The organism is Gilvimarinus sp. 1_MG-2023 (assembly GCF_030548285.1).
Map to the genome: position 1 here is coordinate 173,014 of NZ_JAUOSC010000001.1, position 461,373 is coordinate 634,386.

At 49.5% G+C, this 461,373-nt stretch carries 402 protein-coding genes, 9 tRNA genes, 2 pseudogenes and 1 riboswitch (2 of these 414 cut by a window edge); of the genes and pseudogenes, 130 read left to right on the forward strand and 283 right to left on the reverse strand.

Going from position 1 to position 461,373, the window contains the following annotated elements:
* From Q4563_RS00720 to Q4563_RS00740, 5 genes are all read right to left on the reverse strand, one after another.
* A protein-coding gene (locus Q4563_RS00720; RefSeq protein ID WP_303603279.1) for a bifunctional serine/threonine-protein kinase/formylglycine-generating enzyme family protein crosses the window boundary here: on the reverse strand, nucleotides 1-2,246 show its 5' portion. 427 nt of this gene lie to the left of the window's left edge; the window shows 2,246 of its 2,673 coding nt (coding positions 1-2,246); it begins with the start codon at nucleotides 2,244-2,246; its stop codon lies beyond the left edge, outside the window.
* A gap of 8 nt (nucleotides 2,247-2,254) precedes the next feature.
* Nucleotides 2,255-3,091 (reverse strand): PP2C family protein-serine/threonine phosphatase, encoded by an 837-nt coding sequence (locus Q4563_RS00725; protein ID WP_215977344.1) that lies wholly within the window; start codon nucleotides 3,089-3,091, stop codon nucleotides 2,255-2,257.
* A gap of 151 nt (nucleotides 3,092-3,242) precedes the next feature.
* Nucleotides 3,243-6,161 carry an insulinase family protein gene (locus Q4563_RS00730; RefSeq protein ID WP_303603280.1) on the reverse strand — a complete coding sequence of 973 codons (2,919 nt, stop codon included), beginning with the start codon at nucleotides 6,159-6,161 and terminating at the stop codon, nucleotides 3,243-3,245.
* 21 nt (nucleotides 6,162-6,182) lie between these two features.
* On the reverse strand, nucleotides 6,183-6,764 hold the full coding sequence (locus tag Q4563_RS00735) for a tRNA-uridine aminocarboxypropyltransferase (RefSeq protein ID WP_215977346.1): 582 nt from the start codon (nucleotides 6,762-6,764) through the stop codon (nucleotides 6,183-6,185).
* On the reverse strand, nucleotides 6,764-7,051 hold the full coding sequence (locus tag Q4563_RS00740) for a GIY-YIG nuclease family protein (RefSeq protein WP_303603281.1): 288 nt from the start codon (nucleotides 7,049-7,051) through the stop codon (nucleotides 6,764-6,766). The genes Q4563_RS00735 and Q4563_RS00740 overlap by 1 nt, the downstream gene beginning before the upstream one ends.
* Before the next feature lie 173 nt (nucleotides 7,052-7,224).
* Here Q4563_RS00740 and Q4563_RS00745 point away from each other — a divergent pair, with 173 nt between their 5' ends.
* On the forward strand, nucleotides 7,225-7,902 hold the full coding sequence (locus tag Q4563_RS00745; protein ID WP_303603282.1) for a methyltransferase domain-containing protein: 678 nt from the start codon (nucleotides 7,225-7,227) through the stop codon (nucleotides 7,900-7,902).
* Here Q4563_RS00745 and Q4563_RS00750 read toward each other — a convergent pair.
* Nucleotides 7,899-8,375: a molecular chaperone DnaJ gene (locus Q4563_RS00750; protein WP_303603283.1), complete on the reverse strand. Its 477-nt coding sequence runs from the start codon at nucleotides 8,373-8,375 to the stop codon at nucleotides 7,899-7,901. The two genes, Q4563_RS00745 and Q4563_RS00750, sit on opposite strands and share 4 nt — an antisense overlap.
* Nucleotides 8,376-8,539: 164 nt before the next feature.
* Nucleotides 8,540-8,929, reverse strand: coding sequence for a hypothetical protein (locus Q4563_RS00755; RefSeq protein ID WP_303603284.1), 390 nt, complete (start codon nucleotides 8,927-8,929; stop codon nucleotides 8,540-8,542).
* On the opposite strand from Q4563_RS00755, the gene Q4563_RS00760 reads away from it, so the two are divergent.
* The 10 genes from Q4563_RS00760 to Q4563_RS00805 all read left to right on the forward strand — a co-directional run bounded on the left by Q4563_RS00760 (nucleotide 8,889) and on the right by Q4563_RS00805 (nucleotide 17,889).
* The gene (locus Q4563_RS00760; protein ID WP_215977351.1) at nucleotides 8,889-10,523 is read left to right on the forward strand and encodes a hypothetical protein; all 1,635 of its coding nucleotides are present in this window, start codon (nucleotides 8,889-8,891) and stop codon (nucleotides 10,521-10,523) included. The two genes, Q4563_RS00755 and Q4563_RS00760, sit on opposite strands and share 41 nt — an antisense overlap.
* Nucleotides 10,524-10,533: 10 nt before the next feature.
* Nucleotides 10,534-11,079, forward strand: coding sequence for an LPS export ABC transporter periplasmic protein LptC (locus Q4563_RS00765; RefSeq protein ID WP_215977352.1), 546 nt, complete (start codon nucleotides 10,534-10,536; stop codon nucleotides 11,077-11,079).
* Between the two features lie 46 nt (nucleotides 11,080-11,125).
* Nucleotides 11,126-12,163, forward strand: coding sequence for an agmatine deiminase family protein (locus Q4563_RS00770; protein ID WP_303603285.1), 1,038 nt, complete (start codon nucleotides 11,126-11,128; stop codon nucleotides 12,161-12,163).
* Nucleotides 12,153-13,034 carry a carbon-nitrogen hydrolase gene (locus Q4563_RS00775; protein WP_303603286.1) on the forward strand — a complete coding sequence of 294 codons (882 nt, stop codon included), beginning with the start codon at nucleotides 12,153-12,155 and terminating at the stop codon, nucleotides 13,032-13,034. The genes Q4563_RS00770 and Q4563_RS00775 overlap by 11 nt, the downstream gene beginning before the upstream one ends.
* 5 nt (nucleotides 13,035-13,039) lie before the next feature.
* A complete protein-coding gene (locus tag Q4563_RS00780; protein WP_303603287.1) occupies nucleotides 13,040-13,735 on the forward strand; it encodes a GGDEF domain-containing protein in 696 nt (231 codons plus the stop codon).
* 9 nt (nucleotides 13,736-13,744) lie between these two features.
* Nucleotides 13,745-14,218, forward strand: a complete 474-nt coding sequence (gene bcp / locus Q4563_RS00785; RefSeq protein ID WP_303603288.1) for a thioredoxin-dependent thiol peroxidase — start codon at nucleotides 13,745-13,747, stop codon at nucleotides 14,216-14,218.
* Nucleotides 14,219-14,583: 365 nt separating this feature from the next.
* Complete coding sequence (locus Q4563_RS00790; RefSeq protein ID WP_215977357.1) at nucleotides 14,584-15,021, forward strand: helix-turn-helix domain-containing protein; 438 nt, start codon at nucleotides 14,584-14,586, stop codon at nucleotides 15,019-15,021.
* A 139-nt stretch (nucleotides 15,022-15,160) separates the two neighbouring features.
* Nucleotides 15,161-15,490 (forward strand): preprotein translocase subunit YajC, encoded by a 330-nt coding sequence (yajC, locus tag Q4563_RS00795; RefSeq protein ID WP_215977358.1) that lies wholly within the window; start codon nucleotides 15,161-15,163, stop codon nucleotides 15,488-15,490.
* 58 nt (nucleotides 15,491-15,548) lie between these two features.
* Nucleotides 15,549-16,541, forward strand: coding sequence for a 1-aminocyclopropane-1-carboxylate deaminase/D-cysteine desulfhydrase (locus Q4563_RS00800; protein ID WP_303603289.1), 993 nt, complete (start codon nucleotides 15,549-15,551; stop codon nucleotides 16,539-16,541).
* A 13-nt stretch (nucleotides 16,542-16,554) separates the two neighbouring features.
* On the forward strand, nucleotides 16,555-17,889 hold the full coding sequence (locus Q4563_RS00805) for an alanine/glycine:cation symporter family protein (protein WP_215977360.1): 1,335 nt from the start codon (nucleotides 16,555-16,557) through the stop codon (nucleotides 17,887-17,889).
* A gap of 5 nt (nucleotides 17,890-17,894) precedes the next feature.
* On the opposite strand, the gene Q4563_RS00810 is transcribed toward Q4563_RS00805, so the two are convergent.
* The 7 genes from Q4563_RS00810 to rne form a co-directional block, all read right to left on the reverse strand.
* Entirely contained in the window at nucleotides 17,895-18,215 is a 321-nt protein-coding gene (locus tag Q4563_RS00810) for a TusE/DsrC/DsvC family sulfur relay protein (RefSeq protein WP_215977361.1), read from the reverse strand.
* A gap of 3 nt (nucleotides 18,216-18,218) precedes the next feature.
* The gene (gene tusB / locus Q4563_RS00815; protein WP_215977362.1) at nucleotides 18,219-18,524 is read right to left on the reverse strand and encodes a sulfurtransferase complex subunit TusB; all 306 of its coding nucleotides are present in this window, start codon (nucleotides 18,522-18,524) and stop codon (nucleotides 18,219-18,221) included.
* The gene (gene tusC, locus Q4563_RS00820) at nucleotides 18,524-18,883 is read right to left on the reverse strand and encodes a sulfurtransferase complex subunit TusC (RefSeq protein WP_303603290.1); all 360 of its coding nucleotides are present in this window, start codon (nucleotides 18,881-18,883) and stop codon (nucleotides 18,524-18,526) included. The genes tusB and tusC overlap by 1 nt, the downstream gene beginning before the upstream one ends.
* Before the next feature lie 4 nt (nucleotides 18,884-18,887).
* Nucleotides 18,888-19,286 (reverse strand): sulfurtransferase complex subunit TusD, encoded by a 399-nt coding sequence (tusD, locus tag Q4563_RS00825; RefSeq protein ID WP_303603291.1) that lies wholly within the window; start codon nucleotides 19,284-19,286, stop codon nucleotides 18,888-18,890.
* Nucleotides 19,287-19,331: 45 nt separating this feature from the next.
* A complete protein-coding gene (locus Q4563_RS00830) occupies nucleotides 19,332-20,009 on the reverse strand; it encodes a Bax inhibitor-1/YccA family protein (RefSeq protein ID WP_215977364.1) in 678 nt (225 codons plus the stop codon).
* Nucleotides 20,010-20,199: 190 nt separating this feature from the next.
* A tRNA-Ser gene (locus tag Q4563_RS00835) sits at nucleotides 20,200-20,290 on the reverse strand.
* A gap of 145 nt (nucleotides 20,291-20,435) precedes the next feature.
* On the reverse strand, nucleotides 20,436-23,426 hold the full coding sequence (gene rne, locus Q4563_RS00840; RefSeq protein ID WP_303603292.1) for a ribonuclease E: 2,991 nt from the start codon (nucleotides 23,424-23,426) through the stop codon (nucleotides 20,436-20,438).
* Nucleotides 23,427-24,060: 634 nt separating this feature from the next.
* Between rne and rluC the strand changes: the two genes are divergently transcribed.
* A complete protein-coding gene (gene rluC / locus Q4563_RS00845) occupies nucleotides 24,061-25,056 on the forward strand; it encodes a 23S rRNA pseudouridine(955/2504/2580) synthase RluC (RefSeq protein ID WP_303603293.1) in 996 nt (331 codons plus the stop codon).
* A 3-nt stretch (nucleotides 25,057-25,059) separates the two neighbouring features.
* Complete coding sequence (locus tag Q4563_RS00850; RefSeq protein ID WP_303603294.1) at nucleotides 25,060-25,719, forward strand: HAD-IA family hydrolase; 660 nt, start codon at nucleotides 25,060-25,062, stop codon at nucleotides 25,717-25,719.
* Between the two features lie 26 nt (nucleotides 25,720-25,745).
* Here Q4563_RS00850 and Q4563_RS00855 read toward each other — a convergent pair whose 3' ends face one another.
* A complete protein-coding gene (locus tag Q4563_RS00855) occupies nucleotides 25,746-26,342 on the reverse strand; it encodes a Maf family protein (RefSeq protein ID WP_303603295.1) in 597 nt (198 codons plus the stop codon).
* Nucleotides 26,343-26,519: 177 nt separating this feature from the next.
* On the opposite strand from Q4563_RS00855, the gene Q4563_RS00860 reads away from it, so the two are divergent.
* The 13 genes from Q4563_RS00860 to Q4563_RS00920 all read left to right on the forward strand — a co-directional run bounded on the left by Q4563_RS00860 (nucleotide 26,520) and on the right by Q4563_RS00920 (nucleotide 37,707).
* Nucleotides 26,520-27,062, forward strand: coding sequence for a YceD family protein (locus tag Q4563_RS00860; protein ID WP_215977369.1), 543 nt, complete (start codon nucleotides 26,520-26,522; stop codon nucleotides 27,060-27,062).
* 53 nt (nucleotides 27,063-27,115) lie between these two features.
* Nucleotides 27,116-27,298: a 50S ribosomal protein L32 gene (gene rpmF / locus Q4563_RS00865; RefSeq protein WP_215977370.1), complete on the forward strand. Its 183-nt coding sequence runs from the start codon at nucleotides 27,116-27,118 to the stop codon at nucleotides 27,296-27,298.
* 47 nt (nucleotides 27,299-27,345) lie between these two features.
* Nucleotides 27,346-28,332 carry a phosphate acyltransferase PlsX gene (plsX, locus tag Q4563_RS00870; protein WP_303603539.1) on the forward strand — a complete coding sequence of 329 codons (987 nt, stop codon included), beginning with the start codon at nucleotides 27,346-27,348 and terminating at the stop codon, nucleotides 28,330-28,332.
* A 98-nt stretch (nucleotides 28,333-28,430) separates the two neighbouring features.
* Entirely contained in the window at nucleotides 28,431-29,372 is a 942-nt protein-coding gene (fabD, locus tag Q4563_RS00875; protein WP_303603296.1) for an ACP S-malonyltransferase, read from the forward strand.
* Nucleotides 29,373-29,392: 20 nt separating this feature from the next.
* On the forward strand, nucleotides 29,393-30,136 hold the full coding sequence (gene fabG / locus Q4563_RS00880) for a 3-oxoacyl-ACP reductase FabG (protein ID WP_215977372.1): 744 nt from the start codon (nucleotides 29,393-29,395) through the stop codon (nucleotides 30,134-30,136).
* Nucleotides 30,137-30,326: 190 nt separating this feature from the next.
* Nucleotides 30,327-30,563, forward strand: coding sequence for an acyl carrier protein (gene acpP / locus Q4563_RS00885; RefSeq protein ID WP_020209685.1), 237 nt, complete (start codon nucleotides 30,327-30,329; stop codon nucleotides 30,561-30,563).
* 138 nt (nucleotides 30,564-30,701) lie between these two features.
* Nucleotides 30,702-31,943 carry a beta-ketoacyl-ACP synthase II gene (gene fabF / locus Q4563_RS00890; RefSeq protein ID WP_215977373.1) on the forward strand — a complete coding sequence of 414 codons (1,242 nt, stop codon included), beginning with the start codon at nucleotides 30,702-30,704 and terminating at the stop codon, nucleotides 31,941-31,943.
* A gap of 22 nt (nucleotides 31,944-31,965) precedes the next feature.
* Nucleotides 31,966-32,841: an aminodeoxychorismate lyase gene (gene pabC, locus Q4563_RS00895; protein WP_303603297.1), complete on the forward strand. Its 876-nt coding sequence runs from the start codon at nucleotides 31,966-31,968 to the stop codon at nucleotides 32,839-32,841.
* A gap of 9 nt (nucleotides 32,842-32,850) precedes the next feature.
* Entirely contained in the window at nucleotides 32,851-33,903 is a 1,053-nt protein-coding gene (gene mltG / locus Q4563_RS00900; protein ID WP_303603298.1) for an endolytic transglycosylase MltG, read from the forward strand.
* Between the two features lie 82 nt (nucleotides 33,904-33,985).
* Entirely contained in the window at nucleotides 33,986-35,686 is a 1,701-nt protein-coding gene (locus Q4563_RS00905) for a glutamine--tRNA ligase/YqeY domain fusion protein (protein ID WP_303603299.1), read from the forward strand.
* Between the two features lie 34 nt (nucleotides 35,687-35,720).
* On the forward strand, nucleotides 35,721-37,109 hold the full coding sequence (gene cysS / locus Q4563_RS00910; protein WP_215977377.1) for a cysteine--tRNA ligase: 1,389 nt from the start codon (nucleotides 35,721-35,723) through the stop codon (nucleotides 37,107-37,109).
* 31 nt (nucleotides 37,110-37,140) lie between these two features.
* Entirely contained in the window at nucleotides 37,141-37,485 is a 345-nt protein-coding gene (locus Q4563_RS00915) for a rhodanese-like domain-containing protein (RefSeq protein WP_215977378.1), read from the forward strand.
* An 18-nt stretch (nucleotides 37,486-37,503) separates the two neighbouring features.
* Complete coding sequence (locus Q4563_RS00920) at nucleotides 37,504-37,707, forward strand: hypothetical protein (protein ID WP_303603300.1); 204 nt, start codon at nucleotides 37,504-37,506, stop codon at nucleotides 37,705-37,707.
* Nucleotides 37,708-37,825: 118 nt separating this feature from the next.
* On the opposite strand, the gene Q4563_RS00925 is transcribed toward Q4563_RS00920, so the two are convergent.
* Complete coding sequence (locus Q4563_RS00925) at nucleotides 37,826-39,100, reverse strand: HlyC/CorC family transporter (protein WP_215977380.1); 1,275 nt, start codon at nucleotides 39,098-39,100, stop codon at nucleotides 37,826-37,828.
* Between the two features lie 82 nt (nucleotides 39,101-39,182).
* A complete protein-coding gene (locus Q4563_RS00930; RefSeq protein WP_215977381.1) occupies nucleotides 39,183-39,983 on the reverse strand; it encodes a cytochrome C assembly family protein in 801 nt (266 codons plus the stop codon).
* A 245-nt stretch (nucleotides 39,984-40,228) separates the two neighbouring features.
* Between Q4563_RS00930 and ffh the strand changes: the two genes are divergently transcribed.
* From ffh to Q4563_RS00995, 13 genes are all read left to right on the forward strand, one after another.
* A complete protein-coding gene (gene ffh, locus Q4563_RS00935) occupies nucleotides 40,229-41,617 on the forward strand; it encodes a signal recognition particle protein (RefSeq protein ID WP_215977382.1) in 1,389 nt (462 codons plus the stop codon).
* 191 nt (nucleotides 41,618-41,808) lie between these two features.
* Complete coding sequence (locus tag Q4563_RS00940) at nucleotides 41,809-42,198, forward strand: META domain-containing protein (RefSeq protein ID WP_303603301.1); 390 nt, start codon at nucleotides 41,809-41,811, stop codon at nucleotides 42,196-42,198.
* Between the two features lie 37 nt (nucleotides 42,199-42,235).
* A complete protein-coding gene (locus Q4563_RS00945; RefSeq protein WP_303603302.1) occupies nucleotides 42,236-43,921 on the forward strand; it encodes an NAD-dependent malic enzyme in 1,686 nt (561 codons plus the stop codon).
* Between the two features lie 12 nt (nucleotides 43,922-43,933).
* Nucleotides 43,934-44,497, forward strand: coding sequence for a helix-turn-helix domain-containing protein (locus Q4563_RS23540; protein WP_215977385.1), 564 nt, complete (start codon nucleotides 43,934-43,936; stop codon nucleotides 44,495-44,497).
* 17 nt (nucleotides 44,498-44,514) lie between these two features.
* Complete coding sequence (gene fadB, locus Q4563_RS00955) at nucleotides 44,515-46,671, forward strand: fatty acid oxidation complex subunit alpha FadB (protein ID WP_303603303.1); 2,157 nt, start codon at nucleotides 44,515-44,517, stop codon at nucleotides 46,669-46,671.
* A gap of 1 nt (nucleotide 46,672) precedes the next feature.
* Entirely contained in the window at nucleotides 46,673-47,848 is a 1,176-nt protein-coding gene (gene fadA, locus Q4563_RS00960; RefSeq protein ID WP_303603304.1) for an acetyl-CoA C-acyltransferase FadA, read from the forward strand.
* A 364-nt stretch (nucleotides 47,849-48,212) separates the two neighbouring features.
* Nucleotides 48,213-48,297, forward strand: a tRNA-Leu gene (locus tag Q4563_RS00965).
* 77 nt (nucleotides 48,298-48,374) lie between these two features.
* On the forward strand, nucleotides 48,375-49,691 hold the full coding sequence (tig, locus tag Q4563_RS00970) for a trigger factor (protein WP_303603305.1): 1,317 nt from the start codon (nucleotides 48,375-48,377) through the stop codon (nucleotides 49,689-49,691).
* Nucleotides 49,692-49,861: 170 nt separating this feature from the next.
* On the forward strand, nucleotides 49,862-50,497 hold the full coding sequence (gene clpP / locus Q4563_RS00975) for an ATP-dependent Clp endopeptidase proteolytic subunit ClpP (RefSeq protein ID WP_215977389.1): 636 nt from the start codon (nucleotides 49,862-49,864) through the stop codon (nucleotides 50,495-50,497).
* Between the two features lie 98 nt (nucleotides 50,498-50,595).
* Nucleotides 50,596-51,894 carry an ATP-dependent Clp protease ATP-binding subunit ClpX gene (gene clpX, locus Q4563_RS00980; protein WP_215977390.1) on the forward strand — a complete coding sequence of 433 codons (1,299 nt, stop codon included), beginning with the start codon at nucleotides 50,596-50,598 and terminating at the stop codon, nucleotides 51,892-51,894.
* Between the two features lie 148 nt (nucleotides 51,895-52,042).
* Nucleotides 52,043-54,457, forward strand: a complete 2,415-nt coding sequence (gene lon / locus Q4563_RS00985) for an endopeptidase La (protein ID WP_303603306.1) — start codon at nucleotides 52,043-52,045, stop codon at nucleotides 54,455-54,457.
* Between the two features lie 431 nt (nucleotides 54,458-54,888).
* Nucleotides 54,889-55,161 carry a nucleoid-associated protein HU-beta gene (gene hupB, locus Q4563_RS00990; protein ID WP_215977392.1) on the forward strand — a complete coding sequence of 91 codons (273 nt, stop codon included), beginning with the start codon at nucleotides 54,889-54,891 and terminating at the stop codon, nucleotides 55,159-55,161.
* Between the two features lie 130 nt (nucleotides 55,162-55,291).
* On the forward strand, nucleotides 55,292-57,154 hold the full coding sequence (locus Q4563_RS00995; RefSeq protein ID WP_303603307.1) for a SurA N-terminal domain-containing protein: 1,863 nt from the start codon (nucleotides 55,292-55,294) through the stop codon (nucleotides 57,152-57,154).
* Nucleotides 57,155-57,199: 45 nt separating this feature from the next.
* Here the strand turns inward: Q4563_RS00995 and Q4563_RS01000 are convergent, their stop codons facing one another.
* Nucleotides 57,200-58,174 carry a sensor domain-containing diguanylate cyclase gene (locus Q4563_RS01000; protein ID WP_303603308.1) on the reverse strand — a complete coding sequence of 325 codons (975 nt, stop codon included), beginning with the start codon at nucleotides 58,172-58,174 and terminating at the stop codon, nucleotides 57,200-57,202.
* 16 nt (nucleotides 58,175-58,190) lie between these two features.
* Nucleotides 58,191-58,805, reverse strand: coding sequence for a histidine kinase (locus Q4563_RS01005; RefSeq protein ID WP_215977395.1), 615 nt, complete (start codon nucleotides 58,803-58,805; stop codon nucleotides 58,191-58,193).
* A 258-nt stretch (nucleotides 58,806-59,063) separates the two neighbouring features.
* Here Q4563_RS01005 and Q4563_RS01010 point away from each other — a divergent pair, with 258 nt between their 5' ends.
* From Q4563_RS01010 to Q4563_RS01025, 4 genes are read left to right on the forward strand one after another with little or no spacing between them, the layout of a single operon-like run.
* The gene (locus Q4563_RS01010; protein WP_303603309.1) at nucleotides 59,064-60,923 is read left to right on the forward strand and encodes an extracellular solute-binding protein; all 1,860 of its coding nucleotides are present in this window, start codon (nucleotides 59,064-59,066) and stop codon (nucleotides 60,921-60,923) included.
* Nucleotides 60,924-60,936: 13 nt separating this feature from the next.
* Nucleotides 60,937-62,022: a microcin C ABC transporter permease YejB gene (locus Q4563_RS01015; RefSeq protein WP_215977396.1), complete on the forward strand. Its 1,086-nt coding sequence runs from the start codon at nucleotides 60,937-60,939 to the stop codon at nucleotides 62,020-62,022.
* Complete coding sequence (locus tag Q4563_RS01020; RefSeq protein WP_303603310.1) at nucleotides 62,009-63,040, forward strand: ABC transporter permease; 1,032 nt, start codon at nucleotides 62,009-62,011, stop codon at nucleotides 63,038-63,040. Before Q4563_RS01015 ends, Q4563_RS01020 begins: the two co-directional genes overlap by 14 nt.
* A 6-nt stretch (nucleotides 63,041-63,046) precedes the next feature.
* Nucleotides 63,047-64,654, forward strand: a complete 1,608-nt coding sequence (locus Q4563_RS01025) for an ABC transporter ATP-binding protein (RefSeq protein ID WP_303603311.1) — start codon at nucleotides 63,047-63,049, stop codon at nucleotides 64,652-64,654.
* On the opposite strand, the gene Q4563_RS01030 is transcribed toward Q4563_RS01025, so the two are convergent.
* Nucleotides 64,638-66,230 carry a lytic transglycosylase gene (locus Q4563_RS01030; RefSeq protein WP_303603312.1) on the reverse strand — a complete coding sequence of 531 codons (1,593 nt, stop codon included), beginning with the start codon at nucleotides 66,228-66,230 and terminating at the stop codon, nucleotides 64,638-64,640. The two genes, Q4563_RS01025 and Q4563_RS01030, sit on opposite strands and share 17 nt — an antisense overlap.
* A gap of 179 nt (nucleotides 66,231-66,409) precedes the next feature.
* Between Q4563_RS01030 and Q4563_RS01035 the strand changes: the two genes are divergently transcribed.
* From Q4563_RS01035 to msrA, 9 genes are all read left to right on the forward strand, one after another.
* A complete protein-coding gene (locus Q4563_RS01035) occupies nucleotides 66,410-67,240 on the forward strand; it encodes a methyltransferase domain-containing protein (RefSeq protein ID WP_303603313.1) in 831 nt (276 codons plus the stop codon).
* Nucleotides 67,237-67,674 carry a ribonuclease HI gene (gene rnhA / locus Q4563_RS01040; RefSeq protein WP_303603314.1) on the forward strand — a complete coding sequence of 146 codons (438 nt, stop codon included), beginning with the start codon at nucleotides 67,237-67,239 and terminating at the stop codon, nucleotides 67,672-67,674. The genes Q4563_RS01035 and rnhA overlap by 4 nt, the downstream gene beginning before the upstream one ends.
* An 8-nt stretch (nucleotides 67,675-67,682) precedes the next feature.
* Complete coding sequence (dnaQ, locus tag Q4563_RS01045; protein WP_215977402.1) at nucleotides 67,683-68,417, forward strand: DNA polymerase III subunit epsilon; 735 nt, start codon at nucleotides 67,683-67,685, stop codon at nucleotides 68,415-68,417.
* A gap of 144 nt (nucleotides 68,418-68,561) precedes the next feature.
* Nucleotides 68,562-70,277, forward strand: coding sequence for a pilus assembly protein (locus tag Q4563_RS01050; protein WP_303603315.1), 1,716 nt, complete (start codon nucleotides 68,562-68,564; stop codon nucleotides 70,275-70,277).
* An 18-nt stretch (nucleotides 70,278-70,295) separates the two neighbouring features.
* Complete coding sequence (nudC, locus tag Q4563_RS01055; RefSeq protein ID WP_303603316.1) at nucleotides 70,296-71,075, forward strand: NAD(+) diphosphatase; 780 nt, start codon at nucleotides 70,296-70,298, stop codon at nucleotides 71,073-71,075.
* A gap of 36 nt (nucleotides 71,076-71,111) precedes the next feature.
* Nucleotides 71,112-71,765: a cation/multidrug efflux pump gene (locus Q4563_RS01060; RefSeq protein ID WP_215977405.1), complete on the forward strand. Its 654-nt coding sequence runs from the start codon at nucleotides 71,112-71,114 to the stop codon at nucleotides 71,763-71,765.
* Nucleotides 71,766-71,785: 20 nt separating this feature from the next.
* Nucleotides 71,786-72,832, forward strand: coding sequence for a protease SohB (sohB, locus tag Q4563_RS01065; protein ID WP_303603317.1), 1,047 nt, complete (start codon nucleotides 71,786-71,788; stop codon nucleotides 72,830-72,832).
* Between the two features lie 20 nt (nucleotides 72,833-72,852).
* Nucleotides 72,853-73,854: a YhdH/YhfP family quinone oxidoreductase gene (locus tag Q4563_RS01070; protein WP_303603318.1), complete on the forward strand. Its 1,002-nt coding sequence runs from the start codon at nucleotides 72,853-72,855 to the stop codon at nucleotides 73,852-73,854.
* Complete coding sequence (gene msrA / locus Q4563_RS01075) at nucleotides 73,851-74,489, forward strand: peptide-methionine (S)-S-oxide reductase MsrA (RefSeq protein ID WP_303603319.1); 639 nt, start codon at nucleotides 73,851-73,853, stop codon at nucleotides 74,487-74,489. The genes Q4563_RS01070 and msrA overlap by 4 nt, the downstream gene beginning before the upstream one ends.
* Nucleotides 74,490-74,498: 9 nt before the next feature.
* Here msrA and Q4563_RS01080 read toward each other — a convergent pair whose 3' ends face one another.
* The gene (locus tag Q4563_RS01080; protein ID WP_303603320.1) at nucleotides 74,499-74,771 is read right to left on the reverse strand and encodes a hypothetical protein; all 273 of its coding nucleotides are present in this window, start codon (nucleotides 74,769-74,771) and stop codon (nucleotides 74,499-74,501) included.
* Between the two features lie 13 nt (nucleotides 74,772-74,784).
* Entirely contained in the window at nucleotides 74,785-75,510 is a 726-nt protein-coding gene (locus Q4563_RS01085; RefSeq protein ID WP_215977410.1) for a phosphoadenylyl-sulfate reductase, read from the reverse strand.
* 406 nt (nucleotides 75,511-75,916) lie between these two features.
* On the opposite strand from Q4563_RS01085, the gene thrH reads away from it, so the two are divergent.
* From thrH to Q4563_RS01115, 6 genes are all read left to right on the forward strand, one after another.
* Nucleotides 75,917-76,534 (forward strand): bifunctional phosphoserine phosphatase/homoserine phosphotransferase ThrH, encoded by a 618-nt coding sequence (gene thrH / locus Q4563_RS01090; protein ID WP_215977411.1) that lies wholly within the window; start codon nucleotides 75,917-75,919, stop codon nucleotides 76,532-76,534.
* A 339-nt stretch (nucleotides 76,535-76,873) separates the two neighbouring features.
* Nucleotides 76,874-77,725, forward strand: a complete 852-nt coding sequence (locus Q4563_RS01095; RefSeq protein WP_303603321.1) for a DMT family transporter — start codon at nucleotides 76,874-76,876, stop codon at nucleotides 77,723-77,725.
* A gap of 235 nt (nucleotides 77,726-77,960) precedes the next feature.
* The gene (gene cspE, locus Q4563_RS01100) at nucleotides 77,961-78,167 is read left to right on the forward strand and encodes a transcription antiterminator/RNA stability regulator CspE (protein WP_215977413.1); all 207 of its coding nucleotides are present in this window, start codon (nucleotides 77,961-77,963) and stop codon (nucleotides 78,165-78,167) included.
* 122 nt (nucleotides 78,168-78,289) lie between these two features.
* Nucleotides 78,290-78,832 carry an adenine phosphoribosyltransferase gene (locus Q4563_RS01105; protein ID WP_303603322.1) on the forward strand — a complete coding sequence of 181 codons (543 nt, stop codon included), beginning with the start codon at nucleotides 78,290-78,292 and terminating at the stop codon, nucleotides 78,830-78,832.
* Nucleotides 78,832-79,026, forward strand: coding sequence for a hypothetical protein (locus Q4563_RS01110; RefSeq protein ID WP_215977415.1), 195 nt, complete (start codon nucleotides 78,832-78,834; stop codon nucleotides 79,024-79,026). Before Q4563_RS01105 ends, Q4563_RS01110 begins: the two co-directional genes overlap by 1 nt.
* Nucleotides 79,027-79,091: 65 nt before the next feature.
* A complete protein-coding gene (locus Q4563_RS01115) occupies nucleotides 79,092-79,997 on the forward strand; it encodes an aspartyl/asparaginyl beta-hydroxylase domain-containing protein (RefSeq protein WP_303603323.1) in 906 nt (301 codons plus the stop codon).
* A 6-nt stretch (nucleotides 79,998-80,003) separates the two neighbouring features.
* On the opposite strand, the gene pabB is transcribed toward Q4563_RS01115, so the two are convergent.
* The 4 genes from pabB to Q4563_RS01135 form a co-directional block, all read right to left on the reverse strand.
* The gene (gene pabB / locus Q4563_RS01120) at nucleotides 80,004-81,437 is read right to left on the reverse strand and encodes an aminodeoxychorismate synthase component I (RefSeq protein ID WP_303603324.1); all 1,434 of its coding nucleotides are present in this window, start codon (nucleotides 81,435-81,437) and stop codon (nucleotides 80,004-80,006) included.
* A gap of 156 nt (nucleotides 81,438-81,593) precedes the next feature.
* Complete coding sequence (locus Q4563_RS01125; RefSeq protein WP_215977418.1) at nucleotides 81,594-82,181, reverse strand: YceI family protein; 588 nt, start codon at nucleotides 82,179-82,181, stop codon at nucleotides 81,594-81,596.
* A 156-nt stretch (nucleotides 82,182-82,337) separates the two neighbouring features.
* A complete protein-coding gene (locus tag Q4563_RS01130; protein ID WP_215977419.1) occupies nucleotides 82,338-82,787 on the reverse strand; it encodes a hypothetical protein in 450 nt (149 codons plus the stop codon).
* A gap of 13 nt (nucleotides 82,788-82,800) precedes the next feature.
* Complete coding sequence (locus Q4563_RS01135) at nucleotides 82,801-84,168, reverse strand: class II fumarate hydratase (RefSeq protein WP_215977420.1); 1,368 nt, start codon at nucleotides 84,166-84,168, stop codon at nucleotides 82,801-82,803.
* Nucleotides 84,169-84,426: 258 nt separating this feature from the next.
* Here Q4563_RS01135 and Q4563_RS01140 point away from each other — a divergent pair, with 258 nt between their 5' ends.
* Genes Q4563_RS01140 through Q4563_RS01155 form a run of 4 tightly spaced genes read left to right on the forward strand, consistent with a single transcriptional unit; the run spans nucleotide 84,427 to nucleotide 87,911 of the window.
* The gene (locus tag Q4563_RS01140) at nucleotides 84,427-85,020 is read left to right on the forward strand and encodes a PepSY-associated TM helix domain-containing protein (RefSeq protein ID WP_303603325.1); all 594 of its coding nucleotides are present in this window, start codon (nucleotides 84,427-84,429) and stop codon (nucleotides 85,018-85,020) included.
* Nucleotides 85,021-85,043: 23 nt separating this feature from the next.
* Nucleotides 85,044-85,550: a DUF2271 domain-containing protein gene (locus tag Q4563_RS01145; protein ID WP_303603326.1), complete on the forward strand. Its 507-nt coding sequence runs from the start codon at nucleotides 85,044-85,046 to the stop codon at nucleotides 85,548-85,550.
* An 18-nt stretch (nucleotides 85,551-85,568) separates the two neighbouring features.
* Nucleotides 85,569-86,390 carry a DUF4198 domain-containing protein gene (locus Q4563_RS01150; protein ID WP_215977423.1) on the forward strand — a complete coding sequence of 274 codons (822 nt, stop codon included), beginning with the start codon at nucleotides 85,569-85,571 and terminating at the stop codon, nucleotides 86,388-86,390.
* Between the two features lie 6 nt (nucleotides 86,391-86,396).
* Nucleotides 86,397-87,911, forward strand: coding sequence for a flavodoxin domain-containing protein (locus Q4563_RS01155; RefSeq protein WP_303603327.1), 1,515 nt, complete (start codon nucleotides 86,397-86,399; stop codon nucleotides 87,909-87,911).
* Nucleotides 87,912-87,965: 54 nt separating this feature from the next.
* Here the strand turns inward: Q4563_RS01155 and Q4563_RS01160 are convergent, their stop codons facing one another.
* From Q4563_RS01160 to purE, 6 genes are all read right to left on the reverse strand, one after another.
* Nucleotides 87,966-89,969: a metallophosphoesterase gene (locus Q4563_RS01160; protein WP_303603328.1), complete on the reverse strand. Its 2,004-nt coding sequence runs from the start codon at nucleotides 89,967-89,969 to the stop codon at nucleotides 87,966-87,968.
* 52 nt (nucleotides 89,970-90,021) lie between these two features.
* On the reverse strand, nucleotides 90,022-93,066 hold the full coding sequence (locus tag Q4563_RS01165; protein WP_303603329.1) for a TonB-dependent receptor: 3,045 nt from the start codon (nucleotides 93,064-93,066) through the stop codon (nucleotides 90,022-90,024).
* Between the two features lie 187 nt (nucleotides 93,067-93,253).
* Nucleotides 93,254-94,297, reverse strand: a complete 1,044-nt coding sequence (locus Q4563_RS01170) for a FecR family protein (protein WP_303603330.1) — start codon at nucleotides 94,295-94,297, stop codon at nucleotides 93,254-93,256.
* Nucleotides 94,298-94,306: 9 nt separating this feature from the next.
* A complete protein-coding gene (locus Q4563_RS01175) occupies nucleotides 94,307-94,921 on the reverse strand; it encodes an RNA polymerase sigma factor (protein WP_215977428.1) in 615 nt (204 codons plus the stop codon).
* 236 nt (nucleotides 94,922-95,157) lie between these two features.
* Complete coding sequence (locus Q4563_RS01180) at nucleotides 95,158-96,279, reverse strand: 5-(carboxyamino)imidazole ribonucleotide synthase (RefSeq protein ID WP_303603331.1); 1,122 nt, start codon at nucleotides 96,277-96,279, stop codon at nucleotides 95,158-95,160.
* Nucleotides 96,279-96,761, reverse strand: a complete 483-nt coding sequence (gene purE / locus Q4563_RS01185) for a 5-(carboxyamino)imidazole ribonucleotide mutase (protein ID WP_303603332.1) — start codon at nucleotides 96,759-96,761, stop codon at nucleotides 96,279-96,281. The genes Q4563_RS01180 and purE overlap by 1 nt, the downstream gene beginning before the upstream one ends.
* Nucleotides 96,762-97,266: 505 nt before the next feature.
* Here purE and Q4563_RS01190 point away from each other — a divergent pair.
* Nucleotides 97,267-99,177 (forward strand): tetratricopeptide repeat protein, encoded by a 1,911-nt coding sequence (locus Q4563_RS01190; RefSeq protein ID WP_303603333.1) that lies wholly within the window; start codon nucleotides 97,267-97,269, stop codon nucleotides 99,175-99,177.
* A gap of 431 nt (nucleotides 99,178-99,608) precedes the next feature.
* Here the strand turns inward: Q4563_RS01190 and Q4563_RS01195 are convergent, their stop codons facing one another.
* Complete coding sequence (locus Q4563_RS01195) at nucleotides 99,609-100,529, reverse strand: alpha/beta hydrolase (RefSeq protein ID WP_303603334.1); 921 nt, start codon at nucleotides 100,527-100,529, stop codon at nucleotides 99,609-99,611.
* Between the two features lie 725 nt (nucleotides 100,530-101,254).
* Complete coding sequence (locus tag Q4563_RS01200) at nucleotides 101,255-105,037, reverse strand: thrombospondin type 3 repeat-containing protein (RefSeq protein ID WP_303603335.1); 3,783 nt, start codon at nucleotides 105,035-105,037, stop codon at nucleotides 101,255-101,257.
* 801 nt (nucleotides 105,038-105,838) lie between these two features.
* Here Q4563_RS01200 and Q4563_RS01205 point away from each other — a divergent pair.
* Together Q4563_RS01205 and Q4563_RS01210 are read left to right on the forward strand one after the other, a co-directional pair.
* Nucleotides 105,839-106,696 carry an MOSC domain-containing protein gene (locus Q4563_RS01205; protein WP_303603336.1) on the forward strand — a complete coding sequence of 286 codons (858 nt, stop codon included), beginning with the start codon at nucleotides 105,839-105,841 and terminating at the stop codon, nucleotides 106,694-106,696.
* 522 nt (nucleotides 106,697-107,218) lie between these two features.
* Nucleotides 107,219-109,516, forward strand: coding sequence for a chondroitinase-B domain-containing protein (locus Q4563_RS01210; RefSeq protein WP_303603337.1), 2,298 nt, complete (start codon nucleotides 107,219-107,221; stop codon nucleotides 109,514-109,516).
* 212 nt (nucleotides 109,517-109,728) lie between these two features.
* Here Q4563_RS01210 and uvrA (Q4563_RS23580) read toward each other — a convergent pair whose 3' ends face one another.
* Nucleotides 109,729-112,467 carry an excinuclease ABC subunit UvrA gene (gene uvrA, locus Q4563_RS23580; RefSeq protein WP_442903697.1) on the reverse strand — a complete coding sequence of 913 codons (2,739 nt, stop codon included), beginning with the start codon at nucleotides 112,465-112,467 and terminating at the stop codon, nucleotides 109,729-109,731.
* 60 nt (nucleotides 112,468-112,527) lie between these two features.
* Nucleotides 112,528-115,329: pseudogene (uvrA, locus tag Q4563_RS23585) on the reverse strand (excinuclease ABC subunit UvrA); the annotation flags it as partial.
* Between the two features lie 292 nt (nucleotides 115,330-115,621).
* Here uvrA (Q4563_RS23585) and Q4563_RS01220 point away from each other — a divergent pair.
* Nucleotides 115,622-117,679 (forward strand): TonB-dependent receptor, encoded by a 2,058-nt coding sequence (locus Q4563_RS01220; protein ID WP_303603339.1) that lies wholly within the window; start codon nucleotides 115,622-115,624, stop codon nucleotides 117,677-117,679.
* Between the two features lie 633 nt (nucleotides 117,680-118,312).
* On the opposite strand, the gene Q4563_RS01225 is transcribed toward Q4563_RS01220, so the two are convergent.
* The 10 genes from Q4563_RS01225 to Q4563_RS01270 form a co-directional block, all read right to left on the reverse strand.
* Nucleotides 118,313-119,167: an ATP-binding protein gene (locus Q4563_RS01225; RefSeq protein ID WP_303603340.1), complete on the reverse strand. Its 855-nt coding sequence runs from the start codon at nucleotides 119,165-119,167 to the stop codon at nucleotides 118,313-118,315.
* Between the two features lie 33 nt (nucleotides 119,168-119,200).
* Nucleotides 119,201-120,037, reverse strand: coding sequence for an ion transporter (locus Q4563_RS01230; protein WP_215977771.1), 837 nt, complete (start codon nucleotides 120,035-120,037; stop codon nucleotides 119,201-119,203).
* 41 nt (nucleotides 120,038-120,078) lie between these two features.
* Nucleotides 120,079-120,402: a DUF3012 domain-containing protein gene (locus Q4563_RS01235; RefSeq protein WP_303603341.1), complete on the reverse strand. Its 324-nt coding sequence runs from the start codon at nucleotides 120,400-120,402 to the stop codon at nucleotides 120,079-120,081.
* A gap of 91 nt (nucleotides 120,403-120,493) precedes the next feature.
* Nucleotides 120,494-121,468 carry a porphobilinogen synthase gene (hemB, locus tag Q4563_RS01240; protein ID WP_303603342.1) on the reverse strand — a complete coding sequence of 325 codons (975 nt, stop codon included), beginning with the start codon at nucleotides 121,466-121,468 and terminating at the stop codon, nucleotides 120,494-120,496.
* Between the two features lie 2 nt (nucleotides 121,469-121,470).
* The gene (locus tag Q4563_RS01245; RefSeq protein WP_215977440.1) at nucleotides 121,471-121,896 is read right to left on the reverse strand and encodes a hypothetical protein; all 426 of its coding nucleotides are present in this window, start codon (nucleotides 121,894-121,896) and stop codon (nucleotides 121,471-121,473) included.
* Nucleotides 121,897-121,913: 17 nt separating this feature from the next.
* Nucleotides 121,914-123,965 carry an NAD-dependent DNA ligase LigA gene (gene ligA / locus Q4563_RS01250; RefSeq protein ID WP_303603343.1) on the reverse strand — a complete coding sequence of 684 codons (2,052 nt, stop codon included), beginning with the start codon at nucleotides 123,963-123,965 and terminating at the stop codon, nucleotides 121,914-121,916.
* A gap of 11 nt (nucleotides 123,966-123,976) precedes the next feature.
* Nucleotides 123,977-125,041 (reverse strand): cell division protein ZipA, encoded by a 1,065-nt coding sequence (gene zipA, locus Q4563_RS01255; protein WP_303603344.1) that lies wholly within the window; start codon nucleotides 125,039-125,041, stop codon nucleotides 123,977-123,979.
* Between the two features lie 34 nt (nucleotides 125,042-125,075).
* A complete protein-coding gene (gene smc / locus Q4563_RS01260; RefSeq protein ID WP_303603345.1) occupies nucleotides 125,076-128,588 on the reverse strand; it encodes a chromosome segregation protein SMC in 3,513 nt (1,170 codons plus the stop codon).
* 367 nt (nucleotides 128,589-128,955) lie between these two features.
* Entirely contained in the window at nucleotides 128,956-130,203 is a 1,248-nt protein-coding gene (gene ccmI / locus Q4563_RS01265) for a c-type cytochrome biogenesis protein CcmI (protein ID WP_303603346.1), read from the reverse strand.
* Complete coding sequence (locus Q4563_RS01270) at nucleotides 130,200-130,658, reverse strand: cytochrome c-type biogenesis protein (RefSeq protein WP_215977445.1); 459 nt, start codon at nucleotides 130,656-130,658, stop codon at nucleotides 130,200-130,202. Before Q4563_RS01270 ends, ccmI begins: the two co-directional genes overlap by 4 nt.
* Nucleotides 130,659-130,829: 171 nt before the next feature.
* Here Q4563_RS01270 and Q4563_RS01275 point away from each other — a divergent pair.
* Together Q4563_RS01275 and Q4563_RS01280 are read left to right on the forward strand one after the other, a co-directional pair.
* Nucleotides 130,830-130,905, forward strand: a tRNA-Val gene (locus Q4563_RS01275).
* 12 nt (nucleotides 130,906-130,917) lie between these two features.
* Nucleotides 130,918-130,994, forward strand: a tRNA-Asp gene (locus Q4563_RS01280).
* Nucleotides 130,995-131,203: 209 nt separating this feature from the next.
* Here Q4563_RS01280 and Q4563_RS01285 read toward each other — a convergent pair.
* Genes Q4563_RS01285 through ccmA form a run of 7 tightly spaced genes read right to left on the reverse strand, consistent with a single transcriptional unit; the run spans nucleotide 131,204 to nucleotide 136,570 of the window.
* On the reverse strand, nucleotides 131,204-131,740 hold the full coding sequence (locus tag Q4563_RS01285; RefSeq protein WP_303603347.1) for a DsbE family thiol:disulfide interchange protein: 537 nt from the start codon (nucleotides 131,738-131,740) through the stop codon (nucleotides 131,204-131,206).
* The gene (locus Q4563_RS01290) at nucleotides 131,740-133,731 is read right to left on the reverse strand and encodes a heme lyase CcmF/NrfE family subunit (protein WP_303603348.1); all 1,992 of its coding nucleotides are present in this window, start codon (nucleotides 133,729-133,731) and stop codon (nucleotides 131,740-131,742) included. Before Q4563_RS01290 ends, Q4563_RS01285 begins: the two co-directional genes overlap by 1 nt.
* Nucleotides 133,721-134,185 (reverse strand): cytochrome c maturation protein CcmE, encoded by a 465-nt coding sequence (ccmE, locus tag Q4563_RS01295; protein ID WP_215977448.1) that lies wholly within the window; start codon nucleotides 134,183-134,185, stop codon nucleotides 133,721-133,723. Before ccmE ends, Q4563_RS01290 begins: the two co-directional genes overlap by 11 nt.
* 8 nt (nucleotides 134,186-134,193) lie before the next feature.
* Nucleotides 134,194-134,409, reverse strand: coding sequence for a heme exporter protein CcmD (gene ccmD / locus Q4563_RS01300; RefSeq protein WP_303603349.1), 216 nt, complete (start codon nucleotides 134,407-134,409; stop codon nucleotides 134,194-134,196).
* On the reverse strand, nucleotides 134,396-135,169 hold the full coding sequence (gene ccmC / locus Q4563_RS01305) for a heme ABC transporter permease CcmC (protein WP_215977772.1): 774 nt from the start codon (nucleotides 135,167-135,169) through the stop codon (nucleotides 134,396-134,398). Before ccmC ends, ccmD begins: the two co-directional genes overlap by 14 nt.
* 47 nt (nucleotides 135,170-135,216) lie before the next feature.
* Nucleotides 135,217-135,924 carry a heme exporter protein CcmB gene (ccmB, locus tag Q4563_RS01310; RefSeq protein WP_303603350.1) on the reverse strand — a complete coding sequence of 236 codons (708 nt, stop codon included), beginning with the start codon at nucleotides 135,922-135,924 and terminating at the stop codon, nucleotides 135,217-135,219.
* Nucleotides 135,917-136,570, reverse strand: a complete 654-nt coding sequence (gene ccmA, locus Q4563_RS01315) for a cytochrome c biogenesis heme-transporting ATPase CcmA (protein ID WP_303603351.1) — start codon at nucleotides 136,568-136,570, stop codon at nucleotides 135,917-135,919. The genes ccmB and ccmA overlap by 8 nt, the downstream gene beginning before the upstream one ends.
* 174 nt (nucleotides 136,571-136,744) lie before the next feature.
* On the opposite strand from ccmA, the gene Q4563_RS01320 reads away from it, so the two are divergent.
* Nucleotides 136,745-138,406: a flagellar hook-length control protein FliK gene (locus Q4563_RS01320; protein ID WP_303603352.1), complete on the forward strand. Its 1,662-nt coding sequence runs from the start codon at nucleotides 136,745-136,747 to the stop codon at nucleotides 138,404-138,406.
* A complete protein-coding gene (locus Q4563_RS01325; RefSeq protein ID WP_215977453.1) occupies nucleotides 138,403-138,699 on the forward strand; it encodes an EscU/YscU/HrcU family type III secretion system export apparatus switch protein in 297 nt (98 codons plus the stop codon). Before Q4563_RS01320 ends, Q4563_RS01325 begins: the two co-directional genes overlap by 4 nt.
* Here Q4563_RS01325 and Q4563_RS01330 read toward each other — a convergent pair.
* The 17 genes from Q4563_RS01330 to Q4563_RS01410 form a co-directional block, all read right to left on the reverse strand.
* Complete coding sequence (locus tag Q4563_RS01330) at nucleotides 138,659-139,441, reverse strand: hypothetical protein (protein ID WP_303603353.1); 783 nt, start codon at nucleotides 139,439-139,441, stop codon at nucleotides 138,659-138,661. The genes Q4563_RS01325 and Q4563_RS01330 overlap by 41 nt on opposite strands.
* Before the next feature lie 5 nt (nucleotides 139,442-139,446).
* On the reverse strand, nucleotides 139,447-139,962 hold the full coding sequence (locus Q4563_RS01335) for a DUF2878 domain-containing protein (RefSeq protein ID WP_303603354.1): 516 nt from the start codon (nucleotides 139,960-139,962) through the stop codon (nucleotides 139,447-139,449).
* Complete coding sequence (locus Q4563_RS01340) at nucleotides 139,962-141,227, reverse strand: SAM-dependent methyltransferase (RefSeq protein WP_303603355.1); 1,266 nt, start codon at nucleotides 141,225-141,227, stop codon at nucleotides 139,962-139,964. Before Q4563_RS01340 ends, Q4563_RS01335 begins: the two co-directional genes overlap by 1 nt.
* Nucleotides 141,228-141,251: 24 nt before the next feature.
* Nucleotides 141,252-142,004, reverse strand: coding sequence for a DUF1365 domain-containing protein (locus Q4563_RS01345; protein ID WP_303603356.1), 753 nt, complete (start codon nucleotides 142,002-142,004; stop codon nucleotides 141,252-141,254).
* The gene (locus Q4563_RS01350) at nucleotides 142,001-143,266 is read right to left on the reverse strand and encodes an NAD(P)/FAD-dependent oxidoreductase (protein ID WP_303603357.1); all 1,266 of its coding nucleotides are present in this window, start codon (nucleotides 143,264-143,266) and stop codon (nucleotides 142,001-142,003) included. Before Q4563_RS01350 ends, Q4563_RS01345 begins: the two co-directional genes overlap by 4 nt.
* Nucleotides 143,263-144,021 (reverse strand): SDR family NAD(P)-dependent oxidoreductase, encoded by a 759-nt coding sequence (locus Q4563_RS01355; protein WP_303603358.1) that lies wholly within the window; start codon nucleotides 144,019-144,021, stop codon nucleotides 143,263-143,265. Before Q4563_RS01355 ends, Q4563_RS01350 begins: the two co-directional genes overlap by 4 nt.
* Nucleotides 144,011-145,450, reverse strand: coding sequence for a deoxyribodipyrimidine photo-lyase (phrB, locus tag Q4563_RS01360; RefSeq protein ID WP_303603359.1), 1,440 nt, complete (start codon nucleotides 145,448-145,450; stop codon nucleotides 144,011-144,013). Before phrB ends, Q4563_RS01355 begins: the two co-directional genes overlap by 11 nt.
* Complete coding sequence (locus Q4563_RS01365; protein ID WP_303603360.1) at nucleotides 145,447-145,908, reverse strand: nuclear transport factor 2 family protein; 462 nt, start codon at nucleotides 145,906-145,908, stop codon at nucleotides 145,447-145,449. The genes phrB and Q4563_RS01365 overlap by 4 nt, the downstream gene beginning before the upstream one ends.
* Before the next feature lie 112 nt (nucleotides 145,909-146,020).
* Nucleotides 146,021-146,983 (reverse strand): YbgA family protein, encoded by a 963-nt coding sequence (locus Q4563_RS01370; RefSeq protein WP_303603361.1) that lies wholly within the window; start codon nucleotides 146,981-146,983, stop codon nucleotides 146,021-146,023.
* Between the two features lie 127 nt (nucleotides 146,984-147,110).
* Complete coding sequence (cysB, locus tag Q4563_RS01375; RefSeq protein ID WP_215977463.1) at nucleotides 147,111-148,085, reverse strand: HTH-type transcriptional regulator CysB; 975 nt, start codon at nucleotides 148,083-148,085, stop codon at nucleotides 147,111-147,113.
* 112 nt (nucleotides 148,086-148,197) lie between these two features.
* Nucleotides 148,198-149,130, reverse strand: a complete 933-nt coding sequence (locus tag Q4563_RS01380) for a 5'-nucleotidase (protein ID WP_303603362.1) — start codon at nucleotides 149,128-149,130, stop codon at nucleotides 148,198-148,200.
* A 32-nt stretch (nucleotides 149,131-149,162) separates the two neighbouring features.
* Complete coding sequence (gene pepN, locus Q4563_RS01385; RefSeq protein WP_303603363.1) at nucleotides 149,163-151,820, reverse strand: aminopeptidase N; 2,658 nt, start codon at nucleotides 151,818-151,820, stop codon at nucleotides 149,163-149,165.
* A 34-nt stretch (nucleotides 151,821-151,854) separates the two neighbouring features.
* Nucleotides 151,855-152,730, reverse strand: a complete 876-nt coding sequence (locus Q4563_RS01390; protein WP_303603364.1) for a DUF2797 domain-containing protein — start codon at nucleotides 152,728-152,730, stop codon at nucleotides 151,855-151,857.
* Nucleotides 152,721-152,987, reverse strand: a complete 267-nt coding sequence (locus Q4563_RS01395; protein WP_215977466.1) for a YeaC family protein — start codon at nucleotides 152,985-152,987, stop codon at nucleotides 152,721-152,723. The genes Q4563_RS01390 and Q4563_RS01395 overlap by 10 nt, the downstream gene beginning before the upstream one ends.
* Entirely contained in the window at nucleotides 152,984-153,856 is an 873-nt protein-coding gene (locus tag Q4563_RS01400) for a rhomboid family intramembrane serine protease (protein WP_303603365.1), read from the reverse strand. Before Q4563_RS01400 ends, Q4563_RS01395 begins: the two co-directional genes overlap by 4 nt.
* Before the next feature lie 8 nt (nucleotides 153,857-153,864).
* Nucleotides 153,865-154,830 carry a metallophosphoesterase gene (locus tag Q4563_RS01405; protein ID WP_303603366.1) on the reverse strand — a complete coding sequence of 322 codons (966 nt, stop codon included), beginning with the start codon at nucleotides 154,828-154,830 and terminating at the stop codon, nucleotides 153,865-153,867.
* Entirely contained in the window at nucleotides 154,827-155,726 is a 900-nt protein-coding gene (locus tag Q4563_RS01410) for an NAD(+) kinase (protein ID WP_303603367.1), read from the reverse strand. Before Q4563_RS01410 ends, Q4563_RS01405 begins: the two co-directional genes overlap by 4 nt.
* Before the next feature lie 77 nt (nucleotides 155,727-155,803).
* Here Q4563_RS01410 and Q4563_RS01415 point away from each other — a divergent pair, with 77 nt between their 5' ends.
* The gene (locus tag Q4563_RS01415; protein WP_303603368.1) at nucleotides 155,804-156,745 is read left to right on the forward strand and encodes a DUF1853 family protein; all 942 of its coding nucleotides are present in this window, start codon (nucleotides 155,804-155,806) and stop codon (nucleotides 156,743-156,745) included.
* Here the strand turns inward: Q4563_RS01415 and Q4563_RS01420 are convergent.
* From Q4563_RS01420 to Q4563_RS01440, 5 genes are all read right to left on the reverse strand, one after another.
* Nucleotides 156,724-157,860 carry a cyclic nucleotide-binding domain-containing protein gene (locus tag Q4563_RS01420; RefSeq protein ID WP_215977471.1) on the reverse strand — a complete coding sequence of 379 codons (1,137 nt, stop codon included), beginning with the start codon at nucleotides 157,858-157,860 and terminating at the stop codon, nucleotides 156,724-156,726. The two genes, Q4563_RS01415 and Q4563_RS01420, sit on opposite strands and share 22 nt — an antisense overlap.
* A 7-nt stretch (nucleotides 157,861-157,867) precedes the next feature.
* Entirely contained in the window at nucleotides 157,868-158,839 is a 972-nt protein-coding gene (locus Q4563_RS01425; RefSeq protein ID WP_303603369.1) for a 1-aminocyclopropane-1-carboxylate deaminase/D-cysteine desulfhydrase, read from the reverse strand.
* The gene (locus Q4563_RS01430; protein ID WP_303603370.1) at nucleotides 158,839-160,170 is read right to left on the reverse strand and encodes a hypothetical protein; all 1,332 of its coding nucleotides are present in this window, start codon (nucleotides 160,168-160,170) and stop codon (nucleotides 158,839-158,841) included. The genes Q4563_RS01425 and Q4563_RS01430 overlap by 1 nt, the downstream gene beginning before the upstream one ends.
* A gap of 843 nt (nucleotides 160,171-161,013) precedes the next feature.
* Nucleotides 161,014-161,090: transfer RNA gene (locus Q4563_RS01435), tRNA-Asp, on the reverse strand.
* 11 nt (nucleotides 161,091-161,101) lie between these two features.
* Nucleotides 161,102-161,177, reverse strand: a tRNA-Val gene (locus Q4563_RS01440).
* A 237-nt stretch (nucleotides 161,178-161,414) separates the two neighbouring features.
* Between Q4563_RS01440 and Q4563_RS01445 the strand changes: the two genes are divergently transcribed.
* Genes Q4563_RS01445 through trmA form a run of 3 tightly spaced genes read left to right on the forward strand, consistent with a single transcriptional unit; the run spans nucleotide 161,415 to nucleotide 164,723 of the window.
* Nucleotides 161,415-162,863, forward strand: a complete 1,449-nt coding sequence (locus Q4563_RS01445) for a two-component system sensor histidine kinase NtrB (RefSeq protein WP_303603371.1) — start codon at nucleotides 161,415-161,417, stop codon at nucleotides 162,861-162,863.
* Nucleotides 162,864-162,868: 5 nt separating this feature from the next.
* Nucleotides 162,869-163,621: a hypothetical protein gene (locus Q4563_RS01450; protein ID WP_303603372.1), complete on the forward strand. Its 753-nt coding sequence runs from the start codon at nucleotides 162,869-162,871 to the stop codon at nucleotides 163,619-163,621.
* 13 nt (nucleotides 163,622-163,634) lie between these two features.
* A complete protein-coding gene (gene trmA / locus Q4563_RS01455) occupies nucleotides 163,635-164,723 on the forward strand; it encodes a tRNA (uridine(54)-C5)-methyltransferase TrmA (RefSeq protein ID WP_303603373.1) in 1,089 nt (362 codons plus the stop codon).
* A gap of 53 nt (nucleotides 164,724-164,776) precedes the next feature.
* Here the strand turns inward: trmA and Q4563_RS01460 are convergent, their stop codons facing one another.
* Together Q4563_RS01460 and Q4563_RS01465 are read right to left on the reverse strand one after the other, a co-directional pair.
* A complete protein-coding gene (locus Q4563_RS01460; RefSeq protein WP_303603374.1) occupies nucleotides 164,777-165,241 on the reverse strand; it encodes a DUF2489 domain-containing protein in 465 nt (154 codons plus the stop codon).
* Nucleotides 165,234-166,550: a DNA recombination protein RmuC gene (locus Q4563_RS01465; RefSeq protein ID WP_303603375.1), complete on the reverse strand. Its 1,317-nt coding sequence runs from the start codon at nucleotides 166,548-166,550 to the stop codon at nucleotides 165,234-165,236. The genes Q4563_RS01460 and Q4563_RS01465 overlap by 8 nt, the downstream gene beginning before the upstream one ends.
* A 299-nt stretch (nucleotides 166,551-166,849) precedes the next feature.
* Between Q4563_RS01465 and Q4563_RS01470 the strand changes: the two genes are divergently transcribed.
* Together Q4563_RS01470 and murI are read left to right on the forward strand one after the other, a co-directional pair.
* The gene (locus Q4563_RS01470) at nucleotides 166,850-167,275 is read left to right on the forward strand and encodes a tetratricopeptide repeat protein (protein WP_215977478.1); all 426 of its coding nucleotides are present in this window, start codon (nucleotides 166,850-166,852) and stop codon (nucleotides 167,273-167,275) included.
* Nucleotides 167,268-168,143 carry a glutamate racemase gene (gene murI, locus Q4563_RS01475; protein ID WP_303603376.1) on the forward strand — a complete coding sequence of 292 codons (876 nt, stop codon included), beginning with the start codon at nucleotides 167,268-167,270 and terminating at the stop codon, nucleotides 168,141-168,143. Before Q4563_RS01470 ends, murI begins: the two co-directional genes overlap by 8 nt.
* Here the strand turns inward: murI and Q4563_RS01480 are convergent.
* Nucleotides 168,111-171,077 carry a bifunctional diguanylate cyclase/phosphodiesterase gene (locus tag Q4563_RS01480; protein ID WP_303603377.1) on the reverse strand — a complete coding sequence of 989 codons (2,967 nt, stop codon included), beginning with the start codon at nucleotides 171,075-171,077 and terminating at the stop codon, nucleotides 168,111-168,113. The genes murI and Q4563_RS01480 overlap by 33 nt on opposite strands.
* A 185-nt stretch (nucleotides 171,078-171,262) precedes the next feature.
* Here Q4563_RS01480 and Q4563_RS01485 point away from each other — a divergent pair, with 185 nt between their 5' ends.
* The 3 genes from Q4563_RS01485 (at nucleotide 171,263) to Q4563_RS01495 (ending at nucleotide 178,627) form a co-directional block, all read left to right on the forward strand.
* Nucleotides 171,263-173,959 carry a PD-(D/E)XK nuclease family protein gene (locus tag Q4563_RS01485; protein ID WP_303603378.1) on the forward strand — a complete coding sequence of 899 codons (2,697 nt, stop codon included), beginning with the start codon at nucleotides 171,263-171,265 and terminating at the stop codon, nucleotides 173,957-173,959.
* A complete protein-coding gene (locus Q4563_RS01490) occupies nucleotides 173,956-177,405 on the forward strand; it encodes a UvrD-helicase domain-containing protein (RefSeq protein ID WP_303603379.1) in 3,450 nt (1,149 codons plus the stop codon). Before Q4563_RS01485 ends, Q4563_RS01490 begins: the two co-directional genes overlap by 4 nt.
* A 133-nt stretch (nucleotides 177,406-177,538) precedes the next feature.
* Nucleotides 177,539-178,627, forward strand: a complete 1,089-nt coding sequence (locus Q4563_RS01495; RefSeq protein WP_215977483.1) for a 3-deoxy-7-phosphoheptulonate synthase — start codon at nucleotides 177,539-177,541, stop codon at nucleotides 178,625-178,627.
* A gap of 95 nt (nucleotides 178,628-178,722) precedes the next feature.
* Here the strand turns inward: Q4563_RS01495 and nfuA are convergent, their stop codons facing one another.
* From nfuA to Q4563_RS01510, 3 genes are all read right to left on the reverse strand, one after another.
* Nucleotides 178,723-179,310, reverse strand: coding sequence for a Fe-S biogenesis protein NfuA (nfuA, locus tag Q4563_RS01500; RefSeq protein ID WP_215977484.1), 588 nt, complete (start codon nucleotides 179,308-179,310; stop codon nucleotides 178,723-178,725).
* Nucleotides 179,311-179,445: 135 nt separating this feature from the next.
* Nucleotides 179,446-180,237, reverse strand: a complete 792-nt coding sequence (locus tag Q4563_RS01505; RefSeq protein ID WP_215977485.1) for a potassium channel family protein — start codon at nucleotides 180,235-180,237, stop codon at nucleotides 179,446-179,448.
* Between the two features lie 2 nt (nucleotides 180,238-180,239).
* On the reverse strand, nucleotides 180,240-180,935 hold the full coding sequence (locus tag Q4563_RS01510) for an RluA family pseudouridine synthase (RefSeq protein ID WP_303603380.1): 696 nt from the start codon (nucleotides 180,933-180,935) through the stop codon (nucleotides 180,240-180,242).
* Nucleotides 180,936-181,039: 104 nt separating this feature from the next.
* Here Q4563_RS01510 and Q4563_RS01515 point away from each other — a divergent pair, with 104 nt between their 5' ends.
* Complete coding sequence (locus Q4563_RS01515) at nucleotides 181,040-181,315, forward strand: DUF2970 domain-containing protein (RefSeq protein WP_303603381.1); 276 nt, start codon at nucleotides 181,040-181,042, stop codon at nucleotides 181,313-181,315.
* Between the two features lie 27 nt (nucleotides 181,316-181,342).
* Here Q4563_RS01515 and Q4563_RS01520 read toward each other — a convergent pair whose 3' ends face one another.
* On the reverse strand, nucleotides 181,343-181,834 hold the full coding sequence (locus Q4563_RS01520; RefSeq protein WP_303603382.1) for a MarR family winged helix-turn-helix transcriptional regulator: 492 nt from the start codon (nucleotides 181,832-181,834) through the stop codon (nucleotides 181,343-181,345).
* Nucleotides 181,835-182,347: 513 nt separating this feature from the next.
* On the opposite strand from Q4563_RS01520, the gene Q4563_RS01525 reads away from it, so the two are divergent.
* Both Q4563_RS01525 and Q4563_RS01530 read left to right on the forward strand, forming a co-directional pair.
* Nucleotides 182,348-184,012 (forward strand): nitrite/sulfite reductase, encoded by a 1,665-nt coding sequence (locus Q4563_RS01525; RefSeq protein ID WP_303603383.1) that lies wholly within the window; start codon nucleotides 182,348-182,350, stop codon nucleotides 184,010-184,012.
* A complete protein-coding gene (locus Q4563_RS01530) occupies nucleotides 183,996-184,502 on the forward strand; it encodes a DUF934 domain-containing protein (RefSeq protein ID WP_303603384.1) in 507 nt (168 codons plus the stop codon). Before Q4563_RS01525 ends, Q4563_RS01530 begins: the two co-directional genes overlap by 17 nt.
* Nucleotides 184,503-184,641: 139 nt before the next feature.
* Here Q4563_RS01530 and Q4563_RS01535 read toward each other — a convergent pair whose 3' ends face one another.
* Genes Q4563_RS01535 through Q4563_RS01545 form a run of 3 tightly spaced genes read right to left on the reverse strand, consistent with a single transcriptional unit; the run spans nucleotide 184,642 to nucleotide 186,730 of the window.
* Nucleotides 184,642-185,256: a tRNA-(ms[2]io[6]A)-hydroxylase gene (locus tag Q4563_RS01535; protein WP_303603385.1), complete on the reverse strand. Its 615-nt coding sequence runs from the start codon at nucleotides 185,254-185,256 to the stop codon at nucleotides 184,642-184,644.
* The gene (locus Q4563_RS01540; RefSeq protein WP_215977491.1) at nucleotides 185,256-185,726 is read right to left on the reverse strand and encodes a DUF1289 domain-containing protein; all 471 of its coding nucleotides are present in this window, start codon (nucleotides 185,724-185,726) and stop codon (nucleotides 185,256-185,258) included. The genes Q4563_RS01535 and Q4563_RS01540 overlap by 1 nt, the downstream gene beginning before the upstream one ends.
* 53 nt (nucleotides 185,727-185,779) lie before the next feature.
* The gene (locus Q4563_RS01545) at nucleotides 185,780-186,730 is read right to left on the reverse strand and encodes an SMP-30/gluconolactonase/LRE family protein (protein ID WP_303603386.1); all 951 of its coding nucleotides are present in this window, start codon (nucleotides 186,728-186,730) and stop codon (nucleotides 185,780-185,782) included.
* Between the two features lie 352 nt (nucleotides 186,731-187,082).
* Between Q4563_RS01545 and Q4563_RS01550 the strand changes: the two genes are divergently transcribed.
* Together Q4563_RS01550 and Q4563_RS01555 are read left to right on the forward strand one after the other, a co-directional pair.
* A complete protein-coding gene (locus tag Q4563_RS01550) occupies nucleotides 187,083-187,919 on the forward strand; it encodes an SDR family oxidoreductase (protein WP_303603387.1) in 837 nt (278 codons plus the stop codon).
* 29 nt (nucleotides 187,920-187,948) lie between these two features.
* Nucleotides 187,949-188,407, forward strand: a complete 459-nt coding sequence (locus Q4563_RS01555; protein ID WP_215977494.1) for a methylglyoxal synthase — start codon at nucleotides 187,949-187,951, stop codon at nucleotides 188,405-188,407.
* Between the two features lie 652 nt (nucleotides 188,408-189,059).
* Here Q4563_RS01555 and htpG read toward each other — a convergent pair.
* The 8 genes from htpG to Q4563_RS01595 form a co-directional block, all read right to left on the reverse strand.
* On the reverse strand, nucleotides 189,060-190,967 hold the full coding sequence (htpG, locus tag Q4563_RS01560; protein ID WP_303603388.1) for a molecular chaperone HtpG: 1,908 nt from the start codon (nucleotides 190,965-190,967) through the stop codon (nucleotides 189,060-189,062).
* Between the two features lie 392 nt (nucleotides 190,968-191,359).
* On the reverse strand, nucleotides 191,360-194,464 hold the full coding sequence (locus tag Q4563_RS01565) for an efflux RND transporter permease subunit (protein WP_303603389.1): 3,105 nt from the start codon (nucleotides 194,462-194,464) through the stop codon (nucleotides 191,360-191,362).
* The gene (locus Q4563_RS01570) at nucleotides 194,461-195,738 is read right to left on the reverse strand and encodes an efflux RND transporter periplasmic adaptor subunit (protein WP_303603390.1); all 1,278 of its coding nucleotides are present in this window, start codon (nucleotides 195,736-195,738) and stop codon (nucleotides 194,461-194,463) included. The genes Q4563_RS01565 and Q4563_RS01570 overlap by 4 nt, the downstream gene beginning before the upstream one ends.
* A 227-nt stretch (nucleotides 195,739-195,965) precedes the next feature.
* A complete protein-coding gene (locus tag Q4563_RS01575) occupies nucleotides 195,966-196,163 on the reverse strand; it encodes a hypothetical protein (protein WP_303603391.1) in 198 nt (65 codons plus the stop codon).
* A gap of 134 nt (nucleotides 196,164-196,297) precedes the next feature.
* On the reverse strand, nucleotides 196,298-199,852 hold the full coding sequence (locus Q4563_RS01580; protein WP_303603392.1) for a hypothetical protein: 3,555 nt from the start codon (nucleotides 199,850-199,852) through the stop codon (nucleotides 196,298-196,300).
* Between the two features lie 147 nt (nucleotides 199,853-199,999).
* Entirely contained in the window at nucleotides 200,000-200,416 is a 417-nt protein-coding gene (locus Q4563_RS01585) for a hypothetical protein (protein ID WP_303603393.1), read from the reverse strand.
* A 799-nt stretch (nucleotides 200,417-201,215) separates the two neighbouring features.
* Complete coding sequence (locus Q4563_RS01590; RefSeq protein ID WP_303603394.1) at nucleotides 201,216-204,020, reverse strand: bifunctional aconitate hydratase 2/2-methylisocitrate dehydratase; 2,805 nt, start codon at nucleotides 204,018-204,020, stop codon at nucleotides 201,216-201,218.
* 830 nt (nucleotides 204,021-204,850) lie between these two features.
* Nucleotides 204,851-204,927, reverse strand: a tRNA-Val gene (locus Q4563_RS01595).
* Between the two features lie 231 nt (nucleotides 204,928-205,158).
* Between Q4563_RS01595 and Q4563_RS01600 the strand changes: the two genes are divergently transcribed.
* The gene (locus tag Q4563_RS01600; protein WP_215977505.1) at nucleotides 205,159-207,078 is read left to right on the forward strand and encodes a polysaccharide biosynthesis protein; all 1,920 of its coding nucleotides are present in this window, start codon (nucleotides 205,159-205,161) and stop codon (nucleotides 207,076-207,078) included.
* A 48-nt stretch (nucleotides 207,079-207,126) separates the two neighbouring features.
* On the opposite strand, the gene Q4563_RS01605 is transcribed toward Q4563_RS01600, so the two are convergent.
* From Q4563_RS01605 to gyrA, 16 genes are all read right to left on the reverse strand, one after another.
* On the reverse strand, nucleotides 207,127-208,125 hold the full coding sequence (locus Q4563_RS01605) for an MraY family glycosyltransferase (protein ID WP_303603395.1): 999 nt from the start codon (nucleotides 208,123-208,125) through the stop codon (nucleotides 207,127-207,129).
* Nucleotides 208,125-209,081 carry an NAD-dependent epimerase/dehydratase family protein gene (locus tag Q4563_RS01610; protein ID WP_303603396.1) on the reverse strand — a complete coding sequence of 319 codons (957 nt, stop codon included), beginning with the start codon at nucleotides 209,079-209,081 and terminating at the stop codon, nucleotides 208,125-208,127. Before Q4563_RS01610 ends, Q4563_RS01605 begins: the two co-directional genes overlap by 1 nt.
* Nucleotides 209,082-209,449: 368 nt before the next feature.
* Complete coding sequence (gene lapB, locus Q4563_RS01615) at nucleotides 209,450-210,640, reverse strand: lipopolysaccharide assembly protein LapB (RefSeq protein WP_215977509.1); 1,191 nt, start codon at nucleotides 210,638-210,640, stop codon at nucleotides 209,450-209,452.
* Between the two features lies 1 nt (nucleotide 210,641).
* Nucleotides 210,642-210,941 (reverse strand): LapA family protein, encoded by a 300-nt coding sequence (locus Q4563_RS01620; RefSeq protein WP_303603397.1) that lies wholly within the window; start codon nucleotides 210,939-210,941, stop codon nucleotides 210,642-210,644.
* A gap of 44 nt (nucleotides 210,942-210,985) precedes the next feature.
* Complete coding sequence (gene ihfB / locus Q4563_RS01625; protein ID WP_215977511.1) at nucleotides 210,986-211,276, reverse strand: integration host factor subunit beta; 291 nt, start codon at nucleotides 211,274-211,276, stop codon at nucleotides 210,986-210,988.
* Between the two features lie 231 nt (nucleotides 211,277-211,507).
* Nucleotides 211,508-213,187, reverse strand: a complete 1,680-nt coding sequence (gene rpsA, locus Q4563_RS01630) for a 30S ribosomal protein S1 (RefSeq protein WP_215977776.1) — start codon at nucleotides 213,185-213,187, stop codon at nucleotides 211,508-211,510.
* A 364-nt stretch (nucleotides 213,188-213,551) separates the two neighbouring features.
* On the reverse strand, nucleotides 213,552-214,457 hold the full coding sequence (gene galU, locus Q4563_RS01635) for a UTP--glucose-1-phosphate uridylyltransferase GalU (RefSeq protein WP_215977512.1): 906 nt from the start codon (nucleotides 214,455-214,457) through the stop codon (nucleotides 213,552-213,554).
* 31 nt (nucleotides 214,458-214,488) lie between these two features.
* Nucleotides 214,489-215,844: a phosphomannomutase CpsG gene (locus Q4563_RS01640; RefSeq protein ID WP_303603398.1), complete on the reverse strand. Its 1,356-nt coding sequence runs from the start codon at nucleotides 215,842-215,844 to the stop codon at nucleotides 214,489-214,491.
* Between the two features lie 202 nt (nucleotides 215,845-216,046).
* Nucleotides 216,047-216,697, reverse strand: a complete 651-nt coding sequence (gene cmk, locus Q4563_RS01645) for a (d)CMP kinase (RefSeq protein ID WP_336623024.1) — start codon at nucleotides 216,695-216,697, stop codon at nucleotides 216,047-216,049.
* Nucleotides 216,698-216,727: 30 nt separating this feature from the next.
* Complete coding sequence (gene pyrF, locus Q4563_RS01650) at nucleotides 216,728-217,435, reverse strand: orotidine-5'-phosphate decarboxylase (protein WP_303603399.1); 708 nt, start codon at nucleotides 217,433-217,435, stop codon at nucleotides 216,728-216,730.
* Between the two features lie 204 nt (nucleotides 217,436-217,639).
* The gene (locus Q4563_RS01655) at nucleotides 217,640-217,915 is read right to left on the reverse strand and encodes a ComEA family DNA-binding protein (protein WP_303603400.1); all 276 of its coding nucleotides are present in this window, start codon (nucleotides 217,913-217,915) and stop codon (nucleotides 217,640-217,642) included.
* A 152-nt stretch (nucleotides 217,916-218,067) separates the two neighbouring features.
* Nucleotides 218,068-219,489, reverse strand: a complete 1,422-nt coding sequence (gene cysN, locus Q4563_RS01660) for a sulfate adenylyltransferase subunit CysN (protein ID WP_303603401.1) — start codon at nucleotides 219,487-219,489, stop codon at nucleotides 218,068-218,070.
* A gap of 103 nt (nucleotides 219,490-219,592) precedes the next feature.
* On the reverse strand, nucleotides 219,593-220,504 hold the full coding sequence (cysD, locus tag Q4563_RS01665; protein ID WP_215977517.1) for a sulfate adenylyltransferase subunit CysD: 912 nt from the start codon (nucleotides 220,502-220,504) through the stop codon (nucleotides 219,593-219,595).
* 182 nt (nucleotides 220,505-220,686) lie between these two features.
* Nucleotides 220,687-221,583, reverse strand: a complete 897-nt coding sequence (locus Q4563_RS01670) for a prephenate dehydrogenase/arogenate dehydrogenase family protein (protein ID WP_303603402.1) — start codon at nucleotides 221,581-221,583, stop codon at nucleotides 220,687-220,689.
* A 32-nt stretch (nucleotides 221,584-221,615) separates the two neighbouring features.
* Nucleotides 221,616-222,719, reverse strand: coding sequence for a prephenate dehydratase (gene pheA / locus Q4563_RS01675; protein WP_215977519.1), 1,104 nt, complete (start codon nucleotides 222,717-222,719; stop codon nucleotides 221,616-221,618).
* Nucleotides 222,719-225,355: a DNA gyrase subunit A gene (gene gyrA / locus Q4563_RS01680; protein WP_303603403.1), complete on the reverse strand. Its 2,637-nt coding sequence runs from the start codon at nucleotides 225,353-225,355 to the stop codon at nucleotides 222,719-222,721. The genes pheA and gyrA overlap by 1 nt, the downstream gene beginning before the upstream one ends.
* A 241-nt stretch (nucleotides 225,356-225,596) precedes the next feature.
* On the opposite strand from gyrA, the gene Q4563_RS01685 reads away from it, so the two are divergent.
* From Q4563_RS01685 to Q4563_RS01700, 4 genes are read left to right on the forward strand one after another with little or no spacing between them, the layout of a single operon-like run.
* Nucleotides 225,597-226,922, forward strand: coding sequence for a TRZ/ATZ family hydrolase (locus Q4563_RS01685; protein ID WP_303603404.1), 1,326 nt, complete (start codon nucleotides 225,597-225,599; stop codon nucleotides 226,920-226,922).
* Entirely contained in the window at nucleotides 226,891-227,649 is a 759-nt protein-coding gene (ubiG, locus tag Q4563_RS01690) for a bifunctional 2-polyprenyl-6-hydroxyphenol methylase/3-demethylubiquinol 3-O-methyltransferase UbiG (RefSeq protein WP_303603541.1), read from the forward strand. Before Q4563_RS01685 ends, ubiG begins: the two co-directional genes overlap by 32 nt.
* 17 nt (nucleotides 227,650-227,666) lie before the next feature.
* Nucleotides 227,667-228,353 (forward strand): HAD family hydrolase, encoded by a 687-nt coding sequence (locus tag Q4563_RS01695; RefSeq protein ID WP_303603405.1) that lies wholly within the window; start codon nucleotides 227,667-227,669, stop codon nucleotides 228,351-228,353.
* A gap of 6 nt (nucleotides 228,354-228,359) precedes the next feature.
* A complete protein-coding gene (locus Q4563_RS01700) occupies nucleotides 228,360-229,127 on the forward strand; it encodes a YciK family oxidoreductase (protein WP_303603406.1) in 768 nt (255 codons plus the stop codon).
* Between the two features lie 88 nt (nucleotides 229,128-229,215).
* On the opposite strand, the gene Q4563_RS01705 is transcribed toward Q4563_RS01700, so the two are convergent.
* The 55 genes from Q4563_RS01705 to Q4563_RS01975 all read right to left on the reverse strand — a co-directional run bounded on the left by Q4563_RS01705 (nucleotide 229,216) and on the right by Q4563_RS01975 (nucleotide 286,073).
* On the reverse strand, nucleotides 229,216-229,587 hold the full coding sequence (locus Q4563_RS01705) for a DUF2802 domain-containing protein (RefSeq protein WP_303603407.1): 372 nt from the start codon (nucleotides 229,585-229,587) through the stop codon (nucleotides 229,216-229,218).
* Between the two features lie 22 nt (nucleotides 229,588-229,609).
* Nucleotides 229,610-230,095, reverse strand: a complete 486-nt coding sequence (locus Q4563_RS01710; protein WP_215977526.1) for a chemotaxis protein CheW — start codon at nucleotides 230,093-230,095, stop codon at nucleotides 229,610-229,612.
* Between the two features lie 121 nt (nucleotides 230,096-230,216).
* Nucleotides 230,217-231,077: a chemotaxis protein CheW gene (locus Q4563_RS01715; protein ID WP_215977527.1), complete on the reverse strand. Its 861-nt coding sequence runs from the start codon at nucleotides 231,075-231,077 to the stop codon at nucleotides 230,217-230,219.
* On the reverse strand, nucleotides 231,077-231,889 hold the full coding sequence (locus Q4563_RS01720) for a ParA family protein (RefSeq protein WP_215977528.1): 813 nt from the start codon (nucleotides 231,887-231,889) through the stop codon (nucleotides 231,077-231,079). Before Q4563_RS01720 ends, Q4563_RS01715 begins: the two co-directional genes overlap by 1 nt.
* Nucleotides 231,890-231,967: 78 nt before the next feature.
* Nucleotides 231,968-232,885, reverse strand: coding sequence for a flagellar motor protein MotD (gene motD / locus Q4563_RS01725; RefSeq protein WP_303603408.1), 918 nt, complete (start codon nucleotides 232,883-232,885; stop codon nucleotides 231,968-231,970).
* 13 nt (nucleotides 232,886-232,898) lie between these two features.
* Nucleotides 232,899-233,639: a flagellar motor protein gene (locus tag Q4563_RS01730; RefSeq protein ID WP_215977530.1), complete on the reverse strand. Its 741-nt coding sequence runs from the start codon at nucleotides 233,637-233,639 to the stop codon at nucleotides 232,899-232,901.
* A complete protein-coding gene (locus Q4563_RS01735) occupies nucleotides 233,639-234,754 on the reverse strand; it encodes a protein-glutamate methylesterase/protein-glutamine glutaminase (protein ID WP_303603409.1) in 1,116 nt (371 codons plus the stop codon). Before Q4563_RS01735 ends, Q4563_RS01730 begins: the two co-directional genes overlap by 1 nt.
* Before the next feature lie 50 nt (nucleotides 234,755-234,804).
* Nucleotides 234,805-237,078, reverse strand: coding sequence for a chemotaxis protein CheA (locus tag Q4563_RS01740; protein ID WP_215977532.1), 2,274 nt, complete (start codon nucleotides 237,076-237,078; stop codon nucleotides 234,805-234,807).
* An 11-nt stretch (nucleotides 237,079-237,089) separates the two neighbouring features.
* Nucleotides 237,090-237,884 (reverse strand): protein phosphatase CheZ, encoded by a 795-nt coding sequence (locus tag Q4563_RS01745; RefSeq protein WP_215977533.1) that lies wholly within the window; start codon nucleotides 237,882-237,884, stop codon nucleotides 237,090-237,092.
* 34 nt (nucleotides 237,885-237,918) lie between these two features.
* Nucleotides 237,919-238,302, reverse strand: coding sequence for a chemotaxis response regulator CheY (gene cheY, locus Q4563_RS01750; RefSeq protein ID WP_215977534.1), 384 nt, complete (start codon nucleotides 238,300-238,302; stop codon nucleotides 237,919-237,921).
* A 139-nt stretch (nucleotides 238,303-238,441) separates the two neighbouring features.
* Nucleotides 238,442-239,185, reverse strand: coding sequence for an RNA polymerase sigma factor FliA (locus tag Q4563_RS01755; protein ID WP_442903689.1), 744 nt, complete (start codon nucleotides 239,183-239,185; stop codon nucleotides 238,442-238,444).
* A gap of 3 nt (nucleotides 239,186-239,188) precedes the next feature.
* Nucleotides 239,189-240,016, reverse strand: coding sequence for a MinD/ParA family protein (locus Q4563_RS01760; protein ID WP_215977535.1), 828 nt, complete (start codon nucleotides 240,014-240,016; stop codon nucleotides 239,189-239,191).
* 106 nt (nucleotides 240,017-240,122) lie between these two features.
* The gene (gene flhF, locus Q4563_RS01765) at nucleotides 240,123-241,517 is read right to left on the reverse strand and encodes a flagellar biosynthesis protein FlhF (protein WP_303603410.1); all 1,395 of its coding nucleotides are present in this window, start codon (nucleotides 241,515-241,517) and stop codon (nucleotides 240,123-240,125) included.
* A 20-nt stretch (nucleotides 241,518-241,537) separates the two neighbouring features.
* Complete coding sequence (flhA, locus tag Q4563_RS01770; RefSeq protein ID WP_303603411.1) at nucleotides 241,538-243,745, reverse strand: flagellar biosynthesis protein FlhA; 2,208 nt, start codon at nucleotides 243,743-243,745, stop codon at nucleotides 241,538-241,540.
* A 140-nt stretch (nucleotides 243,746-243,885) separates the two neighbouring features.
* A complete protein-coding gene (flhB, locus tag Q4563_RS01775) occupies nucleotides 243,886-245,022 on the reverse strand; it encodes a flagellar biosynthesis protein FlhB (RefSeq protein WP_303603412.1) in 1,137 nt (378 codons plus the stop codon).
* Nucleotides 245,022-245,807, reverse strand: coding sequence for a flagellar biosynthetic protein FliR (gene fliR, locus Q4563_RS01780; protein WP_215977539.1), 786 nt, complete (start codon nucleotides 245,805-245,807; stop codon nucleotides 245,022-245,024). Before fliR ends, flhB begins: the two co-directional genes overlap by 1 nt.
* Before the next feature lie 3 nt (nucleotides 245,808-245,810).
* On the reverse strand, nucleotides 245,811-246,080 hold the full coding sequence (gene fliQ / locus Q4563_RS01785) for a flagellar biosynthesis protein FliQ (protein ID WP_215977540.1): 270 nt from the start codon (nucleotides 246,078-246,080) through the stop codon (nucleotides 245,811-245,813).
* Nucleotides 246,081-246,101: 21 nt separating this feature from the next.
* A complete protein-coding gene (gene fliP / locus Q4563_RS01790; protein ID WP_303603413.1) occupies nucleotides 246,102-246,947 on the reverse strand; it encodes a flagellar type III secretion system pore protein FliP in 846 nt (281 codons plus the stop codon).
* Nucleotides 246,940-247,413 carry a flagellar biosynthetic protein FliO gene (fliO, locus tag Q4563_RS01795; RefSeq protein ID WP_303603414.1) on the reverse strand — a complete coding sequence of 158 codons (474 nt, stop codon included), beginning with the start codon at nucleotides 247,411-247,413 and terminating at the stop codon, nucleotides 246,940-246,942. The genes fliP and fliO overlap by 8 nt, the downstream gene beginning before the upstream one ends.
* 4 nt (nucleotides 247,414-247,417) lie before the next feature.
* Complete coding sequence (fliN, locus tag Q4563_RS01800; RefSeq protein WP_215977543.1) at nucleotides 247,418-247,888, reverse strand: flagellar motor switch protein FliN; 471 nt, start codon at nucleotides 247,886-247,888, stop codon at nucleotides 247,418-247,420.
* A complete protein-coding gene (gene fliM, locus Q4563_RS01805) occupies nucleotides 247,878-248,888 on the reverse strand; it encodes a flagellar motor switch protein FliM (RefSeq protein ID WP_215977544.1) in 1,011 nt (336 codons plus the stop codon). Before fliM ends, fliN begins: the two co-directional genes overlap by 11 nt.
* 10 nt (nucleotides 248,889-248,898) lie before the next feature.
* Nucleotides 248,899-249,432 carry a flagellar basal body-associated FliL family protein gene (locus Q4563_RS01810; protein ID WP_215977545.1) on the reverse strand — a complete coding sequence of 178 codons (534 nt, stop codon included), beginning with the start codon at nucleotides 249,430-249,432 and terminating at the stop codon, nucleotides 248,899-248,901.
* Between the two features lie 258 nt (nucleotides 249,433-249,690).
* Nucleotides 249,691-251,271 (reverse strand): flagellar hook-length control protein FliK, encoded by a 1,581-nt coding sequence (locus tag Q4563_RS01815; protein ID WP_303603415.1) that lies wholly within the window; start codon nucleotides 251,269-251,271, stop codon nucleotides 249,691-249,693.
* 104 nt (nucleotides 251,272-251,375) lie between these two features.
* Nucleotides 251,376-251,717 carry an Hpt domain-containing protein gene (locus tag Q4563_RS01820; RefSeq protein ID WP_303603416.1) on the reverse strand — a complete coding sequence of 114 codons (342 nt, stop codon included), beginning with the start codon at nucleotides 251,715-251,717 and terminating at the stop codon, nucleotides 251,376-251,378.
* A 22-nt stretch (nucleotides 251,718-251,739) separates the two neighbouring features.
* Nucleotides 251,740-253,443, reverse strand: coding sequence for a fused response regulator/phosphatase (locus tag Q4563_RS01825; RefSeq protein ID WP_336623025.1), 1,704 nt, complete (start codon nucleotides 253,441-253,443; stop codon nucleotides 251,740-251,742).
* A gap of 21 nt (nucleotides 253,444-253,464) precedes the next feature.
* On the reverse strand, nucleotides 253,465-253,770 hold the full coding sequence (locus tag Q4563_RS01830) for an STAS domain-containing protein (protein ID WP_215977549.1): 306 nt from the start codon (nucleotides 253,768-253,770) through the stop codon (nucleotides 253,465-253,467).
* A 133-nt stretch (nucleotides 253,771-253,903) separates the two neighbouring features.
* Nucleotides 253,904-254,350, reverse strand: a complete 447-nt coding sequence (gene fliJ, locus Q4563_RS01835) for a flagellar export protein FliJ (RefSeq protein WP_303603417.1) — start codon at nucleotides 254,348-254,350, stop codon at nucleotides 253,904-253,906.
* Nucleotides 254,351-254,357: 7 nt separating this feature from the next.
* On the reverse strand, nucleotides 254,358-255,752 hold the full coding sequence (gene fliI / locus Q4563_RS01840) for a flagellar protein export ATPase FliI (protein WP_215977551.1): 1,395 nt from the start codon (nucleotides 255,750-255,752) through the stop codon (nucleotides 254,358-254,360).
* On the reverse strand, nucleotides 255,745-256,818 hold the full coding sequence (locus Q4563_RS01845) for a FliH/SctL family protein (RefSeq protein WP_303603418.1): 1,074 nt from the start codon (nucleotides 256,816-256,818) through the stop codon (nucleotides 255,745-255,747). Before Q4563_RS01845 ends, fliI begins: the two co-directional genes overlap by 8 nt.
* A gap of 17 nt (nucleotides 256,819-256,835) precedes the next feature.
* Nucleotides 256,836-257,861 (reverse strand): flagellar motor switch protein FliG, encoded by a 1,026-nt coding sequence (gene fliG, locus Q4563_RS01850; RefSeq protein WP_215977553.1) that lies wholly within the window; start codon nucleotides 257,859-257,861, stop codon nucleotides 256,836-256,838.
* A 5-nt stretch (nucleotides 257,862-257,866) separates the two neighbouring features.
* Nucleotides 257,867-259,549, reverse strand: a complete 1,683-nt coding sequence (gene fliF, locus Q4563_RS01855) for a flagellar basal-body MS-ring/collar protein FliF (protein ID WP_303603544.1) — start codon at nucleotides 259,547-259,549, stop codon at nucleotides 257,867-257,869.
* Nucleotides 259,550-259,581: 32 nt separating this feature from the next.
* Nucleotides 259,582-259,947: a flagellar hook-basal body complex protein FliE gene (fliE, locus tag Q4563_RS01860; protein WP_215977555.1), complete on the reverse strand. Its 366-nt coding sequence runs from the start codon at nucleotides 259,945-259,947 to the stop codon at nucleotides 259,582-259,584.
* Nucleotides 259,948-260,139: 192 nt separating this feature from the next.
* Nucleotides 260,140-261,603: a sigma-54-dependent transcriptional regulator gene (locus Q4563_RS01865; RefSeq protein WP_215977556.1), complete on the reverse strand. Its 1,464-nt coding sequence runs from the start codon at nucleotides 261,601-261,603 to the stop codon at nucleotides 260,140-260,142.
* 25 nt (nucleotides 261,604-261,628) lie between these two features.
* Entirely contained in the window at nucleotides 261,629-262,852 is a 1,224-nt protein-coding gene (locus Q4563_RS01870; RefSeq protein ID WP_215977557.1) for a sensor histidine kinase, read from the reverse strand.
* Between the two features lie 518 nt (nucleotides 262,853-263,370).
* On the reverse strand, nucleotides 263,371-264,807 hold the full coding sequence (locus Q4563_RS01875) for a sigma-54 dependent transcriptional regulator (protein ID WP_215977558.1): 1,437 nt from the start codon (nucleotides 264,805-264,807) through the stop codon (nucleotides 263,371-263,373).
* Nucleotides 264,808-264,977: 170 nt separating this feature from the next.
* Complete coding sequence (gene fliS, locus Q4563_RS01880; protein WP_215977559.1) at nucleotides 264,978-265,376, reverse strand: flagellar export chaperone FliS; 399 nt, start codon at nucleotides 265,374-265,376, stop codon at nucleotides 264,978-264,980.
* A 22-nt stretch (nucleotides 265,377-265,398) separates the two neighbouring features.
* The gene (locus tag Q4563_RS01885; protein ID WP_215977560.1) at nucleotides 265,399-265,677 is read right to left on the reverse strand and encodes a hypothetical protein; all 279 of its coding nucleotides are present in this window, start codon (nucleotides 265,675-265,677) and stop codon (nucleotides 265,399-265,401) included.
* Between the two features lie 2 nt (nucleotides 265,678-265,679).
* Entirely contained in the window at nucleotides 265,680-266,075 is a 396-nt protein-coding gene (fliS, locus tag Q4563_RS01890; RefSeq protein ID WP_215977561.1) for a flagellar export chaperone FliS, read from the reverse strand.
* A 169-nt stretch (nucleotides 266,076-266,244) separates the two neighbouring features.
* On the reverse strand, nucleotides 266,245-268,260 hold the full coding sequence (fliD, locus tag Q4563_RS01895) for a flagellar filament capping protein FliD (RefSeq protein WP_303603419.1): 2,016 nt from the start codon (nucleotides 268,258-268,260) through the stop codon (nucleotides 266,245-266,247).
* Nucleotides 268,261-268,393: 133 nt separating this feature from the next.
* Complete coding sequence (locus Q4563_RS01900; protein WP_215977563.1) at nucleotides 268,394-268,783, reverse strand: flagellar protein FlaG; 390 nt, start codon at nucleotides 268,781-268,783, stop codon at nucleotides 268,394-268,396.
* Nucleotides 268,784-268,837: 54 nt separating this feature from the next.
* On the reverse strand, nucleotides 268,838-270,607 hold the full coding sequence (locus Q4563_RS01905; protein ID WP_303603420.1) for a flagellin N-terminal helical domain-containing protein: 1,770 nt from the start codon (nucleotides 270,605-270,607) through the stop codon (nucleotides 268,838-268,840).
* Nucleotides 270,608-270,803: 196 nt separating this feature from the next.
* Nucleotides 270,804-271,127 carry a flagellar protein FliT gene (locus Q4563_RS01910; protein WP_303603421.1) on the reverse strand — a complete coding sequence of 108 codons (324 nt, stop codon included), beginning with the start codon at nucleotides 271,125-271,127 and terminating at the stop codon, nucleotides 270,804-270,806.
* Between the two features lie 13 nt (nucleotides 271,128-271,140).
* Nucleotides 271,141-272,727: a flagellar hook-associated protein FlgL gene (gene flgL / locus Q4563_RS01915; RefSeq protein ID WP_215977566.1), complete on the reverse strand. Its 1,587-nt coding sequence runs from the start codon at nucleotides 272,725-272,727 to the stop codon at nucleotides 271,141-271,143.
* Between the two features lie 31 nt (nucleotides 272,728-272,758).
* Nucleotides 272,759-275,476 carry a flagellar hook-associated protein FlgK gene (gene flgK / locus Q4563_RS01920; protein WP_303603422.1) on the reverse strand — a complete coding sequence of 906 codons (2,718 nt, stop codon included), beginning with the start codon at nucleotides 275,474-275,476 and terminating at the stop codon, nucleotides 272,759-272,761.
* On the reverse strand, nucleotides 275,476-276,405 hold the full coding sequence (flgJ, locus tag Q4563_RS01925; RefSeq protein ID WP_215977568.1) for a flagellar assembly peptidoglycan hydrolase FlgJ: 930 nt from the start codon (nucleotides 276,403-276,405) through the stop codon (nucleotides 275,476-275,478). Before flgJ ends, flgK begins: the two co-directional genes overlap by 1 nt.
* Entirely contained in the window at nucleotides 276,405-277,502 is a 1,098-nt protein-coding gene (locus Q4563_RS01930; protein ID WP_303603423.1) for a flagellar basal body P-ring protein FlgI, read from the reverse strand. Before Q4563_RS01930 ends, flgJ begins: the two co-directional genes overlap by 1 nt.
* 9 nt (nucleotides 277,503-277,511) lie before the next feature.
* Complete coding sequence (gene flgH / locus Q4563_RS01935; protein WP_215977570.1) at nucleotides 277,512-278,192, reverse strand: flagellar basal body L-ring protein FlgH; 681 nt, start codon at nucleotides 278,190-278,192, stop codon at nucleotides 277,512-277,514.
* 12 nt (nucleotides 278,193-278,204) lie between these two features.
* Complete coding sequence (gene flgG / locus Q4563_RS01940; RefSeq protein WP_215977571.1) at nucleotides 278,205-278,990, reverse strand: flagellar basal-body rod protein FlgG; 786 nt, start codon at nucleotides 278,988-278,990, stop codon at nucleotides 278,205-278,207.
* Nucleotides 278,991-279,016: 26 nt separating this feature from the next.
* Entirely contained in the window at nucleotides 279,017-279,760 is a 744-nt protein-coding gene (gene flgF, locus Q4563_RS01945) for a flagellar basal-body rod protein FlgF (RefSeq protein WP_303603424.1), read from the reverse strand.
* A 254-nt stretch (nucleotides 279,761-280,014) separates the two neighbouring features.
* Complete coding sequence (locus Q4563_RS01950) at nucleotides 280,015-282,369, reverse strand: flagellar hook-basal body complex protein (RefSeq protein ID WP_215977573.1); 2,355 nt, start codon at nucleotides 282,367-282,369, stop codon at nucleotides 280,015-280,017.
* A 35-nt stretch (nucleotides 282,370-282,404) separates the two neighbouring features.
* Nucleotides 282,405-283,121, reverse strand: a complete 717-nt coding sequence (locus Q4563_RS01955; RefSeq protein WP_215977574.1) for a flagellar hook assembly protein FlgD — start codon at nucleotides 283,119-283,121, stop codon at nucleotides 282,405-282,407.
* Between the two features lie 10 nt (nucleotides 283,122-283,131).
* Nucleotides 283,132-283,578, reverse strand: coding sequence for a flagellar basal body rod protein FlgC (gene flgC / locus Q4563_RS01960; protein WP_215977575.1), 447 nt, complete (start codon nucleotides 283,576-283,578; stop codon nucleotides 283,132-283,134).
* A gap of 10 nt (nucleotides 283,579-283,588) precedes the next feature.
* Nucleotides 283,589-283,987 carry a flagellar basal body rod protein FlgB gene (gene flgB / locus Q4563_RS01965; RefSeq protein ID WP_215977576.1) on the reverse strand — a complete coding sequence of 133 codons (399 nt, stop codon included), beginning with the start codon at nucleotides 283,985-283,987 and terminating at the stop codon, nucleotides 283,589-283,591.
* A 194-nt stretch (nucleotides 283,988-284,181) separates the two neighbouring features.
* Nucleotides 284,182-285,039 carry a CheR family methyltransferase gene (locus tag Q4563_RS01970; protein WP_215977577.1) on the reverse strand — a complete coding sequence of 286 codons (858 nt, stop codon included), beginning with the start codon at nucleotides 285,037-285,039 and terminating at the stop codon, nucleotides 284,182-284,184.
* 74 nt (nucleotides 285,040-285,113) lie between these two features.
* Nucleotides 285,114-286,073, reverse strand: coding sequence for a chemotaxis protein CheV (locus tag Q4563_RS01975; protein WP_215977578.1), 960 nt, complete (start codon nucleotides 286,071-286,073; stop codon nucleotides 285,114-285,116).
* A gap of 246 nt (nucleotides 286,074-286,319) precedes the next feature.
* Here Q4563_RS01975 and flgA point away from each other — a divergent pair, with 246 nt between their 5' ends.
* The 5 genes from flgA (at nucleotide 286,320) to Q4563_RS02000 (ending at nucleotide 288,961) form a co-directional block, all read left to right on the forward strand.
* A complete protein-coding gene (gene flgA, locus Q4563_RS01980) occupies nucleotides 286,320-287,048 on the forward strand; it encodes a flagellar basal body P-ring formation chaperone FlgA (RefSeq protein WP_215977579.1) in 729 nt (242 codons plus the stop codon).
* 140 nt (nucleotides 287,049-287,188) lie between these two features.
* Nucleotides 287,189-287,503 (forward strand): flagellar biosynthesis anti-sigma factor FlgM, encoded by a 315-nt coding sequence (gene flgM, locus Q4563_RS01985; RefSeq protein ID WP_215977580.1) that lies wholly within the window; start codon nucleotides 287,189-287,191, stop codon nucleotides 287,501-287,503.
* Between the two features lie 85 nt (nucleotides 287,504-287,588).
* Nucleotides 287,589-288,065 carry a flagella synthesis protein FlgN gene (locus tag Q4563_RS01990; RefSeq protein ID WP_303603425.1) on the forward strand — a complete coding sequence of 159 codons (477 nt, stop codon included), beginning with the start codon at nucleotides 287,589-287,591 and terminating at the stop codon, nucleotides 288,063-288,065.
* A gap of 62 nt (nucleotides 288,066-288,127) precedes the next feature.
* Nucleotides 288,128-288,204 (forward strand) — tRNA-Arg (locus tag Q4563_RS01995).
* A 31-nt stretch (nucleotides 288,205-288,235) separates the two neighbouring features.
* Nucleotides 288,236-288,961 (forward strand): 16S rRNA (uracil(1498)-N(3))-methyltransferase, encoded by a 726-nt coding sequence (locus Q4563_RS02000; protein WP_303603426.1) that lies wholly within the window; start codon nucleotides 288,236-288,238, stop codon nucleotides 288,959-288,961.
* On the opposite strand, the gene Q4563_RS02005 is transcribed toward Q4563_RS02000, so the two are convergent.
* Both Q4563_RS02005 and ttcA read right to left on the reverse strand, forming a co-directional pair.
* Nucleotides 288,922-291,369, reverse strand: a complete 2,448-nt coding sequence (locus Q4563_RS02005) for a putative bifunctional diguanylate cyclase/phosphodiesterase (RefSeq protein WP_303603427.1) — start codon at nucleotides 291,367-291,369, stop codon at nucleotides 288,922-288,924. The two genes, Q4563_RS02000 and Q4563_RS02005, sit on opposite strands and share 40 nt — an antisense overlap.
* Nucleotides 291,370-291,653: 284 nt before the next feature.
* Entirely contained in the window at nucleotides 291,654-292,508 is an 855-nt protein-coding gene (ttcA, locus tag Q4563_RS02010) for a tRNA 2-thiocytidine(32) synthetase TtcA (RefSeq protein WP_215977779.1), read from the reverse strand.
* 276 nt (nucleotides 292,509-292,784) lie between these two features.
* Here ttcA and Q4563_RS02015 point away from each other — a divergent pair, with 276 nt between their 5' ends.
* The 3 genes from Q4563_RS02015 to bioA all read left to right on the forward strand — a co-directional run bounded on the left by Q4563_RS02015 (nucleotide 292,785) and on the right by bioA (nucleotide 296,563).
* Nucleotides 292,785-293,588 carry a flagellar brake protein gene (locus tag Q4563_RS02015; protein WP_215977584.1) on the forward strand — a complete coding sequence of 268 codons (804 nt, stop codon included), beginning with the start codon at nucleotides 292,785-292,787 and terminating at the stop codon, nucleotides 293,586-293,588.
* 28 nt (nucleotides 293,589-293,616) lie between these two features.
* Complete coding sequence (locus tag Q4563_RS02020; protein WP_303603428.1) at nucleotides 293,617-295,188, forward strand: methyl-accepting chemotaxis protein; 1,572 nt, start codon at nucleotides 293,617-293,619, stop codon at nucleotides 295,186-295,188.
* 76 nt (nucleotides 295,189-295,264) lie between these two features.
* Entirely contained in the window at nucleotides 295,265-296,563 is a 1,299-nt protein-coding gene (bioA, locus tag Q4563_RS02025) for an adenosylmethionine--8-amino-7-oxononanoate transaminase (RefSeq protein WP_303603429.1), read from the forward strand.
* A 5-nt stretch (nucleotides 296,564-296,568) separates the two neighbouring features.
* Here the strand turns inward: bioA and Q4563_RS02030 are convergent, their stop codons facing one another.
* From Q4563_RS02030 to adk, 6 genes are all read right to left on the reverse strand, one after another.
* Entirely contained in the window at nucleotides 296,569-297,576 is a 1,008-nt protein-coding gene (locus Q4563_RS02030) for a tryptophan--tRNA ligase (protein WP_303603430.1), read from the reverse strand.
* Nucleotides 297,577-297,662: 86 nt separating this feature from the next.
* A complete protein-coding gene (locus Q4563_RS02035; protein WP_303603431.1) occupies nucleotides 297,663-298,796 on the reverse strand; it encodes a tRNA-queuosine alpha-mannosyltransferase domain-containing protein in 1,134 nt (377 codons plus the stop codon).
* A gap of 2 nt (nucleotides 298,797-298,798) precedes the next feature.
* Entirely contained in the window at nucleotides 298,799-300,115 is a 1,317-nt protein-coding gene (locus Q4563_RS02040) for a M18 family aminopeptidase (RefSeq protein WP_303603432.1), read from the reverse strand.
* 21 nt (nucleotides 300,116-300,136) lie between these two features.
* Nucleotides 300,137-300,832: a tRNA (adenosine(37)-N6)-threonylcarbamoyltransferase complex dimerization subunit type 1 TsaB gene (tsaB, locus tag Q4563_RS02045; protein ID WP_303603433.1), complete on the reverse strand. Its 696-nt coding sequence runs from the start codon at nucleotides 300,830-300,832 to the stop codon at nucleotides 300,137-300,139.
* 158 nt (nucleotides 300,833-300,990) lie between these two features.
* Nucleotides 300,991-301,686, reverse strand: a complete 696-nt coding sequence (locus Q4563_RS02050; RefSeq protein ID WP_303603434.1) for a hypothetical protein — start codon at nucleotides 301,684-301,686, stop codon at nucleotides 300,991-300,993.
* A gap of 207 nt (nucleotides 301,687-301,893) precedes the next feature.
* Nucleotides 301,894-302,550: an adenylate kinase gene (gene adk, locus Q4563_RS02055; protein ID WP_215977592.1), complete on the reverse strand. Its 657-nt coding sequence runs from the start codon at nucleotides 302,548-302,550 to the stop codon at nucleotides 301,894-301,896.
* A 204-nt stretch (nucleotides 302,551-302,754) separates the two neighbouring features.
* Between adk and Q4563_RS02060 the strand changes: the two genes are divergently transcribed.
* Nucleotides 302,755-303,096: a type 1 pili tip component gene (locus Q4563_RS02060; RefSeq protein WP_215977593.1), complete on the forward strand. Its 342-nt coding sequence runs from the start codon at nucleotides 302,755-302,757 to the stop codon at nucleotides 303,094-303,096.
* Here Q4563_RS02060 and Q4563_RS02065 read toward each other — a convergent pair.
* The 3 genes from Q4563_RS02065 to Q4563_RS02075 form a co-directional block, all read right to left on the reverse strand.
* Nucleotides 303,093-303,626, reverse strand: coding sequence for a shikimate kinase (locus tag Q4563_RS02065; RefSeq protein ID WP_303603435.1), 534 nt, complete (start codon nucleotides 303,624-303,626; stop codon nucleotides 303,093-303,095). The two genes, Q4563_RS02060 and Q4563_RS02065, sit on opposite strands and share 4 nt — an antisense overlap.
* A 34-nt stretch (nucleotides 303,627-303,660) precedes the next feature.
* The gene (locus tag Q4563_RS02070; RefSeq protein ID WP_303603436.1) at nucleotides 303,661-305,304 is read right to left on the reverse strand and encodes a methyl-accepting chemotaxis protein; all 1,644 of its coding nucleotides are present in this window, start codon (nucleotides 305,302-305,304) and stop codon (nucleotides 303,661-303,663) included.
* A gap of 134 nt (nucleotides 305,305-305,438) precedes the next feature.
* Nucleotides 305,439-307,154 carry a potassium/proton antiporter gene (locus tag Q4563_RS02075; RefSeq protein ID WP_215977595.1) on the reverse strand — a complete coding sequence of 572 codons (1,716 nt, stop codon included), beginning with the start codon at nucleotides 307,152-307,154 and terminating at the stop codon, nucleotides 305,439-305,441.
* 90 nt (nucleotides 307,155-307,244) lie between these two features.
* Between Q4563_RS02075 and Q4563_RS02080 the strand changes: the two genes are divergently transcribed.
* Genes Q4563_RS02080 through Q4563_RS02090 form a run of 3 tightly spaced genes read left to right on the forward strand, consistent with a single transcriptional unit; the run spans nucleotide 307,245 to nucleotide 310,638 of the window.
* Complete coding sequence (locus Q4563_RS02080; protein ID WP_303603437.1) at nucleotides 307,245-309,266, forward strand: VacB/RNase II family 3'-5' exoribonuclease; 2,022 nt, start codon at nucleotides 307,245-307,247, stop codon at nucleotides 309,264-309,266.
* Between the two features lie 30 nt (nucleotides 309,267-309,296).
* Complete coding sequence (locus tag Q4563_RS02085) at nucleotides 309,297-309,764, forward strand: EVE domain-containing protein (protein WP_303603438.1); 468 nt, start codon at nucleotides 309,297-309,299, stop codon at nucleotides 309,762-309,764.
* Between the two features lie 37 nt (nucleotides 309,765-309,801).
* Nucleotides 309,802-310,638 carry a CvfB family protein gene (locus tag Q4563_RS02090; protein WP_303603439.1) on the forward strand — a complete coding sequence of 279 codons (837 nt, stop codon included), beginning with the start codon at nucleotides 309,802-309,804 and terminating at the stop codon, nucleotides 310,636-310,638.
* Here the strand turns inward: Q4563_RS02090 and Q4563_RS02095 are convergent.
* The gene (locus tag Q4563_RS02095) at nucleotides 310,625-311,215 is read right to left on the reverse strand and encodes a YceI family protein (RefSeq protein WP_303603440.1); all 591 of its coding nucleotides are present in this window, start codon (nucleotides 311,213-311,215) and stop codon (nucleotides 310,625-310,627) included. The two genes, Q4563_RS02090 and Q4563_RS02095, sit on opposite strands and share 14 nt — an antisense overlap.
* A 138-nt stretch (nucleotides 311,216-311,353) precedes the next feature.
* Nucleotides 311,354-312,259, reverse strand: a complete 906-nt coding sequence (locus tag Q4563_RS02100; protein ID WP_215977599.1) for a LysR family transcriptional regulator — start codon at nucleotides 312,257-312,259, stop codon at nucleotides 311,354-311,356.
* 104 nt (nucleotides 312,260-312,363) lie between these two features.
* On the opposite strand from Q4563_RS02100, the gene Q4563_RS02105 reads away from it, so the two are divergent.
* Nucleotides 312,364-313,224: a pirin family protein gene (locus Q4563_RS02105; protein ID WP_303603441.1), complete on the forward strand. Its 861-nt coding sequence runs from the start codon at nucleotides 312,364-312,366 to the stop codon at nucleotides 313,222-313,224.
* A gap of 159 nt (nucleotides 313,225-313,383) precedes the next feature.
* Nucleotides 313,384-314,298, forward strand: coding sequence for a pirin family protein (locus Q4563_RS02110; RefSeq protein WP_303603442.1), 915 nt, complete (start codon nucleotides 313,384-313,386; stop codon nucleotides 314,296-314,298).
* Nucleotides 314,299-314,522: 224 nt separating this feature from the next.
* Here Q4563_RS02110 and Q4563_RS02115 read toward each other — a convergent pair whose 3' ends face one another.
* The 3 genes from Q4563_RS02115 to Q4563_RS02125 are packed head-to-tail and all read right to left on the reverse strand — an operon-like array spanning nucleotide 314,523 to nucleotide 317,477.
* Nucleotides 314,523-315,575 carry an NADP-dependent oxidoreductase gene (locus tag Q4563_RS02115; RefSeq protein ID WP_303603443.1) on the reverse strand — a complete coding sequence of 351 codons (1,053 nt, stop codon included), beginning with the start codon at nucleotides 315,573-315,575 and terminating at the stop codon, nucleotides 314,523-314,525.
* Nucleotides 315,576-315,604: 29 nt separating this feature from the next.
* Nucleotides 315,605-316,762 (reverse strand): iron-containing alcohol dehydrogenase, encoded by a 1,158-nt coding sequence (locus tag Q4563_RS02120; protein WP_303603444.1) that lies wholly within the window; start codon nucleotides 316,760-316,762, stop codon nucleotides 315,605-315,607.
* A 16-nt stretch (nucleotides 316,763-316,778) separates the two neighbouring features.
* Entirely contained in the window at nucleotides 316,779-317,477 is a 699-nt protein-coding gene (locus tag Q4563_RS02125) for a type 1 glutamine amidotransferase domain-containing protein (protein WP_215977604.1), read from the reverse strand.
* A 147-nt stretch (nucleotides 317,478-317,624) separates the two neighbouring features.
* Between Q4563_RS02125 and Q4563_RS02130 the strand changes: the two are divergent.
* Nucleotides 317,625-318,524, forward strand: a pseudogene (locus Q4563_RS02130) (LysR family transcriptional regulator).
* 143 nt (nucleotides 318,525-318,667) lie between these two features.
* On the opposite strand, the gene guaA reads toward Q4563_RS02130, so the two are convergent.
* Nucleotides 318,668-320,245 carry a glutamine-hydrolyzing GMP synthase gene (gene guaA / locus Q4563_RS02135; RefSeq protein WP_215977606.1) on the reverse strand — a complete coding sequence of 526 codons (1,578 nt, stop codon included), beginning with the start codon at nucleotides 320,243-320,245 and terminating at the stop codon, nucleotides 318,668-318,670.
* Nucleotides 320,246-320,326: 81 nt separating this feature from the next.
* Nucleotides 320,327-321,802 (reverse strand): IMP dehydrogenase, encoded by a 1,476-nt coding sequence (guaB, locus tag Q4563_RS02140; protein ID WP_215977607.1) that lies wholly within the window; start codon nucleotides 321,800-321,802, stop codon nucleotides 320,327-320,329.
* 170 nt (nucleotides 321,803-321,972) lie between these two features.
* On the opposite strand from guaB, the gene xseA reads away from it, so the two are divergent.
* From xseA to Q4563_RS02160, 4 genes are all read left to right on the forward strand, one after another.
* Entirely contained in the window at nucleotides 321,973-323,340 is a 1,368-nt protein-coding gene (xseA, locus tag Q4563_RS02145) for an exodeoxyribonuclease VII large subunit (RefSeq protein ID WP_303603445.1), read from the forward strand.
* 14 nt (nucleotides 323,341-323,354) lie between these two features.
* Nucleotides 323,355-323,473: riboswitch (TPP riboswitch) on the forward strand.
* A gap of 45 nt (nucleotides 323,474-323,518) precedes the next feature.
* On the forward strand, nucleotides 323,519-324,649 hold the full coding sequence (gene thiO, locus Q4563_RS02150) for a glycine oxidase ThiO (RefSeq protein WP_303603446.1): 1,131 nt from the start codon (nucleotides 323,519-323,521) through the stop codon (nucleotides 324,647-324,649).
* Nucleotides 324,639-324,854 (forward strand): sulfur carrier protein ThiS, encoded by a 216-nt coding sequence (gene thiS / locus Q4563_RS02155; RefSeq protein ID WP_215977610.1) that lies wholly within the window; start codon nucleotides 324,639-324,641, stop codon nucleotides 324,852-324,854. The genes thiO and thiS overlap by 11 nt, the downstream gene beginning before the upstream one ends.
* The gene (locus Q4563_RS02160) at nucleotides 324,854-325,657 is read left to right on the forward strand and encodes a thiazole synthase (protein WP_215977611.1); all 804 of its coding nucleotides are present in this window, start codon (nucleotides 324,854-324,856) and stop codon (nucleotides 325,655-325,657) included. Before thiS ends, Q4563_RS02160 begins: the two co-directional genes overlap by 1 nt.
* 141 nt (nucleotides 325,658-325,798) lie before the next feature.
* Here the strand turns inward: Q4563_RS02160 and Q4563_RS02165 are convergent, their stop codons facing one another.
* The 20 genes from Q4563_RS02165 to trmJ all read right to left on the reverse strand — a co-directional run bounded on the left by Q4563_RS02165 (nucleotide 325,799) and on the right by trmJ (nucleotide 344,705).
* Nucleotides 325,799-326,701 carry an AEC family transporter gene (locus Q4563_RS02165; protein ID WP_215977612.1) on the reverse strand — a complete coding sequence of 301 codons (903 nt, stop codon included), beginning with the start codon at nucleotides 326,699-326,701 and terminating at the stop codon, nucleotides 325,799-325,801.
* Between the two features lie 12 nt (nucleotides 326,702-326,713).
* Entirely contained in the window at nucleotides 326,714-328,090 is a 1,377-nt protein-coding gene (der, locus tag Q4563_RS02170) for a ribosome biogenesis GTPase Der (RefSeq protein ID WP_215977613.1), read from the reverse strand.
* 46 nt (nucleotides 328,091-328,136) lie between these two features.
* Nucleotides 328,137-329,276 carry an outer membrane protein assembly factor BamB gene (gene bamB / locus Q4563_RS02175; RefSeq protein ID WP_303603447.1) on the reverse strand — a complete coding sequence of 380 codons (1,140 nt, stop codon included), beginning with the start codon at nucleotides 329,274-329,276 and terminating at the stop codon, nucleotides 328,137-328,139.
* The gene (locus tag Q4563_RS02180) at nucleotides 329,273-329,965 is read right to left on the reverse strand and encodes a YfgM family protein (protein ID WP_303603448.1); all 693 of its coding nucleotides are present in this window, start codon (nucleotides 329,963-329,965) and stop codon (nucleotides 329,273-329,275) included. Before Q4563_RS02180 ends, bamB begins: the two co-directional genes overlap by 4 nt.
* A gap of 25 nt (nucleotides 329,966-329,990) precedes the next feature.
* Nucleotides 329,991-331,259, reverse strand: coding sequence for a histidine--tRNA ligase (gene hisS / locus Q4563_RS02185; RefSeq protein WP_303603449.1), 1,269 nt, complete (start codon nucleotides 331,257-331,259; stop codon nucleotides 329,991-329,993).
* 72 nt (nucleotides 331,260-331,331) lie between these two features.
* A complete protein-coding gene (gene ispG / locus Q4563_RS02190; protein WP_215977617.1) occupies nucleotides 331,332-332,444 on the reverse strand; it encodes a flavodoxin-dependent (E)-4-hydroxy-3-methylbut-2-enyl-diphosphate synthase in 1,113 nt (370 codons plus the stop codon).
* Nucleotides 332,445-332,454: 10 nt separating this feature from the next.
* A complete protein-coding gene (locus tag Q4563_RS02195) occupies nucleotides 332,455-333,363 on the reverse strand; it encodes a RodZ domain-containing protein (protein WP_303603450.1) in 909 nt (302 codons plus the stop codon).
* Complete coding sequence (pilW, locus tag Q4563_RS02200; protein ID WP_215977619.1) at nucleotides 333,363-334,148, reverse strand: type IV pilus biogenesis/stability protein PilW; 786 nt, start codon at nucleotides 334,146-334,148, stop codon at nucleotides 333,363-333,365. The genes Q4563_RS02195 and pilW overlap by 1 nt, the downstream gene beginning before the upstream one ends.
* A 37-nt stretch (nucleotides 334,149-334,185) precedes the next feature.
* Nucleotides 334,186-335,346 carry a 23S rRNA (adenine(2503)-C(2))-methyltransferase RlmN gene (gene rlmN / locus Q4563_RS02205; RefSeq protein ID WP_303603451.1) on the reverse strand — a complete coding sequence of 387 codons (1,161 nt, stop codon included), beginning with the start codon at nucleotides 335,344-335,346 and terminating at the stop codon, nucleotides 334,186-334,188.
* 17 nt (nucleotides 335,347-335,363) lie between these two features.
* Nucleotides 335,364-335,789 (reverse strand): nucleoside-diphosphate kinase, encoded by a 426-nt coding sequence (gene ndk / locus Q4563_RS02210; protein WP_215977621.1) that lies wholly within the window; start codon nucleotides 335,787-335,789, stop codon nucleotides 335,364-335,366.
* Nucleotides 335,790-335,905: 116 nt separating this feature from the next.
* Nucleotides 335,906-336,328, reverse strand: coding sequence for a SufE family protein (locus tag Q4563_RS02215; RefSeq protein ID WP_215977622.1), 423 nt, complete (start codon nucleotides 336,326-336,328; stop codon nucleotides 335,906-335,908).
* Between the two features lie 27 nt (nucleotides 336,329-336,355).
* Nucleotides 336,356-336,895 carry a putative Fe-S cluster assembly protein SufT gene (gene sufT / locus Q4563_RS02220; protein WP_303603452.1) on the reverse strand — a complete coding sequence of 180 codons (540 nt, stop codon included), beginning with the start codon at nucleotides 336,893-336,895 and terminating at the stop codon, nucleotides 336,356-336,358.
* A 9-nt stretch (nucleotides 336,896-336,904) separates the two neighbouring features.
* Complete coding sequence (locus tag Q4563_RS02225; protein ID WP_215977623.1) at nucleotides 336,905-337,270, reverse strand: HesB/IscA family protein; 366 nt, start codon at nucleotides 337,268-337,270, stop codon at nucleotides 336,905-336,907.
* Nucleotides 337,271-337,288: 18 nt separating this feature from the next.
* A complete protein-coding gene (locus tag Q4563_RS02230) occupies nucleotides 337,289-338,512 on the reverse strand; it encodes an aminotransferase class V-fold PLP-dependent enzyme (protein ID WP_303603453.1) in 1,224 nt (407 codons plus the stop codon).
* A gap of 4 nt (nucleotides 338,513-338,516) precedes the next feature.
* Nucleotides 338,517-339,809, reverse strand: a complete 1,293-nt coding sequence (sufD, locus tag Q4563_RS02235; protein WP_303603454.1) for a Fe-S cluster assembly protein SufD — start codon at nucleotides 339,807-339,809, stop codon at nucleotides 338,517-338,519.
* A complete protein-coding gene (gene sufC / locus Q4563_RS02240) occupies nucleotides 339,809-340,588 on the reverse strand; it encodes a Fe-S cluster assembly ATPase SufC (protein WP_442903693.1) in 780 nt (259 codons plus the stop codon). The genes sufD and sufC overlap by 1 nt, the downstream gene beginning before the upstream one ends.
* 14 nt (nucleotides 340,589-340,602) lie before the next feature.
* Nucleotides 340,603-342,039: a Fe-S cluster assembly protein SufB gene (gene sufB / locus Q4563_RS02245; RefSeq protein ID WP_215977627.1), complete on the reverse strand. Its 1,437-nt coding sequence runs from the start codon at nucleotides 342,037-342,039 to the stop codon at nucleotides 340,603-340,605.
* 151 nt (nucleotides 342,040-342,190) lie between these two features.
* Nucleotides 342,191-343,345 carry a cysteine desulfurase family protein gene (locus tag Q4563_RS02250; protein WP_303603455.1) on the reverse strand — a complete coding sequence of 385 codons (1,155 nt, stop codon included), beginning with the start codon at nucleotides 343,343-343,345 and terminating at the stop codon, nucleotides 342,191-342,193.
* 12 nt (nucleotides 343,346-343,357) lie between these two features.
* Entirely contained in the window at nucleotides 343,358-343,831 is a 474-nt protein-coding gene (gene iscR / locus Q4563_RS02255; protein WP_215977629.1) for a Fe-S cluster assembly transcriptional regulator IscR, read from the reverse strand.
* 100 nt (nucleotides 343,832-343,931) lie between these two features.
* Nucleotides 343,932-344,705, reverse strand: coding sequence for a tRNA (cytosine(32)/uridine(32)-2'-O)-methyltransferase TrmJ (trmJ, locus tag Q4563_RS02260; protein WP_215977630.1), 774 nt, complete (start codon nucleotides 344,703-344,705; stop codon nucleotides 343,932-343,934).
* A gap of 194 nt (nucleotides 344,706-344,899) precedes the next feature.
* Here trmJ and Q4563_RS02265 point away from each other — a divergent pair, with 194 nt between their 5' ends.
* Nucleotides 344,900-345,703 (forward strand): inositol monophosphatase family protein, encoded by an 804-nt coding sequence (locus Q4563_RS02265; RefSeq protein WP_215977631.1) that lies wholly within the window; start codon nucleotides 344,900-344,902, stop codon nucleotides 345,701-345,703.
* Nucleotides 345,704-345,744: 41 nt separating this feature from the next.
* Here Q4563_RS02265 and Q4563_RS02270 read toward each other — a convergent pair whose 3' ends face one another.
* The 5 genes from Q4563_RS02270 to queA form a co-directional block, all read right to left on the reverse strand.
* Entirely contained in the window at nucleotides 345,745-347,763 is a 2,019-nt protein-coding gene (locus Q4563_RS02270; protein ID WP_303603456.1) for a PAS domain-containing protein, read from the reverse strand.
* A 137-nt stretch (nucleotides 347,764-347,900) separates the two neighbouring features.
* Nucleotides 347,901-349,058 (reverse strand): protein translocase subunit SecF, encoded by a 1,158-nt coding sequence (secF, locus tag Q4563_RS02275; RefSeq protein WP_215977633.1) that lies wholly within the window; start codon nucleotides 349,056-349,058, stop codon nucleotides 347,901-347,903.
* An 11-nt stretch (nucleotides 349,059-349,069) separates the two neighbouring features.
* Nucleotides 349,070-350,926 carry a protein translocase subunit SecD gene (gene secD / locus Q4563_RS02280; RefSeq protein WP_215977634.1) on the reverse strand — a complete coding sequence of 619 codons (1,857 nt, stop codon included), beginning with the start codon at nucleotides 350,924-350,926 and terminating at the stop codon, nucleotides 349,070-349,072.
* Between the two features lie 156 nt (nucleotides 350,927-351,082).
* Complete coding sequence (tgt, locus tag Q4563_RS02285) at nucleotides 351,083-352,201, reverse strand: tRNA guanosine(34) transglycosylase Tgt (protein WP_442903698.1); 1,119 nt, start codon at nucleotides 352,199-352,201, stop codon at nucleotides 351,083-351,085.
* Between the two features lie 72 nt (nucleotides 352,202-352,273).
* The gene (gene queA, locus Q4563_RS02290) at nucleotides 352,274-353,317 is read right to left on the reverse strand and encodes a tRNA preQ1(34) S-adenosylmethionine ribosyltransferase-isomerase QueA (protein ID WP_303603457.1); all 1,044 of its coding nucleotides are present in this window, start codon (nucleotides 353,315-353,317) and stop codon (nucleotides 352,274-352,276) included.
* A 122-nt stretch (nucleotides 353,318-353,439) separates the two neighbouring features.
* Here queA and Q4563_RS02295 point away from each other — a divergent pair.
* The 6 genes from Q4563_RS02295 (at nucleotide 353,440) to Q4563_RS02320 (ending at nucleotide 358,131) form a co-directional block, all read left to right on the forward strand.
* A tRNA-Leu gene (locus tag Q4563_RS02295) sits at nucleotides 353,440-353,526 on the forward strand.
* Nucleotides 353,527-353,659: 133 nt separating this feature from the next.
* Entirely contained in the window at nucleotides 353,660-354,916 is a 1,257-nt protein-coding gene (gene egtB / locus Q4563_RS02300; RefSeq protein ID WP_303603458.1) for an ergothioneine biosynthesis protein EgtB, read from the forward strand.
* Between the two features lie 28 nt (nucleotides 354,917-354,944).
* A complete protein-coding gene (egtD, locus tag Q4563_RS02305; protein WP_215977638.1) occupies nucleotides 354,945-355,913 on the forward strand; it encodes an L-histidine N(alpha)-methyltransferase in 969 nt (322 codons plus the stop codon).
* Entirely contained in the window at nucleotides 355,903-356,694 is a 792-nt protein-coding gene (locus tag Q4563_RS02310; RefSeq protein ID WP_303603459.1) for a PhzF family phenazine biosynthesis protein, read from the forward strand. Before egtD ends, Q4563_RS02310 begins: the two co-directional genes overlap by 11 nt.
* 55 nt (nucleotides 356,695-356,749) lie before the next feature.
* On the forward strand, nucleotides 356,750-357,655 hold the full coding sequence (locus Q4563_RS02315) for an adenylate/guanylate cyclase domain-containing protein (RefSeq protein WP_303603460.1): 906 nt from the start codon (nucleotides 356,750-356,752) through the stop codon (nucleotides 357,653-357,655).
* Between the two features lie 11 nt (nucleotides 357,656-357,666).
* Entirely contained in the window at nucleotides 357,667-358,131 is a 465-nt protein-coding gene (locus tag Q4563_RS02320; protein ID WP_303603461.1) for an RDD family protein, read from the forward strand.
* A gap of 44 nt (nucleotides 358,132-358,175) precedes the next feature.
* Here the strand turns inward: Q4563_RS02320 and lptG are convergent, their stop codons facing one another.
* Nucleotides 358,176-359,243, reverse strand: a complete 1,068-nt coding sequence (gene lptG, locus Q4563_RS02325; protein WP_303603462.1) for an LPS export ABC transporter permease LptG — start codon at nucleotides 359,241-359,243, stop codon at nucleotides 358,176-358,178.
* Nucleotides 359,240-360,325 (reverse strand): LPS export ABC transporter permease LptF, encoded by a 1,086-nt coding sequence (gene lptF / locus Q4563_RS02330; protein ID WP_215977643.1) that lies wholly within the window; start codon nucleotides 360,323-360,325, stop codon nucleotides 359,240-359,242. The genes lptG and lptF overlap by 4 nt, the downstream gene beginning before the upstream one ends.
* A 188-nt stretch (nucleotides 360,326-360,513) precedes the next feature.
* Between lptF and Q4563_RS02335 the strand changes: the two genes are divergently transcribed.
* From Q4563_RS02335 to Q4563_RS02345, 3 genes are all read left to right on the forward strand, one after another.
* The gene (locus Q4563_RS02335) at nucleotides 360,514-361,986 is read left to right on the forward strand and encodes a leucyl aminopeptidase (protein ID WP_215977644.1); all 1,473 of its coding nucleotides are present in this window, start codon (nucleotides 360,514-360,516) and stop codon (nucleotides 361,984-361,986) included.
* A 2-nt stretch (nucleotides 361,987-361,988) separates the two neighbouring features.
* Nucleotides 361,989-362,408: a DNA polymerase III subunit chi gene (locus Q4563_RS02340; RefSeq protein ID WP_303603463.1), complete on the forward strand. Its 420-nt coding sequence runs from the start codon at nucleotides 361,989-361,991 to the stop codon at nucleotides 362,406-362,408.
* An 84-nt stretch (nucleotides 362,409-362,492) separates the two neighbouring features.
* On the forward strand, nucleotides 362,493-363,377 hold the full coding sequence (locus Q4563_RS02345; protein ID WP_303603464.1) for a hypothetical protein: 885 nt from the start codon (nucleotides 362,493-362,495) through the stop codon (nucleotides 363,375-363,377).
* 106 nt (nucleotides 363,378-363,483) lie between these two features.
* Here Q4563_RS02345 and aceF read toward each other — a convergent pair whose 3' ends face one another.
* From aceF to Q4563_RS02370, 5 genes are all read right to left on the reverse strand, one after another.
* The gene (gene aceF, locus Q4563_RS02350) at nucleotides 363,484-365,367 is read right to left on the reverse strand and encodes a pyruvate dehydrogenase complex dihydrolipoyllysine-residue acetyltransferase (protein ID WP_215977647.1); all 1,884 of its coding nucleotides are present in this window, start codon (nucleotides 365,365-365,367) and stop codon (nucleotides 363,484-363,486) included.
* A 107-nt stretch (nucleotides 365,368-365,474) separates the two neighbouring features.
* Nucleotides 365,475-368,123: a pyruvate dehydrogenase (acetyl-transferring), homodimeric type gene (aceE, locus tag Q4563_RS02355; protein WP_215977648.1), complete on the reverse strand. Its 2,649-nt coding sequence runs from the start codon at nucleotides 368,121-368,123 to the stop codon at nucleotides 365,475-365,477.
* 360 nt (nucleotides 368,124-368,483) lie between these two features.
* A complete protein-coding gene (locus Q4563_RS02360; RefSeq protein ID WP_303603465.1) occupies nucleotides 368,484-371,222 on the reverse strand; it encodes an insulinase family protein in 2,739 nt (912 codons plus the stop codon).
* Nucleotides 371,219-372,313, reverse strand: a complete 1,095-nt coding sequence (locus tag Q4563_RS02365; protein WP_215977650.1) for an AI-2E family transporter — start codon at nucleotides 372,311-372,313, stop codon at nucleotides 371,219-371,221. The genes Q4563_RS02360 and Q4563_RS02365 overlap by 4 nt, the downstream gene beginning before the upstream one ends.
* The gene (locus Q4563_RS02370; RefSeq protein WP_442903694.1) at nucleotides 372,314-372,622 is read right to left on the reverse strand and encodes a sulfurtransferase TusA family protein; all 309 of its coding nucleotides are present in this window, start codon (nucleotides 372,620-372,622) and stop codon (nucleotides 372,314-372,316) included. It lies immediately after the preceding gene.
* 292 nt (nucleotides 372,623-372,914) lie between these two features.
* Between Q4563_RS02370 and Q4563_RS02375 the strand changes: the two genes are divergently transcribed.
* The gene (locus Q4563_RS02375) at nucleotides 372,915-374,345 is read left to right on the forward strand and encodes a M48 family metalloprotease (protein WP_215977651.1); all 1,431 of its coding nucleotides are present in this window, start codon (nucleotides 372,915-372,917) and stop codon (nucleotides 374,343-374,345) included.
* A 55-nt stretch (nucleotides 374,346-374,400) separates the two neighbouring features.
* Here the strand turns inward: Q4563_RS02375 and Q4563_RS02380 are convergent, their stop codons facing one another.
* The 4 genes from Q4563_RS02380 to Q4563_RS02395 all read right to left on the reverse strand — a co-directional run bounded on the left by Q4563_RS02380 (nucleotide 374,401) and on the right by Q4563_RS02395 (nucleotide 379,498).
* Nucleotides 374,401-377,658 (reverse strand): putative bifunctional diguanylate cyclase/phosphodiesterase, encoded by a 3,258-nt coding sequence (locus Q4563_RS02380; RefSeq protein WP_303603466.1) that lies wholly within the window; start codon nucleotides 377,656-377,658, stop codon nucleotides 374,401-374,403.
* A gap of 123 nt (nucleotides 377,659-377,781) precedes the next feature.
* Nucleotides 377,782-377,988: a SlyX family protein gene (locus Q4563_RS02385; RefSeq protein WP_303603467.1), complete on the reverse strand. Its 207-nt coding sequence runs from the start codon at nucleotides 377,986-377,988 to the stop codon at nucleotides 377,782-377,784.
* The gene (locus Q4563_RS02390) at nucleotides 377,985-379,154 is read right to left on the reverse strand and encodes a serine hydrolase domain-containing protein (protein ID WP_303603468.1); all 1,170 of its coding nucleotides are present in this window, start codon (nucleotides 379,152-379,154) and stop codon (nucleotides 377,985-377,987) included. The genes Q4563_RS02385 and Q4563_RS02390 overlap by 4 nt, the downstream gene beginning before the upstream one ends.
* Nucleotides 379,154-379,498 (reverse strand): c-type cytochrome, encoded by a 345-nt coding sequence (locus tag Q4563_RS02395; RefSeq protein WP_215977654.1) that lies wholly within the window; start codon nucleotides 379,496-379,498, stop codon nucleotides 379,154-379,156. The genes Q4563_RS02390 and Q4563_RS02395 overlap by 1 nt, the downstream gene beginning before the upstream one ends.
* Nucleotides 379,499-379,586: 88 nt before the next feature.
* On the opposite strand from Q4563_RS02395, the gene yciH reads away from it, so the two are divergent.
* Together yciH and Q4563_RS02405 are read left to right on the forward strand one after the other, a co-directional pair.
* Complete coding sequence (gene yciH, locus Q4563_RS02400) at nucleotides 379,587-379,913, forward strand: stress response translation initiation inhibitor YciH (RefSeq protein ID WP_215977655.1); 327 nt, start codon at nucleotides 379,587-379,589, stop codon at nucleotides 379,911-379,913.
* A 139-nt stretch (nucleotides 379,914-380,052) separates the two neighbouring features.
* Nucleotides 380,053-380,592 (forward strand): energy transducer TonB, encoded by a 540-nt coding sequence (locus Q4563_RS02405; protein WP_303603469.1) that lies wholly within the window; start codon nucleotides 380,053-380,055, stop codon nucleotides 380,590-380,592.
* Between the two features lie 163 nt (nucleotides 380,593-380,755).
* Here the strand turns inward: Q4563_RS02405 and Q4563_RS02410 are convergent, their stop codons facing one another.
* The 5 genes from Q4563_RS02410 to Q4563_RS02430 all read right to left on the reverse strand — a co-directional run bounded on the left by Q4563_RS02410 (nucleotide 380,756) and on the right by Q4563_RS02430 (nucleotide 386,218).
* On the reverse strand, nucleotides 380,756-382,498 hold the full coding sequence (locus Q4563_RS02410; RefSeq protein WP_303603470.1) for a DUF4955 domain-containing protein: 1,743 nt from the start codon (nucleotides 382,496-382,498) through the stop codon (nucleotides 380,756-380,758).
* 143 nt (nucleotides 382,499-382,641) lie between these two features.
* The gene (locus Q4563_RS02415; RefSeq protein ID WP_215977658.1) at nucleotides 382,642-382,971 is read right to left on the reverse strand and encodes a hypothetical protein; all 330 of its coding nucleotides are present in this window, start codon (nucleotides 382,969-382,971) and stop codon (nucleotides 382,642-382,644) included.
* 479 nt (nucleotides 382,972-383,450) lie between these two features.
* Entirely contained in the window at nucleotides 383,451-384,149 is a 699-nt protein-coding gene (locus Q4563_RS02420) for a cysteine hydrolase family protein (RefSeq protein WP_215977659.1), read from the reverse strand.
* Complete coding sequence (locus Q4563_RS02425) at nucleotides 384,146-385,201, reverse strand: putative urea ABC transporter substrate-binding protein (protein WP_303603471.1); 1,056 nt, start codon at nucleotides 385,199-385,201, stop codon at nucleotides 384,146-384,148. The genes Q4563_RS02420 and Q4563_RS02425 overlap by 4 nt, the downstream gene beginning before the upstream one ends.
* An 81-nt stretch (nucleotides 385,202-385,282) precedes the next feature.
* On the reverse strand, nucleotides 385,283-386,218 hold the full coding sequence (locus tag Q4563_RS02430; RefSeq protein ID WP_303603472.1) for a LysR family transcriptional regulator: 936 nt from the start codon (nucleotides 386,216-386,218) through the stop codon (nucleotides 385,283-385,285).
* 604 nt (nucleotides 386,219-386,822) lie between these two features.
* Here Q4563_RS02430 and Q4563_RS02435 point away from each other — a divergent pair.
* The gene (locus Q4563_RS02435; protein ID WP_303603473.1) at nucleotides 386,823-387,410 is read left to right on the forward strand and encodes a porin family protein; all 588 of its coding nucleotides are present in this window, start codon (nucleotides 386,823-386,825) and stop codon (nucleotides 387,408-387,410) included.
* 620 nt (nucleotides 387,411-388,030) lie between these two features.
* Here the strand turns inward: Q4563_RS02435 and Q4563_RS02440 are convergent.
* The 13 genes from Q4563_RS02440 to Q4563_RS02500 all read right to left on the reverse strand — a co-directional run bounded on the left by Q4563_RS02440 (nucleotide 388,031) and on the right by Q4563_RS02500 (nucleotide 398,579).
* Nucleotides 388,031-388,810, reverse strand: a complete 780-nt coding sequence (locus Q4563_RS02440) for a hypothetical protein (protein ID WP_303603474.1) — start codon at nucleotides 388,808-388,810, stop codon at nucleotides 388,031-388,033.
* Between the two features lie 589 nt (nucleotides 388,811-389,399).
* Nucleotides 389,400-389,654 carry a hypothetical protein gene (locus tag Q4563_RS02445; RefSeq protein ID WP_303603475.1) on the reverse strand — a complete coding sequence of 85 codons (255 nt, stop codon included), beginning with the start codon at nucleotides 389,652-389,654 and terminating at the stop codon, nucleotides 389,400-389,402.
* 95 nt (nucleotides 389,655-389,749) lie between these two features.
* Nucleotides 389,750-390,376, reverse strand: coding sequence for a LysE family translocator (locus tag Q4563_RS02450; protein ID WP_303603476.1), 627 nt, complete (start codon nucleotides 390,374-390,376; stop codon nucleotides 389,750-389,752).
* Between the two features lie 359 nt (nucleotides 390,377-390,735).
* Nucleotides 390,736-391,368 (reverse strand): hypothetical protein, encoded by a 633-nt coding sequence (locus Q4563_RS02455; protein WP_303603477.1) that lies wholly within the window; start codon nucleotides 391,366-391,368, stop codon nucleotides 390,736-390,738.
* A 727-nt stretch (nucleotides 391,369-392,095) separates the two neighbouring features.
* Entirely contained in the window at nucleotides 392,096-393,046 is a 951-nt protein-coding gene (locus Q4563_RS02460; protein ID WP_303603478.1) for an acetyl-CoA carboxylase carboxyltransferase subunit alpha, read from the reverse strand.
* Between the two features lie 252 nt (nucleotides 393,047-393,298).
* Entirely contained in the window at nucleotides 393,299-393,511 is a 213-nt protein-coding gene (locus tag Q4563_RS02465) for a hypothetical protein (protein ID WP_215977671.1), read from the reverse strand.
* A 41-nt stretch (nucleotides 393,512-393,552) separates the two neighbouring features.
* Nucleotides 393,553-394,164, reverse strand: a complete 612-nt coding sequence (gene ureG / locus Q4563_RS02470; protein WP_215977672.1) for an urease accessory protein UreG — start codon at nucleotides 394,162-394,164, stop codon at nucleotides 393,553-393,555.
* A gap of 47 nt (nucleotides 394,165-394,211) precedes the next feature.
* Nucleotides 394,212-394,883, reverse strand: coding sequence for an urease accessory protein UreF (locus Q4563_RS02475; RefSeq protein WP_303603479.1), 672 nt, complete (start codon nucleotides 394,881-394,883; stop codon nucleotides 394,212-394,214).
* Nucleotides 394,884-395,363, reverse strand: coding sequence for an urease accessory protein UreE (gene ureE, locus Q4563_RS02480; RefSeq protein ID WP_303603480.1), 480 nt, complete (start codon nucleotides 395,361-395,363; stop codon nucleotides 394,884-394,886).
* Between the two features lie 8 nt (nucleotides 395,364-395,371).
* Nucleotides 395,372-397,075: an urease subunit alpha gene (gene ureC / locus Q4563_RS02485; RefSeq protein WP_303603481.1), complete on the reverse strand. Its 1,704-nt coding sequence runs from the start codon at nucleotides 397,073-397,075 to the stop codon at nucleotides 395,372-395,374.
* A 3-nt stretch (nucleotides 397,076-397,078) separates the two neighbouring features.
* On the reverse strand, nucleotides 397,079-397,384 hold the full coding sequence (locus Q4563_RS02490; protein ID WP_303603482.1) for an urease subunit beta: 306 nt from the start codon (nucleotides 397,382-397,384) through the stop codon (nucleotides 397,079-397,081).
* 9 nt (nucleotides 397,385-397,393) lie between these two features.
* On the reverse strand, nucleotides 397,394-397,696 hold the full coding sequence (gene ureA / locus Q4563_RS02495) for an urease subunit gamma (protein WP_215977675.1): 303 nt from the start codon (nucleotides 397,694-397,696) through the stop codon (nucleotides 397,394-397,396).
* Between the two features lie 16 nt (nucleotides 397,697-397,712).
* Entirely contained in the window at nucleotides 397,713-398,579 is an 867-nt protein-coding gene (locus tag Q4563_RS02500; RefSeq protein ID WP_303603483.1) for an urease accessory protein UreD, read from the reverse strand.
* 426 nt (nucleotides 398,580-399,005) lie between these two features.
* On the opposite strand from Q4563_RS02500, the gene ppnN reads away from it, so the two are divergent.
* Nucleotides 399,006-400,421 (forward strand): nucleotide 5'-monophosphate nucleosidase PpnN, encoded by a 1,416-nt coding sequence (ppnN, locus tag Q4563_RS02505; RefSeq protein WP_303603484.1) that lies wholly within the window; start codon nucleotides 399,006-399,008, stop codon nucleotides 400,419-400,421.
* Between the two features lie 547 nt (nucleotides 400,422-400,968).
* Here ppnN and Q4563_RS02510 read toward each other — a convergent pair.
* From Q4563_RS02510 to Q4563_RS02570, 13 genes are all read right to left on the reverse strand, one after another.
* A complete protein-coding gene (locus Q4563_RS02510) occupies nucleotides 400,969-401,805 on the reverse strand; it encodes a YbgF trimerization domain-containing protein (RefSeq protein WP_215977683.1) in 837 nt (278 codons plus the stop codon).
* 10 nt (nucleotides 401,806-401,815) lie between these two features.
* The gene (gene pal / locus Q4563_RS02515) at nucleotides 401,816-402,325 is read right to left on the reverse strand and encodes a peptidoglycan-associated lipoprotein Pal (RefSeq protein ID WP_215977684.1); all 510 of its coding nucleotides are present in this window, start codon (nucleotides 402,323-402,325) and stop codon (nucleotides 401,816-401,818) included.
* Between the two features lie 44 nt (nucleotides 402,326-402,369).
* Nucleotides 402,370-403,653, reverse strand: coding sequence for a Tol-Pal system beta propeller repeat protein TolB (tolB, locus tag Q4563_RS02520; protein ID WP_303603485.1), 1,284 nt, complete (start codon nucleotides 403,651-403,653; stop codon nucleotides 402,370-402,372).
* Nucleotides 403,650-404,453 carry a cell envelope integrity protein TolA gene (tolA, locus tag Q4563_RS02525; RefSeq protein ID WP_215977686.1) on the reverse strand — a complete coding sequence of 268 codons (804 nt, stop codon included), beginning with the start codon at nucleotides 404,451-404,453 and terminating at the stop codon, nucleotides 403,650-403,652. Before tolA ends, tolB begins: the two co-directional genes overlap by 4 nt.
* Before the next feature lie 14 nt (nucleotides 404,454-404,467).
* Nucleotides 404,468-404,896 (reverse strand): protein TolR, encoded by a 429-nt coding sequence (gene tolR / locus Q4563_RS02530; protein ID WP_215977687.1) that lies wholly within the window; start codon nucleotides 404,894-404,896, stop codon nucleotides 404,468-404,470.
* Nucleotides 404,897-404,927: 31 nt separating this feature from the next.
* The gene (gene tolQ, locus Q4563_RS02535) at nucleotides 404,928-405,620 is read right to left on the reverse strand and encodes a protein TolQ (protein WP_215977688.1); all 693 of its coding nucleotides are present in this window, start codon (nucleotides 405,618-405,620) and stop codon (nucleotides 404,928-404,930) included.
* A gap of 6 nt (nucleotides 405,621-405,626) precedes the next feature.
* Complete coding sequence (gene ybgC, locus Q4563_RS02540) at nucleotides 405,627-406,049, reverse strand: tol-pal system-associated acyl-CoA thioesterase (protein WP_215977689.1); 423 nt, start codon at nucleotides 406,047-406,049, stop codon at nucleotides 405,627-405,629.
* Entirely contained in the window at nucleotides 406,046-407,068 is a 1,023-nt protein-coding gene (gene ruvB, locus Q4563_RS02545) for a Holliday junction branch migration DNA helicase RuvB (RefSeq protein WP_303603486.1), read from the reverse strand. The genes ybgC and ruvB overlap by 4 nt, the downstream gene beginning before the upstream one ends.
* 6 nt (nucleotides 407,069-407,074) lie before the next feature.
* Entirely contained in the window at nucleotides 407,075-407,677 is a 603-nt protein-coding gene (gene ruvA, locus Q4563_RS02550) for a Holliday junction branch migration protein RuvA (protein WP_215977691.1), read from the reverse strand.
* Nucleotides 407,678-407,711: 34 nt separating this feature from the next.
* A complete protein-coding gene (ruvC, locus tag Q4563_RS02555) occupies nucleotides 407,712-408,230 on the reverse strand; it encodes a crossover junction endodeoxyribonuclease RuvC (protein ID WP_215977692.1) in 519 nt (172 codons plus the stop codon).
* A gap of 249 nt (nucleotides 408,231-408,479) precedes the next feature.
* A complete protein-coding gene (gene aspS, locus Q4563_RS02560; RefSeq protein WP_215977693.1) occupies nucleotides 408,480-410,267 on the reverse strand; it encodes an aspartate--tRNA ligase in 1,788 nt (595 codons plus the stop codon).
* A gap of 40 nt (nucleotides 410,268-410,307) precedes the next feature.
* On the reverse strand, nucleotides 410,308-410,571 hold the full coding sequence (locus Q4563_RS02565; protein ID WP_215977694.1) for an FmdB family zinc ribbon protein: 264 nt from the start codon (nucleotides 410,569-410,571) through the stop codon (nucleotides 410,308-410,310).
* 186 nt (nucleotides 410,572-410,757) lie between these two features.
* Nucleotides 410,758-411,069, reverse strand: a complete 312-nt coding sequence (locus tag Q4563_RS02570; RefSeq protein ID WP_215977695.1) for a Rieske (2Fe-2S) protein — start codon at nucleotides 411,067-411,069, stop codon at nucleotides 410,758-410,760.
* A 318-nt stretch (nucleotides 411,070-411,387) separates the two neighbouring features.
* Between Q4563_RS02570 and Q4563_RS02575 the strand changes: the two genes are divergently transcribed.
* The gene (locus Q4563_RS02575; RefSeq protein WP_303603487.1) at nucleotides 411,388-411,789 is read left to right on the forward strand and encodes a hypothetical protein; all 402 of its coding nucleotides are present in this window, start codon (nucleotides 411,388-411,390) and stop codon (nucleotides 411,787-411,789) included.
* Here the strand turns inward: Q4563_RS02575 and Q4563_RS02580 are convergent.
* Together Q4563_RS02580 and Q4563_RS02585 are read right to left on the reverse strand one after the other, a co-directional pair.
* Nucleotides 411,761-413,020, reverse strand: a complete 1,260-nt coding sequence (locus Q4563_RS02580; RefSeq protein ID WP_215977697.1) for a valine--pyruvate transaminase — start codon at nucleotides 413,018-413,020, stop codon at nucleotides 411,761-411,763. The genes Q4563_RS02575 and Q4563_RS02580 overlap by 29 nt on opposite strands.
* 14 nt (nucleotides 413,021-413,034) lie before the next feature.
* Entirely contained in the window at nucleotides 413,035-413,400 is a 366-nt protein-coding gene (locus Q4563_RS02585; protein WP_215977787.1) for a response regulator, read from the reverse strand.
* A 226-nt stretch (nucleotides 413,401-413,626) separates the two neighbouring features.
* On the opposite strand from Q4563_RS02585, the gene arsC reads away from it, so the two are divergent.
* The 4 genes from arsC to sppA are packed head-to-tail and all read left to right on the forward strand — an operon-like array spanning nucleotide 413,627 to nucleotide 416,839.
* Complete coding sequence (arsC, locus tag Q4563_RS02590; protein WP_303603488.1) at nucleotides 413,627-413,968, forward strand: arsenate reductase (glutaredoxin); 342 nt, start codon at nucleotides 413,627-413,629, stop codon at nucleotides 413,966-413,968.
* Complete coding sequence (gene wrbA / locus Q4563_RS02595; RefSeq protein WP_303603489.1) at nucleotides 413,965-414,561, forward strand: NAD(P)H:quinone oxidoreductase; 597 nt, start codon at nucleotides 413,965-413,967, stop codon at nucleotides 414,559-414,561. The genes arsC and wrbA overlap by 4 nt, the downstream gene beginning before the upstream one ends.
* Nucleotides 414,558-414,971, forward strand: a complete 414-nt coding sequence (locus Q4563_RS02600) for a DUF2069 domain-containing protein (RefSeq protein WP_215977700.1) — start codon at nucleotides 414,558-414,560, stop codon at nucleotides 414,969-414,971. The genes wrbA and Q4563_RS02600 overlap by 4 nt, the downstream gene beginning before the upstream one ends.
* Before the next feature lie 23 nt (nucleotides 414,972-414,994).
* Nucleotides 414,995-416,839 carry a signal peptide peptidase SppA gene (gene sppA, locus Q4563_RS02605; protein WP_303603490.1) on the forward strand — a complete coding sequence of 615 codons (1,845 nt, stop codon included), beginning with the start codon at nucleotides 414,995-414,997 and terminating at the stop codon, nucleotides 416,837-416,839.
* Nucleotides 416,840-417,000: 161 nt separating this feature from the next.
* On the opposite strand, the gene Q4563_RS02610 is transcribed toward sppA, so the two are convergent.
* The 3 genes from Q4563_RS02610 to udk all read right to left on the reverse strand — a co-directional run bounded on the left by Q4563_RS02610 (nucleotide 417,001) and on the right by udk (nucleotide 419,697).
* The gene (locus Q4563_RS02610) at nucleotides 417,001-417,672 is read right to left on the reverse strand and encodes a class I SAM-dependent methyltransferase (protein ID WP_303603491.1); all 672 of its coding nucleotides are present in this window, start codon (nucleotides 417,670-417,672) and stop codon (nucleotides 417,001-417,003) included.
* Between the two features lie 197 nt (nucleotides 417,673-417,869).
* Complete coding sequence (locus Q4563_RS02615) at nucleotides 417,870-419,087, reverse strand: NupC/NupG family nucleoside CNT transporter (protein ID WP_336623026.1); 1,218 nt, start codon at nucleotides 419,085-419,087, stop codon at nucleotides 417,870-417,872.
* Between the two features lies 1 nt (nucleotide 419,088).
* Nucleotides 419,089-419,697 carry a uridine kinase gene (gene udk / locus Q4563_RS02620; RefSeq protein ID WP_303603492.1) on the reverse strand — a complete coding sequence of 203 codons (609 nt, stop codon included), beginning with the start codon at nucleotides 419,695-419,697 and terminating at the stop codon, nucleotides 419,089-419,091.
* 44 nt (nucleotides 419,698-419,741) lie between these two features.
* On the opposite strand from udk, the gene Q4563_RS02625 reads away from it, so the two are divergent.
* The gene (locus Q4563_RS02625; RefSeq protein WP_303603493.1) at nucleotides 419,742-420,344 is read left to right on the forward strand and encodes a uracil-DNA glycosylase family protein; all 603 of its coding nucleotides are present in this window, start codon (nucleotides 419,742-419,744) and stop codon (nucleotides 420,342-420,344) included.
* Between the two features lie 94 nt (nucleotides 420,345-420,438).
* Here the strand turns inward: Q4563_RS02625 and nspC are convergent, their stop codons facing one another.
* The 12 genes from nspC to sdhC all read right to left on the reverse strand — a co-directional run bounded on the left by nspC (nucleotide 420,439) and on the right by sdhC (nucleotide 436,328).
* Nucleotides 420,439-421,608 carry a carboxynorspermidine decarboxylase gene (nspC, locus tag Q4563_RS02630; protein WP_215977705.1) on the reverse strand — a complete coding sequence of 390 codons (1,170 nt, stop codon included), beginning with the start codon at nucleotides 421,606-421,608 and terminating at the stop codon, nucleotides 420,439-420,441.
* Nucleotides 421,609-421,674: 66 nt separating this feature from the next.
* Nucleotides 421,675-422,877, reverse strand: a complete 1,203-nt coding sequence (locus Q4563_RS02635) for a saccharopine dehydrogenase family protein (RefSeq protein WP_303603494.1) — start codon at nucleotides 422,875-422,877, stop codon at nucleotides 421,675-421,677.
* 29 nt (nucleotides 422,878-422,906) lie between these two features.
* Complete coding sequence (gene speA, locus Q4563_RS02640) at nucleotides 422,907-424,829, reverse strand: biosynthetic arginine decarboxylase (protein ID WP_215977707.1); 1,923 nt, start codon at nucleotides 424,827-424,829, stop codon at nucleotides 422,907-422,909.
* A gap of 169 nt (nucleotides 424,830-424,998) precedes the next feature.
* Entirely contained in the window at nucleotides 424,999-425,871 is an 873-nt protein-coding gene (gene sucD / locus Q4563_RS02645) for a succinate--CoA ligase subunit alpha (protein WP_215977708.1), read from the reverse strand.
* Nucleotides 425,872-427,038 carry an ADP-forming succinate--CoA ligase subunit beta gene (gene sucC, locus Q4563_RS02650; RefSeq protein WP_215977709.1) on the reverse strand — a complete coding sequence of 389 codons (1,167 nt, stop codon included), beginning with the start codon at nucleotides 427,036-427,038 and terminating at the stop codon, nucleotides 425,872-425,874. It lies immediately after the preceding gene.
* Nucleotides 427,039-427,216: 178 nt separating this feature from the next.
* The gene (gene lpdA / locus Q4563_RS02655; protein WP_215977710.1) at nucleotides 427,217-428,671 is read right to left on the reverse strand and encodes a dihydrolipoyl dehydrogenase; all 1,455 of its coding nucleotides are present in this window, start codon (nucleotides 428,669-428,671) and stop codon (nucleotides 427,217-427,219) included.
* Between the two features lie 91 nt (nucleotides 428,672-428,762).
* Nucleotides 428,763-429,983: a 2-oxoglutarate dehydrogenase complex dihydrolipoyllysine-residue succinyltransferase gene (gene odhB / locus Q4563_RS02660; protein WP_215977711.1), complete on the reverse strand. Its 1,221-nt coding sequence runs from the start codon at nucleotides 429,981-429,983 to the stop codon at nucleotides 428,763-428,765.
* Nucleotides 429,984-430,028: 45 nt separating this feature from the next.
* Entirely contained in the window at nucleotides 430,029-432,860 is a 2,832-nt protein-coding gene (locus Q4563_RS02665) for a 2-oxoglutarate dehydrogenase E1 component (RefSeq protein WP_303603496.1), read from the reverse strand.
* A gap of 235 nt (nucleotides 432,861-433,095) precedes the next feature.
* On the reverse strand, nucleotides 433,096-433,800 hold the full coding sequence (locus tag Q4563_RS02670; RefSeq protein WP_215977713.1) for a succinate dehydrogenase iron-sulfur subunit: 705 nt from the start codon (nucleotides 433,798-433,800) through the stop codon (nucleotides 433,096-433,098).
* Nucleotides 433,801-433,815: 15 nt separating this feature from the next.
* Complete coding sequence (sdhA, locus tag Q4563_RS02675) at nucleotides 433,816-435,588, reverse strand: succinate dehydrogenase flavoprotein subunit (RefSeq protein WP_215977714.1); 1,773 nt, start codon at nucleotides 435,586-435,588, stop codon at nucleotides 433,816-433,818.
* Nucleotides 435,589-435,591: 3 nt separating this feature from the next.
* On the reverse strand, nucleotides 435,592-435,960 hold the full coding sequence (gene sdhD / locus Q4563_RS02680) for a succinate dehydrogenase, hydrophobic membrane anchor protein (protein WP_215977715.1): 369 nt from the start codon (nucleotides 435,958-435,960) through the stop codon (nucleotides 435,592-435,594).
* Nucleotides 435,954-436,328, reverse strand: a complete 375-nt coding sequence (gene sdhC, locus Q4563_RS02685; protein ID WP_215977716.1) for a succinate dehydrogenase, cytochrome b556 subunit — start codon at nucleotides 436,326-436,328, stop codon at nucleotides 435,954-435,956. The genes sdhD and sdhC overlap by 7 nt, the downstream gene beginning before the upstream one ends.
* 770 nt (nucleotides 436,329-437,098) lie before the next feature.
* Between sdhC and Q4563_RS02690 the strand changes: the two genes are divergently transcribed.
* Nucleotides 437,099-438,373, forward strand: coding sequence for a citrate synthase (locus Q4563_RS02690; RefSeq protein ID WP_215977717.1), 1,275 nt, complete (start codon nucleotides 437,099-437,101; stop codon nucleotides 438,371-438,373).
* Nucleotides 438,374-438,628: 255 nt separating this feature from the next.
* Here the strand turns inward: Q4563_RS02690 and Q4563_RS02695 are convergent, their stop codons facing one another.
* From Q4563_RS02695 to Q4563_RS02775, 17 genes are all read right to left on the reverse strand, one after another.
* Nucleotides 438,629-441,214 (reverse strand): glycoside hydrolase family 3 protein, encoded by a 2,586-nt coding sequence (locus Q4563_RS02695; protein ID WP_303603497.1) that lies wholly within the window; start codon nucleotides 441,212-441,214, stop codon nucleotides 438,629-438,631.
* Between the two features lie 274 nt (nucleotides 441,215-441,488).
* Complete coding sequence (locus Q4563_RS02700; RefSeq protein WP_303603498.1) at nucleotides 441,489-442,190, reverse strand: DUF6445 family protein; 702 nt, start codon at nucleotides 442,188-442,190, stop codon at nucleotides 441,489-441,491.
* Nucleotides 442,191-442,204: 14 nt separating this feature from the next.
* Nucleotides 442,205-443,251, reverse strand: a complete 1,047-nt coding sequence (locus tag Q4563_RS02705) for a cupin-like domain-containing protein (protein ID WP_303603499.1) — start codon at nucleotides 443,249-443,251, stop codon at nucleotides 442,205-442,207.
* Nucleotides 443,252-443,267: 16 nt separating this feature from the next.
* On the reverse strand, nucleotides 443,268-443,990 hold the full coding sequence (locus tag Q4563_RS02710; RefSeq protein WP_303603500.1) for a SapC family protein: 723 nt from the start codon (nucleotides 443,988-443,990) through the stop codon (nucleotides 443,268-443,270).
* Between the two features lie 98 nt (nucleotides 443,991-444,088).
* Nucleotides 444,089-445,579, reverse strand: a complete 1,491-nt coding sequence (locus tag Q4563_RS02715) for a tryptophan halogenase family protein (RefSeq protein WP_303603501.1) — start codon at nucleotides 445,577-445,579, stop codon at nucleotides 444,089-444,091.
* Nucleotides 445,580-445,598: 19 nt separating this feature from the next.
* Nucleotides 445,599-447,143, reverse strand: coding sequence for a tryptophan halogenase family protein (locus Q4563_RS02720; RefSeq protein WP_303603502.1), 1,545 nt, complete (start codon nucleotides 447,141-447,143; stop codon nucleotides 445,599-445,601).
* Nucleotides 447,144-447,238: 95 nt separating this feature from the next.
* Nucleotides 447,239-450,430, reverse strand: a complete 3,192-nt coding sequence (locus Q4563_RS02725) for a TonB-dependent receptor (protein WP_303603503.1) — start codon at nucleotides 450,428-450,430, stop codon at nucleotides 447,239-447,241.
* A 1,193-nt stretch (nucleotides 450,431-451,623) separates the two neighbouring features.
* Nucleotides 451,624-453,450, reverse strand: coding sequence for an excinuclease ABC subunit UvrC (gene uvrC / locus Q4563_RS02730; protein WP_215977724.1), 1,827 nt, complete (start codon nucleotides 453,448-453,450; stop codon nucleotides 451,624-451,626).
* 54 nt (nucleotides 453,451-453,504) lie between these two features.
* The gene (locus tag Q4563_RS02735; RefSeq protein WP_215977725.1) at nucleotides 453,505-454,155 is read right to left on the reverse strand and encodes a response regulator; all 651 of its coding nucleotides are present in this window, start codon (nucleotides 454,153-454,155) and stop codon (nucleotides 453,505-453,507) included.
* Nucleotides 454,156-454,338: 183 nt separating this feature from the next.
* Nucleotides 454,339-454,905 carry an alpha-ketoglutarate-dependent dioxygenase AlkB family protein gene (locus Q4563_RS02740; RefSeq protein WP_303603504.1) on the reverse strand — a complete coding sequence of 189 codons (567 nt, stop codon included), beginning with the start codon at nucleotides 454,903-454,905 and terminating at the stop codon, nucleotides 454,339-454,341.
* Between the two features lie 16 nt (nucleotides 454,906-454,921).
* Nucleotides 454,922-455,944 carry a UDP-N-acetylmuramate dehydrogenase gene (gene murB / locus Q4563_RS02745; protein ID WP_303603505.1) on the reverse strand — a complete coding sequence of 341 codons (1,023 nt, stop codon included), beginning with the start codon at nucleotides 455,942-455,944 and terminating at the stop codon, nucleotides 454,922-454,924.
* Nucleotides 455,945-455,986: 42 nt separating this feature from the next.
* On the reverse strand, nucleotides 455,987-456,466 hold the full coding sequence (locus Q4563_RS02750) for a low molecular weight protein-tyrosine-phosphatase (protein ID WP_215977728.1): 480 nt from the start codon (nucleotides 456,464-456,466) through the stop codon (nucleotides 455,987-455,989).
* 27 nt (nucleotides 456,467-456,493) lie between these two features.
* A complete protein-coding gene (kdsB, locus tag Q4563_RS02755; RefSeq protein ID WP_215977729.1) occupies nucleotides 456,494-457,264 on the reverse strand; it encodes a 3-deoxy-manno-octulosonate cytidylyltransferase in 771 nt (256 codons plus the stop codon).
* Nucleotides 457,261-458,301 carry a tetraacyldisaccharide 4'-kinase gene (gene lpxK / locus Q4563_RS02760; protein ID WP_303603506.1) on the reverse strand — a complete coding sequence of 347 codons (1,041 nt, stop codon included), beginning with the start codon at nucleotides 458,299-458,301 and terminating at the stop codon, nucleotides 457,261-457,263. Before lpxK ends, kdsB begins: the two co-directional genes overlap by 4 nt.
* Nucleotides 458,302-458,304: 3 nt before the next feature.
* Nucleotides 458,305-458,730 (reverse strand): ExbD/TolR family protein, encoded by a 426-nt coding sequence (locus Q4563_RS02765; protein WP_215977731.1) that lies wholly within the window; start codon nucleotides 458,728-458,730, stop codon nucleotides 458,305-458,307.
* Nucleotides 458,731-458,744: 14 nt separating this feature from the next.
* The gene (locus Q4563_RS02770) at nucleotides 458,745-459,374 is read right to left on the reverse strand and encodes a MotA/TolQ/ExbB proton channel family protein (protein WP_215977732.1); all 630 of its coding nucleotides are present in this window, start codon (nucleotides 459,372-459,374) and stop codon (nucleotides 458,745-458,747) included.
* A 194-nt stretch (nucleotides 459,375-459,568) separates the two neighbouring features.
* Nucleotides 459,569-461,373, reverse strand: the 3' portion of a protein-coding gene (locus Q4563_RS02775) for a DNA internalization-related competence protein ComEC/Rec2 (protein WP_303603507.1). The gene runs 469 nt beyond the window's last position; the window shows 1,805 of its 2,274 coding nt (coding positions 470-2,274); the start codon falls outside the window, past its right edge — the gene reads right to left on this strand; it ends in the stop codon at nucleotides 459,569-459,571.

The window sequence follows — 461,373 nt, forward strand, 5'->3', positions numbered from 1 at the left end:
TAAGTGTGCCCGGTTTGCTTGCTTAACCAGCGCGCGTACTGTGATGCCTCTTCCCAGCTGACGTTAATCACCGGGCGGTCTTTGCGGCCCCATTTATTGTCGCCGGGTAGGGCGAGAGATTGCTGTTGTGCAAAAATCTCGTATTGTGCAAAAGTCACTTCATATTTGCCGATGGCAAAAGGCTGGTTGAAGCGAATTTTTTGGTACGGTTGGGTGTCGTCATCGGGGCCGCCCAGTGTGAATTCTCCCGCTGGAATTACCACCATGGCTGGTGCTTTACCACCTGCCTTTAGTAAGTCAGAAAACTCACTGCCTGCTAGCTTGGCGGGTTTTAAAGTGATTTTGTGGGTTAAGTCTTGTGAGCTTAACTTAACCCACCGCAAGTATCTTTGATAACCAGGTGCGGTAGCTTCTACACGGTAGCGTCCGGGCTTGAGTTTCATGCCGTCGCTATATTTGGGGCGGATATTCATAATACGAACCCGAGCAGATGCGGGATCGGTAGTGACGGTCAGTGCAAAACGGGCTGGAGTTGGGTCAGATTCGACCGCTTCTGATTCACTTTCTTCGTTGGCGCTGAGTGTTTCCGTTGTTTTGTCTGTTGGCGTTTGCAATGTGTCGGTCAGCAGTTCGTCTGAAACAGATGGCGAGGTCAGTTTCGGCTCAGTGGTGTCGGTTGATTCCGACGTTGTTGCTATCGATTTATTTGTTGTGAGTGCCAAATGCTCGCTAGGTGCGATAGGCTCGGGGTTAGTTTTGTTGTCTATGGCCTTGCCTGCGCTAGCCGCTAATGCCGTTTCAACTCCGAAAACCTTCGTTTCTTCTCTAAGAGTTGTGTTTGCCTCGTTTGATGGTGTCGAGGCGGCTTGGCTTAATAATTCAGGGTATGAGCTGTCTAAGTTTACGTTATTACTGCTCAAAGCCGCTGTCTGATCACGGTTAATGCCCGACTCTTGGGCGCTATGCTCGTGCGGTGTCAGAGAGGTGTCGAGTGTCGCTGGTTTAGATCTTTGCAATTTGGGGCTGTCAGCTTGAACAGAAACCGTTAAAGGCTTTGTTGGAGTTTCTTTAACAGGTAGGGTTTCGGCCGACTGCAAAAACAACAATGCGAGGGCCAGTAGAAAAAGTCCGCTGGCGCCGATCAAGGTCCAGCGATAATTGACGGGTATCTGCCGCCAAGTGTTTAGCCAGCCGGTTTGCTGATACTGTTGTTGAATTCGGGTGGCGACCAATGTGTTTTGCTGAGTCAATTGATCGCTTATATTGTGAGTGGTATTTTCTGCTCGATAAAACCCTTGCTCACGATTGAAACGCAGTGATTTACATATTTGCCACAACTTGCTGCTGACTTGAATAAAGTTGGAGCGAGTTTTACGCAGCAGAACACTGAATAAGCTAGCAAATTGACGCCCTAAGCCACCACCGCTGGATAAATATTCATCGCCTTGATTACGCATCTGCAACTGCAGCATTTCAATGTCGGCGACCAGCTCGCGTCCGGTTTGATAGCGCTTTTCCGCCTCTTTATCCAGCAATTTATCCAGGATGGGCTGAAAACGAATAAATTGGGCGGGTAGGGTGGGCAGAGGCGATGCCAAGTGTTTTAAGGCAATGGTGACAGCCTCTTCCCCTTGATAGGGCACAGTGCCGGTCAGCATTTCATAAAAAACGATTCCGAGGCTATAAAGGTCAGAGCGGCCGTCCACTGTTTTGCCGCGAGTTTGCTCGGGACTCATGTAGTGTGGTGTGCCGACTACCGTACCGGCATGGGTGGCACGTGAACCTATAGCGAGCGCGCGGGCGACTCCAAAATCGGTAAGTACTGAGGATCCGTCGTCGCGAAAGAGTATGTTTTCGGGTTTAATATCGCGATGTATATAGCCTCGCTCATGGGCGTGATCCAGCGCTGAGCCTATTTCTTTTAAAATTTTAAGTGCTTGCTGAGCGTTGGTTCCCTCTAGCATTTTATCGTGAATAGAGCCGCCGGGAAGGTAATCCATCGCGATATAATTGTAATTGTTGTGACGCCCTATGTCATATATTGACACAATGTGCGGGTGCGATAATTGACCAACAATATTGGCTTCACGTTGAAAGCGCTCACTATAACTCGGGTCGCTATTGAGAGCCGGCGACATGATTTTTAACGCCACAACACGGCCGACGCTCTCTTGGATCGCCAGATAAACGGTCGACATGCCGCCGTGGTTTATTTTTCTAATAAATCGGTAGCCGGGTATCTGCATGAGGCAAGTTACTTAAATGTCCAATATAGCAAGGCGAGCAGTAATAAAAATGCGGTGCCGAATATTAATTTGTCCAGTGTACGGTTGTGAGTAAAAATCGGTACCCACTGAGATAGCGCACTAAAAACACCGGGTTTTGTTGTTGGGGCTGCAATCGCCTGGACGGTAATGTTATCGCGACCACCGGCGCGTAAAGCGGCTTGTATCAATTCTCTGGTAACACTCTTAACGTCGGTGCACTGTTTAATTATTCGACTCATTTCACTGGTTTCTAATTCATCCGATAAACCGTCACTGCAAAGAATGATCCACTGATTGTCTTGCCAGGATTTGGTGAGTGTATCGACGGTCACTTCGTCGAGCTCTTGCGAGCCTAAACACTGAGTAATGATGTTTTTGTCGGGGTGTGTGTGAGCTTCGTTGGGCTCGATGGCACCACTTTCGAGCAGCATTTGGACGTAGGAGTGATCTGTGGTGAGGGCTTCGAGGTCTTGACCCGGGGTGTAGAGATAGGCGCGGCTGTCACCCACCCAGGCAATTTCATAATGATCGCCCCAATGTTTCATTGCGACCACGGTCGACCCCATGCCTTCGGCACCAATACCCTTGGCGGCGGCGGATAATACTGCTTTATGGGCGTTTTGAATGGCCGTTTGCAGCGAGCTGGTGGTTTGCTCTTTCAGAGTACGTCGAACTATATCACTGGCGACTTCACCGGCTTCGTGCCCACCCATGCCATCGGCAACCATCCACAGGTTTTGCTCTGGTAGGCTGAGGTAGCAGTCTTCATTATTACTGCGTTTACGTCCCGGGTTGGTCAGTGAACTCGATTCCAAACCTTGCATGTATGGCTTCCGTCCTGATGCTCCACTCAACTGGCGCGCTACACGTCAGTGCGTTGTCTCAGCTGTTTAATCGCCGAGATATATCTTTTTTATAGATTAGCATGGCTTAGAGCCCCTCGCTCGGTAATAAGGGGCAACCTTTTCAATGAGTTTACAGGGTTTTAACCTTCAGCCCTAGTTGCTCTAGTTCTCGATTGGCAGATTTTGGTGCAACAACCGCGATACTGGCATTATCGGCTTGCAAATACTGAGCTGCCACACGTTTTAAATCAGGGCCACTCACTTCAAGCACACGCTGACGAAATTGCTCGCGTTTTTCTCTTGTACGGCCAAACAGCTCGGCATGGTAGGTTTGTTTGGCCTCTCCGGCGGGAGAGCCGGGTTTATCGATACTGCTTACAACGCCCAATATTGCCTGCTCAATATCCTCAGGTTCAATCTCACTGTTTAATAGCCAGTCGATCGAGGCGTCAAAGTCGGCCAGTGTCTCTGTTAGGCGTGGGTCGCGATAAGAGAAGAAGCGAAAAGCACCACTATTACTGTCCTGGCTGGCTCCACCCCCATAGGCGCCGCCTTGTTCGCGAATTACCCGGTGTAAGTAGCCATTTCTTAATATGCCAGCCAGTACGGTTAATACCGCTGCATCGGGGTGGTCAGAGGCGACCGTGGGATAGGCTTTGGCGCAAAAATTAACCTGTGTGTTGGTTACCCAACCCTCGCGAATACATTCATTGACTGGGTTAAAGGTCAAGGCTTTGGCCTCAGCTGGAGGGTTTTCCTGCCACACCTTTTGTAGGATGTCTTTGTAATCGGGTAATGGTTCGCTTTCCCCCACCACCAACAGCTGTCTTGGTGCGTTAAGCAGTCGTTGATGCAGTGCTTGTAAATTTTCGCTAAAGGCACGCAAATGTTGTTCATCGCGATTGGATTCGTCCAGTTCTATCGCGTGAGCGATGCCGGCAAGTCCACTCAGTTGATGATTCACTTTTGCCGAGGGCGACATACCAGCCGTTGCCGCAGCCATGGCTAATGCGTGACCATTGCCTGTGACAGATTGTTCTCGCCGAGCGCGAAATTGCGCCATGAGCTCTTGCAGTCTCGGCCCTTCATCAAAACGTGCTTGGATGAATGTGTCATACATTAACTGTGCACACGCATTAGCATTCTGAGCCAGCGCTTTGGCGGAGATAATTAAATAGCCATCGGTAAATTGTGTATCGGTTCCGTTTGAGCGAATACTGACACGTGCCGATATCGAGCCGACAGTTTTGGCTTGCCTTTGCTGGGCGGCAAGGTAATCCAGATCGGCGTGGCCTACCTCGGTCAAACTGATACTGTATACCGTTAATAATTGCAGTTGTTCGGCGCTTAGCTCTGGCAGATGTACAACCAGTTGTTGGTACACTAAACCATTGGTACCAGCTGCATAACTGCACAGCGGATATTGACCAAGCGTCTCGTGAGTGCCAGCAATATACGCCATATGCTCTGGAATATCGTTGATCTCAACCTTGGGCAAAATAGTTTCGTCGTCTTTTTGTTGTTGACGCGCATCCAGCGCTTGCGCCTGGTCGATAATGGATTGGTAGTCGGCTTCATTAAGACTGGCTTTTATATTGGCCAAGCGTGTTTGTTCCGCTTTTTGTGCCCGAGTGTTTAATTGTGAGTCAGGTCGTAAAGTTAGGGTTACCCGGTGGGTGTTCTCTAATAGAGATTGTTGAACGAGGTTTTGAATAAAATCGGGCTGTTGGATTTTTTTGCGCAAACCTTGCAGTGCCAGTTCGAGGTCCAGTTGCGCGATTGGATCGCCGCGGTGTGTGGCGGCCGTTAACGCCATCATAATCAGTTGCAATCCATAGGGAAAACCATCGCCGCCAATTTCTCGCTGGGCGAGTTCTAATTGGTGCAGCGCCGATTCAATGTCCTCAAGGGGAACGCCTTTATCGGCGACTTCTTGTAAGGTGTCGAGAATCAGGGCCTCCACTTTACGTGTGTCGTCTTCACCGCAGCCTTCCAATCCGCAGACAAAGCTCATTTCAAACTGACTGTCTTCCAGTCCGCACAGCGGGGAGGGGGCCTGTCCGAGGTCGGTTTGCTCTAACGCACGCTGCAGTGGAGATGCGCTGTTGTCGAGCAGAATCATAGCCAGTAGATGCGATTCAAGAGCCGATTCTAAATCGGTCACCTTGCCCAGTAGCCACCCCATAACGATATGGGTCTTGTTGTTGGTGTCTTCATCTTCAGCTTCAAGAGGGTAGGCGTCTTCTACTCGAATGGGGCTGTGTAAACGTTTCTCAGGGTTTACCTGTATGGTTTTATCCAAGGCGTCAAAATGCTGTAGTGCTTTTGCTTCAAAGGCTTGTTGATGCTCTGCAGCGGGGATATCCCCATAGGTCATAAAAGTGGCATTACTGGGGTGGTAATGTTGGCGGTAAAACGCTTGCAAATCGGCGTATTCAAGATCGGGAATATGCTCTGGTTCACCGCCGCTGTTGTGGTGATACGTCGCGGTGGGGAATAAATGGCTGCAGAGTTTTTGCCACAATTGCGAAGGCACTGAGCTCATTGCGCCTTTCATTTCGTTGTATACCACCCCTTTAAAGACCAGAGGCGAATCGCTGTTACCCGACTCCTGAAAATCGAGACGGTGCCCCTCTTGGGCAAAATCGAGTGGGTCAAGGGTGGCGAAAAATACAGCGTCGAGATAGACATCCAATAGGTTGTTAAAATCTTTTTTATTTTGGCTGGCAAAGGGGTAGGCGGTCCAATCGGGGCTGGTAAAGGCATTCATAAAGGTATTGAGTGACCGGCGAGTCATCATAAAAAAAGGATCGCGGACCGGAAAGCGCTGACTGCCGCACAACGCAGTATGCTCAAGAATGTGGGCGACACCCGTAGAGTCTTCGGGCACGGTGCGCAAAGCCACTAAAAATACGTTTTCTGAATTATCACAAGCCAGGTGGATATGCTGTGCGCCGGTAGCACTGTGAACGTACTCTTCAACGGTTAAGTTAAGAGCATCGTTGCGTTCGCGGCGAAGTAAAGTAAAGGTGCTTGGGGTATCAGTCATAGTGTTCTCTGTGGTTTGCCGTCAACGATTTGGGTCAAAATCGGCCAAATGGGTCATATATTGAGCGAATTGTTCGAGCAAAGGGCGGTATTTATCCGAATTGCTCTCTATTTGTTGTAGAGCGTAACAACTTGCTTCCAGTGTGGAAAGTTGATGTTGATCGCGCGCGCTGCGAATACGGTAAAGACTGCTATATTGCGCGGTTAATGCTAGGCGCGGCAAGCGCTGTAACGCGGGGTTGAGCTGCAGCATTTTATGACTCTTGCGCCAAGTTGCGTCCAAAACAATCAGACAGCTGGGCGGTTGAGTGTATGGGATCTGGCGGGTAGTCGAACCATTGTCGTTAGGCTCCGTCGGATACAACAAGGCGGCCCCTTGCAGCCAGGGTGAGAGGCTTTGCGGGGTAAATTGCTCACCTTGAAGCAGCGTTGCATTTGATAAGCTGCGCACTAATAGCTCGCCGGTATTTTTGGGGTGACCATGCTCTTTAGGGTGTTGTAAAAGCACAATCGGACAATAATTGTCCGTAGGTTCTATATAGGCACATAAGCAGCGCTGGGGTGGGCGCTGGCAAGCCTCGCACTGGCTGCGTTTTGCATTCATTAGGATTTGACCGTGGTATGCAGTGTGGGGCAGGGGTGAGGTGAGCCAGCCTCGATAAGAGACAGCTTAGCCTTGCGGTTGAGTTTTTTAATGGCAGCTTCACGCTGGCTGGCCGAGGATCGACTCGGATGTGACTCCAACCAACGCAGTACACGCGGGGGGCTGCTGTGAAAAAAACGCGCGCCTTTTTTGCCTGTACAGTGTTCTGACCAGCGGCGCTCCATATCGGTGGTGATGCCGGTATAAAGTAAGCCTTTTTTGTTTTCGATGATGTATGTAAACCACATAGGGCTATAATACGACATCTTTCCCTGACAATTCAGTAAATCGCCATGCCAAAACAATTCTCTGGAGTCGATCGCAATTTTGATGATCTGGCAGAGCGCTTTGACCGCAATATATACGGTCAATTAAAAGGGAAGATTCGATTGGCGGTGTTACATCGTGACTTTGCTGATTTTTGCCCATTGCACCTTATGTACCTCTGACGCCGGATAAGACTTGCAACATACTAGACGCCGGTGGTGGGCAGGGACAATTTTCGCTGCCTTTGGCCGCGGCGGGCCACTCTTTGACCTTGTGTGATCTTTCACAAAAGATGTTAAGCAAAGCCAAAATTAGGGCGGCGCAACTTGGGGCTGAAGGCGTTCGGTATATTCATAGCCCGATCCAGTCTCTGCCAGAAACAGTGCACTATGATGTGATTTTATGTCATGCCGTCATGGAGTGGGTTGTTGATCCCCAAGCGTTGTTACAGTGCCTGTGGCACAAAATACAGCCAGGCGGCTATGTTTCGATTATTTTTTATAATCACCACGCTTTGGTGTATAAAAATCTACTGCGCGCCAATTACAAAAAGGTGATCGCAGCCGATTACCGAGCATCTCGAGGCAGCCTTACCCCCATTAACCCCATAGAGCCTGAGCAAGTACTGGGGTGGGCCGACTCACTGGGGGCTGAATTATTGTGTCACAGTGGTATAAGAGTATTTCACGATTATATTCTCGACCCGCAGAGCCGCCAGCAGGCCCCAGACCAGGTGATTGAGCTTGAGCTCAGCTATTCTCGCCGGCCACCCTTTCGCGATTTGGGTCGTTATGTCCACTTGTTGTTGCGTAAACCCATGGTTGAGGATTAAACCTCTTGCAGTAATACGTCTTTTGCTTGATTAACCCTCTGAGCGAGATAATCATTGCCGCCACGATCGGGGTGTACCTTTTGCATAAGTGCTTTATGAGCTTTTAATAACTCCGATTGGGTGAGTGTGCCTTGATTAAAGCTTTGTTTTAATCCCAGCACCTCGGCCGCCTCTGAGGGGGACATTCGACCATTGGTGGTTGCTTGAGGATTTTGGGTGCGACGTTTTAGAAAGGGTAATATTTGTACAATCAGCCCCAGGGCAACTTTGCCCAGTGGGAGGAGTGCCGCTAGCGCTGCTCCTAACCAGTGGATTCGTCCGGTCATCACCAGATAAATCAGCAGCACCATTAATAGAGCAAACAGTGTTTGTAAGATTGCTCGACGCTTTTTCCCCGCCGGTTGGCTTTTCAGCCATTGATAACCGAAAAAAACCAAGGCAATAAATAATAAAACGGGTAATAGTCGAAACACGCGAGAGCTCCATAGTCAGAATAAGTCTACTTTAGCATTACTTTGGTGTGAGTTTTAGCGTAACCCCTAGTAGATATGGATGTCATATCGATTGTTTTGCGCGCAAGGCTGAATGTTGGGGCGACAATCGCGATCTAGGGGTATCTTTTGGTCTATTTTGCCCGTTATGATTGCCTATATCTTATATGCTGCTCTATTTCTGACTGGGAAATCTGTATGCTCCGACTGCGAGATTCAAGGATGAATATAAAATCACTGTTAATATTGACCACTCTAGTGTTAGCTGCCTGCGGCGGCGGTAGCGATGGGGGCGCGCCCCCTGTGGGATCGACCTCGTCAAGCTCAATCCAAACCAGCTCTACGCAATTCAGCTCGTTACAGTCCAGTGTGGGGTCGTCCAGCTCAGTACAATCGAGCTCTGTACTGTCGAGCTCAGCCCGCAGTAGCAGTCTGTCGAGCGATTCTAGCGCCAGTGTATCGAGCAGCAGTGCGTTGTCATCGAGTATCAGTAGTGTGCCGGTAAGTAGTTCATCCAGCAGCAGTGTTATTGCCATCAGCAGCTCTTCGGTCAGCTCTGCTGCTAGTAGTTCAACAAGCTCCTCAGTCAGCTCTACCAGCAGTAGTGCTCAATCCAGTGCGTCGAGCAGTTCAGCCGAGGTCGATATCACCGGCACCGTGACCTACGATAGGGTTCCTGTTACGTCTACCGGTTTAGATTATGCCAACACTTATGAGCAACCAGTGCGCGCCGCTGTTGTTAATTTGGTGGACTCATCGGGCCAAATATTGGCAAATACCGAAACGAATGATGCGGGCAGCTACTCATTCACCATCGATGCCAATACCTTGGTTAAAATTCAGGTTGAGGCACGATCACAACGCACAGGTACGCCGCGTTGGCATTTACGGGTGGAAGATAACACCAATGATAATGCACTGTATGTGCTGGAAGGGGCGTTGTTTAATTCCGGCAGTTCCCATTCCAATCGCGATTTACACGCGCCGTCTGGCTGGACCGGCAACAGTTATGGTGATGTCAGGTCTGCTGCCCCATTTGCCATCCTCGATACAGTCTATGATGCCTTAACAAAACTGTTGGAATCGGATGCTAATTTACAGTTACCCGTCTCGCGCTTGCGTTGGTCGCCTCTGAATAAAACTGCCAATGGTGCATTAACCAGTGGCGACATCGGCACCAGTTTTTACTCCAATTCGGTTATTTATATTCTTGGTGACGAAGATAATGATACCGATGAGTACGATCAGCATGTGGTGGCCCACGAGTGGGCGCACTATTTAGAAGATAAGCTTGCCAATCGGCAAGATTCGGTCGGCGGTTCTCACAGTGGCAGTGATAAGTTAGATATGCGAGTAGCTTTCTCTGAAGGGTTCGGTAATGCCATTGCTGGGCATGTATTGGCAGATGCCCTCTATCTGGATACTTATTCTGCTCAGCAAGGGTTTGCCGGTGGCTTTGATATTGCAGCGGGGTCTTACTCAGACAGCGGTTGGTTTAACGAATCTTCCATTCAAAGTATTCTCTATCGATTCTCACAAACGACTGGCGGGTTTGACGCGGTTGTTGATGTGTTAAGTTCCCCGCACTACCGCGATAGTGAGGCGCATTTAAGTATTTTTACCTTTGCCGATGTGTTGTCCAACGTTGAACCGACTAAATTATCGAGTTTTGAAAGTTTTTATAATGCCGAAACCATTCATTCGACGGATGCCTTTGCGCTGGGTGAAACCAATGATGGTGGCACCCCTAATGCGTTGCCAATTTATAAAACTCTACCCACCGATGGCTCAATCACTAATGTATGTAGTACCCAAATTAACGGTACATCGCAAGGCTCTAATAAATTGGGTTCCTGGGTGTATTTCACAATTCAACCGACGGTGACCGGAACCTACCGGTTGGATATAAATAAGACCAGTCCCGCGGCCAGAGCCACCGACCCCGATTTTATTGTCGCCCTACGTGGCCAGTCGATCGCTGAGGGATATTCGGCCGAGGTTGATGCCGAGAGCAATAGTTTTTCTCTGGTCAATGGAAATCTTTATGTCGTATCGGTGCAAGATTGGAATGCTCATAGCGACAGTAACGAGGCATCTTGTTTTGATCTTACTTTGGCCCAGTTACCTTAAGGGATAGGTTATGAATATTGTAAGCAAAATTTGTTTATTAGTGGTGTGTGTTTGGGGTCTCTACGGTTGTGAGAGAGGGCAGTCGCCGTTAAGTCTAGACAAGAAACCGATCAGTCGCGCCTTGCCTATAATCACGGCAAAATCATTGCACTCACCAGTGGGTAAGCCCTCAATGAATGTAGCGATTAAATACTCTGAATATACAGTGCCGATGGGGGAGGTGTTTGAACTTGAGACACCACTGCTTAGCGGTTTAGATGCGGGTGAGCTTGAGGTGACTGCCACAGCCGATAATGCAGTTACTTTGTACGATGGCGTCTTTAAGCGTTTTTCTCCGGTTCGTCGAGGAGAGCTGCCCTTCACTTTAAACGTATTGGTTCAGCAGCCCGGCAAGCATTACCTGACGCTTGAGTTGACGCACCGTAAAGAGCGGGTAAAGTTTCCTCATAAGACAGTTAAACTTATTTTATGGGTTGGCGAAAAGCCTGAGCTAACGCTAAAGAAGGCATCAAGCTTATCCAAACACACCGTCTTGCCGGCGCAAGAGCGCGAGTGATCGAAGCTCGTTATGCATACTCTCCGTCCAGTGTGGGCAAAAGGCTATGACGCAATTTGAATTATTACCCGAATGGAGCCCGCAAGCGGCGGTGCTCTTGACCTGGCCTCATGCTGACACCGATTGGCAGCCCATTTTATCTGAGGCGGAGCTAGTTTATGCTCAGTTAGCCCGCGCTATATGTCAATCTGCAAAATTGATAGTGGCAGCTCCGGCCTTTTTACACGAGCACATATTCACTCAATTAGATGGGCAGGGTTTAACCGTCAACCAGTTCAAACTCTACCCTGTTAATAGCAATGATACCTGGGCGCGCGATCACGGCCCGCTCTCGGTCAGTGATGGACGCTCCTTTAAAATCATGGACTTCACATTTAACGGTTGGGGGGAGAAGTACGAGGCGGATTTGGATAATCAAATAACCGGTACGCTGGCGTCTCAGGGTGTGTTCTCAGTTCCTGTGGAGGCCAGCCCTTTTGTCTTAGAAGGTGGCGCTATCGAAGTAGATGAAACCGGCGCCCTGCTAACCACGGGGAAATGTCTATTAAATCCTAACCGCAACCCCACATACTCACGTCAAGAAATTGAGGCTGTATTGCATAAAAGCTTAGGAGCCAAAAAAATTAATTGGCTGGATTACGGTTATTTGGCCGGGGATGATACTGACAGCCATATTGATACTCTGGCGCGATTTGGCCCTAATAATGCTTTGTTGTATGTGACCTGCGATGATCCTACAGATGAACACTTTATCGAATTGAACCAAATGCAGGCGCAGCTGCAAACCTTCAGTAACGCCAAGGGGCAGGCTTATCGATTATTTGCCTTGCCTTGGCCCAAAGCCATATTCAACCAAGCAGGCGAGCGGCTACCCGCTACTTATGCAAACTTTTTAATTGTAAATAAGACGGTATTGGTGCCAACCTATAATGACGTGAATGATGCAAAAGCTCTGGAGGTGATCGGGCGCGCCTTCGCGGATTTTGTCATAATAGGCATTGATTGCCGTGTGTTGATTAAGCAACATGGCAGCTTACATTGCGTTACTATGCAGCTACCGGTAGGAGTGGTCGATGGTGAATAATTTAAAAGTTGGGGTTATACAGCAAACGTGCAGCGCTGACCTCAACGCCAATATGGATAAAACCCAACAAACCATTCGTGCATTGGCAAATCAGGGGGCGCAGTTGATTGTGCTGCAGGAGCTGTATCGCGGGTTGTACTTTTGTCAGCAAGAAGATGTAACTCAGTTTGATCAAGCAGAGCCCATTCCTGGCCCGTCAACGGATGTATTAGGTGTGTTGGCCAAAGAGTTGGGTGTGGTCATTGTGGTCTCACTGTTTGAGAAGCGTGCGGCGGGTCTCTATCATAATACAGCCGTGGTCCTAGAGCGTAATGGAGATATCGCGGGCACTTACCGTAAAATGCATATTCCTGACGATCCTGGCTTTTACGAGAAATTTTATTTTACCCCAGGCGATAAGGGTTTTGAGCCAATTGACACATCGGTTGGGCGTTTGGGGATATTAGTGTGCTGGGACCAGTGGTTTCCCGAGGCGGCTCGACTAATGGCAATGGCGGGGGCTCAAGTACTTATTTACCCAACGGCTATTGGCTGGTGTCCATCGGATGACCCCGCCGAGAAAAAACGTCAGAAAGACGCCTGGGTTACTGTGCAGCGTGCTCATGCTATTGCCAACGGCCTGCCGGTGATTAGCGTGAATAGGGTTGGACATGAAGACGACCCTGCCGGCGGTGAAGGTATAGACTTTTGGGGGAACAGCTTTGTGACAGGGCCTCAAGGCGAATTCTTAACCGAATTGGATGCGACTGAGCAAGCACAAGTGGTTAACATAGACTTGCAACGCTCAGAAGATGTGCGACGTATATGGCCATTTTTGCGCGATCGACGTATTGATGACTACCAAGACTTAACCAAACGCTATCGCGATTAACATGAATGACTGATAAAGCTGATCGTAATGAAGATTGTGTGGTGTGTGGACCCAGTTGTCCCTATCGGGATGAGGTGCTTTGTCTGCGCAAAAAAATCGACGACCTGCAAACCATTGCCCGCACCGACGCCTTAACGGGATTATTTAACTACCGGCACTTCTGTGAAACCTTAACCAATGAGATGGAGCGGGTCAGGCGAAGTGGTCAGCCAATGGCACTTGTGATTGGCGATGTCGATCATTTTAAACACTTTAACGATACTCACGGTCATGAACTCGGCAACGAGGTTCTTAAGGGCGTGGGGCGTTGCATCGATCGTACTTTGCGCAAGCTAGATGTGGCTTGTCGCTATGGCGGTGAAGAATTTGCGCTTATATTACCTGGCACCAATCTGCGTCAAGCACAAAGAGTGGCCGAGCGGGTCAGAAAATCGGTAGCCGCTGAACAAATAAGCGCCGAAGACGGCTCTGTATTAACCGTCACCATGAGCTTGGGTTGTACATTGTTTTCCACAGATTGCAGTGTAACGCCAGACCAGCTTGTGGCTGCGGCCGATAAACAATTGTACCAAGCTAAAAATCAAGGGCGTAATTGCGTTTGTGTGGAAGAGCGCAAAGTGGCGAGTAGTTCACCTGTTACGCAAGAAGAAAAGTCGGCCTTGTTTGAATTGCTAAATAACAGTGCCAACCAAGATGATTAAGGAGTTGTAATGAGCTTTCCCAAAGTGGGTAATCTAGCCCCAATTTTCAGTTTGAAAAATCAAGCCGATGAAAAAATCAGCTTAAAAGATTTTCGGGGCAAGAAAAATGTTGTGGTCTATTTTTACCCGAAAGCATTAACCCCAGGTTGTACCACACAAGCCTGCGCTCTTCGTGATGTTAAACAAGAGCTGGATGATCGTGATGTGGTAGTGCTGGGGGTCAGTCCTGATCCTGTTGCTCGGCTACCCAAGTTTATCGATAAACACGAGTTAAACTTTGATCTTCTCTCAGATGAGGATCACAAAGTTGCCGACAAATACGGTTGCTGGGGTTTGAAGAAGTTTATGGGTAAAGAATTTATGGGGTTGATCAGAACCACATTTATTGTGGGTAAAGATGGCAAGCTATTACAAGTGATGGATAAATTTAAAACCAAAACACATCATGAAGACCTGTTGACTGAGCTGGATCGTTTACTATAAGTACATGAGTGATGATTATTTTTGTCGCCTAATAACACAAAGTTATAAACGCCGCCATTAATAGTGTGATATGTCTCACAAAAGTCTGGAAAAAGCGGGGGCGATTTTATCAGAATTCACCAAATAGCCTATAATCGCAAGCTATTATTCCAAGATGGCCTTAGAACGAGCCACCAGTAGTATGCTCTGGAGCCCAATAAAACGTTTTATATGCCAAGCGGCTCTAATAATGCTCGAGCTTTGGCGAAACTAGTCTTAAAAATGCGCCATTAAGCATTGTCACTTGCCTGAAATGCCTCTATATTCATTGGAGACATTTTGATCGCAAAATGATCGAATGCTCTAATGGCACAAGGAGAGCCCCAATGATTCAGCTGCAAAGATTAGGTCCACAGATCGCAGACGAGGAAGGTTTTTCTCGCTCTGGCATCCGCTCCTTTCACGAGTATGTGGTTTTAGCGAGAATACCCCAAGTGGATGGTGTTGCAGCTCGGGTTGTCGAGGCGCTCGATAAGCGTATTGGCCATTCGCCGATGGCGATTGAGCAGATTGCCGACGACCTGAACCTATCCAAGCGCACCCTACAACGGCGGTTACAGCAACAAGATTCCAGTTTCGCACAGTTGCGTGATAGCTTAAGGTTTCACTACGCTATTAAGTATTTGATTGACGATCATATGAGCGTTGATGCGGTATCTACGGCACTGGATTTTTCCGATCGAACAAGCTTTACCAACGCATTCAAGCGCTGGACGAATTTATCTCCCAGTGTGTTTCGCAAGCTGTTTCGCGATTACGCTTAATCCTAGCGTTGTTATTACTCCAAAGCCGGGCGTGTCCCGGCTTTTTTGTGGGCGCTTAGTTGGCCTCATGTTGCCCCTAGCGTTGCCTGATATCGGCAAACAGGGTAGAGTTACGCCTTTTTAAATTGAGAGGTTTTCCATGGGTTTTCTATTCGAGTCTGCCGTTGCGCAGACACAGGCCGCTCCGCAGGGTGCCCCAATGTACATTAACCTGTTGATGTTCGGTGGTTTGTTCCTGTTTATGTACTTGCTGATAATTCGACCCCAGCGCAAGCGTCAAAAAGAGCACCAAAACTTGGTGACCAGTCTGCAAAAGGGCGATGAAGTTCTGCTTACCAGCGGTATGCTAGGCAAGGTTGTAAAAGTAGATGATAGTTATATCGTGTTGGAAACCGGCACTGTGGAGCTGAAGTTTCAAAAGGTGGCGGTGCATGCCGTTCTGCCTAAGGGCACCATCAAAAGCATCTGATCTTTAGTCCTGATCCCGATCCCCCTATAATGGTTTAAACCCTTAAGTGGAGATCGGGATGCCTTCCCCATTGCAGTTCCCAGATTCAATCCCTCTGGCCCAGTGCCCCACACCTTTGCAAGCATTACGCTATAGGCAGAAGCAAAGCCCTAATATACGTCTGTGGTGTAAACGCGATGATCTTACCGGCTCGGTGCTCAGCGGTAATAAAGTTCGAAAATTAGAGTTTATCTTGGCCGATGCCCTGCGTCAGGGCGCCGATACATTGATAACTTGTGGTGGCTTGCAGTCCAATCACTGTCGGGCTACGGCTCTGGTCGCGGCCCAATACGGACTTCGTTGTCGACTTATTTTACGAGGTGAGCAAAATTCGGCCAGCTCCGATGGTAACTTGCTGCTCAGTGAGCTGGCTGGTGCCGAGATCGAAATTTACTCCCCCCTTGAATACCATGCCAATTTACCGCAGTTATTTCTCCGTGCTGAACAGGTGGTCAAAGCGCGTGGCAGCCAACCTTATTCAATTCCTACGGGTGCGAGCAATGACGTGGGCTTATGGGGTTACGTGGCCTGTGCGCGCGAATTAGCCCTGGATTTCGAACGACACAACATACACAGCCCGTTGGTCGTGTGCGCAGCCGGCTCAGGGGGCACATTGGCGGGGCTGTCCGCAGGGTTGAATCATTTCAGTCCTGGTGCTCAGGTGTTAGGTGTGGCCGTTTGCGATAGTGCCGAGTATTTCGCAAAGCGAGTCAAGGCTGACATTCAGGCCGCTCAAGCGCGTTTTGTCGATAGCGGTCTGTCGCTGCCACATCCACCGATGATCGTCGATGACTATATTGGCCCAGGTTATGCTATAGGTTATCCCGAAGTGTTTTCGGTAATCCGAGATCTGGCTCGCTCTGATGGTTTGGTTTTGGATCCGGTTTATACTGGCAAGGCCTTTTATGGCATGTTGGAGGAGCTCGCTCAGGGGCGTCATCAACAGCGTGAGATAGTGTTTATTCATACCGGCGGGGTTTTCGGCCTGTTTCCGTACAAAAACGAATTATAACGGCGAATATAAAATGGAAGATCTATTCATTGTAGTAAGAGATTTTATTTGGGGGCCGTGGTTTCTACTCTGGCTATTGCCACTGGCCGGTGCCTTTTTGATGGTTCGCCTAGCTGCTTTCCCCATTGTGAATGCTGCGGCAGCTTTTCGCACTCTTTGGCGCGGCAGAAAAAGTAGTGGGCCGGGAGAGGTAACCTCTTTCAACGCTCTTATGACGGCACTGTCTGCCACGATTGGCACGGGCAATATTGTCGGTGTTGCGACTGCTATTGGTATTGGTGGCCCAGGCGCGCTTTTTTGGATGTGGTGCACGGCACTGCTGGGGATGGCGACCAAATACGCTGAGGCGGTTTGTGCCGTACATTATCGCGATTGCGATATTAATGGCCACAACGTGGGTGGCCCTATGTACTACATTAAAAACGGGCTTGGGAAAAAATGGGCTTGGCTGGGCACTGCGTTCGCTTTTTTTGGCTGTATGGCGGGGTTTGGAATAGGTAATACGGTGCAAGCTCACTCCGTGGCTGACGCGCTTTATGGCAATTGGCACATTCCTAAAGTGGCGACGGCTTTGGCGTTGATGGTGCTCGTGTTTGTCGTGCTGATAGGGGGCGTTAAGCGTATTGCGGAACTGGCTGGTAAGTTGGTGCCTGCAATGGGGTTGCTTTATGTTTTTTGTGGCATAGCTGTACTGATTACTGTGGCTGATCGAGTACCAGATGCCTTTGCGCTTATTATTAATAGTGCGTTTAATGGTACCGCGGCCGCAGGCGGTTTTGCGGGCGCAGGCATTGCGTTGGCGATTCAGTTCGGTGTGGCACGCGGGGTTTTCTCCAATGAGGCAGGGCTGGGTAGTGCACCTATTGCCCATGCTGCAGCGCAAACCAAAAGCCCAGTTGAGCAGGGGGTGATCGCGATGCTGGGCACCTTTATCGATACAATTGTCGTCTGTACGATTACAGGTTTGGTTATTGTGGCGACAGGTGTCTGGAGTGGTGTGGCGAAAGGCTCGCAAATGTCGCAGGCCGCCTTTGCAGTAGGTATACCCTATGGTGAGGTGGTCATTACTTTAGCCATTGTTTTGTTTGCATTTACCACCTTGCTGGGCTGGAGTTACTACGGAGAACGTTGTGCCCAGTTCTTATTTGGCCCTCGGGTCATTGTGCCTTTTCGTGTGGTTTGGGTGTTGGCGATTTATTTTGGCGCAACAGCGAAATTACATTTTATTTGGATTGTGGCTGATGTGCTTAATGGTCTAATGGCCATCCCCAATTTAATTGCGTTGGTTTTACTGTCTGGTATCGTGGTCAAATTAACCAAAGAGTATCGCCGTGAAAAGCAACACTGATCTGTCTAAAAGCAATTGGCGGGCCTGGGTAGGCCCGCAATTTTAGCGATAATCAGGGCCGGGTGTGGTGGAAACAGAGACAGTAAATATAGGCTGCGGCCTTTTTCTGGCCCCAGCTTTTGCTGGATGTAGCGCACCAATGCTCGACTAGCCGGGGCTAAATCAAACTCTTGGTAAAAGGCCTGTACCGTGTCAATTACCTCCCAGTGGGCCTGGGTGAGCTCAATGTTTTCATTGCGCGCTAATTGCTCGCCTATGTCCCGGCTCCAGCTCGACAACTGCAAAAGATAGCCGTCTTTATCAAGGGGGGGGAGGTCGCAAGACATTGCTTAATACCAGCTCTGGATGCACTGGTGTGTGCAGGAGAGCTTTACAAAGCCTGGGTAATCAACGAGCTCCACTCCCTGCAGAAAAGTATGTAAGCCTCGAGCGCTGGCATCGTTTTCCAGTACATACACGTTGATACCATCTTCCATTAAACGCGTTAGCGGCTCACGGCAGGGAGAGCTTTCGCACCCCCCGTAGGTCCCATCTTCTATCAATAAAATACTATCCTCACCACTACAAAGCTGTAAGCAAGAAGTAAGTGAGTTGTTCTCAAATGGAGATTTATTGACGGTATGCAGTGTGCTCATTAAAAACTCAATAGCTGATCATGCTGTTGTATCAGGGTGCGAACTTCATTGTTGGTTACTAATTGTACGGCATCTAGGTGTAAGGAGTCACGTGTTAGGCCGCGCTGAGTTAAAGAGGGAGTGTGGATATAAACTTGCTTCACGCCGAAAAGTGGCAGCGCTGCCATTTTTTTACCGATGCCTGTGCGCCCTAGTAACGATGCCTGTTGGTTCTTGAGGGCCTGCCACACGCCTTCATTCATAAGCAGTAAGGAAACCTCTTGATCAAAGGCACCGGCGGCTAACACCGCGTCTAATGCGTCACAGGCACTGCTGGTCTGATAAGGTGAGTGGCGGCTGATGCAGAGAATACGGCTCATTGAGTTAGCTACCGAAGGTTATGGTTCTGTCGCTGACGGAACTGGCGGCAATTAGCTGGCCTAAACCGCTAAGGCTAAAACAGGCCCCTAAATTGGCGGCATTTTTTTCATAGCGTGTTTGCTCGTTGTGGTCCAGAATGCCGCGCTTTAATGCAGCGGCAATGCAAACCACGGCATCCAACTTATATTCGTTAATTAATTGAGACCAGCTGGCGGGGAGGTCGGCTTCATCTTGAGGCGGGGCGATCAGCGAGCTGGCATTATGAACGCCGTCAGCATAAAAAAACAAACGCTCAATTTGATGATTTTGCTCCAGCAATGCGCGGCAAAATTCCAGTGCTGAACGACTACTGAGGCTACCCTCGGGCGCGCCTAAAATAACAACGGTAAATTTCATGGGCATTAAAAAAGCCCCATTAGGGGCTTTTCCGTTGGCGGAGCTAATTGATTAATCTTCACCCGCACCCAGTAAGTGCAGCAGGCTGGTGAAAATATTGATGATGGCTAGGTACAAGCTGGTTGTGGCCATAATGTAGTTGCGCTCGCCGCCGTGAATAATGTTGCTGGTTTGAAACAAAATGATGGCTGACATCAAAATAATCACACCGGCCGAGAATGCAAGGCTGAGCATTTCTAGGTGGTAGCCAAATAAGGAGGCGCCCATCAGAAGCAGCATGGCTCCAATCATTACCATAACACCCATAACCACAAAGCCTTGTAAAAAGCTAAAATCTTTGCGGGTAACTAAGGCGTAACCGGACAAGCCCAAAAACGCAAAAGCGGTGCCGCCGAGTGCTTGTAATACAATGGAGGTGCCGTTGGCAAGAGCTAGGTAGTAGTTCAGCATGGGACCCAAGCTGGCGCCAATTAAGCCGGTAAAGGCAAAAACGACCACTAAGCCTGCGGATGAGTTGGCCGTGCGGGGCAGTACAAACCACACCAGAGCGATAGCGACTAGGGACATGATTAGCCCGGCGCCGTGGGACATATTAGCGGCCATAGCAATACCCGCTGTTAACGCGCTAAACGCTAAAGTCATTGATAATAAAAGATAGGTGTTGCGCAAAACACGGCTGACTTCGGTAGTTTCCGGTATAGCGGTTTGTGCTGTGCGAATATGTTCCATTCAGAATGCTCCAATTACTCAAAAGTTAGGGTAATCATACAACCTTGGGAAAGCAATGCAATGATTTCCGGTGTATTTACAGTATTAGATATGGGGTTGCAGGATAAGTTTCTTCAAGGGTTGGTAAAGAAATTTTAAGCATAAAAAAAGCGCCAATTAAGGCGCTTTTTTTTGCTCGTTAGAGCCAATATGGCGGAAGGGCAGGGATTTGAACCCTGGGTAGGCTATTAACCTACGCCGGTTTTCAAGACCGGTGCTTTCAACCACTCAGCCACCCTTCCGAAGTGGGGCAAATTATACATGGGATTTTAGGACTGGCAAGTAATAAATCCTAAAAAAACCTTTTTTTTCTTACACTTGCATAATTATTCGGTTATTTGTACAAGGACTGAGCACCTGGCCGAGAAGTCGGCCAGGTGCTGTACTCTATTGGCTTGAGTCGCCTTGTTTTTGGGCCACGCGTGGGTCATTAGCGGGGCGTGTCAGGTTACGCGGATTGTGAATAACCCTCGACGGTTTGCTGGTATCCAATGCCCGGGGCAGAGGCGTGGTGCGTTTCTCCGTCTGGATGCGAATCTGCTGCACGGGTTTTGGGCTTGTGCGTGGATCATTGCTCGCTCTGCTAAAAACACGGGCAGTTTCTTGCCCGCCATTTTTATTGGCAATTTGCACGGTTTGGTTTTTTTCTGCTCCAGATGTATCCGTCTTATCAGCCGACTTTTCCGTCTCAGTTGTAGGCGAGGCGCTTTCCGCTTGTGTGTCTGAGGTGGTTGATTCAGCTTCGGCTGCAGGGGCTGAGACTTGTTGATCGGTCGATGGTGCTTGTTCATCAGCCGGTGAAGCCTGCTCAACTTCAGCTTGAGCAGGTTCAGTAGCCTGGGCGTTGTTTTGCTTAGACTCTACCTCTGCACTGGCTGTAGGTTTCTGCTCAGTCTGTGCATTGTTGGTTTGCTCAGCATTTGGCTTAGTGTCAGCCGGTGTAGCGCTAATTTGCTCACTAGAGGCGTTTGACTCTTTGTGTGCAGGAGCTTCTTGCTTACTGACAGAGGCAGCTTCTGGAGCGGGGTTTTGATTTTCCTCGCGTTTAGCTTCTGTTGGATTACGCTGGGCCGGTTTTTGCTCATCGTTAGTATTTGTAACGTGAGTTTGCACTTTACCTTTGTTATCCGCTCTGCTGTCGGTTTTGTCGTTTGCGGGGCTGTCTTTGCGGTTGCCGCCTTGTTTTTCATTGGCTGATTTTTCGTTAGGCGCATTGTTTTCTGTATTCGCATTTTGTTTTTGCGTGTCGCCGGTTTCGCCATCGCGACGACGACGGCGCTGATTGCGACGACGGCCCGAGGGGCGTTTCGCTGGGCGCTGTTCATCTTTGTCGGCCACTGCTGCGGCCTGTGGTTCATCGCTTTGGTTTTGTTTTGTCGGCTCGGCATCGTTTTGCTGGGTGCGGTTATCATCGCGATCGCGGTTGCGATTGCGGCCGCGTCCACGGCGTCCACGGTTAGAGCGGTTGTCGCTGCGCTCTTGCTTGCCTTGGTTGTCGTCGTTGTCTTTTTCTGGCTTATTCGCTTTGCCTTTGCTTGTGTCTTTGGTTTTGGCGTTAGCTTGCGAATCGCGCTCATCGTTTTTACCGCTGCCACGACGGTTGCGGTTTTGTTGTTTGCCGCCACGACGTGAGCGTTGATTGTTGTTTTTACGATTATGCCCTTTGCCCTTGGGTTGTTCCTTTTTCTCCTTCTCTTCGTCGGCAAATACCTCTTGCAGCCATGAAATTAAGCGTGCAATAAGACCAGGTTGGGCTTTGGCGACTGGAGCCGGTGCTTGTTCAACGGGTGCTGTAGGCTGCACTAAAGGTTTCGGCAGTGCCACAGGCGGCTCTTCAGAGGTAGAGTCGTGCTCGTGATGTTCGTCGCTGGCAACAATTTTATAGCTGGTTTCCAAGGTGCCGTCGTCGTCATCGCGCAGGCGCTGTACTTCAAAATGCGGAGTGGTCATTTCACCGTTGGGTACGATAACGACTCGCGTATTATTGCGCTGCTCGATACTGAAAATCGTTTTACGTTTTTCATTGAGCAAATAAGTCGCCACAGACATGGGCGTAATTGCCCGAATTTCTGCACTGCGTTCTTTTTGCGCTTCTTCTTCGACCAGTCGCAAAATAGACAGTGCCAGTGAGCGCGTGCCGCGAATAGTACCTTGACCGTTACAGCGTGGGCAGGGTTTGGAGTGCACTTCGCCCAGTGATGGGCGCAATCGTTGGCGTGACATTTCCAGCAGGCCAAAACGAGAGATGCGACCAATTTGAACACGAGCGCGATCCATGGATAGGGCGTCGCGAATGCGAGTTTCTACTTCGCGCTGATTGCGGGTGGATTGCATATCGATGAAATCGATTACTACCAAGCCGCCCATGTCGCGCAGGCGCAATTGGCGGGCAATTTCATCGGCCGCTTCTAAGTTGGTTTGAACGGCTGTCTCTTCGATGTCTCCGCCTTTGGTGGCGCGTGAAGAGTTGATGTCAATTGATACCAAAGCTTCGGTTACATCGATAACAATCGAGCCACCGGACGGTAATTTCACTTCGCGCTGAAAGGCGGTTTCTATCTGACTTTCTATCTGGTAGCGATTGAATAGCGGGATATCATCTTCATAAAGTTTTACCCGGCTGCCAAAGTTAGGCATCACCTGGCGAATAAATCCGGAGGCTAGTTCAAACGATTCTTTATTGTCGACAATGACTTCGCCTACGTCTTGACGCAGGTAGTCTCGAATGGCGCGAATGATGACGTTACTTTCTTGAAATAAGAAAGTGGGGGCGCTTGAATTTTTGCCGCCTTTGTCGATGGATTCCCACAGTTGCAGTAGGTAGTTTAAGTCCCACTGGAGCTCTTCGGCGCTTCGGCCAACACCGGCTGTGCGAATAATAATGCCCATGCCGTTGGGGATTTCGATGTGGCTGAGGGCATCGCGCAGTTCGGCGCGATCCTCACCTTCAATGCGGCGCGAAATACCACCTGCGCGGGGGTTGTTAGGCATTAATACCAGGTAGCGGCCGGCTAGGCTGATAAAAGTTGTCAGGGCAGCGCCTTTGTTACCACGCTCTTCTTTATCAACTTGAACAATAACCTCAGTGCCTTCTTTAACCACCTCTTTGATTTTGACGCGACCGTCTGAATCGCCAGATTTGGCAAAGTATTCGCGGGAAATTTCTTTCAGGGGCAGAAAGCCGTGGCGTTCAGCGCCGTAGTCGACGAAGGCAGCTTCTAGGCTGGGTTCGACTCGTGTGATGCGGCCTTTATAGATATTGGCCTTTTTTTGTTCGCGATTGCGGTTTTCGATATCGAGGTCGTACAGCCACTGGCCGTCAACCAGTGCAACGCGCAACTCTTCGGGTTGAGTTGCGTTAATCAGCATTCTTTTCATGCGTTTCCTAGTCTTACTTTGTTGGGCGCAGCAGCCCAGCGACTCATCAACGCTAGAGTGTCTTGTGTTGTCGCGCCAAGCCAGTCAAGGCTCGGCGGCTAATCGATTGAATTCTTATTGAACTTCGTCGTCAGCCAGAGGCGATGGGCTCTTCGGGCTGAAATGTCAATATTCTGTCGGTTAACCTAATGTCCGGGCGCTCCCGGTACGTCACGTTTGCCTTTTCGGTGCAGTAGGCCAGTAGGGCCGTTAACTGTGTGCTCAGGAGAGGCGTTCTCTCCGATGTACATTTCTGCAAGCGTCCGGCTTGGTAATTCACAAAACACGTTTAGCGGATCAATCGCATTGCGCCAGCTGCGCAATGGTTTGGGTGTTCGCGCTGCGGCTAAGCCTGTTTGATGGCTCTGCGCGCGCGTCGCACCTGCTCAATTGCTTTCTTGTGGCCCCTTAATACTCATCTTAGTCGGTGCCAGTTAGCTGGCAGCGGTATTCCCTCGCGACACGCCTAAAAATGCAATGTCCGGAAACCTGCCTGTCCCAGCTGGCTCGAATATATCAGCTATAACAAGTTGCAGCAAATCTTTATTTGCTTATGCGTTCCGGCTGGGGCGGGTTTGCTGGTAAACTAACGCTTATGACAAGCCATTCAAAACCCGCCCCCTCGCTCGATGACCGTTTTGCTCGTGTGCAACTGTTAGAGGTTGATGCCGATCTTGCTGGACAGCGAATTGATAATTTTCTTGTGGCGCGCCTTAAAGGTGTGCCGCGTACCCATGTCTATAAATTGCTGCGCAAGGGGGAAGTGCGGGTCAATAAAGGCAGGATTAAAGCCGACTACCGTATTAAGGCTGGGGATATGGTTCGCTTGCCGCCCATTAAGGTGGCCGCACGCACCCCGCCGGGTAAATTAACTCAGGGGTTGGGGCGCAAGCTCAGCGAAGCCGTACTGTACGAAGACGACGGTATGTTGGTGATTAATAAGCCCCCGGGTATAGCTGTGCATGGCGGCAGTGGTGTGAACTTGGGGTTAATTGAGGCATTGCGTCAGTTGCGCCCTGAGGCGCGCTACCTTGAATTAGTGCACCGTTTGGATCGCGACACGTCGGGATGCATCATGGTTGCAAAAAAGCGTAGTTATTTGCGTCATTTGCAGCAGTGTCTGCGAGAAAAAACAGCTGGCGCCGATTCGATTACTAAAGTGTATCAGGCGCTGGCTGTAGGGCGCTGGCCTAAAGGTGCAGCCGAGGTAAGGGCCCCTTTGTTAAAGCTTGACTTGGCTGGCGGTAAAGAGCGTATTGTTAAGGTGCATTCCGATGGCAAGCACAGCTTGACCCGCTTTAAGGTGCTTGAACGCTACGAGGGTTTTACCTTGCTGGAGGCGCGCCCGGTGACGGGGCGTACCCATCAAATTCGTGTGCACGCCCAATATAAGCAGTGCCCATTGCTGGGGGATGAGAAGTACGGACGCGATGAGGTGAACCTGCAAATGCGTAAGCTCGGCGCCAAGCGTTTATTTCTGCACGCCAGTTCATTAACGTTCCATCTGCCTCATGAGCTCGGTCGGGTCACCGTGGAGGCGCCGCTGGCGGATGATCTGGCCTTGTTTATTCAAAAGCTGCAGGAGCGTTAATCGTTGTTCTTTATATTTGACTGGGATGGAACGCTCAGCGATTCCACTGCCACTATTGTGTTAGCAATGCAGCGCGCTGCCGAGGATATCGGCTGGCAGCGCCCAGAGGCCGAGGTTGTGCGCAATATCATCGGTTTGGGGCTGCCCGAGGCAATTGAGCGTATTTACCCCGGTATTAATACAGCAAGCTCCGCCGCGCTGCGCGATGCGTACCGTGAGCATTACACGTTGATCGATCAGGCCGACCCGGCTCAGCTCTATCCTAAAGTGCTCGATACCTTGCATCAATTGCGTCAACAGGGGCATATATTGGCCGTGGCAACGGGCAAGAGCCGGCGCGGCCTGGATAGGGTGCTTAAAGCTCTGGAGTTGGAAACCTTTTTCCATGCCAGTCGCTGCGCGGATGAGACTGCCTCGAAACCGGATCCATTGATGTTGGATCAATTAATGGCTGAAGTTGCCATGGGGCCAGAGGTATCGGTTATCATTGGCGATACCGAGTACGATATGGAGATGGGGCGACGGGCTGGTATGGATCGAATTGCTGTATCTTATGGGGCTCATGTTCGCGATCGTTTGATCCCTTATGAGCCGGCCCTGTGTATGGATTGTTTTTCTCAACTGCTCAGTTGGAAGCGCTTGACCAACCCTCTTGAACAATAATTGTTACATGTAAGCTCGGTTGCCGGCTATTTTGATGGCTTGGGGCTCAGTGGGTCGATACCGGCCAGAGTTAATAGAGATGTCAGAGTGATCAGTGGCAGTCCGATTAAACCTGTTGGGTCTGCACCTTCCATTTGTTCAAACAGGGTAACTCCGAGTCCTTCACTTTTAAAGCTTCCGGCACAATCGTACGGCTTCTCTAATGTTAGGTAGGTGTCGAGCTGCTTTTCGGTTAATGATTTAAATTTGACGCGGTAGGTGGCAAGTTTGCTGTATTCCTGTCCGGTTTTGCTGTCGTAGACACATACGCCTGTATGAAAATCAACCCATTCTCCTTGTGCTGCTTTGAGCTGCAGTAGTGCGTTTGTATGGGTGCCCGGCTTGCCCATTGCTTGGCCGTTTAGGCAGGCCACTTGGTCGGAGCCTATAATTAAGCTGTCAGGGTGGGTGCTCGCCAGTGCACAGGCTTTGTCGCAGGCGAGGCGCTGGGCCAGTGCCGCAGGTGTCTCTGTGCTTCGGGCTGTTTCGTCAACTTCGGGCGACAGGGCTTGAAAGGGCAAGCCCAGGCGCTTTAAGAGTTGGGCGCGGTAGGGGGAGCTGGAGGCGAGTATAATGGAGCGCATTGGTTTAGTAGTCTCTGTAGCAGGGCCGGTTATTGTAACAAATCATGCTTTTTTTCTGTGTTTTGCCTTTGTCACTGAGCAAAGGCACTGGAATGTGGCAAAAACCGGGTTAAATTTAAGAATTTAGGGCGATTTCCCTTTGACAGACTGGGGTTGTATCCCTATTATTGCGCGCTTATGTCTCAAGCAACTACGAGTAAGTCATTGCCGCGGCGGGGAGATCCTCGCAAGTACGCCCAGCAGGGTGTAGAGCTGACCGGTTATTTGGCGCTTGACTCACTGCCGCGTTTAAGAGCTGCGGTGGTTGATGGCGAGGGTAAAATCCATGCTCGCTTGTCTTTCGGTATTAGTGACGAAGGTAAGCGGGTTCTCGATGGGCGAATTGAGGGCTGTGTCAATTTAATTTGCCAGCGCTGTTTGGAGCCTGTGGAGCACGAGATAAGCAGCACAATCTATGTAGGTATTGTGTGGAGCGAGGATCAGGCGAAAGCGTTACCGCGTTCGATTGACCCTTGGATAGTAGGCGAAGGCCAGGCCGACTTTTACGATATTGTCGAAGAAGAAGTGCTGTTGGATTTGCCGCAGGTAGCCTATCACGCAGAACAGTGTGTCCCCCGGGAACGCTTTTCTAGTGAGTCTGCCGAAGAGGTCGGGGCTAAAGGGCCCAGGCAAAACCCGTTTCAAGTTCTGGAGCAACTTAAAGGAACGCCGAAAAAGTAGTTTAACTACCCGAGGCGCCCCAGCTTCAGTTTTTTGTTATATAGGAGTTAATCATGGCTGTACAAAAAAGTAAAAAGACCCGTTCCAAGCGTGGAATGCGTCGTTCTCACGATGCGTTGACCGGACAAACCTTGTCTGTTGATCCAACCAGTGGTGAGAAGCACCTGCGTCACCACGTAACGGCTGACGGTTTCTACCGTGGTCGCAAGGTTATCGAAACTGCATCAGACGAGTAAGCTTGTCTAGCCGATGAGTCGATTCAACCTTGGCTGAATCAATAAGATTGGCATTTGATGCGATGAGCGGGGACTTCGGTCCCCGTATTACTATTCCTGCTGCACTCGCTTTCGCCGAGTCTGCCCCCAGTGCGCACTTGCAATTATATGGCAATGTCAGCGCTCTCAACGAATTTCTGCCTGCCCAGCTACCTTCTAATATCTCATTGCATGACTGCAAAGGGGTTGTAGCGATGGATGCCGCCCCCAAAACTGCACTGCGTACGGCTCAGGGCTCTTCCATGGCTGAGGCATTAGAGGCTGTGGCCAGTGGTCGGGCTGAGGCCTGTGTCAGTGCGGGCAATAGCGGTGCGCTGATGTTACTTGCCCGTCGCCAGTTGGGCACCTTGGCTGATATTGAGTGGCCGGCCTTTTGTAAGGCGATGCCTGTCGAGCAAGGGTCAACTCTTATGCTCGATCTGGGTGGTAACGTGCAGTGTGATGCTGATCAGTTGATTCAATTTGCACGTATGGGCAATGTGTTGGCGCGCGGTCAAAGTATTGGTCCGGGTAGCGTTACACCGACCATAGCACTGTTAAATATCGGAACAGAGCCCGGCAAGGGTACCGCTGCGATTCGACAGGCAGCCCAGCAGTTGTCTGCGCTGAGTGAGCTGAATTATGTTGGCTTTGTAGAGGCGAATGATATCTTTACCGGCAAGGTGGATGTCATTGTCTGTGATGGCTTTAGTGGCAATGTCGCACTGAAAGCCAGTGAGGGGGTGGCTCGCTTAATAACCCGACGCATCGAAAAAAGCTTTAGCCGGTGGCCCGGTAAGCTGGCCGGGTTGATGCTTTGGCCCATTTTGCGGCATTGGCGTCGCGAACTGAATCCAGATGCGTATAATGGCGCGATTCTGGCAGGTCTTAAGGGAACCGTTATAAAAAGCCATGGCGGAGCGCAAGTACAGGCAACCCTTAACGCGTTAAATTTAGCTTTACAGCAAGCAGGCTTAGATATTCCCAACAAAATTAGCCGCGCCTTAGATTGTTAGTAGCTGTCGTTTTAGCAATCAGGGGGCATGGCCAGGATTAACCATCATTTACCTGGCTAATTAATACATTTTTTTGCAGATAAACAAAAGAGAAAATTATGACCATTGCAAATCTGGCCTTTGTTTTCCCCGGTCAGGGCTCACAAAAAATTGGTATGTTGAGTGAGCTCGCCGCCGAGTACCCATTGGTATCAGAAACTTTCGCCGAAGCCAGCGAGGTTCTCGGTTATGACTTGTGGGACCGTGTGCAAAACGGCACGCAAGATGAGATCAATATGACTGAGTGCACGCAGCCGCTCTTGTTAACAGCCAGTGTGGCCTGTTGGCGTGTGTGGTGCGAGCGCGGCGGTGCCCAGCCTGCCTTTATGGCAGGCCACAGCCTCGGTGAATGGTCTGCACTGGTCTGTGCTGGTGTGGTCGCATTTGCTGACGCGGTTAATCTGGTCCGTCAGCGCGGTAAGTTTATGCAAGAAGCTGTACCTGCAGGCCGGGGGGCTATGGCTGCCATTATTGGTTTGGATGACGACGCTACTGTTAAGGCGTGTAGTGAGGCGGCCCAGGGCGATGTTGTTTGTCCGGTAAACTTCAACTCCCCAGGGCAGGTGGTTATCGCAGGTACCGCTGATGCCGTGCAGCGCGCCATGGAGTTGTGCAAAGAGGCGGGGGCTAAGCGCGCACTGCCGTTGCCAGTGAGTGCGCCGTTTCACACCAGTCTAATGCGGCCGGCGGCGGATCGACTGGCTGAGTTGGTTGAGGCGACAGAGTTCAGTGCCCCCAATGTGCCAGTTGTGCATAACGTCAACGCGAAAACCGAGTCGGATCCGGCGCGCATAAAAGCGCTTATGATTGAGCAAATCTATGCGCCAGTGCTGTGGGTGGATTGCGTCAATGTGATGGTGGATGCGGGTGTAACTCAAGCGCTAGAGTGTGGGCCGGGTAAAGTGTTGTCGGGTTTGGCCAAACGTATTAACCGCTCTTTGGCGGCGGCCGGCTTGGAGTCACCTAAAGATATTGACGAAGCGTTGTCGACAATAGAATAAGTTTTACAAGAGATAACATTATGAGTTTAGAAAATAAAGTAGCTTTGGTTACTGGTGCTAGTCGTGGTATCGGCGCTGCAATCGCCGATCATTTAGGTAAAGAGGGGGCGATTGTTATCGGTACAGCCACTTCTGAAAAAGGGGCTGAGGCTATCTCTGCAACACTAAAAGCGGCGGGCCATCAAGGCTGTGGTATGGTGCTCAATGTGACCGATGCCGATTCAGTGCAAAACTTGCTCTCGGCAGTGAATGAGCAGTATGGTGCGCCTGTAATACTGGTGAATAATGCTGGTATCACCAAAGACAACTTATTGATGCGCATGACGGATGAGCAATGGTTCGATGTGATTAATACAAATTTAAGTGCCATTTATCGTCTCAGTAAGGCCGTGTTGCGCGGTATGATGAAAAATCGCTGGGGCCGCATCGTCAATGTCGGTTCGGTAGTCGGCTCTATGGGCAATGCTGGTCAATCGAACTACGCTGCCACCAAGGCTGCTGTGGCAGGATTTGCACGCTCACTGGCCGCTGAGGTAGGTTCACGTGGTATTACGGTTAATACGGTTGCACCTGGCTTTATTGATACTGATATGACTAAGGTGTTGCCGGAAGAGCAAAAAGCCGACCTGTTAACAAGAATTCCATTGGGGCGCTTGGGTAAACCCGAAGAGATCGCCGCTGTGGTAGGATTTTTAGCATCTGACGCAGGCGGCTATGTATCTGGTGAGACAATCCAGGTAAATGGCGGCATGTATATGTGTTAGTGAGATTTGTAACTCATTGATATTATTGGAATAAATAATAAAGGGTAAAGTTTTTTTACCCTTTGCGTTACAACCAGGCGAAATAGATGTAAAATGCGCGTCGATTTCGCCGTAGATAATATGGAACCGCCACAGTGGTTCTGAATGTGACGGTTTCGTCGATACTACCTATTAGGAGTTGAATTAGATCATGAGCAGCATTGAAGAACGCGTAAAAAAAATCGTTGCTGAGCAACTGGGCGTTAAAGAAGATGAAGTGAAAGCCGAGGCTTCTTTCGTTGAAGATTTAGGCGCGGACTCACTGGACACAGTAGAGCTTGTAATGGCTTTGGAAGAAGAGTTCGAAACAGAGATTCCGGATGAAGAAGCCGAGAAGATCACCACTGTTCAGCTGGCCATCGATTATATCAATGCCAACCTGGCGTAATCTGCGAATTTCTTGATTCCAGATTTGTACGAAAGCCGTATTATTGCAAAATAGTACGGCTTTTTCTTTTCATCGTTGTTCACTTTTACAATAAAGTGACGGCGTGGGTTAATTACCTGTGCATGGAGAATGTGTTTCGTGTCGCGCAAAAGAGTTGTCATTACTGGCCTAGGCATGGTGAGCCCACTGGGTAACACCGTAAACGATACTTGGTCTGGTATTTTAAATGGTAAGAGTGGCGTTGCTCCCATCACCACTTTTGATGCTTCGGCATTTGCCACACAGTTTTCCGCCTCAGTGAAAGACTTCTCTGTTGAAGGCTACTTTCCAACCAAAGACGCCCGCAAAATGGATCCTTTTATCCAGTATGGGATGGTGGCAGGTATTCAGGCGATGCGTGACAGCGGCTTGGAGGTCAGCGAGAGTAACAGTGCTCGCATGGGCGTTTCCATTGGCTCTGGCATTGGTGGTATAGGTACCATTGAAAATGGCACCTTGGTCGTAGAGCATAAAGGTCCGCGCCGGATGTCGCCATTTTTTGTACCCGGCGCCATTATTAACATGATTGCCGGCAACCTCTCTATTCTTTACGGTCTGCGCGGCCCGAATCTAGCAGTCACTACAGCTTGCACTACGGGTACTCATAGTATCGGTTTGGCGGCACGTTCTATTATGTATGGCGATGCCGATGTGATGCTGGCAGGCGGTGCCGAAATGGCAACAACTCCGGTCGGTTTGGGTGGTTTTGCGGCGGCTCGTGCATTGTCTAATCGCAACGATGATCCCCAGGCGGCCAGCCGTCCTTGGGATAAAGACCGCGATGGTTTTGTGTTGGGCGATGGTGCTGGTGTGCTAGTGCTTGAAGAATACGAACACGCTAAGGCTCGTGGCGCAAAAATGTACGCCGAATTGGTCGGTTTTGGCATGAGTGGCGATGCTTACCACATGACATCGCCACCAGCTGATGGTGCGGGTGCGGCTCTGTCGATGCAAAACGCCATCAACGACGCTGGTATTGAACTTGCGAGCATCAATTATATTAATGCTCACGGCACTTCTACGCCAGCGGGTGATAAGGCCGAGTGTCAGGCGGTTAAAACGGTTATGCAGTCGGCTATAGATCAGGTTGCGGTTAGTTCAACCAAATCAATGATCGGTCACTTGTTGGGCGCTGCTGGTGCCGTTGAAGCTATCTTTAGTGTGTTAGCTATTCGGGATCAGGTAGCACCGCCGACCATCAATCTAGATAACCCAGATGAAGGTTGCGATATCAATCTCGTGCCACACACCGCGCAAGAACGAGAAATCCAAGCGGTGCTGAGTAACTCATTTGGCTTTGGCGGAACCAACGGGTCGTTGATCTTCTCCAAGGTTCAATAATTCCACAGGGTAGGCTTTTGCAGTGACCGCGAATCAAGCTCCAGTAGTTTGGGTGGATGGGGTACGTGATAAGCGCCTATCGCCCCTCAATCGCGGTCTAGCTTACGGCGATGGTTTGTTTGAAACCTGCCGCCTTGAGAGTGGTTGTATTGCGCTTTGGCCCTGGCATAGAGCGCGTATGATCGATGGCTTAGCCCGTCTGGGTATTGAGCTGTCTGGTTCAACGTTAGAGTCACTTGTCCAAAGTGCCCTAGACGATACGTCAGGCTCGGGGATTCTAAAGGTTATTGTTACACGCCAAGACGGCGGGCGAGGCTATCGAGCATCGGGAATCTGCGGCGCTTGCACCGTTATCATTCATTACCCTGCATCTATCCCGCCGTCCTCAAGCTATCGTGTTCGACTCTGCCATACTCCGATTGCACAGAACCCCGCCACGGCGGGGTTGAAACATTTGTGCCGACTGGAAAACGTTATCGCGCGCTCTGAGTGGTCTGACGATACTATTCATGAAGGCCTGCTGTTGACTCAGGCCGGTGAGGTTGTTGAGGCGACTGCGCACAATATTTTTATCGCTCATAGCAATGTGTTAATAACACCAGATTTAAGCGAGTCTGGCGTCTGTGGTGTTATGCGACAGGTGATATTAAACGAAGTGGCGCCGAAGATAGGTATACCGACTAGAGTGGCCCCGCTCACGCAGGCAGAAATGATCTGTGCCAGTGAAATATTCTTATGTAACAGTAATGTGGGAATTGTACCTGTGGTGGATGTGCTTAATTCAGAGGGTGGCTCTTTGCAGCAATATGTTTCGGGCCCTGTTGTACAAAATTTGCAAGCTGCTCTGGAGCAGTTTCTGGCGAGCCAGCAATTACTGTCACCCATGCGGAGGTGCTAAGTGGGGCGGGTGGCGCTTGGTGTTATACGTAAACTTATTTTGTTGGCTATTTTGGCGGCAGCCGCTGCTAGCTTTGGTGCCTATCAATATTTCACCCAATGGCTGTATGCGCCGCTGTCGTTGACGCCTGCTGGAATGGTATACGAGCTAAAACAAGGCAGCAGCTTAAGTCACGCTGTTACCGATTTAAGCCAGCAACAAGTATTAAAGCACCCTCGTATTTTATACTACTTTGCTCGAGCCACCGGTCAGGGGCAAGTAAAAGCTGGCGAGTATAAAATTGCCCACGGCACAACACCGGCTCAGTTACTAGTATTGTTTCATCGCGGTGAAGTGGTTGAGCACAGTATTACCTTAATTGAAGGTTGGACCTTTGCTCAAGCGGTAGAGGCGTTATCACGAGCGCCTAAGTTAACGTCCTTGCTGAGTGGAAGGCCCGTTGAGACGCAGCTGTCTATGCTGCAGCTACCCATCGATCATCCCGAAGGTTGGTTTTTCCCTGATACCTATTACTACACTGCGGGCACTACCGATGTCGAAATTATGCAGCGTGCCTATAAAAAAATGCGTGCCACATTAGATGATCTGTGGACGGCACGCGAGCAAAGCTTACCTTATGACAGTCCGTATCAGGCACTGATTATGGCCTCGATCGTCGAGCGCGAAACCGGAGCGTCCTGGGAGAGGCAAAAAATAGCGGGTGTGTTTGTGCGCAGGCTGAGGCAGGGAATGCGCTTACAGACAGACCCAACCGTTATTTATGGGATGGGAGCAATGTATAAAGGGCGCATAGGGCGAGCTGATTTAAGGCGGCCAACACCCTATAACACCTACACCATTAATGGTTTGCCGCCCACTCCGATTGCAATGCCAGGCCAAGAGTCGATATACGCCAGTTTGCACCCGGAGCAGGGGACTGAAGTTTATTTTGTGGCCCGTGGTGATGGTACCCACAGCTTTTCAACGACCTTGGCAGAACATAATGACGCTGTTCGGCGCTATCAACTACAGCGAGCAGACGATTATCGATCGACCCCTCCTGTGCCGGAGTCGGCGCAGTAGGAAAACAACTCCCTAGGTTATACAATAGTGAGCTTTTCTGGTGCCATTATGGCGCCGCCATTGAATCTGGATTGAGAGCAGTATGAGCGACAACCCCGTAGCGGAGAAAAATGCGGTCGAAAAACCCGCGCATTTTTTGCAAAACATTATTAAGGCTGATCTGAGTGCTGGGCAGGTGGGCGCTATAGTGACCCGGTTTCCGCCAGAGCCAAATGGTTACCTGCATATTGGACACGCCAAATCAATCTGCCTTAATTTTGGACTCGCTAAAGAATTTGGCGGGCAGTGCAACTTGCGTTTTGATGACACCAACCCTGCCAAAGAAAGTGATGAGTATGTCGAGGCAATCAAGAAAGATGTTTCTTGGTTGGGTTTTCAATGGGCGGGTGATATTTGCTTTACCTCCAACTATTTTGATCAGCTTTACACTTGGGCGTTGGATTTAATTCGAGCGGGTAAAGCCTATGTGTGCGATCTATCTCCAGATCAGGCACGAGAGCACCGTGGCACCTTGAAAGAGCCGGGTAAAAACAGCCCCTTTCGCGAACGCAGTGTGGATGAAAACTTAGCTCTTTTTGAAAAAATGCGTTCGGGCGACATGCCAGAGGGTAGCTGCTCACTGCGCGCCAAAATTGATATGGCCGCGCCCAATATCAATATGCGCGACCCCATTCTTTATCGTATTAAGCATGTCAGTCACCATCATACAGGTGATAAGTGGTGCATTTATCCTTCCTATGACTTTGCCCACGGTCAAAGTGATGCTCTTGAGGGGGTGACTCACTCCATTTGTACTTTAGAGTTTGAAGATCATAGACCTTTATATGAATGGTTTATTGAGAATCTACCTGTTCCTGCTGCACCCAAGCAGTATGAGTTTGCACGTTTAAATCTGAATTACACCATAACCAGTAAGCGTAAATTGCTACAGTTGGTTGAAGACGGACATGTAGATGGTTGGGATGACCCGCGAATGCCGACAATTTCTGGCATGCGCCGCCGCGGTTATACCCCAGCATCACTGCGTAATTTCTGTGAGCGCATCGGCGTCACTCGCTCGGATAGCGTGGTTGATGTGGGTATGTTGGAGTTTTGTGTGCGTGATGATTTGGATAAAAACGCGCCTCGAGCTATGTGTGTGCTGCGCCCGTTAAAAGTGACCCTAACCAATTATGACGAAGGTAAAACACAAACCTTAACGGCGCCAGGCCACCCTAACCGTGATGATTTGCCAGTGCGTGAGTTGACTTTCAGCAAAACACTGTATATTGATTGCGAAGATTTCCGTGAAGAAGCCAACAAAAAATATAAGCGTTTGGTAATTGGCAAGCGAGTTCGTTTGCGTAATGCCTATGTGATTGAAGCCGATGAGTGTGTTAAAGACAGTGCCGGTAATATCGTTGAGGTGAAAGCGCGAATCATTGACGATACCATCGGTAAAGATCCAGCCGACGGTGTTAAGCCTAAAGGTGTTATTCATTGGGTAAGTGACAGCAATCATATTGATTGTGAGGTGAGGCTGTACGACAGATTGTTTCAAGATGAAAATCCAGGTGCCGGAGGAAGTGATTTCCTTGAATGTATTAATCCGAACAGCTTAGAAGTATTAACCGGCTGTAAAGCGGAACCTTCTTTGGCCGGTGCGCAATCTGAAGCACCTTACCAATTTGAGCGCGAAGGTTATTTTTGTTTTGATGAGACCTATAGCCAGCAGGCTGGCAAGCCGGTTTTTAACCGAACGATAAGCCTGCGTGACAGCTGGGCAAAAATCTCTCAACAATAATCATTTTTTTAATTTTTGTATTACAGGAAGCGTAATGTCTCTCAAAATTTACAGCACACTAACGCGACAAAAAGAAATTTTTACGCCCAATCAGGCTGGAAAGATTAGCTTGTATGTGTGTGGTGTCACCGTGTATGACTTCTGCCATGTCGGTCATGCACGGGTGCTGGTAGCTTTTGATGTTATTACGCGTTTTCTCAAAGCTCGTGGCTGGGAAGTCGATTATGTACGCAACATTACCGATATCGATGACAAAATTTTGCAACGCGCGGACGAAAATGGTGAAGACTACACTGATCTGACCGCTCGGTTTATCGATTTTATGCACGAAGATGAGCGGGCTCTGGGTATTTTACCACCCAACAAAGAGCCCCGTGCGACAGCGCATATCGATGATATTATTAATATGGTGAAAGCACTCATTGATAAAGGCCACGCTTATGCCGCTGCCAATGGCGATGTTTACTACCGCGTCAATAGCTTTGCTGACTATGGCAAACTAACCAATAAGAACCTTGAGGATTTACTGGCAGGCGCTCGAGTAGAAGTGGGTGAGGTTAAAGAAGACCCGCGTGATTTTGCATTGTGGAAACATGCCGAACCGAATGCCGTTGGTTGGGAATCCCCATGGGGCAAAGGTCGGCCGGGTTGGCATATTGAGTGTTCAGCCATGAGTAAACATTGCCTGGGTGCTAATTTCGATATTCATGGTGGCGGCCCCGATTTGCCATTTCCGCATCATGAGAATGAAATCGCACAAAGTGAGGCGGCTAATGGTTGTACCTATGCCAACTACTGGATGCATGCAGGAGCCGTTCGCCTGGATGGTGAAAAGATGTCTAAATCATTGGGCAATTTTTTCACCATTCGTGAGGTATTAAAGAAATACCACCCAGAAATAATCCGTTATGTTCTATTGGGTAGTCATTATCGTAGTCCTATTAATTACTCTGAAGACAGTCTAGTTGAAGCGCGTTCTGGTCTTGAGCGTTTCTACAGTGCACTGCGTGGTCATGAAGCCGTACCTGCCGCCTCCTTTGATACTCTGACAGATGAGTATAGCGCACGATTTGTCGTGGCAATGGAAGACGACTTTAATACCAGTGTGGCTCTGGCAGCGATGTTTGACGCAGTGCGAGCCCTGAATAGCGCCACTGAAGAAGCAGTGACCAAACCATTGGTCGCAGCCATTAAATCAATGGGGCAGGTGTTGGGTATTTTGCAAGACTCTCCAGAAGCATTCTTACAGGCAGGGGCGGCGGACGAAATGTCGGCGGTCGAGGTTGAAGCTCTGATTGAGGAGCGAATAAAGGCTAAAGCGACAAAAGATTATGCCCGGGCTGATGAGATTAGAGGCTTATTAACCGACGCGGGTATCGTGTTAGAGGATTCGCCGCAAGGGACCTTATGGCGTCGAAGTTAATAAATTCAATATTAATACTGAGGTGTAACGGATGAAATGGTTGGGCTTAATTGCATCTTTAGCGGTATTGTTATGGGTTCAAAGTTCATTCGCGCATGGTGAGGGGCGAGTGGTGATTGATGTTCGTAGCGCAGAGGAGTATGCCGCAGGGCATGTAGCGCAAGCTGTCAATATACCGCACGATGAAATCGCCGAGGGTGTTATCGATATTAATGCCGAAAAATCCACCGAAATTATTTTGTATTGTCGCAGTGGGCGCCGAGCGGAGTTGGCAAAAGAGGTTTTGCATGAGCTGGGCTATACACATGTTGTTAATGCGCAGGATGCGGTTGGTGCTGAAGCAATGATTGCAGAGCATGACCATAATGCAGAATAATTCGAATGAGGTAAGGTAATGATTCGCAGCCTAGGTCGCTATCGCCGGTTGGCCGCTACCTGCTTTTTAGCATCAGCCTGCTTTGTGGCGCTGGCTATTTATGGTTGGGGCTTAAGCTGGCAGGAAGCTGGGTCGTATTTGTTGATTACAGTTGTATTGTTGGCCGTGTTGTTATTGCTCGCTGCCGTAATGGGATGGGTGATCCACAAATTACGTCGCTAATGCTAACCATGGAGAACCCTTAATTCCGTATAATTAGACTGACATTGCTACTGAAAAGAATGAATGGCAATGATTGTGCGTGTTTAAATGATATTTTATATCTCGTTGCAGGAGTGGGTTAAACAACTGTTTCGTCCATTTGCACCCGAAACCAGCCGATCATTTTGTCGGTGATCTCAACGGTTTCAAAAATATACTGGTCAATACTAAAGCTGACGTTGCCGTCGGGGATGCGTTCCATATACTCCATGGCCAATCCGTTTAGGGTTTTGGGTCCATCGGTGGGTAGCGACCAGTCGAGTGCGCGGTTAATGTCACGAATAAATGTACCACCGTGTATTTTAAATGAGCCGTCTTCTTGCTCAATAATATCTTCTTCACTCTCTTCGGCAATATTGGTGGTGAAATCACCGACAATTTCTTCTAGTAAATCTTCCAGAGTCACAATACCTTGGACCTCACCGTATTCGTTAACCACTAAAGCTATACGACATTTCTGTGATTGGAAATTCAGAAGCTGAGTGTGCAGTGGGGTGGATTCTGGAACAAAATATGGCTCATCCGAAAATGACAATATTTGATCTTGTGTAACTTGGGCGTCATCGCCATTTAGGAAACGCGATACATTGCGCAGGTGCAGTATGCCGGCGACGTTGTTTAAGTCATTACTGTAAACCGGAAGGCGGGTGTACTCACTGGAGCGTATTTTTTCCAGCAAGGTCTCAACGCTATCGTCCAGGTCTAGCCCTGCCACTTCATTGCGGGGAATCATAATGTCCTCGACGGTCGACTTTTCTAAATCGAGAATATTAAGTAGCATGCCCTGATGCTGATCCGGAATTAACTCACCGGCTTCATCCACGACTGTTCTGAGCTCCTCGGGGTCGAGGTGTTCTATCGTGCTGTGTACCTTATGGATGCCAAAGAGCTTGGTCACGCCGTTGGAAATAGCATTAACTAACATAACCGCCGGCATCAGCAAATAAGATAGTGGTTTTAGGATCAGGCTGGAGCCGAATGAAATACGTTCTGGGTAAAGGGTCGCTAAGGTTTTGGGGGTTACCTCGGCGAACACCAACATAAATAACGTCAGGACAATACCACCCACAAGGGCGCCAGAATCGCCCAACAGACGAATGGCTATAACGGTGGTGACGATGGCGGCAAAGTTGTTGGCAAGATTGTTGCCAATCAAAATAAGGCCAATAAGGCGATCGGGGCGCTTTAAAAGCTGCTCAACCCGTTCGGCGCCGCTGTGGCCTTTTTTACTGAGGTGTTTTAGACGATAGCGGTTAATGGCCATCATTGCCGTTTCGGAGCTCGAAAAGAACGCCGATGTGATCAGCAATATAGCCAGAATGCCATACAGCAGCTCTAGGGGGATATCGTTCAAGGAGGTGTCATACCTGTTCTAAAAACCGGCCCAGTATCTTGCAGGAGTTTGGCCGTTTGCGCAATAGAGTATGCTTGCAAACCTAGCCAATCTTTAGAATAAACTCTAAAACTAGCTTGCTACCAAAATAAGCCAGCATTAGGCAGGCAAATCCCACCAAAGTCCAGCGAATAGCGGTGTAGCCGCGCCAGCCCAAAAAGTGGCGGCCCCAAAGTAAAACGCCATAAATACACCAGGCAAGCACTGTAAAGACAGTTTTATGAACCATGTGCTGTGCTAGCAGATCACTGACAAAGAGCGCCCCGGATATGATGGCGGCGGTGAGGAGTATTTGACCAGCCCATAGCATTTCGAACAACAGTGATTCCATCGTCTGCAAGGGCGGTAGTACCCCAACAGGAGGTAGGGCACGTTTATGCTTGAGGCGGTAGATTTGGAAAGTCAAAAAAACGGCTTGCAAGGTGGCAATGGTTAACAGGCTATAGGCGGTAATGGCCAAGAGTATATGACTGGCGAGCCCCAGCGTGAGTGGTTGTACTTCGCCGGCACCGCTCAAGTAGAGTGAGCCAAACAAGGCCAGAACAGTCAGTGGTATCAGCAGTATAAATAAATTATGCACCGGTTTTTTCAGGGCGCTAAGTAAAACAATGGTGTTAACAGCAAGGAATACCAGCGATAACGTGGGGAAAAGTTGCAAATGTAGGCCTTGATCCCCCACGATAAGCTGGTGACTGGCTATGGCGTGGGCAAATACGGCTGCGCCAGTGGTGGCCAATAGCCAGCGGTGGCGCGTCGAGCTGAGCGTCTTAAACTTATTGAGTAGCAAAGCACCCGCAGCCAGATACAAGACTGCTGCGATTATGTGTACGATTAGCACGGGCATCCGGTTGAAATTCCCTTATTTACCTTAATCTCTATCTGTAGAGTGTGTCATAAGCGAGCGAGCTTGAGAAGTGTTAAATGAGAAACGTTATTAACTATTCCGATTATGGTTAGCCCCCGGTGTTGGCGTTGTTCTGGCACGTTGAGTTTGCTTAAGTCGGGCCTCAGGGCAAGACGAGAGGGGGTCATACACGGTATAATTTGCCCAATGTTTGCAATACGCCCAAGATTAGGTGTCATTTAGTTATGTTTGAGAATCTCCAAGATCGGTTGTCTGCCACCTTTAAAAAGGTGTCGGGTAAAGCTCGTCTAACTGACGACAATATTCAAGCGACTTTGCGCGAGGTGCGCAAAGCACTGCTGGAGGCAGATGTCGCCCTGCCAGTGGTGAAAGATTTTGTCGGACGTGTGCGCTCCCGGGCACTGGGTACCCAGGTGGGTAAAGCGCTTAACCCAGGCCAGCAATTTCTGAAAATTGTTGAAGCCGAGATGGTCGCGGTGATGGGCGAGTCTAACGAGTCCTTGAATTTAGCGGCGCAACCGCCAGCGGTCATATTAATGGCTGGCTTGCAAGGTGCCGGTAAGACCACCTCTGTGGCCAAGCTCGCCAAGTTTCTTACTGAGCGTGAAAAGAAAAAGGTTTTGGTGGTCAGCGCCGACGTTTATCGTCCGGCTGCGATTGAGCAGCTCAAAACTCTGGCGCTTGAAATCGGTGTCGAATGTTTTCCCTCTACCGAGCAAGATAAGCCATCGGCGATTGCTGATGCGGCACTGGATCATGCCAAACGTCAATTTTACGATGTCCTAATTGTCGATACAGCCGGCCGGTTACATATTGACGAAACCTTGATGGGGGAGATTCAGGGGCTGCATAAGCAATTAAACCCGGTAGAGACCCTGTTTGTGATCGATGCCATGATCGGTCAGGATGCTGTTAACACTGCCAAAGCATTTAATGAAGCGCTGCCTCTAACTGGTGTGGTACTAACCAAAGCGGATGGTGATGCTCGCGGTGGTGCGGCTCTTTCGGTACGTCATGTAACGGGTAAGCCAATTAAATTTCTTGGCATGGGTGAAAAAGTCGATGCCTTAGAGCCGTTTCACCCGGATCGTATTGCATCGCGAATTCTCGGTATGGGCGATATTATGTCGCTTATCGAAGAAGCTGAGCGAAAAATAGACAAAGATAAAGCCGAAAAGCTGGTTAAAAAAGTCTCTAAAGGCAAAAGCTTTGATTTGGAAGATTTGCGCGACCAGCTCCAGCAAATGCAAGATATGGGTGGCTTGGGCAGCCTGATGGACAAGTTACCGGGTATGGGTAATATGGGGCAAATGGTTCAGCAAGCCGATATGGGCAGTCAATTTAAGGTTATGGAGGCTCTCATTGGTTCAATGACTCCGTGGGAGCGCAAGCACCCAGATGCCTTAAACAGTTCGCGTAAACGACGAATTACTGCCGGTTCTGGAACACAAATCCAAGACCTTAACCGTTTGCTAAAACAACATAAGCAAATGGCTAAAATGATGAAAAAAATGAAAGGTGGCGGCATGTCGAAAATGATGCGTGGTTTGGGCGGTATGATGCCCGGTGGTGGCGCTCCAGGCGGTGGCTTGCCCCCAGGTTTCGGTCGGTAAGACTTTCCTCAATAGCGCCGAGCACTGCTCGGCGTTTTTGTATTTAGGGGGTGTACAAAGTACTAAAACTGGCTAAGATCATACAAACAGTGAATGATCTGCCTGATTCGGCAATGTGCTGATTAAAGGAGCGAATGATGTATCGTGGTATTGTTTTTCTAGCTTGCTTCATTTTGGCAAGCTGTCAGTTAATGGATTCTGGTTCAACCTCGGACGCTGGCCATACTGAAGCGGATTTAGCTGTACTTATTGCAGGCACTTGGCAGCTGGAGTCGGTTGGCGGCAACACAGTAAATCCTGACTTGCAGGCACATTTGGCCTTCAATTCGCCGTCTAAACTTGCTGGCAATAGTGGCTGTAATCAATTTGTTGGGCGCTATAGCATTGATGGCAACCTTTTGCAGATTGCCGACAATCTCGCCACCACTCGAAAGATGTGCCTGCCCGGTATCATGCAAATTGAACAACGATTATTACAGGCATTACAGGGTCAATGGCAGGTTGAAGTTGTCAATGACCAGCTCGTATTTATCGATGAGCACGGCAAGCCCCAATTACAAGCACGTAAAGTAATCGAATAACACTTACGCGCGTTCATATTTAAAGACAGGTAAACTTGTGAATTCCAGACCTATTTATATTCCCTTTGCGGGCCCTGCATTGCTTGAGGCGCCTCTGCTTAATAAAGGCAGTGCGTTTAGCCGCCAAGAGCGCCAAGCATTTAATCTTGAGGGGCTATTGCCTTTTAGTATTGAAACCATTGAAGAGCAAAAAGCGCGGGCCTATGAGCAATTGTGCTCATTCAAAACAGATATTGATAAGCATATTTATTTACGCAATATTCAAGATACCAATGAAACACTGTATTTTCGCTTAGTTACCGAACATTTAAGCGAGATTATGCCGTTAATTTACACTCCTACTGTAGGTGAAGCCTGTCAGCTTTTCTCAAAAATTTATCGTCGTAAGCGGGGTCTTTTTGTCTCCTATCCAGACCGTCACCGGCTGGATGATATTTTACAAAATGCCACCAAACACAATGTGAAAGTCATTGTAGTCACTGATGGAGAGCGAATACTTGGCTTGGGCGATCAAGGGATTGGAGGTATGGGCATCCCTATTGGCAAACTTGCTCTGTATACTGCGTGCGGTGGTATTAGCCCGGCCTATACACTGCCTGTAGTTTTGGATGTGGGCTGCAATAATCGCGAGTTAATCAACGATCCAATGTACATGGGCTGGCGGCATGAACGAATCAGCGATGACGAGTACTACCAGTTCGTCGACCAGTTTATTCAGGCGGTTAAGGTGCGCTGGCCGAATGCATTGCTACAGTTTGAAGATTTCGCACAAAACCATGCAACACCTTTGCTGGAAAAATATCGCGACGATATTTGCTGTTTTAATGATGATGTTCAGGGTACAGCATCGGTAACGGTGGGGACCTTATTGGCGGCTTGTTTAACTAAAAAAGAAACGCTGGCTGAACAAACCTTTGTTTTTGCCGGAGCAGGGTCAGCCGGTTGTGGAATTGCTGACCAAGTTATTGCCGCCATGATTGAGTCGGGGGTTAGTGAAGAGCAGGCACATTCTCAGGTGTATCTGGTTAATCGTGACGGTTTACTAACCACGGGTTCACAAAATCTATTGTCATTTCAAAAGCGGTTCTGTAAGCCTGAGTCTTTAATTAGTGAATGGTTGTTGGATAAGCCGGGTGTGGTTGGCTTGGCGGATGTAGTGCGTAATGCAATGCCCACAGTCTTGGTAGGCGTGTCTGGTCAACCGGGCTTATTCAATAAAGCTCTTGTTGACAGTATGCAAGCTCATTGCGAGCGACCCATAATTTTACCTTTATCCAATCCAACATCTCGGGTTGAAGGTCAGCCGGTGGACATTCTGCGCTGGACGGGTGGTCGCGCTATTGTGGCAACCGGCAGTCCGTTTGCGCCGGTTGATATAGGCGGTCGTTTACACCCGATTGCTCAGTGCAACAACAGTTACATTTTTCCGGGGGTCGGCTTAGGTGTTTTGAGTGCCAAAGCAAACAAAATTACCGACAGTATGATGTTGGCGGCCTCTCGGGCTCTGGCCAAATTATCGCCCTTGGCGAATACAGGCGAGGGTCCGCTTTTGCCAGATTTAGAAGATATTCGCAGTGTGAGTAAAACCATTGCACTCGAGGTGTTTCGTCAGGCGGTAGCCGATGGTGTTGCTATGTCGGTACCAGAAGAGCTGATGGTCACTAAAATTGAGAAGAATTTCTGGCACCCCAGTTACCGTGACTATCGTAGAACTTCATTTTAAACAGAGGTCGATATGGCAGTGACGCAGTCCGGTATTGCCCTGGGGTTAAAGTTAAAAGCAATTCGCGAGGGAAACGGATTCTCTCAGCGCGAACTGGCTAAGCGGGCGGGTGTGACCAATAGCAGTATTTCCATGATTGAGCAGGGGCAGGTAAGCCCCAGTGTACAGTCGCTGGAAAAAGTTTTGTCCGGTATTCCTATGACGTTATCGCACTTCTTTGCTTGTGGTGAGAACCAGACTGAAGATGTATTTTATGGCGAGAACGATATGCAAAAGCATGATAAGCCCTATGGTTACATGCAAGTTCTAGCGGAAAAGTTAGTGGGGCGAAGCGTGACTTTTAAGCGATTGTATTTTCGCCCCGACTCCGGCACTGGAGATGCACCGTTAACAAGTTTTTTTGATCAAGCTGGCTGGATATTTTCCGGCAATATACTACTATCAGCAGGGTCAACTGTGCGTAAATTAACGGCGGGAGAGGGCTTTTATTTGCAGGCCTACACGCCTTTTCGCGCCTGTAATGAGTCGCTAACTGAGCCGGCTGAAATAATTGTCGCTTCTCAGGAGGGCGAGTAACCTACCCGAGGTTCCCTATGTATCAAGGCGAGCGCCTAAACCTTACTTTAGAAGATAATATTGCCACGCTGCGATTCGATGCCGCAGGTTGCAGCGTCAATACCTTTAATCGAGCCACCGTAAACGAGCTGGATTTAGCATTAACCAAACTAGAGCACTCCAACGCTCGAGGGTTAATTATTATCAGTGCTAAGTCTAGTTTTATGGTGGGCGCCGATGTTCATGAGTTTTCCCCCGTCTTTGCCAAAGGGGAGGCGGCTATCAGCAAGCATTTGGCGAAAAACATACAAAACTTTAATCGTCTAGAAGATTTACCTTTCCCCACCGTGGTGTGTTTGAACTCTTACACCCTAGGAGGGGGGCTAGAGTTCGCGCTGGCCTGCGATTTTCGCTTGGCAGATTCAACCCTGCGCATAGGCTTGCCTGAAACAAAGCTGGGCATTATTCCCGGGTGGAGTGGAACGGTACGTTTACCACGTATTGCTGGCGCCGACACGGCCATCGATTGGATTTGCTCGGGTAAAGATCATAGTGCCAAGCAGGCACTAAAAGCGGGAGTCATTGACGCGATTATTGAGTCAGATAATTTTGTTGATGCCGCACACAAGGTGTTAAACGATATTGCCTGCGGCACACAAGATTATAACGCCCGTAGGCTGCGCAAAAAAAATCCGCTGTGTTTAAATGCTGTCGAGGCGGCTATGGCTTTTGAGTCTAGTAAAGGCGTCGTTATGGCTATCGCCGGTCCGCATTATCCAGCGCCAGTGGCTGCTATTAATGCCATGCAGGCCGCTTCAGACAAAGCGCGTGGTAAGGCACAAGAGATTGAGCTTAATGAATTTTTAAAAGTGGCGACGGGTAAGGTTGCACGCTCTTTGGTTAATTTATTTGTCAGCGATCAATTGCTGATGAAAAAAGCAAAAAAGTTGGCAAGCACTGCCGCTGATATTAACCGTACTGCGGTGTTGGGCGCGGGTATTATGGGGGGTGGTATTGCCTACCAGGCGGCCTATAAAAAGAAACCTGTGGTATTGAAAGATATCGATGCAAAAGGCATTGAGATTGGCTTGCAAGAGGCGGCTAAATTGATGCAAAAACGCGTTGATAAGGGCCGAATGAGCAGTGCCGATATGGCTGCGGCTCTCAATCGGATTGATCCCACACTGCATTATCAGGATGTGGGCCAGGCCAGTGTAATTATTGAGGCTGTGGTTGAGAATGCACAAATAAAAAAGAAAGTATTGCAGGAGGTCGAAGCGACTGTTTGCGACGGGGTAGTACTCACCTCCAACACCTCAACCATATCCATTACCGAGCTTGCTCGAGGCTTAAAAAATCCATCGGCCTTCTGTGGCATGCATTTTTTCAATCCAGTACATGCCATGCCTTTAGTTGAGGTAATCCGAGGGGAGCAAACCTCAGATCAAACACTGGCAACGGTGGTGTCCTTAGCCTTGTCGCTCGGTAAGAAACCGGTGGTGGTAAACGATTGTCCGGGCTTTCTGGTGAACCGAGTTTTATTTCCTTATTTTGCCGGTTTTGCGTTACTGGTACGCGATGGGGTGAATTATCAGCGTATTGATCGGGTTATGGAAAAATGGGGCTGGCCAATGGGACCTGCGTACCTGCTTGATGTGGTGGGTTTAGATACCGCCATTCACGCCGAAAAAGTGATGGCCGAAGGCTTCCCTGATCGCTTGTCTCGCAACTACACCTCGGCAGTTGAAGCGTTGTATCAAGCCGGCAAGCTGGGGCAAAAGAATGGTTCAGGTTTCTATGCCTACACTTTGTCCAAAAAAGGCCGGCCAGAAAAAACCGTTAATCAAGCCGCCCTTGATTTGTTGGGTGATGGAGATGTCCGGGATATTAGCGATGAGCAGATAGTTATGCGCATGATGATCCCTATGGTAAACGAGCTGTCCCGTTGTTTGGACGAAAAAATCGTTGCCAGCGCGCAAGAGGCCGATATGGCCATGGTTTATGGAACGGGTTTTCCTGCGCACCGTGGCGGTGTGCTGCACTGGGTGGATGACTTTGGGGTAGATAAACTCACCCAAATTATGGAGTCTTATGCTGATCTCAGCCCACTTTATCAACCCTGTGGCTTTATCAGCAAACTTGCGGCAAAACAGGATACTTTTTATCCGCCGGTAGTACCTTTGGAGGAGTCGTAACGTGAATATTCACCCTCGAGATGCAGTTATTGTCGATTATGGCCGCAGCGCAATGGGGCGTTCCAAAAACGGATGTTTTCGCTACGCTCGGGCGGATGACATCTCCGCTGAGCTCATAACCTCTGTATTACAACGCAACACAGCGCTAGATCCGGCCTCGATTGACGATTTTATTTGGGGCTGCGTTCTGCAACGCGAGGAGCAAGCGTTTAACATTGCGCGCAATAGTTGGTTGTTGGCAGGTTTGCCGACTAATGTGCCGGCGCAAACAGTCAATCGATTGTGTGGCTCGTCTATGGCGGCGCTGCACAGTGCCGCGGCCAATATTCAGGCCGGTTTAGGGGATGCTTACTTAGTTGGCGGGGTAGAGCATTTAGGGCATTTACCTATGTACGATGCGATAGACCCCAACCCGAAATTAGGCCTGTACGCGGCCAAAGCGGCGGGAAATATGGGGGTTACCGCGGAATATCTGGCGCGCCTACACGGCATCGCTCGCGAGCAAATGGATGAATTCTCTCTGCGCTCACACCAACTGGCAGCAAATGCGCGGGATCAGGGGAAGTTTGGACGGGAGATTGTTCCGGTGGCCGGGCACGATGATAGCGGTGTGCCGATCATGGTGGCGGCGGACGAAACCATTCGAGAAGACACCACACTTGAGGGGTTGGCAGGGTTAAGGCCTGTGTTCGACCCCAAAAACGGTGCGGTTACGGCGGGTTCATCCTCGCAATTATCCGATGGGGCCTCAGCGATGCTGGTGCTCTCGGCTGAGCGGGCGCAAGCCTTGGGGCTTGTCCCCATTGCTCGGGTAGTGTCTATGGCAGTAGCGGGTGTTGACCCATCAATTATGGGGTACGGACCTGTGCCCTCTACGCAAAAAGCCTTAAGTAAGGCGAACCTGGATATCGACGATATTGAGTGTGTGGAGCTCAATGAGGCCTTTGCCGCGCAAGCTCTACCAGTGCTAAAAGATTTGAAGTTGCTCGACACCATGGATGAAAGAGTCAATTTGCACGGTGGGGCGATCGCTTTAGGGCATCCCTTTGGTTGCTCGGGAACACGCATTACCGGTTCGCTATTAACGGTTATGGAGCAAAAGGGGGCAACCCTTGGTCTGGCAACCATGTGTATTGGCTTGGGGCAGGGCATTAGCACCATTATTGAGCGCTATTAACTCTTGTTGATAGGGCCTAATAATCTCTTTATACCCGCCGAGGCTAAAAAACAGCACAGGCTTTACCTATTCGGCGCTGCTGTAAAACGCCGATTTTTTGTTTGGTTGACGCTGCCTTCGTCTTTTTTGTGAGCAATTCCACCAAATAGTTTACCCGGATCATGCTTGCAGGCTCTGTTCTGTCTCAAAATTGATCAATTAACGGTATTCTTGCTGCTATTTTCAATAATTCTTAAAGGAGTTGTTGAACCCTTTGGTGGAGTGTGGCAAAATCTGCACCCTTCTCGCATCCGTCATCTTGATTGATTGGAAAATCGTTTAAAAATCAAGGGTTTGAGGTGGGTGCGTGAGCCTGAAAAGGCACGCGGTCGTGGTGGAATTGGTAGACACGCCAGATTTAGGTTCTGGTGCCGCAAGGTGTGAGAGTTCAAGTCTCTCCGACCGCACCATTATAAGCGAAGGCGTTGTTAATGATAATGACGCTTCAAACGATGCACTAAGCATTGATGTATTTCACGAGGACACTATGCAGGTTTCAATCGAATCGACTTCTGGCTTAGAGCGTCGCCTGACCATCGGCGTACCCGCTGATACTGTGGAAGGCGAAATTGAAAAGCGCTTAAAAGAAGCTGCTAAAAACATCCGCTTGAACGGCTTCCGTAAAGGCAAAGTGCCGATGAAAGTGGTTAAGCAGCGCTACGGTGCCGGTGTTCGTCAGGAAGTTGTGGGTGAAGTAATCAGCCGTTCTTTCTACGAAGCGGCTCGTAAAGAAGACGTTAAACCTGCCGGTCAACCAAGCATCCAGCCTAAAGAAATGGGTGAAGGTAAGGATCTTGAATTTGTCGCGACCTTTGAAGTCTACCCTGAAGTAGCACTTAAGGATGTTGACGGTTTTAAAGTGACCCGTTACAGCGCCGATATTACCGACCAAGATGTCGATAATATGATTGAAGTTTTACGCACTCAGGCCGCCACCTGGGAAGAAGTAGACCGTGCTGCGAAAGAGGGAGATCAGGTAAATATTGATTTTACCGGTACTAAAGATGGCGAAGAATTTGACGGTGGTAAAGCCTCCGGTCATAACTTAACACTCGGTTCGAACTCTATGATCCCGGGTTTTGAGGATGGTATTGTTGGCATGAAAGCCGGTGAGGAGAAAACCATCAAGGTTACCTTCCCGGACGATTACCAAGCTGAAGAGCTAAAAGGTGCCGATGCTGAATTTTTGATTAAAGTTAATACTGTTTCAGAGCAGCAGTTACCTGAGCTGAAAAAGCCTTTTTTCCAGCAGTACGGTTTAGAGAAGGGCGGTATTAAAGCTTTCCAGAAAGAAGTGAAAGCCAATATGGAGCGCGAGTTGAAAAATGCGCTTAAATCTAAGGTTAAGTCTCAGGTAATGGATCAGTTGATCGAGTCGCATGAGGTTGAACTGCCCAAAGCGCTTGTTGCCAATGAGGTCAACGTTCTGCGCAATCAAATGATGCAGCGTTTTGGTCAGCAGCCCAAGGGTTTTGATGCCAAGTCACTCCTGCCGGACACCATGTTCGAAGAAGACGCCAAGCGTCGCGTCTCTTTAGGTTTGATTGTGGGTGAGGTGGTTAAAGACGCCAAATTACAGGCCGATCCAAAGTCTGTGAAGAAAATGGTAGAAGAGATCGCCACTACTTACGAAGATCCGCAAGAAGTTATTGACTATTACTACGGTCAGCGTGAGCTTTTAGCCGGTGTAGAGTCAGCTGTTTTGGAAGATCAAGTTGTGGAGCATATTCTCGCCAAGGCCGAAGTGAGCGAAGAAACCTCGACCTATGATGAAATTATGCAGCCTCAAAAGGCTGAAAAATAACGCTTTTTGAATAAAAATGCCGCGAAACGCTCGTTTCGCGGCCACTTCTCTTACCTTTTTGTTGTCACCTCTGGCCAATCCTTTCATCTCAGGTTAAGCTCCTTCTTAATAAGTAGTCCGAAATCGATCGGATTGTATTTTGAATGTTTTAGAAAAGGGTGTGTAACCAAATGTCCTATCAGTTAGAAGATCGCAATTCGCTGGAAGTATCCGCAAGTGGCCTGGTGCCAATGGTGGTAGAGCAAACCGCTCGTGGAGAGCGTTCGTACGATATTTACTCCCGGCTGTTGAAGGAGCGCGTGATTTTTCTCACCGGACAGGTTGAAGACCATATGGCCAATCTGGTGGTGGCGCAATTACTGTTTTTGGAAGCCGAGAATCCAGATAAAGACATTCACTTGTATATCAACTCTCCCGGCGGGTCAGTAACAGCAGGGATGTCCATTTACGACACTATGCAGTTTATTAAGCCCGATGTGAGCACCATGTGTATGGGGCAAGCTTGTTCTATGGGGGCTTTCCTGCTGGCATCAGGGGCAGCGGGTAAGCGCCACTGCTTGCCTAACTCGCGAGTCATGATTCATCAGCCTAGTGGCGGTGCCCAGGGGCAGGCTTCCGATATCAACATTCACGCTCAAGAAATTCTGAAAATTCGCCGTCGTCTGAACGATCTGCTGGCTTCTCATACCGGTCAGACACTGGAGCAAGTCGAACTGGATACTGAGCGTGATAAGTTTATGTCGGCGGAAGAGTCCAAAGAGTATGGAATTGTCGATTCTGTGGTACAGATACGCTCAGAATCCTAAGATATCATCAGTTGTGCCTTATGCAGAGCGCCATAGGGCTTGAAAAATTGAGTTAAAGGGGTCATCTTTAACTCTGAGAGAAGAATTGGGAGTGGGTAATGACCGATCACACCGGAGACAACGGCGACAAAAACGGCAAGCTCTTATATTGCTCGTTTTGTGGTAAAAGCCAGCACGAGGTGCGCAAACTAATTGCGGGCCCCTCGGTGTTTATTTGCGATGAATGTGTCGATCTTTGCAATGACATCATCCGTGAAGAAATACAGGAAAGCACGACTGAGGGACAGTCCGACAAGCTGCCAGTGCCAGCCGAAATTTCGGCGATTCTGGATGAATACGTTATTGGTCAAAAAAGAGCCAAAAAGGTATTGGCGGTCGCTGTCTACAACCACTACAAGCGGTTGCGGGTAGGTAGCAAGACTAAAGATAAGGACGCCGTTGAGCTGGGTAAAAGTAATATTCTGTTGGTCGGCCCCACAGGCAGTGGTAAAACATTGCTGGCGGAGACTTTAGCCCGCCTTCTCAATGTGCCTTTTACCATTGCTGACGCCACCACATTAACCGAAGCCGGTTATGTGGGGGAAGATGTAGAAAACATCATTCAGAAACTCCTGCAAAAGTGCGACTACGATGTCGAAAAGGCGCAGCAAGGTATTGTTTATATTGATGAAATCGACAAGATTTCCCGTAAGTCTGACAACCCCTCTATCACTCGCGATGTGTCGGGTGAGGGCGTACAGCAAGCGCTGCTTAAGCTGATTGAAGGTACGGTGGCATCCGTGCCGCCTCAAGGTGGACGCAAACACCCGCAGCAAGAGTTTTTGCAGGTCGACACCAAGAACATTTTATTCGTTTGTGGTGGCGCTTTCGCTGGCCTAGATAAAGTGATTCGTGAGCGTTCCGAAAAAGGCGGCATTGGGTTCTCTGCCCAGGTGAAGAGTAAGGCTGAAGATAAAAGCTTTGGCGACACCCTACACGAGCTTGAGCCTGAAGATTTAGTGCGTTATGGGTTAATTCCTGAGTTCGTGGGCCGTTTGCCAGTCATCGCGACCTTAGATGAGCTCGATCGTGAGGCGTTGGTTGAGATTCTGGCCGAGCCTAAAAATGCCATAACCAAGCAATATCAGCGTCTGTTTGAAATGGAAGGGGTTGAGCTGGATTTCCGTCGCGATGCTCTTGAGGCGGTGGCCCAAAAAGCCATGGATCGCAAGACTGGAGCGAGGGGGTTACGCTCGATTATGGAATCTATGTTGTTAGATACCATGTATCAGATTCCCTCCGAGGAAGATGTCAAAAAAGTGGTGGTGGACGAAACCGTCGTCAAAGGTGAGTCTGATCCTATTCTGGTTTATGAAACACCAGAGCCCGCTCCAGCCAAGGTGGCGAAAGAGGATTGATCGAATAATCTTCAGCTGTAACAAAAAAGGGTGCTTCTGGCACCCTTTTTGCGTTTTTTACTATGACTATCTTGTAATTGGCGAAGACAGTCCCCACCCTTATAGTAACCGGTGGCTTTTTGCCACCACGGCCTGAGAGGGGTCAAACATGCATCAAGATGAGCAAGATTCAATGAATACCGATTTACCGCTTCTGCCGTTGCGCGACGTTGTCGTGTACCCACATATGGTTATTCCTCTGTTTGTTGGGCGACAAAAATCCATAGAGGCACTGGAAAGTGCTATGCGTGCCGATAAGCAAATCGTGTTGGTCGCTCAGAAAAACCCAGCAGACGATGACCCTAAGGCCGATGACTTATACGATGTTGGCACCCTTGCCAGTATTCTGCAATTGTTAAAGCTGCCCGATGGAACCGTTAAGGTTCTGGTTGAAGGTGGAGAGCGTGTTTTTATTGAGAGTTCAGAAGAAGTTGAGGGGCATCTGCGAGTTGCGGTTCGGGTTTTTGAAGAAGAGTCGATTGATGCAGAAGAAGCTGAGGCTTTGGTTAAAGCTGCGCGCGATCAATTTGAGCACTATGTCAGCTTGTCACGTAAAGTGGCCTCAGAGGTTATGAGTTCTCTCAGTGGTATTGATGAGCCTGGCCGACTGGCTGATACCATCGCTGCGCATATGACGCTGGAGCTGGATCAAAAGCAAGCGGTGCTGGAGTTAACCGGAGTTCGTGAAAGAATTGAAACCTTGCTGGGACTTATGGATGGCCAGATGGATCTACTGCAGGTTGAGAAAAAAATTCGCGGCCGGGTCAAAAAGCAAATGGAAAAAAGCCAGCGCGAGTACTATCTGAATGAGCAAATGAAAGCGATTCAGAAAGAACTAGGCGATATGGGAGAGGAGGTCAACGAGGTTGATGAACTCGAACAAAAAATTGCCGATAGCGGTATGCCCGACGAAGCCCTAGAGAAAACCCGTGCTGAACTGGCCAAATTGAAAATGATGTCGCCTATGTCGGCGGAGGCCTCAGTGTTAAGGGCCTATATCGACTGGATGATTAAGGTGCCTTGGAAAAGTCGCAGCAAAGTTCGCCACGATTTGGAGCGCGCCGAAAAGGTTCTGGAGAAGGATCACTACGGTCTGGAGGAAGTGAAAGAGCGTATTTTGGAATACCTCGCTGTACAAAAGCGCGTGAAAAAAATTAAAGGTCCGATTTTGTGTCTGGTCGGGCCTCCAGGGGTTGGTAAAACCTCTTTGGGCGAATCCATAGCGCGAGCCACTAACCGCAAATTTATCCGTATGGCTCTCGGTGGGGTGCGCGATGAGGCCGAAATTCGTGGCCACCGCCGCACTTATATTGGCTCTTTGCCGGGTAAATTGGTGCAAAAAATGGCTAAGGTCGGAGTCAGGAACCCACTGTTTCTACTCGACGAAGTCGATAAAATGGGTATGGATAATCGTGGTGATCCAGCAAGTGCGCTGTTGGAGGTGCTCGACCCAGAGCAAAATAACCACTTCAACGATCACTACCTTGAGGTTGATTACGATCTGTCCGATGTCATGTTTGTCTGTACGTCGAACTCCATGAACATTCCAGGCCCACTGCTGGATCGTATGGAAGTGATTCGGATTCCGGGCTATACCGAGGCGGAAAAGGTCAATATTGCACGCAAGTACCTTATTCCCAAGCAAATTAAGGCCAATGGACTAAAGCCCTCCGAGCTCAGTGTGGCCGATGAGGCCATTCAGGATATTATCCGTTATTACAGCAAAGAGGCGGGTGTGCGAGGGTTGGACCGCGAGATCGCCAAGTTAGCCCGCAAAATTGTAACCAAGCATACACGTAATAAAACCACGGCTGCGGATCATATCGGCCCTGAAAATCTAGAAGAGTTGCTTGGTGTACGCAAGTTCGATTTTGGTCGCGCCGAGGCCGACGATCAGGTGGGGCAGGTGACAGGCTTGGCTTGGACTCAGGTTGGTGGAGAGCTGTTAACCATCGAGGCTACGGCGGTGCAAGGTAAGGGGCGGATCGTTAAAACGGGCTCTTTAGGCGATGTTATGCAAGAATCCATACAAGCCGCTCTCACCGTTGTTCGCTCACGGGCTCAGGTGTTGGGGGTAGCGCCCGATTACCATGAGAAGGTCGATCTGCATATTCATGTGCCAGAGGGGGCGACCCCCAAAGATGGCCCCAGTGCCGGTGTTGCTATGTGCACGACATTGGTATCGGTGTTGACCGGTATTCCAGTTAAAGCTGAGGTGGCAATGACGGGTGAAATCACCTTGCGCGGGGAAGTGTTGAAAATTGGCGGTCTAAAAGAGAAGCTGTTAGCTGCTCATCGCGGCGGCATTAAAACGGTCTTAATTCCGCACGATAACGAGCGTGATCTCAAGGAAATCCCGGATAACATTAAAGCCGATCTGGACATACGTCCGGTCAGGTGGATTGATGATGTGTTGCAGGTAGCCTTACAGCATACTCCTAAGCCTCTGTCCGATGAAGAGTTTAAGGCTATGGAAAAGGCCGCTAAATCTGATTCGGCTGGGTCCAGGATTAATACCCACTAGTCATCATGGCTATTTTTGCGTTGGGTGGGCAGGCTTGCAGCATCGCTTGTTTAGCCCACCCAGCTCGATGTTGACGTAAAGGTGTTCTTTGCTGGGGCGCTACTGGACGATGGGCCCAGCATAAAAAGGTTGACATTCGGTTTATTTGGCTATTTATTTCCGGCGAAAATGTTACCCAATGTGTTACTTTATTGCGGTCAATTGTTGCGGTCTTGGCTTGAGTTGTATAAAACCTATCCAAAATACAAACCAATTCAGTATTTACCTACGCCAGCCTTGACCCGCATCCACCCACTTGGTATAAATCGCAGTTCAATAGTGAGTGGTGGTGCTGGACCTCACCGTGTTACTCGTTGATAGCACCGAGTCAATAAAAAACACTGCACAAATATAAAACGTGTTCTGGAAAATCTATTTTTAAGGGGTTAAACGTGAACAAAACTGAGCTGATCGAAGCCATTGCCGCATCTGCGGATATTTCTAAAGCTGCTGCTGGCCGTGCACTGGATGCCGTTGTCGACGGCGTTACCGATTCTTTGAAAAAGGGAGACCAAGTGGTTTTGGTCGGTTTTGGTACTTTTTCTGTTAAAGAGCGTGCCGCCCGCACTGGTCGCAATCCACAAACAGGCGCTGAAATTCAAATTGCAGCGGCTAATGTACCAAGCTTCAAAGCTGGCAAGGCATTGAAAGACGCCGTAAACTAAGTCAGTCAAGCTTAGCAGTGAGTCATCGCTGGCTTACCCCATGCGATGAATATAAGGCGCATCCCAGATGCGCCTTTTTTATGATAATCAATTAGCAAAGCGATCCAATTTCTGGTTGCAGGAGCCAAACATGTTGCAATCCATGCGGGACAATTCCAAAGGACTTGTTGCCGGTATTTTAGTGGGCCTGTTGGTCATAGTTTTTGCGCTCTCCGGTGCTGAGGCGCTGTTTTCAAGTCGCAATCAAACGCAAGTGGCGGCGACCATCAATGGGGATGAAGTCTCTGAGACCGATGTTGCTAGAGCCATTGAGCGGCAGCGTGCGCAGATGAGAAATCGTTTTGGTGATGCAGTGCCAGAAGACTTTCTCAGCGATGAAAACTTACGTGGCGAAGCAATGGATCGTCTGATCGAGCGCACGTTGTTGGCTCAGTTTGTCCGTGATAGTGATATGACCATCGCTCCTCAACAAATTGACAATAGATTGATTTCTGATCCAACGTTTCAAGATGCATCTGGTCAATTTGACCCAGAAGCGTATCGAATGCTGCTCGCTCGCTCTGCTTATACCCCCACCAGTTATCGCGCAGAATTAACCCGTGACCTATCCATTAGTCAGTTAGTTACGGGGCTTACACAATCTAATTTTGCCACCGAAGGGGAAGTGACTTATGTGGCGGAGCTAAACAATCAACTGCGCAGTTTTGATTTCTTAACTCTGAGCGCTGAATCATTACTCGAAGAGATTGAGCTCGAAGAGCAAGCGATAAGCTCATATTATGAAAGCAATAGTCAAGATTACGCTGTGCCTGAAAAAGTGGCGGTAGAATATATTGAATTGAGTATTGCCAACTTAATGCAAAATATCGAAATTTCTGAGGAGTTGATTCGCAGTCAATACGAAGAAAACGTCGATAATTTCACGCCTACTATTGAGCGTCATGTTGCTCATATTTTAATCGAAGAGCCGACGGATGAGAAGATTCAGCAAGTTCAATCGGCGATTGATAGCGGCCGAGACTTCAGCGAAATAGCCACTGAGTTTTCTGATGATTTAGGCTCTAAAGATTTGGGTGGGGATCTCGGGATCACCAATGCCGATGCATTCCCTGATACTTTTGAAGACGCATTGGCTGAACTTTCTGAAGGCGAGGTGTCGGGGCCGGTAGAAACCGACAGCGGCACGCACTTTATAAAATTGATTTCCATCGATGGAGATAAAGCCGCCCCCTTTGCTGAGCAAAAAGATCAAATTGCCCAAGAGTTGCAGCGTGTTCGAGCCGAGGAGCAGTTTGTCGAACTATCAATTCGTTTGGAAGATCTATCGTACAATGCCCAAAGCTTGGAAGATGTAGGTCAAGAGCTAGAGCTGGATGTTGTTACTACAGAGCCTTTTAGTCGCGATGGCGGGGCGGGCATTGCCAGCTCTGGAGCTGTAGTGCGTGCTGCCTTCGATGAAGAAGTGCTTGAGTATGGAAATGCTAGTGAGTTGCTTGAGTTGGCTCCAGACAGAGTTGTGGTGATCAAAAAAGTCGATCACCAACCTAGTTTTGTGCAGCCGTTGGCAGAGGTTCGAGAGGAAATCGTCGCCCAGCTTAAACAAGAGCAAGCCATGGCTTTATTGTCTGAGCGTGGCAGCTCTATCGTTGAACAGCTGCGTTCAGGCTCTGATATAGAGTCTTTGGCCGAGCAAGAGGGGTTAGAGTTCCAGCAGGCAAGTTTGATACAGCGCAGTGATTTGGATCAGCCTCGTCGAGTGGTTGAATTTGCTTTCTCATTGCCACTGCCTGAGGATGATGCGACTAAAGTGTCAGCCGGTAAAGGCTTGGCGGGCGAATATATTATTGTTCAACTTACTGATGTTGACACCCCAGAGGGTGAGTTAGACGCAGAGCAAAAAAGTGCATTAGGGCAAGCGTTAAGCAGTATGTATGGTGCGGTTGATTTTGAGTCGATGAGCGGTTATTTACGTGAGTCGGCTGAAATCGAGTAAGCCATTGTAAGCGTGCGATGAACAGCGCCGGAAGGCGCTGTTTTTTTATGGGGTTTGGGGCAGTGAGTAGCTCTGGTTACGCCCATGTTCTTTACAGTAATACAGCGCTTTGTCAGCACTTTCTAGCCATTGCTGATAACTATCGATAGTCTCGTTTAGCTCGCAGACCCCTAGGCTGACAGTTATCTTGATTTCTTGCTCACCAAAAACTACCATTTGATTCTCTATTTGTTTGCGTAGCCTTTCAGTCAACTCCACTGCACCGGCAGTATTCGTGTTGGTCAATACAACCCCAAACTCTTCCCCTCCGTATCGTCCCGCAAGGTCTGTGTCTCGTAATTGGCTACGAAGAGTTGCACTTACCATGCGGATTACATCATCGCCCGCTATATGACCATAGGTATCATTGACCGATTTAAAGTGATCAATATCAAACATGATTAATGACGCAGGGATTTGATAACGATCAAAGCGTTTAAACTCTTTCTCTAGGCACTGCTCCCAATAACCCCGATTATAAAGTTGGGTCAAATGATCAATTCGGCTAAGGCCCTCTAGCCGGTTATTGGCTTCAATTTGAGCCAGCTTATTCATGGCCGAATCGGTCACATCATAGACAATCAAGCAAATGTGAGACACCTGGCCATTCGTGTTCATGAGAGGAATAATTGTAGTGTTTTGATACATAAAGCGCGCGGTGCCGGTAATGGGCCGGTAATGGGGGAAGTGGAACAGATAAGGGCGCTGCTCCCAGGTTGTAAAAGTGGCGCTTTTCAATATAAAGGCAGGTTCGGCTTTGCGTCGAAACCAATCTTCGGAAAGCTCAGGGAAGACGCTAAACAGAGTTTGGTTGAGTACAATTTCGGGAGCTTTACCACTGTGGTTTTGCATAAATTGATTCCACAGTGATATTTCATAGTTTTGATCTAACACTACTAAACCAACGTCAATATTCTGCAGTATGTCCATCAACCAATGGACATCTTTCAAGAAATGGCTTAATTCAGTGTCTTGCGACATAAGTGGGCGCTTAGAGTCAGTCCAAAAGGTAGTTTAATTTTTCCAATAAACCATCAATACAATTTTCACTGATAACCAGTAATAGATCGCAGTTTACCCGGTGGTCTTCAATAGTGTAGTTGATTTCAACGACAAGTGCGTTCTTCCAGGTAACCTCGCGTTTGTTGAGCAGATCTGGTATGTCGTAATGTTCGCCCAGTAGTGTCGGAGAGCCCAAGCTAAAGTGAGTGTCCAGTTGTTGGGCCAAACTGTGCAGACAGGCACCACCGAGTACATTGGTGGTATCCATTAGGATTTCGCTGCGATTCTCCGCGTTGTTGTCGTATTTAAGTAGCTGAGCCAGGTCCCGGTAATCGGTTCCGTTAAAAATCAACAGGGCCTCGCCGGCAATGCCGTCCCCGATAAAGCCCTGGCAAACCCCGGTTAATTGCTGCTCATGGCCGTCTAAAGCCTGCAGTGAGTTGAGCGTCATGGCGACATCGTTAGGGGTTAGAACGCTTACGTTTGGTATAGAAAGCACGACAAAGACATCGAGCAGGCGCGCGAGGCGGTCGGCGGATTGTCCCATTGCCACATTGGCTATTTCTTGTAGGCAATCTCGCTGGTCTTCATTGAGAAGGGAGGCCGTCATTACGTTTAATCTGTGCTCTTAGTTAGTGCTGGATGGTTAATTATTGTTCAGTCTGAACTCAATTATATGTCTTTATAGTAGCACCGACTGCCACTATTGTCTGGGATCGTCATAAAAATTACCCAGGAAAGGGGTATAGGGCTTGTTTCTGAATAAAATAGTCTGATAATTGGTTGTCAGATAGGTATCGCGTGCACACATTGATGAATCTTTCCGTACAATCAAGGTCTTATTTTGGAGAGAGTGAGAGAGTTGACTATGCAGATATTTAAGGCTTGGGGTTTGGGGATGCTACTAATCCCATTGATCGGTATCACAGGCTCCATGAGTCACGCAGAATCCAAGGCTGTTACTTCTTCAAGTGAGTCTAAGTCTGTGAGCATTATTCGTTCTCACGCATTTGCTAAGCGCGGTGAGCCCAAATACGGTGAAGGATTTAAGAGCTTTGACTATGTAAACCCTGAAGCGCCAAAGGGGGGGCAGTTGGTATTATCCACAACGGGTACCTACGATAGCTTCAATCGTTATGCATCGCGCGGTGACAGCGAAATCAATAGCGAGGCATTTTATGACTCATTGATGGTCGCAAGCGAGGACGAAATCGGTGTTTATTATTCACTGATAGCTCAGAGCCTTGAATACCCAGATGACTACAGTTGGGTTATCTTTCATATCAATCATAAGGCCAAGCATCAAGACGGCGAACCGATAACATCGGAAGATGTCACATTCACCTTCCAAAAATTTATGGATGAGGGGGTCGCTTTCGTACGGCAAAAATACGCTGAGGTGGAAGAGGTTGTTGCTATTGACGAGCATACAGTTAAATTCAGTTTTAGCGGCCCGAACAAAGACTTGATTAGCAGCGTAGCTTCCCTCCCCATTTTACCCAAACAGTATTGGGCAGAGCGTGATTTTTCTGAGCCTCTAAAAGAGCCGCCACTCGGCAGTGGGGCTTATCGAGTGGTTGATTTTAAAATGGGTCAATCTGCTACTTATGAGCGAATTGCCGATTATTGGGCACAAGATATACCTTCTCGCCGCGGTTTAATGAACTTTGATCGCATTCGTTATGACTACTATCGAGATGGAACGGTAGCCCTGGAGGCATTTAAAGCGGGGGAATTTGATTTCCGTCAGGAAAACGTAGCTAAACAGTGGGCCGAAGGGTATAAAGTGCCCGCGGTAAAAGACGGACGTATAATCAAAGAAGAGCTCTCGCATTCTATACCGCAATCTATGCAGGCGTTTGTATTTAATACCCAGTTTGAACTGTTCCAAGATCGCCGTGTTCGCCAAGCGTTAAATCTTATGCTGGATTTTGAATGGCTCAATAAAACTCTTTTTTACTCATCATACAGTCGTAACGAAAGCTACTTTGAAAATACTCCCTACAAGGCCACTGGCAAACCTACAGACGCTGAGTTGGCGATATTAGAACCCTTTCGTGATCAGTTGCCTGAAGAAGTATTTGGCCCAGTATGGCGCCCTAATAAATCAGATGGGTCTGGCCGTATTCGTGGCGCAATGCGTGAGGCACTGTCGCTACTAAAACAGGCGGGCTGGGAGCTCAAAAATGGGATTTTACGCAATACTGAGAATGGCACCCCATTCGAGTTTGAAATTTTAATGTATTCACCCAGTACGGAGCGAATCACACTGCCATTCACTCGTAATCTGGAGCGTATTGGTATTAAGGCAGAGTTGCGTATGGTGGACTCTACTCAGTTTCTTAACCGAATGCGCTCCCGCGATTTCGAGATGTTGCCTCAAGGTTATGGAGCGATGCCATACCCGATGACAGACATGAAGATTATTTGGCATTCAGAATATATCGAGTCCACCTATAACCAAGCAGGTGTGCAAGATCCTGTTATTGATGCATTGGTTGAGCAAATAGAAGCCAATCAGGAAAACGATGAAATGCTGCTTGCTTTGGGGCGTGCCTTCGATCGTGTGGCGCTTTGGAATTTTTATGTGGTTCCTCAGTGGCACTCGGACTCTTTTCGGATTGCCTACTGGAATAAATTCTCCCGTCCCGATAAGCGGCCGAAATATTCAATCGGTACTGATAGCTGGTGGTATGACAACACTAAAGCCAAAAGTCTGAAGAAATAAGCGGAGAAGTCGATTGGCGTCCTATCTTCTACGCAGGCTGTTGTTGGTAGTGCCAACGTTGCTTGCGATTATTACCCTCAACTTTTTTATTGTTCAGGCCACCCCTGGTGGCCCGGTTGATCAGGCCGTTGCAAAAATGTTGGGCATAGGTGAGGGCGCCATGGAGCGTATGACCGGTGCCGAGTCTGACCAAGCTGCCGGGGGTATTGCTGAATCGGACAATCAAAGTCGTGGCGGGCGTGGTCTCGACCCCGAAATTATCGCTGAAATTGAAAAACAATTTGGCTTTGACCGCCCCTTACACGAACGCTATTTCAGTATGTTGTGGGATTACTTGCAATTTGATTTTGGTGATAGCTTATTTCGGGCCGATAGTGTTATGGATCTCGTGGTTGATCGATTGCCCGTGTCAATTTCGTTAGGGCTATGGAGTACGCTGATCATCTACTTTGTTTCAATACCACTGGGAATCCGCAAGGCGGTTCGCCATCATAGTCCGTTCGACGTGTGGACGAGTTGGGTGATTGTCATTGGCAATGCTATTCCTGGGTTTTTGTTTGCTATTTTATTGATCATCGTTTTTGCTGGCGGCTCGTATTTTGATTGGTTCCCGCTTCGAGGCTTAGTGTCTGACAATTTCGATGAGCTTAGTTGGCACCAAAAAATCATCGATTATTTCTGGCATTTAACATTGCCTATACTGGCCATGGTGATTGGTGGTTTTGCAACGTTAACTATGTTGACCAAAAACTCTTTTCTCGATGAAATTAACAAGCAGTATGTAATGACTGCTCGAGCTAAGGGGGGCAGTGAGAGGCGTGTTCTCTATAAACATGTTTTTCGCAATGCAATGTTGATTATCATTGCCGGTTTTCCGGCGACGTTTATCAGTATGTTTTTCACCGGAGCACTTCTGATTGAGGTAATTTTTTCTCTCGAGGGGCTCGGCCTTTTGGGGTTTGAGTCTACCTTACAGCGTGATTACCCGGTGATGTTCGGCACACTGTATATTTTTGGGCTGTTAGGGCTCCTTATCGGTATTGTCAGTGATCTTGCCTATACTTGGGTAGACCCGAGGATCGATTTTGAAGGCCGTTAAGTTAAGTCCACTTAATCAAGAGCGCTGGCGACGGTTTTGTCATAATCGCCGCGGCTATTTTAGTATGTGGCTCTTTCTCCTGCTCTTTGTTGTCACCCTGGGAGCTGAGCTTATCGCCAACGACAAGCCAATTGTAGTCAAACATGACGGGGATTGGTTTTTCCCCGTGGTGAAGAATTACACTGAGTTGGATTTTGGTGGTGATTTTGATATGGCAGCCGATTACCGCGATCCCTATATCGCTGATATGATTAATGAGGCGGGCTGGATGCTTTGGCCGCCTATTCGGTTTGATTATCGTACAATAAATTATGATCTTCCCACTCCGGCACCAAGCCCCCCGAGTTCGAAAAATTGGCTCGGAACCGATGATCAGGGGCGAGATGTGCTGGCGCGTTTGATATACGGTTTTCGTATCTCAGTTTTATTTGGATTGATGTTAACCATTGCCACTTCCATTATCGGTATTGCGGCGGGGGCTGTTCAGGGGTTTTACGGCGGTAAAGTTGACCTTATTGGTCAGCGAATAATGGAGGTCTGGTCGAGCGTGCCAACGCTATTTGTACTGATTATTATCGCCAGCCTGGTGCCACCTAATTTTTGGATTCTGCTGGCCATTTTGTTACTGTTTGGTTGGATGGCATTGGTTGGGGTGGTGCGTGCGGAATTTTTGCGTGCCCGTAATCTAGATTATGTCTTGGCGGCAAGAGCCATGGGGGTTGGTGATGGAAAAATTATATTTCGCCATTTGTTACCCAATGCCATGGTCGCTACGATTACTTTTGTGCCTTTTTTATTGGTCAGTGGTATTACCAGCCTTACCGCTCTCGATTTTCTCGGTTTTGGCCTGCCACCGGGCTCAGCCTCACTGGGCGAAATGGTTGGGCAGGGGAAAAACAATCTTCATGCCCCGTGGATAGGGATTTCTGTCTTTATTGTTCTGGCTTTGCTTTTGACGCTGTTGGTCTTTGTCGGTGAAGCGGTGCGAGATGCGGTTGACCCCAACAGAACACGGTAGGTGATAATGACTAAAGCGCTTTTATCTATTGAAGATTTAACCATTGGTTTTCGCCACGCAGACGATGTTCGGACCGTTGTGCACGGGTTGAATCTTGATCTGTATCCCGGTGAAACATTAGCCCTGGTAGGGGAGAGTGGCTCTGGCAAGTCGGTCAGCGCTCAATCTATCTTGCGGTTATTACCCGAGCACTCTGCTGTTTATCAACAGGGGCGCATCGTGTTTTCAGGCGTTGACCTGCTGTCTATTCGCGAACGTAAAATACAACAGGTGCGGGGTAATCGAGTCTCCATGATTTTCCAAGAGCCGATGACTTCACTCAATCCACTGCACTCAATTGAAAAACAACTGTATGAATCATTAACTTTACACGGTTGGCTTGGCACAAAACGTTCAGCTCTAGAAAAAATTGTTCAGTGGTTGGAGCGCGTGGGTATCCGCAATCCCGAGCAACGTTTGTCATCATTGCCCCACGAGCTTAGTGGTGGTGAGCGTCAGCGGGTTATGATCGCCATGGCCTTAATCAATGAGCCGGAATTGTTGATTGCGGATGAGCCAACCACCGCGTTAGATGTAACAGTGCAGGCGCAGATACTGAAATTGCTAAAACAACTGCAAAAAGATCTGGGAATGGCGGTATTATTTATCACCCACGACCTTAAAGTGGTTAAGAGTTTAGCCGATCGCGTTGCTATTATGCAAAAAGGGCAGTTGTTAGAGGTGGGTAAAACAGCTGAGGTTTTTGCTAAGCCCAAACACAGCTACACCAAAGTTCTGTTGGACGCGGAACCCGGTGCCGAGCCGCAAGCTATCGCCGATGACGCTTCCCTTATATTAAAGGTGGATCAACTTAACACCTGGTTTCCGATTAAAAAAGGTTTGTTTAAAAAAGTCGTTGATCACGTTAAAGCTACCAACAATGTTAATTTTGAACTGCGTAGTGGAGAAACGCTGGGAGTAGTGGGTGAAAGTGGTTCCGGTAAAACAACGTTGGGGCGCTCTATCCTGCGTTTAATCGACTCTCGTGGTGTAGTCGAATACGGTCAATCAAAAATCGATTTGTTGAGTGTCGACCGTAAAACGATGCGCGATCTCAGGCAGGATATTCAGATTATCTTTCAGGACCCTTTTGCCAGTCTGAGCCCCAGAATGTCAATTGCAGATATTATTGCCGAGGGCTTGTCGGTTTTTCAGTCGCTGTCAAAAGAAGAATTAGACGGTCGTGTTGTGACGGTGTTGGAGAGGGTGCGCCTCGATCCGGCCATTCGTTATCGCTACCCCAATGAATTGTCCGGCGGGCAGCGCCAGCGTGTTGCCATTGCCCGGGCGTTGATTTTAAAGCCGAAGTTATTGGTGCTTGATGAGCCTACATCAGCGCTGGACCGCTCGGTGCAAAAAGATGTTATTACACTGTTAAAAGAGCTTCAGCTCGAATATGGTTTGTCTTATATCTTTATCAGCCACGATCTTGAGGTGGTGCGAGCCATGAGCCATAAAGTGCTAGTGATGAACCGGGGCGAGATCGTTGAGGCCGGAGTTGCCAGCGAGGTGTTAACCCGGCCCACGCATGCATACACACAAACCTTGTTGGCATCGGTTAACGACCCTTTGTAACATCCACAAAGACGGTCAGTGATTGTCCGGGGTGGATGTAGCGCCCGGTGGTAACCGAGTTCCAGCGTGAAATATCGGCAACCGAGACATTAAATTTATTGGCAATACGAGCTAATGAGTCGCCTTTGCGAACCTTATAAGAAAGCTTGCGGGTGACTTGACGGTCAGTTTCTTCGCTTTTCGTTGTTTGACTCCATATTACTAATCTTTGGCCCGGCTTTAATGTATCTCGCGGGGCCATGCCATTCCAGCGGACAAGCGAGCTGACACTCACCTGATGTTGGTTTGCGATACGCCAAAAGCTATCACCCTTGCGTACCGTGTAGTGAATTTTTTCACTGCCACTTTTTCCTTTGGAGCGCTCCTGAGTTTGCTCTCTTCTTTGAGGGGCGCTAAACGCATAGTGCTCGTTGCCTGCAATCGCCTTGGGGATCATTAAGGTATCGCCGGCGCGGATACGGCTGCTGCGTAAATTATTGGCAGTTTTCAGAGCCTCGGCACTGGTGTTGTGTTGACGGGCAATTTTAATCAGTGAATCTCCAGACTTGATCGTATAGCGTTGCCAGCTGATACGTTGCTCAGTTGGTATGGCGGCCAGCCCGCTACTAAAACTGCCTTGCTTTGCGGCGGGTATATTGAGTCGGTGTGGGCCTTCGGGGTCAGTGGCCCAACGATTAAAACCGGAGTTAAGTAAATAAAGCTCATCCATGCTGATTTCGGCTAATTCGGCGGCTTGTGCCAAGTCTAGCTGAGAGTCAATATTGACGGAAACAAAATAGGGCGCATTAGGTATCTCTGGTAGGGCGATATTAAAGTCCGCTGGATTGTTAATGATTTTGGACAGCGCCAGTAATTGCGGTACATAGGCCCGAGTTTCTCGCGGTAGGCTTAATGACCAAAAGTCGGTAGCTTTACCGGCTTTTTGATTGCTTTTAATAGAGCGCATTAGGCGACCCTGCCCTGTATTATAAGCCGCTAGGGCATGCAACCAATCGCCATCAAACAGTTTGTGGAGGCGTTTTAGGTAGACAATGGCGGCATCGGTGGAGTCGACAACGTCGCGCCGGCCGTCGTACCACCAATTTTGCTTTAGGCCATAATCAGAGCCAGTCCCAGCCATAAATTGCCACATGCCCGAGGCTGTGGCGTGAGAGTATGCAAAAGGGTCAAATGCACTTTCCACAACCGGCATTAACGCGATCTCTAGCGGTAACCCCTGTTCTTCTAATCGCTCTACAATATGAAATAGATAACGCTGGCCGCGCTCAAAAACTCGGTCTATATACTCAGGGTGAGACTTGTACCAGCGGACATATTGCTCCATCTTAGGGTGTGAGTGCTCTTGCAGGGCAAATCCCGCTCGTATACGTTGCCACAGGTCTTCGGTCGCTGGTGGAACGTCGACTGTTGCTTGAGGCTGCGGTTTGGGCTCAATGGTAGACCGTGATTCAGGGTCTTGACGCTGGTGGGGCTCGCTGGACGCACTCTGAGCGTTATCGGCAGGGGGGGGAAGGGTAGAGCACCCTGCCAAAAGTAACAATACGAGGCTGGCAGAGAGGAGTAACACTTTATTCATGGAAGCGACAACTTTGCGGATAGTGACAAACTGTGGTGGATTCTATGGGTTTGCTTGCAGGGGGTCAATGCAGGCTAGTGTGCAGCAGATTGCAGAAATCACAGGTCTATGGTCACAATCTATCGAGTAGATAACGTAATCTTACCTTTCAATTCACTTTTCGACATTATGGTTGACAAATGGTGGCTAAACGGCGAAGCCCGAACGGGGTTGGTTTAGAAGAGCAAGCGCAAGAGGTCAGTAGGTGGTTTGCGCAACCTCGTGGCCAAGCATTGTTGCAGCGAGAGCGCGGCGATATCGATGAGGCTCTTGGCTGCCTGTTTGGCTACCATCTATGTCAAATTAGTGCCTGCCAAGAGCTCACGCTGACTGATAATAGCCGTATCACTCATACCTTTGCCCTCCAAGGTGGGGCGGGGCGATCTTCCAGTACTACTAATGCTGGCGCCTATAGTGAGTACCACCGTTTGCCATTAGCGCCGGAATCGGTTGATGTCATCTTGTTGCACCATGTATTGGATTTTAGTCAGTCTCCACATCAGGTGTTGGCTGAGGCAAGCCGTGCACTTATTCCCAGAGGGCATATTATTATTGTGGGTTTTAACCCGTGGAGTTTGGGGGGGGCATGGCGTCTATTTAAACGTACTACCAGTCGTAAGTTGTTATGGCGTCAGCAAGCTTTACGTGTCGGCCGCCTGTACGATTGGTTTGCATTGCTTGATCTAGAGGTCATTAATATTAAAAGAGGGCATTTTTGGCCATTTGCTCAAGACCCATCGGCCAGTACAATGGTCAATAAGCTCGAAAAGCTGTTGCGCCTCGGTAAGGCGCCTTGGGGAGATTATTATTTGATCACTGTGCGCAAAGACGTCAGCGGTGTTATCCCTTTAAAGCCCGAGTGGCTGGCCCCCAGACTCGTTGATTTAGCGGGAGTTTCCGGTAAATTAGGTGGCAGGCAAGTCAGTAGAGATCACAACGATTCATCTATAAGGAAAAACAAAACACTTTGAAAACCATAGAAATATTTACCGATGGCGCTTGTCGTGGCAATCCAGGCCCTGGAGGCTGGGGCGCACTGCTGCGCTACAATGATCAAGAGAAAGAACTGTGCGGTGGTGAGTCCATGACAACCAATAACCGTATGGAATTAATGGCTGCTATTGAAGGCTTAAAAGCGTTGAAAGAACCTTGTGTTGTAACGCTCACAACTGATTCACAATATGTCAGGCAGGGAATCACTAGTTGGTTGACTGGCTGGAAACGCAATGGCTGGAAGACGTCGGCCAAAAAGCCGGTAAAAAACGATGATTTATGGCGCCAGCTGGATGAACAAAACGCTAGGCACAAAGTGAGCTGGCAGTGGGTGAAGGGGCACAGTGGCCACAGTGAAAACGAACGTGCCGATCAGTTAGCCAATTTAGGCATAGACTCTTTGAATAAGTGAAAAAGTAGATGCAAGATAATTCAGTCGGTCACCGACAAATAGTGCTTGATACCGAAACCACCGGTCTTGACCCAAAGCAGGGGCATAAGATTATTGAGATTGGCTGTGTGGAGATGATTAATCGCAAATTAACCGGCAAGCACTATCATCAATATATTAACCCTCAACGTGAAGTAGATGCTGGGGCAATTGAAGTTCACGGCATTACTAACGAGATGCTGGAAGATAAGCCCATTTATGCGCAAATTAGCGGCGAGTTCATGGCCTTTATTGCCGGTGCTGAGCTGGTGATCCACAATGCGCCATTCGATGTGGGGTTTATCGATCACGAATTGCGCCTGCTAGATCCCAGCCACCAAACCATTGCACTTAACAATAATATTGTTGATTCGTTGCTGTTGGCGCGGGGTAAACACCCGGGCCAGAGAAACAGTCTGGATGCCTTGTGCAAGCGCTACGGGGTGGATAACTCTCAGCGCGAACTGCACGGCGCTCTGCTTGATGCTGAAATTTTGGCCGATGTTTACTTGCTGATGACCGGTGGCCAAACGGCACTTTCCTTGGGTAGCAGTGGCAATAGTGGAGAGTCGGAATCCAATCAAGCGGGCGAAATTCACAGGCTTGATGCGTCTCGACCCGCTCTGCCTGTTATTGCCGCAACAGAGCAAGAGTTGGCTCGTCATCAGGATAAGTTGGCGCAAATCGATAAAGCCTGCGGTGGCAGCAGTCTGTGGTCGCAATGAGAGCCAGTTCCTGTCCACAAGCTTGCCAACAAGGCGCTTAAAGCGGTTTAATGTAGATTCTAAGATTGACCATTAACTTATTGCCGTTAAAGCCAAAACTTAATTTTAAAAGGCTTGTGGGCACTTCAAAAGTAGGATGCAACTGTGACAACTGAAATGGCTGAGCGCTTCAATCCCTCCTCTCTAAAGTTGGTGCATAATGAACTAGTCGCCACTATTGAAAGTGCCGCCGGGCGGCTGGAGCAATTTGCTTCAGATTTAAACAATGGCGAGTTGTTGCAACATTGTATTGACGATATCACTCAGATTCGGGGAACCCTCAGCCTATTGCAGCTGCGCGGTGTTGATTTACTGGCCGATGAGTTAGTCGAACACATCACCGATATACCACTGGGAGAGGCCTCTAGCTGTCTACCTAAGCTGGAAAAGATCACCTCGGTTTTCTTTATTCTGCCGCGTTATCTTGAATATTGCAGCCAAACTGGCCGGAGTATGGCCGTTCTATTGATTCCACATATTAATGAACTGCGTTTGGCTCGCAAGGTGAAGCCCATTGGTATGGGGTATTACTACCCAGTTGATGTCAGTGACTGCCAGCGCGGCGAGGTAGAGCAAGTCGAAATCCCTGAAGATTTGCGCCAAGTGGTCAAACGATTACGCCATATGTTCCAGGTGGCGATGCTTAACGTCTTACAAGGCAAGCAGGTCAAGCCGTCATTGGGCATGATGGAGCGTTCATTTCAGCGGTTGGATAAACTATCGGGCAATAACCCGATGGGCCAGTTGTGGTGGGTGGCCGCGGAAATGATGTCGGCTCTACAGGCGGAAGCTCTACAGTTAAACAAAGCTCGCAAAATGCTTTTTAGTGCCCTCGATCGCGATTTAAAGCGCTTTTTATTTGAAGGAGAAGATGCATTAAAAAAGCAGCCTAATCCCGACATGCTCAAAGAGTTGGTTTATCAGGTGGCGCTGGCGCGCAATGAAAGTGAACGCTCGTTAGCCATTATTGAGGCTTATTCGGCGCCCAAACTCGGTTATAACGAGCAAGAGCTTTTTCGCGAGCAGGAGTATCTCAAGGGCCCGAGTGCAACTACCGTCACATCCATGACCAGTGTCTTGCAGGATGAGCTGCGCAGCACCAAAAATATTTTAGAGCGGGCCGCCCAGGGTGGGGTGGAGCTGTTAACTGACAGCCCAGAATTGATAGACACACTGAAAAAAGTGGCTGAGATATTAGCGGTGGTGGGACTAGTGGCTCCGAGTAAGTCACTAAAAGAAGAAATCACCAAAATTGTTAGCTGGCAAACCGGTGAGGTCGAAGCTCATACAGACGACTTGTTAGGCGTAGCGGATACCTTACTCTATATTGAGAGCACCGTGTCTGGTTTGTCCAAAATGAACCTTTCGGAAGAAAAGTTAGCCCAGCTCAATGCCCTGTCACGCGAAGAGGCACTGTCATCCAGCCAGTTGATGGAGGCCGAGGCCCTCGTCATCGAGGAAGCAGAGTCCGGTCTGGCGTTGATTAAACGCGCGCTTAACTCTTACTCTGAGTCTAATTACGATGTCGGCCATATTAAGAATGTAGCCTCAACTTTATCATCGGTTCGCGGTGGGATGTTGGTACTTAATCTGCCACGGGCAGCGGCCGTGGTTGCGGCAAGCGAAAAATTTGTCAATGAAGCATTGCTCGGCCCCGAGCCACTTGCAGCTGTGCAACATTTATTGGAAACTTTTGCCGATTCTGTGATTAGCCTGGAGTATTATCTGGACGCCATTAAGTCTGGTAAAGATGCCGATACCAGTGTACTGCAAGTAGCCGAAGAAAGTCTGCAGGCTTTGGGTTTTCCCGTTGCTTCTTAATAATTACCGCTCGAACTTATGACTCAAACTGCTATTTGTTGGCAGGTTCATGGCAGTAAGTTGGCCGTTGATAAAGCTACCGGTTACCCTTGTTCTGTTTCGGTGGCGCCCCTAATGCCGGGCAGTGTTAGCATTCCATTGCCCGGCACTACGGGCGATAGTGTATTGATAAACCAAGACAGCCAATTGTCTGGTGCTCTTGAATGGGTTGAGCTGCGTGATTGCCTATCACTATACTCATCGGACATGTTTGAGCGGGCAGGGGTGGCGGTACAGTTGGCCCATTGGTGGCAATCGCAACGCTTTTGTAACCAGTGCGGCTCATTACTGCCTGACCCTGATGTTCATTTACTAGAGCGCAATGAGTATGTAAAAGCCTGCAAGACATGCGACACACACCACTACCCTCGGTTAAACCCTTGTATTATTGTACTGGTCACTCGTGCTCAAGAATGTTTGTTGGCACTGCACCACCGCTCGAAAAGCGGTGTTTACACCATCTTGGCAGGGTATGTGGAACCGGGTGAGTCGATAGAACAAGCGGTGTGTCGGGAAGTGCAAGAAGAGGTGGGGGTTAAAGTCTCACAGCTACGCTATCAGTACAGTCAAAGTTGGCCATTTCCCGGTCAGCTTATGTTAGGGTTTTGGGCGCAATACGATTCAGGCGAGCTATTATTACAAGACGATGAAATAAAGGATGCTGCCTGGTACCGGTTCGATCAATTACCAAGCGTACCTCCTAAAGGCACGATAGCTCGACGATTAATTGATGATTTTGTGGCGAGTCTCGCCAATTAAAAGACGTAAACTGGTTATCAGTGGAGACCGTTCGACATGTTTTACAGCGCTCTGGCAGTAATTGCTGCCATATTATGCTTAATCATCGCTTATTCTGGGGCTAAGCTCCTGTTTCGCAATAGTTGGATTTTGGGTTGGTTGCGCGGCATGTTTGGCTTGTCACTGTTGGCAATGGCGCTAATTTTTGCTTTTGTCGCGTTTGATATTTTCACTTATCGACAAATTGTTAAAGAACAAGTAATCGCCACTATTAGCTTTGAAAAGTTAGCCGAGCAAGAATTCAAAGTTATGTTGGCAAATTCTGATGGTTTAGAGAAAACCTACACCTTGCGTGGCGATCAGTGGCAGCTGGATGCCCGCATTATTAAATGGAAGGGTGAGGTGGCAAAGCTGGGCATTCAGCCGGGCTATCGTCTCGATCGAATCTCCGGCCGTTATTTTTCCCTTGAAGATGAGCGAAACGCCGAACGTACACTCTATTCGTTTAATGAAAGTCATCTCGGTGTCGATGTGTGGCAATGGCTAAGGCAAATTAAGAATACACTGCCAGTAGTCGACGCTGTTTATGGCTCGGCCACTTACTTGCCAATGGCCGATGGCGCACTGTTTGAAGTTAGCTTATCCGGTACGGGTTTGGTTACCCGGCCTTTGAATGAAATTGCTCAAGATGCAGTTGGGCTTTGGCAATAATTGATAAAACAGGAGTACCCTTGGAATTTCTTATAGATTACGGTCTTTTTTTCGCCAAGTCAGTCACTGTCTTGGTGGTGATAGCCTTGGTGTTGGCGTTAATAGCCAGTAATAAACAAAAAATAAGTGGTCAAAATAAAGGTTATATAGAGGTAAAAAACCTAAACGAAACTTTTGCCGATTACACCGATGCAATCAAGTCTGTGGTGTTGGACGAGGCCCAGTTAAAAAAAGAACACAAAGATAAACAAAAACAGGAAAAACAAGCTCGTAAGGCACAAAAGAAATCTACAGAGCAAGTGCCTGAACGCCGCAAACGGGTGTATGTGATCGACTTTGATGGCGATATTAAAGCTTCCGCCAATAGCAGTTTACGTGAAGAAATTACCGCCGTTTTGGGGCTGGCGGAATCACAGGATGAAGTCGTTATCAAACTTGAAAGTGGCGGCGGTATGGTACACAGCTATGGCTTGGCTGCCAGTCAGTTGACTCGTATTACCGAAAAATCTATTCCACTAACGGTTTGTGTCGACAAAGTCGCCGCCAGCGGTGGTTATATGATGGCTTGTGTGGCTGATAAAATTGTTGCTGCGCCTTTTGCGATTTTAGGCTCAATCGGTGTTGTTGCGCAGTTGCCGAACTTTCATCGGTTACTCAAGAAAAATGATATTGACTATGAAATGTACACCGCCGGTGAGTTCAAAAGAACCGTCACTATGTTTGGTGAAAATACCGAGAAAGGCCGCACTAAATTTCTAGAAGATCTGGAAAAAACACACGTACTGTTTAAAGACTATGTGCAAGAGCATCGCTCAGTGGTTGATGTCGATAAAGTCGCTACCGGTGAGGTGTGGTACGGACGTCGCGCACTGGACGAAAGATTAATCGATGAATTGAAAACCAGTGATGGGTATTTATTAGATCAGGCACAAAAAGCTGACATATTTAGGGTAGAGTTTACCCAGAAAAAATCACTGCCAGAAAAATTAGGTTTTGCGGCCGAGTCGACACTTGATCGCTTATTAGTACGCTGGTTGAGTCGAGTGCAATCTAAACGCTGGTTCTAAGTTAAACAGGGTTGGCAATTATGAAAGAATTTTCCGCTGTCAGAGTTGAAGCCCAAGATGGTTTATATCAGTGTCAATTACAGTCGGTAAATGTTGATCAATTGGCATCGGCTGGCGTGTTAATTAAAATCGTTTGTTCGGCGTTAAATTATAAAGATGCTTTAAGTGCTTCCGGGCACCCAGGTGTCACCCGCAATTTTCCCCACACGCCCGGTATAGACGCCGCCGGTATTGTGGTAGAGGACAGCTCTGACCAGTTTAAAGCCGGGACAAGGGTGATTGTCAGCGGATTTGATTTTGGGATGAACAGCGACGGAGGCTTGGCCGAGTATTGTCGTGTGCCGGCCGAGTGGGTTTGTCCGTGCCCAGATAAATTGTCGTTTTTCAATGCAATGGCATTGGGGACTGCCGGTATTACGGTGGCAACGGCACTGAACAAACTAGAAAGACAAGTTCCCACGGCTAAGGCCGGCGATGATTTTGTTATATCCGGTGCTTCTGGCGGTGTGGGCAGTGTGGCGATTAAACTCGCCGCAGCCCGAGGCTATTGTGTTACTGCTATGAGCTCAAGGCCCGACGAGTTTCATCGGCTGAAAGCCTTGGGGGCTCGACATTGCATCGATAGCGGGTCTTGGCGAGAGCGCTCGCCTAAACCTCTGTTAAAGCCTGAGTTTTCTCTGGGGCTGGATACCTTGGGCGGTCCCATGCTGGAAAATTTACTCAAAGTTATTCGACCTGAAGGCGCCTTGGCCACCTGCGGTATGGCCCTGTCTGAGCAGTGCCAGACAACCGTTTACCCATTTATATTGCGCGGGGTTTCTTTGCTCGGTGTGGACTCAGCAGAAATCCCTCTGCAGCTTAAAGCCCAATTGTGGGAGATGTTATCCAGCTTGGCACTGGATTATCATGACTTGGCCACCGAGGTGACCCTGGAGCAGGCGCCTAAAATATTACAGCAAATGCTGGCTGGTAAAGCGCAAGGCCGAACAGTTGTTAGAGTGGCTGAGGAGTCGTCATCATGAATACCCTTAACCAAAAACTCCACCTGCCGACACCCGAGCAAGCACTGCCCGGCCGGGAGCAATCACTGGCTGTGGACTCCACACACTTTGTTACCGGCGAATCAATTAAGCCACCTTTTCAGCCGAACAGTAGCTGGTTTTTGCTCGGCATGGGTTGTTTTTGGGGGGCGGAGCGCTTGTTCTGGCAGACCCCTGGAGTCATTAGCACAGCGGTTGGCTACTCGGCAGGTTTTACTCCGAACCCTACCTATGAAGAAGTGTGCAGTGGTCTTACGGGCCACAATGAAGTGGTGTTGGTGGTATACGAGCCGGCCAGCATTTGTTTTGAAGATTTATTGGCGTTGTTCTGGCAATCTCACGATCCCACTCAGGGCATGAGGCAAGGCAACGACAGGGGCACCCAGTACCGCTCGGGTTTATATCTGAGTACCGCTGAGCAAATGGACCAAGCGCTTAACAGTAAACAGAGTTATCAGCGGGCGTTATCGGCGGTAGGTTTTGGCGGGATAACCACCGAAATACTGAGAGCGGGGCAGTTCTATTACGCTGAAACTTACCATCAGCAGTATTTAGCTAAGAACCCGTCGGGTTACTGCGGCATTGGCGGGACAGGAGTTGTTTGCCCGGGGGCCTGAAGGCATAGACTAGGCGTCTAAAACTTCCATTTGAAATTTCAAATACACGGTGTACACCTCAGTAGAGCCGTCGTCTTGTTCCACTAAAAAAAACGGTGCCCGGTCCACCTCGTATTGTTTTGCTAACTGCATACCGCGGCTGTCAGGATCGGTTTCGATAGCCTCCACGATCTGATCAATTTGAGCAAGGTAACCACCTTGCTCAAGCTTATGTAGAACATCGGCACATTTACGGCAGGGTGAGCCATCGGCGAGTATTTTCTTAACCAGTGTAATTTTCACGCTGTCCTCAATCTTACGGGTTGATATTGCTAGCGTGTAGACCGCATTCCTTTTTGGTGTCTTCTTCCCACCACCAACGTCCTTCACGTTCGTGTTGGCCAGGCCCTACGGGGCGAGTGCATGGCTCACAGCCGATAGAAATAAAGCCCCGGTCGTGCAGAGGGTTGTAAGGCACTTCATAGGCACGAATATAGGCCCATACCTCCTCCGAACTCCAGTTGGCCAAAGGGTTGTATTTGGTCAGGGTTTCTCCGGCTCGGGCGAAACCCTGATCATCTTGTATGACCGGTATGTCGGAGCGGGTGCCCGGGCTTTGATCTTTACGCTGACCCGTAATCCAGGCGTCAACCTCTAAGAGCTTATTGCGCAGTGGAGTGATCTTACGAATGCCGCAGCACTCTTTGTGTGTGTCTTGATAAAAGCTGTACAGCCCTTTCTCGCGTACCAGTTGACGTACGGCGTCACCGTCCGGCGAAATAATATCAATATTGATCTTGTAGTGGTTTCTCACTGTCTCAATAAATTGATAGGTTTCTGGGTGCAGTCGACCGGTATCGAGAGAGAATACTTCTACATCAGGTCGAATTCGGCTGGCCATATCAACTAAGGCGACATCTTCGGCGCCACTGAATGAGATGGCAATACGATCATGGCTCTCCAGAGCGTGCTTCATAATACGGAACGGGCTCTGGTTGGCCAATTGTTGTTCGATATCCACCAGAGGAATTTGGTCATTCATTGCTAGATCCTTAATCACGGTCAATCTAAGGCTTATCTGCTCTATTTGGGCGGAAGGATACCAGAGCTTTTAAAGGGTTCCCAATAACACGCGAGTCTTAACTTATAACTGAGAGTACTTTTTCGTGAAACCATGATTTAAAAATAATCGAATAGTACTGTAAATGTACACATGCTGTGCTTAAATATTAAACAGTTACTATATCTGGTGTTATTAAGGCCCATATTGCTGGGCTTCATAGGCTTGGCGCCTTTAACCATATATTCCAAAAAGTTATTATATTCTCAAGTTAATTACGGTATTTGGGATATGTTCCACGTGAAAAAGTAGCTGAGTCCGTTGCGTTTTTACGCTAAGCAGGTTAGATTCGCCAGCTTTTCTATCTAAATAATTTTTGGAGGCTGACGTGGAGCTGGCATGTTTGGACCTGGAAGGGGTTCTGGTACCGGAAATCTGGATAAAATTTGCGGAAAAGACCGGTATTGAAGAACTGAAAGCAACAACGCGAGATATTCCGGATTATGACGTGCTTATGCGTCAGCGTTTGCGAATCCTTGAAGAGAATAACTTAGGCTTACATGAAATTCAGGAAGTGATTGCGACCCTTGAGCCTTTAGAGGGAGCGGTCGAGTTTGTAAACTGGCTGCGTGAGCGTTTTCAGGTCATTATTTTGTCAGACACTTTCTATGAGTTTTCCCAGCCTTTGATGCGTCAGCTCGGTTTCCCCACGCTCTTATGTCATCGTTTAGAGACAGACGACAAGGGCAAGGTGATCAACTATCATCTGCGCCAGCGAGATCCAAAGCGCCAGTCGGTACTCGCCCTAAAAACCTTGTATTACCGTATTATTGCTGCTGGCGACTCCTACAACGACACGACTATGCTGGGTGAGGCCGATGCCGGTATTTTATTTCATGCCCCGCAAAATGTGATCGATGAGTTTCCTCAGTTCCCGGCTGCTCACACCTATGAGGCTCTAAAACAAGAGTTCATCAAAGCCAGTAACCGAGACTTGTCTTTATAAGTTGCCTCTGGCCACTAATAAACCCTTAATCTTGGTCGAGATTAGGGGTTTTTAGCGCACTAGAATGTAGATTCATCGAGCTGCTATGAGTTTCAGTTTGTTGGTTCTATTGTTGTTGGTGTTTGACGTGTGGCCGTTAAATTATTGGTCAAGACTCGTAAGTCAGTTATATTGGAAATTGTATAGACCCACCTTTACAGCTAAAGCGAGAGTTACAATTGACCAGATTCTCGCGGCGCCATTTTTACAGAGCAAAGATATGTGCCCCTGTTAGCTCCTAAGGAGCAGCTGGTCTTTCACGCGTTATGAAGCCTCTGGCTGACATAATATGAGGCTTAAATGAACACGTTCTTATTAACTTTTTGCGCTATGCTGGCATTTGCTGGCAACTCAATATTCTGTCGATACGCGTTAGGTTTCAGTGCAATTGATCCGTTATCGTTTACGCTTCTTCGGTTGGTCAGTGGCGCAGCTGTACTAGCTGCTTTGGTGGTATTTACCGACTCCGGGCGGTGGCGCGAAAAAGTGAGTCAGGGTAGCTGGTCGGGTGGCCTGGCTCTTTTTGTTTATGCGCTAAGCTTTTCATTGGCCTATGTTAAGTTGGGCACTGCGGAAGGGGCCTTGGTGCTTTTTGCTACTGTGCAGCTCGTCACTCTTGTTGCGAGCTTTATTGCCAAACAAAAACCTAGCGTGCTAGAAGTATGGGGCTTGATGATTGCCTTGCTAGGTGTGGCTATTTTACTCTTACCCAACGCGGCCCGGCCCGATATGCTCGGTGCTATTTTAATGATTGTTTCCGGGGGCGCTTGGGCTGGCTATACGCTGCTAGGACGCAATGGTGCCAAGCCGTTAATCAACACAACGGGCAATTTCTTTCGGGCTAGCGCTTTGGCTCTACTGCTTTTGGTGCCGTTGCTGGCACTTTGGTCGCCCCCCATATTGACTGGCGCCGGTTTGCTTTTAGCTGTGGCATCTGGGGCTTTGGCTTCGGCGATAGGTTACGCAATTTGGTATAAATGTTTGGCAAGGTTGACCATAACTCAGGCGGGCGTCGTGCAGCTGAGTGTGCCTATGTTGGCTGCGATCGGTGGTGTGCTGTTCGTCGGAGAAGCGTTAAGCGTAATTTTAATGATTGCTATGATCACGGTGCTGGCTGGGATCGCGCTCACACTGAAACCTAAAAAAGCCTAAATTAAAGCGGGTAAAGCGCCACACAAGGTCGTAGGTTTTCAGGCTGTTGACTTGATTTGTGAGCTCGTTATACTCAAATTTGCTTGAAAGTTAGTCCTGTTTGATGACTTGCCAAGACCATCGTTGTTGCCGGTTCCATCAATCAAAAGACATAGTAATATTTTAAGCAATTAGAATTAAGAGTATTAAGTAAAAAGCGCTCCGAAAGGGGTCTTGAATGATTGAGGAATGATTTATGTCTACCGTAACGGGTACCGTAAAGTGGTTTAACGAAGCTAAAGGTTTTGGTTTTATTGAGCAAGAGTCTGGCCCTGATGTATTTGCTCATTTTAGCGCTATTCAAGGTTCAGGTTTTCGCACTCTGGCTGAAGGTCAAAAAGTTGAGTTCACGATTACTCAGGGTCAAAAAGGGCCACAGGCCGAAAACATTGTCGCTGTGTAAGTTCAGCTTACGCACCGATCGAAAAGGGTGGGCAAAAGCTCACCCTTTTTTTTGCTTTACTTTTTAGCTTATGTTTTGGGGTGCTACCCCGTGCCCGGTTTTGGAAAATTATGTGAGGATCAATGGATAAGCGACAAGAATTACTCCGCCAGGCGATTACCACAGTTCCAAATTACCCTAAGCCCGGCGTGCAATTTAGAGACATTACCAGTTTGTTGGAGCAGCCAGAGGCATTAGCCGAGGCGGCGGCGGGCTTGGTTGAGGCTTTTGCCGGTGCGAATGTCAATAAGATTGTCGCGATCGAGGCGAGAGGGTTTATCTTTGGTTCGATTCTGGCCCACCAGCTGGGGCTGGGGCTGGTGCTGGCGCGCAAGCCGGGTAAGTTGCCGCGCGCGACTCACAGTCAAGCCTATTGTTTGGAATACGGCGAAGACACGCTGCATATTCATAGTGGCGCCTTAAGCTGCGGGGATCGGGTATTGTTGATTGACGATCTGATTGCTACCGGAGGTACCGCGCAGGCCGTTGTTCGGCTTGTTAAGACAATGGGGGCTGTGGTTACCCATGCGGGCTTTGTGGTGGCTCTGCCGGAACTTGGTGGAGTTGAGCAACTTAAGCAAGCGGGGGTTAAAACCGTCTATTTGTTGGAATATAAGGGGCAGTAATGAAATTATTGATCGGGTTGATGTCGGTATTGTTAGTTGCGGCGTGCAGTAATAGGGCGGTTTATGAGAATGTGCAGCACAATCAACACCAGTTATGTGATCGCGAGCCTCCCGGCGCGCAGCGCGAGTGCCGCGAGCAGTCTTCGCAAAGCTACAGTGACTATGAGCGTGAGCGGCAGCAGCTACTGCAATAGCGCTTGGTTGGGGCCATACAATTGAGTATGATACGCGCCGCAATTGAATTTAGAGGGTAGAAGTCATGGGCTTCATTATCGGCTGTATTGTCATTTATGTGGCTTGTATCGTTTTTGTACGCACGCGCAATAGAGTGACATTTGCGCTCAGTCGCCAGCTGACAGATTTCTCCACTTTTATGGTGCCCTTTAACCTACCGGCCTATGGCTTATCCAAGGTGGAGACTACACCCAGAATATCTAAAGATCACTTTCCGGAGTTGCAGCTTATCGAAGACAATTGGCAGGTAATTCGCGATGAAGCTCTGGCCCTCTACACCGAAGGGAAAATTACCGCTAAGGATGATCTGCCCGCCAGCAGTTTCTATAAAGATAATCGCTGGACCAGCTTTTATTTAAAACTCTACGATAACCGTATCCCCTCAGCTTACGAGCTGGCACCTAAAACCATGGCCTTGTTAGAGCAGGTACCCTATCTCAACCTGGCTTTGTTTGCCGTGCTGATGCCGGGCAAAAAACTCAGCCAGCACCACGACCCTTTCGCCTATACATTGCGTTATTCTTTGGGGCTAAGCACGCCCAATAGTGAAAAGTGCGGCTTGCAGATTGATGATTTTCACTACCCCTGGCGCGATGGTGACAGCATTATTTTCGATGAAACCTACCTGCATTCTGCGTATAACGACACCGAAACCCCGCGTATTATTCTAATGACGGATATCGACCGGCCGTTAAAGCTCGGCTTTGTGCAGAAAGGGTATTGGTATTTTGGCCGCTTTTTCAATCGCCTGTTTATGATTGATAACGTCGACAGCAGTCACACCGGAATTGGCAACAAGCTCGGCAAAGGCTTGCTGAGCTACCAGCGCCTTTTAAAGAGCTTTAAAAAGAAAAACCGCAAAGCATACTACATCAGTAAGTGGGTCGTTATCGGCGGTTTGTTACTGCTTATCGCTTCCGCCATTATTTAGTGTTGCCTATTGCTGTGGGGCGGGGAATTCACCTTCCAGCGCCCTGAGTAAAATATCGACCTTGGCCAGAGTCTCGTTGTACTCCGACTCTGCCTCCGAGTCGGCGACAATGCCGCCGCCGCCCCAGCAACTAATCTCATGGTCTTCGGCCACCAAGGTGCGAATGGCAATATTGGTGTCCATATTGCCGCAGTGGCTGATATAGCCAATGCTGCCGCAGTAAGGGCCGCGCCTGTGGCTCTCCAGAGACTCTATCACCTCCATAGCCCGAATCTTCGGCGCCCCGGTAATAGACCCCCCGGGAAAGGCGGAGCGCAGCACGTCGACGCAAGACTGCCCTGATTTTAATTGCGCCTCAATGGTGCTGACCAAGTGATGAACATTGGTGAAGGATTGTAACTCGAACAGCTGAGGTACCTTTACGTGCCGGCATGTCTGGCTCAAATCGTTGCGCAGTAAGTCCACAATCATGAGGTTCTCTGCCTGGTCCTTGGGGCTGTCCAATAGCTGCTGACCGGCTAACTGGTCGGCTTTGAGGTTGTCTTTGCGGGCGGCGGTTCCCTTGATGGGGCTGGTTGTCACCTTATCTTGTTGGGCGGCAATAAAACGCTCCGGCGACAAGCTTAAAATGGCGCCTTTCTCGAGCGGGATAAACGCTGCGAATGGGGCGGGGTTAATGGCTCTTAGGTGCAAATAAGCCGTCAGTGGATCGCCTTTATACTGGCTGGAAAAGCGCTGGGCAAAGTTGACTTGATAACAGTCGCCTTCGCGAATGTGATTCTGGATAATATCGAATTTTTCGAAGTAATGTTTAGCATTAAGATTGCTTTCGAACTTATTGATTATAAAGGGATTTGATCCATTTTCTAGAATTGACTTTAAGTTGTTTTGGCTCGATAAATATCCGGTTATAGCCTCGGTAGAAGCCTTATTGACGGCACTGATATAGGCTTTTTCAGCGGTGTGATCTAGCACTAGGGTCCAGGGATAGAGGCCAACCGCCATATCCGGCAATTGGCTGGTTTGCTCTATCTGCTCTTTTACAGGCACTAAGTACCGGGCTAAATCGTAGCCCCAAAAGCCCAAAGCCCCCCCGTATATAGGCAATTTGCACTCGTGTTCAGTGCGCTTTGTGTTAAGTGTGGGTAAATGGCGAGCGAGCACTTCGAATGGGTCCTGGCGGTAGAGACACTGGTGACTAGCCTTGGTATTGCTCTTGGTTAGGCCTGAGGCACAGCTATAGGTATCCACCTGGGTGCTGTCGGCAAAGGTCTGCAAGTAGTGGCTAGGGCAGGCAGCAAAGATGTCATAGCGGCCGGATTGCGTCGCCGGGTGGCAGCTGTCCAGCCAAATTGGATGTTTTAACGGGTGTAGTTGAGCAAAGTAGGCACTGGCGTCAGGGGTGTATTCAATTTCTGTTACAAAGGGTTCAAAGCTCATTGCTATCTGTCGCGTCCGTAAAGCTATAAAAGGCGCCGTGACAGCGCGTTTGTGAGTATACGGATTTGCCAGATAAAGCCCAAATTTAATAATGGGTTAATTGGCTCGGTACCGACAAGAAGAAGCTTGCCTGTGGGCACCGAGCGTCAGGGTAGGTTAATGCTCGAGTTTAAATGTCCAGTTACCCGTGATGGGGACGATGGGCGAAATACTGTTTAGACCGGCCAGTTCTTGCAATTTAGTAAGCCCTGCGGTCAAAGAAAACTGCTGTGCATTGAGCAGTATGGGGCTGCGAGTGGCTACCAACAATGTGTGGGCGTCGAGTTTTGTGACAGTCAGCTTGGCCGGTAGTGTTTGGCTTTCTCCGTGCAACGTTAACTGAATGGATAAATCGAGATTCTCGGGCGTGCTTTGCGCTAAATCATCGATATAGTCCTTGTCTAACTGGGCGGCGAGCGTTGCTTTAGGGTATTTCTTAGTATTGAATAAAATGTCGCGCAAACGTTGGTTGCGTAAATCAATTAAGGTATCAACGCTGCTCAAGTCGACCTGAACATTAATTTGACCATCGTCGTTAATATTGGCAGCAAAGCGATTAAACGAATTCGTTTCGGCAATGGTGTCATTTTTTACTGTGACAAAATGCAGGCTGGATTGTTCTTGCTGCAGTGCCCAGTGGGCCAAGACAGGTGAGCTGGCAAATGCCATCAGGGCAACTGCAGAGTATTTTTGTACGATATTCATGTCGGATCTCCGTCCATAATAGTGTCGATGGACAATACCCTAAATTTATTATGGTTTATGTCAAGTATAAACTCGACCGTTTCGGTTCGGTGGCTGCTTTCGTGCTTGTTTATGGATAATCCTCTCGATTCTGATGGGTTGGCGGGCGGCTAAACGTTAGTGGGGCAGCGTCTGACCTGATAGTTCGTAGTTAAATAACATTTGAATCCAGTCATCCACATCATCAATGGGAGAGAAGGCGACATCAATGAGCGGGGCGATAACAACCTCCGCCGGCACCGGAGCCAGTAGTGGCTGCAGCCTTTGTTTTACGGTTTCAATTAATTCACCTAAATCTGTGTTGGGCTTATATTTACGCATGGCATAAATCAGTTCTAAAGCCGTGCGCAAATAGCGCTCAATGGCAAACTTTTGAGTGTGAGGGGCTTGCAGCATGGTGTCGGCCACCTCCAGCGCCGTTGCATAATCCTTAACCGCCAGGCCCCACTGCTGGGCCTGAAGGTGCTTGCGCGCTTTTGTTTGCAGGCGACAGCCGAGCATTCCATTGCCGATGGATTGTTGCCAGTAAGCTTGTGTTGAATCATGTGTTGCCGATGATTTGTGCACCGTTAGTTACCTGCTAAGTCAGTTTTTTAGGGTCGAGCAGTTGCTCTAATTCAGATCGGTCGATATCTGTCATATCGGCGGCCACGTCAATAATGGGGCGACCGCTGGCGTAGGCCGCTTTGGCGATTTCAGCGGCTTTTAAATAACCCACAATGGGGTTGAGTGCAGTTACCAGAATTGGATTGCGGGCGACCGAGGCGTTTAGGTGTTCCTCATTTACTTTAAAGGTCTTTATGGCTTTATCGGCTAGCAGTACAGAGCTATTGCTGAGCAGCGTAATGCTGCTGATTAAGTTGTGAGCGATCAGGGGCAGGCAGACATTGAGTTCAAAATTGCCCGACTGGCCGCCGAGCGTAATAGCCGTGTCATTGCCAATCACTTGATAGCCAGCCATAACGGTGGATTCAGGGATGACCGGATTAACCTTGCCCGGCATTATGGATGAGCCAGGCTGCAGGGCTTCCAATTCAATTTCGCTGAGGCCGGTGAGGGGGCCAGAATTCATCCAGCGCAAATCATTGGCAATTTTAATCAGGCTCACCGCGCAAGCTTTTAATTGCCCCGATAGGGCCACGGCCGTGTCTTGGCTGCTGATGTGAGTAAATGGATCGGCTGCCGGGGTAAATTCAAGGCCCGTTGCGCAGTTAAGTTTCTGGCAAAAAACGCCGGCAAATTCTGCCGGAGCATTTACCCCGGTTCCCACTGCAGTGCCGCCTTGAGCCAGACTTTGTAATTGTGGTTGTAGCGCCTTGATATTATTGAGGTGCATCTCAATAAGACCCGCCCAGGCGTTAATGGGTTGGCTCAGGCGCACCGGCATGGCATCCATCAAGTGAGTTCGGCCGGTTTTAATGTAGTGCTCAGTTGTGGCAGCTTTTTCTTGGCAGACTTGTATCAGATGCGTTAAGGCCGGGAGCAGTTTCTCTGCCACCAGAATTGAGGCGCTCACGTGGATGGCCGTGGGAATGACATCATTACTGCTCTGGCTGGCATTTACATCATCATTGGGGCTCACCGACTCGCCAAGCGTGCGGCTGGCAAGGGTGGCAAGCACCTCGTTCATATTCATGTTGGTACTGGTGCCTGAGCCGGTTTGAAACACATCTACCGGGAAGTGATTCAGTCGGTCGGGGTCTTGCTCCACTTGCAGGGCGGCATCGCAAATGGCCTGTGCCGTTGGTGAGGGTAGAGTACCTAACTCTGAATTGGCTTGCGCCGCGGCCGATTTGACCTGTAGCAGGGCTCGAATAAAAGACTCGGGCAATCTCTGCCCGCTGACTGGGAAATTGTTTATAGCGCGCTGGGTTTGCGCCCCGTAAAGAGCATCCTCGGGGACGGCCAGCTCGCCCATGCTGTCTTTTTCTGTGCGTGTTTCATTCATAAAATTGCACCTTAGCGCTAGAGAGTGTGTAGCGATATTGGGTATCTGCTTGCCTATCTTAGGCCTATAATTCAATCCTTGCACAAACGATAACGGTTATCAATAACATTTAATCGGTATTGCTAATTTTTGCTAACAGGGCCTTAAAAAGATTGCGGAAAGAGGTTGCACACAATACAATGAGAATCATTATCGAGGGATGCCTAGCTGCACCTCCAGTGAAAATAATGGGTTAATACTTTAGTGTTGGGGGTTAGTGTGCGGTTTGGAAGCCTAAGACAATGGCATTGGGTGAGTTCGGCCATATGTCTTATAGGGTTGCTTTTATTTGCCATCACGGGCATTACCCTTAATCACGCGCATCAAATACCCGCGCAAAAATCCACCTTGAGTCTTGAGGCTAGGCTCGATCCCCAACTGCTTACCCGTCTTGAGCTGGAAAACATCGACAGTGGTCCGCTGCCGAAACCTCTACGATTGGAAATTCGTCGAGCACTCGGTGTTTATATCAACAGCGCTATAGATGCCGAATGGTATGGGGATGAAATCTATGTGCCCTTGCCAAGGCCGGGCGGGGATGCCTGGATGAGTATCGACATAAACAGTGGTGAGGCGATTTACGAAAAAACCACACGCGGTGTTGTGGCTTATCTCAACGATTTGCATAAGGGGCGCAATACCGGCGTTGCCTGGAGCTGGTTTATCGATGTATTTGCCATTGCTTGCTTAGTCTTTTCATTAACGGGGCTGTGGTTATTAATACGCTTACAAAAAAGTCGCCCCGGTACATGGCCTATGGTGGCTTTTGGTCTCGTGGCGCCGCTGATTATTATTATTTTATTTGTTCATTAAATAACGAAGGATCTGAAAAATCTATGAGCGTATGCAAACAAATGATGCCGTTGCTGTTGGCCGGCATTGGAGCGCCGCTGGCCGCTGCGCAATTAACTGTAGATGTTGCCATTCCTGAGATGGATGTGGCTGAGTACCATCGGCCCTATGTTGCCATTTGGGTGCAAAATATAGACAGCAAAGCGGTTACCAATGGCGCTGTCTGGTACCAGATTGACGCCGACGGTGAGGGAGAAAAATGGCTTAAAGATATGCGCTTATGGTGGCGTCGCAGTGGCCGCTCTCTCGATATGCCGATCGATGGTGTCACAGGTCCAACTCGCAAGCCAGGGTCTTATAACGTTAATCTCGATCATGTTACTGAGAACCTTGAGCCGGGCCAATACCAACTTTATGTTGAAGCCTCGCGGGAAGTCGGTGGGCGGGAGCTGTTGCATGTCGACTTTGACTGGCCCTTAACAAAAGCACAAACATTAACTGCACAAGGCAAGACCGAGCTAGGCAAACTTTCGGTTACCTTTAACCCTTAACAACCACAGGAGTGGGTTATGAAATTTAAACAATTTTTAGCACTAGGTTTGGTTTTGGCATTACCGATGGCCGCTGAAGCGCATCGCTTTTGGGTTCTGCCGGCAGCGACGGTATTGTCTGGTGACGACCCCTGGGTCACCGTTGACGCCGCCGTGTCCAACGATATATTTTACTTCAACCACTATCCTCTGAAAGCGCATTACCTCAGTGTGGTTAAGCCCGATGGCAGTGAGGGTGAAATGCTGAACTTAGCTGAAGGCAAGCACCGCACGACCTTTGATTTAAATTTAACCGAGCAGGGCACCTACAAAGTACTAATGAGCTCAAGCGGTTTACAGGCCAGCTGGGAAGACGAGAATGGCGAGCGCAAACGCTGGCCTGGCCGTGGCGAAAAGCCAGCGCCCGGTGACTTTGAAAAACAAGTGCCGAAAAAAGCCAAAAACTTAAAAGTTGGTTATTCATCTACCAAGCTCGAATCCTTTATTACCGCCGGTAACCCTACCGACACCGTATTGGCACTGAGTAATAAAGGGTTGGAAATGCAAGCGTCTGCCCACCCCAATGATTTATTCACCGGTGAACCTGTGAACTTAACCTTCTTAATGGATGGTAAGGCTGTGCCGGGTGTGGAAGTCGTGATAATTCCGGATGGCGTGCGTTATCGCAATTCTCAGCAAGAAATTAAACTGACCACCGACAAAAATGGCAAGGTGAGCGTTGAATGGCCACAAGCTGGACGTTATTGGTTAGAAGCTGAATACGAAGACGATCAAGCCCAAGCGCCGGCGACAACCCGCAGCGGTAAGTATATCGCAACGCTGGAAGTGCTACCGCTGTAATCATTAATGAGTGAACTTGAACGCATAGCGCTGGCACTTGTGCTGGCGCTTTTTTATCTTGCTTTTAGTGGGTGGTGTTATCGTCGCACACCGCGCTCTGACCGAGACGTTACAGCGCAAGCTGATGTGGTCATTGCCTATGCCAGTCAAAGCGGTAGGGCACACCAGTTGGCTGAAAAAACGCGCGACGCTTTTTCTGTGCCGGTCATGCTTTATGCGCTCAATCAACTAACGGTAAATGATCTGGGCAAAGCCAAAACCCTATTAGTTGTGGCGAGCACTTACGGAGAGGGCGAAGCGCCGGATAACGCTATTGCTTTTGCCAGGCGCATTAAATCTTTACCCTCTAACGCGCTGAGCCACCTAAATTTTGTGGTGTTGGGATTGGGCGATAGTCACTACCAGCAGTATTGCGCGTTTGCCTATCAGCTGCAGCAGTTACTTGTTGATGCTGGGGCTAACCCTATCGCTGAAATTCTCACCCTTGATGCGGCGCAGCCGGAGCGAGAGCACGAGGTTATCGCCCAGTGGCAAATCTTTATTGCCACACTAGGTGGCCAGTTTAATAGCGCTGAAGCAGAGCAATCTGTACTACCGGCCATACAAACTTTACAGCTTACTCGACAACAGCAACTCAATAGTGGCAGCCCCGGTGCCCCTTTGTATTGGTTGCGATTAGAGTCGAGAGATCCGCTGGATTATCAAGCGGGTGATATTGCAGAGGTTTACCCCAGGCAAAGTCCAGACAGGTGTGAACAGGCACGACGTCAACTCGCGTTGCCGACGCAAACCATCATTGAACCAGACGAAGCTCCTGTGGATACCATTGCTTGGTTGGCAGAGCGCGAGTGGCGTGATCTTGAGTTGCCTATAGGTGCCGATGAGGATGCGAAGCGTGCCTGGCTACGGGGCCTTAAAACTCCTGCGCCGCGCCAGTACACCATTGCGTGTGCCCGAGATTCACACGCTTTAGAACTGGTCGTGCGGCAGCAGCAAGCGGGAGACAATCTTGGTCTTGCATCTGGCTGGCTTACCCGATATACGACACCGGGTGAAAAAATTCAATTGTCTATCCGTAACAACAGTGAGTTTCACACACCGCCCAAGAGCTCTCGGTTAATTCTCATTGGTAACGGTTCAGGCATTGCCGGATTACGCGCTCATCTACAAGAGCGAGCCGCAACGGGCGGAGAGCCATGCTGGTTGATTTTCGGTGAGAGAGATCCCTTCGCAGACGCGCTGTTTTACGATGAGTTTGAAGCGTTACACCGCAAAGGGGTATTACAACGCATCGATCGCGCTTATTCAAAATGCCCCGGTCAGCCGAGGTACGTACAGGATTGCCTACAGCAAAACGTTAATGTTTTATGCCAATGGATAGAGCAGGGCGCCTACTTGTATGTGTGTGGAAGTCGGCTTGGAATGGCGCAGGCGGTACACGATGAATTGAATCGGTATCTGGGGGAGAGTTTGTTGCAAACACTTCAGGCTGATGGACGTTATTGTCGCGACGTGTACTAAACCACCGGCCCGTTGTGTTTATTTATCTTTTCATTATCATTGTCGGGCTCTGATTTAGGGCGACGTATTTTGAATGCGTCCGGCGGTTAAATCTAACATTACCCGATTATCTGGTTCGGCATCCATAAAACCTATCAGAAGCTGCAGCACACCGGAGATAAACTGTTGAGTCATCGGCAAGGTAACTGGCTTGTCTTCGTTTTGCACTTGATAAGCACTAACGCCTTGATATAACTGTGCAAGAGCCTTGTAAGCACTTAATCGGTTCGGGCCAATATCCTCCTGCGCCAAATCCCCACCGTTGCGCAGCATATAGAGGTCAACAAGTAGATCAAAGCCTGTAACATCGTTGGATAAACCATCCATTTCGGTTTTTGTTAATTCCGTAGGATATTGGTTAGTTGCCTGCCTCCAGCTGTCTTTATTTTTAAGAGTCGCTAGGTCGGTGACTATATCTTGCGTTTTTTCGGTTGTATCTAATTGTGCCAGTATGGCTAAATCATGCAGTGTGCTTTGCGTTAAAATATCAACCAGAGTCGAAGGCCATTCGTTCGGAATAAAGCGTTCTCTAACCAGTTCTCGCAGATGTTTTTTTGTGAAATCATTGTAATTTTCGGCATTGAGTACGTCGATATTCCAAGCATTTTCCGGGCTGTTGTTAAGCAAATATTGATGTTCCCGCTGATAGTGGGGGAATAATTCGTTGAATCTGGGTACCTGTTGTAATCGGATTGTATCAACTTGCACTCGGTTCTTAGGCAGAAGAGACACTACTTTATAAGCCGGCGGGTAAGCGGCAAGGCTGGGCGCTTGAATGTTAAACAGCGTTTTTCCATCTTGACTGCGATATACCCCAGTATCGTTCATATGCATATGGCCAGAAATATGGAAATGTAAACCAGTTTTGAGTATTCGCTCACTAGTGGCCAGTTTGGGCAGGCGCTTTAGCTGAAAGGCATCACGGCCCAATATGGATTTTATGCTGTCACCTTGCTCGTCATAAAAATCCACCATCGGAAAATGACTAAACGAAATCAGTCTTTTACCTTGTAATTGTGCTTGTATCACTACCTGCTCAATCCATTGCAGCAGGTATTCTTTATTTTGAGCAATAGCGTTGTAACCGGCATTGCCGGAGCCGGAGAATCCGGTCTTTAGTCCGTTTTGATTTGTTTTTGGCAGGTAGACATTGGCGTCTATGGCCAGCAACCAGAGCCCTTCGGTGGGTTCGACCAGATAGCTTGTATCAGGCATGTCGATGCACAAATCGGGTTGTGACGCTGATGTTTTGGCACAAACACTTGAGTGGCGTTTGGCTAAGGAACCCGCTACGACGGCGGCCTCGAATTGATAGTTATCCGGTGTGTAGGCGGTAAAAGGCGTTGCCCAGTAAAGATAGCTTTTTTGTGGAAAGAAGCCATTATTTCTCATCGTATGAGTGACACCCTGATAGCCTAAATGACGGATCTTTTCGCTGCAGATCAGTGAGTCAGTTTGTCGTCCGCTTTTATCTTGACAGCTTTTGGTGCCAGGGCTTTGAATGGATATCTCGCTGCCATCTGTGTTGAGAAAATCGGATTTTCCGCCCGGCGTGTCATCAGGTCGAACCGGATCATGATTACCGGGAGTGGCAAAGAACATAACGTTATGACGATCGCGGTATTCATCGAGTATGGTTGCAAGTTTATTCAAATGCACGGGCTGGCCATCATCACTAAAGTCGCCAGGCAGGCCAATATAGCGAATGCCCGATTTGACGGCGTGGTCCAATGCAGCCAAAAGGGCGAAGTAATTTTCATTAAAAAGTCGGGTGGAGTGTAGTTGTGCAGCCATGGAGCGAATGCTCGCATGTTTATGGCTGTCGTCGTTACTGATGCCTGCGAAACCCTCGTCGCTGAAATCAGCGTAAATATCATGAAAATGAATATCTGGCATAAACGCTACTTGCACGGGTCTCTGCTGGTCTGTGTTGGCCATTGCAGTTGTTTCTGCTGTTGTAGTTATTGTGAAGAGTGCAATTAATAAGCCAGCAACTAAAGTCGGAAGAGAGTTTTTCATAAGGTAGGTCTTGTAAGAAAAAAGCACGTCCTTGTGCCAAGAGATGCCATGCTTAAAAGTTAGCGCGTACGCCTAATGTGTAACGGCTGCCGGAGACTTCATACATAGTGGGGAAGCGTGGATCCATGGTGTAACCTTGGGTCGCTTCTTCGGTAATGTTAATGCCTTCTAAAGAGAGCTTAATGTTTTCTGTGACATAGAAACCGAGAGAGAGGTCTAGCTGGCCGTAGCTGTCGCGATACACGGGATACATATCGCGCTCAATACGCTCTACATATTTGTCCTTGTAGTTATAGAGAATACGCGCATTGAAACGATCGTTTTCATAATAAGCTACTAGATTATAAGTGTTTTCGGCGAGCCCTTCCGGTGCTGTGGGAATGTTAAGGTCTGATTCACCCGTTAGTGAATTATCTAAAATGGTGTAGTTGGCATTAATACCAAAACCTTCTAAAGATTCACTAATTATTGTTAATGGAAATTGAGCAACTAATTCAACCCCTGATACGTCATAGGAGCCCTCAGCGTTAATCTTTTGATAGACTTCAAAGTCGTAGACGCCATCCAGAGTGCCGTTATCGTTGTACTTGGTAACATTAGGGACTATTCCTGTCAGCGATTCGCGCACTACGCCTTCGATTTCTTTTTCAAAATATGAGGCCGAGAGAATACCGCCGCTTTCCAGGTAATATTCAACCCCTAGCTCCCACTGATCTGCGTAGGTAGGTTGTAAGTCCGGGTTGCCATCGTAGTATTTAAACTCACTCAAGCTAACTGAGCGTTTGTAGGCGATATCGGTTAGCGCTGGGCGCATTAAAGTCTGTGACGCGGCAGCACGAAACATTAAGTTTTCGCTTAACTCTACTTTCATATTAAAGCTGGGCAGGAGGTCATCATAGCTGCCGTCTTTAGAGACAGGCTCAGAAGTGTAAACGGTAGAGCCGTCGGTAGTTTGCACTTGGTGAAAACCGGAAGATAAAACGGAGGTGTCTACATATCGAAAACCGGCGTTGATTAAGGCAGGTCGCGATAGAATATCAAACTCAAAATCGGCCATGGCGTAGAGGCTAAATACTTCCTCATCCACTTGGTAGTATTGGTCGGGGGCATAATCCACGTGGAAGCCATCGTAGCGGAATAAGTCCCGTGCATACTCATTGGATACTTGAGCCCAGCTTGGGCTATAGGATAAGTCCGGTAAATACTCGCCGCCAGGCACCAGTTCTTCTATAGGTGTTAGCTCGCTATCTTGCAGTGTGCGAACACCGCTCCAGCTAGAGTCGTCTGCCGATGGCCCTTTAACTTCTTTGTCGCCTTGATTGCGCTTTTTGCTTTTATCTGTATAGCGAACACCAAAGTGAATATCCGCCAAAGCGGGCAGGAAGTCGATGTGCATTTCACGGCTAACATCGAACTGCGCTGCGTACTTATCATCCTGTATCTCTTCCAAAGTAACATCGTAGAAGTCGAAGAGGTAACTGGAAGGGGCGTTATACATATCGATGGAGTCTGGATCGTCGCTCATGAGGGTCTGGCCCCCTTGATCGGTATAACGCGTGCGCGAAGGTGCATAAGAGGTATGTTTAAGGTTGGTTCGGTCCGAGAACTTCTCCGCTCCCGAATAGCCCAACAATCCGTCGATGGACCATAAGCCTACAGACCACTCGGAAGCAAGGCTGAATTGTTGATAGTCGGTTTCGTTCACGTCCTCTTTGCTCAAAAATTCGTGTTGAGTCAGAGCGTAAGACGTATCAGTGAGAACGGTAATGCCGTAATCAGAGAGTGTGGTGCTGTCGTAATCGTGAATTTCTGCGAGAGAGCTTGGACTTGAGGCGGAGTATGCGGCGGCATCATACTCATCTTCGGTTGCATCATACTTGCCGACCAGTGCATCAAAGGTCAGGGAGAAATTATTGCTTGGTTTAAATTGAATGGAGGCTGTAGCTCCCCACTTTTCCTGCTCATTTAAGTAAGCCCGGTCGCCGGCTTTGTTTAGAAATACAACACGGCCGGTTTCGTCGTCATTGAATCGGTCATTGATGACAATGCCTGTGTCGCGTTCAAGAACCGCTGCGGCTTGGTCTGACTGGTGCTGAGAAGAGCCTGATTTTTCGAGCCAACGGGAAAGAGGGCGAAAGTCCACACCAGAGTTAGCGTCTGTTCGATTCGTTCTCTGTGAGCTAGAAAATGACACTAAGGCACCCCAGTTGCCAACTGTATTGCTCGCTAGCAGTGAAAAATTCGGGTCAACTTCTTCTGAAATGGTGTTGTAGGCACCCTCGGCAGAAACAATAACTTTACGGCCACTGTAATCGAATGGGCGTGCAGTCTGGATTTCTACGGTTCCCGCGATTCCGCCTTCTTCATCCGCAGCGGTAGGAGATTTTTTCACTTTTACCTGCTGAATAATATCAGAGGCAAACATGTCGAATTCAACATCGCGCCCGCCACTGCCAGATGCTGTCGCCAGGTTGTTTATCGATACATGGGTGAACTCACTGGGTAAGCTGCGAACATTAACTTTGTTGCCAAGGCCTTTGTTGCGCTCAATAGTAACGCCCGGAATGCGTTGTAGGGCCTCTGCCAGGTTTTGCTCGGGGAAGTCGGCGATGTCTGAGGCAACCACAGAGTCGGAAAAACCAATGCTGTTTCGTTTAATGTCGACGGCTTTTTCCAAGCTTTTCTGGTAGCTGCCGGTAACGATCATTTGCTCGATATGGTCGCCCGGTTCAATCTCTTGGGCTTGGGTGGCTGAATTGCTTACCATGGCGGTAAGAAATGCAATGATGCCTGAAAGTTGCTTCTTCTTAAAATCCACTTGTCTTTCCTCGTTTGACGGTCTGCTGTTGTCGGCAGTTATGGTCAATATCCGGCTGTCGGTAATCTTAGGCTGCAACCCTGTTCCAGACAGAACCTGTGCAATAGCTTCCGGTATTGAGTAAAAACCCGATATCGAATTTGCTTTTAAACCTTTCACAAGCTCTGCCGAAAAAAGAACCTGAAGATTTGCTTGTTTAGCAAAAATCTGCAGTGCTTTATTGGCCGGTAATTGTTGTATGTCAAATTCAATGCGTTGCAGTTCAATGCTTTCTGGCACCCCTGATGCAGACGTTGGGGCGGAAAAGCTTTGAGCTGCGTTCGCGCTCAAAATAACGACGAGACAATACCGGCTTATTCGAATTGCGGGGTAAGCCGTCAAGTCTCGTAGTAAAGGACAAGGGGGAAGTGAAAATCTACCAGTGGATTTTTTAAAAAAGTTCGATGTTTTTTTATTTGATTGAAATTTAATACAAAGCACGTTGATCGTCATTTTTCTTTAACAAAACAACGTTATCCTTACTTGTTTGCGCTTCTATATTAAAGCTGAGCTGCAATGCTTGAAGCATTGAATCCGTTTCTCCTGCTTTAAAATAACCTCCGATTTTAAGCGACTTTAATGACTCGTCTGCCAATACAATTTTGACATCGGTGTAGCGTGATATTTCTTCAATGGCCTCAAGCAAGGGAGTGTCTTCAAACGAAAGCATTCCGCTGGTCCACGAAAGATTTCTTTCTATTTCTTTGCTGGTGGATGGTGATGCCTGAGGTTTTTCAAATTTCTTGAAGATCACTTCTTCGCCGGCATTCACCATAATATTATCCGCTGTATTATGGTTGTTTTGCCCGGTGGAGATTGTAGTATGGTCCGCTATGCTAACAATGCCCTCGGTAACGGTTAGCTTGGCCGTTGGTCCGGTTTTTCTAATATTAAAAGCGGTACCAACTGCGGTTACTACATTGTCTCCAACCTGTACGGAAAAGGGGCGTTGTTTGTCTTTGGTTACGGTGAATAGGGCCTCGCCACTATGTAAAATTACCCGCCGAGCCGTTTCTGAGTAAATAACTTCAATATTTGAGTTTGTATTGAGAGATACTGTGGAGGCATCACTGAGAGAGATTTCACTAATTTCACCCACAGCCGTTTGAAATGTTTTAGGTTCTAGTTCGTCGGTTTTCTGTGGGCCCGGCCAAAGCAGCGCGGTAAATAGTACAAAAACTGCAAAAACACTTGCCGCAATCGCTTGGGGAGTTTGCCAGCCGCCTCTTTTACCTGAAGAAGGCTCACTTTCGTCGGTCTCGATGGCAACCCAATCTTTTAACTGATCGGCAAGGCCCCATATTTCTGCGAGCTCAAAAAATTCAGTTTCGTTTCTTTTGCTCTGCTTAAGCCAGTCGCTTAATTCGCGTTGCTGGGCTTGATTAAGATCGCCTTTATCTAGCTCAATCACCCAGTGAGCAGCCTCTTCCTGGACCGATATTTTGTTTTTAAATGCTTTTACTTTGCTCATGGGATTAATCTAGCGAATATTGTTATTTATGGTTTTAAGGGCAGGGGGGATTTTTTCTTTGAGTGCCGGCTCGAAATGCCCTAGCTGCTTCAGTGACTCTTTGCACTCAATCATCCCCTTGGCCAGGTGCTTGTCGACCGTACCAACCGAGATGTTCAGTTGTCGGGCGATATCGCTATTGGATATTCCCTCAATTTTCTTCATTATAAATATTCTTCGGCATTGCGCAGGAAGGCGGTTTATAGCATCACAAAAATGAATGAAACGCTGATGTTGCTCTGCTTGCTCGTCGAGTTCAATGGTGGTGGGTGTATTATGGTCGTTTATAGCAGACTCTATAGAGTCGTTTAAGCGAACACCAGAGCGGTTTTTTTCATTAATGGCGAGGTTTCTCGCGACCTTGCATAAAAATGCTTTAGGGGCACGCACATCGCTTAGCCCGCCGCGCTCAATAACTTTCACATAGACCTCCTGAACCAGGTCGTCTACATCCTGACTATTCTTAAAAAAAGTAGAAGCATGCTGACGAATAGCTTTTACGTGGTTAAGAAACGTCTTGCTGGTGGTTTCCTGCTCCGGGTGGTGCACCTGCAGTATCGACTGGTTTCTTTCCAAATACGACATAACTAAGGAAGCCCCAAGTGCGTTGTCAGCCGAGTAAACGTTAAGCGGTGGTGTTAGAGTCGCAGACCACAGCGGGAAGGCCGAACCATACTGGGTTAGTATTGCAATTATATGACGGGCGGGGCGGTGGGTGGCTTTTCAGCTAGAATGTATGTGAAAAATCAAGGGCTTAAGATTGTCGAGAGGAAAGGGCGCTTGCATGGACAAGCGCTCTTTAAAAGCTGAGGTTTGTGGCTTTAGTCTCGGTAGATTTTTTGTTTTAGTCGATTGAGCCGTTCAATGGCACCATCTGTACTCTGGTCGTTAATGACCAAGTGACCTAGTTTGCGGCCCGGGCGAACAGACTTGTTGTACCAATCTAAGGTGGCGTCGTCCTCAAGTTGGTTGTCTTGGTCCAATTCTATGCCGAGCAAATTCAACATGGCGGCCACACTTGTCAGCTGGGTGTTTCCCAGCGGCCACCCTGCGATGGCGCGCATATGGTTTTGAAATTGGCTGGCAACCGCGCAGTGCATGGTCCAGTGACCACTGTTGTGTACACGCGGGGCGAGCTCATTGACCCAAAGCTGGCTTGAAGTCACAAAACACTCCATAGCCATTACGCCCACATAGTCCAAATGTTCCAGAATCGCTTTTAGGCCAGCTTGCCCCGTCGCGATTAACTCATCGGATAAATGCGGGGCAGGGGCAAGAGAGTGTAAAAGCACTCCGTTTTTGTGCACGTTTTCCGTGGCGGGATAAAACCTAACTTCGCCATTGACGCCGCGTACGCCAATAAAGGACACCTCGCGCTCGAAATCCATAAAAGGCTCGGCAACATAAGGCGATGCATTGTCTGACTGGCGTTCAAAATGAGCGCTCGCTATAAAGTTTTGCACATCGTTCTGATCGTAAAGGCGCCATTGTGCTTTGCCGTCGTAGCCCTGCTCGGTGTGTTTGATAACAAGCGGAAACCCCAGGGTTTCTACGGCCGACTGCAACTCATCGGCAGAGGCCACGCTGACGAACGGCGTGTGAGGTACCTGGCAGTGAATCAGTAGCTGCTTTTCACGTTCGCGGTTTTGGCATTGATAAATAGCCTGGGGGTTAGGGTGCACAGCGCAGTGTTCGGCGAGGCGCTGCAAAGGTACTAAAGAGCACTGCTCGCGCTCTACGGTCACCACATCGGGCTTGCCTAAGGCTTCATAAAGCTCGTGACTTGATAAGTCCTCATCCATAGCCGTTATCGGACCCAATCCGGCAACGGGGGCCGTATCTTCGTTGTTTTCCGATAAAAAGCTAAAGCTCATACCCATAGGTATGCCTGCTAAGGCCATCATACGGGCCAATTGGCCACAGCCGAGAACTGCAACGCGCATTATTCGACCTCCACCGGTACCGAGTCGGTTTGATTCTTGCGCCACTCAATAAAGCGCTGACTCAACTCAGCATCGCTAACGGCCAGTATTTGAGCTGCCATAACGCCGGCATTGGCTGCGCCTGCTTCACCAATTGCCTGGGTGGCAACGGCTACGCCCTTTGGCATTTGTACAATGGATAAAAGGCTATCGAGGCCTTTGAGCTGACGGCTGGAGACCGGAACGGCCACCACGGGAATATGAGTCATGGCCGCTGCCATACCGGGTAAATGAGCTGCGCCGCCCGCACCGGCGATGATTACACGAATACCGCGCCCTGGCGCCTGTTCCGCAAATTCACACAGGCGTTGGGGGGTACGATGTGCGGACACCACCTGAGTTTCATAGGCTACACCCAACTCATCCAATATATCGGCAGCCAAGCGCATGGTAGGCCAGTCGGATCGGGAGCCCATAATGATGCTGACAACGGGATCTTGCATAAATTACCTCAAAGCGGCGGAAACGTTCCAAATAAGAAAACCGCGCATTTTACCGGAATATGGCGAATTAATCCTAATTTTTAGGCGATTGTAATCTAAGTAAGCCGAAGTATCGCTCTGGATGGGCTCGCGACAAGATTAAGGGGAGGGTATGATCGCTTACAATACCAGTTTTTGCCTCCAGCCAATGCCTAGAGTCTTCATCGTGTATTGTATATCTGATGTTTAGTGATATTTTGACTAAATAACCCAGTAGTCAGGCAGTGATCGCTTTTTAGATTTTGAGTGGTTATAAAATGAAACAAATAGCCGACGACCTAGGATTCAATTACTTTTAGGTGAGGCCCAAGTTTCAGTTCAAAAAGGATTCACAATTGTAACTATGCGCCTTATCTTTCTATCAAATTGGCGGCGAGCGCCGCAGAGTTACAATGCGGGCACAGGATCTGGATTAACTGTAGGGTGGTTAATCTGGGTTTTGTTAGGCTTAAGTCTTGGAGTGCTCTTGTCACTGAATGCGTTCGGCGAAGATGAGCTTGCCAAGCTAAATCTGCATGCCACAACAGGAGCGGCATCAGGGTATGTGGATGATGCTGGCTGTGGTACTTGTCATGTCGATAAGTTTGAAAGCTATCAGCACGTAGGAATGGCTCAATCCTTCAAACGCCCAGCAGAAGCTAAGCCAATGGAAAGGTTTGGGGAGATATACTATCACGCGCCATCACAACGCTATTATCAGATAGACAAAACCTCTACCGGACTGGTCTTTAATCGCTGGCAACAGGATGCGGACGGCACCCGATTTAACCAGTTCTCAGTGGATATAGATTGGATACTGGGCTCGGGGAACAGGTCGCGCTCGTATTTGTATCAGACAGATTGGGGGCAGTTGTATCAGTTGCCACTGGGCTGGTATTCGGAAACCGACACCTGGGGTATGGCGCCGGGTTTTGAGTCCGGTCACCACCTAGGCGTACAACGCCAGGTCAAGCGCCAATGCATGTTTTGCCACAACGCCTTTCCCGAGGTGCCGGCCGGGAGTGATCATGCAGCGAGGCCTCATCGTTTTCCACAACAATTGCCGCAGGGCACTGGCTGTCAGCGTTGCCACGGGCCCGGAGCCTCACATATTCAAACGGCCTTAAATGGCGGCGAATTGTCGACGATTCGCGCCGCTATTACCAATCCGGCTAAGTTACCGCCTCTGCAGCGGGATTCAGTGTGTTTTCAATGTCATATGTTGCCCTCGGTTTCTATCATCGGAATGCGACGCTTTGGGCAGCCGGATTATGCCTTTCGGCCAGGTCAAGACCTGTCTGAGTATTTGGTGCATATGGATATCACCGAGCCCAATAGACCCGCTGAACAGCGTTTTGAAATTAATCACCATGGCTATCGATTGTGGGGCAGCGAGTGTTATCAGAAATCTGCAGGTGCTCTCGGTTGCATAACCTGCCACGACCCACACGTAAAGCCTGATTCCGTGTCGTTTCGTAAAAAGGTTGGTGAGGTGTGTACCGATTGCCACACACAGGATCAGCTGACTTCAATTCATGGTGGGCAAAAAACGACTGACACCTGCGTAAGCTGCCATATGCCAACCCGGCGTACACAGGATGTCATCAAGGTTACGATGACGGATCATCGTATTGCACGAGGGCCGTTCGACCACAAGGCACTGGTAGCACCAGTATTGCCGCACGAGCCCAATATTGTGGATGTACAAGCACTGCCTTTTGGATATCCGCCCCAAGGAGCGGAGTTGTCGCTTTATCGAGTCGCCAGCGTGGTGAGAGCCTTAGCATATCCAGACGCGTTAAATGCGATGAAGAATGAACTCATCCATCAACAGCCGGAAACGCTAACACCGTATTTGGTATTACTTAAGGGCCAACTAAAAAACCAACAGTTTGAAGAGGCGGAAAAAACCGCCGAGTTCGTGCGGCGCCAAGGGCACAGTGACCCGCTGGTCTTACAGCAGCACGCAGTAGCATTGATAGGGCAGGGAAAAATTGAACCAGCGATTGCGTTACTTAAACAGCGGTTGGAACAGGAAGAAACAGACTCTGCCCATTTTACTCTGGGCTTGGCGCTGTTTCGCGTAAATAAGCCGGAGCAAGCCACTAAACATTTGCAAAGGGCACTTGAGTTGCAGCCCATATTGGCCGGTGCATATAAGTATTTGGGTTTGATTGCGCGTTCAAATCAGCAGCATGAACTTGCCGTTGAGTACTTCACCCAGGCACTGGTAATTCAGCCAGATAGCTCAGATTTTTATCGAGAACTGTTGGTCGAACTCAAAACTTTGCAACAATCTCAGTCCTATAACCGCTGGCTGCAGCGTGCCAGGCGCTTCAGTACTAACCCAGAGTCATTTATATCGCTCAATTTTATGCAAAAATCTGGCGATGATTAACCCCATGCATCCATTCGCCTCGCTGAGCTGCATTTATGTCTTAAGTTTTCGCCAAATATTGAGCGCCTTGCAGCCAGAAAAAATAACTCCTCAAAAGCTCGATATCAGTAACTTACCACCAAATATAAGTGGGGGGGGGTAAGGAAGTTTCGATTGAAACTCAGGATATAAGGGTAATCTTCTAATTTCGGCGAATGAGCCTTTTGCGAGTAAATATTGAATTTAACATAATATACATTATGCGCACTTATGGATTGATAAGTCGTGGATGAGTAGTTTGTTGATTTGGCCTGTATTCGTAGTATTGCGGATTCGTAACTGGTATTCAGTTGTGCTCTCTGCCTGCCGTCGGACTATGGCTTATGGGCATTTTGAGCTTAATGGGCATTTATTAAGGCTAAATAAATACCCATTTAGGTCTAAAAAATCACTTAAGGATTAAAAAACAACGACACGGCTTCTCTAAATGATGGCTCGGTAATCGCGCCGTGTGTTGTGTTGTATTCACGTTTTACGATTTGTAGGCCTGAAAATGCGCGCTCATTTAGGCTGCTTTCAAAGTCTGTAACGTACTGATCGTTGCCCTCAGGCACGGCGCTGGATAGAAATAAGCGGCCATTTAGCTCATTGCTGGCAAGATAGCGCTCAAGTTCTAGCGCTTCGGTTTCAGCTTGATGTTGATAAAAACTGGCATCAAAAGCTAAAAAGTTATGGAAGTATGGATCGCTAACGTCGTCCATCAGCATGGTTAACCCTGCCATTACACCACCAAATGAGGTGCCAACAATGCTTCTTTGCGCGGGTTCGATACGCAGTCCGGGCTCAACTAGGGGGATTAATTCGGTGGTGATAAAGTGGAAAAAATCGGTTGCGCCGGGCAGTAGATAGTCGGTACGGCGACGATCATCGGGGCCTTCTGATATTGCGACAAGTATGGCGTTTACCCCCTCTTGCTCCAGTAAGTATGGCAGTCCTGGGTATAGAACCTGTCCGTCTAGCGCATAAATAATGGGGTAATTCTGGCTGGATTCGTGATAACCCACAGGTAAATAGACGTTTACTGGGTAATCAATACCGGTAATGACTGAGCTGATGACTTGCTCTGGTTGTGGGTGACCTTTCAAAAAAGTGTAATTTACATCGTTATCAGTACTTTCTTGGCTTTCGCCACTAGTATCGTCTTCGGGAGATGCGCTTTGTACGGGGGGAGCTTCAGGGGTTTGCAGTTCATCTTTACTGTTTGAACTAATGGGGGTACTGCTTGTAGCCGAAGAAGTAGAGCCACCTCCTCCGCCGCATGCGGTTAGTTGAAGAATGAAGATAAAACTTAACGCACTTACTAATGTTTTCATATGAAGCCCTTACCGATAACGTTGTTGTTTGTGCGGTAATAAGCGCCATACTTTTTTGAGGCCGAACGGAACCCCGGTGCGCTAACACCGCTTTAAAAACCGATGGTCCATTCGGATAGTGGTCAGATTTGACCGGTATGTGCGGGACTCAATTCCCGAACTCCATTAACTACGGCTCAACTGTCGCCGTAGTTCATTTCTTCACGTAATAAATATTGAAAAAAGCGCCAAAAGCTGAATATGTGTAAAATGCGCCAAATTAGATCGTGAAAAATTCTCCCAAAATGTTTCAGGGAAGAGTCCATCCTAAATTGAGACTGGTGTCGCGAGGTTCTTGCGAGCGGGGAGCCCTATTCACTGCATAGGCTCGGTGACAATCCGTTTCAACCCAAAGGTATCGACAGTCTTATTATTCCTTAGTCGCATAATACACGACTGGTTTGAATACTAAATTAACTATTGGAGGCTGTAAAATAACCAATTGGAATAGATGTGTCGCTTTATCCGCCAACTGTCACTGTAAGGGGAATTACTGAGTGTTTGAGCTATTTGTCGTTGTTATTGACGCGTTGCTTTTAGGGGGGGGGATACACTACCGACACAGTATTGTTTCAAATTGTAAAAGGAGCATAAAAAAGCCCCTACAAGTAGGGGCAACAGGGTGGAGATATCGATGAAGGTGTTCTTTTAGAGCCCGGAAGTATCCCCGGGCTCAGTTCAGTGGGTTATTGACTGGGAGGTGCAACGCACATGGCATGAACTCGTAGCTCTTCGAGCGCACCGAGTACAGCATTTTGGCGTATTTCTACGGAGTCAAAATCATTGTCCGTTTCGATTACCAATATTTGCTGGCCGGGGTTGTTTAACAGCCCCAATAATTGCAGACCTAACAGCCCCCCTGCTCCCCCAGATTGCTGTGCCTCACCATCTTTATAGGTAGTTATAGAGATTTGCTCTAATAGAGATAAGTCTAGCAAGTTGTCGGGTTTAGTCAGTACTACACCAACACGTCGGGGGCCTTCGTAAGTATTCGCGCCGTCTGTTACACGAATATACACTTGGCTTGCCACACCGACGAGGGTATACATACGAGCGTAGCTGTTAAGGTCTTCGTCGATGACCAGTGAATTGCTGTCAACTCCACAGCCGACACAAAGTACGCCCTCCACACCGGACACTACACTGGAAGAGTCACCGTGTATTGGTTTAAAGAGTTTGTCTGAGCCGCAGTCTATATCTTCCACGCTATCGCATACATCGCCGATGCCGTCACCGTCGGTGTCGGCTTGATCGGAGTTTGCGTTTAATGGACAGTTATCGCTTGCGTTGATCACGCCATCGTTATCACGATCGTCGTCACAGGCATCACCAATTCCGTCGTTGTCTGTGTCAGTTTGATCTGAATTGGCAACCACCGGACAATTATCGGAATCATCGTCCACGTTGTCACCATCTTGATCGCTGTCACAAGCGTCACCGATACCGTCATTGTCAAAATCGTTCTGCCCTGGGTTGAGCACGAGCGGACAGTTATCGGTTTCGTTTTCAATGCCGTCGTTGTCCCGATCAGAGTCGCACATATCGCCCAGACCATCGCCGTCGGTATCAGCTTGATCGGAGTTGGCGACTAACGGGCAGTTGTCTGCTTCATCCTCAACACCATCGCTATCAGTATCGATAAAGTTATCACAGGCATCACCAATACCATCACCATCAGCATCGGTTTGATTGCTATTGGCCGTTAACGGACAGTTGTCGGGCGTATTGTTAATACCGTCACCGTCGATATCGTCATCACAAACATCACCCAGGTTATCATTGTCGCTGTCTTGCTGATCCGCATTAGCGGTAGCTGGGCAGTTGTCTGAGCCATCGTCGATGCCGTCGTTGTCTGTGTCGGTATTGCTGTCACAAACATCACCAATGCCGTCACTGTCTGTGTCTTGCTGATCGCTATTAGTATTCACTGGGCAGTTGTCGGCATCATCTGAAATGCTGTCACCATCGACATCATTGTCACACGCGTTACCGACACCGTCATTGTCCAAATCATCCTGGTTGGTGTTGGCGGTCATGGGGCAATTATCTTGCTCATTATCGATGTCGTCACCGTCTGTGTCGTTATCGCAAGCGTCCCCTACTGCATCACCGTCCAAGTCATTTTGATTGGTGTTAGCATTAGCGGGGCAGTTATCGTTGCCGTTGTTTACACCGTCTCCGTCCATATCGTTATCGCAAACATCACCGATGTCGTCACCATCGATATCGGCCTGATCGCTGTTGGCTATTAACGGGCAATTGTCGATATCATTAACGATGCCGTCGTCATCGGTATCGTTACTTACGGTGGAGTCGCAAGCATCGCCAATACCATCTCCGTCTGTATCCGCTTGATCAGCATTTGCGGTAACAGGGCAGTTGTCATCTGTATTGATAACATTGTCTCCGTCTACATCGTTATCGCAGGCATCACCTATACCGTCATTGTCCAAATCTTCCTGGTTGGGGTTGGCGGTAAGCGGACAGTTATCTAAGTCATCGAAAATTCCGTCGTTGTCGGTGTCGGTTGTGTCTTCACTATCGCAGACATCACCAATACCGTCTTCGTCAGAGTCAAGTTGATCTTCATTGGCAATGTTGGGGCAGTTGTCGCTAGGGTTATTAACCGTATCGCCGTCACGGTCATCATCGCAGGCGTCCCCTACTCCATCGTTATCAATATCCGATTGATTGGCATTAGGCGTAAGCGGACAATTATCCAACTCATTAATAATGCCGTCGCCATCAAGGTCGTCGTTGGGAGAAGAATCTGCATCGCACGCGTCGCCGATTCCATTTTGGTCTGTATCTATTTGGTCGGCATTCGCAGTAACCGGACAATTATCTTCGTCATTGGTAACATTGTCGCCGTCCAGATCGTTATCGCAGGCATCGCCGATACCATCATTGTCCAAATCTTCTTGGTTAGGATTTGAGGTAAGTGGACAATTATCCAGATCGTCAATAATACCGTCGTTGTCGGTGTCGGTTGTGTCTTCACTATCGCAGACATCACCTATACCGTCTCCGTCAGAGTCAAGCTGATCTTCATTGGCAATGTTAGGGCAGTTGTCGCCAGGATTATTAACCGTGTCGTCATCGCGGTCATCATCACAGACGTCTCCTATTCCATCATTATCAATGTCGGATTGATTGGCATTGGGGGTCAGTGGACAATTATCTTGCTCATTGATAATGCCGTCACCATCTAGATCGTCGTCGGGCGTAGTGCTGGTATCGCAAGCATCACCAATGCCGTCATTGTCGCTATCAACTTGATCGGGGTTGGCAACATTGGGGCAATTATCCCCGGGGTTCAGAACGTCATCACCATCGCGATCATCGTCACAGGAGTTGCCAATACCGTCTTCATCATCGTCAAGTTGATTAGCATTAGCAGCCGCTGGGCAATTGTCGGTAAAATCAGGTATACCATCACCGTCTTGATCTAGATCACACGCATCCCCAATACCATCACTGTCCAAATCGCTTTGTTCTGGGTTTGGGGTGTAGGGGCAGTTATCTAGCTCGTCGCTAATGTTGTCGCCATCGGTATCACTGTCACAGCTGTTACCTAGACCATCTAGATCGTTATCCAGCTGGCTAGTGTTAGGCACTAATGGGCAGTTGTCGCCGCTGTCGGCAACCCCGTCGTTATCGGAGTCAATATCACAGGCATCGCCAATTGCATCAAAGTCTTGATCGAGTTGGTCAGCATTGGGATCGAGTGGGCAGTTATCAATACCATCATCGAAACCATCACCGTCGACATCGCTATTTAGGTCGCAGGAATCGCCAATACCGTCAGCATCTGTATCTAACTGATCTTCATTGCTGTCGGCAGGACAATTGTCTTCGGCGTTTTCAATGTTGTCACCATCTTTGTCTGAGTCACATAGATCGCCAACGCCATCATCATCCAAATCAGATTGCGCAGTGTTCGCCAAAATAGGACAATTGTCGTTGTCATTTTGAACACCATCGCCGTCGGAATCACCATCACAAGCGTCGCCGATACGATCGCCATCTGTATCTGTTTGGTTGGGGTTGATGAGTGTTGGACAGTTGTCTTCCGCATCGGTTATTCCGTCCCCGTCATCGTCTTGATCACAAGCATCGCCAACATTATCGTTGTCGATATCTTGTTGGTTGGGGTTTGCGATGGCTGGACAGTTATCCACCACATTGGGAATTGTATCGCCATCATCATCGGGCCCACCGGAAAAATCACAGGCGTCACCAATACCATCTTCATCGGTATCAATCTGATTTTCATTGGCGGTGACCGGACAGTTATCGTCTGCGTCGGCAATGCCGTCGTTATCAGAATCAGTTGGAATGTCAATTGGATCGGGTTCTTCGAACCCCGGGCTGCTGGAAGAGGAAAATGTAGATCCGCCTGACGAAGAGGAGCCGCCACACGAACAAAGAAAGAGTAATGAAATAATGAGAATTAAAATCTTGTTCATACTGTACCTCACCCTGGTGTATAACTAATTATTCCCCAAAGAAAATAAATTCTATTTTCAAATATTTTTAAAACAAAAATACAAAATCTTGTGATCTCCATGTGTTTTAAATTTCAAATATGTTTATTCAAGCATTGCTTCTTTTATTTTTTTTGCCGTAATTTAATAAATAGTAGAAATGGCTGTGGTTTTCTATCAACCAAAAATTCTATAACTTGCTATTAAAAACATTGTTTATATTATGTTTTTAATATTTGGCGCATTAATTCATATTTATATCAGGGTTTAGAATATAAAAAAATGTAAGGTTTGAAATCGAATATTAAAATCATTTATTTCTGATAATAAATTAATCTTTTTATTAAAAAAAAGTATTAAAAATTAATCAATCCGAAAATCTATACTCTCTTGCCTTGTGGGTTTGTGACCGCTAATGGTGCGCCGACATTGGTGATGATTATTTTTTGGGGGGTTTGTCAATGTCGAGTCCCGTAAAACTTTTAATGGCGTATTTATTTGTTTGTGACTTAATCCATGATGGTGCGTTTTTGTTTGCAATAAAGGCGTCTAAAATCCGAACATGGAGTCAGGCCCACAGCTTAACTTTTTAATACGGAGTCGTAGCGGTGGCTCTAGAGAGTCATACCTCTATAAAAAAGCGGCCTAAAGCTAGGTATGTCGAAACTATTAATGTACGACCAACGTCACTGTTTCAACTTGTCCGTAAATGTCGATATTGGTCATTTAACGTAGTGTGCTAAGTTGTCTAGAAGGCTAATCTAGCGATTTATGAGGTGCATCATGCAACAAGTGGGGGTTGTAAAAGAGATTTGGCGCTATCCAGTGAAAGGGATGGCTGGCGAGCAACTAGAGTGTTGCTCTATCGGTGAGATCGGTGTGTTCGGTGACCGAATTTGGGCGCTGCGAGACACTCAACGTCAGGAAGTACAAAGCTGTAAGTTTCGTCCCGAGCTGCTGCAGTGCACCGCAATACTGATGAAGGATGGCTCAGTTAGCATCACAATGCCCCATGGTGATGCACTTAGCTCCGACGATACCTCTCTAAATGATCGGTTGTCATCTCTTGTTGGCCACGACTCAACACTAGAAAGATTAAAACCTTTATATGACGACGGCGAAAACCTAGCGTTTTACCGACGCTATAAAGTCAAGGGGGAGACTTGGCTGGATGAGTTAAAAGCGACCTTTACTCGTGAGCCGGGAGAGCCCCTACCCGACTTTAGCCAAATGCCACAGCAGGTGCAGGATTTTGTCACTATTCCGGGCACTTTCTTTTTAGTCTCGCCCCTGCACTTTATTACTACCGCCAGTATTCAGAGCATGCAACAAAAACTGCCAGAGGCAGATTGGGATGTGCGCCGGTTTCGGCCCAATATCGTTATTGAAACCCCTGAGGGGCACCAGGGTTTGGTTGAGCAAGCCTGGATTGGTCGACAACTTACCATTGCAGGATTAAATATACCCTGTACAGCGGCAGCACCGCGTTGCGGCGCTATTACTCGTGCACAAAACGCCCTGGCGTTCGACGCGTCAATGCTGCGGACAGTTGTTCGCGATGCCGATCAGAACCTAGGAATTTACGGCTCCACTCAAGAAGAAGGCGAGTTGAGAGTGGGCGATGCGGTTTATCTGCAATAACAAGGGCTCCGCATAGGAGACGCTCCATCCCAGTATGCACCCTACTGCTAAAATCGCCCATTTTAGGTCAATAGCCCTTCGGAGCATGTATTGGGACTCTCCTAGAGCGATTTTCACATATAACAAGAAACTAAAGTCGTTAGCCGTATGGGCCTTCTGCACTAGTTTGAAAGGAGCTGTTTCGATCTCAGGCGATTACAGCAAGACTGCGTTCTTTACGCCCACCTAGCGATATCAGTATGGCGAGAGGCTCTACTGTACCTGGCTGGTTAGTTAATAAACTATCGGGAAAGCCGAATGGCGTACCCGCCGGGTGGGAAAGGAAACTTTACAACTATTTACTAAACAAGGGTTTTGACCGTCCATTAGCACTGTATATAGGCCCGCAGCCGGGTTATCGGTTAGGCCAATAATGTTATAGTTTTGTCGGCTGTGCTTTGTCATCTACAATATCCAGCGGCTTCAGTTAGAATGAACTTTGATCATAATATAGCCATAATAATCTTATAAAAGAAGGATACTATGAAACTACTATTTAGCATGCTGGGCACACTGGCCCTAGTGTCGGCCTATAGCTCCTCGTTTGCAGCGGACTTTCGGGCTGAAAATGCCGAGAGTTTACAAAAAGCCATTGCAAAAGCCCAAGCGGGCGATAACATCATTTTAGAGAATGGCACCTACACAGATCTTGAGATCGTTTTTTCTGGCGAGGGCACAAAAGACGAGCCGATTACTCTCAAGGCCGAAACCAACGGCAAGGTATTTATTGAGGGCGAGTCTAACCTTAGGCTGGGCGGAAGCTATCTTAATGTAGAAGGCTTGCACTTTAGAAACGGTTACAGTGCCGATGGCCCGGTTGTTTCATTTAGAATTGACAGTCAGCGTGCGGCCTTCCACTCTAAGTTTACTAATAGCGTTATCGAAGAGTTCACCCATAAAGACCGCGAAGTTAAAGATACCTGGGTCGAGTTTTGGGGCCAGCACAACGAGCTCAGCAATAACTACATCGCCGGAAAATCAAACTTCGGCCCCACCGTGATGGTTCAGCTTAAAGGCAATCAGCACGTCAACAATCACCACCAGATTATCAACAACCACTTTGGCCCACGGCCACGCAAAGGCGGCCCTCACGGCGAGACCATGCAAATTGGTGACAGCAGCACCTCTATGACGCCCTCGTACACTAATGTTGAAGGCAACTTGTTTGATCGCTGCAATGGTGAAGTGGAAATTATTTCCAGCAAGTCAAACTTTAACCAGTTTAAAAACAACGTATTCTATAAAAGCGAAGGCTCGCTAGTGTTGCGCCACGGAAATTACGCCACTATTGACGGCAATGTGTTTATCGGCGGCGACTCTGAGTTTTATGGCGGTATTCGCGTTATTAATACCGGCCACTGGATCACCAACAACTATTTTTACAAGCTCTCGGGTGAAAAGTTCCGCGCGCCTATCGCGGTAATGAATGGCATTCCTAAATCGCCACTTAACCGATACAACCAGGTAACCGATGTTGTTTTGGCCTATAACTCGTTTGTGGAAACGCCCACCCCTTGGTACTTCAGCGTTGGCACCAATATTGATCAAAGCGATGTTCTGCCTAAATCGGAAATTCGATCAGCGCGCCCTACCCGCACTATCTTTGCTAACAACTTGATCTACAATTCTGATAAAGCGGAATACCCCATCTACAGCTACGATAAAGTGGACGGTGTTGAGTTTAAAAATAATATCTCCAATCACGCCAATAAATCAGAGGTTCAAGATCGGGGTGTTGCAAAAAAACGCATAGAAATGACCAACGTTGCAGACTATTTGATGGTGCCCACGTCTAACCACAGTGACACCTATCATGGATTTGACTTCGACAAAATTAGTACCGACCTGTTTGGCAACTCAAGAGCCGACAGCAACAGTGTAGGCGCCGTCGTCTCCCCTGTGGGCCAAGACGTTACCCTGATTGATAAATCGTTATACGGTACCTCTTGGTTTAACCCAGAGCCGGAGCAAGCACAGGCTAAAACTATTCCGGTGGCGAATAGTGAAGATCTTGTGGTGAGTATCCAGAGCGCAAACGCTGGCGATATTATTGAGCTAAGTGCAGGCACTTATAAGCTAACGGAGGCCGTCGATGTCACTAAAGCGATAACACTTCGCTCTGCGAATAGTGACAGCCGTGCAACTATTAACGTAACGGCTGAGGGCACTGCCTTTACGCTACACCCCAGCTCTCACTTGCACATCGACGGTATTCAACTGCTCGGCAATCAAAAACAAAATGCTTTTACTACCCTAAAAAAGCACATGTCTAAAGCTTATGACCTAACTATCAGTAACTCTGATGTTAGTAATTTCGCTAATGTGCTGGACGTATCAAGAGGTTCTTTTGCTGATAATATTCTGGTTACCGACTCAAGCTTTACCAACAACCAGAACGGCTTTTTGCTCAATAAAGAAACCCGCAACAAGGGTAACTACAACGTAGAGTTCTTGACCATCACCGGCTCGACCTTCGATAGCATTGCTCAATCAGTGCTGGACTTTCATCGTGGCGGTTACGATGAATCAACCATTGGTGGCAATCTGGTGTTTGAAAATAACACCGTGACCAACTCGGGAAAAATGCAACAAGAAAGTATGCTGATCAAAAATCGGGGTATTGTGAACGTAAGCCTCGCGAACAACACCTTTAAAGACAATCCGGTTAAGGTTATCGCCGTTCTTTGGGGGGAGAAAGGCCAAAAACCCGAAAATAACGAGATTAAAAACTCCGGCGAAATTAAGGTTGTTCAAAACCTTAAGCTGGAACTGATGTACTAATTCTTTATGGGTTAAACATTACCTGAAATATTCACCAAAAAAGAGAGTTGCCCGTTTTAAATAGGTACTAAACCGCGCATTAAAACGAAGGCATCTCTCTTTCTCTCTCTTGCCATCAAGACCAACCTCCAAAGATAAACTGAACAGGTCTACTGAACAGGTCTGAAGTCGGACGGCTGGCTAATGTCTAACACCATAGGCAAAGCGCACGTTTAGGCTCCTTGTAAAACCGCTCCTAAATATTTTCCGGTCAACGACCTTTTACGCTTGGCGACCGTCGTCGGTGTGCCTTGCGCCACAACCTTACCTCCGCCTGAACCCCCTTCGGGGCCCATATCAATCACCCAGTCTGCTTCGGCGATGACATCGAGATTGTGCTCAATAACGAGCACCGAGTTGCCGGCATCCACTAAGCGGTGCAGTACATGCAGAAGCTTGTCCACATCCGCCATATGCAGGCCTACGGTGGGCTCGTCCAGCACGTATAGATTGTGTTGATGACCCCGGCCTTTGGCATCTTCCGGTGTCATTTTAGCTTTGGCCAATTCGGCCACCAACTTAATGCGTTGTGCTTCGCCACCGCTTAGGGTTGGGCTTTGCTGGCCAAGCGTTAAATAACCCAAACCCACATCTTGCATTAAACGTAAGGCATGATGAACCTTGCTAATGGGTTTAAAAAACTCACAGGCATCGTCAATATTCATGGCGAGCACGTCGCCAATATGTTTGCCTTTGTAACGCACACTTAAGGTTTCGTCGTTAAAGCGCCAACCGTGGCAAACGTCGCAAGGGACGCGTACATCGGGCAGAAAATTCATTTCTATTTTCTGCATGCCCTGACCGCCGCAACCTTCGCAGCGGCCATCGCCGGCGTTAAACGAAAAACGTGCGGGGGTGTAACCGCGAAGGCGAGCATCTACGGTGCCGGCGAATAGTTTGCGAATCGCATCCCAAATACCAATATAAGTGGCTGGGCACGAGCGCGGCGTTTTACCAATAGGGGTTTGATCTACCTCCAGGATACGGTCTATGCCTTGCCAGCCTGCGATGCTTTTAGCCCCTTGCCACGGCTGTTTAGGTTTGCGTTTTTGGGCGATGGCGGTTTTTACATTGGGGTAAAGGACGCCGCGCACCAGGGTGCTTTTACCGCTGCCACTAACGCCGCTGATGGCAACCAGTTGATGCAGTGGTACAGACACATCGACGTTTTGTAGATTGTTTTGGTTGGCGCCTTCTATGATGATGGACTCTTTCTCCCATAAAGTGCGCATCTCACGGTTGCGCAATTCGGGCATGGGGTGACGTAAAGGTTGCGCAAGCATTTGCCCTGTCAGCGACTGCTTGGTTTTCATAAGCTTGGCAACACTGCCCTCGCCCACCACATTACCGCCGTTAACACCGGCGCGGGGGCCGATATCAATAATATGATCGGCTTCGCGCATGGTGTCTTCATCGTGCTCTACCACCAATACGGTATTACCCTGCTGTTGTAGCTCGCGCAAGGTGTCGAGCAGTTTGCGGTTGTCGCGGGTGTGCAAGCCAATGGTGGGTTCATCCAACACATAGCACACACCTTGCAAGCTCGAACCAAGCTGGGCAGCCAAGCGAATACGCTGCGCCTCGCCCCCGCTTAAGGTGGGCGCGGCGCGATCCAGGGTTAGATAATTCAGTCCGACTTTTTGCAAAAAGTGTAATCGATTTTGCATTTCGCTGAGTAGATCGCGGGCTATGGCTTGCTCATCGGTTTTGAGTGTTAGCTTGCTAAACCACTGCTCGGCCTCAAGCACCGGCAGTGCGGCTAATTCGGCAATGCTTTTATGGCGAAATCGCACAGACAACGCTGTCGGGTTAAGGCGCTGACCTTGGCACTGAGAGCAGATGGAGTCGCAGCCGTCCTCTTCGGGTTGCCAGCTGCTCTCTTCGCCAGATTGTTCTTCGTCAAAGCCTTTAAGTTTTACCCCGGTACCAAAGCAACCTTCGCACCAGCCGTGTTTTGAATTGTAAGAAAACAAGCGTGGGTCCAGCTCGGGAAAACCACAACCACAACTTGGGCAGGCCCGCTGGGTAGAAAACAAGCGCTCTTTACTCTTACTTTTAGACTTAACTTTAGCATTGTCCTTGGCAGCATTAGCGGGTGCGACAATCACCACGCCATTGCCTAAGCTCAGTGCTTGCTGCAGGGCAGCCAAAAGGGTTTGTTGCTGTTTGGGCTCTATGGAGAGAGTGCTAAAAGGCAACTCAATATTGTGCTCTTTATAGCGGTCGAGCTTAGGCCAATCGTCGGTGGCAAGGTAGTTGCCATCGACCCGCAACTGAGGGTAACCCTTTTCTTGCGCCCACTGAGCCAGTTCGCGGTAAATACCTTTGCGCGCCACCACCAGTGGAGCGAGCAAGGTAACCGCTTGCCCGCGATAGTCTTTCTGCAAGCGGGCCAAAATGGCATCCACCGTTTGCGGCTCGATAGCCACATCACAGCTGGGGCAATGTTGCACGCCCAGCTTGACGTACATAAGGCGCAGATAGTGATAAATTTCGGTTAGCGTGGCAACGGTACTTTTGCGCCCGCCGCGACTGGTGCGCTGTTCAATGGCGACAGCAGGCGGTATGCCGTAAATAGCGTCTACATCCGGTCGCGATGCTGGTTGCACAAACTGGCGTGCGTAGGCGTTTAACGACTCTAAATAGCGGCGCTGGCCTTCGCCAAAAATCAAATCAAACGCCAGAGTACTTTTACCGCTGCCGCTCACACCCGAGATAACCGTAAGCTTATCGCGCGGAATTGTAACGTCGATATTTTTTAGGTTGTGCTCGCGGGCGTGGTGCACGCTAATCACGTTTTTTGCTTTGCTTTTCGGTTTGATGCCATCAGCCACCGATAAGGCGCCGCCGGTGTTGAGTGTGTGACAATACTCGTTTAGTGCGCGAGCGGTATAGCCTTTGGCCTTTTGCATGATCGTTTGTGGTGTTCCCTTGGCGATAAGCTCACCACCGGCGTCGCCGCCTTCGGGGCCAATATCAATGACCCAGTCGGCGGCGCGAATCACATCCAAATTATGCTCGATAATCAGCAGTGAATGCCCGGACGCTTGCAGCTGGCGAAAGGCCTGCATCAAGGTGGCAATATCGGCAAAGTGTAAGCCGGTAGTGGGTTCGTCAAATAAAAACAGCGTATGATCGCGCTCGCGGCTTTTGATGTTGGCCAAATGCCCGGCCAGTTTTAAGCGCTGCGCCTCACCACCACTTAAGGTTGGCACCGCCTGCCCCAATTGAACATATTCCAGCCCTACATCGGCCAGAGGTTGCAGACTTTTTAGTACATCGGGCTTATCGTTAAAAAAGCTCAGCGCTTCGCTAACCGTCATTTCTAGCGCATCGGCAATAGACACGGCGCGCTGGTCTTTAAGTAGTTTAATTTCCAGAATCTCATCACGAAAGCGTTTGCCGTTACACTCTGGGCAGCTTAAATACACATCGCTTAAAAACTGCATTTCGACGTGCTCAAAGCCATTTCCCTGACAGGTCGGGCAGCGGCCGTTGCCGGAGTTAAAACTAAAAGTACCCGGTTTATAGCCCCGCTCCTTGGCCTGCGGGGTGCTGACAAAACACTTGCGAATGGCATCAAAGGCGCCCACATAGGTGGCTGGGGTGGAGCGTGTGGTTTTGCCAATGGGGCTCTGGTCCACCATGACGACCTGATCGACTAGCTCCATACCGGTAATGGCACGGTGCTCGCCGGGCGCTTCGGTTTGCTCGCCCATATGCTTGCGCAGCGCCGGATAAAGCACTTGCCGCATTAAGGTGGATTTACCCGAACCACTCACACCGGTTAAGCACACCAGTTGCCCAAGTGGAATTCTGACATCAATATTTTTTAAGTTATGGGCGCAGGCGCCTTCAATGTTAATACTTTGGCCGCTTTGTACTTTTAAGGTCGGCAAGTATTCGGCGGCGATTTCTGCCACACCATCGCTACTTGGCATTTCAATTTGTTCGCTGCCGTTTAAGTAGCGCGCAGTGGTGTTGGTTTTGCGCTTGAGCAAGGCTTTGGGGGTACCGAAAAATTCGATATTGCCGCCATTGCGGCCGGGTTTGGGGCCGATATCTAAAATTCGGTCGGCCGCTAAAATCACTTGCGGGTCGTGTTCAACCACTAACAGCGAGTTACCGGCATCACGCAGGCGGTGCAAGACTTTAACCAAACGATCAATATCGCGTGGGTGCAAGCCGGTACTGGGTTCATCCAGTACAAACAAAGTGTTTACCAGCGAGGTGCCGAGTGCGGTGGTCAGGTTAATACGCTGTACCTCACCACCACTTAGGGTGCGCGACTGTCGGTCCAGTGTTAAATACTCCAACCCCACTTCACATAAATAGGTTAAGCGCGAGCGAACTTCACTGAGTAAGAGCTCGGTGGCTTCGTCGAGCGCGTTATTTATGCCTTTGCTTTGCGCCTCTAATTGGGTGAAGAAGGTTAATACGTTAACCAGTGGCAAGCCCATGGTGTCGGCGATATTTAAACCGGGTAGCTGGGCAAAAGTTTTATCGGGCAGTGTCGCGCCCACGGGTTTAAATCGCGCGCGCCCGGCCAGCGCTTGCTCGGCTAAATTGAGCGAGCCAATACGCCACCACAGTGATGGCGCTTTTAAGCGGGCGCCATTGCAGTCAGTACATAGGCTGTAGGCACGATACTTAGAGAGCAGTACACGAATGTGCATTTTGTAGGCTTTAGATTCCAGCCAATCAAAAAACTCGCGCACGCCATACCAGACGCCCTTGCTCCAGCCGCCCTCACCTTCGAGTACCCAGTGGCGCTCTTCGTCCGACAGTTCGCGCCAGGGCTTGGTAATGGCAATACCGCGCTTTTTTGCAAACTTAATTAAATCGCGCTGAACTTCGGCGTAGCTAGGCGTTTGAATAGGTTTAATCGCGCCGTCTTTTAAGCTTTTGCTTTCATCGGGGATAACCAGCCCCCAGTCCACCCCAATGACGCGGCCAAAGCCTTTGCAGGTTTCACACGCACCCAGCGGTGAGTTAAACGAAAAATGACTTGGCGTAGTCTGGGCGTAGCTGATATCGCAACTGGGGCAATGGTGATGGCTGGAAAAATGCCTGGCCTCACCCGCCTCGCGGTTATCGTCTAAGGGGTAAACGCGAACATGCCCCTTGCCGTAATGCAGCGCCGCCTCCAAAGCCTCGGTTAACCGGCCGCGGTTTTGCGAGGTTAGTTTAAGGCGATCTTGCACTACCTCAACCTGGGTGCCATTGCGCTGGTGGATGCGAGCATAACCCTGCTGATTAAGCAGCTGCAGTACCTCATCGTCGCTAAGAGCTGCGGGGACGGTCACCGGCAGGCAAACCATTAAGCGCTGATCGGACGGCCATTGTTCAAACAAGGTTTGTACAATGCTCTGCGAGCTATCGGTCACCACCGGTTGCCCACAGCTCGAGCAGTAAAGATTGGCGAGCCGGGCAAACAGCAACTTTAAATAGTCGTTAAGCTCGGTCATGGTGCCCACGGTGGAGCGCGAGGTACGTACGGTGTTGCTCTGCTCTATGGCAATAGCCGGTGGAATACCGTCAATGCTATCGACAGCGGGTTTGTCCATGCGGTCGAGAAACTGGCGGGCATAAGCCGAGAAGGTTTCGACGTAACGGCGCTGGCCCTCGGCGTAGATGGTGTCGAACGCTAGAGTAGACTTGCCTGAGCCACTAACCCCAGTCACCACCACCATTTCTCCGAGGGGAATATCAAGGTCGAGATTTTTCAGGTTATTTTGGCGCGCGCCGCGTACTTTAATAGCGTCGAAACTCATGGATAGTAATCTCACAACTGAGGAAAAAGACTGGGTAAATATACAGTAATCGACCTTGTTGACCAACCGATAAAAGTCAATTGTTCACAGTACGAACGTATGCCTAAATAAGATGCCTGTCCTTGACGTTAATCACAGGGGTCAGCTAATTGCTTATTGATCAATAACATCGCGATTGTGAAATTACTGGCCCGAGTACGCTATCATATCAACCGCTCTGTACCCTAGGTGTGACTGAGCACTCGCCGCTTTGATTCACACACATTTTAGGCTACCAAATTTAGGACTGAGAATGTATCGATATTGCCCCTTTACGTTGAGTTTATTAAGCGTCTGTGTGATAAGCGCCGGGGCTTGGGCACACCCTACCATGGAAGAAATCAATGTGTCGGGACAGCGCAGTAACTTAATTGGCCAGAGCGTATCCGCTTCGCAGGGGGTAGTCACCCAAGCGGATATAGAAACACGGGCACTGTTGCGAGTAGGTGAAATACTTGAGTTGGTGCCGGGCATGGTGGTGACCCAACACAGCGGCACCGGCAAGGCCAATCAGTATTTTTTACGCGGTTTTAACTTGGACCACGGCACTGACTTTGCGACGGTGTATGACGACATGCCGGTTAATATGCGCAGCCACGGCCACGGCCAAGGATACACCGACATCAACTTTGTGATTCCTGAAACCGTGGGTTCACTGCGCTATCAAAAAGGCCCCTACTACGCCGCAGTGGGTGATTTTAGTGGTGCCGGTGCCACGCAAATAATCAGCCTGCGGGCCCTTGATGAAGGCACACTAAAACTCACCCTGGGTGAGCATAACTACCAAAGGTTACTCGCCGCCGATAGCTTGCACCGCGGCAATAGCGATATATTGTGGGCGCTGGAGCACACAGGCTACCAAGGCCCCTGGAGTGATATCGATGAAGATTTAGACAAACTCAACGCGCAAATTAAGGGCACAACAGATCTAGCGGCAGGCACTTTGCGCTGGGGCGTAATGGCCTATCGCAACCAGTGGAACAGCGCGGATCAAATCCCCACCCGCGCCGTCACCAACGGCACCATTAATGAGCTGGGCTCTATAGATCCCAGCGCCGGAGGCGAATCCAATCGTTACAGTGTCAACGTGGGTTTTGACAGCGCCCACTGGCATGCTTCCGCTTACGCCATCGATTACGATATGAACCTGTGGTCTAACTTTACCTATTATTTGGATGACCCCGAGCACGGTGATCAATTCGAGCAGGTGGACCAGCGCCGACTTTTCGGCGGTCAAGTTACCTATCAACGCGTCGATCAAATGGTCGGTAAGCCTATGCACAATGTATTTGGCCTGCAAACCCGCTGGGACGATATTGCCGAGGTAGGTTTGTACACCACAGAAAATCGAGTGCGAGATGGCGTGGTACGCGCCGATTCGGTGGATGAACACAGCGTGGCATTGTACTGGGACAATACCATTCACTGGCGCAATGATTTTAAAACCGTACTGGGTGTACGTTACGATCACTTTGATTTCGATGTGCAAGATAACGTTGGTGTAAACCGCTACGGTGTGGATTTAAGCCCAAACAGTGGCGAGGCCTCAGACGGTATTGCCTCAGTTAAAGCCAGCGGCATTTACACCCTAAACCCCCAATGGGAAACTTACCTGTCTGTCGGCAGCGGTTATCACTCAAACGATGCGCGCGGCACCACCATTCGCGTAGACCCAAACACCGGCAGCACCGTAGACAGTGTAGACCCCTTGGTGCAATCGCTAGGCAGTGAATGGGGCTTGCGCGGTCGACCGTTGCAAAACCTCAATGTATCGGCGGCCCTCTGGTATTTACAGCTGGACAGCGAACTGCTGTTTGTCGGGGATGCGGGCAATACCGAACCCAGCGATAAAACGGAACGCACCGGTGTAGAGCTAACCGCCTATTATCGTCTTAATGACAATTGGACACTGGATGCCGAATACGCCTACACACATGCCCGCTTTGTTAATGAGCAACCGGGCCGCTATGTACCGGGCGCGGTAGAAGATGTTCTGCAACTGGGCCTAAGCGCCGATTACGCCAGCGGTTTATTTGCCAGCCTGCGGGTAAGACACTTTGGCCCCCGACCATTAGTCGAAATCGGCGATATTAAATCAGAGGCCAGTACCTTGCTCAATGCAAAGCTGGGTTACCGTTATCAGGCTTTCACTATAAGCGTAGACGCACTAAACCTGCTAGACAGTGACGACCACGATATAGATTACTTTTATGAGTCACAGTTAGCAGGGGAAACAGCGCCAGTGGAAGATGTGCATTACCACCCGTTAGAGCCGAGAAATTTTCGGTTAACGGTAGAGGTGGCGTTTTAGTTGTTAAAAAGCCCGGACAATGTCTGGGCCTTTTGGATGTTGGTGAACCACGTTCCTGTTTGGCTAGAGAAGTCATCAAAAGGCCGTTCTTGTGCATCCCTGCGTCCACGACATTATTTATTATGCGGCTCTTTGCAATGAAGTTTCCCGAGAAAAACGGACCTAATTATTTTGCGACATTTATTGCTTTTATTTGCCGGCGGTGTTTGATGTAGACTTGCCTCGAAAACCAAAACAACCAGCCTGATCAATTGTTGTATGAACCATGCGATAATCGAATTTTGATGTGCTGGTCAGACCTCCCCAATAGAAATGACAAGTCTGGCGCCATAAATAACCCATTGAACAGTACTCTGTACCCTTCTAAAGACTGGTTGAGTGCTATCTGCCACATTGAGCGAGGCTTTGGTCGTGTCATCAGTCTAGTTGTCAAAGACACTGATCTAGGTAAATTGTTAGCCCCAACTGAATATGGGTCATTGGCCACCGCTGACACATTCACAGTATATGTGGGACAACAGCCAATATGCTAATGACCGAACGACTGTTCTGATATCGTTGATCGGCGGCATTTAATCGTTTTGTTTGTGGCAATAATACAATAAATACCGGCGCTAGGCCGGTAACAAATAACTACAAGCCCATCCCCCCGACCCTATCCCTGGCAAACTGCCAAGCCACTCGCCCACTACGCGAGCCACGGGTCATACTCCAACGCAAGGCCGCGGCTCTTACCTCGTCATCCCACTCGCCGCCCAAATGCTCAACCCAGGCTTGTGCGGCCTGCATATACTCCTCTTGCCGGAATGGGTAAAAGCTTAACCACAGGCCAAACCGCTCAGATAGTGAGGTTTTTTCTTCTATTGTATCGCCGGGGCGTATATCGCCATCGACCAACTCTGTTTCCAGATTTTCGCTCATTTTATGGGGCATAAGGTGGCGGCGGTTGCTGGTGGCGTAGAATAAGACGTTATCACCAGGGGCAATGATTGAGCCGTCTAGTGCTGATTTTAACGCTTTGTAGTTACTTTCACCTTCTTCAAAAGAGAGATCGTCGCAAAAGATAATAAAACGATCTTGTTCTCGCTCGCTTAATAGCGAAAGCAATTGGCCTAGGTCTTTCAAGTCGGGTTTATCGATCTCGATTAATTTCACCAAGTCTTTTTGCGCATACCAGCAACTTTTAATTAAAGTGGATTTACCGGTACCGCGGGCGCCGGTTAGAAGAATATTATTGGCCGGTAAACCCTGGGCAAATTGAGCGGTGTTGCGAAAGATAGCCTGCTTTTGTTGCTCGACATTTTGCAGGGCATTTAGTGGTACATGGTGTGGTTCATAGACCGCTTGTAAGTGGCCACCATTGGTACCGCTGCGCCAATAAAAAGCCGGGGCTTGCCAATCGCAAGGCTGACTGGCGGGAGGTATCAAAGGCTCTAAACGGTCTAGCAATTGATTAAGACGGTTAAATAATAAGTCGATGTCACTCACAAGTAGAGGCTCCGATGAATAGTGAACGTTAGGTTACTGCTCGCGTTTGGAGCTTTCTTGATCGCGCCGCAGTAATTCGTTAACAGAGGCCTGCAGTTGCTGAATTTGAGATTCCAGGTCGGCGCGGTTAGGCTGCTCGCCCTCCTCTTCCAGCTGGCGGGCACGATTTTCCGATTCAATGACATTAACCACAATGCCGATAATCATATTGAGGAAGGCAAAGGCCGTAAGGAAAATAAAGCTCACATAAAACAACCAGCTAAACGGGTACTGCTCCATGGTTTCGTACATAACGTCGGTCCAGTCCTCAAACGTCATTACCCGAAACAGAGTTAACATGCTAATGGCGATATCGCCCCACAGCACGTCATTGATGGAGGCAAAAAAGAAGCTGCCCACGGCGCCGTAGATATAAAAAATAATGAACATCAGCAGCGCCACGTAACCGAGTTGTGGCATCGCCTTTAATAGTGAGCTAATCAAAATACGCAGCTCGGGGATAATGGAAACCATCCGCAGGACGCGGAACACCCGAATTAAACGGCCAATAAGCGCCATATCACTGTCTTCAATTGGCACCAGGCTGACAATGACAATTAACGTATCGAAGATATTCCAAGCCGATTTGAAAAAGTTGCGTTTGTGCGGCTCGCCAAGAAAACGAATGGTGATTTCCACTAAAAAGAATAAAGTGATAAACCAATCGGTAATTACAATTACCTGCGATACGAGAGGCGGAATATCGTAGGTCTTGGCGCCGATAACCAAAGCAGAGAAAACAATAATACCCACTACAAAAAGCTCAAAAGCTTTATTGCTGCGCAAGCGATTAAACTTATTTTGCAGCGTATTATCACGCGCCGCTTGCATGGTTTTTTCTAAATCAAAACTCACAGGTTATGCCTCGCAGGCTATGGCGTTGGGTAAATACAATGTTGAGCGAAAAGTTTGGCATCGGCGGTTTGCCACTGGGCGTCTGGCAATTGCATCATGGCTTCACACCAGAGCTCTGAACCTGTGGCTGCGTCTTCTATTAGTGTGGTATCACCCGTTGCGGATTCAGATTGGGGCAAGCTGGGAATCATATAATCTGCTTTATCAGCGGTCCTTTGAACGCTAGGGTCGGCATTAAAATTAGCCGGCGCCGGGGTTTGGCTCAGAATATAAAGCCCTACTACAATGGTAAAAACTCCAATGACAGTGGTTGTAAGGGCGATGATTAATTGTTTGGACATAGCTTTCTCAGTTGGCCTTTCACTGTGTTGTGATTTTGGTTCTATGTTTTGCGTAACATCACATTCTGTTTGCTGAATGCTGGCCTGTAGGCTAATGATCCTTGAGCCAACGGGCAAGGTCCTTAGCGTAGTAAGTAATGATTAAATCGGCTCCGGCTCTTTTAAAGGCCGTCATGGTTTCGCAAACAATGGCTTGTTCATCAATAACCCCAGCGGCGGCGGCGGCTTTAATCATAGCGTACTCACCACTGACATGATAAACAGCCAAGGGGCGCTCACTGTGCTGGCGAATGTTAGCCAGTACATCCAAATAGGCGGTGCCGGGTTTGACCATTAAAATATCGGCGCCCTCTTGCTCGTCTTGCATGGATTCGGCCAGTGCTTCGCGGGCATTGGCGGCATCCATTTGGTAGGTGCTGCGGCTGCCTTTAAAAGTGCTGTCAACCGCATCGCGAAACGGGCCGTAAAAAGCCGAGGCAAATTTAGTGGAGTACGACATTACCGGTATATGGGTGAAACCGGCGTCATCCAATGCGCTGCGAATGGCGCTGATCATACCGTCCATCATGCCCGATGGGGCAATCATATCGACACCGGCCTTTGCGCAGTTAACCACTTGCTGTTGCAGGTTGGTTAAGGTGGTGTCGTTGTCCACATCGCCATTACACACCACGCCACAGTGGCCGTGATCGGTGTATTCACAAAAACAGTTATCGCTGATTACGGTCATTTCTGGCGCCGCTACTTTGGCGATTTGAATCATACGCGCCAGCAGGCCTTCGCTGTGCCAAGTGTCGGCGCCGATGGCATCTTTGTGCTCGGCCACACCAAACAACAATACCGCCTTGATGCCTAGCTCCCACGCATCCGCCACGGCGTCAGCCAGTTGGCTTTCGGGGTAACGCACTACCCCGGGCATGGAGTCGATGGTTATCGGCGCAGCAATATTTTCTTCGACGAAAATAGGCAGAATTAAGTCGTTGACGCTGACTTGGGTTTCTCTGACCATATCGCGCAATGCCGCGGTGCGGCGTAGGCGACGAAAACGAATGTTATTGGGTTTCATAGTTAAGCTCGCAGATAATCTTCGTGGCTCCATTCGCACTGCACAAACATGTCACCAGAGCCCGGCACATGGTAATTGCGCTTGCATTCCCAGGTAAATGTATGGGTGCCGCTGAGTTCGGTTTCTAGGTGCACGGTGGCAGACACCCAGTACATACGACTGAGCAGACTTTCAAACTGCTCAATCCACTGTGTCCATTCGTATTCCACGGCGCGATAAGAGGCGCCGAAGTGCATAACATCGGTTTGGTAGTTGCCAGGCTGTGTGACAGGGTCCGGGATTGAGAACATCTCTTGGCAGAGAAATGGCCACTCTTCGGCCCGGGGTAATGACAGCATAGCGCTGCGATTCATTTGAATACGCTCGCTCTGCCCATCGCCCAATATACTGTCTTTAATACAGCCGTATACTATTGATTCGCAATCCATAACACCTACTCTTTGTATCAGGTTGAGTATTGATTTAGTAACTCAAGTAATTGCTCTTCACTTAAAATTTCAATGCTCAGGGATTCGGCCTTGGTGCGCTTAGAGCCAGCACCGGGGCCTGCCACAATAAAATCGGTTTTTTTCGAAACGCTGCCAGACACTTTTGCCCCCAGGGTGCGCAGTCGCTCCCCTGCTTCATCGCGGGTCATAGCTTCTAGGCTACCGGTTAAGACACACGTTTGCCCTGCCAGTGGTAGCTCGGCTGCGTTTTCTAGTGCTGCATTTTGCGGCTCGCTCTCTGGCCATGTGATTCCAAGCCCTTGGAGGCTGGCGATAATATCCAGGTTGTTTTGCTCGGTAAAAAAGTCGCGTATAAAGCGCGCAACGATGGGGCCAATATCATCGACCGCTAGCAGTGCATCTTCATCGGCGTTACTGAGTGCCTGTATCGAGCCAAAATGCGCGGCAAGGTTACGTGCTGTGGCCTCGCCTACCTCGCGAATGCCCAGCGAATAAATAAACCTTGGTAATGTGGTTTGTTTTGCGGCCTCTAAGGCGTTGAGTAAATTGGCGGCCGACTTCTCACCCATTCTATCCAGACCGGCGATGTCCTGTTGTAACAGTGAGAACAAATCCACCACATTTTTAACCAAGCTTTTATCGACCAGTTGATCGACAATTTTATCGCCCAAGCCGTCAATATTCATGGCTTTGCGTGAGGCAAAATGAATAATGGCTTCTTTGCGCTGAGCTGGGCATATAAGCCCTCCCTCGCAGCGAATAGCCGCTTCACCAGGTACTCGTACTGCCGGCGAGCCACATACTGGGCAAGTGGCGGGAAACTCAATTTCGCGGGTGTCGTCTGGCCTGCGCTCTTTAATCACGCTGACGATTTGTGGAATAACATCCCCCGCGCGACGGACAATAACGGTATCGCCAATTTGTACACCTAAACGATCAATTTCATCTTTGTTGTGCAGCGTAACATTGGACACCGTTACCCCGCCGACAAACACAGGTTTTAATCGCGCAACCGGTGTTAACGTGCCGGTGCGTCCTACCTGAAACTCAACATCTTGCAGCTGAGTCATCTCTTCTTGGGCGGGAAATTTATAGGCAATTGCCCAGCGCGGGGCGCGTGAGACAAAACCGAGGGTTTCTTGTAAGTCTATGCTGTTGACTTTAAACACCACCCCATCGATGTCATAGGGCAATTCATCGCGCTTTTCACCCAATTGCTGGTGGTAGGCAATGCAGTCGTTAATGGACTGAGCGACCGCCATATTAGGGTTGATTTTAAAACCCCAACGATTGAGTAAATGTAAAATGTCGGTGTGTTTACTCGGCAATGCCAAACCCTGATGAATACCCACACTATAGGCGCATAATTCTAAGGGACGGCTGGCGGTAATGCGCGAATCCAATTGGCGCAAGCTGCCGGCGGCGGCATTGCGCGGATTAACAAATACCTTCTCGCCTTTGGCCGCTGCGCTTTGGTTGAGCTTGGCGAAGCCGGCGCTGGGCATGTAAATTTCGCCCCGCACCTCTAAGCGCTCGGGCAAATTCTCACCGCGCAATTTGAGCGGTACCGATTTGATGGTGCGCACATTTTGGCTGATGTCTTCACCGGTGCTGCCATCGCCCCGGGTTAAGGCTCGAACGAACTGGCCGTTTTCGTACAAAATACTGATCGCAATACCGTCGAGCTTGGGCTCGCAGGCGTACTCGATCGTCTCATCGCTTTTTAGGCGATCTTTTAAACGTTGATCGAAAGCGGTCAGGTCGTCATCACTAAACGCATTGTCTAAAGACAGCATGCGCTTTTCATGAGGGACCGAATTGAAGGCGTCCAGCGGTGCAGCGCCCACCCGCTGAGTGGGTGAGCTGCTGTCGATTAAGCTTGGGTGCTGTTGTTCAATGTCACGCAGCTCATTGAGCAGGCGATCGTATTCGGCGTCGGGGATGGAGGGTTCATCGAGCGCGTAATAGCGGTAGTTGTGTTCATCAATATCGTGGCGCAATTCAAATGCGCGCTGGCGCGCAGCTGCGGGGGGCGCTTGCTGAATCACAGAAACCCCCTCTATGCGTTAGCGCGAGACAAGCGCTTGCGCTCGTACTCAACAATACGTTGGCGGCAGTGCTCCATGGTTTGACGAGTCATGATGCTGCGCTGCTCGTCTTTTAGTTCACCGTCCAGTGTTTCGGCGATGGTCTGAGCGGTATAGCGCATGGCATCGAAGGCTTGAATACTGTCGGTACGCAGCGGCAGGGTCAAAAACATACTGACACCGGGTGTAGCAAAGTTTTCCATGTTATCCAAGTCGAAGGTGCCCGGCTGAACCATATTGGCCAAGCTGAATTGGATGGGGCCTTCGCCCATACCCTGCTCGTGACGGTGAAAGATGTTCATGTCGCCATAGCGCAGGCCGCACTGCAAAAGGACATCTAACAGTGCGCCGCCGGCAAATTGATAACCCTCACGAGCCATAACGTTAATAATAATAACTTCGTCTGGCTGGGCGATGGGTTGTTCGGATTCCGGTGGCGCAGATGGCGCTTGAGAGGCCCGTGATGTTGTCTGCGTTGTGTTTTGAGTGGCTGCTTGTTCGTACTCAAAATCACCGTTGGGCTCAGAGAAAATAGGCTCGTGCTCTTGGCCCGGCAAGTCGTCACCATCCAGCGCACCGAAGCTAGGTTCCACTCGATTTGATGAGGAGTACTCTGGTTGCGCCGTGTTTTCGGCACCATGATTGGGTGTTGGCGAGTTTTCTGCCGCGGCATCAGCTTTGCGTTCGGCCTCAACCGACTCCATTAGCATGGGAACAGATTCATCCAAGTTAAGGGAAACTTGCTGTGGAATTTGCTGATTGTGCGTACCGGCATTTTCCGGGGTCAGCTCAATGTTAGGTTGACCGGGATCGCCGGCGGTGTCAGCTTGGTTGCGTTTGGCAATAACACGGGCACCACCGTTGGGCAGCTCGCTGGTGTAATGCCCGGCATCGTCTTTACTGTCTGAGCTGTTGAACTGGCGAGCCCGTTTTGACACACGAATATTGTCTTTACGCGCCATACGCATACGGCGCCAACCATCGAGTAAAATACCGATAATTAACAATACCACTATGATGGTTAACCACTCTTTCATAGCAAGTCCAGCTACCTTTTTACCGTAATGTTGTTTAAATGGCGGCCAGCTCGGCCGCCTCGTCTACGTCGACGGTTACTAAGCGCGATACACCGGGTTCGTGCATAGTAACCCCCATCAACTGATGCGCCATTTCCATCGCAATTTTGTTGTGGGTAATATAAATAAATTGTACGTGCTCAGACATTTCTTCCACCATGCGAGCGTAACGGCCCACGTTGGCGTCATCCAGCGGCGCGTCAACTTCATCCAGCATACAGAAAGGCGCTGGGTTGAGTCTGAAAATGGAAAATACCAGAGCGATGGCCGTCAGTGCTTTTTCACCACCGGAGAGCAAATGGATGGTGCTGTTGCGCTTGCCCGGTGGGCGCGCCATGATGGCGATACCGGTGTCGAGTAAATCTTCGCCGGTAAGCTCTAGGTAAGCGTGGCCACCGCCAAACACCTTGGGAAACAGTTCTTGCAAGCCGCTGTTGACCTTGTCGAAGGTTTCTTTAAAGCGGGTGCGGGTTTCGCGGTCAATTTTCTTAATCGCGTTTTCCAGTGTTTCCAGCGCTTCTAGCAGATCTTCATTCTGAGCATCCAAATAGTTTTTGCGCTCAGACTCAGACTTGTACTCATCGATGGCTGCCAAGTTAATGGCGCCTAGGCGAGATATCCGGTTTGCCAACTGTTCTAGCTCGGCCTCTAGCGGTTGCATCTCAGCGTCTTCAGCTAAGTTTTCTAGCAGGCTGTCCAGATCGAAATTATCTTCAGCCAGTTGATCGGCCAAGGTTTTGCGCTGTACTTCGAACGTTTGTGCGGCCAAGCGCTCTTGCTCTAGATGCGAGCGAACGGCTTGCACTTCTTGCTCGGCGCGGTTGCGCGATTGTTCTGCTTCACGCAGGTCGTGCTCTACAGTTTCTAGGGCGCGGCGTGATTCGGTTAACTCTTCTTCGACGGCAATGCGTTTGGCCAGCGCGGCTTCCAACTCTAGTTGATTGTCTTCGGCCGGGTCGCGATTTTCGCTCATGGATTCGGCGAGTTGTTCGCGCCGCTCTGCCAGTGTTTCTGTTTGCTCTTCCATGCGCGCAATATTGAGCTTGATGCTGTCAATTTGCGTATTGAGTGACGCGGCGCGCATTTGCAGCTCGTGCGCTTTGTCTTTGTCGTGACGAGCTTTTTGGCGAGCGGTGTCGAGTTTGGTACGATACTCGTCGCGACGAGCCAGTAAGGTTTCGCGCTCCTCGGTATCGGCTTCCATCGCTTCGATGGCATCACTTAAAATGGTGCGCGCTTCGGCGAGTTGTTCTGCCTCTTGCTCCATTTGTTCGCGTGCGTCGGCAATGTCGCCTTGTAAACGCGATTTGCGCTGGCCCAGCTGCTCGGCTTTTACTTGAGTGGCGCTAATGTTTGAGCGCAACTCACTGTGCCGTGCGTTTAGGCTGTCTTGTTCACGTCGATGTTGTTCGCGTGCCGCCTCAGTCGATTTAATGGCCTCGCGGTTTTGTTCGAGCTGCTCGGCAAGCGACTCTACTTTTTGTTCGGTTTGAGCGATCTGTTCGGCCAGAGTTTCTAGCTCTTGTTTGCGGGCGATAACACCGGCGCTGGCGTCAATTTCTCGGGCTACTTTTATCCAGTGAGCGCTGAGCCATAGACCGTCTTTGGTGACGACCGATTCGCCGCTGCTCAGTGTGGCACGAATGCCCAGTGCATCGGTTAAATTGTCGGCAATATAAATACCCGCCAACAATCCGTCGGTATCCCAATTGGCGTCAACTTGGCTGGCCAGTGTTTCGGCTTTGGTGTGGCTGGGGCTGTCGGTACGGACTTTGGTGTCCAGCAGAATTAACTCGCCCTGCTCTAACCCCTCTAGGGTGTTGACCACGCCATCTGCGCCCTCGACACAAACCGCTTGCAGGGTGTTGCCCAGAACGGTTTCCAGGGCTGTGTCCCAGCCATTGCGAGCGCTAACCTGCTCGGCTAGGCGCGGAGCATCCACCAACGCATGGGTTTCTAACCATTCGGTAATGGTTTTGTTCTTTTCGCCTAAAGCGGCCTGTTGCAGCGCTTCGAGGGAGGCGTGGCGACCACGCATGCTCTGTAAATCACTGCGCTGGCTGTCGAGCTGGTCGGTGAGCTGTTTGTTTTCATTGCGCGTCTGCTCAAGGCGATCGAGAAACCCCTCGCCTTTTTCGCGGGTGGTTTCCAGTTCAAGCTCAAGTTCGGCCATGGCTTCGCGCAACAGTTCGACTTCTTCACCGGACTCTTGGTCTTCACCTAGCGCGCGTTTCTCTTCATCGAGCTTTTCAATTCGCACTAGCAATCGCTGCTGAACTTGCTCAAGGTGCTGAATGCGCGACTGTTGGACTTCGGCCCGCTGGCGTGGTTCTGCCGCGCGCTGGTTGAATTGGTCCCAATCGTTTTGCCAGTTCTGCATAAGCTCTTCAGCCTCATGCAGCAGGTCACCTGAGGATTCTTCGGCCGCTTCGATTAATTCCAGCTCGGGTTCTATCTCAAGCAGTTCTGCCTGCCAGAGTTGCTCGCGATCGCGGTCGGTTTCGAGTCGGTCTTTAACTTCGCGAGATTCCCGATCGGTGCGCTCAAGATCGGTTTGCAGTTGGCGGTTGCGCTCTTCGGCGTGTTTGATGCTCTGCTCAACCCGGGCAATATCGGCGCCGATGGCATAAAAGCGCCCCTGCACCTCATTGAATTTGTCGCCTAAATCGGTGTACTGAGCTCGGTATTTTTCAATTTGAGTGTCTTTGTTGACCTGGTCGGTCACAAAAGACTCCATTTTGATTTCGAGATCGCGAATGCCCTGCTGCTTACCCTGAGCCTGCTGATCAAGATTGCGGTACTTAAGCGCTTGCACTTGTGCCTTGAGGCTGCGCTCTTGCTTTTTAAATTCGGTATATTTTTCCGCCGCTTGGGCCTGACGCTCCAGGCGAGACAGCTGGCGTTCAAGCTCATCGCGGATATCGGTTAGGCGCTCAAGGTTTTCTTGAGTGCGGCGCATACGGTTTTCGGTGTCGCGGCGGCGCTCTTTGTATTTTGATATGCCGGCGGCCTCCTCGATGTAAACCCGCAGCTCTTCGGGTTTTGCTTCGATAAGGCGCGAAATCATGCCCTGTTCAATAATGGCATAACTGCGTGGGCCGAGGCCGGTACCCAGGAAGATATCGGTAATATCGCGGCGGCGGCACTTGGCGCCGTTCAGGTAGTAAATATTTTGGCTGTCGCGGCTAACCTTGCGCTTGATGGAGATTTCAGTAAAGGCGGCGTACTCGCCTACCAAAGTGCCATCGCTGTTGTCGAAGACCAGTTCAATGGAGGCTTGGCCGACGGGTTTACGCCCACCAGAGCCATTGAAAATGACGTCCGTCATGGACTCGCCGCGCAGATTTTTGGCCGAGGACTCCCCCATCACCCAGCGCACCGCATCGATAATGTTGGACTTACCACAGCCGTTAGGGCCTACCACGGCGCCTAGATTGCTGGGGAAGTTAACTGTAGTGGGGTCTACAAAGGACTTGAACCCCGCCAATTTAATACATTTTAACCGCATAGGTCCTTGTCACTCTTATACGTGCCTGATGGCCACCGGGTTTCTTAGGTGCGACAAAGCTCAGGTTTTTTACATCCCTGTTGGGTGATGTCCTGCGCCACTGGCTCTTAAACCGTGCCCAAGTAAAGCTGGAAATTTTACACGCTTGAGAAGCGCTTTACACCCGCGTGACGCCTCAATTTACAAAGAAATCAATGCTTTCGCGCAATTGAGATCACAATCGCATAAAAAGTAAACAAGTGGTTGGCCCATATTGGGCTCTGCGGGGTGTGAGTGGCGGTTAATTGAATGCAGCAGAAGACGTGGTGCGCGGACGCGGCAAGATTTGTGGCACTCAGCCCAAGGCCGGAGCGCCACTATCACTGAGCTATAGCGTCTGGTCGATAACGACCTGAACTGGGTCTGCGAGCTTGCTCATGTCGACAGGAGCGGTACTCCCCTGTAAATCGCCAGGTTGCGGTGCGGCTGTGCCCGCCAGAGAAACCCGCGCGACCACTTCCAATGGGCCATTGGCGTGCAAACGGCTCTTGGTTGTCATGGCCATAGTTTCATCAAGAATAATTGACAAAGGAAACTCTGTCAGCTGCAGGCGTTGTACTGCAAGGGGCATGGGGCTGCCGTTGTGCTCACGCACTAAGACAAACACAGTTCCGGAGTCCGGCAAGCTAAGATTGGGCGCCAATGACACCTCAATCGGCAACTTCCAGATCGCGTTTGTTTCAGTATCAGACTCTGTGCCTAATTCCTGCTTGGCCCGGTCAATACCGGCCATCAGTGCCTGCCTGCCCGAGGCACCCACGGGGGTTAGATCCACCGCTGACTGCCAGTGTTCAATGGCCGCTGCATAATCCTGAGAGCTAAAAGCATTAATTCCCGCCAGACCGAGGGCTGTGGTGTCTTCGGAGTCAGACTCTAGGGCGCGTTCGATTAAAAAACGAATCTCGTCGGTTATTTGATTGTCTTCGACAAAGAACAGTGCTTGCGCCAGCTGGGAGGCAATTCCCGGATCGTTGGGCGATATGTCATAAGCCCCCCGAAACCCCTCAACCGCTAATTCGTAGCGCCCGACCTGATTGGCATAGCGCCCTAATAAATACCAATATTGAGGGTTGTCGCTGCGAGTTTTGACGCGCTCTTGCAGCAGTTCGATCAGCTCAGTGGTGGGCCCGATATCGGGCTGACGGCCGGCTTGCATGGCGGCGACATTGTGTTCTGCCACGCGCTTTTGTAATTTTACAAAAAGTGCATCACCGATAGAGCCTTGTGCCAGGTAAAGCCAAACACAAACGCCTGCCATGATTATTGCGCTTGCCGACAACACCCACAAGCCACTACTGTGGGCACTAGAGCGTCGCTCAGTGCTGTGGTCCGAGAGCAGGTTTCGTTTTAACTCTGTCACCAGTTTTAGGTGCTGTTCCTGATTAATTCGCCCCCGATCCAGGTCTGCATCAACCTCTTTCAGGTGTTCAAGGTATAAGGCGATGTTCTGCGCTTCACGCTCTTGTTCGCCAATGTGAACAGCATCGCTGCTGCGCCTGTGGCGCCACAGAGGCCAAAGCAGTGTTATCAGGGCAGTGAGTAATAGTGCAGCTGCCCCAAGCATAAAAAGTGTCATTGGCTTTCCTTGTTATATTTGGCCAACATTGAGGCAATTTTTGCCTCGTCCTCATCGGTAAGTGGCGTCGGTGCTGTTTGACGGCGGCGCACCATGCGCCAGAGCACTAGAGTGCCCAGTACCAACAAAAGCGCTGGGGCTAACCAGAGCACCGCTGTTTTCCACTCCAGAGGGGGTTTGTACAAAATATAGTTGCCGTAGCGGCGAACCATGTCATCTACGATTTCCTTATCGCTGCGCCCGGCCAGTATTTGCTCGTACAAATCCTGGCGTAAGCTTTCGGCCACTAAAGAGTCCGAACCAGCCACGTTTTGATTTTGACACTGGGGACAACGCAGTTCTTGATTAAACTGATCAAAGCGCTCGCGGTCCACTGGGTCGTCGAATGAATAGATTTGCTCGGCTGTGGCTAAAACACTTAACCAGCACAGTGAAAATAGTAAAGCTAGACGCATGAAAATACCTTGTTTAGAGCTGTCCGGAGTATACCGCCCCGCCCGCTTCGACGCGACCCCACAAGCTGAGTGCCGATCAACATTTAAACAGCAATCAATAAATGTAAGAAATATGCAAAAAAGTAGTTGACCTGCCCTAAGTTTTCATTAGAATACGCATCTCCTGAACGGGGGTGGTTAGCTCAGCTGGGAGAGCATCGCCCTTACAAGGCGAGGGTCACAGGTTCGATCCCTGTACCACCCACCAATTCAGGATTGCGGACCGGTAGTTCAGCTGGTTAGAATGCCGGCCTGTCACGCCGGAGGTCGCGGGTTCGAGTCCCGTCCGGTCCGCCACTATTTAAAAAGGCTCCACTTTGTGGGGCCTTTTTTTATGCCCGTTGAAATTGTCTATGTTGGCAGACGAGACGATGAACCTTAGGCGGCGTTCAATTTAATCGTACGGGGCAATATGCCCACCGTGCAGAGTCTCTCAGTAAGCTACCCCACTCGTTCAGTTTTAAACGGCTCTTGCTAAGCCCGTAAAGCGAATGGAACACTAGTGCCTATTGCCCAACCTGATTGTATTGGCTGTAAAGCGGCTCTAAGGTGTCTTGCCAGACGCGTTCATTGACGACGCCGATATGGCGATAGCGAACAATGCCTTGCTTGTCTACTAGGTAGGTTTCGGGGGCGCCAGTGACGCCTAGCTCTAGCCCCAGTTTGCCGTCTTGATCGTAGAGGCTATAAAGGTAGGGGTCGTGTAATTCTCGCAACCACTTCTGTGCGGCTTGGCGATCATCTTTATAGTTCACGCCAACAATGTTGATACCCTCTTCAGACAGAGAGTTTAAGTATGGGTGCTCTGCTTTGCAGGCAAAGCACCAAGTGGCCCATACATTGAGCAAGGACACCTGTCCTGTTAAATCCTTGTGACTGGCACTGTGTTGCTCATTGGCAACCAAAGGTAAAGAGTACTCGGGCACCGGATTGCCGACCAGTGCCGAGGGCATTGCAGTTGGGTCAATGGATAATCCAACATAAAATAGAGGCAGCAGAATTAATACAATTAATAACGGTAAAAATAATTTAAGCCGCCCCATTACTGTGCCCCCGATATTGCTGTTGCGTTTGCTGGTGATTTTTCATCCGCCGTTCGAACTCTTTTGCGGTATCGTTTATCGATAACCGCGAGCATGCCACCTACTGCCATCAATAAAGCGCCGAGCCAAATCCAGCGCACAAAAGCATTGTAGTGAATCCGCATGGGACGGGTGTTGGGCGATATGTTTTCCGCCTCGCCTACGGCGATGTATATATCGCGCAAGAACCCAGGGGCAATAGCCACCTCGGTCATGATTTGCCCGCTGGCTAAATAGCGCCTTTTTTGTGGCTTAAACTCGCGTATCACCCGGCCATTTTTTCGCATAACGACGCGTGCTTCATCGGCAATATAATTAGGGCCTCGTACTTTATCTAACGATTCCAGCGTAAATTCGCGCTCCGCCACTACCACAGGTTGGCCAATACTCATGCGTACTTTTTGCTCATCGCTGTACTGGGTGGTATAGCCTACCCCTAATACGGTAAAGGCAATGCCAGTGTGGGCGATGATCATGCCCCAATAACTTAGACTGTGTTGTTTTAGCCCTTTACTAAAACCCGCTTTATGGCTTGATTTAACCAGCAAATCGGTCCAGGTAGTGCTCAGCACCCAAACACCGACAAAGCTTACGGCAACGGCAATAGTTGTGTACTTGCCTAACAATAAAGGCACTAAAGCAGCCGCGCTTAGCGAAATGATAATCGGCACTTTTATGTTGCGGCGAATGCTGTCGCCGGAGCTGCGCTTCCAGCGGCTAAAAGGTGCAATGCCCATCAGCAAACACACCATGGTGATAAACGGGGTGAAGGTTAAATTAAAGTACGGGGCCCCTACCGAGTATTTACCTAGCTTCATGGCATCGGCAATGAGTGGAAACAGCGTGCCAAATAAAACGGTGAGCATGCTGATCATTAATAAAATATTGTTGGCCAGCAATAATGCCTCGCGCGAGAACAGGTTAAAACCCGGGCGGGATTTAACCACCGGCGCACGCAAGGCAAACAACAATAGAGACCCACCGACTACAACGCCCAAAAAGCCGAGAACAAACAAACCGCGATCCGGGTCGTTGGCAAAAGCATGTATCGAATTGAGCACCCCTGAACGCACCAGAAAGGTTCCCAGTAAGCTTAAAGAAAAAGCAAAAATGGCTAATAAAATCGTCCAACTTTTGAAAAGACCGCGTTTTTCAGTAACCGCCAGCGAGTGGATTAAAGCGGTGCCGACCAGCCAAGGCATAAAGGCGGCGTTTTCGACGGGGTCCCAAAACCACCAGCCGCCCCAACCCAACTCGTAATAAGCCCACCAACTGCCAAGCGCTAAGCCCAACGTTAAAAACGCCCACGCGGTGGTGGCCCAGGGTCGCGACCAGCGTGCCCAGGCAGTATCGAGCTTACCGGTTAGTAGTGCCGCAATTGCGAAAGCAAAGACAGTACTAAAACCGACATAGCCCATATAAAGTAATGGCGGATGAAAAATTAGCCCCGGGTCTTGCAGTAGCGGGTTGAGGTCAGAACCCTCCAAAGGCGCCATGGGCAAAATACGATCAAATGGATTCGAGGTGAGCAAAATAAATAAGGCAAACCCCGTGGCCACAAAACCCATTACGGCCAAAACCCGAGCCTGCATATCCAATGGCAGAGATCGGCTGAGCATGGCTATGGCAAATGTCCAGCCCGAAAGCATAAACATCCAAAGCAATAAAGAGCCCTCGTGGCCGCCCCATATAGCGCTGATTTTATAGTAAACAGGCATTAATGAGTTGGAGTGACCGGCAATATAAGAGACCGAAAAATCATCGTGCAAAAAAGCATAACCCAAGCAGACCAGCGCAATGCTGACCATTATAAACTGCCCGGTCGCCAGTGAACGGCCACTGTACATTAAGGTGGTGTTTGCGGTATAGGCGCCCCATAAAGGCAAAACAAACAGTACCGCGCTTAGGCCCAAAGCAATAATGAGCGCAAAGTGTCCTAACTCAGGAACCATAATTGGCCTCCTCGCAGCTCGCTTGATGCTGTTCGCCGTTATTCATCGCTTCGGCTACTTCTGGTGGCATATAAGTTTCATCGTGTTTGGCCAGCACTTGGTCGGCGTAGAAAACATTGTTATTGGACCAGGTGCCGTTTACGACAGCCGCTTCACCCTCGGCAAATAAATCGGGCAGTATTCCGTCATAAGCCACCTTAAGCCGGCCAGTACCATCAACCAAAGCAAATTTGACCAACAGAGAATCTGAGTCACGCACCACGGAGCCAGGCTCAACGCAGCCGCCCGCGCGCACCCTCACCTCTCGCGGTACTTCATTGGCACTGAATTTAGCCGGAGGGTAAAACAAATTAATATTCTCACTCAGCGCGTAGACCAGTAAGCCAATGGCCAACGAGGATAACGCCACAATGGCAAGCACGATGATTAAACGCTGCTTACGAACCGGATGCATATTGATACCTAAGTTTGGTTTTCTTGCTGGTGCTGGGACAGTTGCGCTGCGAGCACTGCTTGCTGCTGGCGTAACTTCTGAAGTTGGCGTTTGCGCAGCCATAAAGGGTGCACAATAAGCGCTGTTAATAAAACCAAGGCAATCGCGGTACAGCTCCACACATAAATGCCGTGTCCGCTCATGTGAATAAAATCTGCCAGTGAGTCAAATTTAAAGCTTGGCATGAGCACCCCCTTGGTTTTTGCCGGGCAATTGAGATAAGTCTTTTACCCATTGAGTGCGCGCTTCCCGCACAAGAATTTCATGGCGGGTATATAAAATAAGGGCCAATGAAAACACACAATAATAGGCCACAACACAGATGAGCAAGGGGTACAACATGCTGGCGTGAATGCTGCTTTCACCGGTAAATTTAATACTGGCCGGTTGGTGTAAGCTGTACCACCAATCGACGGATTTATAAATAATAGGAACATTGACCGTACCGACTAATGCTAACAGAGCACAAGCTTTATCGCCGGCATCGCGAGAAGGATAAATAGAGCCCAGCAATATAATGCCCAAATACAAAAACAGCAGTATCAGCATAAAAATATTGCGGGCATCCCACTCCCAGAAGGTGCCCCAGGTGGGATGCCCCCACAGCGAGCCGGTGATTAGTGTCAGTGCCGTTAAAACCGCGCCTATGGGGGCGGCTGATTTCATAACCATAAAAGGCAGTTTCATTCGCCATATAAGGCCAACAGCGCCGGCAACAGCCATTACGTAATAGCCGGCTAAGGCAACTACGGCGGCAGGCATATGAATAAAAATGATTCGATAACTATCGCCCTGCTTGGCATCGATGGGGGCAAATGCCAAGCCCCACACCAAGCCCGTTGCTAACAGGGCCAGGGTAAGTGGCATTAACCAAATTAACCAGCGACTGGATTTGTCGTAAAACCAGCGAGGGGATCCGAGCCTGTGAAACCATTGCCAAGCCAAAAGCATTCCTCCAACTCTTAGGCACCTATAATGTTAAAGGTGTTTTCTTATTGATTGGTTGATATTTTAAGTGCCCCGGCAATGGCCGGTGGCATAACAATTAACGCTATCGCTAAACCCGCAATTAAAAGCGCCAATTCGCGGTCAAAACCAAAACCGGCAACCGCACTCGATACGGCGCTAGAGCCAATAATCAAAACAGGCAAATAGAGCGGCATAATAATTAGAGTCATCACCAACCCTCCGCTGCGTAAACAGACAGTTAATGCGGCCCCTAGGGCGCCAACCAATGTCAAAATTGCCGTGCCGGGTAAGAGTGTTAGCAGTAAAGCCCAGTAGCCATCAGCCGGAAGCGATAGCATTAATCCCAACATCGGTGCCATTAGAGTCAGTGGCAAGCCGGTACTCAACCAATAAGCGAGCACTTTGTATAAAACGATTAAATACAGGGGCTGGCTGGATAATTGAAACTGTGCCAGTGAGCCGTCTTCAAAATCGGTACGAAATAATGCATCAAGCGACAATAACGTGGCGAGCATGGCCATAATCCAGAGCATACCTGGGGCTACGGTTCCCAACAGCTGCTTGGAGGTCCCAATCGCCAACGGCAGCATGGTAATACCAATCAAATAAAAGATCACGGGGTTGACGATATCGCTGCGGTGGCGCCAAATAAGACGCATATCACGACTTAATATCGCACTCGCACTCGCACTCGCACCGGCCCCGGTATTAGCTTCGTTCAACTCAGCCATGGGCGATATGCTCCTCAAGGCTTGGCTGGTAGCGCGACAAATCCAAGCTTTGCAGGTGTTCCAGCTCCACCGGCTGATGGGAGGTCAAAACTACGATGCCCCCGCGCTCGGTATGCTGCTGTAGCCTCAGGGCCAGCTTTGCCACGCCGGCTTTATCAATACTGGTAAAGGGCTCATCAAGCACCCACAACGATGCTTGGGTCAAATACAGTTGGCTCAAGGCCACACGGCGCCTTTGGCCAGCTGATAACTGGTGGCAATGTGTATCGGCATAAGCAAGTAAGTCGACCTCAATCAGGGCTTGCTGGATCGACGTATATGACGGTACTGGGTGCAGTGAGCGCAGCCACTGGATATTTTCAGTAACGGTAAGATGACCCTTGACCGGCGTTTGATGCCCCAGAAAGAACAAAGATTGCTTAAATAATTGGGGGTTTAAGCTGATGTCTTGTGCTTGCCAGAGAATCTGACCCGTGGCGGGTTGTCTTAGGCCACAGAGGGTGTGTAATAAAGTGGTTTTGCCCGCGCCGTTAAAGCCTACCACTTGTAACAAGGTGCCAGATTTACACTCATAGCTGAGATTGTTGAACAAAATTCGTTCATCTCGCTCACAGCTGATATTATTAAAGGACAAACTGGCTAGCAAAACTGGCTTCCGTTGTTAGGAGTGATCTTTCGGGCATTAGTGCTCAACTTCGCTGGGCAACGGCCGACTATACCTATAACTGCGCGCTGATTATATAGCCCTTTGCGGCAAAAGTTTACCTAGGGCTGTACTCTCCAGTATAAAGATCTATTTTGAGAGTCTATCAGGATTCATATGCCGATTGATTTTACCCAGTTGCACACCCCTGCCTCCGCGAATACGGCGGCCACTACGACCAGCACGGCTCGTTTGTTGTCCAACCTGTCATTGCGTGTTGGGCAACCGGTAGCCGCTGAGGTGACGGGGGTCCGTGTGTTGACCGGGGCCGAAAAGCAGCTAATGCAAGCTCAGGCAAGTTCAACTGGGGCCAGGCCAAGCAGTAACGCACTCAATGCCATTAAGCCGGAGTTGGCGACTAGCCTGTTGCAGCAATCCTCCCTCAAATTGGTCAATGTCAAAATCCAAGCTCAACAGGTCGCGCTGTTGAGCGCCTTGCCCTTAGCAAAGGGGGATAGCGTTTGGGTGAATCGAGTTAACCCACAGAAATTGGAGATAATGAGTGAAAATGGCAAGCCGGTAATGGTTAATCCTCAATCGGCGGGCCCCAAGCAAGGCTCAACCACCGCTACAGCTTCGGTTTTGGGGCAAATGAGTCGTCCCGAGGTGGCCGCGGTACAACAAACCTTACGGGAAATTCTACCCAGGCTGCAGGGCGTAAGCCTTGAGCAGCAAAGCCAAAGCTTGCAGTTGCTCAGTAAATTGTTGCCCCACAATAAGCTGGCCAATGCGATTAACGAATCTTTAAAGGCGTTAGACAAACAAGCGGTGCCCATTGAAGTGCTTAGGACTGCCCCACAGAACATAGCTGGTGTGGCTATTAAGCAGGCAGTTAACAATAGCGGTACTTTTTTTGAGGCCAATCTAATGAAGCTGTTGACTGGTGCTCAGGGTAAATCCACCGAGCTTCTGCTCAACACGGATCGCAAAGCCATTTTGCTTAATTTGGCGCGGCTTACGGGTGCTAATAACCTAGCAGCCTCCACTCAGGCGGGCTCTATCGCGCAAGGCGCGGCCTCTCAGAGTACAAGCTCTGAATCTGCCAGTACGCACAGTCTGGCACAAATCATCAAATCCTTAATGACTCCCAGTTCGACGAGCGCGGCCTCTACACCGGCCTCCAATGTGAATTCCAGCAACAATGCTGCATCACCGTTAACCGGTCATGCAGCACAAATGGCAAAAGCCAACTTATTAGAGGTAAACCGACTGCTGCCCAGTCTTTCGCAAGCGTTTTTGTCGGGAGTAACCGCAGCACCACAAAGCGCCGAGGCCGCAAGTTTACAAACGCAGCTTATGTTGTTGACCCATCAGTTGAGCTTAAATAGCCTGGCGAAAATTCGCGGCCAACAGTTAGGAGCGGATCCGGTCAATCCCAAATCGGCCGAATCAGTCGGCAGTAGCCAGCAATTTGCTGTTGATTTGCCCGTGCGCTGGGGCGAGCAGACTCAACATGCCAGAATAAGTTTTGAGCCGGAACGTGATAACGTCAACGATAAAACGTCCACTCAAGCCCATGCTTGGTTAGTAAAGCTGCATATTAACACCGAAGCTGTGGGCGATATTTACGTGCATATACGCTACTGTAATGAGCAGCTAGGTTTAGGGTTTTGGGCGCAAGATGCATCGGTTTTACAAGAGGCCAAAGCCAAACTTGAGACGATTCGCCAGGCCATGCAATCGGCGGGACTCGCTATTACGCAGGTCAATTATTTTCAAGGTAAACCGGCAGGCAATAGTAATGAGCTGAGTTATAACCTGGTGGATGTTAAAACATGAATCGCAATGACGATAATGCCGAATTACTGCAAGCGGTTGCCTTGTATTACGACGGTGAGAAATCCCCCATACTCAGCGCTAAAGGTCGTGGCGATGTGGCGCAACAAATCATCGATATTGCCAACGAACATGAAGTGCCCCTGTGTGACAACAAATCCTTAGTGGATTTTCTGGTGACATTGGAGCTGGGTGAGGAAATACCAGAAAAACTCTATGTGGCAGTCGCTTATATAATTGCCTTTGCCTACGACCTTAAAGGCGTTGTTCCGGGTCAGCGTAACGATAGCGAATAATCACGTCTTGATCACCCCCTGCGCTGTCGGACAAGTTGGAGCGCCCGCGGTATTCCGTCAGGCGCTGCTGTTGATCAAAGCCGAGTGTAATCGAGTCGACAAACATTGCGAGAAATCGATTGCTCAGTGCCATTTCAAAGCAATGGTTTGCCTGCATTCGCGCTGGGCACTTTATCTGCCGTGCGGCTAAACGAGCGTTAGTTGCTCGGTTGGGCAGTGCAAAGAAAAAGTCGATGCTCTGCCCTGCCTGCAATGCCGACCAATTGTTTCGAACAACGGCGGTAAAGCCGGCATCCACTACTTGATTCTTTTTACGCTCAAGCGTGGCTCGTTCAGATTGCGGGCCAGATTTCAGATACAACTCAACATTAGATGCGTTGACTTCTACCCGTTTGCTAATCTGATGTCGCTGATCTTCAAAAATAAAACTTGGTGTTAAGCGCCCCGTTGCGTAATCGAGAACTTTTTCTGCAATTAACTGCTCCGAGTGGTTGGTATAGAACACCTGCACCTGATTGTCTGTCAGGAAGTAGTAGTCTTCGCGGTAAAGCCACGGCGCTTGAGTGTCGCTATTATCTGACATGGTATAGGCAAAACCACTGATCGCCGGAATTTTTTCATCGGCTTCAGCAGTACTGATGTTCAATGTTGTCAGAACCATTAGAAGCAGTAAGGTGGTACCTGCCCAACCGAGCAGCTTAAGCAGTGGATCTGTGTTAATCAGTGGTTGCAATTTGACCATAAGGTTTACGTTTCGACCTGAACAAAATTTTTCATTAACGAGTAATGCAACGGCAAAATGAATAGCCATGCAAATGCGATTATTAGACTTCCCCATCCATCCAATATTCCCCACTGGGCACCACTTAATTTAACCCCGGCACTATAAGCTACGGCTCCGCCCACAGCGCCTAACAGTGAAGCTAAAATTTTATTTCGATAGATAAAATGTAAACTATGGTTCAGTGTTAAGCCCAGCAACACCCAGATCGCCGATAGCCACGGCGGTGGTAAGAAGCTATCGCCAATGACCAGTACACCAGTTAACAACAGCGCTACATCGTGCAGATAACCGATAGCGAACAACGGTAAAACGGCGCAGTAATCGAATCTTCGTGTGGTGCTATAATAAAAATGCAGTGTTCCGGCGAAAATTACATAAGCAATGGCTGCGCGACTACCAAGCATCACTGCTATTGCCCAGCCAACCTGAAACATCAGAAAGTTGGCGAAAATAAAGAGTCTACGACAGCCTGTTAACATCAGAAACGGTACTCAGGGCCGGCAAATACATATTGTCCAGTACCAATAGTGCGCTCCATAAAGCCGCCCTCGCAGTAGCATAAATAGTAATCCCACATACGAATAAAGCGCTCATCGAAACCTAGTTCGCGCACGGCAGCCATTTTCTGCCAAAATCTTTGCCGCCATAATCGCAATGTTTGTGCGTAGTGGCTGCCAATTTCATCAAATCCGATAAGGTTTAGAGCCGTATGTCGTGTGACTAATTCGGTTATTTTTTGAGTCGATGGCAAGCCGCCACCTGGGAAGATATAACGCTGAATAAAATCCACACTATTTTTCGCCAACTCGTAACGCTGATCGGCAATCGTAATCGCTTGAATCAGCATCAGTCCGTCGGGCTTGAGTAGATGGCCACATTGACGAAAGTAACCGGCGTAATGTTCGTGACCCACCGCCTCAATCATTTCAATAGAAACTAGCTTGTCAAACGTGCCCTCAAGGTCGCGGTAGTCTTGCTGTAAAACGGTTACCTTATCTTGCAGGCCCTGCGCTACTACCCGCTCAACTGCCCAATCGTGCTGTTCTTTCGATATTGTTGTGGTGGTAACACGACAGCCGTACTGACTGGCAGCGTAGGCGGCTAAGCCACCCCAGCCGGTGCCAATTTCGAGCAGGTGATCACTGGGCTTTAATTGCAATTTTTCACACACCACTTGCAGTTTGTACTGCGCGGCCTCATCCAATGAGCTGTCGATATTGGGAAATATAGCCGACGAATACATCATTGAATGGTCGAGAAACAGTGAGAAGAATTCGTTACTTAAATCATAGTGGGCACTGATGTTGCGTCTAGCCCCCTCTTTTGAGTTTCGATTAAAATAGCTGAATACTGATAGCGCCGCTTTACTCCACCAGGATTGCGATTGATCCATAGCATCCAGTGTGGATAAGTTAAGTACAAAAATGCGTACCACACGGGTCAAGTCCGGCGAAGACCAATAGCCCGACATATAGGCCTCCCCCGAGCCCACCGAGCCGGCAAAAGCGACATCCCGATAGGCTGCTTGGTCGTGTACATAGATGTCGGCCACAAGTTCAGCTTCATCGGAACTTTGACCGTACTCGATACACTGCCCTGTATCGTGAATGCGCAGACAGCCGATTTTAAGCTTGCCAAGTTGAGCCAGTACCAGTTTTTTGGCAATTCTATGGTTTTTGTTAAAAACCTTGGCTCGATGTCCTGAGAGTTCGTTAATGCCTCTGTGGGCGCTTGCGTTGGTCACGATCGGTCTCCTCGACGCAGTTACTTATTTGTCTACAGGTTGGTGGTCGTAAATGGGGGCCTTCTTCCACCAAAGCTTTATAGCTTGCCAATAAATTAACAGCGGCACTTTAATTGTGTTGAAGGGAGTACGAATTAACGCGCGATTCAGATGCGCAGAGCTCCAGCTTTTTTTCTGTAAACTTAAGGTTGCATCCATATGTTTTATATCGCTTTGCCAATTTTCCATATGGATATCGATACTTTGCCCCGGCTCATTGGACTGCCAACGATAATCCATTGTCAGCGGATTAAAGGGCGATACATGAAAGCGTTTTGCGAAGTGGTATTGATAAGGGGACACTTGATCGGTGGTATTAACCACATAGCGATGTCGCTCCTTCCAAGGGGTATTGTTGACCTCGGCTACAATGCCGACTAATTCCTCGGTATCAAACACGTAATAAAAACTAACGGGGTTAAAGCAGAACCCCCACTGGCGAATATTGCTCAATAAATAGACTTTAGGTGAATTCACCGTGCACAGAAGTGCTTTTTCGACTTCGCTGACGGCGATAGATTTTAAGTCTTGATGATGCGGTGCCATATAATCGGAGCGGCGAAACTGCGCCAGGCTCCAGTGCCGGCAAGAAAACCAGCGCGACTGCGCCATTAATTGATCTATCTCATCCAAATTGAGTAAAAATAGCGTTATTGAATAACTAAATTCATGCACTACCGGATAAAAGCGCCGGTGGCGTACGATACCGGTATAGACCGCGCTGTCGGGAAGTGTCACGGTGTTACGCCCAACTGTTGAGCCACCTTTAGCGCCGACACAACACCGTCCTCGTGAAAACCATTGCGCCAGTAGGCACCACAATAATATATTCGGTCGGCTCCCGAGACTTGCTGCCATTGCTGCTGCGCGGCGATCGACTCTCGAGTAAAAACCGGGTGGTGGTACTGGTACTCACCGAGCACTTTGCGGGTATCGAGTCGATCACCCGGATTCACACTGACACAAAATGTTTCAGGGGCGCGAATATTTTGCAAGATATTCATATTATAGGTCAGCAACGTTTGTGTATCGGTATCGCTTTCGAGCTTATAGTTCCAACTGGCCCAGGCGGCTTTCTGGGTGGGTAAAATGGTGTTGTCCGTATGCAACACAACCTGATTGGGTTTATAAGTTATCGCTCCCAAAACTGTTTTCTCGGCAGCGCTGGGGCTATGTAACAGGCCCAGGGCTTCGTCACTGTGGCAAGCCATCACGACGGCATCGAAGCTTTTTACCGAGTTGTCGTCAAAATGAATATCTACGCCCGCCTCCGCTCGTTGCACAGCGCGAATACGTGCATCGGTGGTGATTTGATTGACGAAGGGAGCGATTAAGGGCGCTAGGTATTGGTTTGAGCCGCCGCGCACTGTTTTCCATTGCGGTTGATCAAATATACTCAGCAATCCATGGTTATGAAAGAAGCGAACAAAGAATGCCAGAGGCATTTGCTCCGCAATGGCAGTACCCGAGGACCAGATAGCCGACACCATGGGCAATATATAATAAGCCACCAACTCTTTGGAGAAACTTTCCTGACGTAAAAATTCACCCAGTGTCCTACGATCGGACAACGGCAATCGTTGGTAGAGACTCGAGCACAAGTTATTAAAGCGCACAATATCGCGCAACAAGCGCCAATGTGCACGTTTAAATATATTTTTCCGCTGAGCAAAAAGACCGGCAATAGACGTACCGGCGTATTCATAACCGGTGTGCTGACAGCTGACGCTAAAGCCCATTTCGGTGTTCTGCCCTTCTACACCCAACTGGTTTAACAGTCTTATAAAATTAGGGTAGGTTCTGTCATTGTAGACAATAAATCCAGTATCGATGCTGTAGTCGCCAGAGTCGACACTGACTTTTTTGGTGGCCGTATGACCGCCAATTTCGCTATTTTTCTCAAACACAGAGACGTGATATTTTTGGCTAAGTAAAAACGCGCTGTACAGACCACTTATGCCGCTGCCAATAACCGCTATATGTTGTTTTGCATCGCTCATTCTTTAGGGACCATTTTTTGTAAAAATTTAACCTGTAAAGGCAGAGGCAAACGGGCGATTAAGCGCATCGACAAGGCTAACTGCCATGGGAAACGATAGTTGTACTTGCGCTGCTCAATGGCTTTCAGTACATGTTGTGCGGCCACCTCCGGCTCCATTAAAAATGGCATCGAAAAATCATTGCGATCGGTCAAAGGCGTTTTGACAAACCCTGGCTGTATCAAGGTAACATCCACCCCGAACCGGTAAAGGTCGGCTCGCAGCGAATTAAGCATATAGGCAAACCCCGCTTTACTGGCACCATAGGCCTCAGACCGAGGTAAAGGTAGCTCAGTCACTAAGCTAGAAATACCGACAATATGCGGCCGCTTCTCGGACTTAAGCAACTTGGGAATAACAACCTCTAAAATATTCGCGTTGCCTTGCAGGTTGACGTTAATTACCCGGGCAAAACTGGCGGCGTCGAATTGGCTGGCTTCAATATATTCACAGGTGCCGGCGTTGAGAATCACCGAATCGAATGCCGCAATATTACTTAGCGCCTGGCACACAGAGTCTAGCTGAGTAATATCGGTGGCAATCGCCGTTAAATGCTCTGGGTACTGTGCCTGTAAATCGGCAACGGCGGCTGTATTGCGGGCCAGTACAACCACCCTACACTGCTTGTCTAACAACAGTTTTAATGTTTGCAGACCAATGCCTTGGGTGCCGCCGGTTAAGAGCACTTTGCGCCCAGCTAATGGATTAGTGTTCATGGGACTCCTTGGCGTATTGCTCTTTGCAGGCTTTAAACACAGCAATAGCCTCTTTGCGGGTGGCTTTTACGTCAACCATGGGTGCCGGGTAGCCATTTATCGGACCGGGTTTGTGAATATTCTTGCCTTTTACGGCCGCAAGTTCAGGTAACCACTGACGAATAAAGTGGCCCTGTGGATCATAGCGCTCCGACTGAGTCAGCGGATTCATAATGCGAAAATACGGTGCGGCATCGGTGCCGGTCGAGGCACTCCACTGCCAGCCCCCGTTGTTAGCACTGAAATCGCCATCAATGAGCTGTGACATAAAATAAGCCTCGCCCTTACGCCAATCGATTAGCAAATTTTTGCTAAGAAACATGGCCACAATCATGCGCAGACGATTATGCATCCAACCGGTTTGGTTCAGCTGCCGCATAGCGGCGTCGATAATGGGGATGCCAGTCTCGCCCTGGCACCAGCGCTGAAAATCGGTTTCGTTTTGACGCCAGGGAATACATTCAGTATAGGCCTGCAGCGGTCGATGCATACTCACCTTGGGATAAATAGCGGCGATATGCATATAAAATTCACGCCAAATCAGTTCGTTAATCCAGGTGTGGGCGCCCACATTCTCACTCACTCCGACCGCGTGGCGGCAGGCGATATAACATTGCTTGGGGCTTAACAACCCAACCGACAAATACGGAGACAGTTTCGAGGTAGCTTGCAGTGCGGGATAATCTCGTTCTTCGTCATAATCGGCCAGATGTTGTTCTATAAAATCTTGCAGCGCATCCAGAGCAGAGTGTTCATCGGCTTGCCAAAGTACGGGCTGACAATCGGCGCCAGCGCGGGAAAATAAACGGTTGATAGTGTCGCTAGGCGCTGCAACTGCCTGAATTTTGCGCTTGGGGGCGGAGTAGATTTGAAATTGCGAGGCATCTGCCAGCTTGCGCCAAGCACGGGCAAAGGGAGTGAACACCTTGTAATGGTCACCGGCCTGAGTTTTAAGTGCGCCGGGGGGGATAAGGCAGCGATCGTGATAGGCGTTAAAGGTAATTCCTTGCTCTTCACACAGAGCTTTACAGTCTTGATCTCGGCGTCTTTCATCGAGCGGGTATTCACGATTGCAAAACACGACGCGCGCGCCGACGTGGCTGCAGACATCAACTACACGCTGAGCGATATCGGCCTTTTTCTCCACATATTCGGTGCGTAGCTCTATCCCTTGCTTGGCCAAACCCTGTGCTAGGTTAAGCAGAGCTTCTTGCATAAAGCGCAGCCGTTTGGCGCCAATAGGATGGGTATCGATGTACTCTTGACAGAGAATAAACAACGCCGACACAGGGGCGTCGTCAGTGCCAGTCGTTTTATCGTCAAGACAGTGATGCAACGCCGGGTTGTCGATCAGTCGTAAATCGTTGCGAAACCAGATAAGCCGGTTCATTTGCTTGCCAAGCGCTTTTTAATGCTGCGTATCAAGCGGCCCAGTAACGGAATGTTTTCGTACAGCATCTCCCCCAGGTCGTAGTAATCGCGATGGTAGTAGATCTTATCGCTGTAACGAAGGTGAGAGCAGCCTGCCAAACTGGTAGCCACACCGCTGTTAAGCTTGGGGTGGGAAAAGCGCATTTGCCAAAATAAGACCGCGCTGGATTCGCCCTGCGGGCAGTAATCATTAATAACGGATTGAAAATCAAACTGACAGCTGGTTAAATTTTCTGCCAAGTTGGCAAAGTATAATCGTAGGTCCTCTTTCCCGTCGAATCTTTCGACGGGGTCGATAAAGCAGATGTCATCATTGTAGAGCGAGAGTATATCCGCAAGACTGGATTTATCGAAGGTTTGGTAATGCGCTTTTAGCGTATCAATTAATAGATGTTTCTCATCTTGCACTATCACCATGATTTGACCTCTGTCCCGTTGATTGCTTTTCGGCCACTTATTATCTAAGTTCATCCTTAATACGTCTTACAATTCCTTTTGGTTGTGTCCAAGCAACACTATTTTTGCGGGATTAGGTGGGGATTACATTGCGCAAGCCGAGCCGCTCTGGGTGCGGGTTCCAAAACGTCTGGCGCTGCAGATAGTCATCATCAATTTTTAGTAGGTGGTGTTTTAGTAACGTAAGCGGCACCACCAGCGGTACCAAGCCTTCGCGATAATTGTCGATTAACCCAGATAGCTCTTGATTCTCTTGAGCATCTAATTTCCCGCGTAAATATCCGCGCAGATGTAACAGAGTGTTGGTGTTGCCTTTGCGTGTTGCCAAATGCGATAAGGCGGTCATAAAAATAGTCAGAAACTGTTCGCATACGGTTTCGATCGGTGGTGTTTTTAAATCCGCCAGTAAGGGTCCGATTGCCTTGTAGCTGGGCACATGATGGGCCATTACTTGATATTTATAGCGTGAGTAAAATTCAATTAACGCGCCCGGACTGGGATCCTGGGCTACTGATACCTTCCAATCGTGATAGGCAAAGACTCGACTGATAAAGTTATCGCGCAATCCGGCATCGTTTAGTCGCCCTGCCTCCTCGATTGGCAGTAGCGGAAAGCGCTGCATAATTTCATCGGCAAAGGCGCCCCGTCCATTTTTATCCAGCGGGTATCCATTACTACCGTAACGCTTCATGCCAAAAGCACCACAACTGGGGGAGTTTTGCATAAAAATATAACCGCATACGTTTTCTATATCGCTCGTCAGGCTTCGCGCATAGTCGCGCAGCGGATCGGTAACATCGATACTCGCGTCATCTGCTTGTACCACGCGAGTCATACCATCGGTTGCCAATAAACGTATCGGTTTGCGTGGAATCCCGAGGCCTATGGCCACTTCGGGACAATAGGCTCGGTATTCAAAGTAATCACTTAGGGTATCGGTGATGTAGCGTGAGCGTTTATGCCCACCGTCAAAGCGCACGCGCTCTCCCAGTAAGCATTCACTAATCGCCACAGGAATTTTGCCGGACTCTACCATGAGCTAGCCACCTTTTGAGTTTTGTCATCTGACTGGGTATTCGTATGGCCCGAGTCTTCAGATCACTACTGCGAGATAAAATTGTTGCGGTCGTCCTGGAGACTCGTACGAGAACTCCAGGCGAGTATTAATAGGAAGGCAGAGGAATTTCGGCAAACAATTCTTCAAGCTCGGCACGAGAATGACACGCATAAGCCTGATCGATAACCTCCCGGGTAAGATGTGGAGCAAACTGTTGAATAAAATCGTACATAAACCCGCGTAAAAAGGTACCGCGCCGAAAGCCAACCTTGGTGATGCTGGTGGCAAACAGGTGGCTGGCATCAAGTGCAACCAGATCGTCATCGAGTTCATTATCGAATGCCATGTGCGCAATAATACCGATCCCTAAGCCTAGGCGTACATAAGTTTTAATGACGTCAGCATCAGCGGCGGTAAAGACTACTTTGGGAGCCAAACCGCGATTAATAAAAGCTTCGTCCAGCTTAGAGCGACCGGTAAAGCCAAACACATAGGTGACGATGGGATGCTTAGCCACCTCCTCTAAGGTCAGTTCCGGCAGGCTCGCCAACGGATGGCCTTTGGGAACCACGATGCAGCGATTCCAGCGGTAACAAGGCATCATTACCAGGTCACTGAATAGCTCTAATGCCTCGGTGGCAATGGCAAAATCGACAGTGCCGTCGGCGGCCATTTCGGAGATTTGCATTGGCGTGCCCTGGTGCATATGCAGGGACACGTCGGGGTATTGTTCGATAAACCCTTCAATCACCCGAGGTAGTGCATAGCGAGCCTGGGTGTGAGTCGTGGCAATGGACAAACTACCCTTGCGTTCATTGCTAAACTCTTGAGCTACTTGTTTGATGCTTTCTACTTTGCGCAGTATTTCACCTGCGGTTTTTAGAATCGCCTCTCCGGCTGGGGTAATCCGGGTTAGGTGCTTACCGCTGCGAGAAAATATTTCTACCCCTAGCTCATCTTCCAATAAGCGAATTTGCTTACTGATACCGGGCTGTGAGGTGTATAGACTCTGCGCCGTCGCGGATACATTAAGGTCGTGATGAGCCACTTCCCATATATACCGGAGTTGTTGCAGCTTCATAAGCCCTCCAAATGGCTTTTGATATTCGTGTTATAAAAATATAGTTGATTATTCATCCATAGAATAGTCGAATTTTGCGCTAAGTACCAAAATATAGTCTTTTGAATAGTATTTATCCATTGCTGTTGGGTTTTTGCTCAACTGACTTGGTGTTAGCAACCCCATGGGGGACATGCCCGGTGGCAACATGGGCACTGGCTGAATCGATGTGTGCCTGTTGGTCATCGAAGAAGACATCGGCCCCATAGGCCTTTAAAAACTCGCCCTTAGGCAGTCCGCCGAGAAATAATGACTCATCAATACGGATATTCCAGGCTCTCAGTGTGCGGATAACTCGCTCGTGAGCCGGCGCAGAACGTGCGGTAACCAAAGCGGTGCGAATGGGACAATCCTCTACATCGCCAAATTCGGCCTGTAAGCGGTGTAAAGCATCCAAAAATGGTTTAAATGGACCGCCCGGTAGTGGTGTCTTGGCGGCGGCTTTTTCACTTTCGGTGAAAGCCGACAGCCCTTCCTGCTTGAAAATACGCTCGGCATCATCCGAGAATAAAACGGCGTCACCATCGAAGGCAAAGCGCAATTGACTGGCGTTTTTACTGCTAGTTTTAGGCGCCATCAAGGTAGCGGCGGCAATCCCGTGCTCTAATGCATTGCGTACGTCGTCGGCCTCGGTGGACAGAAATAACTGACAGCCAAACGCTTGTGCGTAACGGTATGGGCTATGCCCCCCACCGAAAGCCGCACGGGTGATATTGAGCTTATAGTGCTCAATGGAATTAAACACCCTGAGACCGGTATCAGCGCTGTTTTTCGACAGCAAGATGACCTCTACCCGAGGCTCTCCGGCTAGCCCTTCGTTTAGGTGCAATAATTTTTGTACCATAGGAAAAGCATCGCCAGCTTCCAGCGGTTCGTCTTCGTGCTCAATTTGATAGCGGGCGTAGGCCTCAAGCCCATTATCTTTATAGACTTGGTGGCTCTCATCCAAGTTAAACAGTGCTCGCGAGGAAATTGCGATAACCAGTTTATTGCTTGTTTCAGGCATGTAAGACTCCTATTGCACCATTGCCTAGCCTATCAAGCCAGGCTTTTGCTGACCACTTCATAACAGTCGGGAGATAAACCGGGCTGTTGGGCTAACTCCTGCAGCTGTTCACGCATTAACTCACTAAAAGGCGCAGCATAACGACGCCAGCGCGTCAGCGGGCTCAGTAAGCGGGCGGCGATTTGTGGGTTTTTAGCGTCTAGCTCGCGGATCTGCTGGGCTAAAAAGGCATAGCCCCCCTGCGCTGCCGGATCGCTAATGTTGTGGAAGTTAGGCGTGTTCGCCCCACAAAAACTGCCGATAACCGATCTGATTTTGTTGGGGTTGGTACTGTCGTAAGCCTCGTGTTGCATTAAAGCGTTGACCCGTGTAAGACCACCGGCGGCCGTATTGCGCGCTTGCAGTGCCAACCACTGGTTGACCACCAGGGCTTCATTTTTCCATTTGTTATAAAAGCTTGCTAACGCTTGCTCGGCGGCTTGTTGGGCCTGTTCGTTATCGGCCATAACCAGTGCGGTTAAAGCTGCCATCTCATCGGTCATGTTGTTGGCTGATTGGAATTGCTCAAGGCACAAAGAGAGCTCTTGTTCGCCAGGGGCATCCATTAAATACGACAGACACACATTTTTTAGGCTGCGCTTGGCAATTGCTTGCGCATCGGCACTGTAAGGCACAATCGCTTTGAGGTTTTCAAACACCGCCTTGAATTCAGCATGCAGTGCTTGAGCCAGAGCGCTTTTGACTTGCAGACGGGCTCGATGAATAGCCAGTGGGTCTATAAGTGTTTGTTGTTCGGCTATATAACCTTCGGCGGGCAAGCTCAACATATAAGCGAGCATAGCCTGATCCAAATCCGGTTGAGCTAACAATTGGCGATAGATGTCGGTTAAACGCGAATCCAAGGTAAAGCTAGCGCCGCTTGCATTGGCATTAAGTGCGTCGTCGATAACCGCCATCGCTAGGTTTTGCACCGCCTCATAACGGTTAAAGCCATTGCTATCGCGTATGGCGAGTGCACACAGATCGTCACGGCTGTAATTATATTTTATCTTCACAGGTGCTGAGAAATCGCGCAGTAAAGAAGGTACGGGTTTTTCTGGCACATTGTTAAATACAAAGCTCTGCGTAGTTTCTGTTATTTCTAATACCCGATCGGTGTTATCAGAGGGTAAGTCTTCTAAAGTCTCGTCAGCCAGTGTTAGTGCCAATTCGCCGGCATCACCAATTAAGCCGACCCGCAGCGGTATATGAAATGGTTTCTTTTCAGTCAATTCAGGCGTGGGTGGTGTGTATTGGCTGATGGTTAAAGTGTACTGACGTGAGTTTTCATCGTACTCATCGGTAATGGTGAGCTCAGGTGTCCCCGCTTGATTGTACCAATGGCCAAATTGAGTCAGGTCACGGCCGGATACCTCGGCCATTGCGGCTACAAAATCTTCCGTGGTAACAGCCTCGCCATCGTGGCGCTGGAAATAAAGATCTGAACCTTGACGGAATAATTCAGGCCCAAGCAGGTTGGCAATCATGCGCACCACTTCACAACCTTTTTCGTAAATGGTTAAGGTATAGAAGTTGGATATTTCCATATAACTGGCGGGTCGAATGGGGTGTGCCATTGGGCCGGCATCTTCGGCAAACTGATGAGTACGCAAAAACGCAACATCTTCAACTCGCTTAACGGTTCGCGATCCCATATCGGCGGAGAATTCCGAATCCCGATAAACCGTAAACCCTTCTTTCAAGCTCAACTGGAACCAGTCCCGGCAGGTAACCCGGTTGCCGGTCCAGTTGTGGAAATATTCGTGTGCGACAACTCCCTCCACTCGCTGAAAACCAGCATCCGTAGTGGTTTCAGGACTTGCCAACACACACGACGTGTTGAAAATATTAAGTCCTTTGTTTTCCATGGCCCCCATATTAAAGTCATCAACCGCGACAATCATAAAGATATCGAGGTCGTACTCACGGCCATATTGCTCTTCATCCCAACGCATGGCATTTTTGAGCGACGCCATAGCGTGATCACATTTGGTTAAATCTTTTGGTTCGACAAAGATTTTTAAACACACCTGTTTCCCAGAGCAGGTGGTAAACGAATCTTCGATATGAGCCAAATCTCCCGCTACCATTGCAAAAAGGTAAGCGGGTTTTTGGTGTGGATCATGCCACACCGCAAAATGACGACTGTCGTCCAGATCGCCACTGTCGATTAAATTGCCGTTAGAAAGCAGCACCGGGCAGGTGGTTTTATCCGCGGATAGTCGAGTGGTGAAGTCACTCATAACATCAGGGCGGTCTAAATAATAGGTGATTTTACGAAAGCCTTCGGCCTCGCACTGCGTGCAATACATCGTTCTGGATCGATACAAACCCTCAAGCGATGTGTTCTTTTCAGGCTCAATTCGAACACGCGTCTCTAGTGTAAAGTTCTGAACGGGGGGCGTTAAACTCAGGCTAGTATCGGTTAAAGTATACTCACTTTCCGCCAGATTTCTGCCGTCAATTTTAATCTCAAGCAGCTCTAGGTTTTCGCCGTGTAAGTCCAGAATTTGGCTTTGCACCGCTGAATTTTTTTCAATGGTAAGCTTGCTCTGAACAAACGTTTCACCGCTGTAAATGGCTACATCCAGTTCGGTCTTTTTAATCCAATAAGCTGGCTGTTGGTAGTCTTTTAAATAAATTGTTTTCATTGCAGTCTCTGATTCGGCAATATTCATAAAGGGCTCACGAATTAGAAATGGATATATCGACATGATAGCCGCCGAACTTACGCACATTTAGCACCTGGTCACCAAATATTAGGTATTGACCTTTGATGCCGGTAAGTTCGCCGGTGAAAACTGGTGTTTTATCAAGATTAACGGATTTGACTTTGACCGGGTGACTATTAACCGGATAGTGTATGCGGGTGCTTTTAGTATCGTTCGAGACTAAATCCGTCATGCAGTCCGTGCCAAATTCATTTTGTATTGTCTTTATTTCCGGCGCCACTTTGGCCTGTAGCTCTAACGCTAACTGATGTAAATCAATGTCCTCAGGAGTCGCTTTTAACATTCGTTGCCATTGTGTGCGATCACTGATGTGGGGCTTGTAAATCACCTCGACCAGCCCTGCTATACGGCGGCTGGACGTTTTGAGAATGGGTAACGCTTGAGCGGCACCTTGATCAACCCAACGCGTGGGGATTTGCGTGGCGCGGGTGATGCCTATTTTAGGTGCTGATGAATTCGCCAAATACACGATATGATCATTCATACAAAAATCATCGCCCCATGCAGGATCGCGACACGTGCCCATGTGATAGTGACATTTCTCTGGACTCACAATACAGGAGTCGCATTGGGCCAGTGATTGAAAGCACGGGTAACAGTAGCCCTGGCTAAAGCTTTTGCGAGTTTTACGGTTACAGTGCAAACAGTGGATTGATCCGGCATAGGTGATCGTCAAGGTGCGACCAATGAGTTCATTGGCATTTACGGTGTGTTGGCCGCAGTGTAAGGCGTAACTAACCTGAGCATTGCTATTATTTAAACTAACAGCCATTTTCTTTAAGCCACCGCTCATACTCTCTGGCAGCTCGTTTACGGGAATTACTTCCATTTAAGAGGCTGCTCCGAGCTGTTTTGTTTTGTTTCGTCGTCACAGGCGTCACCCGGCTTGGGTGGAATATAGCCTACCTGCTCTTCGGGGGGGAGGTGAATATGTTCGTAGGCAATAACCGCTTGCATGCAGGTGTCGCGCTGCTCTTGAGTTAAAACTTTTCCGTCTGGCCATTTGCCCAGTTCAACGGCACGCTTCAGGTTTTGGTAAACATCTGGGGTCAGGTTATTAATAACCTGCTGAAAATTGTCGTTCATTTCTGCTCCGAAAAAAATCTATCAAATAGCAAGCTAATAGCTGCTATAGATACGCCTGCAATTAATCCACCTAAATGTGCCGCATTGGCAACACTGCCGCTTATCGCAAAGTCGATTACACCGGTAAACCCTATAGCCAGCCAGATCAACATAAACATCAAAATACCGCGCGGAATGGCCGTTAGCGGATGGGGCTTAAGCGCGTGTGAAACCGCTAAGAAACCTAAATACGCATAGACTACACCGGACATGCCCCCCAGCAAAGATGGCTCGGGGGACCAATAATATTGTAATAAATTACCCGAAATGGCGGCCACCATAAAAAAGCCCATTGCAAAGCTGGTGCCTTTGAGCATTTCTATACGTCGGCCCAGTTCCCAGGTCCAAAGTCCATTAAACACTAAATGTAGAATGGAGAAGTGCAAAAACGCAGGGGTCACTAAGCGCCAATATTCATGGCGTCCTAATGAGTCGGAGAGCTCTCCAAAGGCTAACCATCGGCCCGATACGATTTCTATTGGAACCAATGTAAGGACAAACTGCCAATGTTGTAACGCGGGTAAGGTGCTGACAAAGTAACCCGCCAGACTCAATATTAACAAAATGGCAGTGACTGGCGTTTGCGCAAGCTGGCGCAGCGACAGGCCATGCCACAGGCTTGTCTGTGACCTAGGCGCGTTATTGTAATCACCTTGCTCCCAGCGTTGCAGAATCGCCCTACCTGCCTCTTGTTGGGCCGGGTCTAAAAATAGGACTTGTTCACTATTGCGCTCAATTACTCGACAATTAACGCCACCGGATCGCAAGTTTTCAACCAGATCGGTTAAATCTCGGTCGATTGGGTATGATTGAATGGGTATCCAGGACAAAGTACGGCCTAAGGGTCAACATAAACCCAGTTGTATTGGTTGGGGTGTAACGTCTGACGACCATCACATCGATAGGCCACTAAGCGACCAAACTTTACTGCACTGTAATCCAGACATGCAATATTTTCTGTAATTGGCTTCGGTGAGCCATTGAGCCAATAATGACCCACAAATAGTGGTGGCTGGCTTGAATCGTACACGACCAGCTGCGCTTTAATATCGTCAGTAACAGGTAGCGCGGCCACTGAATCTGGTAGCGGGTCCGGCTGAAAGGCTAAGGCGCCCAGGTTTACTGGGTTTGACTGCCAAAAGCCGGCCCGAAACGACCTGCGTCTGTACCCTTCAGCACTGAGCATAATATGGGGCTCAGGCAGAGGTAATTCAACACCTGAGGTTAAGCGTTTAACGTCGCGTGACAGCTGACTGGCTGGGTCCGCCAACTCTGACCACCTAGCCTCGGGGATAACAGCAGCCAGCCTGTTAATAACCGATTGGTCCCAACAGGCGTGAATAACACGCACCCCCGGCATTTGAAAATACAGTGGGCGCTGCTTAAGCCACCTCAAGTGGTCTTGCCAGTCCTGGGAGTGATTTGCGAATTGCTCTAACGTCTCTTGGATAATAGAGGTATTGCGAGGGGTATGAGGGCGCAAATAGTGGTTGGGAATATTGGGGTTAGGCAAACAGTAACACAATGCATGCAACTCATGGTTGCCCAGCACCATAGTGGCCTCCCCAGCATCCACCATATCACGCACTATGGCTAGAGCTTCACGTATTCTAGGGCCACGATCGACAATATCACCTACAAAGACTACTTTGCGTTGAGGGTTGCGATAGACCCCAGCCACTTTTTGGTAATCGAGCTTTTGCAGCAGCCTTTGTAAGGTATTGGCGCAGCCGTGTACATCGCCAATAATATCCAAGTGGCTCGCTTTAACGTTTAACTCTTCTGTGGCTTGGAGATCACTCATGATCGCTCCAGTAGATGCCCTCCCCAGCCCAACTTTGAGCGACAGCGCTCATAAAAGTTATGATTGACTGGATGAATAAGTTGCAGAGTTTGTGGTTTTTTGGTGATGATGACTTTATCGCCGCCTTGTACTGTATCGTGGGTTTGGCCATCACAGGTCACTTGCGGGATAGCGCTATTACCCTCGCCCACCACAATTTCTATTAAGCTACCGCCGGGCACGACCATTGGCCGACTGCTCAAGGTGTGAGGGTTCATCGGTACCAGACCAATGGCGTCTAATTTGGGGTGCATAATGGGGCCACCACCACTCAGAGCGTAGGCGGTAGAGCCCGTAGGCGTTGATACGATCATGCCATCGGAGCGCTGCGAGGTGACGAAGTGTTTGTCGACATAGAGCTCAAATTCGAGCATTCGGATAAATTCACCGGGATGGAGCACCACGTCATTCAGGGCATCGCCCCGGCATACCGTCTCGCCACAACGCTCAACGCGCATATCCAGCATAAACCGCTGTTCTTGTACGTATTCGCCGGTAAGCACTTCGGTGATTTTTTGTTCAATATCGTCCGGCACAATATCGGTTAAAAACCCAAGCCGGCCACGATTAATGCCTAAAATGGGGACATTGTATTCGACCAAATCTCGAGCCCCACTGAGTAAGCTGCCGTCACCTCCCACTACAATAGCCAGATCTGAATTGGCGCCTAATTCTGGCATAGCAACCTTGCTTACGCCTTCAAAGTCGCGATCAACGTTAATTAACTGCCCGGTTTGTTCATCGATATAAACCTTAACGTCGCAGGTCTCAAGGAACTCTATAAGTCGTCGAACCGTGTATTTTGCCCGGTCATTATCGAGACGTCCGATTAGTCCAATTCGAGAAAACTGACTCATTATAATCCTCATAGCCTAGCTATTGATTGACACCTAATTATGGCAGGCGAATAATAACACGCCAAATAACCAAGGAGATGCCTATCAACCCCTGGCTAGAATTTGTGCATTCATTGCGTACACCGCAGGTTCGTGACCTGGCGGCTAGCTGTATGGGCGAGCACTTATTGAGCACTCCGCTGGCCAACGGCATGGAGTTTTATCAGCCCGCAACCAATAAAGATGATATCTGCCTGTGGTTAAAACAACAGGATGACAACCCCAGTTTATTATTGGCGCATTTAGCGCAGCGTAAAAGTACTCGGTTAGGTTTATATTTTGAGTCACTTTGGAGCTTTTTTTGGCAAGCTGGCGGGAACACTAAAATCCTTGCCCATAATTTACAAATTGAACACAATAAAAAAACCATTGGTTCACTCGATTATGTCATAGAAGAGAATGCTCGGTTTATACACATTGAAGCTGCGGTAAAGTTTTATTTGCTGGTCGGTGATAATCCTCAGTCGTACCACCACTGGATTGGCCCCAACGCCAATGACAGTCTTGGGAAAAAACTGGATCATTTACAAGGCCATCAATTTCCGTTGCTACATAAGACCACCACACAAACTGTTTTAGCCCGAAACCAGATTGATTTCGGCTTAATACAACAGCGTTTAATTCTAAAAGGTGCGCTATTTTGGCCCGGGCATAGAGACTTGAAATCTATCGCGAATCAAGGCCAGTATCACAACAAAAGTACCGCTGAATATCTATGGTTACCCGTTAATCAGCTGCACAGGGTTGATAAAAAAGGCCTCTACACGATTATTCCTCGCAATCGCTGGATTGGCCCTGCCCGGCTTCATAAATGTTGTATACCGTTAACAGCTCCTCAGTTGTGCGCGGCATTATATGGCCAAATAACCTACGATGGACATCCCCGTATGGTGGCACAATTGCAATACCATCAGAAAGGTTTTTGGTTCGAGACCCGCCGCTACTGTGTAGTCAACAATCAATGGCCCGGCTTAGAGTAGCCTTCGCGCAGAACATAGTTTGAGCCAACTTCTAGCTCAGGGCTATCCTTACAGCCCTCAAAAACCTGCTCACAGTTCGCGAGCGCTTTAACCATAAAGCCCTGCTCTCGCAATAAATGCGTGGCGGCTTGGCTGCGTCGGCCGGTATCACAATAACAAATATACTCAACGCCAATGCGCAATAAGCGTGACTTTATGCCCAGTAAGTGCAGAGGTATATTGACCGCTTGGTGCAGATGACCAACGGCATACTCTTCATCGGATCGAACATCGACCAGTACCTGTGGTAGATCATTCACGTACTCGATGGCCTGCGAAAGCGGCACAGTGGGTACATCGGGCGCTTTTATTAACCGATAAAACTCTTGCTTGCGTAGATACATTAAAACACCATCAGTGGCCATGGTCACAGTGGCGTTACGCGGGGCATCGTTAACCAGAGCATCCTCGCCAAAACATCGGCCTTGATGTATTTCAGCTACAAATTCGTTACCGGTTTCACCTTGTCTTGTGACATGGGCCACTCCCTCTTTAATGAAATAGCAGCGATCACCGAGCTCTCCTTGTCGTAAAATGACTTCTCCTGTATCGACAACGGTCGACTCCATTTGACTAAACACTTCGTCAACATTTAATGGGGAAACTTTGAAAAATAAGTTTGAATGTAAAACTTGCATCATCCACTGCACATCTTCATCGAGGTCGCGATCGCGGGCAATAATACTGTGCAGATAATCGGCAACCTGGCTCCAAGTGAGCAGCTTGTCCAGAGTATTGCTTTCAATTCTAAGCACCGCACAATCGGTTAGTGCTGTTGCCTGCTGCTGTCTTGGCTTGCAGTGAGCAATTGGTAGTAATGAACTGCGACCTTTAATTACCTGCTGAACGCCGCATTCTGACTCTAAAAGTAAATCTCCATAGAGCAGGTACAAGTGGCAGTTATCAATGGCACCGCGATTAAAAAGCGTTTGTCCTTGATACAAATATTCTGTTTGGGCAAATTCCAGCAACTCATTAACATGCGCTTTACTCATGTCTTTGAGCGGCACGAGAGAGTGTATAAGTGCCGGATCGACCGGAGTGGACGCTTGATTTGGTTGTAATAGATTATCCATATTTAGGTCACATTACAGGTTTAGGTGTTGGCCAATCCATTTGTTGGGAAAATCCTCTGCGCCCTTGCAGCCCACCAGTATGTATCACAATGACAGTGTCCCCAGTCTTCCAATATCCTAGTCTGGCCAATTGATCAACCCCCCACAGCATTTTCAATGTGTAAACGGGGTCGATCGCTATTTGATTATTTTGCTCGAATGCTCGCCAAAAATTTACGGCCTGGGCAGGTAGTCGGCGCCCGTAGCCGCCAAGATCGAAGCCCCACGCTAAACTCCATGGCTGATGATTAATGCTGTCTAAACCGAGAAGGTTCGTTTTTTTTTGTGTGTTTTTAAGCACCGCAACACCCAAGGTGTGGCAAAGGCCACCTAAACCTTGCACAACTCCCCGAAAGGTACCACCGGTGCCAACCGCGACACATACGCTTGAGGGGGTGCCGGAATATCGTCGAATTGCCTGACCAATGTATTGACAGCCATTAACCCCTAAATCATTACATCCTCCCTCGGGAATAAAGTAATCATGTTGCCGGTTTTCTAATAATTTATCGGGCAGTGAAGCTTGCTCACTGTGCGGTAAATTCGTTAGTGACTGATACTCGGTAGTACTGACAAAATCTAACTGCATGCCTAATGATTGGCAGTCTTGCAGGGTTTGGCTAAGGAATTTATGATGCTTTCCGCGAATTAATGCCCGGCTTTGCATTCCGTTTTTTCGGGCCGCCTGTGCACAGGCCAACAGATGGTTTGACCAGGGGCCACCCATAGTGACTAAGCGGCGCTTATGGCTTTTAATTGCATGATTGATATTGAAGTAGAGTTTGTAGAACTTATTGCCAATTGCGTTGGGATCAATCAAATCGTCTCTGCGCATCAAGAGCTTTAAACCACGCTTAGTAGTGTTCGGCATGCTAATGGCCTGATAAGGAACCATCATGGCGCGCTCTAACAGAGCACTTTCTGGCATTTGGGCACTCATTAGCCGCGCCCTATGTTTAAATTGCCGCCTATACTTTTATGGATGTCGCAGCGGTTGGTTTCACCGTTGTGAAAATCGGTGGGGTTGGCCACTCTTTTTACACCCGCACCACACTCTTCACCGTCAGCATTTTTGGCGTTGCAGTATGGTGAATGGTTATGGTCGAGCCATAGTTTGTAGGTTTCTACCGTCACACCGCATTTGTCCGCTGCAAATTCTGCCGGGGCTGACATATACTCCGCCACTTGGTCGGGTGGTAAAGTTATCTGCCCCAGCCCCGGCTGGAAGACTACAAAACTTATACCCGCTTTACTCAGAGGCACCAATATTTTTGAGCTGCCATGCTCAAGTAAAGACTCATGTTCGTCGCGTAAGGTGTTTAGCTCCTCGCGCAAGCTCTCTTCTTGCTGTTGGCGGTAAAACAGCTCCATATCTTTCATGTCTAGCTGTTGTTGTAATTCTTCTTTTACCTGTGCGACCTGAGCGTCCAATTCTTGAGTAAAACCCGATTCGAGTGCCTCTATTTGTGCCCCACCGTTAAGCTGGGCCGCACTAAGCTTGTGTTCATAGTATTCACGAACACCCTGGACTTTACTGTCTTTTAGCTCCAGTTCTTTTTTATGTGCCTCAATATCAGCTTGCAATTGTGCGTTCACCTCTTGCAGTGATCGCATTTGAACTTGGTAATCGGCCAGGCGTATTTGATGTTCACGCTTAAGGGCATCTATTTTCAGAGACATCTTGCTTTTTAGCGTGTTGATGCGTAGCCGCTGCTCTTTCAGTGTATGAGCAAGCCGGGTACGCATTGCGGTAGCGTACTCTCGTTCCAGTCTTTCATTAAATCCAATCTGCCCTGAATTAAGTTCCGAATTGGAGGGGGATTCTGGCTCTGGGAAGACTAGACCTAGACGATTACTGGCAACGGCTTTTTTAAGCAATACAAAGCTATTGCGTCCAGGCTCCATCGTTGGATCCCAGAGGCTTTGTTGCTGCATCGCAATGGGGCATTGGCTATAACAAGCCAATGCAATGGGGTTGGCGCCCAGGTCAGGCCCCTTTGCCGCGTTATTCACAAGTTGCTGCAGGGGGACGTTCCACTTATCGGCGATCATGCCTTTGGTGTTAAAGCCAACTTTAAAAAAGACACAACCTGTGATTTTTAAGTCTTGATTAATTAACAGGTAAACCGCATTGACAGTTGTACCGGCAAAGTCTGGCATGGGTACAAAACCGTCCATAACCGCCTCAAACTCAGGGTACTGAAGCTCTCTATCGATAAAATCATCGACAAAAATGGCTATCGCTTCCTTTGTTATATCACGGTTCGACATTTCGCATCCTGTATCACCACTGTCGCCTAGGTATAGATTACTCCCTAATTATAGGGTTGGCACAGTCAGAAATCAGCTAATGTCGTATTAGTTGGGCTTTAAAGGTGTAAATGTGGGATTTAGTTCAGGTTTTGCGGGAGGGTGTAATTAGAAAGGACACAATAATGGCCGTTTTCAGGCCATTATACTTCGGCATAATCCTCACAGTACTCATCATCAAGGTCATCGAACCCAGTATCGAGTAATTCTTCTAAATAATCTTGCATGTGTAAATCTCCTAGTTATTAACAATCGACTATTAGAGCTAAAACAGCGCGTTTTAGTTCCATCAACGTTAAAATCGCATAAAAATGTGACAATTACGTGATAAAAAAGATCCTTAATGTGGTTATATGCGCCAACCTGCTCGCAGAGAATAGACTTATCGTCAATAAGTAGTAGATGAGGATTTTTGGGGGGTATGTCAGTGCCTGGCTGATCAACTCAAATGTTATCGCTCCGCCCGAGCGGCATTACCTTTTTAAATAGTGGCGGACCGGACGGGAAACATGGCCGCCTTAACCGCTATAGATGGTGGGAATGCCGAATATGCAGGAGCCATTTTTCGGCCCGTGGCGGCCACCCTAGTGGCAGCGCCTTCGCGCTGTGCAAAATGGCTATCCTGCCATTAGTTACGGCCATCTTCCTGATGGCCGCCCTTCGGGCAGCGCGTTACGCTGTGCCAATTCGCTCCCGACGAATTGGTCGAACACCGCTTCGCGGGTTTATCGTCCCGTCAAGTCAACATGTGCCTTTTTAACAGGCATAAAAAAAGGCCCCACAAAGTGGAGCCTTTTTAAATAGTGGCGGACCGGACGGGACTCGAACCCGCGACCTCCGGCGTGACAGGCCGGCATTCTAACCAGCTGAACTACCGGTCCGCAATGCTGATTGGTGGGTGGTACAGGGATCGAACCTGTGACCCTCGCCTTGTAAGGGCGATGCTCTCCCAGCTGAGCTAACCACCCCTCATCAGATGGTGGGCATTCTACTGAAATGCCGGAAGCTGTCAAACATTTTTTTAAATAATTCCCCTAAGTGTCTATATTGTAAGCATTTTTTCTATTTTTTAATCAATATTAAGAAGTTAGAAGCAATATAAGTGCGGGCCATAAAATGCTAGACTGAAAAAATCCTTATTATTCGACTCATTTAAATATGTTGTGAAAAGAATTCCTTTTTGGTTAATCCTTTGCGGCGCTTTCGTGGTGACCAGCGAATCGGTTATGGCAAGTCCATCAGACGTTGCCTCTGACCAACGCTGGTTATGGTTTATTATTATCCTGCTACTGGCCCTACAGACTGCTCTAATTGTTGGGCTTCAGCGTAGCCGGCTAAAGATCACTCGCGCTCGACAAGCACTCTGTGCTTCGCGCGATGCGCTAGAGGAGCAAGTCAAAGCACGTACCGAGTCTTTACACAACACGAATGATCAGCTGTATCAAGAAATTGGACGCCACGAGGCTACCGAGCTGCTGTTGCGTGAAACTCAAGAATACTTACACAGCATCATTAACTCGATGCCCTCGATTATTATCGGGGTCAGCCACCGAGGCTTTATTACTCATTGGAATGCTGCAGCAGAAAAAAGGTGTGACATTCCGGCAGAGCAGGCACTGCGACAACATATTCTGGATGTATACCCCACCTTACCGATCCAAAGCGCCACCATTGCCGAAACCATTAATGCCGGCACACCGTATATAACTGAAAACTTTCAAGAGCTGTACTCTGGCGATACTCGTTTTTGCGACCTTACGATTTACCCTCTGATTGCTGCACAATCCATCGGGGCCGTTATTCGTATAGATGATGTCACCATGCGTGTTCGTGTTGAAAATATGATGATCCAAAACGAAAAAATGCTCTCACTGGGAGAGCTCGCCGCTGGTATGGCTCATGAAATTAACAACCCCCTTAGTACCATACTGCACGGGGTGCAAAATATTTACCGTCGAACATCACCGGAACTTCCGGCAAATCAGGTTGCTGCGCATTCACTAGGGCTAGAGTTAGATGCTCTGCAGCAATATTTTGCCGATCGCAAAGTCTCCCAGTTTTTAGAAGACATACGCGAAGCGGGGGAACGCTCGGCCGACATAGTCACCAATATGCTAGATTTTTCTCGCCATAGTAATCAACGACCTCAGCCCTATGATCTAGGCCATGTTATAAGCCATGGTATAAGCCTATTAAAGGCTGAGCCATCCCCCCTGCCCGACTTGGTGGTCGATATTGATCAAAGTGTGCCCGATTTGATTGGCTGTGCTGCTGAAATTCAACAGGTATTACTCAATTTAGTACGCAATGCCGCCCAAGCATTAGGGCCTAATTTGGATAATCAAGCCAAAATATTTATCCAACTTCAGCAAAAAGACGATAACGCCATTTTAACCGTTAAAGATAACGGCCCTGGCATGCCTGAAGAAGTCACACGTCACATATTCGAGCCGTTTTTTACCACCAAAGAAATAGGCCTAGGGACTGGCTTAGGTTTATCGGTATCATACTTTATAATCACAGAGCACCATGGAGGGTCGATCAGTGTCAATTCGACCCTAGGTGAGGGAACGGAGTTTGTTATTACTCTTCCTCTGTCCAAGCCTGCTACGGAAAGTACACATAATTCCGCCCACCAAGCCTCACCGGAGTAAATGTTATGTCATCACAGATGGTCATATTTCGTACAGCCGTATTGGTAATGCTGTCAATGTTAGTCATTTCTTGTCAGACCAAAGAGCCACCACCGGTGACTGACGCAGAGATCTTACAACTATCAAAACAGATTCACCCCCGCGCGATTGAGCAAATGGTGTCTTTAAATGGTTGTATGAGCCTCGGTGGTGAGATTGGTGATGAGGCCAACTCCGTTTACCTTGACTGGCTCAAAGCAAATTCAAAGCCTATAAATGCCAGTGAGTTGTACCTTGCTCACACGCGACAGGACTGGGTTCAATGGCAAGGGGGTACTTTTTCACTGCAGGATATTAAACAGTACCGAGACGTTGTAGTGCGGGTGCAAAAGCAACAGAACTTAGCCAATCGCGGCCCAGACGCACGCTATGACATTTGTCAGGCTAGCTTTGAACAAGCCAATGCCTTTTATGATTCCTATGCAGAACCTCGAAAACTATCAGCACTTTATGAGCAAGTTAGCTCAATTAATGCCGGCGCCCTGGGAGCCTTTGAGTTGTTCAAGTTATTACCAAAACTCCCTACGCCAGGCAAATCTTTCTACCAGGTCACCCAATCATTAGCCCAAACTTGCCCCCGAGCGGTTGAATTGCTCACGCTAAACAACAGCTGGCCCCAAGAAACCTATGCGAGCTACTGTCAAAATTCTGGGTTGGCATTAATCGAATGTGACTGGGGAAAGTGTAGCAAGCAAGAACCTACCGATATTCAAGACTAACTTAGAGATAGCAATGACAATAGTTCCATTTTCGGATGAAAGTTACCCAGCACAGCTTAATGAAAAGCTAAACAAAGTAAGACGCTTACTTTCTGATACTGACATTCCCGAACCAGAAGTGTACGAATCCCCCGCATCCGGATATAGGATGCGGGCAGAGTTTAAAGTATGGCAGGAGGGCTCAACGGCTTTTTATGCGATGTATAAAAAAGGGGAATATAAAACCCCTTACCTAATCGAGGAGTTTACACCGGGCTATCACCGCATCAATGAATTGATGCCTCGCCTTTTAGCTGAAATTAACCAAAGTGAAACCCTTCGCAAAAGACTATTCCAGGCAGAGTTCTTGACCACTCTAGCGGGTGAGACCGTCATCACTCTGATTTATCATAAGAAGCTGGATGATGCTTGGCACGCTGAGGCTGAAGCTCTAACCAGCTTACTTAGTGTGAGTATCATTGGTCGCAGCCGTAAACAGAAAGTGATCATTGGACGCGACTATGTCATAGAAAAGCTATCCGTTTTGGGCCGTGAATATACCTATCAACAAATTGAGAGCAGCTTCACCCAACCTAATGCTGTTATTTGTCAAAAGATGCTGACATGGGCAGTGGAAAAAAGCTCAGGCATTGGTGGTGATTTGCTCGAACTTTACTGTGGTAACGGTAATTTCACCCTGCCGCTCGCGCAGAACTTCGATAAAGTTTTAGCCACAGAAATCTCTAAAGTTTCGGTCAATTCTGCTCTGTATAATATGCGCGAAAATAATGTGGAGAACATTAATGTGGTTCGAATGTCGAGTGAGGACTTCTCGCAAGCACTCGATAATGTGAGGCCATTCAGGCGCTTAAAAGACATTGCCTTAGAGGATTACAACTTCACTACCATCTTTGTCGATCCGCCCAGGGCGGGCTTGGATGAACACACGACCGAGGTTGCCAAGCGATTTCAGAACATCATGTATATTTCATGCAACCCTGAAACCATGGCCAGAGACATACAGGCGATGAGTGCTAGCCATAAGGTGGTTGAGTTTGCCGTGTTCGATCAATTCCCATTTACTGATCATATCGAATGTGGTGCTGTATTGATGAAACGGTAATAGATCCATAAAATGTCATAAATCACTGGAGGGTGCTACACCCTCCAGCCATACTAAAAGTTCCGCCCAATAATTTCTTTTGCCGCCTTAAGCACGGCCTCCTGATGTCGCGACTCGGCCGCCACTCTCTCTTTAGTTAATCGGCGTTTTTCCTGCTTGTCCAGCTTCTGCCATGCCTCAAGGAAAGGTATGTGGGATGTCGCTTCCCGGAGTTGATAGAACGCTGAAAATTCAGCATTCACTGCCGGGTCGACATCAAGGCTGTCTAACAGCATAGATATACGGATACTGGCTTCGGTAAGAGTGATGTCTTCACTACCAACGGCTTTTGCAATCACCTGGATGCTTGTGTTCACCCTACCCCTCTGGGCTTGTGTGGCTTCGTGCTGGCGTTCAATCTCATTGTGTTGCTGTAATCTCAGCTTTTTCAGCTTCCAAAGGTAGATGCCTGCTGTGATGGTTAATATTAGGATAATAAATAACGCTAACAATAATACCCATACTGGAAACTCATTCATTGTTTTCATCCTGATTCGGTGATTGATTTATTGCACTGTGATAATGCTCGGGCATGATTTTCTTAGTTTTAGCGCCGAGCTTTTTCATATTGTCCACCTTGCGCAATAGATTGCCTCGGCCGAGTTGTAGTCGTCTTTGGGTTAAATCGAACGCTTTTTGGGTGCGGTCCAGGCCATCACCCACAGCCTCGAGAGACTCCAATAACAATATAAATTGATCATGCAACGCACCCGCCTCATTGGCAATACGCTCAGCGTTACGGTTTTGCTTATCGTTGCGCCAAAGGTTCTCAATGGTGCGCAACATGGCAAGCAATGTCGTTGGACTCGTTAGAATTATATTTTTATTATACGCATCACTATAAAGTGACATGTCGTTTTGTAAGGCAAGCATAAAAGCGGCCTCGATGGGTACAAATATAAATACAAAATCGAGCCCTCGCACTTCAGGCAATTGCTCATAGTCTTTGGCGCTTAAGTTTTTAATATGAGATTTAAAAGAGTTAATGTGCGCCTGCAAGTGTGTTTGGCGAGAATCTTCATTATCGGCGCTGCAATATTTCTCATAATGAGTTAAGGAAACTTTTGCGTCGATAACAATATGCTTCCCCTCAGGTAAATGAATGACAACATCAGGGATTTTCTTTTGCCCTTGCGCATCCTTCATTGACTGTTGTGTTTCGTATTCTCGTCCTTTTTGCAGACCGGATTGCTCCAGTAATCGCTCTAAAATAACCTCACCCCAGTTGCCCTGTGATTTATTATTTCCTTTTAAAGCGTCGGCAAGCTGAATAGCGTCTTGACCAATTCTTTGAGCTTGTTTTTGTAGCTCAATGATTTGCCCAGCAAGTTTACTTCGATCTGAGTTCTCTTTTTCATAGACATCTTCAACTTTTTTGCGAAAGGATTCGATTTGATTTTTAAATGGTTGTAGCGTGCCTGTTAATAAGTTTTGGCTGGTAGCATCAAACTGATGCGCTTTACGATCGAACAGTTTGTTGGCCGTATTCTCAAACTCCTTGGTCAGTGCTTGTTTGGCATCATCTAAAATAGCCAACTTTTCAATAGACTGACTTCGTTCACTGTCAAGCTCCGCCTCTAATTTAGCACTCGAGGCGGTTAAGGATACAAATTGGCGCTGTAGATTTTTATAATCATTTTGTAATTGTTCAAACTGCGCCAATTTGGTTTTCGCTGTGGTGTTAAATTCGCGCAGTGTTTCATGGCGCTGTTTGTACGCCTCCAATTCAGATCGAGCGCTTTGCAAGCTAAGCTGATGTCTAGATACACTTTCTTCCAGCATACTCATTTGATGTTGGTGGTCTTTATTGTTCAGGTTCGCGGCATGAGTGAGTTCTGATATTTGCGCCCTGTACTCTCGAATAAGACGGCTGGTGGGGCGAATATAGGTTAGCCAGAGTGCCAGAAGCAGTGTGAAGAGCACCACAGCGAATATAACCGCCATCTGACCATCAAAAATGTTTACAAATTGATCAAACATAGTGTTTTTTCACGGTTGAAGCTAAACAATCTTGTATTGTATCGCTATACTGTTGATGCATTGACTGATGTGTCTCAATTCTGCATAAAACAAAAAGATGCTATCGAATGAGTGACAACCTACTAACACGCCAAATTCGTCGATTCTGCGCTGATGGTTACCGTTTATACGACAAGGGCGAGTACAGGCTAGCATTGCGCTCATTCTATCAAGGGTGGCTTACAATCCCCAAACCCCAAATAGAACACCAACAAGCCGGCTGGGTACTAACCGCTATTGGAGATGCTTATTATAAGCTCAAACAATACGAGCAAGGGGTGGAGTCATTAATTTCGGCAACCCATTGCCCAGGTGGCGACAAGAGCCCTTTCGTCTATATGCGTTTAGGGCAATGCTTGTGGAATTTAAGACAAGATAGTGAAGCTCGGAAATACCTTTTTAAAGCCTACCGCATGCCCACTGGCAGCGACCTACTGGAGCAAGAAGACAGTCGTTATCTAACAGCCATAGCGGATTTATGCGAACATGGTTGAGCCCTACCCAAACATATTGGTTTTTGACTCAGGCGTCGGCGGACTGACTATTGTGCATGAGGTACGACAGCACTGCCCGTCGGTAGGCATTGATTATCTGTCTGATAATGCCGGTTTTCCCTATGGTACAAAATCCGAAGCCTTTGTTATTGATCGCTGCGTCCAGTTAATACAACAAACTTTAGAGTTATCAGACAATCCCATCGATTTGGTGGTGGTTGCTTGTAACACGGCAAGCACTTTGGCCTTACCTAAGTTAAGAGAGGTCTTGGACCTACCCATTATCGGGGTTGTGCCGGCCATTAAGCCGGCAGCCGAACAATCTGCCAATCAGTATTTTGGTGTGCTGGCCACGCCAGGCACAGTCAACCGCCCCTACACTAAGCAGCTAATTCGTGAGTTTGCTTCCCACTGTACGGTTGTGTCGGTGGGTAGCTCAGAGCTTGTGCAAATTGCCGAGAATAAACTGAGAGGAGTCGAGCCAAACAAAGAGGCGCTTAACGCTATATTGGCCCCGCTATTGACTATATCTCGAGATAATCCAACACCCGAAAAACTAGACACCCTGGTGCTTGCCTGTACACACTTCCCCTGGTTAAAGACCGACATTGAAGCTGTTTTAGCCAGACCTATTCAGGTTATAGATTCGGGGCTAGCTATCGCCCGACGAGTAAGCTCTATTTTAAACCTCGACAATTCTCAAGAGCGAATATCGAACGTGTCTGCCACTAGGCAAGGGGTTTACTGGTATACCCAACCACCCGGATACAGTGACAGTAGGCCTGCGGCAACCACAAGTAAGACAAACCTCACCTTAAAGAACCGCCCCCTTGAATTAGCTTTCGCTGCTGGTCTCAGAGAACAATAAGGTCATAAAGTGGTCCATGGGCAATGGGCGACTATAATAAAAACCTTGACCAATATGACAGCCTCGCTGCGCCAAGAAATTATGCTGCTCCAGAGTCTCTACACCCTCTACAACCACTTCATAATTAAGGCTTTTAGCCATGGCAATAATGAGTGAGGTGATTTCACGGTCTTCTTCATCGCCGGGCAAATCCTGGACAAAACTTCGATCAATTTTCAAACAGGTTATAGGCAGCTTCTTAAGGTAACTTAACGAAGAATAGCCGGTACCAAAGTCATCAATTGCAATGCTGCAGCCGCGCTGGCGTATCTCACGAAGCTTTGCAATAACCGCTTCAGTATCTTCCATTAGTGTGCTTTCTGTTACTTCTAACTCCAGCAAAGATGGGTCTAACCCTGCTTCATTGATACAGGCATCTAATATTTTGATAAAGTCGGGCTCACTCAGTTGGCGCGCGGATAAATTCACTGATACGCCAAATTTTCGACCCAGCGCTTTTTGAATCCCTTTGGTTTGATAACACGCTGTTTTTAAAACCCATTTTCCAAGCGGTACAATTAATCCAGATTCTTCGGCTGCAGGAATAAAGTCACAAGGTGGCACTAAACCATGAATTGGATGATTCCAACGCACCAGAGCTTCTGCACCCACTATTTGACCGGTTGTATAGCTCACAAAAGGTTGATAGTACACTTCAAACTGACCACTTTTTAATGCTTGTCGCAACTCCCGCTCAATGGTTAGACGCTGCTCCACCACATGATTCATGTCCGCGGTATAAAACTGGAATGCATTGCGGCCTTTTTCTTTCGCCTGGTACATGGCAAGATCGGCGTTTTTCATTAGCACATCGATATCAACACTATCATCCGGAGCAATCGTAATACCGATACTGCCACCAGGTATGACTTCTTTAGTTTGAATATCGATAGGTTTGTTTAGAGCTTGAATAATCTTATCGGCCACTACATAGGCATATTGTGGACTTTCGACATGGTGCAGTAATACCGCGAACTCATCGCCACCAAGGCGAGCCACAACGTCCTCTTGCCTTAAGCACTCTCTTAGCCGACGTGAGACTTCTATAAGCAAGTAATCGCCCGACTCGTGGCCGAATGTATCGTTAATACGTTTAAAATGATCCAAATCAATATAGAACAGGGCCATTTTTTGACCGCTGCGAGACACTCGCCCGAGCGCTAGCTGCAGCTGTGATTTAAACAGTGTCCGGTTAGCCAAGCCTGTGAGATGATCGTAGTAAGCGAGTTTTTCAACTTCTTGTTGTTTTTCTTTTAAGTCAGTAATGTCTTGCCCGACACAAACATAATATTCAAGTTCTTGATCCGGGCCTAAGATGGCAGTTACGGTTTGCATTAGCCAGAATTTATGGCCACTGGCTGTGATCGCAAGGTATTCAGCTTGCCATTTGCCGGAATCCTCACTGTAAAATCCACGCAGAATTTGCTCTTCTAGCTTGGTTTGAATTTCTTGAAAGGATAGCTTCTGCTCATCGTTGGCATCAAACAGTAATGGGTCGAACTCTAATGGCATATTTGTGGAGTCATAGCCACTAATTTGCCAATATTGTGAGTTGGCATATTCAATTTTCCAATGCTTGTTGAGTATAACGACTAGACTGGCGCTATTTTCAATGGCGCTCATCAAACGTCGAGACTCTTGGCTTGCACGGTCTAGCAAGTCAAGCTTATCGTCCAAACCGTGAACTAGGCGACGTATTTGATCAAGCATGTTATTGATGCTACTGCCTAAGCGAGCTATTTCATCGTTCCCTTCTTCGGGTACACTCAACCCCCAATTGTGCTGATTGATTTTGCCGGTTGCATTGGCGAGTGCGACTACACGCCGAACCACATATCGTCTTATGCTGAAAAAAAGCACCACAAAAAGGAATGCCGCCCAAACAATAATATTGGTATATGCGCCGCGCATAGAGCTTTGGAAATTTTTTTCAATATACGACTGTGGATAGTAAAAGCTAATAAACCATTCCATGTTGTTGAACTTTTGAGCCACAATATTGAGTTCGTTGCCGCCACTAGTTACGGCCGCCATTTCACCCAATTCGACATCACCAGATACAACTGACTTCATATAGGCTTTAAAGCCACTTTGCGAGGCTTTAAGAATTGGGTAATGCTCACCAGTGGTAATATTCTGCTGGGGTGAGTCTCCGCTATGTATAATTAATTGTCCTTTCTCATCGTAAATAAAAGAGTGTATTTGATTGCCGTCAGCATCTAATTGATTTAACTTGTCAATTAAGTAACTAATGTTAATGTCCCCACCAACAATGCCAATAAAGTCATCATTGATATAGACTGGATACAGCAGTGATATCATCCATGTTTGTGAATACTTATCGAAGTAAATTGGCGTCCACTGGGGGCTTCTACTAGGATTTTTTTCGGGTGCGGCTTCAGTGAAAAAGATTTCTTTCGTAACATCATGCTCGGGTAAGTGGCCAGTAACAATATTAACCGGCCAAACCCGAGATACATTATTATGGCTAATAAAATAAAAAGCGTTGAATGTTTGCTCAACGACTGGTGTTAGTGTTTCCCAGGTCTTACTACTAACGGATACCCATTTATTTACATCCTCGTTAATTTTACGAAAGCTCGGTACAAAAACGCCTGAGTATTCTTCAAATAAACGATAGGCTCCATCGGCGTCCCGGTACGGTCTTAAGTCGATAGCAGTGTCCGGAGAATACAGAGAGTGATTATCAATAAAAATCGAACGAGAAGCGGCCAAGATGTTGGCTCGTTGTTGGAGCTCATCCTGTAAAAATTGTATGTACCGAGTGGATAGACCCTGCAGACGATTATTATAGAGGGCCTCGATTCTTTGCGATTCTGCAAAACCCACACGAATAGCGCCTAGTATGCCACTTAAAATGACAAAACCGATCACAATCAATAGTAACTTAGTGCTCAATGAGCGATTTATAGCGTACAACGTAACTCCATGGCTTTTAAGTGGCGCCTAAATGTCATTCTATATCAAATTTAGCCCTTTGGGATGCCTACAGCAAAAATGTTGCGGTGCACTCCCTTACAGCTTTAAACTTTAAAACTTAACGCAATTATGGGATGGACATGTCAGCTATTTTAATGGATATCAGTGCTTTTGAGCCGGCACTGAGAGCGGGAAAACTGATTGTCACCGCCAACAATAGGCAGAAAAATCAGATACTTAGAGCCTTTAATAGCCAGCAAAATAATCATTCATGGGTAGCTCCGCGGGTATTGACACTGAGCCAATGGCAGCAACAATTGTGGGTTCGTTATCAATTATCAGGCCTGCCAGATAATGACCTGTCTTTGATTGGCGCCCATCAGCGCGATTACCTCTGGCGAGTTGTGATCGAACACTACGCCACAGCTCAGCAATTGCTGCAATCCAATCGCCTGATTTCACAAGCAGAATCGGCCCGTATGGCGCTCGATGCCTGGCTTTGCCCAATACAAACCTTGCGTGAAGCGCAACAAACCAATGAGACCAGCCACCCATTTGATGTGTGGTATTTAGCCTATCATAAAGCTTTAGCCGACTATCGACTATCCACCGAAGAAAACATTCAACACTTGTTAATTCATGCTATAAACGCCGGCCACCTACCCTTTGAAGAGGGTGCCCTACTCTACGGTTTTGATGACTTTACCCCATTGGTCACCCAATTTATTCAGGCGGCGCTGCCAAATGCGGAAACAATAACCTCTCAAACCAACCCAAATCAGGTTCACCTGCAAGCGCTCACCGATACCCCAGATGAAATATTGCAGGCGGCGTTATGGTCGAATCGTATCCTACAGCGACAACCGGATGCCGTTATTGGGGTTGTTATCCCTAATTTAGGTCAAATCCGGCATCAGGTGGAAGGTATTTTTCAATCGGTTTTCTCGCCGCTGCAACCGATGCCCACAACCCCTGCTGAAGTTGCTCCCTATAACTTTTCGGCTGGCACCCCTCTGGCGGACACTCCTATCATTGATGCTGCACTGATGCTGGCACAAGGGCTATTGAAAAAACACAACTTAACCTCGGCCTGTGACTTTATTGGCAATCGGTATATTGGCCAATATTCGATCGAGTGGCGAACACGGCAACAAGCGATTAATCAAATTCGCAAAAAAGCTGCCCAGCAGTATTCGCTAGGCAGTATCCGACAAGTATTTAGTGATTTGCCAGACATTGAAAGTGACAGCGAGGAGCTCTACACGTTACAACGCTGCTTAGTGAAAGTGGCGTCTCAATCTAGAAATTGGAATGCACAGAAAAAATTTCATCACTGGAAGCAAGAACTTCTTCAATTACTGAATTTATTTTATTGGCCGGGTGATCGTGTTTTAAACAGCATGGAGCATCAGCAAGTAGCCATGTTTTATCAAGTACTAGAGGAGTTAGATACTCTGAGCTTGGTGCACCCTATTTGCAGTTTTTGGGATTACCTGGAATCGTTGAGTAATACGCTTCGCCGTACCCCTTTTCAGGCGCAAACACCAGACTCCCCCATTCAAATTTTAGGCACGCTAGAAGCGGCAGGGTTACAATTCACGGACTTATGGGTTATGGGTATGCACAATGGCGCCTGGCCACCGGCGGCCAGCCCCAACCCTTTGTTGCCGGTACAACTGCAGCGTGACTGGGGTATGCCTAAATCGAGCTCAGAACGTGAGCTCAACTATGCAGCTCGCTTGACCCAGCGCTTGTTACATAGTGCTCCACAAGTGGTTTTCAGCTATCCCACCATCAGTGGCGACCGGCATTTACAAGTAAGCCGAATCATTGAGGAGCTTTGCCCTGCACACTCGATGAATGAGGTTGTGCTCACAGAGCAAAGTACTCAGCAAAAAAACTATTTAACCGTATCGACATTATCCAAGCTTGAAATCGTTAACTGTGAATACGCACCCGCCTTACCACCTGGCCGCCTACCTGGCGGAACCGGAATACTCAAGATGCAGGCCACCTGCCCGTTCTCGGCGCTGGCTAAATTTCGTTTGGGAGCCAGAGCCTTTGATGAACCAATCCTGGGTTTGTCAGCTTTAGACCGTGGCAATATTTTGCATCAAATTCTGGCTGATTTTTGGCAAACCGTCGGCAACAAAGCTGCGCTCATCGATATGTCAGAGGAGAAAATCCAGCAATTGTTTGCAAGCTTAATCGACCCGGTCTTAGCGAAGGCTAACAACCAATTGAATCAAACCTTAGGGCCGCGTTTTATCGCAAAAGAAAAAATACGTCTCATTAAATTATTGAATAAATGGATTGACGAGGAACGACAGCGGCCTGACTTTACAGTAACCGCGATAGAGCAGCTCTACGCTATTGATTTATCCGGTTACCAACTGAACGTACAAGTGGACCGAATAGACACCTTAGATGGGAAAGGCACACTGATTATCGACTATAAAACCGGGGCGACAGCCACTAAGAACTGGCAGGCAGCGAGTTTTTTTGACCCACAGTTACCGCTCTATGCCTGTGAAATCAACCCTTCAGAGGTGCAAGGAATTAGTTTCGCCACGCTCAACAGCCATTCAACCGCTTTTACCGGTTGGGGCGACAACATAAGTATTAAGGGTATAAGCGAACCAGAGAGTGAATCTTGGCAGGCGCAACTGCAAGTTTGGCGAGAACAGCTATCGGGCTTGTTGAATGAAATAACCACGGGGTATGCGCCTGTGGATTACCGCTTTGAACAAAGTAAAAGATTTGAACAAGACCTTATCAGCTTAAACCGTATTAATGAACACAGTGAACTCGCTCGCTGGAGCCAAAACCGCCCATGAATACAATCGTACAGCCTAGTGATCACGTTGCACGCGAAGAAGCGCTTAATCCGGAGCGCTCTTTTGCCGTGTCAGCTCCCGCCGGTTCTGGTAAAACTGGCCTTTTAACGCACCGCTTACTCAAGTTATTGCTAACCGTAAAAAGTCCTGAACAAGTACTCGCCATCACCTTTACTAACAAAGCTGCGAGCGAGATGCAAGAGCGTGTGCTCCATGCATTAATTGATGCACGCGACAACGCCATGCCGGGGCAAGCTCATCAACAATCACTTTGGCAAACTGCCAAAGACGTTTTAGCCCGAGACAGCGAGTTGAATTGGCAGTTATTAAACAACCCCAACCGGCTAAAAATACTGACCATCGATGGCTTATCTCGCTCTATCGTCTCGCAATTGCCTATTGACAGTAAATTGGGTGGTGCGCCTGACAACTTAGATGACCCAGAGAGTGCTTACCGGGAAGCAGCGCAAAATTTATTAAGCGAAATGGAGGTCGATAACGCCACCGGCGAGGCTTTAATCGAGCTTGCAGCACACTTAGATAATCAGCTGGAAAAGGTCGTTGAACTTCTTGTTCGCCTATTGGGCAAACGCGAACAGTGGTTACCTTTAATTATGTCGGTAAACGGCGAATCCGCAAGACAATCTCTCGAAAGCTCTCTCGAACAAGTCGTTGAGGAGCATCTTGCTTATCTGACGGAGCTGTTATGGCCAGTGCAATCCGACATAGGCCAATTACTGGACGGAATTGGCAGCTATTTAGCAGAGGAGGATCCCGACAACCCTTACACGTGCTTTAAGGGGACCATTGGTTTACCCGCCGCTCAAGTTGATAAGTACAACCTGTGGCAAGCCTTGGGGCAGATCTTTTTAAGTTCAAGTGGCGACTATCGTAAGCGACAAGATAAACGTACCGGATTCCCTGCCGGCAAAGTGGGAAAACCACTTAAAGATCAGTTTTTAATGATCGTAGAGACTTTGCAAGATTGCGCCCCCGAGGCTCTACTAGCCTTGCGTGAGATCAAAACGTTACCTGCATTTCGTTATAGCGATAATGAGTGGGCAATATTAAATGCACTGTCTCAAATTCTACCCCGTTTAGTGGCGCAATTATGGGTGGTATTCGCCGCGCGCGGCGCTAGTGATTTTACCGAAGTGGCATTGGCCGCTTTGCACGCTTTAAAAGATGAAGAGCAAGTCAGCGATATACTTTTAAAGCTGGATCATCAAATTCAACATATTTTAATCGATGAGTTTCAAGACACGTCATTACCACAATTTGAATTATTAGAAAAATTAACCACAGGTTGGGAGGCTGGCGACGGTCGAACACTATTTCTAGTCGGCGACGGCATGCAATCGTGCTACGGCTTTCGCAATGCCAATGTGGGTTTGTTTTTAAAAGCCAGGCGTCAAGGAATCGGTGATTTAACGTTGCACCCGCTGGATTTGACCGTTAACTTTCGTTCGCAAGCAGGCGTTGTAGATTGGGTCAACCAAACGTTTGCCCAGGCATTTCCTTCACAGGATGACATTTCCCGAGGGGCAGTCAAATACAATCCCTCTGACGCTTTTAAGCCCAAGACGCAAGAGCCGGCGGTGGTTACCTATCTCAGTCATTTCGATTCGGCCATTGTTAACAAAGATCAAGCCCGTCAGCGAGAAGCTGAGCATATTGTCGATTTAATTATTCAAACTCAAGAACGTAGGCCCGATGCATCCATTGCGGTATTAGGTCGGGCGCGCTCGCATTTGCAATTAATCATGCAAGAGCTGGGAAAACGTCGCCTGGATTATATTGCCCAGGATATGGAGTCACTGGCTGGACGAATGGTTATTATTGACCTGCTTACCTTAACCCGAGTGATGCTGCAGCCCGATAATCGAATTGCCTGGTTATCGCTTTTGCGCACGCCTTGGGTTGGACTGGATCATTTTGATTTATGCACGCTTGTGGGTGAATCTGACCGTGAGGCCAAAGATCGCGACATTCAGGGCTTTGAGTTTATCTGGCAGATCTTGCAAAACGACGAGCGTTTACAGCAGCTATCCAATGACGGACAAATGATTTGTACTCGGTTAGTAACAACTCTCAAGTCGAGCTTTTCACAATCGGGGCGAAAATCCTTAGCCAGTTGGATTTATGGCACATGGTTGGCCCTTGGTGGCCCGGCCGGACTTCTTCGCGATTCGGACCATCGTGATGCCGAACAATATTTCAACCTACTTCAAAACCACGATAGCGCTGGCAGAATTACCGACTGGCCAGCGTTTGACCGTGCAATTGAAAAGCTCTTCTCAGACACGGCCAATGCACACAGCAACATCCAATTAATGACCCTGCACAAATCAAAAGGGCTTGAGTTTGATACCGTGTTTATTGCCGGTCTAGACCGCCGCTCAGCCAATGATGACAAACAACTTATACTCTGGCGAGAACGTCTCGATCTACAGGGGCAGGCTCATTTGCTATTGAGCCCGGTGGCCCCTACAGGCGATGATCAAGGGGCCCTTTATCAACATCTAAAATACGAACAAAAGCTACAAAGTGAATATGAGTTGACCCGCTTGTTTTATGTGGGCTGCACCCGCGCGATTGAAAACCTTTATTTAACCGGCTGCGTTCAAACAACGGAACCATCCGACGGCGAAGCTCCTGTCCCGGCCAACACCAAGCCTCAGGGATTGTTAAAACAACTGTGGCCACTGCTGGAAACAACACTCAAATTTATTGCGCCCAACCCCGAACGCAACCAATCGTCACAGGCGCCATCCAGCCACCCGGGGACATATATTCGACGACTGCAAGCGAACTGGAGCTGCCCGGCCCTGGCGGACAACCCTACCTTGGCCCATCTACGCACCGAGACACCGCCGCCTGAAAATGCACGCAACCTGCCAGAATATGAGCCTAAACATGCTCGTTTGTTGCGAATTACCGGCACTCTAATTCACAGTATATTCGAGCAATTGTGCCTTACCGGGCTACCTGATGAGACAGAAACTTATTGTCTTAATCGGGAAAAGGCTTGGCGATCCATTTTGTTGAAAAGCGGTGTTTTGCCCGAAGATCAAAATCAATGCATCGAGATTGCCCGCCACGCCATCACACAGGCACTCAGTACCCGCACTGGGTGTTGGCTGTTAAATAATCAGCATGAGTCGAGCCTAACCGAGCTAGAGCTCTATTCTAAATCACAGACCGCGACTCGACGCCATGTGATTGACCGGACATTTATTGAGCGCGATACGCGCTGGATTATTGATTATAAAACCACCCAAAAAGAGCCAGACGAAGCCTTGGAGAGTTTTGTGACCCGCTTAAAAGAGGAATACAGGCCCCAGCTAGAGCGATATCGCGACCTATTCTCAGGTTCAGAGCACACCCTACAATGTGCTATTTACAATCCTCTACTGCCCGAGGAGCACGCATTGATTCTCTATTAAGTCCAATTTGGCGAATATAGCCAAAACAAATAGCGACAATTGCTAAAAACATCCACAAAACACCGTTAAATTTCAGTAGAATAGCCCCATGAACCCATTATGGGTGGTTAACATAGCGATAACTGGAAAGCGAATGTCACACGAAGTTACAGAAAATGCCGTTGATGACGTCAACGTAGTCTCTCAAGAGTTGTTGATTTCTCCCGCAGAATTGAAGCGCGAGCTGCCCTTATCCGACGCGGCTCGTAAAGTAATCACCGAAGGTCGCCAGACGATTCGCAATATTCTGGAGCGCAAAGACGACAGAATATTTGTGGTTATAGGCCCCTGCTCTATCCACGATGTCGAAGCCGCCAAAGACTACGCCGCCCGGCTAAAGAAAATTGCCGAAGAGGTTAGCGACACGATTTACATCGTAATGCGTGTTTACTTTGAAAAGCCTCGCACTACGGTAGGTTGGAAAGGTTTGATCAACGACCCTTACTTGAACGATTCCTTCAAAATTCAAGAAGGCTTGCATATTGGTCGTAAGCTCTTACTCGACATCGCCGAGCTTGGTCTGCCGACGGCTACCGAAGCGCTGGACCCAATTTCACCTCAGTACCTGCAAGACCTAATCAGCTGGTCTGCCATTGGTGCGCGTACCACTGAGTCGCAAACTCACCGCGAAATGGCCAGCGGCCTGTCTTCTGCGGTCGGCTTCAAAAATGGCACCGACGGCAGCCTAACCGTGGCCATTAACGCCTTGCAATCGGTATCTAAGCCGCACCGCTTCCTCGGTATTAACGCCGACGGTCAGGTTTCTATTATTCACACCCAAGGCAATGGTTACGGGCATGTGGTATTGCGCGGCGGCAATGGTAAGCCCAATTACGACTCTGTCAGTGTTGCCATGTGCGAAGACGAGCTGAACTCAGCGAAAGTTGTGCCCAACGTTATGGTTGACTGTAGCCACGCCAACTCCAACAAAGATCACAACCTACAGCCATTGGTTATGGACAATGTGGCCAACCAAATCGTGGATGGCAATAAGTCTATTATCGGCCTGATGGTTGAGAGTAATATAGGCGCCGGCAACCAAAAGATTCCAGATGACTTAAGCCAATTGGAATACGGTGTTTCGGTAACGGATGCTTGTATTGACTGGGAAGCCACCGAAAAAGCCTTGCGCTCTATGCGAGACAAGATCAAGCCGGCACTGGCTCAACGCAATAAGTCGTAAACGACTTATTGCGAGTTAAAACTCGCCGGCATTAAAAAAGGGGCGCATTTAGCGCCCCTTTTTTAATGCCTGTCGTTATGGCGATACGTTAGCCATTAATAATAGGCTTGGGTGCGATCAGTGTGGTCGGTTATATCGCGTATGCCTTTTAACTCTGGCAGTTTATCCATTAGGGCGACTTCCACCCCATTTTTGAGGGTCATATCCACTGCACTACACCCCTGACAACCGCCGCCAAAGCGTAAAATAGCGTAGCCATCATCGGTTATTTCCACCAGGCTTACTTCTCCGCCATGTGCTGCTAGCCCCGGGTTTACCTCGTTGTACAGAATATAACTAATCCGATCTTCGAGAGGACTGTCATCAGTAACCTGTGGCATTTTGGAGTTGGGGGCGCGGATAGTAAGCTGACCACCCATTTTATCGGCTGAATAGTCTACTTTCGCATCTTTCAAAAAAGGCAGGCTGCGCTCTTCAAACAGCGCATTAAAACCTTCTAGCTCCATGCTGACATCGCCTTCTTTTTCTTCCCCGGGACGACAATAAGCGATACAGGTTTCAGCCTTGGCTGTGCCTGGGTTAGCGACGAACATACGGATGCCCATACCGTCATTGTTTTCCTGCTTTTGCAGGAGCTCTTTCAGGTACTGCTGGGCGGAAGGTGTGATATCAACTGCAACCATAACTATTCTACTTACCTAGATACTTGATCAAATTACTCAGGTATTTTACTCGAATTCGCGCCATATTGAAAATACTGTGGATCCGTCAAAACATTTATTTACTCCACGGGCGCTCAAGGGCCACCCAGCCAGAGCTTAATTCTTCTTTTTAATCTCATCTTCTTCAAATCGACCGCGCTGCATGGCATCGCTAAAAGCCGACGCCAATATACCGGTAGGCATTGCCACCAGTGCGATGCCCGCAATAGCAGTCAGCCCGGCCAGCACCTTGCCCAAATGCGTTATTGGATAAACATCGCCGTAACCCACGGTGGTAAACGTAATCACCGACCACCAGAGCGCTCGTGGAATGCTGCCAAATGCCTCGGGTTGGACATCACCCTCCACAAAATAGAGCAGAATTGAGGCAAACACCATAAAACTCAGTGCAATAATCATACTGATGGAGAGCTCGTAGCCGCGCGAGCGCACCGCCACATTAATTCGGTGAACCGCCCGTGAAAAGCGCCCAAACTTGGCAAGGCGCACAATACGTAACAAACGAACAAAACGCAGGAGTAAAGTCTGGGGGCCGACCACCCCTAGCAGCAAGGGCAAAACCGCCAATAAGTCGAGTACGGCCGCGGGCGACAGTAGGTACGCCAAGCGGCCTTTAAACGGGTGACGATAGTGGCGATTTTCCACGCAGCACCAAACCCGAACGATATACTCCACGAGAAAGACACTGCTGAACACAAGCTCTAGGCCATGAATTAAAGCCTCGCGGCCCTCGCGCACCCCAGGCTCAGTTTCCAGTATCGCCAAGGTAGAAGACAGGGCAATCAGTGCGCATATCACCCAGTTAAATGGCGATAAGCCATAACCCCAGGCTTTTGGTTCCAGCTGAAAATAGAGCCACACACGCAAGCGGCCAAGAGAGTGACGCATTGCTAGATACTCCGCCAAAATGGCCGTTCGGCGACGCCTGAAACCTCCGAATCATCATGCGGATGGGTAAAGCGCAGCTCACTGGCGTGTAATAGTAGTCGGTCGGCTAGCGCTCGCGTCGCCTCGGGCGCGTAAAACTCACACCCCAGTATAGGACACCCCAAGTGAGCCATATGCAAACGCAGTTGGTGTGAACGCCCTGTTTTGGGTTCGAGTGCCACCAAGCTACGATTGAGCGCCTCGTCAAACGCTAATACTTTGTAGTGAGTCACCGATGGCTTACCTTCGGGGTCAATTTTACACTTGGGCCGGTTTTCGGCATCGGGTGCAATGGGCAGATTTATAACGCCGCTCTGCTCTGGCGGGCCCCCCGCTACTACCGCGTAGTAGAGTTTGAAGGTTTGCCGCTCCTGAAATTGGCGGGCTATTTTGGCGTGCGCGGGCTTATTGAGAGCGACGACCATAATACCGGAAGTGTCAAAATCGAGGCGATGCACGATACTGACCGTGGGGTACTCCAGCTGCAGGCGCGACGCCACACAGTCATGATTGGCTGGGTTGCGACCGGGGACTGAAAGCAGCCCAGCAGGCTTTTCGATCAATAAAAAGTCTTTATCGCACCGTAAAATGCGCACCGGATCGTGGCATTTGGGTAAAACGGTCAACTGATCGGCCGCAGGTGGAGTATTATTGTTCATGCACGGATCTTATAAATAATGGGATTTTCATGCCGGCAACCGAGCCAAGAGCGGATGACACAAGCTATGATAGAATTTAGCAACAGTTTACCCTATCTGACCTGATGGATAACCCCGAAATGCAAACTCGCAATGACACAAATGCCCACGTTGAGCCTCACACTGAAGCTCCGTCCACTAAAGAGAATAAGCCTCTGGGGTTTGCTCAGGTAGTGCTCAGCACGCTGGCAGCAGCGCTGGGTGTACAGAGCAATAAAAATCGAGAGCGAGACTTTTCGGGCGGCAACTTAAAAGTTTATATTGTCTCAGGTGTGATATTTATGGGTATTTTTATTGGCGGCTTGGTGGTACTGGTCAATTATTTACTGGCCAGTCACTGACTTACCCTAACCACCAGCAACGGCCGGTTAGTCGATATTGCGCCACTGGCGGCTCGATTCAATACCCCCTTCACGCAGCAGTTTTTGAATGTGCGTTTTGAACACTCGAACCTCTGTGGCCGGCAATTGCGCTAAAAAGCGCTGTTGATGCTGCATGGCTAACTGGTCTATTTGCTGCATTTTACTTTCACCCAAGGCGGTAAGAGCAATGCGTACGCAGCGGCGATCACCATCATCGTGGACCCGTGTCAGCAATTCTTTTTCAGCCAAACGGTCCAGTAATCTTGTCACCGCAGAACGATCGATACCGATACTGTCGGCAATTTGAGCAGGTGTGTCGGCCTCACCGTGGGCGAGCACATTTAAGCTCAACCACTGTGGCCAGGTAATGGATTGCTCCGCAAGGGCTTCATTAAAGGTTTCACGCATAGAGCTGGCCAAGCGGTTTACCCAGTAAATAAGGCTATTATGGGCTTGTAAACGGCCGCTATCGGTTAGGTCAGAGTCAGTTGGCTTCATGCGGTAGAAATATCAAATATGGGGGAAGTTCTGCCGCAGCCTGTAGCCCCGGCAGAGAGTCAAAACACCGATTACTGACCGCTGATCCAAAAAATACAAGCGGTTACAAAAACAGCAATAAGACATAGTGCCGCAACTGCATCAGCCACACCATCACCCTGCTCTTGCATTTCAATTTGATCATTCATTGTTTTTATTCTCCCAGTTATTTATATGATTTTTCGAGTTTTTATGTGCCGAGTAAGTCATTTTGGGCACAATTTCCATTAACTGCAATCCATGCAGTGACACTCCAATGGTTATTTCTTATACAGAATCTTACCCTGCTGCGCAAGGTTTTGAGCCCATATAACTAATGTTTAGCTTTATATAGAAAACAATTCGTTCAAAATCCGCAGCTTAACTGCTATGTTGCGCGTTTTTCAGCTCTCGCGAATACGGCCATTTTGCTGTATCCTTGCGCGCCTGCGGAACCCCAAATAGGGGGTCATTTCAGTAACGGTACACTGATTTATGTATATATACGACAAATATGACCACGACATCTTAAGCCAACGCGTGGCTCAGTTTCGTGACCAAACCCGTCGCTACCTTGACGGTAGCTTAAGTGAAGCTGAGTTTTTGCCCTTGCGCTTACAAAACGGCCTGTATGTACAGCGTCTAGCGCCTATGCTGCGAATTAATGTGCCCTACGGCATGTTAAACACCACTCAACTACGCCGTTTGGCCCGCATAGCGCGAGATTACGACAAAGGCTATTGTCATGTCAGTACTCGTCAAAATATTCAGTACAACTGGCCAGATCTAGAGCAAGTGCCTGACATTCTGGCGGAGCTGGCTGAGGTTGAAATGCACGGTACCCAATCCAGTGGTAACTGTATACGCAACATTACCTCGGACCAGTTTGCAGGCACTGCCCCCGATGAGGTGGTCGACCCACGCCCTTACTGTGAAATTATTCGTCAGTGGTCGAGTTTTCACCCTGAATTTGCCTTTTTGCCACGCAAGTTCAAAATTGCCATTTCAGGTTCTGAGCTAGATCGCGCAGCCATTCAGGTTCACGATATTGGCTTGCAATTGGTGACCGACAATAATGGCGAGATCGGATTTAAAGTAATCGTCGGTGGCGGCTTGGGCCGTACACCCGTTATCGGCAGTGTTATTCGTGAGTTTTTGCCTCGCCTGGAAGTATTGAACTACCTGGAAGCTATTTTGCGGGTGTACAACTTGCACGGGCGCCGCGATAACAAATTTAAAGCACGCATTAAAATATTAGTGCGCGCCATGGGTGCCGATGTTTTTGCCGAAGCGGTAGAGCAAGAATGGCAGCAAATTAAAGAGTCGCCCAGCACCCTACGCGATGAAGATTTCGACAATGCGAAAGCCTTCTTCACTGAGCCCGCCTATGAAACGCTCAATGACGATGCCGTGCAAACCGCTCTCGAGCAGCAATCGGCCGACAATCGCGCCTTTAGCAAATGGCTTGAGCGCAATGTACGCCCCCACAAAGTAGCCGGCTACGCGGCGGTTACCCTGTCCCTGAAGCCGACAGGGATTGCACCGGGCGATATCACCGATGGTCAATTGGAAGTCATCGCCGACCTGGCCGATCAATATAGCTTTAGTGAAGTGCGCACCACACATGAACAAAACATGGTGCTGGCCGATGTGAAAAAGTCGGATCTGTTTGCCTTGTGGGAGGCGGCCCGATCTGCGGGCTTTGCAACACCGAATATCGGCACCCTTACTGATATTATCTGCTGCCCCGGCGGCGATTTTTGTTCTCTGGCCAATGCCAAATCCATCCCTATTGCCGAGGCAATTCAGCGTCAGTTTAGCGATCTCGATTACGTCTATAATCTGGGCGACCTGGACCTGAATATCTCGGGCTGTATGAACGCCTGCGGTCACCACCATGTGGGACATATTGGCATTCTCGGTGTGGACAAAAAAGGTCAGGAGTTTTATCAGGTGATGCTGGGAGGCAACGCCGGTAATAACGCATCGCTGGCCAAAGTATTAGGTCCGGCTTTTGGCGCTGACGACATGCCCCAAGTGGTACAAAAGGTAGTGGATGTCTTTTTAGAAAACCGCACCGACGAAGAACTATTTATCGATACTTATCAGCGTATCGGTATCACCCCTTTTAAGGAGCGAGTTTATGCCAAAGCTAGTTAAAGACGGCGCGATCACGGAAGACCAATGGACCTTACTCGACAAACCCGATGACAGCCCCGAAGCGGTTGTGATTCCGGCCGGTTGCGTTATTGTGCCTTTATCGGTGTGGCAAGCACAGAAAGATAGCCTGACTCACCGCTCTGACATTGGCGTTTGGATCGATAGCGACGAAAGCGCTTTTGATCTCGGTGAAGCTGCAAGCACACTGCCTCTGGTGGCGGTTAATTTCCCGGGCTTTATGGATGGTCGCGCCTTTTCAACTGCGCGCTTATTGCGCGAGCGCTTTCATTTTGGTGGCGAGCTTCGCGCTATCGGCGCTTTTATTCGCGATCAAATGTGTTATTTGTCCCGCTGTGGTGTTAACGCTTTTCAGTTTGAAGACGAAAGCATCGATTTAACCGAAGCCATGAAATCACTCAATGATTTCACCGAGTATTACCAGGCCAGCGTGAACCAGCCCCAGCCGTTATTTCGCCGTCGCAGCGCTTAACAACGCCAAGGTGGTCCTGCAGTAAAAAGCAGACCATTCACAATCAAAAAAGCCGATCAGTTTTAAAAACTGATCGGCTTTTTTGTGGATAGATATTACAGACAGGAGCAGTAAAAGTGATTTAATGTTTTGCTGCCAACTAGGCTTGCGCCTCTACCGGGCCACTGTGGAAACGAAATTCATCATCCTCACCCATGACTAAGGTTTGCTCCAATAGCAAAAAGTGCTCTACCCGTTCTGCAATGGATTCATCTCCTGCGGCTTTTTGTGCAAGCTGTAAATAGTCTTGAAAATGACGCGCCTCGGACTTTAATAAAGACAAATAAAACTTTTGTAGCTCATCGTCTAAAAATGGCGCCAGCTTGGCGAATCGCTCGCAGGATCTCGCCTCTATAATGGCGCCCACAATAAGGGTATCAATCAAGCGCGCGGGCTCGTGGGTACGCACAGGCTTACGCAATTCGGCGGCATAGCGAGCCGCGCTGATTTGCTCATAAGCGATGCCGCGTGACTGCATAATAGCAATCACCTGCTCAAAGTGACGCAACTCCTCGCGGGCTAGGCGCGACATTTTGTTGAGCAGCTCGAAATCGGATACATAGCGATACATAAGCTGCATTGCCGTCGATGCCGCCTTTTTTTCGCAGTTGGCATGATCCAGCAATAGAATTGCCGGATTGGCAATAGCATTGTCAATCCAGCCCTGGGGAGTTTCGCACTTTAGGAAGTCGGTGATCGGAGTAATATCAGTCATTAAAATTGCTCGGTAGCGGCCAAACCTGGGGCGATATATCGTTCATAGTAGGCGCAAGAGAGTGCATAAAAATCTTTATCAATATCATCGCGTATAGTGGGCAGGGGCAGATCGCGCCAAGGCGTGTTGAGCTGCAAACCATAATCGGCAAGTGTCGCAATCTGACTGGCCCCTGCTCGCAATAAATCGAAAACCCAGCAATACGGTGACTGCTCGGGTTTAAAGTTAATTTGCTGATGCTCGATTTGGGTTAACAGGAGAGCTTCGTCGACGATGGTAAAGCGATTAGCCACCAACTGAGTCAGGTAGCCCTCCAGCCTTTGCGCGATAATTTGACGCTGAGCTTCGGTATAACCGTTCCAGTGAATCACTTCATGGGAAAAACGCTTACACCCCCGGCAGACGCTATCACCAATGCCTGTTGAACAAATACCAACACAGGGGGTTTTTACAGGGTTGAATACAGACATGGGACTCCGCTAACACAAACCAACAGCCTGCATTTTATCACTCGCAGCTTGGTTCAGTAAGGCATTCCCGCTACATCCAGCTCAATTTCCCACAGCGCCCCCATACCGGTCACATAAAGTGTGGTGCCCTGCACTCCGCCAAACGCTGCATTGGTCACATTGGCATCAAACTGGGCCTCGGCAATTTGCTCTCCGGCGGCGCTAAACACCCGCATTCTTTGAGCGGTATGCTCGGTTACATAGATATTACCCAGGCAATCCACCGCCATACCATCGGGTACGGTAATGTCTGAGGCAAAAGTACGCTGCGAATAAGGTAAATCGCCGCTCAAATCATAAGCTCGGACAAAGCCATGTTCGCCGCCACCAGCCACATACAAAGTGGTTTGATCCGGGCTTAGGGCAATACCATTGGGATTAGCTATGGTGTCGTCAATCAGCGTTACTTCGCCGTTTTTAACCTGATATACACCGGTGACGGGCTGACCGCCGGGGGCCGCTGCGCGCTGAAAGTCAGGGTCGGTAAAAAACAGGCTGCCATCGCGGGCAAGGGTTAAATCATTGGGGGAGTTAAACACATTGGCCTGATACTCGCTCGCCACGGGGGTCGCTTTACCCGATCCGATATCCAGCTGGACCACCGCTTTGTGTTTGTGTGCCCCGGCCAAAAGCTGGCCCTGCCCGTCGATCGCCAAGCCGTTAGAGCCTGAGTCTTTTATGGCGACAGACAAGGTCTGACCATCGTAAGCCAGCACCTTGGAGGGAAAGCCCTCAGAAAACAAAAAATGCGAAAAGTACAGTGTGTTATTGTGCCATACCGGCCCCTCATACAAGCCTGCTGCTGTGTTATCCGCCACACTCAGGCGTTGTGGCTGTAGCGATCCTTGTGGTGCCTTGCCTGCTGGGGCCGTACAAATCCCCTCCCCGGCCAAAGCCATGGAAGAGGCAACTAACGAGGCTATAAATAATCCACTGGAAAGAGTGATTTTTTGAATACGGTGCATGGGCTCTCCTTATGATTGTTATGGCATCGGGCCGTTGACTTTAGCGAATGGGGCCCAACGCTTTGACAGCATAATAGCAAAATGATTGCGCTATCACAGCTAATTTATAACCCAATAGCGAGCTTTGACCACGAGCCCATAACGGTTTCTGTTGAAAAATGAGTACGTTGCAGCACTTTAACGCACCACTGCGACCTGCCGGCGCCCCTTTACAGCAACAACTCCATTCACTTGAAAGTCAGCCTGCAATGGCAGGAACTGAGCAAACACTTTACACTCTGCTCTCACTAACACGCTCAGCAACGGCAGCGAGTATTGCCAGCTGTGGACTATTGATCACCAAGGAGTAAACATGAGCCAGCAACGCAGTATTTTAATCACCGGCTGCTCTACCGGCATCGGTTATTATTGCGCTCACGCTCTCAAGCAAGACGGCTGGCAGGTAATTGCCAGTTGCCGGCACTCAGAGGATGTCGACCGGCTAAAGTCCGAAGGGTTGCAAGCCATTCAGCTGGATGTGGCCGACTCTGACAGTATTTTTCAGGGGTTGGAGCAAGCCTTAGCGTTAACCGACGGCAAACTCGATGCCCTGTTTAACAACGGCGCCTATGGTCAGCCCGGCGCGGCTGAAGATCTAACCCGCGCAACCCTGCGCAAACAATTTGAAACCAATTTTTTTGGCTGGTGTGAATTAACCAATGCCGTTATCAAGGTAATGCTTAAGCACAATGGCGGGCGTATTATTCATAACAGCTCGGTTCTGGGCTTTGCCGCCATGCCATTTCGCGGTGCTTACAACGCGAGCAAATTTGCCCTGGAAGGCATGGCCGACACCATGCGCTTAGAGTTGGCCGACACCGACATTCAACTGTCTTTGATTGAACCCGGACCTATTACCAGCGACTTTCGCAAAAATGCATTGCGAGCTTTAGAGAGTAATATTGATTTTAATGAAAGCCGGCACGGCTTTAAATACGCCGCCGCTGTACACCGGTTGGCCAAAGAAGGCCCTGCCTCAAAATTCACTTTGGGCCCAGAGGCGGTCTATAAAAGACTGACCCACGCCTTAAACGCGAAACGAGCCAAGCCCCGCTACTACGTCACCTTCCCAACTTATTTGATGGGGACATTAAAGCGGTTTTTATCCACCAGAATGATGGATAAAATATTGGGGCGTATTTCCAGTTAAATCTTACTGCCAGAATTATAGGTAACATCATGGATTATAAAGAAATAACCTTGCCGGCCAATAAATCCATAGCCTTGGTCGCACACGACAATAAAAAACCCGATATTGTTAAATGGTGCCGGGAGCACAAAGCGGTTTTAGCCAGCCACACCCTGTATGCCACCGGCACAACCGGATCGGTTATCAGTGAAGCAACAGGCCTAACCATTGAGCGTTTAATCAGCGGGCCTTTAGGTGGCGACCAGCAAGTGGGCTCATTGATAACCGAAGGTAAAGTGGATTTTCTTATTTTCTTTTGGGACCCGTTTGAGCCTATGCCCCACGACCCAGATGTAAAAGCACTACTGCGTATCGCCGCGGTTTGGAATATTCCGGTCGCCTGTAACATTATCAGTGCTGACTTTATGGTCAGCTCACCGCTGTTTTCAACTGAGTTTAATCGCAGCGTGCCCGATTATGAGAGTTATATCAAAAATCGCACCCAATAAAAAAGATCTTTTGTAGATCTGTGTGGAGCCATGTTTATTATCTACATGTCGAAATAAGGGGTCGCACGATTTAAGCGAAAAATTAATTTTACAATGTGACGCTATCAATAAAGGCTGTAGAAGGCTGCCGCATACGCGGATACCTTATAAACTCGTGTCGCCGAGCGTGGCGAGTTACTTTTCTTTGCGTGGCCAAATCAAAGTAACAAAAAGAAAGGCCAGCCCGACATCTGGCCCTACGGGTTCCCTCTCTCCAGCCTATTGTAGTGGGCCGTATCGACAGGTCATCCATGCCCTGACGATACTTGCGTGAGCGTCCTGCTCACTTACCCTCTAAAATAAGTATCCGTTCGGCTCAGTTGTAGGGGCTTAAAGCGTTAGCTATTGAACCAACTCTCGAATGTTGTTGCAAAGCTACTTGCATGCTCAGTATGCCCTGAATAGCTAATGGGTATTCAAATGCCGACCAAGCTTATGTGCTCAATCAGTATCCACGGTATTACCGAATAGATCAGTGGATACTAAACAAACTTACGAGGAGCCATAAAAAAAGCCCGCTAACGCGGGCTTTTTTATGCAATATGCTCAAACCTTAACAGCTAACTTTCAAGACCCAAGCGCATGGTACTGGTCTATCTATTGTAGCTACCTACTAATGGCTCAACTCAAGCAGTAGCTTGTTAAGCTTTTTCACATAGGCTGCCGGGTCCGCTAAGTGAGCGCCTTCGGCTAAGCTCGACTGATCGAACAGCACATCAGACAAGTCCGCAAAGCGGTCTTCGTCTTGCTCTTGATCGAGCTTCTTAACCAGCGGGTGCTCGGGGTTTAACTCAAAAATAGGCTTAGAGTCAGGCACTTTTTGACCGGCTTGCTCTAACAGGCGGCGCATTTGCGCACCCATTTCATCTTCCGGCACAACCACGCACGCGGGTGAGTCCGTCAGGCGATGGGTAATGCGTACTTCAGCCACTTTTTCACCCAGTGCTTTTTGCACACGCTCGATTAAGGGCTTCATGTTTTCGGCCACTTCTTCCTGAGTTTTCTTCTCTTCCTCAGAATCCATGCCGCCTAAGTCCAGCTCACCTTTACCTACGTCGGCAAGTGACTTACCGTCAAATTCCATCAGGTGGCTCATCAGCCATTCATCTACCCGATCTGACAGCAATAACACTTCAATGCCTTTTTTACGGAAGACCTCAAGGTGTGGGCTGTTTTTAGCTGTGTTGTGATTATCCGCCGCTATGTAATAGATTTTATCTTGCCCTTCTTTCATGCGGACAATGTAATCGTCCAGCGACTGATCTTGCGCATCGGTTTCGGTGTGGGTACTGGCAAAACGCAACAGCTTGGCAATTTTTTCGCGGTTGGCAAAATCTTCTGCTGGCCCCTCTTTGATTACTTCGCCAAATTCATTCCAAAAGGTTTGATATTGCTCAGGGTCGTTTTTGGCAAGTTTGGTCAACATATCCAGCACACGCTTCGTTAACGCGGTACGCATGGAGTCGATGTTCGGATCTTTTTGCAAAATCTCCCGCGACACATTGAGTGACAAGTCGTTAGAGTCGACCACCCCTTTAACAAAGCGCAGGTACAACGGTAAAAACTGCTCGGCATCGTCCATAATAAAAGTACGCTGCACGTAGAGTTTTAGGCCACGGGCACCGTCGCGATTATAAAGATCGTATGGCGCTTTGGCAGGAATAAACAGCAAGCTTGTATAATCCAACTTGCCCTCTACCCGATTGTGGCTCCAGGTTAATGGGTCCGCATAGTCGTGACTCACATGCTTATAAAATTCTTTGTACTCTTCATCACTCACCTCAGAGCGTGAACGCGTCCACATGGCGGTAGCGGTGTTGATCACCTCATCTTCCGGCTCAGCGGGGGTTTCTTCGTCCTCGCCCACTGGTTGCTGCTTCTGCATAACCACCGGAATTGCGATATGGTCTGAGTACTTCTTAATGATAGTGCGCAGACGCCAGTCATCGAGAAACTCTTCAGCGTCAGCTTTTACATGCAGCTCAATTGAGGTACCGCGGCCCGCTTTTTCGATATTTTCAATCTCAAACTCGGCGTCGCCATCACACTCCCAGCGCACCCCTTGGTCAGCAGCGCTGCCGGCCTTGCGGGTTGTCACAACTACCTTGTCGGCAACAATAAAAGAGGAGTAAAAGCCCACACCAAACTGACCAATCAGTTGGGCGTCTTTTTTGTCGTCGCCGGTTAGCTGCTCCATAAAGGCCGCAGTGCCAGACTTGGCAATAGTACCCAGGTTCTCAATGACCTCGTCGCGGTTCATGCCAATGCCATTATCACTAATGGTAATGGTCTTTGCGTCTTTATCGACGCTGACGCGCACCTGAAGCTCTGAGTCACCCTCGTACAAAGCGTCATCTTTTACGGCCGCAAATCGCAGCTTATCGGCCGCATCAGAGGCGTTAGAGACCAGCTCACGCAGGAAAATTTCGCGGTTGGAATACAGCGAGTGGATCATTAGGTGCAGAAGCTGCTTGGCTTCTGTCTGAAAGCCACGGGTTTCTTTTTGGGCTTCTAGGGTCATCGGGTTCGCTCCTATCTACAAAGAACCTACTATAAAGTACCTAGCCGTTAGGGCTGTTTACGTCTGGTTCAATAATTGGGGGCTAAGCTTAAGTTTTCAAGCCCTGCAGCAGTGGAAAAACCTTGCGCGGTAAAAGTCTGAGGAAGGTGATATACAGGAATAACAAATAACATTAAGAACACATGCTATATCATTGATATTTATGATTATTATAAAAGGATAAAGTCACAGGAATCGCCGGATTAGTTGACCTTAGAGCCTTTAGAACCTGCCCGGGCCCACCCAGACAGCGCTATAGCACAATCTACCTATAACCCATTAAGCGTGAGTGCCCCACCCCGTAACCCGCAAGCGTTACGGGGTAATGGCCCATAACGCAGGAGAGCTTAGACTTAGGCCGATGAGCCGGTGCGCAACTTAGCGAACCACTGGCTCAAATTGTGGAAAATAAGGTAGTTGACCGGCACCATTAACAAGGTGACAAAGGTGGTAAAAATGATGCCAAAACCTAGTGAAATCGCCATAGGAATCAAGAACTGAGCCTGAGTTTCCTTTTCAAACAACAAGGGCATTAAGCCAAAAAAGGTCGTGAGCGATGTGAGCATCACCGGCCTAAAGCGCGCCGCGCCCGCGGTAAGGAGTGCATCCATAACACTGCGCCCCTCGGCGGACTTTTTATTAATGTAATCCACCAGTACCAGTGAGTCGTTGACCAGCACACCCATTAGCGCCAACATGCCGAGCAGGCTCATAATGGTTAATGTCATGCCCATCACCCAGTGCCCCACCATGGCGCCGATGACACCGAAAGGAATTATTAACAGAACAATAAAGGGCTGAACATAGGACTTAAACGGAATTGCCAACAAACAGTAGATTACAAACAAGACCGCGCCCAAGCCGTAATAGAAGTTCAGCATAGACTCGGCCTGCTCTTCTTGCTCACCACTTAATGAATAACTGACGCCCGGGTAACGTGCGATGACATCGTCCACAAAGAGCGTTAAATCACTCACCAGAGCGCTCATGTTAACGCGATTTTTTTCCACGTCGGCCACAACATTGACCACCCGAAAACCATCTTCGCGTTTGATTTCCGTCGGGCTGGAGTCTGGGGTCAGCGTCGCTATTTGCGACAGTGGCACCGCGACGCCCTGCCCGTTACTGATTAGCATATTATTTAAATAGGCGGTGGAGTTACGCTCGCTGCGCGGAAAGCGCACCATAACCCGCACATCGTTGCGTCCGCGCTGTATGCGTTCAGCCTCCACCCCAAAAAACGCCTGCCTGACCTGGCCGATAACATCTGAGCGGGTCACGCCCATTAAGTGCGCCTCGGGTTTTAAGTCGATGCGCAGCTCTTCTTTGCCCTGAGACAGGCTATCGCTAATATCAAACACACCATCGTAGGTGGCCAATTTTTCCTGAATTTCAGCCGAAATAGCCTGCAGCGCTTCAAGGTTATCTGAGCGCAAAACAATATCAATCGGGTCACCGGAGCGACCAAACTCCGCCCTAAAGGCAAGATTCTCCGCCCCGGGAATGGGGCCGATTTGCTCGCGCCACTCTTTGGCCAATTCAAGACTCGACACATTAATAGAACGACTCTCGGCCGGTGCCAGCTCAAACCTGGCCCGCCCCAGGTGCGAAACACCACCAAAACCGCCGGTACGTACTAAAATATCGCTAATAATACTTTCGCCGGAGGACTCATCGGTGTATTTGGCTTGCAGGTCTTGCGCGGCCTGCTGCACTCTTTGCATATGAGAGTCGGTCACCTCAAACGGTGTGCCCGTCGGCATGGTAATATCCAAACTGACGGTTTCGCTCGGAATTCGGGGAAAAAAGGTAAATCGAGTGTGGCCGGTATTAATGGCGGCGATAATAATCGCCAGCGCGCCAAAAAAACATAAACTGGTAATGAGTTTGTTGTGTAAACAACGCTCCAGCAGTGGCTGATAAAACTTTAAAATGGCACGCTCAAAGCCATTGGCAAAATCGCGCTGCCAGCGCTGTAACTTGCTAGAGTTTTCACCCTTGCCAACCCGAATATGCTTTAAGTGAGCGGGCAGAACTAATTTAGACTCCACCAATGAGAATAAAAGTACCGGCACCACAATCAATGGAATTTGAGCAAAAATATTGCCGCGATTACCCCCTAGAAACATCAGTGGTATAAAAGCCACCACCGTGGTGATAACGCCAAAGGTCACCGGGACAGCGACTTCTTTGGTGCCATTAATAGCCGCCGACAGGCCAGATTCCGATGTCTGTAAATGGGTATAGACGTTTTCGCCGGTGACAATAGCATCGTCAACCACAATACCCAGCACGATAATAAAGGCGAACAAGGTAATCATATTAAACGACACACCCAGTAGGGGCATCATCAACCAAGCACCGCAAAAACTGATGGGAATGCCTAAAAACACCCAAATGGCCACAGAAGGTCGTAAAAATAACGACAGCAACAGTATTACCAAAATGCCGCCCTGAATGGCATTTTTGGTTAGGGTATTAATGCGTTTTTTAATGACGGTCGACTTATCGTTCCAGTAGGTAAGCTCAATATTGTCGTTTAGAGTCGCCTGGCGTTTGTGCACATAGTCTTTAACTTCATCGGCCACCTTAATTACGCTTTGGTCACCCACGCTATACACATCTAAAATGGCGGCCACGCGGCCATTAAAACGGGTTCGCACCGCCTCTTCTTCAAAGCCATCGGAAACTGTAGCGATGTCGCCCAGTCGCAACAGCGTGCCATCGGGCAGGCCTCGAATCACAATGCGTTCGTACTCGTTTTTGCGGTAGGCCTGGCCCTTGGAACGAATCAGTACATCGCCACCTGAGGCGGCGACATTGCCACCGGAAAGATCGAGCGAACTCTGCGCAATAGCCTCGGCCACCTGATCAATGGTCAGGCCAAACTCGCGCAATCGGTCTTGCTCAAGCTCGACGGCAATTTCATAATCTCTGACCCCGACAATCGAAGCTTGTGTCACCGTGGGTAATTGCAGTACATCAAGCTCAAGCTGCTCGACCAACTCTCGCATTTCAAGCTCGGAAACATCACCGGCAATGGTGAGCGTAATGGCTGCGCGCTGGCGTCGGGACAGTGTTATAACCGGCCGCTCGGCATCTGCCGGAAAAGTATTAATGGCATCCACCCGCCCCTTAACATCATCCAGAAGTTCGCGCGGGTCGTAGCCCTCTTCTACGTTAATGCGAACACTGGTGCCGCCCTCGGAGGATTCACTGCTGTAATCTTCAATGCCCGACAGGTCTTTAATCGACTCTTCAATTCGTGTGGCCAAACCGAGCTCGGCATCTTCCGGGGTGGCGCCTCGCAAGGTGACATCAACGGTAATACGCCGACTTTCAAACTCCGGGAAAAATTCCAGGTTAATCACGTTGCTCATTGAGTATAAACCCAGCAACGCAATGGTAATCATCAATAAATTGGCAGCGACATCGTTCTTGGCAAACCAACTGATCATGGTGCCGCTCCGGCAGGCTCGGCTGTAGGAACCCTATCTGAATCACCCGCCTTCGTTTTACTCATACTAAGGTCGGATTCACCACCAAGTGCAGCGGGGCTGTGACCGGATGAAACACTGACCAAAGTGCCGGAAACAACCTGCCCCAGTGGCGAGGTTACAACCTGGTCACCATCCTCAACGCCCTGAGTAATAATCGCAAAGTCGCCATTTTGCCAACCGATATCAACCGGGGTGCGAAACACCGCTCCGTCACGATACAGATACACATAGGCGCCCTGATAAATAGACTGGTTGGGGATGCTAATGACACCCTCCTGAGTAACGCCTTCAATAATCGCGGTTACATACTGACCAATTTTTAACGGAAACCGTCCCACCGAGCGCTCGCCAAAAGGGTCTTCTATTCGGGCAACTACATAGAGCTGCCGGCTACTACTGTCGATTTTGCCCGCGGTACGAACAATATTGCCCTGCCACACCTCGTTTTGAGCTAACTCAGAGCGTATGCTCACCTTGGGTAATGGTTCGGTAGACTGCGCCTGAGTGCGATAGGCCTCCGGCAGAGACAGCAGTGCAAGATCCTGATTTTTAACCGGCAGGCGAATTTCCACCGCATCCGTCGCGTATATTTCACCCAACTCGGTATTATTCGCAATGACCTGCCCCACATCCACACTGGTGGAGAGCACGCGGCCATCATAAGGCGCGCGGATTGACGTGCGCTCCAAATTCACCTGCGCCTGCTTTAACAATGCCTGAGAAGATGCCACCCGAGCCTCCGCCGCCCGCATATAGGGCTCGCGCAGCACCAGTGGCCGCGCAGCGACGTTACCACCCAGCTGATCCCAATCCACCCGCGCTTGCTCAGACCGCGCCACCTCTTCGGCCAGCGCCTGCTCCGCCTCCGCCAGCGTTGCCTTGGCGATGGATAATTCGATTTCATAATCGGTAGGCTCAATTTGCAGCAGCAAATCACCCTTCTGGAAGAAACTGCCGTCGGTAAAGGATTCAGAAATGCGCTCAACCCGGCCACCGACCTGAGAGACCAAACGCGTTTGAGTGCGCGGCTCAACCAGCCCATACGAGAGTACCTCCGGGGCAATGTCAGACTTGTGAACTGGCAGCGTCTCCACACTGATTTTAGGGCCATCGCTCTGAGGCCGGGTACCCGGTGTTGGCTTAGAATTAACCAACACCACAATAATGACCGCCACCAAAAGCACAATGGCCACCGGTATTATGATTTTTGTCGGGGTTAGACCGTCTTTCATACTACTTCTCATTAGACTTAATTAGCCCCCAAACCAGTCAGGAGACAAATAAAAACGACAATGCCATAGCCGTGAAACAATGTAAATTAGAGAAGCTGGGCTTTTTATACACGCGGGAGGGCCAAGGAACGGCAACAAAGGGATCGACTAATAAGAAAGGTACAAGCATCAAGGTCAAAATAGGCCCACCAGAGCGCGCCAGCCCCTTCTGCACCCGGATTGGCTCATCAGTTAAGGACAGGGCGAGCAATAGCGATATGGCGCTCCTGCACCCCAAGCTTTTGTAGAATCGCTCTAACTTGTTCTGCATGAGCTACGCTGTTATCAGCCTGAATAACGACGCTATAATCCCCACCATTAGCCAATAAGTGCGAGACTTTTTCTGACAATTGAGTAATGTCTAGCGAAGATTCGTCGGTCGACATGAAAATGTCGCTTTAACAGCAGCTATGAGGAAGTTCTTGACCATCATAAACGCTATGATTCGTAATGGTCAGGAGTGGGCGTATTAAATATTTTTAGCTACGGGTTGAATCACAGTCGCTTGTTATACGACTCCTTAATATGGAACACCACCGCGTGAAATGATTCGTTCAGCGTCTCGATCATAGCTATCGGCCACACCCCGCAAGGTCGTAGCTAATCGTTGGTATCCAACATTCTCAACCTGGTCGGCTCGCTGCCGATATTTTTCGGCTAACGCTATCTCAGGCTTAGCTTCAGGGTCAACTGTGTGGACACCTCGAGAATTATAAATGCCCGTGCTATATCCATCGCGTAGGCTAGAGCGATCTCTTTTATTCATTGCTTCTGCAATCACGGGGTGAATCCATAAGCCATCTGACCCCTCTGGGGAATTGACTAGCACATCCCCAAGCTGAATCATCGCAACATCATAATGCCCCGAGGCCTTGACTATTTCTTCCATGGCAGTCAGCCACCCCGTAAACGCATCTGGTTCGAACTCTCCATCCGCCCGAGTGCCTGGAACAACTCTCCATGAAGAAAGTAAACGGTATGCATTGGTGGCCATACTACGACGCTGCTCGGAAGGCTCTTCTGGCTCTGCGTCCTTAGCACAATAGATCAATTGAATAAGCTCACAGAAAAAGCTGGGATCGGAAGCGAGCCTGTTTTCCAAGGTGATTGGGGAACCATCACTATGCCTGTCAAGAAAAGACACATATGCCCATTCAACATGAAAGAGCTTATCTTGATCGGTAGCAGCATTCTCTTGAAGAGCTTTAATGATTTTGGTGATGTGGTAACTGTCAATTCTTCCAGTAGGCTCTTCGGTCTTTACTAACGCCAACAAAGCGTCACAGGCCAATTCTGGGTTGATATCTTTCTTCTTATATAAGTCTCTCGCAAACCCCTCAACCGCAGCATTTGGCCTGCCAAACTCAAGCAACTTCCCGAGAGCATGCTCAGTATCGTCTTCTGCCTGATAGGTATTAGCGCTGGTGTTATTCCAGTACTCATCTTCGTTTTCACCAAGCAACTGTGCAGCTCTATCCCAGGCATTTCTCTCAAACGGCAAAGCACACAGCAGTAAGGCTATCTGCTTTGGCTCCCAGCCTGCCTTATTAATCTCATCAAACCACTGCCAGCCACCCATGAACCTCCGACGCCATGCATAGGCAGCTACGAACGACCAAAGCTTTTGATCTGCCATGTCCAGCAAGCCGGGTAAGAGGTCTGTATCAAATTCAGGTTGATCCATGTCCGCCAGCACATCACCCACAAGATGAGCATTGGTAACTGTCCGAGCAAACTCTAGAACCTGAGGAAGGCCTCCTTCGCCCAAGATATCCCCTATGGCTGCTTTCCGTATTTGGAATAATTTCTCTTGTTCTACCTGCCAATCTCCATCGCCTTCATAAAGATAAGCATCAATATCTGAAAACAGGCGCTTATTCAGTAAGCTAGGGCTTTGGGGCGCCAATTGACTTGCTATTTCCTCAATTGGAAGTAGAGAATCATCCCCTAAGGACCACTTGGCATCTGGAAAACGGCGGTGGTGGGCAATTAATTTGCACAGTGCCCCCCAGAGTGGCAAACGCTCTTCCTCAGAGAGCTTTAAACAATGATCAGATGCCAGCTTATCTCTCAACATTTCAGAGGCTGGCGGTGGCAAGTGATCATAGTTACGCGCCAAAGACGCGAGCTTAACGATATTGAAGCCCGCCTGTTCAACAATCAATTCAGCACAAAACCGTGACTGCTCCCAATATTCGTTATTCGTAACACCTTTCCCCCATTCATCAGGTACCGTTTCTCTCCAGCTAGGTTTATGCGTTCCAGAAGTCGTTGAATGTTGATTTGGAAGTAAGCTTTCCAGCAACTTCCACCCGACTTCAGGCTGCTCAACACAGATTGTCTTAAGTGCAGCCTGCCGCTTTTCAATCGAAGCTGTTGTATGTGGTAACCAGGGAAGAAAAATATCTGTCAGCGAATTACCGGGCCTATTTACCCAGTTACCCCCCGGGTCATGTGAGGCTATCTCTGCTAAAACAACCGCAGTACGGCTCAAGTAAGTCTCCTCCCAGGCGATACCCTCAAGCGCCCATAGAAGACCAGTAATATAGTTTCTGCCGAAAACCCCCGTATCTTCTTGCTCAAACAACCTATCAAAGGGTGAAGACGTGGAATCTATAGCATTTTCTACTGCCGATAGAAATTCATCTGGACTCGCTTCTGAAAGGATTGGTAGCAAGCTGTTCAGGCTACCCCAGAGAACCCAATCACTTTCCTCGAACAATTCACGCACTGATAATGCTGCAATAACATCTGCCTTGCCCTGCGTACAATTAATTAAAGAGGTTGCCCGACAACCGATAAGTGCTAATGATTCCGCCAAGCCCTCACGCAAATTGACAGAATGCGGTAAAACCTTTCCATGGATGGTAGCAGCGTATCGCTCTTCACCCGGCAACTCAAAAGAAGGATCTTCAATTCTGAGAACCTCTAGGGCAACGGCTTTGAAAGTATCCAAGTGATTGTCAAAAAGCCTGCCTCCTAACTCCTGCCAGGAGTTCAAACGATCTTTGAAATTCCATAAACCATTTTTATAAGACAACGGACAATCATGAACTTGCAAGGTCTCTCGCAGTTCAACTATCCAGTTGCTGTAGTCCTCCCCAACTATCTGCGTAACAATCGCGATGTCTGCCTCATTGTTTTCTTTCCAACTACCGATTAGATTTGCAGCTGCCAGCTTTTGAGCAGATGCGTGCTGATTCCAATCAGTTGCAACTGGCTGTACCTCGACGTCACCTTTTATTTCTTCCTTGGCGAGCTCCTTAGGTATATGTGTAATCTCACGCTCTCTGAAATGCTCGACCAAATCATCAGGTAGATTATTAAGAGTGATTGTTCCCGCGTATTGATTAAAATCTTGTACCTCATTGACTATCTGGCACCAAATTTTATCGGGGATATCCTTATTGAACTGAGCAATGTGCGAATTCAGCAGTGACGAAATTGCACTTCCCTTTTTTGCAAGATCATAACCGAGAAGATGAAAATGTTTAAGGAAATCGTACAATTCTTGTTCATCAACATCACTGCCTTTATTGGCGACTTTGAGCTGTGCTTTAAAGGCTATCAGTTTATTCCTGACATTATCTGAGCAAAAATGAGCCCGCTCCACTTGGGTTAAAAACTCATCAGCATCGCGTGTGTGGCGGGCATGTTCTAACAGCCCATTAACACCATCGGAATCGGTGGCATTGATTGGACCTGTGATTAGAGCAATTACGTCCTTACCTTTAGTAAAGGCATCGGGGTTATTAAAATCATTCCAGGCTGCGTGAATAACCTCGGCAAATAATTTGCTCTTGGCGGTAATTGCTATCGAGTTTTTTACCTGTCCAAGCAATCGTCGGCGTTCATTGTTTACCGGATTTTCAACAAATACTATCAGATCATCTGTATCATAGCCTGCTACCTTGCCCTGTAGCTTGATTTCTGCGATTGGCCATGATGGCAGGCAAGGAGCGTATCCGCCACTCAACATTAAAGTAACAAATGTGGCCTGGATATTGGCCTCAAATCTTGCGCCACCACTGCCTGTTGAAAATGGATTACTGAGTTGCTTTCCATCCGTTGCCATTTATTGAAATAATCCCTTTTATCTTGTTTTATTAGTTTGGTTTAGCCTAATTTTTTGTATCAATAAGGCTCGGCTTCAGCCGTATGACGCTCGCAACAGCAGAAAATTGTGAGCGCAGCGAGTTATTTTTCTGACTGCATGCGTTTGCTATTCATTTTCTACTATGACACAAAGTTTTTTATAAAATGGCAATATAGGGAAACGTGCATTTTCGTTGACACCAACTATATCAATTACATGACGTGAATTGACTCTAAATTTATTATGCCACTCTGAGTAAGTAGTAACAATTATTGAGTTTGAAATTTCAGGAAATTGATTCGCTGTAATGTCAACGATTAGATCTCCCTGCTGAGCCCAAACATGTGAGCCAATTTTTTTGGTGCTACCTTCAATATATTGGAAGTCACCGAACCCATTTTGCTTTAAGTAAGTTCCAATGATTTCAGTTGAGGAACCACAGCTTCCAGAAGGAAAGTCTTTAAAAGACATGTGACGCTTTAAGGGTTCAATTCCGTTAATTGCTTTTATAAATTTTGAGCATATTTCTTCGATGTTTTTCATATTTGCATATCGCGCATGCGCGTTATCGCTCCTTGAGAAAAGGCCAGGAATACGACACAAGCTTTTGATTTCTAAGCGAATTAACTTATTCATTAGTTTAGGGAAGGGAGAGCAAAGCGAGCGTGCGCATTATCTCGCACACGGGGTCTTGTTATCTAACCTTCCAATTTGGTTAAGACACTGACTATAAAGGTTTTTTTATATATTGAAAACCGCAAAGCGTGCGTCTGCGTGTGGATAAGCGTACGAAGCCAACAATTGGGGTTGAGCGTCTGATGTCTGACGCAAAAAGAGAGATCTCTACGAAGTCCCCTTCCCCATCGCATCCAGCCTCATTTCGCGCTATTTCTGTGGGTAAGCACGCATGGATAATGTGAGTGTCTGATGTCAGATCCAAAAACCAAACCTACTACGAAGTCCCCTTCCCCATCTCATCCAGCCGAATTCGAGCTAATTTTGTGGGTTAATTGCACATGGACGTGCAATTAAGGAAAAGCGCTGGGAAGCGATCTTTTCCGACCCTCAAAATTGGCTTGAATTCGGGAACCCGAAGGGCTGAGATGTGCGGGGTGAGTTTCTTGGCTACTTCTTTGCTCACCAAAGAAGTAGCTCGCCCGCCCGGCGACAGAGGGCGATATACACGTCGGATGTCGGATGTCGGATGTCGGATGTCTGACTGGAAATGAAAATCGACGTCTGAAGACCGACGCAAAACCCACCCCAAAACCCCACACAACAAACAAAAAAAATGCGCACCTTAAAAGGTGCGCATTCCACAAAACCATACTACGGTTAAAGCTTAAACCATCTTAACCGGCTCAGCTTTCGCATCCGTTGTCATGGCCTCAACCGGCGGACGGAAGTCCGTCAGTTTGATACCGCGAACCGCTGCCACATACTCAGCGGCCGTTGGCATACGACCCAGCACGGCGGACAGTACCACAAGCGGTGTCGAGCCAAGCAGTGACTCGCCTTTCTTGTCGTTGCTGTCAGCCACTACACGGCCCTGGAACAGACGCGTAGAAGTTGCCAGTACAGTGTCGCCCGGCTCGGCTTTTTCTTGGTTGCCCATACACAGGTTACAACCAGGGCGCTCCAGGTACATAATGTTTTCGTACTTGGTGCGCGCTTCGCCTTTCGGGTGGCTGTCGTCAAACTCAAAACCGGAGTACTTCTGCAATATCGCCCAGTCGCCCTCGGCTTTTAGCTCGTCCACAATGTTGTAGGTCGGCGGTGCCACGACTAATGGTGCTTTAAACTCAACGGCGCCTTTATCGGCTTCGATATTGCGCAGCATCTGGGCGATGATTTGCATATCGCCTTTGTGCACCATGCACGACCCCACGAAGGCCAGATCAACGGTTTTATCACCGCCGTAGTATGAAACGGGGCGAATGGTGTCGTGGGTATAGCGCTTCGACGGGTCGTCGTTGTTTACGTCTGGGTCGGCAATCATCGGCTCGTTGATCTGATCCAAATCAACCACAACTTCCGCAAAGTATTTTGCAGTGTTATCAGGCTTAAGCGCCGGGTTGGTGCCCGACTTGATTTCTTCAATACGCTTGTCAGCCAGTGCGATCAAACCGGCAAGGGTTTTTGCTTCGTTGTCCATACCCTTATCAATCATGATTTGGATACGGCTCTTAGCCAATTCGAGAGAGCCAATCAGTGTTTCGTCATTAGAAATACAGATAGAGGCTTTCGCCTTCATCTCGGCGGTCCAGTCGGTAAAGGTAAACGCCTGGTCTGCCAGCAAGGTGCCAATGTGCACTTCGATAACACGCCCCTGGAAGACGTTTTCGCCACCAAACTGCTTCAGCATTTGCGCTTGGGTTGCGTGTACCACATCGCGGAAATCCATGTGGTCAGCCATTTCACCTTTAAAGGTTACTTTAACGGACTCTGGAATAGGCATGGCCGACTCACCCGTTGCCAAAGCAATGGCCACGGTACCCGAGTCGGCACCGAAGGCAACACCCTTGGACATACGCGTGTGGGAGTCACCGCCAATAATAATGGCTTGGTCATCGACGGTAATGTCATTCAGCACCTTGTGAATCACGTCGGTCATAGCCGGGTATTCACCCTTAGGGTCACGCGCGGTAATCAGGCCAAAGTTATTCATAAATGACATCAGACGCGGGATATTGGCTTGCGCTTTTTTATCCCACACAGACGCCGTGTGACAACCGGACTGATAGGCTCCGTCGAGCGCAGGTGAAATCACGGTTGCGGCCATGGATTCCAACTCTTGCGAGGTCATCAAGCCGGTAGTGTCTTGCGAGCCGACAATGTTCACCTTAACTCGAACATCGGAACCGGCGTGCAGCGGCGCATCAGAGGCAACGCCCACGGCGTTTCTGTTGAAGATTTTTTCTACCGCAGTCAGGCCCTGGCCGGCGTGAGATATTTCACTAGAGGGAGCATAGACGTCAGCGGGCTCAACTCCGAGCACTTCGGCGGCAAAGGTTTGCAGCTTCTTGCCGAATACCACAGCGTAAGAACCGCCAGCGCGCATAAATTCCACTTTTTGTGGGGTGAATGCGTCCGCAACATCCGCGACAACGGCACCGTCTTTATACAGCTTTTTCTCTTTAGAGTTGATGGTCAGTACGGTGCCAGTGTCTACCGAGTAGACTTGCTCCAGCACGGGCTCACCGGCATCGTTTCTGATGACTTTGCCATCGGCATCGGTCTTTTTGACCCAGTTTTTCAAATCAAGGCCAATACCACCGGTAACTCCAACGGTGGTTAAAAAGATGGGGGAAATACCATTGGTACCCGCCACGACAGGCTTCATATTCACAAATGGAATGTACGGACTGGCGGGCTCGCCGGCCCACAGCGCCACATTGTTAACACCCGACATACGTGATGAACCTACACCCATAGTGCCCTTCTCGGCCACCAACATCACTTTTTTACCTGGGTTGTCGGCTTGTAGCGTTTGAATTTTTTGCTGCGCTTCGGGGGTGATCATGCACTGGCCGTGCAGTTCACGGTCAGAGCGAGAGTGCGCCTGGTTACCTGGCGATAATAAATCGGTAGAAATATCACCCACCGCAGCCACATAAGTGACAACATCGGTGGTCTCTTCCAATTCGGGAAGCTTGGTGAAAAACTCGGCCTTGGCATAGCTTTCCAGAATCTCTTTGGCAAGTGCGTTGCCTTCTTTATACGCTGCGCTCAAGCGGTCGTAATCGGCTTCGTACAGAAACACCTGGGTCTTTAATACTTCAGCGGCAGATTTGGCGATCGCTTCGTCATTCCCAAGCGCCAAGTCAAGCAGCACTTCGATAGACGGGCCACCTTTCATGTGCGAGAGCAACTCAAACGCAAATTCGGGGGTGATTTCGGCAACCGTCTCTTTGCCCAGAATAATATCTTTTAAAAATACCGCTTTAACGCCTGCGGCACTGGTGGTGCCTGGCAAGGTGTTGTAGATGAAGAACTTCAATGAGTCTTCGCGGTGCTCGTGCCCGGTCTCTTTGATTTGCTCGATAATTTCAGACAGCAAATCAGCGCTGTCGATGGGCTTGGGCTGCAACCCTAGCTCCGATTTGCGGGTTTCGATCTCAGCCAAATACTCTGCATATAAACTCATAATACTTCTCCTGACTCAACTCTTTATACAAGCGCTGTATTTGTGTCGCCATTGCGCAGGCGCACACGCTTCTAAGAAAAACTGGACACATTTAAGCACCGCCAGCCCATCAATTTAGGCAAACAACACCACCGCAGGCTATCACTCGTTACTTTTTAGTTTTTTTATTACCGCAATCTATGCTCGCCATACACCCCACTTACAAGGCTGATTACTTATGTAACCATGGCTTGTTGCGCAGACCCGGGCCGATTGAGCCCAGACCAATACAGCTGGACCGCTATTGGGCGGCCCACTCGTATTATCCAATTCGCAATACGTCGGCCCGGCCGGTAATCCTTATGGGCGACACATAGGTAGGTAAGCCAACACGGTTAGCCAATACTTTCCTGCTGCGGACTGAACCAACAAACAAACTAAGTGGGTGTGTATCGCACAACTGCCGATCGTGGAAGGTGAGATACCGGGCTCGCATCATACAGACTGCCGCCAAAAATGACTATATCTAGGGCGATATCTGTTGATGCAATTACCCCCACCGATGGCGTTAAATCGCCACTTTTAGGCCTAATAGCGCCATTGACAAGAGTTTTTCTAGCGCGGGTGCAACTGGCAACTCACTCCAATATCAAGCCTCGATAAAAGCGCAAACACAAGAGTCAAACAATTGGGAGCCAGAGGAGAAAATGAGACAACAGAAATAACTGCCTATTATTAATCCCCTGTTCAGCTTTCCAGTCGCATACTCACCATCAATCAATAAGCGCAGACCATAGAACTGGCGCCGCCCTAGGCGACATAAACGATAGGTAAAGAAAATAGAGGGAAATTGGTACGACCGAGTGGACTCGAACCACCGACCCCCACCATGTCAAGGTGGTGCTCTAACCAGCTGAGCTACGGTCGTACTAAGGCGCTGCGAGCATTGCGCTCAACAGGGCGCGAACTTTATCAAGGGTTGGCAACACTGGCAAGTGTTTTTCAGCCCCCTAGTTAACAAATTAAAACAGATATTAGCCAACGAGTGCCCAATAATAGGCGAATTACGTGTTGAGACTCACTCTTTCTCGACAAATACCGTATAATAGCCCCGCTTAAGGATGTAGATCGCGTGTTTTTGACCACTAGGCCCTTTTTAATGCTAAAAGCGTTATTTGATTCATCAAGAACGACCAAACGGTTAGTTTCTCTCGCCTACGACACCTTTGCGATTGCAATCGCCCTTTACGCCTCTGTCTGCCTACGTCTGGGCAAATTCGACATCCCCATTACCGAAAGAGAGCTTGGCACCCTAGGCATTACCATCGTATTTACCCTGATCGCCTTTATCAAAATGGGCATGTACCGCGCTATTTTACGCTACATGACGCCACAGGCGCTCAATACTGTATTTTTAGGCAGCTGCTTCTCAGCTTTAACCCTAGCCGTGGGCAGTTTCTATACCCATTCATTTATACCTCGTTCCGTCCCCTTTATTTACTTAACCGTCAGCCTAATATTGCTCGGTGGCCCCCGTTTACTGGTGCACCATATCGCCATGGTGCTGGATGGCACCCGAGTCGGCAAACGCGAGCCGGTTATTGTGTACGGCGCCGGTTATACCGGGCACCAGCTGCGACTGGCGCTTAAAGCTACAAACTATAAAGTCGTCGCCTTTATCGATGATGACAGCGCTCGCCAAGGCTCGGTTTTTGCCAACATTAAGGTTCAGAGCCCCGAGCAGCTTCCGGAAATTATCCGTAAATGCAGTGCCACACGAGTATTGCTAGCACTGGGAAACACCCCTCACTCGCGCCGAGCTCAGATTATTAAAAGACTCGAGCCATTAGGCGTTACCGTACAGACTGCTCCGGCCATTCCCGACTTGATCAGTGGCCGGGCCCGAATTGAGCATATACGTGACGTTGATATTGAAGATTTGCTCGGCCGTGACCCGGTTAAAGCCAATACCGAACTACTAAGTGCCTGTATATCTGGCAAAGTAGTGATGGTCACCGGCGCCGGCGGCTCCATTGGAGGCGAGCTTTGCCGACAAATCATTCAGCGTAAACCGCGCCGAATCGTATTGTTTGAGCTGAATGAATACAGCCTGTACCGTCTGGAGTCTGAGCTTAAGAGCATTGCCAGCGAACATAATCTTAAGCTTGAGATTATCCCCCTACTCGGCTCGGTGCAAAAAGAACACCGTGTAGAAACAGTAATGCGCACCTTTGGTGTACAAACCGTTTACCATGCCGCCGCCTATAAGCATGTACCACTGGTTGAGCACAATATCGTTGAAGGTGTACGCAATAACGTTTATGGCACCTGGTACACCGCTGAGGCAGCTATACGTGCCGGGGTAGAATCTTTTGTACTCATTTCTACCGACAAAGCCGTTCGCCCCACCAATATTATGGGTGCCTCGAAACGTATGGCAGAACTGGTACTGCAAGGCTTGTCACAACGCCAGAACAGTACAAGGTTCAGCATGGTGCGTTTTGGTAATGTATTGGGTTCATCGGGCTCAGTAGTCCCCCTGTTTCGCCAACAGATCAAAGCCGGTGGCCCCGTTACCGTCACCCACCCAGAAATTATTCGTTATTTTATGACTATTCCTGAGGCGGCAGAATTGGTTATTCAAGCCGGCTCCATGGGAACCGGTGGCGATGTACTGGTCTTGGATATGGGTGAGCCGGTTAAAATTGATGACTTAGCCAAACGCATGATTCACCTATCGGGCCTGACGGTTAAATCACAAACCGAGCCCGATGGCGATATCGATGTCACCTACACGGGTTTACGCCCCGGTGAAAAACTCTATGAAGAGCTTTTAATTGGCGATAATGTCAGTGGCACCGATCACGATCGCATTATGCGCGCTGAAGAGTATTGTTTAACCTGGCCCGAAACAAAAGTCATATTGGATGATCTCGATACCGCTTGCCACGATTACAGTTGCGACCGGGTGCGAGAACTGCTGATGACAGCCCCCACCGGTTATACCACCCAAGAAGCACTTGGAGATGCGGTGTGGCTACATAAGTCACACAGCGGCGTTCTACGCGTGGTTAAATAAATAACCCAATAGACTTTTCTAAGTCTCACCCGCCGCTAGTGAAATTTTTTAATGCTGGCCTACCGTTTCCTTTTCTGGCTTACCCGCCTTCAACCTCAAAGCGATAGACACTAATGGGGTATAAGCGACCAACAACCCTACAACACCTGATACCGACCCCACCACCACTGCTACCGCCCATGGCAACAACCAACACACATTTACCACGACAGCCAAAAGCGTTACCTTTGTATGCGATTGTAAAGCCCTAGCACTGTATTGATAGGCGTGGGTTCTGTGAGCGTTAAAAATGGCTTGTCGCAAAATTGCGCGTCTCAGTAAGGTGCAAGTTGAATCCACCACAAAGACACCCATTAAAATCAACAGGGCCCAAAACATCACAGCATTAGTCGCCACAAAATAAACACTCAGCGCCGCAAACAAAGCCCCTAAAAAGGCACTGCCAGAGTCACCCATAAATATTTTTGCATTGGGGAAATTCCAAAGTAAAAAGCCAAATACGGCGCCAGCCAACAGTAAAAAATAATGTGCTAACTCTGTGTACTCAACGCCTAACAAAAAACATAAGGAAAGCAACACACTGATGGCCTCTAGTGCTGCCAAGCCATTAATACCATCCATAAAGTTATATAAATTGGTACACCAGACAAACCACACCAGCAGTAACAACCATAACCACACACCAGTGAGCAACCAACCACTCAGTGACAGCGCCTCGGGACGGATGCAAAAGACAGCCACCGCGGCCGACAACAATTGGACGATCAACCGCAATCGACGCGACGCTTGTCGATAATCATCGTACAAACCCACACACCCCACCCACAATGCTGACAACAGTATTGGCCAGACGGTTTGTACGGGCAACAGCAATACACCACCGACTATAGCGATAAGTATAATGCTCACGCCACCGCCACGCGGCGTGGCTAATGTGTGTGAGCTGCGCTCACCGGGAACGTCAAGCATATGCATTTTGCTGACAGCCATACGAATGGCGCCGGTTAAGAGTGCACCTAGCACAAACCCCAAAAAAAGTAGCGCCATTAGTCAGCCCCCTTGGGTGATTGAGCGTGGCGAGCGTAGGCGATCAAGCTTTGCCGGGTGGAGACACTCGCTGCCGAAGAGAAATTTAAAGCAGCGTGCAACTTTGAAGAGTCGACGGTTAAATCAGAGGTGAGTTTTGATAATTTTTTTTGCTGCCCCAAGACAAAAGCAGCCGCTTTTAATAAAGCCGACGGCAAAGTAAAAAGGGTTAACGACACCTTGGAGCCCTCAGCCAAGCTGCGCATAATATCAGGAGTGGATACAGGCTCGGCACTGCCCACTAAATACAATTGATTGTATACCTTAGCATTATTGAGGCAGGCTAAGACAATACTCGCCAAAGTATCGACATCCAGTAAGGTGCGCTTGTTGTGTATGCCTGCCAATGGCAGAGGCAGCCTCGCCTGTGTTAGCTTTAATAAACTGTTCATATTGCCCTTGCAGTTGGGCCCGTAAACCAGAGGCAGGCGCAGTATGGTTATATTAAGCTCGGAGTTGCCGGCCACCTGCCATAATTTTTGTTCAGCTAAATATTTTGATTGCGCGTAAGGTGTTCGCGGGCTGGGGCTGTCTTTTTCGGTATAGGGCTCACATTTCCCCTCACCATTCACACCAATGGAACTCAGAAAAATAAAATGTGCGACTCCAGCTTTTACACAAGCGAGAGCCAACTTCTCGGTAAACTCAGCATTTACCGAAATAAATGCCTTTTTTTGCGCTGGGCTTGGGCGAGCGATATGGGCCAGGCCCGCGCAATGAACAACGACTTCGACGCCTTTTAACTTTTCACTTAACATCTCAATCGTATCAGTGGCGGCGAGCGTTAGCCCCTGATGCATGGCTAGCGAATGTGAAGCGGGTATTAGGCGATGACCTGAAGATTGAGAAATCAATTGCAGCAATGAGCGTCCAATAAAACCCTTTGCACCGGTAATTAGCACGTTGAGCTTATCCATAAGGGTATGCGACCTTATGTTTGATTATGGTTTGAGTTAAACCTTGTTCGTTAATTAGCTCATCATCCAGTACTGAGCCCAACTCGCTGGGCATTAAACTAAGACAGTCACCAGAAAACCTAGCCATTAACACAGGAGCGATCATAAGCATCTCTATTGAAAAAAATACCAATACACAGCCTTTGCAGTGCATTTGCGTTGGTGGTATTTTGACATAATGGTGAGCAATAGAGAAACGAACAACACCCTGCTTTAGAGGTCAGCAATAAAGAAACCCGTCACTGCTCAATGGGTAGGCACTGTAATAGACAGGCTGCGATACTGCCTATTGTGCCGCTAAGATAGCAATCAGGCTAAAAATTTTATTGTTACTCGCCGGCGACACCGCGAATCGGTTTCACAGTCCCCCAGGCTTTACAGCCTGGGCAAAGCCAGTGCATGGTGTTGCCGGTAAATCCACATTTATTGCAACAAAAGCTTGGCTTCTCTTCCACGACGCGATCAACCAGTTGTTTTAATAACTGTAGATTTTCGCGAGCCCTCCCCTCTGAATAGGGCAAGTGCAGCTCCACCAGACGATTAAGCGTTCTGATGCTGGGTCGCTCTTTTAAATGAGCTGCAATAAAGTCAGCGGCCGTATAATCATCGTTAGTCCAGCGCAGGCGTTCAGCCACTTTTAGAACCAAGCTATTTCCAGGGTGCTGATTTAACAGTACAAGCAAATATTTATGTAACCCGCGTACATCACCAAGCTTGTCGTAACATTCACAAAGCATATCCAAACCCAGCAATATGTAGTCTGGATCTTGCTGTGGCACCCTATGTAAGTGCGCTTGAGCTTCCCGATAACGGCCCTGCCCTAACTCTAACTGAGCGAACAATAGACTGGCCCGAGCGGACTCTCGGTCAAATTTTAGAGCTTCTTGTAGGTGGCTGCGAGCCTTGCCCCAACTTTTAAGGATTAAATCTTCTTCGGCTTGTTCGCAGGCAAAGTGAGCTTTTAGTTCCGCCAAGGTGGCGGCAGAGCGAGGGCGAAACAGTTTTTCATCCATGGTGCTGGCCGCAGCAATGGCTTTATCCCACTCGTTTTCATCTTGGTATATTTCCACCAAATGGTCGAGCGCTTGTTGCTTATAGCTCGGCGATAATTTCACCAGCTCTAATAATAGTGCCTCAGCCCGATCCAGCAGGCCAGATTTGACATAATCGCGAGCCAGCTCCAGCTGTGACTCGTGCTGTTGGCGTACATTAAGTCCGGGGCGAGCCAATAGGTTCTGGTGGACTTTAATGGCTTTGGTCACCTCGCCCCGTCGGCGCAGCATATTACCGAGCGCCAAATGCGTTTCGAGGGTGTCACTGTTCACCTCCAAAGCGCCGATAAATGCATCGATAGCACCATCAGGCTGCTCATTAAAGAGGTAACTTAACCCTTTATAATAATTAAGCGCGTAATCTTTGGGGTGTGTTTGCTTGCTACTTCGAGTACGAGAGAAGCGACCGGCTAGAAAGCCAATCGCAACACCAGCCAGCAATAACAAAAAAATGGCGATATCGCCCATATCAATCCCGCAAGCTCTGACTTCTCAGCAGCTGGACTTCTTGTTCCAATTGTCGATTTTGACGTTTTAAAGCGGCAACCCGTCGCCTGTGATCAAGGGATGGCAGCAGACTGACAAACATACCTATCAGCAGCCCTACTAAGCAAAAAGCGAGCAACCAAACGCCGAGTGAAAGCTCTGGTAACTGATGGCCAAATACCATCACTGAAACCGGTAGATTGTTTTCCAAATTGAAGAGGTAGCCCCCAAATAGAGCCACTAGCAGGATAATTGTGTAAACCCAAAAGCCTATTGTTCTCATAATGCCCTCTTATGAACAAGCGGCGATAAGCTCTAACCTAAGCATCAATCATTAATGCTTTCATTAACTCTGTCGCGCATTTCTTTACCGGGCTTAAAGTGAGGAACATATTTGCCCTCAAGCTCTACGGCCTCACCGGTCTTGGGATTTCTACCCATTCGCGGTGCCCGATAATGGAGAGAAAAGCTTCCAAAACCACGAATTTCTATGCGATCCCCCTCGGCGAGGCGGTCCGACATATAATCCAATAGCAATTTAACCGCCAGCTCAACATCTCTGACAGGTAAATGGTCCTGCTTTTCCGATATGTAGTCAATCAACTCAGATTTTGTCATGCCTTGATCTCGATTGTCCGTTTTTGTCCAGGCAAAAAAAGCAAACTGGGGATCGAAACTTAGCTTATAACGGACTTAGGTTAGACGCAATACTTAAACCCAACATAATGAAAAGTTTGTAAGTTATTGATCTAGAATAACAATAATCAGCAGTACAAAAATTCAATGACAAATTAAAGACCAAAAAAAAGGCCAGCTTTAAAGCTGGCCTTTTTTGAGCTCAGACTAAAATCAGTCTTTTGCTTCCATTTGCGCCTTGATCAAGTCACCCAAGGTCGCAGGCTGGGCTTGCTCGGCCTGCTTGGTAGAGTGCTCTTTCACAGCTGCTTTCTCTTCGGCCACATCTTTCGACTTAACCGACAGGCTGATAGTGCGGTTTTTGCGGTCAACGCTAATGATCTTAGCTTCAACTTCTTCACCTTCTTTCAGCACGTTGCGGGCGTCTTCAACTTTCTCACGTGACAACTCAGAGGCTTTCAATACAGCTTCTACGTCGTCAGCCAGAGTGATGATAGCGGCCTTAGCATCAACTTCTTTGACGGTACCTTTGATCACAGTGCCTTTGTCGTTTTCAGCAACATACTCTGAGAACGGATCAGCTTCTAACTGCTTGATACCCAGTGAGATACGCTCACGCTCTGGGTCAATGGCCAGAACAACAGTCTCAATCTCGTCGCCTTTCTTGTACTTACGCACGGCTTCTTCGCCGGCTTCGTGCCAAGAGATGTCAGACAAGTGAACCAGACCATCAATACCGCCATCCAGACCAATGAAGATACCGAAATCGGTGATCGACTTAATCTTACCGGTGATCTTGTCGCCTTTGGCACAAGTACGGGCAAACGCGTCCCAGGGGTTTTCCTGACACTGTTTAACACCCAGTGAGATACGACGACGCTCTTCGTCGATATCCAGAATCATCACCTCAATCTCGTCGCCAACGTTAACAACTTTAGAGGGGTGGATGTTCTTGTTGGTCCAATCCATTTCAGACACGTGAACCAGACCTTCAACGCCTTCTTCCAGCTCTGCGAAACAACCGTAGTCGGTCAGGTTAGTTACCACAGCCTTAACGCGGGCACCTTCTGGGTAGCGACCAGTGATTTGCAACCATGGATCTTCACCCAATTGCTTCAGACCCAGAGATACGCGATTGCGCTCGCGGTCGAACTTCAGCACTTTAACGTCAATTTCGTCACCAACGTTAACGATTTCGCCTGGGTGCTTAATGCGCTTCCAAGCCATATCGGTAATGTGCAGCAGGCCGTCAACACCGCCCAGATCTACGAACGCGCCGTAGTCGGTCAGGTTCTTAACGATACCTTTAACAACCATGCCTTCTTGCAGGGTTGCCAACAGCTCTTCACGCTCTGCAGAGTTTGCTTGCTCCAATACCGCGCGGCGAGATACCACAACGTTATTGCGCTTCTGATCGAGCTTGATCACTTTAAATTCTAATTCTTTGCCTTCCAGGTGAGCGGTTTCGCGCACAGGGCGAACGTCAACCAAAGAACCAGGCAAGAAGGCGCGGATACCAGCAACGTCAACGGTGAAGCCACCTTTAACCTTACCGTTAATAACACCTTTAACAACCTCATCGGCTGAGTGTGCCGCTTCCAGCACTTTCCAAGCTTCAGCGCGCTTGGCTTTTTCGCGAGACAGGCGAGTCTCACCGAAACCGTCTTCCACGGTTTCCAGGGCAACTTGAACTTCATCGCCCACTTCCAGCTTAACTTCACCATTTTCGTCGGCAAATTGATTAGCTGGAATAACGCCTTCAGATTTCAGACCAGCGTGAACAGTCACCCAGTCTTTATCCACATCAATAACAACGCCGGTTACGATGGTGCCGGGCGCCATTTCGACGGTTTTCAAGCTCTCTTCAAATAACTCTGCAAAACTCTCAGTCATGGTCACAAATATACCTGTATAAGTGCCGTTCGCAACATCAGAAAAGCGATGTCCGATACAGCGCCGCACAGCCAGTAGCGCGGGTCGATTAAAAAATTGAACCGGCCTGACCTCTTCGCTGGCAAGGACAAACCGATCGGCTGCTAACGTCTGCAAAATGACGAGAAAGATCGCCGTTTTTGCCTGCTTCTGCAGATGCAGATGTTAGCAGGTGGGGCAGGCTAGCAGAAACATTAAGCATTGGCAAGATAAAAAGCGGCCGGAGGGGAACTTTACCCCTCCGGCCGCTTAATAAGCGTGGTTTCAGTCGTGTTATCGCGCGCAGAGCGCTCTAAGAACGACTCAGCCACCTTTTACTCTAGGCTTAACTGTCTTTCTTGCCCGCGTAGGTTTTTTGCAAAAACTCAGTCACACCCTGCCCCACTTCTGGATGTCTGGCACCATAAGTGATGTTAGCAATCATGTAGCCGGTCTTACTGCCGCAATCGTGACTGCGTCCTACCAGCTCGTAGGCCTCTACGCTTTCTTTTTCTAGCAGCATGTCGAGTGCGTCGGTCAGCTGAATTTCACCCCCGGCACCAGGTTGCGTGCGCTCAAGTAAATTCCATGTCTCAGCCGAGAGGACATACCGCCCCACGATTGACATATTAGAGGGCGCCTCATCGACCGGTGGCTTTTCCACCATCGCTTTAATTTTTTGGCTATTACCAGGTCCAATGTCTTTGCCGTCGCAATCGACCACGCCGTACTTATAGACCCACTCCCAAGGCACGCCTTCAACCAAGATCTGACTAGCGCCGGTTTCATCGAAGCGACTCACCATGCCAGCAAGATTGTCTTTTTTCAGGTTGCACTCGTAGCTATCGACCAACACATCGGGCAGCAACACCGCGAATGGCTCATCACCGATGACAGGCTTGGCACACATAATCGCGTGCCCCAAACCTTTTGCCTCCGCCTGACGTACCGATATAACGGTCAAGCCCTGCGGTGTAATCGACTGCACCTGTTCCAATAAAGAACGCTTAAGCCGGGCCTCGAGCTGTGCCTCAAGCTCAAAACTGGTATCAAAATGGTTCTCAATGGAGTTTTTCGAGGCATGAGTAACCAACACAATCTCTTTAATACCCGCCGCTGCCGCTTCATCGACGACATATTGAATCAACGGTTTATCGACCACCGGTAACATCTCTTTCGGCAAGGCCTTGGTCGCTGGCAACATGCGTGTTCCCAAACCTGCGACTGGAATGACTGCTTTTTTAACTCTCATTTATGACCCCACTTTCACCTTAGTTTTTCAATTAGCTGTCTAACAGCGCAATGATCTCATCGGTTTTTTGTTGCATGAGTGCTTTATCGGCGCGACTTTCAACATTGAGTCGCACGACGGGCTCGGTGTTCGACATGCGCAAATTGAAACGCCAGTCATCGAACTCCATGCCAATTCCATCGGTAATATCAACCGCTTTGGCCTCACCGGAAAAATGTGCCCGGACCTTTGCAATAGAGGCCTTAGCATCGTCAACGGTGCGGTTAATCTCTCCGGGAGACGGATACTTAGCAATGCACTCCTCCATCATTGAGGAAAGCGTTGCAGATTTACGGATCATCAATTCGGTTACCAGCAGCCACGGGATCATGCCGCTGTCGCAGTAGAAAAAGTCGCGAAAGTAGTGATGGGCGCTCATTTCACCGCCGTAGATAGCGTCTTCTTTGCGCATCAACTCTTTAATAAAGGCATGGCCGGTTTTCGATTGCACCGCCTCGCCACCGCACTGCTCAGCAATGGCCTGGGTGTTCCACACCAGCCTCGGGTCGTGCACGACTTTACTGCCAGGGGCCTTAGTAATGAACGCTTCGGCCAACAGACCTACCACGTAGTAACCTTCGACAAAGTCTCCTTTTTCATCGAAGAAGAAACAGCGGTCAAAGTCACCATCCCAAGCGATACCCAAATCGGCACCATGCTCGATTACCGCGTCGCGGGTTGAGTGACGGTTTTCGATCAAAAGAGGGTTGGGGATGCCGTTGGGAAAGCTGGCGTCGGGCTCGTGATGGATTTTGATAAATTCGAACGGCAGGTATTGCTCAATAGCATCAATAACATGCCCTGCGGCACCGTTACCGGCATTAACCACAATTTTTAATGGCTTCAGCTCGGCCACGTCAACATAGCTCAACAGGTGTTGTACGTAATCGGCGAGCACATCTTTTTTCTCATAGCCGCCGCGATCGGCCTCGGCAACCGTTTCGAATTCACCCTGCTCTGCGATACGCTTGATATCCAGAAGGCCGGTATCGCCACTGATTGGTTTGGAGTTTTCCCGTACCGGCTTCATACCATTGTAATCAATGGGGTTGTGGCTTGCGGTGACTTCAATGCCGCCATCCGCCTTTAGAAAGCTGGTGGCAAAGTACACCTCTTCGGTGCCTGTCATGCCGATATCGACAATATTGACCCCTTCGTCTCGCATACCATTGCCCACGGCGGTTTTTAGAGCCTCACTGGTTTGGCGTACATCACCGCCCAGAACGACGGTTTGGGGCTTTAAAAATTGACCGTATGCGCGGCCAATACGGTAGGCGATTTCTTCGTTTAATTCCTCGCCTAATTTTCCGCGAATATCATAGGCTTTAAAACATGTCAGGCTGGGCATAATTGAATTCAAACTCCCTAATTATATCGTCAACGTGGGCGGCGATGCCCTTTTAATCAATTCTCACGTGACTGCACCAAGACATAGCACATGCAGTTTACACACTTGAGGAATAATCAAACATTGTCATGATTGTGCCTTGTGATAGAACAATGCAGGTTTCGCACCAACTTAGGCGCGCCCTGTGATTGCACACAAGGCGTTAGTTTATATGCTTTAAGATGACCTGTAACACCTCATCAATCCCCAAATCGGTGCTATCTATTCGCACTGCATCATCGGCGGGCTTTAACGGGGAGCTTGCGCGCGATTGATCGCGTTCATCCCGGTCTCGAATATCAGCAATTAAAGCGTTCATATCAACGCTTTCACCACGCTCTGCTAGCTGCTTATAGCGACGCTCGGCGCGGGCCTCGGCGCTTGCGGTTAAAAAGAATTTATAGTCCGCATCGGGGAAAACGGTTGTGCCCATATCGCGACCGTCGGCCACCAGCGCACCTGTAGCGGCGAAATCACGCTGTCTTTGTAGCAGTGCCTCGCGGACTTCGGCAATAGCGGCTACCCTGGAGGCTTGCATACCGACTTGCTCGGTGCGAATCGCTAAGGTGACATCTTCCCCCGCCAGCGTGACCTCAACGCCTTTTGGAGTACTGATAAAAGTCACATCTAACTGACGCGCCAACTCCACCAAAGCCTCGACAGACTCTATGGCGATAGCGTGTTTGATACTGGCCAGTGCGACCAAACGATAAAGTGCACCACTATCGAGCAATGTGGCATTGAGTTCGGCCGACAGCAGTTGGCTTATCGTACCTTTTCCGGCGCCACTGGGGCCATCTATCGTAACGATCAAAATACAGTCCTTACATTTTTCATGGAATATTTACGCTTGACTCATATCTAACAAGATTTGACGACAAGCTTGGTTGGGATCGGTCGCCTGAGTGACGGGTCGCCCTACCACCAGATAATCACTGCCCGCCGCTACCGCTTCTGCCGGGGTCATAACACGGCGCTGATCATCGGCAACCGCGCTGGCAGGTCGAATGCCTGGCGTTACGGTTAAAAAACCGTCGCCACACTGACGCTTGAGGTCACTTACCTCTTGCGCCGAACAAACCACACCATCGAGTTCACACTGTTTGGCTAAATCAGCCAGGTACAGTACCTGCTCACGAGGCGAGCGCCCCACTCCAGTTTGAGCCAAGTCTAAATCACTCATACTTGTTAGCACAGTCACCCCAATCAGTAGAGGTTTAGACTGATATGGGACGAGCGCCTCACGGGCAGCTTCCATCATTCTGATACCACCGGTGGCGTGTACGTTGACCATCCACACGCCAAGCTCAGCCGCGGAAGCTACAGCCTTTGCAGTTGTATTTGGAATATCGTGAAATTTTAAATCGAGAAAAACGTCAAAGCCCAAGGCCATTAACTGTTCGATAAGCTGGGGGCCGGTAGCAGTAAAAAGCTCTTTCCCCACTTTTAATCGGCACTCTAAAGGCGAGAGCTGGTGCGCAATTTTTAAACAATCTTCTGAATTATTGTAATCCATGGCCACCACTAACCGTGGCCCTTGTTGCTGACGCATATATCCCCCTCTCATTTGCCATCATCGTAGAGGGTATTAAAACAAACTTCGATCAGGCGCGCAGCAAGTTCTGCACGCCGTTGTGATTTACTCAAAAATCAAGGTAATCTGAGTGTAATAGAAAAACTCCCCAGTGGGTAACCAGCGGGGAGTCGATTTATGTGGAATTGAGCCCTTTACAACTGGCATTCGCTCAATCTGATGTCACTCCAAACTGACCTGCTTTCGAATGGATTCTAATGTGGATTCACCGATGCCATTCACGGACAGTAGTTCATCGACAGTCTCAAACGGCCCATGCTCTTCACGCCAAGCAATAATCGCTTTTGCCTTGCTTTCGCCTATCCCTTTGAGCTGCACCAAAGACGTTAGGCCGGCTTCATTGACATTAATAATCGACATGCTCTGATTTTCATCCGCGAAACCAGGCATTGCTAGAACAACACATACTAAAGTGACAAGTCTAATTAGCTTTTTCATCGCTAACCTCCCTGTAGGTAAGTGAAAAATTAAGCAGTCGCTGCTGCCCTTTCAACTTAGAATCTAGCAGAGGGTTTTACAATGCCGAAAAAACTGAAACCCTTGTAAGACTTCTCTTACAAGGGTTTCAGAAGGTCGTGCAAAAGCTGTATTTACTTCAATAGGTCTTGCAGATTTTTAGCTTCCCAATGTGGAAAGTGTTTGCGTATCAGCGCATTGAGTTCAATTTCAAACTCACTATGTCCACTCACAGCGGATGAGCTAACGTCTGCCTGGGTATCGATAACCATACCCGCACCCACCGTAATATTGGTCAATCGGTCAATCACGATAAAAGCACCAGTGGCGCGATTGCGTTGATAGTTATCGACCACAACGGGCTGATCCAAACTTAATCGCCCTACCGCGATATCGTTTAGACTCAGCTGATCAGTATCTGTGTGCTCTTGGGTGTTGACATCAATTTGATAATCAAACGAGGCAAAGCGACCGTTAACAACTTTGCTGGCAAATTTGAATAGATAGTCGGCATTGGGGATGCATGCTTTCTCATTCATCCACACCACATGGGTTTTTAAGCCGCTGGTCATTTCGACCTGATCATCGGCTTTTACCAAGGTGTCGCCCCGACTGACATCGATCTCATCTTCAAGGGTAATGGTCACCGCTTGACCGGCAAACGCCTGTTCTAAATTGCCATCGAAAGTAACAATCTCTTTTACTTTGCTGGTTTTATTGGAAGGCAAGGCGCGAACCGTGTCTCCGGGTTTTACAATGCCCGACTCGACTGTGCCACAAAAACCGCGAAAGTCGAGATTGGGTCGATTTACATATTGAACCGGGAAGCGGAAATCGTCGAAATTTTTGTCAGCCGTGACCGGTACAGTTTCTAAAATTTCCATTAAGGTCTGACCGGTATACCAATCAGAGCGCTCGGAGCGATTGACGACGTTATCGCCATCGAGTGCCGAGATAGGCACAAACTGAACATTAGTCATGCCAAGCTTTTGTGAGAACTCCAAATAATCAGACTTTATTTGGTCAAATACATTCTCATCAAAATCTTTAAGATCCATTTTGTTGACCGCGACAACCACATGTTTTACTCCCAACAAAGAAGCAATGTAACTGTGGCGGCGTGTTTGGGTAACAACACCGTAGCGGGCATCAATCAAAATTACAGCCAAATCACAGGTTGAAGCACCAGTGGCCATATTGCGGGTGTACTGTTCGTGCCCCGGCGTATCGGCAATAATAAATTTACGCTTTGCGGTAGAGAAATAGCGATAGGCAACATCGATGGTGATGCCCTGCTCTCGTTCGGCCTGCAAACCATCAACCAGCAGAGCCAAATCAAACTCTTGACCGGTGGTGCCGTGGCGAGTGGTGTCAGATCGAACTGCATCCAATTGATCTTCGTAGATCATTTTTGAATCGTGCAGCAGGCGGCCGATTAACGTACTTTTACCGTCATCCACACTGCCACAGGTTAGAAACCGCAACAGCTCTTTATGTTCATGCTGCTTAAGGTAAGCATCAATATCTGTTTCGATAAGTTCAGACTGGTGACTCATTCTACTTTCTCAACTTGGTTCGTTCCCCCGCAACGTAAGCGCTGCGGGTCATGAATATGCTTGCTAGGTAATGTGAAAAGCGCTGGGCAGTAAGCCCGAGGCCCTAGAAGTACCCTTCCTGCTTTTTCTTTTCCATCGAGCCCGAGCTGTCGTGATCAATCACGCGCCCCTGGCGCTCGGATGTGGTCGTCAGCAACATTTCCTGAATAATTTCGGGCAAGGTTGTGGCTTCTGACTCAACCGCACCGGTGAGTGGGTAGCAGCCCAGAGTACGGAAGCGGACCATTTTCTCTTCCACTTTTTCACCGGGTTCCAGTGGCATTCTGTCATCGTCCACCATAATCAAAGTGCCATCGCGTTCAACCACGGGGCGCTTATCGGCAAAGTACAATGGCACCAATGGGATATCTTCCAGGTGGATATACTGCCAAATGTCGAGCTCGGTCCAGTTCGACAAAGGAAATACGCGAATGCTTTCGCCACTATCAACCCGGCCGTTATAGATATTCCACAACTCTGGACGTTGATTTTTGGGGTCCCAGCGATGGTTGCGGTCGCGGAACGAGTAAACGCGCTCTTTGGCGCGTGACTTCTCTTCGTCGCGGCGGGCACCACCAAAGGCAGCATCAAATTTATATTTATCCAGCGCCTGCTTAAGGGACTGGGTTTTCATAATGTCCGTATGCTTAGCACTACCGTGGGTGAACGGACCTACGCCCATATCAACACCTTCTTGGTTAACATGTACCAAGAGATCCCAACCCAAGTCTTTGACACGCTGGTCGCGAAACTCAATCATTTCGCGAAATTTCCAGGTGGTATCAACATGCATTAATGGGAAAGGCGGTTTGCCGGGGTGGAAAGCCTTCATCGCGAGGTGCATCATCACCGCGGAGTCTTTACCAATCGAATAGAGCATAACCGGGTTATCAAACTCGGCCGCCACTTCGCGGATAATATGGATACTTTCAGCTTCAAGCTGCTTTAGGTGCGTCAGATTGTATTGCTCAGACATTCCGCTCACATTTTCAGTCATTCGGTTAGTGGGAAGCCAACTCAGTTGGCGGCGCGTATTATAGGGGAACTTGGCCCAATACTCTAATCGAGGCAAGGTACATGGAAATAAGCGCCTTGTTAACGATTAAATAATTCTATGCTTATAGCCTGCAGGTCTGTGGCATGCGTGCCCCATCCAAATTACGGCTCATCACCGCTGTTGGTCGACCCTAGCTGTGTGTAGAGATCGCGGGCCTCCTTGGCACGGGCGAAGGTGGCAAGCAGGTAGTCGCCATCATCGGTTTCAATCGCGGTTTTTAAGCGCTGTAGATTATCCATAAACAACTCTAGCGAGGCTGTCACCGCATCCTTATTGGCTCGCATAATATCGTGCCACATACGCGGATCACTGGAGGCAATACGGGTGAAATCACGGAACCCACCGGCGGCATATCGGAAAATATTGGGATTGTCGAGGTCGTGGGCCAGCGTATCCACCAACGAATAGGCAATCGCGTGGGGTAAGTGGCTGGTCGCACCGAGCACCTGGTCATGCTCAGCAATCGGCATATTAATTACCTCGGCCCCCAGTGCTTGCCACAACTGAGTGACACACTCCATTGAGCTGGCCGAGGTAGAGTCCACCGGTGTGAGTATCACGCGATGATTAAGATATAAATCCGGATTAGCGGCGCAAACGCCGCTTTTTTCTGAGCCGGCAATAGGATGGCCCAACACCAAATTTGTGGGAATATCGCCAAACACACGCCGAGCGGCCTCGGCGACACTGCCCTTAACGCTGGCGCCATCGGTGACCGTTACACCGCGAGCCAGACAAGGTTTAAGTTTTTCCAGTACCGACTCCACCGACAACGTAGGGACGGCGATAAACACCATATCGCCCTCGCCGAGCTCAGCGATAATCTCATCCAAGTTCAGACAGGCTCGGTCAATCACTCCTAGCTCTATGGCTTGCTGGGCGGTTTGAGCGCGGCGAACAACCCCAATGCGCTCTTTTGCCAGCCCCCTGACACCGGCGCCTTTGCTGAAACTGCCACCGATAAGTCCCAACCCAACCACTACCAATTTATTAATCAAAGGCTTTGCACCCGTTTGAGTTCCGAGCATTATTAAAGAACAGCCTTAGGGTAAGAACCGAGAATTTTAAGGTCGGCAACTCGCGTGGCCACTTCGGTTAAAGTACTGCTGATCAGCGGGTCGTCCTGGTGGCCGGTGAAATCGACAAAAAAGACGTAAGTCCAGACTCCTGAGCGCGACGGGCGAGTTTCCACTCTGGTGAGGTCAATGTTGTTTCTGTGAAAGGGCTCAAGCAGCCGATGCAAGGCACCTGGCTGATTACGCATAGCCACCAACAGCGAGGTTTTGTCTTTGCCACTGGCCGGAACATCCTGGGTGCCAATAATCAAAAAGCGGGTGCTATTATCCGGCTGATCTTCAATTTTTTCGGCGATTATGCGTAAATCGTATAGCTCGGCAGCCTTTTGTGGTGCTATCGCTGCCGCATTCCACTCACCTTTAAGTCGGCGAGCAGCCTCAGCGTTGCTGCTAACCGCAATTCGCTCAATATTAGGATAGTGTGAATCCAACCATTTACGACACTGCGCTAAGGACTGACCGTGGGAGTATATGCGAGAGATGCTCTCTACATTGGTGACATCCGATACAACCAAATTATGATGCACCCTGAGCTCAACCTCTCCGCAAATACGAAGGTTTGAGTTCATAAAATTATCCAAGGTATGGCTAACCACCCCCTCGGTGGAGTTTTCCACGGGCACCACGCCATAATTTACGGCGCCAGCTTCAACTTCGCGAAACACTTCATCGATCGCCGAAAAGGGTACGGCCAGCGCCGATTGGCCGAAGTGCTTTAGTGCGGCTTGCTGAGTAAAGGTCCCTTCAGGCCCTAAATAGGCCACTTTGACCGGTTGCTCCAGCGCCAGGCAAGCCGACATAATTTCCCGAAACAAGCGCGCCATTTCTTCATCTTTTAGCGGGCCCTGGTTGCGAGCCATGGCCTTGCGCAGTACTTGAGCCTCCCGCTCAGGCCGGTAAAACACGGCATCGGTTGAACCGGATGCGGTTTTAACCTCGGCCACTCGCTGGGCACACTGGGCTCGCTCGGATATCAAGTAACCAATTTGCGCATCAATATCGTCAATTTTGTCGCGCAGCTCTAGCAGCGCGGCTTGTTGCGTATCGCTATCGGTCATTACTCATCATTTCCTTCATTGTTCTCATCACTGCTAGCGTCGCTGGCCGGTGCCGTAGGCTCCTCACTTGTTTCTGCGCCCTCGACTTGCTCTACATCTTGCTCATCAGCGGTGTCTTCGATTCGGGCAGCACCTTTTAAGTGCTCGCCGTCGCGCAGCTTAATAAGTCGAACGCCTTGGGTATTACGACTTAAAATAGACACCTCATCGGCTCGGGTACGCACCAAAGTGCCTTGATCAGAGATAAGCATAATCTCTTCGCCATCCAGCAGTTGTACCGCGCCCACTAAGGGGCCATTGCGTTCGCTGCTAGCCATGGCAATAACGCCCTGACCGCCTCGACCTTTGGCTGGGAATTCCGACACTTCAGTACGCTTGCCGTAACCGTTTTCACTGACAGTTAACACCTTGCCATCTTCAACCGGCACCACCATTCCAATGACCGAGTGCTCTTCACTTAAGCGGATACCACGCACCCCGCGACTGATGCGACCCATGGATCGTACGGCCGTTTCATTAAAGCGCGCTGCTTTACCATTACTGGCGAACAACACAATGTCTTTGCTGCCATCGGTAATGGCGGTGTACACCAGGTTGTCACCTTCCTCTAGGTCAATGGCTCGCAAACCAACACTGCGCGGACGGGAGAATTGATCGAGAGAGGTCTTTTTAACCGTGCCTTTTTCGGTTGCCATAAAGACAAAGTGATCGGCATCGAATTCACGCACAGGCAGAATTGAGGTAATCCGTTCGCCCTCTTCCAGCGGCATCAGATTGACTACTGGTCGGCCGCGAGACTGACGCCCGGCAACCGGGATTTGATAGACTTTTAACCAATACACTTTACCCGCACTGGTAAAACACAGAACGGTATCGTGGGTACTGGCAATCAATAGATGCTCGACAAAGTCTTCATCTTTCACGGCAGTGGCAGATTTACCCATACCACCGCGACGCTGAGCCTGATAATCCGCCAATGGCTGGCTTTTGGCGTATCCGCCGTGGGAGATAGTCACCACCCGCTGCTCTTCGTTGATCAAATCTTCCATCGTCAAGTCGAGTGTGGAAGCGGTAATTTCGGTGCGTCGCTCGTCGCCGTAATCGGCAACAATTTGCTCTAACTCTTCGCGAATAACCGTCATCAAGCGGCTAAAATTGGCCAAAATATCTAGATATTCGGCTATCTGCTCCACTTTCTCTTTGTATTCACTGAGCAGCTTGTCGTGCTCCATGCCAGTGAGGCGGTGCAGTCGCAACTCTAGAATTGCCTGTGCCTGAGCGGGCGATAAGAAATACTTGCCTTCTCGCATACCGAAGGTATCGGGCAAGTCCTCCGGCCGGCATGCATCTTCGCCAGCGCGCTCGAGGAACTGTCCCATTTCCGAGGCATCCCAGCCACGAGAAATTAACGCTTCTTTTGCCTCAGCAGGCGATGGCGAACTCTTAATGAGTTCGATAACAGGGTCGATGTTGGCAATCGCGACAGCCAGACCCTCAAGAATATGGCCGCGCTCGCGAGCTTTGCGTAACAAATAGACAGTGCGTCGTGTCACCACTTCGCGGCGGTGGCGCACAAAAGCTTCCAGTAGTTCTTTGAGGTTGAGTACTTTAGGCTGACCATCCACCAGCGCCACAATGTTTATGCCAAAGACATTTTGCAGTTGTGTTTGGGAGTACAGGTTGTTGAGAAGAACCTCAGCCGATTCGTTGCGCTTGACCTCAATGACCACCCGCAAGCCATCCTTGTCGGACTCGTCACGAAGCTCACTGATACCTTCTATTTTTTTGTCTTTAACGAGCTCGGCGATTCTTTCAATCAGTCGAGCCTTGTTTAGCTGATATGGAATCTCAGTAACGATAATAGTTTCGCGGCCGGTTTTATCGTTGACCTCGATATCGGCCTTAGCGCGTACATAGATGCGTCCGCGGCCAGTGCGGTAAGCCTGTACGATACCAGCGCGGCCATTGATAATAGCGCCGGTAGGAAAGTCGGGGCCTGGAATATACTCCATCAACTCATCGATGGTGATGTCTTCGTTATCGATTAAGGCCAGGCAACCCTTAACCACTTCGGTTAAGTTATGCGGTGGGATATTGGTGGCCATACCGACCGCAATACCGGATGAGCCGTTAACCAGGAGATTGGGGACCCGGGTGGGCAGTACATCGGGAATTTGTTCGCTGCCATCGTAGTTAGGGACATAATCGACGGTTTCTTTGTCGAGATCGGCCAGCAATTCGTGCGCAATTTTCTGCATACGCACTTCGGTATAACGCATGGCAGCGGCGCTATCGCCATCGATTGAGCCGAAGTTACCCTGCCCGTCTACCAGCATGTAGCGCAATGAGAACGGTTGCGCCATACGCACAACGGTGTCATACACTGCTGAATCACCGTGCGGATGGTATTTACCGATCACATCCCCGACAACACGGGCCGACTTTAAGTAGGATTTATTCCAGTCGTTTTTAAGTTCGCTCATGGCGAACAACACCCGCCTGTGCACGGGTTTTAAGCCATCTCGCACATCCGGCAAGGCCCGGCCTACAATGACACTCATAGCATAGTCGAGATACGACTGCTTAAGCTCATCTTCAATATTAACGGGAAGTACTTCTTTCGCTAAATCGCCCATGGAATAACGCGTTCCTTATTGTCTTAAGCGGTGCTTCGGTCGTACAGGACTGAGTTGAGCAAGCCCTGCACCGGCTCCGGGCCCACCCTCTTCACAGAGGGCAAAGAGCTGGCAATATTACCATAAAATCAGACGCATAGGTGAGTAACAACACCCACACCCTGCTGTCAGTAAGGTATAATTTAGCCGTGAAATTCGATGCACTTTGTTCAAGTAAGGTGCTCCATACAAGGACAAGACAATGCCCGCGCGCAAAGCTGTGCAATTATTAATCAAAGCCCGCTGGATAATCCCCATTCTACCCGCCGAACGCGTTTATCAAGATTGTGCCATCGCGGTATCCGGAGGACGAATTGTCGCAATCCTTCCCTGGGAAGAAGCCGACAAGCAATTTACCCCAGAACAAAGTGTTAATCTTGACCAGCACGTCGTGATGCCTGGATTGGTGAATTGCCACGGACATGCCGCCATGTCACTACTGCGTGGCTTTGCCGACGACTACCCGCTCGACACATGGCTCAATCAGCACATTTGGCCCGCAGAAAAGGCCCATGTTGACGGGGATTTTGTCCGCGACGGCACCGAACTGGCCATTGCTGAAATGATTCGCTCAGGTACCACCTGCTTTGCTGACATGTACTTCTTTCCCGAGCAGGTGGCAAAGGTAGCCCGCCGCGCTCATATGCGCAGTCAAATCACCTTTCCGGTATTAGATTTCCCCACCAATTGGGGGGAAGGGCCAGATGAGTACATTGCCAAAGGGCTAGAGTTGCACGACGAGTACCGGGCCGATGACCTTATTCGCATCGGCTTTGGCCCACACGCTCCTTATACTGTATCGGATGAACACCTACAGCGTATTGCCGTGTTAGCCGAAGAAATGCAGGCCCCCATTCAGATACACCTGCATGAAACCGCTCAGGAAGTTGAAGATTCGATTGCAAAATACGGCATGCGGCCTATCGAGCGCATCCACCAACTGGGTTTACTCACACCACAGACTCAGTGCGTTCACATGACGCAAATTGACAGCACGGATTTAGCACTGCTCACCCAAAGTGGTGCCCATGTGATTCACTGCCCCGAATCCAACCTTAAACTCGCCAGCGGTTTTTGCCCAGTGGGTCAACTCATCGATAACAACACCAATGTTGCCTTGGGGACCGACGGCGCCGCCAGCAACAATGACCTCAATATGCTAGGCGAACTTGAAACGGCGGGCCTGCTTGCCAAAGCCGTCGCAGGCAACCCGGCACAACCCAGCGCCCATGAAATACTGGCCATGGCAACCATTAATGGCGCCAAAGCTATGGGACTTGAGGGCGAGATTGGTAGCCTAGAGGTCGGCAAGGCCGCGGATATAATCGCCTTGGAAACTAAACATATCGGTTGTCGGCCTATTTACGATATCGCCTCTACCCTCGCATACAACAATCGCTCTCTTTCGGTTAGCCATAGCTGGGTGGCCGGCAGAGCATTAATGCTGTCATCGCACTTGCAAACCTTAAATGAGCGTGACATTGCAGACAAAACGAATGCTTGGTCCAAGAAAATTAACCGTGAGTAACTCCATGAACGAGCCAAAAAACACCGACAACGTCGATCCGCATGAACTGGAGAAATTCGAGCAAATTGCCGAGCACTGGTGGGATCAGAACGGTGAATTTAAACCTTTGCATCAAATGAACCCTATCAGAGCCAACTTTATTGATGAGCGCTCACCGGTGGCCGGATTAAAAGTGCTAGACGTAGGCTGTGGTGGCGGGATTTTGTGCGAGGCTTTGGCCCAAAGAGGCGCCAAGGTTACCGGCATTGACTTAGGCGAAGCACCTCTACAGGTCGCTAAAACCCACGCCGATCAGCAGTCTTTAAATATCCTCTATAAAAAAATCAGCGCCGAAGCTTTTGCCCAGCAACATGCCGGTGAATTTGATATTGTCACCTGCCTGGAGATGCTCGAACATGTCCCCGAGCCCGCTTCTATTGTTCAGGCCTGCAACCAATTATTAAAACCCGGCGGACATGGCTATTTCTCGACATTAAATCGCAATCCAAAATCTTGGGCCATGGCGGTTGTGGGTGCCGAGTATGTATTGGGCTTATTACCCAAGGGAACGCATGATTATCAAAAATTTATTAAACCGAGTGAGTTGGGCGCTATGGTTCGACGTGCAGGGTTACAAACTCAGCAGTTAGCCGGCATCACCTACAATCCCATTATGCAAAGCTTTAGCATTTCTGCCGACGATGTCAGCGTGAATTATATATTACACGCCCAAAAACCTAACTTATGAGAACGGAATCAACGTTAATGTCCTCACCTCTTACTGCGGTAATGTTTGATCTCGACGGCACCTTGCTCGACACAGCGCCCGACTTTGTTATGGCATTAAATCAATTGCGCCGCGATTACAATAAAGAAGGCTTACCGTTTAACGTTATACGCGAACAAGTATCTAACGGGGCTGCGGCACTGGTCACCCTTGGTTTTGATTGCACGACTGAAGATAAAACCTTTGCCCCATTGCGCCAGCAACTTCTCGATCACTATTTACATGGTATCGGCAAGGAAACCCGTTTTTTTCCAGGCATTGAAACCCTTTTACAAGACTTAAAAAATAAAGGAGTGCCTTGGGGCATTGCCACCAACAAGCCCCGACTTTATACCGAAGCTTTATTGAAAAAAATTAACTTCCCGACGCCGCCGAATTTTGTGGTTTGCCCAGATGATGTTGTCAATCGAAAACCTCATCCTGAATCATTGATTCTGGCCGCCAAGCATCTAAAGGTCGACTGTCAAAACATTCTCTATCTGGGAGATCACAGACGTGATATTGAATGTGGTAACGATGCCGGGGCGACCACCATTGCCTGTGGTTATGGCTATATTGATGCAAACGACCCTGCCGAATCATGGTTGGCCGATTTTTTAGTCCAACATTCGGAACAGCTACCCGATTTAGTCCATCATTTATTGATGCAATCAAGAGACCGATAACTATCCATGAGCGAAACCATTAACACTCTGCCAATTGATTACATTCCGGCCTCCCAAGCACTGACCAATGACATCATCCTCGTCACTGGGGCCGGCGATGGGATTGGTCGTGTAGCGGCATTAACTTACGCCAGCCACGGCGCCACCGTTATTCTACTGGGGCGAACCCTGGCAAAACTAGAAGCCGTTTACGACGACATTGAAAATGCGGGCGGTCCGCAACCCGCCATATATCCGATGAATTTTGAAGGCGCCACAGAAAAAGAATACACCGATCTCTGTAATGCCTTACAAAGCGAATTCGGTGGTTTAAGCGGAATCTTACACAACGCCTCAGAGCTGGGCGATCGCATGCCCATCAGTGATTATGCCAATGACACCTGGGCTCGCATAATGCAGGTAAACGCCAATGCACCCTTTATGCTAACGAAAGCCTTGCTGCCATTATTGCATAGCTCCCCTACTGGCCACGCCAGTGTGATTTTCACCGGCTCGTCGGTGGCGCGCCAAGGGCGCGCCTATTGGGGCGCTTACGCGGCCAGTAAAGCGGCGCAAGAAAACTTAATGCAAACATTGGCCGATGAGCTCGACGGCACCAGTGTGCGTAGCAACAGCATCAACCCCGGGGCCACCCGCACTGCCATGCGTGCATCCGCTTATCCGGCCGAAGACCCGCAAACCATTAAAACTCCCGAGCAAATTATGCCGCTCTATCTTTATTTGATGGACAAGAAGTCTATTGCCATAAATGGTCAGTTGTTTAACGCTCAATAACATAAAGCGTGGAATTGAGTGCGCGCAGGTGGGCTATTGCAGAAAGAAAGTTTTGTTAAAACAACTAATAATAATTTAGAAAAAACAATTAAGCGGTAGGTTTTTTGCGCAAAGCATCCAACAGGGAAGATTCGGCGCGGGAGAGGCCGCAGCGGCTAGCCACCTCTTCACGCGACACACCCATTTCCAACAGGTGAGTCGCCTCCGAGTATGGTCGTACACTGGCGGGAATATCATCCGCGTCAGTGCCGCGAACGCTTGAACTAGACTCCATAGCCAGAATACGCTGCCCCATACCAATTGCGCCGGATTTTAGGGTGGTCAAATCTTTCGCGGTACTGTTTAGCTGAGATTGGATTCGGCCAATTCGGTTGCTGAGCAACATACACCAAACGCCACAAGCCACAGTCGCAAGAAGCGCTGCGGCTAATAACCATAAAAGTAACGGGCTCTCAGTCATATAGAAAAGCTCATTGGCTCGCTTAAATATCTTCTAACTCTGCCCACTCGTGGTCGGAAAGCAGCTTGTTGAGTTCAATCAAAATAAGCAATTCATCATTCTTGTGGCACACGCCTTGGATAAATTTAGCACTTTCCTCATTGCCGACATTAGGTGCCATTTCGATTTCAGATTGACGCAGATAGACAACCTCGGCCACGCTATCCACCAAAATACCAATAACGTGATTGTCGGCCTCGATAATCACAATACGTGTATTATCGGTCACCTCACCGGTAGGGAGAGCGAATCGATGGCGAGTATCAATAACGGTTACGACATTACCCCGTAAATTAATAATCCCTAATACGTAGGCCGGCGCACCCGGTACTGGTGCTATCTCTGTGTAGCGCAGCACCTCTTGGACCTGCATTACATTGATGCCGTAGGTTTCACCATCCAGCCGAAATGTCACCCATTGCAACACCGGATCGTCGGCATTATGATTTTGATTGGCATTGCTAGCCATGCACATTTCCTCGCTCGCTGGGCACTTAGCCCTTAATAATCTCTACACCAAATAGCATAACACTATTCATTACTATAGCTTACCGCACAAAATGCGCCAACAACACTAGCTTGGACTAACCTCAAGCGAGCCGGGCATTTTTATCCGAGTCAGTTAACAATTTACCGACCATAGGTATATCCAGCAGAGCACACATATGGGCTTTAACAGTGCCTGCCAGCCAGGGTCGCTGGGTACGAGTACCACGCCATTTTACATCTTCCGGGCTTAAGGTAATGGGCTGCTCGACATTATCGACAGCCAAACCCCAAGGCACACCATTGATAGAGATCACGTATTTAGCCGTTTGCTCAAAGGCGGGATCATATCGCTCTGGCATCACAAATTTTGCTGTATTGACGGTACGTACCTTGCCAGATGCGGTGGGTTGAAGTCCCATAAACCAATCAGCTTGCCCAAATAAAGGCGTTAATTCATCGGTCAAAGGCTGAATTTGCCCCAAAGAGATTAAGGGCACCGCTAAGGTCAAACCGCTTACTTTAAATAACAACACCTCAAAGGTGTTTTGTGCCCAGCGAGGACGGCCATTATCAAGCCATTCGAGCTGTTCATCTAGCACATTTAAGGCAACAGCATCCTCTATTGCCTCTAGAGTTTCACCAACTGAAGGCGACTCTTTACTCGTAACTTGGCTGACGGGCACCACCGGTGCTTGCACAGGCACAGCGGCGGGCTCGTTTAGGTCTACATCGGCCACCTGCTCTACTTGAACACGCGCGCTTTGCAGTAATTTTTGCAGCTGCTCGCGCTTAATTGCCATAACATCTTTTTCGGCAAGCGGCATCGGTTTTACGGCTTCGGATTGAGGTGCAGCTATCGCAGGCGACGCCGCAGACCGAGTTGACGATTCTGATTCAGACCCGACGCCCAACAAATCGCTGAGATAGTCCTGGAGTACATCATCAGTTTTGCTATCACTCATCAGCCGACCCCTACTTTTTGTGAAGTATTAGCCGATTTATTGCTTTTGCTGCGGACTAACCATTTATATAAAGATCGGTAGGCCTCAACGCCTCGGCTTTGAGGCTCGAATAGATGCGGTGGGACCCCCGCCTTACTGGCATCACGAAACTTAGTATCAATTGGAACCTTACCCGGCCAAGTCTGCAAAGGATAATCATGGCGTATGGTTCTCAAGGTTGAGACGGATGCTTGTGTTCGGCGATCGAACATAGCCGGTACGATACAGTAGCTGACTTGTTTTTGATTGGATTTTGCCATCATATTCAGCGTGTTGACCATTCGCTCAAGCCCTTTCAGAGCGAGGTATTCTGTTTGCACCGGAATAATCAACTCATGACAAGCTGCCAGCGCATTGATCATCAGTACGCCTAGCAAAGGAGGGGTATCAATAATGGCCAAGTCGTAATCGTCACTGACCGCGGATAATACCTCACCTATAACTAACCCCAAAGCACCCTGCCCCACAGCGCGGCGCTCCAATGTCGCCAAGGCGGTAGCCGATGGGATTAAATCAAGTTTCTGATGGCCACTATTGATAATGACCGACTTTACAAAGTCCCGACTTAACTTGCCTCGTTCGGCAAAGAGCGTAAAGGCACTGAGCTTTACGGTATCCGGGTTTTGACCAAAGTAGCTGGTCAAAGAGCCATGCGGGTCCAAATCAATCAGCAATACGCGACGGCCTTGCTCGGCGGCAAGGCCGGCTAGTGCTGCGCTGGTGGTCGTTTTACCTACACCACCTTTTTGATTTGCCACCGTCCAAACGATCAATGTTTACTCCAGCGTCAATATGCTGACACAGTTTATAGTATTGGCCCTATTCGGTATCAACAGCAACTATTGTGCCTACTAGTTTTCACGAGGTAGATCAGGATCACTGCTAAACAGCAAATCGCCGTCTTCCATCTGCACAGCCTCTATCAAGCCTTGATTCGAATCAGGTCTTTTGACGGTATCGGCCGACTGCGCCATATCTTCAGGTGTATTTTCAGCTTCAGGGGCGGGCGCAAGGGCCGCGTCTCCGGCCAGCGCATCGATCGAGTTGCGCGGTCGGTCAAAGGCATCACGGGCAATCATCACGGCCACTCGTCTGTTTTGTGCTCGCCCATCGGCACTGTCGTTCGCCGCTACTGGCTGGTGCTCACCATAGCCCACAGCCGCAAGTCGGGTGGCATCGACACCGTTTGCCACCATCCATTTTACGATCGCGCTGGCGCGCGCCGAAGACAATTCCCAGTTACTGGGATAGCGCTCAGTATTGATCGGTACATTATCCGTAAAGCCTTCAATTTGAATCGGGTTTTGGGTTTCGGCCAAAATAGTAGATACTTTACTAAAAATTTCACGGGCTTGCGCACTGGCATCGGCACTGGCGGAATCAAATAAAATATTGTCGCGTAGTTCAATTTGCAGCCACATTTCATTACTTGAAATGCGCATTAATTCATCATCAATCAGTTGATCAAATTCATCACGAAAGTTTTGTTCTAAAATTCCTAAATTTCCGCCGCGAGCCATATTTAAATGAACGACCGACTGTTGCTGGTTTAGTATGGGGCGATCGATATCGATAGTTTTTTTCTGTGTTGAATCAGATTCAAAGGCCTGATCAAGCGTTGTGGAAAGCACTCGATACTTACTTTCATTCACTTGTGAAATAGAGTACATCACCACAAAGAATGCAAATAACAACGTAATAAAGTCGGCATAGGATACCAACCAACGTTCGTGATTTACTTTTAGCTCTGATGATCGGCGGCGAGGCATAACAGGGTCTACATTAATTGAGGTAGCCGCTCAGCTTTACCTGAATGGCTTTAGGGTTTTCACCATCGGCAATCCCCATGACCCCCTCGATGAAAAGCTCTTGGTAGCGACTGTCGCGGTCCACACACTGCCGTAATTTATTGGCAATAGGCAATAAAAATAAATTGGCAAGCGCCACACCATAAATTGTTGCGACAAAAGCAACGGCTATACCTGGCCCCAATTGTTCGGGATCTGCCAAATTGCGCATAACATGTATAAGCCCCATGACTGCGCCTATAATGCCTATGGTTGGCGAGTAACCTCCCATGCTTTCATACACACGAACGGCCTCCATGTATTTTTGCTCTTTTAAAATCATGTCTCCTTCCAGTACGCGTTTAATACTGTCAGGCTCATTACCATCAACTAATAACTCCAGACTTTTTTGGGCAAATGGGTCTTTTTCTTCTTCCGCCAAACGCTCTAGCCCTAACAGCCCTTCTTTACGTGCAACTGACGACCAATGAGTTATTTTCTTCACGCCTTTGGCATAATCCACAGACGGTGGTCGAAACACCCAAGGGAACATCCCCAACGCCCGCGACAAACAATCTTTCGGGGTCTGCAACATGGCAGCGCCAGCCGTACCGCCAAAAACAATTAACGCGGCAGGCAAATTAACCAGCGAGCCCAGAGATCCGCCCTCAATAAAATTACCGCCAATAATAGCCGCAAAACCAAGTATGACGCCAATAATACTGAGCAGATCCATTAGGTCACCTCATTGGCGATTTCTATGCCAATCTCTTTTAATGGCAGTATTCGATCAGATAAATTAGCTCTAGCTACCGCCATTGGCATACCGTAAATGACACAACTGGCTTCATCTTGACTCCAGATTTGAGCGCCCTTTTGTTTTAGCAGTTCTGCCCCCTTGCATCCATCAGACCCCATCCCGGTTAGCACAACGCCAAGCACACGATCCGACAAACTATTAGCGGCGGAACCGAAAGTGATATCCAAGCTGGGTTTATAGTTAATTCTCACATCATCGGGCATTACTTTTACTTTTGAGCCACGAGAATCCAGCATCATTTGCTTACCCCCGGGCGCCAACAATGCCACACCCGGCCGTAAGGTGTCGCCATCCACCGCTTCGCGAACCTCAATAGCACATTGCTTGTTAAGTCTTTCGGCAAAAGCTTTAGTAAAATTCTCCGGCATATGCTGTACCAGCAAAATAGGTATTGGAAAATTTCCCGGCAATTTAGTCAACACATCGGTCAATGCCACCGGCCCTCCGGTTGAGGCGCCAACCACGAGCAGTTTAGGCTTGGGGAATGTCTTTTTAATTGAGCTGGATTTCGTTGATTCGACTCTTGGCCGGCTGCTCGTTAATGGTTGCCGTTTCGGCAGCGGGGTTACACGATCAGCAGTGGCTGCATGCCTTGTTGCAGTATTGGCCGGACTAACGGCTGGGGTACTTTTTGCTTGACGAGCTAAAGTAAGTAATCGTTCGTGTAATTTTTGAGTTAAAGTCACGGAGTTGCGAGACACTTCGGCAAAATCTTTGGGGATAAAATCCAAAGCGCCTGCGGCCAATGCATCCAGAGTAATACGTGCACCTTCGTAGGTTAACGAAGAAAACATTAAGATAGGCGTAGGGTTTTCGGCCATAATATGCCTGACCGCGGTTACCCCGTCCATCACCGGCATTTCGAAATCCATGGTGATAATATCAGGTTTGGCCTTGGCAACCATTTCTACAGCTTCTCGGCCATTACTTGCAACAGCAACCACCTGAAGATTTGCATTTTTACCGATAATTTCCTTCAGTCGTGTTTGAAAGAAGTGTGAATCATCTACAATCATTACCCGTACGGGCATGCCTTATCTCCATTTATCAGGATAAAATCCATAACCGTTACAACTCAAAATCACGCGCCATTAGAATAGCTCTGCAATAAGCTAGGCACATCTAAAATAAGAGCGATGGTGCCATCACCGGTAATCGTAGCGCCGGCCATCCCCGGGGTACCCTGTAACATTTTACCCAGAGGTTTAATAACAACTTCTTCCTGTCCGATCAATTGGTCTACAACAAAACCCACACGCCGTGTGCCTACCGTTACAATCACCACATGGCCTTCTTTTTGATTTTTGGTGGATACATGCGCACCATTGATCAACCAATTTTTCAGGAAAAATAGAGGTATTGCCTGATCTCGTATTGCCACGCACTCTTGGCCATCCACCACGTGGGAACGGGTAAGATCCATATGGAAAATTTCATTTACACTGACCAAAGGCAAAGCAAAGGTCTGATTTTCCAACATGATCATCAACGTTGGCATGATTGCCAGGGTAAGCGGGACTTTAATATTAAAGCGAGTGCCCTCACCCAATTTCGATTGAATTTCTATCGAACCATTTAATTGGGTGATTTTAGTTTTCACCACATCCATTCCGACGCCGCGGCCCGACACGTCGGAGATTTCTTTTTTCGTTGAAAAGCCGGGAGCAAAAATTAACGCAAAGGCTTCACTATCGGATAACCGCTGCACAGTATCCTCATCATAGACACCTTTCTCCACTGCAATCTTGCGCAGCTTATCCGGATCCATACCGGCGCCATCGTCGGTAATAGACAGAAGAATATGATCGCCCTCTTGCTCCGCGCCCAGCACAACACACCCTTTGCGTGGTTTGCCTTTTTGTTCCCGAATTTCTGGCAGTTCGATACCGTGATCTACCGAATTGCGCACTAAGTGAACTAAGGGATCGGCCAAAGCTTCAACCAAGTTTTTATCCAGGTCGGTTTCTTCACCGACCAGTTCAAGGTCAATCTCTTTTTTCAAATTGCGAGCCAAGTCCCGCACCACACGAGGAAAGCGACCAAACACCTTTTTAATTGGCTGCATACGAGTTTTCATAACGGATGACTGCAAATCAGCCGTTACAACATCAAGATTAGAGACCGCCTTAGATAAAGACTCATTTTGAGCGCTATCACCTAATCGCACCAATCGATTGCGCACCAAGACCAGCTCGCCCACCATATTCATGATTTCATCGAGCCGTTGCGTATCTACCCGCACTGTTGTTTCTACTTGGGCTGGCGCGCCTTCTCGCTCAGGCCGGCCTTTTTGTGGGCCACCCGGTGTAGCGCTTTTGGCTTGAGCCTGAGACGCTGAAGCTTTAGGCGCTAATTCTACTTTTGGCTTAGCAGAAGGTGTTGGAGCGGGAGCTTTGTCTTGAGCTGCATTACTTTGAGGCCCTTTGCCTTTACCGTGTATTTGATCCAGCAAAGCTTCAAATTCGTCGTCGCTGATATCATCACTGGCTCCAGCGGCTTTAGCCGGCTCGGAGCTGTCGGCGGCTGGCGTGCTCTCAGCAGGAGCTGAGCCAGCGGTTTTTGTCGGGGCCTTACCCTTGCCGTGTAATTCGTCCAACAGAGCCTCAAACTCGTCATCGCTAATCTCATCACTTGAGGTTGCCGGCTTGCTATTGCCGCTTGGCGCTGAAGGCGCTGCCGCACCGGGAGCTTGCCCGGCACCGTGAAGTTGATCGAGTAATGCATCAAATTCATCTTCGGAAATCTCATCACTACTACCATCAGGTGTAGTGGCCGCAGTAGTGCTCGCGCCGCTCGGTTCGTTAGTAGATTGGCCCGCCGTAGTACCGGATAAGGCATCCAACAGGTCATTAAATTCGTCGTCGGTGATATCGCTGCTAGCGCGAACGGTATCGGGCGAAGCGCTTTGCGACTCAGACGGGACAGCACCGTCATCGGCAGGGGCTGCGCTGGGTCCGTTCAGATCCTCGCAGGCGACCAGTTTTTCGAGCTGTGAAAGGAGTTCGGGGTCGGCCGCGGTGAGCTCTTCGCGTTGAGAGACCTGTTCGAATTGCAAATTAACGGCATCTAGCGCTTGCAACACAACATCCATAAGCTCAGATGTCACTTCGCGTTTACCATTGCGCAGAATATCGAACAGGTTTTCGGTGACGTGACAGCATTCCACCATCGCGTTTAACTGTAAAAAACCGGCCCCACCCTTAACGGTATGAAAACCGCGAAAAATGGCATTCAGTAATTCACGGTCGTCGGGCTGACGCTCCAGTTCGACCAGTTGTTCTGAGAGGTTCTCTAGAATCTCACCGGCTTCAACCAGGAAATCCTGTAGAATTTCTTCATCATCACCGAATCCCATTCACTCTTCCTCTAAAAGCCGAGACTGGACAGCAGGTCATCTACTTCGTCCTGACTTGATACTACGTCTTCTTTTTCTTTATCAATTTGAGGGCCTTCGCCTTTACTGACTTCAACAACGCGGGCCTTACCCTCGTTATCGGCCTCAACTTGTAAACCTGTAATCTCTTCTACCTGACCGGCGATTCGAACCAAACTGACCAAATCCTGTTCGACTTCATTAATCAGACCCATTACGCGCTTGAGCACTTGACCGGTTAGATCCTGAAAGCCCTGCTCGAGAATGATTTCCTGCAGGTTTTTCCCCAGCTGCTGAGTACCACTTTCCATTTGGCCCAAAAAATCATCCATACGGGTGTAGAGTGCTCTGAACTCGTCCGCACTCATGTCTCCACTTTGCAACCGGGTCCACTCTTGTTTGAGAGAGTTAGCCTCTTGTCCCAGGTTCATCGCAATAGGAGCGGCCTCTTCAACCATGTCCATGGTCTTGTCAGCGGCACTCTGGGTTAAATCAATGACATACTTTAAACGGTCGGTAGCATCGCGAATTTCAGAACGCTCAATACTGGGAGGTTCTGAGGAGAGGTCGCCGTCAACATTGAAATTGACAATGGCACTGTGCAGACCGCGGGTTAAACGGCCCACAGACTGGAAAAGATGCTGATCCCGGGAAGACACTATCGATTCAATTAAGCGGGTCGCCTCATCGTAATCATTACCTTGAAGTTTCTCCACCAGCAAACTGGCACTTTCTTGCAGTTCTTTGACGAACATTTTGTTGTCGTTTTCTTGAGTATCAGACGTCATCGGAGTGCCTTTATTGTTGTAATTTTCTGAGCTATTAACCTACCCGCTCGAAAATCTTCTCAATCTTCTCTTTCAGTGCCGCCGCAGTGAAAGGCTTGACGACATAACCATTAACACCCGCTTGCGCCGCCTCAACAATTTGATCCCGCTTTGCTTCGGCAGTGACCATAAGAACTGGCAAAGGCGCCAGTTTCTCATCGGCGCGAACTGCTTTAAGCAAATCGATACCACTCATCCCTGGCATGTTCCAGTCGGTAATCAAGAAATCAAACCCGCCGCTTTTCAGCATCGGCAGTGCAGTCACACCATCATCAGCTTCGTGGGTATTGGTAAACCCAAGGTCTCTGAGTAGATTTTTGATGATCCGCCGCATTGTCGAAAAGTCATCGACAATTAGAATCTTCATTTCTTTATCCAATGCTGCCTCCGTATTACTCTCAAGGGAGTCTGAATTACTCTAATTCTAGTCGCTGGGGAGAATGAATCCAGTGCCAGCGGCCACTTTACGTTCCGATCCTATATTTTTGAGATCGGAACCCGGCTATTGTACCCTATGATCAATCATTCTGGGTCCAATCTGACAGTCTGGACCTGAGTCTGCTAGCCGCCTGAGAATGTATCTGACTAACCCGGGACTCACTAACGCCTAATATTTGACCAATTTCTTTAAGATTTAGCTCTTTATCATAGTAAAGGGCCAACACCATTTTTTCCCGTTCCGGCAATTGGTTTATCGCCTGACTGAGAGATACCTTTAGGCTTTCTCGCGTTATATTGTCCTGAGGGTTATCAAACTCGCTGGATTCACCGGAAAGAGAAGCTCCGGCATCGTCGGTAAAGGTTTCTTCATAGCTAAACAAACGGCTGGAATTGGCATCGCGCAGCATTGCGTGATAATCGTTCAGTTCAACCCCTAATTCGGCTGCCACTTCACTGTCGTCGGCATCGCGTCCATGTCGAGCCTCCACCCGGGTAATAGCCTCGCTGACACGTCGAGCGTTGCGATGAACAGATCTTGGAGCCCAGTCCCCGCGTCGCATTTCATCGACGATGGCACCTCGAATTCGAATGCCAGCATAGGTTTCAAAGCTAGCGCCTTTAGATCCATCGTATTTTTGTGCCGCCTCAAGAAGGCCAATCATGCCCGCCTGTATTAAATCATCGACCTGCACTGATGCAGGCATTCTTAACATCATATGGTGAGCGATACGCTTTACCAGTGAGGCGTAGTCTTCGACATTGATAGGATTCGCTTGGGAATTCGAATTACTGTACATAGCCAACCCATTTGCCGCGTTCATTACTCAATACCCCGCCCCACCCGTTTGCAGAAGCCGCTCTACAAAAAACTCTAACTTGCCGGTTGGTGCAGCCGGCAGAGGCCAACCATCAACCGTTTTTGCCAATTGGCGGATAGCCTGAGCAGCTTTGCAATTAGGTGCAAATTCCAGTAAAGCTTTCTGCTTTTGCACCGATTTGCGAACGGTCTCATCGAAAGGGACCTGTCCAACATACTGCAGTGTTACCTCTAGGAACCGCTCACAAACAGCATTGAGTTTGGCGAACATGAGCTGCCCCTCTCTGGCTCCTCGGGTCATATTGGCCACCACTCGAAAGCGCTGCACATCGTGTTCTTTATTCAGAAGTTTGATCAGTGCGTAGGCATCGGTAATCGATGATGGCTCATCGCATACCACGACGAGTACCTCATTGGCCGCACGAGCAAAACTCACCACGGTATCGGAAATACCTGCCGCAGTATCAATGACGAGCACATCAACTTGATCGCTCAAATCACTAAAGGCAGAAATCAGCCCAGCGTGCTCTTGGGGGCTCAACTCCGCCATTCTTTGTACACCCGAGGCCGCCGGTACAATTTTGATACCGGCAGGCCCGGTGACTAACACATCCTCAAGATCACAATTGCCCGCCAGTACATCAGCTAAGGTGTATTTGGGGGAGATTCCTAAGAGTACATCGACATTGGCCAAGCCAAGATCAGCATCCAGCAATACCACACGGCGACGCAGCTGAGCCAGTGCCATACTGAGATTAACCGAAATATTACTTTTACCTACACCGCCTTTACCACCGGAAACAGCAATGACTTGCACAGGGCGATTTTGACTCATCTCAACACTCTCTTTGTCGCACTCACCCAGGTGAGGCCCAATAAGTTATCTGTAATACGCAATCTATTGTCAATCATTACACAGTAATGCCTGTCACTCACAGAGTTTATCGCCGCACAGTTACTTTTGATTCAGCATTGCCCGCGACACGCACTGCTCGGCTCAATAAACTCGGGCCTTTGGCAACCGCTATATCATCAGGAATTTCCTGACCATCGGTAGTATAGGCTATTGGCAGTTTTGCCTGTATCGCACAATCAATGGCCTCGCCGATACTGGTGGTTTCATCCAGTTTAGACAACACACAACCCTGCAGCTTTGCCTCATTGTAGGCGTGAAGTGACGCTTGTAACATCTGAGCTTGGCTATTGGCCGGCAAAACCAGCAAACTGCGCACTTTAGGGATCTGGGCCAGAGCTTTCATCTGTTGTTTTAGCACAGGGTCGCCGTGACGCAAGCCTGCGGTATCAATAAGCACCAATTCGACATTGCGTAAACTGCGCAACACTTGGGGCAAAGGGTTGTGATCATCAACTACTCTCAGGGGCACTTTTAGAATGCTCGCCAGAGAACGCAATTGGTCGTGTGCCGCTAAACGCTGAGTATCGGTGGTCACTAAAGCGACTTTATCAGCGCCGTGTTGCATGACATAGCGCGCCGCTAGCTTGGCAACGGTTGTGGTTTTTCCGGCGCCGGTTGGCCCAACAAAGGCAAAAACACCCCCGCTGGCGGTCACATCTTCTCGGCAAACTGGTATGGCTTTCGCCAAACGGGCCATTACCTCAGGCCAAGCCTTGGCAATTAAACGATTGTTTAAAGGCTTTTTTAGCACCGCTCGGGTTACGCGTTCAGAAAACCCCAAATTATATAAGCGCTGGGCCATGCCGCCATTAATAGGTGCGGCCGCTTTGGTGTTAGGCGGCGCAGACGCGAAAGACGACAACTGCTGTTCAAGCAATTGTCGCATTTGTAAGATTTCTTCTTGTAAATCCGCAATACTCTGACGCTCTGCACCTGAGTCTGCACGCTCGGTCAGCTCAAGTTTAGCTGTCTCAATTGGTTCGTCCAACAAACCATAACGTTCGGCCGCTGATTGAGTTTTAACCGTTGCTTTAGGCTTGGTCATGTTGCCTACCGCTGCATTAGAGACGCGGATACCGGCATTAACAACCTGACGCTCTGCCAAATACTCATCGGCAGACTCGTCAACTGCCGCACGGGCAGCCAAGCGACGACTGGCCAACTCAATGTCGGCCATTATATCGGCTCCACTTTTATCTGACTTATCTTGGTGGTCGGGAAACAATGGCTGTGGCTGAGATTGACTCGACAACATACCCGGCGCTGCTTGAACCGTGGTAGAATCGGAGCTACTGGTTAAAATTTCCACACCCTCTTTTACCCGTCGGGTAGAAAGAATCACAGCATCTTCGCCGAGGTTTTGGCGCACTAATTCAAGTGCCCGCCGCATATCTTTGGCTACAAACCTTTTTGCTTTCATGCCTATCTCCTACTTCACCTTTAGCCGTCAGCGGTAACCGAGGCATCGATGGTAATTTGCTTGTTGTCTGGTATCTCTGTGTATGCCAGCACATGCATATCCGCGATACTGTGTCTGCAAAAACGCGCCAACATAATTCGCAAAGGCGCCGCCACCAGTAAAACGGTTGGCTTGCCGGCCATTTCCTGCTTCTGTGCGGCCTCTGCCAATGATTTTTGTAGCTTCTCTGCCAACCCTGGCTCTACAAAAGCGCTCTCTTCTACCCCGGCTTTATGTGCTTGCTGAACAGTACCCAGCAACAATTGTTCCAACTGAGGGTGTAACGTGATAACCGGCAGCTCGGCCGCGGTACCATTGATACTTTGGATGATTTGACGGCCCAGTGAGACTCTCGCCGCGGCGGTTAAAGTGGCGGGATCTTGACTCTTTCCTGCCACCCCCGCCAAAGCTTCGGCGATTGAGCGTATATCGCGAATAGGAACCCGCTCGCGCAATAGGTTCTGCAATACTTTTAACAGGGTATTCAAGGTCACTGTGTTGGGTACTAACTCTTCGACCAATCGAGGTGAAGTTTTCTCCAGCATATCGAGCAACTTTTGTACATCTTCATGGCCAATTAGCTCATGGATATTATCTTGCATGATATGATTCAGGTGGGTAGCCACCACAGTACTCGTATCAACAACTGTGTAACCTAGAGTTTGTGCCTGCTCTTTTTGTCCACTCGTAATCCAAATTGCATCCAAACCAAAAGCGGGATCTTTGCCTTTAATACCATCGATATCGCCAAAAACTTGGCCCGGGTTAATCGCCAGCTCGCGGTCCGGGTGTACCTCAGCCTCGGCCACAGTTACCCCCATAAGGCTTAATCGATAGGCATTAGGCGCAAGCTCTAGGTTGTCTCGTATATGAACGGTAGGCACCAAGAACCCCATTTCCTGGGACAGCTTCTTCCGCACGCCTTTAATGCGACCCAATAGCGTACCGCCTTGGTTTTTATCCACCATGGGAATTAACCGATACCCGACTTCCAGTCCAATCACATCCACCGGCTGAACATCATCCCAGCCGAGCTCAGTGTTCTCTGCCGGGGGCAAAGCACCCGCTGGAGCTGGTGCTGGGCCTGGGGCCATCGATTGACCGGCAGGTTTAGCAACTGGCCGACCGGCATTAGCACCACCGGGCATATAATTATCCTCAACGGGCTCGGGTTGCTGTTTGCGCCAGTGAATATAATAGGCAAAGGCTCCACATAAGATCGCTAAGCCCAAAAAGGCCACATGGGGCATGCCAGGTATAGCACCCATGATAAATAAAATGCCTGCCGCTATCATAAGTGCTTTCGGTGAATCGAACATTTGCGACATCACTTGAGAGCGCATATCTTGCGAGCTATTCACCCGGGTAACCAAAATAGCGGTAGCGGTAGACAGCATTAGCGACGGTATTTGCGCCACTAAACCGTCACCGATTGTCAACAGAATGTATTTTTGTAAAGCATCGGCGAACTCCAACTCATGCTGGACCATACCGATACCCAAGCCGCCAATGATATTAATTGCCAAAATCAAAATCCCGGCGATTGCATCGCCGCGTACAAATTTGCTGGCACCATCCATTGCACCGTAGAAATCCGCTTCGCTGGCCACATCTTCACGCCGCTGCTTGGCCTCTTCTTGATCAATAAGCCCCGCGTTCAAATCGGCATCAATCGCCATTTGCTTACCGGGCATGGCATCGAGGGTAAATCTGGCACTGACCTCGGAGATCCGTCCGGCACCCTTGGTCACAACGACAAAATTAATGATCATCAAAATCAAGAAGACCACCAAGCCCACCGCGTAATTGCCGCCTATGACGACCTCACCAAAGGCTTGAATCACCTTACCTGCGGCATCACCGCCTTCGTGCCCATTGAGCAAGACAACTCGGGTTGAAGCGACGTTAAGCGCTAAGCGCATTAACGTCGCCACCAATAAAATAGTCGGGAAAGCGGCAAAATCTAATGGCCGTAGGGCATAAACCCCCACCAGCAACACCACGATCGATAAGGCAATATTGAAAGAAAAGAAAGCGTCGAGCATAAACGCGGGCATGGGTAAGATCATCATGCCCAGCAACATAATCAGTAAAACAGGGATGCCTAGGTTTCCCCGGCCCATTCCCTTGACTTGATTAAATGCGGCCTTGCCATCAGCCTTTGTGAATTGCCCCAAAGATAGTGCCATAAAGTTGTACGTTTTTTTGACGCTCTGTTGTAGTTTCTTGCTCTATCGCAAGAACCATACCTAAGTGTTAAAGCGAAACAAAAAAAGGAGGCAGGTTAGATTAAAGGAAAAACAGATAGCACTAGCAGGCAGGTCAAAAATTAATCATATCGCATATCCCGCGGTACATTAATATCACGTGGAAAAACCGGCCTCTCCCCTTTGCCTTGGCGAAAATTTCTTAGACCAAACACGTAGGCTAAAACTTGAGCAACGGCCATATAAAGTCCGGCTGGAATTTCAGCATCAACCTCTGTGGTATGGAATATCGCACGGGCCAATACGGGTGATTCAATGATATCAATCTTGTTGTTTTTAGCGATATCGCGAATACGAAAAGCCGTATGATCACCGCCTTTAGCCAATAGGATGGGGGTAGACATGTCATCTGGGTTGTATTTTAGAGCGACGGCAAAGTGTGTTGGGTTGGTAATAACCACATCGGCTTCGGGTACCTGTGACATCATTCGGCGTTGGGCGATTTCTCTTTGCATCTGCCTAATGCGCCCTTTTACCTCTGGTTTACCATCGGTATCTTTATGCTCATCTTTGAGTTCTTGATGGGACATTTTCAATTTTTTGGCGTGATCCCAAATTTGAAAAGGCACATCAATCGCGGCAACCAATATAGTGACTGCCGACATAGCAATGGTGGTATAGGCGCTGATCAGCACAGACTCAACGATAGCCACATTGGTCTCTAAGGCCCCTAGCTGAATCATATCCTGCTGCCATATAAAAAGAGCCAAAACAGCAACCGACATGACCACGGAAACTTTTCCAAGAGATTTGGCCAACTCTACCAAAGCCTTGACCGAAAACATTCGCTTTAAGCCTGCCAATGGATTCATTCGACTAAACTTTGGCGCCATAGCTTTAGCACTTAACATCCAGCCCCCTAAAGCTATAGGGCCAACAATGGAGGCCACCAATAAAATCGCCAAAAAAGGAGCAATAGAGATTAGTCCTGCGTAAAAAGAGCTTACAAGGTGACCTATCATCGCGGATGTATCGAATATTTCTGTACGACTTAAGGTGAAATTATTTTGAGTTAAAGCCACAAATTTATCAGCAATTAAACGACCAAATACAAACAGACCGATGGATCCTGCCAGCAATATAAAAGTTGTGGTTAAATCGCGAGATCGTGGAATTTGTCCGTCTTCACGGGCTTTTTCAAGTTTTCGTGCGGAGGGTTCTTCCGTTTTTTCCTGACTGCTGTCGTTGTCTTCAGCCATTATGGGAGCCTCAACAGAGCACGGCTAAACATACCCGCCTGATAAAAGACATCTTCGAAGTATGGTAAAAATACAATCAGACTCAGCCACATAAACAACAATCCGAAAATCAAGGTAATCGGAAAGCCGACGCTAAAAACATTAATTTGAGGCGCAGATCGGTTCATAATGCCAAACGCCATATTGATCACGAGCATAGCTGTAAACAGTGGTAACACCACTACCAAGGCCGCACTAAACATCCAACTGCCCATATTGGCGATTTGAATAAACTGATCGGGGCCAAACCCTGCCCCACCAACAGGAAAGGTCGAGAAACTTTCTACGATTAATGCAATGATTAGTAGGTGACCATCAAAGATCAAAAATAAAACGGTAGACAATAAAAGATAAAACTGAGAAAGGACTGTAACAGTAATACCGTTGCTAGGATCGTTCATAGAGGCAAAACCTAACCCCATTTTCATAGCGATCAGCTGGCCGGCCAAGACAAATATATGTAAAACCACCTGAAAACTAAAACCCAGAGCCAATCCGATCAATACTTCATTGGCAACAATCATTAAAGCAGGACCACTCAGTAGATCAACCCCCCTGGGCACTTCAATCATGGGGCTGACCAGTAGAGTGACAAACAAGGCTAACAAGACACGAACACGTGCTGTTACTGTTTTAGCCCCGAAGATTGGCGCCGCCATAAATACTGCACCAATACGCAGAAATGGCCAGAGATATTGACCAATAAACTGCATCAGCTGATCGGTACTGAGAACAAGCTCTTGCACAGCTTAGCCTATGAGCCCTGGAATACTATTAAAAAGGCGATTAAATAAATCGCTTAATTTAGACACCATCCAGTTCCCCGCCAACATAATGGTCAATAGCATGATAATCAAACGTGGCAAAAAGCTGAGAGTTTGCTCATTAATTTGAGTGGCCGCTTGAAACATGCTGACCACTAAACCTACGACCAAACTTGGCCCCACAATTAATAGAACCATGATGACGGTCAAGTAAAGCCCATCGGCAAATAAACTGAGTGCGATTTCTGGAGTCATTAGGGCCTCCGATCTATAGAGCTAAACACCGAAACTGGCCGCCAAGGTACCAATAATCATGGCCCACCCATCTACCAATACAAACAGCATGATTTTAAATGGCAAGGACACAATCAGGGGCGAGAGCATCATCATACCCATAGCCATCAGAACACTGGCAACCACGATATCAATCACAAGAAACGGAATGAAAATAATAAAACCAATCTGAAATGCGGTTTTGAGTTCGCTGGTCACAAATGCTGGAACCAGAATAGTAAAAGGCGTTTCTTCCGGAGTTTGAATTTCAACATTGCCGGCGATTCCGACAAACAATGCAATATCGCTCTCACGAGTTTGCGACAACATAAACTGATGAAAAGGTCTTGAAGCTTCAGCCAGGGCCTGCTGTGCAGTTAACTCACTATTCAAATATGGCTGCAAAGCGTTGGCATTCGCCTCATCAAATACCGGCTTCATAATAAACAGCGTCAAAAATAAAGAAAGACCTATTAAAATTTGATTGGAGGGTGACTGCTGCAACCCCAATGCCTGACGCAAAATAGCAAACACAATAATAATACGGGTAAAAGACGTCATCAGCATTAACAACGCTGGCAAGAACGTCAGCATTGTCATCATGGCGAGGATTTGTAGGGTTACCGTATACTCTTGTTCACCATCGGCATTGGTTTGTACGGTGAAGGCAGGCAGCCCCGGAATTGCAGGCAAAGCACTCTGAGTACCAAGCAAGCCCTCAGCCTCACTCTGTGCAGCAACCGAATCATCCGTTGGTTGTTGTGCCCAGCTGTGGGTGACACTTAATACCCCCCCGACCAGCACTATGATTTTGCTTAACAAAATGAGCGTACGCAACAGGTTACTCATGACTCGATTTTCCCTGTGAATCATTATTGTCTACAGCCTTTGGCTTTTGACCGGTCATAACCGCTTTGAGTTTTTCGCTGAATAGCTCGCCACTTTGTATCTCGGTGCTGGCAATCGCCTCGTCAAATACATGTAAGGTTTGAATAGACTGGGCGGTAACTCCGAGCAAAAGCTGTTTGTCGGCAACATCGACAATAACCAATCGCTCTTTGGTACCCAATGGCAAGGTGGCGACCACTTTCATAACCGCTGAACGGGACAAAAACCCACCGCCCATGCCCACACGACGCACCAGCCAAGCCAGAGCAAATATCAGCACCACCACAAACACCAGCGACAACAACACAGAAAACAGCTGAGCCGACCCTACACCGGCCGAGACTTCGGCACTGGTTTTATCTTGTGCTAAAGCTGGTAACCCGGCACATAATATCAAACCAGAACTCACTGCCTGGAAAATTTGCATCAATTTATTTCAACTTTTTAATACGTTCAGATGGACTGATGACATCTGTCATACGAATCCCGAACTTCTCGTTAACCACGACCACTTCGCCATGAGCGATTAAAGTGCCATTGACCCTGACATCAAGTGGTTCGCCGGCCAGCCGGTCTAATTCAATGACTGAGCCCTGATTGAGCTGGAGTAAATTGCGAATGGTAATGGCAGTGCTACCTACCTCCATTGAAATAGAGACAGGAATATCGAGAATAAGATCAAGTTCGGGACCTAACTCCCGCGGAGAACCTTCATTTTGTAATTCATCGAAACCAACAGCACTGGAATCATCACCAGCGGTTTGAGCCAAGACTTCATCCACATCCACCTCGGAGCTTTCATCGCCTACTTGCTCTTCCATAGCGGCAGCCCACTCATCCGCCATTGCTCCTTGATCCAATTCGGAATCTTCACCAGTGTTTGTTTCATCATCATTTGCCACGTGAATTTCCTCCTTCAGTAACAGTTATATTGTAAGCGCTACTGTGATCTATAAACTCGTTAATTTTAAATGCCAGATTACCTTTGTGCTGCCCAAGCTGCGTACGAAATACAGGGACACCATTGGCAGTCATTACATGTTGTGAGGGCCATTCAATTGGAATGACATCACCTGCTTCTAAATCCATTATGTCGCGCAGTGGGATATCACATTGAACCAACTCGCACTCTAAATCCACCGCTGCCGCTAAAACGTCTTCTCGCAGTGCTTTTACCCAGCGCTCATCTTGCTCTTCGCTGTCGCTTTGTAAGCCTGCATCTAACACTTCGCGGATCGGTTCAATCATTGAATAGGGTATGGTGATATGAAGCTCGCCACCGCCACCGTCAAGTTCTATATGAAAAGTACTGACCACCACGACTTCACTAGGGCTCACAATATTTGCCAATGATGGGTTCACTTCAGAGTTAATGTATTCAAACTCTATTGGCATTACAGCCTTCCAAGCTTCACCCAAATCGATAAATACCTGATTCAACACCATCTGCACAACACGTAACTCAGTGGGTGTAAACTCACGGCCTTCAATTTTGGCATGGCGACCATCACCACCAAAAAAATTATCTACTAATTTAAAAACCAGTCTGGCGTCTAAGATGACTAACCCCGTGCCACGCAGCGGTCGAAACTTAATCATATTTAAGCTGGTAGGTACATACAGGGTATGCACGTATTCACCAAACTTTTGAATTTGTACCCCGCCAACCGACACATCGGCGGTGCGACGCAGCATATTAAACATGCTGATACGGGTGTAACGAGCAAAACGCTCGTTGATCATTTCCAGGGTCGGCATACGCCCCCGGACAATTCGATCCTGGCTTGTTAAATCATAAGATCGTACCGCACCTGGGTCACTGTCGGCATCGGTATCAATATCGCCATCATCAACACCATGTAACAGCGCATCGATTTCATCCTGACTTAATAAGTCCTGCACAGCTCAACCCCTATTGTAAGACCATGTTGGTGAACAAAACTTGTTCTATACCCGGCTCACCAATCTCTTTTTCCAGTACCTGCTGTATTTTTAGCAAGGCTTGCTGACGCAGCAGCTCCTTGCCCTCAGCGGTTTGCAATTCTTGGTAGTCCTGATTGCGCAGTAACATCACCATCGCATTTCGCAAGGCTGGCATGTGCAATTCTAGCGCCGCAACCACATCGTTATTGCGTAACATTAAGGTTACATGTAGCTGCATATACCTTTGCCGACCGCGCACCTCGTAATTGGTGGTGAAGTCGGGCTTCATGGGATAATAAATAGCCGGCTGAATCTCGGGCGCTTCCTCTTCGATCTCTTCAGCTACCTCATCGGTCAATAGCTCTTCATCATCCTCAGAACCATTGAGAAGGTAGAGCGTTACGGCGACGGACACCCCAATCAACAGCAGTAGTATCAAGGCAATGATTATCCACTTTTTTTTACTGCCAGCGGTTTTTGGTTCTGCGCCAGCTTCGCCACCCTCTTGATCTTCTTCCGCCATGTCAAATTTCCGTCATTTGCAGTATTTATCGGTATTTTTGATTACTTCAGCAAAGGTCGTGCCATAGGCTTAACCCTTATATCTCTGAAGTGTATCGGACAGCGGGGAAAGGAACAATGAAGAAATAACGCAACAAAGTAGAGGCAATAGACTGGCGGGAGTATCTAAGGATCTTAATTACACTCCCTCGGTTAATGGTTAACCGGGGGAGTGTAATTCAGCAGCTGTCGCAGGAAATAGCATATAAACCGATTGCCCTTAGGCATATTGATCGAGCAGCCCCACCGTGGAAATGACGGTTGGGGAGCCTTGTTCAGATTCCCCCTGTGAAGCCTCTCCCCCATGACCACCCGCCTCACCTTCAGAATCACCTTCATGACCTGCCATCTGCGGCTGATCTTCGCTGGAAACATCGACATCCACCTGAGTCATACCTTGTTCGGCCAACATTTCCCGTAAGCGGAAAGCGTTTTGGTCTAGTGCCTCACGCACTACCGCATGATGACTGGTGAAATTAACCTGAGTCTGCTCGTTATTGATTGAGATTTTCACCTGCAAGGGGCCAAGGTCGGGAGGGTCTAATCGGATTTCAGCGGTTTTAATACCTTGCTGTGCCAAAAGCACCACTCTTTGATTTACCGCCTGCCCCCAATCAGGGCTTTGAAAACTGGTAGTCACCTGAGCCTGAGCCACTGGCACCCGAACTTGACCTGATGCCTGAGAGACTTGCTGTGTTAGCTGAGCTAGGTTGGCCACATTGTTAATGGAGGAACGATCACCTATTCCCTCACCACGACTTGAAAATAAATTATGCAGCTGGGCAGCCTCACTGACTAAGCGGTTTTTCTCACCTCCGGCTTGGGGCAGCAGGCCGGCAAATGGATTGTCGGCCTGCAATTTAACAATGGCTGCACTCTCGCCAGACTGGGCCTGAGTCTCTCCGCCCTGCCAGGCAGCTGCATTATTGTTAAACCCAGTGCTATCGGCTAAGCGTTGAGAAAATGGGTTATCGCCAGCCATTACCGCAGATTTCAGCTGGGCAATGGTCGACCTCTGAGCAGAATCCAATACACTCGCCAGATTTTTTGCCACCTGAGCAAGTTCAGCGACTTGTGCGCGTAACCCCGCCATCCCCTCTGCCCCCTGAACTTGAGCCAAGAGGGCATTTTGCAGATCGTCAGACAGATCGCTTCGAGCTAAAATGGCTTTTAGCTCCTCCAATGCAGCCTCCCCATCCTCGGCTGTTGCCAATACTTGATCAAACTTAGCCAGGATCTCGTCTAGGGATTGAAGCTGTTTAACCGTGCCTCCCTCGAGCAAGGCAGAGAGCTCAGGAGAGAGTTCATTGAGTTGCCCTTGCGCCAGCATCAAAGATAATAGCGTTGATTGATCTTCAGCGGGCAGAGCCCTAATAGCGTTTGCCTGCGAGTCAGGCAGAGAAGCCAACAGCTTTTCTTGTTCGGGAGTTAATGAGTCATCTACCGTTGACTGAGAGCTCGAATCCACTGCGTTTGAGTGGTATCCCGGCTTATTCGCAGAACTTGCCGCGGAGCTTTTAGAGTCTATTCCTGTATGCGCTTCAGTAACCCTGTCATTTCTGTCGTTGTACTCAAACCGCTGGGGATTGTTTTGCTGAACTTTACTGGACGGGCTTTGGTTTTGCGCTGTATCAGAGCGATGACTAACAGCAGCAGGCTTAGAGGCTGCGCGTACAGATGCCGTGGATTGCATAACACTAGAGAATAGATCGCCAGAGCTTGCGGTTTGGCGCCCGCTTTTGTCTGCACCAGGCAGGTTCTGCAGGTTCAGTAACGCACTGATGGTGGTTGAGTCGGCCATTTTTCGCTATCTCCTGTCAAAAACGGCAAGCCATTGCCGCTTTAGTCGTCTCTTGTTTTACTTACCTTAAGAGATAGCAAGTGAAGTGCCAGTTTAGTTGAGCTTTATAAATAGATATCCAGCTGACTTTTCACTATTTGATATTCTTCTTTAATATCAATGATTTGAGACTCCAAGTCTTGCAAAATCCCTGCCTGAGCTCGATCTTCAACGTTCTTGCAGAGTCTGACTAGCTCATTAGCACCGATGTTACTGCTGCTGCCTTTAAAGCTGTGGGCCGCGCGCCTTAGCTCTTCGGCCAAACCTGCGGCCAAGGCTTTTTGCATATCCTGTATTCTCTGCTGGGAATCACTGAGAAAGGTTTCAATCAAACGCTGAAAATCCTCCTCCATTACCTCTTGCAGTGTTGCCAAGGTTTCGTGATCAATGTGATTACTCCCGGTCATGGGCACACCTCGTTATTATGATTTAATCATCCACTCGCCAGCGGTACTGAGCTTTAACACAATTGCCGGGGGGCACCACCTGCAGTGAGTCACACAACGAAGAGGCGAGCTTAAGCCCCCGGCCACTGTACTCTTTTCCAGTGTCGCTTAATGCCAACCCAGACACATCATAGCCTACCCCACTGTCTTCAACCGTGATTTCTAAGGTGCCGCCACCTTCCGAGGTCCGATGCTTAAGCTCGATTCGAATATAACCTTCGACAACCTCTCGGGTTCGCTGTTTGCGTAGCTCGTAGTAGCGCTCAAAACCCGCGGGATCATTTTTAAGCTTAGAATCCAAACCAAGCACACCATGCTCTAAGGCGTTGGTATAAAGCTCTGAGATAACGGTATACAAAGTGCCGCTGTGGTTGCGCAGTCCCGGCACCTCCAGCAAAACACTCAGTAACAATGGCAACGGATCAAAAATAGAGAAACTTGAAGGTTTCACTTCAAAGGCTAGGCTCCACTCCGCCAATTGCGACTGTGCCTTAGCCGGTTCAGACTGTTCTTTAAAAGCGACCTCTACCGGAGCCATTAAAATTTCTATTAGAGATAGATCATCACTTTTCTCAACATCACCGGAAAATTGCTTAACTTGATGTAACAACTCAGAAAACAACTGGGAAGGATCTTTGTTTTTAGTAAATGAGGCGAGCAACCTCTGTTCACCAAACATCTCCCCGTCGGCGTTTCGAGACTCGTGAATACCGTCAGACCAGAGATAGACACGTTCGCCGTGATCGAGCTGAAACAAGACCGGATCGGCTTTAAAGTCTTTATTGTTCAGAACACCTAGCGGTAAATGGGTCGACTTGATTGGTTCAATCGTGCCATCGTTATGATAAATATAAGCCGCCGGCAGGCCACCGTTCCAGACTCGAATCGATTTTTTGCGAAAATTCACCTCAACCATGGCAGCGCAACAAAATAATCCAACCGGCAGAATGCCTTTCAGCTTACCGTTAATCTCCGACAGTATATCCACCATCGAAAAGCCTTTATTGACCATGTCATAAAAGGTGGTTGCCAGTGGCATAGCGCCGATAGCAGCCGGTAAGCCGTGGCCGGTAAAGTCACCCAACAACAGCATCATATTACCCGCCGGGGTGGATGAGGCCACCATTACATCGCCATTAAAAACCGCCAAAGGTGAGAGGTAATATTGCAAGCTGTCGGTATTTAAATCGCCACCGCGGGTAATATTGTCGAATACTTGTTTGGCGACCGTTTGCTCTTGCAAAAAATGTTCGTTGTGCAAGGCAATTTGATCACGCTGATTTAGCATGGTTCGATTCATGGTTCGCATGCGGTAAAACGCTTTGATTTTTGCCTGCAGAATCACTCGATTGTAGGGTTTTGATAGGAAGTCATCGCCGCCGGCTTCAAGACATTTCACCAGTGATGGCGTGTCAGTTAATGAGGTTAAAAATATGATCGGAATAAGCTCTTCGCCGGCCAATATTTTGATTCGACGGGCCGCCTCAAAACCATCCATATTTGGCATTAAAGCGTCGAGTAAAACAACATCAGGGCGTAATTTCTCAAATTTTTTCACGGCCTCAACACCATCGCGCGCGCTGATAACCCGATGCCCTTCTTTTTTAACAATAGCTTCCAGAATCAACCGGTCGGTATCGGTATCATCCGCAACCAGTACGGTAATCTCCCGATCATTGCGTATCACATCCATGCCCCTGTACAGGTGCTAATCTATAGTGAAAAGCTGTTCGAAATTCGAGATTGTCAAAATACGTTTGACATCCGTACTGGTGTTTTTTATTTCAATACTGGCATTGTCGCCACCGGCGTGATCGCGCAGGAGCAAAAGCATACCCAGAGCCGAGCTGTCTAAATAAGCGGTATCGCTCATATCAATCACATAGCGGCTGGGTTTGGCATCCAAATTTTCGTAGGCGCCCCTAAAATCCTGATGTGAACTGAAATCAAACCGCCCGTTGATCGCGATAGTGAGAATTGTTCCATCATCGGATACCGTGGTAGATATTGCCATATTTAACCCCGTTGCCTAATTACCTGTAATTCCAGCTGTCTTATCGTAGACACCTGTGAACCTGTCCCTATCAGTTAACTGCAAGAATAGCCTATTTTGGCGCTTAAACGTAACCATAATCCTCAGTATTGAGCTAATCTTTAGGGCGATTCAAAGCCGCAGCCGCCATTTCATCTAACTCTTTCTGTAAACGGCGTTCGGCGTCTTTATCCTCACCAGCTCTAAGCCGATTAATCAGCTCTTCAATAGATTTACAGCGGTTGTGTTGAGAGAACCAGTGCTGGCGAATTTTAGTTAATTGAGCTTCAAGCTCGCTCAGCTGTTGTTGCTGCTGTTCTAGCATAGCTTCTAGATTATGAATAAAAGCGCTGTAGTGGGATAACTGCCCAGGTGACATGGCCAACTGCGTGTGACTCATTCGTTCAAGATAATTTTGCCGGTATTCGGTCAGCTGGCCTAGCTGTTCGCGCTGCTGTTGGACGATCTGCTGGTGCTGTTGCAGGTAACCGGCCGCCTCCTGCTCGTGCCGTTTCGCGACCATGAGCACAACCCCCATGCGCTCGGATCGACGGGCAGCCACCGGTTAGCTAGCCTCTGCCGTGTTCGGCGGCCAGCGGGCTGGGTGCCGCTGCCGATCGAGGATTGGCCGGGCCTTTTTGCAAGACGGCATTAAGATTGGTAGTGGATTCTGCCATATGCACGGACTGAGTGAGCCCCTGCTGAATAAAGGCACGCAATTTGGGGAAACGCTCAATGGCCTCATCTGTGGCCGGATCGGTGCCTGGACTATAGGCGCCAATGGCGATGAGATCACGATTTTGCTGATACCGCGACAGCATCTGCTTAAATTTCTGCATCGCTTTAAGCTGATCTTCTTGAACGATATTGGGCATGGCGCGGCTAATAGAAGCCTCGACATCAATTGCAGGGTAAATACCTTCTTCGGCCAGCTGACGCGACAAAACAATGTGCCCATCGAGAATGGCCCTAGCCGAGTCGGCTATGGGGTCTTGCAGATCATCCCCTTCGGTTAAAACCGTATAAAAAGCAGTGATGGAGCCCTCTCCCTCGGCGGCGTTGCCGGCCCGCTCCACCAATTCTGGAATCTTGGCAAATACCGACGGCGGATAACCTTTGGTAGCAGGTGGCTCACCAATGGCCAGGGAAATCTCCCGCTGAGCTTGGGCAAAACGAGTCAGTGAATCCATCAACAGGAGTACATTGAGCCCCTGATCTCGATAGTACTCAGCCACCCGACTGGCCAACTGTGAAGCCCGCAGGCGCATTAAGGGAGCATCATCAGCCGGTGAGGCCACTACAACCGCACGTGCCAGCCCCTCTTCCCCCAGGATATGATCAATAAACTCTTTAACCTCGCGACCGCGCTCACCAACTAACCCCACCACTACGACATCGGCTGTGGTGTACTTGGTCATCATGCCCATCAACACACTTTTACCCACCCCGCTGCCGGCGAACAACCCCATACGCTGGCCACGGCCCACGGTAATTAAGGCATTTATAGCCCGAATTCCGACATCCAGCGGTTCACTGATGGGGTGGCGTTTAAGCGGATTAATATCATTGGGAAGACTGTCAAGGATGTCACTGCCCAGCAAAGGGCCCTTATCATCCAGCGGTTGGCCTAAGCCGTTGATCACACGCCCTAAGGTTTGCAAGCCAATGCGCATGGCCATGCTATGAGCCAGTGGTACAACTCTTGCCCCAGGCTCCAAGCCTTCTACTCGCTTGACTGGCATTAAATAAATGCTGGCACCGGCAAAACCGACCACCTCTGCCTCGACCTTGCGACCGTCGCGCGATATCACCACGCACTGCCGCCCCACAGAGACATTTAAGCCAATGGCCTCGAGCGTCAAACCCACCGAGCGCACTAATCGGCCCTCGGCTTCAGGAATAAGAGCCGTACTTTCGGGTAAATAACGACGCAACCGATAAGACAGCGGGCGACGCTCAGTCATGACTTACCTCGTCATCTGCAGGCGCGCTATCGGTTTGCGCTGTCTCGGGGGTGGCGGCCGCCTTACTTTTTTCGGCCGTGTTCGTCGTTTCAGTAGTGCTCGCTGTTTCGAAAGCGTCTGTTATATCAGACGACGCAGCACCAACTGTGTCCGTGGGTGCCTGAGTAGACTCAGTACCGTCATTTGGACGGTCGACAGGCTCAGGTTCAGCGGCTGACATGGTCTCTGACATAGAATCAAAAGCCGATGAGTCACCACTTGGGGTCTTGCTTGCAGACGCGCGCTCCAGAGAACTCAATAGTTGTTCGTCAGAAGTGTTTTCATCGACATTATGCTGGCTGAGGAAGCTTTCAATAATATCGTCTAAGCGACGCTCTATGGTGTGATCGACTGTGCTATCGGTGGTCACTACTTTAACGCCGCCCGCGGCAATGTCCGGAGCGGCTTGAAAATGCCAATCCAGCGCGTGCTCTTGGCAATAGGTTTCAACCACGGATAAATCATCGGGGTTAAGGTGCACACTGATTTGCTCTCGCCCACCGGGCAGAGCCGCAACCGCTTGGCGAACCAGTGCAACCATATCGCCCGAATCAGTGGTCAATTCTCTGGCCACCACCGCTCGGGTTAAGCGCTCAAGTGTCGTGAGCAACATAGATTCGAGCAAATCATCTTGCCGATCGATTGGCTCGAGTAGGTTAGATGCCAGGCTTTGGAATGTTTTTTGTTCGGCTGTTAACTGTTGCCGCATTTCGAGTAGCCCCTGCTGCTGGCCACTTTTGAAACCTTCGTCGTAACCGTTTTTAAGTCCTTCTTCGCGCCCCTCGGTGAACCCTTCATTCTCGGCCTGCTTGACGATATCCGCCAACTGCTCGGCCGTTAAAGGCTTAGATTGCTCGTTAGCCTCCACCTCGACATCTTCAATGCTTTCAACACTCTCATCCTCGGCTTGACGTTTTTCAGCACTCAACACCTGTCCGTCATCACCGATTACCGGCATGGTCCAAGATTGCCAAGTATCTCCATCGGCGGCGGGGATTCGATTGGGGTTGGTTTTGGGTTCTTTCATAGGCGAACTCTAGTAGGTTAAAGCATTTGCTCACCAGAGCCACCAAGTACAATCTCGCCGGCATCGGCCATTCGTCTGGCAATGGTAAGAATTTCTTTTTGCGCAGACTCAACTTCTGAGACTCGCACCGGACCTTTCACCTCTAGATCATCGCGCAGCAACTCGGCCGCACGTTTGGACATATTTTTGAATATTTTTTCCTGCAGTTCGTTTTCAGCGCCTTTGAGCGCAACGATGAGCACCTCAGAGGATACCTCGCGCAGGAGCATTTGGATGCCACGATCATCGACGTCTTTAAGGTTATCAAAGACAAACATCAGATCTTGAATCTGGTTGCCCATATCCTCATCAACTTCTTTAATGGCATCCATCAGCTCGGCTTCGATACCACCATCGAGATTGTTCATAATTTCAGCGGCAACCTTATAGCCACCCATGGACTTGGTTTGAGAGCCCGCTTTGCCCGAGAATTGTTTTTCCAGAATATCGTTTAATTCTTGCAATGCGCTGGGTTGAACGGTGTCCAGCGAGGCCACTCGCATCATGATATCGATGCGCACTTTCTCTGTGAAGTGTGACAGCACTTCGGCCGACTGGTCGGCGTCCAGATAGGCAATCACGATGGCTTGAATTTGGGGGTGTTCATTGCGAATAATATCGGCAATAGAGCGGGCTTCCATCCACTTTAAAGTATCCAAACCCGTGGTATTACCACCGAGCAAAATACGGTCAACCAATGAGCTTGCCTTATCTTCACCCAGCGCGGTAACCAGCATATTGCGGATATAATTATCGGCGCCCATACCTAAACCGGTCAGGTTGCGGGCCTCCTCCAAAAAGCTTTGCATCACCACCTGAACGTCGCTTTGCTGAACGTTTTGGAGTGACGACATGGCACTACCAATGCGCTGGACTTCTTTTGGGCCCATATGCTTTAGCACTTCGGCCGCATCCTGCTCACCCAATGACATCAACAAAATGGCCGCTTGATCCACCTTGTCGAGCTTTGTTACCTGGGGCGTGTCGTCTTTTTTTTCAGCCACGATTGTTACTCATCTTTATTAATCCAGGATTTCACCACCTGAGCGACCCGGCCCGGATCCTCAGCAATCAGTCCTTTAATGGCGTTAAGCTGCTGCTCATAACCCTCTTCGGGCCCAGGTAAGGCAACCGCCCCCCCGGTTAGAGTGACAGAATCACTCGACATATCGCCGCCAAGGCCTGCATCTTCCAGTGCTTGTAACTGGCGCGCCTCTTCATCTTCGGCCGTTTCGGCCCCAGTGTTGGCGATGCTTTTCAGTATTGGGCGCAGCAAGCCAAATATTAACGCTAGGATCAGTAAAAAACCGGCCAAGGGCTTCACATAGGGCTGCAGCCACGCTTGTTGCCACCAAGGTACCTCAACCGCTTCCATTTGCCCATCATTACGCGCTGCAAAAGATGAATTAATCACCGTTACGCTGTCGCCGCGCGCCTCAGAAAAGCCCACTGCGTTCTGCACCAAGGTCACTAAACGATCAATCTCTTGCGCCTCCCAGGCTGTGCGAACATTTTGTCCTTCGGCATCGACCGTCAATTTATCATCCAGCACCACCGCCACACTCAAGCGTTCAATATTACCCTGCTGGCGACGGGTGTAACTGATGGTTCTATCCACCTCATAATTGCGGGTGACATCCTCGCGGCTGTGCTGAACCGGTGGTTCAGCTAAGGGCAGACCAGTCGCCGGATCAATTTGCTCGGGTGCCTGACCATCGATCGGAGGCTGGTTCGTCAGCGCGCCGGGAATACCACCCAGAGTTTCGTCACCGGTACGGCGCTCATTTTGCAGATGCTCACTGCGCACCACCGGCTGCTCATCGTCATACACCTCTTGAGCCTGCTCAACAGCGGTGAAGTCCACATCGGCATTAATTTCTGCGCGAAAATTACCGCCGCCCAGTACCGGCTCTAAAATGCTATTAACTCGTTTTAACAGGCTCTCTTCCAACTGTTCAGTGTACTGTCTCTGCTTACCAGCCAGCTCCAGCTCGGGCGATTCATCCCCAGCCGACAACAAACTTCCATGCTGATCGATGACCGTCACATCTTCATAACTAAGCTCGGAGATACTAGAGGCCACTAGATTAGCGATGGCTTTCACTTGTCGCGGCGCCACGTCACGGCCGGGAAAAACTTCGAGAAATACGGATGCGCTGGGCTTTCTGGCATCGCGTACAAAGACACTGCGCTTGGGAATGGCCAAGTGAACCCGAGCCGAACGCACGGTATGAATACTGGTTACAGTACGTGCCAGTTCCCCTTCTAAACTTCTGTGATACCGGGCACTTTCTATAAACTGGCTAGTGCCTAATGCCTGCTCCTGCTCCAACAATTCAAAGCCGACCGATTGGGTATTACCAATTCCCACTTCCGCCAGCTTTAAACGAGCGCTGTGTACCTCATCAGAAGTCACCAATAGAGCACCTGTAGAAGGCTCGATTTTATAATGAATTTGGTTCTGCTCTAAAATATCGACCACTTGGGCGGAGTCGAGCCGATCGAGACTACCGTACAGAGGACGATATTCCTCACCCTGGCTCCAGAGCACCACATAAAAACCAATCGCTACCGATGCGGCTAAACCCACCATTAGCCCCACTTGGCGCAACAGCGTTAAACTGCTAAAACCCTCAACCAAATCATTGCCTCGGGCGGATTTGTCTGCACTGGGATCGGCTAAATCTGACATCGCTTGCTCTTCGGCCATGATGCGTTACTCCATTAAATCGGCATGTTCATAATGTCGCGGTAGGCCTCTACCAACTTATTGCGTACTTGTAGCGCCGCCTCAAAAGAGACGCTGGCTTTTTGCGAAGCAATCATCACATCGGTAATGTCCACACTGGGGTCACCCTGCTGATATGCGTTAGCCAATTGTCCGGCGTTTTGTTGTACATCATTAACCGAGTTGACTGCCTGAGACATCATCTCGGCAAAGCCCGGCACCTGATTGGCCTGATTGACGCGCCCTGTCGATTCAGTCGCGATACTTTCCTGCAGCCCTTGGGGCTTTTGAAAAGCCTGTGTTTGCGATTTGAGCGAACGCATCTCGTGCAGCAAATTATTGATGTCTACTCGATTACTCATGTCGGTGCCATTTGGTGTCTATGTGTCGATTAATTGGCGGTTTACGGATAAAAACCGTCGTTATATTGAATACTGCACAAAATGGGCCAAGGTTTGCCGCCGGCAATTATTCACCGCCCTCAGCTCGCGCGCATAAAAAAACCGCCTCAGACACACTGAAGCGGTTATATAGCAGCAGCTGAAAACCTTCTCTTAAATATCCAGCGTTAAACCTTCCTCTTTTAATCGAGCAATTTTATAGCGTAAAGTTCGGGGGCTTATACCCAAAGTTTCAGCGGTTTTTTTGCGGCTACCTCGCTCGGTGATTAACGTTTGGCGAATAATTTCAAATTCACGCTGCTTTAAATCACTGCCGAGCACTGCGCCTGTGGAATCACTGCCAATATTCTCACGCAGGTCGCTTTCATTCTCGGCTGTCGCACTAGCGGCTGCCTCCCTCGCTGGAGCGGCGGCATGGCCATTTAATAAACTGGGTTTGGCACTGTAACAAGTGGTATCAATCAATCCCAAATCAGAATCGGTAATAACACGGCCCGGCTGAAGAATTAGCGCGCGCTGCATAATATTATCCAGCTCGCGCACATTGCCCGGCCAGCGATAATCCAATAGAGCCGCCTTGGCAAATTTATCCAGGGTGATAGCGCGGCGGTTTTGTTTTAAAGCGTGACGCTGCAGCAGTTTTTCTGCCAAAGGAACGATGTCTTCTGGTCGATCGCGCAGTGGCGCCCACTGCAGAGGTAAAATGCTGAGCCGGTAATATAAATCTTCGCGAAATTGCCCAGCCATTACCGCCTCTCGCATATCGCGGTTAGAAGTGGCAATCACCCGCACATTCAGTTTAATGGTTTTTCGTCCACCTAAACGTTCCACTTCTCGCTCTTGCAAGACACGCAATAATTTTGCCTGCAAGCCGATATCCATTTCCGAGATTTCATCCAACAGCAGTGTGCCACCATTGGCCTGCTCGAATTTTCCCGGAGCGCTAGCATGTGCGCCGGTATAAGCGCCTTTCTCATGCCCGAACAATGTTGCCTCAAGCATATTTTCAGGAATTGCAGCGCAGTTAATGGCGACAAAAGGCTTGGCTGCCCGGGGAGAGTGGTTATGAATATAGCGTGCTAGCACCTCTTTACCGGTACCAGATTCGCCAATAATTAAGACGGTGGATTCAGATTGCGCAACGCGTTCGGCTAATTGTAATAATTGCTGACTGGCCTCAGATTGGGCCACTGGTTCATCGTCATCACAACCGCCCCCCTGCCCCACATGTTTGGCAACAATATTCAGTAACGCGTCGGGCTCAAAGGGCTTAACCAAATAATCAACCGCGCCTTCTTTAATTGCCATCACCGAGTCAGAAATGCTGGCGTAAGCGGTAATCAATAAAAAGGGAATGTGCGGATAATCGGTCTTAACGTTTCTAAGCAAGTCGTAACCGGACAACTTACCCATATTGACATCGGATACGATCAATCGGATATCAGCTACAGTCTTTAAACGAATGAGCGCCTGCTCGGCGCAATCGGCCTCCAGTACCTCATAGCCTGCTAACTCCAGAGTATCCACCAAAGCTTCACGCAAACTTGGGTCATCTTCTGTCACCAAAACTTTGGCGCCAGTGACGTCTAGTGGGGCTATCACAGCGGTATCATTCATTTTTTTCACCTAATCAAAAAATTATTTAGCTGTTTACGGTAGCTTCTGCATCGCAGGGCAATAAAAGCGTGGCTTTTACGCCATCGCCTAGTTCTGATTGCAACCTAAAACGCCCGCCGTGAACTTTGGCTACCGCCTTAACTACGGCAATCCCTAAGCCTGTGCCCTGCGATTTGGTCGTTACAAACAAATCGCCCAAGGTTGGCAACAATTGCGGATCAATACCGGGGCCGCTATCGCGAATTTCAATTGCCAGCCAAGGTCTCTGGTCGATATAAAACTGATTGAAGCGGATACCTATTTTGGCCCGACTACCCACTGCCTGAATGGCGTTATTAACGAGATTAAGCAGTGCACTGACCAGCGCATCGCGATTACAATGCAAGTACGCATTAACCCCCTGTACATTCCACTCAACACAACTGTTGCTGCTTGATACAGGCACCTCCATCGCCTCGGCCAACTCCGCCTGTAATTCAGCAACACTACAAAGGTCTTGCACTGGCAATTCACCTTTTACAAACAGCAACATATCTTGTACTTGCCGCTCCATATGCAGCAAACGGTTGGAGACCTTACCGGCAAACCCCTGTCTTTTCTCTTGTGTGAGGTTGTCGCGTTTTAAGTGATTGGCATAAAGCAGTGCAGCCGATAATGGCGTGCGAATTTGGTGGGCTAGAGCCGACACCATTTTACCCAGCGCCGATAATCGTTCGTGCTTGGCAAGCTCACCTTGAAGGCGCCGGGTTTCGGTCTGATCGGTTAATAGGATAATTTGCCCGTCGTCACCTAAATTGCGGGTGGCCAGACTGATTCGGCGACCATCACTCAGTGATACTTCATGTCCATCATCTTGTTTGGGAGCAAAACTGCGGGCAATCACCACCCGCCAAAGCTCACCTTCCAGCGGCTCTCCTAACAAGTCAATGGCCGCTGGATTGCATTCGCGTACGTAACCGCGCGAGTCCAGCACCACAACCCCTCCGGGCAACACGTTGAGTAATCCTTCCAGACGGTGGGCAATACGTTCTTTTTCAGCCAACTCCTGCAAGCGTTGATGGGTGACCTCGGTCAGCTCTTCATTCAGCTCGGCTACGCGTAACTCTAGCTGGCGATAGGAATCGGTTAGCTGCTCAGACATATCGGAAAACATGGAAAAGGCTTCGGCCAGTGCCTGCGCCTTGTCTTTATGTGTCGACTCCGCCCCTGGGTGTCCGGGAAGCTGATGCACTTCGGCTTTTTTTGCCATGAAATTTACCCAATGCCTTATGTTCAATGACGACTATCTGTCGTATCGGATGCGTTAGGTCTTTAATTGCAATAGTGATGCCAGCGCGAACAACCCTTTATATTCAAGCACTTAGAGACAACATTGGCAGGCTGGGTCAATTTTTTGGCTTAAAATGAGTTACACAGAGGGTTGAGTATTAAGGGAGTGCATTTTTGACATCCGGCAGGCTTCTCTAAACCTCCGGCATGGCCAGCGTGGCCTGTAGAGTGTCAATACTGTGTTTTGTCTCGACGACCAGAGTCTATACTTTGCCTGTGGCAATACACGATAGAGGGTTACTTCCAGCCTTGTTCTTCGGAGCTTCCATACAAGACTATACTCGTCTTAACCATCTTTTGATGGGTGGAGACACTATGAAAAATAGCGCCCAGATTACAAACCACACTGAAAGCCCGAGTACGTAAGTGTTTTTCAACAGCTTGCTAGAAATAAGAGCCCATAATTGTATTCAGGGCTCTAGTGTTGGAGGGGTAAGATCAACGCTGTAAATCGTATTTACGCATTTTTTCCACCAAGGTGGTACGTCGAATGGATAAACGCTCAGCAGCTCGAGCGACCACACCACCAGAGTCATTAAGGGCTTGCTGAATAAGCCCCTTTTCTAAACTGGTTAAATAATCACGCAAATCAATACCCTGATCCGGCAACAACGGCGTATCGCCCATACTGACCATGGTGGTGCTTTTGGCTTCTGGTTGCACTTGACCTGCGCCAAAGTCCTCCTCAAGGACATCGACATGGCGATATTTAACAGGTAGGTCTGTAACACCCGCCACTGCAAAGGGGTGCATAATTGCCATGCGCTCCACCAAGTTAGCCAGCTCGCGAATATTGCCGGACCACTCATGGCGACAAAGAGATAAAATGGCCGCCGAATTAAATCGAACCGAGCCACGATTCTCACTCTCCATGCGCGAGACCAATTCATTCACCAATAGCGGGATATCTTCGGCACGATCTTTTAGAGCAGGCAACTCTATAGGAAATACATTCAGGCGGTAATATAAGTCTTCGCGAAATTTACCTTCATCGATCATGGTTTCTAAATTGCGATGAGTAGCGGCGATAATGCGAACGTTAGTTGCAACGGTTTTATTACTACCAACGCGCTCGTAGCAACGCTCTTGCAGTACGCGCAGAATTTTAACCTGCATGTTTAGAGGCATATCGCCAATTTCGTCCAAAAACAGAGTGCCGCCTTCGGCCAGCTCAAAACGGCCCGCACGGGCTGATATTGCTCCGGTAAAAGCCCCCTTTTCATGACCAAAGAGCTCACTTTCCAGCAACTCGGCAGGAATGGCGCCACAGTTCACTGGCACAAAAGGCTTTTCACGACGGTCGGAGTGATAGTGTAGATTGCGGGCCACGACTTCTTTTCCCGTGCCCGATTCACCGGTGATCAGTACCGACACTTCTTTGTCGGCAACCTGACTCATCATTTCGCGTACGTTTTGCACCTCGCGGCTAGTGCCAACTAAAGAGCGAAACAAATGCACCGGGCGCTGCTGGCTGTGTTTTTTATTGGCGCTTTGTGCCTCGCAATACAAACGGGCTCGGTGTATTAAATCCAATAGAGGGTTGTAAGTCATGGCGACATCAATAGCACCAATCACTTTGCACTTTAAGAGAGGATCAAAGCCATCGGTAACAGGCTTCTCACCAATCAACGCAATTGCAACTTCATCGTTCCAAGCGTGAATTTTCTCAACCAGAGACTCACCCCAATCCGTGCAATGTTCACTGATTAAAATCAACACATAATCGCCACCCTCTGGCTCTTGGGCGATATGCTCATCGAGGCCAGTGGTACTGATAAAGTGGCCTTCTTCCCCTAAAAAATCAAAAATCGCCCGAAACGTTGACGTGCGCTGTGCATCGTCTTCCAGGATCAAGAGTTTGTTATTTCGACACATACATCAACCACATGATCTGCAGGAACGGCTTTAGCTCCCTGTTTCACCAATCTGCACGTCAAAACTTCACGCACCCCTATTACAGGAATAGACGGCGTTTGAAGTTTAGTCAAATAATTGACAGAAAACAGGGGCAATCAGCGTAAAAACAATAGCTTAGGAGGATTATCTCAAGCTTTCCCTTCAGTCGCAATCCCATCCCAACCAGCTTTTAAGGTTTTTAGGAGACGCCCGACCTCTTGCAACAACTCGGGGTTTTGATCGCGGGTTGCGTCGAACAAGCGAAATTCACAATACTGATACAAGCTATCCAGCTGGTTGGCGAGCTCGCCAGCCTGTTCGTCCAGGCTGTGACGTAAAGCGGCTACAATCTCAATAACACGACCAACTAATGCGCCCGACGACGCATAATCGGCTCGAGTCATCGAGACTTCCGCCTGTTGGAGGCGAGTTAAGGCCCCTTCAAATAACAATTGGATTAAACGATGAGGGGACGCCGAGTTCACATCGACCTCGAGGCCGAGCTTGCGATATTGTGACGCCGCCTTGGTTCCGCTGTAACCTACCATACAGTCCTCGACTCCGAGCCGGTTAACCAACCGCTTTGCATTGCGCAAGGCGATTACATTCTTGTAGCATTTGCCGATAAACAGCCTTTAAGTCGCGCATGGCATCTAAGAGTGTAGCTTTGTCGGTGCCGTTGGCGCTAACCAGTGCGTCGAGCACTACCGCACAGGTGTCGTCCAGCTGGCGCACACGGTGATAATCACCGCGCGCCAAGGCGCGGTACATATCCGCCTGTACTTGTTGTAACTGCTCCACGCCTAAAGGGCCCTGTAAAGACGGACGATCAATCAGCTGCAAGCTCATTACTACACTCCCGGCCCGGCGGAGATACCGTCCCAAGCCGTTTTAATTTCGCCTAATAAACGTCCACACTCATCAAGCATAGCCGGATCACTTTGGCGATTGGCTTCTATTAATCTACGCGCAATATAATCGTACAACTGATCCAGGCTGGCTGAGAGATCACCGCCTTCGGTGTCATTCAAGCTACCCTGCAAGCCTTGCACAATGTTTATGGCTTTTGAGATTTTCTCACCTCTGAGCGCAATATCGCTGCGTAACATAGCCCCTTTTGCTTCGGCTATGCGCTGTAAAGCACCCTCAAAAAGCATTTGAACTAACCTATGAGGGGAGGCATCAACGACACTGGATTGAACGTTGACCTGCTGGTACTGTTTGGCGGCAGCGCTGTAAGGGCTCATAGATACATTCTCTTTAACGGCGTTTTAGGTTTTGCATAAGCTGTTAAGCTAACGGCGGCCAGTGACTAAACTTTAGTGAAAAAAACGCCTTTATCCATTAATCTAATGAAAGCCGTCTCAAAAAATAAGGCCCCGTAGGGCCCTATGTATCGACCACATCGCTATGATTCTAGCTTTGCGCGGTAAACGGCAGACGGTCGTTGATATCTTCCAAGAATGAGCCAGTATTGGTCAGGTTATTAACAATCAATTCCATAGCCAAAAACTGGCTTTCTAAGCGAGCGCGATAGGCGTCAGTCCGGCGGTCTAGGTCGGTGCGATCGTCTTCGACATCCACCAAGCTTTTCTCAATGTTATTCTCGCGCGCAGCAATCAAACCGTTGTTATCCAAAAATCCATTAATCAGGCTACTCATGCCACCTGAGAACCCGCGCGAGAAGTTAATATTGGCGGTTGTCGCACCCTCTTTGACCTTTAACGCCAACCCCTCCGCAGCACTGCCAAGCTTAGGCAGCAATACCTGACCTGAGCCAAATGCCGCCACGCCATCAACCGTACCAGCCACGTTGGTACCCGCCACCCCCGCAGCAATGCTTAAGCCTAAATCTGCCGCATCAGCGCCAACGTTAGTCACCTCCACCTGGCTGCTACTGCCGTAAGCTTCCGAAGTAAAGTGCAATGCGCCGCCGTCAAACTCCACAGCCACTTGAGTGCGAGTACCGGCAAGCTCTTGGCTGGCATTGATCAACGATTCTACTTCCGTCGCCAGCTCTGCACCGCTAGCGTACACCTTGCCGTCTGGCAGGCTGATTTGAGCCGTTTTATCGTCGACTGTAATTTCAAAACTGTAGTCTTTACCCGTGGTATCCAATGGAAAGGCCGCTACAGCCCCACCCGCTAAGGTACCTCGACTGGGTTGCTGGGTAATCACGACTTCGTAATTACCCGGCTTGCTGTTTTGGGTAAAATTCGTCACTTCAATGGCCGAGGAGTCAGAACTTGTTTGAGGTACAAATAGATCACGTACCAAATCGTAGTTCTGTGACATCACGGCATTAAAATTTGTATTTACTCGATTGGGGTCTTCATTGATCGACAAGGTACCGTCTTTTACATTAGTTTGAATGCCCAGCTGGGCCAATGAAGCAAAGCCATTATCAATACCAGGTACCGAGGATTTAATGACATTGCGCACTTGATCAATCACGTTATCGGCCATTGAATCATTGTGCAGGCTACCGTATTCACCCGTTTCATCATTTATGCCAACCAACTGCTCTACGGCATACAAAAAGTTGTTGTAAGCATCGACAAAATCTCGAATAGCGGTTTCCGCCAAATCGCGATCTTCGCTGATAGTTATACTGATTGTCTCGGTATTCGATGCGCTGAATAAGTCCATCGATAAGCCATTAATAACATCATCGACGTTATTCGTCTCACGGGTTACCTGCAGGCCATTGACTCGCAAAATAGCATCTTGTCCACCTTGCAATTCGCTCATATTTTGGTTGAGCGTGTTGAAATCGAACTGGGATAAGCCTGGGGCGGATGGGTCTTCTGCTACCGTTAGTTCGACTTCATTACTGGCGCCTGTTGGACCTGTTAACAATAACCGGTAACTGCTGCCATCACTGACGATGCTGGCCTGAGCGCCCACATCGGCGCTATTAATGGCGTCTCGCAGTCCCTCTAGGGTGTTGTTAGAATCATCAATGGTAATAGTGGCGCCGTTTTTTTCGGTATCCACTGCAAAGTCATCCAGTGCGCCGTTCCACTGACCAAAACGCAGGGTAATCTCGCCTTGGCCAATACTCGCATCGGCATCATTAAAGCCAACACTGGCAAGGGATTGAGACTGGGCAATTTGATCAATCTCAACCTGATAGCTACCCGCGACTGCGCTGGAGTCAAGTCCGGTAAGGGCTAACTGAGAGGTCTCGGGGATCGATACAGACTTAGCATTAAAAGTATCGGCGCTGCCTAATTGTGCGACGGAAGCTTCCAGTTCCGACAATGCGCTGCGTAACAAGCCGTAGTCAGAAATTTGCGTTTCTAAAGTTGCCTCTTTGGTATCCAGACGGTTTTCATCCGGGGCACGGTTTATGCTCACCAAATCATTGATCAAGCTGGTGGTGTCAATTCCCGAACCCCCACCGAGACTGCTGATAATGTTGTTTGCCATACCCTACTCCAGATATCAAAAAATTATTGCCTACATGAGGTTATCGACTAAACTCAGCTTTACTTTAAACCTTCCTTAATTTTAGAGCAAAAAAAAGGTGCCGTAAGGCACCTTGAAGCGTTCTTTTTGACTATTATGCCTGAGCAGTCAGTAAAGATACCGGCTCATCTGCATTCAATTCACGGGCCAACTTTAAGAAAATCTCATCCGGGATTTGTCGAATTAGCTTTTTAGTAGAGCTATCTAACACTTTCACAATAGTGTCACCTGAGTCACCATCATAACTAAACTGCAGGTCGCGCTGGGTAGACTGAATGAACTCATTCATATGGGCTACCGCTTGCTGAACACTTTGCTGAAATTCTCCCGCGGGGATCTTCTCTGCCTCTACCACCTGATGTTTTGTTTCTTCGGGTGGCAAACTTTTGCCGCTTGGTTTAGCGAAGTCAGCCTGTGCCGATGAAGCCGCACCAGAGCGCGCAGGGCTATAGCGTTCTGCCACTGTTGCGTTCACTTCATTCATAGCTTAATCCTCAATCAATAAAACCCACCGGTGACCCGGTGGGTAGATTCAGTCTTATTGCAGCAAAGACAGTACTTGCTGTGGACGGGCATTCGCCTGAGCCAGCATGGCAGTAGCTGCTTGCTGTAACACCTGAGACTTACTCAATGCCGCGGTCTCTTGAGCGAAATCTGCATCCATGATTCGAGACTTAGCAGCAGACGTCTTCTCTGACACGTTAGTCAGGTTGGATACGGTGAAGTCCAGGCGGTTGTTAACAGCACCCAAATCGGCGCGGGTTTCACTCACCTGGCCGATGGCCACGTCGATAATACCGATGGCTTTTTGAGCGCCCGCAGCGGTTGAGATATCAACGCTGGCAATGGAGCCCGCGCCCGCTGCCGAATTGCGCTCCTGCAGACCAGTGTCGGTTGCAATTGTCGCCGCGGCATTATCACCATACTTCACGCTAAGATCACCAGTCGTGCTACCCAAGGCTACAGAAGCGGTACCCTGCTCACCGTGGAAAGCGACAACACCTGTTAAGTTGCTGACCTTGTTAATCGCTTCGATCAAGTTATCAGCTTGTTCGTCGGCATCAGCACCGGCATCAACCTTACCAATCGCAACGCCATTGATCAGCAGATCACCTTCTTCCAGATCGTTTTGAGTAGTCGTTGCAGCGCCCTGCAAGTTGCCCTCATTATCGACGGCATCCAAACCCAAAGCTGCTAAGTTGGTCATCATTGTAGCGGTAGCGGCGGCATCGTCACCACCTTCCACTTTAACGCCCGCACCATCGCTGCTGGTGTCGGTGAAACTTAGGCGGAAGTTACCATCGCTTTCTGTACCGTCAAAGCCTGCGGCATCCAGCGCAGCTGTACCACTACCGGTTACACCGATGGATACCACGTTCTCTTGCGCCAACACCAAGCGGCCATTGTCATTCAAGCTGGCGCTTACGGTGGTGTCATCATTGATTTTCTGTACCAACTCTTCCATGTTGTTGGTGCCAGTCAAGACAAATGACTGGGCGTTGCCATCGCCATCAGTAACAGCAATAGTTAAAGTATCGGTGCCGGCGATGAGTTGGCCATCACCCGCACTTAAACCTTCGGTTGATACCAATGCACTTGCCAGAACATTTTTGCCTTCCAGGTCAGCGTTGATGCTAGCCAGCTTTTCGTTCAAGGTCGCGCCGGCATCCGCATCAGCCAAGCTACCCAGTGCAACGTCGTTTACATACAAAGTCGTATCCGCATCAGCGGCGGTGAATGCGCTCAGGTTGGCAAGGCCACCCGCTGAAGCCTCACCCACCACATCACCAGAGCTTCCACCCAAGGAGTTAGTGCTGAATGAACCCACAGAGATATCAATGGTTTGATTTTGCTCGGAGCCAACCTGCAAGGCAGTATCTTGCAAGCTACCATCCAACAGCGCCTGGCCATTAAAGGTTGTTTCTTTAGAGATGCGGCCCAGCTCTTCTTTGAGCTGCTGTGCTTCTGAATCCAATCGTGCACGGTCGTCATCTGAATAGATGCCGTTAGCAGACTGAACCGATAGTTCACGCATACGCTGCAGAATGTTGGTCACCTCTTGCAAGGCACCCTCTGCGGTTTGAATCATCGACACACCATCGTTGGCGTTACGAACCGCTTGATCCAGACCACGGATTTGCGAGGTCATACGGTTAGCAATCGCGAGACCGGCGGCATCGTCTTTTGCTGAGTTGATACGGTTACCGGACGACAAACGTTCGGTGGCTTGGTCAAGCGCGTTGCCTGATTGTAACAGCTGGCGCTGAGTATTCAGGGAGGCAACGTTGGTATTAATTACTAGAGCCATGAGTAATCTCCTAAGTTTTTTTCCTGTTCACAGTCTTGCCAGCTGTGATCAGCCGATTTACCGAAGCCGCAGGGTTTGCATTTGCTTCTGTGTAGGTTATCGGTCAGTTTTCAGGAAGCTTTAGGATTTTTGGCATTTTTTTAAAAAATATCTTAACTGGTTGATTTTATTTGTTATTTTTCTTCCAATTAAGTCTTTAAGAGCGGTGATAAGCGTTAATAGCGCGATTATTGGTGCGATTTTGCTGATGCTCCTGACGAATATCGGCCAGGTAACGTTGAGATATTGCCTGAATTGTCTGATTTTGCCTTTGCAAGGCCGCAATTTCAGCACTTAAAGCCATTGATTCGGACTCATCCAAGGTCTGCAGTGCTGGGCAATCCAGCTGATGCAGCACCTGATCACGCTGCAGGCTTAATTCACCAAACCGGTCCCATTCACCCTTTTCAGCATTATCCCGCAAACGTTTATTAAACTCTCTCGTTTGCTCAATAATGCCGCGCCAGTCAAATTCTTGCATTAGTCACCCGTGATTACGAAATGTAATTAAACAGCGATAAGCCCGCCACCTTTACAAAGCTCTGCTGTGCCGCCGATAATACCAACTGCTGCATCTCCAACCGGGTGGCAGCTTCAGCATAATCCAGCGCTTCTAGGTCATTTAACACCGTTTCTGTATAGAGCTTGGTATCGAGGTTCTGTTCGCGGGTACTCTCCAACGTGTTGAGTCTAGCCCCCACCTCGCCCTGAACCACCGAGATATTGGTAACGGCATTGTCTAGATTGGCCAGCGTTTGCCCGACCACCTCTGCTAGGCGCTCCTCGCTTGCGGGCGTACCATCAAGCTCATCCATGGCCTCACTTAATCGAGTGAGCGTGGTCGATAAGCTTTGCTTGTTAGTGCTAATAAGCGTGAATGAATCCCCTTTTACGGCCTCTATTCCATCAACTGATGCAGTGCCCGCACCACTGGTGGTAATCCCTAGCATAGCATCGACCGCAGCACTGGGGGATTGCACCACTAATGATTGGCCACTGGCGGCGCTAAAACCGGTCGCATCTGCCACCACGCCTAAGCGTGCCAATTTGGTGGCATTGGTTCCGCTATTAAGTGCCGCCGCTAGGTCTGCCGCACTGGTAATGTTCTGATTCAGGACCAAGGTCTCGGTTTGATCTCCTAAGCTAAGCGTGATTTCAGCTTGGCTCACCGTAAAGTCAGTCGGGGTTATACCGCCATAGTTAACGGTCGATGGAGTCGCTAATGCCGCCTCAGAAGGTGCCCCCAAAATACTAAACGAGGCTCCCGCCACTTCGATACTCTGACCGCTGACAAATGGCTCGTTGGCGAGTAAGGTCTGCCCGGTTGCCTGGTTAATAACCGAAAAGTTAGCACCCGCAGGAATCACTGCACTGGTTTCATTGAACTGGATGATTAGGTTATCTGGGTAGAGCTCATCAAAAGCCTCTTGATCGACTACATCGCCAACACTTATACGCGCAGCCGGAGTGGCGCGATTTGCGGGATTGGCTTCAGTGTAGAAAGTGTTATGACTGCTGGGGATGTCGACAAATATACGCTTGCCCGAATCACTCACATCCACAGCAACACTGCCAGAGGCCTGCACCTGACGCTGACCTTCATCGCCGTGGTAACTCAGCTGACCGTCAGCGTTCAAACTAAAGGGTTGTGCGTCCCCCTGATAGCCTGAAAAGATATACTGGCCTGCTGCGTTGCGTGTATTTTGCAAACTGAGCAACTCTTCAATACGGCTATTCGTTTCAGCAACTAAGGCTTTATAATCGTCCGGTGTTAATACGGCCGTGTTACCCGCACTAACAGCCAACTCCTGCATTCTCTGAACCAGCGACAAAACGCTATCGAGCGCTGTCTCTTCTAAATTCAAACTGTTCTCAGCCACATCAATATTTTTAATATGCTGCTCGGTTCGACTTATTTCTTCGTTCAACTGCAGTATTTGAGTGGCTGCTACTGGGTCGTCAGCAGGGCTGAGTACGCGCTTGCCTGAGGCCATTTGCTCCTGAGTTTTAGTCAAGGCAGTCTGGGCATTTGTCATGCCGATGTTAGCAATGTTGTATATTTGCGAAGTAGCCACACGCATGGCAAAACCCTTTCGTTATCGACCTTTAAGCCTAAATAGAATTAATTAAGGTATCAAACAGGTCACGTGCCACAGTAATCACACGTGCATTGGCACTATAAACCTGCTCAAACTTAATCAAATTAGCCGCCTCTTCATCCAAATTAACCCCTGAGATACTGTCTCGCAGACTTTGGGTTTGCTCCAGCAAGTCTTTCGCCGCACTGGCATTAGTGCTGGAGAGGTTGCTCTTGGTGCCAATATCTTCCACCAGTCGACCGTAGGCTTCAGCAAAGCTTAAGCCACCATCATCGATGGTTCCAGCCGTTTCCAGCTCGGCAAATTTCAATCCGTTGCGGTTGTCATTACTTGCATCGGCATTGAAGTCTATAGTGAATGTATCGCCCGCTTGTGGCTGACCTTTAATCGTAACCTGAAAACCTAAGTAATTTGATTGTACAAAGTCTTCTGCCGTTGTATCTCCTAACAGAGGGCTTTCACTTGACGCGCTGATTAACTCAATGCCATCTGACATGGCAATATCCATGCGCCCACCGACAGTGATAGCATTGTCTGCGCCAGCGTTGAGCGCCTGATCGAGCCCACCCACTCCGTCGCTGACATCAATAGTGTCGCCGGGTGCGCCATCCAGTCGGATGTCCAAATTTACGCCACTAGATGCTGCCACAAATAATTGCGGCTGACCGCCACTTCCCGTTGTAATACTCGCGTTAACACCTTTCGCCACTAACGCAGGATTGGCATTAATTTGCTCAGCAATATATTGATAAAAGCCAAGCTCATCAGTATTTGGGTCCGGTACGCCTGACGCTATTACTGCGCCATCGTACTCAACCAAATCCTCTCCGTTAATCTGTAACTGCAAAGGGTTGGTGAATGTGGTGCTAATACCACTAATACTAGCGGTAGTATGTGCATTGACGGTAACACCAGCGATACCACTGAGCAAAGACGCTGTTTGTTCAGCTGACGCATTGGGCGCGGTGAGCACGACCTGTTCCTGTCTAAGGCCGGTGTCTGGATCAGTGCTAACAAAAGTATAACGCTCGGCAGGGTATTGATTCGGCTGTGCCGGACCGACCATCCCCAGAGCTTCAGGCACACGACTCCCCAAGCCCGTTGTAAACCCATCTCCCGCCACTAAAGTTGAGCCAGGATCTGTAGCAAATACGGAATTTTCCAAATTAGGGGTAAATTCCATATTATTCATCGGTGGATTAAGTGGTACAGGATAAGCGGGGTTAGAGTTATCTAATACCTCATAGGTCGTCTCTGAGGTGAAGCGTATTACTAAAGGAGGGCTAAGCTCCCCCGCACTCGCAAACATCGGTAACGTATTGCCCTCGGCGTCAGTGACTTGCATCAGCTCACCGGCACTCACAAGCCCGCTGCCTGCATTACCAGACGATGTACCCGTACGTATAGGCGATGCTAACGCTATGTCCTCGGGGCGAGTCAATAAGGTTTCAATATCCCGAGCGCCATTTGCAGTCGGCTGTATCGTAAATTTATCTCCAGCCTGGAAAGAACCGGACACCAAATTAACACTAATACCATCAAAACTAATTTCCGCGGGATAGGCTCCAGGCAATAAACCCTGAGCAACGATTTCATTATCATCTTTGCGAGTAATGACGTAGTTTTTTGACCCTGTGGGAATCTTCAATTCGTAATCGCTAGTAGTTAGCAGGCTTATATCGTCAATAGTGACGCTGATTTGCCGATCGGACGGCGCTGCATTATCGCCATGAAGTACTCGATCGGCTGCTAGAGAGGGATCATTAATATCGACGAACAAATTCGCACCATAGTCGCCATCCAGGTCTAGACCTTGCTGCTGCAACTGATTAAATTCTTCGGTTAGCGCTAGGGCAACCCGACCGAGCTCATTCTTGGCAGGCTGCAATACATCACTGCGAAAGTTTAATAACCCGCCTAATTTTCCACCGTTGATTTGGCTAGTCACATCCGCAGTTTGTGACCCATTTTGAAGCTGAACTTGCCCCTGCTCGTCCACCGAAAAACTACCGACATTAGTACCAACTACCAGAGCCTGGCCGCTGGCAATATAGACATTCATCTGTCCATTCCCAGAGTCAACCGATTGAATGTCAATAAGTTCCGACAACTGCAACAACGCTTCATCGCGCTTATCAAGCAAATCATTGGGCATAGCAGAAGCCCCACCGACTTTATTGAGTTGATTATTTATATCGGCAATGGACTGAGCAAGAGAGGTCACCTGTTTGGTAACGGTCTTAACCTCGATATTGATATCAGTTTGCAGGTCCTGTAAACGATCATAAATTTGATTAAAGCGCAGTGCTACACTTTCAGCTTGGTCGACGAATAATTGCCGTGCCGGGGTAGAAGAAGGCTCATCCGCGGCATTTTGCACCGCAGAGAAAAAATCCTGCAAAGCGCCGGACAGGCCACTGCTACTATCGGCAAAAAGACTGTCAATTTTTCCTATATTTACGTTGTAAGTTTCAATCTGTCCATACGCGGAGGTATCCAAGCGCAGTTGACCATTCACAAACTGATCAACGACCCGCTCAATGGATGTGGTGCTTACGCCACTGCCAAGAAAACCAGCAGAGCCTATACTTTGTTCCGGACGTGTGGTGTATTCAACTTGCTGGCGGCTGTACCCCTCTGTATTCGCATTTGAGATATTGTGCCCTGCGGTTCGCAGGGCATTTTGGCTCGCCTGCAGGCCGGAAATTGCGTTGGATAAAATACCGGACATTAGCTATTTCCTCCGCCGAATGCCGCTGATAGTTCTTCTCGGTCGACAATGGCTATAATTTTCTCCGCGTAAACCGGGTCTGTGGCATAACCTGCTTGCTGCAATCCTCGCGCAAAGTCTTCGATGCTATCGCCAGCCGCAACCGCCTCAGCATAACGCGGTTTTTGCAGCAGGTTAACGTAATCTGAAAAGCTCTCAAACAGTGAGCGATATTGACGGAAATCAGCCTGCACCGATTCCGCGTCACCGTCTATATATTCTGTGGTATTAACCGCAAGCTTATCGCCGGACCAACCGCCCGTCGCCTTGATATTAAATACATTGTTCGAGCTAACTCCATCGGACGTCTCTGCGATGGACTTACCCCAGCCGGTTTCTAAAGCCGCCTGTGCCACTAAAGCGGCGGGGTTAACGCCTAATTTGTTGGCGGCCCATTGTGCGTATGGCTTCATTTTTTCCACAAACCCAAGAATAGCCGGCTCAGTATCACTGTTGTCACTCACTGGGGCTGCCGTTACCTCGTTTGACACACGCAATACACCATTGCGCTCAGTGTCTTGTTCGGGCTCATCGCTGTTCGGTTGCTCGAAGTGTTCGCTATAACTGCGCATCATTTGCTGATAGAGCGTATCGCCTAAGCCCAAACCTCGTCCCTTAGTTAACTCTAATGACATCTGCTGGTCGAGCATTTGCTGATAAAACTCTGTATCTGATGAGCGCATATAGTTACCCTCAGCAAACACATCCCCAGCAGCACGCATACTCTTCATCATTTGTTGGACAAACAATGATTCGAACTGCTTGGCCATCTCTTTCAGTGCGGCGGGATCGTCGTTTCGTCCCATACTACGCACGGCCTCAAGGCCTCGACTATCGAGAAAAGTATCCTGAACGTTAGAAAGCGCTTGTTGGTTTGTAATTGTGCTCATCAAATCACCATTAAGTCCGCTTTAAGCGCGCCCGATTGTTTTAATGCTTCTAATATGGCCATTAAGTCCGCAGGTGAGGCACCCACATCATTAATGCTTCTAACAATGTCTTCCAAAGTTGCAGAGGGTGCAAACTTGAACATGGGGTTGTTCTCCTCTTCCACATCGATTTCCGAGTTCGGTGTAACCACGGTTTCGCCTTGGCTAAATGGATTGGGTTGACTTACATCAAAGTCTTCGGACACCGAAACTGTAAGGCTACCGTGGGTAATAGCAACGGGAGATACGCGCACATGCTGTCCCACAACAATGGTACCCGTACGAGAATTAATCACGACCCGAGCTGCCTCTTCAGCCGGTGTCACTTCAATATTCTCTAGTAGTGCCAAAAAGTCGACACGCTGAGATGGATTAACGGGGCTGGTTACCCGTATTGATACTGCATCCATCGGCATGGCCACTTCTGGCCCCAACATATCGTTAATAGCCTTGGCCACACGATTAGCTGTGGTGAAATCTGGGTTATGTAAATTAAAAACAATGGGTTGGCCGTTAGCAAAATTATTGGGCACCACTCGCTCTACCAGTGCGCCTCCAGGAATACGGCCGACACTGGGGACATTAACGGTAATATTGGAGCCATCACCACCATCTACGCCAAACCCGCCGACAACAAGACTACCTTGGGCAATGGCGTAGGTATTACCATCAATCCCTTTTAACTCTGACATCAATAAACTGCCACCGCGCAGGCTTTTGGCATTACTAATGGAGTTGACGGTTACGTCCAATTTTTGGCCGGGTTTAGAAAAAGCTGGCAGTTCGGCTTGTAACATAACCGCCGCCACATTCTTCATTTGCATCCGGCTGCCTTCAGGTAAGTTGATGCCGAACTGTTTCAACATATTGTTAAATGACTGAGTGGTAAACGGGCTCTGTGTAGTTTGATCTCCAGTGCCATCCAAACCGACCACTAGCCCATAACCAATCAGTTGGTTTGGGCGAACACCGGCGACATCGGTAATATCTTTAATGCGCTCGGCGTGAGCTACGCTAGAGATCAACACACAAATCATAACCGTTAATATTTGCTTCATGCTTGACTCCTAGAAAGGCCAGTAGGCACTATTAAAGAACTTCGATAACCAGCCCATATTTTGTGAGCTGGCCAGCTCGCCTGTGCCGCTGTATGAAATTTGCGCATTAGCTAATCGAGTAGAATCCACCGTATTTTGGGTAGTAATGTCTTCTGGGCGCAAAATGCCACTGACTCGTATAAATTCGTCTCCCCGATTGAGCGTCATCCACTTTTCACCGCGCACCACAAGATTGCCATTGGGCAACACATCGGCCACGGTTACTGCAATGCTACCGCTTAAACTGTTGCTCTGGTCGGCTCCGGTGTCGCCTTCGAAGTCACGATCTTGACTGATATCGGTATCGAGTAAATTACCATTAAGTGTGGGGGTCATCCCCAGTAGAGTTCCACCCGGCAAGCTCGTGGAACTTGCTTTGGTAACATTCACGCCTGCGCTTTTACTCGACACCGTACGCTCGGTAAGATTAATGGTGATAATGTCACCAATATTGCGCGCTTTTGTATCGGTAAACAGCGTCATCCCCTGTTTAGATTGGTACAAAGAGCCACTGGTATTCATCGGCTCATGGGCACGCGTAGTCACCACCGGTGCGTAATATGGGTCACCTGGTTGAGGTTTAGGCCCTGTTACACAGCCGGTCAAAAACGCCGCACCGACACTGACTATTACAACCCATAACCGTTTCATACTAATGGCTCGCTATAGAGTCTGAGTGATGTATTGCAACATTTGGTCTGCTGTCGACACCACTTTAGAATTAATTTCGTAAGCCCGCTGTGTGGAAATCATATCCACCATCTCTTCAACGATTTCAACGTTAGAGTTTTCCAACATACCTTGCTGCAAACTGCCCAAACCATTTTGTGCGGGAGCACCAATCAACGGGTTACCACTGGCAACGGATTCTACGAATAAGTTACCGCCTATCGCCTGCAGACCGGCGGGGTTAACAAAGTCCGCCAGTTGTATATCGCCCAGCTGTTGAGGTTCGACTTCCCCTTCAATAAATGCGTTCACTACCCCATCGGTACTGATGGTAATTTTGCTGGTATTTTCTGGCACATTAATCGCGGGTTCGATCAAAAAACCATCGGCATTAGTGACCTCGCCTTCACCGTTGATTTGCAGCTGACCATTGCGGGTATAGGCTACACTGCCATCGGGCCTAAGCACTTGTAAAAAGCCTCGACCGTTAATGGCAACATCAAGCGCTTGATCTGTCACCTGTAAGCTACCAGCGGTAAATTGCTTACTGGTACCGACTACGCGAACCCCTGTACCCAGTTGTAAGCCGGATGGGAGTTCATTATCTTGAGTATTCTGTGCCCCAGGTTGACGCTGGGTTTGATACAGTAAGTCTTCGAAGGTAACCGAATCCCGTTTAAAACCCACCGTACCCACATTGGCTAGGTTATTAGAGATCGTTGTAAGCTGTTTATCTTGAGCCATCAGACCCGTTTTACTGACATAAAGTGCTGCGTGCATGGTGTTTTCTCCTGTGCCTACAAGGCTTAGCTCATGCGCAATAAGCTGGATGAGCTTTCAGAATTTTGCTCAACAGTTTTCATTAGTTTGATTTGCATTTCGTACTGACGAGATAAAGTTAAAATATCGGTAAAAGAATCCACGGCATTGACGTTACTGCCTTCCAGCGCACCGGCGCTGACCTGTACTGTGGCATCAGCCGGCAAGATTGCTTGATTCAAATCACGAAACAGACCATCGGGGAATTTTTCCAATGTGGCCAGGTCGGGCTGAACTAACTTAAGGCGATCAATGGCAACAAGAGTTTCCGGACCTTCACCCTGCGCAACAATGGACAAGGTGCCATCGGCTCCTATAGCAATCTTTTCGATAGGAGGTAAAGCAATGGGGCCATTATTCCCCAGCACAGGAAGGCCACTGCCCGTGCGCAAAATGCCATTAGCATCGAGTTGAAAGTCCCCTGCTCGGGTATAGCCTTCTGACCCATCGTTACTTTGAACTGCAAAAAAACCAGTGCCGTTTATGGCCACATCGAGATCACGACCTGTCGCATTGATAGGGCCAGATTCAAAATCTGTGGCGGGTGACTCAGTTAAAGCGTAAGCACGAGTAGGTTGGCCATCACCGTAATAAACACCCATGGAACGCGCTTGCGCAAAGTCGGCGCGAAAGCCGGTGGTGTTTACGTTGGCCATATTATTGGCATGATTCGCTTGAGCCATCATGTTGTGCTTGGCTCCGGTCATGGCAATGTAGAGGGCTTTGTCCATACTTGACTCCGCTAGTTTTTTGTCACTTTGACGAAAAAGAATCTTCTAGCAGTGATATAGCAATGGCTGTGCCAACGGCAGATTTCAAACAAGAAAGGAAAGTATATTCTTTTTATTTCAACAACTTAGGTGAGTAAAGCGAGGCAAGTATAAAGGATGATTAGGCTAACCTATAAATTGACACACCAAACTAGATAACCAAGTGCCAAACAAGCGGCAAATAACTTCCGTTATTTGCCGCTTGTTTGGCTTTGTTAGCGCAGATTGATAATGGTTTGTGTAGTTTGGTTGGCCGTTTCGATGGTTTTGGCACTGGCCTGGAAGTTACGCTGGGCAATAATCAAATTTACCAGCTGCTCTGATAAGTCCACATTCGACTCCTCCAGAGCCCCCGAGTTGATGGTCCCCAGTGAGGCCGTACCAGGAGCACCAATAACAGCCTCACCAGTATCGGAGGTTTGCGCCCACATGGTATTGCCTGCAGGCTTGAGTGCCTCGACGTTATTGAAGTTTGCCAGTGCAACCTGACCCAGCACCTGGGCTTCACCATTAGTGAAACGGGCGAAGATAATGCCACTATCACTAACGTCCAAACCTGCCAGCCGACCAGTGGTATAGCCATTTTGATCCAGTTGCTCCACCCCAAACTCAGCACCAAACTGGGTAGAGCCCGCCAAATCAATCAAAAAGTTAGAACTTGAAGGCGGCTCAACCACAGGCACCACCCCACCTTGCAACACATTTAACGGCCCCAGTGATCCGGTTTCATTACCTTCATCATCAACCGGCGTCCAGTTAGAAACCAGCATTGTATCCGTTAACGACTCATTTAAGCTGCCGTCTTCGTTAAAATGCACATTGTAAGAGGCTCGAGTTGGCAAAGTGTTCTCTGGAGACGGCAAAGTTGGATCTGGGTCACCGACTTCTTGACCATCAACCTGTACATACATTACCCAGTGGTTGGGCGAGGTAGAGGCGTCAGCAGGATCGTATGGCTGTTTAACAAAGTACTGCGTCATTGTATGAGGGTTGCCCAGGCTGTCGTGGACCGTGGCAGAGGTGGCGTGGTTATAGGTGGCCTGATCATTAGGGTCAAAAGAGTTAATGGGCACCTCAGTAAAGCTTGCCGCCGTCAACGGAGCAAATAAATTACCTACCGCCGGCACGCTATCTGCAATGACATAACCTTCTTCCATCACAATCGACACTTCACCACCGATCACTAGGCCGTCATTGATACCGGTCAAGCTTTGCACCCCGGTACCTGAGCGGCCGATCACATCAAGCACACCAGGCGTGGCGTTCACGTCGGAGTCAAAGGCAAAACTTAAATCCGTTCCAACACTCGAGGTTATCACCAAATCACCTGCTGTATTAACCTCAGCGGTGACACCAGGCAAAGTCGAGGTAGATAAGGCGTTTATTTCTGCCGCAATATTTGCTGGAGTATTGGAGGTAAGCAACACACCGTTTAACGTCAGATTACTATTGGTGTTATCCAAAGTGCCCGATTGTACTGTTGCTTCGGTCGTTGCGGAGGCGGTGACACCAGCCAATGAATTAAGCTCCGATGCGGTCTGTGCTGCAGAAGCTCCATCCTCCGAATTGAAAGTCACTGAGCCGCCGCTTGGACCTTCAATTTCTAACGTCTGCGATTGATAACCGTTGTCGACGTTGGCGATCCCTGCTACCGACGCCGGCGCACCGGTCATCGCGGTAGACAACGCGTTTGCCCCAGTCACCGCGCCTAGCGTAACAGTACTAGAAACACCTTCATTGATATCACGCAGCTCAAGGTTGCCGCCGTTGGCAAACGCCTGAACGTTAATCGGGGTCGGGCTACTGAAAATAGCACTATTGATTAGGTTGGCAACATCTTGCACTGAGTTTGCGGTAGAAGAGTCAATAACTAAACTCAACGTTCCATTGCCCGAGGCTGGTGTGGAGCCGGCCAAAGTGACATCAAAAGTCGTTGGGTTAGCGGCAAAGTCAATCGGTACAGCCACAGCCCCTAGGTTCATCGTAGTGGTCGTGGCATCACTAATGCCAACCTGGGCAACTCCGATTGCTGAACCGTCTGTCGTGAAGCTTGAGCCGACGGACTCCAATACACTTTGATTAGCATTCAAGTTTAAAGTGGCCTCGACACCTGTGGTTTGGCGCGGCGCCTGTGTGCTTACATCCACCTGTAAATCGCTCAGCGTACCACTTACATTGCCATTATCATCGGCACTGTAACCTTGTAAATTCATTCCCGTATTGGTGACGATAAAGCCTTCGCTGTCGAGGCCAAAAGCACCCGAACGCGTGTAGAGCTGCTCCCCCTGATCGCTAACCACGAAAAAGCCTGCATCACTTACGGCTAAGTCCAACTGGTTTTCAGTGAAGTTCAGGTTGCCCTGACCAAATTGCTGGCGAATTTTTAGTAAATTAACGCCACTACCTGGGGCGTTTGAACTACTACCGAGTAAGGAGCCTGCGTAAACATCGCCAAACTCCACACGTGAAGTCTTAAAGCCGGTAGTACTGGCATTGGCGATGTTATTACCGGTGACTTCAAGATCAGTATTGGCGGCCCGGATACCGCTAAGCGCAACGTTAAATGGCATGGTCCGTTTCTCCTTTAGAAACTAGCCGCTTGGCATTAATTAAATTGAGTTACTTGGCTAATGTCGACAGGGCCAACCCCTGCCAAATTAAGCGTGATCGAACCATCATTACCTAGGGTAACGCTATTAACATTGGCACCCAGTGAGGTTTCCAGCTGTTCAGCTTCGCCATCGATCATGGCATTGACTTCAATTCGGTATTCACCCGGCGGTAGAGGCTCTTCACCGGCACTCCAGTCGACAAGCTCACCGTCCACCTCCATATACTGACCGTCCCAGCGGAAAACCATATCACCCGCTTCACGCCCATCGACGGGTACTTTACCCACCAGTGAGCCGCCCTCGCTGTAGATATTAATTTCCATAGCACTGGTCGACTGCTCCAGATTCAAAGAGCCGGCAACAATGCCGCCATTGGTCAGTAGCGCCGTATCCGTTGGTACGGAAACTGACCGCCCAACCAGCGATGAGGCTTGCAGTGCTTGATTCGACATAAAGTTGCCGTTGAAACTCTCAAACTGGCCATTGAGTCGCTCCAACCCCTCAACCGAACTAAACTGAGCCAATTGGGCAATAAATTCAGTATTTTCCTGAGGGCTCAAAGGGTCCTGATTATTCATTTGAGTAATCATGAGCTCTAAAAAAGCCGATTGCCCCAATTCATTGCTTGCCTCTTCCGGCTCTTTGTTCGCAATACTCAGGTTACTGAGAATATTGGCCGCTGAGGTTCCGTCGTTACTTACTTGTGTCACGGCAGACTCCTTACTGTCCTAATGTGAGTACGCGCTGGGCCATCTGCTTGGCAGCGTTCATCACTTCAACATTGACCTGAAACGAACGAGATGCCGAAATCATATTAGTCATCTCCTCCACCACATTGACATTGGGGTAATACACATAGCCCTCTTCGTCTGCCAAAGGGTGGTTGGGTTCGTAGCGCTGCTCATAGGGAGCATCGCTTTCAACCACACCCAAGACGGTTACCCCAGCACTGGCATCGCGATCCGCGCCACCAATAGCTTCAAGACGGTTAGTGCCTAAGGTGTCTTTAGCGACAGCGGCAAACACGGGTTGACGTGAGCGATAAACATCTCCGGCACTGGAGCTGGCCGACTGTGCATTAGCAAGATTACTAGCGGTGGTGTTCAGGCGCAGGCTTTGAGCATTCATGCCAGAACCGGCAACATCAAAAATAGTATTGAGCCCCATGGTATTACTCCTACTGTCCGGTCAAAGCCTTGCTCAGGCCTTTAAATTTTTTGTTTAGCAACATAAAGCTGGTTTGGAATTCCAACGCATTTTTCATAAATTCAGCGTGTTCAACCTGATCTTCGACGGTATTACCATCAACCGATGGTTGATGTGGCGTGCGGTAGTCCAAACCAGGACTACCGCTGGAACTGCCATGAATATTCAGGTGGCCTTCGTCCGTTTTTGCTAAGGCCCCGGGCATGTTTCCGGCAGCCTTAGCCAAGGCACTATGAAAATCAAAATCTCGAGATTTAAAGCCTGGGGTATCAGCATTCGCTAAGTTGTTGGCCAGAACTTCTGCCCGCTGTGAGCGAAGTTTAAGAGCCGGTTCAAATGCACCCAGTGCCTGATCGAAAGAAATTGCCATGATTGCCTCGTTGCGTTAGCGTCACAAGCAATAAAGCACAGGCCATGCCAAACCTAGAAATATCTAATATCTCATTGATTTTATGGAGTTTTATTTTTGATTGAAATATAAACGGGTACTGCAGAGGTAAGAATGTAAGGACAAGAGCGGCAAAGGCTTACCGCCTTTGCCGCTTAATCGAAAGCTGTAAATTGTTAAATAGCCCGGTAGAGGATACCTGGCTCACAGCGAACCATTTCAAACAAATTCGAGGCTGCGCCTACGCCTTCGGATGAACCGAGAAACAAAACGCCTCCGGGTTTTAAGCTGGCGTGTATTTTTTGCAGGATTTTAAGCTTTAGCTCGGCATTAAAGTAAATCAAGACATTGCGGCAAAAAACAATATCAAAACGCCCCAGCGCCGCGTAGGAATCCATCAAGTTGAGTGGGCGGAATTCGACCCGCTCCCGTACGGTTTGGTTTATTTGCCAATTATTGGCATCAATTGTGGTAAAAAATTGATTGCGACGTTCTACCGACAGACCCCGCATAACTGATAATCGGTCATACATTCCCTGCCTTGCCTGCTCAAGCACAATCGACGAAAGATCGGTTGCCACGACCTGCACAGGCCGAGCCAAGGCACCCATGGATTTCCGCTTATACTCTTCGGCAATCATACTCAGCGAGTAAGGTTCCTGGCCCGAAGAGCAAGCCGCCGACCAAATCCGGAGCGGACCATACATCTTATTAGCTGGGGCCATAAGATCGGGCAGGAGAACATTCTTTAAGTATTCATAAGGGTAACCATCGCGAAACCAAAAAGTTTCATTGGTGGTCATAACGTCAATAACCTGATCGCGTAAGCGCCGGTTACTATTCATTTTGAGTGCCTTCACCAACTCGGCAAAGTTTGGCAGGTTATACTCTTCTAGCAGCCGCCGAACCCTGTTGGCCACTAGATACTGCTTATTTTCGCCCAAGGCTATACCACAAGCGTCTTTTAGAAACACCCTAAACTGATCAAACTCTACCTGCTCCAGAGTATGTGAAGATTTAATCGGGCTACTCATATCAGTCCTTAACAACCACTAAACAACAAACCACTTTAAATAAGCAACCTATCTAATTGAATATAAAGGCCTTACTACTCATTACCACTTTCTTGTAGCAGGTCTTCCCCTGTGATCGCCAAAACCCTGTCATTCACCCGCTTAGCTAATTCATCGGGATGGAATTTAGCCAAGAAGTCATTGGCGCCAACCTTTTCCACCATGGCCGCGTTAAAAACACCGCTAAGCGATGTATGCAGCACCACATACATATCTTTTAGTTTAGGGTTACCACGTATCTCAGCGGTAAAGGTATAGCCATCCATTTCCGGCATTTCAATATCAGAGATGATCATTATCAGCTCTTGATACGGGTCTTTACCCTCTTCGATCATGCCATTGATGTATTCGAGAGCCTCCCGACCATCTTTTTTCAAGGTGGTGGCAATGCCCATAGACTCCACAACCCTTTGGATTTGTTTCCTGGCAATGGTGGAATCATCCACGATAAGAATATGTCGCTTCACCACCCTTTCACTTAACCCGTCTTCAAAAATACCTTCACTCACTGTTTCATCGACAGGCGTAACCTCGGCAAGAATTTTCTCAACATCGACAATTTCAACCAGGCGTTCCTCAACCTCGGTGACAGCGGTTAAATAGTGCTCTTTGCCGGCCCCCATGGGCGGTGGATGAATATCACCCCAATTCATGTTAACAATACGCTCCACCGCACGAACCAGAAAGCCTTGTAAGGTTCGATTGTACTCCGTGATAATGACAAAACATTCTTCGATGTTCTCCAGCGGTTTGCGGCCAATAGCCAGATTCATATCCATTATTGGCATCGTGCCGCCGCGAATATGAGCCACGCCCCGCACTACTCCACTGCGCCCGGGTATCTCATTCAGCTTGGGGCACTGCAAAACCTCTTTTACCTTAAAAACATTGATGCCATAGGTTTGCCTTCCAGCCAGACGAAACAGCAATAACTCCAATCTGTTTTGACCCACCAGCTGTGTTCGTTGGTTAACACTATCGAGTACACCTGCCATATTCTCGCCTCAGTTTTACATCGCCATCAATTTAAAGCGGTTCCCATCCTATGCGCTAGACGCGAAGGCACATTCCTTGCAGTATCCCCACTTATATGTATTTAACTCTTATTAACGGCTATTTTTTGACACTCTTTAATAAAACCCGTTAATTATGTGTCATCTGGCGCCTACTGCATTGAGTATAGGCTCAATCTCAGCCCAGATTATCGTTTATTGCCACTGTGTTTATAGAATAGGACAACTATGGGCCGCCTACGTACTTTTTGCGTCAATTTAGGCTATACAGTCGCACTGGGGTTTGTCTCCTTAGTGTCTGCTGCCAATGAAGCCGGCCACAACCCACCGCACGATCTGCAGCAATTGCGGTTGGCCACCAAAGAATACCTTCAAGATTACTATCAAAATCGATTTGATGCCGTAGAAATTACCGTTAATAGGCTCGACCCTCGACTGCGACTCGCCCACTGCCCCTCCCAACTAGACTTCGAGGTCAGAGATTTAACCCACAATGGCGGTGCTATTACGGTGAAAACTCAATGTTTAAGCGCTGCGCCGTGGAGTATTTACATTGGAGCTCAGGTGAATGTTTTCCAGAATATCGTTGTCGCCAGTAAAGCCTTGAGTCGCGGAGACATTTTAGTAGAATCGGATCTGACTGAGAGTCGAATGAATAGCTCTAACTTACGAAGTGGTTACTTTACCGACAATTCGGATGCAATAGGCAAGGAGGTTCGACGCAATATAGAAGCCGGAGAACCCTTGCGCGACGGAATATTGACAATACCACTGGCGATTAACCGGGGGGATATCATCACCCTCGCGGCCTCCAATGGCGTTATCGGAGTTAACACGCGGGCGGAAGCACTGGGCAGCGGTCGGGTAGGCGAACAAATACGGGTACGTAATTTATCATCGCAGCGTATCGTGACTGCCAATATCGTGGCAACTGGCCGGGTCGAGGTTAATCCTTAAGCCACAGGCAGAAATTTATTGTAAATAATCGCTAAAGTTATAATACAGACGGCCGATAGCAGCTATGCGAGAGGTATATCCTTTGGCAATCTGGTATGGGCACCAGGTTATAACTGACCTTTTAAAGTTGGATTAAGCATATGGCTATTGACACAAGCAATACCTACAAACCGGGTACAGCGACAACCGGACGCTCCAGTGGCAGCGCTCCCCTCTCAACGAAATCCGAGGGAAAAAGCGGCGCGCCATCAAGTCCACAACCGGCCACTGATCAAGTGGTACTGAGCGCCGAGGCGCAATCGCTAAGCCGCCTGCAAGAAGCCGTTGATACGGCTCCCGATGTGGACAGCGACAAAGTCGCCGAAATAAAGCAAGCGATTGCCGAAGGGCGCTTTGAAATAAACGCCGAACGGCTGGCCGAAGCTATTCTGTCTCAGGACGACCTTATCGGTTAAACCCTAGGGCTGAGCCAACTGCAGCCTTAGGGTTTCGTACAGTTTCGACTTACCCATTTTTTTCGACTTACCATAGGTGCCCACTATGTCAGTTAACCCCTCACTTGTCTCGCAAATGCTAGACAATGACCTTGCCGCCGCCAAGGTCCTACTGGAGCTTTTGCAGCGCGAAACCGAGCTGCTGAAAAACCGCCAACATACCGAGCTGGAATCCACCCTTAGCGTTAAAGCCGAACACCTCAATGTTCTGGATGCTCACGCCAGAGAACGAACCTCTTTATTGCTGAGTTTGGGGCTGGCTAACGACAGCGATGGTTGGTTGGAATATATGCAATCTACCCCATCGCTGACACCCTTGATTGCCAAATGGCAGGAGATACAATCCGTCATTACCCAATGCAACCAACAAAACACCAAAAACGGCAAATTAATCAACCGCTCACAACAAACGCTAAGTCGAATATTAGACTTGGTAAAAGGTAAGTCTGCCGGTGATAATTTGTACAACGCCAAAGGCGTCACCACAAGATCAGTCAACAGTGGTAATGCGGTAAAAGCCTAAGACAACTTGGCTTTAGCTGCTAAAGTTTCTACAATGGGCGCCTCGCTCCACAGGAGCGACAGGCCCCGGTAGCTCAGCTGGATAGAGCAGCCGCCTCCTAAGCGGCAGGTCGGACGTTCGAATCGTCTCCGGGGCGCCAACTTACCCACCCTGCCCTCTGTCCTTAAACTATGAATTTAATCTTGTTATTCCCCAGTGATTTCAGCCGCGACAATACCGTCACACTGCGCGATGAACGCCGGGTTCGGCATATTACTCAGGTTCAGCGCATCTGCGTCGGGGACACTTTGAAAGTTGGGTTAATCAATGGCCAAACGGGTGTTGGGCAGGTCATTGAGCTGGGTTCCGACTCGGTAACCATGACAGCGTCGCTCACTCAAGAGCCGCCAGCGGCGTCGAACATCAGTATTATTTTAGCGTTGCCCCGCCCTCCTATGCTGAAGCGTATTTTGCAAACCATCAGTACGCTTGGGGTAAAAGAGCTGGTTTTGCTGCAAAGTTCCCGCGTGGATAAAAGTTACTGGCAGACACCTCAATTACACGAAGACAAAGTAAGGGAAGAGTTGATACTGGGGTTGGAGCAGGCCCGGGATACGCGGATGCCGGCTATCCATCAAGCGAAACGCTTTCGCCCATTTATTGAAGACGAGCTGCGAGACTTTCTCGGTGAGCGCCAAGGTTTTATTGCCCACCCCTATGCCCGGCAGCACAGCCCCCATAATGTCAGCGCCCCCAGTGTGATTGCAATTGGCCCCGAGGGCGGCTTTTTGGATAAAGAAATTGATGCTTTTGAGCAGCGCGGCTTTACCGGAATCTCACTAGGCCCGCGTATTTTACGGGTCGAGACGGCTGTCACCTATTTGCTCGGGCGCTTTTCGAGCAATGCAATAAACTGATCCGCCGGCACCGGTGGGCTAAAGTAAAAGCCTTGGTAATAATGGCAACCATAGGACTTTATGATATCCAGCTGGGCACTGTTTTCCACCCCTTCAGCCACAAGGCCTAAGCCCAACAATCGCCCCATGGTCACAATAGTTTCCACCAAAACCCGATCATTGCGATCATCAATAATGTCGCGAATAAAGCTTTTATCAATTTTAAGAGTGGTAACTGGCAGCCGTTTTAAATAACTGATGGATGAGTACCCGGTGCCAAAATCATCCAGTGAAAAGCTGATACCGTTTTGCGTTAGCAGGGTAATGGTTTCAATCGCTTCTTCTATTTGCTGAATGACTATCCCTTCGGTTATTTCCATATCGAGGGTTTGATCAGGCAAATTGTATTGCTCTATTGTTTTGATAACATCGGAGGCAAAACTGTCGCGACGAAACTGCCGCGGACTGATATTTAAACTCAGCTGCATTCCTTTGTGCCACAAGCCCGCCTTACTCCATTTTTGCACAACGTCGCAGGCTTGCTCTAACACCCATTGGCCGACCTCAATAATCAACCCAGATGTCTCTAACACCGGAATAAATTCAAACGGTGAAATTATGCCTTGCTCGGGGTGAAACCAACGCAACAGAGCTTCGGCACCGACAATTGCACCGCTTTGCACATCTACCTTGGGCTGAAAATATAATACAAACTGCTCTTCCTCAAGCGCCCGGTGCAGCTCACCCTCCATCACTAACTGCCGACTGACTTTATCGGCCATATCTTCGTTAAAAAATTCAATCGCGTCGCGCCCTTTTTCTTTCACCTGATACATAGCGGTATCGGCGTAGCGCAGGAGCTCATGCACAACATTATTTTTCTCGGGATAAACGACAACCCCAACACTGCAAGTGATACGCAGCTCCATATCCTCATGAATAAACGCTTGCGAGATTAATGCCCGAATTTTCTCGCCCACCTCACCCGCTTTTAAGGCTGCCACTTCCTGGTTATGGTCGAGCACCGTCAACACCACCACAAATTCATCGCCACTAAGGCGCGCAACCAAGTCCTCTTCTCGCACAGCACTTTGCAAACGCGACGACACCTCTTGCAACACTGAATCGCCCACCGGGTGACCCAGCGAGTCGTTGATATTTTTAAACTTATCCAAATCGATAAATAGCACAGCGCCAAAATAGCCATGCCTTACGGCTCGTCGCGCTTCGTGCTCTAAACGCTCAACCAACTGCAGCCTATTGGGCAAACCGGTCAGCGCATCGTGATGCGCCATATGCTCCATTTTAGCCTGAGCCAGTTTTCTTTCCGTGACATCCATAGACACCACAAGACAAACCACTTCCTCATAATACTGCAGTGGCATCATATGAGTTTGCAGATATAACTGCTCACCACTGGCGCTGATAAAGCTTTCTTCCGCGACGTCGATTTCTTCGCCGTTATTAATAACCCGGGCATCGCCTCTGATAACAGTATCGACATCGAGCACAGAGGATTTTAATAGATCGCTGATATGCACATTTCGCATATCCTCGGGGGTGTGACCCAACATTTCAGCCAGGGCTTTATTGGCGAACAGATAGTAGCCATCGGCATTTCGCGCGCCGATGAAGACAGGCAAACTATCGACAATCTGACGTAAATGTTCTTCACTGGTTCTAAGTGCCTGTTCAATTACACGACGTTTGGCAAGTGACAGCTCAATCACATCGAGAATTTGATTACTGCTGTTTATCACTGTGCCAAGCTCATCGGCTTTATGCGACTTTAAGGTCGTCAACCGCTTAGCTCCAGGCCGATCAGGATCAATTTCGTTAATTTCATGAGAAAGCTGCACCAATGGCTTGGTTAGCTTAAAATAGAAAGCGACAAACAACAGCACAACGAGAATAAGGCTACGAAAGCTACTGACAAAAAAGTTTATTTCCGAGCGGCGATAAAAATTTTCCAATGCCCGGTCTCTGTCGACCGTAAAACTGATTTTTCCGGCCACCATTTGCTCGTAGCCGGCCACGATTAAATCAGAGGAATAAGAGGCATCATCATGGGTGAAGAGCCCTCCCATCCAAGTAACATCCGACTCTGTTAGAGCCTTGTCAGCTTGGGCTAAAACGTTGCCGCGCTCATCCCAAATAGCTACCTGATAGATAAAGTCATAGGTTAACAGGCCATTTACAACCTCATTGGCCAAATCAGCGTCTAGTGTATGTACGGCTCTAGCGGCGGGAGGTGTGGCTACTTCTGCCACCCGGTATATTAATTGATCTAATTCTTTGGATTGAGCAAGATAATCAATGTACACCTGTATCGCACTGATAAAAAAGCTGAGCAATATCGCTAAAATAATGCCGATTTTAGCTAATTGAAAAGAGATGCCCTGAAAAAAAGACGGCTTTTTTTGTCTCATTATTGCGTGTAATCCAGTGCCGGTGGCTGAATAAATGGGGTTAGTGATTCATGTGGTGATGCAATTCAACGGGGCACTCCGACAGCCCAAACTCTCCACCTCGCGCTGACATGTACGGCTGGGGCAATCCATTGCGCGATCATTAACTCACCGATGCCATACCGTGGTGAGTTAGCGACTGCCTAGAGAAGGCGAACTTAATCCAAGTATCAACCTAAACCCCAGCAAACACAGACATTAAAGACAGTATAGTGCAAGTTCGCCAACCTAGCAGCGACAAGATATTACTGAACTTGAACGGCGTTGATAAATTGATTCTCACCCGGCTCAAGCTCACTGCCGGACACTGGGGTTAAGCCGGCAAAATCAAATAGCTGACGGTCCGCCAGTTGCGACGGGGCAACGCTGCCAATAGCCGAAAATATGGTTTCCAGACGACCGGGGTGCGATTTTTCCCAGCCCTGCAGCATATCCTTAATTACCTGACGCTGTAGATTTTCCTGTGAGCCACATAAATTACAAGGAATAATGGGGAACTGTTTAATCTCAGCATATTGCTCCAAATCCCGCTCTTTACAGTAAGCTAGCGGACGAATCAAAATATTTTGACCGTTGTCAGCTAATAATTTGGGCGGCATGGCTTTCAGCTTGCCACCGTAGAACATATTGAGAAATAATGTCTCAATTATGTCATCGCGATGATGCCCCATAGCAATTTTGGTCGCCCCAATTTCATCAGCAAAACCGTATAGAGTCCCCCGGCGCAGTCTCGAACAAAGCCCACAGGTGGTTTTACCTTCAGGAACAATCTCTTTCACGATGCTGTAAGTGTCTTTTTCCACAATATGGTAAGGAACACCCAGTGACTCTAAATATTGCGGCAGTACATGCTCGGGGAATCCGGGTTGTTTTTGATCCATATTGACAGCAACAAGCTCGAAATTGATTGGGGCCGTTTTTTGTAGCCCTAATAGAATATCGAGCATGGCATATGAATCTTTACCACCCGACAAACACACCATGACACGATCGCCTTCGCTGATCATTTCAAAATCAGCAATAGCACTACCCACCTGACGACGCAGTCGCTTTTGCAATTTATTAAACTCTAAACGTTCTTTGCGATCCAGTTCCGCCACTGAAGTCTCAGATACAGCCTTACTCATACCCTATATTTACCCATTGATTCATATATTCCGCCATTGTACGGTTTTTGCCCAAGCGATGGAATCCAATTTGCCGCTTGGCGGCAATGCCGTGCCGCTTAGTAACGTAATCACACTCCGCGTTTGAGCCCCAACAGCAGCAATCCCGTATCGCGCCTACTTTGGACATTAATGGCATGGCGCTTGCTCTAGCACTGGTGTGGACTCAATGAGTCACAGTATTGCACGGTAATGTTTGAGGAAAGCGGTATGTCTCTGTTGGAACGAATTCTGGGTAAACTGTCTGATCGAGGAACCTCGCACGAGGCCGAGATTACTGCATCACAAAACAAGTCAGCCTCTTTCAAAACTGAAAGCTCATCCCATGAACTGCTATTAAGTCTCTGCCGCTCCCGCCAGCTGCTTGAGGTTCTAATAGACAATCGCGGCACCAGTTTTCAAAGTATGATATTGGCCGTGGACACCGAGCGGGGCATGCTTTGGCTCGATCAGTTAACCCCGTCAACTCTGGCATTAATGGAGGGGCAGAGCCTAACCCTGCGACATCAGAGGCACAGCGAGGTACTCACACTGAGACTTCCGGTCATTAGCGACCAAAGTCAAAGCCGCAACGCTATTGCAGTTCTACTGCCCTCCAAGGTCGAATACCGACCACGGCGTAGCTGGCTTCGATATGAGCCCGGTTACGACTCACTGAAAGCCACCATCAGAACAATAGGCAACGCCCCCACCGAAGCTAATATCGTGAATATATCGGGGGGCGGAATGAGATTACGCCTAAAAGGTAATCAATTGCATTCTTATCGGCGCGACGCACACCTACCCTTGTGCCAGGTACGCCTGAGCCACCAGATACAGGTTAACTGTCAGGCCAAGGTAAAATCTGTACGCTTAGTTAGGGAACCCTTCAGGCACACACAAGTGAGTCTTGAGTTTACCGACATGACCCCGAGCGCTCGAATTCAACTGAATAACCAACTGTCTAATTTACTTAACATTACTGACGCGAATCAAACTTTAGACGCCAAAAACGAACTACAATTAGTGGGTTAACCCCACAAGAGACAGACAAGGATTTTTCATGCGAAATAATGGCTCGGTCACCAACAAAGAGGTGTCTGTCAAAGCGGGCGATGAGATCGTATCCTCTACTGACTTGGCAGGCACTATCCGCTTTTGCAATGATACTTTCTGTGAAATAGCAGGCTATGAGCGCGACGAACTGATCAATCAGCCCCATAATATTCTGCGCCACCCAGACATGCCTAAAGATGCATTTGCCATGCTATGGGGGGCACTCAAGAAAGGTAATGCCTGGATGGGTATTATCAAAAATCGCTGTAAAAATGGCGATCATTACTGGGTAGATGCCTATGTAACTCCGGTCGCCGAGCACGGTAAAATAGTGGGTTATGAGTCGGTTCGGGTGAAATCTGACCCAATATGGATACAGCGAGCTGAAATGGTCTATGCTCGCCTACAAGCGGGCAAAGGTCTATGCTCCCCCCTGTTAAAGCTTTGGCAGAAATTTGGCCTAGCTTTATTATCAGGCGTTTTTAGTTTTATATTAATATCTGTATTTTTAGCAATCAATGAAAGCTCTGGCCCAGGGCAATACTTAGGGGCGGCTTTGATTGGTATTGTTTTAGCTTTTCTCGCACAAACCACCCGCAAGTTGCTAATTTCAGATGCTCTCAGCGAAGCGAGAAAAATTCATCACGACCCTATTGCAGCCTTTATATATACAGGCCGTAGCGACGAAATAGGTGAAATACGCCTAGCACAACTCGCGCAGAAATCTCGTATCCGCACAGCCTTGGGCCGGTTTCAAGAGTCAGCCGACGAACTGAGACAGCACGCCGAGCTATCACAGCAGCAAGCTCAACGAACTTTCACCCATATTACCGAACAGCAGCAACAAACCTCTGGTGTGGCACACGCCATGGGGCAAATGAGCATCGCCGTACAGGAGGTCGCCTCGGGCGCCACACAAACCTCGGGCGCCACTGGCGAGGCCTTAAGTGAGGTAGAAAAAGGCAATCAAGTAATCCGCTCAGCCGGGGTCGCCATTGACGACCTATCGCAAACGGTGGGCGACTTAGGGGCCGTCCTCAACCGGTTAACCGAAGGCAGTGTGAAAATTGCATCGGTCGTCGACGTTATTAAAGGTGTCGCCGAGCAAACCAACTTACTGGCCCTCAATGCCGCTATTGAAGCGGCTCGCGCCGGTGAGCAGGGGCGCGGTTTTGCGGTGGTGGCCGATGAAGTTCGCACTCTGGCCCAGCGCACCCAGGAGTCCACCGAAGATATTCAAAGTATTATCAGCGAATTGACCGATGCAACTGGGCTGGCGGGAAAGAACATGACCGACTGCCAAAACTTAGTGGAACGCAGTGTTAACGAAATGGGCAATGTCAGTCAGGCCCTGTCCGCCATATCCTCTGCGGTGACCACTATTGACCAGATGTCTCATCAAATAGCCGCAGCGGCCGAAGAGCAGTCGGCCACGGCGGTGGATATCGAGCAAAACACACAATCGATCACCTCTCTGGCCGAGCAAGTCCAGGGACAGGTGGATGAATCTAACCGTTTGAACTCTGAAATGGCATTGCTATCACAAGGACAAAGCGAACTGGTACGGCGCTTTAGCTAACAGAACTCAGCCCTTACGGACTGGACAAGCGCCGCTAAAAGCCTTAGCTTGGCGCTTTTTCCAGTTATGAGGCCGTATGAGTACCAACAGTGACAACCTAGTAAAACGGGACCGGGCGCACGTCTGGCATCCATACTCTTCATTTACTGCCACCTCTCCTACCTACCCCGTAGCCAGTGCTAAGGGCGCTACCCTTACCCTGACCGATGGGCGCCAACTAATCGATGGCATGTCATCCTGGTGGAGTGTCTTACACGGGTACAACCACCCCGAACTTAACCAAGCACTGCTAACGCAAAGCCAAGCCATGAGCCATGTCATGTTCGGCGGGCTGACCCATGAGCCCGCGGTTAGCCTTTGCGAAAAGCTGGTTAGCTTAAGTCCGAATGGGTTAAACAAAGTATTTTTATCCGACTCGGGCTCAGTCAGTGTGGAAGTGGCCATGAAAATGGCCCTGCAGTATTGGCACTCGCAAAATTTGCCCGAAAAACATCGCTTTATTGCATTAAAAAACGGTTACCACGGCGACACCTTTGGCGCTATGAGCGTATGCGACCCAGTGACAGGTATGCATCACCTATTCAGCCAGAACCTTACCCCACAACTATTCGCTGCCCGGCCCCAAAGCCGCTTTAACGATACCTTCAACCCGCACGATCTCGACAGTATTCGCCAGTTATTAACGAAGCATAATAACGAAGTGGCGGCCGTTATCTTAGAGCCCATTGTTCAGGGCGCGGGCGGCATGTGGATGTATTCGCCCCAATACTTGCGCGAAGTACGCGCCCTGTGCGACCAATACAATGTCTTGCTGATTGCCGACGAAATAGCCACAGGGTTTGGCCGGACAGGAAAGCTTTTTGCCTGTGAGCACGCCAACATTAGCCCCGATATCATGTGCCTGGGAAAGACACTCACCGGCGGCTATATGACCCTCGCCGCCACCCTGTGTAACGACAAGGTGAGCGAAGGCATTTGCCGCGGTGAAGCCGGCGTCTTTATGCACGGCCCGACTTTTATGGGCAACCCCCTCGCCTGTGCCGTGGCCAATGCCAGTATCGATTTGTTGTTAACCTCCGACTGGCAATCCAATATCCAACGCATCGAGACCCAACTCAACCGCGAGCTGGCCGACTGCCGTACACTGAACTATGTGAAAGATGTGAGGGTGTTAGGGGGAATCGGTGTGGTTGAGCTGAGTTACGCACCGCCCATGAACGAAATACAGCCGGCTCTGGTGGAGCAAGGTATCTGGGTCCGGCCATTTGGCAAGCTGGTTTACATCATGCCACCTTACATTACCTCAGAGTCTGAGCTAACAGCACTTACAGGTGGCATCTATCGGGTTATCAGTGCCCTAACCGGGCCAGCATAAGTCTTTTAAGAAAACTTTCGCAAGCCCACGGCCTGACGCAGCTTTTCAATAAAAGGCGCACTTTCGGCCCGTGCCTTAACAGCGCCTTGCTGCAGGATGTCTTCTATGTCGACGGGGCGCTCCATCAAATCAAAGTATTTTTCACGCGCCTCGCCGAGCTGACCATTGACCAACTCGAACAACTCGCGTTTTGCTTCACCCCAGGCAATACCGGCTTCGAATTTGGCCCGCATTTCAGCGGTTTGCTCAGCGCTGGCGAACGCCTCCCAAATCTGAAACACTGTGGAAGTATCCGGGTCTTTCGCCTCTCCGGGCTCAAGCAGGTTTGTTTTAATTTTGTTAATGTGTTTTTTGAGCTGTTTTTCCGTTAAAAATAATGGAATGGTGTTGTTGTAACTCTTACTCATTTTACGACCGTCCAGCCCCTGTAAAATAGAGCCTTTATCGTCTATCACCGCCTCTGGCATTTGAAAGTGATCGCCATAATGGTGGTTAAAACGCGCCGCAATATCGCGCGCCATTTCGATGTGTTGTATTTGATCTTTCCCCACGGGGACTTTGTTCGCGTTGAACATCAGAATATCCGCCGCCATTAACACCGGATAGTTGTACAACCCCATAGTGACGCCGTAATCCGGATCTTCACCGGACTCTTCGTTCGCGGCAACCGCTGCTTTATAGGCGTGCGCTCGGTTCATCAGCCCCTTTGCCGCCATGCAGGTCAGCAACCAGTTCAACTCGGGGATTTCAGGGATATCGGATTGACGATAAAACACCGCGTTGTCAGTATTCAGCCCCAGTGCGAGCCAGGTGGCCGCAATCTCTTTGCGCGACTGCTCGACACGCTCGGCATCCTGACACTTAATCAGGGCGTGATAGTCAGCCATAAAGTAGAAGGACTCTAACTCTGGCGACTTACTGACCTCAATGGCCGGACGGATCGCCCCGACATAGTTGCCTAAGTGGGGGGTACCAGAGGTGGTAATACCAGTTAAAACGCGTTGTTTGCTCATTGTCTATCCAAAAAAACAGGTGGTTTTAGTCGGTGGATATCATACAGGGTCAGCCCTCGGCTGTGTAGCGGTGAGACGAGCTTATATCAGGTGTAAAACTGCTCTATTGTTCCAGTGAGTAACTGGCGATACTCCTGCGCTAGATATCCCCAGCTTAGATGAGAAAGGTCGGGGGCATCTGCCAGCCTACCACTGACATACTCATTAAGCCGGGCCCTTAGTTGGTCCGCCAAGGTTTGACTATCGCGCTCTAAATTACCCGTTACCGGATAACAAAAGTCTTCCCCTAGCATTTCTGGATACACTTGATGCCTCGGCAATAACGGACTACACCCTAAAGCTACAGCCTCTAATACCGATAGGCCCTGAAAATCGTGATCGGCTGTCGAAAGGACAATGTCGGATTGTTGCAAAATATTCATGTATTGTTTATGACTTTCTATATACCCTAACTCTCCCAAGCAATGATAAGACTCTAACAGCAATTTTATCTTGTCGAAAACCGCGGGTTTTTGGCGAAACTGCTGGCCGATTAAATGCAATTGGAACGCTGGATGGGGATTATTATCACTCAATAAATGTTGCAGAGCCCGATACAAAAGTTCAGGGTTTTTGTCGTATTCCCACCGATGATTCCAAACGATTTTTGCAGGCATCGAAAGTGCCGTTTTTTTTGACTTAACACACTGGTTAAACAAATTATTTTCCAAGGGCACAGGCAATACCTGACTTTTTGCTCGGACGGATTCCACTAACGTAAGGTCAACTCCGTCGGGTAGCTTTTTTAACAACTTGTGAGCACCGGCCAAAAACCCTTGGCGATTGAATTCAGAATTAAACACGACGCGATCAGCACAAATACTGCTATAGAGAGTGACTATCTGCGGTTCAATGGAGGAGTGCTGCTGGTGATTGGTAGGATAATCAAACTGATTTTCATGACAGTATAAAATGGTGGGTAATTTTGCCAACTTCGGCACCATGCCGCGTAGGCTCGATAAATCCACCATCGAGGTACAAATCAACAAATCATATTCAGCATCTAGGGCTGCCGTTTTCAAGCTAGCAAAAGTCAGACTACTGCCGCGTATACGCCAACTAAAAAAGCGCGGAGCCAAGGCTAACTGGGTAAACTCACACTCGGGCAGATACTCCGCCAGTGCCTGCCGCCAACGTTTATGACTGGCGGCATCGTAACCGGAGAGCAATAAAACCCGCATTGTTAATCCAGCTTACCCGGGGCTGCTACTTGCTTAAAATATAACGTCGCCACTTGCGATAAAGCGTAAGCATCCTCCGCCCCGGCCAACTCCCGAATAGAATGCATGGCAAAGGTTGGCACGCCGATATCCAGTGTTTTCACACCCACCTCAGCTGAGGTGATGGGGCCAATAGTACTGCCGCATTCCATATCAGAGCGCGACACAAAACTCTGCACGGGTACATCAACCTGCTTACAGAGCAACTTGAATAGCGCCGCGGTTTCACTGGTCGTGGAGTAGCGCTGATTAGCATTTACTTTTATAACCGGCCCAGCGTTTAACAGCGGACCGTGACCTGAATCGTGCTTGTCTTGATAGTTGGGGTGCAAGCCGTGTGCGTTATCCGCCGACAGCATCAGAGAGATATCCAAGGTGCGCAGCCTTAACTCCGTATCGGGAATAACTCGCTGTAAAAAGTGCTCCAACATCGGGCCTTTGGCGCCACAGGCAGAGGCGCTGCCCACTTCCTCGTGATCGGTACACACCAGCAGGCACGACTCCGATGAATCCGACTGCAACAGTGCTTCAAGCCCAACATAACAGCTGAGCAAATTATCCAGGCGGGCGCTGGCAATAAATTCTTCTTTAAAACCAACAACCGCTGGCGCCTGTGTGTCGTAGAGCGACAACTCAAAATCGAGAATGCTTTCTACTTTGAGAGCGGGGTACTGCTGATTTATTTGACTAGTCAACAGCTCGTGCCACGACTTAGGCTTTTTTTCGGCCAACATCAATATGGGCAGCATTTCTTTTTGTGGATTGACGGTTTTATTACGATTGGCCTCTCGATCCAGATGTATGGCAATACTGGGTAAACAGGCGATGGGCCGGTCAAAATTAACCAAACAGCTGGCCGGCAGAGCCGAATCGCCTTTATAAGTTACCCGGCCCGCAATCGACAGGTCGCGATCAAACCAAGTGTTAAGTAACACTCCGCCATAGGTTTCAACCGCCAACTGCGAATAGCCGGCATTGACGCTATAAGCATTAGGTTTGAGCTTTAAACACGGGCTGTCGGTATGTGCCCCAAACATACGAATACCACTTTGCTCCAGTGGCGATTCTCCGTACTTAAAAGCAATAATCGACGAGTCGTTGCGGGTAACAAAGTATCCCTGCCCCTTTTGCAACGACCAAGAGTCATTTTCTTTTAAGGCGATAAAACCCGCCTCGCTTAAGCGCCTGGCAATGTTCTGCGTTGCGTGGAACGCCGTGGGCGATGCCGCCAAAAAATCGATCAGTCGTTGATTAAAGTGCTGCACTTCGGTTTTTTGCATGGCAGATATCTCTATATTGAATTAGGTGCGGATTCTTTCGCGCTTTTTCCAGGTTACAGTATCGCGAATATAATTGGGCTCCACGGCCATTACATCCTGAGTTTGACCACGGCCCCAGGCACTAACGGCCAGTTTCGCAACAGCGGATGCTCGCGGCCCAATTGTGGCATTAAAGTCGCTTACATACGCCGCCATGGTATCCACTGTAAAGCCCTGCCCTACCCCTATGGATTGATCCCGGTTAAACCCGGCTGGCAGTGACACGCTTGCCGGGGCAGACACTGCCGGAGGCGATTGGATAGCCAGAGCTGACTGAGAAGGATCAAACTGAAACACCGCGTAATACACCTCCCCCATTCGCGCATCCAGAGCACTTAAAACGCTCTGCTCTGGGGCAGCTTCACAGGTGGTCAGTGCTTGGGCCTGCAGAGTACAAACGGGAATAACCGGAATATTACTCGCAAAGGCCAGCCCCTGCACAATCCCCATGCCGATACGGATACCGGTAAAGGAACCCGGGCCTGCGGAAAAGGCAATGGCGTCAAGATCAGACAAGGCCACACCGTGTTCGGTCAGCATCGCATGAACCATCGGCAGAACACGCTTGGTATGGCTTTTAGCGGCCATTTCAAATGCTTCTACACACTCGCCAGTAGGGAGCATTAAGGCAACGGAGCAGGCTTCGGATGAGGTATCGAGGGCAAGAATTGTAGGCATAGGATAACTACTGGCTGGACAAAACAACATTTTGCCAGATACAGCGGTTCGGACCAAGAGCCATGATGAATATATTAGACCAGTGTCGAGAGCGACTCAGCCGGTACAAAATACAACAACCCCGGCTTAGACCGGGGTTGCGAGTGACATAATGGCAATTATGATTTTGAGGCTGAACGTGTCGAGCGCGCTTTGGCTTTGCGCTTTGTGCCAGATTTACGACTGGCCGCTTTAGCCTTGGCCGCTTCTTTTTTCTCAATAGCGCGAACCTTGGCCCTAGCTTTATTTTCCGCCGCTTTTGCTTTGGCATCCAGCTTTTTAGCCGCTGCAGTCACTTTTTTAGCATCGGCACTGGCTCGCACTCGCTTCCATTTGGCCTCAAAGGCCGCCTTAGCTTTGTCTAAATCAGATGCCGCTGCATGAGTAAGCTTTTCTTGTAGCGCACTGATTTTCTCTTTGCTGGCGTCTTCCACAGCTTTAACTGCCGCGTAAGCCTTAACTTTAGCCAAAGCTGATTTTTGTTCAGCCAATTTAGCACGAAGATTTTTAGCTTTATCCGAGGCTTTACTGGCAGCATTCGCTGCTGACTTAGCCGCGCGTGCATCAACCGCTTTTTTGCTTTTAGCCGCTTTGGCTTTTGCCGTTTGAGCTTTTTTACGAGCAGCCGCTAATGTTTTGACCTGCTCATTAACCAGGGACTGTGTTTTATCAACAGCGATTTGTGCCTTGGCAACACGCGGATCAACTGGCGTACTCGCAGTGCGTTTTGAAGCCTTATGTTTAGTGGATGGTCGTGCAACGGATTTTCGTTTGGCAACCGCCTTTCGCGGTGTTTTTTTTGCAACTTTAGCCATAACTTCTCTCCTTAACTCTTTTTAATTCATGCGCCTTAATTGTTTACATGCACTAGGTAAGTAGCACAGTGTCAATATATTTAATAAACACTCAACTTGCACGTTTTTAAGACAAATTAAACATTAATTCTACAATTTTTTTAAAAAATGATAAAAAAAACATAAAAAAAAGGCCCCGTAGGGCCTTTTAACGAAATCTGTTGCCGATTATTTATGTAGAACGGCAAAAAGCTGTTCACGAATTTTATCAACACTGCCAACACCCGCAACTTTAGTAAACTTCGCAGCGTTTGCACCACCTTGCTCCTCCAAAGCTTGATAAAACTCAACCAACGGTTTGGTTTGCTCGTGATAAACTGCCAGGCGTTTGCGCACGGTTTCTTCCTGATCGTCTTCACGTTGAACTAGCTTATCACCGGTTTCGTCGTCAAGCCCGGCAGTTTGTGGCGGATTGTGCTCGACATGATAAACACGCCCAGAGGCTTCATGTACACGGCGCCCACTCAAACGACTGACAATTTCTTCATCGGCCACATCAATTTCAATAACATGGTCAATATCAACACCAGCTTCCTGCATTGCTTGCGCTTGCGGGATAGTGCGCGGGAATCCATCAAATAAGAAGCCCTTGGCGCAATCGTCCGCGGTGATACGCTCTTTCACTAATGCGATAATTAAATCATCGGGCACTAAGCCGCCCGCGGCCATAATGTCTTTAGCCTTCAGTCCGAGAGGCGTACCGGCTTTAACTGCGGCACGTAACATGTCTCCAGTGGAAATTTGGGGAATACCAAACTCATCCATAATCATTTTTGCCTGAGTGCCTTTACCCGCACCCGGCGCCCCCAATAAGATAACCTTCATCGCCACTCTCTCCTCACGTATTAACCCCGGTGGTTCCGGTTGGCGCTAAAAAGCGCTGCTTGCAAAAAGCGGTTACAATACACGCGTACCTCCACAATCACAAGGTACCCTCTCATTTTGACGGTATCCTTTTGATTTTAAAATACTTTTTGCTATGGTTAGAGATAAACAAGCTTACATTTACGCACCAAAGAGGCTATCTAAATGGACAAGAAACCTTGTGAACTGCTAGCACACTGGGAAAAAAGCGCAAAAGGACAGCTGACTCAGAATCAATATGCCGTTCGATTACCCATCATCGAAGCGGCCAAGTTAGAGGCTCTGGCACAGATGTACCCTAGATTGACTGTGGAGCAGTTAATCAGTGACTTACTGTCGGCGGCGCTGCACGAGGTGGAGGAATCAATGCCTTATGTGAAAGGCTCTGAGGTGGTTGCTAAGGACGAGTTTGGCGATGAAGTCTACGCCGATGAAGGCCTGACCCCAAAGTTCCAGCAACTCAGTCAGAATAAGTTGCAAGAGCTTAAAGAGCCCCAATCCGACTAGGCGTCAACCTCGGCGTATTGTTCGGCCTCGTGAAAAATAATTTCGCGCACGATCTCTATCGGGGTTTTATCTAAGCACTGAATCGTGATATCGGCTGCGGCTTGATACAGTGGCACACGCTCTTGATAAACCTCGGCAAATGTCTGCCCATTGGGACGGGCAATGCCTCGGGTATTCATGTTGTGGATGCGCGGTTCAAGTGACGCCAAGGGCAGATCCAGAAAAATAATCTGCCCGGACTTTGCCAAATGCTCCATAGCCTCAGAACCATATATTGCACTGCCGCCAGTTGAGACAACATGCCCATCAACCTCCAACGTGAGAATGGTGGCCTCTTCCAACTCTCTCAGGTGTTGATAGCCATTCTCTAGCACGATGTCATGCAAGGTTTTCTGTGTATGAGTTTGTATCAATAAATCAGTATCGATAAATTCCTTGGCCAACTCTTTGGCTAAGAGCACACCCACTGTACTTTTCCCTACACCGGGCATGCCGATCAAAACAATGCTCTTATCTCGTGTACCGCTCACGATATCTCCTAGCCTTTGTGGAAGTTAATATTGCTTATACCTTAAAACTTCCTACCAGTTCACGCAAATCATCAGATAACTGATTGAGATTACGGCTGGCCTCGGCCGTTTTGCCAGAACCTTCGGAGGTATCCAGGGCTAGCTGGTTAATCTCCACTAAATTTTTATCAATTTCCGCTGTAACAGAACTTTGCTCTTCTGCCGCGGTAGCAATCTGGATGGCCATATTGGTGATAGAGCCCACTGCGTCATTAATATTAGCCAGTGACTCTCCCCCTTCATTGGCGGCCTGTACTGCCTCACCGGTCATATCATTGGACAAATTCATTGCCTCCACAGCACTTTGCACCCCGTTTTGCAGTTGCACCAGCATTTGTTGAATATCTTCCGTGGACTGTTGAGTTCTACTGGCGAGTGTCCGCACCTCATCGGCTACTACCGCGAAGCCACGACCTTGTTCACCAGCCCGCGCAGCTTCAATGGCGGCATTGAGAGCCAATAGGTTGGTTTGCTCGGCCACACCTTTGATCACGTCAATCACAGAGTTAACGTTTTTAGCCTCTTCATCAAGACGCGTCATTACCTGAGCGGTGTCATTAATGCGATTAGAAAGCTCTTGTACGCGGTCCACTGCAACTCGTATACGCTCTTGGCCATTGCTGGTGACTTCGGCGGCATGTTTAGAACTGTCAGCAGTATCATTGGTATTTTGAGCCACTTCTTGAATCGCCACGGTCAATTCATTCACTGCCGCAACCACCATAGTAATAGCCTGAACTTGTTCATCGGCTGCTTGTTGACTTTGCGCGGATACGGCCTGCATGTCGTTGGCAGACAACGCGACGTCTTCTGTGGTGGAGCGTATTCGGCCGATTAAGTTTTGCAGCTTTTCCATAAAGCGATTGACGTGCCCCGAAAGCTCACCCAGCTCATCGCGGCTATCCACATCGATACGAATAGTCAGGTCGCCATCGCCCTCGGCAATATTTTGAATACGATCCCCGATGGCCTTAATGGGCCGAATGACCATAATAGGTAACAAAATAGCAGCCAAAATAGCGACCAAGGTGCACACAATAGCAATGGTCATCAATTGACCTGTAATCGAATTGGCCTCATTGTTAATTCGCTCTTGAAACTCACTTACGTGTTGCAGGCGTCGCTCCCCCACCACATCCATAAAAGTGCGCACAGCATCAAATAACTCATAACTTCTTTCGAAGCCCTCAAGCTCAATACCGTCTACCGCATTAGGGTCACCATTGGCAGCTTGATCGACTAGGTTCGAACTATATTGATACCAAGCATCATATAAACCTAAAAACTGTCGTTTCTCGTCATCGGTCGCGCTATTGGAAATGGACAGCGATTGCAAAAATCGCTGCTTTGCCTGCTCGGCATTATCTTTGTGTTCTGCCTTTAAGGCGCTCACCCCGACATCGACCACACCGCTGACAAAGATAGTGCGCTCGGCTGTTAATGCCTGATACAAATCCCGGTCGGCCTGCAAAATCAGTTGGATTTCCTGTAAGTTGATGTCGGCTATGGTATCGGCGTTATCGGCCAGAGTGCGGGAGGAGAAAATCGAGTAGATACTGGAGTATAAAAACAACAAAACCAATATCATAAGGGGGAGAGAGAGCTTCCAGCGAAAGCTCATATTGTTATACCAACTCATTGCGGCCAAGCCTCACTAAAGTCATTATGTTTTTAAATCAGTGTAGTACACCAATCAGCGGTTATCCTTACTACCGCCGTTCTTATACTATCGGCCCAGCTGATTAAATCTTGAGTGATGGCTCGTCTTTATTCTTAATGATGCAGCTTTAAACTCACTTTGGTGACTTTCGCATCTTGCATATTGAGCACAATAAATTCCACATGGCCTAAATCCACCCGGTCCCCTACCACGGGCTTCTTATAACGGCTGTAAATATAGCGACCGATGCTCCAATTGGCCATATGCTCAGGCACCTCAAACCCATAAACCTCGCTTAAATCCCGTAACTTGGCCCGTGGAGACACCACAAACTCACCAAAGAAGGCTTGTGCCGTTAAGCGATCTGGCTCTGGCTCACCGACTAACCATTTATCCAACCCTGGTAGGGCTACCACTGCTGCCAGAAGATACACATGATCACCCACGGCTAGCTGACAGCCTTCTAGCTCTCTAACCGGCTCGCTGTCGCGTAATACGCAAATGACCTGAGCATCAAGATTAGTGGGTAATCGGTCCAAGCCGGAACGAATGGCAGGTGAATCTTCCAAAAGCTTGTAACCGACAAACTCATAGTCAGCTTGACCAGGCACACCAAGCTCAACCCTTTGCACTCGTGAGCTACTGGTGGGCACCTCGACTTTTAACCAACGGGCCAGCGGCGCTACCGTCCAGCCCTGTAAGACCAGCGAGACAATCACGATAAAAAAAGCGATATTGAAAAAGAATGGCCAGTGTTCCAGCCCCGCCACCCAGGGAAACATTGCCAACACGATAGGAACTGCACCGCGCAGCCCCACCCAGGAGATAAATAAGCTTTCACGCCAGGAAAACTGGAAGGGAATAAGCGAAACGGTCACTGCAATAGGACGCGCTACTAGAATCAGTAACAACCCGATAAGAAACCCGCTGGGGGCATAACTGATCAGCTCGGATGGCGTCACTAACAAACCGAGCATTAAAAACAGACTGATTTGAGCCAGCCAGGCGATACCATCGTGAAAGCGCTGAATATTGTAAAGCCCACGGGACACACGATTACCCACCATAAGGCCGGCCATGTAGACGGCCAAAAAGCCACTGGACTGAACAACCGCAGCTAAGCCGAAGATCGACAGCCCGCCAAATAGAGCCAATAGAGGATACAAACCGGGGCTTAATTCAAGCTTTGTAACGCCCCAGGCCAGTACGCGCCCACCAACAATACCTACTAAAGCACCAACCCCCATCTGCCAAAAGAAGGTTAGCCCCATAGCCCAATCCAGCCCTGTGCCCCCCATGCGAATGAATTCGACCATGGTAATGGTCAAAAAAATCGCCATAGGGTCATTTAAACCCGATTCTATCTCTAGTGTGGCTCCGACACGGGCCTTCAAGGCCAATCCCTGCATATTGAGCACGGAAAATACCGCCGCCGCATCGGTTGAGCCGACAATCGCACCGACCAGCATACCCTCGGCCCACGACAAATCCAAAAGCCAAGCAACCAGAGCACCACAAATACCGGCGGTTATCACAACCCCCACAGAGGCCAAGACCAGCGCCGGGCGTAGACCCACACGAAAATTGTGGATATCCGTCCTCAAGCCACCATCGAACAGAATCACTGCCAGCGCCAAAGTACCCAGAAACAGCGCTGACTGGACATCATCGTAAGCTATACCGCCTAGGCCCTCTTCACCGCCCAGCATGCCGACCAGTAAAAACACCAACAACAGAGGCATCCCCACTCGGGGCGATAGCGCGCTGGCCAAAATGCTGATCAGAAAAAGAACAGCGCCTAGTAATATCAATTGATTTAGTAAATCCATGGCGCAATGATACTATAGCCAACACGAAAAGCGGCAATTCCTGTTATCATGTCTCTTTATTGAACCCGCCCAATCAACAAGTAGTGATTCATGCTCAGCAAAGATGCCCTCTCGCAACTGACCCAATTAAAAACCTCTATCGTCTCGGAAAAAGAATTTGCAGAAGGGGTGATAAGAGCCACCTCCAAGCGCTTTGGCTTTGTACGCCTTGACGACGGCCGGGATGCCTTTGTCGACCCCGAGCAGATGCTGCGAGTACTGCCGGGCGACCGGGTCAAGGTCAGCCTAACCGAAAACAATAAAAAACAACTAGAAGCTACGCTGGAAACTTTGCTCAGCACCTCACTTAAACAATTTGTGGGTCGCTATGTGCGCAAAGGCGCCGCTCACTTTGTCGAGCCCGACCTCCCCCCCTTTACTCGCTGGCTTTTTATTCCACCTCAAAATAGAACCAATTGCGCTGAAGGGGACTTGGTGCAGTGCGATGTCATACGCCACCCATTTAAATACGATGGCAAAGGCCAAATTAAAGTTACCGAACGTATCGGCAGACCCGAAGAAGCGGGCATTGAAGGCCGCTATGTTGCCGCTAAATATCAATTGACCAGCGAATGGGACGACACGGCAGGAGAGCAGGCGCAGCGCATTTCTCACTCAATTGATGATCAAGCATTAGCCACTCTAGCGCGCGAGGATCTCACCGAAATACCTTTCGTAACAATAGACTCGGAATTTACGCGCGATATGGACGACGCCCTGCACTGCGTGGCAAACGATACCGGCTGGGTGCTAACCACTGCCATCGCCGACCCCGGCAGCGTGATTGACTACGGCAGCGAGCTGGAACTGAGCGCTCGCCAGCGGGCCTCGACTCTGTACCTATTGGGTCACCCGATCACCATGCTGCCTTCGGAATTATCCCACGAGACTTTTTCTCTTGTTCCCGAGGCTGTTCGACCCGTATTAGTGTGCACACAGCACATCGACCAAGACGGAAAAATAACCGACTTCGAATTTAAATTTGCCAAAATCAAATCTCACCACAAATTAAATTATCAGGGTGTTACCGATCTACTAGAAGGGCAAGACAGTGAAGACCTTCAGCAGGCACTGCCGGACCCTGTAATCGCTAGTTTACAAGCACTAAACCAAGTGGCCACTGCCCGCTTCAATTATCGCCAACAACACGGATTGGTAATGGAGGATCGGGCCGATTTTCAATACTATTTAAATGATCGTAAAAAAATAGAACGTATTGAAAAACGTCAGCGCAATATGGCGCAAAAACTCGTTGAAGAAGCCATGCTTGCCACCAATATCTGTGCCGGCAAGTTGTTTAGTGAAACGCCCAATACAGGCCTATTTTCCACCCACATCGGCTTTCGTCCCGAACGAGTCGCCGAGGTTAATCAGCTGATAGCCAATGAATTGCCCGAACTAGCGGATAAAGACTTTAGCGAACTTGAACACTTTCGCACCCTGTTTCGAGCTCTGCGCCAGCCGGATACCAGCGATCAAACTAAAGCACGCCTAAACTCTCTTTTGCAGCGTATGCAGCAAGCTGGAAGTTTAAGTCTTGAAAATAAAGGCCACTTTGGATTGGGCTTTGAGCACTACGCCACCGTCACATCGCCCATTCGACGCTACCAAGACCTATACAACCATTACGCACTCAAAGCATTACTCAACAAAACGCCCGCCCCAAGTGCCACCAGCGATAGCGTAGAAAGCATACAAGATACTCTCACTCGCGGCCGCCAAGCCACGCGCATGCTGGAGTCTTGGCTGCTTTGTCAGTACATGTCCGACAAAGTAGGCACTGTGCACTTTGGTACTATTGTTGGGGTAAGCGGCCGCGGCATTAATGTAAAACTCGATGATATTGGGCTCGATGGCTTTGTTCCTTTATCGGAAAAAGGCAAACCTAAACCCAAGTTTGACAGTGGCAGACTGACGCTTACCACCCCGACGGCTGAATTCTTCCTCGATGACAGCGTCTGTGTAAAAGTTAAAAGCGTTGATACTGGTGCGCGCCGAATGGAGCTTGAGCTGGTAGACAAAGAAACGGCCGAAAGACTGAAAGCTTTTGATACCACAGACGATAAGCGTTAAATTGACAGTACAGACCACCCGATAAAGTTTATGCCCTACTGGCTATTTAAATCAGAACCCGATTGTTACGGCATACAACACTTGGCCGCTGAGCCCCGGCAAACCACGCGCTGGGATGGCATTCGCAATTATCAGGCGCGCAATCTATTGCGCGACCAAATTGCCAAGGACGACACCGTACTGTTTTATCACAGCCGCTGCAAAGCAATGGGTATTGTGGGCACCGCCAAGGTTGTCTCGGGGGCTTACCCAGACCCATTACAATTTGACTCCAGCAGTTCGTACTTTGACGGAAAATCTTGTCTTGAAACACCGCGCTGGTTTAGCGTTGATATTCAACTGCAAGAAGTGTTTGCACAAGTCATCAGCATGCAAACCATCAAATACATCCAAGCACTGGATAACATGGTACTGCGCAAACAGAGCCGCCTGTCCGTACAACCGGTGACAGAGCAAGAGTTCAAAATCCTAATACAACTAAAAAACTCGATGCATTAATGTATCGGACTAACAGCTGCTAACAACGGTATACCCCATGGCACAAATCGGACAATACAATCAGCTACCCATCGTAAAATTCGTTGATTTCGGAGCTTATCTGGATGCCGGCGAACTGGGACAAATTTTATTGCCTAAACGCTACGTCACCGAAGCCATGGCGCTGGGCCAGAGTGTCGATGTATTTATCCACCTAGACAGCCAAGATATTTTAGTGGCGACCACGTTAAAACCCGTGGTCACCGTCGGCCAAACAGCTCTATTGCGAGTGGTTGATATAAACGATGCAGGGGCCTTTTTGGACTGGGGTCTGCCCAAACACTTACTAGTGCCCTACAACGAACAGCACAAACGTTTTGAAGTGGATCGTTCCTACGTAGTCACACTCTACCTCGACCCCTACTCAGATCGAATTGTGGGCTCCTCGAAACTGAATCGCCACTTAATAGAAAGCACGCAAGACTTAGACGTCGGCCAACCGGTAGAGCTGCTGATTTGTGGCCGGAGTGATATGGGTTTTAAAGCGGTGATTAATGATCGCTATCTCGGACTTGTATTTCGTGACGACGCTTTTAAACCGTTACACTACGGTGAGAAAACCAAAGGCTATATTAAAGCTATTCGCCAAGACGGAAAAATCGACCTTAGCCTGCAACCACCGGGGGATAAAGGTCGCGACCGATTGCAGCAAAAAATTCTCGACCACTTAAACAGTCACGACGGCCAATCACCGCTAGGAGATCGCGCCAACCCCGACGATATCTATAAAACTTTTAACGTCAGTAAAGGCGCCTACAAAAAAGCACTGGGGGCATTGTATAAGCAGCGCTTAATTACTATTGGCCCGGAAGGCATCAAACTTACTGGCGAATAAATTCGGCATAAACCTCGATGGTGACCTCATCCCCCACCGCAGGAATAAACCGATCCATACCAAAGTCTGAACGCAGGAACACTAACTGCGCCTCAAAGCCGAGGGTGTAATCACCCGTTAACCGATTCGTAGTGGCGCCATTGATATTAACGATTAAGACACTGGGCTGAGTCACCCCGCGAAAGGCCAGATCACCATTAAACTTCAGTTGTTGACCGTCCACCTCGGCGCGACCGCGAGACTCAAACCGCGCGCTTGGATAATCTTCCACGCACAACCAATCGCACCCCATTAAGGTATCGGCGAAGTCGGGGCGATTAATATCCAGTGACCCCATCTCGACATCAGCCACAATGGCACTGGCAGCGGGGTCAGACTCATTAAAATCTAACGCCGCCCGGCTTTGGTTAAAGCGCCCAACAAAAGACGAAACACCTAAGTGATTCACTTTAAACAATACCCGGGTATGGTTTGGGTCAAGCTGGTATTCACCCGCCTTTAAAGTATCGAGTTCTGTGTAGACCTTACCCGACAACAACTGACCGCAAGCGGCCAAAAGCGCGCTTGCGAGCAGCAAAACCAAGCCCCCTATTTGTCGCCGCGCTGAAGCAGGCCCACAACAGCAATCGACAATTTTTTTATTCAGTATCCTCACTTGGTCACTCCTTTTATGCTGATTAATGTGCAAAGAACATCAATACAAGAAAAATCTGCGCTACTGTTCATCAAAGCTTGAATAACGATCTGCCAAAAAATCTATCAAGGTCCGTACCGATGGCAGCAAGCCGCGGCGAGAAGGAAACACCACATGAATAACTTCCCGTGGAGCACGCCAGCCGTCGAGCAGTTTAATCAAGCTACCCTCATTAATTTGCTGCGTGACCATCAAGGTCGGCAGTTGCACCACGCCGACACCGGCTAAAGCAGCATTGCGAAGCGCGAGCATATCGGTCGTGACAAATCTCGGCTTAAACGGCACCTCAATCATCTGACTGTTCGGCGAGTGCCAGCGCCAGACAAACGAGTATTGAGGCTGGCCCAGCCCCAAACTTGGCCACGCAGACAGGTCCGTTAAGTGGCTCGGTTGGCCGTGGCTTGCGACCAACCCCGGACTCGCCACCAAGCTCAAACTGCGCTCAGACAGCACCCGCATCACAAGGTCACTGTCTTCAATCGGCGGCGGTCGCACGCGTATTGCGACATCGACTCCCTCGGCAATCAAGTCCACCCGCCGGTTAGAAGCCTCAAGTTGAATATTTACCTGCGGATACTGCCGCATAAAATCGGCCAACATACAGCCAACATGGGCGTGCAATAGCGCGATCGGGCACGTCAGGCGAATAGTCCCTCTGGGTTCGGATTTTAACGAGTCAATCACCTCCTGCGCCGATTCCGCCTCCACCAACATCGCCTTGCAGTGCTGGATGTAGGTCTGCCCTACCTCGGTTAATTGAAAGCTGCGAGTGGAGCGGTAGATCAATTTGGTGTCTAACCGCTCCTCCAGCGCTGCTATACGGCGGCTCAGCTTAGATTTAGGAATGCACAACGCCCGGCTCGCCGGTGCAAAACCACCATATTCCACCGCTTTAACAAAATAATAGAGGTCATTCAGGTCTTGCATACCTATCGTTCCATTTATGCAACAGTGAGACTCATTTTAGCAGTCTAGCGCATTACTGCTCTCTCTATATCATTAATAGCCATAAACGACGACAGGAGAATCCTATGAAATCAATCGCCAGTATTATTAAAGCCCCTAGCAGCCACTGGGTAGGCAATGGTTTTCCGGTGCGCTCGCTGTTTTCTTATCACAATCAAGGCAGCCAGATGAGTCCTTTTCTGCTGCTGGATTACGCCGGTCCGATGCTGTTTCCGGCCGACGGTCAAAAGCGTGGCGTGGGCGAGCACCCACACCGAGGTTTTGAAACGGTGACCATCGTTTATCAAGGTGAAGTGGAGCATCGCGACTCTACCGGCCAAGGCGGTATTATTGGCCCCGGTGACGTACAGTGGATGACCGCAGGTGCTGGCATCCTGCATGAAGAATTCCACTCCAGATCATTTAGCCAGAACGGCGGCAACCTGCAGATGGTGCAACTTTGGGTCAATTTACCTCAAAAACACAAAATGACCCAACCGGGCTATCAGAGCATTACCAAGGCGGATATCCCAACCGTCGAGCTGGCGAACAATGCGGGCCAACTTCGCCCCATCGCCGGTCAGTTTGAAGGGCATCAAGGCCCTGCCGATACCTTCAGCCAGATGCAGGTGTGGGACTTACAACTGAATGCGGGAGGGAAAGCGCTGCTCGACTTACCCGATGGCTGGACCACGGCTGTGGTGATTCTGCAGGGCGAAGTGAGCGTCAATGGCTCCGAACCACTCAGCGAGGGAAGCCTGGTGTCACTCGAGCGCAAAGAGACCGAGGTCACTCTACATGCCTCGCAAAACAGCTTGGTACTGCTGCTGAGCGGCGAGCCCATTAATGAGCCTATCGTGGGGCACGGCCCTTTTGTGATGAATACCAAGCAAGAAATCTTGCAGGCGTTTGACGACTTACAGCGCGGTCAATTTGGGAGCCTTTAGTGCAGGTTGACGACATCAACCTCGGCGGCTTTGCAGTAACTTTCTTTGCCTGTGAAGCAGCCTAAATAGAGCATACTTAACCGGATCAATAAAGGCTAAGGCAGAACCTAACGGGCATCTAACACTAAAGGGGTGCCCTTTTTTTAACAGGAGTTAATTATGAGTAACCTCGCATCCGAACTGGTACAAGATTGCAGCGTTATCAGCGGCTGCAGCGCGTTAAAACTGGTGCTTAAACCCAAAGACAAAGATCTGGGTGGGTTTTGCGTGCGCCGCACCCTACCTACCACGGAGTGCCGCAGTGTTGGCCCGTGGGTATTTTTCGATCATATGGGGCCCGCTCATTTTAAAAAAGACCAGGGAATCGATGTTCGGCCGCACCCTCATATCGGTTTGGCTACGGTCACCTATCTCTTTACCGGTGAAATGCTACATCGTGATTCGCTGGGTACCGAGGCGCGGGTATTACCCGGTGACATTAACTTGATGGTGGCAGGTCGCGGCATTGTGCACTCAGAGCGCCAGCGAGCAGAAATTAAAGCCGGGCCTCAGGATATCCACGGCCTGCAGCTTTGGCTCGCCCTGCCCACGGAGCTAGAGCAGAGCGAACCGGGGTTCTTCCACTACGATCAATTAGACATTCCCACCGTAAAGCAGAACGGCGTACCGGTGCGGGTTATGATGGGCAGCGCCTACGGCGTCACCTCGCCGGTAAAGACCCTCTCGGAAACCTTGTACATTGAGGCGCGTCTAAAAACCGGCCAAAGCCTTGAACTGCCCGCCGCAGATGAGAAAGCCTTGTATGTGGTCGAAGGCGAGCTGACTCTTAAAGACACGACATTAGAAGAGCATAGCATGGCGATATTCGACGCTGAGGCGGGCACCACCGTGACGGCTAATCGCGATACCACCCTCGTGGTTGTGGGCGGCGCATCGGTTGGCAAACGCTACATGGAGTGGAACTTTGTTGCCAGTGACAAAGCACTGATAGAACAAGCAAAATTAGACTGGCAGGCTGGAAGCTTCCCCAAAGTGCCAGGTGACGAAGAGCAGTTTATTCCACTGCCGGAATAACTAAAAACAACTAAGCCGGGCTTTGGCAAATTACAAAGCCCGGCTGTTTATCAGCGACAACCGTATAGTCCGCATTTTCCCTACCAGCGCTCCACCACTTCCGTGCGATGGCAATAGTAAGCCAAACGCTAAAATGGCAAACATACTCAGTGGCAAGCATTATTACGTGAATTAGCGTAATAATGTTTCAATGCCAAGGCTGGTAAGATATTCCTGAGGAAGTGTTAAAGCTGATCAGGACCAACACGTACAACTAACTTGCCGAAATTTTTGCCTTCCAGCAGACCGATAAACGACTCAACAGCACTGGCCAAACCATCAACCAAATGCTCACGGTAGCTTATTTTTCCTTCCTGTAGCCATTGCGTCATTGCTTGACTAAACTCGTCGTAACGATGGCCGTAATCGTCAAACACAATAAACCCTTGCATCTTGATACGCTTAATCAGCAAGGACCCCATTAGCATTGATAGGCGGTCTGGCCCTTCAGGCAAACTGGTCGCGTTGTATTGCGAAATAAGACCGCACAAAGGTACGCGAGCGCTTGTGTTCAGCAATGGCAATACAGCGTCAAACACCTTGCCGCCAACATTTTCAAAGCAGACATCGATACCCGCGTCACAGGCTTTCGCTAATTGCTCGGCAAAATCCGGGGATTTATGGTCAACACAAGCATCAAACCCTAAATCTTCTACAGCAGACCGACACTTGTTGGCGCCACCGGCAATACCAACGACCTTACAACCATAGATTTTTGCAATTTGCCCCACCAGGCTGCCAACGGCTCCGGTCGCTGCCGCCACCACAATGGTTTCACCGGCCTTAGGTTGGCCGATGTCCAGTAGGCCCATATACGCGGTTAAACCTGGCATTCCCATAACACCTAAAGCGTAAGAAGGCTGACTAGGTTCAGCCCCCAACTTTAGCAGCCCAGTGCCATCGGAAATGGCATAATCCTGCCACCCCGAGTAGGAAAGCACCCACTCTCCCACTGCAAAATCCGGGTGGTTGGAGGCCTCAACACGACATGCCGTCCCCCCCACCATAACATCACCAATGGCTACAGGCGCAGCGTATGATTTAGCATCATTCATGCGACCCCGCATATAAGGATCTAAAGAAAGGTAGACTACACGCAATAGAAGCTCACCGTCTTTTGGCGTAGGCTTATCGATCGTAACCAAATTAAAATCACTTAACGTTGGCGCGCCTTGCGGGCGACCGGCTAGCTGCCACTGGCGATTAGCTTCGATGTTTTGTTCACTGGAAACGTTCATATCTTTACTCCTACTTTCAGCGGGTCAAACTAAACCGCAGTCTGTAAAATTTTGCGACTAACCTCGGGGGTAATGTCGCCGTGCTCACCCAGCTTAAGCATGCCATGCTGGATTAACTTCTCAATTAAGCCGTCGATATCGGCCTCACCTAAATCAACATCAAACAGACGAGTTGGCATTTGCATCGACTTAAAAAACTCCTCAGTCAATTCAATCGCCCGTTGTATACGCACATCGTCGTTTCCGTCTGTTAGATTCCAAACACGCTCGGCGTACTGCAATAGTTTCTCGTGCTTAGCTTTACTGCACACCTTCATGACCGCTGGCAACACTATCGACAATGTGCGGGCGTGATCAATGCCATACGAGCCCGTCAACTCATGACCAATCATATGAGTCGACCAATCTTGTGGCACACCAGCGCCAATTAGGCCATTCAACGCCATGGTTGCCGCCCACATAATATTACTGCGAACATTCAAATCCGCTTTTGTGTCAGCGGCCAATGCTTTGGGTCCCTCTTCGATCAGGGTAAGCAATAATCCTTCAGCAAAACGATCTTGCACTTTGCCATCGACGCTATACGTTAAGTATTGCTCCATCGTATGAACAAAAGCATCGACGACACCATTGCTGATTTGACGATCAGACAGCGACAAAGTAACCGAAGGGTCAAGCACGGCAAACACCGGTTGAACGTAAGGGCTCATAAACGGCAGTTTATTGCCATCGCGAGTCACGACAGCGCCAGAATTTGACTCCGAACCCGTAGCCGGCAATGTTAATACACACGCCAGTGGCAAGGCCTGCTTAATAGGCTCTCCTTTAGCGATAAAATCCCAAGGGTCGTCTCCTTCGAACAGTGCCGCCGCCGCAATAAACTTAGTACCATCGACAACAGATCCCCCGCCAACGGCCAAGAGAAAATCAATATCATGCTCTTGAATTAAGTCCTTGGCTTTAATCAGTGTTTCATATTGTGGATTGGGCTCGATGCCGGAAAACTCAAACCAAACATGCTCATTCAACGCTTCAACCACTTGGTCATAAACGCCATTCATCTTGATCGAGCCACCACCATAGGTGACCAACACCTTGGCGGTTTTTGGTATTGCCTGGCGCAGAGCTTGTATTTGCCCCTCACCAAAATGAATTTGGGTGGTATTGTGAAAACTAAAATTTAACATTGCGAGTCTCTCCAATCTAAGACGTCAGTGCAGCCAATAACTTTTCTGCAGCGAGTTCTGAACTTTGTGGGTTTTGACCACTGATTAGCAAACCATCTTTAACGGCAAAGGCATGCCAATCGGCCACTTTTTGAAACTCAGCCCCGCGCTTCTTCAGCTCATCCTCTAATAAGAAAGGCACAACGTCCGTAAGTTGCACCGCTGCTTCTTCAGCGTTGGTAAATCCCGTCACCGCTTTGCCTTTAACCGCATACTCGCCGTTAGCATCTTTCACATTCAAAAACACAGCAGGTGCGTGACAGACAGCGGCAACCGGCTTATTCGTCGCCAGAAAATTTTCGATCAAGGCGATGGAGTCACCATTATCAGTTAAATCCCACAAAGGGCCGTGGCCTCCTGGGTAAAACACACCGTCATAATTCTCAGCGTTAACGTCTGCCAGCTTGGTGGTATTTGCCACTAAAGCCTGTGCGTGTTTATCGGCATCGAAGCGACGAGTGGACGTCGTTTGGAAATCTTCCAGCTCACTTTTAGGGTCTACAGGGGGCTGACCACCAGCGGGTGAGGCCAGCGTTACCTGAACACCCGCATCAGCCAGAGCGTAATAAGGTGCCGCAAACTCTTCGATCCAAAAACCCGTCTTTTCACCGCTGTTGCCTAGCTTGTCATGGGAGGTGAGAACCATTAATACTCTTTTAGCGCTTACTTCAGTCATGTTATTGCCCTCTAACCATTGGTTGCTTAAGTCTTGCCTACAGTGTATTCCCTTAAATTAAATTGAAGAATACAAACAAAATTGACAACATTGTTAAATATATTGATACAATTGGTTATGAATGTATCATTCGAGCAACTTAAAAGCATGGTGGTTTTTGCTCAGGTCGTCGAGCAAGGCAACCTCACCGCAGCCGCCAAGCACATTGGCTTATCACGTGCGGTGGTCAGTTATCATATAAAGAAACTGGAATCGCAGATTGGCGTAAAACTACTCAACCGCACGACTCGGGCCATCACATTAACCGAGGCCGGTGGCGAGTATTACAAGTCCTGCCGCATCATTGCAGAACAGGCCGAACGTGCCAATCAACAAATGGAGAACCTCAAAAATGAGCCTGAGGGTTTATTAAAGATCACCTGCCCGGTTAACGCCGGGCTGCAGATGTTCGTGCCAGCGCTCAATGAGTTTCATCGCCTGTACCCTAAAATTGAGCTGGATGTCATGCTAACGGATGAGGTGGTGAACATCGTCAAAGAAGGGATCGACTTAGCGATACGTGGCGCGCCATTAGTCGATTCAGGACTGCAAGCGAGCAAGTTGTCGACGCTGCCTACCTGCCTGTGTGGCGCGCCCTCCTATTTTAAAAAACACGGCCGGCCGACCACCCCAACGGAATTAGAGCAGCACACCTGAGTTATTTACAAGCTGACGTCTGGCGCTATTGAGCTTAGCAAGGGTAGTCGCTCATACAGTGTTGCCGTAAAAGGCGAGATTAGCACAAATAATGCTGCGGCCCGCACCGCCTTTGTCGAAGGTGGCCATGGCTTAGGGCGAATTCCACTTTACGATGCCCGACCTAAAATTCAAGCGGGGCTCTTAGAGTCTGTGCTGGATGATTATCAGCTCGATAATATTGATATCTATGGGGTTTTTCCGCCAGGAAGTGCCGATTCAAAAAAGCTCAGACTCTTAATTGATTTCCTTAAAGATTACTTTGTTAAGATTGACCGGCAAGCCATGCACAATAAGCCTTTAATCCAATAAGCTGCAGGCGGCAACTTAACCGGAACCGTTCGTAGCGTGTGGCACAAGGTTATTTTTTGACGGGCATCGAGCTTAAGAGGGCTCAGTGCCCTCTCAAGCTCGGTAGTAATGCGGGGTAAGCGATTATATCGCTCAGTGTGGATTTATTCCCACTCAATGGTCGCAGGCGGCTTACTCGATACATCGTAAGTCACCCGTGAAACGCCAGAGATTTCGTTAATAATACGGTTAGAGGTTTTCTCCAACAACTCGTAAGGCAAGTGTGCCCAGCGAGCGGTCATAAAGTCGACGGTTTCGACGGCACGCAACGCAATCACCCACTCATAACGACGACCATCGCCCACCACCCCTACCGACTTAACCGGCAAGAACACCGCAAACGCCTGACTGGTTTTGTGGTACCAATCGGCCGCGTGCAGCTCTTCTAAAAAGATAGCATCGGCCTCGCGTAAAATATCGGCGTACTCTTTTTTCACTTCACCTAAAATTCGCACGCCTAGGCCTGGGCCTGGGAATGGGTGGCGATACACCATGTCATACGGCAGGCCTAACTCTAAGCCAATCGCACGCACTTCATCTTTAAACAGTTCGCGCAAAGGCTCAACTAACTCAAGCGCCATATCGTCGGGCAAACCGCCCACATTGTGGTGCGACTTAATAACATGCGCCTTACCGGTTTTAGCCGCGGCCGACTCAATCACATCGGGATAAATAGTGCCCTGCGCCAACCACTTTACATCTTTAATTTTGGCGGCTTCTTCATCGAAGACTTCGATAAAGCTGTTACCAATAATTTTACGTTTGCGCTCTGGGTCGACCTCCCCCTCCAAGCGCCCTAAAAACAGCGCCTCTTTATCGGCGCGAATAACCTTAACACCCATATTTTTGGCGAACATGTCCATCACTTGGTCGCCTTCGGCTTTGCGCAACAACCCGTTGTCGACAAACACACAGGTGAGCTGATCACCGATAGCTTTGTGCAGCAAAGCCGCCACAACAGAGGAATCAACACCACCCGATAAACCCAGCAACACTTTATCTGTGCCGACTTGCTCGCGAATTTTCACTAAGGCATCTTCGACAATGTTAGCGGGTGTCCAAAGTGCATCGCAACCACAAAGCTTTAAAACAAAATGCTCAAAAATACGCTTGCCTTGCAAGGTATGAGTCACCTCAGGGTGGAACTGCAAACCGTAAAATTCTTTTTCTTCACAGTACATGGCCGCAATTGGGCACGAAGGTGTAGAGGCCATCACCTCAAAACCCTCTGGTACACGAATCACTTTGTCACCATGGCTCATCCACACATCGAGCAGTGCGCTGCCGTCGGCTTCAATATGGTCTTTAATATCGTCCAGCAAGGGACCGGCACTTTCGACCTTGATTTGTGCATAGCCAAACTCTTGGACGTTTGAGCCTTGCACTTGTCCGCCAAGCTGCTCGGCCATGGTCTGCATGCCATAACAAATACCCAACACCGGCACGCCCAGTTCAAACACAACCTTAGGCGCGCGAGGCGAATTGGCAACGGTTACCGATTCTGGGCCGCCAGCAAGGATAATACCGCTAGGGTCAAACTCGCGAATTTCGTCTTCGCTCATATCAAAAGCACGAATGATTGAATAGACCCCTACTTCGCGCACACGTCGCGCAATCAGCTGGGTGTACTGCGAGCCAAAATCGAGAATCAATATACGCTGAGCGTGAATATCCTGAGTCATTAATATTCCGTTGTACCAAGTGATAAAAGAAAAACCCCTGTGCTAGCAGGGGTTGATTTTACGGGTTTAATAAGCGCGACACTAGCGTCCGCTAACCGGGTAGTTAGGGGCTTCTTTCGTAATTTGCACATCGTGTACATGACTTTCCCCCATACCAGCTGAGGTTACGCGCACAAATTCAGGCTTAGTGCGCATCTCGTCGATATGCTGGCTACCAGTGTAGCCCATCGCTGAACGCAAGCCGCCCATCATTTGATGCACGATAGCGCTCAGTGGGCCTTTGTAGGGTACACGCCCTTCAATACCCTCGGGGACTAATTTTTCCGCCCCTTCGCTGGCGTCTTGAAAATAACGATCGGACGAGCCCTGTGTTTGCGCCATGGCGCCTAAGGAACCCATACCACGATAGGCTTTATAAGTACGGCCCTGATAAAGCTCAACTTCACCGGGGGCCTCTTCGGTACCAGCGAACATTGAGCCCATCATCACAGCATTGGCACCGGCGACAATGGCTTTTGCCAAATCACCACTAAAGCGCACTCCACCATCGGCAATAACGGGCACACCTGTGCCCTCCAAAGCCGCAACGACATTTGCAATAGCGGTTACCTGGGGTACGCCCACACCGCTAACAATACGGGTAGTACAAATGGAACCTGGGCCAATACCGACTTTTACCGCATCGGCACCGGCTTCAGCCAGTGCTTTAGCAGCGGCGGCGGTCGCAATATTGCCGCCAATCACCTGCACACCGGGAAATTTAGTCTTAATATCGCGCACCCGATCAATGACATTTTTCGAGTGACCGTGGGCGGTATCAACCACTAATACATCAACACCGGCATCCATCAATGCTTTAACACGCTCATCGGTGTCAGCGCTGGTGCCAACACTGGCGCCTACCAATAAACGACCCTCAGGGTCTTTACTGGCATTGGGGTATTGTTCGGCCTTGTTGATGTCCTTAACGGTAATCATGCCGCACAACTCAAACTTGTCGTTTACCACCAGTACTTTCTCGATACGGTGCTTATGCAACAGGGCGCGAATTTCATCTGGGCTGGCGCCTTCGCGGGTCGTTACAAGTTTGTCTTTCGGGGTCATAATAGACGCGACAGAAGCGTCGAGATTGGACTCAAAACGCACATCACGACCGGTCACTATGCCAACCAAATCGCCGTTTTCCAGCACTGGCACACCGGAAATATTATTGGATTTGGTGAGCGCCAACAATTCACTAATCGAAGCGCTGGCCTCAATGGTGATCGGATCTTTCACCATACCGGCTTCGTATTTTTTCACCGCGCGGACTTGTTGGGCTTGAGCGTCAATAGGCATACTTTTATGGATAATGCCTATCCCGCCTTCCTGTGCAATAGCAATCGCCAGTCGTGCCTCGGTTACGGTATCCATGGCTGCAGAAATCAGAGGGATATTGAGTGCGATATCACGCGTCAATTGTGTCTTTAATGACACATCTTTTGGGGTCACCTCGGAAAATCCGGGAACCAGTAACACATCGTCGAATGTGAGAGCTTCTTCAGCGATTCGCAACATAGCACTCCAACCTTTTTCGCTTGGGAAAAATAAGCGCCGAATTATAGCGCATTGTAGCGGCTAAGGTAAACCCAAAATTACCTCAAAGCAGCTCGCTAACCCCCTGAAATTATTTTACTTTTATGACATTGACGGGCAATTGCCCCGCCCCGCTCTGATACAATGACAAAATGAACAACAGTACTGAATTTAGCGCCAATCAAAGCGGCCAAAACAGACCAGAGATCGTCAGCGTTAGCCAGCTCAATCGGATCAGCCGGCAATTGCTGGAAACTCACCTCCCCTTAGTCTGGGTGGAGGCTGAAATTTCCAATCTGGCGCGACCCAGTTCCGGCCACTGGTATTTCACGCTTAAAGACGAACAGGCACAAGTACGCTGCGCCATGTTCCGCAACCGCAACCAGTCGGTTCGGTTTGCCCCCGAGAACGGCAATCAAGTACTAATTCGCGCCCGCGTTAGCATCTACGAGGGTCGCGGCGATTACCAGCTTATTGCCGAACACATGGAGGAAGCTGGGCTCGGTGCCTTGCAGCGCGCATACGAGGCTCTTAAGGGGCGTCTCGAGCGCGAGGGGTTATTTGCCCCAGAGCACAAACTGCCTCTGCCCGACCAGCCGCAGCATATTGCCGTGATTACCTCACCCACCGGGGCGGCTATTCGCGATATTTTATCCATAGCTAAACGGCGCTACCCAAGCCTACCCATTACGGTTATACCCGTGCCAGTGCAAGGTGAACAAGCGGCGCCGGCAATTATCCAAGCACTACAACTCGCCGAGCGCTGCGGTTGGTTCGACACCATCATTCTCGCCCGCGGCGGTGGTTCCATTGAAGATTTGTGGGCTTTTAATGATGAACGCTTAGCGCGCGCCATTTTCCAGTCGACCACTCCAGTGATAAGCGCCGTTGGCCATGAAATTGATTTTACCATTGCCGACTTTGTGGCCGATCTGCGCGCGCCCACCCCCTCTGCGGCCGCCGAACTCTCTGTACCTAATACACGAGAAATATTACAGCAACTGCGCAGTCGCGAAACTGTACTGGCACAACAGATACTCAACAAGCTAAAGCATGCGCACCAACGACTGGAGGGGCTGAATCAGCGTTTGCGTCATCCCGGCGAAAAACTTCGCCACCAAGCTCAGCAGCTTGACCAGCTCGAAGCCCGCCTCCTGCAAGGCATATCTTTTCCATTAAAACAACAACAAACGCGCCAGCTACAAATTCAGCAGCGCTTAACCCGGGCCACCCCACAACACACTTTGCGGAAGCTGCAACGCGAGCAGACTCAATTAACCGACAGGCTCAAACAAGCGATGTCGATAAAACTTAACACCAGTCATCAAACGCTGCACGAACAAGCTCATGTTCTTAATAGCGTCAGCCCTCTGGCCACACTGGAGCGCGGCTTCTCAGCTCTCACCAACGACTCGGGTCAACTGATCAAGCATCATCAACAGGTGTCGACGGGCGAAACTCTTAACGCTAGATTGGGCAATGGCCGCCTGCGGTGCGAGGTCATTGCAAGCGAGGAGTAATCCCTTTATATTGAGCACACTTGTCGGGGTGCCTCGGCCGCAAATAAGCGGTACGGAGGCTGAGATCGGTACGTCCGAACCCGTTGAACCTGAACAGGCTGGAACCTGCGGAGGAAACAAGTGATGCCAGAGCCGAGCTCGGGCATCCCCTCGTCCAGCCTCGCGTTTTTGAGGCACTATGCATCAATATCCCACGGCCAAACACCCACTCAATATCGCCATAGCCGGTTACGGCTTGCTCGGGCGTTTACTGGCATGGCGGCTGCTTTTATTGGGCCACTCAGTCACGGTCTACGACAAAGGCCGCTCCGGTTCAAACACCAGTGCCGCCTATACAGCAGCGGGTATGCTGGCCCCTATCAGCGAGGCGGCCGCTTCGCATCCAAGTATTTATCGGGCGGGCACCGAGGCAATCAATACCTGGGCTAACTGGTGCCGCGAGCTGGGATTGAGCCATGCCATACAACAACAAGGCAGTTTGATCGTCGCCCACCCGCAAGACCGAGCCGAGTTGACCCAATTTTATCGAGACAGTCAACGAATTGCCGATGAGAACACCAGCATGACATTAACCATGCTCAATCGTCAGCAAGTCAGCGAACTCGAACCCGACCTAAGCAATCAATTAGATCAAGGATTGTGGATCAACCCCGAGGCACATTTAGACAACCGCGCACTTCTGGCCGGTCTCGATCAATGGCTGCAGCGAACCGATGTCACCATCTGGTATGACAGCGAGGTGAGTGTTAGCCCCAAGCAGATAACCGATCTCAATTCAGGACGACACTTTCAACACGACTGGGTCATTGATTGTCGCGGCGCCGGGGCCAGGTTTGATCAGCCAACCCTTCGAGGGGTAAGAGGTGAGACGCTGCACCTTGAAACCCGAGAGGTCACTCTACAGCGGCCGGTGCGTTTGATGCACCCGCGCTACCAGCTGTATATCGTTCCCAAACCCAACCACCGTTTTGTTATAGGGGCAACGCAGTTAGAAAGCGAAGATCTCTCCCCTATTTCACTGCAATCCAATCTGGAACTCTCCAGCGCGGTGTATACACTGGCCCCGGCATTTGCCGAGGCGCGAATTCTTGAGGCCGGTGTTAACTTGCGCCCAGCATACGCCAATAATTTGCCCCACGTGAGCGCAAACGAAGGCCTAATCAGTGCCAACGGTTTATTTCGCCACGGTTATTTATTAGCCCCATTAGTCGTTGCCCAAACCTTATCCATACTGCATGGCCAAAACAACTTGGCGTGCGAACAACTTATTTCACAGCCTCATTCGGAACAAGCAACCCATGAAGTCTAACGACATTAGTATTGCCATCAACGCCTCGCCTGTCACATTAAAGGCACCCGCGAGTCTGAGCGATGCCTTACAGCAATGGCAAAGTGAGCCAAGCCGGGTGGCTTGCGCGCTCAACGGTGAATTCGTGCCTCGCTCGGCTTACCCCAGCACCCGCTTAAGCGAGGGTGATCAAGTTGAAATTGTGCAACCGGTAGGAGGTGGCTGATGAGCAACCAGACACTGACAGACCCGTTAACACTCTACGGTAAAACTTTTAACAGTCGCTTTTTACTCGGCACCGCACTCTACGAATCGCCAGAAATAATGCTTGATTCGGTTGCAACATCGCAAACTGAAATTTTGACACTGGGCCTGCGTCGTCAAAACCCAGCACAAGGCGATGGCGAACGTTTTTGGCAGATGATTCAATCGACTGGCTGTACTTTATTGCCCAACACCGCAGGCTGTAAATCCGCCAAAGAGGCCATCAATCTAGCCCTTATGTCACGGGAGTTATTTGCCACCAACTGGGTCAAACTCGAAGTAATCGGTGACGATTACAATTTACAACCCGACCCCTTTCAATTGTTAGAAGCGGCACAGGAATTAATCGCACAAGATTTTTGTGTCCTGCCCTATTGCACGGATGATTTAATTTTATGTCAGCGCTTGCGCGAAGCAGGCTGCCAAGTATTGATGCCCTGGGGAGCACCGATTGGCACTGGCCGCGGCCTGCTTAATCGCTATGCATTAAAAGCTTTGCGCCAGCGATTTGACTGCCCACTGATTATTGATGCCGGGTTAGGTGCGCCCTCACAAGCCTGTGATGCCATGGAGCTGGGCTTTGATGGAGTGCTGCTCAATACCGCCGTGGCCAAAGCGCAAGACCCAGCATTAATGGCGGCCAGTTTTCGCAGTGCCATTAGCGCTGGGCGCGATGCCTATCGAGCGGGATTGATGCAAAAACGCCAGACGGCCCATCCCAGCACACCCACCATTGGCCAACCCTTTTGGCATCAAAACAGCTAAGGGGCTTTTCATCAGGTTTCTGTGCGTTCAGGGGTACCCGCTAAACGGCAGGCTCTGGTTTTAGTCTTTCGCAACTCGGCAGAATTCTCTACCGGTGAAATTTCTTACAGCCAAAGCCGCAAAGACAACACTAGAGGTTTTTTACACCAAGAGCCAGCGCCAAAACAATAAACTGGGTATAGCAAACAATAAGCTATACCCCATTAGGGAGGCTGCAAGTTTTGGGGCTAATTGGTAGCGCATAGCCAACACGCCGGCAGAGATCATCGCCGGCATCCCCGCCTCCAACACCACCACTAGCTGAACGAGTCCATCCTCCCCCAACACCCAGGTGGCTCCGAGTGCCAGTAACGGCTTGAAGATTAACAGTGCTATTAAGGCGCCGATAAATACTTTTAGGTCGCTCGCGGCTAACTTCAAATGCCAAGAAATACCCACTGCCACCATAACTACGGGCACTAAGCTCCAAGCCAAATACGCGAGAGACGTCTGCAGCCATGGTGGATAAGACCAACCGCTCAAGGCGATTGCCAAGGCCACCCATAAACAAATAAAAGGAGGAAACCGAACAATGCGACCGAGAATCAAGGAAAGCGAACTATGGCCACCACTAAACCCCACAGCAATCGCAATACCATAAGTGTTAAGCGCTAAGAAAGTGCCAAATTGATCGTACAATATGGCGTAGCCTATACCCTCTTTACCTACCAATGCATCAATAAGGGGAATCCCAACAAAACCCGTATTCCCCAGTGGCAGTATTAGTAGCAAGCAACCTAAAATTGGTTTTGGCCAACGCAAAGCAACGCCCAGTATTAATACCGCCAGCGAAGTCACCAACATCACTAACCAAGCCACAAGCACCGGCAAGATAAGCGTACTATCGAAGGTTAAGCGTGGCGTTTCCAACAAGATTAATGCCGGCAATGCAATATAAATAACAAAAGCATTGAGACGGGACGCCGTGAGCTCCCCCGCACAACGGGTAAATTGCAGCGCTAGGCCCACCCCTAAGGTAAGGCCAATTAAGAGAAAAGGATTCACTCTTTTTTACGGTTAACCGCCCTTGCGAGGGGCTCGGCGGGCACTGCGTTTGGGCACAGGTTTTTTACGACCCGAGAAGGGATTGTCTGACGATTTAAATTCAACACGTACCGGGGTGCCACGCAGATTAAGCGCTTTGCGATAGGTTTTTTCTAAATACCGAACATAGTGCGCAGGTATTTTTGCAGTTTGATTACCGTGCACCACGATGATGGGCGGATTACTGCCGCCAGCATGAGCATAGCGCAATTTAATTCGGCGCCCGTTAATCATCGGCGGCTGGTGTTCAACGACTGCGTCTTGCAACACTTGAGTTAAAAAGCTGGTGGAGAGCTTGTCCGTGGCACTTTGATACGCTTGCTCGATCGACTTATAAAGATTGCCGACACCGGTACCGTGCAGAGCTGAAATAAAATGAATATTAGCAAAGTCGACAAAGCGAAGGCGCCGATCCAGTTCATTTTTAACGTATTGCTTATGCCCCTCTTCCAGGCCATCCCATTTATTAAGGGCAATCACCAGAGCGCGGCCAGCATCAATGACCGTACCCATCAGGTGCAAGTCTTGCTCCACAATACCTTCTTGGGCATCGATAACCAGTATGACGACATTGGCGTCATCAATGGCTTGCAGTGTTTTCACAATGGAAAACTTTTCGACCGTCAATGCGACATTTTTGCGCCGTCTAACACCGGCAGTATCAATAATGGTATAGGGCTTATCGAAGCGCTCATACTGAATATAAACACTATCTCGCGTGGTGCCAGGGTGATCATACACAATCACGCGATCCTCACCGAGCATACGATTTACTAAGGTTGACTTGCCCACGTTCGGCCGGCCCACAATGGCCATTTTAATGCCCTTGGGTGCCTGTGCCTCGGGGTCAAGTTCAGGCTCGGGTAGTTCCGCCAACACATCTTCCATCATGCTGGTCACACCACGGCCGTGGGTAGCGGTAGTGGCAAACACTTCGCCCAAACCAAGCTCATAGAACGGAGCCAGTGCCATATCGGGATCATGACCATCAATTTTATTGACAACCAAATAAACACGTTTGCCGCGCTGGCGCAGTTGCTTAGCAATTAAATGGTCCGCTGCTAATAAGCCATCGCGCGCCGACACCATAAACAATACGATGTCAGCCTCATCCATCGCCAACAAAGATTGATTGGCCATTGCGGTGTCGATGCCCTCTTCCTCGCCACTGATACCACCGGTATCGACCAGCATGAATCGGTGATCACCGATTTTTCCCTCGCCGTATTTACGATCGCGGGTCAGCCCCGCATAGTTGGCGACAATGGCATCGCGGCTGCGGGTTAAGCGGTTAAACATGGTGGACTTTCCGACATTCGGCCGGCCAACCAAGGCAATTACTGGGATCATAGTGTTGAAAATCTATAAGAAGCCGCCCATGGGCGGCAAATAAGAGTTAGTCGCCAATCGTAAAGGCGGCAAAAGTACCATCATTGGCAAGCACATAAAGCCTGTCGCCATCGCTCCACATGGGGGCGCGAGTGCCAGAACGATCCAGCCTTAAACGGTATGCAAAGTGGCCATCATCGCGTGACATAAAATGAATATACCCGTCTTCATCGGCGACGGCCACATAATCATTGAGTACAACCGGGCCAATTAAATGGCGTCGCAGCATTTGCTCATTTTTCCAAAGTAGCTCACCGGTGCCGGCATTATAAGCCTTCAGTGCGCTGTCTTCAGTGGTAACAAATAGCTCACCATCGTCAACCCACACCGGTTGATGGGTCGACAGGTCCACCGACCATAAGGGTCGGCCCGCTGCCCGGGTAATGGCCATGGCTCGACTTTGAAAACCGGCGGTGTACAAAATGCCATCTTGCAGTACAGGGGTCGCGTGGATATCGACCATTTTTTCCAGATCGGACCGGCCTTTAGGTAGGCCCACACGCTGCTCCCACAAAATCAGTCCATTTTCTGGGTTAAACGCCATTAAGCGGCCATTGGCAAAACCGGCATAGAGCGCTGAATCGGTTAAGATCGGCGTTGGTCTGCCACGCAAGGTCAGCTTGGGCGGCGGGTTGTCGTAAAACCACATTATCTCACCGGTATCGGCACTGAGCACGTTCAGACGACCATCGAGTGTTTGTACCGCTACAACATCGCCATTACCGGCAGGCACTGAGGTAACCTCACCAGTTAACTGAGTGCGCCATAATACTTCACCGGTCTCGCGCGATAGTGCCAGTAGTTGGCCTGCGTCGGACCCCAAAAGCAGTTGATTCTCCCCGAGACCAACACCACCGGCAATGGGCTCATCGAGGTCACGCTGCCAAATGACTTTGCCCGTTAACCGATTAAGAGCCGTTAACTGACCCTTGTGGTCGACCGTATATACCAATTGTTCAAAAAAAGCGGGCGTTAGGGCGGTAAACCCTTTGCCTTGTCCAGCACCTACATCTGTTCGCCACAACTGCTCGACAGTTATCGATGGATCAAACTCAACCAATTCCATTGGCTCAGTTCCGTCTTTATCACTAAAAACGGAACACCCCGTCAGCACAAAGGCTAGAATGGCGATTGGGTATAATCTCATGCAGAGGGCTCCTCAAGGGCCGACAATGGTTTTACATTATCCACTTTCATTTCTAAAACAACACGACGCTGTTGATTGTCACCGGCATAGCTAGTCAGTGCCTTTTCATAAGCGGTCAAAGCCGCGGCTTGGTCACCACTTAAACGCAGCACATCGCCCCGCACTTCGGCTTGTTCAGACTCAAAACCCACCACAGCTTGCTGACTAACTTGAGCCAGCGCCGCGTCATACTGTTCTTGCTCGGCCAGAACCCGGGCCAAACGTAAACGAGCAATCTGTTGTAAAGGCGCACTGTCTGAATTGGCCACTACACGCTCCAACTCGACCGCCGCCTGATCTAAGTCACCGGCTTCTACGGCTTTTTTAGCACTGTACAAAGCGCCTTGGGTCGCGTACATACTGTCCGGGTCTATTTGACGAATTTGTTCGGCTAAATGATCAACGGTAGACCTAACCGCATCGGCTTCACCATCTTCGACTTGCGTCGGCGCAGCTCTGGCAGCATCAACCATTTGCTGGAAATATTGTGAGGCGACTTCAGCTTTGCGCTGCTCGCTATCCTGCCAGTAGTTCCAGCCAAAATAACCAGCTGTGGCGACCACAATGCTGGCGATAATGCTGGTGCCATACTCTTTCCACAACCTTTTCAGATTCTCAATTTGTTCTTCTTCTGTTAAATGATCGCTCACTCTACTCTCCTACCTGAATCAGTTCTTAATTGTTAATTTCAGCTAAAACTTCAACCAACTCACCTTGTGGCAAGGTCAATTGAGGCTTCTCTTCGCGCAAATACTTCACTGTTACCGTGCCGGCCACTGCTTCGTCTTCACCGAGAATAAGAGCGATTGATGCCCCACTCTTATCCGCTTTTTTGAGCTGGTTTTTAAAACTGCCGCCACCACAGTGCATAAACACTTTTAAATTGGGTAAAGCCCGGCGAATCTCGGATGACAACGATAATGCTGGAGCCTGAACATTGCCCACAGCCGCCAGATAAACATCAACCGTCCCTAAGCTTGGCACACTGCCCTCGCCTTGTAATAACAACAACAAGCGCTCTAGACCGATAGCGAAGCCCACCGCTGGGGTGGCTTTTCCACCCAGCTGAGCCACGAGATTATCATACCTGCCACCGGCGCAAACTGCACTCTGGGCGCCGAGTTTGTCGGTAACCCACTCGAAAGCAGTACGATTGTAGTAATCAAGACCGCGCACCAGGCGATTATTGATGGTGTATGGGACACCGCAAGCATCCAACAGTTGCGTAAATTCGGCAAAATGTTGACGCGACTCTTCATCCAAGTAATCACTCAAACTTGGGCCAGCATCCAGCAAGCGCTGGGTTGCCTCACTTTTACTGTCAAGAATCCGTAGCGGATTAGTATCTAAACGGCGCCTGCTGTCCTCATCGAGCGCATCTTTGTGCGATTGAAGATAAGTCACTAGTGCTTGGCGAAATTCTGACCTAGCCACATCGCTGCCGAGTGAGTTTATTTGCAATTCAACGCAATGGGTTAAACCTAGCTTTTTAAACAACTCATAAGACAGCAAAAGCAGCTCGGCATCAATATCAGGGCCAGCCACACCATAGGTTTCAATACCCACTTGATGAAACTGCCGATACCGACCTTTTTGCGGCTTTTCATAGCGAAACATGGGACCCATATACCACAAACGTTGGGTTTGATTGTAGAGCAGGCCATTTTCTTCACAGGCGCGCACACAGCTGGCGGTACCTTCCGGGCGCAGTGTTAAACTTTCCTCATTGCGATCGAGAAAGGTGTACATCTCTTTTTCAACAATATCAGTGACTTCGCCAATAGAGCGCTTAAAGAGCTCAGTTTTTTCCATAATGGGAAAGCGTATTTCACGGTAACTAAAGCCTGCCAAGGTTTGTTGAATGACGCCTTCCAAGTATTGCCACAAGGCGGAATCCTCGGGCAAAATATCGTTCATTCCGCGAATAGCCTGAATCTTTTTCAATCGAACACCTACGTCTAGATACTGTTATTAATTAACATATGCGCACAGCATATAGAATCCACGCACAATGAATTAAACACGCACAATAATGGACTCTTCGCTCTGCTCTTTCTCTTTGGCTTTGTTTCGAATCAGCCTCTCCAGCTCATCCACTAGACCTTCATTACCCAACTTACTGTTAGGCTGGCCGTCAACATAGACAAGATTACTGGGCGCACCACCGGCCAGCCCCAGGTCAGCCTCTTTTGCCTCACCCGGCCCATTGACGACACAACCAATAACGGCGACATCCAACGGGATGGTGATATCCTCAACCCGCTGCTCTAACTCATTCATGGTTTTAATAACATCGAAATTCTGACGAGAACAACTCGGGCAGGCGATAAAATTAACACCTTTGTTACGCAGCTTAAGACTTTTCAATAAATCCCAACCGACCTTCACCTCTTCAACGGGGTCTGCCGCCAAGGATATACGAATGGTGTCACCAATACCGTCAAGCAGTAACGCTCCCAACCCAACAGCTGACTTTACTGTGCCGGAGCGCAATCCGCCGGCCTCAGTAATGCCCAAATGCAGCGGCTGATCAATTTCTTTAGCCAGCAGCCGGTAAGCATCTACAGCCATAAAGACATCGGAAGCTTTTACACTGACTTTAAAATTATCAAAGCCTAGCGTATCGAGAATATTAACATGGCGCATGGCGGACTCTACTAACGCCGCTGGTGTTGGCTCGCCGTATTTTTTCTGAATGTCTTTTTCTAAGGAACCGGCATTCACACCAATACGAATAGGAATATTAAGATCGCGAGCCTTGTCTACAACGGCGCGAATGCGTTTTTCCCGACCAATATTACCGGGATTAATACGCAGGCAATCAACCCCTAAATCGGCTACTCGCAATGCGATTCGATAATCAAAATGAATATCGGCCACCAGCGGTGTTGTTACTTGTTTGCGTATCTCGCCAAAAGCCTCAGCGGCTTCCATACTGGGAACTGACACCCGAACAATGTCTGCCCCCGCCGTCGCTATGCGATTAATTTGCTCCACGGTGGCGGCCACATCGCAGGTTTCCGTGTTGGTCATACTCTGTACGGCAATAGGCGCATCGCCCCCGACAGGTACATCGCCGACCATAATCTGTTTAGATTGACGTCGTTTAATGGGTGATGGTTGATGCATAACTAATCCACTATTGTGTTGCAGCAGCGGTAAAGTGAATAACTTTACCCGCTTCGGCATCAGGCACGGTTACCGGAAGACTATTCATCACAACACTGACACCACTGGCATTACCTAGGGTAATATCAAACGGTCCTACCCCATCGACAACCAATTGTGTTTTTGCCTCTTGCAATGCGGCGACTAAGACATCGCCGGTCGCATCGGTGACATTGACCCAACAATCATGCTCAAACGCCAACTGTAAGGTATCGGGTTGCGCATTTTCAGTAACAGTTGCAAGTGCCGGCTCAGTGGCCAGACTTGCCATTGCTTGACTATCGGTTGAATCGTTTTCGATAGCCTGATTAACTGCAGTTTCAGAGACGTCAACCAGATCCGCTGTGGGTTGGCCCATGCGCTCATTGTCTAGTGCCGATTCTGCTTCTGCCTGAGCCGGTTCCGACGTAGGGCTTTGCACGCTAGTCTCGGGCGTATTGGTATGAGCCATGTTGTTCTGCTGGGGCTGAATTGAGCTGTCCGATGCATCGGCAAAATACCAATACGCGAATACCCATAGAGCAATAATCACTACAATAACCAAAAGCCGCAGCGGCCATTTGGGCGTGTTCGTTTTTATTTTGACATTTAATGACTCACTCTGAGGCAGAGGCTGATCTTCAACTTTATGTGCCGCATCGTACTGCGCCACCAGTGGCTCACCATCGATTTTCATTAACTTGGCGTAGCTGCGGATATAACCCCTGACGAACACAGGGGAAAAGAGCTGATCAAAGTTATCTTCTTCAAGTGCACGCAATTTATCGAGTTGAACGTTCAGTTCTTGGGCGACCTGCTCACAGGTTAAGCCTTTGCGCGTTCTGGCCTCAACCAGTGTCTGGCCCACACTTTTGTCACTGGTCTGCAACGAATCCATCATTACTGCTCTGACTGCTCCAAAATACTTTTGTACTCAAGGTATTCCTTTGAGTAAGGAAATTTATTTTTTAATAACAAAGCATAACTGGCTTCTTTATTAACATTGTCAAACATTCGTTCAATCTTGATGCCTAGCAATAAAGATTGCGGCATTGGCCGCGCAATTTGCTCGTAGGCTGCCAAGTATTGCTTAGCGCTTTTGTATTCGCCCTGAGAAAAATACAACGAGGCGATCTCGTACTTCACCACTGCCATTGCCGGACTCAGTCGAGCGGCGTTTTCAAATGCAGCTTGAGCTTTTTCAACCTTATCGAGTTTTAAAGCTGTACGCCCTAAATTCACTAAAGCCTGTGGGCGCCCCTTGTAATCTAAGTCTTCTGATGCGTACTCAAATTGTTTATACGCCTCTTCAAAACGACCTTGGTTAAACAACAAAGCGCCAAAATTATTGTGTGTACGCGAGTCGGCACGGTCTAGGCGCAAGGTTTTCTTAAACTGTTTTTCTGCCAGCTCCATCTCTCCTTCTAATTGGTAGAGCATCGCCAGCGCAAAGTTTGCATCGATGGAGCGACTATCAAGATCTAATGCCCGGCGCAGATGATGACGGGCCGACTCACGATTTTTGCTGTCAATATACTTAAGCGCCAAAGTGACATGGCTTTCCAGGGCTTTATCTTCGTTTATCTGGTATTTAGAAGACTCTTGCGTACTGACACAAGCAACCAAAAAAGCGGCCATCAAAACAAGTGCCACTCGTTTTAAACTGAGAAATATACAATCTTGCATCGTGCCCGCCATTGCTGTCACTCCACCCGAAACATTATTATTGATTGACGATAGTAACTGGCTCCGCCTGTGAAAACTGTGCTTTGTATCTCTGCGAGCGCTTTGTAATATCATTCACCTCTCCGGCCAGCTGGCCACAGGCCGCGTCGATATCATCACCACGAGTAGTACGAACCGTGGTGATGTACCCCTCTTGCATTAAAATATCCTGAAAGCGGCGCATGGCATTGTTGCTTACACGCTTATAGTTGGACAAATTAAACGGGTTAAAAGGGATTAAGTTGATTTTAACCGGTACATCACGCAACAGTTCGGCCAACTCCCGAGCATGCTCAGGACGGTCGTTCACATGATCGATTAAGGTATATTCAATAGTGATTTTACGATGAGTGTCAGGCAATCCTTCAATATAACGCTGAGCAGATTCTAGCAGCATTGCAATCGGGTACTTCTTATTGATGGGCACTAACTCATTACGCAACTCGTCGTTTGGCGCATGCAGAGAAATAGCCAGGCAAGCATCGGTATACTCGCCTAATCGATCAAGCTGAGGCACTACGCCCGAAGTGCTCAAAGTGACACGTCGTTTAGAAATACCGTAGGCGTTATCGTGCATCATCAAATTCATCGAATCGACAACATTGTCGAAGTTCATCAGAGGCTCACCCATGCCCATCATCACCACATTGGTGACTTTGCGCGGTCCTCCGGCGGTTAACTGACCGAAAGATTTTGCTGCTATCCACACCTGGCCAATAATTTCGGCTGCGGTTAAGTCGCGGTTAAAGCCCTGCTTACCGGTCATACAAAAACTGCAATCGAGCGAGCAACCCACCTGAGAGGAAACGCATAGGGTGCCGCGCTCGCCATCGGGAATATACACCGTTTCAACCACACTACCACCGGTCACTTCGATCAAAAACTTGCGAGTGCCGTCGGTCGAATCAAGCTGGCGCAATACCTGTGGCGGACGTATTTCACAGCGCGCCTTAAGCTTTTCTCGCAAAGCTTTGCTGATATTGCTCATCTCATCGAAGTTATCAGCACCTAACTGATGTATCCACTTCAACACCTGAGCCGCGCGAAAGCGCTTTTCACCCATTTGCTCGAAAAAGTCCACCAGCTTGGATTCAGACAAACCCAATAGGTTGACCTTAGCGGTATCAGTGGCCAGTGTTTGTGGCGCTACATCAGTCATCGTTTTTACCTTCGCGCTCAGCGCGTGTGTATATCATCAGCCGTAAAAAAATAGGCCACTTCGCGTTTGGCCGACTCGGGCGAGTCAGAGCCATGAACGGCATTGGCGCTAACAGCGGTAGCGAAATCGCGACGAATCGTGCCCTCGGCCGCCTCTTCAGGGTTGGTAGCCCCCATAAGTTCACGATTGCGAACAATGGCGTTTTCGCCTTCTAGCACTTGTACACAGACCGGGCCCGAGGTCATAAAATCAACCAGAGAGGGGAAAAAGGGACGTTCTTTATGTTCGGCGTAAAAGCCCTCTGCCTGCGCTTTGCTCAATTGAATCATTTTCAAGGCAGCAATACGCAGCCCCGCCTGCTCAAAACGCGCAATAATCGCTCCGATATGGTTGTCACCTACCGCGTCGGGCTTGATGATCGATAAAGTCTTTTCTACGGCCATCTGGCACTCCAATTGTTCTTACTCGGACCAAGTGGCCCACTCTATATACCCAAAACCCGCGAATTATACGCGGGTTTTGGGTATTTTTATATAAATTCCATACACTTAGTGCGGTTTTACAGGGCTGCGCGACCCTCATTTTGAATTCTCTGCACCATGGCCTTTAAACCATTGCCGCGGGTAGAACTCAAATGACTGAGCAGGTTCAACTCATCAAAGTAAGCATCGATGTCATAGTCGGCAACCTGGGCGGCTGATTTACCATTATAAGCCGCCAACACAATCGCGAGCAGCCCTTTAACGATAAAGGCGTCGCTATCGGCAACAAAATATAACTTGCCCTCCCGAAGCTGGCTATCGAGCCAAACCTGACTTTGACAACCACGCACTAAGTTTTGTTCGGTTTTAGCCGATTCAGCCAGTGGTGGCAACTCTTTCCCTAAATCGATTATGTATTTGTAGCGCTCTTCCCAATCGTCAAAAAAGCTCAGAGTATCGACGATATCCTCTGCGCTCACATCCACACCAAACTCTGTCATTGCCTCTCCCAAGGTTAAATAAGCCGGCTAAAAGAACATACCGGTTTCAAGCTGGGCCTCTTCACTCATCATATCGCGGCTCCAGGGTGGGTCAAATACCAGCTCCACCTCTACCTGGCGAACATTAGGTACACGCCCCACACGATACTCAACATCGCCCACCAGTACCGGCCCCATACCACAAGCAGGAGCTGTTAAGGTCATAGTAATGCCCACATGGCCTGCAGCCTGATCAATATCCAGGGTGTAGATTAGCCCCAAGTTAACCAGGTCGACTGGTATCTCTGGATCGTACACGGATTTTAACGCCGACCAGACTTGTTGTTCGTGGATGACGCCATCGCCCAAGTCAGCAAAGTTGAGCAGCTCAGGTTCTTTACCAATTGCGGCCGCATCCAGCCCGTCAACTCGCACCATCTGACCTTGGTAGCTCAAAGTGTAGTTGCCGCCGAGCGCCTGCGTGATAGTGACGAAGGTATCCTTGGCAATGGTCAGTGGCGTACCGTCCGGCACACGCCGTGCTGGACACTCGGCCAGAGTAACCACCATTTCTCTTTCTAGCGCCATGTATGATTCCTAGCCGATATTAAAGCTTTCCCCACAACCGCAGTAATCCTGCGCATTGGGATTGCGAAACTCCAACTGTCGATTCAACCCCTCGGTAACATAATCAATGCAAGTACCTCGCACGACCGGAACGCTAGCCGGATCAACATAGAGTTTAATACTGTTGTCGAGCGTCAAAACGATATCATCGGTTGAAGGGGCTGCAACCAAGTCCAGAACATACATATACCCAGTACAACCGCTTTCTTTGACTGATAAACGAACCGCCTGAGCGTCATTGGCGTCTTGCGCCAATTGCTGCTTCAGGTGTTCAGCGGCAGTGGGAGTAACATCCAGCAAAGAGGTGTCTGCTGGGTTAAAACTTTCTACACTCATACCCAAACCTCGTGATATTTACGCGAGAAACATTTTGGCCTTCTTAAGGCCGGCGATCAGTCGATCGACATCATCGTGCGTATTGTAAAGACTAAAACTGGCCCTGACGGTTCCGGGAATACCGAATTGATCCATGATGGGTTGTGCACAATGATTGCCTGTACGCACGGCAATCCCCTGCTGATCGAGAATCATGCCAATATCTTGTGGGTGGGCAAAATCGCTGACAAAGCTCAAGACTGCCACGGCACTCTCAGCTTTACCTACCAGCGGATACCCTCCTATGGCCGCTAATTCTGCGCGCGCGCGATGAAGCAACTCTGCTTCATGACGATCGGCCGCACTGCGGTCTAGGCCTTGTACAAAATCCACCGCCGCAGCCAAACCCACGGCCCCGGCAATATTAGGCGTACCCGCCTCAAATTTGTAGGGCAATTGATTGTAGGTGGTGCCGGCAAAGCTAACCGATTCGATCATTTCACCGCCGCCCTGATAGGGCTGCATAGCTTCCAGCAATTCACGCTTACCGTACAAGACACCCATGCCCGTAGGACCAAACATTTTATGGGCCGAAAAGGCGTAAAAATCGCAACCCAGCTCGACCATATGGACTGGCCAGTGTGCAATGGATTGAGCAGCGTCAATCAACACCTTGGCCCCGGCTTTGTGCGCCAACTCAATAATATGGGCCACTGGGTTTACCGAACCCAAGGCATTAGAGACATGACCGACTGCAACCATTTTGACCCGCTTATCCAACAACGACTCGAAAGCCGCCATATCAATGGCGCCATCGGCATCAACCGGAATCGGCTCTACATTGGCACCGCGTTTTTGCGCAATCATTTGCCAGGGCACAATATTGGCGTGATGCTCCATTGCCGACACCAAAACTCGATCGCCAGCGGTTAAATTTTGCTCACCCCAACTAGCCGCAACGACATTAATACTTTCAGTGGTGCCCCGGGTCCAAAGTATCTGATCTTTGGAGGGCGCACCAATAAACTGAGCGACCTTTTCTCTGGCTCCTTCAAAAACCTCTGTGGCCCGATCACTAAGCGCGTGTGCGCCACGGTGAACATTGGCATTATCGTGCCGGTAGTAATTGGCAATTGCCTCAATCACAGACTCTGGCTTTTGCGTAGTGGCCGCATTATCCAAGTACACCAACGGCTGCCCATTTACTTCTTGCTGTAAAATGGGAAAGCGCGAGCGCACCTCGGCAACATCAAAGTGACTCAAACGCTTAAGCCTCCATCTGCAGCAAAGATTCTGAACGGCCAAATTGCTGAGCAATGATAGGCAACAAAAAATCTACGACCGCCGAGTTATCAATACCCTGAATCAGCTCATTGATAAACCCAAAGCTGATCATGATTTGCGCTTGATCTTTATCAATTCCACGAGTCTGTAGGTAATACAGAGACTCGTCATCCAGCTGGGCCACCGTGGCGCCGTGTGCACAGCGCACATCGTCAGCGTAAATTTCTAATTCGGGCTTGGTATCAACCTCAGCTTTATTGGAGGTCAATAGATTTTTGTTGGACAGCTCGGCCAGAGTTTTTTGTGCATCCTGGTGAATATGAATGCGCCCATTAAAAACCGCTTTTGCTCGATCGCCAATAATGCCGCGAAACACTTCACTGCTGGTGCAATGAGGAACACAGTGTTGAATATTGGTGTGGTAGTCCACCACTTGTTTTCCACGCGGCAAGTAAACGCCATTGAGATCGACATGAGCGCCACTACCACGATGGGTTAACACGTAGTCATTGCGAATCAACTCAGCACCCTTCGCAAACGCAAAGCCATTGAACTGCGCGTCACGCCCCAATTCAACAAATACGCCACCGACATGAGTGATGCCCTCACCTTCAAGATTTAAACGGTAGTGTTTGCATTTGGCATTGGCCGCCATCACTATCTCAGTGTAAGAGGCCACTAAATTATTTTGCTGATCAGAATCAGTATTAAACTGCTCGATTATCTCAGCCTCAGCGCCCTCACCTAGCACGACCAAATGCCGAGTACTGGATAATTGTGCCGCATCGCCGGTACTGTAATTTAATAAATAAACCGGCTTATCTAATTGCTGTCCCGCCTGCACATACATCAAGGCGCCTTGCTCTAAGGTAGACTCACTTAACGCGGCAAACAAATGCTCGCGACTATCGGCCAAACGTCCCAAATGTTGTTGAATAAGGGCTGACTGCTCGGCATTCGCCGATGCTAATAGTGTAATCTCGGCGGGCAATGAATCGGAAAGCGATTCGGCAAAAACACCGTTAACAAACACCAGCCGATAGGCCGGAGACTGAACGCTCACCACCGATTGAAAATCGACAGAACTTGTTTCCGATGGTGTTAGAACTTTTTTCGCCAAACCGGCAAGTGGGGTGTATTTCCAATGCTCGGTGCGTCGTGTCGGCCAAGGTGTGGCCGCAAAACGTTCGGCGCCCTGCTCACGTAACCCAGACAACCAATCAGGGGCACTTTGTTGCTCAGCCAGTTCTAGCACACGGGTTTGTAACACACCCATTAAGCCACCTCGCCTTCTAGCCAACCGTAACCTTTCGCTTCCAATTCTTTGGCCAGTGATTTATCACCAGATTTGACAATTTTACCGTCGGCCAAGACATGTACGTAATCGGGCACAATATAATCTAACAGGCGCTGATAGTGCGTCACGACAATAAAACTACGCTCAGTATCGCGCATGGCATTAACGCCATCGGCCACTGTTTGCAGAGCATCTATATCCAGGCCAGAGTCAGTCTCATCTAAGATGCACAAGCTGGGCTCAAGTAACATCATCTGTAAAATTTCATTGCGTTTTTTCTCGCCCCCGGAGAAACCTTCGTTAACGCCACGCTTCAAAAATGCTTGATCCAATTTGACCTGCTTGCTCGCCTCACGCGCCATTTTCATAAACTCAACGCTGGACAACTCGCTTTTGTCTTGCGCTTTGCGAACCGCATCCACCGAGGCTTTCAGAAATTCCATATTGCTAACGCCGGGGATTTCCACCGGGTACTGAAACGCCAAAAACAAACCTAGGTGCGCGCGCGCCTCAACATCCAGCTCCAGCAGATTTTGCTGATTAAAGGTCACACTACCACCTGTCACCTCAAATGCCTCGCGACCAGCTAACACACTACCCAGCGTGCTTTTACCAGCGCCATTGGGCCCCATGATGGCATGCACTTCACCTGGCTTAACTGTCAGGTTTAAGCCTTTTAGGATTTCTTTTTCTTCAACTCGTGCGCACAATTTATCAATCGTTAACATAATCAGTATTCTCAAACGGTACCGACTCAAAATCGGTAAAAATTTTAACCTACCGAACCTTCTAGGCTCACTTCCAGCAGCTTGCCCGCCTCTACAGCAAACTCCATAGGCAACTCTTTAAAAACCTCGCGACAGAAGCCATTGACGATCATGGAAACCGCTTTTTCTGGATCCAAGCCCCGCTGCTGACAGAGGAACATTTGATCATCGCTCACCTTAGAGGTGGTTGCTTCGTGCTCAATAACAGCCGATGGGTTTTTACTTTCAATATAAGGGAAAGTATGAGCACCACAGCGATCACCAATCAGCAATGAATCGCACTGGGTGTAGTTACGCGCACCGTCGGCGCCCGGATTCATACGTACCAAGCCCCGATAGACATTTTGACTTTTACCGGCGGAAATACCTTTCGAAATAATGGTAGAACGAGTGTTCTTACCAATATGAATCATCTTGGTGCCGGTATCGGCTTGCTGATAATTGTTGGTCAGAGCTACCGAATAAAATTCACCCACGCTGTTATCACCGCGCAACACGCAACTTGGGTATTTCCAGGTCACAGCAGAGCCGGTCTCTACTTGCGTCCAGCTGATTTTAGCGCTGGTATGGCAAACCCCGCGCTTGGTCACAAAATTATAAATACCGCCTTTGCCTTCTTCATCCCCTGGGTACCAGTTCTGCACCGTCGAGTATTTGATTTCGGCGTTATCATTAGCGACCAGCTCAACAACGGCTGCGTGCAGCTGGTTTTCATCGCGCATAGGCGCAGTACAACCTTCGAGGTAACTTACGTGAGAGCCCTCTTCGGCGATAATCAAGGTCCGCTCGAACTGGCCGGTATTTTGTTCGTTAATACGAAAATAGGTCGACAACTCCATCGGGCAACGTACGCCTTTGGGAATGTAGACAAATGAACCATCGGAAAACACTGCAGAGTTAAGCGCGGCAAAATAGTTGTCTTTTTGCGGCACCACTGAGCCCAAATATTTCTTTACCAACTCGGGGTATTTTTCCACCGCCTCACTGATCGAGCAAAACAAAACACCTGCCTCGGCCAGTTTTTCACGGAAGGTCGTCACCACGCTGACCGAGTCAAACACCACATCCATAGCGACACCGGCGAGCATTTCTTGCTCGTGCAGTGGAATCCCCAATTTTTCATAGGTCTCCAGCAATTTGGGGTCAACTTCATCCAAGCTTTGCGGGCGATCTTCCATACTTTTGGGTGTTGAAAAGTAGGATATCGCTTGATAGTCAGGCGCGGTATAGTTGAGGTGTGCCCAATCGGGCTCCTCCATTTCCTGCCAGGCACGAAAAGCCTGCAGGCGCCACTCCAACAACCATTCCGGCTCTTTCTTTTTGGCCGAAATAAACCGCACCACATCTTCGTTAAGACCTGGCGGTAAGGTTTCTGTATCAATCGCGGTATGAAAACCCGCGGCGTAGTCTTTCCTGATTAGGTGTTCAACCTGTTCAGACATCTTTCTCCTCTCCTTCACCTATAGTGAAGTGGGCAGGGTTTCTGCCGTGCTAATCATTTGCAGCTCTATGGCTGCCCAAATCGTTGCGGCCTTTAGCCGTCTATTTTTACTGAATCATTTCTGGTGTATAAATCGGTACGGAACAGACTCATCAGGCGCGCCGAGGCTGTTTACCGCCCTGCAGACCCAACACCACTTGGCGTATATGGGCTGCCGCTTGCTCAATATCGTCGGCGTCGGTGTAACGGCCGAGGCTGATCCGAATTGATGCCAGTGCATCCGCAGCGCTCAATCCGATAGCGTTTAACACATAACTGGGCGACATACTGGCCGAGGTACATGCCGAACCGGTTGATACTGCCAATTGCCGCAAGCTCAACAGTAAAACTTCGCCATCTATACCGGTAAAAGCTACATTTAAATGGCCGCACACCCGCTCGGCACCCTCGCCATTTAGGCGCACACCAGGCAGATCGCGAATCGACTGCCAGAGTCGGTCGCGCAATTTACTAATACGAGAGGTTTCTTCCGTTAAAACCTGACCGGCCAGCTCGCAAGCCAAGCCAAAACCGACACATTGGTGCGTAGGCAAGGTGCCCGAACGCATACCCCGCTCGTGGCCGCCGCCGTGTATTTGTGCTTGTACAGCGATATTGGGACTGCGCTTTACATAGAGTGCACCAATACCTTTAGGGCCGTAGCACTTGTGAGCCGAAAGCGACAGCGCATCTACCTTCAGCGCGTCTAGATCAATGGGCAGCTTGCCCAGTGCCTGGGCGGCATCGACATGCAGTAAAACACCCGCCTTTTGACAGAGGGCAGATATATCCGCAATGGGGTTGACCGTGCCCAGCTCATTGTTAACCCACATCACGCTAACCAGCCGTGTATTGGGTTTTAGCAGCGCCTCAATTCGCTCTGGCAATATCGTGCCAGCAGCGGTGGGCTCGACAAAATCGACCTCGATGCCCTGCTCTTTTAGCCAGAGCGCCACATCCAGCACCGCTTTGTGCTCGATACTGGATACAATCAGATGATCGCCAGGCCGGCACAGACCTTTAAGGGCCAGGTTGTTGGATTCAGTCGCACCGCTGGTCCAAACTATTTCCCGGGCATCGGCGTTTATCAAAGCGGCCACCTGACCGCGAGCGGCCTCCACGGCCTCTTCGGCGCGCCAACCATACACGTGTGAACGCGACGCCGGGTTGGCAAAATTGCCCTCTTCGGTCAGGCACTGAGCCATGGCCTCGGCAACTTTTGGCGCAACCGGCGTGGTGGCGGCATAATCTAAATATATCGGGTTCATGTCGCCTTACCGTTAGCTGAGATCACTGCAGACAATGTTCTGCAAATCTAGCTCGCTCTCTTGTCGCCGACAAACAGCCTGTATGTCTTGTCTGGCCACCAGATCGGCCAAGCTGATACCGCTGAGAAACTCATGGATTTGGCCGCTAAGATCCTGCCATAAGTGATGTGTAATGCAGATTTGACCGTCTTGACAGTCACCGGCACCGTTACACTTTGTGGCATCCAGTGACTCATTCACCGCATCGACCACCGCCGCCACCGACACCATAGCCGAGGTCTGAGCCAAACGATAACCACCCCCTGGCCCGCGCACACTAATGACCAGCGACTCGCGGCGCAACTTGGAGAACAGTTGCTCCAAATAGGACAGAGAGATCCCCTGCCGCTCCGAGATGTCAGCAAGGCTCACCGGGCCCGCCTCACTGTGCAAGGCGAGATCGAGCATGGCGGTTACCGCGTAGCGGCCTTTGGTGGTTAATCGCATAGAATTTCAGGCTGATTTGCAATAACTGAGTATTTTACTCAACTATTACCCTTGTGCCAAGTGCCCCTACCTTAGCGGGGCCGTAAAACCCGTCCCAGAGCTACTGATCTGAGTCAGATTTTGGATTTTCAGCATGGTATATGTAATTTTGTGTGGATGTAAGCACACCGCGCATAATCGACAATTCCATTTCATCCATCCGTATACGACTGTAAAGACGGCGCAACCGGGTCATGGTTTGGCGCGGATTATCGGGTTCCAGAAAGCCGAGCTTTTCCAAGGTTTCCTGTAGATGGTCAAAATACCGCTCCATCGCCTCCACTTTGGCCGGCGGCACATCCCAGTCGTTATAAGTTGGAGCCTTGCCATCCTTATGGGCCAACCAAGCCATTCGCAGCTCATAGGCAATAACCTGTACGGCTGCGGCCAAATTGAGTGATGAATATTCCTCGTTGGAGGGAATATGCACATGAAAGTGACAACGGTGCAACTCCTCATTAGTCAGTCCGCGGTCCTCACGGCCAAACATAATAGCGACATCGTGACTGCCCGCCTCTTGAATGGCCTTTTCTCCACACTCGCGCGGATTCACCAATGGCCAGGGAATACGGCGCTCGCGAGCGCTGGTGCCGACCACAAAGCCGCAGCCTTCGAGAGCTTCGTCCAGAGTCTCCACCACGACCGCGTTATCTAGCACATCCAAAGCGCCGGCGGCGCGCCAGACGGCCTTTTCAGCCGGGAATTCTTTTGGCGCCACCAAATAGAGTCGCCCCATCCCCATATTCTTGATAGCGCGCGCCGCGCCACCGATATTGCCCGGGTGGGAGGTATTCACCAGCACAATACGCACATTATCCAGTCGATTTTCACTCATTGAGACGCCTCGGCAAGAGTTAGGTCAGCAAAACCGCGGCATTCTAGCAAAAATCGGCCTAAGCTGTTAGCGGATAGATAATAACGCTCAAACGCGCGGGGAAATATTTTGATTGGTTTCAAAGCACTGACTCGCTATAATTGCGCCGGCTGTATCGCCCCCTGTTCTTTAAGCTTTCTGTTAAATGGTGCCCCATGGAACCTATGCTGACTATTGCTTTGCGCGCTGCGCGCAAAGCCGGTGAACTCATTGAACGCGCCACCGAGCGCCTTGATGTCGTAACCATTGAAGAAAAGAGTCGCAATGACTTTGTGACCGAAATCGACAAAGCGTCGGAAAAAGAGATTATTTACCACCTGAAAAAAGCCTACCCCGATCACACAATTATCGGCGAGGAGGGCGGAGTTCAGCCTGGCAGTGATTCAGATGTAGAGTGGATTATTGACCCCATCGACGGCACCACTAACTTTATACACGGTATCCCCCACTTTTCTATTTCCATAGCCTGCCGGATCAAAGGCCAGCTGGAACACGCCGTGGTGTATGACCCCATCAAACGTGAAGAATTTACCGCCAGCCGCGGCCGTGGGGCTGCACTTAACGGCCGCCGTATTCGCGCCAGCAACCGCAAAGGTTTAAACGGTGCGGTTATCGGCACGGGCATTCCTTTTAGTGGCTACGCACTGGACAATATTTCAGCGTACTTGGCTGCGGTCCAAGAAATTGCCGGTCAAACCGCCGGTATTCGTCGCCAGGGGTCAGCTGCTCTCGATTTAGCCTATGTGGCTGCGGGACGTTTTGACGGTTTTTGGGAAATGAACCTAAACCAATGGGACATCGCGGCGGGATTGTTACTGATCAAAGAAGCCGGCGGCCTCAGCTGCGACTTCAACGGTGGCAACTCTCATTTTGAGACCGGCCATGTCGTTTGTGGCAGCCCTAAGGTGTTCAAGCCATTACTGCAAATCGTGCAAAAGCATATGGGCCATATACGCTAGTAGACAACCGGCCTGTCAGCAGCCCAGCGATGGCAGGCCGGTTATTGCGCTATTTGACTACCCGGCGCAAACAGACGATTTAACACTTCAACCAACTGGCTGATTTGCAGCGGTTTGGTTAAATATTCATAAAATCCTGCCTCTCGCCCTTTTTCTATATCGATCGACATCACATTTGCCGACAAACCAACCACTGGAATGTTTCGGGTAACCGGATCGTTACGCAGAACACTGAGAACATCGTAACCGTCTAACCCCGGTAAATTAATATCCAATAAAATAAGATCAGGGCAAGTTTGCCTGGCCCGGAAGATTCCCACATACGGTTCCTCACTGACCTCCAATTGAAAATTCTCACAGCGATTAAAAAATTGCTGCAACAATCGTATATTGGTCGGGTTATCCTCGATATACAAAACATTATAAAGCCCCTCAACATTCAACGAGAGAACTGTATGCTCCTGCTCTTCAGGCGCATTCGGTAAGCTGACATCTTCAGCCTCTGCGGTTCTGCGCAAATCCACCCAGAAACAAGTGCCCTCGCCCTGCTCACTGGTAAAATCTATGCGCCCTTGCATCATTTCAATTAATTGTCGGGTAATCACCAGCCCTACACCTGAGCCCTCCACCTTGCTAAGCTCTGCACTTAGGCGGTTAAAGGGCTGGAACACTTCATCGTGACGCTCAGGGGCTATGCCCTGCCCCGTATCGCACACAGCAATCCGTAAATGGTTATCTTCGGTGCTACTCAGGATAACTTCCACCTCACCACCGACCTTGTTGTACTTAATCGCGTTGCTCATTAAGTTCAGCAGAGCCTGCTTTAACCGGATAGGGTCGGCGGAAACACAAGCGTTCGCCAGGCCGGAAAAATCGCCGTGCAAATTAATACCTCGGGCATCGGCCTGAGGCTGCACTAGGGTAAAGCAATCAGTGAGAAGCCTTGACACCAATACTGGCTGAAAAGCGGTGGTCACGGCTCCGGATTCAACTTTGGCCAAATCCAATACATCGTTAATGAGTTTAAGCAAGTGTTCGCCGGCAGAGCGAATTTCGCGAATGTTGTCTTTGTGCGACTCTTGCAAGTTTTCATCGTACTCAAACAACTGGGCATAACCTAAGATCGCATTTAGCGGTGTGCGCAACTCGTGGCTCATACTGTTAAGAAAATCACTTTTAGCCCGGTTTGCTTTTTCTGCCACCTCTTTGGCTTTAAGCACTCGCTCCTCGGCTCGCTTGATGTCGGTAATATCCATATTGGTGCCAGACATCCGGGTGGGTCGACCGTCCACATCAAAGCTGGCCTTACCGCGCGCCCGAATCCAACGAATACTGCCTTGCTTATCGTAAATGCGGTACTCAACATCAAATGGACCAAACCCCCGCAGATGCTGTTTCAATACAGCATTAAACTTTGGCGCATCCTCTTTGTGGATAAAGCTGAGCCACTCTTGCATGCGATCGTGGCCAGCGGTAACCAGATCATCCTCTTCGGTATAGCCGAGGTGCTCCCAGCAGCGGGCAGAAAACTGGAAGTCGTTACTCTCTGGGTACCACTCCCAAATACCGTCTTTGGAGGCTTGAATAATTCGCGCCTGTCGCGCTTCACTCTCGCGCAGGGCCGCCTCGACGTTTTTTAATTCGGTAACATCGAAGTTCACACCTGAAATATACATTGCCCGACCCGAGTCATCGCGTATGGAGTCTGCCCTAACCTGGGTCCAGATGTAATCGCCCGATTTGGTTTTAATGCGGTAACAGGTATTTAAAGGTTCCGCGGTGCGTAAATGCTCCCGCACAGCTTCATACATACAGTCGATATCGTCAGGGTGAATAAACTCAGGCAACCGGTTGGCATCGGTGACTATTTTTCGATCTTCATCGCTATAACCTAGCTGCTCCCAAAAAGTCCCCGACCAATCGATATAACTGTTGGTTAAATCCCACTCCCAAAAACCGTATCCACTACCGCTGAAAATTCGGCGATAGCGTTGCACCAAGTCGCGCAGCTCATCCGGCGTCATGGTGTCGAGCGTCTGACTGGCACTGATCGTATGCATGGTTTGGCTCATTTAAAACAGCATTGTTAAAGTTAGCATATCGCTGATTCTAGAGTAAAAAAAAGCCCACCGTAAGGTGAGCTTTTTTATTTAGGCATGGCGCAATGAAATAGGCGCCTAGAATTCACCGACTGCCACTAGGGCATTTGGTCAATTTCAGCACCTTCTTTTTCCGGTGGCATTAAGTCTTCTTTATCGAGCTTCAACCACATTAGTGTGTTGGCTGAAACGTAAATTGACGAATAAGTACCCACAACCACCCCAACAATCAGTGCAATAGCAAAGCCGCTGATCAACTCACCACCGAAAACGAACAACATTCCCAATACCAGCAATGTGGTCAAAGAGGTGATAAAAGTTCGCTCTAAGGTTTGGGTTAACGATGCATTGATCACATCGGTAGTCGAACCTTTACGCATTATGCGAAAGTTTTCACGAATACGGTCAAACACCACAATGGTATCGTTCAGAGAGTAACCAATAACGGCCAGTACCGCCGCTAACACAGTCAAATCAAAGTCAATACGCATCAAAGCAAAGAAACCAAGCACGATAATCACATCATGCGCCAGTGCCAATACCGCTCCAACCGAGAACTTGTACTGAAAACGAACCGCCACGTAGAGCATCACCACGACCAGGGCAACCAGCATACCAATGCCACCTTCATCACGAAGCTCAGCACCGATTTGCGGCCCGACATACTCACTGCGGCGCAACTCTACGGCGGACTGGGTCTGCTCAGCCAACACCTCAAGCAGCACTTGCGTATAGGCGGAGTCGAGATTATTTTCGATCAGTGCCGACACACCTTGCTCGCTGGCAGAAAGCTCCACTTGCCCATAAAACCGTGGCGGGAATAGCTCGTTAGTATTTAATTCACCGGGACTGACGCCAGAGATAAGTAGCTCCTGCGAATAGCCACTCACACCGCTGGGAGCGCGATTAACGGCAACCAGTTGGGCATCGCCGTATTGAGCCGTCAGGCGGGTTTGCAGGGCATTTTCAGCGCCCTCGGACATAGCGCCTTGAGTGCGAATCAATACCTCAGTATCAGAGCCAAACAGCACTGCAACGGGGTTTTTGAGCCCTTGTTCATTTAAAATACTGCGAATTTTAGGGATGTCGGCCGGTTGAGAAAAACTCACCTCAACCTGAGCGCCACCGGTAAAATCCAAGCCCAGTTTTAACCCATTAACCGCTAGTGCGCCTATAGCCACGACCAAAAAGATAACGGACAGGGCTGTGGCGGGAATTCGGGCTCCCATAAAATTTAATGCTTTTTTTGAAGACATGGCCACAATCCTTAAATCCAGAGTTTTTTCAGGTTTTTACGGCCACCGTAGACTAAATTAGTCAGTGCACGGGTGCCCATAATGGCGGTAAACATTGAGGTCAGAATACCGATCGATAAGGTAACAGCAAAGCCTTTAACCGGACCCGAGCCGATAGCGTAAAGAATGACCGCCACGATTAGCGTGGTTATGTTGGCATCGAGAATGGTGACATAAGCACGATCGTAACCGGCCGATATAGCTGCCTGCGGACTGGCACCATTTTTAATTTCTTCACGTATTCGGGCAAAAATGAGCACATTGGCATCCACCGCCATACCCACCGTCAAGACGATACCGGCAATACCCGGTAAGGTCAGAGTTGCCCCCAGAAGAGACATAACTGACACCAATAGCAATACATTCACCGCCAATGCCAGATTGGCAAAAACCCCAAAGGCTTTGTAATACACCAACATAAACAATAAGACTAAACCCAAGCCCCACTGTAATGATTTAACCCCGAGTTGGATGTTTTCTGCCCCCAGTGATGGACCGATGGTGCGCTCTTCAACAAAGTACATAGGCGCGGCCAGAGCCCCGGAGCGCAGCATCAGCGCCAGTTCAGAAGCAACGGTAGGCGAATCCAAGCCGGTAATACGAAATTGAACTCCCAGCGCGCCTTGAATAGTAGCCAAGTTTATCAAGTCTTTTTCGACATACTGCTCGGTAACCTGAACCTGCTCGCCCTGCTCGTCAACCTCGGTGCTCATCCGGGTTTTGTATTCAATAAACAGTACACCCATTCGACGTCCGATATTAGAGCGGGTGGCGTGGTTCATTTTATTGCCGCCCAAACTGTCCAGAGTAATATTCACCTGTGGCATGTTAGTTTCAGGGTCGAGCGACGCGTTGGCATTGGCGACATGGTCACCCGTTAAAATAACTTTTGATTCGATTTTGGCCGGGTAACCTCGGTACTCGAAGGCTTCGGTGGTTGAGACTAGCGCGTCGCGCTCGGCCTCCAGGCGAAACTCAAGGTTCGCGGTTTTACCAATCACACGCTTAGCTTCGGCGGTATCTTGCACACCAGGCAGCTGGACAATAATGCGGTTGCGCCCCTGACTTTGCACGATGGGCTCGGAAACCCCCAGCTCATTCACCCTTTTACGCAATGTCGTCAGGTTTTGGGTCAGTGCGTACTGCTCGATTTCTCGCCGAGCCATTTCGCTTAAACTTGCCTGAAAGACAAAGCGACCCTCGGTTTGCGGAGCGTCTGTATTGAAAAGCATTTGTCGGTATTCACTGCGCAAATGGCTGATGGCTTGGTCGCGCAGCTCTTCACTGCGAAACTCCGCCACAATAGTCATTTCATCAAGAGTAACGCGCGAATAGCGAATTCGCGCCTCACGCATGCTGTCTTTCATTTCTTCTGCACTGGTCTCCTGACGCTTGGCAATGGCCGAATCGACATCGACTTCGAGCAGAAAATGTACGCCACCGCGTAAATCGAGCCCCAGCTTCATGGGCTCACCACCCATAGATACGAGCCAGCTTGGCGTGGTAGGCGCTTGGTTTAACGCAACAACGTATTCGCTGCCCAGCGCTTGCTGAACCACTTTTTTACCGAGTAGTTGCGCCTCACCGCTGGCAAAACGCAACTGGGCGCTGCGCTCACTCTGAATCGGGTCAAAATACTCAACACCCGCCTCGGTTAGAGCTTTTTCAGCTTTAGACAAAATCGGGGCACCGATCACCATATCGCCGGAGCTACCGGAAATCTGAATCGCATCATCGGGTGGATAGAGGTTGGGTACAGCATAAATAAAACCAAGTATCGCAATAACGACAATCAGCAGATACTTCCAAATCGGGTAGCGGTTTGACATACGAAAGTCCATCGTGAGCACTGAAACAACCAAAGGGAGGCATCAGGCGTTTATTTTCTTTGTTCGAACCTATATGGGACTGATTGCCCTTATCTCAAGTCCCTAGGCCTACTCGGGGGCGGATTATACCGAAACTACCCGCAACAACAATGAATGTTACTCAGGCGCTGGTGGTACTTCGAGCCCTTGGCTCTGATAAAAATCGATCACAAATTGCTCAAGGCAGCCCTGCTCTATGGCATTGCGCAGACCGCTCATCAGGTTTTGGTAGTAACGCAAGTTATGAATTGTGTTGAGCTGGGCACCCAATATCTCGCCACATTTATCCAAATGGTGCAAATAGCTGCGACTAAAATTTTTGCAGGTGTGGCAATCACACGTTGAGTCCAAAGGACCGGTATCGTATCGATGCTTGGCGTTGCGAATTTTAATCACACCTTCGCTGGTAAATAAGTGACCATTGCGGGCGTTGCGAGTAGGCATCACACAGTCAAACATATCGACACCACGCCTAACGGCTTCTACGATATCGGCCGGCTTACCCACACCCATTAGGTACCTGGGGCGCTCTTCGGGCATTTCGGGGGTTAAGTGCTCCAGCACCCGCAGCATGTCTTCTTTGGGCTCGCCCACCGATAGACCACCAATGGCATAGCCATCGAAATCGATATCGACCAAGCCCTTGAGAGACTCCGTGCGCAAATGCTCGTACATTCCACCCTGCACAATGCCGAAAAGTGCAGAAGGGTTGTCTCCATGGGCATCTTTAGAGCGCTGTGCCCAGCGCAACGATAGCTCCATCGATTTCCGCGCCTCATCAGGAGTGGCCGGGTACGGTGTGCACTCATCGAAAATCATCACAATATCCGAGCCTAGATCGCGCTGCACCTGTATGGAGAGCTCTGGGTCCATAAAAACTTTACTGCCGTCGATAGGCGAGCGAAAAGCCACACCTTCTTCGGTAATTTTGCGCATTTTTCCTAGGCTAAAAACCTGAAAGCCACCTGAGTCGGTCAATATAGGGCCGCTCCAGCGCATAAAATCGTGCAAATCACCGTGAGCTTTAACCACCTCAGTCCCCGGGCGCAGCATCAGATGAAAGGTGTTACCCAGAATTATCTCGGCTCCAATCTCCTCAATATCACGTGGTGCCATGCCTTTTACGGTGCCGTAGGTACCCACAGGCATAAACGCCGGAGTCTGTACCTTGCCACGCGGGAACACCAGCTCGCCGCGACGGGCGCGCCCCTCTGACGCTTTTAGAGAAAAACTCATCTGGCACTGGCGGGTCATATATTTGTACTCTTTCTGCGTTTTTTCATAAATAAGGATTAATAAAGGCCCCGACTACGGGCCATTGGGCGCCGGATTGCGCTGAATAAACATGGCATCGCCATAACTAAAAAAGCGATATTGCTTCTGCACCGCGTGGCGATAAGCGCCCATAGCATTATCGTAACCGGCAAAGGCCGACACTAGCATCAGCAACGTCGACTCGGGCAAATGGAAGTTAGTGACCAAGCAATCCACCACATTAAACTGGTAACCGGGGTAGATAAAAATGTCTGTTTCTCCCTGAAAAGGCGCTATTGTACCGCCGTGAGCTCTAGCGGCACTCTCTAGGCTTCGGACCGATGTGGTCCCCACCGCAATCACCCGCCCGCCGCGCGCCCGGGTAGCGGCAATTTGCTCACACACACACGCACCGACCTCAACGACTTCGGTATGCATGGTGTGATCTTCGATATTATCGGCTTTAACCGGCTGAAACGTCCCCGCCCCAACGTGCAAGGTCACAAACCCCTGCTCAACCCCCATCGCTTTGAGCTCAGCCAGCATGGCTTGGTCAAAATGCAAACCCGCTGTAGGCGCAGCTACCGCGCCCTCACGACGACCGTATACAGTTTGATAACGCTCTTGGTCTTCTTCTGTATCAGCCCGATCAATGTAGGGCGGCAAAGGCATATGCCCCACCCGATTCAACACAGGTACCACCGACTCGGCAAAATCCAGAATAAACAACGCCCCCTCTCTACCTACGACCTTGAGCTGGGAGCCGTCTTCGAGGTGCAGGCAACTGCCGGGTTTAGGTGAGCGGCTGGCTCGGGTATGGGCTAAAACTCGAGTTTCGGACAATACTCGCTCCACCAGTATTTCTACCGAACCACCGGTTTCTTTGCGCGCAAATAATCGCGCGGGTATCACCCGAGTATCATTAAATACCATTAAATCACCCGGCTCCACCCAATCGAGCAATTGGGCAAAGGATTGATCCTGTAGTTCACCGGTAGCCCCATCGAGCGATAACAGTTTACTATCGCGGCGCTCTTTTGCCGGATGGTTGGCGATTAATTGATCGGGTAAGTCGTAGTGGAATTGCTGGCGCTGCATAATTAATAAGCGATTGATTAAGTCGAGGCGCGCAAGATTAGCTTAAATGCGCAACAGTTGCCAGTATTGTGCAAATTGGCAGTTGACGGCGCAAAACTCGCTGCTATAATCACGCCCTCTTTGCCAGAGTGGTGAAATTGGTAGACACAGGGGATTCAAAATCCCCCGCCCTTAAAAGCGTGCCGGTTCGAGTCCGGCCTCTGGTACCAAAATATTAAAAGGCCCATATTATTATGGGCCTTTTTTTATGCCTGTCATTTCAATTCGCTGTCACCTCTATCACTTTCAATCGTCACGATTGTGTCCTATGCTGATTTTTCATGTTTATCTGGAGAGCATTGGATGTTCTATGAATGCACAGAACCTGTAAATAAACAGATAGCAGCACAATTCGGCGCTGTGCGTGCCCGCACTTTAGCCCTAACCAGCGGGCTTAGTGCTGAGGACATGATGCTACAATCTATGCCCGACGCCAGCCCTACCAAATGGCACCTGGCGCATACCACCTGGTTCTTTGAAGAGTTTATCCTCAAACCGCACTGCCCTAACTACACCGTTTTTCAGCAAAACTTTAACTATTTATTCAATTCTTACTATAACGCTGTGGGCTCGCGCCACCCTCGCGCGCAACGCGGCTTGCTCTCGCGCCCCGGTCTCTCTCAAGTGCTCGACTTTCGCCACCATGTCGATGACGCTATTGAACAGTTACTCGCGGCATCTGACTGCCCCAAGGTACAATCCTTAGTAACCACTGGGCTGCACCACGAAATGCAGCATCAAGAACTGATCCTGACCGACATCAAGCACGCGCTATGGCTAAACCCAGCCGCCGACATTGTTCCCAATCATGCGCTTAAAACCATTAAAGCATCACCTAAACCGCAATTTTGCACCTACCCAGAAACATTAACGACGATTGGTACCTCGGGCGCTGGGTTTCACTACGACTGTGAAGCACCAGCTCATCAAGTGTTTATTTCTGCCTTCTCTTTACGGGATCTGCCCATCAGCAACGGCGAGTGGTTAAATTTCATTCAAGATGGCGGCTATCAAACGCCCGGCCCCTGGCTCAGTGACGGCTGGGACCTCGCCCAACGTGAACAGTGGCAAGCCCCTCTGTACTGGCACCCTCAGGATAAAAACTGGCAAGAGTTCACCTTGCACGGCTGGCAACCTTTAGACCCTGCCGCTCCGGTGTGTCACATCAGCTTTTATGAGGCCGATGCATTTTGCCGCTGGGCCGGCTGGCGCCTGCCTACCGAATTTGAATGGGAATACGCCGCGCGCCAGCAAAACCGTACAGTCGAAGGAGAATTTGCCGAGAGTGGCCACTGGCAACCAGGTCCAGCCACACAGCCTTCATTGTTTGGCAATGTCTGGCAGTGGACATCCAGTGCCTATGCCCCCTACCCAGGCTTTAGCGCCGAGCAAGGTGCGCTGGGAGAGTACAACGGTAAATTTATGGCCAATCAATTTGTGCTTCGTGGGGGTTCTTGTGCAACGGCGCAAGCTCAAATGCGTCACAGTTATCGCAACTTTTTTCACCCGCACCAACGCTGGCAGTTCAGCGGTGTACGACCTGCTAAAAATAACCATTGATTCACACTAATAACTCAGGGAAACCACAATGCAATACGCCGAAAGCCGTGACGCAAGAGAATTACCCGATAATGAATTTTTAGCCGATGTAATACTGGGCTTAAGCCAAGATCAAAAAACGCTGTCGCCCAAATATTTTTACGATCAACAAGGGTCTGAATATTTTGACGAGATTTGCGACCTGCAAGAGTACTACCCCTACCGCACAGAACTTGCCATGCTGCCCACCGTTGCTCAAGATTTGGGCAATTACTTTACCGGCAACGCACCCCGGGGCTTGGAAATTGTTGAGTTCGGAGCGGGTTCACTGCGAAAAGTAGGCGCCCTGCTGCGCTCCCTACAAAATGTTCGCAGTTTTACCGCGATTGATATCAGTGAGGCGCACCTGATAAGCGCTTGTCGAGTGCTGGAGTCTCAATACCGCGAGCTAAGCATTCACCCCTGTGTGCATGATTTCACCAAACCTCTATCGCTGCACCCTAGCGAACGCACGCGGTTAGGATTTTTCCCTGGCTCCACCATCGGTAACTTTACCCCACAACAAGCCTCAGTGTTTTTGCGCAATGCCGGCACCACACTGGGCACTGGCAGCTTTTTACTGATTGGGGTGGACACCCAAAAGCCCCCAACCATTCTCAATCAAGCCTATAACGACCCCAAAGGCATTACTGCAAAATTTAATAAAAACGTTTTAGAACGTATTAACCGTGAGCTCGACGGAAACTTTAAGCTGCATAACTTTGCCCACCACGCTTTTTACAATGAAACCGTCGGCCGCATAGAAATGCATTTGCGTAGCCTTAAAGAACAGCAAGTAAATATTGCCGGCCACACGATTGAGTTCAGCCGCGGTGAGAGTATCCACACTGAAAATTCGTATAAATTTAAACCCGATGATTTTACCGAGTTGGCGAGACAATCTGGCTGGGTTAAGCACCACTTATGGCTGGACAGTGACAAACTGTTCGCCGTTTATTTATTGCAATATGCCCACTAAACAACAGGAGTATCGGGCTTTTTGCACCAGTAATGGCAGCGGGGGCAACTGCCATAATGTTGTATTTACTACGGAAGACACTCCACCGCATCTCGACCCTAATGGTAAATGGGTGGTGGCTACCCAAGCTCGCCACAATAAAAACAACTACACTGATGCGAATGCTGACACCAACATTGTGGTCAGCCATTTCGACCGAAACCACAAGGTAAAACGCTGCGGCTCGGGCTCGATAGCCTTAGCCCGGGCCTTACAACAAAAACTCGGACACAACTTTGCCTGTAATATTGAAACTGATAGCGGCCCTCTAATGATTGGCTGTGACACCACGGGCCCTTATTACATTGACCAACCACTATCTATTTCACCCGCCAAACATCCCAAGTTTTGGTCCTGGGTGGTCCCTGCGCCTATTATTGATAGTCGCTACTGCGGCGGCCCCCAAGAATATTGCCTGATTCAATTAACACACAACACCAATTTGCGAACAATACAGCCCTTCGCTCGTCGCCTGACAGCCCTGTCGGGCCGCGCCCTCATTTTGGTGGTAGGAAATACTCAGCACCCCAATATGCGTTACTTCGCCCCTCAGTACGGCGTTGGTGAAGATACAGCAACAGGCTCCGCCGCCGTGCAAGTGGCTAATTTTTATTGGCAAAAATACCGTTTTAAACAACTGTATATTGAACAGCAGTCACCTCAGGGGGGGCTGATTCACACTCAGCGACTCAACTCACATCGCATTAAAGTGCGCGGCAACTGTATCCGTGATGTTCATTAAGCCGCAGATTCTAATGATATACTCCGCCTGAGACTCAATTTCAGAGACAGGACCTATGACTGCAACCCGTAGTTTACAAGCGGTAATGTTCGCCGATGTATCCGGCAGCAGCCGCCTGTATAAAGAACACGGTAACACCCAAGCCAAACAACAAATCGATGGAACTTTAGGCGCCACACGTGAGATCATCGAAAGCTATGAAGGGGTAGTCATTAAAACCCTGGGCGATGAAATCATGGCTCGTTTTAGTTCCCCTGAGCAGGCCTGCCGCGCCGCCATTGAACTACAACGCCATGCTCTTAAATATGGCCAGCTCTCATTGCGTATCGGCATGGCTTACGGTGAAACACTAATGGACAGCACCGGTGATGTTTTCGGCCAAGTGGTCAATGATGCCGCCGATGTATCCCATATCGCACGGGCCAACCAAGTGGTGCTGACCGACACTTTTAAATTACAACTTCCGCCTGCATTAACGCAACAGTGTGAACGCTTTGACCAAGTCAGACTTAAAGGTGCAGAACACAGCAGTATTGTTTACCGATTGCATTGGGAAACCTCCACCCACCCGCAAAACGCTACCGCGGTTATGGATATACTGTCATTAACCGACCTACCCGTACCGCAAACGCTCGAACTCCACCACGACTCTCACCAACAAACTATCAATATTGATGATTTGCCTTTGACCATTGGCCGCGATGAAAGCCTTGTAAAATGGTTTGCCGATAACACCAAAGTTTCCCGCGAGCACTGCGAAATTATCTATAGACGCGGCAAGTTCGTGTTGATCGACCACAGCACTAACGGCACCTACATAACCCAAGAGCAACAAGAGTTGGTATACATTCGGCGCGAAGAGACACCTTTAATGGGTTCTGGCATAATCACGCTCGGCCAAAGGCCAGACCGAGCAGGCGCGTACAGCATAAGCTTTACGATTAATCACTCAAGTAGCTAGCCCAAACAATTATGTCCGAGACGACAATCACCACTCTGTCCAGCGCCAAGATTTCTAAACGCTTAGCCGCCATGTTATATGACAGCCTACTTTTGATGGCCGTCAGTATAGGTTATGGAGCCGCCGCCCTTGCCATAAAAGTTAACGTGTTTGGAGAAACCTTACTCGAAGGGGAAAAAGCCAGCCTAGGCCCCATCGGTTTTATTGGTTGGGTCATTGTCCTAGTGGCTTTTTATTGTGTATTTTGGAAAAAATTTGGGCAAACACTGGGAATGAAAGCATGGCGCTTAAAAGTAACCGATATTCACGGCAAGCACCTAAGCGTCAGTCAAGGCTTGCGTCGCTGCGCGTGGGCCAGCCTGTCTATTGCAACACTGGGACTCGGCTACTTATGGCTGCTGGTCGACAGAGAGCAACTAACATTGCACGACCGGCTCAGTGCCACCCGAGTTTGGCAACTGCCCAAAGGTCGATAGCTGGCTGAACGCGCATGACGTTGGTTCAAACAACCAGCAGCCGGCTAACCTGCTCGGCGCAGCAGGTAGACACCCAAACCCGCACAAAGGGCAATTGGCAGCAGTACGGCAATCAGAGGCGAAAACCCAAACACAATACTGGAGGGACCCAGTAAGCTTTGCAATAGCCGAAAACCAATACCAAATACCACCCCGGTAAAGATTCTCTGGCCCATGCTGACCTCCCGCAATGGACCGAACACAAACGATGCGGCAATGAGTACCAAACTGGCAATGGCTAATGGCTGTAACAACTTTTGCCAAAATGCTAACTCATACTCACGAGTGTACAACCCCTGCCCCGCCAAATACTGAACATAACCATGCAAACTGGTCATTGATAATGTTTCCGGCTCTACGGCAACGGTATTTAATAATGTTGGCGTCAGCTCCGTATCCCAGCGCCGCTCAGCAAACTCTTGGGAGGCTGTGCCCTGGTCGGAAAACGCTGTAACCGCTACGTTTTTCTCCAGCCAAACTCCCTCCGCTTCGTTAAAGGCGGCGCTGCCGGTAAAGCTTGCCTCGGTCAGCTTGCCGTTATCGGAAAAGGTGTAACGACGAAAGCCAAAAAGCTTACCATCTGGCTGTACCACACTAAAATAAAAGAATTGATTGCCTTCGCGATGCCAAACCCCTCGTCTGGCTTGATCATCAACCGTATACCCCAAAGCCAAAGCCCGCCGACTGTCGGCGACCTGATCAGCGTAGGGAATGACGAACTCTCCCAGCGAAATCGTACAGATTATAAACAGCATTACCGGCTGTAACACAATACCAATAATCCGGGCCACAGAAATGCCTGCAGCCCGAACAATCACCAACTCACTGGAACTCGCAAGCGCCCCTAAACCGATCAGACACCCCACCAACACAGCATAGGGCATATACTGATAAACACTGGTGGGTAATCGCCAGAGTATGTACATCAACATCTCATAGAAGGTGTAATTTCCCCCTAAGCGATCCAACTGATCCATGACCTGCCCAATAAAATCGAGACAGAGCACCAGCAGCAATACCGCCAATATAGAAAAAAACACCTGCTTGGTAATATAGCGTCTTAAAATTCTCATGCAGCGCCCCGTTTAAATCTCGATAGAATATTGGAGGGGCCGATAAAAATAATCAGTGCAAGCAGTAAGAACACCCCGTGAACTAACCATAGTCCGGGCCATAGGGGGAATCCGCCTTCTTCAATGGATGAGCGCAAACTACTTAAGCTTGCGACATAGACCAAATACAAAATAATAGCGGGCAGCATTTTTAAAAAACGGCCCTGTCGGGGATTGGTGCGGCTTAACGGAACGGCAATTAGAGCCACAACCAATACCATAATCGGCATGGATAAACGCCACTGCAGAGCCACTTGGCTGGGAGCATCAGTCGCGCTCAGCAAAGAAAGGGTTGTTTTAGAATCGGCCTCATTAGTTTGAGCAGCGGTAACCTCTGGCTCTGGAACAAATTGGCCTAAGCGTTCAAATTCGGTCACTTGAAAGGCCGCAGAGCCCGGCACCCCCTGGTAGCGGACACCGTGATGTAACTCTAAAAAACGCTGATTGTATTGCGGATGAAAAAACTGATTACCACTTTGTGCCACGGCGATCGTTGGACCATCTGGAGCCAACTGAGCCAAAAATAAGTTATTCAGTTTCTCACGATCATTGCTGACACTTTGTACATAAGCAAAACTGTTATCGCCTATGGATTGAAAGTGGCCAGGTCGGAGCATGGTAAATTCATTGCGTGAGCGTTGCTCAGCGAACAACAATTCAGTTTTGGCCGCCCCCCAGGGGCTCACCCAAAGGCTCATAGACCCAACAAAAAGCGCCACCAGTACAGTGGGTAGCATGGTCAGTTTTAACAATTTGGCCGGACTCATCCCACAAGCAGAAAGTACGACCATCTCACTGTCCATATACATACGCCCATAAGCCAGTAAAATGGCGATTAAAAACCCCAGTGGTATGACCAACTCAAGGAAGCCTGGCAGACGGTAGAACATAATTGAAAAGAGTACATCCACCGCCAGTTTACCCGTAGCGGCCTCGGCGAGGTATTTTACAAACCGCCCACTCATAATAATCAGCAACAAAGTCCCACTGACAGCTACCATTGTCAGTAGAATTTCGCGGGCTAAATAGCGATATATGATCAAATTATGAGCACCTCAATCGACTCTTAACGGGGACTATCCCCTTGCTTGTTTGGCCTGTGTTCCGAGCATGATAAACTCTGTCTAGACTCTCGTACGCGCGCTATTATCCCGTAAAGATGGAGCTTTGTCTTGCCACTGCGCCGCATGTTGGGCACTACCGTAACATTTATTCAACACTGAGGATTACTATGCAAATTCAAGCCAAGTCGAGCGATGCCCTCAAGCACAAGGCAGATGCTCTTGTCATCGGAATCTTTGAGGGTAAGCAGCTGTCTGAGACTGCCGCCAGCCTAGACGCCGAGTCAGGTGCAATTAGCAAGATTCTCAGTCAAGAGAAGTTTACCGGCCAAGCGGGCGCCAGCCTCACACTGCTACAAAATATTGGCCAGAGTGCCACCCGACTTGTATTACTCGGCCTAGGCAAGGCCACTGCTGGTGAGGTATCACAGCAAAACTTCAAAACAGCCCTCGGGAAACTACCTGCCCTAGCCAAACAGTATCGACATATTGCGCTCGATTTAAACGGCATTACCGTTAGCGACAATGACGCCAAGGCCTCCGCCAAACTTGTTGCCAAAACACTGGCAACAAGTTTGTGGCAGTTCAGCGCCTTTAAAACCGACAAGCCGCAAAAACCGGCTCTGCAAAAACTTACCTTGTTATGTGACAAAAAATCCGTTGCTCCATTCAATACTGGCAGTAAAGAAGGCATAGCACTGGCATCAGGTATCAATCTTGCTCGGGAATTAGGCAACTTACCGGGCAATGTCTGCACACCGACCTATCTTAGCAAACAAGCCCGAGCCATGGTTCGTGGCCACAGCGAAGCCACCGTCAAAGTCCTGTCAGAAAAACAAATGCAAGACTTAGGCATGGGAGCCTTTTTGTCAGTCTCGGTCGGCAGTGACGAACCCGGACAAATGATCATACTGGAATACCGCGGCGGGGCTAAAAACAAGGCCCCTTTAGCCCTAGTGGGCAAAGGCGTCACTTTTGATACCGGTGGCATCAGCCTCAAACCTGGGGCTGGAATGGACGAAATGAAATTCGACATGTGTGGCGCCGCCAGCGTGCTCGGCACCTTTCAATCGATTTTGGACATCAAACCCAAAATTAATGTCGTCGCCGTGATTGCAGCGGCTGAAAACATGCCCTCGGGCAATGCCACTAAACCCGGCGATATTGTCACTACCATGTCAGGGCAGACAGTGGAGATTCTTAACACCGACGCCGAGGGTCGGCTGGTTCTGTGCGACGCCCTCACCTATGTGCAGCGCTATAAGCCGAGCGCCATTGTCGATGTTGCCACACTAACCGGGGCCTGTGTCGTAGCTTTAGGCAGCCACGCACACGGCCTATACAGTAACGATGAAGCCTTAGCGGAAAAATTGCTGGCTGCAGGTAAAGCCGCCGATGATAAAGCGTGGCACATGCCCCTTTGGGACGAATACCAAAAGCAGTTGGACAGCAACTTTGCTGATATGGCGAATATCGGCGGCCGTGAGGCCGGCAGTGTGACCGCTGCGTGCTACCTTTCACGCTTTGTGAAAGATTGTAAGTGGGCTCACTTGGATATTGCCGGCACCGCGTGGAAATCCGGTGGCGCAAAAGGTGCCACAGGCCGCCCCGTTAGCCTATTGCTGGAATACCTGACAAGCTAATTATGACGCGCATCGACTTTTATGTTCTACAGTCAAACGACACGCAAACCCGATTTGAATTTGCGTGTCGTCTGCTTGATAAAGCGGTTAAAGGCGACCACCAAAGTGTGGTAGCCCTTAATTCCAGCCAAGACCAAAGTACTCTAGAGCATACGCTTTTGCACTTTCGTCCCGAGACATACCTACCCTTTCGCAGTCATTCCGACAAGGACAGTGCCGAACCGATCATTTTAGACACTTCGGGTCAGGGGCCATACCACGATATATTAATCTGCCTTAAAGACGAATTACCGGAAAATTTTAGTCAATACCAACGTGTGATAGAAATTGTCACTCAAGACGCGCACACGTTAAAAAGCACACGTGCCCACTGGGCCTTTTTTAAAGATAGAGGTTACCCAGTTCACCACCACACTGTGTAGCGACTTGGCAACCTATATGGAGGCCTATCAGCACTGAAAGATTTAAAAGCGCTCATACCGCTGAATGATGTAAGGTAAATACTTATGACGTCGGATCGTGAAAAAACCAAAACGGAATTACTGCAAGAGCTGGAGTCGATCCAAGGCCTGCTGGACGATCACGATATACCCATGCTTAGCGAGGTGATCGATAAACTCGAGCCTCAAGGCCAAACGACCCTAAGCGAACAGTCCGATCGACGCTTAAATAAAGATGAGTACGCCGATTTACAAGAGGCCTACCAAGTCATTAAGCAGGAAGTGGCAAAACAAACTGCGACAGACGAGCTTGCCCAACTAGCCGCAACCCTCGATACTGGCTCAGACGAAGAAAATTTAGAGCTCGATCTAGGGGCGCGCACTACTGCCGATAACCAACAAAAAAACATTAATGAACCAACCGCCGTCGATGGTAATACCGAAGCCAACATTAAATCAGGCGACCATAAGAGCACGCACTACTCTGAACCACCCTTACCTCTGCCCGGACAACAAGCGCTCTTTAATCCAGCCACCGATCAGACAGCCGCAGATAATCTGACGCAAGACGAACCCACAGGTGAAAGCGAACACCATGCAGAGTCCACTGTAGCTTTTAATGAGTCAGACTTAATAAGTACAGGAGGCAACTTAGAGTCAGAACAAGAAATAAACAACGAAGCAGACACTGAAATTAAAGAAAAAACCCACTCGGTAAAAGCCAGCGGAGAGAACCCATTTTTACCACAGCATATTCGCGAACGCTTACAGGGAAACCGGTCCGCTGAGTTTCAAGCTATGGCCAACGCTACTCAGCCTCGCACATACAACCGCAGCCAATTGGTGAATGAACTAATCGAGACGGTTCTGCCAGAGGTCGAAAGCACGCTTCGTCTAAAAATTGCCGCCATGAGTGAAGAGCAAATCCGAAAACTTCTGGACGACACTTAAAATCCACCACCGCTTATCATCGTACGACAATTAACATTAACGTCAGACACAAAAAAGCCCAACTGAAATAAATTCAGCTGGGCTTTTGGCTCGTCGCTATAAACGATTACAACAGTAGGCGGCGAACATCGGCAATGACAGCCGTCAGGTACGTAAAGAATCGACCGGCGTCTGCGCCATTGATGGCACGGTGATCGTAAGACAGAGCCAGCGGCAACATATTGCGCGGCTCAAAGTCTTTACCATTCCAAACCGGCTTCATTTGCGCTTTAGACACACCCAGAATGGCCACTTCCGGAGCATTGACAATCGGTGTAAAACCGTTGCCGCCCATGGCGCCCAAGCTTGAGATGGTAAAACAACCACCCTGCATATCGGCCGCAGTCAACTTGCCTTCGCGAGCCTTTTTCACCAGAGCGCTAAAGTCATCGGCCAATTCCCACAAGCCTTTTTTGTCAACATCGCGAATAACCGGAACCATCAAGCCGTTAGGCGTATCCACGGCCACACCAATGTTCACATATTTCTTCTGCACAATGTGCTCGCCATCGTGATGGATAGAAACATTAAAACTAGGCTCTGCGACTAGGGCTGCACCAGCGGCTTTCAGCAAAAACGGCAGTGGCGTTAACTTACTACCACGCTTTTCTGCTTCGGCTTTAAGACCTTTGCGGAAAGCTTCCAGCTCAGTGATATCAGCGTCATCCCACTGGGTCACATGAGGAATATTCAGCCAATTGCGAACCATGTTGTCAGAGGTGAGCTTTTTAATTTTGCTCATCTTAACGGTTTCGATTTCACCAAACTTAGAAAAGTCTATCGCTGGCATGGCGGGTAGCCCACTGCCGCCACCGGCTGTACCGCGACCTTCCTGAGTAGCGCTAACAATGTTTTTCACATAGCTGCGCAAATCATCTTTAGTGATACGCGAACGCGGGCCTGTACCTTTTACCTTGCTTAAATCGGCACCTAATTGACGCGCTAATTTACGCACCGAAGGGCCGGCATATACATCGGCACTATTGTTAGCAACAGCTTCGCTGTCGGCCACAACCGGTGAACCAGCAGACGTTGTTTTAGCCGGGGCCTGAGCTGCAGGCGCGGGCGCAGGTTCAGACTTCGCTTTGGTAGGCGCCGCGGGCGCCGCACCCTCAAGCTGACAAATAACATCACCCTGAGAAATTTTGTCGCCTTCTTTAATGGCAAGCTTGACGATTTTACCAGCAGCAGGCGCTGGAATTTCCATCGAAGCTTTATCGGTTTCCAATACAATCAGAGTATCGCCTTCAGCGACCTCGTCGCCTTCGGCCACAGACAACTCGATAACATCAACACCTTCGGCGCCACCGATATCGGGCACGGGTACATCCTGTATGGATGAACCACCAGCTGCAGGAGCAGGCTCCGCCGGGGCAGCACTAGACTCAGACGCAGCCGGCGCAGCGGCGCCCCCGGTCATAACACCTAATGTATCGCCCTGTGAAACCTTATCACCTTCTTTTAAAGCGATACTAACAATGGTGCCGTCAGCAGGAGCAGGGATTTCTAATGACGCTTTGTCGGTTTCCAGAACCACCAGTGAGTCACCTTCGGCGACTTTATCACCCGCGCTTACACAAACCTCGATAACATCAACGTTATCTGAACCACCTAAGTCAGGAACTATAATGGGCTGCTCTGATGTCTGTGCAGGTTCTGACTCAGCTGCAGGTGCGCTTTCTGCTTTAGCTGGCGCTTCGGGCTCAGCGGCGGCTGTGGTTTCAATTTCTACCACCAGGTCACCTTCTGATACTTTATCGCCTTCTTTGACTTTGATAGCCTTAACCACACCGGCAACGGTGCTCGGCACTTCCAAAGAGGCCTTGTCGGTTTCCAGTACTACCAGAGAATCGTCCAGCTCTACGGTATCGCCTACAGCAACCGAAATTTCGATGACGTCTACGTTTTCAGAGCCACCAATATCGGGGACCTTTACTGATTCAATTGCCACTTTAAATCCTCGCTTCTTTTATCAGTCCGCCCAGGCTTTTGGCCCGGACGCAAATTATCCATTGATCTTGCAACCGCCCGCAGGCGGCTACTGGGCCGCGGTAGCGACTATACGGTCAATGGATCGGCTTTGTCTGGATCGATACCAAACTGCTTAATGGCTTTGGCGACGACATCCACTTTGATTGCGCCTTGATCGGCCAGCGACTTAAGCGCAGCGATCACAACAAATTCGCGGCTCACCTCAAAGAAGTGGCGCAGTTTCTGGCGCGAATCACTGCGACCGAAACCATCAGTACCCAGCACACGGTATTCACCAGGTACAAAAGCACGCAGTTGTTCGGCGTAGTTTTTCATGTAGTCGGTCGCAATAATGAACGGACCTTCGGCACCTTCAAGCTGCTCGGTAATATACGCCTTGCGCGGCTTGGCAGTTGGGTTTAGCAGGTTCCAGCGCTCGGCGGCCTGACCGTCACGGGTCAGTTCGTTAACACTGGTGACACTCCATACATCGGCCTCAACACTGAAGTCGTTGCGCAGAATCTCTGCCGCAGCACGCACTTCGTTAAGAATAGTACCCGAGCCCAGCAACTGCACACGGTTTTTCTTCTTACTGGTGCCTTTCTCCAGCTGGTAAAGCCCTTTGATGATGCCCTCTTCCGCACCTTCCGGCATATCCGGATGAACGTAGTTTTCGTTCATCAAGGTGATGTAGTAATAGCCATTCTCTTTATCCTGATACATGCGTTTCAGGCCATCCTGCACAATCACTGCCACCTCATAAGAGTATGTGGGGTCATAACTGCGACAGTTAGGAATGGTGTTCGCCATAATGTGGCTGTGCCCATCTTGGTGCTGCAAGCCTTCACCATTAAGGGTGGTGCGACCGGCAGTACCACCCAGCATAAAGCCGCGCGCCTGAGCATCACCGGCTAACCAGGCCAAGTCACCAATGCGCTGGAAACCGAACATTGAGTAGTATATGTAAAACGGCAACAGTGGCTTATCGTGGTTGCTGTAAGAGGTTGCGGCAGCAACCCAAGCGGCCATAGCACCGGCTTCGTTAATACCCTCTTCCAGAATTTGGCCTTTTTCATCTTCCTTGTAGTACATGATTTGGCCGGCATCTTGCGGGGTGTACTTCTGACCGAAGGCCGAGTAAATACCCACCTGACGGAACATACCTTCCATACCGAAAGTACGTGCTTCGTCTGGCACAATTGGCACCACTTGCTCGCCGATATTTTTGTCTTTCAACAGAGTATTCAGAACACGCACGAAAGCCATAGTGGTTGAAATTTCACGCTCACCAGTGCCCTTCAATTGAGCTTTAAAAGCTTCCAGCGATGGAATATCAAGCGCTTCAAAGTCAGCCTGACGTTCGGGCAAATAACCATTCAGCTCCTTACGGCGCTGTTGCAGGTACTGCATTTCGGCGCTGTCTTCCGGTGGACGGTAGTAAGGGATATTTTCCAGATCTTTATCTTCGATCGGGATATTAAAACGGTCGCGGAAAGTCTTCAGCCCTTCCAAATCTAATTTTTTCACCTGGTGCGCGTTGTTAACCGCTTCACCAGTGGGGCCCATGCCGTAACCTTTGACGGTTTGTGCCAATACAACAGTCGGCTGACCTTTGGTGTTAACCGCTTGATGGTAAGCGTTGTACACCTTGTGTGAATCGTGACCACCACGAGCCAGATGCAGGATTTCATCGTCTGACATATCCTTAACCAGCTCCAGCAGTTCAGGATACTTACCAAAGAAGTTCTCGCGGGTGTAGGCACCACCGTTGGCTTTGTAGTTCTGCATCTCGCCGTCACAGACTTCGTCCATGCGCTTTTGCAGCAGACCGGTTTTGTCTTTTTCCAGCAGTGCATCCCAGCCACCGCCCCACAGAACCTTAATCACGTTCCAGCCGGCACCGCGGAATACGCCTTCGAGCTCTTGCACGATTTTAGCGTTACCACGGACGGGGCCATCGAGACGCTGCAGATTACAGTTGATCACAAAAATCAGGTTGTCCAGCTTTTCGCGGCCAGCCAGAGAAATCGCACCTAAGCTTTCTGGTTCATCACACTCACCGTCGCCCAAGAAGGCCCAGATCTTGCGATCGGCCTTGTCGATCAGGCCGCGCGCATCCATATAGCGCATAACGTGCGCTTGGTAGATGGCGCCAATTGGGCCAAGGCCCATAGAAACGGTCGGGAACTGCCAGTAATCGGGCATCAACCAAGGGTGTGGGTAAGACGAGAGGCCTACGCCGTCCACTTCGCGGCGGAAGTTGTCCAGTTGATCTTCACTCAGACGACCTTCGACATAGGAGCGAGCGTACATACCGGGCGAGCTGTGGCCCTGGAAGTAAACCAGATCGCCTGGACCATCTTCGTTGCCGCGGAAAAAGTGGTTAAAACCAACTTCATATAAGGTCGCAGCGGATGAGAAAGAGGCAATATGGCCACCCAGCTCATCGGAATTTTTGTTGGCACGCACCACCATCGCAATCGCGTTCCAGCGAATTATCGAGCGTATTTTCTGCTCGATATAAGAGTCACCGGGACTCTGAACTTCTTTAGCAGGTGGAATAGTGTTGCGGTAGGGGGTAGTGATAGCTGAGGGCTGGTCAATACCGTGATCGGCAGCGGCCTCGGACAGACTTTTCAGAAGAAATGCAGCTCGCTCCATTCCTCCGTGGCGAACAACAGATTCCAGGGCATCACGCCACTCTCGGGTTTCCAGAGCATCAATATCTTCTATCATATAATCTCCTCAGTCATGCGCCTTTTGAGCACATTTAGACAAAGCGTTAGTACCAACGCGGACCTAGCCTGGCAGGATAAACCAGTGGCCTCGCCCTCATTAAGCACTGCAATCGCTGGGTAATACCCCCTATACGGGGACCGAAAAATGCGCGAATTTTTACATATTTAACGCCTATTTACCAGTCCCGTGGTGTTTTAGACACTCAGTCGGAACACTTTTCCCCATCCCCGGTACGATTATTGCTCAAGCAGGTTTAATTTTTGTGCAACCTTTAAGTCATAATTTACACAAGATTAACGTAAGCCTATCAAAAAAACGTTCATCGGGCTTACCAGACGCAACTTATGATGATAAGAACTAATCAAGCCACAGTGGTGGAAACATTTTAGGCAGCCGAAACCCAATGGGCGACGAATCAAATTGTTGCCGGTATTGCACCAAACCACTGGCATTAGAGGTCATCAAGCGAATCTCGGCGGTAAATAGATTTTCAACATAGCGTTCTACTGAGGCGGTATTGAGTGCCGCCAGTGCTGCTCGATTGTCATCGGGCAGCGGTTGAGTCAGATTTTGCCAAATTGCCGATGAGGCCGCCCTACTTTGAGCAACATCAATTTCTTCCTGACGCCACACACGTTTTAACTCCGCCAACCTGTGAGCAATATCAGGCCCCGCCAAGCGGCGTTTAAGCGCCTCCAACAAAGGACCTGTAAGCACATCAGCGGAGGTGGTCAAGGTTAAACCCGCCATGCCAGCCGTAGTGCTTGGCTCGGCTCGTATGGCCACAGGTGTCCCTTCACTGAGTCCCGGGCCATGATCCCCCCCTTCGACATTAATTAGCTCACCATCGAGAAGCCTGGCAATCGTGCGCAAAAACACAAAATCACGAGCGCGACTGGAGCCACTTTGTAAGTACAGCGTTAACTGTTCCTCGCGACGCTCCAGCCCCTGTGGTCGACCACCTTTAGCCAAGATTAGGCGCGCCGGTAAAATGCCAGTGGCCTCGTCCGCCAGCAGCCTAAGCTCGGCCAGCGCCGCTAAGCGCTTAGCCTCTTGCTGGTAGAGACTACCGGCGACCAACATTTGCAATGACTGCACATCAACCGAGTGGCGCCAAGAGTCTAAGCTCACCTCCTCAAAGGCCTGTAACAATTGCTCGGCCGACCAGTAGGGTTCGTATTGCCACAAAATAAACGGGTCAGTAAAGGCCTCCCCCACCTCGCCTGGTGAGGTGAGCTGCATCTCTAGCCAGCGATGCGCACGGTTTAATGGTTTGCCCGAGGCCATAGGTTGGTCCAACGCTTCAGCCAATCGGCTAATAACAAGCCCTAATTGCGAATTATAACCAGAGACTTCAATGTCCAACCCCAACACAGTGGGGCGTATGATGTAGCTCACCCCGGCGCGCTCCGCCTCATCAAATTGAGCTTTCAGTCTATCGGCCAAGAGATAGCTGGCTAATAATGTATCAACCGCTTGCTTTGCTGTGGCACCCCCGCCTTGGGTCAGTAAGCGTAAATAAAGACTGGCATCCGGCAGGCCGGACTGAGCTCCACCCTGGTACCAAGCCGTGATAGTCGACTTATTCACCAAAGTAAATGGCACCGCGTTTTGATTATTTTGTGGGCCGAGTAAAAGCTGACTGGATTTGGCAATCAGCTTTTGTGGGATAAACCTATTGGCATCTGGGAAGTGCAACCTGCGCTTCACCTCCGGCTTAATATCGGGCTGCCTAACTTCGGCCTCCATCAAACGATAAGCGGTATGGCTCTGCCCGGCAATATTAGCCCCCTGAACAGTATCACTGACCAACATCACGATCACACTCTCGCTACTGAGTGACTTCAGGGCATCTCGCACAACAGATTCATTAAATACCCCAAGCTCATAGGGGGCCACTAATACTTTAGCCGGCTCTGTATCTTGCAGTCGATTGGCCAGTACTGGCAGGGATCGTTCGGCAAAGGCGTCGCGATAGAGAAAATGATTATTGGCCGCCCGGGCAAGCTCGGTAAAACGCCACTCATCCAAACCTCGTTGTTGGATATTTCGCAGCACATAAAACAATAGAGCTTCAATTTGTGGGCTGGCTCTAACGCCAAGTGACGTCAGCCCCACCTTAACAACAGCAAAGCCATCACCACTAGGCTTAATATGAGTGTTAAATGTGATCGATTCACCCCAGCCCAAAGCTTGCAGCAAGGCCACGAGACTGCCCTCACCTTGACGAGTGATAAGCGCATCGACAATGGCAAAGGTATGCTGACGCTCAAGCTGATTCAGGCCCGCTACGGGAAAATAAAAGTACAATGCCGGAGCTTCCACCAAGCTATTCACATGCACTTCTATGGGCAATTTTTCAGTTTCAAAGGCAAGTGCATCAAAACCTGCCAACGGATTGGCAGGTGTAGACTTGGCAAATTGGAATATGGTTTTTATTTGCTCCGCCATTCTATCCAGCGAAGCGGCAGAGCGCACCACCAACGCAGCCCGATCAGCGCGATAATGCTGCGCCATATACTGGCGCAATGCCGGCCCTACATTTACCATAGGCGCGATGCTTGCTGACTGACCCGGCAAGTCCGTTCGCGCTATGGCTTTAAGCACATCAGTGCGATGCTCATGGGGCGCCACCTGACGGGCGGAGCGAATTCTTTCGGCCAATAATTGTTGGGCGCGGGCGATATCTACATCGCTAAAATCACTGGGGCGTAGTAATTGCAACGCCTGCTGCAAAGTCCTCTGACGGGCGTAAGTGGGCAGTTCAAATACGGTATAACGAGGGGTTACTGAAAAATCGACCTCCCCTGTCAACTGACCTTGTAGCGCTATAGCCGCCAACCGGTGCAAGCCCGGAAAAGCCAACGGGTCACTGGCAGCCCCAGCTTTAACACTCAGAGCCCAATCCAAATCAGTATGGCTTTTATCTTGAATCAGCAGGACTTTCAGCCCACTGGCAAGAGTCAGAGCCCGGTAACTTCGCTCATCTAGGGTGCTGGTCGTAACCTCACCGGCCTGTGGCCAAGCCTGAGCACTGAACAACCATAGCAATGTAGCGAGCCCACAGAGCCTTAGATGCTGACCTATTGACCTCATAATGCGTCCGTCTGCGAACTCTTCTGCCGCAAACCGGCCTCATGTACGCCAATAGGCCAAGCGTAGAGTATGGCTTTCACTAAGGTTGCCAACGGGATGGCAAAAAACACCCCCCAGAAACCCCACAAACCGCCAAACACCAGCACCGCCATAATGATGGCAATAGGGTGCAGATTTACAGCCTCTGAGAACAACAAAGGCACCAGGACATTGCCATCCAGTGCCTGGATGATGCCGTAAGCGAGCAACAAGTAGAAAAACTCAGAGCCCCAGCCCCACTGAAAGAAGCCAATCATCGCCACCGGCAAAGTGACTACAGCAGCACCGATATAGGGGATCAAGACAGACAGACCAACCGCTATGGCCAACAGAGCAGCATAATTAACCCCGAGCAAAGCAAACACCATGTAAGTCACAGAACCTACAATCAAAATCTCAATGGCTTTACCGCGCACATAATTGGCAATTTGCTGGTTCATCTCCTGCCAAATCTTACTCATAACGGGCCGCTTGCGAGGCAAAAAACTACCCACCCAGTCGACGATAAGGCTGCTGTCTTTTAAGAAAAAGAAAACCAAAATGGGCACTAAGACAAAGTAAACAAGCACCGCTACTAACATCGGCAAGCTACTGACCGAGAAACTCACAATCCCCTGCCCGAGACGCCCCAATTCGGCTGTAGTCACCGCCATTAGCTCTTCTACCTGAGTTTGTGTGACCAAATTGGGGTAGTTTTCCGGCAATAACAGTAAAACATCTTGCCACTCGCCGATCATGCGGGGCATTTCGGCAATAAAGCGAACCGATTGCTGCCATATTACCGGCAGTAAAATAAACAAGACAGACACCAACATTGCCACCAAAATCACAAAAGCAACGCTAACAGCCAGCCAGTGCGGGGCGCCCCAAGAGCGTAATCGTACCACCACCCCCTGCAATAAAAACGCAATGATAATGCTGGCAATCATTGGTGCCAGCACCATACCCATGGTCAGTAAAATAGCTAAACTGGCAATAATCAATACAACCAGCAACACGGCCTCTTCGTCGGAGAAGTAGCGGTCAATCCAGCCGCGAAATATTCTTAACATTTATATCGGCTCCTGACCGATGGCGCCTTCAGTGGCACCTTTTTGAATAATATGACAATAAACGCCTTGCCCTTCACTCTGCTCAAGTAAAGTATGTGGGGACAGTTGTACATATGACTGAAAATCACGCACCGATCCACTATCTGTGGCCTCAATTTGCAACACCTGCCCGACCTGCATCTGATTGAGCGCTTGCTTGGCTCGCAACAAAGGCATGGGGCAGCGCAGGCCGCGTGCATCCAGGTGCTTATCGACACAAGGGGAACTAGCTGTCTCGGTGTAGGTCATAGAATCATGCAACTTCTTCATCTTAGTCAAAACGCTCTAGAACACGGGAGCCACGGGGCATAGCACCAACCTGTAACACTGACCTATAGTATCAACAAAACATGCTAATGAACCAAACAGGGTTAGACAAGTATCGCCAGCAGCCCCAAAGCTGCGGCCATTATCCAGTATGTGTCCGGCAAACGATACCAAAACAGCCCCTAGCGACGAACGACTCTCAAAGAGTTGGCGCCAAGTGGTAAGATATATACAAATTGTACCTATTAATGGCCTTCTAAAATAACCATTCGGACCCGCGGAGTCATTCTGTAACGTGAGAGCAGTTTTTTTTGGCGCTATTTTATCCGTCATAGCAACACCCAACCTGCAAGCCGATGAGTTTAACTTACCGGATTTGGGCGATACGACATCAGGCATAGTCTCTTTACAGGAGGAGCGACGTCTGGGCCAGATGTTTCTACGCAGTTATCGCAGCCAAGTGCCCACCTCCAATGATCCTCTACTACACCATTATCTGGACGCATTGCTAAGCAAGCTGGCCCAACACAGCCCGCTAATCAATCGCAATTTCGATTTAGTCATTACCCAAAGTGCCTCCCTCAACGCTTTCGCCGCTCCGGGCAATATCATAGGCGTTAACACCGGCCTGATGACTCACACCCAAAATGAGGGTCAATTGGCATCGGTTCTGGCTCACGAGCTGGCCCACCTAAGTCAAAGACATTATGCGCGCCGGTTAGAGCAGCAACAGAATATGGCCCTTCCCTTCTACACCGCGCTGCTGGCAAGCTTGGTGATTGCGGCCAGTGGCAGTGCCGATGGAGGGTTAGCGGCCATGAGCGCCACGCAAGCTGCCGCGGCCAACGCACAATTAAAATTTAGCCGACAAAACGAGCAAGAGGCTGATCGTCTAGGCATTCAAACATTGATTGACGCCGGCTACGACCCCTACGCCGCTTCCGACATGTTCGAGCAGATGCTGCGCGCAGCGCGTTACTCACGGCGCCCGCCGGAATTTTTGTTGACCCACCCAGTTACGGAAAGCCGTATTGCCGATGCCCGCGCCCGCGCCATGCGCTACCCCAAAAAATTAGCCCCAAACAATTTGGAGTTTCATTTAATGCGCTCACGTGTTCGCGCGCTTCAAGCTGAAACACCACAGCGAGCTATTGATGTTTTCCAAGGTGAACTCAATGGCAATTCAATGTCAGTTGATGCCAGCCAATACGGTCTCGCCCTCGCTTACAACTTGGCCAGCCAACCGCAAAAAGCGCATAAGGCATTAGCACCTTTACTGCAAAAAGAGCCTGAACGATTAACTTATCGGGTTATGGACATCGACATTGATATTGCCGCTGAACAATACGACCAAGCTATCGAAAAGTTGCGTTCAGGCTTGCGGACATTGCCCAACTATTATCCTTTTAATGTTCGCTATGCCGAAGTATTAATGCAATCTGGACGCTATCAAACCGGCGCTCACTTTTTAACGCAGCTGGTGCGACAAATAAAAGACGATCCGTACCTTTGGTATCTACTCGCCGAAGTCAATGGTTTAGCAGGCGATGTACCCGGTGTTCACGAAGCACGCGCCGAGTATTTTATTTTGATTGGGGTGTACGACAAAGCCATTTTACAATTGCGCAACGCTCTTAAACTCAGTGAAAGCAGTTACCAAACGGCTCTTTTGCAAGAACGCTTACGCTATGTGGAAAAATTGCGGGCCGATATCGACCGAGGCTAGAGCGAATCGCCGAGAATTAGCGCTCTAAAAATTGAGGGGAATAATTTTAAGGACACTAGGAATCGCTGCGCAAACAATGACACCAATCAGACTCAGCAATCCAGTGCTTTATTCCATCGAGATTCATAGGGCGGCCAATAAAATACCCCTGAGCATTATCGCAACCCATGGCCACCAGTCGGTCGAGCAGCTCTTGATCTTCAACACCTTCTGCCACCACTTTAATTTCCAAGTTATGGGCAAGCTGTATGGTGGATTTAACGATTATGCCGTCGCGCTCTGATTCTTGCATCTGACGTACAAACGAGTTATCGATTTTTAAGGTTTGAATTGGCAAACGCTTTAAATACGCCAGCGAAGAATAACCCGTACCAAAATCATCGACCGAGAGCCCTACCCCTAAAGCGTGCAACTCATCCAAATTACGCAGGGCTCGATTGGGGTCAGTCATTATCGCACTTTCGGTGATTTCTAAATCCAGTGCGCTACCAGGTAACCGGTAATGTTCCAACAGTCGGCGTAGCATGGAGGGCAAATTATCATCCAACAGATTTCGTGCCGACAAATTAACCGCCATGGTTAAGTGGCAACCCTGATCGTGCCATTGGCGGGCCTGCTTAATCGCTTCATCCAACACCCAATTGGTTAGAGGGTGAATCAAACTGGTTAATTCTACAATAGGAATAAATTCTGCCGGCGACACAAGCCCCATAGTGGGATGAAACCACCGAATTAAGGCCTCCACACCGTAACATTGTCGATTGTGCAAACTGACTTTAGGCTGATAATACAGAGTCAGTTGATTTTCCCGAATCGCACGCCCTAAATCACTCATCATCGCCAAACGCTTGGGCGAGTGCGGATCATACTCGGCGTTATAAAGCGACAGCCCGCACATGTCTTTTTTGGCCCGGTACATAGCCACATCGGCTTTGCGCATTAAGGTACTAACATCTTCGGCCTGACTGGGCGCCAAGGCCACGCCTATACTGGCGCTAATTTCGGTGGAGAACCCCTCTAAATTAAACTCATTCCGCAGTGCATCCAGAGTGCGGTGAGCAATAATGATCGCTTGTTGTGAATTACGAATTCTTTGCAAAAAGATGGCAAACTCATCGCCTCCGAGGCGGGCAATGGTTCCCGGCACTTCTGCCAACTCGGCTTTTAATCGAGGCCCCACTTGCTGCAATAATTGATCACCCACTTGATGACCAAGAGTATCGTTAATTTCTTTAAAGCGATCCAAATCAATCAGCAACAGTGCCCCTTGCTGATCAGGTTTTCGAGCGGCCAACCACTGCTCTAGATCTTTATATAAACTGGCTCGGTTAGGCAGCTTGGTCAAGGAATCGTGATTGGCTTGATAAGCCAGCTTTTCTTCGTAAAGTTTACGCGCTGTAATATCTTTAGTGGTGCCCCACACTCGCATCAAGTGGCCACCATCAACAACTCCAACACAGGAAATTTGTCGATAAGTCGCGTCACCTTGTTTATTTTTTTGAGTGATCTCATGATCACCCAGCTGATAGTGATTACGGATAAACGTATGGATATCAAAAAAGTAATTCTGTGATCCAATTTGCGACAAATCTGTACCTAAGACTTGCTGTTTATTATCCAACCCCATCATTTTAATCAGCAAGTCATTGCACTGCGACAAACGAGCGTGATTAGCAATGGCCTTGGCTTGCTCATCTACCGACCAATGCAAAGGTATCGGAGGCTCCATATCGTAGCACCAGATAGCGTCGGTGCTGTTGGCTCGATAGGCTTTATAACGGGCTTCAATATCCCGTAAATTTTGTGCCTGCTCTATTTGCTCGGTTACCTCGCTCATGGTTAACAGCACACCACTAATAACACCGCGATCATCTCGCGTGGGCACTTTATCAACACTGTACCATCGGGTGCGCCCGTGCTGAGTAACGCTCTCCAAAGAGTCGGTCTGGGCGATGCCCGTTCTGGCCACATGCATAATTTCACGCTGTCGCTCGGACGAATCGTCCCAACCCTGGGCGTATTCCACAAAGTGCTTATCGTTAAATGCCTGTGCGCCAAACACTTGGCGCGCCGCTTGGTTAACTTCTTTTATCACCCCCCAACAATCAAGATAACAAATAGCAGCGCGCACGGCATTGAGTAGCCGCTGCACATCATGTCCTTTGGGCGTAGACAGTACTTGATCGGAATGAGGGCTAAGTAACTGAGCATACAACCCGGATTTTTGACCTTGAATCTGCAGCGGCAGATCTAATACCGTGTATCTCTGCTCCATTGACTGCGGTGGTAACGCGAGTGTCATTATATCGGCCAAAGCAGTTTGCCCCGCCAAAGACTCTTTGCCCAGCCGGCGCAACGCCATTGCCGAGTGAGCCGAAAAACAATCTAAATCGGTCTGCCTCACGACCTCACTGACACCACTATCAGTCTCACAAGCATAATAAAGCGGGTAGAATTCAGATAGATAAAAACCTTTTTGATTTTTAATGGTAAGAGCCGTCTGGTCACTAAGCACCAAATTGTCAATATTAGCGAGCGAGTCGTGCTGACCTGCCAAGTGTAAATGCATTAAAAAGGCGCCCCCCGACTCTTCGCTCACAAGCGGAATAAAACGGACCCGGAATTGGCCAAAATTCAGCGGCCCGCCGCCTTGCCGAGTTGGGTAGCGAACCACAAACGCGCCGCCAACTTTGTCCGAGCTGACACGCTCAAGAACATCGGTTAGTGCGATTTGCTCAGTAAGGTGGGTATCTTGCAGGAGGTTATAACGATTAATCGCTCGAGCTTGTTGACGCAAGTTCATGCCAAGCAGTTTGCGGCTGGCAGTGTTTAGCCAACTGAGGGTTCCATTTGCATCAAACAATGCGAGCCCATCACAAGCCAACTCCATCACCGAAAGGGTATATTGGCTCAACCCTAAATTACCCGCGTGCCGCCCTATAGGAATGGCCACTCCCTCGGCAATACGAGCATTGATATCACCGGCAGGAGTAAATACAAACAGTAAGGATTGGGGCTGGGTGTCTTCATGCAGGAGGTCTTGACGCAAGGAAATAGTACAGAAACAATCGCTGGGGCTGGCACGATCAAAATGCGCTAAAGTACCGCAGAAGGCTGAGTAATCCTCCTCACTGAGCAAGTCAGGGAGCGGATCAAACAGTATGGAATGCAACTGCTCGGCATCAGTTAGATACAACCGGGTAGTTTCTCGATCAAAGCGCCAAAACCAATTGACGCCAGTCAAGCTAAGTTGATCAGCAGCTTGATTTGATCTGAGCGCCACACCGCGCCTATTGTCTATTCCCTGATTCATCCGTGGGACTAACCCTTTGGCCTTTATTAAATAAGTGTAGTCACTGTATGGCCAATATTAAAGCCCTACAAGTACTCTCAATCACTTATCCATCAACTTGCGGCATCCCGTCACAAACAGTCATTAATAATGCGGCGGTTTTTCATCAACGGCGCCCTGTGATTGCTCGCGCTCAAACATCAGGTCATCGTACTTTTGCGCCAGTGACTTTAGCGCTGCCATTAACGCCTGTAATTGCCGGTCTTGCCGGGCAACCACGTCGTTCAACTCGCTGAGGGTGTCTTCCTGAAAAGCCATACGGCTTTGAATATCTTCGATTTCCTGACTCATAGGCACTCCGATAATGTGCGCACCAGGCGCTGAGCTCTGGCGTCAATCAATAAACTCTGCCCCAGGCGGGCTGTTACATAGGTAAAGCCAATTCCGGTTTCAGGGTCAGCGTAGCCCACACTGCCCCCGGCACCCGGGTGTCCAAAGCCTTCCGGGCCACCGTAACGGCAGTCGTCGACATCCTGCGACAACATAAAGCCGAGGCCAAAACGCAGATGCACACCCAGAACATTATCAACGCCGGCGGTGGACTCGGCCCTAAACTCCTGCAGGCTAGCCGCCTTACCGTAGGGACTATCATCGGCCACCAGAGCGGCGTAAAAGCGCGCTAACGACAGCGCATTGGTGTGCAAGTTGGCCGCTGGAATACAGGCTTCACGCCACACCTGGCTATTGGTGCTGTTCATTAGCGTCATAGGGTTGGTAAAGGCGCGGTTGGTTACCCCGCGCGGGTCCGATTTCATCAGCTGCCCCAGGGCCGCGCTATTGGCCCCCTTGCTGGCACTACCCTGTGTGCCCAGTGGTTTTTTTAACGGCGCAACATCAGCAAGCACCCCCTGCTCTGACTCAGGCACGCCCAAATAAGCCTTCATACCCAGTGGTTTGGTCAGCCTTTTAGCGAACAATGTGGGGTAATCTTTAACACCACTGACACGCCGCGCGACTTCGGCCAGAATCCAACCATAGAGAAAAGGCGAGTATCCCTGCTCTTGCCCGGGCGACCACCACGGCGTTTCGTACTGCAATAAGCTAACAATAGCCGCTGCATCGAAAATAACCGGTTCTTTCACTCGCGGGTGAAACGCACTTAAACCGCTAGTGTGATTAAGCACTTGCCGGGTGGTTATTGACTCTTTACCGCGGCTGGCAAACTCTGGCCAGTAATTGCCTATCGGGCGGTCCAAATCCAGCTTGCCTTCTTCGACCAACTGCATGATTACCACAGCGCATAAAGGTTTTCCGGCGGAAAACACATTCACGCAGGTATCTTCCAGCCAGGGTTGCTCGCCCGCTCGGTCTCGGGTGCCCGCCCACAAACTGGCAAGCACCTCACCATTTTTTATCACGGCAACTGCCGCCCCTTCTTCGCTAAACTCACTAAAGTTAGCGGCAAACGCCTTGGCCAAGGGTTCTAGCTCAGGTTTGTACTGCCCGTGGATTTCCATTATGGCTGCACCTTTGCCGGAGTTTGAGCGGCAAAATAAGCCGCCAGGTTATGGATGTCCTGCTCACTGAGATTGATCGCCATAGAACTCATCATTGGGTTTTGCCTTTCACCGGATTGAAACGCCTGTAGCTGCGCCGCTATATAATCGGCATCGAGACCGGCAAGTGATGGGTATGACGCTATACGGGAAACACCCTTGGGGCCGTGACACCCCATGCAAGCACGCGCTTTTTTGGCTCCCATCGCGACCGGATCGGCCGCTAGTTCAGGAGCCGACGCCTCGCCCTGCTCGCTACAGGCTGAAATCAGCCATACCAGCGTTAAACAGATGATTAACCGCATCTACCCCCCCAATATCGTCGTCGCTTAAGTGGGCGCATTATACAGGTTATAATCCCCCACCAAACGACCAATTACTCAGGAGGTAGCAGTGAGCAAAAATTCACGACTGGTGTACTCCACCGACCAAGGCCGCATCAAAGAAACTGATGAACCCAGTCAGCCCAGCACCCCAACCGACGGGATAATACGCATCTGGAAAGAAAGCAAAGGCCGCGGCGGCAAGGTCGTAAGTATCGTAAAAGGCTTGCCGCTGGCGGGCAGCGAGCTTAAAACCCTCGCCAAAAAACTCAAACAAGCCTGTGGCACCGGTGGCGCCATTAAAGACGGCAATGTTGAGATACAAGGTGACCACCGCAACACTCTCAAAACCGAACTAGAAAAAGCCGGTTACACCGTCAAGCTGGCCGGAGGCTAAACCGCAGTCCGCCAAATAATGGCTCGCTTTTTGCTGAATAGGGATATTAATTGGTCTAACGACGGTTTTATGACGCACCTGAAACAGAGCCCCGTCATGAGCATTATCGACAGCAGCGCAGCACTGTGTGAGGAACACCATGGACACCAGCATCACCTTCGCCATTATTGACAGCACCTTTAAAATCGCCGCCGGGGCAGGCATTGCCTTTGCCAGCGCCTGGTGGTGGCAAAGGCACAACAATGTATTGGGCCCGCGCTCGCTGCGCGAGCAAAAACGCCTGGACGCGTTTGAAGAAATCTCAGGCTTTGTGGGTGAAGTGACACATATATTCAGCAAGTACGCCTCACTGGCGGCAGAATCCGTCGAATACGGTAAGCACTGGCCCGCCGGGCGCAAAATTGAATTGGAGAAGGTCAACGAAGACCTAGTGGCCACCTTCCAAAAAATGGCGGCCGCCGAAGCCAAACTGCTGATGCTGGGTGAAAAGACCCTGGAGAAAAGCCTGAAAATTTACGCGGGGCAAATTGTCGCCTACCGCCGCCAAGTCTATGCCGGGCGCAAAGACATTACCCCCGAGCAAGCCACCGCCCTGCGTCAAGGTGTACTGCAAGCCCGAGAGAGCTTTTACGATATCCTCAGCCGCAAGTACGACAAAGTGCTGTCCGGCGCGGTGTAAAACCGCCGGCCACCTTAACTTACACACAGCACAATTACCGTAAGGCCACAGCCGTCGTGATTCCACAACCGCACCGAGCGACTCTAATCGACACCCCTGCAATCAACATGGCGCTCTAAAATTCGATAGTTACGCCCCACAGATTAGCCATTGTTAACCAGCATCAGCGATTGGGTTTAAAGCGTTTAAACAACGAAACGCCAGCCAATAACATTAAAACCAGCCAGTGCACCGCACCGCCACCCTGCCCACCACTGCCCTGACCGGACGTTGAACCACCGGCGGTACTGGAACTGCCGATACTGCTTGAGCTACTGGCACTGCTTACACTACTGGAAGAGCTAGACGCGGCACTTAAACGCAGCGCCAACTGCGCCTCAAACAACGAACTCGGCTCCACTTCTTCACCGGGCAACTCATTGGCCCCATAAGTGCCCTCTTCCATTGTCACCGACTCGCCGCGCAGTCCCGAAAAATAAGGCAGAGCAAAGGTGTGGCCATTGCGACTTGATGGCCAAAAGTGATAGTGACCAGGGCCGCCCTCAATAATATTATTCCACGCCACAAAATGTTTGCCGTGGTGCGGATAACTTTCATGGGGGCCACCATTGCCATCAAAGTGTCCGTTCACCACATTGTCGAACAGGTTGGCATAGGGGCTACCGGAATGACTGTCCATCCGCTGACCGGGGAACATCGTGTAGCGCAGGTAGACAGTGCCGCAACCCCAGTAACCTAAGCCAGGGCCATGGTGAAACCAGGCGAGGTCTTGACTATCTTTAACCAGCACACCGTAAGACCGGCGGGTATGAATCGAGGTATGACCGCGCTTGCCTAAAAAAGTAATATTGTCGATGGTGAGCGCTGCCGAACCGTCAATATAAATGCCCTGATTCCAATCCTTTAACTCGACATTTCGAATCCAGCCGTTGACCACATTATCAAACCGAATGGCGTTCCAGGCGTAGTCATGAATATCATCTTTATGGTGAACAAATTCTTCTGGGTAGGAATCCCAATTGCCCTTAAAGTGGATATCCTCAATACCCACATTCTCAATCACTGAATAACTGCGCACTGCGATAGTCGTACCATCGGTATCCAATGTGATATGCAGCGGCTCGCGCAGCGTAACGGTATTGCCATCAATGCCAGCAACGGTATGCAGCTCCCTTAAATTAAAGCCGCGCGACACATCCAGCAGGCGCGTCCAGTCGGAGTCTATGCCTAAATCTTCGTAATAGCTTTGCGCAAAGGCCACACTGTTAGTTCTTAAAATAATACGCTGCCCAACCGACAGCGCCGAACCGTCGGCCACCTCAATAACATAGGACTCGCGCGCAGCGTCAGCCGTTACCGTGGTTAGCGTTGATTCGCTCACACTTAAAGGCGAGACCTCAAACATATAGCGGCCGTTATTTACCTTCATCTTATCGGCGAATATTTCCGTGCCGCCAGTGCCAGAGCCACTGCCCTGCAGCACAATATTACTGCCATTGATAAAAATATTTTCGCCAACAGTTTCATTGGGGCTTACCATAAAGCGCCCTGCCGGGAAAAACACAACCCCACCGCCGGCCGCCTCGGCCGCATCTATCGCCGCCTGAATCGCTACATCATCGTAGTTACCATCATTAGCGACCGCACCGTAATCGGTGACATTAAAAACAGCCCAGCTAGTGGTGTCGGGAATATCACTTTCGGAGTAGTCGTAACCGGCATAAGAGAAATCCGGCAAAATAGGCTCAGAACCTGAAGCTTTCGCCGCAACAAAATTCTGCCAAAGCGCCGACTCCACCGCCTTGGCAGTAGGCGCTAACGAAATATAAGCGACCAACAACAGGTCAGCCAGAGCGGCCGCCAAGACAAAACGAATAATACGGGGTGAGGATAGATGATATGACATAGGTAATATTGCTCTTATGGGCCTATAGTCAGTAAAACACCAAACCCATAATAAGTAAATTACTCGCAAAGTGCAGGCTAAGCGCCCTAAACGTAGCGCGGGCGAGACTCAAACTCAGGCCAACAAGGCAACAAACTAACCCGCTAACCCAAACGCTTTTGCCAGCGGCCGTTATCCTCGCGCGCGCAACTCTCCTCACTGTCAAAACGCACCTGGCGACTCAAATCGGCAAGCTCAACCCCCATCGAGTGCAAACCAGTTGCCACCAAACGCCTTACGCCTGTTCGATCAGCACTTGCCAGCTGTGCATCGGTGTCATACACACACAGCACAACCAAAGACGCAGGAAAGTCTTGATAATTTACCCAGTGAGTCAACCATTCAAACCCCGCATAGCAATCCTTCGCCAACTCACAAACCTTCGTCAACTCGCGACAGAGTTGATTGTCGAGCTTTTTATCGGTTTTTTTCATACCATTAACTTTACAATTTTTATTTACGCTAACAAAGAAGACGACTTCAGTGCGTAAGTAACTTCGGGCGTCTCGCCATCCTCAAGATGAAAAACACTCTTAGGCCTCCACGTCTATGCCATTATAAAGAGTCATAGGTTTTACCGTCGAGGTTGTGTAGTCGTGGTAGAGCGCCCCATTACTGAGACGCCCCACTCACAGATCCGGATGTGCCGCTGGAGCAGGGAAAAGCTCGGGTTCGAGCCAAGGCTGAACATCCTTGTCGTCGCATCAAATATCAGCTTGGGAGTAACACAGCCCAGTACTCGACCGATCACGCTATACAGTGGTCGAGCCTCTTAGCTTATCGGCCGTGCGCTAATGATCCGAACAGCCATTATCATAAGAGCGGGTTAAAGCGCTTCGGTGGCATTCTCTCGCGGCGTTCAGACGGCACTACATTTAAAATTGGCAGACGTGTCGCGAGCACCACCGGTCGATCACGTTGCGCTCTGCATCGCATTAATCAATATTTCGCTCGGACCATAGGCCCCAAAAATACCGCCCTCATGGCTTAGGCTATTAAGCGTGTGTTGATGCAATGTCTCATTGGCCGCACCACAGCAATCACTTAGCAACAGACAGTCATAGCCGCGGTCATTCGCATCGCGCATGGTGGATGAAACACAGACATCGGTGGTCACCCCTAATAAAATCAAGTTGCGAATACCCTTAAGGCGAAGAATATGCTCAAAGTCAGTTGCGTAAAAGGCACTATTACCCGGTTTATCGACTACAATCTCTCCCGCATGCGGAGCAAAACCTGGATAAAAATCACAGCCGTCTTCGCCACGCACCAGCAGACGCCCGAGAGGGCCTTCACTCCCTACCGGCGAGTTTTGACGCAAGGCTTTGCGACGTTTATTGTCTTGTAGATCGAGCAACTCGGGACGGTGACTTTCACGCGTGTGGATAATTAAAAACGGTTCTTGTCGAGCAGCTTGCAGTACTCTCTGCGCCGGCTCAATAGCCTGACGCAAATGATCGATATTCTCACCCAAACTGGCAAAGTATCCCTCGTCGGCTAAAAAGTCGCGCTGCATATCAATGACCACTACCGCCGTATTGCTGGAGTTCCAATGGCCCGTTAAAGGCCATGGGTAAGGGGTCGACTGTTCCAGAGCGTTAAACTCATTCATTGTGCGATCTCGGTTAACCACTCGGCATTAAAACGCAACTTAACGTTGGTATCATTGCCGAGAATCGCACCACTGCCGGTTTCAATACCGATAAAACTGGCATCGGGCGCACTTTCACCAAGCAAACCATGCTGAAACGCAAACTCGGTAATGCTATTCATTGTTTGACCCAGTGCATCTGAGGTGACATATTTCAGTCCCTGCTCGGCATTAAAAAACTCAATGGTGCTAAGCTGTGACCTCAAGTCATCGGATGATGTGTTCAACTGCTCTGCCATGTAAGCAATAAACTCATCGTGCTCAGGGTGACTGGGAGAAAGCATAGCCGTGGTCTCGTACCACGCTCCAGCTATGGCTCTACCTAAATTGGGTTCGCGCTCAAGTGTTTCGGTATGAACAATTAACCCATCGACAATTTCTCCGCGAATATCGGATGAATCAAAGACCAACGCTGTATCGCTAAATTGTTGCAGTATCTGACTGAGTTGAGGTTTCCATGTAGCGACAACCTCTGTCGTACTATCGGTAAAAATAGAGCCGATATCGGCATCTGATGTATTCACAATAGTAATATCTCGTTCACTCATGCCTACACGATCGAGGGCACGGGCCAGCATATAATGCGAACCCGACAGCTCAACCAAATTTACCTTCGCTCCCTTAATATCCGCCAAGGTTGCATTTTTGCCCCGCATCACAATGCCATCGCTGCCCACCGAGGTGCTCATCGGCACTACCACCGTGGTATCCACTCCAGAGGCAGCGGGTATGGTCAGTGCGTCAAGTGTAATAGCGACCGAACCGTCAAAAGTACCTGCGGCAAATTGAGTTTGTGCTTCAATATAATCATTGAGCTGAACAGCCTGTAAATCGAAGCCGTATTTATCACCCCACTTCTCCAAAATACCGTGGTCTTGTGCATACCCCAATGGCATGGTGCCAGCGTAAATAGTCCAGGCTATCTTATATTCTTGCTCGGCATAGACAGTAGGTGCTGCGGCCACCACGCCCAGTGCGGCACAAGCTAGCGACTTTCGGAAAATTGTTAACATAGTGTATGACCCTTGAGGTAATAATCGTTAAAGCCACTGTAGCGCCGAACACTGAGTCATAAAATGACAAATTGGACCTGTTTACTTGTTCATTTTTGCATGTGTCGCCGCGTTTAACACCGTCAGTGCTGTAGCAATAATGGGCCGGTCCTTGTCTTCTCCACGGCGATAAGCCAGCGCCATGGTCGAAACTCGCTTAATTTGATTGGGCAATATCGGCGTGAGGCGCCCTTCGCTAACAAAAGGCGCAGCGTACTGAGCCGGCATAAATCCAACATAGCGTCCAGATAGGACTAAAAATGCAATGGCTTCAAGGTTGGCGGTATAGCTGATATCCCCCAGTAAGTCATACCCGAGACTGCCAATATCCGACTCATTGAGAAAGTTACGCGCTGCAAAATTCTGGTGTTTTAGCGCCTCTTGCAACTGCTGAGATGAAGCACCCTCGGCTTGCAATGTGGCGGCAGGACTCCCAGGAGCGGCGTAGAGATAATCTAACTCCTCATAGAGTGCGCGGTACTCAAGACCATCGTGATAGCGCTCAAATATCCCAAGCGCAATATCGACGCGCTTATCCAGCAGGTATTTTTCAAGCTCATAGGGATTCTTTACATATAAATCAATGTGAAAACGATCATCAAAATACTGGCTCAGCTCGGTAATCGCGCGATCCAGACAAAACCGTGACTCTCCTATGATATTGTCAATCACCCCAATCGCAAGTCGGCCCGACCCACGCCCGCCCAAACTTTCAGTGCGATTCTCAAAGGAGCGAAACGCTGCAAAAAGCTTTAATGCCTCATCGGCTACCTGCTGGCCTTCTGGCGTTAGGCGAAACCCTTGTCGACCGCGCTCACACAATGTCAGCCCCAAGCGAGCCTCCAAAGCACTCAGGCTGCGACTGATCGCCGAAGCGTCCTTGTTAAGTAATGATTGAGCATTGGACACGCCATTGGCCTCGATCACTGCCATAAACACTTCCAGCCCTTTAATCGCGCTGCCATCTATCTTAATCATCCCACCCTACTCTGCTGCAACTAACTTTAGCTATTAAGGTTAATAGTACAGGCTAAACGCGGGCAGCGTTAGCCCAGAGTTCCCTCTAGGACTTATGCTCAGCACGGTTAGGGTGACACACTGATGTGGCCAAAAGTTCGTCAATAAAGAACGATGCATTCGTGACCGTGTCGAAACCATGGCTTGGGTAAGTCAACGGATAATAATCAAGCAAGACAACTCCCTTAAACAATCTTCACAAGTGACACCAGAGATCTCAGGCAGGCCCAAAACGTTAAAAGAAAGGCCGTAAACTTGCCCATTGTGGCCTCAACTTTTGCTCGTACTAAACCGCTTGCAAGTGTCATTAAATAATTCATAAAACTTGAAAAAAATTAAACGCCTTTGTGTAACTTTTACCAGAATCTTCAACCTTTTTTCTAAAACAGACAGCACAGCTTTTTACTCTGTACGCATTTCATACAGAAAATCACCATTTATCGCAATTTATACGCATAACTGTGAAACCAGTCTAACTCTAAGCGGTAAAAATTATATTGGCACATAGGTTGCGATAAACACCGCACCCTTAAACGATTTTGTAATATTCTTAGGAGTAGTATCGATGATTAAATCTGTCGTTTCCGCCTGTATTATATTTGCATCCTCAACCGCTGTTCTCGCGCAATCTCATGCTGACAATGGCTGGCGCTTCGAGCCTGAGTTTTCCGTAGGTGGTGGTTATGGTGTCACCACATTAAAAGATGAGGACTTTGACGAAGACGAAACAGCAAAAAAGGCATTTGCGCTGGTGAAATTTAATGAATATATAGGCCTTGAAGGTGGTTATATTGATTTCGATGAATCCAGCAACGAAGCCCTTAATTTCGACCCATCTGGCGCCACCCTAGCGCTATTGCTAGAAGCTCCGATCACCCAAAGATTTTCTGTTTACGCCAAAGGCGGCCAACTGTGGTGGGACGGTGAAGTTAGCCTTAATACAGACCTGGTAGATGCCAACACCGACTTTGATGGCGATGAAACATTCTGGGGGCTGGGCGCCAAGTTTCAATTAGCAGAGCATTTAGACCTTCGGGTGGAGTATGAGCGCTTTAACTTTGAGATAGAGCAAGATGAAGTTAACGTACTGCAGTCAAACGCACTGGATATGGACGTAGATTATGCCAGTGTAAACTTGCAATACACATTCTAAGTCAACATATTTTTGGGGATGGACATTTTTGGTAACTTGTCAGTAAACGCAGAAGCTTAACTCGCCCCAACTCCACACCACATAAATCCACACTATTGATTGATGGAAAATAACGCTCAAGGAAGAGCCATAACCAGCACCGAAACGGTTTACCCTTAAGAGCAACGCATACTACCACTGCGATTCCGTGAATCATTTGTAGACTATATTCAAGCCCAACTTCAAGCCCCAAATAATATTAAGAACCTGAACCGCCGATGCTTCCTCCATTACACGCCGAGCTTCATTCAACTGGTCACTTCTACCCATCCTTCAATTCCTTTTCGACTATTATTTTTCAACACTGCCTCAAGGATTTTTCACTCCCAACAACCAAGCCTAACAACAATGTTAACCTCAGCCGCTCCATATTAACCATATAAAGACTTCATAATGCGCCATAATTTTTATCTGAATCCACATTTACATTTATTCGATAATGTATACAGCTATACATGGATTTACGAGTAAGTAACGCCACGCCATACACGGCGTGGCGATACAAAATTAACGACTCTGACCCTATTGACCAATCAAGCGGCGCTTGTAACGATTAGCACCGAACGACGAGTACTAAGGGGTTAGGAGTCGCACGCTCCTACCCATATGCAGAGTTGACTCAACACGTAATCAACCACCATAACGCCAGCAGTGTCTAGGCCAACAATAAATGCGAGCGCCGCAGGAGCTGTAACCCCCGCAAGCCCGGCAGTGGCAACGACCAGTGCACAATCGGCCGATAAAAACGCCGCATCTGTCCCCGCAATAACTGCCGTAATGGCTACAGCCAAACCATAAGTTGCGATTTTGCAGCCTGCACACTCCCACGACGATATTGATCGCTTATGACTTGGCTGGAATACACTCTCTAAAGCCGCCCCGGTATCTGCAGCCATGGTATTCATTCCGCCGGTTAACGGTGTTGCCCCAGCCATGACCTGAAGTGCCGGAGACGTGTCCGACACAGTGTAATCAATTCGCCAATCTCCCGGCTCCGGATTGATGATAACGGCTGACTGAAGCTGAGATGTGCCGCTAGATTTGGCAGGCCAAACAAGTTGGTTTGGGTTATTAAGGTCTGTCGATACCTCAACGACTGTACCGTCGGGGCGGTATAGCCGAATCCAAGCCCCATCCACACTACCCTCCTGCCAATTGCCAATCCCCAGTGTAAGTGAAGGCGTACCACTCGTTACAGTTACATACTTAGTCCCGGAGGATGAGATTGACTCCCCCTCCACTGAGGCTAATATTAGTTCTGATTTAGTTGCGGTTGACTCCCTTACATCAGATACATTTGTCGCAATAAATGCACTGAACGTACCTTCTATGTCGACTCCATGAACAGCTGTTGTAGTCATTGCTATACTCCTTTATTGGCTTACTAGACGGCCACCTAGAATTAGATGGTTTTTAAATGGCTTTTGGCCGGACAACTATTTATAAAGCTAAACCTGAGTGCAAGAAAAATAGACACGTAGAAATTACACCTTTCACTTTCTCTAACTGTCACCCTCTCATTTAAAATTGTGGATGCTCATCCCATCTATAGATAGAGGAAAATCTTGAAAATGGGATCAGATGAAACTTATGACATAATTATCATCAATTTAACCCCAGCTGCCTCATATCATCCATACAAAGACTTCATAATGCGCCATAAGTCTCTTCTGACCCTACATTTCCTGACTCAATCAACAACAAGTTAACCCCCGCCACACCGTATTAGCCATAGAAAGCATTCATAATACGCCATAAGTTTCACCTGACCCTACATTTATGTTTTATCGGAATTTTTTCATGTAATGAATACTTCAATATTTATGTGCGCTGACAACGTAGACAACACGTACTTAAAACGGCCACTTGGTTGAGCTGTGAAATGTAGGCCTGCCCCTCACTTATCAGAATTCGTTGCTGTAGAGAGTTATTTTTTATCACAGTCGCTTGCTATACACGCTCGAGTCCTTCAGGTGGAGTAGTTGCCATACCAAAGCAGTATGCATCTTCGTAGGGTTGCACTATTGCCCAGCAAGGTTCACTAGTTGGGTATGACCAGTAGTGCGTTGGCACACCTTCAAGTAAAAATATGCCTTCATAATTGAGATCAGACAACTTCAATGCATCATCATCTTCGGGACATTCGCCATACTCAAGATGCAAATACTCTAAAACATCTTCTTCTATGTCATTATCCAGAGTCATAATTTCTCCCGTCGGGATAGCACATAACGCGTAGCTCACCGCAAAACCACAAGATCACTGCGAGCATTCTGTTTCAGCGGAGTTTATTTGTTAGGTTATTTTCCGTATTCCAATGAAGCCATTCGGATGCCGGTTGATATCAGCGTGACACCTGTTGCTTTATTTATAAATGTTATAACCCATGATTTCAGTTTTTGTTTTGCTATTCGATCACCCAACCGACCGAACACGCTATACACAATAATATCGGCCAATAAACAAGACGCGCCCATAAGTAGTATTTGAAACAGTACAGGCTTTGACGGATCAATGAATTGTGGGAGCAGCGCCGTGAAATACATAAGTGCTTTCGGGTTCGCTAACTGGACCACCAACCCTTGTGAAAAGATTTTTTTTCGACTGCTTTCTTTTCTTTCCACCGAAAGCTTAATGACTCCCGATTGGCTAAATAGGGCCGAGATGCCAAGATAGAGCAAATAGACCACACCGAACCACTTAATTACTGAAAACATAAAGTTAGAAGCGAGCAGTAGAGAGGCGATACCTGTGGCCGATAAAGCGAAAAACAGGACATCAGCACTTGCCACCCCAAGCACACCCCAACATGCTTGCCGAGAACTATACGAAGCCCCCTGTGCTGCGACCGTGATAGCAGCCGGACCGGGAACCAAAATTAGCATGACCGTAGTAACAAGAAATATAGAGTAAAGACTTATTTCCACTTTTGTCCTCTTTCTAGCCTAACGAACCTGCAGAAGTACAATTTTCTTAAAGCGGCAATTTATTGGCTATTCTCATTTTATGGATGCTCATCATTTGAGCATATTCGCTTCGGAAATAGATCAGATAAAATAATATGACTCAATTAACAGCAAGTTACCCCCCGCCACTCCACATTAACTATAGAAAGCATTCATAATGCGCCATAAGTTTCATCTGACCCCATTAATCATTGAAGCTGTTATCCTTTCACCACTTGGGGATTTCGCTATATACATAGACTAATGTAAACATAACTCCCGGCTCACGCGCCGGTTTGGAGCTGCGAAGCGGCGGAAACCGGTCGCGGTTCAACCGATGGTTATGTTTTCCTCGAAATGTTGCACATTCTAATCAATGGTGAAAGAGAGAACGAATCAACCACCCCAGAAACCTGAACAAGATCGCCCTTATTAATTGCAAGCAAAACTTCTTTATAGTTTTCCTCGAACACTGCAATGACGTGGACTCCAAAACGTTCCTTATTTTTGGACGCTAAGCTTACCCATAAGTATCTATCTCTCTCCTCACTTACGGAGGAAAACGTAGCCGTCCAAACCACCTTCTGCCCAATATAGTTCTTCTCAAATTGGTCCCGTTGTAACTCTGTTAACTCCTTATCTTTCCATGACTCATAAAATAGATCCATATCATTCAGTAAAGAAGTTGCCTCGACTATCTTCTCAAACTTATCGGCTTTATCCTCTGAGGTTCCTCCCGACATTGCCCTATCCCGGGGGAGGGTCAGAGTGGAGGCCGGGTTGACACTCACCCTTTCCGATTCATTTTTCTGTAGTTCCTTTCGAATCTCTTCCACGTTGTTCTCGAGAACCGATATCCGAAAATCCCGTGGTTTAACAAAAAGCACATCCATGACCTTCCATATACCCGCGACCAAAGGAATTAATCCTACAAGGAAGCTAAGAACAGGATTTTGTTGGATTATTTCCAGCACAAACTGTGTCCTCTATGAAACATAACATTTGTATATCGCGCATGCGCGTTATCACTCCTTGAGAAAAGGGCAGAAATACGACACAAGCTTTTGATTTTTAAGCGATTTAACTTACTTATTAGTTCCAGGAAGGGAGAGCAAAGCGTGCGTGCGCATTATCTCGCACACGGGGTCTTGTTATCTAACCTTCCGATTTGGTTAAGACACTGACTATAAAGGTTTTTTTATATATTGAAAACCGCAAAGCGTGCGTCTGCTTGTGGATAAGCGTGCGAAGCCAACAATTGGGGTTGAGCGTCTGATGAAAAATGAAAGCCTGACGGCTGATGTCTGACGCCTGATGTCAGATGCAAAAACAAAACCCGCTACGAAGTCCCCTCCCCCATCTCATCCAGCCGAATTCGAGTTAATTTTGTGGGTTAATTGCACATGGACGTGCAATTAACCCACAAAATTGGCTTGAATTCGGGAACCCGAATAGCTACATGGACGTAGTGTATTAGAGCAACGCAGGAGCAGTTGCCGAGGGCTGAGATGTGCGGGGTGAGTTTCTTGGGTACTTCTTTGCTCACCAAAGAAGTACCTCGCCCGCCCGGCGACCGAGGGCAAAAGGTTAAAATACAGTCTGATGTCTGACGAGAACTGAAGGTCTGACGTCCGACGTCCGAAGTCTGACGCAAAAAAAAGCCCCTTCAAAAAGGGGCTTTTTCACAAACAACACTAACCGTTACGGATTCCCGTAACTCATCAACCGCTCATAGCGCTTCTCAAGCAACTCCTCAATCGGAACCCCAGATAAACGATCAAGCTGATCGGACAAACGCATACGCAGGTTATCGGCCATGACATCAATATCGCGATGCGCACCGCCCAGTGGCTCAGGAATGGTTTCATCGACAATACCCAGCTCTTCCAGAACACTGGAGGTAACCCCCATTGCCTCGGCAGCCAGCGGCGCCTTGTCGACGGTTTTCCAGATGATATTGGCGCAGCCTTCGGGCGAGATGACAAAATAGGTGGAGTATTGCAGCATGTTGAGGTGGTCGCCCACGCCAATAGCCAAAGCACCACCGGAGGAGCCTTCACCAATAACGGTACAGATAATCGGCGTTTTTAAACGTGACATGACCGCCAGATTTTGGGCGATGGCCTCACTGATGCCGCGCTCCTCACTGTCGATGCCGGGATAGGCCCCGGGGGTGTCGATCAGAGTTAGCACTGGCAGTTTAAAACGCTCGGCCATTTCCATCAGGCGCAGCGCTTTGCGATAGCCTTCAGGTTTAGGCATACCAAAGTTGCGGGCAACCTTTTCGCTGACGCTGCGGCCCTTCTCTTCGCCGATAACCATAACCGGCTTACCATCTAAACGGGCAACGCCGCCGACAATGGCCTGATCGTCACCGAAGTGACGGTCGCCGTGCAACTCGTCCCAATCGGTAAAGATCCGCTTAATATAGTCGGTGGTATAGGGGCGCTGAGGGTGACGAGCCACCTGCACAATCTGCCACGGGGTCAGATTGCTGTAGATGCTTTCGGTCAGCTTAGTGCTTTTTTCCTTCAGCTTGGAGATTTCATCGGTAATGTTCAGGTCGTTATCATTGCCGACAAGCTGCAGCTCTTCGATTTTGCCTTCGAGAACGGCGATGGGCTGTTCAAATTCTAGATAATTCAGATTCATAATTGTCAATGAAGCCTTGTCGGGCCGCCGTAGCAGCCCCAGATTTAATCGGTTTTAGGCCGCATAAGATACGCGAAATAGCGTTAATAGTCGACCCTTGGCGCATTTATCAACAGCCAGCCTCAACAAGCCGCCCACCGCCTTAGCTTTACGTACAAAGGTGTGCATAAATTATACAAAACAGGGCGCACCGGTCCTGCCCTGGCCGACCCATCGAAATAGCTCTGCTTTATAGGTAAACCGATTAACCCACTAGCGGTCTTCCCGATCGCGTCGCTCGCCCATACCGCGCAAGTAGCGCGATACAACCCAGTACCCCACCAGTAAAAAAGCCACCAAGGCAAAGCTTGCGATGGAGAAGTGAATATGGTCGGACACATCACTGCTGTGATGTGGATGTGCTTGCGCCACGCAGGTCACCAATAAGGTCATTAAGCCGGCAGCGATTTTTATTACAGTGTTCATAAAAACTCCTAACATCAAATATAAGGGCAATAGGTTAAAGCTTAAGCCGATAACATGCCGGCTTGCTCAATAAAGGCAATCACATCGGCCACACCGGTTTCGTCTTTTAAATTAGTAAAGATAAAGGGTTTGTCACCGCGCATTTTTTTCGCATCGCGATCCATTACATCGAGATCGGCGCCCACCAACGGTGCCAAATCAATTTTATTGATGATCAATAAATCGGATTTGGTGATGCCCGGCCCACCCTTGCGGGGAATTTTATCGCCGGCCGATACGTCGATGACGTAGAGAGTTAAGTCGGACAATTCTGGGCTAAAAGTTGCGGCCAAATTGTCGCCACCGCTTTCAATTAAAATAACATCCAGCCCCTCGTGGCGGCGCTGCAATTCGGCGACGGCGGATAAGTTCATGGAGGCGTCTTCGCGGATCGCTGTGTGCGGGCAGCCGCCAGTTTCGACCCCCATGATACGATCGTCTTCCAGCGCTTTGTGACGCTGTAAAAACTCCTGATCTTCGCGGGTATAAATATCGTTGGTGATAACCGCGATGTTGTATTTATTTTTTAAATGCGCGCACAGGGATTTTACCAATGCGGTTTTGCCCGAGCCTACCGGGCCACCAATGCCCAGTCGTAATGTGGGTTTTTGCATAACAGTTCCTAAATTTACTCTTTTAATAAGATTAGAATTATCTCGCGTTACGATCTAAATAATCGCGAATATTGTCTTTCGTGCAGGCTGGAGGCGAGCGCCACGCCGGGCAAACTTTGCCCCAAACGCTCATCGGGCACATCACTTGCCCCTTTACACACCGCTGGAATATGGGGCAATAATGCCACCAATATTTTTTGCGCCTGTGTTTGCCCCAAAGGCACTATTTTAGTCGCCGCGGCCACTTGGTTTTCCAGCCAGCTCCACACAAAACCTTCGGCCAAATCTTCGATGGCAATATTCCAATGCACGCCGGCCAATGCAAACTGACAGGTAAAACTGGGCGTGGCGCGATAAAGGTTAATATCCGCTTGCGCTACTTCTAGTGATTGCAATAAACGGTTTAGGGCAACGCCTAGCTGCTCGTCTTCCAACAACAGTTCGCGGGTTTCGCGGCAGGCGCGCAGGTAATCGTTAAGCCGATTAATCTCGTCAATATTATTAGATTGCCAGGCGGCGAAAAAGCGGTGCAGCAAGGGCAAATCCAAAGTCGCTAAGGAACGCTGCATCAGTGACAGCATCCAATCTTCCAGCTCGTCTTGCTCCTTGAGCCAGCCGCTGTCAATGGCGTACTCCAACCCTTGCGAATAGGCATAGGCACCGACCGGCAGCGCTGGGCTCACCAAGTGCATTAAATGCAACAGCGCCTGGCCCGCCATTTATCCGACGGCCTCATCATGGCTATGTGAATGGTCGTGGCTGTGCCCGTGTCCGGAGCCATGATAGGCACCGTTTTCAGGGTGAAATGGCAATTGCGCAACGTTTATCGTCAACCCGAGTCCGTGCACCATATCATCCAGAACATGATCGTGCTGGTAGCGCAGAAAACCCGCGCCAATTTGCAAGGGCACATGCCGGTTACCCAAGTGGTATGCGGCACGCATTAGGGCCAAGGCGTCATTCGACTCCACCTGGCTGACGTTTTCATTGGCAGCAACGATTTGCACTAAGGTGCCATCGCGACACTCCAGCACCTCGCCATCGGCCAAAACGTGGCCGCGCTCTAAAAACCAGCCGAGGGGTTGTCCGCAGCGAGTTTGACAGCGGTGACGACTTTTTTGCCGCTGCTCAAAGGTCAGCTCGGCTGTGGGCATAGTGGGCTCGGGCTGGCGCTCGACAATATGAAAAGCTTCTAGCATAAAAACCTCTAAAACAAACTGTAGCGCTGAGCCAAGGGCAACTCGGTGGCCGGCTCGCAGGTTAGCAACTGGCCATCGGCCCGCACTTCGTAGGTTTGCGGGTCGACTTCCATATGGGGCTGATAATCGTTGAGCACCATACTCGATTTGGTCACCGAACGGCAGGCTTTAACACCAACCAAACGGCGCTCCAACTCCAGCGAACCTTTAATACCTGCCTCTATTGCGGCCTGACTGACAAAAGACACCGAGGTGCCGGTACAGGCCTTGCCGTAAGCGCCAAACATGGGCCGGTAATGCACCGGCTGCGGAGTTGGGATGGACGCATTGGGGTCGCCCATGGGCGCTGCGGCAATGGCGCCACCTTTAATAATCAGCGATGGCTTGCTGCCGAAAAACGCCGGCTTCCACAACACCAGATCAGCCAACTTACCCACTTCAATTGAGCCCACTTCGTGCGATATGCCGTGTGCGATGGCTGGGTTAATGGTGTATTTGGCTAAGTAACGTTTTACTCTAAAGTTATCAACGCTGGAGGTTTCACCTTCCAGTGCGCCGCGCTGTTGCCGCATTTTGTGTGCGGTCTGCCAGGTACGGCACACTACCTCACCCACTCGCCCCATGGCTTGCGAGTCGGAGCTGATCATGGAGAAAGCCCCTAGATCGTGCAGAATATCCTCGGCGGCGATGGTTTCTTTGCGAATACGCGAATCGGCAAAGGCGACATCTTCTGGAATGTTAGGGTCCAGATGGTGACATACCATCAGCATATCCAAGTGTTCGTCGATGGTGTTGACGGTATAGGGCCGGGTCGGGTTAGTGGACGATGGCAAGACGTTGGACAGACCACAGGCTTTAATAATATCCGGCGCGTGACCACCACCGGCACCTTCGGTGTGGTAAGTGTGAATGGTGCGGCCGCCAAATGCGGCGATGGTGTCTTCGACAAAACCCGATTCGTTTAAGGTGTCGGTATGAATAGCCACCTGTACATCGTACTGCTCGGCGATATTCAAACAGTTATCAATCGAGGCCGGCGTGGTGCCCCAGTCTTCGTGCAGCTTTAGGCCGAGCGCACCGGCGCGCACCTGTTCTTCCAGTGCCAGTGGCAAGCTGGCGTTGCCTTTACCGAGCAAGCCGATGTTCATCGGAAAGCTTTCCACCGCTTGCAACATTTTACCCAAGTGCCAGGGGCCAGGGGTACAGGTGGTGGCGTTGGTGCCCGTCGCCGGGCCGGTTCCGCCGCCAATCATGGTGGTCACACCACTCATTAATGCTTCATCGATTTGTTGCGGACAAATAAAATGAATGTGGGCGTCGATGCCACCGGCAGTAAGGATCTGCCCTTCACCCGCAATCACCTCTGTGCCTGGCCCGATAATAATATCCACGCCCGGTTGTATATCCGGGTTGCCCGCTTTGCCAATCGCTTCAATGCGGCCGTTTTTCAGGGCGACATCGGCTTTAACAATGCCCCAGTAATCCACAATAAGCGCGTTGGTAATAACGGTGTCGGGGGTGTCGGCGCAACTGGCCTGAGACTGACCCATGCCGTCGCGTATCACTTTACCGCCGCCAAATTTAACCTCTTCGCCGTAGATAGTGTGGTCTTTTTCCACCTCAATCCACAGACAGGTATCCCCCAAGCGCACTTTATCGCCCGTGGTGGGACCAAACATATCGGCGTAAGCCTTGCGATCTATTGTAGCCATGTTTTAAAGCCCCCCCATGACGTCGCCACGGAATCCGTAAATGATTTTATCGCCGCTCACCGCTACCAATTCAACCTCGCGCTCTTGGCCGGGCTCAAAGCGCACGGCGGTACCGGCGGCAATGTTTAAACGAAAGCCACGGGTGCTATCGCGATCGAAAGTCAGCGCTGGGTTCACTTCAAAAAAATGATAGTGCGACCCCACCTGTATGGGGCGATCGCCGGTGTTTTCCACCATAACCGTGACCGTTTCGCGGTCCGGGTTGAGAGCAATACTGCCCTCGGCAATTTGATATTCTCCTGGAATCACAAGCGCCTCCTAAACAATGGGGTTATGGACGGTTACCAACTTGGTTCCGTCGGGAAAGGTGGCTTCAACCTGTACCTCGTGCACCATGTCGGCAATACCATCCATAACATCTTCACGGGTTAGGATTTGCCGACCGTAATCCATCAACTCCGCCACGGTTCTCCCGTCGCGGGCGCCTTCCATAATCTCGGCACTGATCAGGGCAATGGATTCCGGGTAATTCAACTTCACCCCGCGCGCTTTGCGACGTTCAGCCAAAAGCGCTGCGGTAAACAGCATCAACTTATCTTTTTCTCTCGGATTTAATTCCACCGCTCTCTCCCCTGTATTATGTATGCCAAATACGAGGCTCAACCGCCTCGCGACCACAAACCTCAGGCCGGATTGCCTGCCAAATGTGAATAAAACCTTTGCGACATTCATAGGCACTGGGGCCTATATAACGCGCGATAAATAAATCTTCTTTTTGGGTTAAACCCCAATTGGGTTGACTGCCGTTGGCGGCTTGGTTGAGCTCTTCAAGCAATTGATCCACCAAATCGCGACTGGGGCTACCAGAAGCCACCAAGGTACCCAGACTGCCGGCGCCATTAAGGCCCCAGGGTTGCTGCATAAACGCATCACCACCGGTAATATGGTTGCGCTCAATTAGCCGGGGCACGCCATCTACCCACACCTCTAAATCCTGATGCACGCTGCCGGTATCAAACACCTCCTGACAAGCCGGGCGCCCCAGACAAGCTATATCCCACGCGATAAACGTAGCCCCAAGTGCGGCGGTTAACTTGGTGTGTAGCCGTGCGTTAGCCCCATTAAACACAATGGTTTCTTGTGGCAACCATTCCAAATGTCCGTTCTGGGCCACAGTAATATCAATGTGTTGCGATTGCGTGGTGGTACTATCACTGTGCTGTAAACCCGCGAGCGAGTAGACCTTACCCGCGGAGGGCGTGGTGACCAGAGCGGCAGCACCACTTTCGGCACCGAGAGAAATATGAAGCGCATCCCCCACCACCAATCCACCGGGCGGATGCAATAAATACACATGGGCACAGTCGCACTCGGGGTAAAAGGGGCGCTGAATTCTCAACGGGCCATAATGCTGCGCCCGGGTGACCGCTGTTTTACCGGCCCTGTGCGCAAAGCGCAGCGCGAGACTTGCCTGCCAGGAGCGCGAGACACGAGTGGTGTCCACAGCGCCGGCAGGCTCCGCGACTTGTCGATGTGACGTAACTGAGGTCAATGGCTTAACTCTATTGTTTTTTACTCGGGCGCTTGGGGCATACCGCGCCAACTTTTTTCGCGTTTTATCAATCCAGTGTGGCTAATCCGCCGACATTTTCCTCAGACATGAACAAGAAGCATGCCAAAGGCTCAAGAGGCCACACAGCCCACGGCCACAGGGGCCGGACAAGTATCTTACACCGTAACGCCGACAACCAACGCACCGTTACTGGTCACGATTTTAATTTTGCCCATGGGTACGCCCCATTTTAGACCAACCTACTCTATTGATACGAAGCCTTAACACAAAATAGAGTACACTTAAGTAAAACCCGTGCACGGTTAACGTCAGGTTCCCAACCATGCAATACGATCAGTCTGAGCTGTAGAGGACGCGATGCCAAATACTCAATTACCCTATCAACACGCCCACCAAGAAAACGGGCAGTACGACACCATAGACGCTATAGTCTCTCCCCAAAACCAACTCAATATACTCTCTAAAACCGAGGCCTCTCGTTTATTGGACGCCAGCCAGGGCGGCCTGTACACGCTGTTTCGCAGCTGTGCGCTGGCGGTACTCAATAGTGGTAACACCCTGGATGACGGTAAAGAGTTGCTGGAGCGCTACCCCGACTTTGCCATTCGGGTCATTCAGGAAGAGCGCGGCATTAAGTTGGAAGTAAATGGGGCTCCCAGCAGCGCATTTGTTGATGGCAAAATGATTCACGGTATCAGTGAGCATTTGTTTGCCGTATTGCGCGATGTGTTATTTGCCAGCGGCGAACAAAAGTTATTGTCTAGCGAGCAAACCAAGGCCCCTGCAGCGATTACCGACGCGGTGTTTCATATGCTGCGCAATGCCAAAATCATCCGCCCCAAGGTCGACCCCAATATTGTGGTGTGCTGGGGCGGCCATTCGATCAGTGTGGGTGAATACGACTACACCAAAAAGGTCGGCTATGAAATGGGCCTGCGCGGCCTGGACATTTGTACGGGTTGTGGCCCGGGCGCAATGAAAGGCCCCATGAAAGGTGCCACCATCGGCCACGCCAAACAGCGCCTGGGGGTTGGCCGCTATATCGGCATTACCGAACCGGGCATTATCGCCGCCGAAGCGCCCAATCCCATCGTCAACGAATTGGTGATTATGCCGGATATTGAAAAACGCCTAGAGGCGTTTGTGCGCAGTGGCCACGGCATTGTGGTATTCCCCGGTGGCGCCGGTACGGCCGAGGAGATTCTCTACCTATTGGGCATTTTACTGCACCCAGACAACCAGCAACTGCCCTTCCCCCTAATATTTACCGGGCCCGAATCGGCCCGCAGCTACTTCGAACAAATCGACAATTTTATTGGCCTGACTCTAGGGGCTGAGGCGCAAAGCCGCTACACCATGATTATCGACGATCCGGCTGCGGTAGCACGCCATATGGTTGAGGGGATGGGCGAGGTTCGGGCATTCCGTAAAGACACCGACGATGCTTATTACTTTAACTGGCAGCTAAAAATTGCACCGAATTTTCAACTGCCGTTCGAACCCAGTCACGAGAATATGCGCAACCTCACCTTGCAGCCACAACTTCCTAAACACGAGTTGGCCGCGAACTTGCGCCGTGCTTTCTCGGGAATAGTCGCCGGCAATGTAAAAGATGCCGGCATTCGTGCCATTGAAGAGCACGGCTTATTTGAGATCTGTGGTGACGCTTCCATAATGGGCCCTGTAGATGAGTTGCTGGATGCTTTCCAGCAGCAAGGGCGAATGAAGTTGCCGGGCAGTAATTACGTCCCCTGCTATCAAATCATTCGATGATGGCATCAAAATCCACTTTGTAGGAGATGTCTCACAAAAAGTAACGTCATACACCACTGTTCGTCGTCACGAGGTTTGGCGATACTGTTTAGCACAGGGACGTTACACGGATGACCAAGGGGCCAGGAAGGTTCACAGGATGTTAGCTACGGACTAGCCAGGGAAAATAAAATTTAATAGGGAACGACAACGGATTTGTCATATCGAGCAAACCAACACCCAGGTGTAGGAATCTCGAATAAACCACCGCGACAGGGGTTTAAATAATTTTTAGGCAGGATGCCAAGCCGCAGGAAGCGGACTTATAGGGAAAAACGGCCAAGGATGCCGACACGAACAAGGATTGGATATCGTTCACCAAAAGGTCCACTTTAGTGGGCCTTTTTTTCGCCCCACTTTTAACCTCACCTCGACACACCCAAGTAAAACCATGTAAATGCTTAAAATGCCACTACCCACCACACTGACACCACTTTCGCCTCTAAACTGAACACCCATAAAAAAACCAGCTCGAAAGCTGGTTTTTAACGATCTAAAACGCTAATGCTCAGAAGTTGTCTTGCAAATACCGCTGAGCCAGACGCGATGCATCCGCATTGCTGGCTGCGACAATATTTAAAAGTTCTTCTGCGCGGGCGCTATCGCCCTGCAAGTGGTAGACCTTACCAAGCTTAAACTGTGCGTCAGACACTTTACGACTATCGGGAAATTCAGCCAGTAAATCGCCAAACCAACGCTGCGCCTCGGGCAGGTTATTCTTTAACAGGTAGATTTCACCCAGCCAATAATAGCTATTACTGGCGTATTCACCGCGTGGGTACGCTTGCAAGTGACCTTTAAAAGCCTCAATAGAAGCGTCTATTTGCCGCTGCTTAAGTAAATCGTAAGCCGCGCCATAGACATCCGCTTCGTTGGCATCAGAGACTGTAGGGGTCTGTGAGAGCGCCGAAGGCGCCGTCACGGGCATGCTGAGCGGTGCTTTCCCGAGCTCAGACTGGCCGTTTGCTTGTGTAGATTCACCCGATGTGTTTGTCATTGGATTAGCAGTCACTGCAGATGCACCACCGGTTGAACCACCTGTGGTTAACGCACTGATGCGCTGATCCAAATTCAAATAATCATCCAACCGTTGTTGCTTGAGCCGTTTAATCTCAAACGATTGCTCCTCCACCATACCGCGCAGGTTCATAACCTCTTGCTGCAGGGTTTGTAGTTGGAAAAATAACTGTTCGGATTGCTCAGTCGCTTGCCCCGATGATACCGGCGCACCTCGAACGGGAGACGATACAGACTGCGGCGAAGAGTCAATCACTTGCACCTGCGCCACAGCCGCTGTACTGACAGCGGCCGCGATTGCGGCCGCCAACAACAGGGTATTTTTCATACCGCGACTCTTAGTAGTCGATTTCTACACGACGGTTTTTGCCCCATGCAGACTCACCGCTACCCATAGAAAGAGGACGCTCTTCACCGTAGCTGATCACTTCCAGGTTACCGCGGCTTACACCTTGCAGAACCATAAAGTCACGAACCGCATTGGCACGACGCTCACCCAGGGCCATGTTGTACTCGCGCGAGCCGCGCTCATCAGCGTGACCTTCTAAACGTACAGCAGTATCAGTACCGCGCAGCTTCTCAGCGTGCGCCAGCAGCAGTGAACGCGATTCTGGCAGCAGTACCGCCTGATCAAAGTCGAAATAAATAACAGTTTCTAAGGCTTCCATAGACTCTTCAGAGCCATCAGCCGAGCCCAGCGAACCACTACCAGAAGTACCGGTTGTTACACCACCGTTAGCATCTGCACCAGCAGCGTCTGAATCTTTAGTGTCTGTGCTAGAACAGCCCACTAAGAACGCCATTACAAAGGCTAAAGTCAGACCCTGTTTCATTGCTTTAGTAATCATGTTTGACTCCGATCAAGTTGTTGATTTTTTGGCTTACTAAACGTTTAAAAAAACGGTGACCAAGCAGGCTCCCTTACATCACCCTGCTTGGATGGCAAACGATACTTCGTGCCTGCGTCGAGCGAGACCGCAGCCAGTATACCTTTTCCCCCAAATCGTGTCGCGTACAGCAACATAGCCCCGTTAGGTGCTATAGTAGGCGATTCATCCAGGTTTGTCTCGGTCAGTATACGCAAGGTGCCTGTGGTCAGGTCTTGAGCGGCGATATGAAACACACCTCCGCGCTGATGCACCATGACCAAAGTCTTGCCATCTCTCGAAACTCGCCCGCGAGCGTTGTACTCGCCGTCAAAGGTTAAGCGTTCTACCCGCCCGCTGGCAAGTGTCACTTTATAAATTTGTGGTTTACCGCCTCGATTTGACGTAAAAACCACCCCTTTTCCGTCTGAAGTCCAGCTCGGCTCGGTATCAATAGCGTAATGATTGGTGATTCGGGTAAACCGGCGGCTGTTTAAATCCAGTGTATACACCTCAGGATTTCCGTCTTTTGACAGAACCATAGCCATTTTTGTGCCATCTGGAGAAAAGCTTGGAGCGCCATTTAGACCGGTAAAGTTGGTTAATTGCTCGCGCTGCCCAGTGGCTAGATCTTGCATAAAGATAGCCGGACGGGTGGTCTCAAAAGACACATAAGCCACTTTGCGACCATCAGGTGACCAGGTAGGCGACAACAGTGGCTGGTCAGACTCCAGCAATTGTCTCGGCCGAGCGCCGTCGGCATCGGCCAACATCAGGCGGAATTTATCCTCGCTGCCGGTATTTTGAAAGGCTTCAACATAGAGCACCTGTGTGGCAAAAGCGCCGCGAATACCGGTGATTTTCTCGTACACTTTATCGGAGATATGGTGGGCTATATCGCGTAACTGGGCGGCGCCACCATCCACCTTACCAGCACTTACCACTTTGCGCTGAGCGAGAATATCGTATAAATGATAAGTGACATAATAGCGGCCGGCTTCCTCTTTAATATCGCCAATCAATAGAAACTCGGTGCCCATCACCCGCCAATCGCGGTAAAACACATCGGCCTCAAAGCTGGGAAAAGACAGCATACTGGTACGGGGCACAGGGTCAAATTGGCCACTGCGCTCCAGATTAGAGGAAATAATTCGACTGACATCTTCCGGCAATGGCTGGCTACCACTCCAGCCCATAGGCACCACGGCAATACGAGTGGGGTTGTCTACCCCCTGAGTAATTTCAATGGTCAGCTGGGCCTGGGCGGCCGACACAAAACAAAAAAGTAAAAGTGATACAAGCTTTCTCACAGTCGCAAGTCCTTGGGGTCAAATACCAGTTTCAATTGACGGAAATTTTCTTCAAATAATGTAGGTGGCATATTGCGTAACTCGCTAAAGCGATCAATACGTCTTACCGCCTGCTCAGCGGAGCGATCAAAAGCGGCATTACCGCTACTGCGCACCACAGTAACATTAACCACCTGTCCGGTGGGCACTAACTGTATCAAGAGCTCGACTTTCATGCCACGTCGCGCTGAGGGTGGCCGGCTCCAGTTTTGCTCGATGCGCGACGAGATCATATTGACGTAACTTTGCGTCTGCTGGGCTGCCAACTGCGCCTGGCGCTGCTGCTCTTCTTTGCGCATGGCGTCGTCTAGTCGCTCCTCGGCAATACGCTCTTGGCGTTCACGCTCAGCTTTTGCCTTAGCGGCGTCTGCTTCGGCACGGCGCTTAGCTTCTAGCGCCTGCTGACGTTTGCGCTCGGCTTCTTGGTCGCGTTTTTTCTTGGCCTCAGCTTTGGCTTTGCGCTCGCGTTCAACGCGGCGCTGGCGAGCGGCCTCCTCTTTCGCTCGCTTAGCGGCCTCGGCACGCTGTTGTTCAAGCTCGCGCTTTTTGGTTAGGTCAATCACATTGTTCTTTTTTTGTGCAGGTGCTTTAGTATCTTGCGCCTTAAGCTCTACCAGTTTGGCCTCAACATAACGAGGCTTAAATACCCGTGGCGTTGGATCAGAGGTACTTTCCCAGCCCAGAGTAATACCAGCCAACAGCAGCGCATGTAAAAACACACTGACAATGGCAGCAATGACAAACTGGCTCTGATTATTCATAAGGCATCTAACATTTATTGTGGCGGCTCAGTGACCATGCCCACCGAAGGGGCGCCAGCATTTTGCAGCTCCGTCATCAGCTTGATAACCACACCATAATTCACGGCCGTATCACCCCACACCAGCACTGGCGTGTCAGGCTTTTCGCCCAAGACTTTAGACACCATTGCGGTAATTTGCTCCAGCGGCTTACCTACTTTAGGATCGCCACCAAGCTCTACGTAATAGTTGCCGTCTTTATCCACCGACACAATTAAGGGCTCATCGTCTTTGTCGTCCATCGGTGCCGACGGTGCCTGCGGCAGATCAACTTTCACCCCTTGCATTAACATAGGCGCGGTGACCATAAACACCACCAACAGTACCAACATCACGTCGATGTAAGGCACCACGTTGATTTCCGCCATGGGTTTCTTTTTTACTTTGGGTCCGAATGCGGCCATTAGACTACCCTACTTAACGGTTGTTCGAGGTTCACGACGAGACTTGTTTGCTGTGCACCTGGCGGTGCAATATCGAGGAGAATTCCTCGGCAAATGTCTGGTAGTGATTTTCCATCGACTCGGCGCGGGCCGAGAAACGGTTGTAGGCCAGCACTGCGGGAATCGCGGCGAAAAGACCCATGGCAGTTGCCACTAGCGCCTCGGAAATACCGGGCGCCACCGTTGCCAAGGTGGCCTGATGCACATTGGCCAAACCGCGGAATGAATTCATAATGCCCCACACGGTACCGAACAAACCGATGTACGGGCTAACCGAAGCGACACTGGCTAAAAACGGCAAGTTGGTTTCGAGCTTTTCTTCTTCGCGGGCTAACGCCACACGCATAGCGCGCTGACAACCTTCCATGACCGCGTCGGAGTCGGCGCTGCTTTGCGAGCGCAAGCGCATAAACTCTTTAAAACCGGCCCGGAATATATTCTCCACCCCATCGACAGCGTTATTGCCATTGCTTTGTCGGTAGAGCTGGTTCAGGTCAATCCCCGACCAAAACTTTTTCTCGAAAGCGAGAAATTTAGCGCGAGCCCGACTTTGATACATCCCCCGTTGAATGATCATCACCCAAGAGACGACCGAGGCTAAAAACAAAATTGCCATGACCAGTTGCACCAGCAAACTGGCGTTGGCGATTAACCCCCAAATAGATAAAGAGTGTTCGTTCGGCATAGCGACTCAACTTTTGTCAGTGATTGTATTGGTAGCCAACTGCTCACGCATGGCGGCAGGCATGGCACAAGGTTTCATGGTTTCTGGTGCAATACAGGCAATGCGTATTAGACCTGCGCACATCAATTCGTTCCCTTTGAGTATACGTTGGCGGAACACTACATTGGTGCGCGCCAGCTTTTCAATTTCGGTGGTGACACTTAGCAAGTCATCAAGCCGGGCCGAGCGTTTGTAATCCACCTCGGCGCGATGCACAACTAACAGCTTTCCATCATCCAATATGGCGGGCTTATCATAACCGTATTGGCGCAAAAATTCAGTGCGCGAGCGCTCCATAAACTTGAGGTAGTTAACGTAATAGACGATACCACCGGCGTCGGTATCTTCAATATAAACACGCACAGGAATGGAGAAGATGTCCGAGGTCACGAAGGGTCCTTAAATCGATCCGGTGTGGGCACGCCAAAATGCTGGTAAGCCAAGGCGGTTAAAGTGCGCCCGCGCGGCGTGCGGCTGATAAACCCCTGCTGAATCAGGTAGGGTTCAATCACATCTTCAATAGTGCCCCGCTCCTCGCCAATAGCGGCAGCGAGAGAATCCACCCCGACCGGGCCGCCGGCAAAGTTGTCCATTAAAGCGGCCAACAGGCGGCGGTCCATATGATCAAATCCGCGCACATCTACATTAAGCATATTGAGCGCTTTGTCGGCCACATCACAACTGACACGTCCGTCGGCCTTAATTTGAGCGTAGTCGCGCACCCGGCGCAGTAATCGGTTGGCAATACGCGGGGTACCACGCGAGCGCTTGGCAACTTCGGCCGCACCGGCCTGATCCATCTCCACCCCGAGCAAACCCGCCGAACGGCCGACAATGTGAGTCAGATCAGCGATATTGTAAAATTCCAGACGCTGTACAATACCAAAGCGATCGCGCAGTGGTGAGGTCAGAAGCCCCGCACGGGTAGTGGCACCCACCAGAGTGAAAGGCGGTAAATCCAGTTTAATTGAGCGCGCTGCTGGCCCCTCACCAATGACAATATCCAGCTGAAAATCTTCCATCGCCGGATACAAAATTTCCTCAACCACGGGGCTTAAGCGATGGATTTCGTCGATAAAAAGCACATCACCAGGCTCTAGATTGGTCATAAGTGCCGCCAAATCCCCGGCTTTTTCCAGTACGGGACCAGAGGTGCTTTTGAGGGCTACGCCCATTTCTTGAGCAATAATATTGGCCAGCGTGGTTTTACCCAATCCGGGGGGGCCAAACACTAAGGTGTGATCAAGCGATTCCCCGCGCTGATGAGCCGCCTGAATAAATATTTCCATTTGCTCACGAACGACAGGCTGCCCCACGTATTCGGCCAGAGATTTAGGGCGAATGGCGCGGTCTATTTGTTCTTCCTGTGGAATCGCATCGGGGGCGATAAGTCGGTCGGTTTCAATCATGGCGTACTAGCCTGCCACCTTTTTTAACGATAAGCGAATCAGTTCTTGCGCACTGGCTGCGGGTTGAGCTTTTTTGGCCGCGTTTACCATGCGACTCGCCTCGGTGGGTTTATAGCCTAATGCCACCAAGGCGCTTTCGGCTTCGCTGTCAGCATTGGTCGTCAGGCGAGCCCGAGGCTCGGGATTAAGCAAATCACCTCCGGCTGGCGCGGGCAGTTTATCGCGCAGTTCAATCACTAAACGCTCAGCGGTTTTTTTCCCCACGCCCGGCACTTTGACCAGCGCGCCGACGTTGTCTTCATGCACACAGTGAGCAATTTGCATCGCATCCAAACCCGATAAAATAGCCACTGCCATCTTGGGCCCTACGCCATTTACTTTAATTAAGGTTCTAAACAGGTCGCGCTCGCTGCGCTGGGCAAAACCAAACAGCTGTTGGGCAGTTTCACTGACGGCCAGATGGGTAAACAAGGTGGCGGGCTGATTGAGTTCGGGCAAGGCGTAAAATGTGGTCATTGGAGCCTGCACTTCATAGCCCACACCGCCCACATCCAAGAGCAAAAATGGAGCCTGCTTTTCGAGCAATGTGCCGTGTAATCGTCCAATCATAATGTCGCGCGTTCACCCAATCGTTAAAAGCCCTTTATACCATACGGCCACGGCGAAAGCTGCGCGCGCGCGCGGTTTTTAACAAATGTTGTTGGGAGTTTACATGGCACAGAGCGATGGCCAGTGCATCGGCTGCGTCCTCTTGAGGCGTACCAGGCAACTTAAGTAATGTTTTCACCATATGCTGCACCTGTGATTTATCCGCCGCACCAGTGCCTGTGATTGCCTGTTTGACTTTGCGCGCCTCGTATTCGCTAACCGGTAAATTCTGATTAACCGCAGCCACAATCGCCGCGCCGCGCGCTTGCCCCAATTTAAGAGCCGAGCCGGCGCTTTTAGCCATAAACACTTGCTCAATAGCAAACTCTTGCGGGATATATTGCTCAATCAATTCGGTAACACTGTCAAAAATCAGTTTTAAACGCTCAGGAAAGGCGATATCCGGTATGCGAATCACCCCGCTGGTGACATATTCTGTGCGCGAGCCTACCGTATTGACGATACCAAACCCGGTTTTGCGAGAGCCTGGGTCTATCCCCATTACTAGCGTCATAAGAATACGGCCTTAAATGAATCTAACTGCCCCACCCTAGACATCGGCGGCAGGAGTGCGAACCCTTATAATACGGCAATACGGTGCTCTACTCCATCGGCGGGCCGAAACCCACCGACGCACTGAAAACAGCCTGAGCTGTTTTGCGTTGTTTACGATGGATCTCTTAGCTGCGTTTGGCGATACAGAGCAATTATGTTACTTAAAAAAAAGCCGGGCATAAGCCCGGCTTTTTGGGTCGTGCGGTAATTACTCGGCCGCTTTTTCTTGCTTTTCTTTCTGACGTAAACGAATGTGCAGTTCGCGCAACTGGGTGGCATCAACCGCACCCGGTGCATCGGTCATAACACAGGCCGCACTCTGAGTTTTAGGGAAAGCGATGACATCGCGAATGGAGCTGGTACCCGTCATCAACATAATCAAACGATCCAAACCAAAGGCCAGGCCGCCGTGTGGTGGCGCACCGTACTTCAAGGCGTCGAGTAAGAAGCCGAACTTTTCGCGCTGCTCATCACTGCTAATACCAAGAATTTCAAATACTGCCTGCTGCATGGATTGGTCGTGAATACGAACCGAGCCACCGCCCAATTCAGTACCGTTAAGCACCATGTCGTAAGCGCGTGACAGCGCTTCGGCGGGACTGTCTTTTAGAGCGTCGGGTGAGCACGATGGTGCGGTGAACGGATGGTGCAGCGCCTGCATGGAACCGTCATCGTTTTCCTCAAACATGGGGAAGTCCACTACCCACAGCGGCGCCCACTCGCAGGTGTAGAGATTAAGGTCTTCACCCAGCTTACAACGCAGTGCACCCAAGGCTTCAGTGACGACATTGGCTTTGTCGGCACCGAAGAAAATCAGATCACCGTTAACCGCTTCAACACGATCCAAAATAGCTTTGCGCACATCGTTGGGCAGGAATTTCACAATGGGTGACTGCAAGCCATTTTCCATATCGCTGGCGTCATTGACCTTGATGTAAGCCAGACCTTTGGCGCCGTAGATACCGACAAATTTGGTGTAGTCATCGATTTGCTTACGGGTTAAGGCTTCGTTACCGCCAGGCACTTTCAGTGCAGTAACACGACCTTTAGGGTCTTTGGCAGGGCCGGAGAAGACTTTAAACTCAACCTCGGTCATCAGATCTTTGATATCAACCAACTCCAGCGGGATACGCATATCCGGCTTATCGGAGCCGTATTTGGCAATAGCCGTAGCGTAATCCATACGCGGGAACTCACCCAAATCAACGCTGAGCATATCGTTAAATAAGGTTTTGATCATGCCTTCAGTGATAGACATGATGCCCTCTTCATCCATAAAAGAGGTTTCGATATCGATTTGGGTGAACTCAGGCTGGCGGTCCGCGCGCAAATCTTCATCGCGAAAACACTTAGCAATTTGGTAGTAGCGGTCAAACCCCGACACCATCAGCAATTGCTTAAACAGTTGGGGTGACTGAGGCAGTGCGAAAAATTTGTTCTCGTGGGTGCGCGAAGGCACCAGGTAATCACGCGCACCTTCTGGGGTGGCACGGGTCAAAATGGGGGTTTCTATATCCAGAAAGCCGTTTTCGTCCAGGTAGTTGCGAATGGCAATAGTCACCTTGGAGCGGAACTGCAAACTTTTTTGCATCTCGGCACGACGCAAATCTAAGTAGCGGAACTTTAAGCGCACATCCTCGCCCACACTGGAGTGTTCCGACAACGGGAACGGCGTGGTTTCAGCCTCATTAAGAATTTCCAGCCCAGTGCCGTAGACTTCAACTTCACCGGTCGCCATATTGGCGTTTACCGTGGCGGCATCGCGAGCGCGTACTTTACCGGTCACCTGCAAGACATATTCACCGCGAACCTTATCGGCCAGGGCGAAGTTTTCTTTGGCGTCCGGATCAAACACTACCTGTACAATGCCGTCGCGATCGCGTAGGTCGATAAAAATGACACCGCCGTGGTCGCGGCGGCGATCAACCCAGCCGCACAGGGTGACTTCTTGATCGATAAAAGAGGCATTCAGAGCGCCACAGTATTGACTGCGCATAATTGTATTCCCGTCTATTCGCTTAGGGGGTGTCCCCGATTTAACTGGCCGGCGCTGCCGGTTTCGATTCACTTTTGCCGGCAGCCGGTTTGGCGGCATCGCCCGCAATATTTTTCTTTTTGCCTGACTTAAAGTCCGTTTCGTACCAGCCACCACCTTTTAGGCGAAAACCGGCCGCTGAAATCTTTTTGATTAAACTCGACTGCTGACAAGCCGGGCAGTCGGTTAGTGGCGCATCACTGAGTTTTTGCAGTGCTTCGAGCTCGTGGCCACAACTTTCACAACGGTATTCATAGATAGGCATAGTCTGTTACTCCGCAAATAAACCTACCAACAAACAGCGCTCCAGGAGACCTGGCCGCCAAAAAGGGCGCAATTATACCTCAGTGACAAGCTTCGAGAAACCGCGTAAACACGCTTATGGGGGCGATAGGCAAAATAAACCCATGAGTGGGCACCACACTGGCGTTAGGTACGCTTAGGGCGGTGGTTAATCCACCTCTACTCCCACTGAGTTACCTTCATAAACCAGAGGAAATGCCTGTAGGGCCCCCTGGCAGGTAGCCGGGTTGGCGGCACGGCCGGTATCGAGCGAGAATTCCATGCCGTGGGCCGGGCAGCGCAGCCAAGAGCCATGGATCGTCGCTTGATCGAGGCGCGCCTGCTGGTGTGGACACTGATTCAGCAGCAGCAAAAGCCGCCCATCCTCTTGCAGCAGCAGTAAATCTACGCCCTTAATGCGCAGCGATTGGCGATAACCATCGTAAAGTTCGTGCAATTTTGCCAAAGGAAGATAAGCCATAAATACCACTATGCCTCATAGTTGTACGCCAACAGAAGATTAAATTGGGCTCGATATACCCCTAATGGAATACCATTTAACCACGACCATGTCTTAATTTGCAGAAATACAGGCGCCAATGACTTAGCTATAGCCCTAGGTTCCGACTAGACTTTCAGCTATGATGCCGCCCGCCCAAGTATCACCGACCCGTGTGGTCGCTAAATTTATGGGCACTGGCTGTGGAAAGCCCCCCTTACGAACTCAACCTGGAAGCTTTCGCAGCACTAGGTCTGGCGCGCTCAAGGGATTTTACTACAGCCGGATAGACCGCCATCCATGCAGTTTGACAACCAAGGTTTCTCGACAACTATGCCCAAGCTATTCGACGTGATTGTCTGTGGTAGTGAAATTTTTTTTGAAAACCATACCGAGAGTGCTATTACCGGCTTTCTTACCTGCCGACGAATTGAAGCGACCGATGAACAACAAGCAGCGGTTCACGCCTGCCATAAAGTGCTTATTGACTGGAACCAGAATCACAACAGTGATCGCAAGCTTGGGGTTCCCAGCCTACATGTTGAGCTCATCAAAAATGCAAACCGCTGGGTAAACCGCGCCCCCACCGACGAGTATTATTTTTACGATAGTCAAGCGCGCAAACGCGAACACTTCCAGCACTTATGCCAAAGCACCCGTCCCTGGTATCGGCTCAGCCGTCCTGCTCGTAAACCTGAGTAACCTCCTGCGCGATAATCTGTGCCGCTCGCTCAATAACATCCGCCGGCTGTGCGTAGCTTAACCTTATACACTCGTAACGGTGGCGCCAGGGCTCGGTCAATCCCGGAAAAAAATGCTCGCCGGCGATCACTAACACCCCTTTCGCTTTTAAGCGCTCATAGAGCGCCTGCGAGGTGATTGGCAAGCCCTCAAACCACAACCAGAGAAAGATTGCTCCTTCCGGTTTGTGCAGACGGTAAGGTAAATGAGCCAGTGCCCGCTGGAGCACCTGCACGGCCTGATGGCAGCGCTGCTGGTAAAAAGGGGCAATACTCTGACGCCCCATGGCGAGCAGCTGTTCGCGCTTAAGCAGCTCGTGGGCCACCGCCGGGCCGATATTGCCTGCAGCCAAACTAATGACCGTATTGGCTTTGGCGAAGGCTTCAATCAATGGCTCGGCGGCAATCACAATAGAGGTTCGAGCGCCGGGAAACCCTAGCTTAGAGAGGCTTAAGACCAAAATCGTATTGTCATTCCAGCGACAGCTGGCCTCGGTAAAAACAATGCCGGGAAATGGCAGCCCGTAAGCACCATCGATTATTAAAGGCACTGCGGCGCTTTGAGCGAGCCTATCCAGCGCAGCCATCTCGGTATCGCCAATCATATTGCCCGTGGGGTTAGTGGGCCGCGAAACACACAATGCTGCGCTATTGGGCTCGACCGTCAGACTGTCGAGATCGAGATGGTATTTAAATTCGTGCTCACTTAAGCGCTCTATGCTGGGCCGGTTGGCATGAAAAAAGTCCGGCGTAAGCCCCAGCTCGCTGTAGCCCAAATACTCAGGCACCAGAGGTAATTGTATTTGCCGGTTAGAGCCGTCGCTGTGGCGTCCGGCCAAGAGGTTGAACAGGGTAAAAAAAGCGCTCTGACTGCCGTTGGCTAAGGCAATATTGGCAGCACCTACCCCCCACTCGAACTGCTGATTTAAGTGCTCGGCCAGGCTCTTGCGAAAAACAAGATCACCCGCGGGCGACTGATAAACGCCAAACATCTCGTGGGCTCGCTCAGGCTGGTCCAGCACATGACGGGCCGCATCACTCAACAAGGACTCTACCGCCTCAATCCGAGCCGGATTACCACCGCCGAGAAATAGCATATCGGGGTTTTCACGCAAAGCTGTGCCAAGATCGTCCATCAGCGAGACAATACCGGAGCCGGCGGTCAAGCGCTGACCAAATTCAGAAAACTGCATGTGAAAAGATACTTCTAGATAAGCCCAAAACGGCGCAGTGTATCTTGCAACTTATCGGCGTTAATGGGTTTTTGAATAAAATCGAGGGCGCCTAAGCCGGTCACCCGCTCTAGTGCGTCGGGTTGAATATCACCCGAAATCACGATGATCACGCTTTTTAGATTTTCCTGTTGAACGGTCTCAAGTACTTGATAACCGTCCATTTCAGGCATGGTGAGATCTAAAAAGACCATTTCACCTTGACCGGCACGTATAGCCTCCACCGCCTCAAGACCATTAGTGGCGAAGGTAATGTCTACCTCCCACTCAGGGGGCAGTGAGCGCGCAACCTGCTTGCGGGCCATTTTCGAGTCATCACAAATTAACAGCGGTGTACTCATTGAGGCTTTTGAGTCCATTTAAATTTATCTTGAGGGCGACTGCGTATTATTAAAGATGCCCTTCGCAGTATAGCGAAGAGATACTGTCCAATAACAAGACAATATACGGTTTTTAACACTGTGCGCAAGACTCAAGGGAGCAATAAGACTTTTAGCCGGTTACGTTAAGCGCCCGCTTACCGATATAATCGGCTTTTACACTCTTAGCTTGAGCTGGAATTTCTCTATGCAACTTTATCACAACCCTCGCTGCTCCAAGTCTCGGCAGGCACTGAGCCTACTAGAAGAGCGCGGCGTTAGCCCCCAAATCATCAAGTACCTAGACGAAACCCCCAGTGTGTCGGAGCTGGCCGAGGTTATTAAAAAATTGGGGATTACTCCGCGCGAACTGCTACGCAAGGGAGAGGCGGCCTACAAAGAGCTAAATTTGGCCGATCCGGCACTCAGTGACCAACACATTATTCAAGCGATGCAGCAAAACCCAAAGCTGATTGAGCGCCCTATTGCGATTGTCGACAACAAGGCCGTCATTGGCCGCCCACCAGAAAACGTGCTGGAGTTATTGTGACACCCTACGTTCTTGTACTGTATTACTCGCGCCACGGTGCCACCGCCGAGCTGGCCCAAGCGATAGCGCGCGGAGTTGAGTCGGTTTCTGGCATTGAGGCCAAGCTGCGCACCGTGCCAAGCGTCTCCCCTGACACCGAGGCAAGTCTGCCCCAGGTGCCAACTGACGGCGCCGTGTATTGCAGCAAAGACGAGCTTAGGCACTGTAGCGCTCTGGCACTGGGCAGCCCCACCCGCTTCGGTAATATGGCCGCTCCGCTTAAATATTTTCTCGACGGCACCAGCGATTTGTGGCTCAACGGTGACCTGATTGATAAACCCGCCGGTGTGTTTACCTCCACCGGCAGTTTACACGGTGGGCAAGAAACCACCTTGGTCAGCATGATGTTGCCACTGCTGCATCACGGCATGCTAATCAGTGGTATTCCCTACAGCGAAGCTGAGTTAAACAACACTCGCCACGGCGGCACACCCTACGGCGCCAGCCACTGGAGTGATGCGAGCACCGAGCTGAGCGACTCCGAGCGAACGCTGTGTCATGCTCAGGGCGCGCGCTTAGCAAAGCTGGCTTTGGCACTGGGGGCTCAGCGATGAAAATCCCCCAGTACGAAGCTCACGATATTGCCCCTTTAACCCGCAAATACCACATAGCGCGTTTGGTTTGTCTGTGCTCGCTGTGCCTTTTGAGTGCTCTTTTCACCTGGGTTAACTTAACCGAGGCAAATGGCAGTTGGGTGCGATGGAGCATTCAAACTCTGCCACTCGCGCTGTTTATTCCCGGCTGTTTTAGAGGCCACTATCGCACTTACAGCTGGCTATGCTTTGTGGTGTTGTTTTATTTTATGGGGTTTGTCGTCAATGCTATGTCGCCCACGGCCAGCGTGCTCGATTACCTCGGAGTTTTGGTTACCGTGGTAGTGTTTTGCGCCGCCATGATGGGCAGCCGCTGGCGCCAACACAGTTTATTGGCAGCTCGACAAAATCCGAACGCCGCCCCCCTTTAACCCGCTAAGAAAGGACTCATTCTGTGAGTGATACACATTCTTCACGCAACCCCGTTGCTCGGTTCTTTTCCTTCATTTGGCGGGGACTAACCTGCTTGCGCCGCGCCCTGGCCAACTTGATATTTCTCGCTATTATAGTGGCCATTATTGTCGCCATCAGCCAGCGCGAAGCGGATATATTGCCCGACAATTTTGCGCTTTATATCGCCCCCTCAGGATTTTTAGTCGATGAGCGGCAGCCCGTCGCGCCACTGGCTGCGCTAAACGGGAGCGATCCTTATGAATCGGAAACTTTGGTCAGTGATCTGGTACAAGCCATTACCAATGCCCGCACGGACGAGCGTATCACCCATTTAGTATTAGATCTTAACTACCTCGCCAGCAGCGGCATCAGCAAATTGTATGAGGTTGGCCAAGCCCTGCAGAGCTTTAAAGACAGCGGCAAAGAGATCATCGCCTATAGCGATCATTACAATCAGGCTCAATATTATTTAGCCAGCCATGCCAACACCATTTATTTACACGATATGGGCCATGTAATGTTAATGGGCTATGGCAGCTACCGCAGTTATTTTAAAGAAGCCATCGACAAGCTCGGCATTAACTTTCATATTTTCCGTGCCGGAAAATTTAAAGATGCGGTCGAGCCATTTATGCGCAATGACATGTCCGATGCCTCGCGTCAGCATAACCGTCAATGGATCAATCAACTATGGAACCTGTACACCAGTCGGGTGGAAACACAACGTTCATTGCCCGTTGGCGCTATTGATAACTTAATTGAACATATCCAACAGCGTCTCGAAGTGGCCGCAGGTGACCCCGCCCAAATGGCACTGACAGCAGGCTTAGTGGATCACGTGCACAGCCGCCAGCACCTTCGTGCCGAACTGATCGATCAATTCGGTTACGACCGGCAAGCCGACAGTTTTAAAGCCGTTAACTGGTACCGCTATTTAGATCATCAACATTCTTTACCTTTGCCTGGTAAGTCCTATGTTGGGGTCATCAATGCCAGTGGTACTATCTACGACGGTGAGCAGCCACCGGGTACTGTAGGCAGCGATTCCTTTATCAATTTATTACGTCAAGCCCGTGATGATGGCGACATAAAAGCCTTAGTGATTCGTATCGACAGTCCCGGTGGCAGCGCATTTGCCTCCGAAGTTATTCGAGCAGAAATTCAAGCGGTGCGCGATTCCGGCATTCCCGTTTTAATTAGCATGGGGGGCGTTGCCGCCTCGGGCGGGTATTGGATGGCCACCAGTGCCGATGAAATTTGGGCGCTCCCCAGCACCATCACAGGCTCAATCGGAGTATTCAGTGTGATTCCCACCCTCGATCAATCGCTGGATAAGCTCGGCATCCACACCGATGGTATCGGCAGCACGTCACTGGCCGGAGCCATGAACCCCGCCCTGCCTATGGATAAGCAAACTGCTTTTATTATGCAAAGTAGTGTCGATGGAATATACCGCCGGTTTATAAATACCGTTGCCGAGGCGCGCGGCCTCAGTGCAGAGCAGGTGGATCAAATTGGTCAGGGGCGGGTTTGGAGTGGTGCCAAAGCACTAGAAATAGGATTGGTGGATAAGTTGGGCACCTTAACCGATACCCTTGAAGCGGCAGCGGCCTATGCCAAGCTAGAGCAGTGGGAGGTAAAAACCATTGAACAACCGCTCACGCCCTTCGAGCAATTTATGCAACAGCTATCAAGTGTGAGTATTCCACTACCCGAGAGCGCCGAGCGGGCGCTATCAAGTTTAGCGCAACTGGACTCCGCCACCTCAATCGGCGCAGCCCTGCAGCTTGAGCCCAACCGTGTTTACGCCCAGTGTTTAGACTGTACGGTATGGTCTGAACAATAAACCCGACTATCAGACCCCGCCCCCCAGCGTGCGGACGGGGCCTGATCAAGTAATCTGAGAGACTAAGACTGGAGAGTCAGCCGAAGCCACCCCTGAAAACCGTACAACGGTTTGGAGGTGGCAGCGACAACAGTTTTACCCACCCCTACTTCAGACCGCGCTTATTTCCCATCAACTTGCAGAATAAACTTTGACGTCTTCCAGGGTTGGCTAATGCGGTGCTCGATCAGGTCGCAACCGAATTTATCTTCACACAGATCGAACAAACTCAAAAAGGGTGTACGCCCCGGATCGGCAATCAATATATTCTTCACGCCCGCGGCCCGCGCTCTTTTTATAAGATTAAACAGCGGCTTGGTCATTTCATCCCAGAAACAAATCTCACTGCCAATCAGTGTATGGACACCCTCAAGATCTTTTTTGGTGATTTTCTCAAAGCGCTTCGTCATAAACTCAACACGCTTCACCTGATTGGCCGATTTTACAAATTCAACGTAAGGCGCCAAGGCACCGTCGGCGTCCAATGCCGTCACTCGGGCGTCAAAGTGCTTTGCCATAAAACAGCTCAGCCCACCCCAGCCACAGCCTATTTCCATAACACGGGCACGCTTTTTAATAGGGTTATCCAGCAAATAATCCATTAACACCGCGCTGGAGCGCCACACTTTATTACCGTGCAGCGAAGGCTCCTCCGCCTCGCGCTTTAAGCGACGAATTTCCGGGTGCTGGCCTTTGGGCAACAGTATGCCGCGCAAGGAGTGAAAGTGCTTCTCGGTACTGTCCGACTTATTTGTTTGCGTTTTTTTTGTTTGCGACTTCTTTTTTGCGGCCACGATTTCCCCCAAATAAATCAAATTAGCCAAGCAGACTGTTGAAAAATTCTATGCATGCTCAGTGTAAAAGCCTGAGTACGTATGGGGTTTTTCAACAACCTGCTAGCACTGCATGTTAGCACGCACAGGCACAATGGTTCTATCTCACTGAATTTAACTGCGACGCCATAACAATCGGTCGCCGAATGATTTGCTCATTAAACAGAGACAATAAAGATGGATGCGATTGCCGCGCTCATCATATTGGCAAAAAAACCGGCAAACACAGCCTTAAGCCCCATGCTGGCAACTTCGGCGCGACGGGTTGGTGCCAGCGTGGCAAAGCCACCCAGCAACACCGCCAGCGACCCAAAATTGGCAAAGCCACATAGAGCAAAGGATGCGATGGCTTCTGAGCGGGCCGATAAAGCATCGCGCTGAGCGGCGAGATCAATAAAAGCCACAAACTCATTTAGTACTAACTTCTGCCCGATCAAACTGCCCACGATTCGGGTTTCTTCCCAGGGCACACCCAGCAAAAAAGCTAAAGGCCGAAAAATTCCACCCAACACCCATTGCATACTGAGATAGTCCATCCCCAACCAGCCGCCAACCACAGCCAACATTCCATTTACCATCGCAATAAGGCTGATAAACGCCAGTAACATAGCCCCGATATTGGCGGCCATTTTCATACCATTACTGGCCCCTGTGGCCGCAGCGTCAAACACGTTAGCATTGCCCTCAGAATCTTCGGCAATAGCCAGGTCGTCGCGCGGTGTTTCGGTTTCGGGCACCATCAGCTTGGCCATCAAAAAACCGCCGGGCGCCGCCATAAAGCTGGCCGCAAGCAGATACTTAAGCTCCACACCTAAACCGACATACCCAGCCAGTACCGACCCCGCAACGGTCGAAAGCCCCCCAACCATTACCGCAAACAACTCAGACCGTGTCATGGTGGGCAGGTAGGGTTTCACCACCATAGGAGCCTCGGTATGCCCCACAAAAATATTCGCTGTCGCGGATAATGATTCGGCGCGGCTTGTATTCAATAAAAACCGCAATGCGCCCCCGAGCAAGCGAATAACCCACTGCATTATGCCGAGGTAATAGAGTACGGAGACAAAAGAGGCAAAAAAAACGACCACTGGCAACACATTAAAGGCGAAAATAAAACCGACAGAATCCCCGCTCAAGCCACCAAACATAAATTCAATACCAGCGCGGCCATAGCCAATCACACTGTAGACACCATCAGACAAATGTTTAAGCGCAGATCGCCCCCAGGAGGAGTACAACACCAGCGCTCCCAACCCCAACTGAGCCGCAAAAGCCACCAGAATCGTGCGCCAGTTAATTTGAGAGCGGTTTTCACTCAAAGCAAAGGCCAGCAACAGCAAAGTCGCCATACCCAACAGACTAATCAGAACGTGCAAGTCACATCTCCTTAAGGAGTGAATCGTATACCCAGCGGTTTGAACCACCGTCACTGGCCACTATATCGGCCCACTGTCGCTGCGGAGCAACATATTGCTCAAACATTGGCTCTACATGGTTTTTAAATTGTGCCCGGACCGATGACTCTACTCGCCCCCGCTGCTTCACATCCCGCGCCAGTCGGCGTTCAAAACAAGTCTCAAGCGGCGTTTTCAGGTACACACCAGTGTCAACTAAGCTTCGTATTTGTGGCCAGTGCAACGCCAGAATACCTTCAAAGATAATGACATCCACAGGTACTTGCTGGCACACTTTGGAAGCGCGTTTGTGTTCGGCATAGTCGTATTGTGGCATCTCAATCGATTGACCGGCTTTCAATGATTGCAGAGACTGAATCAATGTCTTATGGTCGAAACTGGCGGGATGATCAAAATTGATAGCCGCGCGCTCAGTGAGACTGCGGGCAGAAAAATCACGATAATAACTGTCCTGAGCAAGGACACAACAGCTGTATTGCCCCTGCTCCGTAAAGGCAGTCTTTAGATAGTGAGCCAGGCTTGTTTTTCCCGAACCTGATACGCCGGCGACGGCAAAGAGTAAACTACGCAAACAATATTCCCCCAATGAAACGTCATTATAGAGGTCGTTGCGCTGTGAATGATGACAATTTGATTGCAAGTCACTGTGAAACTCTATTGCACAGGGTGCGCCAGTGTACGGAATGCGCCGAACACTTGCCCTTTCCACCCCGTCCAATCCTGCAAGCCAGTAGCCGTTCGCGTATTCTAATTGCCGCACAGGCCCCGGGGAAACTGGCTCACGACTCTGGCTTGGCGTTTAACGACCCGAGCGGTGACCGCTTGCGCCGGTGGTTGGGTGTGGACTCTACAACATTTTATAATTCGAACAATTTTGCGCTATTGCCTATGGGGTTTTGTTTTCCGGGGGCAGGTAAAAGCGGTGATTTAGCGCCGCGGCCAGAGTGTGCCCCGCTCTGGCGACAGCCCCTGCTGGATCATTTAAGTCATATTAGACTCACACTGGTTATCGGGCAGTACGCCCAAGCCTGGCACCTGCCCAACAGCGGCAAAAGCGTCACCGAGCGCGTACAGCAATGGCACGTACTCTGGCCCGATATACTGCCCCTGCCCCACCCCAGCGGCCGTAACAATCGCTGGTTAAAACGCAACCCATGGTTTGAGCAAGAAGTCGTTCCCATGCTACAGGAGCGGATCAAAACCTTATTATCAGTTTAAGATCATCATTAACGGCGGGTTTCAGCGCAACAACACCGTCATCGATGGCGTCTCTTTTTGTTCACCGCAATTCGTTTCCCGCCAGCCTAACTTCCTATGACAACCGAGATTTAAAGTCCTCGTAGCCAAACTCACGTATCACCTGTAACTCTTCGGTGCGCGAATCCCAAATGGCGATAGCCGGCAGGTTAATGCCGTTAAATGTCGTGGTTTTAACCATGGTGTAGTGGGCCATATCGTCAAACACAAGGCGCTGGCCGACTTCGAGTGGGGCGTCAAAGCTGTAATCGCCAATCACATCCCCGGCTAAGCAAGTCATCCCTCCCAGACGGTAGGTATGGGCTTTTTCGTCGGGCATGCCCGCGTTCAATATATCGGCACGATATGGCATTTCTAAGGTATCCGGCATATGGCAGGTAGCGGAGGTATCCAGTATGGCTTGGGGAACCGTACTGACAAAAGTATCCAACACCTCGGCCACCAAAACACCGCTGCGAATGGCTGTGGCCTCACCCGGCTCAATATAGACCTGCACGTTATATCGCTGGGCAAAGCCGCGAATTAATGCAATCAGCTCGTCCACTTGATAATCTTCACGAGAGATATGGTGACCACCGCCAAAGTTTACCCACTGGGCTTGATGCAGGAGTGTGCCAAACTTTTCTTCGACCACTTTAATGGTTCGCGCTAAGGGCGGCACGTCATGTTCGCACAAGGTGTGAAAATGCAAACCGGTAATGCCCTCGGGTAAATGTTCGGAAAACTGGGCGCGGGGAATGCCCATACGCGATTTGGGGGCGCACGGATCGTAAATAGGAACATCCCCCTCCGAGTGCTCCGGATTAATTCGCAGCCCAAATTGCATTGATGGTCGTTTTTGTTTGGCCGCCATGGCAGTGGCTTGAAAACGCTCCCATTGCGATAACGAATTAAACAATACATGGTCCGACAGCTGCAGTACCTGTTCTAAGTCTTCAGGTTTATAGGCTGCCGAATAGGTGTGCACTTCGCCACCATAGTACTCGCGGGCCAGCCGCGCTTCGTTCACCCCACTGGCACAACTGCCGGATAAATAACGTTGAAATAAATCGCCTAAAGACCAACAACTAAACGCTTTAAGTGCGGCTAAAACTTTGGCACCACTGGCCTCGCCGACGCGATGCAATATTTTTAAATTGTCCTCAACTGCGGCTTTGTCTATGACAAAACAAGGGGACGGCACTCGGGTCGGGTCGAAATTATCAAAGTATCGGCGCTTATGCATAATTTACTCACTGATAAAAAAGCCCGTCTTAGACGGGCTTTAAAACACGGTTGGCAGGCAAAAACGTTAATCTTCCATGCCGGTCACTTGATTTAGCTCAACCACCTGCCAGGGCAAGCCGTACTGGTTTAAATCTTCCATAAAGGGGTCCGGGTCTAGCTGTTCCATATTCCAAACTCCGGCGCCGGCCCATTTTTTCTCCAGCATCATCTTGGCGCCAATCATCGCCGGCACCCCGGTCGTGTAAGAAATGGCTTGAGATTGCACCTCGGCATAGCAGGCTTCGTGATCGCAAATATTGTAAATATAGTAGGTTTTTTCTACACCGTCTTTCACCCCGCGCGCCAGGCAGCCAATGCAGGTTTTCCCCTTGGTCAGAGGCCCGAGGCTGGCCGGGTCGGGCAAAAGTGCCTTAAGAAATTGCAGAGGTATAATTTCTTTACCTTCAAACTCGACCGGCTCAATGGATGTCATGCCAATGTTACCCAGCACTTCTAAATGCTTTAGGTAATTATCAGAGAAAGTCATCCAAAAGCGGGCCCGCTTAATTTCCGGCAGGTGCTTGGTTATAGACTCCAACTCTTCGTGATACATCAGGTAGATTTGTTTGGGGCCGATGCCGGCGGGAAAGTCAAATGAGCGATTTTCTTCCAGTGGACCGGTTTCTTGCCAGTCGCCGTCTCGCCAATAGCGACCATTGGCGGTCACTTCCCGAATGTTAATTTCGGGGTTAAAATTAGTCGCAAAGGGCTGGCCATGATCACCGGCATTGCAATCTATAATATCCAGATAGTGAATTTCATCCAGGTAATGCTTCTTTAAATAGGCGGTGTATACATTAGTTACCCCCGGATCGAAGCCCGAGCCCAACAGCGCCATACGCCCGGCACTTTTGAACTTATCCTGATAGGCCCACTGCCACTTATATTCAAATTTAGCTTCTTCTGGTGGCTCGTAGTTAGCCGTGTCTAAATAATCCACGCCGGCTGCCAAACAGGCATCCATAATGGCCAAATCCTGATAAGGCAAGGCCACGTTTATGACCAGATCAGGTTTTTCTGCTTTGAGCAGTGCGGTCGTTGCCTCGACATCATCGGCATCGATTTGCGCCGTTGTGACCGGGCGCGGCAATTGCGCGGCAATTGCCTTACATTTTGCCTCGGTGCGACTCGCCAGTACGATTTCGGTAAATACATCGGACAATTGAGCACACTTGTGTGCCACTACACCACCGACACCGCCGGCGCCAATAATCATTACTTTAGCCATAATTTTCTGACCCTTTTACCGTATTGAACTTATCGTTCAAAGTAAGTGTAACCACGCAAACTTTCAGAATAAGCCGCCAGCATATTCTGACGCTCTGATACCGTTATCCGGCCATCGCGCACGGCTTGTTCGGCCGCCATTCGGAACTGGCGAAACATAGACTGTGGATCGTACTCCACATAGCTAAGTACATCGGCGATACTATCACCGTGCAACTCATGCACAAAATCAAGACTGCCATCGCTGTTGATTCGAACGCTGGCCACGTTGGTGTCGCCAAATAGGTTGTGCAAGTCCCCCAGGGTTTCTTGATAAGCCCCGACCAAAAACACCCCTAAATAATACTCTTCGCCGCTATTAACCGGGTGCAGGGAAACCGTATTGGTCTCCCCCTCGGGGCCAGCAAAACGGTCTAGCTTACCGTCGCAATCACAGGTTAAATCCGCGATGGTTGCCTGCCGGCTAGGCTGTTCATTTAACCGGTGGATGGGCATGACCGGGAACACTTGATTAATCGCCCAGGAATCCGGCAGCGATTGGAACACACTAAAATTACCGTAGTAGATGTCGGCCAACTGTTCTGGCAGCTGCTCCAACTCAGCGGGTATTCTTTTCATTTCTGGCAGCAGTTGCATAATACTTTGCAACCCCGACAAACACAGATTTTCGGCAAATGCGCGGTCACGCAGGTTAATTTCACCGCTAAAAAAGCAATCGCGCACCTGATCCCGGTAATAAATAACGTCGTTATAGCACTCTTGCAATTTTTCCAGACGTACACCCTTGACGGTGTACCACAGGTTAGAAATTTGCTCGTGCAAGTTTTCCGGCAGCTGTTCAGGCACCGGGCCCGGTTTGAAATGGCCGACGTCGAGTATGTTAAACAAGAGTACTGAGGTGTGGGCAACTGTGGCCCGCCCGGATTCGGTGACAATAGTCGGGTGTGGCAACTGGTGGGCATCAAGCTGTTGGGCGATTGCCTCAACCACATCGACACAATACTCCTCTACCGAGTAGTTGCGACTGTGCCCACTGGCACTGGAGGTGCCGTCATAGTCGATTGCAAGCCCACCGCCCAAATCCATATAGCTTAAGGGAGCGCCCTCACCCACAAGCTCGATATAATAGCGGCAAGCCTCCAGTACTCCGGTTCGAATATTGCGAATATTCGGTATTTGTGAACCCAGATGAAAATGCAACAGTTGCAAACAGTGCAGCAACTGGCTGGCTTTGAGCTGATCAATCACTTCAACCAGATCTTTGGTCGTAAGGCCAAACAGACTGCGATCACCGCTGTCCTCTGCCCAGTGACCATCAACCTTAGTGGATAGTTTTAGGCGTACACCTATCATCGGGTCAATGTCGAGAATCCGGCTGCGCTCAATGACCAATTTAACCTCAGCCAGAGTTTCCAGAACAAAAATGCATTTAAAGCCCAGCTTGCGTGCCTGCAGCCCCAAATCGATAAATTCGGCGTCTTTATAGCCGTTGCAAATAATCAGGCTTTCGCGGTTTTGCAATACCGACATGGCAATCATCAGTTCGGCTTTACTGCCCGCCTCCAAACCGTGATTGTATCGCTCGCCAAAACGTGCGATCTCTTCCACGATATGGCTTTGCTGGTTTACCTTAATCGGAAAGGCGCCGCGATACTCGCCTTGGTAACCCGTAGTCGCTATCGCCTGAGCAAAGGATTCATTGAGAATACTGAGGCGGCTATCCACTAGGTTTTCAATGCGCAAGAGTACCGGCATTTCCAGACCACGCTGGGACAAGCCATCAATAATATCGGTCAGGGCGACAGCCACTTCACCGTTGTCACCCGAAGCGCGCACCTCGACATTGCCTTCGGCACTGACGCCAAAATAGCCACTGCCCCACTCATCGATACCATAAAGCTCTGCCGACTGCTTGGCAGACCACCGGTTAACTTGTGAGTCGTTCAATCGCATATCTCCTTTGAGGGCAGCACGAGCGCAATGAGCTCGCTAAAGTCGCGCAATTTCCCACACTTTCAGATAAATGAAAAGCGGTTTTACACCTTTTTATAAGCTGTACAGAGTATTGCGGCGGATACAAAAAAGGCGGCCCAAGGCCGCCTTTTTGACTGCAGGTTAAAACTTACCAACCCGTCAGCTCTTTCAGTGCATCGCCGATACCGGCCAGGCTGCGCACAGTTTTTACACCGGCGTCTTCCAGGGCGGCAAACTTATCATCAGCGGTACCTTGACCACCAGAGATAATAGCACCGGCATGGCCCATGCGCTTTCCTGGAGGCGCGGTAACACCCGCAATGTAAGAAACAACCGGCTTAGTGACGTTGTCCTTGATGTAAGCGGCCGCTTCTTCTTCAGCGGTACCACCGATTTCACCGATCATAACAATCGCTTCGGTTTGTGGATCTTCCTGGAACAACTTCAAAATATCGATGAAGTTAGAGCCCGGAATTGGATCGCCACCAATACCGACACAGCTAGACTGGCCATAACCGAAATCTGTGGTTTGTTTAACCGCTTCATAGGTCAAAGTACCAGAGCGAGAAACAATACCAACCTTACCTGGCTTGTGAATGTGACCGGGCATAATGCCGATTTTACATTCGCCTGGAGTAATCACACCTGGGCAGTTAGGGCCGATCAGGGTAACACCCAGCTCGTCACACTTCACTTTACAGTCCAGCATGTCCATAGTGGGCACGCCTTCGGTAATACAAACGATCAGCTTAATGCCGCCGTTGGCCGCTTCCAGGATTGAGTCCTTACAAAAAGGCGCTGGCACGTAGATAACAGAGGCCTCGGCACCGGTTTCGGCAACCGCTTCGGCTACTGTGTTAAACACAGGCAGACCCAAGTGCGTTTGACCGCCTTTACCTGGAGTTACACCACCAACCATTTTTGTACCGTAGGCAATCGCTTGCTCGGAGTGAAAGGTACCCTGAGAACCGGTAAAGCCCTGACAGATAACCTTAGTCTCTTTATTGATCAATACGCTCATTTATTTACCCTCCGCTGCTTTTACCACTTGCTCGGCAGCGTCAGTCAGACTGGTCGCAGCAATAATGTTCAAACCGCTGTCTGCCAATACTTTAGCACCCAGCTCCGCGTTGTTACCTTCCAGGCGCACAACCACGGGGATTTTAACACCCACCTCTTCGACTGCTCCGATCACACCTTCAGCGATCAGGTCACAGCGAACAATACCGCCAAAGATGTTAATCAATACGGCTTTTACGTTGTCGTCAGACAGGATGATTTTGAATGCTTCAACAACACGCTCTTTGGTAGCACCGCCACCTACGTCGAGGAAGTTAGCAGGCTGACCACCGTGCAGTTTAACGATGTCCATGGTACCCATGGCCAAACCAGCACCGTTTACCATGCAGCCAATGTTGCCATCCAGAGCAACGTAGTTCAGCTCCCACTGGGCTGCGTGCGCTTCGCGCTCGTCTTCCTGGCTAGGGTCGTGCATTTCGTGCAGATCTGGGTGGCGATACATAGCGTTGCCATCCACGCCCACTTTGGCGTCCAGACAGTGCAGATCACCGGCCGGGGTAATAACCAGCGGATTGATTTCAACCAGAGCCAAATCTTTTTCTTTAAACATTTTGCCCAGACCCATAAAGATCTGTACAAATTGTTTGATTTGCTTGCCTTCCAGACCCAATTTAAACGCTAAATCGCGCGCTTGGTATGGCTGTGGGCCTACCAGTGGATCGATGGTTGCCTTGAGGATTTTCTCAGGGGTTTCTTCGGCCACTTTTTCAATTTCAACGCCACCTTCGGTCGACGCCATAAATACGATACGACGGCTGGAGCGATCAACAACAGCGCCCAAGTACAATTCTTGGTCAATGTCGGTGCAGCTCTCAACCAAAATACGGCTGACCGGCTGGCCTTTTTCATCAGTTTGGTAAGTAACCAGATTTTTACCCAGCCACTGCTTAGCAAAGGCTTCAATTTCACTTTTCGATTTAACCAGCTTTACACCACCGGCTTTACCGCGGCCACCAGCGTGTACCTGGGCCTTAACAACATACTCTTCTCCACCGATGGTATCGGCAGCGGCTACAGCCTCAGCAGGTGTCTGCGCAGCAACACCCTGGGAGACGGGCAAACCGTATTGTGCAAACAATTGTTTGCCTTGGTACTCATGCAGATTCATGATGCTCTTCCGTTTATTAACGTGAATTAAATAACGACAGCGAAACTAGGCTTGCGCCCTTTTCGCCCCTTGTTTCTTCCCAGCTACCGGTGCCTTGTGGCTCTAAGGTTCGGCAGCCACAGGGCCCAAGAGCATTGACTCATGGGACCTGCATTTTTCTTTGTTGTTGGAATAATTATTACTTGCGCTTTTTGCGATTCGGCATGTGAATGGCGTGACCACCAACCGCCAAAGCGGCCTCTTTCACAGCTTCAGAGAAGGTCGGGTGACCGAATACGGTCATGCCAATGTCTTCAGCACTGGAGCCAAATTCCATCGCAATCGCTACCTGCTGAACCAAGTCAGAGGCGGCGGGACCGACAATATGAGCACCCAAAACACGATCGGTTTTAGCGTGAGCGATGATTTTCACCATGCCTTCAGCTTCATCCGAAGCTACGGCACGACCTACCGCCATAAAGGGGAAGGTGCCTACTTCATACTCTTCACCTTCGGCTTTAAGTTGCTCTTCGGTTTTACCCACAGAGGCGACTTCAGGGTGAGTGTAGATCACGTTAGGAATAATGTCGTAGTTCACCAGAGGCTTTTGGCCGGCAATACGCTCAGCAACCATAACGCCTTCTTCGGAACCTTTGTGAGCCAGCATCGGACCACGAACAACATCACCCACAGCCCAAACGCCCGGGGCGTCGGTTGAGCACAAGTCGTTAACGTAAACGAAACCGCGCTCATCCAGATTCACACCACTGTCTTCCGACAACAGACCTTCGGTGAAAGGTTTACGGCCAACACACACGATCAGCTTATCGAACACTTCTTTTTGCTCGTTGCCGTCTTTATCGGTGTAAGTCACTTCGACTTCTTTTTTCTTGCCTTTGCCCTTAACTTCGGAGCCCGTTACACGGCTGCTCAGACGAATATCAAGACCTTGTTTGGTAAAGATTTTTTGTGACTCTTTGGCAATCTGTTGATCCATCATGGCCAGGAAACTGTCCATGGCTTCGAGCAACACGACTTTTGAACCCAGACGCTTCCACACACTACCCAGCTCAAGACCGATAACACCGGCACCAATAACACCGAGGCGCTCAGGCACTTCTTGAAATTCCAAAGCGCCAGTAGAGTCAACGATAACGTCGTTATCAACCGGGGCCACTGGAATGTTCACAGGGATAGAACCCGAGGCCAGAATAACGTTGTCAGCTTCCAATACGGTGGTTTTACCATCGTTATCGGTAAACTCAACTTTTTTACCTGCCAGTAATTTACCTGTGCCATACAAGCTGGTGACCTTGTTGGACATAAACAGGCCAGCAACGCCGCCAGACATTTGCTTAACAACAGCTTCTTTACGTTTGATCATGGCCGGAACGTCAATGGCCAGTTTGCCAGTGCTGATACCGTGCTTCTCAAAACCATCGTGGGCGTAATGGTATTTGTGGGAGCTATCGAGCAGTGCTTTCGATGGGATGCAACCGGTGTTTAAGCAGGTACCGCCATTAATCCCTTTACCGTCTTTATCTTTCCACTTTTCGATACAGGCAGTTTTTAAACCCAGTTGAGCACAGCGGATAGCACCTACATAACCGGCAGGGCCAGAACCAATTACAATCACATCGTATTTGTCAGACATAGTCTTCTTCCCAATTGTTTTGCGTAGCCGGCGTTGGTGTTCCGGCACTTAAATTTTCCGGCGACGGGTAAGCCGCCGGTAGCCTCTGCTATTAGATTTCCAGCAGGATACGCGCTGGATCTTCCAGAAGCTCTTTAATCGCCACCAAGAATTGTACAGCTTCTTTGCCGTCAATTAAGCGGTGGTCGTAAGACAGAGCCAAGTACATCATTGGCAAGATTTTCACTTCGCCATTAACGGCCATCGGACGCTCTTGGATTTTGTGCATACCCAAAATAGCGGTTTGCGGCAAGTTCAGAATCGGCGTTGACAACAGTGATCCGAACACACCGCCATTGGTGATGGTAAAGGTACCACCGGTCATTTCATCGATCGACAGTTTGCCGTCACGGGCGCGCAAACCAAAATCGCGAATGGTGGACTCGACCTCAGCCACACTCATTTTTTCGCTGTTGCGAAGCACCGGTACAACCAAACCTTTTTCGGTCGATACGGCTACACCGATATCTTGGTAGCCGTGATAAACAATGTCGTCACCATCCAGTGAAGCATTAACCGCGGGGAAACGCTTCAGCGCTTCGGTCGCAGCCTTTACAAACAAGCCCATAAAGCCCAAACGAGTACCGTTATGTACTTTTTCAAACTTGTCTTTGTATTGCTTACGCAGCTCCATAACCGGTGCCATGTTCACTTCGTTAAAAGTGGTCAACATGGCCGTTGAGCTAGTGGCATCGAGCAGGCGCTCAGCAATGCGCTTACGCAAACGCGTCATAGGCACACGTTTTTCAACACGATCGCCTTCGGCCGCAAGTGGTGCAGGTGCCGCTGGTGCACTGGCAGGAGCAGCGGCGGGTTTACTGCTGGCAGAGCTGATGTGGTTCATCACATCTTCTTTGGTCACTCGACCATCTTTACCGGTACCGGCAATTGAGCTTGGCTCAATATTATTTTCTTCCGCTAACTTGCGCGCCGCCGGACTCAGAATTTTATCATCGGCTGAAGCCGATTCAGCCGCTGGGGCTTCATCTTTGGCAGGCTCAGAAGTCTCTGTAGAGGCTCCTGTGCTACCGGCGGCACCGGCTGTAAATACCGCAATAACTTCATTTGACAGGACGGTATCGCCCTCGCCTTTCATCACTTCGCTCAATACACCATCAGCGGGAGCGACAACTTCCAAAACCACTTTATCGGTTTCAATATCAACAATCAGTTCGTCACGTGAACAAGCTTCACCGGGTTGCTTGTGCCAGGTCGCAACGGTCCCATCCTGTACGGATTCGGGGAATGTAGGGGCTTTAATTTCTGTGCTCATTACGTTTCCTTAGCTTTCGCTAGCTTTCTCTATTCAGTTGCGTGCTTATACACTCAGCGCTTCATTGATAAAGCGCTTTTGCTCTTCAAGATGCACCGAAGCGTAGCCGGATGCAGGTGCCGCTGAAGGATCACGCCCTACATAACCGAGGTACAAGTTCGGGTTCAGGTCATAAACCACACGGCGCATATGGTGTTGGCTCGAATACCAAGCGCCTTGGTTCATGGGCTCTTCCTGACACCACATGATGTCTTTTATGTTAGTGAAAGGCGCTAATGCGGCTTTCAATTCCTCTTCCGGGAATGGATAAAGTTGTTCTAAACGCACCAAGGCGACATCGTCTTGCTCGCGCTTGTTGCGCTCTTCCAGTAAGTGGTAGTAAACCTTACCACTGCACAATACCGCGCGCTTCACCTTAGCAGGATCCAGATCATTGTCGCCAATGACATTCTGGAAGCTGCCGTGGGCCAAATCTTCCAGACTGGAGGTTGCCAATGGGTGGCGCAAAATCCATTTCGGGCTCATTACCACCAACGGGCGACGCATGGGTCGAATCGCCTGACGACGCAGCATGTGGAATACCTGAGCCGGCGTGGTGGGTATAACCACTTGAATATTGTGCTCGGCGCACAGCTGCATAAAGCGCTCAAGGCGAGCCGATGAGTGCTCTGGCCCCTGTCCCTCATAACCGTGCGGCAGCAACATAGTCAGGCCGCACAAACGTCCCCACTTATGCTCACCGCTGGTAATAAACTGATCGATCACAACTTGCGCACCGTTGGCGAAGTCACCAAACTGCGCTTCCCAAATAATCAGGGCATTGGGTGTCGTCGTGGCGTAACCGTATTCGAAGGCCAGCACCGCTTCTTCAGACAAGTAAGAATCGTACAAATCGAAAGCGGGTTGATTGTCATACATTTTCGCCAATGGCGTGTAGCGCTTGCCTTCTTTTTGGCTGTGCAGTACGGCGTGACGATGCGAGAAAGTGCCACGACCGACGTCTTGCCCGGTCATGCGAATTTGATGCCCCTGCTCTAACAATGTTGCATAGGCCAGTGTTTCCGCAAAACCCCAGTTAATGGGCAATGCACCACCGGCCATTTTGCGGCGATCGTCGTATATTTTCGACACTTGGCGTTGCAGCACTATGCCGTCGGGCACATCGCACATTTTGTGTGCCACTGCCTGTAAGGCTTTTAATTCGAAACCGGTTTCCGCGGGCGTTTTCCAGTCGTGGCCAATATAAGGTGACCAGTCGACAAACAGTGAGCTGTCAGGTTCGCTGACCAGTCCACTGGCTACGCTTTCGCCACGATCCAGCGAGGCGCGGTAATCGTTCATCATTTTGGTCGAGTCTTCGGCACTTAACACACCGCTATTGACCAATAAGTCTGAGTACAGGGTGCGCGCGGTTTTTTGCTTGCGGATGGCCTGATACATCAAAGGCTGAGTCGATGAAGGATCGTCCGCTTCGTTGTGACCACGACGGCGATAACACACCAGATCGATAACCACGTCTTTTTTAAACTCATAGCGATAATCCATCGCTAATTGAGCCACAAACAGTACGGCGTCTGGGTCATCTGCATTGACGTGGAAGATCGGTGTTTCGATCATCTTGGCCACATCGGTACAGTATTCGGTAGAGCGAGCATCTTCGCGGAAACTGGTGGTGAAGCCCACTTGGTTATTGATCACCAAGTGCAGGGTGCCGCCAGTTTTGTAGGCGCGGGTTTGCGACATTTGGAATGTCTCCATCACCACACCTTGACCCGCAAAGGCCGCGTCGCCGTGAACCACAATAGGCACTACGGTTTTACCCGATGCGTCTGAGCGCCGATCTTGACGGGCCCGTACCGAGCCTTCAACTACAGGCGAAACAATTTCCAAATGCGATGGGTTAAACGCCATCGCCATGTGCAGCTCGCCGCCGGGAGTCATAACATTGGAGGAGAAACCTTGGTGATACTTTACGTCGCCCGAGGTATCCACCAAGCGCTTGCCCTCAAACTCGCCAAACAGTTCGGCCGGGCTTTTACCAAAGATATTAACCAGTGTGTTCAGACGACCGCGGTGGGCCATGCCCAACACAATTTCTTTGGCGCCGTAGCCACCTGCACGTTTCACTAGTGCATCGACCAACGGAATAAAGCTTTCGCCACCTTCCAGACCAAAACGCTTGGTGCCTGGGTATTTGCTGTCCAGATGGCGTTCAAGACCTTCAGCGGCGGTTAAGCGCTCGAGCACGGCTAAGCGCTGTTCGGGGCTGAAGGTAGGTTGAGAGCGAACGCTTTCGAGGCGTTGCTGCAACCACTGCTTTTCCGACAGGTTGGTAATGTGCATTATTTCTGGGCCGACATGGCCACAGTAGGTTTGCTCTAGCGCAGCGATGATCTCTTTTAATGGCGCCTCTTCACGGCCAATAAACAGAGGGCCGGTTTGAAAAACCGTGTCCAGATCAGCGGAGGTTAAACCATGAAAAGCAATATCGAGGTCGGGAACGTGCTCGCGCTCCATCAAACCGAGGGGGTCGAGCTGGGCTTTTTGGTGCCCGCGGAAACGGTAAGAGCTGATTAATTGCAGCACTTTAACTTGTTTGCGCTCATGTTCGACGGAAATTGAGCTTGCCAGAGTCGGCGAGGCAGCCCTGGATTTAGACTTGGCTAGTTGAGCAAACTGCTCGCGAATCACCGAGTGTGGTGTATCTTGGGAAACGACGCCCTCTACCCGAGGCAACTGATCGAAGTAATCACGCCATTGCTCCGGTACACCATTGGGGTCGTGTAAATATAAATCGTAGAGATCTTCCACATACGAAGCGTTCCCACCAGAAATATGGGACGTGCTCCAAAGCTGCTCCATAATGCTGTCTTGCATTCCACCCACCTTGTCATGGAGATTTGGTCAGCCTCAGCCGACACAGCCCGGGCGATAACCTGGACTCCCCTGCTATATAGATATAGCCGTTAGCTTCCAAAAACGCGTTCAGCTTTTGGCCGAGCGCGCCGCTTAGTTTGTACCAAGTTTGAGTCTGGCACATACACAAATGCGCTGCATGCGAGTATTGCTCCCAGACAGCGCACTGTGTTACTCAAAGGCAATTAATAACTGCCTAGGTCGCACTGCGCAATAACATAGACCGGATATGACCGATGGCGCGTGTCGGGTTTAAGCCCTTAGGACACACAGCTACGCAGTTCTGAATGCCGTGGCAGCGAAATACGCTGAACGGGTCATCCAGTTTTGACAAACGATCCTCAGTGGCCTCATCGCGGCTATCCACCAAGAAGCGGTAAGCCTGCAACAATCCCGCGGGACCGATAAATTTGTCTGGGTTCCACCAGAATGACGGGCAGCTGGTTGAACAACAGGCGCAAAGTATACACTCATACAGCCCATCAAGCTTAGCCCGATCTTCGGGAGATTGTAACCGCTCAATGGCCGGTGCGGGGCTTTTATTCTGCAAATACGGCTCAATTTTCTTGTACTGAGCGTAAAATTGCGACATATCAACCACTAGATCGCGAATAACAGGCAGCCCCGGCAGAGGCCGCAGAATCAGCTTACCCTTTTTTACGCACTCAGACAGCGGCGTAATACAGGCCAAACCGTTCTTGCCGTTAATGTTTAGCCCATCGGAACCACAAACACCTTCGCGACAAGAGCGGCGGTAAGCCAGTGTGGAGTCCTGTGCTTTTAACAGCTCCATAACATCCAACACCATCAGGTCTTTGCCCTGTGTATCCACCTCATAAGACTTCATATAGGGCGCGGAGTCTGTCTCCGGGTTATAGCGATAAATTTCTACTTTCAACATAACTTATCCACCCTATTAATAAGTGCGAGCTTTTGGCTCGAATGCATCCATCGATTTAGGCGCGAAGTTTACACTGCGCTTACCCACCCGCTTCTCAGCTGGAAAAAATATAGAGTGACACAACCAGTTTTCATCGTCTCGCTCTTGGAAGTCATCGCGAGCATGAGCGCCGCGTGACTCTTTACGCTCTTCAGCAGCAATGGCGGTCGCCTCAGCCACTTCCAATAAGTTTTGCAACTCTAGCGCTTCAATTCGGGCGGTGTTAAAGGCATTACTTTTATCGTCCAGAGTGACATTGGCGATACGTTCACGCAAATCCGCCAGTTTTTTAATGCCCTCTTCCATAAACTCGCCTTTGCGGAACACACCGAAATGATTCTGCATAACATTTTGCAGCTCGGTACGCAGCGCAGCGGTCGATTCACCACCCTCAGAAGTATTGAGGCGATTGAGTCGTGACATGGCAGCTTCGATATCCGCTTGGCTAGGCTCGCGCAACTCGATGCCCTCGCGCAGACTCTTCTCAATGTACTGGCCCGCAGCGCGACCAAACACCACCAAGTCCAACAGCGAGTTACCACCCAAACGGTTGGCACCGTGCACAGAAACACACGCCGCCTCACCACAGGCGTAGAAGCCTGGAATCACCTGATCATTGCCATCGGCATCAAGCGTCAGGGCCTGGCCGCTTACGTTGGTTGGAATACCGCCCATCATATAGTGACAGGTTGGCACCACAGGGATTGGCTCTTTAACCGGGTCGGCATGGGCAAAGGTACGCGACAACTCAAGAATACCGGGAAGCTTAGCGTTTAGCGTTTCTTCGCCCAAGTGATCAAGTTTGAGGTAAACGTGATCGCCGTTCTCACCACAACCGCGTCCCTCAAGAATTTCCAAGACCATGGAGCGCGCCACAACATCGCGGCCCGCCAGGTCTTTGGCATTAGGTGCGTAACGCTCCATAAAGCGCTCGCCGTCTTTATTGACTAAGTAGCCACCTTCACCACGACAACCTTCGGTCACCAAGGTGCCCGCACCGTGAATACCGGTGGGGTGAAATTGCCACATTTCGATATCTTGTACCGGGAAGCCCGCGCGCAGTGCCATACCAATACCATCACCGGTATTGATGTGGGCATTGGTGGTCGAAGCATAAATACGACCCGCACCGCCGGTAGCGAAAACAGTGGCTTTTGATTTTACAAAAACAACCTCACCGTCTTCGATATTGATAGCGATAACACCAACAACCGCACCATCTTCGTTCTTAACCAGATCAACGGCGAACCACTCGTTCAAAAATACGGTGTCGTTTTGCACATTTTGTTGATACAAAGTGTGCAACAGCGCATGACCGGTACGGTCAGCCGCCGCACAAGTGCGAGCAGCCTGGCCACCGCGACCAAAATCCTTCGACTGACCGCCGAAAGGACGCTGATAAATACGGCCATTATCGGTGCGCGAAAATGGCAACCCCATGTGCTCCAGCTCGAATACGGCCTCGGGACCTACCGAGCACATATACTCAATAGCACTCTGGTCACCGATGTAATCCGACCCCTTAACGGTGTCGTACATATGCCAACGCCAATCATCTTGCGGGTCATCACTGGCAATCGCACAGGTGATGCCACCTTGAGCCGAAACCGTATGAGAGCGAGTTGGGAATACCTTGGTAATAACAGCGGTTTTATAACCGGACTGAGCCAGTTGCAGCGCAGCGCGCATGCCCGCTCCGCCACCGCCAATGACGATACCGTCAAAAGTAATTGTACGCATATTAGCCATTGATCAAAGCCCCCAAAGAATATCGAAACCCCAGACCACATAAGTGACTGCAACTAAGGCCAGCATCAGCTGGACAAAGACGCGCACTGCAGTAGCTTTGCTACCGAGGGTCTGAGTAGTAATGTAATCGGTCAGAACCGCCCACAGGCCGATCCAGGCGTGAGCGACAATCGACAACAGAGTAATCACGCTAAACACACGCATCCACAACTGAGCGAACAGCGCGCGCCATTGATTGAAATCGAGATCCGGGTTGATGACCAAATAGGCCACCAAAAATACAATATAAGCCACCATAACGACGGCGCTTATACGTTGAATAAACCAGTCAGATAGGCCACTACGGCCTAAATTAGTAATCGAGGTTACCATACCCAAACTCCTGCCAATACGATCAGTACAACAGCCACCACCAGTGCAAGCTTGGCACCCAGGCGACCCCCTTCATAGGACTCACCGACACCGCAATCCATAATCAGGTGACGTACACCCATGGCGGTGTGGTATCCCAGGGCGGCGAGTACACCCCAGAGAATCAGTTTGCACACCGGGCTTGCCAGTGAGTCTTGAACAGAAGCGAAGCCTTCGGCAGAGCTTAGGCTGGCGTCAAGCATCCACAACAACACTGCGACACCCGCAAAAAGTGCCACCCCGGTTACGCGATGCGTAATCGAAACAAGTGCTGTGATTGGAAATTTAATGGTTGAGAGCTCGAGATTGACAGGTCTTTTTTTGTTCACGGTAGCTATTCACCTTTATGCCCAAGGGCCGGTTTTAAGAATCGGTGTCCGACGGCAAATCCCAATCAATAAGGAGGGCAAGTATTGAATGCGCAACATAAGTGCACCAAAGGCTGCCGCCAGCCACATCCTGCAAGTCGCGGCGTATTATAGGGATTCGACTTGCGAAACACAAATAATTTGGCCCGACCACAATTTGGATTTTTTACTGATATTCCAATCACTTCGCCCCCTAAACACCAACATCAAAACATCGAAATTTATGCCTCACAAGCGTGCAGTTTTGCGCCACCGCCCCATTCTGGACGCAGCAACCGCCCCAAAACAGGACAGCACTTCTGTCCATACCTAGCTTGGGAGCAATAATTTGGCAAAAAAAACCTGTTTTCACGCCCAACGCTATGCCTGTATAGCAAATCTCATCTATAATGCCGCCTCCTCAACGAAGTAGTTACTGCCGAATTGGGGAATGCAGTGCCTCACAAAGCAATGTCTAGGGGCATTACAGCAGAGCCGCCGAAGCGTAAGTTCGACCCATCTCGGGCTCGAAACCAAGAGCTGGCAACAGCGAGAGAGCCCTCCAGGGGCCGGAAAATACTCGAGGTAAGTCTAGACAGTAGCCGCACAGGCTGCGAGCTTACCCTCAACACTAATAAGCAGTGCACCCTGCCGCCGGCATCCACAGGACGCCGTATGGGGCAAACTTGTGCCACTGACTCATGAGCCCGGCCATACTTGCCGAGCCCGCAAAGTAACTACAGGAGTCCGTAATGACTGACAAAAAAGCACGTTTAACGGTCGACGGCCAGGATACGTCGGTAGAGCTGCCAATTTACGCAAGCACTGCCGGTCCTGACGTTATTGATGTTACCAGCCTGACCAAGAACGGTTTTTTTACTTACGACCCAGGCTTTATGTCAACAGCTTCATGCGAGTCTAAAATTACCTTTATCGATGGCGGCAATGGCATTTTGCTGCACCGGGGTTACCCCATAGATCAGCTGGCCGAGCACTCTGACTACTTGGAAACGTGCTACCTACTGTTAAAAGGTGAATTACCCAGCGCAGACCAAAAGCAATCGTTTGTAAAAGCCGTCAAAGAGCACTCTGCCGTTGACGCCTCCATTGCCAAGTTAATTCAAAGCTTCCCCAAAAATGCTCACCCCATGGCGGTCCTTTGCAGCGCTGTTGCCGGTCTGGCCGCGGTGTACAATGACGACATCGACATCACCAAAGCCGAAGATCGCGACACTACCGCTTACCGCTTGATCGGACAGATGCCAACCTTAGCGGCCATGAGCTATAAGCATTTGAAAGGCGAAGATTTTGTTGAGCCTAACGAAGCTCTGGAGTATGCGGAAAACTTCCTCAACATGACTTTTGGCAGCTCAGCGGCCAGCAAAGTAAGCCCAACACTCGCCAAGGCAATGGACCGCATTTTCTTGTTGCATGCCGATCACGAGCAAAACGCATCTACCTCTACGGTCCGTTTGTCTGGCTCATCTGGCACCAACCCATTTGCTGCTATCGCAGCCGGTATTTCTACCCTTTGGGGGCCAGCACACGGTGGTGCCAACGAAGCGGTATTAACCATGCTGGAAGAAATCGGCTCAGTGGACAACATTGACACTTATGTTGCCAAAGCCAAAGACAAGGCTGACCCTTTCCGCCTGATGGGCTTTGGTCACCGCGTTTACAAAAACTTTGACCCACGCGCCAAAGTAATGAAACAAGCCGCCGACGAAGTTCTGTCGGAACTGGGGCTAGAAAACGATCCCCTATTGGCCATTGCCAAGAAGCTGGAAAAAATCGCACTGGAAGATGAGTACTTCATTCAGAAGAAACTCTACCCCAATGTGGATTTCTACTCGGGCATCATCATGAAGGCCTTGGGTATTCCCACCGAAATGTTTACCGTTATTTTTGCCACTGGACGCGCCGTTGGTTGGTACGCCCACTGGGACGAGATGGTAAGCAGCTCGTACAAAATTGGTCGCCCACGCCAGCTCTACACCGGCTACGCAAAACGTGACTACCCCGCCTAAGGTTTCAGCCTTTTTGTGCTGACACTGCCGTACGGCCACAAAAAAGCCAACCTGAAACTGGTTGGCTTTTTTTGTTTTAAGGTGAGGCGCATACCAGAACCACCTACCACTGTCTCATTAATGTAACAAACCACCCTTGCCATAAGCGTAGGGCTTTATCTACAGACCCAAAAAAACCGCCCGAAGGCGGTTAAGAGAGAGACGAGAATTCTTTTTAACATTGACGGTTTATAATTCTAACTACCCCGTCAAAATTTAATCCTGGCAGCTAATAGTCGCATCGGCGGCTTGATATTTCTCAACTCGAACATTGGCAAAGGTAAAATCCAACTCACCCTCGGTGTAGATGCTAAATGGGCGAACCACTTGCGTGATAAACTCTTCTAACGGTTGTCGAACACCAAAACGTTCGCCCGAATCGGGGAAGCAGCTCAAATCAACGGACACTGTCTGCCAACCATTACCTGCCAAGTGTTCATTCAAGCCGGTGGTGGCATCCAAATCAGAGGCGCAGTAGCTGCCACAACCCAAGCGTAAAAAGGCTTCTTTTGTGGCTGGGCTGTCGACTTTTATATCTAAGATCAACGCCGCGTTGTCACTGACATATTCGGTCCAATCTTGCAGCTCTTCGGTAAACAAAGCCACATGACCTGGGCCACGACCATTAAACACAACCCGGCGAGCGTCTTCTTGCTCGTTGCGGTCAACTGCGGTTACGGTCACTGTGGATGTACTCATGGATTTGCCTTCCATCACTAAGCGATCATTTTCGGCACCCACCGCCTCAATGGCCCAAGGCTCAATAGGACGACGTTCAAACAACTTAAGCACATCGGTGGTTGTGGCAACGCTAAGCCCCTGCTCAGAAAGATTATCGCCTAGCGAATCGGTATCTTGATAAGTCAGACCAAAACCGTATGCGAACAAAGGATCGTAATGGCTATCACCGATATTAAGTGGTGTTTGATCGGGTAATTTGGGCCATGAAAAAGATAACTTGCCGGACATCGGCACATTAACTTCGCCCTGGTTGTTCCGAAAAATCACATCAGAAACACCGATGCCTTCTGTTCCTGGATGCCAAATTACGGCAAAAGCATCGGAGGCATTGAGTTCACGGTTAATCCAAAGAGGACGACCGGTAATAAACAACGATACCACTGGAATACCAGCATCCTTAAAGCTTTGCAAAAGCTCTAAATCCGTGGTTTTGCCGCGATTGTAAGCCAAGTGTGCAACATCGCCCTGCATTTCTGCGTAAGGGTTTTCGCCGAAAACGACAATCGCGACATCCGGCTTATCGGTAAAACTGCCGTCTTCACTTAACGTGACACTACCACCACCGGCTTCAACGGTTGTTTTTATGCCGTCGTAAACAGAAGTAGCACCAGGGAAGTCAGAGTTTTTATTGCCTGTACCCTGCCAGGAAATCGACCAGCCGCCCGCCTGTTTTCCGATATTATCAGCACCATCTCCTGCCACCAGCACGTCTAATTCGCGCGACAAAGGCAATAGGTTATTGCTGTTTTTAAGCATCACTAAGGATTCTTGGACAGCTTGTCGAGCGATAGCGCGATGCTCCGGAGCACCAAGCAACTCAGATTTTCCGGCGAGTGGACGAGCCGAAGGCTTTTTAGCCTCAAACAACCCAGCACGTAATTTAACTCGCAAAATACGACGCACAGCATCGTCGATGCGAGCCATGCTGATTGCCCCATCCCGGATATCCTGCAAAGTGTTGGCATAGAGCTCTTTCCAATCGGCATCCGGCGCCATGAAAATATCCAGGCCAGCATTAACAGATTGCGGACAGTGAACTGATGTACAGCCTTTGACAAAACCATGTCCGGCCCAGTCACCAACCACTAACCCGTCAAAGTTCATTTGGCCCTTTAGCACGTCGGTCAAAAGGTACTTATGACCATGCATACGCGTACCATCCCAACGAGTAAACGATGCCATAACTGTCTGCACCCCAGCCTCAAGCGCTGTAAAGTAGCCAGCACCGTGGATATCGCGCAAATGAACTTCATCACCGGTGGTATCACCGCGGTCAATACCATCTTTGGTGCCGCCGTCGCCAATAAAGTGCTTGGCCGTGGCGATAATATGCCCTTCTGCCATAAAATCTTGGCCGTACTGCCCCTGTAAACCGCGCACCATTTCACCGGCATAGGCTCCGACAATATCAGGGGCCTCAGACCAAGACTCGTAAGTGCGTCCCCAACGATCATTACGCGCAACAGCAACCGTAGGGGAAAAATCCCAATCAATACCTGTAACGGTGAGCTCACGGGCAGTTGCCCAACCTATTTTCTCCAATAATTCGGGGTTGTTGGTGGCCCCCAAACCAATATTATGAGGATATAGAGTTGCCCCAATCACATTCCCTACGCCGTGTACGGCATCTGTGCCCCACATAATGGGAATTCCGGCGCGTCCGTCGGTTTTATCTACCGAGGCTAGATAATAGTCATCAGCTAATGCCAGCCAATCTTCGACTTTGGCATGCTTATCTCCATTGGGAAAACCACCGCCGCCATTAAGCACTGAACCAATATGATATTTTTTCACATCTTCTGCGGTCAAATGGCGAATTTCGGGCTGGATCATCTGTCCCACTTTCTCTTCCAGTGTTAACTGAGACAAGATTTGATCAATTCGGCTTTCGATGGCTGGCGTCTTTGTAACCTCACTTTGAATGGCGGGCCAAATACTGGCGTCATTTTTTCCAGATTCGGAAAAATCCGCCGACTGGCGATCAGATGCGGGGCTGCAGGCGCAGAGAGTTGCTACTACAGCGCTCGCAAGCGCAATACAGTTAAGAGTCTTTATTGCCATTGAACGGCTCCTATAATTTTATAACACTCAAACAGTCGATAAATTAACAGCGCCACCCAAACAAAGCGCCCCACATTGTGTAGATTTTAAAAAGTGGTTCATTGGCCGCCGGGCCAAAATAAAACTGGGAATTTGCTGCATTCCTTACAGGCTCAATCGCCGAGTCAGTATAGTCTTTAGGCCTACAAGAAATGGCCCGCTTTGCTTAACTTAATAATATTTAGGGAAAGTCAATACTTCCCACTATTGGGTAAAAATCATCGCGACTAGCAGCTTACGAATACACCGGCGCCACAAAACTATTCACGGTTAAACGCCCGAGTAATGGGTCGCTTGTAGGAATAAAATCAGTGGGTATACGTCCTGAATGCAGTGAATTACCCCGATAAACGAGTAGTCGATTGTATATGGCCCCGGGATTGGCAATCTCTTCAAATAAGGGAGACTCACTTCCAATATAAGCGGCTGGGGGAGCAGTTTCACCAGTGCACTCGGCCTCTAGCGATCTTAAGTACAGGGGCTGGCGCGCGTGGTCTATATTTTCAAAGCCCGTGCTCCGATGACGATAAAAAGCCGTACCTCCTAAATCCTTATTAAAAAAATAATGTACCGCTGCAAACCCATCCTCACCGACAACATCAACGTGGGGAATTCGTTGCATTAACGACAGCTGGTCAGGTGGCGTAGTGACCAGTGAATAATGGCACATCATCATTCGAAAGGTGCGAGTTGGCACATTGAAGTATAGGGGCAGAACGTCGGCCAGCTCCTGCATTAGGAATTCAACATACGCCTCACTCGCAACGGCCCGAAGCCCCGGATAAGCCATGCCGGCGGCGGAGAATTGAGCGCGACTTGCCTCTTGCCGAACCGAATCGGGGTCATCAATGCACGAATCGATCACCAATAAAGTAGCGCCCTCCTTACCGAGCGACACCTGCTTTATCTCAAAATTTTTATGTCGGCTATAACCCACGATCGTCCTCCAAGTTAACGATTTAACCTTTGAATCAACCAAGCTCTAAGCTGACGCGCGGTTTTATCATCCAGCGGTGCTAGCTCGCCCTGAGCCTCGGGTGGAATATGAGACCGGTTGCTTTCAGCATCGCCAAATATGTAGTAATCAAACAGCGCCTGCCAGGCCTTGCGCTCATTCAGTGGGCGATCTCGTAAACTCAAAATAGCGTGCTTTAAAACATTGGCAGGCGTGCCCATAAAAGCGGGAACAGTATTCCACCAATAATTAATCATCACATTAAAGCGATCGATCCCCTCAACCTGGTGCCACCACATACTGGGGTAAAAAAGTGCATCGCCCGCCTCCATATCGGCTACTTGTCCAGCCTCTAAGGCATGGCGAACCTTGGGAAAGCGCTCGAAATCTGGATTATTTAAGTCCACCAGACTTATCGCCTGCCCGCCGGGAGTTGGCTCCAGTGGCCCCGGATACAAATTGTCGACCTGTTCGGGCGGGAATAAGGTGAAACGACGCATACCGGTGACACAACAGGCCAGATTATTGGGGGAATCGTAATGCGCCGAAATAACTGAGGGGTTACCCAACCAAATACTGGCCAGCGGGTCATTATCGGCAAACATAGGGTGATTAAAGCTAAGATCATTGTCTTGGCGGAAGCCGGGCAAACAGGCGTCAATGGTGGTGGAACCTACGTAGCGACCCGGTGGATTATCATCCTCTAAATGCTGCGCAATACTGTCCAGCACATCGGTCAGTGGCACTCGCTTTTTCTCAAAATTGAAGCCTGAAAAATCGTCGGTATAGGTATATCGCCCTCTAATAGTAGAGTCTGCCCAGAATGAACCGACATTGAGTCCAGCATAGAATGACTTTAAATAATCCATCGCGGCCAAAGGTGAGTGTTGGCTGGCTTCAACAAGCCCCCACTTTTTTACCAAACCTTTCAACAAGACAGGCTCACCGGCTTCAACCAACTCCTCCCAGGGGATGGTCTCGGGCGTAATACCGTTTAACTCACGGGTTTTACGCGGTACTAAGGACGCATGAAATTGAGTCATAGGAGTACCCCTCGCATTAAAGCGCGGCTCGTTTTCTTTCCACCAAGCTTTTAATGTTTGATAGAGATGATTTCAATAGGTAAACGCCTTCTAAAAAGCCCATTTTGTTCAGCTTTTCAAGATTGGCCGCGTCTAAATCACGCAATTTATCTTCATTGATCGCGTAATATCCGGTTAAGTTATATTGGGCTTCAGGGGTGATTTGTATTTCCAAGTTAACAGGCTCAATCAGCTCTAGGTCTGCCAGTGCCTCGTACATCACCTTGCCGTAACCTAGCCCTTCGTGAATGGCGTTAAGCGTTTTAACCACTTTCTCAAGGTATGGAGAATTACCACCATGCTCTAAAAATACGGGCTCCCCTTCACTTTGGCTGACCCGCGGGTTGTCCATATCGACATGAATAACTGTCTCACGCTGCAGCTCGCCATCCATCTCTTTTTCTTGAAAACCAATCAGGAAGGGCCCACGAGCAACAATCGCGGGAACATAGCTCGCACCCCAATTGTCATTGTTTAAATATAAGTTTTCCCCGGCCTCAAACCCCAACACAGCATGGGTTTGAAACTCTCCCGTTTTATCATTTTTGCGCAATAAAATCGGATATTCGCGCTGCATATCCGCAAATTCAGTGGGAAAGGTTAAAACCGAATTTAGGTTGTCACCAAACTCTGCACCGTATCGATTAATAACCTTAAGATCTTTATGTGCGACATTATTAAGTAATACTGCATTGGGCATTAGAACCACCATCTATTTTTTATTTTCAATTGTCGGCTCATTTATTGGCAAATAAGTAAAACCGACGTCAATGACTTGAAGCTTAAACTGAACCAACCTTACTCGGTCGAGCAGTACTGGCTAATAAATTGTTTATGACTGGGCATCTTATCGACAAACCCAGCGATGGATTTGCGATAGTTTTGCATCATTGCAGAAAACTCCGCATCAGGTATATGATCCGCCGCCGGATGATAATGCTTAGGCATAACGCCCTGCCCTAGTAATACCTGGTTCCAGGAGTTAACGGTAAAAAGTTCATGGCTATCCCAGTAGATTCGACCAGAATCTCGATAAATTTCCATCCGGGTACGCAAGCTATCGGGAATATCCATTGCCTGACAGTATCGCCAAAATTCACTGTCATTGCGCCCGGTGGCCTTATAGTGCAGTAAAATAAAATCTCTTAGACCTTCAAGCTCCATACGGCTTTGTCGGTTAAATTCATCAATTTCCAGCTGCTTTGGGCTTCCCATCGGAATCATTCGCATTAAGCGAATAACTGCCGATGACACCAAATGTATACTGGTCGACTCCAGAGGCTCAATAAAGCCGCTCGACAAGCCAATTGCCACACAGTTCTTACGCCAAATTTCTTTGCGCCTGCCCGGCTGAAAGCCAATAAATCTTGGCTCGTTGATACATTCACCTTCAATATTGCTTAACAATAAACTACGCGCTTGCTCATCGCTTAAATATTTACTGCTAAACACCAGACCATTACCCACCCTGTTTTGCAATGGAATACGCCATTGCCAGCCACTTTCATGGGCTATGGATCGCGTATAAGGCACAGGGTCTTGGACGGTTTCGGTTTGTACGGCTACCGCTCTATCGCACAAAAAGTAATCGGACCAATCTTCGTAACCAGAGTGCAGTGCTTTATTGATCAATAAACCTCTAAAGCCTGTGCAGTCTATAAACAAGTCACCTTTTATTTCATCCCCTTGTTCCAATAAAAGCGATTCAATATCGCCCGCCGGGGATAACTTAACATGGTTAATATCACCTTCAATTCTACGCACCCCGCGCGACTCACTGATTTTGCGTAGGTACTGCGCGTACAGCCCGGCATCTAAATGGTAGGCATAGCCCAACCTTGGATTTTTGGTAATGGCGAATTTATTGGCGAAAGCCGCCTGGGCTTCAGCGGAATAATCAGCGTACGCTGTATGCTTGCCGGATAATGTTTCTCGCAACCAATAATGTTGAAACTGTCCGGCCCAAAACTCATGGCCGGTATCTCCAAACGAATGAAAGTAGTCTTTTCCTACCTCACCCCAATTTTCGAACTGAATCCCCAGCTTAAACGTGGCATTGGTGGCTCGGATAAAATCTTGCTCAGACAATTGCAACAACAGATGAAAGGACTGCATGGTAGGAATAGTGGCTTCGCCCACCCCTACAGTGGGGATATTAGCGGACTCCACTAACACTACTTCAACACAGTGCCCCATTTGGGAAACCAAAGCGCAAGCTGTCATCCAGCCCGCCGTCCCACCACCGGCCACGACGATACGCTTGATACCTGATTGCTGACTGTTTTGCATTGAACCACCCATTCCCGTATTAAATTTTACTCAGTCGATGCTCAGAGATCGCGGTTAATAATTCGCGATTACTCGGCAGACCACTGAGGTGCCTATCGAGCTTCTTGCCAACCTCCGACACTGCCGTTAATCCATACTCAATATTGGCAGAGGACCGTTGCTGATTCATGCTGGAAGTTTCAAATCCCATACCGTAAAGCACAAAGGCGTAACTGGCGGCGGGGAACAGCTCTTCTGCGTGCAAAAAATCGCGTACAGTCGGCGAGCGGTCTCGCCACAACAATAACAATTCTTGTAAAGCTACTGGACACGTCTCGCGTGCGGTCACATCGCGCCAGTATTCGGTGTCTCGGCGCTCACTCAACACATAATGTAGCTTTAGAAATTCAATAATTCTTTGCCAGCGATAGTTAAATACAGCATTAAAGCGTTGACTGACGATCTCCATCGTTTCGCGTGATTGTGGGAATTCATCCCGAATCATATTGGCCGACAACTCAACCAATGCCAGGGCTGAGGCTTCCAGAGGCTCAATAAAACCGGCCGACATCCCGACAGCAACACAATTGTGATGCCAAAACTTCTGCCTATGGCCGGGACTGATCGTTAACACTCGAGGGCTAAGCGTATCGAGCACTGATGCCGATACGCTATTACGCAAGTATTGCCTCAGCTGAGTTTGTGCCTGCGCCTCGGTACTGTGAGCACTGGAGTAAACATAACCCACACCGCGCCGGGTGGTTAAGCCTATATCCCAAGTCCAACCAGACTCTTGTGCGGTAGCAATGGTTGCACTGGCGACAGGAGCATTATCCTCTGCATAGGGCACCTGCACGGCCATTGCTCGGTCATTGATTGAATACTGCGAACAATCAACAAATGGAATTTGATAATGATCGCCCAATAACAAGCTACGTGAGCCTGTGCAATCAATAAATAGGTCTCCCGCTATAGCGCCGTGCTGTCGGGTAACAACCGCAGCAATATCGTTGTTCTCAGCGCTTTCTATCCGTTCCACATGATCTCTAATATGCCGAACGTTTAAATTCTCGGTGCAGTACTCTTGCAATAACTCCGCAAATTTCCCTGCATCCAAATGATAACCATAGTTGAGCGCGCCTGCATATTCAGGCATTACCATGGTTTTAGGCGCACTGTTGTGCTCGCATACTTGAGCCTGCATACCAGCCACATCAGCAAAACGCTGCCCAGAAAAATGGGCACACCATACCGCATGAATATCAGATTCAGCGCTCGCCGTTGGTAAAGTGAACGGGTGATAGTAGTAATCATTTGACCCACCCGCTCGCCAATCGACGAATTTCGACCCCTGCTTAAATGAAGCCGAACACCGTCTCAGAAAATCCGTTTCAGATATTCCTATACGCTTGAGAGTAGTCCGCATAGTCGGCCAAGTTCCCTCCCCCACACCGATGGTGCTCACCTCCGGGGATTCAATTAGGGTGATAGAAACCGCCTCTGTGGCTTTAAACTCAGCCGCTAGAATACCTGCTGTCAGCCATCCGGCCGTGCCGCCGCCAACAATAACGATATCTTTATTCATACCCACACTTCTTTTTTGTTGTCACAGGTATTCGATTCTCCCATGAAAAAAGCCGCTGTTTCCAGCGGCTTTTAACGATCGACTCTCTAATTAGATTAGAAAGTGTAGCGAGCTCCAACGGAGTACCGAGCACCAAGGTCTTCCAGGTTAAACATCTGACGCTCTGAGCGACCGTACAGACGCGAATCTTCACCTGTGATATTCAGACCTTCAGCAGAGAGAGTGACATTGTCGCTCACTTCATAGCTGATAGAGAAGTCGATTTGAGAGTAATCGGCCACATAACCTGGCGCATTATTACCACCCTGAGAAAGGCTGGTTAAGTACGAATCACGCCAGTTATAAGTCAAACGAGCTTGCAAGCGATCATGATCATACATTAGTGCCAAGTTAGCAGTATCGCTCACACCCAGCATCGCAAACTGCTCAATTTGTGAGGTGTTGTCCACTTCAAGGTCAGACTCTACGAAAGTGTAGTTAGCCTGTACACCAAAGCCTGTGTCACCAAAGAAGTGCTGCACAGAGAGTTCCGCACCGGTAATACTGTCGTCGCGGAAGTTGCTTGGCAATGATACATCCCACTGCTGGACAGGATCACTTGAATTAGCCAAGATCGATGTGGATTCGTTATTAGGATCCAAACCTTCATTCAGCAACATCTGATCGTGCTGATGAGCTTCATTATTAGGGTTCCAAACCGAACCATCACGGTTTATGTCGCCATTGGCAGCCTTAGCTTCAATATCGTTAATAGCCTGCTCAAAGCGTGGACCATTACGTGGATCACGCAGTCCGTATACTGGCAATTCCGATACGCCACCACCAATAAAGTCAGACACTTCTTTTTGGAACAACGCGACCGAGAAGTAGCTCGCATCATCGTAGTACCACTCAGCTGACAGGTCTAAGTTCTCTGACTCGAGAGGAGTCAATAGTGGGTTACCACCGCTTGCACTGCGATCGTATTGGCCGCCGATAGTGATCGTGGAGCTTAAATCTGAGTAAGATGGGCGAGCAATGGTCACACTGTAGGAAGCACGCAATTTGATAGCTTCAGTCAGCGCAATATCAAAATCAACATTAGGCAAGAAGTTATCGTAGCTGTTCTCAACGGTAACCGTTGTCAATGGACCTGGCTCATAAATCAGCGCGAAATCGTTATCACTGAGCCAGCTTTGATTATCGGGCGTATTAACAATCGAGCTTGACAGCAACTCAGTCTCTTCTTGACGCAGACCGATCACTAAGTTGGACGCCATGTCGCCAATATCAAAAGAACCCGAGAACTGCACATAAAAAGCCTGAACATCTTCGGCAATAGTGCGGTCGACGGAAACAACATTATTGGGCTGAACCTTTCCATTCGGGAAGCTATTGAAATTATCCGGTGTCAGGTCATTGACACGGTTGTTCCAATGCTCACCATTGGGCTCAAGTGCAGTCACCCAATAATGGCCTTCTACATTTTCCACTTCTTCTGTGGTTGGGTCATCAACCGTAGTTGGATCATCCCCGTTAATACGGATACGAGTTTGGGCAATAGCATAAGCACCTTCGATGGTTTCTACAATCGCGTCATAATCGCCCACTACACCGCCACTAAAGAATTGGGGATTACCTGTAGATTCGCTAAAGCTTGGGAAGGCGTCACCAAAGTCACGAGGCGAGAAATAGCCCTGCCAGTCAGCACCAAACGCATCGGGATCAACACCACTCCAGTTACCCATAGTGATACGAGGTGAAGTACCTGTATTTACCAGAGCTTGGTTAGTATCTTTACGATCTTCAATACCGAAAGTAACGTCAGCTTGTTCGAAGAAAGCAAAACCACCTAAATCTAGCGCACCATCAACACGTAGCTGCTCGATATCTGTATTAACTCGATCCCAGCGCGCAGAACCCATCGCAGAGGAGATATCACCACCATCGACATAACCGTTATTGTTGCCTTTATCTTCTCGGGAATCATCAATCGTAACACCCATAATGCCTAGGTCATTACGCCAATCTGAGTACTCGCCGACCGTAACGTTAGCGTTCAAGCCAAGTTCGGTTTGCGTGGTGTAATTTCTCGCGCTTGAGTCATGATAATCTAACGCCAGTGAGAAATTGTCAGTCACGTCCCACTCAAGGTTTAAGCCAGCAGACTCCATTTTGCTACTGCCTGAGTATTTTTGCTGCGCAAACGAGGTATCTTTACCAGCCCCTACACCATAAGTTTCGCTGTAGATAACAGGCGTATGTACTTCTTGATTAGAGTCGAAGGTCAGAGCTGTGATGGCAGATTCATTATACCAGCTCGATTGCTGAGCGCGCTTAAAATCAAGATCGTACTCAGTATAAGTGTAATCAACGGTCGCGGTAAAAGAGTCAACCGGGCGGTACTGCATGGTCAATTGACCATTAGTACGCTCACGGTGGCCATCTTCTACGGCATAACGGATATCAGTCGGGATCGCGTATAAATCACCTGGCGATAACGGATTAGTAATGGCCGCACCAGCAGGGGTGTCGGCATGAGTACCATCGGCACCCACTTCACGCATTTGCCAGTTACCCACAAATGCATTAGATCGCACATTGTCGCGCACCTGGTAGGCAGCACTCAAAGCGACACCAAAGGTTTCGTCGTCATTTGCCCAGCTAAATACACCTGAAGCTTCAGGAGTAATGTCACGGCCAGCATCGCTACGACCAACCGTAGTATCGTGAACGGCTTTTACGCCAACAGACGCTTTCACATCGCCAACATCTAATGGACGCAAGGTTTTCAAGTTAACAGTTGCACCCAAACCACCACCGGAAAGATCCGCGCGGCCAGTTTTATAAATCTCAGCACCACTCACACTTTCAGCTGCCAGTGAGCCAAAATCAAAGGCACGGCTGGCACGATCTCCGGCGCCGCCGTCGTTGGTTACCGATGGCATGCTACGGCCATTCAAAGTCACCATATTCATCGACGGATCAATACCGCGAACCGTTACGCGCGCACCTTCACCATTACTTCGAGTGATAGACACACCCGCCACGCGCTGTAGCGATTCAGCCAGGTTGGCATCGGGCATTTTACCGATATCTTCGGCAGAAATGGCATCAACCACACCGGTTGATTCACGCTTAACATCCATTGCGCGATCCAAAGATGCACGGATACCAGTTACTACGACCTCTTCGATTTGACCAGCGTCGTCTTGTGCGAATGATGGGGCACTAAACCCAGCCATAGCACAAGAAGCCACCGCAGAGGCGATCAACTTGCGCTTAAAGTTGGCATTATATTTAGACATGGGACTCTCCTTCGTATTATTAAGATTATGCTGTGCTTTAAATTGTGGTGCTTAACATTATTAATATTTAGTGTTCTTTGCACTTAATCAAACAGGTGGTCATCCTTTAAACAACGAACCATCCCATCGCGTACAGCTGTGCATTTATCATTGTTATGCGTTTACCAAGATGATGTTTAAACCAACCTTGCGTTCAGAGTTAACCCTGTTTTTTTTACCGCACCCATTGCATCAATTGAGCAATAAGTAGGTTGAATTTGAATTTTATTTTGGCTCTTAAACACGCTTTATAACTTCGACTCGTCAACCAATTTACGGCAAGGATTTCCACTATTCAATACTCCAATTCACATCACCACAAATGTATTCGGTTACATTTCCTATGTTAACAATAACGCAAACATTAACGAGGCCTACTGGGCCCCACTTTTCACGAGGTAAAGCAAGCCGTTGAAATTAATCCTAATTAAGCCATGTTATGTTCCATCATTAGCTTTCCAACACTAAAATATACTCATAACCTGTTGTTATTATTATATATATTATCCATCTAGTAGCCGCCATGCTTAATGCCAGTGTCGCCACCAATGACAGCGCTACCATTGCTGTAACTCCAAAGGCTACTTGATTCATTGGTAGAATTAATTTTTTTTAACTTTTTTTCTTGTTAACGCTAACATAATCACCTTAATATCGATGGTAGTGGGAAATCATTCTCAACCACAAGTAAAGCCGCACCAGATAAGGCCTACAGAGGGAAACTTGAGCCCTCACTATTCAGCAATAGTAATGTAATCGTTTACACCTATGACAGCGGTGTCAATTTAGCCTTAAAAATGATCTGAAAGATCGAGAAATGGCGCAATTATCAACACACGGGAGGTAACTAAAGGCTCAATCGAAGACGCAGAAAAATACAGCGAAACCGCCTTAACAGGCATTTAAAAGATGGATAGAGCCACTCTGAAGGTACTTCCCCACCACCGGTGGAATCGAACTAAGAGTGGTTAATCTGAAATAAAAACTTGATAGCGGGTGAGTAAACGTACGAACAAAATTTGGGGAGAGCGTTGCAACGAACTGGGGGCCCCGCCGATACAATCAACACTGCGCTAGACGCTTAAGCATTTGACCTTGCTAGACACCAAGGTCAATTTTCATACCTGTACCACGACCCATTGCTAGCGCCGACGTTAAACCGAGTGAAAGAAACCGTAGATTTCTTCAGCTAAAGTGCGGCTAATCCCTTTGGTTTTGGCCAAATCAGTAATGCTCGCCTTTTGCAACTCCTGCAATCCGCCAAAGTGGCGCAGTAACTCCCGACGCTTGGCGGGCCCTACTCCGGGTATATCATCCAAAGTGGAACCCCGACGTTTTTTATCGCGGCGGTTTTTATGCCCGGTAATCGCAAAGCGGTGCGCTTCGTCGCGAATTTGCTGGATAATATGCAGTGCGGGTGAGTCGCTGCCGAGCACAATCTCCTGCCCTGTTTGGGCATTGTACAGTGTTTCGAAGCCGGGCTTGCGAGTGGTACCTTTCGCCACCCCCACCAATTGCACACCGCTTACCCCCAGCTCGCCCAATACGCGCTCTGCCACCCCCATTTGCCCTTTACCACCATCGATAAACAAAATGTCGGGTAGCTTGCCCTCACCTTTTTGCAAGCGGGTATAGCGGCGAGTGAGGGCTTGCTCCATGGCGGCGTAGTCATCACCGCCGGTAATGCCGTCTATATTAAAACGGCGGTAATCGGATTTTGCCGGGCCTTCCTTATCAAACACCACACAGGAGGCCACCGTAAGCTCACCACTGGAGTGGCTGATATCAAAGCACTCCATACGCGCTGGGATTTCATCCAGGCCCAGTACATCCTGTAACGCCAGCAGCCGCTCGGTCACGGTTTTACGGCTATTAATGCGAGCAATAATATTCTGCTCGGCCGCTTTTTGCGCCATATCCACCCATTTAGCCCGATAGGAGCGCACCTTATGGGTAATCATCACTTTGGCCCCCCTGGCGGTTGCCAACGCTTGACTCAGCAGTTCGGCGTCCTCCAACGGGGCACTGGTTACCACCGCTGCGGGCACTTCGCGCCCTGCGCTTAAATAAAAGGGGGGCAGAAACTCACCCAGCACATCGGCATCTGTCTCGCCTAGCCCGAGCTTGGGGTAATAACTACGACTGCCCAGTATCCGCCCTTGGCGAATAAACAATACATGCACGCAGGCGTTACCACTTTTGAGCGCGACCGCCACAATATCCATATCGCCGGTGCCTTCTTCGACACTTTGCTGAGCTTGTACAGTGCGCAATGCACTGATTTGATCGCGCAATTGCGCCGCCCGCTCGAAGGCTAATTGCTCCGAGGCCGCGTCCATTTCATTGGCCAGCTCTTGCAGTAACTGCTGGTTCTTGCCCTGCAAAAATAAGCGCGTATGGTGCACATCCTGAGCGTAATCCTGCGGGGTAATCAGATCCACGCAGGGACCGGTACAGCGATCAATTTGGTATTGCAGGCACGGGCGTGAGCGGTTGCGAAATACGCTGTCCTCGCACTGGCGTACTTTAAAGGTTTTTTGCAGAAAACCGAGGCTATCGCGCACAGCGCTAACATTAGGGTAAGGCCCATAGTAATCGCCGGTTTTCTTTTTCGCACCGCGGTGCAGCGCAATCCTAGGATAGGGCTCGGCGGATGACATAAATACGTAGGGGTAGGACTTATCGTCGCGCAGTAAAATATTATACGGGGGGCGGTTCGACTTAATTAAATTCTGCTCAAGTATCAACGCCTCACTTTCGCTGGTGGTGATGGTCACCTCAACCCGAGCAATGCGGGCCACCAGCGATTGTGTTTTTGGTGCCAGGCCTGTGGCTCTAAAGTAGCTCGCTAAACGCTTTTTTAAATTCTTCGCTTTGCCGACATAGAGAATGTCCCCCTCGGCGTTAAACATTTGATATACGCCGGGGGCTTGGGTCTGATGAGACAGGAACTGTTTGGGGTCAAAATGAGCATCTACCATGGGGGTATTATACCCATAATAGTAAGCCTAAAACCCACACGGATAAGGCTATCGTTATACTACGGCCTCTGGATCTAAATAGTTGTGCTTGACTGCCAGAAGTGCCAACTCAACATCGGAGTTGATGCCCAGCTTTTCGAATATTCGATAGCGATAACTGTTAACCGTTTTAGAGCTAACACAGAATATATTGGCGATATCCTGCGCTTTACGGCCGCCGGCGATCAGCATTGCAGTTTCCAGCTCACGTCGCGAGAGCAGTTCGAAGGGGCTGACATCGGCCTGACCAGAAATATTCTTTAAGGCAAGCTGCTGAGCAATGGCGCTGCTCATATATTGATTGCCACGTACCACTGTATCAATAGCGGTTGTGATATCGCCAAAGCCGGTACCTTTGGTGACATAGCCAACGGCGCCGGCTTGTAGTAATCGGGAAGGGTAGAGATCATCATCACAGGCCGTCACGGCGATGATTTTAACCCCGGGGTTCGCGGCCAGCATTTTTCGGGTCGCCTCTAAGCCCCCAATACCGGGCATTTTCACATCCATCAGTACAACATCTGGGGTGAGCTCCCGAGCCTTAGCAATGCCCTCCTCACCGCTTTTGGCCTGACCTACGACTTCATACCCATTAACGTCGTCTAGCATACGGACAATGCCCATACGCACTAGGTCATGATCATCTACGACCAGTATTTTCGTCACCGGATACTCCCCCGCAAAATAGGCACTGCCTACCTTGTTTTTAATACGACTCGGGCTGTATAAGCCACTTTATGTTTATGCACAGAGAATATTAGCAGTTTATAGCTAAAATGGGGAACTGTTATCCTTAACTATCCTTAACGGAGGGCTTCACCAGACGAAAGGTTAGGTTAATTCTAGGCTTTAATAATCGCTGAGATTTGACCAGTTGGTGTTGCCAATGATGTTGTAAGCGCCCCCCATTAGCAATAAATCACCGGAAGCCAATGCCACCCGGCAAGTGTGCCGACTTGTTTTGTGACGCAAAGTGAAGTGGCGTGTCTGCCCCAAGCTAAGCGAGGCTATGGTAGGCTCTGGCCCCAGTTCTGGCTCATCATCACTGTGCCAGGCCACACTGTCTCGGCCATCGCGATATAAGTTAGCCAGCACACTGTTAAATTCACATTCACAAAAATCTTCAAGCTGGCAGCGCAAAGTGTGAAGTTCTGCCGTCCAAGGCTTGGGCGTGAAACTCGCTCCGGAATAACGGTAATGAGCACTGGGCTCACCATACCAGGCATTGAGACGCGGTATAGGCATTGATTTGCCATACATCCTAAGGACAGTCTGCTGCCAAACAAGCTCATCACTGAATATCGACAATAGCCGCTCAGCCTGTACCTCGGGCAACCATTGCCGGTGCAAGGTAGCCCAACCATCATGCTCGACCAATACCTCGGGGCCTGAACGGGCAAACAAATCACGTTGCATAAGAGTCAGTGGACTTCTAGGGGTAAATACGCGGCTCTATCTCTAGTGTTACTTCAAACCGATCTTGTATCTCTTTTTGTATCGTGCGGGCAAGCGCCAAGACTTTTTCGCCCTCGAGCTTAGCCGGGTTGGTCAGGACCAAAGCTTGCTTATTGTGCACACTTACCCCATCCAAGCTACGACCTTTAAAGCCGGCCCGGTCGATCAGCCAGGCGGCGGCCAACTTTACGAGATCATCGCGTTGCGGGTAACCCACCACGCCTGGCTCAGCGCGGCGCAACTGCTCAAAGTGTGAACGGCTGATGACGGGGTTTTTAAAGAAACTGCCCACATTGGGAAGCGTGTTAGGGTCAGGTAATTTCTCTCGGCGGATATCGCAGACTACATCGCTTACCAACTGCGCGGTAATCTGACCAGGGGCTACCGACTCTAAGCGCTTGCGCAGCACGGGGTATTGCAGTTGTAGATCCGGGGTTTTACTAAGCTTAAACAACACACTGGTAATAATGTATTGGTCGCGCAGTGCCTGCTTAAAAACACTGTCGCGATAAGAAAACCCACAACCGTCCCGCGTAAAAGTTACCGGCAAGCAGCTATCGATATTCACCGCACTTAATTCTGCAAAGACCGACTCCAACTCGACCCCGTAGGCACCAATATTTTGAATGGGGGCGGCCCCTACCGTCCCCGGAATCAGCGATAAATTCTCCAAGCCGAACCAATTCATGGCAAGGCTATAAGTCACAAAGTCATGCCAGTTCTCACCGGCCTGTACCCGCACCCATAGATGTTTATCATCTTCTTTTTCGAGCTCTATACCCTTTAGGTTAATGTCCACCACCATGCCGGGAAAGTCGCCCGCCAACACAATGTTACTCCCCTCACCCAAAGGCAATACCGGCCAGTTTTCTGCGCGGGCAAGTTGGATGGCCTCGACTAACTCCTGCGTTGTCTTAACCGATACATAGGCCTTCGATTTGGCCGGAGCTGCCAATGTGTTCAAGCGAGATAGGTCGAATTCAGGGAGTATCAAGGGCATGGTGTTTCTCTTGTGGCTGCTGCGGCATCGAGCTGATGAAGCTCAGGTCAAATGTCGTTGGCGAATATCGGCGAGCAACCCCTCGGCGGCCTGCTCGATTAAGTCCAATACATGCTCAAAACCTTCATCACCGCCATAATAAGGGTCAGGCACTTGTGTTTGCGCGGTATCCTGAGCGTAATCTAAAAACAGGCTCAGCTGGCCGGTAAAGCCCTCTGGCCTAAGCGCCTGTAGATCCGACAAGTTGGCGCTATCCATGGCCAGTACATAATCGAAACGATCAAAATCAACCGCTTGCACCTGGCGTGCACGCAAGACACTGATATCAATTCCTCGTTCAGCGGCCGCTGAAATAGCGCGTTTATCTGGCGGGTTGCCCGTGTGCCAACCGCCAGTACCGGCCGAATCGGTGGCTACCACATCCTCGAGGCCAACCTTTTCCAGCTGAGCCTTAAACAGCCCTTCAGCGGTTGGAGAGCGGCAGATATTACCCAGACAGACAAACAAAACACTAACACTCATAGTGACTCCTAGTAAAAACGGCCGCCATTAAGCTTTCGAGGATAACAAAACGGCTTGAACCCGGGCCAGATCTTCCGGGGTATCTACCCCGCCGGGTACCGCGGCAACCGCATCCGCCAAATGGATTTTTTCACCGTAGGCCAACACTCGCAGTTGCTCCAAACTTTCGGTTATCTCCAGTACGGCGGGCTGCCAGCCGACAAAGCGATTTAATAAGGCCACCCGATAAGCGTAAAGACCTATGTGTCGACGAGCGGGAAAGTTTACCGGTAGAGCGAGATCACTATCCGTGTCTTTATCATCGCGCGGCCAGGGAATAGGCGCACGGGAAAAGTACAGGGCGTAGCCATTGCGATCACACAATGCTTTGACGATATTGGGATTGCGAAAATCGCCATAACTGGTCAATGGTTCACACAGTGTGGCAACGCTTGCCTGAGGATGTTCTGCTAAGTTTACCGCCACCTGATCAATCACCTGCGGCGGTAGTAAGGGCTCGTCGCCCTGCACATTAACGACAATCTCTTCATCGCCCAGCCCCAGACTTTGAGCCACTTCCTGTAAACGGTCGGTACCCGACACATGGTCAGCCCGTGTTATTAAGGCCTCACCGCCAAAAGCCTCTACCGCCTGTTTAACTCGGGCATCATCAGTCGCCACCAAGACCCGGCTCGCCCCGCTTTGTGAGGCGCGCCGGTAAACATGCTCGATCATAGGCTTGCCGGCAATATCGGCCAGCGGTTTGCCCGGCAATCGGGTGGAGCCAAAACGAGCGGGAATAACCACGGTAAAATTCATAATACAGGTCCTGAAGGCGCCGATGTTGAACTGTCTTCCAAGTGTTTAAGGGCGGCATCCAAGGCGGGCCAGAATTTCTTATCGATCACGGCATCTACTTCCAGTGCAAGCCAGTTAGGTGACGCAAAAGGCTGACATTTTACGGCGTCTTTGCTGGTCATCACCACCGGTAAAGGGGCTTTAAAGGCAAAGTTCGCGGCAGTAAATTGATGATGATCGGGGTATATGTGCGGTTGCGGAGCTAAATTTAAGCGCGCCAGTGTATCGAAAAAGCGCTGCGGGTTGCCAATACCCGCCACAGCGTGCACTCGGGTACCCGGGACTAGAGTATCGAGCGGTAGGCGCTCTAAGGTTTTGACCCGAAACCAATGCCTTGGCTGTAACCGCATATGATAAGCGCCGGTGGCGATATCAACCTCACCATCTAACTGAGTTTGGTTGGCAATGACAAAATCCACACTTTTTAAACGCCCAGGGGCTTCTCGCAGTGGTCCCACCGGCAAGCAGTGGCCATTGCCCATACCGCGGGCGGCATCCAGTACCGCTATTTCGATATCGCGCCCCAGCCGGTAGTGCTGCATGCCATCGTCGCTAAGCAGCAGCGTGCAACCGGACTGCACTAACGTATGAGCGGCGGCCACCCGGTTGGCATCAATACAAACGGCACAACCGGTGGCGCGCCAAATAGACAGAGGCTCATCACCGGCCTGTTCGGCGCTGGAGGCCGCGGTAATCACGTAAGGGTATTCAGGAGCGCGCGAGCCATAGCCGCGACTAATCACCCCAACCTTGTGCCCGCGTGACTGTAGGTATTGAACCAGAGCGATAATAACGGGGGTTTTACCGGTGCCGCCCACCGATAGGTTACCCACCACAATGACCGGCACAGGGATTTTTTTCTGGCAGTACTGACGGATAAAAAAGCGTCGAATAAAGCTGATGCCACGAAATAACCCTTCCAGCGGTAGCAGCCAGTAAACCCAGCGCTTACCACCGTACCAAGCCTCTAACCAGCGGGCTTCCCGGTCATTGTTCATAGTTTATTCGGCGCTGCCCTCTGGGCGACGTGTAGTGAGACTGAGATTAGAAAACCCCAACTGACCGGCGGTGTCCATTGCCCGCACCACATTCTCGTGGGCGGCCTTGGCATCGGCGGTAATGATAATACGCTGCTCGGTATCCCCACCGGACACCTCACTCAGTGCTGCACTCAAAGTCGCCGACTGGTTGTTCACCAAAGCTTGACCGTTGATGGCATAGCCGCCTTCGGCACTGATAATGATCTCCAAAGGTTCGCTAACCTCTGGTGCTGGTGCACCCACCGCTTCCGGCAGATCCAATTCTAAATGGGTTTCTTTGGTGAAGGTGGTCGACACCATAAAGAAAATCAACAACAGAAAAACCACATCAATCAATGGTGTGAGGTTAATAGAGTCTTCATCACGCGACTGTCTGCGAAACTGCACTATGCTTTCCCCGCTCAGCTTTTGGTTTTGACGTCGACACGACGGTCGCTGTGCAAGGCATCAACCAACTTAATGGCCTCTTCTTCCATGGTCACAACCAGCGAGTCGATATGGCGCTGAAAATAGCGATGGAAAATCATGGCGGGAATCGCGACACACAAACCCGCAGCGGTGGTGATCAGCGCCTGCGAGATACCACCGGCAAGCACACCGGCATTGCCCGTACCCTGCAGCATAATCGCGTTAAACACCTCGATCATGCCCAGTACCGTACCCAAAAGCCCGAGCAGTGGAGTAACCGCGGCAATCGTGCCCAGTATGCCGATAAAGCGCTCCAGCTCATGGATCACTTTATTGGCGGCCTCTTCGATGGAGTCTTTCATGATCTCTCGGCCGTAGCGCGAATTGGAAAGCCCAGCCGATAAGATTTCACCCAGCTGCGACGATTGCTTTAACTCTTTTAAGCGCTCGGCATTGAGTTCATTGTTTTTAATCCAACCCCACACCTGTGCCAAAAGATGGCGCGGTGCAATTTTATTGGGGTTGAGACTCCAGTAGCGCTCAGCGCTGATTGCCACAACGGCGATTGAACATAGAATGATCGGCAGCATTAACCAACCGCCAGCGGCAATCACTTCAAACACTCAGCAAACCCTCTTCAATGGTTTTATTATTGCCCGTTGTACAATTCGGGGCGTCAATTAGTAAAGGCGGTAGACTACCACAGTCCTAGGGCCTGTTAACACTAATTAGATGCCGACTGTTGGGCCTAAAAATTTGCCAATTAAGGCGCGAGGCCAATGGGTTATAGCGCCGGTTCACACTTGCTCGGCAAACTTCAACGCCAATATCGTTGCGCCATTTGACGCTGCCCGCGAATGATAAGTTCCCCCTGCGGCGTGCCCGTAACAATCACTGCCCCATCGGTGGCGGTATTATGTAAGTGGGCCCCCGCGCGCCGGTAACGCGCCACCACATCCTCATGCGGGTGACCGTGGCGATTGGCAAAGCCTGCCGAGAACACAACATAATTTGGTTGCAATGCACCTACCAACGCAGCACTGGAAGAGCTGCGACTGCCGTGATGCGGCGCGACGACCACATCAACCGCACCCACCTTTGCCGCTAAAGCAGGCTCCAGTGCCGCCTCGGCATCGCCTGGCAACAACACTCGATAACCGCGCCACTGCAACAGGACAATACACGAGGCGTTATTTCCTTGCGCGCCGTGCTGCTCGGGCAGCGACAGTATCTCAACGTCTAACTCACCCAGTTGCAAAGATTGTTCGGCATCACAGCGCTCTGCCCGCCCACTATCAGCGGCCTGCAAATACTGCAAGGGCTCGCCAATTATCAACCTTGAGACAGGCAACTCTTCGAGCAGCCCCGCCGCCCCACCGGCGTGGTCACTGTGATGGTGCGACACCACCAAAAGCTCCACACTCGACAAACCCAGACTGCGAATATAAGGGGTCACAATATCTGCCCCGGCATTGAAATTTTCCCCAAACCAAGGGCCAGTGTCGTATACCAACGCTTGCTGTTGCGACTGCACCACCACGGCCAAGCCCTGCCCCACATCCAATACCGTCATGGCAAAACCAGGTGGCCGTGCCGGTGGCAGGAATAAAGCCGAACTAACCAAAAGCACAGCCAAGCTCCTAAAGCGCAAACCCACCGGCAGAAGCAATAACAAACACCCCAGTGCCAACAGAATTAGCGCGCCGTCAGCCAACTGCAGGCGCAGAGTCGCCGCTGCGCCGAACCACTTCGTTATCGCCACTAAATGCTCCAGCCACCACCAGAGTACCTGCAAGCCTAAATCTGCCCCTTGCAACAGCCCGTAAGCCGCAGCGGGCCATACAAACGAACAGACAGCTGCGGCAAACAATAAGGGCACCACCCACACACTCACCAAAGCAATCGCAACAATATTTGCCAGCGGTGCCACCAGTGAAAATTCACCAAAGAACAATAACAAGGGCACCAATAATGCGACAAAAACTGCCAACTGCGAGCCAACCCAAGGGATCCAGCGCCGGCGGACAATCGGTTTTTGCCCAGCAAACATCAACAACAGACTAAATACAGCAATAAATGATAACCACAGCCCCGCATCCAGCACCGCAAGGGGATCCAACACACCCACAATGATCAGAGCTCCAGCCAAGACCTGCATGCCCGACAGTGGCATACCGCGCCAGCGCCAGAAATAAAATAGCAACAGCATAGCCAGGGCCCGCTGAGTGGGCAGCGCAAAACCTGCCAAAGCGCTGTAGACGATAGCCAGCAGTGCACCACCGGCAAAAGCCATATACACCGCAGGCCACGGACAAACAAGGCTCAAACATCGGCCCAACCACACGCCCAGGAAATAACCGATAGCCGCGGCTAAACCGACGTGCAAACCAGAAATTGCCATTAAATGATTGGTGCCGGTGGCGCGAAATAACTGCCACCGCTCATCACTAATGGCCGAGCGATCCCCCACCAATAGCGCTGCCAACACATCGTCGTTATTAACCTCTGCCCGAGCCAACCATTGGCGTAAATAATCGCGCGGGGAAGAAGATGTCGCCGCTTGTGCAGCCCCCCTAAGTGATATTCCATTGCGCACATAACCCACTGCACCTACCTGACGGC

What these genes read in the sequence shown, in the direction of transcription:
- Q4563_RS02390 (WP_303603468.1), bottom strand. Translation starts at nt 379,154, where the DNA reads ATGGAAATCCACGGGCAGTACAAACCTGAGCTAGAACCCTTGGCCAAG.
- Q4563_RS02385 (WP_303603467.1), bottom strand. Translation starts at nt 377,988, where the DNA reads ATGAGTCAGGAAATCGAAGATATTCAAAGCCGTATGGCTTTTCAGGAA.
- ureG (WP_215977672.1), bottom strand. Translation starts at nt 394,164, where the DNA reads ATGCAAAAACCCACATTACGACTGGGCATTGGTGGCCCGGTAGGCTCG.
- Q4563_RS01460 (WP_303603374.1), bottom strand. Translation starts at nt 165,241, where the DNA reads ATGAATGAGTTTCCAGTATGGGTATTATTGTTAGCGTTATTTATTATC.
- Q4563_RS01485 (WP_303603378.1), top strand. Translation starts at nt 171,263, where the DNA reads ATGTCAGCTATTTTAATGGATATCAGTGCTTTTGAGCCGGCACTGAGA.
- Q4563_RS02105 (WP_303603441.1), top strand. Translation starts at nt 312,364, where the DNA reads ATGAAATCAATCGCCAGTATTATTAAAGCCCCTAGCAGCCACTGGGTA.
- clpX (WP_215977390.1), top strand. Translation starts at nt 50,596, where the DNA reads ATGACCGATCACACCGGAGACAACGGCGACAAAAACGGCAAGCTCTTA.
- Q4563_RS01655 (WP_303603400.1), bottom strand. Translation starts at nt 217,915, where the DNA reads ATGAAAAAGCTAATTAGACTTGTCACTTTAGTATGTGTTGTTCTAGCA.
- Q4563_RS01230 (WP_215977771.1), bottom strand. Translation starts at nt 120,037, where the DNA reads ATGCAAGCGGCGCGTGATAATACGCTGCAAAATAAGTTTAATCGCTTG.
- dnaQ (WP_215977402.1), top strand. Translation starts at nt 67,683, where the DNA reads ATGCAAGATAATTCAGTCGGTCACCGACAAATAGTGCTTGATACCGAA.
- fliS (WP_215977561.1), bottom strand. Translation starts at nt 266,075, where the DNA reads ATGAGCCCTTACAGCGCTGCCGCCAAACAGTACCAGCAGGTCAACGTT.
- Q4563_RS01700 (WP_303603406.1), top strand. Translation starts at nt 228,360, where the DNA reads ATGAGCGAAACCATTAACACTCTGCCAATTGATTACATTCCGGCCTCC.
- Q4563_RS02050 (WP_303603434.1), bottom strand. Translation starts at nt 301,686, where the DNA reads ATGGCTAAAGTTGCAAAAAAAACACCGCGAAAGGCGGTTGCCAAACGA.
- Q4563_RS01555 (WP_215977494.1), top strand. Translation starts at nt 187,949, where the DNA reads ATGGATTATAAAGAAATAACCTTGCCGGCCAATAAATCCATAGCCTTG.
- Q4563_RS02435 (WP_303603473.1), top strand. Translation starts at nt 386,823, where the DNA reads ATGATTAAATCTGTCGTTTCCGCCTGTATTATATTTGCATCCTCAACC.
- Q4563_RS01580 (WP_303603392.1), bottom strand. Translation starts at nt 199,852, where the DNA reads ATGGCAACGGATGGAAAGCAACTCAGTAATCCATTTTCAACAGGCAGT.
- sufD (WP_303603454.1), bottom strand. Translation starts at nt 339,809, where the DNA reads ATGGGTGTGTTACAAACCCGTGTGCTAGAACTGGCTGAGCAACAAAGT.
- Q4563_RS02265 (WP_215977631.1), top strand. Translation starts at nt 344,900, where the DNA reads ATGGAACCTATGCTGACTATTGCTTTGCGCGCTGCGCGCAAAGCCGGT.
- Q4563_RS01420 (WP_215977471.1), bottom strand. Translation starts at nt 157,860, where the DNA reads ATGGATAATCTATTACAACCAAATCAAGCGTCCACTCCGGTCGATCCG.
- Q4563_RS00725 (WP_215977344.1), bottom strand. Translation starts at nt 3,091, where the DNA reads ATGCAAGGTTTGGAATCGAGTTCACTGACCAACCCGGGACGTAAACGC.
- Q4563_RS01610 (WP_303603396.1), bottom strand. Translation starts at nt 209,081, where the DNA reads ATGGATAAGCTCAACGTGCTAATTACCGGTGCAAAGGGTTTTATTGGA.
- flgA (WP_215977579.1), top strand. Translation starts at nt 286,320, where the DNA reads ATGGGCCGCCTACGTACTTTTTGCGTCAATTTAGGCTATACAGTCGCA.
- Q4563_RS01820 (WP_303603416.1), bottom strand. Translation starts at nt 251,717, where the DNA reads ATGACCGGGAGTAATCACATTGATCACGAAACCTTGGCAACACTGCAA.
- Q4563_RS00730 (WP_303603280.1), bottom strand. Translation starts at nt 6,161, where the DNA reads ATGACTGATACCCCAAGCACCTTTACTTTACTTCGCCGCGAACGCAAC.
- bcp (WP_303603288.1), top strand. Translation starts at nt 13,745, where the DNA reads ATGAGCTTTCCCAAAGTGGGTAATCTAGCCCCAATTTTCAGTTTGAAA.
- Q4563_RS02670 (WP_215977713.1), bottom strand. Translation starts at nt 433,800, where the DNA reads ATGTTGAAAGTAGAAATTTATCGCTATAACCCGGAGACAGACTCCGCG.
- Q4563_RS00905 (WP_303603299.1), top strand. Translation starts at nt 33,986, where the DNA reads ATGAGCGACAACCCCGTAGCGGAGAAAAATGCGGTCGAAAAACCCGCG.
- arsC (WP_303603488.1), top strand. Translation starts at nt 413,627, where the DNA reads ATGCAACTTTATCACAACCCTCGCTGCTCCAAGTCTCGGCAGGCACTG.
- iscR (WP_215977629.1), bottom strand. Translation starts at nt 343,831, where the DNA reads ATGCGATTAACCACCAAAGGCCGCTACGCGGTAACCGCCATGCTCGAT.
- Q4563_RS02415 (WP_215977658.1), bottom strand. Translation starts at nt 382,971, where the DNA reads ATGAAAAAAACCGATAAAAAGCTCGACAATCAACTCTGTCGCGAGTTG.
- Q4563_RS02690 (WP_215977717.1), top strand. Translation starts at nt 437,099, where the DNA reads ATGACTGACAAAAAAGCACGTTTAACGGTCGACGGCCAGGATACGTCG.
- pal (WP_215977684.1), bottom strand. Translation starts at nt 402,325, where the DNA reads ATGATTACTAAAGCAATGAAACAGGGTCTGACTTTAGCCTTTGTAATG.
- Q4563_RS02665 (WP_303603496.1), bottom strand. Translation starts at nt 432,860, where the DNA reads ATGCAAGACAGCATTATGGAGCAGCTTTGGAGCACGTCCCATATTTCT.
- Q4563_RS01085 (WP_215977410.1), bottom strand. Translation starts at nt 75,510, where the DNA reads ATGAATGACCAAATTCCTCTGGTGGATATCGAACAACAATTGGCCAAC.
- tusB (WP_215977362.1), bottom strand. Translation starts at nt 18,524, where the DNA reads ATGAGCACACTGCATACCGTCAATAAATCTCCATTTGAGAACAACTCA.
- Q4563_RS01380 (WP_303603362.1), bottom strand. Translation starts at nt 149,130, where the DNA reads ATGCCTGAAACAAGCAATAAACTGGTTATCGCAATTTCCTCGCGAGCA.
- htpG (WP_303603388.1), bottom strand. Translation starts at nt 190,967, where the DNA reads ATGACCCTAGAAGCCCAAAAAGAAACCCGTGGCTTTCAGACAGAAGCC.
- Q4563_RS01465 (WP_303603375.1), bottom strand. Translation starts at nt 166,550, where the DNA reads ATGAGTATGCTGGAAGAAAGTGTATCTAGACATCAGCTTAGCTTGCAA.
- Q4563_RS01005 (WP_215977395.1), bottom strand. Translation starts at nt 58,805, where the DNA reads ATGACGGCCTCCCTTCTCAATGAAGACCAGCGAGATTGCCTACAAGAA.
- Q4563_RS00810 (WP_215977361.1), bottom strand. Translation starts at nt 18,215, where the DNA reads ATGTCTTGCGACCTCCCCCCCCTTGATAAAGACGGCTATCTTTTGCAG.
- Q4563_RS02270 (WP_303603456.1), bottom strand. Translation starts at nt 347,763, where the DNA reads ATGCATACGATCAGTGCCAGTCAGACGCTCGACACCATGACGCCGGAT.
- Q4563_RS00995 (WP_303603307.1), top strand. Translation starts at nt 55,292, where the DNA reads ATGTTGCAATCCATGCGGGACAATTCCAAAGGACTTGTTGCCGGTATT.
- Q4563_RS02570 (WP_215977695.1), bottom strand. Translation starts at nt 411,069, where the DNA reads ATGGCTTATCTTCCTTTGGCAAAATTGCACGAACTTTACGATGGTTAT.
- tsaB (WP_303603433.1), bottom strand. Translation starts at nt 300,832, where the DNA reads ATGCCTACAATTCTTGCCCTCGATACCTCATCCGAAGCCTGCTCCGTT.
- Q4563_RS02040 (WP_303603432.1), bottom strand. Translation starts at nt 300,115, where the DNA reads ATGCAAAAAACCGAAGTGCAGCACTTTAATCAACGACTGATCGATTTT.
- smc (WP_303603345.1), bottom strand. Translation starts at nt 128,588, where the DNA reads ATGCGGTTAAAATGTATTAAATTGGCGGGGTTCAAGTCCTTTGTAGAC.
- Q4563_RS02445 (WP_303603475.1), bottom strand. Translation starts at nt 389,654, where the DNA reads ATGACTCTGGATAATGACATAGAAGAAGATGTTTTAGAGTATTTGCAT.
- guaA (WP_215977606.1), bottom strand. Translation starts at nt 320,245, where the DNA reads ATGACTCAGGATATTCACGCTCAGCGTATATTGATTCTCGATTTTGGC.
- flgH (WP_215977570.1), bottom strand. Translation starts at nt 278,192, where the DNA reads ATGAAACGGTTATGGGTTGTAATAGTCAGTGTCGGTGCGGCGTTTTTG.
- motD (WP_303603408.1), bottom strand. Translation starts at nt 232,885, where the DNA reads ATGCCTCGCCGCCGATCATCAGAGCTAAAAGTAAATCACGAACGTTGG.
- Q4563_RS01565 (WP_303603389.1), bottom strand. Translation starts at nt 194,464, where the DNA reads ATGATCAGTTGGTTTGCCAAGAACGATGTCGCTGCCAATTTATTGATG.
- ccmI (WP_303603346.1), bottom strand. Translation starts at nt 130,203, where the DNA reads ATGACACTTTTTATGCTTGGGGCAGCTGCACTATTACTCACTGCCCTG.
- Q4563_RS01395 (WP_215977466.1), bottom strand. Translation starts at nt 152,987, where the DNA reads ATGAACGACAATTTTCAGCAGGTTATTAATAACCTGACCCCAGATGTT.
- Q4563_RS01535 (WP_303603385.1), bottom strand. Translation starts at nt 185,256, where the DNA reads ATGACTGATATTACTCCGATCACCGACTTCCTAAAGTGCGAAACTCCC.
- Q4563_RS00755 (WP_303603284.1), bottom strand. Translation starts at nt 8,929, where the DNA reads ATGGCAATAACACTGCTGCTGGATGAACTACTTACCGGCACACTACTG.
- Q4563_RS02720 (WP_303603502.1), bottom strand. Translation starts at nt 447,143, where the DNA reads ATGAATAAAGATATCGTTATTGTTGGCGGCGGCACGGCCGGATGGCTG.
- rpsA (WP_215977776.1), bottom strand. Translation starts at nt 213,187, where the DNA reads ATGACTGAGAGTTTTGCAGAGTTATTTGAAGAGAGCTTGAAAACCGTC.
- Q4563_RS01025 (WP_303603311.1), top strand. Translation starts at nt 63,047, where the DNA reads ATGACTAAAGCGCTTTTATCTATTGAAGATTTAACCATTGGTTTTCGC.
- egtD (WP_215977638.1), top strand. Translation starts at nt 354,945, where the DNA reads ATGCAATACGCCGAAAGCCGTGACGCAAGAGAATTACCCGATAATGAA.
- gyrA (WP_303603403.1), bottom strand. Translation starts at nt 225,355, where the DNA reads ATGGGCGATTTAGCGAAAGAAGTACTTCCCGTTAATATTGAAGATGAG.
- nspC (WP_215977705.1), bottom strand. Translation starts at nt 421,608, where the DNA reads ATGCATAAGCGCCGATACTTTGATAATTTCGACCCGACCCGAGTGCCG.
- Q4563_RS01900 (WP_215977563.1), bottom strand. Translation starts at nt 268,783, where the DNA reads ATGAATGAAGTGAACGCAACAGTGGCAGAACGCTATAGCCCTGCGCGC.
- bioA (WP_303603429.1), top strand. Translation starts at nt 295,265, where the DNA reads ATGAGTACCAACAGTGACAACCTAGTAAAACGGGACCGGGCGCACGTC.
- phrB (WP_303603359.1), bottom strand. Translation starts at nt 145,450, where the DNA reads ATGAACCGGCTTATCTGGTTTCGCAACGATTTACGACTGATCGACAAC.
- Q4563_RS01200 (WP_303603335.1), bottom strand. Translation starts at nt 105,037, where the DNA reads ATGAACAAGATTTTAATTCTCATTATTTCATTACTCTTTCTTTGTTCG.
- sucD (WP_215977708.1), bottom strand. Translation starts at nt 425,871, where the DNA reads ATGAGCGTATTGATCAATAAAGAGACTAAGGTTATCTGTCAGGGCTTT.
- Q4563_RS02475 (WP_303603479.1), bottom strand. Translation starts at nt 394,883, where the DNA reads ATGGCGGGCCAGGCGCTGTTGCATTTAATGCACTTGGTGAGCCCAGCG.
- cysN (WP_303603401.1), bottom strand. Translation starts at nt 219,489, where the DNA reads ATGAGTCACCAGTCTGAACTTATCGAAACAGATATTGATGCTTACCTT.
- Q4563_RS01585 (WP_303603393.1), bottom strand. Translation starts at nt 200,416, where the DNA reads ATGAAAAACATCGAAGAAATATGCTCAAAATTTATAAAAGCAATTAAC.
- Q4563_RS01430 (WP_303603370.1), bottom strand. Translation starts at nt 160,170, where the DNA reads ATGTCGAACCGTGATATAACAAAGGAAGCGATAGCCATTTTTGTCGAT.
- msrA (WP_303603319.1), top strand. Translation starts at nt 73,851, where the DNA reads ATGAATACCCTTAACCAAAAACTCCACCTGCCGACACCCGAGCAAGCA.
- Q4563_RS02465 (WP_215977671.1), bottom strand. Translation starts at nt 393,511, where the DNA reads ATGAACACTGTAATAAAAATCGCTGCCGGCTTAATGACCTTATTGGTG.
- rlmN (WP_303603451.1), bottom strand. Translation starts at nt 335,346, where the DNA reads ATGACTGATGTAGCGCCACAAACACTGGCCACTGATACCGCTAAGGTC.
- Q4563_RS00830 (WP_215977364.1), bottom strand. Translation starts at nt 20,009, where the DNA reads ATGGAACATATTCGCACAGCACAAACCGCTATACCGGAAACTACCGAA.
- Q4563_RS01135 (WP_215977420.1), bottom strand. Translation starts at nt 84,168, where the DNA reads ATGAATGAAACACGCACAGAAAAAGACAGCATGGGCGAGCTGGCCGTC.
- Q4563_RS02345 (WP_303603464.1), top strand. Translation starts at nt 362,493, where the DNA reads ATGACGTCGGATCGTGAAAAAACCAAAACGGAATTACTGCAAGAGCTG.
- thiO (WP_303603446.1), top strand. Translation starts at nt 323,519, where the DNA reads ATGCATCAATATCCCACGGCCAAACACCCACTCAATATCGCCATAGCC.
- Q4563_RS23540 (WP_215977385.1), top strand. Translation starts at nt 43,934, where the DNA reads ATGGCAGTGACGCAGTCCGGTATTGCCCTGGGGTTAAAGTTAAAAGCA.
- Q4563_RS01975 (WP_215977578.1), bottom strand. Translation starts at nt 286,073, where the DNA reads ATGGCAGGTGTACTCGATAGTGTTAACCAACGAACACAGCTGGTGGGT.
- ccmE (WP_215977448.1), bottom strand. Translation starts at nt 134,185, where the DNA reads ATGCATCCGGTTCGTAAGCAGCGTTTAATCATCGTGCTTGCCATTGTG.
- Q4563_RS01830 (WP_215977549.1), bottom strand. Translation starts at nt 253,770, where the DNA reads ATGGCAATATCTACCACGGTATCCGATGATGGAACAATTCTCACTATC.
- Q4563_RS02405 (WP_303603469.1), top strand. Translation starts at nt 380,053, where the DNA reads ATGGACACCAGCATCACCTTCGCCATTATTGACAGCACCTTTAAAATC.
- Q4563_RS01095 (WP_303603321.1), top strand. Translation starts at nt 76,874, where the DNA reads ATGAACACGTTCTTATTAACTTTTTGCGCTATGCTGGCATTTGCTGGC.
- Q4563_RS01110 (WP_215977415.1), top strand. Translation starts at nt 78,832, where the DNA reads ATGAAATTATTGATCGGGTTGATGTCGGTATTGTTAGTTGCGGCGTGC.
- queA (WP_303603457.1), bottom strand. Translation starts at nt 353,317, where the DNA reads ATGCAGCGCCAGCAATTCCACTACGACTTACCCGATCAATTAATCGCC.
- fabD (WP_303603296.1), top strand. Translation starts at nt 28,431, where the DNA reads ATGACCATTGCAAATCTGGCCTTTGTTTTCCCCGGTCAGGGCTCACAA.
- lptG (WP_303603462.1), bottom strand. Translation starts at nt 359,243, where the DNA reads ATGAGAATTTTAAGACGCTATATTACCAAGCAGGTGTTTTTTTCTATA.
- Q4563_RS02565 (WP_215977694.1), bottom strand. Translation starts at nt 410,571, where the DNA reads ATGCCTATCTATGAATACCGTTGTGAAAGTTGTGGCCACGAGCTCGAA.
- Q4563_RS01570 (WP_303603390.1), bottom strand. Translation starts at nt 195,738, where the DNA reads ATGAAAGACGGTCTAACCCCGACAAAAATCATAATACCGGTGGCCATT.
- Q4563_RS01115 (WP_303603323.1), top strand. Translation starts at nt 79,092, where the DNA reads ATGGGCTTCATTATCGGCTGTATTGTCATTTATGTGGCTTGTATCGTT.
- Q4563_RS01870 (WP_215977557.1), bottom strand. Translation starts at nt 262,852, where the DNA reads ATGGCAAAAAAAGCCGAAGTGCATCAGCTTCCCGGACACCCAGGGGCG.
- Q4563_RS02080 (WP_303603437.1), top strand. Translation starts at nt 307,245, where the DNA reads ATGCTCAGCAAAGATGCCCTCTCGCAACTGACCCAATTAAAAACCTCT.
- Q4563_RS01685 (WP_303603404.1), top strand. Translation starts at nt 225,597, where the DNA reads ATGCCCGCGCGCAAAGCTGTGCAATTATTAATCAAAGCCCGCTGGATA.
- uvrA (WP_442903697.1), bottom strand. Translation starts at nt 112,467, where the DNA reads ATGCAAAAGGCCAAAGGCTATACCGCTCGCGCACTAAACGAGTATTGT.
- ruvC (WP_215977692.1), bottom strand. Translation starts at nt 408,230, where the DNA reads ATGACGCTAGTAATGGGGATAGACCCAGGCTCTCGCAAAACCGGGTTT.
- flhA (WP_303603411.1), bottom strand. Translation starts at nt 243,745, where the DNA reads ATGGCACTATCTTTGGGGCAATTCACAAAGGCTGATGGCAAGGCCGCA.
- Q4563_RS02085 (WP_303603438.1), top strand. Translation starts at nt 309,297, where the DNA reads ATGCCCTACTGGCTATTTAAATCAGAACCCGATTGTTACGGCATACAA.
- Q4563_RS01990 (WP_303603425.1), top strand. Translation starts at nt 287,589, where the DNA reads ATGTCAGTTAACCCCTCACTTGTCTCGCAAATGCTAGACAATGACCTT.
- Q4563_RS01150 (WP_215977423.1), top strand. Translation starts at nt 85,569, where the DNA reads ATGAAATTTAAACAATTTTTAGCACTAGGTTTGGTTTTGGCATTACCG.
- fadB (WP_303603303.1), top strand. Translation starts at nt 44,515, where the DNA reads ATGTATCAAGGCGAGCGCCTAAACCTTACTTTAGAAGATAATATTGCC.
- flgK (WP_303603422.1), bottom strand. Translation starts at nt 275,476, where the DNA reads ATGTCCGGTATTTTATCCAACGCAATTTCCGGCCTGCAGGCGAGCCAA.
- Q4563_RS00940 (WP_303603301.1), top strand. Translation starts at nt 41,809, where the DNA reads ATGGATTCTGGTTCAACCTCGGACGCTGGCCATACTGAAGCGGATTTA.
- Q4563_RS00800 (WP_303603289.1), top strand. Translation starts at nt 15,549, where the DNA reads ATGCCTTCCCCATTGCAGTTCCCAGATTCAATCCCTCTGGCCCAGTGC.
- ureE (WP_303603480.1), bottom strand. Translation starts at nt 395,363, where the DNA reads ATGCTAGAAGCTTTTCATATTGTCGAGCGCCAGCCCGAGCCCACTATG.
- odhB (WP_215977711.1), bottom strand. Translation starts at nt 429,983, where the DNA reads ATGAGCACAGAAATTAAAGCCCCTACATTCCCCGAATCCGTACAGGAT.
- Q4563_RS01885 (WP_215977560.1), bottom strand. Translation starts at nt 265,677, where the DNA reads ATGAGCTTGCAGCTGATTGATCGTCCGTCTTTACAGGGCCCTTTAGGC.
- tolQ (WP_215977688.1), bottom strand. Translation starts at nt 405,620, where the DNA reads ATGCCGAACGAACACTCTTTATCTATTTGGGGGTTAATCGCCAACGCC.
- aspS (WP_215977693.1), bottom strand. Translation starts at nt 410,267, where the DNA reads ATGCGCAGTCAATACTGTGGCGCTCTGAATGCCTCTTTTATCGATCAA.
- Q4563_RS02580 (WP_215977697.1), bottom strand. Translation starts at nt 413,020, where the DNA reads ATGCAGTTTTCTGAATTTGGTCAGCGCTTGACCGCCGGCTCCGGTATT.
- Q4563_RS01755 (WP_442903689.1), bottom strand. Translation starts at nt 239,185, where the DNA reads ATGAACGCGGCAAATGGGTTGGCTATGTACAGTAATTCGAATTCCCAA.
- Q4563_RS01510 (WP_303603380.1), bottom strand. Translation starts at nt 180,935, where the DNA reads ATGAACAATAATACTCCACCTGCGGCCGATCAGTTGACCGTTTTACCC.
- Q4563_RS00860 (WP_215977369.1), top strand. Translation starts at nt 26,520, where the DNA reads ATGTCTCAAGCAACTACGAGTAAGTCATTGCCGCGGCGGGGAGATCCT.
- yajC (WP_215977358.1), top strand. Translation starts at nt 15,161, where the DNA reads ATGGGTTTTCTATTCGAGTCTGCCGTTGCGCAGACACAGGCCGCTCCG.
- Q4563_RS01735 (WP_303603409.1), bottom strand. Translation starts at nt 234,754, where the DNA reads ATGCCCGTACGGGTAATGATTGTAGATGATTCACACTTCTTTCAAACA.
- Q4563_RS02715 (WP_303603501.1), bottom strand. Translation starts at nt 445,579, where the DNA reads ATGCAAAACAGTCAGCAATCAGGTATCAAGCGTATCGTCGTGGCCGGT.
- flgG (WP_215977571.1), bottom strand. Translation starts at nt 278,990, where the DNA reads ATGCACGCAGCACTTTATGTCAGTAAAACGGGTCTGATGGCTCAAGAT.
- guaB (WP_215977607.1), bottom strand. Translation starts at nt 321,802, where the DNA reads ATGTTGCGAATCGCTGAAGAAGCTCTCACATTCGACGATGTGTTACTG.
- Q4563_RS01290 (WP_303603348.1), bottom strand. Translation starts at nt 133,731, where the DNA reads ATGGTTCCTGAGTTAGGACACTTTGCGCTCATTATTGCTTTGGGCCTA.
- flhF (WP_303603410.1), bottom strand. Translation starts at nt 241,517, where the DNA reads ATGAAAGCAAAAAGGTTTGTAGCCAAAGATATGCGGCGGGCACTTGAA.
- zipA (WP_303603344.1), bottom strand. Translation starts at nt 125,041, where the DNA reads ATGAAAGAGTGGTTAACCATCATAGTGGTATTGTTAATTATCGGTATT.
- Q4563_RS00765 (WP_215977352.1), top strand. Translation starts at nt 10,534, where the DNA reads ATGAATATTGTAAGCAAAATTTGTTTATTAGTGGTGTGTGTTTGGGGT.
- galU (WP_215977512.1), bottom strand. Translation starts at nt 214,457, where the DNA reads ATGAGAGTTAAAAAAGCAGTCATTCCAGTCGCAGGTTTGGGAACACGC.
- Q4563_RS02315 (WP_303603460.1), top strand. Translation starts at nt 356,750, where the DNA reads ATGACTGCAACCCGTAGTTTACAAGCGGTAATGTTCGCCGATGTATCC.
- Q4563_RS01285 (WP_303603347.1), bottom strand. Translation starts at nt 131,740, where the DNA reads ATGGGGCGGCTTAAATTATTTTTACCGTTATTAATTGTATTAATTCTG.
- Q4563_RS01145 (WP_303603326.1), top strand. Translation starts at nt 85,044, where the DNA reads ATGAGCGTATGCAAACAAATGATGCCGTTGCTGTTGGCCGGCATTGGA.
- secF (WP_215977633.1), bottom strand. Translation starts at nt 349,058, where the DNA reads ATGTCTTCAAAAAAAGCATTAAATTTTATGGGAGCCCGAATTCCCGCC.
- Q4563_RS00740 (WP_303603281.1), bottom strand. Translation starts at nt 7,051, where the DNA reads ATGTGGTTTACATACATCATCGAAAACAAAAAAGGCTTACTTTATACC.
- Q4563_RS02425 (WP_303603471.1), bottom strand. Translation starts at nt 385,201, where the DNA reads ATGTTAACAATTTTCCGAAAGTCGCTAGCTTGTGCCGCACTGGGCGTG.
- Q4563_RS01470 (WP_215977478.1), top strand. Translation starts at nt 166,850, where the DNA reads ATGAGTGACAACCTACTAACACGCCAAATTCGTCGATTCTGCGCTGAT.
- Q4563_RS02750 (WP_215977728.1), bottom strand. Translation starts at nt 456,466, where the DNA reads ATGAGTGTTAGTGTTTTGTTTGTCTGTCTGGGTAATATCTGCCGCTCT.
- murB (WP_303603505.1), bottom strand. Translation starts at nt 455,944, where the DNA reads ATGCCCTTGATACTCCCTGAATTCGACCTATCTCGCTTGAACACATTG.
- cysB (WP_215977463.1), bottom strand. Translation starts at nt 148,085, where the DNA reads ATGAAGCTGCAACAACTCCGGTATATATGGGAAGTGGCTCATCACGAC.
- Q4563_RS02510 (WP_215977683.1), bottom strand. Translation starts at nt 401,805, where the DNA reads ATGAAAAATACCCTGTTGTTGGCGGCCGCAATCGCGGCCGCTGTCAGT.
- Q4563_RS02115 (WP_303603443.1), bottom strand. Translation starts at nt 315,575, where the DNA reads ATGAACGTTTCCAGTGAACAAAACATCGAAGCTAATCGCCAGTGGCAG.
- tusC (WP_303603290.1), bottom strand. Translation starts at nt 18,883, where the DNA reads ATGAGCCGTATTCTCTGCATCAGCCGCCACTCACCTTATCAGACCAGC.
- flgF (WP_303603424.1), bottom strand. Translation starts at nt 279,760, where the DNA reads ATGGACAAAGCCCTCTACATTGCCATGACCGGAGCCAAGCACAACATG.
- Q4563_RS01905 (WP_303603420.1), bottom strand. Translation starts at nt 270,607, where the DNA reads ATGGCTCTAGTAATTAATACCAACGTTGCCTCCCTGAATACTCAGCGC.
- flgB (WP_215977576.1), bottom strand. Translation starts at nt 283,987, where the DNA reads ATGGCAATTTCTTTCGATCAGGCACTGGGTGCATTTGAACCGGCTCTT.
- Q4563_RS01950 (WP_215977573.1), bottom strand. Translation starts at nt 282,369, where the DNA reads ATGCCATTTAACGTTGCGCTTAGCGGTATCCGGGCCGCCAATACTGAT.
- purE (WP_303603332.1), bottom strand. Translation starts at nt 96,761, where the DNA reads ATGCAAGATCCCGTTGTCAGCATCATTATGGGCTCCCGATCCGACTGG.
- Q4563_RS02635 (WP_303603494.1), bottom strand. Translation starts at nt 422,877, where the DNA reads ATGGCTAAAGTAATGATTATTGGCGCCGGCGGTGTCGGTGGTGTAGTG.
- Q4563_RS00775 (WP_303603286.1), top strand. Translation starts at nt 12,153, where the DNA reads ATGGTGAATAATTTAAAAGTTGGGGTTATACAGCAAACGTGCAGCGCT.
- ureC (WP_303603481.1), bottom strand. Translation starts at nt 397,075, where the DNA reads ATGGCTACAATAGATCGCAAGGCTTACGCCGATATGTTTGGTCCCACC.
- fliD (WP_303603419.1), bottom strand. Translation starts at nt 268,260, where the DNA reads ATGGCAAACAACATTATCAGCAGTCTCGGTGGGGGTTCGGGAATTGAC.
- ruvB (WP_303603486.1), bottom strand. Translation starts at nt 407,068, where the DNA reads ATGATTGAAACCGACCGACTTATCGCCCCCGATGCGATTCCACAGGAA.
- Q4563_RS01710 (WP_215977526.1), bottom strand. Translation starts at nt 230,095, where the DNA reads ATGGCTAGCAATGCCAATCAAAATCATAATGCCGACGATCCGGTGTTG.
- Q4563_RS01425 (WP_303603369.1), bottom strand. Translation starts at nt 158,839, where the DNA reads ATGAGTGCCCAAATGCCAGAAAGTGCTCTGTTAGAGCGCGCCATGATG.
- Q4563_RS02110 (WP_303603442.1), top strand. Translation starts at nt 313,384, where the DNA reads ATGAGTAACCTCGCATCCGAACTGGTACAAGATTGCAGCGTTATCAGC.
- Q4563_RS01105 (WP_303603322.1), top strand. Translation starts at nt 78,290, where the DNA reads ATGGATAAGCGACAAGAATTACTCCGCCAGGCGATTACCACAGTTCCA.
- flgC (WP_215977575.1), bottom strand. Translation starts at nt 283,578, where the DNA reads ATGGGGCTCAATACTATTTTTGATGTTGCCGGTTCTGGCATGAATGCT.
- Q4563_RS01410 (WP_303603367.1), bottom strand. Translation starts at nt 155,726, where the DNA reads ATGAGTCAGTTTTCTCGAATTGGACTAATCGGACGTCTCGATAATGAC.
- xseA (WP_303603445.1), top strand. Translation starts at nt 321,973, where the DNA reads ATGAACAACAGTACTGAATTTAGCGCCAATCAAAGCGGCCAAAACAGA.
- Q4563_RS01910 (WP_303603421.1), bottom strand. Translation starts at nt 271,127, where the DNA reads ATGCAAGAATTTGACTGGCGCGGCATTATTGAGCAAACGAGAGAGTTT.
- Q4563_RS01235 (WP_303603341.1), bottom strand. Translation starts at nt 120,402, where the DNA reads ATGTCCAAACAATTAATCATCGCCCTTACAACCACTGTCATTGGAGTT.
- Q4563_RS02725 (WP_303603503.1), bottom strand. Translation starts at nt 450,430, where the DNA reads ATGTCTAAATATAATGCCAACTTTAAGCGCAAGTTGATCGCCTCTGCG.
- Q4563_RS02060 (WP_215977593.1), top strand. Translation starts at nt 302,755, where the DNA reads ATGGACAAGAAACCTTGTGAACTGCTAGCACACTGGGAAAAAAGCGCA.
- Q4563_RS01530 (WP_303603384.1), top strand. Translation starts at nt 183,996, where the DNA reads ATGCCAAAGCTAGTTAAAGACGGCGCGATCACGGAAGACCAATGGACC.
- ubiG (WP_303603541.1), top strand. Translation starts at nt 226,891, where the DNA reads ATGCTTGGTCCAAGAAAATTAACCGTGAGTAACTCCATGAACGAGCCA.
- cspE (WP_215977413.1), top strand. Translation starts at nt 77,961, where the DNA reads ATGTCTACCGTAACGGGTACCGTAAAGTGGTTTAACGAAGCTAAAGGT.
- Q4563_RS01170 (WP_303603330.1), bottom strand. Translation starts at nt 94,297, where the DNA reads ATGAGCAAAGTAAAAGCATTTAAAAACAAAATATCGGTCCAGGAAGAG.
- Q4563_RS02310 (WP_303603459.1), top strand. Translation starts at nt 355,903, where the DNA reads ATGCCCACTAAACAACAGGAGTATCGGGCTTTTTGCACCAGTAATGGC.
- Q4563_RS01495 (WP_215977483.1), top strand. Translation starts at nt 177,539, where the DNA reads ATGTCACACGAAGTTACAGAAAATGCCGTTGATGACGTCAACGTAGTC.
- pheA (WP_215977519.1), bottom strand. Translation starts at nt 222,719, where the DNA reads ATGACCGATAGCGATACGCAACAAGCCGCGCTGCTAGAGCTGCGCGAC.
- Q4563_RS01365 (WP_303603360.1), bottom strand. Translation starts at nt 145,908, where the DNA reads ATGGTGATAGTGCAAGATGAGAAACATCTATTAATTGATACGCTAAAA.
- nfuA (WP_215977484.1), bottom strand. Translation starts at nt 179,310, where the DNA reads ATGGTTGCAGTTGATATCACACCTTCCGCCCAGCAGTACCTGAAAGAG.
- Q4563_RS02600 (WP_215977700.1), top strand. Translation starts at nt 414,558, where the DNA reads ATGAAAATCCCCCAGTACGAAGCTCACGATATTGCCCCTTTAACCCGC.
- lon (WP_303603306.1), top strand. Translation starts at nt 52,043, where the DNA reads ATGCATCAAGATGAGCAAGATTCAATGAATACCGATTTACCGCTTCTG.
- Q4563_RS01350 (WP_303603357.1), bottom strand. Translation starts at nt 143,266, where the DNA reads ATGAGCGATGCAAAACAACATATAGCGGTTATTGGCAGCGGCATAAGT.
- sdhD (WP_215977715.1), bottom strand. Translation starts at nt 435,960, where the DNA reads ATGGTAACCTCGATTACTAATTTAGGCCGTAGTGGCCTATCTGACTGG.
- Q4563_RS01520 (WP_303603382.1), bottom strand. Translation starts at nt 181,834, where the DNA reads ATGAAGCCAACTGACTCTGACCTAACCGATAGCGGCCGTTTACAAGCC.
- Q4563_RS02250 (WP_303603455.1), bottom strand. Translation starts at nt 343,345, where the DNA reads ATGAACCCGATATATTTAGATTATGCCGCCACCACGCCGGTTGCGCCA.
- Q4563_RS00855 (WP_303603295.1), bottom strand. Translation starts at nt 26,342, where the DNA reads ATGCGCTCCATTATACTCGCCTCCAGCTCCCCCTACCGCGCCCAACTC.
- Q4563_RS01600 (WP_215977505.1), top strand. Translation starts at nt 205,159, where the DNA reads ATGCTAAAAGCGTTATTTGATTCATCAAGAACGACCAAACGGTTAGTT.
- fliE (WP_215977555.1), bottom strand. Translation starts at nt 259,947, where the DNA reads ATGAGTAATCGAGTAGACATCAATAATTTGCTGCACGAGATGCGTTCG.
- Q4563_RS00790 (WP_215977357.1), top strand. Translation starts at nt 14,584, where the DNA reads ATGATTCAGCTGCAAAGATTAGGTCCACAGATCGCAGACGAGGAAGGT.
- lpdA (WP_215977710.1), bottom strand. Translation starts at nt 428,671, where the DNA reads ATGTCTGACAAATACGATGTGATTGTAATTGGTTCTGGCCCTGCCGGT.
- Q4563_RS01030 (WP_303603312.1), bottom strand. Translation starts at nt 66,230, where the DNA reads ATGAATAAAGTGTTACTCCTCTCTGCCAGCCTCGTATTGTTACTTTTG.
- Q4563_RS02710 (WP_303603500.1), bottom strand. Translation starts at nt 443,990, where the DNA reads ATGCCCAATGCAGTATTACTTAATAATGTCGCACATAAAGATCTTAAG.
- acpP (WP_020209685.1), top strand. Translation starts at nt 30,327, where the DNA reads ATGAGCAGCATTGAAGAACGCGTAAAAAAAATCGTTGCTGAGCAACTG.
- Q4563_RS01245 (WP_215977440.1), bottom strand. Translation starts at nt 121,896, where the DNA reads ATGGATTGCGAATCAATAGTATACGGCTGTATTAAAGACAGTATATTG.
- ccmB (WP_303603350.1), bottom strand. Translation starts at nt 135,924, where the DNA reads ATGGCTGAGTTGAACGAAGCTAATACCGGGGCCGGTGCGAGTGCGAGT.
- Q4563_RS01740 (WP_215977532.1), bottom strand. Translation starts at nt 237,078, where the DNA reads ATGGGATTCGGTGATGATGAAGAAATTCTACAGGATTTCCTGGTTGAA.
- Q4563_RS01620 (WP_303603397.1), bottom strand. Translation starts at nt 210,941, where the DNA reads ATGAGAACAATAGGCTTTTGGGTTTACACAATTATCCTGCTAGTGGCT.
- nudC (WP_303603316.1), top strand. Translation starts at nt 70,296, where the DNA reads ATGACTCAAACTGCTATTTGTTGGCAGGTTCATGGCAGTAAGTTGGCC.
- ispG (WP_215977617.1), bottom strand. Translation starts at nt 332,444, where the DNA reads ATGCATCAACCATCACCCATTAAACGACGTCAATCTAAACAGATTATG.
- Q4563_RS01550 (WP_303603387.1), top strand. Translation starts at nt 187,083, where the DNA reads ATGAGCCAGCAACGCAGTATTTTAATCACCGGCTGCTCTACCGGCATC.
- Q4563_RS01205 (WP_303603336.1), top strand. Translation starts at nt 105,839, where the DNA reads ATGCAACAAGTGGGGGTTGTAAAAGAGATTTGGCGCTATCCAGTGAAA.
- Q4563_RS01930 (WP_303603423.1), bottom strand. Translation starts at nt 277,502, where the DNA reads ATGAAGCAAATATTAACGGTTATGATTTGTGTGTTGATCTCTAGCGTA.
- Q4563_RS02030 (WP_303603430.1), bottom strand. Translation starts at nt 297,576, where the DNA reads ATGAGCAAACAACGCGTTTTAACTGGTATTACCACCTCTGGTACCCCC.
- Q4563_RS01540 (WP_215977491.1), bottom strand. Translation starts at nt 185,726, where the DNA reads ATGTCTGTATTCAACCCTGTAAAAACCCCCTGTGTTGGTATTTGTTCA.
- Q4563_RS01035 (WP_303603313.1), top strand. Translation starts at nt 66,410, where the DNA reads ATGGTGGCTAAACGGCGAAGCCCGAACGGGGTTGGTTTAGAAGAGCAA.
- Q4563_RS01160 (WP_303603328.1), bottom strand. Translation starts at nt 89,969, where the DNA reads ATGAAAAACTCTCTTCCGACTTTAGTTGCTGGCTTATTAATTGCACTC.
- pyrF (WP_303603399.1), bottom strand. Translation starts at nt 217,435, where the DNA reads ATGCGTCAGCAACAAGGGCCACGGTTAGTGGTGGCCATGGATTACAAT.
- Q4563_RS02365 (WP_215977650.1), bottom strand. Translation starts at nt 372,313, where the DNA reads ATGTTAAGAATATTTCGCGGCTGGATTGACCGCTACTTCTCCGACGAA.
- Q4563_RS02020 (WP_303603428.1), top strand. Translation starts at nt 293,617, where the DNA reads ATGCGAAATAATGGCTCGGTCACCAACAAAGAGGTGTCTGTCAAAGCG.
- Q4563_RS01845 (WP_303603418.1), bottom strand. Translation starts at nt 256,818, where the DNA reads ATGAAAGAACCCAAAACCAACCCCAATCGAATCCCCGCCGCCGATGGA.
- Q4563_RS01875 (WP_215977558.1), bottom strand. Translation starts at nt 264,807, where the DNA reads ATGTGTCGAAATAACAAACTCTTGATCCTGGAAGACGATGCACAGCGC.
- Q4563_RS01070 (WP_303603318.1), top strand. Translation starts at nt 72,853, where the DNA reads ATGAAAGAATTTTCCGCTGTCAGAGTTGAAGCCCAAGATGGTTTATAT.
- murI (WP_303603376.1), top strand. Translation starts at nt 167,268, where the DNA reads ATGGTTGAGCCCTACCCAAACATATTGGTTTTTGACTCAGGCGTCGGC.
- tolR (WP_215977687.1), bottom strand. Translation starts at nt 404,896, where the DNA reads ATGGCCGCATTCGGACCCAAAGTAAAAAAGAAACCCATGGCGGAAATC.
- Q4563_RS01320 (WP_303603352.1), top strand. Translation starts at nt 136,745, where the DNA reads ATGCCGATTGATTTTACCCAGTTGCACACCCCTGCCTCCGCGAATACG.
- der (WP_215977613.1), bottom strand. Translation starts at nt 328,090, where the DNA reads ATGATCCCAGTAATTGCCTTGGTTGGCCGGCCGAATGTCGGAAAGTCC.
- rpmF (WP_215977370.1), top strand. Translation starts at nt 27,116, where the DNA reads ATGGCTGTACAAAAAAGTAAAAAGACCCGTTCCAAGCGTGGAATGCGT.
- Q4563_RS01730 (WP_215977530.1), bottom strand. Translation starts at nt 233,639, where the DNA reads ATGGATCTGCTCAGTATTATTGGCGTCATACTTGGTTTTGCGGCTATT.
- Q4563_RS01325 (WP_215977453.1), top strand. Translation starts at nt 138,403, where the DNA reads ATGAATCGCAATGACGATAATGCCGAATTACTGCAAGCGGTTGCCTTG.
- Q4563_RS01865 (WP_215977556.1), bottom strand. Translation starts at nt 261,603, where the DNA reads ATGAATGATACCGCTGTGATAGCCCCACTAGACGTCACTGGCGCCAAA.
- fabG (WP_215977372.1), top strand. Translation starts at nt 29,393, where the DNA reads ATGAGTTTAGAAAATAAAGTAGCTTTGGTTACTGGTGCTAGTCGTGGT.
- Q4563_RS01450 (WP_303603372.1), top strand. Translation starts at nt 162,869, where the DNA reads ATGTCATCACAGATGGTCATATTTCGTACAGCCGTATTGGTAATGCTG.
- trmJ (WP_215977630.1), bottom strand. Translation starts at nt 344,705, where the DNA reads ATGAGTGAAAATCGACTGGATAATGTGCGTATTGTGCTGGTGAATACC.
- fliS (WP_215977559.1), bottom strand. Translation starts at nt 265,376, where the DNA reads ATGGTAGGTTACAGCGGAACCAAGGCGGCGTCACAATATCGCAAGCTC.
- Q4563_RS02340 (WP_303603463.1), top strand. Translation starts at nt 361,989, where the DNA reads ATGACGCGCATCGACTTTTATGTTCTACAGTCAAACGACACGCAAACC.
- Q4563_RS01060 (WP_215977405.1), top strand. Translation starts at nt 71,112, where the DNA reads ATGTTTTACAGCGCTCTGGCAGTAATTGCTGCCATATTATGCTTAATC.
- Q4563_RS02035 (WP_303603431.1), bottom strand. Translation starts at nt 298,796, where the DNA reads ATGCGGGTTTTATTGCTCTCCGGTTACGATGCCGCCAGTCATAAACGT.
- fliF (WP_303603544.1), bottom strand. Translation starts at nt 259,549, where the DNA reads ATGTCAGATTTAGCCGATCCCAGTGCAGACAAATCCGCCCGAGGCAAT.
- Q4563_RS02695 (WP_303603497.1), bottom strand. Translation starts at nt 441,214, where the DNA reads ATGGCAATAAAGACTCTTAACTGTATTGCGCTTGCGAGCGCTGTAGTA.
- clpP (WP_215977389.1), top strand. Translation starts at nt 49,862, where the DNA reads ATGTCCTATCAGTTAGAAGATCGCAATTCGCTGGAAGTATCCGCAAGT.
- Q4563_RS02125 (WP_215977604.1), bottom strand. Translation starts at nt 317,477, where the DNA reads ATGACTGAAGTAAGCGCTAAAAGAGTATTAATGGTTCTCACCTCCCAT.
- Q4563_RS00735 (WP_215977346.1), bottom strand. Translation starts at nt 6,764, where the DNA reads ATGAATGCAAAACGCAGCCAGTGCGAGGCTTGCCAGCGCCCACCCCAG.
- Q4563_RS00805 (WP_215977360.1), top strand. Translation starts at nt 16,555, where the DNA reads ATGGAAGATCTATTCATTGTAGTAAGAGATTTTATTTGGGGGCCGTGG.
- pilW (WP_215977619.1), bottom strand. Translation starts at nt 334,148, where the DNA reads ATGCAAGATTGTATATTTCTCAGTTTAAAACGAGTGGCACTTGTTTTG.
- Q4563_RS02335 (WP_215977644.1), top strand. Translation starts at nt 360,514, where the DNA reads ATGCAAATTCAAGCCAAGTCGAGCGATGCCCTCAAGCACAAGGCAGAT.
- kdsB (WP_215977729.1), bottom strand. Translation starts at nt 457,264, where the DNA reads ATGAATTTTACCGTGGTTATTCCCGCTCGTTTTGGCTCCACCCGATTG.
- Q4563_RS01220 (WP_303603339.1), top strand. Translation starts at nt 115,622, where the DNA reads ATGTATCGATATTGCCCCTTTACGTTGAGTTTATTAAGCGTCTGTGTG.
- Q4563_RS01505 (WP_215977485.1), bottom strand. Translation starts at nt 180,237, where the DNA reads ATGCGTCACTCTCTTGGCCGCTTGCGTGTGTGGCTCTATTTTCAGCTG.
- adk (WP_215977592.1), bottom strand. Translation starts at nt 302,550, where the DNA reads ATGAAGGTTATCTTATTGGGGGCGCCGGGTGCGGGTAAAGGCACTCAG.
- aceE (WP_215977648.1), bottom strand. Translation starts at nt 368,123, where the DNA reads ATGATAGAAGATATTGATGCTCTGGAAACCCGAGAGTGGCGTGATGCC.
- fliP (WP_303603413.1), bottom strand. Translation starts at nt 246,947, where the DNA reads ATGAGTAACCTGTTGCGTACGCTCATTTTGTTAAGCAAAATCATAGTG.
- Q4563_RS02420 (WP_215977659.1), bottom strand. Translation starts at nt 384,149, where the DNA reads ATGAATGAGTTTAACGCTCTGGAACAGTCGACCCCTTACCCATGGCCT.
- Q4563_RS01390 (WP_303603364.1), bottom strand. Translation starts at nt 152,730, where the DNA reads ATGGAAGTAATTCCCGTAAACGAGCTGCCAGAGAGTATGAGCGGTGGC.
- Q4563_RS02090 (WP_303603439.1), top strand. Translation starts at nt 309,802, where the DNA reads ATGGCACAAATCGGACAATACAATCAGCTACCCATCGTAAAATTCGTT.
- rluC (WP_303603293.1), top strand. Translation starts at nt 24,061, where the DNA reads ATGACAAGCCATTCAAAACCCGCCCCCTCGCTCGATGACCGTTTTGCT.
- flgM (WP_215977580.1), top strand. Translation starts at nt 287,189, where the DNA reads ATGGCTATTGACACAAGCAATACCTACAAACCGGGTACAGCGACAACC.
- lpxK (WP_303603506.1), bottom strand. Translation starts at nt 458,301, where the DNA reads ATGAACAATGACCGGGAAGCCCGCTGGTTAGAGGCTTGGTACGGTGGT.
- Q4563_RS01335 (WP_303603354.1), bottom strand. Translation starts at nt 139,962, where the DNA reads ATGTTAACAGGCTGTCGTAGACTCTTTATTTTCGCCAACTTTCTGATG.
- Q4563_RS01415 (WP_303603368.1), top strand. Translation starts at nt 155,804, where the DNA reads ATGCCTATCAACCCCTGGCTAGAATTTGTGCATTCATTGCGTACACCG.
- Q4563_RS02740 (WP_303603504.1), bottom strand. Translation starts at nt 454,905, where the DNA reads ATGCAACGTGATTTGTTTGCCCGTTCAGGCCCCGAGGTATTGGTCGAG.
- Q4563_RS01330 (WP_303603353.1), bottom strand. Translation starts at nt 139,441, where the DNA reads ATGGTCAAATTGCAACCACTGATTAACACAGATCCACTGCTTAAGCTG.
- Q4563_RS01970 (WP_215977577.1), bottom strand. Translation starts at nt 285,039, where the DNA reads ATGAGTAGCCCGATTAAATCTTCACATACTCTGGAGCAGGTAGAGTTT.
- Q4563_RS02120 (WP_303603444.1), bottom strand. Translation starts at nt 316,762, where the DNA reads ATGTTAAATTTTAGTTTTCACAATACCACCCAAATTCATTTTGGTGAG.
- Q4563_RS01525 (WP_303603383.1), top strand. Translation starts at nt 182,348, where the DNA reads ATGTATATATACGACAAATATGACCACGACATCTTAAGCCAACGCGTG.
- Q4563_RS00920 (WP_303603300.1), top strand. Translation starts at nt 37,504, where the DNA reads ATGATTCGCAGCCTAGGTCGCTATCGCCGGTTGGCCGCTACCTGCTTT.
- sucC (WP_215977709.1), bottom strand. Translation starts at nt 427,038, where the DNA reads ATGAATCTGCATGAGTACCAAGGCAAACAATTGTTTGCACAATACGGT.
- Q4563_RS00915 (WP_215977378.1), top strand. Translation starts at nt 37,141, where the DNA reads ATGAAATGGTTGGGCTTAATTGCATCTTTAGCGGTATTGTTATGGGTT.
- Q4563_RS02015 (WP_215977584.1), top strand. Translation starts at nt 292,785, where the DNA reads ATGTCTCTGTTGGAACGAATTCTGGGTAAACTGTCTGATCGAGGAACC.
- Q4563_RS02000 (WP_303603426.1), top strand. Translation starts at nt 288,236, where the DNA reads ATGAATTTAATCTTGTTATTCCCCAGTGATTTCAGCCGCGACAATACC.
- Q4563_RS01355 (WP_303603358.1), bottom strand. Translation starts at nt 144,021, where the DNA reads ATGAACACTAATCCATTAGCTGGGCGCAAAGTGCTCTTAACCGGCGGC.
- ffh (WP_215977382.1), top strand. Translation starts at nt 40,229, where the DNA reads ATGTTTGAGAATCTCCAAGATCGGTTGTCTGCCACCTTTAAAAAGGTG.
- Q4563_RS01810 (WP_215977545.1), bottom strand. Translation starts at nt 249,432, where the DNA reads ATGGCGGAAGAAGATCAAGAGGGTGGCGAAGCTGGCGCAGAACCAAAA.
- tig (WP_303603305.1), top strand. Translation starts at nt 48,375, where the DNA reads ATGCAGGTTTCAATCGAATCGACTTCTGGCTTAGAGCGTCGCCTGACC.
- Q4563_RS01175 (WP_215977428.1), bottom strand. Translation starts at nt 94,921, where the DNA reads ATGTCGTATTTGGAAAGAAACCAGTCGATACTGCAGGTGCACCACCCG.
- Q4563_RS01745 (WP_215977533.1), bottom strand. Translation starts at nt 237,884, where the DNA reads ATGACGTCTGATACTCAAGAAAACGACAACAAAATGTTCGTCAAAGAA.
- Q4563_RS01270 (WP_215977445.1), bottom strand. Translation starts at nt 130,658, where the DNA reads ATGCGTCTAGCTTTACTATTTTCACTGTGCTGGTTAAGTGTTTTAGCC.
- Q4563_RS01490 (WP_303603379.1), top strand. Translation starts at nt 173,956, where the DNA reads ATGAATACAATCGTACAGCCTAGTGATCACGTTGCACGCGAAGAAGCG.
- Q4563_RS01405 (WP_303603366.1), bottom strand. Translation starts at nt 154,830, where the DNA reads ATGAGTGATCTCCAAGCCACAGAAGAGTTAAACGTTAAAGCGAGCCAC.
- Q4563_RS01545 (WP_303603386.1), bottom strand. Translation starts at nt 186,730, where the DNA reads ATGCACCGTATTCAAAAAATCACTCTTTCCAGTGGATTATTTATAGCC.
- tgt (WP_442903698.1), bottom strand. Translation starts at nt 352,201, where the DNA reads ATGAGTTTTTCTCTAAAAGCGTCAGAGGGGCGCGCCCGTCGCGGCGAG.
- Q4563_RS02370 (WP_442903694.1), bottom strand. Translation starts at nt 372,622, where the DNA reads ATGAAGAAGTTGCATGATTCTATGACCTACACCGAGACAGCTAGTTCC.
- Q4563_RS02195 (WP_303603450.1), bottom strand. Translation starts at nt 333,363, where the DNA reads ATGATGGATTCGTTGCAGACCAGTGACAAAAGTGTGGGCCAGACACTG.
- Q4563_RS02005 (WP_303603427.1), bottom strand. Translation starts at nt 291,369, where the DNA reads ATGAGACAAAAAAAGCCGTCTTTTTTTCAGGGCATCTCTTTTCAATTA.
- uvrC (WP_215977724.1), bottom strand. Translation starts at nt 453,450, where the DNA reads ATGGTAGATGCTCATTTTGACCCCAAACAGTTCCTGTCTCATCAGACC.
- Q4563_RS01180 (WP_303603331.1), bottom strand. Translation starts at nt 96,279, where the DNA reads ATGCGCGTTGCAGTTCTCGGCTGTGGCCAATTGGCCCGTATGATGGCC.
- Q4563_RS02075 (WP_215977595.1), bottom strand. Translation starts at nt 307,154, where the DNA reads ATGGATTTACTAAATCAATTGATATTACTAGGCGCTGTTCTTTTTCTG.
- Q4563_RS01000 (WP_303603308.1), bottom strand. Translation starts at nt 58,174, where the DNA reads ATGTCGCAAGACACTGAATTAAGCCATTTCTTGAAAGATGTCCATTGG.
- Q4563_RS01605 (WP_303603395.1), bottom strand. Translation starts at nt 208,125, where the DNA reads ATGGCGCTACTTTTTTTGGGGTTTGTGCTAGGTGCACTCTTAACCGGC.
- sufT (WP_303603452.1), bottom strand. Translation starts at nt 336,895, where the DNA reads ATGGCGCTAGAAAGAGAAATGGTGGTTACTCTGGCCGAGTGTCCAGCA.
- Q4563_RS00930 (WP_215977381.1), bottom strand. Translation starts at nt 39,983, where the DNA reads ATGCCCGTGCTAATCGTACACATAATCGCAGCAGTCTTGTATCTGGCT.
- fliQ (WP_215977540.1), bottom strand. Translation starts at nt 246,080, where the DNA reads ATGACTCCAGAAATCGCACTCAGTTTATTTGCCGATGGGCTTTACTTG.
- Q4563_RS02100 (WP_215977599.1), bottom strand. Translation starts at nt 312,259, where the DNA reads ATGCAAGACCTGAATGACCTCTATTATTTTGTTAAAGCGGTGGAATAT.
- sufB (WP_215977627.1), bottom strand. Translation starts at nt 342,039, where the DNA reads ATGTCTGAACAGGTTGAACACCTAATCAGGAAAGACTACGCCGCGGGT.
- Q4563_RS02320 (WP_303603461.1), top strand. Translation starts at nt 357,667, where the DNA reads ATGTCCGAGACGACAATCACCACTCTGTCCAGCGCCAAGATTTCTAAA.
- hemB (WP_303603342.1), bottom strand. Translation starts at nt 121,468, where the DNA reads ATGAAACCCAATAACATTCGTTTTCGTCGCCTACGCCGCACCGCGGCA.
- Q4563_RS02410 (WP_303603470.1), bottom strand. Translation starts at nt 382,498, where the DNA reads ATGTCATATCATCTATCCTCACCCCGTATTATTCGTTTTGTCTTGGCG.
- thiS (WP_215977610.1), top strand. Translation starts at nt 324,639, where the DNA reads ATGAAGTCTAACGACATTAGTATTGCCATCAACGCCTCGCCTGTCACA.
- Q4563_RS01590 (WP_303603394.1), bottom strand. Translation starts at nt 204,020, where the DNA reads ATGAGTTTATATGCAGAGTATTTGGCTGAGATCGAAACCCGCAAATCG.
- Q4563_RS01760 (WP_215977535.1), bottom strand. Translation starts at nt 240,016, where the DNA reads ATGAGTCAAAATCGCCCTGTGCAAGTCATTGCTGTTTCCGGTGGTAAA.
- Q4563_RS00780 (WP_303603287.1), top strand. Translation starts at nt 13,040, where the DNA reads ATGACTGATAAAGCTGATCGTAATGAAGATTGTGTGGTGTGTGGACCC.
- tolA (WP_215977686.1), bottom strand. Translation starts at nt 404,453, where the DNA reads ATGAATAATCAGAGCCAGTTTGTCATTGCTGCCATTGTCAGTGTGTTT.
- pepN (WP_303603363.1), bottom strand. Translation starts at nt 151,820, where the DNA reads ATGAAAACAATTTATTTAAAAGACTACCAACAGCCAGCTTATTGGATT.
- Q4563_RS02440 (WP_303603474.1), bottom strand. Translation starts at nt 388,810, where the DNA reads ATGACTACAACAGCTGTTCATGGAGTCGACATAGAAGGTACGTTCAGT.
- Q4563_RS01010 (WP_303603309.1), top strand. Translation starts at nt 59,064, where the DNA reads ATGCAGATATTTAAGGCTTGGGGTTTGGGGATGCTACTAATCCCATTG.
- Q4563_RS02430 (WP_303603472.1), bottom strand. Translation starts at nt 386,218, where the DNA reads ATGATTAAGATAGATGGCAGCGCGATTAAAGGGCTGGAAGTGTTTATG.
- Q4563_RS01155 (WP_303603327.1), top strand. Translation starts at nt 86,397, where the DNA reads ATGAGTGAACTTGAACGCATAGCGCTGGCACTTGTGCTGGCGCTTTTT.
- ndk (WP_215977621.1), bottom strand. Translation starts at nt 335,789, where the DNA reads ATGGCCGTAGAAAAGACTTTATCGATCATCAAGCCCGACGCGGTAGGT.
- cysD (WP_215977517.1), bottom strand. Translation starts at nt 220,504, where the DNA reads ATGTCTGAGCAATACAATCTGACGCACCTAAAGCAGCTTGAAGCTGAA.
- Q4563_RS01640 (WP_303603398.1), bottom strand. Translation starts at nt 215,844, where the DNA reads ATGCCCAGCCTGACATGTTTTAAAGCCTATGATATTCGCGGAAAATTA.
- flgL (WP_215977566.1), bottom strand. Translation starts at nt 272,727, where the DNA reads ATGCGTGTGGCTACTTCGCAAATATACAACATTGCTAACATCGGCATG.
- Q4563_RS02160 (WP_215977611.1), top strand. Translation starts at nt 324,854, where the DNA reads ATGAGCAACCAGACACTGACAGACCCGTTAACACTCTACGGTAAAACT.
- speA (WP_215977707.1), bottom strand. Translation starts at nt 424,829, where the DNA reads ATGCGATTGAACGACTCACAAGTTAACCGGTGGTCTGCCAAGCAGTCG.
- ppnN (WP_303603484.1), top strand. Translation starts at nt 399,006, where the DNA reads ATGCCAAATACTCAATTACCCTATCAACACGCCCACCAAGAAAACGGG.
- Q4563_RS01515 (WP_303603381.1), top strand. Translation starts at nt 181,040, where the DNA reads ATGGATAACCCCGAAATGCAAACTCGCAATGACACAAATGCCCACGTT.
- Q4563_RS01125 (WP_215977418.1), bottom strand. Translation starts at nt 82,181, where the DNA reads ATGAATATCGTACAAAAATACTCTGCAGTTGCCCTGATGGCATTTGCC.
- egtB (WP_303603458.1), top strand. Translation starts at nt 353,660, where the DNA reads ATGTTCTATGAATGCACAGAACCTGTAAATAAACAGATAGCAGCACAA.
- Q4563_RS02380 (WP_303603466.1), bottom strand. Translation starts at nt 377,658, where the DNA reads ATGAATCAGGGAATAGACAATAGGCGCGGTGTGGCGCTCAGATCAAAT.
- bamB (WP_303603447.1), bottom strand. Translation starts at nt 329,276, where the DNA reads ATGAGATTATACCCAATCGCCATTCTAGCCTTTGTGCTGACGGGGTGT.
- Q4563_RS01715 (WP_215977527.1), bottom strand. Translation starts at nt 231,077, where the DNA reads ATGAGTGATAGCAAAACTGATGATGTACTCCAGGACTATCTCAGCGAT.
- secD (WP_215977634.1), bottom strand. Translation starts at nt 350,926, where the DNA reads ATGTCAAACCGCTACCCGATTTGGAAGTATCTGCTGATTGTCGTTATT.
- pabB (WP_303603324.1), bottom strand. Translation starts at nt 81,437, where the DNA reads ATGAGCTTTGAACCCTTTGTAACAGAAATTGAATACACCCCTGACGCC.
- ruvA (WP_215977691.1), bottom strand. Translation starts at nt 407,677, where the DNA reads ATGATTGGACGATTACACGGCACATTGCTCGAAAAGCAGGCTCCATTT.
- Q4563_RS02360 (WP_303603465.1), bottom strand. Translation starts at nt 371,222, where the DNA reads ATGAGGTCAATAGGTCAGCATCTAAGGCTCTGTGGGCTCGCTACATTG.
- sdhA (WP_215977714.1), bottom strand. Translation starts at nt 435,588, where the DNA reads ATGGCTAATATGCGTACAATTACTTTTGACGGTATCGTCATTGGCGGT.
- trmA (WP_303603373.1), top strand. Translation starts at nt 163,635, where the DNA reads ATGACAATAGTTCCATTTTCGGATGAAAGTTACCCAGCACAGCTTAAT.
- rne (WP_303603292.1), bottom strand. Translation starts at nt 23,426, where the DNA reads ATGAAAAGAATGCTGATTAACGCAACTCAACCCGAAGAGTTGCGCGTT.
- ccmD (WP_303603349.1), bottom strand. Translation starts at nt 134,409, where the DNA reads ATGCCAAGCTTTAAATTTGACTCACTGGCAGATTTTATTCACATGAGC.
- tusD (WP_303603291.1), bottom strand. Translation starts at nt 19,286, where the DNA reads ATGCCCATGAAATTTACCGTTGTTATTTTAGGCGCGCCCGAGGGTAGC.
- Q4563_RS01705 (WP_303603407.1), bottom strand. Translation starts at nt 229,587, where the DNA reads ATGACTGAGAGCCCGTTACTTTTATGGTTATTAGCCGCAGCGCTTCTT.
- Q4563_RS02585 (WP_215977787.1), bottom strand. Translation starts at nt 413,400, where the DNA reads ATGAGTACACCGCTGTTAATTTGTGATGACTCGAAAATGGCCCGCAAG.
- Q4563_RS01815 (WP_303603415.1), bottom strand. Translation starts at nt 251,271, where the DNA reads ATGGCCGACTCAACCACCATCAGTGCGTTACTGAACCTGCAGAACCTG.
- flgJ (WP_215977568.1), bottom strand. Translation starts at nt 276,405, where the DNA reads ATGAGCACAATTACAAACCAACAAGCGCTTTCTAACGTTCAGGATACT.
- ihfB (WP_215977511.1), bottom strand. Translation starts at nt 211,276, where the DNA reads ATGACAAAATCTGAGTTGATTGACTACATATCGGAAAAGCAGGACCAT.
- Q4563_RS01370 (WP_303603361.1), bottom strand. Translation starts at nt 146,983, where the DNA reads ATGGTAGAGTCCGGCAAAATTCCTGTGGCGATTAGTGAATGCTTACTG.
- Q4563_RS02395 (WP_215977654.1), bottom strand. Translation starts at nt 379,498, where the DNA reads ATGCGGTTAATCATCTGTTTAACGCTGGTATGGCTGATTTCAGCCTGT.
- lapB (WP_215977509.1), bottom strand. Translation starts at nt 210,640, where the DNA reads ATGGGCGATATCGCCATTTTTTTGTTATTGCTGGCTGGTGTTGCGATT.
- fliI (WP_215977551.1), bottom strand. Translation starts at nt 255,752, where the DNA reads ATGACTGAGCGTCGCCCGCTGTCTTATCGGTTGCGTCGTTATTTACCC.
- Q4563_RS00770 (WP_303603285.1), top strand. Translation starts at nt 11,126, where the DNA reads ATGACGCAATTTGAATTATTACCCGAATGGAGCCCGCAAGCGGCGGTG.
- Q4563_RS02225 (WP_215977623.1), bottom strand. Translation starts at nt 337,270, where the DNA reads ATGAGTGTAGAAAGTTTTAACCCAGCAGACACCTCTTTGCTGGATGTT.
- cysS (WP_215977377.1), top strand. Translation starts at nt 35,721, where the DNA reads ATGTCTCTCAAAATTTACAGCACACTAACGCGACAAAAAGAAATTTTT.
- Q4563_RS02215 (WP_215977622.1), bottom strand. Translation starts at nt 336,328, where the DNA reads ATGACAGAGTTTGGTGTGGATGTGAGCGCAGAGGATATCGTCGATACT.
- Q4563_RS01195 (WP_303603334.1), bottom strand. Translation starts at nt 100,529, where the DNA reads ATGAAAACATTAGTAAGTGCGTTAAGTTTTATCTTCATTCTTCAACTA.
- Q4563_RS02070 (WP_303603436.1), bottom strand. Translation starts at nt 305,304, where the DNA reads ATGAGTTGGTATAACAATATGAGCTTTCGCTGGAAGCTCTCTCTCCCC.
- Q4563_RS01695 (WP_303603405.1), top strand. Translation starts at nt 227,667, where the DNA reads ATGTCCTCACCTCTTACTGCGGTAATGTTTGATCTCGACGGCACCTTG.
- Q4563_RS02575 (WP_303603487.1), top strand. Translation starts at nt 411,388, where the DNA reads ATGCAGTTTGACAACCAAGGTTTCTCGACAACTATGCCCAAGCTATTC.
- fliO (WP_303603414.1), bottom strand. Translation starts at nt 247,413, where the DNA reads ATGCAAATTTTCCAGGCAGTGAGTTCTGGTTTGATATTATGTGCCGGG.
- flhB (WP_303603412.1), bottom strand. Translation starts at nt 245,022, where the DNA reads ATGGCTGAAGACAACGACAGCAGTCAGGAAAAAACGGAAGAACCCTCC.
- Q4563_RS01210 (WP_303603337.1), top strand. Translation starts at nt 107,219, where the DNA reads ATGAAACTACTATTTAGCATGCTGGGCACACTGGCCCTAGTGTCGGCC.
- Q4563_RS01575 (WP_303603391.1), bottom strand. Translation starts at nt 196,163, where the DNA reads ATGTCGACCGACGAATCTTCGCTAGACATTACTCAATTGTCAGAAAAA.
- Q4563_RS02460 (WP_303603478.1), bottom strand. Translation starts at nt 393,046, where the DNA reads ATGAATCTGAATTATCTAGAATTTGAACAGCCCATCGCCGTTCTCGAA.
- Q4563_RS02705 (WP_303603499.1), bottom strand. Translation starts at nt 443,251, where the DNA reads ATGACTCAATTTCATGCGTCCTTAGTACCGCGTAAAACCCGTGAGTTA.